Origin of the sequence: Mesotoga infera, assembly GCF_900157305.1 — a bacterium.
GTDB lineage: Bacteria > Thermotogota > Thermotogae > Petrotogales > Kosmotogaceae > Mesotoga > Mesotoga infera.
Window position 1 is genome coordinate 458,405 of sequence record NZ_LS974202.1, and the last position, 461,373, is coordinate 919,777.

Sequence of the window (461,373 nt, forward strand, 5' to 3'; positions counted from 1 at the left end):
AACATGGTCCTCAAAGACAAATACTGTCGATTTTACCATTCTGGCTCTGGGAGTCCCTCTTCTAGGTCCTTTCGGATACCCGGACGCGCCGGAAATGACTCTTGAGGATACTACGCTCAGCACTGTCACAGTTTTCGATGGCGATACTGTCATATTCCATCACACTCTCAAGAACGACGGAAACACACAGGGTGTAATGGATCTGCTTATTGAAAGTGCCAACTTTCAGCTAGAGGGCTGGGAGTTCGTCTTCAAAGACGATACGGGAGTTCCTCTGACGGACACAGACGGAAGCGGTTATGTGGATGTCGGGGTCGTCGCTCCAGGGCAAGAGGTAGATATAATTCTGGAGGCAACTATTCCCGAAGGCGTTAGTGGCAGCAATTTCGAGAAAGGCTTTAAGTTCATACCCAAAACCGTAATGGGCAACGAGGAGAACAGAACGATAGATATAATTCCACATATCAGGAAGTCAGACAGCCTGAGCATATCCAAAGTCGTTCTTTCGAGCTCTCTTGTTATGCCGAAGGCCGAAGTGCGTTTCTTTATCTCGGTGGAGAACGAGTCCGAGAGTTCGACCGGAAAGATCACGGTTAGCGATCCTATTTCCACGCTCCTTTCGGCTCCGTACGAAATTGAGGTTTCAAAGGAGGCTACGGTTTCATTCAACAGTCAAGAGAGAATACTCACGGTCGAGCTTGACTTTCTCGATCCCTTCGAGAGCGTGGAGATTTCCTTTAAGTGCACTACGGTTGACGATATCGCTGAAGGGACCGTAATAGAGAACACGGCAACCGTCTCGGGCGATGGAACTTTCGAAGACTCCGAAAGGGTCTCCGTGAAGATCTTCCACGGTAGTCTGGAGCTGATGAAGCTGGCCTCTCCTTCGATCGTTGAACTGGGGTCAGAGATTACCTACACTATCGAGGTGTCAAACCCCAGTACCATAGCAACTGTAACTGAACTCAGGCTAGAGGATAGAATCCCGCCGGGGACCTCTTACGTAGAGGGAAGCGCGAGCATCGACGGCGAACCCTTAGAACCTCTGATACTTGAAGATATGCTGATCTTCGATAATTTTAGAGACCTGAAGCCTGGAGAGAAGTCAAAGGTAGTTTACCGTCTGAGACTCGACGAGTTTACCGGAGAATCCCTGAAAAACACGGTCAGGGCTATCGGTACGATTCTGTCTCAAGAGTACAGCGCGCAAGTGATAACAGAACCCTTCGTCGTCGACGTGCGCGTTTTCAGGCCTATGAATACGGGCACTGGAATCATAGGCAGGATTTATGTAGATGAAAACGGAAACGGCTTCTACGACAAAGATGACAGCAAACCTCTGCCCGTCAGACTGCTCCTTCAGGACGGCTCCTTCGTCGTTACGGATAAGGACGGACTGTTTCATTTCGACAGGCTGAAACCGGGGCTCCACACCGTCAAGGTAGATATTGACGTGACACCTTACAGGCTTTCGCCGAATCAGGATAGCCGATCGCTTGGAGACGACAGATCTTTCATGATCGAGACTCTGCCGGGGATGTACACCATCCTAGATATACCACTGATCCACAGGGAGAGAATCGTCGAGACGATAACATATAGAAATCCTCTGACTCTCAAAGGCTTTGACGCCGCGTCGCTAATAGTCTCTGGAAATCAGAGCCTAGATCCCTCTATGTTCTCCGATTACGGTTATATAGTCACACCGTTGAACGGACAGGAATTTGTCGGCGTTGACAGACTCATGGTAGAGGTGGCAATGCCCATAGAAAGCCGCCACACTCTCTACGTAAACGGTATTGTCGTTCCCGAGAGCCAGATAGGACAGAAGGCCAACGACGCAGACGGCCTCTGGCTTTTTGTGAAGTACTTCAATGTGAAGTTGAATCCCGGAAGGAATAGAATAAGGCTAGACTGGCAGGATGGAACTGCAAAAGGCAGCAAGGAGATAGAGGTATATCTCTCCGGAGAGCCCTTTGAAATCAGAGTCTCGACCGAGCCACTTACACTGACCGCCGACGGCGTGACAGAGGCTTTGGTCGTAATCTCGCTGGTCGATGAAAGGGGCGTCCCATCATCGGTCGGTGGAACTCTTATTATTGAAGGTCTCGATCCTCATACTGTTTCCGAACCGGCTGAATGGGACGGAACGAGACTGAAGCTCGAAAATGGCGTATCTAAACTTAAATTGAAGCCCACGGCTCAGGCCTATTCAGTAGATTTCTCTGTAAGGTACGGTGATCTTTCAAAAGATGTTCGTCTGGAGTATGCAGTCGAATCGCGTCCACCGCTTATAACCGGAAGCGCACAGCTTCAGTACAGCTTCAAAGATCGTTATCTCTCCTTTAAAGGCGGTGTCTTCGGTCGCCTCAATATCGACAGAGGTTTGCTTACCTTCCGTTTCGGTGAAGAATCATCGGCCGATTTCGATACGTATATCACCCATGGCGACGAATCGATAAAGGGTACGCTGGCGCCCTCATCTCGCCCGTATTTTCTGCGCTATGAGATCGGGCATTTCAACGTTCAACTTGGAGACTATAAGTTCGAGACCCGCGGAAGTACCGGCTTCCTGTCAAGTGGAACTGGTCTTTCCAGCGAATACAGCAGCGATGTTTTCTCCTACAAACTCTTTCTGAATCCAGTTTACAGGAGAAAGAGGACCGAGGAGTTCAGAGGAGAGGGCATAAGAGGCCCCTATTACCTGTCTGAAATACCGGTTTTTGGAAGCGAAACTATAAGTCTTATAACAAGAGATAGCGAAGGCGAGATAATCACTCGGCGGGTTTTGAGAAGAGGCGAAGACTACACACTCTACAATTCGAATAGACTACTGATCTTCAGTAAACCGGTTCCTTATTTCGATCTAGACTTCAACCCGATCTGGATCGAAGCCGTCTATTCAACCGATTCGACCTCGCCGGGCGATCTCGACATGATGGCGTATCTAACTTACTCTCCTTCGGGCTGGAAGTATTCGCTTACCGGGCTATTCAGAGGTCTGAGTGAAGGCTACCGGTTTGTCTCTTTGAAGGCGGACGGAAGTATTTCCGAAGGCCTTTCGCCTTCGCTGGAACTGCTGGTCTCCTCGGACAGCGGAGACTTCGGATTGCGGGCCGCAGGGGCGCTGAAGTTCGCCAGCAAGATAGTCGTCGGTAATCTGGAAGCTCATCTGGACAGAAACTTCAAGGCACCTGACAATCCCAGAGCCTTTTCAGGCTTCGGTTTAGGTCTTGAACTCAATCCAAAGCTATTTGAGCTGAAGTTGCTCTCGGGATACAGCTTCGATGAAAAGGCTAAGACGGGAACACTCTCGCTTGAGCTGCTGAGAGACTTCAAAGTAGGTCAGGTTATGACTGAAGTCTCGCTCAAGGAGACTCTGATACATAAGCAGAACGGTCTGGAAAATGAAGTTCGGCTCACCGCAAGACCGAGGTTATCGCTGGACAAGACAAGGCTCAGCGGGGAAATCAGTCTGGGGCTGAGAGGGGTCGGTCCGTTCGCCGGTCTCTCTTTGAGGACCGACTTTGGTATCAGCGAGTCTCTCTTTGCAGGAGGAGACGTAGTATTTGACCATTCCGGAGCGGGCAGGGTAAAACTGTCGCTGACTCCATACATATTGAAGAAACTTGGCAAGGTCTCTGTAACGGCAAAAGAGAGGATAGAGTTTCTGCCGGATCTAAGGTTCACCACAATTATTGGCTTTGGCTATACGCTGGATACGGGGAAGATAGATCTCGAGGCGACTCTTTCGGACAGGATCTCGATTGGAGCCGGCTACACGGCCTCCTATTCTCCGGGCATCGTCAATCTGGATTTCCTCTTACAGGGCAAACACACTCTCGTTGGCTCGAACACCGAGGACTTCTACGCCCTGCATGTAGGTATAGAGAACCGTGAGATTGAGTCCCTTAAACTCAGGCTGGATACAGATCTTAGATTCGACACCGGATTTGCCCTGTCGCGATTCCTTATAGAGAGCCGGGGAGAGTATCTCGGTCTTGATAGGCTTAAACCGGCCTATCACATTCTCTACACGAACGACCTGAAGACCCGGAGCAGCCGATTTGAAGTTCAGGCTGGCCTCGCATATGTTCCCCAGCTGAGGAGTCCTCTGGCTCTCCTTTCGGAGGGAGCTTACTATATAAGCAGAAACGCAGAAGAAACGACTTCCGAAGGCCGGCTGACTCTTGACACTGTCTTCTGGTATGACAGAACCTTCAACTTCGCTCTGACCGGAGAGATATATCTCAAGAAAAACATGGTCTACACAATAAACGGACTCAGAGCGGAGAAGTCTTTTGCCGATCTCTTCTATATCACCGGTGCCGGATATCTTGTAAACGACAATAGAGGCGGTTTCTATAACAGATTCATAATCCAGGTCGGTCTCACCCTGTGGCCAGATACAGTCATCTACGCCGGTTACGGCTTCGGTTCGCTGAAGGAGAGCTTCCTTGGAAATCTGAGAAAGGACGGCTTCTACTTTGGAGTAAAAATCAAATTGGACGACAGCTGGTTCTTCACGAGCAGAAACACCGGAAAGTTGAACCTCTACTTCTTCCTCGACAAGGATCTCGATACAAAATACGATACAGGTGAGATGCCCGCAAGCGTCAAGGTGAGAATAGATGGCAAAGAGTACGAGAGCAATGAAAGTGGAGTCATATCTGTCGAATTGCCCGTCGGTCTTTACAGAGTCGAACTCGTAGAATACCCCGATTCACTTGCTTCCTTGCTTGAGAATTCTCCGGAGCTTCAGGTAACTGAGTACGGATCCAGAGACTTCTACTGGCCGTTTATGGAGTCACCGGCGTACGTGGATATACGCATCTTCGTCGACTCGAATTCTTCGGGTACATACGATGAGCAAGAGGAATACCTGAAGAGCTTCTCTATAAACATAGGCGAGGACGTAGTGTTTACCGAAGACGGAACGCTTACCATCCCGGTCTCGGCGGGAATTATAAGAATCTCGCTGGATCTGGCCTCACTCGGTTCGGGTGTCAGTATCACGACCGGTTCTTTGAACAGACAGCTAGAGCTGAAGCCGGGAGAGAGAAAGAGTGTCGAATTTGGTGTCGCCTTCCAGCGGAAAATCGAGGTGGTCCTTTTCAGAGACCTGAACGCGAACGGTCTGAGAGAGAGTGACGAGCCCCTTCTCGACGCTTCGGGCATCCTCGCCATCGGAGGCAAACCCTTCAGGATAGGTTCCCTGACGGTTCTCGAGGGAGTACCTTCCGGCAGGAGTCCGGTCAGTCTGACTATGGACAGGGGCTTTGAAAAGCTCTATTCGAGAACCACCGCCATCGATACGGTTGAAGTGGCCGACACGGGAGATACTGTCCTCGAAATAGGGTTCGCCGAAAAGAGCTCACTCATGTTGTCTTTCCTCGATGAGAAGGGCGACTATTTCTACGATGTCATAACGGTGAAGATCGATGGCATCGAGTTTCAGGCCTTTGGTATAATCGAGCTGGTGGGACTCGTCTTCGGAGAGCACTCGGTCGAGATAACCGGACTTCCGAAGGGGTTCAGGTGCGACCGGTACATCTACGAAATCTGGCTGGAGCCTGGCGGAAGAGGCGAATTAGAAGTGGTTATAGTGAAGGATTGATATTATGGACTTTTTCAGAACTCTCAACGAGATTGCTTTCTATCTCTCCTTCGTACTGTGGGCCGGTGGCGGTGTTACGGTATCGGTTTTCTTGCTGCCGTTGCGCGACCCGAACACAACGCCGCAGGTGCAGGGTTTTCTGTACTCTCTCTGGGAGAACCTCAGAATCGTCGCGATAGCCGTTTCGATCATCATGCTCGGCACGAGCCTGACGAGGCTTATCATCGATCCGGCCGTCAACGTTTTCTGGACGGTGGTATACTTCGTCACCTTTTCGCTGACAGTTTTCAGCCGGTACATGGCCGACAGGCTTATAAAGATGGGAGCCAGCGATCCACGGTCTATGCTGGAGGTAGAAAAGAGAAACTTCGCTCTCTATCTGTCTTACTCGGACGCCTGTATCGTCCTGACGGTAATCGCGACGACCCTTATGTAGCAGTAGCGATGAGTTCTAGCTTGCAGGCAGAGAGTTCGACAGAATGCAAGTGCGGAAACAAACTCCATAGGAGGCCCGTCCATATGACAGGAAGAGAATACTCCTTCAAACAGAAGATCATCGAAACGATTCACGAAGTTATGGTCAGAGACATGTCGGTCGGTATAGACGGTGCCGCTTATGTAAGCATATTCGTGCCGTCGCTTGAAGTCTCAGGTCAGAGTTCCGTCGACGGCTACTTCAAGGCCGGCTACTATCCCTCTTCGAAGGGGAGAGCAGCGCATCTGGGCATAAGCTTGAAAGTAGACAACAAGCGGCACGAGGGCATGACACTCTCTCTCGAAGCGACCAGTGTTTTGCAGGAATGGTATGAAGAGGCGTACGCGGATATCAAGAGGAGATTCAAATCCATCGTGGATCGAGTCGTTGGCGATGAGCTTCCGGTTGTCTTCTCGCTCGTAGGCGAGGACTTTCCAAAATTCACTCCCGCACTGCAGATAGAAGATGAGGACTTGAAGCATGAAAGCTACAAAGTACTAAAGCACGCCATCGTCAGGTTTTTCAAGCTGCACGGCACTGAAAGGTACGCAAAAGTTGAGCACCTGGACGATTACCTCACAGAATCGATCCCGCCCCCGCCCGTAAGCGAAGATCGACTGCCGCCGACGGCCTTCGACATAGAACACGAAAGAGATCTCTATGACATTTACGTTACCGGACCGGGTCTGGTGTTGTCTTTCAAAATGAAGCTGTCTGATATACCCAACCCCCGGCTTAAACAGTTGCTCGAGCGCGAAGAATATTAGACGCGAAAGGTGAAAAAGTGATGATGTCAAGCGTATCGGCATGACGGGAAGGGAGGAAAGACCGGGATCCTGGCTAGGAGCACGCCAGGATGACCTGAAGGGAGTAAGACTGTCATCCCGGGCTCCGGTCCGGGATCCACTCCTTAGAAAACCGTGATTCTGAGTCAAGCTCAGAATGATGTCAAGCGTATCGGCATGACGGGAAGAAAGAAGGACTGTTATTCCGTGAATACCCCGTCCTGTCATCCCGTAGTGTTCCTATACGGGATCTCGCTCTTCTCGCTCTTTCGAAGGACGGGGCCATGTTCCGGGACGACTGACAAAGGACGGCTCCTAACGCTCTTCTCACCTCCCACCTCTTACCTCTCACCTCCGGTTCGAAGAACGGGACCCGGACGCTGAGCGTCGGAACGAGGAACTGCTCTTTCACTCTCTCCAAGGGTGGGTCCATGCTCCGGGAAACATGACGCGGGACGGTTCTCTCCGCTTTTTCGAGGGACGGTTCAATCCCCCAGAAGGTTGTCAAGCTCCTCGAGTTCTCTTTCGAGGTTTTCTTTCTCTTCGAGCAAGGCCAGTATCTTCTCTTCCGATGACTCTATGATGGCCTGAAATTCCTGAAGTTTCTCGTAATTAGTGACGTACAAACCCATTTTCAACTGAGCTTGCTCTATCTTTCTCGACAATTCCTCTTCTTCATTATGGAGAAGATCGTACCTTTCGGAAAGCGATTTCCGCCTGTTGGTGAGCTTTCTTTTCTCCTGGAAGGAGAGCCTTGAGGCTTCGTTGTCGTTGCTTTCCCTGACCGTCCTGTTACGGTTCAGGTATTCCTGGACCGAACGCACGGGTTTGAATTTCAACCTGTCTATCATCACGAAATGATCGCAGATGTTCTGCACGAATTCCCTATCGTGCGAGACCAGTATTATACAGCCTTCGTACTCCCTCAGAACATCCTCCAGGCTCTCTATGGACCAGATGTCGAGGTTGTTCGTCGGCTCGTCCATCACCAGAACGTTCGGCTTTGAGAGAATCAATTTCGCCAGCGCCAGTTTCGTCTTCTCTCCACCACTCAGAGACGAGATGGGCTTAAAGACGTCTTCACCCGGGAAACCGAACCGTCCTATGTATTTGCGTACCTCGTAATCGGGCTGCCCCGGCATCAGCTGCCATATCTCCGTCAGGACATCGTTGCCAAGGTTTAGATCTTCGGTGAGCTGCGAGAGGTATCCCCATCGAACGTTGTGGCCCCACTCTACCTCACCGGAAGTTTTTTCCAGATCCTGGGTTATTATCTTCAGAAGAGTGGTTTTTCCGCTACCGTTTGGACCGAGAAGGCCTAACTTTTCGCGCCTGTGGACTTCCAGACCTGCGTTTCTGAACAGCTCTTTGCCTTCGAATCCAAAGGAAAGCCCTTCAACTTTGAGGACTATATAACCGGTCCTGTCGGGCTGGGGAAGTCTGAACCTGGGAGCCCGGACCTCCTCGTCGGGTAGATCTAAAGATTCAAGCTGTTCTATGAGTCTATCGCGCTGTTTCTCTTTGTTGATGGCCTGCTTTATGAATTTCTCCTGTCCCCAGAGCCTGTAACGTTTGGCGACTGCGTCGAGTCTTTCGATCTCCTTCTCCAGATTTTCTCTGGCTCTCGTTCCGCTTTTCATGAGTATCTCGCGATCGAAGAGATACTTGTCGTAATCGCCCGGGAAGTCCCACATCGAACCGCCGTTCAGCTCCCAGAACCTGTTGCCGACCTTCCTTATCAGGTACCTGTCGTGGGTTACGACTACCAGCGCACCCTGGTAGCTCTTCAGGAACCCGACCAGCCATTCGGTTGACTCAAGGTCAAGATGGTTGGTAGGTTCGTCCAGGAGCAGAAGGTCGTAATCTACGAGGAAAAGCTTTCCCAGAGATATTCTCGTCAGCTCGCCTCCGCTGAAGGTCTTCAACTTTCTGTTCCAGTCCTCCTCGGAGAATTCCAGACCCACCAGCGTACTCCTGACCCGCCTTTCGAAGGAGTAGTACTCCTGGGTGTCTGGCAACAAAAGGGATTTATCGCTCATATAGTAGTCGATGAGCGTTATATCACTGTCTGGAATCCTGTTCTGTATCTGGTACCCGATTTTTACCGAAGCGGAGTGAAAAATCTCCCCCTCGCTGGGTTTCAGCTCCCCGGCTATTATCTTCATGAGGGTTGACTTTCCGCAACCGTTTTTTCCTATGAGTATGATCTTATCTTTTTTGTCTATGGAAGTCGAGACATCGTCGAAGAGAAAATCCTGACCGTAATCGTGTCCGACTTTACTCAGCGAAACAAGCATCTTTTTTCCTTTCATTCAATCTTCTCAGTCAATATGATACTATACAACGGGGTTTTTTTATCGAAGTCCTTTACGGGATATAATGTTGTTAGGGCACGTGATATCTTTGAGTATGCGATTCGATTGGTGGTGTTTGCCATTGAAAGTTGGATTTTCTCTGTTGATTGTTGCTACTGCATTTCTGGTGATGCTTTATATATGGGGCTTTTATTTTTTCAAGAGTCCCAGCCAGGTTTTCGAAGAGTACGAACGCGCGCTGGTGGAGTACGCGCACCAGATGCGAATAGTGGAAGAGGCCGGTTTGAAGGCCGGGCTTGGTGTTAGAGAGCTGTCGGATCTTAGAGAAGCTGCCATAGTCGATCTCGAGGGAGATATGAAAAGAATTGTTGCGGACTTCGAGAAGGAATGGTCGGCGATGCGGAGAATCTACCTGGAATACGCCAGAAGATCGGGAAGCTGGTTCATCGAAGGGTTAACCGGTGTTATCGTCACACGGGACAATCCCGATTATTACACTCTGCTGGCTTTCTATAACCTTATAGACGATCCCGACAACTATTGTCTTTTATTCATACCGGAGACGAATGGTTCCAGTGTTTTCAGCGAGTTTTCCGGTGCAAGGATTTATTATCTCCAGAAGACTATATGGGGTTACAGGATCGAGTGGAGCAAATCGCTCATCGATCTCCTGTTGGGTAAAGACCTCACTTCGATAGCCGTCTAAAAGGAACATCAGGCCGGAGGACAGCGATGTTTCTCAAAAGATTCGCAACTGTTCTACTCATATTCATCGTAACCGCTACGCTGGTGGCCAGTCCGGAAATGGTGGCCCGACAAACATTCGCGGCTATTCTCGGCGGATTTGCCGGCAGTGTTTCGGGAGCCGTCATCGGCACGATAATGGGTGGCCTGATCAATCCGACCGGCTGGGGCGATCTCGTTGGTCTTATACTCGGCTATATTGTTGGCGCACCGATCGGCAGCTCCCTCACCACCCTCTTCTGGTCGTCCGGCCGACTGGAAGGAAGCGCATTGCTCTCAATAGCTGGAAGCATAGGCGGTGTGGCCCTTCCTTACGCCCTGAACGGATTGATAGCCAATTTCTTCCCCGCGAACGATTTCAACCCCTCCGGGATAGTCCTGATGATCTCTTTACCCCTGTACTCGGCGTTCGGAGCGGTGCTTGGCTATAATTATCCCCGACTTATTTCCGGTGATCCACCTCTGGTAGATCTATCGACAACGGTCAAATGATTCGCCATCGGAAGAACTATACCGGATTTTGGCTTGTTGAGAGGCTAAATTAAGGGGCTTTCTGTGATAACATTTTCCTGATGAAGCAAAAATAAACCTGCAGACCCAATCCATTGAACCCAGGAGGAAACGATGTTCTGGAAAGAGAAACGAGTCGAGAGGAAACTGGAAAGAGAGATCGGAAGAAAGGAAAGAGAGCTGGCCGGCAGCACCGATCCCCTGCAGCGTGGCTCTCTGCTTGAGGAACTGGTCTGGTTGAAGGAAGAGAGGGGCGATCTATTCGGAGCGATCTCGGCGTTGCTGGACAAATTCAAAGAGGATCGGAAAGTCGATACTCTGAAAAAGCTTCGTCCGATTCTAGAGAAGCACAGTGAATTAGATCTCCGGGAACTAGAAGAGAGGCTCTTCGAGTCGGGCAAAAATCTCGATCGTACATCGGAAAACGATCTACTGGAAGAGATTTACAATATCGACGGAAAGCTGGCTCTTCGACTTTCGTTGAGGTTTTTCGATGTTTCCAAAGAACACGCCTGCGGTTTGCGCGCGATAGATATCATGGAAAGACTGCTATCGGAAAACGGCAGAGAGCACGATGTCTCTGTTGTGGAGACTGCGGAGGAGTACCGCAGTCTTGTGGGCGAACTTGTAGAGATTTCGCCGGACAGAGGCGGGCAAATACTGGCCAGGGCTGCCGAATTTTCCGAAGAGAGACTGGGAAATCTCGAGTTCTTTCTAGACTTTTCGCTACGCCGTTTCGAGATAGAGCCGTCTCATGAGGTCAGATGCGGCATATTGAACAGCGTAATCGAGAAATTCGATAACCTCGCAACCGTTTTCGAAGAGAGAGAAGAAGAATTGCTCAACCGATTGGAGGCTTTCCTTTCACCGGAGATGGAATGCAAGAGTGTCGATTTGCTCCTCGAGCGTATGATAGAAACTGCCCACTCGATAAACGACTCCAGAGAAGAACTTTACCTCGACAGGAAGCTGAAGCGGGTCGATCTCCAATCGTTGAAGAGCGAGACCGTGGTGATAGAGAGAGCTTCAAAAAAGGGTCTTCCCGATATTTCTCAGTGGAAGAGACTGGCAAAGATGTACCGGTGTGTAATCGACCTCTCTCAAGACCTGGAAGAGAAGATCCTGTACATTCGCAAGCTAGGTGCCCTTCTGAGAGACAAGCTCGAGGATTACGAAGGCTCTTTGAGGGTTTTCGAAGAGGGAATGAAGTTGAAGGAAAGCGATATAACTCTGTGGCTGGTTAAAGGGATGACACTTGAGAAGATGGCGCAGAATCATCCAGATTCGGAAGCAAGTTGCGATATATGGAAAGCCGCTTACGACCATTACTTGAAGATAGCCGAAAAGTTCGATGAACAGGAGATAAAGCTCTCTGCGATCGAAAAGTGCGCCATCATACAATCCGAAAAGCTCAGTGTCTAGTAAGGCACGGATGCAGACCAGAAGCGGGAAGAGCGTTAAGAGCCGTCCTTGGTCCTTCGTCCAGGAGCATGGACCCGTCCTTGGAAAGAGCGAAAGAACAGTTCCTTGTTCCGACGCTGCGCGTCCAGATTCCGTTCTTCGAACCGGAGGTGAGAGGTAAGAGGCGGGAGGTGAGAAGAGCGTTAGGAGCCGTCCTTCGTCAGTCGTCCCGGAACATGGACCCGTCCTTCGAAAGAGCGAGAAGAACGAGATCCCGTATAGGAACACTACGGGATGACAGGATGGGGGCGTTAACGGGATGACAATCCTTCCTCCTCCCCGTCATTCTGAGCTTGACTCAGAATCTGCTCTTTCAAGCGTAAGGAGCGAGATCCCGGGTCGGAGCCCGGGATGACAGGATTGGTGCATTACGGGATGACAGTATAAGTGCACTACGGGATGACAGGACGGGGTATTCACGGAATAACAGTCCTTCTTTCTTCCCGTCATGCCGGACTCCGATCCGGCATCTCCGTCCTTGGAAAGAGCGGGTTCCTCGTGGCAAAACAGAGGTGAGAGGTCCGAAGAGCGATAAGATCTTGACTTTCTAACCTGTTACCTCTAACCTCTGCTCTAGAGATAGATACACGACAGACCTATGGGTGAATGACGAACTTAAAAGGAGAGATGATAGACATGGTTGAGAAGCTGGATGGAAGAAAAGTGAAATCCCTCATAGAACTTCTATCGGGCTTTCATAGAGTTCGAGGAAGCAAGGATTACCACGATTCGATGATGGCCGCAATCGATTACCTGAAAAGATCCGGCATGCCGTCCAGAAGATTCAAAGTCTTCTCCTATTCTGCCGACGGAAAAACGGTCAATGGCAACGTAGCCACTACTCTGGCCTGGGAACCGATCTACGGAGAGATGTGGCTGGAAAGGCCAGAACGGTTTTTCATAACATCCACCTCCATATCGAAGGTCGCGCTAGTTTCCGGAAGCGCCGGGAGCGAGGGTTGGAAGGAACTGAGTCTGGTGCAGTTCGAAGGAAAGAAAGACTACTCCAGCAAGGCCGTCCTCGCCAGCGACGATCCGGTGAAGGTCTTCCAGCAGGCCGTCGTCGAGGGGGGAGCGAGCTGTCTAATATTCAACTACATGAGGAAGTCTTTCGAAGAGATCGGCAGAAGCCTGGAAAAGCTTCCGGAGATGACAAACTACCTTTCCATTCCTTACGACAGAGAGGCTGCCGAAAAAAAGGCGGTCGCCTTCTCCATCACCAAAGAGAAATACGATCTTCTGGCCGACGCCGTAGCCAGGGGCGGTGCTGTTGTGAGATTCCGATCGGAAGTCAGGCTCACTGAAGGCGAGCTCGAAGTGCTTCAAATAGATGCCACGGGTGTGGAAAACGGCCCCGGCGTAATCATAACGGCGCACCTGTGCCACCCGTCGCCGGGTGCCGACGATAATGCCAGTGGAGCGGCCCTGGCCGTCGAGCTTGCACGGATACTCCACCAGGTCGAGTTTCCCTTCCCCGTCAGGATCGCCCTGGTACCCGAGTATCTTGGAAGCGTTCCATACGCGCTTCAATTAAAGAGAGAGAAGAAGCTGCCGCTCTTCACGGTTAACCTGGATATGGTCGGCGCCGATCAGGATAAGACAGGTTCCACCTTCATTCTTTCGAAGGTTCCGCCGTACCTTCCGCAGAAGTGGGGACGGATTCTAGAGTATTACATAAATCAGCTGATGCCAAGAAATGGAGGATATCCCCTGAAACGCTTCGGCGAGATACCCTTCATGGCCGGTTCCGACCACTGTGTCTTTACCACCCTCGGCGTACCTTCGCCTTTCCTTGGTCATCTGCCAGACAGGTATTACCATTCGGACTTCGACACACCCTCCATGATGGACCGAGTGGAACTGGAGTGGGTTGGAAAAGCGGTCCTGAAGACGCTCGAACATATCATAGCGCCAGACCCGCTGGCAACAGCGGCCGCGAAGGGAAAGATGATCGGAGAGCTCCACGAAATACTCACGCGAATAGCCGGTAGAGAGGGGTCGGGTGAGCTTCTCGATCTGCTCATATCCAATTACGAGGGCGATGTTCTCAGGGACAATTTTGCCGAGGCGTGCGGCCTTTCCTCTTCCAGACCTCTCGAACCAACTTTTGAAAGTTCGCTTGGGCTGGAGTGGATGAAGATCGTTCCACAGGAATTGAAGAACGAAGTGGGACCGGAACTTCTCAGCATGGCCGATTTCATGGTCGGCGGTTCGCTGGTTATCGGAAGCAGGGAAGCAGTGGAGCTCCTCACCGGAATTCATTACGGGGTACCCATAGAGAAGGTGAGAACCTTGACGGGTTGGATGATAGAAAGATCGCTTTTGAGGTCGTCTTAGCCATGTTTCTCAGGTTTTTATGGCTCTCTCTTTTGCTGGCTGCTGTAACTGTTGCGGCCGGTAATGTCGGGCTGCAGGTCGATGCGGGCGTCTCCATGCCCTGGAGCGGATACCTTAAAAACATAGAAACCGGAGAGAGGGTCGAAATAATAAAACGGGCGAACTTTCGCGCTTTTTTCCAGACGACTATCGGTTACACCTTTTTTGAAGAACACTCGATAGAAGCAATGATCTCACCATTTTCGATCGAAAGTCGTCTGGAACAGGACGGCGATGAAGGACCGACCGAATATACTTCCAGATACGTTCAGGACACTTACCGGTTGAGATACAGGTATCTTCTTCCGCCCCTGGAAAGGTTCTGTCTCCAGATAGGGTTGCACGCCACGCTGCAAATGAAAGAGCTGGTTATAGATGGTTCAAGGGAATACACGAACAAATGGATTAACTTCTCCTTCGGACCGTCGGCCCTTATCAGTATTTCTATGAACGAGATAGTCTCCCTGATAATCGAAGTCGAAGCCGGCATAGGGGCCGATAACGGTTTTCTGGATATCTTTGCCGGCCTGAATCTCAGCGGTCCCTTCTATTTTGTTCGGGCCGGGATAAGAAATCTTTCAACTAACGGCTTTTCCGGCGTAGAGGCTCTCAGCACTTCCTTCTGGAATTTTGGAGCACAGTTCAGGGCCGTTTTCTGATTATCAATCTACGAATCTCAACGGTTCCAGAGAAGAGATCCTGACCAGTCCAAGCACCGGAACGCCGAACTCTTCCAGTAGATTCCGGCCCTCTTCGAAAGTCTTTTCTATGACGGCCGCGAATCCGCACAGTTTCGCTCCGGTCTTCTGTACGAGCCTTCCTAGAGCCGCAATGGTCTGACCACTGGCGAGAAAGTCATCCACGATTAGTACCCTGTCGGACTCTCCAAGGAATTCGAGCGAAACGTTAAGCTCTACGGTTCCTCCTTTGGTGTGAGAGGGCGCGGTTTCGGTGATGTACCGTTTCATGGTTATGGGCTTCTTCTTCCTGGCAAAAAGCAGCGGGACTCCCATGCACTCGGCGGTCGCCAGCGCCGGGGCGATGCCGGAGCTTTCCACTGTGAGCACCTTGGTTATCTCCGCGTCCTTGAAGGTATCACAGATCAAATTGCCGGCCATTTTGATGAGCCGGGGATCTATCTGATGGTTCAGAAAGGAATCAACTTTCAGTATTCCTCCTCCAAGTACCGATCCCTTTTCAACTATCGCTTCCTGAATGCTCCTGACAGCTAATTCTCTTGAAACCTGTATGATTTCCATGCCTCTACCTCCGGGAATATATACTGATATGATCGACTTCCAATATGTCTATCCTTTGAAGTATTCGTCTCTTCTTGGAACTAGTTTGATGGTCGGGAGCGAGATAAGGGTGACCGCCATCTTGACGATGATGTTGGATAAAGTGATAGATAGGACGGTAACGAGCGGCAAAACCCCGGCAAAGGCGATGAACGAAAAGATGAAACTGTCTATGACCAGAGCGACGCCGTTTGAAAAGAGGACTGCCTTTATGTCGCCGAACTTCCGGTACACCCTGTCGAAAACCTCCGTGTCTATGAGTTCGGAGAAGACTTCAGCTATCATGCTCGCGATCGTTATTCTCCAGAAAGGCATCAAGATGCTTTCGTAGGCTCCCTGAAGATTCCAGGTGGGGTCGGCCGGCATTTTGCCGATCAACCAGAATAACCCAGCCATGAGCAGGTTGAGAATTCCGGCAGTTATCACGACCTGTCTCGACCTCTCTTTTCCCCACGTCTTGTGCACGAAATCCCTGAGGGTGAAGGTGAAGGGATAGATAACGGTCCCTCCATCGATTGCCAGATGAAGGAAGGGAAGCGTGGTGATCTTTATCGAGAGAATATCCGCGAATATCTGAAAGGAAATGTATAGTGAGACGCTTAATATTCCTATATCTATAATACTTCTTCGATTTTTCATTCTTCCGGCCGACTCCTGCTCACGTCAATCGTATCCAACGAACTTGAACTATCAAGAGGAATTATACATATATTCGCGAAAGATAGAGTTTATGTATTTTGAAATTCGAATAAAGCTGTTTATTCAGGGAGCCACAAATGGTATCATTTTCCTTGAAGGATTAAAAGCGGCGGGAGAGGTTATGGAAGATCACACTCCGGAGATAAGATTCCACACAGATTTAGAATATATCCTCACTTACGTGGTTATAGGAACACGCTACCTGGATAAGTGGGTTTTCGTAAGGCACAAGCTGCGCCGGACCTGGGAGATACCCGGGGGTCACATTGAAGAGGATGAAACTCCCCTCGAGGCTGCACAAAGAGAGTTGCAGGAGGAGACGGGGGCCCGGTTTTTCGAACTCTACGAGATCTGTTCATACTCGGTTTTGAAAAATGGAGCAGCAACCTCAGGAAAGCTCTTTTACGCTAAGGTTACCGAACTTGGAGAGCTTCACCCCGGGAGTGAGATCGGGAAGATAGCGCTCCGGGTAGGTCTTCCGGTCAGGCTGACTTATCCGGAGATTCAGCCGTGGCTTTTCAAAAAAATCGTGAAGTGGGAGAGAAACTTTGAGCGAAGCTGATGCCGTTTCAAGAAGCCGTTTCGGACCCGTTACCGTTATTTCGCTCCGCAAGGATTTTGAGAACCTTGGAATTAAAAAGGGTATGAGACTCCTGGTTCACTCTTCGCTCAGTAAGATGGGCTGGGTTTGCGGTGGTCCCGTGGCCGTTATAAGAGCAATCGAAGAAGTAATCGGTATTGACGGAACTCTCATCATGCCGGCACATTCGGGCGATCTCAGCGAACCTTCGAGCTGGCAGAACCCTCCGGTACCGGAATCGTGGTATGGGATAATCCGAAAGACCATGCCTCCGTTCGACCGCTCAGCGACACCTACAAGAGGGATGGGCAAAATACCGGAGACTTTCAGAAAGATGAAGGCCGTAGTCAGGAGCAATCATCCGCAGGTCTCGTTCGTTGCCAGGGGAAAGGACGCTCTGTACATAACGGACGATCACCAGCTGGACTTCGGTATGGGCGAAGGATCACCGCTTGCAAGAATGTACGAGCTCAGGGCCTTCATACTCCTGATCGGGGTCACCCACTCTAACAACAGTTCTCTTCATCTGGCCGAATACAGGGCCGAGTATCCTTCAAAGGAAGTCTGTAAAGATGGCGCTCCGATTGTGGAAAAAGGCCAGAGGATTTGGAAAGAGTTCTTCGACATCTCACTCAGCACAGACGACTTCGAGGATATTGGCAAGGCCTTCGAAAGCGAATATCCCTACCTGGTGAACCGTGGAAAGGTCGGTTACGCCGACAGCCTTCTGATTCCGCAAAAAGAACTCGTGGATTTCGCCACTAGATGGATGAGCGAGAATAGAGAGTAAGCGGCCGGTAACGGTCGGTTTCATTCAGGCTTCCCGTAATAGTTTATAATATTCCTGAGAAGTCGAAAGGAGGAATAGCTATGACAAAGCTAGTCGTTGTAAGACACGGGGAAAGCACCTGGAACAAGGAGAACAGGTTCACCGGCTGGACCGATGTCGATCTTTCCGAGAAGGGAAAGGAAGAGGCGAAAAAGGCCGGCGAAATCTTGAAGGCTGAAGGCTTTAAGTTCGATCTAGCCTATACATCCGTTTTGAAGAGGGCCATAAGAACGCTCTGGTATATTCTGGACGAGATGGATCTGATGTGGATACCTGTTATAAGGGACTGGAGGCTCAACGAGAGGCATTACGGCGCCTTGCAGGGCCTGAACAAGGCCGAAACGGCCGCCAAACACGGGGAAGAACAGGTGAAGATCTGGAGGAGAAGCTACGACATACAGCCGCCCGCGCTCGAAGAGAGCGACGAGAGGTTCCCGGGCCACGACCCGAGGTATGGAAATCTCACGGCCGACCAGCTTCCAAAAACCGAGTGTCTGAAGGATACCGTTGCGAGGTTTCTGCCGCTGTGGAAAAATGAAATCTCAAACGACATAAAATCCGGGAAGAAGGTTCTGATAGTGGCCCATGGAAACAGCCTCAGGGCTCTGGTCAAGTACCTGGACAACATTCCCGATGACGAGATAGTCGGTTTGAACATACCTACGGGAATCCCTCTCGTTTACGAACTCGACGACGATCTGAAACCGATAAAGCATTATTACCTCGGCGACCCCGAAGAGATCGCCAAAGCCCAGCAGGCCGTGGCGAATCAGGGCAAGGCGAAATAGTCGCTAGGGAGCATAAAGAGGAAATCGGGAACCGAAGAAAGGTTCCCGATTTTTTATACACAGGCAAGATCCCGGTCGCTGAAACCACCACTAGATAATAAAATAGACCGGAGGTGAGAGATGTCAGTATTCGCTTTTCTCATGGATCTGGCGAGGAAGGAGTTCAAGATCGATTCTCTTTCCGGCCGCGGCAGGATGGATTTCGATCGACCGGCGGGTCTGTATATACATATCCCTTTCTGCAGCGAGAGATGCGATTTTTGTCCCTACAACAAAGTGAGATACGATCCTGAAGTGGCGGCCATTTACCCTCAGGCTCTGGAGAGGGAACTGGAACTCCAGGGAGTGAAGAGCTTCAACTCTCTATATATTGGCGGCGGCACGCCGACACTGGATATGGATCTCCTTGAAAATGTAATCAACCGTTTCTCGAATTCGGTTGATGGAGAACTTGCGCTGGAAGTCCATCCGGCCGATGCAACAGCCGAAAAACTCGAGAGAATAAAAAGAACGGGAATCGATTTCGTCAGTTTGGGAATACAGTCCTTCGACGACCACACCCTGCGGAAGATGGGCAGAAAAAGACAGAACGCGACCCTTTCCAGAGAAGCGATCGAGAGAGTCGTCCTTGCCGGCTTCGGCTTTGTCGATGTTGACTTGATCTTCGATTTTGAACTGGGAAGTGAGAGCACTGCTCGGGACCTGGAAATCGCCATGGATTACGGGCCACATCAGATCTCTGTTTATCCCATGATGAGATTCACCGGAACGGCTCTGGCCGGAACGAAAAACGATCCTGAAAGGGAGTTGCAGGTTCTCGAGATACTTGAAGAGAGAGCCCGAAACAGAGGTTACTCCCGGGACACACTATGGACTTTCAAAAAGCATGGCGAATCGAAGAGATACAGCTCCGTCTCGCGTGAGTTTTTCCTGGGGCTCGGAACCAGCGCTTCTTCTTTCAACGGCAGACAATTCACAACCAACACTTTCTCCCTGGACGAATACTACCACTACATCGACAGAGGCCGTATTCCGGTAAGAAGGGTGATAGAGATGAACATTCTTCAGGCTTCTCTGTATTACTCTTTCTGGGCCCTGTACGGCGGGGAGCTCGATCTGGAAAGGCTGAGGTCACTCTTTGGAGAGCCGGACCGCCGGCTATCGGAACTGCTGGAGCTGGCCAGAAAGACTGGATATCTGCGACAGGAGAGCGAAAAACTGGTTCCAACAAAAAAAGGCTACAGGGAGCTCCATAAGATAGAAGAGTGGCTCACCTATAATTTCATCGATGTGATCTGGACGGAGTTGAGGGAAGAGGCGGCAAAAAGACCTCACACGGGGTCTGCCTGGTAGAAGGTGTCGGGATCCTCGAAGGAGAAGCGGCCAGCCTTTCCCGAAGCAACATCTCTGAGAAAAGTGTGCGCACCCCTTGTGGTATCGTACTGACCCTGTCTGGCTAGAAAGTTCCTCTTCCTGCAGAACTTATCGATCAAATCCTCGGAGTTTTCGAAAGATGTTCCTGCATATTCGAACAGGCTCTCCCTTCCGTACCTGCCCACGATGAGATCGAGAACTCTCTCGAAGGCGTCCATTGGATCGAACTGTTCATAAGGCAGAGAGCCCACGGCCAGCAATTTTGTAGTTATGTGTGCCGAGTGAAGGTTGGTGTAGAGTATTCCCGGTGTGTCGAGAACGGCGATCTGCTGGGATACGTTGATCCACTGAACACCGCGGGTGATTCCCGGACGGTTGCCGGCCGCGAGAGATTTCTTGCCCTTCAGCCTGTTTATGAAGGTGGACTTTCCCACGTTCGGCATCCCCACCACCATGAACCTCTTTTCGAAAAACCTGCTCTTAACCAGCGGCACCACTTCCCTGATTATGAATTGCCTCGCGTCGCTGTTCACCAGGCTGGCCTCTATGACCCCCGTGCCCTGCGAGGAGAAGTACTGCTTCCACAAATGCGTTATTTGAGGATCGGCGAGATCGCTTTTGTTGAGAACGACGATCCTCTGCTTGTTGTGAAAGAGTTTCTCGGCTTCGTAAGCTCTGCTGGTCAAGGGAATCCTCGCGTCCAGCAGCTCGACCACGGCATCGACCGATTTGATATTTTCCTGAATCTGTCTCTTGGCTTTCTGGATGTGCCCGGGATAATACATGACTCTACCTCCAGACTGGATTATAGCATGGTTACAATTCCCCGGTCTTCTCGCTTCTGTTGCTATAATAGAATCGAAGCAACGAAAGGAGGTAGTACTGTGAAGACCAACAAAGACACAGTTGTGAAGATATCAGTTTCCGGCGAGGTGGCGCATCCCCTAATGAGAAGCCCTTTCAGGCTGGAGACCGATGGCACACCAAGGCTTTTCCCCGGGACGGGAGGAATTACCTACAATTTCGCTCTGGGCGACAGTGCCTTCAAAATGACCGGCGATCACGTGGAACCGGATGTTTCAACGAAAAATCCCGACAACGACAAAAACGCCGCCTACGTAGCCTACTCGTGCATAGGCAATTCGGCCCTAGTTATCAGCGGCGACGCCAAGGGAGAGCGTGGAGTGGTAACCGGTAAGCACGGAGGCATAAACCATGTTTTGATCCACTTCAAGGAAGAGGTCAAAGAGAAGATGGCCATAGGCGACAGGATACAGGTGACCGGTTACGGCCAGGGTCTCGTTCTGGAAGACTACCCCGGAATAAGGGTATATAACATAGACCCCTATCTTCTCGAGAAAGTACCGGCAGTGGAATCGGACGGAAGGATACACTTTCCCGTCAGAGCGATAGTTCCGGGGTATTTGATGGGATCGGGCTCCGGCTCGGGAAACCCCGCCGGAGGGGATTACGATATAATCACCAACGACCGTTCCCTGGTAAAACGCGTAGGCCTCGACAAATTGAGGATCGGGGACTTCGTCGCGTTGGAGAACCACAACGACTCCTTCGGACTTGGCGGCTACATGGAAGGCTCGGTAACCATAGGCGTCGTAGTTCATGGCGATTGCATCATAACCGGCCACGGACCTGGAGTAACGGTGATAATGGCCGACGGCGAAGGAATAATCGTACCGGAGGTTTCTGAAAAGTCGAACATAGTTGACTTCATCTGAGAATCGCGTAGCGTGGCAAATCGAAAGATCTTTTATTCCGGAGGGCCGGTATGAGAGATCCTGGCTTTGGCGTATGGGCCGTGAGGTCAATGCTATTGAATTCCACCTGTGTAGAAAAGATGATCTCGAAGCTGCAGGAGATTTCGGCGGGTCGCGCTTACGTGCAGGTCGTAGGCAGGGGCGATTCGCAGTACAGATCCGGTATTCTTCCGTGGGCCGAAGAACTGGATGGCCCTTTCGACGGTCTCTCGAAGACGATCGAGATGGCTCGCGGCAGCGGCCTGAAAATTTCGGCGTGGATGAACGTGAATCTGGTTTGGAAGTTCGGCGATAGGCCTTCCTCGAAAGAACACGTGGTTAACTCCCATCCGGAATGGATAACCCGCGACGAGCGGGGCGTCTCGATGCTGGAATACTTCTCTTGTGATATAGAAGAGGTCTTCGGACCCTTCATCGACCCGGGTATCCCACAGGTCAGGCATTTCACGGCCGCGATCGCCGATGAGCTGGCCTCCTACGATGTGGAAGAAGTTCATCTAGACTTCATCAGGTACCCTTTCAGGACCTTCGGTTACGCACAGGCGGCCCTTCGCGAATACAGGGAATGGCTGCGGACCGCAAGCCTGAAAGACACGGCGGAGAACTTCGACAGATTCAGAATAGAATCGACGGGCGAGCAGGTACGGCTCATAAGCGAGAAGGTGAGATCGAGGGGTAAAAAACTCTCCTGCGCCGTCTTCGACGACTACAGCGGGAGGGCGGTTAGGGAAAGGCTTCAGCCCTGGCTCGAGTGGCTTGAGGAGGGACTGATAGATTCGGCCGTTGTTATGGCCTACGGAAGAGAACCGGACGAGGTGATCTCCCGTGTCGAAAATATTCGCAACATACATGGATCGTTGAAGGGTATAAGAGTGGGACTGGGAGCTTTCAACTACGCCGGGAGGTGGGACGATTTCATCGGTCTCGTGAAAAGTGTGAGGAAGATGGATCCCGACGAGATAACCTTCTTTGCGTTGAGCTCGATCGACAAAGAGCTCGCCGGGAAGTTGAAAGCTCTCGGCTGATGGGAGGTTGTAACTTTGAGATTGAGAGATTTCAAGCTCGAGGTCTATTTCGAAGAATACGAGTTCAAGGCGCCGTATCTTTTGGCCCAATCAGACTGCGAGTCTTTGTCTGCAAGAGAGCTGTTGGAACTGTCAGGAAAGTCATCCGACGGATTTCTGGATACCTGGCTGGGATACACTCAGGTCAGGGGCGAGCCGTCCCTCAGAGAGAAGATAGCCGGCCTTTACGAGACCGCATCGATGGAAGACGTGCTAGTCCACTGCGGAGCCGAGGAGGCGATCTTCAACTTCATGAACGTCTTCCTCGAGAAGGGAGATCATGTGATCTGCCAGTTCCCTGTTTACCAGTCTCTTTACGAAGTGGCCCGTTCAATAGGCTGCGAGGTGAGTCCCTGGGAATTGCGGCAGACTGAAAGAGGATGGGAGTTCGATCTGAACCTTCTGGAGAGATCGATCAGACCCGAAACGCGCCTGCTGGTGATAAACAACCCCAACAACCCGACAGGTTACCTTATAAACAACGAAGAACTGGAAGAGATAGCCGCTCTTGCCTACAGGAAGGGCATATTCGTTTTCTCGGATGAGGTTTACCGTGGTCTCGAGCTTTCCGAAGAGACCCCCAAACAGAGGGCCTTCATGGATATCTGCGAAAATTCCCTATCGCTTGGGGTGATGTCTAAATCCTACGGTCTGGCCGGCTTGAGGATCGGCTGGATAGCTTCTCACGCGAAAGATATCGTGGAAAGCATGACCAGGTACAAGCACTATACAACCATCTGCAACAGCGCGCCCTCTGAATATCTCGCCGAAAGGGCTCTGGAGTGCGGAGAAAAGATCCTGGCCAGAAACGTGGGGATAATAAAAAACAACATAACCCTGGCCGAAAGCCTGCTCCTGCCCACCGGGCTCATAAGGCTGAACAGACCCGGAGCCGGACCGATAGCCTTCAACGAATATCTCGGAGGCGACGTCGATAACTTCTGTGAAAAACTGCTGGAAGATACAGGCGTCCTTCTTCTCCCGGGAAGCGTTTACGATTTCCCGGGTAATTACTTCAGAATGGGGTACGGTCGGAGCGGTTTCGAAGAAGGAGTGCAGAGATTGAAGAGTTTCCTGACCGGTTGAATAGGGTTATCATCTATTCGAGGTGATGTTATGGTTCAAAAGGAAAATGTTTTACTCACGGTCGAGACACTGAAGGATTCATTCACCAAAACCGAATCCAGGATAGCCTCTTTCGTTCTGGAAAATCCCAAGAAGGTCATATACATGTCGCTCACCGAACTCTCCGACGCCCTCAAGGTCAGCGAAGGATCTATCGTCCGGTTCTGTCAAAAGGCCGGATTCTCGGGCTTCCATCCCTTCAAGATCGCGATGGCCATGTCGGAAAGCCCCGCGAGAGACGAGATCGGGGGAGTCTCCGACCCGGAAAGCCTGAGTGAATTGAAAAACTATGTGGCTCAGAGATACATGGATGTCATACGCGACACTAGCGAATTCATTTCCGAGGAGACCCTCAGGGAGTGCGTCAACGCCGTGCTCGCAGCAGGAACCGTACTGCTGGTGGGTGTCGGTGCGTCGGGAAACACCGCGCAGGATGCTTTCTACAAATTCATGAGGATAGGTCTCAATTTCAAATACTCTTCCGACGCACATCTTCAGGCGATGATGGCCTCACAGCTTACGGAAAAGGATGTTCTCATGGCGATCTCTCAGAGCGGAAGCACGCTGGAGATAGTGGATATAGCCAACATAGCCAAAAAAAGCGGCGCCACCGTGATATGCGTCACAGGGTACGCCCGCTCCCCGCTCGCCAAAGTCTCCAGTCATGTTCTATTGACCCCCACAAGGGAGACGCCCTTCGAAAGCGGTGCGATCAGATCGAAAGTAGCCCAGCTTTATGTTCTGGAGTTGCTCTTCATGGCGGTTTTTCAAAGGATGCGAGAAACAGGCCAGAAAAGTATCGAAAAAACGGCCGAGGCAGTCGCCAAATGGATATACTAATTTACCGGCCCGTCATGGCCGAAAGAATTGACTTTAACATATTTCCGTGTTATAATATAATTTGAAGATGCTTAAAAGGCGTCTTTTCTTTTTCTCCTAATTCAACGTGGAGAATCCTCCTACGCCAACGGCCAACCGTTCTCCGAGGATCATAGTTTCGCTTTCAAAGAGGTCGGACCGAATTTTATAAAACCACTATCACTCGGCGATCCCTCGGCAAAACCACCATGTAAAGGGTACTTGAATTGAACCGGCAAACTCCTTTTTCTAGCCACTATCGGTCAGCAATTCACGGTGCGGAAAATCAACGACCTTTTCCCAAGAGTCTTGAGCCGACCTAGCTGAGCATTCCGCTGTGCCTCCCAGTCCTTCCCAGACACTTATGGTAGGCAGGTAAAACTAACGCATAGTAGTCAGATAGTAGGGTACGGAATAAACATATGGCCACCGTTATCGTAACTCAGAAACTCATAATAACTCTCTAATAAGTACTGGATTATCGAAACATTCACCGAATTTTCTCAGCTCTTTTGTGTTGGCGCTCATTCGGAAAGGCAATTGATAAAAGCCTATTTGGAACTACCCATTGTCAATCCACGGACTAAGTCGTTCTGTACAAGGAGTCCAAAGATAACCATTGGAAGCACTGTGATTATTGCCGCCGCACTCATAACACCCCATTCTATATTCCTTTCGCTTACGAACATGTTTACCAGAACAGGTAAGGGCCTGGTGTCCCGTCCGGTAAGAACTAGGGCAAACAGGAATTCATTCCACGCAATGAGGGCACAGAGTATGGATGTAGCGGAGAGCCCCGGCATTACGAGGGGGAGTACCACTCTCCTCAAAGACTGGAATCTGGTGCAGCCGTCTATCATCGCAGCTTCCTCGAGAGATGAAGGAATTTCCTGAAAGAAGCCACGCATCATCCAGATCGCGAAAGGTACACTGAAAAAGGAAAGAGCGAGAACAATCGGGAGGTAAGTATTAGAAATTCCTAGATATCTGGCTATCATGAAGAAAGGCAGTACCATTACTATGGGAGGTGTCATTCTTGCTATCAGTACTACGAAAGCGATAGTGTTTGCATGCTTCCAGTCGAACCTGGCGAGAGCGTAAGCTGCCGGCACACCTAAGAAAAGGGCTATTACAGTTGAAAGGAATGTGATCGCAACACTGTTAATCAATGATCTCACAAACTCTGAATTCCCGAAGAATTTCGCGTAGTTCTGAAGCGTAAGTCTTTCGGGAAACCATTTTGGTGGCATCGAGAACTGGTCGGCTTCAAACTTGAATGAGGAAAGAAGTATCCACGCAAGCGGTACAAGAGTCCAGATAAGAGCCATAGTAATTACTGCGAAAACCACTATTCTCGTGATAAGTCTTCTCCTAATCATAGTTCTTTCCACCACCTATAATCTTCATGTATAGTATTGTGAAGACTACCGCTATCGCGAAAGTGAGCATGTTTATTGCTGAAGAAAAGCCAATGTTATACGCCTGAAAGGCCGTCCTGTAACCGTAGAATGCGAGCGTTTCCGTTGCCGTTCCGGGACCTCCACCTGTCATAATGAACACAATATCGAAGACACGCAAAGATGTAAGCGTTCTGATAACTACCGCGACGAGTATCGAGGGTTTGAGGAGTGGAAGGGTTATATAAAAAAATCTTTGAATTGAACCGGCACCATCGACAAATGCAGCTTCATACGGTTCATAAGGAATGGACTTCAGGCCTGCAAGCAATACCAGGGTCACAAAAGGAATGTATTCCCACGCATCGGCAACGATTAGAACGGGCATGGCTGCCGAAGGGTTGGAAAGCAAGGGTTTATCTACCAGTTCTCCAAGGCCTATCTGTTTCAGGATGTAAATAATCGGTCCATAGTCGCTGTTTAGAACAAACCGCCATACGTATCCCACGACAACCGGGGCGATCATGAAAGGTATAAGTAGAATCGACTGAACTATCTTCCAGCCTTTAAACTCTGTGTCAAGCGCGAGTGCGATACCCAGCCCTACAAGGAGTTCAATGAAGACCGCTCCCACAACGAAGTTGAAAGTCCTTCCCACTGTATCCAGTGTGAAAGAATCTGTAAAGAGCCTTGCATAATTGCTGAAGCCTGCCATTTTTATTCCCAGATCAGGCCTGAGCAGATTCCAACGGAAAAAGGACATGACAACAGTATATGTAAGCGGGATCATGAAGATAACCACTATAAATACAAGTGCAGGAAGAATGTACGCAAAACCTCTTGTTTTATGTCGCAACTTCATTCTGTCCCCCATGACAAGAAGTGCCGGGTCTTTCGACCCGGCTTCGAATCAAATCAATAGTACCCTCCGTCTCTCATAAGTCTATCAACTTCCCTAACTGCATCGTTCAAAGCCTGTTCGGCCGTCTTTGTTCCGGCCAGGAACTCGGAAACTGCCGGAGCGATTATTCCACTCACTATACTTCCGCCTTCCGGTATCAAAGGAACGATAGGAGTGGGAATACAATTCTCCATAGCCGCGGCGAAGTCGCCTATCCAGGGGAAGGACTTCACAAGCTCAGGGCTGTTCAGAGCCGAAAACCTTGCCGGTATATTGCCTGTAGGAGCGGCCTCTACTTCGTTCTTTGTTTCTGTTACATACAAAAGCCACTCAAGCGCCGCTTCCTTGTCGGGCGCTTTGCTGCTGACAGAAAAGCCCCAGGAGATATAAAGCATGGGAAGCTTCTGCCCCAGCTTTTCTTCAGGCCTCGGGAATCCTACGAATCCGGCCTTACCGACGATAGAGGACCTAGATTCATCCTCGACGTAGAACATTCCAGTAGTCCAGACCTCCGCCATTGCGCTGCGTCCGCTGATGAATTCATTCAAAGCTTCCTGGAAATCGTAATTCATTGCGGCCGGGTTCGCAAACTGGAACATGTACTTCACTTCCTCAAGTGCCTCTATAGCCGCTTTTGAGTTGAAGATCGGACGCATATTCATGTCTAGAAGCGCTCCGCCTTTCGCCCAAAGCCTTTGCATGAAGTGAGTCGCAAGAAATATGCTTCTTCTTCCCATCAGGGTTACTCCGTAAAGATTCGGCGGTCTGTTGAAGAACTCGGCAATATCCCTGTACTGCTCCAAAGTCTTGGGCGGCAGAAGCTCATAGCCGTACTTGCTGAGAAAGTTGGCCTTCTCCACTGGGTCTTCGAAGAGATCCTTTCTGTAGATTATGCCTCCGAGCTCGTTCATATAGGGGATAATGTACGTTTTGCCATTAAGCTTTGCGTTTCTTATTCCGGGAATATCCGCCTCGTTGATCTTTTCGTATCCGGGAATATCGCTTATCGGGTAGATGTAGTTCGCAATCGAAAGAGCCGGATACCAGAGCATTGAAATATAAGGCACGTCGATCTCGACCCTTCCGGATGTGTAACCAAGCATCAGCTGATCAAGGTAATTAGCGTAAGGAAACTGCTGAATCTCTACCTCGATTCCCGTCTCCTTCGTGAAGCCCTCCATTCTGGTCTTCCAGGCATCCGTGTGAATTCCAACTTCACTTGAAAGACGCAAAGGAGCTGCAAGACACGAAACCATCAATAGAACAAAGAGCAAAATCATCATAAACCTGGTTCTCATTGAATCCCCTCCCTTCGGTAATTAAACAAGGTCTCCATCGTACAGTTTCTTTATTGCGGTCAGCGTTATTTCGATAGCTTCTTGCACCGAATTCTCGATTACATCTCTCTTGGGACTTTTGACAGAGAGATCCACCTTTGGGCCAGCAGATTGTCTGTATCTGTTTGCATAGCAAATGCCAATAAAACCGGCCTTCACGTTTCTTAGATAGGAAATTACAAAGAGCGCCGAAGCCTCCATTTCGAGCGATACTACCCTCCTCCTGCTCCAGCTTTGGAAGTATTCGGGATCGCGTTTGTAGAAGCAGGAGTGTGTCCAGTTGATACCGGTGACGATCTTTCTTTTCCTCTCTCTGGCAGATGCTGTCAGCGATGAATAGACATCTGGAGAAGGTACTGCCGGGAAATTCGCCGGGACATAGTAATTCGAGGCTCCATCATCACGCACGCAACCGTAAGGGACTACTATATCTCCTTCATTTACGTAATCCTGGAGACCCGCCACACTGCCTATTCTTATCAATACTTTTGCTCCTATGTTGATCAATTCCTCATATACAATGCTTGCAGAGGGGCCTCCCATACCTGTTGAAGTAACCGAAACCGGGTGTCCCTTATACTTGCCGGTATAGGTTATTAAGCCTCTGTTTTCAGCCATCTTTCTCGCGTCACTGAGTCCGGCAACGATCTTTTCAACTCTCCCCTGGTCGCCCGGAACTATAACAACGGGTGCGATGTCTCCCGCTTGGCACTCGATGTGATACTGTAATTTGTCTTCCAATCCCACTGGCTCTCTGTAGTCCTCCATCATGGTGTCACCTCAAATCTTCTTTCTAAGAACATGTATTCTGAAGACCTCAGTATTTATGAAATCCTCTGAATAAAGCATTGGCAAATTGTTCATATCCCGGTGGACCTCCTTAAGAAGCACGATCGATGTGTTCGGTTTCATATCGAGCAAACGGGCGAGCTCTTCGTCGACCAGCTTCGATTCAATTTCGGCAATAGCGTATCTTATAGGTTCCTTGAAATTTTCCTCCAGCAGATCAAATAGGACGAGTTCTTTTGCCCTACTTTGTCCAAGAATCCTGAGCAGCGCCTCCGTGCCGCCGGGAATCCTTTCCGAAGCGATATATGTTCTCGCAAATATCGCAGGAATACCGTCGGCGGCATACACCCTTTCTGTGAGGACAAGCTTTTCCCTTTCCGGCATCTCCAGTTTCACCGCCAGTTCATTATCTGCAAGGACCTCTCGAAATCTGTCGTGTACTAAATCGGGTGTCTTTCCCGAACTCGAAATGATTCGTGTCAAACCTCTCAGATATTCGATACCTGTATGGACAAACCCGCTGTCCTTAACAACGAAAGTCCCGAGCCCTTGCCTTCTGACCACAAGACCATCTCTCTCCAGTGCGGTTATTACTTCTCTAATAACCGTTCTGCTAGCGCCGTAGTCCTCACACAACTTCTCTATTGATGGGAGTTGTGTTCCATCACTCATCTTCTGAACCATCTGCTCTATCTGTTTATATATGATCTTGTAAAGAGATTCCCTCTTGGCCATATTCGATATACCTCCAGAAATTCAAGTCATCATACGTATGATGTATGACGTATTCTGAGTATACAAAATCCAGATTCATACACCATCTCTATTAATCGGGTAAAAAAGTAACTCTGGGGTATCCTCGATCGGTTGAGTGCAATTTCCTTGACGACAGTCATCATTACGATGTTTTTCATATCGGCGATATGGGGCGTCGCTCATCAAATTTTTTTACAATGAATGAAAGAGATTCCACGCTTTTTTCACGCTATCCGGTTTACATTCGAAATGGAGGTGAGATCATATGAGGTTGCTCCCGACTTTAGTAATTGTCATTACAGGTATTCTTTGCCTTGCGAACGGAAATTACATATTGCACTCGGACATTCCATACAAATCTCTCGAGAAGAATCCTCTCAACTTTCTAGATATATACAGACCCGACGAATTAGAAAGCAAAACCGGTGGGATTCCTGTAATGATAATGATTCACGGTGGTGCCTGGAGAACTGGAGATAAGGCTCATAAGAATGTCACTGCGAATAAAGTCCCATACTTCATCTCTAACAACTGGATATTTGTGAGCATAAACTACAGACTATCACCGGAAGTGAAACACCCGGCACATGTCGAAGATGTAGCTGCCGCTATTGCCTGGGTCAGGGAAAACATATCTACTTATGGAGGAAATGCAGAAAAAATCTTCCTCATGGGACACTCTGCGGGAGCACATCTTGCGGCTCTCGTTTCTACCGATGAGAGCTATCTGGCCAGATATGGAATCGGATTAGATTCAATTAAGGGAGTCGTACTGCTTGACGGAGCCGGCTACGATATTCGCGCGGCTCTTGAGAATTACGATAGAGGAATCGTCATGAACTTGATTTATCTCAGCGCTTTTGGCCGACAAGAGGAGACATGGTATGATGCTTCGCCGATCAATCATGTCGCTCCAGGAAAATCTATTCCTCCGTTCCTGATAGTTTATGCCTGCGAACGTATAGAGTCGAAAGAGATTTCCAGTAACTTCGCCCTGAAACTCCGGCTTTCCGGAGTGCCAATTCGTCTGTACAATGCCAAGGATAAAAATCACGCCGGTGTGAATATCGATCTGGGATTAACCCAGGATGATTTGACTATCACGGTAGCAAACTTTCTGAACGAGCTACTCAATTCTCACGAGTGATAAGAACGATTGTTTTATGAGTACGAGAGTGATGTGAAGGGATTGTCATAGTCGTCGTCGAAGAACAAAGCTCCTGGCTACGCGACGAAGAACCGCTCTTTCGGTTTACAGAGCCAGCAATTCTCCGTTGGTGATTTCCCTAGATCCGGCCGGTAAATCGGAAAAGCTTTCCACAGGTTCGCTCGCGACTATTTTAATGCCGTCCCTTTCGTAAAGGTAAAGTCCGTGGTCGAGGTCGTTTTTCTCCGCGTTCATTCTCAGTACCCAGATGCTTTCGAAATCTGTCAGAAAAGCGTTGAGCGAAGTGTAGCGAAAATTGTCCGCCACGAAATTGGCAGCCCTGCCAAGCGCCTCTGCAGGGCTGCGCCTTTCCATGTGGTTCAAAACAAGTTCGAAATATCTCTGGGTATCGATCGTTCCGGGAATGCTGGCAAAGTCGAAGATCGTCCCATTATGGCAGAAGGCGTAGCCTTTTCCCCTTACCACACCGTAAAAAGGGTGGACATGGTCGGAGTTGACAGCATATCCCGTGGAGGCTTTGCGTGCGTGTACGATTCCCAGCCTGCTTTCGATAAGCGGCGGCGTGTCTTCCCAGATGGACCTAACGGAGTTGTATCCCAACCTTGCGTCTCCGGCTATCGCGAGACCGAAGCCATCTCCGTGCGGGTTGTTCAGACCGTCTCTGGCCATTTTCCGAAGTATATCAACGATCCAGAGTGGTTCAATTTTAGTCGGGCTCTTGAAAGCCAGCATCCTGCACATGATTACATCCGGGGTGTAGCATCCTCTATGCTGTTGCCCACCATGTCCAGAAAGTATCTCTGGAGTCTTACGTCGTCGGTCAGCTCGGGATGAAATGAAGCGGCTATGATGTTTCTCTCTCTGACTAGCACGGGAGTTCCCCCGAAACTGGCCATCACTTCGACCTCTTTGCCGGTGGTAGCGATTTTCGGAGCCCTTATGAAAACGGCCCTGAAGGGAACGTCTCCAAAGTAGTTAACATACAGATCGGCCTCGAAGCTGTCAACCTGCCTGCCGTAACCGTTTCTCTCTATCGTGACATCGAGAACGCCCAGGGTGTCCTGTGCGGGGTAGTTCTCTATTCCCCTAGAAAGGAGGATCATACCGGCACAGGTGGCGAATACCGGCATGCCAGAATTTATACTTTTTCTGAGTGGTTCCCAGATTGCAAATCTCTTCAGTAGCTTCGTCATGGTGGTCGATTCGCCGCCGGGCATTATCAAAGCATCAACTGCTTTGAGTGCGTCGCTATCTCTTATCCATACGGCCTCATGACCGAGCTTCTTAATTACAGCCAGGTGCTCTTGAATATCTCCCTGAATACCGAGAACTCCGATTTTCAATTTTTACCAGCCTCTCTCTTCCATCCGGACTTCGAGCTTGCCGATCTCCAGACCTTCCATGGCTTCTCCCACATCTTCGGAGATCTCCGCCAGTCTGTGCGGGTCGTTGTAGTATAGAACGGCTTCGACTATGGCTCTGGCCATTTTCGCCGGATCTTTCGATTTGAAGATGCCCGATCCCACGAACACTCCGTCACAGCCAAGCATCATCATGAGCGCGGCATCGGCCGGTGTGGCGACTCCGCCAGCCGCAAAGTTGACCACCGGGAGTCTGCCGAGTTCCCTTACCTGGCTCAGTATTTCGACCGCAGCCCCTATCTCTTTACCGTAGTGGACGAGCTCGGCATCGTTCATCATCTGAACTTTTCTAACTTCTTCGTTAACGGTTCTCATGTGCTTTACCGCCTCTATTATGTTTCCCGTGCCGGCCTCACCCTTGGTCCTTATCATGGCCGCACCTTCGGATATTCTTCTGACGGCCTCTCCGAGGTTTCTCGCGCCGCAGACGAACGGCACTGTGAAGAGTCTCTTATCTATGTGGTACCTGTCATCGGCCGGTGTTAGAACCTCCGATTCGTCGATGAAGTCAACGCCAATGGCTTCCAGTATCTTTGCTTCGGCGATGTGTCCTATGCGGGCTTTGGCCATCACCGGAATGGAGACCGCCTCCATGATCTCTTTTATAAGGCCGATCTTCGCCATCCTGGCGACTCCGCCTTCTTTTCTTATATCGGCCGGTACTCTCTCGAGCGCCATAACTGCAACTGCTCCGGCTTCCTGAGCGATTTTTGCCTGCTCCGGATTGGTAACATCCATGATTACGCCGTTTTTGAACATCTCGGCGAATCCTTTTTTCACCGTCCACGTTCCCTTAACTTCCATGTTCAACACCTCTCTCTTTATTTTCATTCCAGTAATCGCTTTCAACACGGGATAACCTCGAAAGGTCTCCCTTTCCCCTTCCGACTTTTGCACATGGCCGACCATCGACTTCCACGATGTCCGCTGTGAAGTCGAGTTTTTCCTTCAGAAGAGACGAGCCCACGCCGTAAACGTCGGCCGGTACTTCGAGTTTTTCGAAGAGATCGATCTTCTCGGCTGTGAATCCACCGGAGACGACTATTTTCAGGCCATGCATACCGTTTTTGTCGAACTCTTCTCTGGCTCTCCAGACGAGCTCCGGACATACCCCGAGCGAGGACTTGTCTTTGGGAACCACCGATTTATCCCTCAGGCTGCCAGACGTATCGAACCTCACGCCCCAGATTCTGCCCTTTCCCGCGCCTATAACGGGCGAAGGGTCTGTCTTACCAAGAATGAATTCCCTCCCGGTTAGGGCAGTGTAAGCCTTCGCCACCACATCGTAAGTGGTACCTATCACGTCGTTGTTCCAGTCAACCAGGACTATCCTGTTCACTTTTGAGTCAATGTATTTGTCGAACTCCAGAGCCGCCTGTGCCGTGTCGCCACCGTAGACGGCTATTAAAGCGTGTGGTATAGTTCCCATGCTCTCGACGCCCCAGTAGTCGGCATTGGCGTCGGTCGATACACCGAAGGCGCCAGCTTTGAGAGCGGCATATCCGTCGGTAGCCTGGGTCCAGAAGTGATCGAAGCGTGCGCTGAAGAAGAGGATCTCTTTTCCCCTCGCAGCCCTGACGACCGATTTAACGGCCGTCGCAGTCGAAGAGGCCCTTGCGATGACACCTAGAAGTATGGTCTCAAGATATCCGAAGTAGCGCGGATCGCCTTCTACTGTCATTATCGGTTCCATATCCCGGGCTTCGTCACCGTCGTACAGGGCTTTAACATCGAGCTCTTCCCATTTATCCCGCCAAAGATCGTTCAATTTCATCTTGAGATCCCACTTCCTTGAGGAAAGCTCGACAAGCGCCTCGCGATCCATGTCCCATGCGGCGTGGTTTATCAGCTTTTCGACTTCGAGTATTTCTTCGAAAAGCCTTTTGGCGCGTCTCTCATCGGAATAGTAACCGGTTCCGAACCTCAGTATCGCCAGCGCTTCATCGATGCCGACGACGGTGGCATCCCTTCTGGGAAAAAACTGGTAAAGCACTCTGGTATTCTTGTTTGCGCATTTCAAAACTTCGACAAGCCTTGTGAAGTATTTGTCCGAATAGTAGCCAGCCCTCATCTTGTCGATGGGTACTTTGAACACTCTGGGATCGAGCCTGAGCCTCTCCATAGACGCCCCCTACATATTTATGTCAATCGCCTTCGACTCAACATCAAAAGACACCGGAAAAGAACCCCGGTAACCTGATTATATAATAATAAGATAGTTTCGGCTTGTTAGTTTTGTTAATTGCATCGGGTCGGAGCGATCCAAAAGAAAACCGGCCTTGCGGCCGGGCTTCTGCTTTTCTATCATATCCAGTCGATAGAGATTTTCGACATGTCAGATTTGACGTTGATCTGGCAGGTAGATATTGCGCGATCGATGTTGGTAGACACATAGCCCCTTTCTCTCTCCATAAGGTTGTTGAAGTTGCTCCAGTTGAGTTCGCCTTCGTGGACTATGCTTATGCCGACATCCTTGGGAACTCTTATGTTGAGGGAGGTTACCTCGCAATCGATGTCTATTATGCAATCTCTGAGCGCCGATGGAATTATTGAGAGTCTAGATAGGGAGGTCTTCACCCTGGCCCTGTCAAGGTTGAGGTTAGAAAAATCCAGCACCGTGTCGGCACCATCCAGGTTCGCCTCAAACCTCAAAAGGGGCTTGGGGCTTATTTCCATGTTCATTCTCGATTTCGAAAGAACGCTTGATACACCGGCCTTAGCCTTACATCTGGCTTTCAGAGTCGCCCTGTTCTTGTCCATGTTGTACTGCAAGTTGCCGTTGAAACTCAATTTATCGAAACTTATATTCGCATCTATACCGTTCGAAGAGTTGTCCATCAGAAGAACCTTGGTCAGGTTGGCCTCTACCTCCACATCGATCTCTCCGAACTCTTCGGGACGGGAGATGTTGACGGTTTGACGCGTCGAGGAAGGCTCTTTGTCCGCTCGAAAAAAGCTCTTTCTGAAAAGCACCACTATTCCCCATCCAACTATGTATGAACCTATCATCGCGACCACCAGTTCCCAGAAGCCCCATCCTCTGAAGTTCTTTATCACGTTGAAGCCGATCAAAAGATCTACAACGAGAATCGCTCCGAAGATCAGGCTCCCCATGTGCTCGGCCTTGAATCTCCTGAAGACCTTGAAACCGTTGTACAGGAAAATTATAGCTAAGAAGATCTCAACGGCGAAGGAGAAGCTGGGTAGCACGTGGGTGACCGACAGAATTATGAGTAACCCCAGGAAGATCGCCACTATCGCGCCGAACTTCACTTTTCATCACCTTCCTTTTTTTCAAGTGATTCCGGTGGTTCGGGTGGTTCCGGTGGTTCGGGAGATGGTGGGACTCGAGGAGGCTCGTGCCATTCGATTTTATCGTCTATTTCTTCGACGGCCTCTATAATCTTCCCGTCTTCGCTTTCTTCATAGCCTGATTCTTCTGGTTTTCGGGCACGCCTGGCCTCTTCGTCGACCCGGAGCATATCTTCTATTTCGACCGATGAATAGCCGAGAATCGAAAGCATCTCAAAAGCGTAATCCCTCGTCAGCTTGCCTTCTTCGTACAATCTGACTATCTTGCTGGTCTCCCGGTCCTGAAGGTTTTCATCGATGCTTGAGACCCTCTCGGTCTTTTTAGCCGCCACCGGTTCGCCGTCTGCCTTCTGCTTAACTTCTTTTGCGGGTTTGCCACCATAGGCTGTGCTTATTACGAGATCGCCGGAAACGCTGCTCATCTTCAGGTACTCCTGTGGCTGACCTTCACTTGTGCGGTAGTGCTTTTTCTCGACTTTGATCAGTTTGATATCGGAATTTATGTCCCCGCTGACAGAGGAAATCGCGGCATCGACCTTCGGCTCGCCAGAATAAGAAACGTAAACGTCTCCGCTAACCGAAGAGATGCTGGTTTCTCTCTCCATGGGCGGCAATCCTTTGATCGTGAGATCTCCGGATACGGAGTTGAACTTGCCCCTGCGATAGTTTGAAGCAATGAAAGAGAGATCGCCGCTCACAGTGTTCAAATTGAATTCGGAGGCCGAGCAACTCTCGATCATGGTGTCGCCGCTCACGTTGTTGACTTTGAGCATCCGCAGTTCGAAATCGGCCAATCTTATATCCCCAGAGGCGTTGTTCAGATCGAGTTCGAGGATATTTCTGGGTACCTGGAGCCGTATGTTTTCAACTTTAGCCTGTACATCGAAGAGGTTCTTGATGAACGGAATGCTTATATTGACACTCCTCTGAAATCTTATATGGAGTTTACTGCCGGATCTGTCGGCTTCGGGAACATAATCGTTCGTAGAGACACTCACGAAGGCCACGATGTTGCCCTGCTCGACAAGCTCGACTTGAATATCGGCACTCGCGGCACTTACCTTCAAAGCTTCTATACCGGCGCTGTCAAATTCGAATTTCTTCTCCATGATAATTCCCCCTCAATCCTCTATCCTTATCGTTATTCTCCTGCCGTCCGTTTCTATTTCGACGCTTTCTCCGGTCTTTATTACTTCTTCAAGCACTTCTTTGATATTCATGTCGATCTTCTCGTTCCCGATCTTGAAGTCGGCGTCCTTTTCTTTGATGAAATTTCCAACGAAACTGGCCAGCCTGACGGGAAGTTTTATGTTCGCCTCTATCTTGCCGCTGTTCATATTGAACACTTCTATGTTGAACTTTCTTTTGGATCCTGTCGTACTGTACGTTTCCACAAATTCTCCAAGAAGATCCGTGCCCTGCTCGGGAGAAATCTTTCCGTCAGCCACGAGCTTCAGGATTTTAGTCACCTCGGCCTTATCCATGTAATCACCTACTTCTTCTTTCTCACTTTTCTGAGCATCTCAAGAGCCTCGTCTGGCTGCAACTCTCCCGACTCGAGTTTCTCGAGTATCTTGGAAGCCTCTTCGCGGTCCTTATCCACCACCTGGTAGCCCATTCCACGCACTATGTCTTCCAGCCTGTTCCTGGCCGTCGGATACGAGATATCCAGTTCCTTTTGGACTTCGGAGAGATTTCCCCGGTTCTTGATAAAAACTTTCAAAAAATCCAGCTGTTCGGGCGAGAGCTTCATTATATCGTCCAGCTCGAACCTCCCCTTTATACTGGTTCCACAACTATCGCACTTGTACTCTGTGATCGTCATCTTTCCCCCACAGACGGGACAGTTGGTTATAGAGTATTTCATCGATGCACCTCCAAAACATGAGTCGATTCAACAATTGTTCTCAGCTGTGTTCATTATACAACTTAAAACTTGAAAAGTCAAATATGTACTTAAATATATTTAAGTCCACTTCAATTTATTCGAAGCATCGTTGAGTAATTTACATAGGTGCATTGAAATCCCCGTCTGTGAGTTTCGAGCCTCAATACTGAAGAGTTTCGAGTTGCCTGAGAAGCAGATTTCCCTGCGGAGTGGAGGGATCTATATTCATGGTCGTGATGAACCTATGACCCTCCAGCATATCTAGATAACCGTAAAATCCGGCCAGCCAGCCGTATGTAATTCCTATCAGTCTCCTCGAAAAGCCTTCGCTCTCGATCATTGGCCGACCGGCTATCAGCCCCGCGTGACACTTTCTGAAGTGACCACCCGGAGCAAAGGCGGAAAGATCTTTTGCGTTCCAGAATATCCCACTTATCCAGTCTCCCGAAAGGAGACCCTCTTTCTCCACGGTTCTGGCCGAATAAGGATTGATACCAATGTTCATTCCGGGTCTCTCTAGTACTAGGACGGTGTTGTCTTCCAATTCTAAAGGACCGATTTCCGAGGTCTTAATCAGTTTAAGCTTTGCTTCCCCCCGTTTGCAAAGCAGGAGCGGAACGATGGAGACGGCCCTCCCGACGCGAACGGTCAACGCTCTCACACCCTCGTTCATGGAAGACGTATCTAGCGACAGGGTAACCGTCTCTCCCTCCAAACCGTCTATCCTGCGCTCGATAAAAAGGCCGTCGGACTCCACGGATATCGTTTCGCCATAAAGTCTTTTCAAAAGCCTTACCAGAAGCCTGGCCTCCTGGCCCAGCCAGAGCGTGTCGTTCTCAAGATACGCCACGAAGAAGTCGTTTTCGAGTAGCGCACCGAGCCTTTCTGGGGGAAATTTGAAGTCTCTATCGAAAGTTAAAAGTCCGTTGCACTCCCAGAAAATATCGCTCGACTCCGTTATCACGAATCCGCGTATCCTATCGTGAAGCCTTATTTTATCGATCTCCATCCTCAAGTTTTCTAGCTGATTCTCAACCGATATTTCGAAGAGCTCGTCGTACGAATACTCCCGAGCAATTTCACTGGCCAGAAATCTTTCGCCCGCCCCCCCGGGATGGGTCATGGCTACATTTTTAAAGATGTGGGAAAACCAGTGAGGCCAGTCTCCCTTCTCGAGCCATTTCTTCGGAGGCAGCGACCAGTTTCCGAACTCCGAAACCAAGAGCGGTTCTTCCACGAAGTTGTCTCTGTACTCTCGCAGATAGAAGGATGCCGGGTCGTTAGAGTAAGACTCTATCAGAAAATTCCAAAGCGTTCCACGGTCTATCGAACTCGCATAGAAGTGGTAGTCGTTCAGATCGCTCTTCAGGTGGTAGTTGCCCATGCAGGCCGAGTTGTCGGTGAAGACAATAGAAGGGTAATCGCGCTTCAATTCGTCGAAGCTTCTCGCAAGCCAGCCTGCCTGTTCCCGATCGGTTAGATCTATCCCCCACGACTCGTTCATAATCGAATAGACGCACAGAGAAGGATGGTGGAGGTCGCGCTCGAGCGCTCCCCGTATAGTTTCGAGGAGTTCCAACGAGCCGGCGGGAGAAAAATCGTCGAAATAGGGCGAATCCTGCCAGACTAGGAGCCCGATTTCGTCGGCGAGATCCATATAAAGCGGATCCGGTACTTTTACGTGATGTCTCAAAGTGTTAATGCCCATTTTCTTCAATTTACGGAAGCTCTCGCCCAGGTACTCCCTGGAAGGCACTGTGTAAAGAGTTTCGGGATAGAAGTCCTGATCCAGTACACCCTTGATATAGAAATCCCTCCCGTTGAGAAGGAGACGGCCTGAAGCTGTTTGGAAGTCCTTGAACCCGGTTCTGACACTCAACCAATCGTGGATGCCCCTCGAGCTGATCTCCAGAACGAGATCGTAGAGGTTCGGCTCTCCGGGTGACCACGGAAGGACTCCGGAAACAGGTAAATCGATTTCATTCGAGACCGCCTTTTTCGAAGAGATGGTGTCTCCTTTTCTATCCAGAAGCGTAAGCACCGCTCCGTCGATAATGAGATCGGTATTGAAACTCACGCGAACCCTTCCTTGAAGGTAGGAAGCCTCTATCTTCAAGTCGTGTATATAGACTTCAGGTCTCTCTTCGATCCATACGCTCTGCCACAAACCGGAGATGTTTGTGTACCAGTTGGGCTCTCCGTTCTGTTTCCCGTGGGGAATTTTACTATTGTCCAGAATTCCTCCGCCGATTGGATCGAAGACAAGAACCTGGAGCCTATTGTTGTCTAGAATCAATTGGGTTATCTCGAATTCGAATGGCAGGTATCCCCCGATGTGCTCACCGAGTTTCTCGCCATTGAGGAATACTTTACAGAGATAGTCAACCGCTCCAAAGTGAAGAAAATAGCGCCTGCTGTGCCGCTTCGCAAGCTCGAAGCTCCGTTCATAATAAAGGTAGAACTGCTCGCGTGTCACGACGGGGAAGTACCTTTCGACACAGGCGGGAACGTCGATCGTTCTTACCGGTTCGACCTTGGCCAGATCTTCCGGCTCGCAGCCGAAGATATCGAACCGCCATTTTCCGTCCAAGTTTATTCTTTTTCTTCCGCTTCGCATCTTGGCTTACCTGCTTTCATCTATTTGTGAAGAACTCTATCGATTTTACCTCATAGCGGGGAAAGATTCCCGTGCTTTCAAATTCCTTTCAGGTCTTCCTCCATAACTCTTGCAAGCTCGCCTTTTCTTCTCTCTAACTCCCTGCCCGGATTCATTTTAAGCTGTATGAATCCCATGGGTTCAAGATAAGACTCCGCCGGAGCGGTACCGTACCGGTAGTCCCAGTTGATCAGATCCATTGCCGGGAACCATGTATATCCCCCCAGATTCAGGCCTTCACCCAAGAGATCCTCAAAGAGCTTCCTGGATTCTCTCCACCAGCGTATCTGGTGATCGGGTTCGCCATTGATGCTGGTTTCGGTGAGAAAGATCGGGCCACCGTATCTTCTGTGATAGCTCAAAACCAACTCTCTCAGATACTCTACGCCCCCGTAGTGCGGCTGTGTCTTGAGATCCTTTCCCGATCGGAAAACTCTGTAAACGCTGAGCTGAGGATAGTAGTTCACTCCAAAGCCATTTACCTCAATTTTTCTGGTTAAGAACCAGTCAAGGTCGGAGTAGGACATCCCGTTTCTCCTGAGATAGCCGATGAGCGGATGATTGTTGTTGACCAGCCCCTGTACCAGATCGTAGGTGACATACCTCAATTCGTTCATAAACGCCACCGTTTCGGCCAGATCGGGATCGTTGCTGAAAAAGATGCCCGACGCCTCGACGTGCAGCGCAAAGGCATCCGGCAGTTCGCGTTTGATCGACGAGACCGTTTCTACGATTCCCCTGGCCGTGGCATTGAGCAGCTTTACAAAGCCATCGTCTCCCTTCAGATATGGGGGCCATACGGAGAGCTTTCCGCAGAATTCCTGCGTTATGAAGGGTTCGTTCATGGGAGTGTAGTATTTGAGGAAATCTCTGTACCTGTTCATAACGGTCAATTCGTATTCGGCCATCAACAGAGGAAAGTCGTTGTTTAGGAAGCCGTTGTCAATCCAGCCGGGCGTACCGTAGTGAATGAAATCGACGATCGGTATCAGACCGATCTCTCTCATGAAATCGAAGACCCTGTCGGTCCAGGAAAAATCGTACCTGCCTCTTTCGGGGTTAACCGTGTACCAGGGAATTCCGTACCTGACGTATTTGAAGCCCGTGTCGGAGATGCTTCTCAGATCTTCCTTCCAGTGAAAGTAGTGCTGAGTCAGTTCGTATTCGTCCAGTGGTCTCGCCGAGACTCTATCGGTCGCACTGACGAACGTATCTTCTATGCCCGTTATCCACATGAAATCTCTTCTCACTCAATCACCGCCTGTGTTCCTTTTGTTTCTTGAAGATAGGTCCTTCATTCAACTTTATAGATCTTGTAAGCGAAACTGCCGTGGTCTATATCCAGCCCTATATTTGTCCGGAGCGGAAATTCGAAATCTAAGAACTCCGCCGGTTGCGAGTCGTACCCTTCGGAGATGTGCCAGATCTCCATTCTGTATTTGCCCTGTTCGAGTCCCTTAAGCTCCAGCGTCACCACGCCGATCTTCGAACTCGACATGGCCCAGCCGATCAGTTCTCTCAAATTTTCGTAGTCGTTTCCGCTGCAAGTGTGAAAGGTTTTTCCCCCGGAAAGTAGAGAGATCTCCATATCCAGGTTAACTCCCTTGAAATTCAGCCAGTCTATACCTCCCGAAGCGATGAACCTCGAGATGGAAGAGAGTACCCCGAGAAGACGATCGGGCATCATGTGCGGAGAAGTGTAGGGCCAGCGCAGACCCGTGCCGGTTCCTCCGCTGGCCAGATGCGACCAGGAAAAGGCCCTGTAGCACTCCGCATCGAAGCCTGTCGGCTGGGGCCAGCGGTCGATCGGTCCGCTTTCGCTGTCCATGAAGGGAAGAGAGTCGCCGAAGAGATAGTTGTGATAGTTTATATTGGCCGAAACGTCTCTTGCAATCGCCAGAGGATCCGATGGATTCTTCACTGTATCGAAGTAGAAGTGGGTAGTGAAAAAATCGATGTAATCGAATCTGTAAAGCTTTCCCGCCAGCGTACCCGTCAGTCCGGGCCTAGCCGTGGAAACCGTCAGGAGGTGGGTGTCGCCGTACAGTTCCATCTCCAGCTCACGGATAAAGGCCGACATCTCTCCCAGCCACTCCCGTGCTTCGTTCCCGATCGTATAATCGGCCTTGTAGAATACATGACCGTACCAGAGTTCTATCTCGTTGTTTAATTCCCAGGCCAGTACCCTTTCGCTGGAACCGTACCTCTCAACAATGAACCTGAAACGCTCCTTCTGCCATGGCTTGACCTGCGGATCGGTCAAAAATTGGCTCAAGGTCTTTATCGGTCCCCCGTTCGCCTCGTTGTAGGGGTTGACGTCCCAGTTTTCGTACATCCAGAAGGGATCCCAGGGAGTTACGATTAAATAGATGTCGTACTTTTCGGCCAGTCTGAAGATCTCGTCCCAGATCTTTATTACGGAATCGTTGTACACTCCGAGCGGTTTTTCCAGGAGAGAGACTCCCGACCTGTCCTGGGCGTATTCGAGCATTATTCTGAGCGTGTTGACACCGTAGGAGGAAAGTTTCTCGAAGTACTCTTCGGCGGCCGAAATGTTCCCGTAGCTCAACGATATAAGCGAAGGCCACGTAATCGCGTCGTTGAATCCGACGGGGACCAAGACCTTTCCGTCGTGCTGGAAGTACTTCCCCCCTGGCGAAACTTTCACAAAAGATGCCATACACACCACCGCAATCATTAGCGTAAGAAACAATGAAGTCTTTTTCACAGTATCACCCCTTTACTCCTTCACGGCGCCGCTTATGTCGATGCCCTTGATATAGTACCTTTGCACAAGCAGAAAGATGAGGATCGAAGGCACCGCGATGAAGAGGGCTCCCGCCATGAGCGGACCGTACTGGGTCACGTATTTTCCCTGAAGGGTCGACATTCCGACCGGCATCGTTCTCTTGTTCGGGGAGTAGAGAACCACCAGCGCCCAGAGATAATCGTTCCAGTTGGACATGAAGTTCATTACCCAGAGAATGATGATCGACTCTTTGGCCAGTGGAGCGATAACATAGAAGATTCTCTGGCGGATGTTGGCCCCATCTATTATGGCCGCCTCCTCGATCTCTTTGGGAACACTGATGAAGAACTGCCTCAACAGGAATATTCCAAAGGTCGAGGCCAGTCCCGGAACGATTATCGCAACCAGATTGTCCGTCCAGCCCAGAGTATCTATGGTTGTGTAGTTGGGAAGAAAGAGTATCATGCCGGGCACGGCCATGGAGGCCAGTATAATCTTGAAGTAAGCATCTCTGAACCTGAATTGCATTCTCGCCAGCGCAAAGGCCGCCATCACGCCCACAACGACCGAAAGGCTGGCATAACTGACTGCCGCGAAAAGGCTGTTGATAAACCACTGAAACACGGGTGTATCCTGAGGATGTGCCAGCACTTCTTTGAAGTTGGCGAAGGTGAGGTTCACCGGCAGGAACTTGGGCGGCCATTCAAGAATCTGCGCCTCCGTGCGGAAGGCCGTCAAAAAAGTCCAGTAAAGCGGAAAGATGAAGACCAGTGCTATCAGCAGAGCTATTATATTCACCGTTATGCCTCTTCTTTTCATCATCTCTCCTCCTTACTCTTTCGAGTGAAGAGAAAGTACTGGATGAACGTGATCGAAACGATTATCACACCGGTTATAAGCGACATGGCCGTGGCATAGCCCATTCTCGGTCTGGATGGGTTGAAGGCTTCACCGTAGATATGAAGCATTATCGGGATGGTCGCCCTTCCCGGTCCTCCCCCGGTCATGAGTTGCGGCTGTGCGAAGAGGCCGAACCCGGCCAGAACCTGTGTTATGACCACGAACATCATGACCTGTTTTAAACCCGGCAGCGTCACGTGCAAAAACCTTTTGAATGCGTTGGCACCATCTACTTTGGCCGAGTCGTAAAGCGATTCCGGTATCTTCGACAGTCCACCAAGAAGGATAACCGTGTTCCAGCCTACAGTCCACCAGACGGTTGCGATGATTATCGCTCCCCAGACCCAGGGAAGATCGGTCAACCATGGTATCTTTTCGATTCCGAATAAGCCCAGCAGATAATTCAAAAGACCGGAATGAACGTTCAGTATCCACCTCCACATTACGGCCACAACCGTCACCGAGAGGGCCGTAGGCAAGAAGAAGGCCGTGAGGTGGAAACTCTTCATCTTCAGTTTTCTGTTGTTGAGAATCAGGGCTAGCGCCAGAGAAACGGACACGAGCACCGGTACCGAGTACAATACGAACTGCACGGTAACCCAGATGGCACTCCAGAAGTACTGCGAACGGTAACCGGCGAACTCGAAGAGTCTGGCGTAGTTGTCCAGACCGACGTATCTGATCATGCCCTGAAAGAGCCCCCATTCGGTAAAACTCATATACAGGCTCTTGAAAAGCGGAAATATGAAAAAGATCCCGAAAAAAACCGCGTGCGGCAGCAGGAGCAAATAAGGAACCGCCTTTTTGGTGTTCAAAGCGACCACCTCTAGAGAGAACGCCTCTCCCGCTTACGGGAGAGGCGTCGGGATAATCAATCCTGCAGAATCTCGTTGCTGATCTTTTCGGCGTCTTTCAAAGCCTGCTCGACGGTCTTCTGACCCAGGATGGCCAGGTTCAGCGCCTCCCATATCGGGCCTGTCGCATCTCCGTACTTGGGAAAGAATGGCGGGAAGACGACGTTCGCGGCACCCTTTGCAATGGAACTGTGATATGGAAGCGCCTTGAATTGCTCGCTGTTCTGAACAGATATGTTGACCGGTATCTGTCCGGCAAGAGCCCATTCATAACTGTGGTTGCTTATCCAGCTGATGAACTTGGCGGCCGCCTCAGTTTTCTCCAGATCTTGCTTTCTCTGTTTGTAAATCACCAGCGTATGGGAGCCGGCCCAGTTTGCCGGTCTTTCCGAACCGAACTGTGGCACCGGACCTGCGCCGAATTCTAGCCCCTCCACTTCCATATAGCTTGTGAGCATCCAGATTCCATTGAATTCCATTGCGCAGGTTCCTCTCTTGAAGGCGTCGATATCGGCATCGACCTGCACCTTTTCCGGAGAGACTTTGTACTTGAAAACGAGATCTACCAGGAACTGCATGGCGTCCATACCGGCTGAACTGGCAAAAGTGGCTTTCGTGAGATCTTCATTGAAGAGCTCTCCGCCGTTAGAGAAGAAGGCCGAGAACCAAATGAAGTAGTTCGGCCAACCGACTGGAATCATCGTGCCCCACTGGTCTATCGCGCCGTCGCCGTTGGTATCTTTGGTAAGCGCTTTCGCCGCCTCGATGAAAGCCTCGCGCGTCATAGGCGGATTCTCCGGATCCAGTCCGGCCTCTCTGAAGAGTTTCTTGTTCCAGTAGAAAACCAGGGGATGAACGTCCAGAGAGATCCCGTAGATACTTCCTTCCACATGGGTCGCCTCCCAGACCGAGGAGACGATATCTCCCTCCTTGATACCCATGATACCCAGATAATCGTCCAAAGGCAGGAGCATTCCCTGACTCACGAAACTCCTCAGGTTGTCGATGGCGGCCACACCGACATCGGGTCCCTTTCCACTCGCTAGAGCTATTGGAACCTTCGTGTTGTAATCGGCCCAGAGCATGGTACTCATGTTAACCTGTATCTCGTCTTTGTGTTCCTGGTTGAACCGGTTAACCAGTTCCTGCATGAACCTCCCGTCCGGTCCGGTGAAGCCGGTCCAGAATTCAATAGTAATTACTCCAAAAGCCGACACCGAGAGCAGCAGCAAACCGATCAAAGAAACTAGAAAAAACCTTTTCATGGTAAACCCTCCCTTATTCTATTACTCCTACCCAGAGTCCCTGACTCTGAGAACGGGTTTCTGTATATACTTTTTCTTTTTTAACTCCTCACCCTGAACCATTCTCACAAGCAGTTCGACGCTGGTTCTGCCCATCCACTCTTTGTCAAGAGCAACGCTAGTCAGAGCGGGATGGACATACACCGAATAGGGAATGTCGTCGTAACCAACTACGGCCACGTCTTCGGGAACCCTCAATTTCCTTCCTTTCAGGCAGGTTATAACTTCGAGCGCGTACATATCGTTGTAGGCGAAGATGGCATCGGGCAGTCCCTGTGTCTTGATATACTCTTTCAGGGAATTTCCTGCCTGTTCGGGTGAGGATTTCAACTCCCGGGACTGGTTGTAAAGTTCTGCGGAAAACTCTATTAGAGCCTTTCGGTAACCCTCGCTTCTTCCGCGCGTCGGATAAATGTTCATCGCCGGCTGTATGGTGACAATGTTGCGCCTACCCCCGTCGAGGAGATGTTTCGTGGCCAAATAACCTCCAAGAACCTCGTCGTTGTACACCTCTACGAAATCTCCCTCTTCGAAATGCCTTCCAACTACCACGAACGGCACTCTGAGAGCCTCCATTTCATACGGCTTGGTGTCATCTACCGGGGCTATCAGGATACCATCGACACCCTTGCTCTGAAGAAAGTCGACTGCGAAGACCTGTTCTTCGTAATCGGCGGAAGTGTTCACCAGAAGGAGGTGAAAACCGTATTTCCTGGCCTGGCGTTCCATTCCCTTCACCACTTCGGCGTAGAAGGGATTCGCGTTGTCGTCTATCACAACTCCGAGCAGTCCCAGCACCTTCCCCTTCAGAGCCTTCGCCACCATGTTTGGAAAGTACCCCAGCTCCACGGCCTTTTCTTTCACTTTCTTTCTCGTTTTTGGATCGACATCTCCCTTGTCGTTTAGCGCCCTGGAAACGGTGGATACCGATAAACCAAGAGATACAGCCACATCCTTTATAGTGACGCGTGTCATTGCCACACAACACCCCCGTGAAAATAGAATTGGACGAAAATCACTCCGCAAACGTTTCCGGAAACGTTTGCAGTTATTCTAACATCATAGACATATTATAACCAAGAGCAACCAGGAGAGATTAAAGATAATTAGAGGCAATAACAGGCAGCCAACAGAAACTACTTTATTGATTCTGTTAATATCTTGTTGATAGGAGAGATTTCAGTACGGAAGCACGTAGAGGAACATCATGAGAAGGAAAGTGAAATTCCCGAGCATGACCAGTATGTGCCAAAGTTCGTGGTGGGCTATCCTTCCCGGGAAGGGATTGGGTTTTTCCGTTATGAATACGATGGCTCCGATCGTGTAGAACAGTCCTCCCACGAACATGAGGAGAATAGACCACATCCCCAGTCTTATATACACGCTGTACACCATAGAGACCGATAGCCAGCCCATCAATAGGTATCCTCCCATCGAAAGCCAGAGCGGCATTTTGGAGAAGAAGACAGCCTTGAGCACGATGTTGAGGATCGCCAACCCCCAGATAATACCGAAGATGGACCAGCCCAGGCCACCCTTCACCACGACCAGGCAGAAAGGCGTGTAAGTACCGGCTATGAGAAGATAGATCGCGCTGTGATCGAGGATGCCGAAGATCTTGAAATACCGTTTGAACCATAGAAAGAAATGAAGGACACTGCTCAGAGTCATGGATACGAAGACGCTGAAACCGTATATCGAGAAGCTCACAAGATGCATCCACTTCCGATCTATCGCCGAGAAAACTATCAGCAGGACCAGACCGGCGAGGGCTATCAGAGCGGCCAGAAGATGGCTTATCGCGTTGAAACCTTCGTTGGAATTATCTCCCGATATCATGGGATCCAGCTTTCTTTCCGTTGTAGTCTCCAAAGGGCTTCCTTTCTTGGAAAAGAGATGAGGTGCTCTTCAATGATAAACTGTGTTATCAACTTACGCGTTAAGAGTCATCCTTCGCCTTTTATTCGAAGGGGTCTGTATCGAACACGAAGCCTCTTTCTATAACTCTCAGCAGCGCATCGACCACTTCCCGATCGTACAGAACCCCCGAATTCTTCTTCAGTTCTGCCAGGGCCTCTTCCACTCCCAGAGACGGTCTGTATGGTCTATGGCTCGATATTGCTTCGAACACATCGGCGACTGCCAGCACGCGCGCCTCGATCGATATCTCCTCGCCTTTGAGTCCAAGCGGATACCCCGATCCGTTTATTCGCTCGTGGTGCTGAAGAATCACTTCCGCGACGGGCATTTCGAAATCTATACCCTTGAGCAGTTCGAAGCCCTGTTCCGGGTGCTGCTTGATGAGCCCCCACTCTATTTCATTCAGCTTTCCCGGCTTGTTGAGTATATCGGCCGGTATAGCCAGTTTCCCTATATCGTGAAGGAGTGAAGCTATCCTTATAGTCTCCCGGCTCCTGGGAGAGAGTCCTATCTCTTCCGAAACCGCTACCGCTATCTCTTTGACCCTCTCCTGATGACCGGCCGTGTACGGATCTTTTATCCTCAGCATCCGCGATAAGGTCATTATCAACTGATCCCAGCTTCTCTTGAGGGCCTCTTCGGCCCTTTTTATGTCGGTTATATCTCTCCCGATGCCGACTATTCCCGTTACGTTCCCTTCCCGGTCGAAGATAGGCGAGAGAGAAGTGCTGTAAAAGATACGCTCTCCGTCGATCTCGGCAGACCATTCGTAATTCGTCGATTTGCCCCCGAGGGCGATCGCGTTGTTATACTCGTGAACCAGCGCATCTTTGGCCGAGAAGATGTCGCCGGCCGACCTTCCAAGGAAGAACTCTTCTTTAAATCCCATTTTCTCGAGCCAGCGACCATAAACTGCGGTGTGTCTTCCCTCTCTATCGAGCTCGAAGATTATATCGTTGGTCGAGCTCTCGAGTTTCTTGAAACGCTCCTCGCTCCTGACGAGTTCTTCGGAGAGCTTTCTCTCTTCGGTGACTTCGTAGGATAAGTCTACCACTCCCAGAAGTTCACCGTCTTGACCGAAAACCGGGTAAGCCTTTATATGCCAGACTCTTTCACCGCTGATGATCTCGCCCGTTACATTCTTTCTCTCCTTCACGGCCCGAACCACCGGGCAGTTTTCACAGGGCTGTTTCGACCCATACCATATCTCATGGCAGAGCTTTCCCGTGAGTTCTCTCTGTGATTTATTGCGGGATCTGGCGTAAGCCCCGTTCACCCACACGAGGCTCATGTCGGGACTGTGATAGGCAACCAGTTCATCTATGTTGTCAAGAATGAGCGACATTACGTGCTCGGATTCTAACAGTTTCTGTGTGGTCCGCCTCTGATCGGTGATATCTATGCCGATAGACTGAAATTCTACTACTACGCCGGAATCGTCTGTGATTGGCCTGTTGTACCATCGGACCCAGCGTTCCTTTCCCTGCGGATCGATCACCGGATCTTCGCGGACTATGCTGTCCCCCAACATCTCGGCCCGGTTTATCGAGAATCTCAAATCTTCTTGGATATTGATTTTAGTTATCTCAAGCCACTTCTTGCCTATCATTTCGCTTTTTTCATAGCCGTAGAAGCGGGCGTAAGTATCGTTGACGAACGTGAGCGAAGTATCCGGCAGCCAACGGCAGATCAGCAGATCGGGGTGATCCACGAGCGCGTTGTAGAGGCTTGAATAATCCTTCTCCATGTTATCGGCCGCTCCGGGCAACCCAACATAATACTGGCGATATTTCCGGCCAGATAGAAAGGATACGTATGTACATTTTTCCCTCCATCATGGAGCGTCTTTAAGGTCCGGCTGGATTTTACGTTCGTAAATGAATCACACGTAACAAATATACTCACGGAGTGCATGAAAGTAACGGAAGAATAAATCAGAAAGGCAAAACAAAGGAAAAAGGTCATTGAAAAAGGAATAGAGAAGGGGAGAATAGAAAACCGGACGCTCCAGATGTAGAATATTTTGTCCAAACAAACCACACAAAGGAGCGACCGGTTATGAGTATTCTTGCATCAATTAAGCATTTTGTCCAGCTACACTTTGGTGATTTCTTCTCTTCAATAGAAGCCTTCTATCTTAAAGATATCCTGATTCTTATACAGGGAATACTGGAACCTGGACATAATTCGATCTCCTCAATAGCTAGAGACCCTCTGAACAATGTGGCTCATACAACTCTTACCAGGTTTGTTAATGGTCATCCTGATTTCTGGAATAACCTCGAGAAGCTGATCCAGAAGGTTATTCTCTCAACCTCTTTGGAGAAGATGATCCTGGTTGTGGATGATACTCAACTGGCCAGAAGGAGCAAGAAGATACCTTTCACCACTCTAACGTATGATCATAATCAGAAGCGGTATTGCCAGGCACAGGTTCTCCTTACCGTTGGTAGAGTCAGCGATGGTTTCTTCCCTCTGGAGATGATGTTCTCGAACTCGAAAGAAGGCCCCACCAAGATTGAAAGACTTATAGATTGGCTGAAAGAGAGCGAGATAAGGGATGCAGTGCTTCTTGGAGACTCCTGGTACACCAACAGCCACGTGATAGAGTCCTGCAAACTTTGGTTCGGAATCACTTTCATCGGGAAAGCCAGGGGAAATCTCTTATTCAAGACTGAAGAATCTATCACCAGAGTGTCCCACTACCAGGACTCTGTTCGTGATTTCTCAGAGGAGGCCATAATAAGAGATAGAACCGTCAGATTCCACCAGAGAGTTGTTCGCTTCAAGTCTGTTAGAGTTCCTCTCAAGATAGTTGTGGCCGAACTGGATGATGGGAGAAGAACCACCCTAATCTCTTCAGATACTGAGCTTTCATCTGAGGATATCTTTCTGTATTATCTCAACAGATGGTCCATTGAGTCCTACTTCAAGACTGCCAAACAACACTTCTCGCTCGGCAAAGCCGTACTCTCAACTCAAGATGGCCAAAAGCATTGGATCATCCTGGTTATTCTCGCCTATCTGATTTTCAATGACCTTCATCGATTCATTCTCGAGAAGACTAAGTCTCAAACAAAGAGGTATAAAGTGTTCGAAACGATCCAAAGAGCTATCTCTATGCTCAGGTCTTTACTCCTGGAACAGGTCAAAATCGACTTCCATCTCCTCGATTCCTGTTTCCGCTCTCCTTCTCTTGCTCCTTTCTATTAGCTGTAACATACACGCACTTCGTGAGAAATATAGTATCTATTAGAACTTAAATCAACTGCCCATGTTTGAAGGAACGCCTCGATCTCCCCGCAAATACCTCAAACGTTAACCAGCTTTCTGGCCAGTTCCACGGCCGAAGAACTGTCTTCCGAATATCCGTCGGCCCCTATTTCTTCGGCATAATCGCGGCTCACGGGGGCGCCTCCCACGAGCACCTTGACCTTTTCTCTCACGCCTGCCTCTTTGAGGGCGTCTATGACCTTCGGCATGTTGAGCATAGTCGTGGTGAGCAGGGCCGACATAACCAGTATATCGGGTTTTTCCCGTTTTGTGGCCTCAACGAAACTCTCCGGTTTCACGTCGACCCCCAGATCGACTATCTCGAATCCCGCCCCTTTGAGCATCATACAAACCAGGTTTTTACCGATATCATGCAAATCTCCCTCGACGGTCCCGGCCACAACCTTGCCCGCCTTTTTGACCCCGCTACCGACCAGAATCGGTTCTATAAGGTCCATAGAGGCGTTCATGGCTTTGGCCGCGACGAGAACTTCGGGTACGAAGTATTCACCTTCTCTGAAGAGTCTCCCTACCTCGTCCATGCCCGGAATCAATGCGGAATTCAGTATCTCCTTAGCACTGATGCCTTTTTCCAGAGCCTCCTGTGTCGCCTGCTTGGCCATCGCCGGCATCGTTTCGATTATAGCGTTTTTGATCCTCTCGAGTAGCTCCATTTCTTCGACCTCCCTGGTAGCATATTTATCTCTTTCACAGTCTATCACTATATCGATCGTTATTGAAACGCGACTGCGCTTTTCGATAAAAACTGTCCGTCGCCCTTGCGCAGTCAATGGAAGCGCCATTCATCGAAGGACGTCCAGATCTTTCTCGAGCAGTACGGAAAACTCTTTCATGCCCATCGAGAGGGCCCATTTATGACAATATGAGTCGCAGTCGCATTCGAAAAACATCTCCCTGGCCTGAATCCCTTTCAGTCTGCGCAGAGACTCGCAGAGGAGATCCCCGGCCACACCCAGCCTCCTGAAGGGGTTAACTACAAATACGAAATCCAGATATCCGAGAAAGTCGTAGGTCATCAGGTCGTCAAAGACAGAGTAAACCATGAAGCCCGCCGGACTGTCGCTACGATGAGCGATGAGCAGGGTCGCCCCTTTTTCGATTATTGCGTTGAGTCTGTAAAAAAGCCCGCTGAGATTGACCGAAAGATCTTGCATCAGTTCGGCGCCAAAAACCAATAAGTCTTCCGAGAACATCGAAAGGTCGGCCGGAACACCGAGGGACACGTCGCACACCCCGCGCCGGGCATTGGACTGGCTTTCAATCGAAAGGCAAACAGAGACTGGACGGAAACCTCTCTTCAGAAGAATTTCCCAGCCCGGCCCGCCCCGAAAAGTGTTGCCCGATACTTTCCTGTATCCCTGCGAGTACATCCGGTAAAGGGCGTGATCGAGGAGCCGTGTGGCGATTCCTCTTTTTCTATGAGTCTTCTCCACGAAGATGTCGAAGATATGTCCGGTTTCTTCCGACGAATAAGTCTCTTCCCTTCTGCGGCCGAAATGAATGTACCCCACGATCGTTCCCCGGTATCTCATTACGGCCACGCTGTCTCCGGCACTGAGAAAGTCTCTGTATACTTCATCGACCGGTTTCAACTCCCCGAGCGAGTATCTACCGTTGCTGGATTCCGGTATAGCCCTGTACATTCTAGTTCTTATTTCGTTCAGTTCAAGAGGTGTCGCTTCGTCGATATAATACCGCATCTTTCTCCCGCGAGACAGTGATTATGGATAACATCTCGGCTCACATTCATGTATGATAATAATAACTCATTCAGTGGAGGTGCAGAAGTGAAGAAGCTTCTCACAATAAGTACAATTATCCTGTTTGCCATGGTTTTGTTCGCGCAGTCGGAGTTCATGATACCCCTGAGCACGGCCGATTTTGCCCTCAAAGGCCCGGTGAAATCGATGAAGACAATTTACCCGCAAAGCGATGTAGATCTCGGAGAAGATTTAGTGATGCCCGCGTACGAGGTCATATCTTTCGATAGAGCGGGAAAGATAGTATCTCAGATCTCTTACGATAAGGACGGAAAAGAGATAAATGCCATCCTTTATGGCTACGACGCTCTCGGTAAGCTTTCCGCGATCTCTGGAAGAGAAAACGGCGTGGAACAAATGATAGGGGAATTGACTATCGAAGACGGCAAAATCGTCTCTATCGTTGTCGATGAAGGTGAAGACAAGTCAACCATCACCATGGAGTACGACGAAAACGGCAGACTCGTCGCCCAGATCATAACGGGGATGAGTGAAGGGCAGGAAATGCAGATCGCCGTAAACATGGCCTACGACGAAAGGGGTAACCTGATAGAAGAGTCCATGAGCATGATGGGAATGGTCCTGTCGAAAACGGTTTTTGAATACGACAGCAACAATCTCAAGATAAGAGAACTCGAGTACATGTACATGTTCGCCGAACCGGGCACCGAACCGGAACCTATCGCGTCTCAGTTCGAGTACAACGAAAAGGGAGACGTATCCAAGAAGATAAGCGACAGTTTCTTCAGCGACGATAAGGAAGTCACGGTTTACGAGTACGAATACGATGCGGCGGGCAACTACACTCACATGACGGTCTATTTCCTCTACAGTATTCAGGACCTCGAGAAGGAGAACTGGAAGGAACTGGCAACCGTTGAAAGCGAAGAAACCAGGGAAATAGAGTATTACTGATAACATCCAATAGATCGAAAAAAAAGAGGGCGTTTTCGCCCTCTTTTTTCATCATCGCTCATAACCTGTTCTATGTCCTCAATCTCTCTATCTCAAATCATCCGTCTAGAGTCGGCTCTCGACAGCTTTCCCCTTAAGATCACACTGTGTATGACTATGTGTCTTTCGAGACCTTCATGATTGTATAATTGTCTGTCAAGATGACATATTTACATAGAATCCGTGTAGGCAATACACTGCTCCGCATTCGGGGAAGGTGATACTATGCGGCTGAAACGGGCAATTCTTGTAACGATACTTCTTGCAACGGTCTTTTTTGCACTGTCTGCCTGCTTTCCCAAAGATCCCTTCGCGGCCGCCACAAAGAAGTTCATTGACCTGATAAAAAACGAGGGAGAGCCGGAAGATCCCTTTGTCGGAGTCTGCCTGGCCGAGGTCGGTGTCGGAGATGTCGTCACTTCAGAAAAGGCCGACGGCGGACAGGAATTTCAGTACCAACTACAAGGTCTGGACCAGGCTGGATGGCTATTCTATCTTGACGAGGCTCCGGGAGCTTTCTATGATCATCCTGGGAGATTGGTGGTATTCAGCAAAAACGGGCAGAAAATTTTCGATCAGAAGATCGAAGGCATGCCCAAAGTGAACGACGAAGTGCCCACTCCCTTAATCACGCGTTCAGAGTATATAGCAGGCACTATCTGGGATAAGAGTAAAATCGTTTATCTTCCAATTGCAGACTGGATAGATATCATAATAGCCAGAATAACCCGTAAGGGAGCCGTAATTACCAGCGGTCTTACTCCATCCCAGAGCCTTTACGCCGAAGCCAGGGATGCCAGAGATCTCGTGTCAACTTCCTTCAAGACTCTTATGGGAGCCGATAAAGTGCGCGACGTGAAATACACAGTCGGCGGACCGGCACCCAACTGGACGGCCGTTCAAAACGCAATGAACGATCTCCTGACGAACGAAAAGATAAACCACATGACTCTCTATTTCGTAGCCCACGGCAACATCAACCTGATGAACCTCGGCGGAACCACTTTCTACGCCTCTCAACTCAGAAGCTATATACAGGAACATGCCAACGTGACTTTCTGCATAATCATCGAATCCTGCCACGCCGGGAGCTGGCTCGACGGACTTAAATCAGGTGGTGTGATGCCGGCCAATATCGAGATAGTGATCACAACGACGAGTTCGGCTAAGAGCGCGTACCCCGACTGGGATCACGTTGGCGGCACACTCGCCGACTTCAACCCTGATGACGTTTATGTGGAGTGGACGGGAGACTTTCTGCAGAAAATGGCTTACTTCACCAGTGATGCGCACTGGCCAGAGGTTCAGACCTACGCCTCGACATACTCCACTACCGACATCGCAGCCCTTCTCTACAAGTGCTTCACATCCATAAAAGGAGGGGCTCCCCAGACCACTTCTTTAACACTCACCGAAAGAACCATAGCCGGGTTCATACAGGATCCGAAGGTTTATAAAGACTGGTAATTCAAGTCAAGCGGGCCTCGCCATGGGCCCGCATTTTTATGAGTGAATCGATGAGCAGGCCCTTTGATTTGATTGATTTGCCCATACCGTTTTTGATATAATAATAACGAACATTTTTTATGCACAAAAGTGCGTATACTTTCATAAGGGCGTGATCGACTTGACCGGACTCGAGAGAAATGTAGCAAATCTCTTTTCAAACAAAGGGTGTCTCTTTGTAGTAGCGCTGGATCATCCGCAGTTTTTCGGACCCGTCGAAGGGATAGATAAACCTCTCGAACTCATCGAGAGGCTTTCTATGTCAAAAGCCGACGGCTTCATCTTAAATCCTGGCATAACAAGACTTCTGGATGCCAGCACCGTATCGGGCAAGAAGTTGATCGTGAGATCGTCGATCGGAGGCAGCAGATTCTCCGACTACAAAACTTTTCATCCCGCGGTCGTTTCCGCCGAATCTCTTCTCGATCTCGGCGCCGACGCGGCGATATTGATGCTCGTTCTCGGAGATCGAGACTACGATTCGATGGAGAACGTAGCCCGCGCGATAGACGAATACCACTCGCTATCGATCCCCGTGGTCGTGGAGGTACTGGCCGAGGATTTCAGTAAGACCAGTGATCCCGATCTCGTCAAGACCGGGGCGAGAATAGCGGCCGAACTCGGCGCAGACGTCCTGAAGGTCTTCTATACAGAAGGCTTCGAGGCAGTTGTTCAGGGCTGCCCGGTGCCGGTTATACTGGCCGGAGGACCCAGGAACCTGGATGTTCTCGCGATGGCCAGAAGCGCTGTCAGTTGCGGCGTCAAGGGCTTCGCGTTTGGAAGGAACATCTTCCAGAGCGAAGACCCCGCGAAGTTGATAGACGAGCTCGACGGAATTATCAGGGGGTGAAAACGATCCCGAAATCGATAGACGATCTCCTGATGTACAGGATAGCCAGTATGTACTACAAAGATGATCTCAGCCAGGCACAGATAGCCAGGAGGATCGGTTTGTCCAGGCCTCAGATATCTAGGTACCTGAAACGCGCCAGAGAAACCGGTATGGTTGAGATAAATATAAACGACCCTTACGCGGAAGAGAGCGAGGAGATTTCGAAGAGGATCAAGTCGCTTCTAGGGCTCAAGGACGCCGTTGTGACACCTCTGGAGAGGTCCAAAAACGACGACGAGGAGAAGATCTTCGATTCTATCGCCGCGAAGGCCCGCTCGTATTTGCCCCAGATAATATCGCGTTCCAAGACCGTCGGGGTAGGGTGGGGCAGGACACTATACAGAACAATAATAGCCATGGACCACTTTTCAAGGGAAAGCGATATCGTCTTTGTCCCGCTGACCGGCGCCATAGGGCAGACCGTTCCCTTCTACCAGGTCAACAGCATGGTGGACAGGCTGGCCGAGAAGTTCGGTGCCGGAAGAGTCTTCCTGAATATACCGGCCTTCGCCAACGCCGGAGAGCTTTACCGTTCGGCCATACTCTCGTGCCCTTCCGATTCCGTTGGCGATTACTGGTCGAAACTCGATCTGGCGATCATAGGCCTCGGCGGTCCGAAGGGAACTCTCAGTGCGGAGATCGAACCTTCAATAGTGGCGAGACTCCGCGAACAGGGTGCAGTCGGAGATATTCTGGGACAGTTTTTCAAAAGCGACGGCGAGATCTGCGTATCCGGAATGGAGGACAATCTCGCCGGGATACCGATCGGCAGACTAAGAGAAGTGGAAAACGTGGTCTGCCTTTCTGGAGGAATCGAAAAGGTAGAAGGGATAATTGCCGCGGCGCGCGCGCGTTATTTCAACATTCTCATCACCGATGAGAAAACGGCCGGCTGTATTCTGAAAACTCTGGAGGATGATCGATGAAGGCGCTTTTTTATCTTGGACCCGGAAAACTCGAATTAAGGGAAGTCGAAAAACCCGCTGGAGATGTTGTCATAAGAGTTCTCGGGGCGGGAATATGCGGTACCGATCTCAAGACTTATCTCAAGGGTCACCCCATGTTCAAACCCCCGACTATACTGGGTCATGAATGCTACGGAAGGATAGAAGCGACAGACAACTACCACGGCAGTCTGAAGGTCGGTGACACCGTCGCGGTCGCACCATATCTGGAGTGCGGCAAGTGCGATTCATGCAAAAGAGGTGTTCCGGAGCTGTGCAAATTCAAGACCTTCGTGGAGACCGGTTGCTTCAGCGAGTACATATCGATGAGCGAAGAACACGCCCTGAGAGGCCTTTTCAAGGTCGAGGACGATCCTCTTTATTCTCTGGCCGAACCGCTGGCTTGCGTCTATAACGGTTTTGAAAAACTCGGCAGAAAACCGGAAAAACTCCTCATAGTCGGCGGCGGTCCTATGGGTATGCTCCTGGCCCTTGTGGGTCTATCGGAGGGTTGCGAGACCCGTATTGTAGAGAAATCCGAATGGAGACTGGAGTATATCCGTCGCGCCGGAATAGAGGGGAGTTCAGAACGGCCAGACGGTACTTTCGACTCCATAGTTCTGGCCGTCAACGTTCCCGAGCTGGTCGGGGAATACACCCCTCTATTGGCCGACGGGGGGTCTCTATTGCTTTTCAGCGGATATCCGAAGGACGCAACGATAAGCGTCGATCCGTACGCCGTCCATTACAGAGAAGTGAGCATAACCGGCAGTTTCGGTTTTGGGTTCAAACACTTCGAGAAGGCGGTCGGCAGTCTTTCAACAAACCGCGACCTTTTCGGCAAGCTTATAACCCACAGGTTTGACATGAGGAATGCACGAGAGGCTTTCGAATTATTGAACAGGGGTAGAGCGATGAAAATCATATTCGGGATGTGAGAGACATGCCAAAGAGAATCCGCCAAAGGTACAACCCCAGGGAGGTAGCGGTGGCATTCATCTGTCTGGCCCCGGCACTTTTTCTCGCCACCGTCTTCGTCGTTATACCTCTGATCAATGTCGTATATCTCAGCTTCACCAACTGGGACCTGCTCAGAGCGACCAAGAAGTTCATCGGGTTCTCCAATTACCAGTACATATTCAAGGATGAGAAATTCCTGAAATCCATGCTGAACACCCTTTATTTTGCGGCTGTAAAGATTCCCCTCGATCTGGTCGTATCGCTTTTCATCGCTACGCTTCTGGACAGGAAGGTCTTCGCCCGCAGGTTTCTGAGAGCCTCGTATTTCGCTCCGGTGGTTCTCCCCATGGTGGCGGCCTCTCTCATATGGATATGGATTTACGATCCATCTCTCGGACCGCTTAACCAGATACTGGGGCTCTTTGGAGTCAAACCTATCCGGTGGCTGTACGATCCCGAGTGGGCGATGCCCTCGGTCATCTTCTTCGCCCTGTGGAAGGGGCTCGGCTACGATATTGTGATATTCCTGGCCGGTCTTCAGGCGATCCCCGAAACTTACGCCGAGGCCGCCAAAATAGATGGTGCCAGCGAGAGGAAGATATTTTTTAAAATCACCCTGCCCCTTCTTTCCCCGGTGATTTATTTCGTCATACTCATGGGAATTATAAACTCCTTCAAGATATTTACGCCGGTTTCGGTGATGACGCCGACCGGTGGACCCCTTTACAGCACCGGCGTGATGGTCTTCTACATTTATCAACAGGCCTTCCAGAATTACAGAATTGGCAGAGCTTCGGCGGCTGCTGTGATACTGTTCCTGATGATCCTTTCGCTCACATGGGTTCAGAGAAAGGCCAGTAGCAAGAAGGTGATCTACGAATGACAAAAAAAGGCCTAAAAGGCGAACGCGTAAGAAACAGAGTGGCTTTCATACTGCTGCTGGCAGGGCTTTTTGCGATGCTTTTCCCGCTCTTCTGGATGGTCCTGTCGGCCTTCAAGACAAAGGCTGATGTCTATTCGTATCCTCCAAAGTGGTTCCCCAGTTCCTGGAGCCTGCACAATTTCGCGAAAGTTTTCGAGATGGTCCCCTTCGGCCGGTACTATTTAAACAGCGTTCTGGTGACATCGCTTTCCACCATCGGACAGATTTTCGTTTCCATACTGGCCGCCTACTCGCTGGCGAGGCTGAGGTTCCCCTTCAAGAACCTCATCTTCATGTTCGTGGTCGTTACCATGCTGATGCCCTTCGTTGTAACGATGATACCGACTTTTCTGATAATCAGCAACCTCAAATGGATAGACACGTACCAGGGTTTGATCGTACCATTCCTCTTCAACGGTTTTTCGATAATCTTTCTGGTGCAATTTTTCATAACCGTTCCAGTCGATCTGCAGGATGCGGCCAGGATAGACGGGTGCGGTTATTTCGGGATCCTTTATCACGTTATTCTGCCAAACACGAAGCCGGCGATATCCACTATCGCTCTTTTTACATTCCTCGGCCACTGGACAGAATACCTCTGGCCACTGATAGTTATCAACACGACCGAGATGCGCACTCTCCCTATCGGGTTGAGATACTTGATGACCGAGGGGAGCAGCGAGTATCAACTCATGATGGCCGCATCCGTCATGGCCATAGTTCCCGTTCTGCTTGTTTACATGTTCTCTGAAAAGCAATTCATAAAATCGATCACAATGACAGGACTCAAATCCTGAAGGAGGTGTTCATAGTGAAAAAATTACTGCTCTTAATCGTTATTTCGATAGCGGCTATATCGCTCGCCGTTACCGAGATCACTTTCTGGTATGCCCTGAGCGGTGTATCGGGAGAATCGATCAAATCCATCATCGATGCCTTCAATGCGAGCCAGAGCGATATCATAGTCAAGACGGTCTACTCGGGAAGCTACGCCGACACAGCGCAAAAGATAACGGCCGCTCTCGCAGCCAACACCTTACCCAACGGCGGCATCATCCCGGCCGGACCGATCTTCACCGGCGCGCAGGATAATTACGTCCTGCTCGACTACATGCTGGCCGACCCGGAATTCGATATGGACGATTTCTACCCCGCCATGTGGGACTACTCCAAGTACCAGGGCAAGATCTGTGCGATTCCTTTCAACATAAGCACTCCGATCTTCTATTACAACAAGGACCTCATGAGGGCTTCGGGACTTGACCCGGAGAACCCTCCACAGAACTGGGAAGAACTCCTGACGGCCGCGAAGGCAATAACCAAAGACACCAACGGAGACGGCGTGCCGGACATATGGGGAGTCGATATGGCCGACGCTCCCTGGATATTCAAAGCCTTCCTGCTTCAGAACGAAAACAACATCATAGACGTGGCCACAATGACTCCGCTCTTCGACAACGCGCGGGGAATAGAGACGGCCCAGTTCTGGAAGAGGTTGATCGATGAGAAAGCTATGCCCGTCGGCCAGCACTCTCTGGCAGAGAAGATGTTCCTGGGAGGCACACTCGGTTTCTATCTGGGCAGTTCCAACAGAATAGGCAGATGGCTGGGCACTACGAGTTTCGAATTCGGAGCAACTTTCCTTCCTGCAGGCGTTGTGAGAGCAGTCCCTATCGGTGGTGCGGTAGCCGTTCTCTTCCCGAAGAACAAGAAAGAAGACGAAGCGACCTACAGGCTTATCAAATGGTTGACCACACCCGAGAACGTAGCCAAATTCGCCATGGAAACCGGTTATCTTCCAACTAGAAAATCGGCGCTCGAATTACCGGAAACTCAGCAATTCATGGAAAGCGCGCCGATGTGGCGGGTGGCCTTCGAACAGCTCACATTCGCTTTTTCGTACTGGCACTTCAACGAGATGGGAACAATGGACACCATGATAGCCGAAGCGCTAGAGAAAATCGAGCGGGGCGTTTCCAGCCCGGCCGACGCCATGAGAGAATTGACCCGGAATCTCAAAGCGGAGATCGAGGCAAACCTGGAATGAGAGTTTCGTTTTCGACTGCCGCACTTTATCCCAGGCCGAGCCTTGAGTCGCTCTCTCTACTCGGGAAGACAGGTTACAGCGAAGCCGAACTGATGCCTCAATGTATGGAAGAGACGAAACCGGAGTTTGCAAAGGAAACTGTCAAGACGGGGATATGGGTCAGCTCGATCCATTTTCCGCTCGCCTTTTTCTCGATTCTCTACAACCCGTATCCGGGTATGATGAAAGAGGCCCGGATCATGGCCGAAGAGATGACCAGATCGGCGGAGATCATGAAAAGCGAAGTAGTTGTGGTCCACGCTTTACCGAAGATGGATGCTGTCAAGGCGCGGCTTTTCGAAGAACCTGTCATCGAAGTTCTGAGAACTCTGGCCGATGAGCTCGAGTCTGCCGGGGTAAAGCTGGCAGTCGAAAACAACCCCAGCACGCTCGGTGACACGCCGCAAGGACTTCTTGAATCATTGGAAAGGATAAATCACGTCAACGCCTTCCCGATGGTCGACACAACCGAATCCTGGGAAGCGGGAATCGACCCGGCGTATTTCATTGAGCAGGTAAGACCCATCCATCTCCATTTGAGCGACCACGTCGGTGATCAAAAGCACATTCCAGCCGGGCAGGGCGAGGGTGACTGGAAGGCCATACTCTCGGTTTTGAAGGAGATTGGCTACGGCGGTATTTACGTCCTTGAACCGGCCTACCGCCATTATCTGGAAGACGTGGAAGCGAAGTTGAGGCTGGCCAGAAAATCTCTGGATATCTTTCTCTGAAGGAGGCAGATCGTTGAGAGTCTCGGTACTGTTCAATCCCGGCGCCGGAAAGAGCGATAGGTTCGCCACGATAGCCGGTGAGATTCTAGACAGGTTCGAAAGCCACATTTTATTCACCGGCGAGGGCGACTTCGGTGAAATCCTTCTGAAGAAGGCCGATGTCCGGGTAGTGCGAACTTCAAGGGTATCTTTCATCGAGACTCTCGAGGAGTATCTCGCGGGTTTCATTGAAAGGAACACGGATCTAATTATCGGTGTGGGCGGGGACGGTTTTCTCGCCCACATCGCTTCCTTTCTCATCGAAAATGGATTGCGGACCCCACTCATGGGTATAGCCGGAGGTACCGCGAACGTGGGTCCCCTGATCGGGTACGATATCGATCGTCTGAGGAAGCTCAACCCCGAAAAACTGCACATCGAAAGCATTACGGCGCTGGTTGCGAAAAGTGGCCGGGAAAAAAACCGCTACGCTTTCAACGATATCGTCGTGGGAGACACGTTTCTCGGAACCATCGATGGGAAAATGGTCAACCTTAGCGCGGCCGATTTCATCAGAGACCTCTCGAAAATTGAGGTCAGACCCTCGGAAAATATAGCCACAGAGAATTTCGGGATTTATAAGAACGGCCGGCCCCTTCCTCCTCCACCCTTCAAGGTAGCGCAGATAGTTATATCTCCCCTGTTCAAAAAGGACTTCTACGCGGGGAAGGCCGTAACGGGCGCTTTGTGCTGGGCGCCTTACTTTTCCTCCGGAGCGGCCATCTCGATTCTGGATACCGTCGTGATCGATTCGCAACTGGAAGATCCCGATAAACCCGTCTGCATTCAACAGATGCTTTTCGACGCAAACGACTTGATCGAAATCGACGGCCTGTCTTCTTATTTGATCGCCGATGGCAATGTGTGCTACAAAACCAGCGAAACGGTCTCTATTAGATGCCTGGAAGGAATTGTTAAAAGCGTAAGACCGGCCCTCGATTAGAAAGGAGCGATAACCGATTGAACAAATATCTTAAAGCCCTCCAGGCCCTGGCCGTCGGCGATGCCATGGGCATGCCCACGGAGTTCATGACGAGAGATACTGTACGCAGGTTCGGACTCGTTTCGGAGCTTCTCGATCCGGCCGTTTCTCCCATCCATTCAAATCTCAGAAAGGGATCAATAACCGACGACACCGAGCAGAACCTCTATCTCATCGATGCCTACTGCAAAAACGGAGAGATAACGGTTGAAAGTACGGCCGACGCCCTTATACGCTGGGTAAGAGAGACCGCAGCCGACTCGAGGGGCTACATAGGCCCAAGCTCTTTGAAGGCCTTGAAAGCGATAGAAAGCGGCGAAGACCCGCTTAAGGCCGGAAGAGGCGGAACTACCTGCGGGGCAGCGATGAGAGCGCCCGCCGCGGCTCTTTGTAGTAGAGGCGATTCGCCGGAAAAACTGGCCGGAGACATATACAACTGTTCTCTTCCGACGCACAACACCAATCTCGCGATCGAGGCTTCGCTAGCGATGGGGTTTGCCGTCGATGCGGCGGCCAGGGGAGCGGGGATAGAGGAGGTTCTGAAAGCCTCCCTGGAAGGCGCTTCTCGCATAGACAACTTCGACACCCCCGATTATGTGGGCGCTTCATCGGCCTGGAAGATCAAATACTTGGTCGAACTGCTCGCCGGCAAGAGAGAGATCGACGTTATCCTCGACACGATATATTACCTGAACGGAACTGGGCTGCCTGCCAACGAGGTGGTGCCGGCCGCCCTGGCGATATTTTACGTTGCGAAGGGAGATGTATGGCTTTCAATAAGAATGGGCGCTTCAGTTGGCGGCGACACAGATACGATCGCGGCTCTCGCCGGTCTTCTGACGGCGCTTCACTCGGGAGACCACAATATACCGGAGGAAGTAGTCGAAGAGGTGCTCGAAGTCAACGGACTGGATCTCTCAGGAGTCGCGGAGATGCTCGAAGAGAAAAGGAAGAGAGTATAAGATGTACGGCGTGATGCTGGGAAGCGTGACGATAGGATTCGTCTTCAGCATAGTTAACATGCTCCTCATCCCCTTGCTCAAAGAGAGCTTCACGCCGGCCATTTCCGGCTTCATAGTCTCTGCGGGCATGTTGCTCGCTGCCGCCGCCGGCCCTCTTATAGGTCTCTGGAGCGACCGCATCGGAAAGAGGCTCCCCTTCATAGGAGGACTGGTAGTCCTCTCCTTTTCCGGCACTCTTCTGCCGATATTGAACAACTCCGTCGCTTCGGCCTGTGGGGGAGTTATACTGGCCTTTTGCGCGTACAGCTTTCTTGGTCCGTATTCATCGCTGGTGGCCGACCGGGCCGAAGCTTCCGGGGCCAACCGGGGCTTTGGGGCGGTGATGGGAGCGGTGAACGTTTCGGGTTTCGCGGCCTCGCTAGTGATAAACCGGCTGTACGAAGTAGGCACCGACATCACCCTGTTCGCCCTCTCCGCCGGTGTGTTGCTGCCCTTCATCTTTCCTCTGCTTTCTGCGCCGCGCCATGAACATCTCGAACGGCCAGATTCTATCGAGAAGATGACTTTGAGAGCTGTCGTCGAAATCCTCTCAAAACCTGTGCTCTTCTTCTTTTCGATGCAGTTCTTCGCCTGGTTCTCCATCGGCGGTCTCTTCCCTTTTTTAACGTCCTTCCTCTCTTCGGAGACTTCTATGTCTCTTTCGACGGCCGTTACCTGGTTCGGTGGTTCGACGCTCCTTTCGGGAATCACTTCCTTTTTCACGGCCACTGCGGCAAAGGCTTTTGGAGAGAAGCGTTTACTTGTAGTTTCTCTATCGGTAATCGCTTCGATAGGTTGCCTGTACTCTGCCCTTTACGGGAGATTGCTGAGCGGAACGGGTGCAGGTTATGCCGGTGTAAGCGTCTTCCTTCTCTCCTCGCTCGGCCTCGGCTTTTATTACTCGCTGAGTTCTGCGACGCTGGCCAAACTCGTAGAACCACACAAAAGAGGTGTAGCCTTCGGCATCAACAGCATCTTTATGATACTCTCGCAAGCCGTATCCGTCGCCCTCATGGGAGGCTTGATATCGGCCTGGGGATACCGCGGGATGATCCTGGTCTGTACGGTGGGCTTTGTACTTGCAGCCCTTTCTGCTAGCAGGATCTCGTAGCTCTTCAACGGAGCCTGGACATGAATCTTCATCACTTCCGGTCGGCCGCGTGCGATATATAATCTATATATGGACATACTGTCTTTAATCAAACCCGAAAGGAGAAAAGGCTATCTGGCCAGGCTAGTCGTGCTGGAGAGGGAAGTAGAACTTCTCGCCGACCAGATGGAACTCTTGAAAAAGACCGAAGATGGCGTTGTGAGGGACTCTCTCTTCGAGAGTGCGATAATAAGGGCTTCCAAACTCGTTAGGAACAGCGGATTCACTATCAAAAGCTTCCGGGAATTTGTACGCCAGAGCTGTCCAAGACCTTTCAGAAAGGAGCTTTACGATCTTCTCGACGGTTTTGAAAGAGAGGAAACTCTCCTCGTCGAAAGAATCGTAAAGCTCAAGAATCGCCGCGATAGAGTCATTGTACACATGGATCCGAGGTTCGCCTTCCATCCCGAAAGGGATGGTGAAAATACCGTCGAACTCGGTGATCTGGAAGCGATCTTCGACTACCTGAAGAGGCACATGTCCATCTTCACCCTCACCCCTCGAACATAACGGTGTATATCCCGAACGGTTCATAATCCAAGGCGACGTTTTCCCCATCGGTCGCTAGAGGTTCGATCCTCTCTTCAAGTAAGTTGCAGAGCCAGGCATGTGCGAACTTGAAAGCGGTTCTTATGCGAACCCTCCCTCTGGCGCCCAGAAGCTCGGCCACTCTCAAGACCTTCCCGCTTCCCTCTTCCGCCAGTTTTAGGGCCATGACGCCGATGGTAGGCGCGTCAATTTCAATGAACGGCCTTTCTATCTTGAACCTCCCTTCGATTGCCAGCAGGTCTCTGTTGATATTCTCGGCCTCTCTGAGGGTCCCCAGCAGATCGCTCCCGCCGTGCGGATATATGGAATAGACGAATTCATGTCTGCCTTCATCGGCGAAGAAATCGGGAAAGATCGGAGAACGCAAAAGGTTTAGCGATACCGTGCTTCCCCTCACTCCGTGACCGTACTTTCCGTTGTTGAGAACCGACACTCCGTAACCGTACTCGGAAAGATCGACCCATCTGTGAGCGGGGACTTCGAAAGCAGCCTCCTGGAAATAGTTGTTGACGGTCGTCGGTCTTTCGATGTAACCGCACGAAAGATCGTATCTCGCCACGCGTGTAAGCACATTCAAAGGCAGATCGGCCCTGAGCATCGTCCTTCTCATGTGCCAGTCGATCGTGTTGAAGAGATCCACTCTTCTTGAATGAACGTGTAGGGTTATGTCCTGAATTACCCTGGTCATTCCCAGATCGAAGACTACCCTCAGGCTCTGTCTGATCCTTCCCGATTCCATCCTGCTTATGTGCGAGGGGGCTAACCGTTCCCCGGTCAGATGGTAGTCCTTTTCGATATCCCAGCCATCCCAGTGAGTCGGAATATCCTTGTAGATCATCAGGGCGGCCTTACCGTTGAAGACCTCTCTTGAGAACTCTTTGTCGTAGATGCTCATTCCCTCTTCATCTACCTTCACGAGCAGAAGGTCGTTTTCAAGCGTGTTTTCCTGTCCTGCACTGGCCGTTTCCATGATCACATCGCTCCGGGAAGCCTTCATGACTATCGAGCCCATAGGTGCTATCTCGGCATCAGAATAATACAGCGTTTCTCCGTTCTGCAACTTCTGGGCCACAATCTTCTCGCCCGTCTCTAGAGACAGCCCGAGTTCTCGCGGAAGAGAGAAGAAGACCCTTCTGGGCGAAGAAGAGGGGTTGAAAAGAGATAGATAAGCAGCGTCTCCATCGGAGAGCTCGCTCAGAGAACCTTCGATCATCTTCGTCGCCTCGTTTTTGAGTTCGAAGAGCTCGCCCAGAGCATCTTCGTAAACCTCTCTTATTGAAGAGCCGGGAAGTATGTCGTGGAATTCGTTGTGAAGGAGCGTGCGCCAGAGTCTTTCCATCTTTCCGGTATCGTAACCGGTCATGGTGCCAAGCGCTTCGGCCAGATAGAGCGAACGTTCGGCGTTCCTGTGGGCCATCTTCATTCTTCCCTGCGATGTGTAAGTTCCCCTGTGAAGCTCAAGGTATAGTTCTCCGTCGTGAACGTGAAGCTCCAGACCCTCCGGCAGGTCTTCGAAAAACTTCTCGAAGGGTCTCATCTTGAGCTCCGGCATTCCGGGGATATCTCTCAAAACCCTGTAATTGTCGAGCATTTCGTCGGTAGGCCCTCCCCCGCCGTCTCCGTAACCGAACGAGAAGATGGTCTCATCGTGCAGGGCTCTCTCTTTGTAGTTTTTCATGGTCGTGAGGATCTCTTTCGGTCCGAGAAGACCGTTGTATCCATTTCCGGGATTGTTGAAACTGTGGTATATCACCTCAGAACCGTCTATGCCCCTCCATCTGAAGAGATCTCTTTGCGGTTTGTTCTTCTCGCTCCAGTAGATCTTTGTCGTAAAGAAGAAATCGATACCGGCCTTCTTCATTATCTGTGGCAGTATCCAGGTGAAGCCGAAAACGTCTGGAAGCCAGGCCGTGCGACTCCTCTTTCCAAAATGCTTCTCGAAGAAACGCTGGCCGTACAAAAACTGTCTCACCAGCGACTCGCCGTTAACAAGGTTGGTATCGCTCTCGACCCACATACCCCCGACAGCTTCCCAGCGGCCTTCAAGGATCAATCGCTTTATCTCTCTAAACAGTTCCGGGTCTGATTCCATTATATCTGCGTACATCGCGGCCGAAGACTGCGAATAGACGAATTCGCCGTACTTTTTCGAAAGCCTGACGGCATTGGCGAAAGTTCTCCTTATCTTTCTGCGCGTTTCGCTAAGAGGCCAGAGCCACGCGTAATCTATGTGGGCATGACCGGCCAGGGTCATCTCTCCAAAAGCCTTAGTGGAGTCCTTGATGACCCGCAGTTCCCTGTCCAGAAAGTTCCCGGCTTCAAGGAAACTCCTTCTGAAAGACTCCGGGAGCGAGCGTGTTTCGGCCAGTTCGAAATCTTCCGCCTTCCAGACAGAAGTCACCTCACGCGCCATGGCCGGGTCGTCGAGCAACCCGCGCGCGTAGTTTGCCGAATCTCTGGGAATTTTGACCAGAGAGAGTACCCTGTTAAGAACGTTGTACAACCTTTCGCACAAAACCCCGTCTTCCGAATACATGAAGACTTCGAGAACGTTGCGAAGTTTTGTTATGAAGCCCTTGATTTGCGTATCATAGATTATCAAAAAGGCCTCTGAAAAGGTGGGACTCTCCACGCTCGATCCGAAAAGGCCCTTAGGAACGGTCTCGACCTCGACCAGTATTCTCTTTCCGGCAAACTCCGTCACATCGATTTCCCTGTGGTATTCGTTCAGCTCGCCGTAGGCCTTTCCGTCAACTTTCACCAGACTCTCGCCACCAAACCAGAGCCTCAACGACAGCTCCTGGTCTTCATGAAGGTACGGCAGCATGATTTTTCTGCAGAAGTGAACGGGAAAGTCCCGCGGCGACCAGCGGAATCCCGGGTTGATGTTTTCCCTGTTCTGGAATATCCAGGTGTTTTTCAGGTTTCTCCTGACGATCGAATAGGGAACGAGTTCACCAATTGCGCGAAAAAACTTTCCGTACGCATCTTTCTTCGAATAATACATATACTCACCTTCTCAAATGTATCCCATACGGTCGATGTACATATTTCTGAACTCATCCAAACTGGAAAGTTCTATATACTTTGAACAGCCAATTATCGCATCGATTTCGGCCAGACTGGATCTGTAAAGAAGAGTAGCGATAGCCCCCCTCAGCGAGGTGTTTCCCTCCACTACTATCTCGCAGTCCAGCCAGGGCGGGAGGATCCCAGTGGTGAAGAGATCTCCGATATCTATCTTGCTCCCGAAACCGCCGGCTATCCTTATTTTCTTCAATCCTCCCTTGTAGAAGCTCTTCAAAAGGACTTCAATCCCCGTTCTCAAAGCGGCCTTGGCCAGCTGGAACTGTCTCAGATCCTTCAGGGTTATGTAAACATCTCCGGAAAGTATGAATCCGTTGCGTTTCTTGTCGAATCTGTCGCGCAACTCCCCAGGCCAGGATTGAAGGTCCGAGAATCTTCCCAACGCTTCTATCATACCGTTCTTCAGAAACAGTGAAACTATGGAAATCAATCCGCTTCCGCATATGCCAGATGGTGAAGTATCTCCTATCGTTTTCAGGGTCAGGCTTTTGTCGAAAGAGACCTTCTCGATAGCCCCGGAGACGTTGCCGACTCCGCACGTGATGTTACCGCCTTCGAAGGCGGGTCCGGCGGCCGTGGAGCAGCACAGTAAGCTCCCTCCCGAAGATATGACTATCTCACCGTTGGTGCCGAGGTCTATCAGCAACTCGTCTTCACGCTCTCTCAAACCGGTGGAGAGGATCCCGGCCACGATGTCTCCTCCCACATAGCCCGAAATCGCAGGAAGGGCCAGAACCTCGGAAAAGGGGCTCAAATCCAGGCCGATCTCCCCGGCTTTCTTCCTCACGATTCCTCCGTAAAAGGGCGAAAAGGGGGCGATGGCGATAGATCTGACCGGAAATCCGAACAGAAGGTGAGTCATCGTCGTGTTCCCGGAAACCACCACCTCGTTTATATCTCCGGGCCGCCTTTCCGATCGCTCGCAGAGAACTTCGATCAGTTTCGAAACGGCCTTCCTGGCCACCGACGAAAGAGTTTTCAGGCCTTCCCGTTCAACGACCGTGTGAGTGATGCGCGAGATGACGTCGTGTCCGAAAGCCCTTTGAGGATTCATCGAGTTCTCTTTCGCGAGTACTTCGCCGCTGTCCAGATCGAGCAGGGCGGTGGCTATAGTGGTCGTACCTATATCGAGAGCGACGCCCAGGTTGGAGCTTCTCCGGCCGTCTATCGCGACCAGCTTCCCTGGCCTCGTGTAGATCGAGATCTCCCCGTCGAGAGAGCCGGTGTAAAAATCCGACAGATCTAGATTCTCCCGGGTATTCTCCACCAGCGTCGATAAAATGTCTCTCTTCACTCCGCCTGAAGGGATCGCGAGGCTTCGCCGCCGTACTAAAGGATCGCACCCTTCAAAAGAGATTTCGTCGATCGTAGCGATGGCTTGAAAGGATCCGGGATCGAGAAATACGTGGCAATCTCCGGTGATTCCGGTCATACAGGCCAGTCTTATACCCGCTTTCAGAGCCTCGCCCAGGATTTCCCGTTCCACCTGGCCGGGTAGGGAAAGCGAAGCGCTCCCTTCAACCCGGACTCTGCACTTGCCGCACTTTCCCGCGCCACCGCAGGGCGTGTCGATGACGATTCCCAGCGCACCGAAAGCCGAAAGCAGGGTCGTTCCGGGAGGAAAATCGCCTTCAAATACATCTTCTCCGGAATGGACAGTCAATCTCAAGGCACACCTCCGCTCTTTCATTACAATCTTACATTCATCTCGCCCGCAGTTCAAATCGATCGGATATGTCGATAAGTATCATTCAGACGCTCCTTTATTGTAGAATAAAACATGCGAAAAACCTTAGTGGGACTGAAGAGTGAGAAGGGGGGGAATCAAGTGGAAAGTGAAACAAACGCGGGTGAGGAACTGGATCTAATGAAATACGCAATAAACAATCTCGACTGTGGATTCATGATATACGACGACAAATCGAACCTGTTGTATGCGAACGATGTTGGAATCGAACTGACAAACAAGTGTGAAGAAAAAATCAAAGATAAGATCAGAGAACTGGTCGCCAGCGAAAAGCCGTTGAGCGGCCGCTTCGAATGCAACCAGAAGGAGCGCGGTGGTAGATCCTTTAGATACATGTTCAAGTCGCTCTCTCTTAAAGAAAGGGATTACTTTTTTCTCCAGATAGAGGATATCACCGACCTGAAGATCGCCGAAAACACGATAGCGCAGCTCGCCCATTATGACGGCGAGACAGGTCTTCCCAACTATATTCTCTTCAGGGATCGCCTCAACATGTCCATATTCAGGGGAAAAAGACATTCTGACCTCTCGATGATTGCCGCGATGGAGATCAAAATCGGCTCCAGAAACGACTCGATTCCGGAGCTGCTTATCATAGATCTGGCCCAGGAGCTTTCGCGGAACATAAGGAAAAGCGATACGCTTTGCAGGTTTTCGAGAAGGGAGTTTCTTCTGCTAGCCGAAGAATTGAAGAGGCCGGAAGACGCGGAAAGTATATTGAAAAAACTGAAAGAAACTTTTGAATCGTGGAAGCGCGATATACCCGGCTGCTCCTTCGACTTGAGTTTCGGCTACTCACTGCTGCCGGTAGATGGAGTCGATCCCGAGACTTTAGTCAGCAAAGCCTTTGGCGCCATTAAAGAGAAGTGATCGAAGGGAGTATATAAATTGAAAATACTTCTAATAGGAGCGGCGGTACTTGCGGTAATTTTACTGGGACCTTTTCTGATACCGGTTCCCGATTTGAAAGGCACCGTTGATCCCTCGCTTCTGGCAGAGGAAGACAGCCTCTTTGTCCGGCTGGAAAACGTGAATGTACACTACAAAGTATCGGGAGAAGGCTTTCCACCAGTTGTGCTTCTCCACGGGTTTGGGGCCAGCACCTTTTCTTGGCGGGAAGTTTTTTCGCCTCTTGCAGACCGATTCACGGTGATGGCCTTCGACAGGCCAGGCTTCGGCCTGACTTCCAGACCGCTCGGAGAGGAGATAAAGGGCTTCAACCCTTACACTCAGGAAAACCAGGTAGAGCTGACGGTGAAGTTGATGGATCACCTTGGGTTCGAAAAGGCTGTACTCATAGGCAATTCGGCCGGCGGCCTGACGGCCCTGGAAATTGCGATCGCACATCCGGAAAGGGTGATCGGCCTGGTGATGGTCGATGCGGCCGTTTACACGAACGACGGCGATAACCTCTTTTTCAAGTTGCTAACCTCGACCCCTCAGGGAAGGCATCTAGGACCGCTTGTTTCGCGTCTTTTTCTCAACGACGCGCGATCGCTACTCGATCTGGCCTGGCATGATCCCTCCAAAATAACTCCGGAGATTCTTGAAGGTTACGAGAAACCCTTGAAAGCAAACGACTGGGACAGGGCTCTCTGGGAGCTGACTCTCGCCAGAAGGAAGTTCGACGTTTCGAAACTGGGAAATATCGATATACCGACCCTCGTTCTCAGCGGGGACGACGATAGAATAGTGCCCGTAGAAGACTCCGTAAGACTCGCACGGGAAATCCCGAACGCGGTGCTGCACATCTTTCCCGACACCGGCCACGTACCTCAAGAGGAAAACCCCCAGGAATTCCTGGAGGTCGTCCTGCCATTCATCGAGAGCTTGAGTTTGATCGAACGGTCAGAAGATCGGAATCCAGATTGAGTAAGGACCGAACAGATGAACGAAGAAGAGAGCCCAGGTAACCAGCATGAGCGAACGGTGAACAGGTCTCCAACTCTTCTTCATCGCCGGTGCGTACTTTCCCAGAAGATAGACTATGAATTGTGCGAGAACGCCAAAAAAGACCAGACTACCACTGTAAATAACGAACCCCCCCGTGGCAAGATAACCGTGGTAAAGGGCCGTCACGAGCAATATGCCTCCGGTGAACGGATGAACCTTTGCCAGAAACTTCATGAGGCCCTTGAAGCCTTCCCAGGGGAAGTTTTGAAGTTTCTTGTTGAATTTTCTGTAAAACCATCGCGTTATGAAGAGCGATGAGTTCAGTACCAAAAGCGAAAAATTGAACCATCCCAGAAACTTTATCCAGCCATACAAATCCGTACACCTCCGTGTTATAGAAAGATCGCCTCCGGCATGACTCCGTAAAGATCCTCCACCATGCCTGTCTTTCTGTACAGCCCTATACGAATAAGATAACAGTTTTTTCCGCTTAAACGGCACGATATGGAGAGTCTCTTCGGAGCGTTCCCTGCATAGAACACAAAATAAGATGCGGAGTATTTATGTCGAAATATAGATGGAATATTTTTTATACCTTCTAGGATATTTCATTTCAAATAGATATAATTATGTTACCGGAAACAGATTCAGTTGATCAGTCGGAGGTCTGTGTAATGAATTCTCTTGCTTTCTCGCTGGAGGAAATTTTCAAAGGAATCGGCAGCTTTCTGAAAGACCGTTACCCCGCTCTCTTTGATACGTATCGTCCGAATCTCGAAGTGATTGAACCACTCGTCGAACCGGAGCATTCCTCTCTGGCCCGCTTTTCCTTCGAACACAAGGGGAGACACGGGATTTGCTTCAAATGTCTCGAACCGGATTCCGGGGGAATATATTACATGAATGGAAACAAGTACTCATCGCCCCTCGTTCTTGTGAGAAAGTCCGGGATCGAAAAGATGAAGGAACTCGATCTGGAAAAACACTTCGCTATCCCGGGATATTTTCTGTCTCTGGCTTTGAAAATGGCCGTTGTATTGAGATATCTTTCCAGGAACGGGGAATCGGTGGATATAGAAAAAGTAAAAGATGCCGCCGAATGTAGATTCAACAGACAGAAAACCGGTGTGGAGTACCACCGGCTGGAGCCAGCGGGGGGAAGCGACGAAAACGAAATAAGCGACCGGAAGGGTGAAGACAGTAACGGCAAGTTCATATGGATAAAAGTCCCGGTGCTTTTTGAACTTCAAGATTCCAACGATCTACTCAAGATATCCGATTTGAGAAAGGTGGTCGTCCCTGGAGATCGCGTGCCAGAATCCATGAGGCTTCCCCATTCATCGCATATCGGAAGGCTCGACCTATTAGAGACACCCGAATCGGAGCAGATCGGAATGACGCTGTTTATGGCCAGCGGGGCTTCCTACGACGCCGAAAAACTCGAGATAATCAAGTCGGAGGAAGGTGTGGAAGGCAATTTCAGCCCTTCTACGAGAATGGTACCTTTCATCATGTATTCAGACGGCGCCAGAGTCACGATGGGCGGGAAGAATCTCAAGCAGGCGGTCAGGGTAGTCGGTAGCGAGAAGCCCCTGATAACTACTCCCATATACGACGAGATCGACATGAACGTGGGTGTCAACGCCCTCGTGGGTTATGCTCTATACAGGGGACTGAACTTCGAGGACGGCATCGTCTGCTCCGAAAGTTTTGCCGAAAAAATGGCGATAGACGAGTTCAAATCAATGACTTTCGGGGATTTCGTTCCCTTGACGCCCGACAGCGAGATCAGAACAGCGGGTAAGTCGAAAGTCATCATCGAGAGCAAAAAGGCCGGAATAAAGGTTGAATACACTTTCAGGTCTGGGGGAAGCGAAGTCAGAAAGACAGACTGGCTCTTCAAAAGAGAGGTATTTCGGAAGAGAGAGGGAGGCTGGTCGAAGATAAAAGGTTCTTACAGCGCTGAATTGTATGGCTCTCTCTATCCCGGAGTGATCCAGTCGAACGCGAGCATCGATCAGATAAGACCAGTAAGGCTTCACAAGCTCACCAAAGGCGGCGGGAAGGAAAAGAACCTTTCCGACACCGGCATGGTCGAAGTGACCGTGAAAGTCCGCATCAATAAACCCTTGGAGGTCGGCGACAAAATCACCGGGCGGCACGGCAACAAGGGAACCATCTCGAAGATCCTGCCAGATAGTGAAATGCCTTTCGTAGAGCTGAATGGACGGAGAAGACCTCTAGACCTTATTTTAAGTCCTTTCGGGGTCATAACCAGAATGAACCTGGGACAGCTCCTGGAGACGCAAAAATCGCTGGAAGGCGCGTATGTGGATGAGCCTTTCAAACCGCTGGACATTGCCGAAAGGCTCAAAGAAAATCAACTCCCGTCAAAGCCGCGGTCTTTCCTCAACTTTCCAGACGGAAAATCCTTCGAAGCTACCGTGGGTTACCAGTACTTTGTAAGACTCGATCATTGCGTGCGGGACAAGCTTCATGTTGTCAGGCAGGCAGAGGTTTCACCCATCACAGGCCAGCCGGTGAAAGGCAAGCGCAGAGACGGTGGTCAGCGGATCGGGGAGATGGAATTCTGGACACTCTTCGATCACAACGCGATTAACACGATAAACGCCTTTTCGGTTACAAACACCGAAGATCCCTCGCGTTTCAAAGAAGATTATTTCTGGGCGTTCAGGACTCTGGTAAACACATACAGGGGCGTAGACCCCCGAACGATAGCCGAACCGTGTTCCATAAGCTTCCAGAAAGCGGGGGAGATAGATGTCGAAGAGAATTGCCCGGGCGACAAGAAAAAAATCGACGCCAGGCAGAAGTTCCTGCACGAAATTCGACCAAAAAACAAAAAGATCCCCGGTTCTGACAAGGATAAGCACGAGAAGAGCAAGAAGCTCGAGAAGCTCGAGAAGAAATACCTGCTCACGAAGAACGGCTATCTGCGAAGGTATATGCTCGGCAGGAGAATTCACTACTCGGCCAGGGCAACTATTACCCCGGTCACGGATATAGATATCGACCACGTTTATCTGCCCCTGGAGATGGCGCTGGAGTGGCTGGAGGAGCTTAAGGAAATGAAGATCGACTCCCCTGAAGAACGTGTCGCCGCGGCCGCCAGGGCGACCAGACTGGCCAGGGAGAAGGGGCTCATGGTTTTGCTGAACCGCCAGCCTTCGCTTCACAAACACAGTATCACCGCCGCAAAGCCTTTGTTCTGGGAGCATAGATCCATTGGTCTGCCGATAATGCTTTGTGAAGGTTTCGGGGCCGATTTCGATGGGGATACCATGGCCGTCTATTTTCCGGTTCAGGGCGAACCCGGCGAGGAACTGGAGAGGATGCTCCCTTCCTTCTCTCCGTACAGAGTAGGCAACGGCGAACTGATATACTCCATCGATCAGGACCTGGTGTACGGAGAGTATGTCCGGTCGGGTCGGAAAAAGCCCGAAGTCAAAAACAATGTCCTCGAGATCGTTCAGAGCTCGAAAAACTTTCCCGCCGAACTCTTGGAATGGCAGAAAAAGACTCTAGATGCGTCGATGAATTCGACATTGAGCATATCTTTCGCCGAGCTCGCGACGCTTTCGGGCAATGCATTGGAGATCAAGGAATCTGGCAGCCGGGGAAAGGAAGAGAACTTTAAGCTGATGCCGGTATTCTCGAAGGGTATGTCGCTCGAGGAATACACGGGCAGGCCGGAGGCCTTCGACCCTATGCTGACTATCGCCGGTCGATCGAGGGCCGGACTGATGGACAAAAAGCTTCACGTCGCCCAGGCCGGTTACTTCACCCGTAAGATGGTGGAGTTTCTTTATCCCCTCCGCATAAGCGAAATCGATTGTGAAACAGAAGAGGGTATTAGAATCGACCGGGCAGATTTCGAAATGTTTGCGCGGTGCGGAGTGGACTTTTCACGCTTCTTACTGGGGAGGTACGTGAAACGGCCGGAAGATGAAGGCTGGAGACTCGTCACCCGGGATGATGTCAAAGAATACGGGGATAGCGATCTTATCGTCAGGAGCCCCGTAACTTGCCGGGCGGTTGACGGCCTTTGCTCCAAATGCTGTGGGTTAGAGTTATCCACGATGCGCGAGCATGAGATTGGAGATTATATAGGCGTGCTGGCCGGGCATACGATAGGCGAGCGCGGCACGCAGCTTTCCATGAAGAATTTCCAGACCGGCTCGAGCGGCTTCAATATGCAAAGAGTGTCGTCGGAATTCTTCAAAAGGATCCGTCCAACGTCCGACCTCAGAAAGAGCAAGAGAAAGGAAGAGAACGAAATAGAGGACGACTATGTGGAATACATAAAGAGGCTGGCGGAAAGATCCGTAGAGGACATAATGGGTGTGAAGCCGAAGGAAGGGCAAAAGGGAACGCCTCTTTTGAAGAGTATAGACGTCAGCTCGATATACTTCGAAATACTTTTCAGGCACATGAAAGATCTGTCGCTCAGGGACGAATCTGGAGTCAAGGAATACCTTTCGAGCCTGGAGCGGGGCTTTTTTTCGGCGCTCTCCTTCGAGCGGGGGAGGGGCGGGATAGAACCTCTCGAAGGCAGGATGATCGCTGAAAGCTCTCCGAAGGCTATATACGCGTTGTTACCGGGTGAGGTGAAGAAATGAGCACTGAAAAAATGAAAACGAAGCAGACCATTCAAACACAGGAAAAAGCAAAAGAAAAAGGCAAAAGAGACGACCGTTCCAAGACACTAGGGAGTCTCAACGATTATCCGGTGGATACTTCGGAAGAAAAAGAACCCATCGATCCGGTGGACGAGGATTCTCTTGAAAGGCCGGAGGCGAACGACGAAGAGACGGCCCTTTCCGATCCTATGACGTCCGACGAGGATGAGGAACTCTTCACTTTCGAGCCAGGCGACGACCAGTACATAGCTCAAAAGAAGGTCTTGATCGAAATAGTCAGGGGCAGCCGTTTCTACTGTCTCAGAAGATACCGCTGGAATTTCTCGTACGAGTCATATCCAAAAGACAAAGAAGAGAGAATGACGTTCTATGGAGAATACGTGAAGAGAGTGGCGACGGTCCTGGAAAACTATCTGAACGGTTTCTACCGGTTTGAAGGGCCGTCGATAGAGGGTCTGTACGGGAGTTTCGCCGCCCATACGCTGGCGGGGAAGAAACGCAAGCAAGAAGCCAACAGGACTCATTTGAAATACATGTTGAAGAGCCACAAAGGCGAGTACATACGTTTCAACTGCTTCACCCTGCCCGGACGCCCGGAAAAGGATTATTATCCCGGGCTCGCCTTCATCATGTTGAGAGTGGCCCTGGGCGATCGAAATGGAGGGGAAAATTTGAAAAAAGAGCTAGAAGAAATAGCTTCGAATACAGACGGGAACATCACTCGATCGGCAGGTATCGAATCTATCATAGAAAAGGCCATCGGAATCAACTCTCGCATCTTTTCCGATGGCTTTCCCGACGAATTCAAGACCGTTGGATCTTTCTACGGATTTCTGTTGAAAAGCGACGGGTTCATGAAACTCTTTGAACGATTGAGGTGATTTTTTTGGCCGGAAAAGTCGAGCTTGTCATCATGGGTAAAGCTTTGACGGAGGAAGATACGGGAGCCCTGAAGAACGTTCTCGAGTCGCTCATCCAGAACAAGGCCGACCTCAGGGACAAAGTGGAGGTATCCGTTAAGGACAGTTATGAAGAAGTCCAGAAAAAGGGCGAAGGACCGAAAGAAGCCGTGAGGATACTTCTGGTTTCAAACGGCTATTGCAAAGCGAATTCGAAGACTATGGAAGGCGAGAAAAATATCTGCGTATTCTTCAAGGACGGTCTCACTCCGGACGTTGTGAGAAACGCTCAAAAGTGTGGAGCCTTCGGCGTCTTCCCCGTCGACCGTTTCTACGGGGAGAAGAAGGAGTACGCGGAGATCGCCAGATTTGAGACAGTTATGAAGAGGGTTATCAGAAATAAGCTGGCGGCATACTATCCGGAAAGCGAGTTCTTCAAAAGAATAGACTGGAAGGTCTCAAAGACGGACGACGCGAGAGACGACTATCTCTCGCTTTTTGCCGATACTTCAAGCCACGAAACCATGGTAAAAGCGAGACAGGTGATTAGAGCCACAAAAAATTATTCCGGCTGCCTCGATAAGTTCCACAGCGGTGTCAGGGACAAGTTGAAGAAGCTGCACGAACTCGAGACATCTGAGAAGCAGAATGTGGAAAAAGAGGCCGTCCACCTGTTGAAAGAAATAGAAAAGCGTTCAAACGAAATGGAAGCCTCTTTCAGAAAGCCGATCACGATACTTCTGACTGGTCCTACCGGCTGCGGAAAGACCCTGCTGGCAGAATACATGGCCAGAGAACTTGGATTTTGCGCTCCGGAGAGATTCGCCAAAATCTCCCTTGTCAACACATCGGAGAACCTCCTGGAGAGCGAATTGTTCGGGACCTTCGAAGGGGCTTTCACCGGCGCGAAGTTCAGGATCGGCAAGATGGTTTCAATGGCCGGGAGCGCCGTGTTCCTCGACGAGATAGGCGAGATAGGGGCGAGTGTCCAGGCGAAGCTCCTGACTTATCTGGACGATTTGCGCGTGATCATAGATGGATACTCCGATCCGCGGGGGGTGAAGATCCCCCTTCTGCTCATAGCGGCGACCAACAGGGACCTTCAAGTGGAAGCAAAGCGCGGCAATTTCAGAAATGATCTCTACCAGCGCTTTTCTTACGAAATAAAAGTGCCGGCCCTGAAGGAAAGGATGTCGGATTTCAGGTATATGCTCAGTTATCTGCTTCAGAAGAAAAATATCGAACAGGGCGCTGGGATTGCGCGCATAAGCCTCAGGGCTATCGAAAAGCTCGAGTCGCACGACTATCCGGGCAATTTCAGAGAACTCGAGCGCGTCGTGAAAACCGCGATTATGAACGCCGAAATGGAAGAAAGGGACATCGTCCTTTCGGAGGACGTGGTTATCTAAATTATCATGGAGGTTTACTTTGAGAGTCAAGTTGAATTTCAGCGGCTTGAAAAATAAAGCTATTCCGCGCGATCATTTCTATCAGCTTTCGGGACTGGTTTACTCGATGATCGAACAGGCAAATCCCGATTATTCTAAGTGGCTTCACGATAAAGGATTCGTCGATGGAAACAAGAGTTTCAAGTTCTTCTGCTTCTCGAGAATAATTCCCGAGCCTGGAGGCTACACCAGGGGCGGGGAGGACGGCGAATTGATCGTATTCACCAAAAACGAAGGTACCCTATACATCTCCTCGCCGGTCAGAGAGTTCATGCAGAATCTCGTGGACTTCCTGCTGATAAACAGAGAGATAAGGGTTCTGAATCATTCGCTGCTTATCGAGAGAGCCTTTGCGACTTCCCAGGAGTTCTCCGACGGCGAAGAGCTTTTCAAATGTATCTCGCCGATCGTATTGTCTACCCGTAGCGAGGAGTACAGCACCCCAACTTACCTTAGGGCTTATCAGGAGCCGGATCTTTTCGACGAATACCTTACTAGAAACGCAAAAGAAAAAATCAAAATCTTCCATGGCATCGAAAGCGACATAGAACTAACGGTAGATAGAGAATACCTGAAGAAAACCGGCCGAAAAAGCAACTTGAGGCTGAAGATCAAAGAAGACACCGAAGTTTTCGGCTCGATGGTGCCCGTCAAAATCAGGGGAAGGAAAGAAGAGATAGGATTCCTGTACCACTGCGGACTGGGCCAGAAGAACTCCCTGGGAATGGGGATGGTCGAACTGGCGGGGAAACGATTCTAAGAATCGATAAACCGATTCCACAGTGTCGTTTCCTGTATGGCTCTCGGGCTCAAACGCTTTAAGATAAACTGTCCACGCTCTGGGACGAAGAACCGGGGGTGTTTTTTTCGCTCTATCCAGGTTCTCCGACCCCCTAATATTAAAGCTTATGTACCAATAATACGAAAAGTTCACTTACCATACCGTCGCTTGCTATAATAACCACCGGGATGGTTCTTCAGGCAGGCGATTCGGCCGCCTTTCGATTTTGGATTACGAACGGGGAAGTAATTCCGAATCTTCTTTTATCTCGACCGGATTTGTCTTGTATAAAACTGAATATGTCTTGTTGAATTGATGGATGCTTTCTTTTCCATCGGTGTTTTCAAACGTTGACTATGAACCAGGCGCACAGAGAGCCGTGTATCCATTCATCGAACCGTATCCGCGTTATGTGGGTAAGGACATGGGTCCGACCTACGATGATCCTAACTATCCACCGACAGAACCTCTTGGTTACATCGACCAGGTCGAACACACCTACGGATACTTCGATGCGGTCTATGGAGTAATCAACGAACACCAGCTCGCGATCGGCGAGTGTACATGTTCGGCCAAAGTCTATGCGCAGCCCAAAGCCGGCCAGTGTATTTTCGACGTTGCCGCTCTTTCCAGAGTAGCCATGGAAAGATGCACGACGGCCAGAGAGGCAATCGAGCTCATGGGCGCGCTGGCCGTAGAGTACGGCTACTACGGCTGGGGCGAAACTCTCACAATAACCGACCCTCAGGAAGCCTGGGTCTTCGAGATCTGTGCGACACCGGACCAGAAGAGCGCTCTCTGGGCGGCCAAGAAAGTTCCTGACGGAGAAGTCTTCGTCGAATCCAACATGTTCAGGATCAGGGAACTCGATCCCAACGATCCCGACATAATGTTCTCCCCGAACCTGATCGAAGTCGCGACGGCGGCCGGCTGGTATGACCCCAGCTCCGGTCCTATCGACTGGATGGCAACCGTCAGCACCGGCGAATACTCCATGCCCTACTACAGTCTCAGAAGGACCTGGAGAGTTCTCGACAGGGTTGCTCCTTCCCTGGAACTTTCTCCGTGGGTAGAAGACAGCTTCACAAAGGCTTACCCGTTCTCGGTTGTTCCCGACAAGAAGCTCTCCGTGGCCGACGTGATCGACCTCTTCAGAGACCACTACGAAGGGACCGAGTTCGACCTGACACAGGGTCTAGCCGCCGGACCGTTCGGCAATCCTAACCGCTATTCTGGCTCGAGCAAACTGATCAAGGGCAGCTGGGAAAGAGCACTCTCGATCTTCAGATGTGAATACGTGTTTGTGTCTCAGGTTAGAGACTGGCTTCCCGATCCTGTCGGTGGAGTGGTATGGTGGGGGCCATCGGCGCCGCACGAATCGATAATCATCCCCATGTACTGTGGTATCACCGACATTCCGGATGCCTACGATACGGGAAGTCTCGAAAAGTTTGACAAAAACATCGCCAACTGGGCGTTGAACTTCATGGGCAATTGGGCCGAGTTGAAGTTCAGCTACATGTACCCGGAAATCAAGGCGCTCCAGCAGAAGATAGAAGGCAAGCTCTTCGCAGTGCAGCCGGCGATAGAAGCGGCTGCGGCACAGCTTTACGAGGTGGACCCCGAACTCTGTAAGGAATTCCTGACAGATTACGTCGCCGGCGTCTCTGACAGAGTAATGGCGGAAGTATGGGAATTCAACGAATACCTGATAACCAAGTACCGCGACGGTTACATCAACATCCCCGATGTCGGAAAGTCTGTTGGTTATCCCGACTGGTGGCTCAAGGAAGTCGGATACGCCGACGGCCATATCTTCGGACCGGACGGTTACAAAGCCAAGTAGATCTCCTCGCCTGCCCCTTCGGTGGGGCGGGCGATTCTTATAAAACAGACGGTAATGCGATTATGATAATCAAGAAAGACATCGCCAGGCCTTTCACCGAAGAAACGATGGCAGAGGGGCTGATTTGAATTCCGTACCGCAATTATCGAAATGGGCTTTCGTAAAGGACCGGCAACGGCGGCGGATAGTTTCGATGACCTACTGGGCGAGCGAAGCCTGGATGATGTTTCTCTTCAGGCCTAGCAAGGGAAGCCTTCTGCCAGTGACCAGCACCTGGTATCTTTTGCCGATTTCGAGAGTCTTGAAGACCTTCGAAGCCGAGTAAATTCCCTGGCTCTCCACGTTCCTCACCGCGAAAACCTCGCCCCCCTCGGCCACAACGGTGAAGTCAAACTTCCCTTCGCGCGAATTGTCTATCTTATCGGCAACGATTATGTAGGTCATGGTCACCGTGCTGTCTCCCCACGTGAAGACCAGGAAAAAGGCCATCGCCACCAGGAGTGTGCCGGCGACGACGATCAGTTCGCCGGATATACTTTTGAATCTTCTCATCATCCAACCTCGCTTTCCCATCGAGAAATATAACATACACAACTGGAAAAGACATGAATGAGATAACGTTGTATTATTTATCGTGAGAGGAGGCTACATGTGCAGACGGAAATGATCAGGCTCGACCCGGAGAACCCGGGGATCGAGGGAATAGAAAAGGCGGCCGGTCTCATAAAGGCCGGTGAACTCGTAGTCTTTCCGACCGAGACCGTGTATGGCCTGGGAGCCAGCGCGTTCGATCCCGGAGCGGTCGAGAAGATATACAGGGCCAAGGGAAGGCCGCAGGACAACCCACTCATAGTCCATGTTTCCTCACTGAAAATGGCCGCAGAATGCACCAGGCAGGATCTGAATCGTTACTCTTCCATACTGAATGTGCTGTGGCCAGGTCCGGTGACACTCGTATTCAAAAAGAGCGAAGCGATCCCGGCACGGGTGACGGCCGGGCTCGACAGCGTCGGTCTGAGGTTTCCTTCGCATCCCGTGGCGATGAGGCTTATCAAGGCGGCCGGCGTACCGATCGCGGCGCCCAGCGCCAATATATCCGGCAGGCCAAGCCCGACCTCCGAGGAACACGTCCTGGAGGACATGAACGGCCGCGTGGGCGGGATAATACTCTCCGGAGACACGCTCTTCGGCCTTGAATCTACGATAGTGGATCTCTCCAGAGATAAGCCGACTCTGCTCAGGCCCGGCCCGGTGGATGCCGAACGACTGGGTGAACTCCTGCCCGGACTCGAGATCCCCGATTTCGTAAGGGTTCGTGAAGAGTACAAAGGCGAGGCGCTCTCGCCCGGCATGAAATACCGCCACTACTCGCCGGAGATTCCCCTGATTTTGATCGAAGGGAGCCCAGGCGCCGTGGTTTCGAGAGCCGGAATCCTAGCTAGAAGGGACAAATCGGTCGTTCTCTGTTCGCAGGAACTGGCCGATTACTACCCCGTGCACGTGAAAAAGGTCGTTCTGGGCTCAAGAAATGATCTCTACGCCGTCGCGTCGGGCCTCTTCAAAGCCCTGCGCGACCGGGACAACCTGAACTACACGCAGATCATCTCGGAGCCTTTCCCCGAAACGGGGATCGGCCTCGCAATAATGAACAGACTGAGGAAAGCGGCCTGGAGAATAGACAGAGTATGAATTATAGCATTCAATTGATCAAATGGAGGTAAACATGCTGGTTCTTGCACACAGGGGAATGGGAAAGGGAAGATACGAAAATACTTTGAAATCCTTCAAAGAAGGGTTGGGCCACGGCGCCCACGGAATAGAGACAGACGTAAGGCTCACCAGGGACGGAGCGGTGATACTCTGCCACGACGCGACTCTGAAGCGTACCATGGGACTTGAAACCGTGGTGGCAGAGCAGACTCTCGGGGAACTTGACTCCATGGGACTGGTCGGCGAAGATGGCCTCACAACGCTTGAGGAGCTTTACAGGACCCTGCCGGACGACAAATACTTCGACGTCGAAATTAAAGCCCCCGAAGCCGTTCCCGGCGTGATTGACATCGTGAGGAAGTTCGACGCCCTCGATAGAACCATGTTCTCATCCTTTCATCACGAATGTCTGGGCGCTTTCAGGAAGGCCTTCGGCGATAAAACCATGATCGCACCCATAATAGACAGAGAAGTGCTTAAGGAAGGAGCCGAAGAGTTTCTGGACGAAACGGTGAAAAGGTACAGACCCTTTGCGCTCAACTTGAACAAAGAGCTTTTCAACTACATGGGGCTCGAAAAGGGAAGGGAAATGCTCGAAAAGTTCCGCGCGGAGGGCGTCAGAATATCGCTCTGGACTCTCAATGATCCCGAGCTGTTCTCGCAGGTGAGGGACGTCTGCGATTACCTGATCACCGACCGTTCGGATATAATGATGCAGTTCTGCCGAAACCATTGATTGGAGGAGTGACCGCGTGAAGAGAATACTCCTGTTTTTTACCGTTTTGCTTTTGATTTTAGCCATGACTTCCTGCGACAAAAAAACTCCGGAAAACACCGGGAGCGTCTCGCTGTCAAAAGGAGAGATACTCTCGCTACTGGGTATAGAAGAGGAAGAGATAGTCTTCTCGAAAGTCGAACTCGACCTGCCGGGCAAGCCGCTTCTGACGATAGCGGCTTACGACAAAGAGTCGCGGGAGCTTTTCTCCAGAGACTTCTCACCACGCGAGATCAAGGGGGGCTACATCACGGTTGCGGTTCTGAAATCGCCTATTATAAACGCCCTCAGGTTCCTCTACGCGGTCACGGACAGCAACGGTGTACAGGAAGCGTATGTACAGGATCTTCCTTACTACCAGTACCAGAAGGTCGAAATAGATAAGGCCCAGTTTTCGAAAATAGCTTCAAAAGGGGAGTTCAAAATACTGTCGGCCAGTTTCGGACAGGGCCAGCAGAATATATATCTCAGAGTCAAGTGAGAACCCGCTCAAAAAAGGAGGTTTCAGATGAGAAAAATCTTACTGGTGGTGATAATCTTGGCTTCGTTCACGGCTTTCGGGGCAAGCATCCCGAGAGACAGGATACAAAAAGGACTCGATGTGATCGTAGAATTGTCCGGCACGGAGGACAGCGGCTCCTTCGTCGAATTGCTGCGCAAATCAAACGGTATAGTGATATACCCGGATATGGTGAAGGCGGCGCTCGGCTTTGGAGGCCAGTACGGCGAGGGCTTCCTCCTGCGCAGGGACGAGCAAGGCAGGTGGTACGGCCCGCTCTTCCTCAAGCTATACGGTATAAGCTACGGCTTTCAGGCCGGGGTGCAGAAAAGCGGTCTGGTGCTGGTGGTGATGAACAAGCAGGGGATCGAAGGCTTCCTTGGAAACAACATAACGCTGGGAGGCAGCGCCTCCGTATCGGCCGGCCCGACTGGAAAGACGCTTGCGGCCGACACCGATTATAAGCTAGAAGCGGCCATCTATTCCTATTCGGTCAGCAACGGCCTCTTCGCCGGCATTTCACTCGGTGGCTCGATCATAAGGCAAGACTCCGACACCAACAGGGAGTACTTCGGCCAGAGCCTGACACCCCGGGAAATAATAGACACGCCCGCTCTGGGAAAGGAGATCGAAGAGCTGACCGCCTACCTCGACGGACTCATAAACCCCGCCGGTGGCGAAAACCCGACCATAGAGTGATAAATAGAGAAGACGGCAGTACCTGTGCGGCCGGTCTGAATTCCGGCTTCGCTCTATCTTGTAGTGTTCCCGATGAGAACCGTCGTCGGTGGTAGCGACACCATAGTTCGGAGTTAAAAAAGGTTCCGGTAAACATTTCCATACTGTAAAGTTGAATAGAGTTTCTTGAAGCGAAACCCGACGAGTCGGTCGCTTCGTATCGACGGATAGATTCACGCACGCCGCAGGATATCGTGTGGCATGACCATCCGGGTTTGAGAGGGTTCGAATGTTTTCTTTGTTGTTGGTCGTAATCTACATCTCTTTTATCAGCCTTGGCTTGCCGGATTCACTGTTGGGCTCCGCCTGGCCTGTGATGAGGACCGCGTTCAATGTTCCTCTGTCGTTTGCGGGTATAGTCTCCATGATTATCGCCGGCGGGACGATTTTCTCGAGCCTCATGTCCGATCGTCTGACACGAAAACTCGGAACGGGACTTGTCACGGCTATCAGCGTTGGAATGACCGCACTGGCACTGTTCGGATTTTCAGCGTCCAATTCTTTTGTGACCATTTGCCTGTGGGCAATACCTTACGGTCTCGGCGCGGGAGCCGTCGATGCGGCGCTAAACAACTACGTAGCCCTGCATTATGCCTCCAGACACATGAGCTGGCTCCATTGCTTCTGGGGGGTTGGCACCTCCATCAGCCCGTACATCATGGGTTATTTCCTCGGAACGAAGTTTGGCTGGCAGGGAGGCTACAGAGCGGTCTCGGTAATTCAGATCGTGTTGACGATCGCGCTCTTTTCGAGCCTGAAATTGTGGAGGAATAAAAAAGCCGGAACAGACGGAAGCGGAAAGGTTTCCAAACCATTGAGCGTTTTTCAGGCAGTTAGAATCAGGGGCGTTCCGTTCATCCTAATCGCTTTTTTCGGATACTGTGCGCTCGAGACGACGACGGGACTCTGAGCGAGCAGTTATCTCGTCGAGCATCGCAAAGTCGGGGTGGAGACCGCAGCAATGTTTGCCTCACTATTCTATCTGGGGATAACATTCGGCCGATTCTTGAATGGATTCGTTGCAGACAGATTCGGAGACAGAAAGCTGATCCGTTATGGCGTTACCGCCATGATAGTTGGCGTGAGCATGGTCGGTATTCCCCTGAAAACAGATGTACTCGCCCTGGCGGGTTTGATCGTGATCGGTCTGGGTTGCGCGCCTGTCTATCCCTCGATAATACACGCGACTCCGTCGAACTTCGGAAGGGAGAATTCGCAGGCGATTATAGGCATTCAGATGGCTAGCGCTTATTGTGGCACCACTTTTATGCCGCCGCTGTTCGGTCTCATAGCGAACAATTCGAGCATAGCTATATATCCGCTATACCTAGCGCTGCTGGCGGCCCTGATACTTATCATGACCGAGAGTCTGAATCGAATCCTCGGCCAGCGACCGGAGAAGGATACGAAAATTTAGGAAAATCCCAACGGTGAGAAAAAGAACGAATACGCACATACGCCCAGCCGTGAGCGTTCACCTCCCGCCCCGGGCGCGAGCCGGTGCTCTATAGCTTTCATTCAACGCTTCCAGTCGATTTTCGCAGGGTTCGTCTCGTTTTCAATCGACACTTCGCGCAGCGCGTCAAGCATACGTTCGCATTCTTCGGCGGCCCGCCGCTCCAGCCGTTCCCGGGGCGCGTCCACTCCGAGCGCATCGCAGGCAACCGCTAACGCCCCATAAAGAGCCAGTCCGATACAGTGCCTCGCCGAATGCACGGTCGAAGCGCTCTGACCTATAGCTCTCGCCGCGCTTCGGGCGACGGGTTTGTTTTCGGCTTCTCTGGCGGCCGCGTGGCACTGAAGGATTGCCTTCCTCGCCTCCGGCAGCTTTATCTTTCCCGACAACCACTCCCGGGCTGCTTTCAAAGCGTTTTGGGGACGCGGGTCGTCCGGATAATGCTTACCCCAAAGGGGCAATAGAACTCGCTCCGAATAATCAACCGCCCAATTGGCAAGCGTCGATTTGCTCTGCGTTTCTATCAATTTCACGAGTGACCGGATATACGGTGCATCCCAGTCGGTGAACATTCTCCTCGCCTTCGACATACTCCCCCTCCGGTTGGAGGTAAGAAGATCAAGATCCAAGGGTCTCCTCACCCCTGTCCTCTATTTTACGAAAAAGCTGGAAAAGAAGCTCCGGAACGAAGGACTATAGACGGCTCTTCCCGCTCTTTCCAAGGACGGCCCTTACCGTTCTTAACAGACCCTAGACTCCACACTCCAGACCCCATTCTTCTGAGCAATCGAAACGGGAAACTGACAAAGAGCTAACCCATTTAAGAGGTTTTACAGTTAGAATCTATAGTCCAATCTTATTTGACTAGAAGGAGAGAGAGATGGGTATTTTAAAAATAAAGAGTCACGAACCGGTACTGCCCCTGATACAGGGAGGAATGGCCGTTGGTATTTCTCTCGACGGTCTCTCCGCAGCGGTCGCTTCCGTCGGAGGTGTCGGTACGATCGGCACAGCCGGGATCGGTATGACAATAGAAGGGTACGCCAAAAACTTCAAACAGGCCAGTAAGGAAGGATTGAAAAATGTGATAAAGAAAGCTCGCAGTAAAACCGATGGCCTTCTCGGTGTGAATATTATGGTTGCCCTTACCAATTACCAGGATATGGTCGTAACGGCGCTGAAGGAGAAGATAGACATGATAATCTCCGGTGCCGGATTGCCTCTGGATCTGCCTTCTTATCTGGAGGAAGGCTCGAAAACGGCGATAATACCTATAGTCTCTTCGCTGAAATCGGCGAAGGTGATTCTTAAAAGATGGTTCGGAAAGTTCCGCTACATTCCAGACGCTTTCATCGTAGAGGGCCCGAAGGCCGGCGGACATTTAGGCTACAGAGTCGAAGACCTTCAATCGCAGGAGTTTTCACTTGCCAGAACCATTCCACAGGTACGCCAACTGACAGAAGAGATAAAGCGCGAGTACGGAAAGGACGTACCGGTCATCGCCGCGGGCGGCATATTCGAACGCAAAGACGTTCAGGAGATGTTCGAACTTGGGGCAACGGGCGTACAGGTAGGAACGGCCTTCATCGCAACACGCGAATGCGATGCCGATATCAGATTCAAACAGGCTCTGATAGAGGCGAAAAAAGAGGACATCGTTATAATCAAAAGTCCCGTCGGTATGCCCGGAAGAGCGATCAGAAATAAATTTTTGGTCGATGTGGAGGCCGGAAACAAGAAGCCCTTCAAATGCGTCTATCATTGCATAAAGACCTGCAATTTCAGAGAGACCCCCTACTGCATAGCACAGGCTTTAATGAACGCATGCAGAGGCGACCTGGAAAACGGTTTCGTATTTTCGGGCACCGAAGGCTACAGGACAAAGGAAATAACAACAGTAAAAGATGTCATCGAGCGTCTTTTTGGGACGGATCCGCTGAGTCCTCACCGATAGTCACGATGATGGCCTTTCTCGAACCTGATGAAGGAAAGGCAGAGATTATACAGCGCACCGTGACTATCACGAAGACTATACAGCCGCCAATCAGAGCCAGTGGGCCCGGGACCTCACCTATGAGAAGAAAGACCCAGAATGGATTCAATATCGGCTCTATGCCTGATATGAGAACCGATTCAAGCGCCGTTACATATTTTATTGCTCTCGAGTAGAGTACATAAGGAATTCCCAGCTGCAAAATTCCCATGACCAAAAGGATCAACCAATCGAAGGCATCAGGTACCCCTGAAGCGATGAAGGGTATCCCTATAACGGCTGTCAAGAGATTCCCAAGGAGTACAGATTCCATTGGAGAGCCATCTTTCTGCATTCTCATAAAGACCGTGAAAAGTGCGAAGCAAACGCCGCTGCCTATGGCGAGTATGTTGCCGAGCACTCCTCTTGGATCGAGCTTGTCTAGGAAGAAGAGAAACATACCTCCGAAGACGATCGAGATGGTTATCCAGTCGAAGAACTTTACCCTCTCTTTGAGAATCCAGGCACCCATTATTGCAACGTAGATCGGAGAGGTGAACTGAAGAAGGATCGCATTGGCCGAAGTAGTCAGTTTGGTTGCGCTCACGAATAGAAAGACCAGACCGACATACGAAAGCGCAGCTCCTATCTGGGGAATCGACAAGTTGAATTTGGGCTTTCTGTTCGCGGCAAAGATAATCACCGCGGCTATTGCACTTCTAACACCGGCTATGGCAAGAGGGTGTGCGTTCACGTTCTTTATGAATAACCCTCCGGTACTCCAGAGCGCCGAGGCGATCAACATAAGAAGTATCGATTTCGACTTTTCCGAATATACTCTCTTCGAATCTCCGGCCATTATATTATCTCCTACCGCCCGGGTGCCACTCTCAAAGGCTTTCAGTACCCGCCTGGAAGATTATAGCACCGTATCCGATAAGGCGTGAGCCGGTGAATGACTCAACGGTACATACCACATGTGAAGTTTCAATCTATATAGTACCGACATCACTGGAGTGCTGGAGCGCTCCAGTCAGAATATCCATATCAGAAAAGTTGAGGATGTCTGGCAAAAAAAGGTCGAGAAGAAAATATCTCCTTCGAGAGGCGGAAACGAAAAATCGTATCGAATTTTTCCATTATATGAACGACCGCTTCATATATGTGTGGAAGAATTCTGTTTCGATGATGACCCTGGCTCAGACGCCAGCCAGATACTTCAGTATAGCTTTGGCAGATCTCTTTCCCGCACCCATGGCTTCGATAACGGTAGCGGCTCCGGTCACTATGTCTCCCCCGGCGAAGACTTTCGGGAGGTTGGTTCTGCCTGTTTCCTCGTCCGCCTGTATAGATCCCCATTTGTTGAGCTGGACAGAGGAGAACCCTGCTTTGAGGACCGCGTTGGGTGTCTGACCGATTGCCTCGATCACCATATCCACTTCCATGGTGAATTCGGAATTCTCCAGCTGCACGGGGCGCCTTCTGCCGGATGAATCGGGTTCTCCCAGCGTCATTTTGACACACTTCATTGCTACAACGTTGTTGTTTGCATCTCCCAAATACTCCACAGGAAGGGTCAGGCAGTGGAGCTTGATCCCCTCTTCCATGGCGTGATGGTACTCTTCAAGCCTGGCGGGCATCTCTTCCTCGCTGCGTCTATAAACAATATGGACTTCCTTGGCGCCGAGTCTCCTCGCCGTCCTTGCGGCGTCCATCGTTACGTTACCGGCACCTATCACCGCGACACGATCCTTTATCTTCACAGGAGTATCGTACTTTGGAAAGAGGTAGGCCTTCATCAGATTGACTCTAGTGAGAAATTCCGAGGCCGAAAATATGTTGTTCAAATTCGTTCCGGGGATTCCCATGAACCTCGGTGCCCCGGCCCCGATGCCTATGAAAACGGCGTCGTAATCATTCACGAGTTCTTCAAAAGGAACTGTTCGTCCTACAATCTCGTTGAATCTGAACTCCACACCCATTTCCTGTACAAATTGCACTTCGTTTGAAACTATCTTCTTCGGAAGCCTGAACTCGGGAATTCCGTACACGAGAACGCCGCCTGCGGTATGAAAGGCTTCGAACACTGTTACGGAAACTCCTTCCTTTGCCAGATCGGCCGCGACGGTCAGTCCTGCCGGACCGGCTCCAATGACTGCTACTTTTTTATGAATCGATGGTTTGACAACGCTTTCAATTGGTATTTCCAGGTCGGCGACAAATCTCTCCAACCTTCCGATGGCAACGGCATCGCCTCCGGGTACCCTTCCGAGAATACATCTTGCCTCGCACTGTTTCTCCTGTGGACAGACCCTTCCACAGACCGCCGGAAGATTGTTGTCGCCCTTGAGTATCATGGCGCTATCTTTGTACCTTTCTTCTCTGAGTGCCTTTATGAAACCAGGAATGTTTATTCCAACCGGACAGCCGCTTACGCAAGGTTGATTCTTGCACTGGAGGCATCTGGCAGCTTCTTTCAAAGCTTCTTCTTTGCTGTATCCCAGTGCCACTTCTTCGAAGCATCCGATTCTTTGGATAGGATCGAGCTCTCTCATCTTAGTCTTATTTTTTTCAGGCATTCTTACCACCCATTTCTTTCAAATAATCTTCCATTGCCCGTTTTTCTTCTTCTCTGTACTGGTATTGTCTTTTGATCAATTCATCCCATTTGACCTTTCTTCCATCGAACTCAGGTCCGTGCACGCAGGTGAATTTGACCTCTTCCCCTACCTCTGCTCTACAGGCTCCGCACATACCCGTGCCATCAACCATTATCGGGTTTAGCGATACCCAGCACAGAGTATTGTTTTCGGCCGCCATGAGTGATACGAATTTCATCATTACCATGGGTCCAATGGCCCAAATAACTTCGACTTTCTCTTTTTTCAAGACTTTCTGCAACGCGACTGTGACCGTTCCTTTGATTCCTTCCGAACCATCGTCGGTAGTGATGTACAGCTCATCCAGATGAGGAAGGAATTCATCTTTCATGATCAGCAACTCTTTTTTCGCAGCTCCAAGGATACCAATCACTCTGTTACCGGCCTCTTTAAGCGCTTTGGCGATTGGAAAGAGAGGCGCTATTCCGACGCCTCCACCGATTACACAAACAGTCCCGAAGCGATCAATCTCGCTCGGGTTACCAAGGGGTCCTACTATGTCGGCAATAGTCTCTCCGGGCTTGACGGCACATAGCTTATACGTGCTTTTCCCGATGGTCTTTATGATAACTCTTAATCTCCCTTCGGCTGTCGAAACGATAGTTAAGGGTATTCTCTCACTGAACTCGTCTAGCCTTAAAATAAGGAACTGTCCTGGTTTTGCCCTTTTATGGATATTGGGATGTTCAAGCCAGATATCGAATGTATCTGGAGCAATAGCCTCTCTAGAGATAACTTTGTACATCTCATCACCTCAAAAGTATGATAACAGAATTATTCTTGAGATATTCTGAAGGATATATGAAAGTAAGTATCACAAATCAAATTGAGATAGTGTTTTATAGGAGGAAACAGCTTCGGCGCGACAACTTACAATAATCGATCTTAATCGCGTATAGTTAACTGTAGATCTAAGAGAACGGACCGGCGAATACTTGGGACTAACCAAAGATATGAGTTATTATTTGTTTAGTCAATAACCAAACAAACAATTGGTGGTGGTGAGTTGGCCAATCTGAATGAAGTAAAAGCCACGAACAAACACTTCGTTCTGGATCTTGTTAGAAGGAAAGGGGCGATTTCGAGAGCGGATCTTTCGAGACTTTCGGGACTCACCCGGGCAACCGTGTCGGCTCTTACCGGAGAGCTGATCGAGGAGAAATTTCTTAAGGAGCTAATGGTGGGCGACTCGAAAAAAGGCAGGGGTGGTCGAAAACCAGTCCTACTGAGTCTGGATGGGGAAAGCAAACTCTTTGCGGGGATCGATCTTCACTGGGACTATTTTCAGATAGCAGTGTCTAACATACTGGGCGAGATCGTCACAGAGGATGTATATCGTTTCGACAGAAGACTCTCTCCAGAAGAGTATTTCGGCGTGTTGAGCGAAAGAGCAAACAGAGTCTTTCACAAAGATGACTTTTCCGGGAGGATATCGGCGATAGGCGTAAGTCTTTACGGTGTCGTAGATACGAAAAATGGAGTGCTGAAATTTCCAAGTCATATGCATTGGCCGCAAATTGAACTGGAGCGGTACATAGTAGGTTTTCCGGCGCCGGTCTTCTGGGAAAGCCGTTCGGCAGCCTCCCTGATCGCGGAGACATGGTTTCACGAGGAGTTATATCCCAGGGATGGTCTGATAGTATTCGTGAATGTTATAGAAGGTATCGGCGGCGCGGTGATGCTCAACGGAGAGATTCTGAAAAACGACGGCATAAGCACCGGAGAGATCGGTCATACCACCGTTGATATTAACGGCAATACATGTACCTGCGGTAGAAGAGGCTGTCTTGAGGCTTACGTATCCGACAAGAAGCTTGTGGAGAGCTATGTAGATCAGCTGGACAAACTCAGTCTTCCAACCAAAAGTATAAGGGATATGGCCATAAAGATAGCGCAGATGGCCTCTCGTGGAGAAGAACCGGCCATTAAGGCCGTACAGCAAATGGCGAGAAATCTGAGTGTCGGGATCGGGAACGTTATAAATTTTCTTAGCCCGAATTACGTGGTTATCGGAGGCTTCATAACCGAGGCCTGGTCAGTAGTAGAGCCAATAATACGCGAAGAGGTCACCAAGCAAGCCCTGCCGGGACTCTTCATTTCGACGGAGGTTGTGAAGAATCATTATGGCTCCCGCTCGGGCCTTATCGGGGCGCTGGCCGTCGCCATAAGGGAAAAGATGAGGCAGGTCGGTTCAATCGACTCCAATTCGCTGGAACACCGTGGCGTTTGAAAGATCTATCGAAAGTATGCTTGGAGTTATATAAAGGAGGAGACCATAAATGGCATCGCTTTCCATTTCAGATCGGCAACAGTTGAGTTTTACTCTTGTAGGTGACGTGCACATGGGTCCAAGCAATTCTACGAGACCGGGCGAAGAGACACCCGGCCTGATGAAGCGGTTCGTGGAAGAGATAAATGGCACACCTGACATGGATTTTCTGGTCGAACTCGGCGACAGAGTGAACAACCTAAACTACGAAAAAGACCGTGAAAACGCGCTGAAATTCGCCCGCATAATGAATTCTCTATCGGTACCTTATTATCCGATCCTGGGAAATCATGACATACACTACCTCACAAAGGAAGAGAACAGGGAAATCTACGGACAGCCGGTAGAAAATAGAGTTGCTTTCGTGAAGGGTTACAAGCTGATATTTCTGGATACGGAAGAGCCGGTTATAGAAGATGTGGGCGGAAGTGTCTCAAATGAACAGCTCAAGTGGCTTGAACGTGAATTGACTTTTGATGATCTACCAAAAATAATCTTTGCACACCATCCCGCCGACGACCAGGAGATAAGAGACAACCCTCACTTCGTTCAGTTTCCACAACTGGCATTTGTGGAGAACAGAGAAAAAATAAGGGAGACTGTTGGCAGAGGGAGAAAGGTCCTGGCTTATATCAACGGACATGTACACTGGTTCGGCCTTTACGAGTGCAATCGAATACCGTATATCTCAGTACCATCTTTTACAGAGGCGTGGCCGGAGAAGAGCGGTGCACCAGGAATGTATGCGCAGGTTTTGATTTCAGAAAACGCTCGCCTGGAACTGACCATAAGAAGCTTGAATCCTCGAAGGATCCTGGGGAAGTTCTACTGGAACAGCACTTGTAGTTCTTTATAGGAATCACCAGAAAAAAGGAGGGGAAATGCATGCGAAAGTACTTTGTGATTGCTCTATTTGTATTGGCCGTATTTGCAACATCGCTAATTGCAGCCGATCCGATAATTCTTAGATTCTACTTCCCGGTGGGTGTCGCCGGTCCGCTGGCCAGGTATATGGGAGAGCTGGCCGACAAGTTCAACAGCACCCACCCGGATATCATCGTCGAACCGATATACTCCGGTGGTTATCCGGAAACTCTTCAGAGAGCCCTGACGGCGTCGAAGGCCGGTAACCCGCCGGATGTAGCTCTTCTCACCGCTGCCGATATATGGACCGCGGCCGACGAAAAGATCATCATCTCTCTCGAATCGTTTGTCGAAAGTGAAGGAGGAGAGGCCTTTCTAGAACCCTACTTTCAGGCCTTCCTGGAGGACTGCGACGTAGCCGGAGAACTTTACGCGATACCGTTCCAGAAAAGCACACCTATCTTCTACTACAACAAGGATATGTTCAGGGAAGCCGGTCTAGACCCCGACAGGCCACCTTCGACATGGACTGAACTGAAGGAGTACGCGACAAAACTCGTGAAAAAGGAGGGTGGGAACACTGTGCGTTGGGGAGTGGAAATCCCGATAGACCAGTGGTTGCTCTCGGCCTTCATAATGCAAAACGGAGGACTTGTGAACAATCAGGCTGGAACGGAGACCTATCTCAACAGTCCTGAAGCGATCGGCGCTCTCGAGTTCATGAGATCTCTGGTGGCTGAAGGTCTAATGCCTGCCAGAAGACTCTTCGGAGACTCCTCGGCCGATTTTGTCGCCGGTACGACGGCCATGATGTACAACTCGACCGGTAGCCTGACTTTCGTCCGGGACAGTGCGACCTTCGATTGGGGTGTGGCGTATCTTCCCGAGAACGTCAGAAGGGCCGTTCCAACGGGAGGCGGGCAGCTGGTAATAATGGCCGGGATACCTGTGGAACGCCAGAAGGCGGCGTGGGAATTCATTAAATGGATGACGCTCCCCGAACAGGCGGCAACCTGGAGCATGAAGACGGGGTACGTGGCCGTGAGAAAGGATGCTTTCGACGTTCCAGAAATGAAAGCGTACGTCGAAGGATTTCCCTTCGCGATAGTCGCGAGAGAACAGCTCCAGTTCGTTCTGGTCGGTGAGCCGCCGGCAACTCATGCGGCAAGGCAGATAGCGCGTTTCATGACGGACGCACTGGAAGGGGCGATCGCCGGCATGATAAGCGCGAAGGATGCGCTGAACATGGCCCAGGCCGAAGCCGAGAGAGTTCTGAGACCTTACAAATAAGAAATGTGGAAGGAGGAGCAGTTTTTACGCTCCTCCTTTCCTTTTTAGAATCGGGGGTGAGAGAATGAGATTGTCCCGCAAGTGGAGAACTTATTTGCTCGGTTATTTGCTTATTCTTCCAAGCTTCGTATTTCTGATAATATTCACTTACTATCCGGTTGTTCGTTCCGTATGGTTGAGCCTCTTTCAAAAAATGGCTGGAGGAGTCACGAAGTTTGTCGGACTTGCCAACTACGAATACATGTTTGGAAGCCGTCTCTTCAAGCAGGTAATGCAAAACAATCTCGTTTACTCACTCGGAAGCGTCATACCGGCAATACTTCTCGGGCTGGTTTTCGCGATACTCCTGAACAAACGTCTGAAGCTTCGAGGGGCTTTCCGGTTTTCTATCTTCTACCCCACTATGATTCCAATAGCGGCCGCCTCGATGGTGTGGATCTTTCTTTTCAGCCAGTCCTATGGATTGCTGAACAAAGTTCTGAACCTTCTTGGTCTTTCGTCGAACATCGACTGGTTGAATACCACCCCTTACGCGATGCTCTCGATCATCCTTGTTTCTATTTGGAAATTCGCCGGCTATTATATGTTGCTCTTTCTATCTGGGCTTCAGTCAATCGATGAAAGTCTGTATGAAGCGGCGGTGCTTGAAGGAGCCAACGCCTGGCAGAAGTTGAGAAAGATTACCCTGCCGCTGCTCTCTCCGACTACTTTTTTCGTAACTTTGATGGCGATCATAAACTCGTTTCAATCCGTAGATCAGGTATATGTCATGACCAGAGGAGGACCTTACAACACCACCAACGTCTTGCTCTATTATATCTATCAAAATGGATTTGTTTATTGGGACACTGGATTAGCCAGCAGCGCGTCTGTGGTTCTCTTCTCGATTCTGCTGGGCTTCACCTTCATTTACTACTTCGGACTGCAACACTTCGTCCACTACGAGAGGTGATCGTATGAAGTGGGGGAATCTGGTATCGAAAGCAACAGTCTATTTCGTACTGGTGATCTTTTCGCTCATGATTCTAATGCCTCTAATATGGTTGACGACTACCGCTTTCAAAACGAAAACCGAGATCTTCTCCAACCCGTTCAACTTTTTGCCGGGCAGTCTCAATTTCGACAATTTCACAAACGCCTGGTCATACGCGCCGTTTGCGAGTTACTATCTGAACACCATAATAACCTCTTTCGGACTGTTGGCCATACAGCTCGTTACGATAACGATGGCGGCCTACGCCTTCGCGAGGCTCCAGTTTCCCGGGCGGGATTTCTTTTTCATACTCTTCCTCACTCAACTTATGATCACCCCGCAGAGCACGATTCTTCCAAACTACCTGACCATAAGCCAGATGGGATTGATCGATACAAGGCTGGGGGTCATGCTCCCATATTTCGCCTCGGCCATGGGCACCTTTTTGATGAGGCAGGCTTTCAAAAGCGTTCCGGAATCTCTGGAGGATGCCGGCAAACTCGATGGCTGCAACACCTTTCAGTTGATCTGGCACGTCTTTCTGCCGATCGTCCGGCCTTCGCTGATCGCCTTTTCGATAATCAGCGTCACCTATCACTGGAATGAATTTCTCTGGCCTCTTCTGGTTACCGAAACGTCCAGATCGAGAACCCTGACGGTCGGACTGACGATCTTCGCCCAGCAGGCAGAGGGGGGTGCCGAATGGAGTTTACTCATGGCGGCGACCTTGATAGTCATAGGGCCCCTTTTGATCGCGTTCACGATATTTCAAAAGCTTTTCGTTCAGAGCTTCGCAAATTCCGGGATGAAAGGATGATTTCCATGAAAGAACCGCGAAATTGGGAGCTAAAAGACGTGCGGGCCGTTTTCAGCGATATAGACGGCACGCTCCTGGACAGCGAAGAAAGATTGACAAGCGAGAATCTGAATATGATCCAGGAGATCGTGCACCGCGGTATTCTAATGGTTTTTGCCAGCGGTAGATCTACCAGATCGATCAGAAAGCTCTTCAGCGGACTGGACGAACGTAATTTCAACGCCATTGCCTTCAACGGTTCTGAGGTAACCCTGAGAGGAGAGGTTATTTCCAGAACTACGCTAGACTCGGCCACGGCTTCGCAAATAGTCAGGGTTGTGAGCGAGATCAATATCCATATTCACGCTTATGTTGATGGCGAGCTGGTCTTTTCGGAACTGACTCCCGCGGCGGAAAGGTATGCACTCCATACAGGCTTAGAGCCGGTAATCGTCGGAGATCTTGCCGGATATCTCCAGGAGAATCCGCCGATCAAGCTGGTCGTGCTTTCAGAATCCGACAATCTTTCTGCTTTGAAGGAAAAACTCACCGGACAGTTTTCCGGAGTCAGCTTCACCAGATCCGGAGGAATATACCTGGATATCACGCGTTCGAACGTTGACAAAGGCCGTGGATTGATTGAAATATGCAAGAGAGAAGGCATAGCACCCGAAAACACCGTAGCCTTTGGAGATAGTGACAACGATATAGAAATGCTCAAAGCGGCCGGGCTCTCCGTGGCCATGTCTAACGCTTCCCAAGAAGTGCGGAGAATCGCGACTGTAATAACTGATTCTAACGATGAAAATGGATTTTCGAAAATAATGACAAAGTTGCTGCAAAATCTGACCCCATTGCTCTAGGCTTTTGTGCATTCTGCAATACTTTCTACAGAGGTTTTTTAATCAAAGAGGTGTCTTTTACCCCATCACACACTTGATAACCCCGATATTCTCAAAGAAATACCTCAATAGACCCCCATACTGATTCGTCAGTCTTTTTTTCGTTTTCCCTTATTCAGTTCTTTTTGAACTTCTTGCTGTCAAGTTTATACGGAGTAGTTGATCTGAGTTCTAGATTTGCAACATGCTATTGAGATACAGAAATCGGGCCGATGACTTTGGTCAAAATTAACCTCCACTGTGTTCCGTGAAGTCCGATGGAACTCCACCAGACTTCTTTTTTGACAGTGCTGGATAAACCTCTCGAGTAGAAGGTGTAATAACCTTGACCGCTCTCGTTTTTAGAGATCGAATGTCCCAGCTCGACAAGCGCATCGAATGGTTCGTAAAGTTCATCCTCGAAGAGGTTTCTTCCCACTTCCAGGCTGTCCTGATCGTAAAATATCGTGCCGTCGGGCTGCATTATCCAGAATTCGTAAGGCTCCAAATTGCTGGGAACTATTATTGGAGCAAGAAAGGTTTCGGGCTTGATCAGGAAGCTCAACGACCCTGCAAGAGAGCCATCTTCCGCGAAAACAGGCCACTCGAGATCCACGGCCTGGAAGCCTTCAACGGCCAGAAATCCCTCGCTCAGAACCGGTCTGCCTGTTTCATGAAGTCTTATGAGTTGTTCCTGATCGCCTATCCATTCCCCCTCAACATAACTGTAATCCTGAGGATGAATCGATCTAAGTATAAAATCTAAGTCTATGTAAGACACATCGACCACTTCCGGGTTCGCTTCGTACAGTCTCTTCAGTAACGATCGTACTTCTTCGTCATCGTCCAGTACTTTTCTCATATCCTCGGCGCCTTTGGCAAGAGAGGCGTCGAGTCTGTTGAAATGTTCCTGGATCTCTTTCTGCACCTCACTCAAGAGGAGCTCGGGACGTTGATCTCTTGTTGTTGGCAGAAGCTCCCGTGCGACGACGAAAGTCCAGCCGGTTTTCAGCGATCGCCTGTAAGTTGCAAGATGGAGAACATCGTTTGCGGTGAAGAGAAAGTCACCTTTATCCCTATCGAGGGCTGCAAGCCTTTCGGACATACCAGGAACCGGAACCTCCAGAGAGCCCAGAAGCAGCGATGTATCGTCCGATAGCGCCAGCGTGTTCTGTCCGTCGAAGGCGTAGAAATGAACCCCCGGCAGTTGTTTGAAATCCGAAATCAGTTCGAAGTTCCATTCATCTAAGAAGGCCGAAATACCGACAAAACCGGATATATTGCCCTCTTTAAGGACAGTAGTTGCGAAGACGACCGAGCGTTTTCCGGTGGATCTGCTCAAAACCTGGTATCCCAGAACTTCCTCGCCCTTCAGAAGCGCCGGAAAGTAGCCTCTGTCGGAAAGGTTCAAACCTGTCCGGTCTCTCTGGACGGTGTAGTAATCCCCGTCGGGTTCCACGTACATGGCCAGTCCTTCATAACCCCGGTTGAAGCTGCTAAGAAGAGGTTTCATCCTCGACCACTCTCCCGATATCACTTCTGGAGAGCTGGCCAGCACCCTCAGCGAGGTCATTATTCCGTGGACGCGCTCCTGAAAAGAAGTTACCAGCAGATTCAGGGCGGTCCAGACCGGCACAGACGATTGCGAGATCAGGTCATCGACTTCCTCGAGCCTGTAAGAATCCAGTTCGACACCCGTCGAGAGAAGAGCCTCGATGTTGACCATCGATCGGCCATTTGAGGAGTTTTCAGGTGGTATCTCTTCGGGGGAAAGTCCGGAGAGTATTTTCAAGGCGATTACACCTGCCTGTTTGCCCTCTTCGAAAGCGGAGTTCACAACGCCCGCCATTGCACCGTCAGCCACCACGAAATCCAGAACGGAAAAGACGGGCAAATCTGTATTTTCAACCGTCCATTCGGTAACATATTCAGTGCTTACCGTTCTTCCATTTTCGTCTTTTAGCGTTCTATCGGCGAGGATAACTATGGCATTTCCTTCTCCGGATAAGTTTTTCACAACTTCTTTCCATTCGTTGAAGCTGCCGACCACATGTATTTTCGTAGATACATCGTCGAAGGAAGTCGCCTCCAGCTGTTCTCTCATACCGGCGACGGTTTCGCTGTCGTCGCCGATGAAATGGATTTCCCTGACCTGCGGAAAGAAATCGAGAAGCATCGCAACCGTCTCTTTCGAGAAGAGGGTTTCCCTGACGCCCGTGGCGTTACTGCGCGGGTACGAATACCTTTCTAGATCTAGGTTAACACCGCAGTAAACTAACGGCAGAGTGGTGAAGTCTTTCGCGAAATACTCCTGCGCATTATCGTCGCATGCTATAACTATATCGGGTTGGAAAGCCTCGACCTCCTGGGCAGCCATTTTTCCAGCCTTTATTTTCCACTCTTCGTTTGTTTGAAGGCGCGTGTCCAAATAGAAGACCTTCCATTCGATAGCTTCGTCGTTAAAAACACTCTTGATGCCTTCAAGCATCTCTCTAGACCATATATAATCTTCGTCGTAACTATGAATTACCATGATTCTGGTGGCGAAAACACAAGTGAAAGAAAGAACGAACAACAGAAAGAATGCCGCGATCGCTTTACTCTTCATGATTTCTCCCCCTTTTCCCTCTAGAAAGATTTCAACGCTTGAATTATAGCTCAGGATAGATCGAATCCAGAGGCATAATCAACACATGGAATGAGCTTATCTAGCATCTCAGAATGAAAAAGACCCCGCGCGCTCCTTAAGCGGGGTCTTGATACTTGGTAGGATCAATATCTTTTGCAGTTACTTTTCGAGTTCACTCTTCATTCTGTTCAGTTCTTCTTCAACGGAGAAAGAGCTCTTCGAGGCATACTTCTCTTCCAGCGCTTTTGCCTTGTCGATGGGTTCGCTGTTCAATTCTGCCATCGCGGTTGCCTCGTCCAGCATCTTCTGGGCTTTATCCTCCATTCTGTTGAAGGCGTCCATTGCTCCTTGCGTTCTTCCAGAAGTTGAGGTCGCTTCGTTGATCGTCTTCTGAGTCTTGGCCACCGAGACTTTAGCCTTTATCATCTCGCGTCTTGCCTTCAGAGCTTCGATGTTTTCCACCAGTTTATCGTGCATCTGGCGCATCTTTATGGCGTTTTCATGGGCCGCCGCGTAGGCAGTCATAAGACCGGCGCCGGCATCTTCAAGCTCCTGTTTTTTGGCGATGAAAATGCGGGCATCATCTTCATTCCCGGCCATAAGAGCTCTTTTTGCATAGTTGGCGTATTTAGCAACTTCGGCTGCGTTTTCGTCCACGAGTCGCTTGGTGCGGGTTTCTTCGGCCATAACAGAGGCCGTCCCCCTCTTTACCTCGGCTAGATCCTCAATCATCTCCCGCATGTACTGGTCGATCATTTTGGATGGATCTTCGAATTTGTCCAGTAATGCATTGATGTTAGACTTGATAATGTCGTTGAATCTTTCCAAAATACCCATCCTCTTTTTCCTCCCTTTAGTTTAAGCCTGACCGTCATTGACAAATCTGCTCATCTTGGCCTAAACGTCATTTTTCGTTGCTATTGTTTTCCTCGTATTTTTTCGAGAGATCTTCGACTTCTTTATCGCCGAACTTCTCCAGCGGTACTTTGAGCATCTCTTCCGTCCGTTTGGCCTCGAGATATTTCTGTCTTCTCACCCGGCTCCACCAGGCGAATAGTATAAGAATGGCGACTACGATTCCGAAGACTATCAGCACGTTTATCCAGGGCGACTTGGTGACCGTCATAATCCTGTTGGCCGCATCCGTGAAGACTTTGCTGAAGAAAGCTTCATCTGTCAGGCCGGTATCGTAGTAGTAGCGGTCTATATAATCTAGCAGAATATCGGCCGCCTCTTCATCGATTACGGTTTTGGCCTGAACTCCGGCAACGTATCTGTCCATGTACCTTTCCTCGTATTCGAAGAAAACTAGTAATAAGTGGGCTTCATCCGTGAAAAGCCTTTCGTAAAGTTCATGTGTGAAGGCATCCAATTGTTCTTCGGACGGAAAGTGCGACCCGTTAATCGTATCGGTTATATAAAGATAAGGTTGTACACCTGTCTTTTTGTAGAAGTGCTTCATTCCTTCAAGAAGCAGGTTTTGATTGGTGATCCAGCCCAGCTCGTCCGTGAAATAAGCGGTCTCCTTCACAGAGCCATCGGGTAAAGGCTTCCTCACGATCGTCGATCTGGTGATCTCGTTCTTGGAGAGAGTCTGTATGTTTGGCGCCCCCTGGGTGGAAACGATAACTATCACTATAATCACGGCTACAACGATTATCCCTAAAGCCACAAAACTGCAGCCACTGCAACCGCCACATCCACTGCCGCCCCCGACACTCTGATTGACTCCTCCACCGCTGTTACTGACACGTCTGAAAGCACCTAGTCCTCCGATGATGGGAGTTCCGATTTTTCTGTTACTGGTTTTGTTGCCAGAACTATTTGAGCTACTCCCGGTTCCACCGCCGAAGAAGCCGCCACTGCTTCTCCTGCTACTGCTGTAAGAGGAACCACCTCCACTGCTGGATCTGCCGCTGGAAAAAGAACCGCCGCTCCGTCCGCCACTGCTCCTGTTACTCGAAGAAGAACCACCGCTGCTCCTGCTACCTGAACCTCCACCTCTAGGCATTTCCCTATCTCCCTTTTAAATACAGGCATACTTCCAACTAATTATAGTCACTTGAATATGTAAATCCAACCGATCAATACACCGTTAACTATTATCCCGGATCCGGTTCGGGTAAAATGAGCTATTATGTTCCCCCGTCTTGATGGTTGTTATCCTTATTTCAACTCGTTTGCTCGATTTATCGTACAATCTATTAAATCGACTTCCGAGTAAAGAATCATGGATCAGTCCGTCGAAAGTGGTTACAGGTAGAAGGTTTCAAGTATCATAGAGCTGTCACCTGTCCGGAGTCATTTGAGAAGAGCGAAGTATATTTCAGCTCATAATGTGACTATTTCATAGATGCTTCCTTCTTGCGAGCCTTGACAGGGTTTGTGAGGTTTAATCTTACCTCTATCTCTTGATAGTAAAATGGCGTGGTGTGGTTTAATATTTAATCGGGGCGTGTATAAGCCTCTTAGTATTGTTTGGGAGAAACATTGATTTGAAAAGGATCGTACCGACCATTTTACTTTTGTGCGTTTCCACGACTTTTCTGTACGCCAGGTCTGAGGCTCTGGCCGAGAGGTATCTCCAACTGTTCCTGCGAGGGAGTTTTTATCTGGCGAACGAGATGCAGAGCGTGAAAGCGCGGAAAGACTATACTGTGGACGACATGCAGAAGGAGCTGGAGCGCCTTAGGGAGAATTATGGCAATTATCTCTTCATTTTTTCCACCGAAACCAGCGAAATACGTGGATACACTGTTTATATCTTTCATTCGCAATTTGAGAAGGGCTACATAGATTTCAACATAGTGATCGACAGTTTCGGAAAGGTCGATGCTTTTGTCGTACAGCCAACTCTCCAACCAGGTGCTATCCCCGATTACATAGATACGAGTCGGTTCGACGAGTTCGAGATAACCATCGGGAACGACAAATGGAAACTTCCAGGGGTTTTGACCGTGCCGAAGAACCTTGACAGATATCCTCTGGTAATTCTCATACATGACTCGGGCGCCCTCGACAGAGATTCGACGATCGGACCGAACAAGCCATTCAGAAACATAGCCTGGGGACTGGCGACACGCGGTGTGGCTGTGATGCGTTATGACAAAAGGACTTTTGTCTTCGGAGAGAAGCTATCTCAAGCTTTGCCAAGTATCGAGACTGAGGTTATAGAAGATGTGATGAACGCTGTGAATATGGCATCGAAGATGCCTGCCGTCTCTTCTATCTTTCTCGTCGGTCATGGACTGGGTGGCAAGATAGCCCCGATCGTGGCGGCCAGAAACGAGAATGTAGATGGTATAGTACTCATGGCGACACCGGCCAGACGGGAACTGGAGGTGATAATAGACCGCCAAAAGTACGTTTCTGAGCTCTTCTACTCGGACAGAGAACAGCAGCAACTGGAGCTTCTGATCGATTACCTCCAGAGGGCCTTGGATGGGAAGCTGCCTCCTGGAGCGCCCGTTCTGGCAGCGACGGCAGGTTATTACTACGAAATAGATGCCCTTGATCCGATAGAAACGATAAAGAAATTGAATATACCGGTTTTGATTCTTCAGGGCGGCGCAGATTACGAATCGACGATCGATGATTATATGACTTTCATGAACTCTCTCTGGACCAGTTTAAACGTTTACTTCCAGCTCCTTCCAGATCTGGACCACTACTTCATGCGGGTAGAGAGAGAAAAATCGACTCCCGACGACTACTACGAGTTCCGCCACGTCGATCTTGAGCTCGTCGAGAGTCTTTTCTCCTGGATCTTCGTCTTCGACTGATCTCTTTGCATCACCAAATCAGCCGTATAGAAAGCAGGAAACGTAATGCCCACTTCCCGTTTCTGTGAGCCGGGGCGCTTCTTTCGAGCACCTATCGAAGGCTTTGGGGCATCTTTTAACGAAGCGACAGTTATCCGGTGGATCGACAGGCGAGGGAATATCTCCCTTGACGAGCTCTCTCTTACCGATCTTTCTCATGTGGGGATTGGGAATCGGTATCGAGGACAAAAGTCCCTGTGTGTAAGGATGCAAAGGATTTCTGAAAAGCTCGTCCGTTTCGGCAGTCTCCACTATCTTGCCCAGATACATGACCGATATCCTGTCGCAGATGTGTTTTACCACAGCCAGATCGTGGGCGATGAAAAGGTATGTGAGCTGGAAGTCGTGCTTCAGGTCCTCCAGAAGGTTTATTACCTGGGCCTGAACGGAAACATCCAATGCCGATACCGGTTCGTCGCAGATCACGAGTTCGGGATTCAGAATTATCGCTCGGGCGATACCTATCCTCTGTCTCTGCCCCCCGGAAAACTCGTGCGGATAGCGGTACATGTATTCCGGTCTCAGGCCAACCTTCTCGAGTATCCCCGCGATCATCTCTTTCCGCTCGTCCCTGCCTTTGCCTATGGAATGAACGCGCAGGCCTTCCGAAAGTATATCCTGTACGGTTATCCTGGGGTTCAGAGAAGCGTAAGGGTCCTGGAAAACCATCTGGATTTCCTTTCTAAAAGGTCTCATTTGCGATTCCTTGAGTGAAAAGATATCGATTGCCCCTCCAATGACACCCTTACCCCTGTAAATGAACTTGCCCCCGGTCGGCTGGTAAAGCTTTATGAGCGTACGACCGATGGTGGTCTTGCCACAGCCCGACTCTCCGACCAGCCCAAGCGTTTCGCCCCTGTAGATATGCAGATCAACCCCATCGACTGCCTTAAGGTTCGATTTCTTTCTAAAACCGCTCTTGATGGGAAACCACTTCTTCAATTGATGAATCTCCACCATAGGGGTATCAGCCATCTATCTCACTCCCTTCGGCCAGCCAGCAACGCACCGTGTGACCTTCCTCCGGTCTATAGATCTGTGGCGTCTCCTTCCTGCACTTCTCCATGGCCATGGGGCAACGCGGCTCGAAGCGGCAACCTGAGGGGAATTTAGAAGGATGAGGTACATAGCCCGTGATAACGCTTAGTTTCTTCTGATCGCGCTTCTCCACCTCTATACGGGGTATCGAGTGGATCAGTCCTCTGGTGTATGGGTGAAGGGGATTGTCGAATATTCTGAATACATCGGCGCTCTCGACTATCTGGCCGGCATACATCACCAGTACCCTGTCGCACATCTCGGCTATCACGCCAAGATCGTGAGTGATAATTATCGTGGCCGTGTCGAGCTTGTTTTTGAGATCATTCATGAGTTCGAGAACCTGGGCCTGTATAGTCACGTCCAGTGCGGTCGTGGGCTCATCGGCTATGAGCAGAGCCGGTCTGCAGGCAAGTGCCATCGCTATCATCACTCTCTGTCTCATTCCACCGGATAGCTGATGCGGAAACTCTTTAGTCCGCTTTGCCGGCTCCGGTATGCCGACTAACCGGAGCATTTCAACACTTCTCTCCATGGCCTCTTCATCGTTAAGACCCTCGTGTAACTTGTAAACCTCCGAAATCTGCCAGCCTATAGTGTAGAGGGGGTTCAGGGAGGTCATCGGCTCTTGAAAGACCATAGAGATGGATTTGCCCCGGATCTTGTGGAGGTCCGATTTCTCCAGTGTCGCTATATCCCTGCCCCTGAAGGAGATCTTCGTTTCATCTCCGAGTATGGCGTTCTTGGGGAGGAGCTTTATTATCGAGAAGGCCGTTATCGTCTTGCCACAGCCCGATTCTCCGACTATTCCGAGTGTCTCGCCTTCAAAAAGCCTGAACGAGACTCCATCGACCGGTGTTATCTTTCCCAGTTGCGTTTTGAAGGTTATCTTCAGGTTTTCGACTTTGAGTATCTCTTGCATATTCATCAACTCTCACTAACAAATTTCGGATCGAGTGCGTCCCTCAGTCCGTCACCGAGAAAGTTCACGCTCAGAACTGTGAGAAATATGAAAAAGCCCGGAAAGAAGGTCAGCCACCAGGGATTGGTGCCTGTTGCCGTTCCTAATATGTAGTTCATCGCCTTCTGGAGCATATTACCCCAGGAAGGCATCGGGGGTTGTATCCCCAATCCCAGGTAGCTCAACGACGATTCCGAGAGGATCGCGTACGACATGTTCAACGTGGCCGAGACGATAACTATCGGTATGACATTAGGCAGCACATGTCTGAGTATTATTCTCGCACTCCTCACACCCATTGCCCGGGCTGACATCACATACTCCGTCTCTCTTATGGAAAGCACAAGTCCCCTGACCAGTCTCGCCACGCCCATCCAGCCGAAGACTGTCAGAACGAGTATGATGTTCATGATACCCGAGCCGAAGACGAGCGTCAGGGTAAGGAGTATAGGGAACATGGGAATCGAGAGCATTACATCGACGAACCTCATGAGTAATCTATCGATCAGACCACCGTAAAAGCCTGAAAGCAGACCGATCAGAGTTCCGACCAGCGTCGTGATTATCGAAGAAGCCAAACCGACGAAGAGAGAGATCCGGCCACCGTACATAATCCTGACGAGAACGTCGTGTCCCAGCTCGTCCGTTCCCAGAGGATGCCCGGGACTCAGGGGTGGTTTGAAGAGTGATGAGAAGTCCATGTCCTCAAAGCCTACCTTCACGAAGAGCGGACCGAAAATGGTGAAGGCCACTACTATTATAAGCACGACCGCTCCGAACATGGCCAGTTTGTGGCTTCTGAACTTAACCCATACTAGCTGCCAGTAGCTGTTTATATGTATTGGGCGGGCCTTTTCCTCGAGTTCTTCCAATTTCTTCCGATAAAATAGCTTCGGCATATTCAGGCCCCCTTTCTTCCCATTCTTATCCTCGGATCGACCAGTACATAGAGCAGATCGGCAATGAGGTTAGAGATCAGAGTTATTATAGCCAGGAACATGAGGCAGCTTATAGCCAGATTGTAGTCGCTGGATATGACGGCCTGGTACATGAGGCGACCCATACCCGGCCAGGAGAAAACCGTTTCGATTATCAGCGCTCCCCCGAAGAAATAGGGGATATCGAGCGCAATGATCGTTATGATAGGTATCATAGCGTTCTTCAAAGCATGTTTTATTATTACTTTCCTGTCGGGAACTCCCTTGGCGTAGGCCGTCCTGACGTAGTCCTGATCCAGCACTTCAAGCAGGGAGGTCCTTATGTACCTGACCCAGGAGGCCACCTGAACCAACCCCAGAACGGCCGCCGGTAAAATTAGATACCTCAATCTGTCCGCGAAAACATTCCAAAAACCCGTGACACCATAAGTTGCCATCCCCGAAACGGGCAACCACTTCAGGTTGACACTGAAGATAATTATCGCGATCAGGGCGAACCAGAAGCTCGGCAGCGAAATCCCGATGAAGGCGAAAACCGTGGTAGTGTAGTCGAAGAACGAGTATTTCTTCACTGCCGACAGTATGCCAATCGGCAATGCAACGGCCAGACCGATCAGCCAGGCCGTGATCGTGAGTATCAGGGTGTTGGGAAGCCTGGAAGCGATCAGGTCTATCACAGGTGTCTTGTACATACTGGAATATCCTAGATCCCCCGTAATTACGCTCTTCAGCCAGGTGAAATACTTGAGCGGTAGCGGGTCGTCTAGCCGGTAGTACTCCCTGAGCTCTTTCATCCTTTGGGGATCGTTCGCCATCGCTCTAGGATTCTGCATACGCATCTGAAGCAGCGGATCGCCCGGCATCGAGTTCATTATTACGAAGATTATTATGGATATCGCGAAGAAGATCGGTATGAGCTCGAGGAAGCGCTTCAGGAAATATACCTTCACTTATCGCTCTTCCTTTGCAGATAATCCGCCAGGTTCAGCCCTGCGAGCAACTGGACGCAGACGAGACTCTTTATTGGAATAGTCGTGTAATTCAAGTTCTCCTCGAGATACTCAATCTTCCTGTCAAAGGCTTCGTCGGCCATGTTTGATATCGCGTTCAACTTTGTCGAGCCGTCGTTGTTCTCTGCTATGAGGCGTCTCAACATACCGAGCATAAGTGATTGATAGAACTGGCTCACTATTTTGTTGTCGAAGACCTCGGCCTTTTTGGCCTTTCTTTCGAGGGAGGGATCGTTTTCTATCCAGTTCTTCTGAGCCTGCAACTGATCTGGATAGGTCTCAAGAACGTTCTTGAAGACCCGGTAGAAGGGGGAGTTTCTATCCTTTATCTCCGGTTCTAACGAGTTCATAATCTCTTTGGTGAAGTTGAAAGATTCAACGGACTTTTCGTAGTTGAACATGAGGGCCTCTTTTCTGGAGATATCAGCCTCTGACTGGTCTTCGACGCGCGGATCGTAGTAATAAGGCATTTCACAGACTAGTGAGAAGGTGTTGGCAACACTCGAGGCGTAGTCGTCCGAGCTCGTTCCGGCCTTTATCACGCTTGCAGGGTCTTTGCCCGGTCCCAGGTTCTTTTCGAGGTAATCGTAGTCCTGTGCCATTCCGAAGAGCTTGAATATGGCGGGAGCCAGTTCCTTCAAATACGGCGCTTCAGGTTCTCCGAGGTTCAGAGGGAGACCGAAGAGGCCGGGCAACTTGCTGAAGGTCTCGTAAAGCTCGGGAACATCGTCGCTTATATAATAATAGACGCCTCCGAAGCCGGAATTGTGGAGAGAGTACATGAACTGGGGTTTCTTATCCTCCATCAATCTCATTAGCACTTCGGTCTCCGGGAGCGGAGAGTGAAAGTGAAGAGTCTTGTAGTCGATCGGGAAGGTCCATTCGACCTGTTCGTGGCCCGGCGGTCGGTAGAAGTTGGCCGCGTATTTTCTTATGGAAGAGGAGTCATTGAACCAGCCTTCGTTCAACTTGGTGCCATCGACATCTATCACTTTTATCATATGCCAGGTGTAGTCGAACTCGCTCAACAGCGAGTCGTCGCTGGCAAGTCTCTCGCTCAGGTAGTCGAGCATCATCGCGCCTATCGGTTCATTAGGGTGGGGACAACCGAAAAGGAGTGCGTTTTTGGGACCTTTGCCTATCTCGAGAACGTATATAGGATGACCGGCCCTGGATTTACCCGCTTCGTAAACCTTCACTCTATCTGGGTATTTCTCAGCCAGAGCCAGAGACCTTCTGTCCATCTCTTCGACGGTGAAAAATCTCTTGTAGTCTGGAACTGTTTCTATGAGTTCAGTGAATTTCATGTCAAACCTCCGGAATTATGATAGGGCGGGGACGGAATCGCCCGTCCCCGCCGAAAGAAAATTACTTCTGTATGTACCAGTTCTGGATTATCCAACCCAATCCATTGTCGTAACCGGAATCGAAGCTCTTTATGTACTTCTTCGCAAAGTGCGGAGTTGGTGCAACGACCAGCGGGAGTACCGGCAGCTCTTCGGTCCAGAGTGCGAAGTGCTTTTCGTAAAGAGCGACTTTCTTGGCCGGATCAAGCTCTCTGGCAGCTGCATAGATGATTTCGTCGTTCTCGGCGTTGGACCAGCCAGTGTAATTCGTACCACCCCAGTAGTTGGCGTCGGACGGTATCAGATCTGTGGTCCAGTAATTGGAAGCATCATCGCTGACTCCATAGCCCCAGCCTGAGAGGAGCGCATCGAAATTTCCGTAAGGCATTATTTCAGTCCAGACTACCAGAGAGGGTTTGAGATCGACCTTGACGGATATGCCGACCTGCTTGAGCATGCTCTGAATCATCTGTGCCATCATCTGATACTGCGTGCTGCCAGCCGGACCAACGATGGAGAATTCGAAAACAACCCCGTCCTTCTCGAGGATGCCTTTGTTGTTCAGTTTCCAGCCAGCCTCGGCCAGTAATTCCTTCGCTTTGGCGGGGTTGTATTCGTAGTGCTTTACAAGTGGACTCTTGAGGGCATCTCTCATCTGGTGGAGATCGGTGATCCATGTATCCACGACTTCGGCCAGGCCCGAGTAAACGACGTTGCTTATCTGCTGTCTGTCTATCGCGTAGAGAACTGCCTGTCTGACTCTCTTGTCACCGAAGAATTTGTTGGGTTTCGAAGTGTCGTTCGGGTCTCTTAGGTTGAGGTTCAGATTGTCGTAGGCGATGTTCGGAGTGAAGAAAACATTGAACACGTTCGAAAGCTGGTTCTTAAGCTGTATTGACTGCTTGAGGTCTAGCGTGTATCTTCCGAAATCGATTTCACCGTTCAACGTGGAAGCGAAGGTGACGTCACTGTCGGGAATTATCTTCATCACTATTTGGTCTATATTCGGTCTGCCCATGTAGTAATCGTTGAAAGCTTCGAGAATGACGTACTGGCCTTCGACATATTCTTTTAACATGTATGGACCGGTCATAACTGGATTTTTGGTGGCCTTCTCAACGAAACTGTCCCAAAGACCGCTGGCCTTGGCCTGTTCAAAATCCTTCCTGTAAATGTGTTCGGGGATCTGGAACCAGCCGAAGTAATAGGCGTAAACCGAGGACCCCAACTCTGCATTGCTAAGAGGCTCTGGAAGAGTTATAGAAAAGGTGAGATCGTCGATTATCGTGACCTCGGAAACGGAATTTTCAAAGTAGTTGGCGGTCACCGGAGCTCCACTGGTCATTACTTCCCACTGGAATTTGGCGTCTCTGGCCGTTACAGGTGTACCGTCGTGCCACTTCATACCCTTTCGAAGTTCGTAAGTAATGGTCAGCGAACCGTCTTCGTTCATCTTCATGAGACCGTTTTCGAGGCTTGGCATTCTCTTTATCATTCTCGGGAAATAGAAGCCGTTGTTGTCCGTTCCCGTGTACCCGTCTCCGATGATGTTACAGATCGTCCATGTAAGACCTGAAGAGGTGAAGAGTGTGTTGAAACCAGGCGCGTCGGCGGCGACAGCAGTTGTGGCAATTCCACCCTTTACTGGAGGATTCATCGCCATGTAGATGGAAACGGCAGCTTCTTTCTTAGTGATAGGAGAAGTGGGCTCTATTACGTGGCCGTACCTGAAATCGAGGAGCTGTCTGTTGCTCCTGTAGGCTACCGTCAATGCACCCCATGCTTCTTTGGGGGCTTCCCATTCGTCGATAGCGGTTGTGCAGATCTCTTCAACGGCGTTCGCTTCTGCTTCCAGTCCAAGAACCTTGACCAAGGCAACAGCGAAATCGGCTCTCGTGACTTCTCCCGTTCCAGTTATAAGCTGCCCCTTACCGGGGAAGGCCTTTTCTACGGCGGTCTTGAACTCTCCGAAGGTCAGTGGAGAATCATCCACTGCGGTGATTATACCCTTTCCCTCTATTACGGGAATAGCCTCTTCGGAAGAGATCTGGGCAAAAGTCATGATTGCAAAGAGCAGCAGAAACGAGAAAATTAGGAGCTTTTTCATTTTGAAACACCTCCAAGAAAGATGATGTGGTACCGCAATCATAGAAACTATTATATATCAGAACGGCTTCAGCTCGGGAAGATAAAGGCAATCGATAAGTACATTTAACCTAACTACCCCGATCACAAAAATGAGAAGAAAATCTTTTCATAAGCTTCTTGAACTTTCAAAGTAATTGTACCTGGCGCATCGAAATGAACGTCGTCTATGGAATGCACGGGCATGACACGTGAGACGGTGCTGACCAGAAAGACTTCGTCTGCGGTGAGAAACTCCTCCAACCCAACCCTTCTTTCGTGCAGTTCATAGCCGAGCCCGTGAATTATCTTTGTGACTTTTTCCCGGGTTATTCCCGGCAGTATATTGTCTATCTCCGGCGTATGTAGGACTCCGTCCTTCACCATGAAATAGTTGGAGCTTCCGCCTTCGGTAACGTACCTGTAGTTGCGCTCTTCTCTATACATGAGGGCTTCATACCCTCCGTTCGAGTAGGCATAGTTCTTGGCCAGGACGTTCGGAAGAAGGTTTATCGTCTTGTGCTCGCAGAGCTTATGTCTCAAATCCGGGTAGGTCAGCAGCTTAACTCCCTTCTTCCAGTTTTCCCTATCTATGTGCCTCAGGGGGAGTGCCAACATAAAGAAAGTGGAAGGTGTTCTCTTGGGGGGATATCTATGATCTCTGTGAAGGTCGGTCCCACGTGTAAGTTCCAGGTACAGCTCTCCGTCTTCAATTCCGTTCTTCTTTATAAGCTCGTGAGCGGCGTTTTTGATGTATTCGCTGCAATAAGGGAGATCAATATCGAAGTGAATGGCGCTCTTTTGCATTCTCGAAAAGTGATCTTCGAAAAAGAGAATCTTGCTTTCAATGGTTCTTATCACCTCGAAAAGGCCGTCGGCGAAGGTCAAACCCCTGTTCTCTAGCTTGATATGTCTGTCCTTTTCTTCGACGAACTCCCCATCCAGAAATGCCCACATAATATAACCTCCAAAAGTGAAATCAGTTTCTCCCTAAGGTTATTATGCAATAGGAAGCTGTCTTTTGGAACGGAAGGGTTGAAAACAATGTTAGAATATACTCGAAACGGGCAGGCCAGATCAAACTAACCCCTCGTCTGTAGTTTTTTTCCGGTGAACAACACTGGCACGGGGTACTCCGGAAATTCTTCGAGGTTTCTAAAAAGTCAATCCATGGTGCCCAGGTTCTGCCCGAGGGTATTCTATCGTAGTGGCTGAACGAATGGATGATCGATCGGGTAGGAGTCGGAAGGGAAGTGGAAACAGCCGGGTTCGATTTCAAAGAAGCGAACATCCACAGGACGGCCGGAAATCTTTTCGGCAGGAGGGTGAGGGTATTATGAAAAAGCTTTTTATTTTACTTCTATTTATATTGCCCGTTCTTGTTTTGGCCAGGAACGTATTGGTTTTTCCAAACGCCGACATTTACTATCCCGAGGGCTATGAAGACCTCGCGGTCTATATAGGCAACACTTTCGAATCTATAAGGCAGGAAGCCATAGACCTAATCGGGAACGATCCCGGGAGAATCAACATCGTGCTCCTTGAAAAAGGAACCGATACAAACGGGATAGCCTTTCCGTTCAACCATAAGACGATCCATATATATCTCTGGCCATCGGATGCCGCGTTGTCAACCAGGATGAACGTCTCCAACCCTTACAGGCAGTTACTGATCCACGAATTCACGCACATCATCCATCTGACCTATACCACGGGCTTACCGGCCTTTATCTCTAGAGTCCTTCTGGGAACGGAGCTACTGTCGCCCCAGAATCTTTCGCCCTTTATAGAAGGCGTGACAGTCTTCGCAGAGTCTACCAATTATCTTTCAGAGGGAAGATTGAACAACCCTCTTTGGGGAAAGGAACTGGCCTATCAGAATTACGCGGCCGGCGTATTTCCAGAACTGGCCTATGTTCTCGCCACTTCAAGGGAGGATTACAGGGGTGGCGCGCTTTACTACAACTACATGGCGGCCTTTTACGATTATCTCGTTCGGCGCTTCGGAATAGACGCAGTCAAGAATTTTCATCGTGAGATATCGGGCAAGTTGCTGCCCGTGATCGGTACGATCACCTCGGCTAAAAACGCTTTCGGTGCCACCCTTGACGATCTGTATAATGACTGGGAGAAAGAAGTGGCTTTGAGATCCACCACCTACGCAACTCTGACAGAAATCAAAATCATCGAGAACGGACAGATCATAGACATGGCCGGTACGGGAGACGGCGTAGTCTTCTCTTATGTACGCAACGGAGAGGCCAGTGCATGGGTAGGCGCCTACGATCGCGGTCTTGGCGAGATAAACGACGATGGTTTCGATACAAGGCTCTCCGATTTCGGTGCCATTTCAATCAAATGGAAAGACGGGAGCACATATCTTATGACTTCAGTAGCAGAGAGAGGCCGCGTTTCACGTGAGATATGGCAGCAGCGCTCGGCGGTCAACGTCAGACTCCTCGATAAAGGCGAGATATCGGCTTTCGATGTCTTCAACGGAAAGCTTGTGACGGCCGTTTACAACAAAAAAGAAGGCATATCGACAATCTACTTCGATAAGATGGAGGTTCTAAGACTCCCCTGGCTGGTCAGGGATATGATCATCATGGAGGATGGCAGTTACGTCATGCTCCTCTCCAGAAACGGTATCAACGGAGCGATAGGCTTTTTTGGTGATGGAGAGTTCAAGATAATTCTCGACGATCCTTACATGAAGGGCCGGGGAATCGATGTCCGGAACGGACTGGTAGTTTATACGGCCGCTTACGAAGCGGAGTATATGGACGCCTTCGCGGTGGATCTTTCCACCGGGGAGATTTGCAGACTCACCGAGGGAGCCAACCTGGAGAAGGCCGTTCTATCTGAGGACTATATATACGGTTACGGACAATCACGCCTGGCGAAGGGTATGTCCATTTACCGGTTCGACTACTCGATCGTTCCTTATGAAGTTAAAGAGGTGGAGAGCGACAGTTTCGATCCGGCCGAATCGGAGTACGAAATGGGAGATTACCTTAAGAAGTCCTTCCTTCACTTCGTGAACCCTGTACTTCGGACTCCCCTGGTCGAGTACGATGGTAAGGACTTTTCACTGGGCTTTTTGTTCTTGAATATGTCGCTTGACGGAGAACACTCGCTCACCGTGAATCCCTCGTTCAATTTCGGAACGTTAAAGCCTTCCCTTACTGTTCAGTACAATGGAAGAATAATAGGTGGTATAGATCTCGCTCTTGATCTCAATCTGGGCAAGACCGACCTTCCTTTGGGGAGTGCCGCGATATCTACCGAGTTGTTCCAGATGCCGATCAACCCTTCTACGAGGTTCCGTTCTTCGGTAACTCTACAGATAGATACTTCTGGTGACCTGTCCATGAAAGTGCCGCTCTCTCTGGGAGGAAACATCTTCAAACTGACACTCAATCCTGGATTTAAGTTAACGGCAGGGAAGATAGGATTGATTCTATCACTCGATGCGCTGTTCGTTCCGACACTGGAAACGCTGGTGGAGATTGGGATGGGCTTCGACGAGGAATTATACTGGTATGCGGGAGGGGCGCAGGTGCTCTTCAGGATAGACCGGGGTTGGAGTCCCCTTCTCTTCTTCAAGGAGGTCGGGTTGGGTGCAAAAGTCCTCGGCAAGAACCTGATCTTCGATGGCGCACTGGCTTACCTCTTTATGAACATCGGTACTACAATTGGACTTGGCGATTTGTATCCCAAAATCGGCCTCAGCTATTTCGACGGCAAATTCGGTTTCTACTTCAGTATAGATGGCACTCCCTGATCGCCTATGATCTGGGATTGCAATAATTGCTGAGGAAAAATGGTATCTGTAGTCTGGAGGCGAATCGAAATGATAGATGAGAAAAAGATAAAGGCGTACGGTCGTGCCGTTATGATGAGGATCCTGGCCGACAGAGAAACGAAGAAGAGAATGGAGAGAGAAGTTCTCTCAATTATCAGGGACAAAGTCTTCGATAGCGGTCGCAACGACCCTTACGAAGTTCTAGGCGATCCATCCGTCTTTGCCAGGGAGTATCTGGACGAAATGCGGACCATCTACCCTAAGGCCAGGTATATAGGAGGAGGCGGCGGAAGAACCACAGGTCGCTCCTACGGCTACGAGTACACTTCAAAGGCAACAATCGCGGGAGTCCCTCTGGTTCATATAAACACAAGGCCGCTCGGTCTGGCTAAAGGGATAATAGCCATCGGGAGTGTCGCAGTGGGTGTTATCTCGCTCGGCGGCATTTCGCTGGGCGTAATCTCGCTGGGCGGCATTTCGCTGGCACTCTCTCTATCGCTGGGCGGGGTCTCGGCGAGCCTCTGGGTAGCCTTCGGTGGTTTGTCCGTGGCTCTTTACATGGCCATCGGTGGTCTGGCGATCGCCTACGACATAGCCATCGGCGGCGCGGCTCTGGCGAACAACTATGCGCTCGGCGGTTTCGCTTCGGCCAGAGTGGCCATAGGCGGCGAGGCAAGGGGGATGATCGCAATCTATTATCAGAAGGGCTTTGGAGATTATCTTTTGAAACTCCCGGCTACGGCTCACCAGATAGTGGGCTTCATCACTACGAAAACCGGGGGTATTAGCGGACTCTTTGAGTGGATTATAAGGCTTCTCTTCTGATAGGAAGTGTTCAGAGAAAATTATCAAAGAAAAACTCCCCGTTACTCGTTTTATGGTAGTATTTCAGAGTAAGAAAATTGAATAAAGCATCGCCTGTATAATCGCGGGAATATGGCCCGCGAGTCTCTACCGGCAACCGTAAATTGCCTGGCTACAGGTGACTTTTCGTTTTTATAACCGAACGAGAGTTGCCTGAGGCTCTCGTTTTTATTTTTCACCTGTATAATCGCGGGAATATGGCCCGCGAGTCTCTACCGGCAACCGTAAAATTGCCTGGCTATGGGTGAGTCCTGTGATTTAACGACCCCGCGGGCTCGCCTTTGCGGGGTCAGTCTATTGTGGAGGTTTTCAATGGCTTTAGTGGCTGTGGTTATGGGGAGCAAGTCCGACCTCCCCGTGGCCCGAAGATGTACCGAAACACTCGAAAGACTTTCCGTTGGTTTTGAATTGAGAATCATGTCCGCGCATCGCACACCTTCTTTTGTAATGGAATACGCACTCTCGGTGAGGGAAAAAGGAATAGATGTGATAGTGGCCATAGCAGGGAAGGCGGCTCATCTGGCCGGTGTGATCGCCGCCTGCACATGCCTGCCGGTAATAGGCCTTCCGGTCAAATCCTCCACGCTCGATGGGTTGGATTCGCTGCTATCCACAGTTCAGATGCCTAAAGGTGTGCCGGTGGCCACGGTGGCGATCGATGGTGCCGAGAACGCAGCGCTCCTGGCTGCCAGGATACTGTCCATAAAATACCCGCAAGTGAGGGAAAGACTGGAATCGTATATTCGGCAAATGCGAGAGGAAGTCTTGAATAGCGACGAAGAGTTACGTTCGAATACAGAGGGAGGGATTTGAGTTGATAGCGAGAGATCTGCTTTACGAGGGAAAGGCCAAGAAGGTCTTCCTGACAGACAGGGACGACAGATACCTTATAAGGTACAAGGATGACGCAACGGCCTTCAATGGAGAGAAAAAGGGCAGCATCATCGGAAAGGGCGCCATTAACAACACCATGTCGGCCTACTTTTTCCAGCTACTTCAGAGCGAAGGTGTGGAGAGCCATTTTGTGGAACAGACGAGTTCGACCGAGATGGTTGTCAGAAGGGTGGAGATAATCCCGCTCGAGGTTATAGTGAGAAACATCGCCGCCGGTTCTATGTCCGCAAGACTGGGAATTGCCGAAGGAACGCAACTCGCCAGGCCGGTCGTCGAGTTCTCCTACAAGAGGGACGATCTGGGCGATCCGCTGGTCAACGACGACCATATCCTGGCACTAGGCCTTGCAGATGAAGAAGAACTCGCCAAGTTGAGAGAGATGGCGTTGAGGGTGAATACGATACTTAGGGAGTATTTATCGAAAGCCGGAATAACACTGGTGGATTTCAAACTGGAGTTCGGCAGGCTGGATAACGGGGAGATCCTGCTGGCCGACGAGATCAGTCCCGATACTTGCCGGTTCTGGGATAGCGAGACGGGAGAGAAGATGGATAAGGATCGTTTCAGGAGGGATCTGGGAAACATCGAGGAAGGTTACAGGAAGGCTTTGAAAAGAGTCCTCGGAGGTGGAAAATGAAGGCAACCGTCTATGTAACTCTCAAAAACGGCATCGCCGATCCACAGGGGCTGGCGGTGAGGAACGCACTCGATTCAATGGGTTTCGACGGGGTGAAGAGAGTGCGAATAGGCAAAATAATAGAGATAGAGCTGGAAGATGGCTGTCCGGACGGTTCAAAAGTAGAAGAAATGTGTCGTTCCCTTCTGGCCAATACGGTCATGGAGGATTTTACCTTCGAAATGAGCGGCGAGAAAAGATGAAGGTGGCCATCGTGGTATTTCCGGGGTCAAACTGCGATCTCGATGCTTATCAAGCCATCTTAGAGAGCGGAGAAGAGGCAAGTTACGTGTGGCATATGGAAAAGAGCCTCGAAGGTTTCGACGCGGTAATACTTCCGGGAGGCTTTTCCTACGGCGACTACCTCAGATGCGGCGCGATAGCCCGTTTCTCGCCCATCATGGCGTCCGTCAGGAAGATGGCCGAAAATGGAAGGCCCGTTCTTGGTATCTGCAACGGTTTCCAGATACTGACTGAGGCCGGTCTCCTGCCGGGAGTTTTACTCAGGAACAGGGATCTAAAATTTATCTGCAAGAACGTCTATTTGAGGGTCGAATCGACCATGAGCCCTTTCACGAAGGCATTAGAAAGCGGAAGTGTTCTCAAGATACCGATCGCTCACGGGGACGGAAACTACTTCGTCGATGGAGAAACACTCCGCAGCCTCGAAGAGAACGGCCAGGTGATCTTCCGCTACTGCTCCGCCGACGGGGAAGTCTCCCCACAGTTCAACCCCAACGGATCGATCTCGAACATTGCCGGGGTCTCCAACGCACGGGGAAATGTTCTGGGAATGATGCCACACCCGGAGAGAGTCTGCGCGGAGATCACGGGAGGCACCGACGGGCTCCTTCTCTTCAAGTCAATGATCTCTTTCCTGAAGGGGGGTATGGCCGGTGAGCTCGTCAACTCTTGATTACTCGCCGTTGGGTCTCAGCCATTCTGAGTTCGATCTGATTTGCGAGAAGCTCGGTAGGGAGCCGAATCCACTTGAACTGGCCATGTTCGGGGTGATGTGGTCCGAGCATTGCAGTTACAAAAACTCAAAAGCTCTACTCAAAACGCTTCCGACAGGCGGCAGCTCTATCCTTCAGGGTCCAGGCGAGAACGCCGGGATTGTCGATATCGGTGAGGGGTTGGCTGTAGTGATGAAAGTCGAAAGCCACAACCACCCTTCGGCCGTCGAGCCCTACCAGGGCGCTGCAACCGGCGTCGGTGGAATCATAAGAGATATCTTCACCATGGGGGCAAGACCGATCGCTCTGCTAAATTCGTTGAGGTTCGGCGAGCTGGATAAGGCCAGGACCAGGTATCTCTTCGAGAACGTGGTGAAGGGTATAGGAGATTACGGCAACTGTATGGGGATACCGACCGTGGCCGGAGAGATCTACTTTGACGATCACTATACGGGCAACCCCCTGGTCAACGCGATGTGCGTGGGAATAATGAGGCACGAAGAGGTCAAGTACGCCAGGGCAAAAGGAATCGGCAACCCTGTAATGCTCGTGGGGGCAACCACCGGGCGCGATGGCATGGGTGGGGCGGCCTTCGCCTCTGTCGAGCTGACCGAGCAGTCTCTGGAGAGGAAATCGGCCGTTCAGGTCGGAGATCCCTTCATGGAGAAGCTTCTTCTGGAAGCCTGTATAGAACTCTTCAAGACCGATGCCGTGGTCGCAATTCAGGACCTCGGCGCGGCCGGGTTGACCTCTTCGTGCTGTGAGATGGCCAGCCGCGGGAAGAGCGGAATATGGATAGAACTATCTTGTATTCCGCTAAGAGAAGAGGCCATGACACCGGTAGAAATAATGCTCTCGGAGTCTCAGGAGAGGATGCTGGTCGTCGTGAAACGGGGAAGAGAGAAGGAGGTTGGGGCGATCTTCGAGAAATGGGGACTCAGCGGAACGGTGATAGGAGAGGTGACAGATGACGGACTCCTCACCGTACTGGAGAGAGGAAAAGTCGTTGCCTCGCTGCCTGCGAGACTGCTGGCCGACGACGCCCCTGTTTATACGAGAGAGTCAACCAGGCCGGCCTATCTGGAGAGTGTTGGACGTTTCGATCTACTCGAAAGTGAAGATATGAATATTGAGGAGACGCTGATCGCGCTCCTGCAAAGACCGACGATAGCCGGTAAAGAATGGGTTTACAGTCAGTACGACCATATGGTGAGGACAAGTACGGTGACGGGGCCGGGAAGCGATGCGGCCGTAATACGCATTAGGGGTACAAACAGAGCGATAGCCCTCACGATAGATGGTAACGGTTCTTACTGTTATCTCGATCCATTCATGGGGGCTGCGATAGCAGTCGCTGAAGCCGCACGAAACCTGGTCTGTTCGGGTGCCAGGCCGCTTGCGATAACCGACGGTCTGAACTTCGGAAACCCTGAAAAGAGAGAGATCTACTGGCAGTTCAAAGAGACGATCGCCGGTCTGACCGCTGCATGCGATGTTCTGGAGACACCGGTAATAAGCGGAAACGTTTCCTTCTACAACGAAACCGAAACCGGGGCTATATTCCCCACTCCCATCGTTGGAATGGTGGGTGTGATAGAGGACATTTCGAAGGTGACGGGGAGCTTTTTTATCAACGAGGGCGACGTGATACTCCTCCTCGGCGAGAATACCAATGAACTGGGCGGTAGCGAATATCTCAGAATGCTCACAGGTAGAACGATCGGAGAGTGTCCCACGATAGATCTCGAAAGGGAGAAGAGGGTTCAAAGGCTCTGTCTTGAAGCCATAGGAAGAAGGCTACTCGACTCGGCCCACGATTGCAGCGAGGGTGGACTGGCCGTTGCACTTTCAGAATGCTGTTTTGGAAAAGGTCTCGGGGCGAAAATCGAACTTAACGATACATTGCCGATCGATGCGCTTCTTTTCGGGGAGGCCCAGTCGAGGATCGTGGTCTCACTGAAGGAGTCGAAGCTCGACTCTCTCCTCGAGCTGGCCGGGGAGTTCGGCGTACCCGCTCGGATCCTGGGCAGGGTCGGCAGTAATGAGCTAAAGATAGATGTGTGGGGCAGGGAGGTCTTGTCCGCGACGGTTGGAGAGCTAGAAGCTCGCTGGAGGGGGGCGATCGAATGCGCGATGAGATCATGAGAGAGGAATTGAAGGAAGAATGCGGCGTTTTCGGTATAGTCTCTAGAGAGGGAAGGGCCTCCAGGACTACCTACTACGGGCTCTTCGCCCTTCAGCACAGGGGTCAGGAGAGTGCGGGAATAGCCGTATCGGAAGATGGAGACATACATCTGCACAAAGCCATGGGTCTGGTAGGAGAAGTCTTCGACGACGCGAAGCTGGAAGAATTGAAGGGAGATCTCGCGGTCGGTCATGTCCGCTACTCCACCTCCGGGGACAGTAGTGTGATCAACGCACAGCCTCTCGTTTTCAAGACCAGGCAAGGAACGATTGCCCTCTGTCATAACGGCAACCTGGCCAACTCTTTGGCTCTGCGGGAAAGTCTGAAAGAAAAAGGGTCTATCTTCCAGACAACTGTAGATACAGAGGTAATCGCGGCGCTCCTGGCCGGCAGTTCCGACAGCGATCTGGTGATATCTATAAGGAGCGTGATGAAGGAACTGAAAGGCGCTTACGCTCTAATAATAATGACACGCGACAGGTTGATCGGTGTTAGAGATCCTCTGGGTATAAGACCTTTGTGTATAGGAAGGAAAGAAAAAGATCTGATGCTCTCCTCTGAGAGTTGCGCCTTCGAAACTGTCGGGGGGAGCCTTCTGAGGGACGTAATGCCCGGTGAAATCGTCGTGATCGACAGGTCGGGAATGAAGAGCTATCCTCCGGAAGAGAAGAACGAAGAGAAACTATGTATCTTCGAGTTCATATACTTCGGCAGGCCCGACAGCGTAATGAAGGGTCAGAGTCTTTACATGAGCCGAAAAAGGGCCGGAAAAATACTTTGCAGAGAGGTTCCGGCCGACGCCGACTTCGTCTGTTCCGTTCCCGATTCCGGTACGCCTTCGGCCATAGGCTTCTCCGAGGCCTCGGGAATACCTTTTCTCGAGGGGCTTGTGAAGAACAGGTACGTAGGCCGAACGTTCATAAAGCCTTCTCAAAATCAGAGAGAGATCGGAGTGGCGCTTAAGCTAAACGTACTGGAAGAAGTTGTGAGAGGGAAATCGATCGTTCTCGTTGACGATTCTATCGTCAGGGGAACTACCATAAAAAGACTTATCTCCAGACTCAGGGCATGCGGAGCGGGAAAGATACACCTGCGGATCAGCGCGCCGCCCGTCATGTGGCCCTGCTTTTTCGGAATAGACACTCCATCCAGGGACGAGCTCCTCGGGGCGCGCTTCTCTGTGGAGGAGATCGGACGACTGGTGGGAGCAGACAGCATCGGTTACCTAAGTCTGGAAGGACTAATAGAGGCCACTTCCAGTTCAGGCTTCTGCACAGGCTGCTTCTCGGGACAGTACCCGTTGGATATAGAGGGCGCCGACGGAAGGTACGCGTTGGATACCGCTCAGAAGGTGAGAACATGAGCGATTACAGGAGTTCCGGAGTCGATATAGACGCTGGGGACAGGGCCGTCGAGCTCATGAAGCGACACGTGGAAACTACCAGGACGCCCGGGGTGTTGGGAGGCATTGGCTCCTTCGGAGGACTATTCCGTCCTGATCTTGCCGGGATGGAAGAACCCGTGCTGGTTTCGGGAACTGACGGAGTCGGCACTAAATTGAAACTGGCCTTCGCGATGGACATTCACGATAGCGTTGGAGTAGATTGCGTGGCCATGTGTGTCAACGACATAATTTCAATGGGTGCGACACCGCTGTTCTTTCTCGATTACATAGCTATCGGAAGGCTTGAACCCGGGAAGATCGAGAAAATCGTTAGCGGTGTATGCGAAGGATGCAGACAGGCCTCCAGCGCCCTTATCGGAGGAGAGACGGCCGAGATGCCCGGGCTGTATGCCGAAAGTGAATACGACCTGGCCGGTTTTGCAGTAGGATTGGTAGATAGACAGGAGATTATCGACGGCTCGACGATAGAGAAAGGAGACATTCTCGTAGGATGGCCCTCTTCGGGCTTTCACTCCAACGGCTTTTCACTCGTTCGGAAGATCATCTCGGATGAAAAAATAGATCTTTACGAGACCATTCCAGGCTTCTCGAGACCGATAGGTCTCGAGCTGCTCACACCCACAAGAATATACGTCTCGCTCTTGGAAAGATTGAAAAAGCTCTGTAAACCAAAAGGGATCGCACACATCACCGGCGGGGGACTTCTAGAAAATCTTCCCAGGGTAATACCCGAAGGCCTTAAGTGCGAGATACACACCGACTCCTGGGAGGTGCCGCCTGTGATCGAGTTCATTGTCGAGAGGGGTGGCGTCGAAGTCAGGGAGGCCTACAGGACCTTCAACATGGGGATCGGCCTGGTTACCGCGTTCTCTCCCGACGATGCCGATACTGTCCTGCAAGGAATGAAGGATGAAAAACCGGTTGAGATCGGTGTGGTGGTGGCCGGGGAGGGTGGTGTTACGCTTTGCCGAAGAGGATAGCCGTACTTGTATCCGGTAACGGGAGCAACCTTGAAAGATTGATCGAACTCTCCGTGTCAGGTTTCATAGATGGAGAGATATCGCTGGTAATCTCGAGCAACGAAAAGGCCTTCGCGCTTGAGAGAGCGAAGAGGCACTCTATACCCTCGCACGTAGTGCATTACGGCGGTCGATCTGGTGGCGATTACAGTGATGCGATCCTCCAGATCGTCGAGGATTGTCGAATAGACCTGATCGTCCTCGCAGGGTTTCTTAAAATTCTCTCGGGAAATATCATCGAGCGCTTCAGGAACAGGATAATAAATCTGCACCCTTCTCTGATACCCTCCTTCTGCGGAAAGGGAATGTACGGAGAGAAAGTTCACAGGGCGGTTATCGAGAGCGGAGTCAGGATAACCGGCGCAACGGTTCACTTCGTTGACGGAGGAACCGACACCGGTCCGATAATACTGCAGGAATCCGTTCCCGTCTTTTGCGACGATTCGGTCGAAAGTCTCTCCGGAAGGGTGGCTCAGGTCGAGCACAGATTGCTTCCGAAGGCCGTCTCTCTCTTCTGCGAGAACAGGTTGACGGTCATGGGAAAGAGAGTTTTGATAACAGGAGGTTTCTATGAAGACAGCGTTGTTGAGCGTCTCTAACAAAGAAGGTATAGTCGATTTTGCGAAACAACTTTCGGATAGAGGTTTTCGGATACTCTCCAGTGGAGGCACACAGAGGGAGCTGGCCGCTTCGGGGGTAGAGGTTTTGGCCGTATCTGATCTGACCGGTTTCCCAGAGTGCTTTGACGGACGGGTGAAGACTCTCCATCCGGCCGTTCATGCCGGAATACTTGCCAAGAGAGAGTTGCCTGAACACATGAAGAAGCTGGCGCAACTTGGAATCGACACGATTGATCTCGTGGCCGTTAACCTTTACCCCTTCAAGGAGGCGATCTCCGGCAACGGCGCGACGCTGGAGGAGGCGATAGAAAATATAGATATAGGAGGTCCGGCCATGCTCCGTTCGGCCGCGAAGAATTATGGCGATGTGATCGCACTGGTCGATCCGTCAGACTACACAGGCGTCATAAAGGAGCTCGATGCCGGCGGCCCTTCCAGAGCATTCAGACTGAAGCTGGCGGCGAAGGTCTTCAGGCACGTGGCCCACTACGATTCGATAATAGCATCTCATCTAAGTGGGCTGTGCGGGGAGAGTCTGACTGAAAAGATAAACATTACGATTGAGAAGGTCCAGGACCTCAGGTACGGCGAAAATCCCCACCAGAGGGCGGCTCTTTACCGCTATCCCTTGAGTTATCCACTCGGGGGATATGTTCAGATACAGGGAAAGGAACTCTCCTTCAACAACCTCACCGACGCGGGAGCGGCAATGGAACTTTTGAGAGAGTTCACCAGCAATACGGCCCTGATAACGTTGAAGCACACCAATCCTTGCGGTGTAGGTCTGGCCGATACGACTTTAGAAGCCTGGAAAAAGGCGTATGGTTGTGATCGGGTATCCGTGTTCGGAGGCATAGTGGCGACCAACGGAACCGTGGATAGCGAGCTGGCAGGAGAGTTGAAAAACGTCTTTCTCGAGGTAATAATGGCGCCGGTCTTCACATCACGAGCGCTTGAGATACTTTCTACCAAAAAGAACATAAGAATCCTGAAGATCGATCCCGTTTTCAAGTGCAACGAGTACGATTTCAAGTCGATACCCGGTGGAATGGTTGTTCAGGGCAGAGATAACGCAATGCTGGGAGAAGGACTGAGAATCGTAACGGCAAAAAAACCCGACGAGAGGGAAATGGAAGATATGCTCTTCGCATGGAAGGTTGTGAAACACGTCAAATCGAACGCCATAGTTCTGGCCAGGCAAGGCCAGACCCTTGGAATAGGACCGGGTCAGACCAGCAGAATCTGGGCTCTGGAGAATGCGATAAGACAATCGAATTACGATCTGAAGGGTGCCGTTATGGCGTCGGATGGTTTCTTTCCCTTCCAGGACTGTGTTGAAGCGGCCGCGAAGGCCGGGATAGGTGCCATCATCCAGCCCGGCGGATCGATCAAAGACGAAGACTCCATAGAGGCAGCCGACAGACTCGGGCTTTCATTGGTCTTCACTGGCATGCGTCACTTCAAGCATTGAGGACGAAAATCATGAGAATACTTGTCATAGGGAACGGCGGCCGCGAGGCCGCACTTGCCTGGAAACTCTCCCAAAGCGAAGGGCTGGAGAAGCTATTTTGCGCACCGGGAAACCCCGGAACATCGTCAATAGCGGAAAACGTTCCCCTGGAACCCTGCGATATAGAGGGTCTGCTGGCCTTCGCGATGAAACATGGAATAGACCTCACTGTCGTTGGTCCCGAGAAACCTCTCTCAATGGGCATAGTAGATCGCTTCAGGGGAATGGGTCTGGCCGTATTCGGTCCCACCAGAGATTGTGCCCGGCTCGAAACCAGTAAGATCTTCGCCAAAAGGTTCATGAACCTCCACGGCATTCCCACGGCCCGTCACGCGAGCGCCAGATATTACTTGCAGGCTCTTGCCGAGCTGGAGAATTTTGAGCTACCCCTGGTGATAAAGGCCGACGGACTGGCGGCCGGTAAGGGCGTCTTCATAGCAGAACGGCAGGAGGAAGCGCATCAAATACTCAGGGATTTGCTTATCGAAGACTCTCTAAAAGAGGCCGGCTCCAGGGTTGTTATAGAGGAATTTCTTAATGGAAGAGAGCTTTCCGTATTCGTCCTGTCTGACGGAAAGCGGGTGGTGGAACTCGCAGAGGCCCGCGATTTCAAAAAAGCCTTCGACGGAGACCTCGGTCCCAACACCGGTGGAATGGGCGCCATTTCTCCAGTCCCCGATTATACGGAGCGGCTCCGCGAAGAGTTCAGGAGCAATATCCTTCGCCCAACAGTTGAAGGACTGACTAAAGAAGGCCTCTCCTACACGGGGCTTCTGTATTTCGGCCTCATAAATACACCGGCCGGGTTGAAAGTTCTGGAATTCAACTGCCGTTTCGGCGATCCCGAAACGCAGGCTATAATGCCCAGGATCGACTTCGACCTGGCCCGAGTTCTGTACGATTGCGCCAAAGGCCAACTGAAAGAAGAGCGGCTAAGGCTAAAGCGGGAGTGCGCCGTAACTGTCGTCGCCTGTTCGCAAGGGTACCCAGGTCGGTACATGACGGGTTGCGAGGTATCTGGACTATCCGAGAGCGACTGCATCCTCTTCCAGGCCGGTACGGGGTGCAGCGAAGAGAAAATCGTAACGACGGGCGGCAGGGTGCTGGCCGTAACGGGCCTTGAAAGTGATTTTTACCGAGCAAAGAGGAAGGCTTACGGTGCACTGGAAAGGATCCGTTTCAAAGGGATGACATTCAGGAAAGACATAGGAGTCGAATTTGATGTAAACTAGAGTTTGTCAGCACGGGAGGTTGATTATGATCGAGCGTTACGCGCTTTCGCCATTGAAGGAGCTCTGGGAACTCAAGGCCCAGTACGGGAGATGGCTTGAGGTTGAGCTTGCGGTGGTAAAGGCCTATGAAGAGACCGGCCGTGCGCCGGCAGGAACGACGGAAAAGATAAGATCTAAGGCGAGAATAGATGTCGAAGGTATCGCGGAGATCGAAAAGGTAGTCGATCACGATGTCATCGCCTTTATAAAATACGTTACGCGTGAGATGGGCGACGAAGCTCGCTATTTTCACCTAGGCCTCACATCGTCGGACATAGTCGATACGGCCCTTTCGCTGGCCGTGCGTGAGTCGGGCCTGGCGATAATACGGGCTCTGACGGAGCTTTCGCAGGCTCTAGGGGAGCAGGCTCTCATCTACAAGGATACTGTATGCATGGGACGGACCCATGGGATACACGCCGAGCCGACCTCCTTCGGTCTGAAATTCCTTTCCTTCATGGTCGAGACCGATAGGAACATAAAACGACTCAGCAGGAGCGTGGAGACTTGCTCGGTCGGAAAACTGAGCGGTGCCGTGGGCAACTACGCCAACATATCGCCAGAGGTTGAGGCTATCGCCCTCAGGGAGATAGGTCTGAGGCCGACGGAGGTATCGACGCAGATCGTTCCGAGGGATATCCACGCCGAATTCATCTCGGCCATAGCGATAGCGGCCTCTTCGATCGAGAGGATGGTCGTCGAGTTTCGGCATCTCCAGCGGACGGAAGTCCTGGAGGTCCAGGAACCTTTCAAAAAGGGACAGAGAGGCTCTTCGGCCATGCCCCACAAGAAGAATCCCATAATCTGCGAGCGTCTGACCGGAATGGCCCGGCTTCTGAGAGGTTATGCCGCCGCTGCCCTGGAGGATATAGCCCTCTGGCATGAAAGAGATATCTCTCATTCCAGCGTCGAGAGAATAATGTTGCCTGACGCCACTATGCTCCTGTACTATATGGCGAAGAAGTCTCTCGATCTGGTGAGGGATCTGGTAGTGTATCCCGAGAGGATGCTGGAAAACTTCAAAGCCTCCAGAAATCTGGTCTTCTCCCAGCGTGTAATGCTGACGCTTGTCGAAAAAGGCATGACAAGGGAGGAAGCGTACAGACTCGTCCAGGAGCTCTCCATGAAATGCTGGAACGAGGGTCGCGACTTCAAAGAAGCCGTTGAGAAAAGTCGTGAGATAGGAAAGTACATTGATCCGGACGAAATAGATGAACTGTTCGATCCCGAGTATTACCTGAGAAACGTAGATCCGATCTTCAAAAGAATCTTGGACGGAGGCTGATCCAATGCAGAGACTGGCCATTGTGGGAGCCCAATGGGGCGACGAAGGAAAGGGAAAGGTAGTCAATTACTTCTCGAAGGATTTCGAGTGGATAGTCAGGTTCTCCGGCGGGGCCAATGCCGGCCACACAATATACGTCGATGGCAAGAAATATGTGAATCATCTTCTGCCTTCGATACAACCCAGGAACGCTTCCAGGGGCTTTCTTGGGGCCGGAATGGTAATAGACGTGGAGCAGCTAATTAACGAGTTCGAGACTCTGGAGGCCGACTTCCCGGGCATCTCCTGCCGGTTCTACATAGACCCGGAGGCCTTCGCAGTTCTCCCCTGGCACAAAGAGGAGGACGTGCTGCTCGAGACTATGCGTAAAGAGCCTATCGGAACCACGGGCAGAGGGATTGGCCCCTCCTACACCGACAAAGTGTCGCGAGAAGGCCTGAAACTCTATACACTCTTCGACGAGAACCTGCTCAGGGAGAGGTTGGAATCGATCTACCATATGAAACAGAATATATACAACAACAGGCTCACCGTTTCGCCGGAGGATATGTTCAAATACCTCCAGAAGCTGCGCGGCGAACTGGAAAGACTGAAGGTAAATTTCACCAGCGCCGTAGATATGTCGCGCGTCTTCAGGAGTACATCGGTACTCTTCGAAGGAGCCCAGGGCGTTCTGCTCGATCTCGATTTCGGAACTTATCCCTTCGTGACCTCCGGAGCATGCATGGCACATGGCGTTTCGTCGGTCGGTTTCTCTACATTCGAGCTAGACAGCGTTTACGGCGTGCTGAAGGCCTACACCACAAGAGTGGGGGCCGGTCCCTTTCCCACCGAGGACTTCACCGAAACTGGAGAGAAGATACGCGAGATAGGCAAGGAGTACGGCGCCACCACCGGAAGGCCGAGGAGGGTGGGCTGGCTCGACCTGCCGGCGTTGAGGTACGCCAGGATCAGATCGGGGCTCACCGGATTCGTCATAACCAAAGGCGATGTGCTCAACGGACTGGAAGAAGTCAAAGTCTGCGTGGCTTACGATGTGGATGGGGTGGTGAAGGAAGTGCCCTCTACCTCGTACGATTTCTTCAGGGCAAAGCCAATCTATGAGACGGTAAAGGGCTGGCCCACGACCGACCACATAAACTTCCTGAAGTACATGACCTTCATCGAGAGAGAGACCGGCGTCGAGATCGACTACATCTCCTACGGTCCTAAAACCGAAGAGATGAAGACCAGGAACGACCTGATAATAAATATTTGATCCCCTGACGGGGAAAGGAGGGAAGGCAGAGCATGGATATACGACTCAACAACACGATGTCGAGAGAGAAGGAAGTCTTCAAACCGCTGACTGCGGGGGAGGTGAAACTCTACACCTGTGGACTGACCGTTTACAACTACGCACACATAGGCAACTTGAGGGCCTATATCTTTGCCGATACCCTCAAGAGGATGTTCCTTTTCAACGGCTACAAAGTGAACCACGTGATGAATATTACAGATGTCGGCCACCTCACCGGCGACGAAGATGAAGGCGAAGACAAGATGGAGGCCGGTGCCAGACGAGAAGGAAAGACCGTCTGGGAGATCGTCGATTTCTACACGAAGGCTTTTTTCAAAGATTTGGAAAGATTGCGTATACTCTTCCCCACGACCACGTGCAGGGCGACCGAACACGTGAGCGACATGATAGAGATGATAAAAAAGATAGAGGCCAACGGCTACACTTACATTGCCGGCGGAAACGTCTATTTCGACACGTCCAAACTTCCCGATTACGGCAAACTCGCCAGACTGCAACTAGATGAAGATAGAATGAGATCGAGGGTGGAAAGCGATCCATACAAGAGAAACCCCTTCGACTTCGTGCTCTGGTTCACCCGGTACAAATACACCAACCACGCGATGCAGTGGGATTCGCCCTGGGGAAGAGGCTTCCCCGGCTGGCACATAGAGTGCTCGGCCATGTCCTCCAAATACCTGGGCGAGAGGTTCGACATACACACCGGCGGGATCGACCATATCCCCATACATCACACCAATGAAATAGCCCAGAGCGAGGCGGCCTTCGGCCACGAGTGGGTCAATTACTGGTTGCACTCGGAGTTTCTCGTGATCGGAGAGGGCGAAAAGATGTCGAAATCGCTGGGCAACTTCATCACCCTCCAGACGCTGATCGACATGGGTTACGATCCAATGGATTACAGGTATTACCTGCTAGGCGCCCATTACAGAAAACAGCTGGCCTTCACCTTCGAAGCTCTCGATGGTGCGAGGAACGCCATGAAAAGACTCAAGATAAGCATAGCCGAATTGAAGGAGATTCAAAGCCCTTCAGCCGTAGCCGATCCTGAACTGCTTGAAGAGTTCCACGAGGCCATCAACGACGATCTCAACACGCCAAAAGCCCTGGCGGTGCTATGGAAGGTTATCGATAGCGAAGATCTGTCGGCCGGTGAAAAACTCGCGCTGATAGAGCAATTTGAAAGGGTGCTGGCGCTCGGACTGGCTGAAGTCGAGAGCGACACGATACCCGGAGAGATCGAGGAGCTCGCTCTGCAGCGAAAGCAGGCCAGGAAAGATAGAAACTGGAAAAGGGCCGACGAATTGAGGGAACTGATCTCGGAGAAGGGGTACGAAATCCTCGACGACCGCGACGGGTATAAAATAAGAAAAAAGTGAAGACCGGCCGCGAAAGCATCGCCCCGGTCTTCCGTTGTGTCCGTTCTTTAGAGGGCCGGCACCCAGATCACGGGCCGGCCCTTTCTGGGTATTTCTTTCTTTTCGAAGATCATTATGTCGAAGGGTATTTTGAAACTCAGAGGGCCGATCGCGGGCTTCAGGCTGCCCAGAGTGCTGTCCCGTGCAAAATTGAGTAGAGTCACTTTCTCTTTCCAGGCTTCTTTGTGGATCTCCGCGACCACTCTTCTGGCGGCACGGGGAGTCCTGTAATCGAGAATGAGCACATCCCATATCCTGAGCCTTTCCTTCATTCCCGGTACACGCGCCAGAGGCGAAAGGAGATACTTGCCTATTACCTGGAAAAATCTCAATCCGGGTGACAACTTCGCTATCCCGAAGTCCGACTCTCCCGAAGTGTCGAAGACAAGCGCGCTGGCTCCCTCTCCAGTGAAGAGTTTCAACCTCTTCTCTTCTATCATGGGTTCGAAGACGCGCACATGCTTCGGAACGAGATCGAAACGGCTTGACATGCCGCTGTAAAGCCCGAGCACTCTGTCCATATCGGGCCTTTCCACACAGACTCCGGTATTTTTGATGCGGTGAAGAACGGGGCAGGCGTAGAAATCCAGCGTCGCAAATCGAGAAAAGCCCATGTGTGCCAGGATCTTCTTCGAGGCCGTATTGTCAGCCTTTACGGAGGCGTAGGCGAAATCGAATTCGCTCTCCCCGTATCTGTTTTCGAGCTCCTGTATTATCGCCTTCAACCATCGGGCTATCTTCATCCTGTAGGCCGGATTGGTTCTCAAACCGAAGAGATATATCGCTTTTCTCGGTACGGAATCGACAAGGTACTCGTCGAAGGCTATACCGATGCAGCCTATTATGTCACCCTTCTCCTCTGCAACAAGAATGGAGCCTTTACTGTAATACTTCAGCCTGTCGAAGAAGTTTTCTTTGTAGCCTACGACCCAGATCTTACCCTCCTGCGCCGATCTACGCTCGATATCCAGAAGTTTTTCGTTATCCTCTTTTGTGGCGAACCTTATATCCAATATGCCTCTCCCCGTCTATTTTTTGAGATGGGTGTCGAACCATTCGACGATGGCTTTTAGTCGCTTTTCACGGTGCACCGGCATCCCGCCCCTGGAAAGTTCGTGGTTTTCACCGGGGAAGAGTACCATCCTGGCCTCTTTTCCGAGGTATCTCAGGACGGTGAAAAATTGCATCGCCTCAGGCACCCAGCACCTGTAGTCTTCCAGAGAGTGTATGAACAGTATGGGTGTTTCGACATTAGGCGCGTAAGTGAGCGGCGACTGGCGGAGATAGCCCTCCAGGTTCTGGAAAAAATCGTCGCCTATCTGGTCGGGCGCGAAATAGTATCCTATATCTGTCGTTCCGAAGAAAGAGATCCAGCTGGATATCGATCGCTGTGAAACGGCCGCCTTGAAAACATCGGTGTGGCCGACGATCCAGTTGGTCATGAAACCGCCGTAGGAACCGCCCGTGACGCCCAGTCTCTCCTCATCTATGAAATCATATTCATTCACGACAAACTCAAGGACTTCCATAATATCGTCGAAATCGCGTTCGCCGTAGTGGCCTCTTATGTCGGCGAAATCCGTGCCGTATCCCGAGCTCCCCCTGGGATTGCAGTAAACTACCGCATATCCCGAAGCCGCGAGAGCCTGGAACTCGTGCATGTAGCCGTTACCATAGGCCGTCTTGGGACCTCCGTGTATTTCTACTACCGCCGGGTATCTGCCCTTTTCGTCGAAGTCAACAGGCTTCATTATCCAGCCATCGATGACGACACCGTCGGAGGCCTGGACTTTGAAGCTTTCTGGCGCCGATAGCTGATAGCCTTTCATCCAGGAATTGAAATTGGTTATTTTTTTTGTGCCGGTCGCTTTGCTGCAGAATAGCTCGAGAGGCTGTACCGGTGTCATCTTCGTGTAAACGAGATCACCCGAATCGTTGATGTCGAAGCAATCGATGCTCCCGTCGGATAGCATAACATCCTCCACTTCACCGGTCTTATCCATCGAGATGATTGTGGAGTCCGGTCCCGAGGTAATTATCGAATATAGCTTTCCATTTTTAACCCTGAGCGACTTTCCAGACAGGCCCCTGACATCGCTGTTGAGACTGTTTCCAAAATAGAGATCGAGATCCCTGCGGAGAGGCTTCATCTCTTTGCTCTCCAGATCCACGAAGTTGAAATAAGGGTTCGTAGGAAAGCCCTTAGCCAGATCGGTGCCTAGAACGAAGAGCTCGTCGCAGGAGGCCCATACACAGGCGTACACGGATATCGAATCGTCTCCGATCCTCTCAGGACTTCCGCCTTTCAGATCGAGAATATACAGGTTGTTCCAGCGCGGGCGTCTCTCTGCATCCTCTTTGACGATGATGGCAGCTCTCTTTCTGTCTGGCGAGATCTCGACCGATTGCACATCGCCCTTGACTGCTTCCAGGGGTTTCATCTTGCCGGTCGCGACGTTCAGCATGTAAAGTTGCGAGATCCTGTTTTCGGTGAAGCCCGATCCATTCGAAACAAAGGGGATTTTGTCTATCACGTAGGTTCTCTTCTCGACCGGTTCCTCCTCGACTGGTTTCTCCGGGTTCTCGCCGGGAGCCGCTTTCGTGGTAAAGAGTATATTTTCCTCGTCAACCCAGGATATCGACGAGAATCCCCCTTTGAGAGTCTTAACCAGCCTACTTTCACCTCCACCGAGCTTCAGCAGGTAGAGTTCCGTGCCTTTCGTGCCTTTCGTGCCTTTCGCGTCTTTCTCTCTCCTGGAAGTGAAGAGCAAACTCTTGCCTTCAGGATCGACCACGGGCGAGCCGTCTTTATCGCCCCTGGTGAGCTGGGTGACCTTACATGTGGAGAGGTCGCCGGACCAGATGTTGCTCAGGTATTTGTTGTTCTCCCTGTCTATGGTCTTGTGAACGAAGAGAAATTCCTTTCCGTTCGGGAGAAAGTTTACATCGCCGACGGCCGAGTATCTGTGAACGTCTTCGAGCCTTATTTTCTTCAAACCAACCACTCCTTGTCAAAATCTTCCGAAATTTCTCGTCCAGACTGTACACTCGGGTAAAATGATATCAATGATATCATTGTCTTATAGAGATTGCGAGGTGGAGAAATGGTTATCCTGAGTCATTTTGAACCCTTCGGCGGCGACGGGATCAACGCATCGGAGATCGTCGCGCGTAAAGTAGCCGGCACAAGATCCGACCTGAGGGTGGTCGAACTTCCCACGGTCTTCGACGACGCCTTCATCCCTTTGATGACGGAAATCGAGAGAATAAAGCCAGAAGCGATAATCATGCTCGGTCAGGCCGCAGGAAGGACGACCGTAACTCCCGAGAAGGTGGCGATAAACTGGAAGGAATCGACAACTGCCGATAACAACGGTTACATAGCCCGTGGAGAGAGAATCTCGATCTCGGGCGCCGATGCTTACTTTTCTACGCTCCCTCTTGCGAAGATAATCGACTCACTTCAGAAAGAGGAGCTGCCAGTATCTCTCTCTTTCACGGCCGGTACCTTTGTCTGCAACTATCTCTTCTACAGAACGATGGAGTATCTGACCTCGACAAGCAAGTGTCTTCCGGCCGGGTTCGTGCACATACCCTGTATCCCCCGGCAGGCGGTTGGAAAGAACGGTCTGGCATCTATGGACGTGGCCCTGTCGGCCGAAATTCTATCCCGGATCATAGACGTTATCGTTGGTGGTGGAAGATGATCATCGGTGGAGCGGCCTTCGATATAGCCTGGGAGGACCCGGTAAAAAACATGGAAAAGATCGCGTATATCTTCGATCGGGCCTTTGAAAACCATGTGGAGTTACTGGTCTTTCCCGAGATGTCTTTGAGCGGCTTCTCACTAAATCCCGAAAAGACCTACATACCCGACAGCGAGGTCTTTTTCGGTGGACAGGTGAGGAGAACTTCGATCGCGGCCATCTACGGTCACGTGAAGAGAGAGCGGTCCGGTTATGTCAACTGCGCGTCCTTCTTGTCAACAGACCGTGGACCGGTCACCTACGGAAAGCGCAAACTCTTCACTTACGGCGACGAGCACAGAAGCTACTTTCCCGGCAGTCAGGCCAGTTCTTTTATTCATCGCGGTGTCGAAATATCTCTCAATGTATGTTACGATCTCCGCTTCCCCGAACTTTTCAGAGAGAACGTGCCGGCCGAACTGATGGTGGTGATAGCAAACTGGCCGACCACAAGAGCCAGACACTGGGAAGTTCTTCTCAGGGCCAGGGCGGTCGAGAATCAATGCTTCGTCTTGGGGGTAAACAGGACTGGCAGCGACGGAAAGGGAATAGAGTACAGCGGCACGGAGTCCATGCTGATCGATCACAACGGAGACGAGATCGAGGTGGAAAGGATTGGAGAGCTACTTATTTGGGAGTTGAAAGATGAGGCTATGGAAAGAATGAGAGCCTGGAGAAGAAAGTTTCCGGCCCTCGAAGATATGTAAGCCCCGGTTCATTTACCGTTTCTGTTTTCGATTCGGTTCAGTACCTCTCTTTGAAAAAACTCTTCGACGTTTTCCGGCGAAAGCCGGTAATACCTCTGGCCATCGACCTCCACCACCACACCCTCCGAACATGGCCCCATGCAGAAAGATGCCCTGAAATCGATGCTGTCGGTCAGAGAGGTTTCGTCGATCAGCTCCTGCAATCTTTTTGCGATCTTCGATGCACCAAGAAAATAACACGCACTTCCCATACAGATCTTTATTAACATAAGTACAACTCCAGTTGTGATTAGTTTCACAATAATATTATATTCTATTCCTGCCATTTTCCTGTTGAATGATCTGTAAAAAAACATACTCATCACATGGGATTTCTCTGCACGCCCCCACCGTGATATTATTCTCACGAAGGGTGGGATCGTCTTGAAGATACTCGTCGTGGAAGATGAACACGACCTGGGACTGCTTCTCAAAGAGGTCCTCGAGAACAATAACTACGCGGTAGAACTCTCCGCAGACGGAGAGGAAGGCCTTTACATGGCCCTGAATGGCCCCTTTGATCTTGTGGTGCTCGACGTTCTCCTGCCGGGTTTATCTGGTTGGGAAGTGCTCGAGGGGATGAGACGAAAGGGCTGTGCTACACCCGTGCTGATGCTTACGGCACTGGATGGCGTCGATAACAAAATAAGGGGTTTCAATCTGGGAGCCGATGATTACCTTTCCAAGCCCTTCGATATGCGCGAACTTCTGGCTAGGATACAATCGCTTCTGAGAAGAACCGGACCCGTCGCGTCGTCGACGAATGAGCTCGTTTGCGGTGATCTGGTGCTGAATATGTCCGACAAGAGTGTATATCGGGGCTCGACGAAAATCGAGCTGAGAAAGAAAGAGTACCAGATACTCGAATACCTGATGATCAACAGGGGGAGGGTGATTTCCAAGAGCGAGCTCGAAGATCATATCTGGAACGAAGAGGACGAGCTCTGGTCCGATGTCATCCGGAGCCATATAAAGAACCTGCGCAAGAAGATAGATGGTGGTTACAGAAAGAAACTGATAAAGACCGTGAGGGGTATGGGCTATGAGATCAGTGAAGAGTGAAGAGCTCTCCTTTAAAAACGCAAGAATACGATGGACAACATTCTTCACCATGGTCGTCGTTTCCATAGTATCGATCCTGTGCGTGATAGTCTTCTTTTTTGCACTGCGATACGAAACCAAGGCTTCTTACGCCGGTCTGAACCAGATGGCCGACAGGATAGCCACGAGAATCGGCAGAGCACCCCTGATAACACTGGAGAGGATTCTTAGAAACTACGCCGAGAATCCCGATCTCTTCACCGCCGAGAACGAGTACATGCAGTTTCTCAGCACTTCAGGCGAAAGTATACTGCAGCTTGGAGGGAAGCTGATCAGCGTAATTCCTCTAAAAGAAGGTTTTGCAAACGGTCTGGTGGTGGATTACTCAGACAGGGAAAGCGAATACAGGCTTCTTACAAGAGCGCTCACCGGTCTAGCCGGTCAGTCGGTCTTGTTCATGAGGGTCGGTAAACCGGTGAGCGAACTCAGCACCATCATGAGAAACCTGTTTTGGGCACTCCTGAGTCTTGTTTTACTGACAGCCGCGATCTCGTGGGCGATCGGTCTGGCGCTTGCTGGATACGTTCTGAACCCCTTGAAGGAGAGCTACCAGAGACTTCAGCGTTTCACTGCCGATGCTTCACATGAGCTCAAAACACCACTCTCGATAATTAGGCTCAGCCTCGATATGCTTGGAGAAAAGGAGCTCGATCCCGAGGTTTCGAGTAAAATCGGTATGATCGACACTGCGACCAGAAACATGCAAAACCTCGCGAACCAGCTGATAACTATGGCGAGAATACAGGGCTCGCAGGAAAGTAAGATAAAAGCCGAACAGGTAAACATAAAGAGATTGCTGGAGGACATCGCTTTGTCTTACAGACCGCTCTCCGATCCGAGAGGGATAAAGATCGAAATAGAATGCGAAGACGACCTCCTTTCGAGCGTGATGAAAGAGCCGCTCACCACATCGCTGGGCAATCTTTTAGAGAATGCCATCAAATTCAGCTACGACGGAACCAGAGTCGTTCTTAAAAGTTTTTTAAGAGACGGGTATCTCCACATTCAGGTGATAGACAACGGTCCGGGCATAGAACTCGAGGAGCGTGAAAAGATCTTTGAAAGGTTCTACAAATCTGAAAAATCTCACAATAGTACGGGGAGCGGAATGGGACTCGCCATCGTCAGAGAGCTGGTGGGAACCATGAAAGGGGAAATAAATCTCGTAAGCGAACCAGGCAAAGGCAGTACCTTTGAAATAAAACTGAGGGCCGGGTAGAGATTTGATTCAAGAAGAGAAAAAGAGCCATCCAGACTCAGATCACGAACCTGCCCACGGTAATGGGGGCAAAGATCAAGAGTATCTCGAAGCGATACTAGACGATAATCAAACCGTAAAAGCCTTACCAATCACAGTGCGGCCTCTAGATCTCCGATAGATATGCTTTCTACCGATAAACTATGTCTTTCAAGTATCGAGGGGTATTTTAGTCCAGACCCGGTGATCACCGAGACTATCCGTACCTTCTTCAGAGGGGTCAGTTCTTTCAACTTTTTTATCGCCGCGACCGATGTCACAGCGGCCGGTTGAGCGAACAGCCCCTCTCCGGCCAGTCTCGATTGCGCCTCCAGTATTTCTTCATCTTTCAGGCAAAGGGTCAGACCGCCGTTTTTTTTGAGCATCCGAAGAACGGCATTCCCGCTCGGCGGGAAGGGATTCTCTATGGCGTGTGCTATTGTGGAGGGATCTGGAACCCTCTCTATTTTCTCCCAACCTGAATCGAAGGCGTTGTGTATCGGTGCGCAGCCGCAGGCCTGAACGGCAACCATGACTGGCATTCTTTCAGAAAGGCCGGCCTCTTTGATCTCTCTGAAGCCCTTCTCGATACCCCGAATGTTGCCGCCCGAACTGGTCGGAACGATGACGAAATCTGGCACTTTTTCACCGAGCTGTAGATAAATCTCGAAAGCGATGGTCTTCGATCCTTCGACTCTCATCGGTACGTCTGAATTGGAGAAGTATATGCCCTTAGAAGGACCTGTTTCGAGGGTTCTGCGGTAGAGTTCGCTATAATCTCCATCGACTTTGATGACCCTCGGCCCGTATATGGCGATGGGGCGGATCTTCTCTGAGGGTATGCCTTTTGACACAAGTATCGTTGTATTCATCCCCATCCGCGCGCCGTAGGCGGCCACCGAAGCCGCCATGTTGCCGGTAGATACCGTCCCGAAGCCTTTGTACCCCTTTTCAACGGCGTCCAGCAGAGTGAGATAGGTTCCCCTGTCTTTGAAAGACCAGGTGGGATTTGCGGATTCGTTTTTGAGATAGAGCTCGAAGTCGAACTCGGAGACGAACGCGAACGACCTGGGCATGGGCGTCCATCCCTCCCCCATTGAAAGAGACGATTCATCTTTCAACGGGGGAAGAAACGACGAAAAACAGTTCAAGATACCCTGTCTTTCAGGATAGAACCTTTTAGATCCCCTATTAGACAGGACTTCCAGAGGCTCTCCACAGCCACACCTGAAAGCGGGAGAGTCACCTGGATATTCTTTTCCACAACCGGTGCAGATCAATCGATACAATTCTTCCTCCGGGAGTTCAGATGCTTATCTGGCTGATAGTATACTGGAGTACCTCTTGAAAACCCAACCTCTTCGCTATAAGGACCGATGGATTGTTAGAGGCTTCACACTGCCAGTCAACTATCAAACCCTTCGAACAACTCTCTTTGACGCAGGCCAAAGTGACCTTTCTACCAAAGCCCAGCCTTTTGAAGCCTTTCAGTGTTTCGGCCCCGAGTTCTATATGGTTCTTTGACCTGTAAACCCCTATACACAGGCTCACGATTTTGCTGCCTTCCACGGCACAAAAGCCGAGACTTTTCTCCAGGAAACTCTCGACATTTGGCCAGAAAGAGAGGATCCATCCTGTAAGATGTTCGATGTTTTCCAGACCACTCTCCAATAACTCCGCGGTGACTTTAACGGCCGAATCACTTTCAATGGCGCTTGGGCCGAAGCCAGACGGGTTGAGTCTGAACAGGTACCTGAGCATAGGTTTCGGTTCCAGATCGCTTAGAAGATCCCTCGCGCATCTCTTCGCCTTTCCGGTCGAGTAGAAGTTGAGCACGGGAATACCCTTTTCTCTGGCGGACGGAATCAGGTACTTTTCCAGAAATTCGGCATACTCTCCCTTAGACTCCTCTCCGGGATCTCCACCTATCAACACAGTGTCGTTGCAATTCCAGACAATAACCGAATCGGGTTTCTCTTCGTTGCAAACGAACAACTTCCCCAATGTGTTTCCTTCTAAAATCGATGGCACAACAAGATTATAAGAAATCTCACCCAGCAAAGGTCTGACACGGGAGAAGTCCTCAGAATGGAGTTCGACTAACATCTGTAATCTCCTTTCGTCTGGGCTAGTTAATCAATTCTACTTCATATCCACTTTACAATGCAACACAATGTGATATGACAATGTTTTTCACAGGAAAATGGTAAATTATTCGAGGAGGTGATGGTTTGGAGAGTAACGGCTATATCGACGTCGATGGGGTGACTTACAAACTCGTGAGCAGACAGAAAAGCAGGCACAAGCAAATTAAGATAAGAACGCGCGGTCCGATGGGAGTGAGATTGGTGAGAGAAGAGAGCTTTTTCAAGAGTAACAGGGAATACTTGAAAACCCTCGTGAACGATTCACAGGTTAGCATTCCGCTGGGAAAAGAGTGAAACCTCCGCGCATATGGCCGGTTTTGAATCTGAAGAAATTATTTGTGGCCGGAATAATCCGACCGAATAACGAATCGAGTTATGTGCTTTTTGGCACGGAATTTCATATAATGGATTTAGAGAATCCAGAGTATGAATAATACTATCGAAAGATTTATTGAAACTCGGGCCGTGGTAGGATGATTTTTTAGATCTGTTTTATAGATAGAGAAGTGGTTTTCAATTAAGGGAGGTAAAGCATGAAGAAAAGTTTTGTCCTTGTTTTGCTACTGGTCTCAGCGTTTACGGTTCTATTCTCGAGTGAATTGAAAGATTCGGGCAACTGGATGAAAGCGACACAGCTGGCCGTTCTCGAGATCGATGAAAACCCCACCACCGGTTACCTGTGGCACATAAGCGTGGAACCTTCCGGTGTTCTCCGCAATTTTCTCGAAGAATACATGACAGGTTCGGCCTTTCCGGGCGCACCGTCTGTCAAGGGCTGGATAATGACGGCCGCTAAAGAAGGAAAGGCGCTGCTCACTCTCAAACTCTACAGAGACTGGGAGGGAGAGAGGAAAGCCATAGATTTCAGGGCGGTGACGGTAGATGTGAGCGGAGAGGAGAAGGGCCAGGTGGATCTGAAGATAGTGTTGAACGAGCTGGAGCTCGGATCGACTGCGACCGTGACTCTGGAAGAAAATGGCAGCACCGGTTACACCTGGGGATATCACATTCTTGGAGAGGGCCTTCAGGAAATCAAGAAAGAGACCATCGCGGATACCAGCGGTCTGGTCGGGGCTCCCGCGAAAGTCATATGGACCTTCCAGGCCGTAGATAAGGGTTATACAACCATTGTGTTCAGATACTTCAGATCGTGGGAAGGAGAAGGATCGGCTGTTGACTTCAGGGCCTTCAACGTGCTAGTCGAGTGAGCGAAGTTAGCAAAAAAGTACGATCCGGGGTGAATTTCTCTTGAAAATACGTTTCGGCTGGTTTCGAGTTTCAGTCTTTCTCATATGTGTCTTCCTTGCGGGGGTATTCGTTTTCGTTGTACCCTCGGAGAAACCCTCAAGGCTTTTGGCCGTTATCAGCGAGTCGGTTCTGGTCGGCGCATCTCTTGTGGTGGCTTTCGTGCTCAAGAGGAGTCTCGTTCACCCCGGAATTCCCACGGGACTCCTGCTTATATCCCTGTCGGTCTATATGGATCTTTTGCAATCCATAACCGGGCTCATGCTCTTCGAGACGCTCGCCGTTGCCCTGTCTGTCATGGCGGTAATTATTCTACTGTATTATATAGTGCTGCATGTGAGGAATCTGAGAATCATGATGATCGAGCATGAGATCATTATAAACGATTCCAATATAGGGGTAATCTTGCGCAATCTCAAAGATAACAGCTTTCGTTTCAACGAAGCGGCTCGCAGGATACTCGGCTATGAACCCGAAGAACTGAAAAGCCTCTCCATTTGCGATATTGTACTCCCTCAAGACTTGGGATTTCACGATGAGATGATAGAGAGAGTTATGAAAGGTGAAGCGATATTCCCGTTCGAGGCGAGATACGCCGGAAAGAATCGAAAACAGATAGACGTTCAGGTGAGCGCCTCGCTCGTTAAAAACGGCAAGGGAATTCCCGATTATATTATGCTTGCCTTCAGAGATATAACCAGGATCAAGGCGATGGAACTATCTCTAATGGAACTGAACAAGTTCCACAGGGCTTTGAACGAAGTGGTGACGGAAGCTCTAGAGAGCGGCTTTGATGACAACACATACCACGATTTTCTTTTCAAGTGTGTTGAAGCCTTTCCCGGAGCTGACGCCGGTATATTCTTGCTTAAAGAGGAAGATGAGAGGTTCCATTACGTCGCGGCCTGCAACTACGACTTTGAAGAACTCAAAAAGGTATCCTTCGCCACCGATGAACTGATTCAGGCCAACAGCGACAGGGTGATGGTGATAAAGGATTACGCTGTTGATTACGAGATGGACGATGAGCGTCAGAGAATACTCCTTACGGCCGGCCGCCTCAGAGAAATCAAAAGCACCATAACCATTCCCATACTCATCGACGGCAAGGTCATGATGTACTTCAACCTCGACAGTCTAGAATCATCGACCGCTTTCGACAATCCCGAAATCCAGGAAATCGCAGCCAGTTTCGGCAGGGCGGTGGCCGTTCTCCTTTCGAGGCTCCGGCTGGAGAGAGAGCTGAACAAACAGCGCGAACTGTTGGAAAAGCTTTCTCTGGAGGATCCACTCACGGGCCTTCCCAACAGACGGTATTTCTTCGATTACTCGGCCAGACAGATCGAGTACCTCCGTAGAATGGGCGAAGAAATGACGATTCTCTATCTGGACCTCAATGACTTCAAAGGTGTCAACGATACGATGGGACATGATTTTGGAGATGAATTGTTGAAGGAAGTCGGAAAGGGATTGAATTCCATATGCCGCAGTAGCGATCTAATAGCCAGAATGGGCGGCGACGAATTTGTTTACGTTCTGCCCTCTACCGGAAAAGAAGAGGCCGCCGAAGTTATAAAGAGGATAAGGAATTCCTTCAAAGAGCCTTTCATTGTTGAGAACAAAAGTATCTATCTTTCGACGAGCATAGGGATAGCCCTCTTTCCCGAGGACGGCAAGAGTGTACGCGAACTGCTGATAGTGGCCGACGAGAGAATGTACTCCAACAAGGGCCGAACGAACGGAAAGACAAATAAATCCAGAATCGAGGATGACCTCTCCTGTTAGCGCATGATAAGCCTGTATTTTTCACCGGCCGCTTTCTCTATCGATACATTTTTGAAGAATTCTTTCGCCGCGAGAAAGGCGTGGGCGAGAACTATCCCCAGATCCAACCAGTGGTGATTACCAAGAAGATCGGACTTTGTCCAGATGTATAAGCCGTCCTTCTGCACGCTGAATTTCCAGGGTTGTCTGTTCATGGCCGAGGGTGCAAGCCTGCAGGCTTCAAGTATCTGTAGTAGTTTCTCGTCCTGGGGGATAGGCCCTTCAACAAGAGCCGGGAGTTCTTTTCTCTTTCCCATACCGGTCAACAGATCGTTCAGAGAAAGTTTGCCGGTCTCCTCTTTACCCACAACTATCCCGGCCGGAGCGGCGTTGATCTTTATACTCGCGTTCCAGCAAGTGGCGAGATTCATTTTGGTGAGCTCAAGTACTATCTGCTCGCCCTGAAAACCGTACTCCACAAGGCATGAGGATTTGTCCGGGCAGGGAGCGTATATGACACCCGAACCCTTGTTGTGATCGGTTAGAATCCACTCCAGATGACGGGAATGGAGAGAAGAAACACCGGCCATGAATTCCTTGATATGTTTTTTCTCATCTTCGGAGAGGTTGTAAGGTAGGAATTTTCTTGTAGAATGCCTAATCCTTATCGTCTCGATTATCATTACTCCTCCTCCTTTCGCTTCACCAGGTACCGGCCTGGGGAATTTCTTTAAGCATTGACTACATTCCGAGGCTTCAACTGTTATGCGAACTTCCTGTCTGTATATTAGATTGAATCCACTGCGACTTTTGTTCGAGCGATCATTCACCGGATATATTGAAGCCTTCTATCATCATAGATTTTGGCCCCAGGTAATCGCTTTCCAGTTCGACTTCGCGCGATAGATAAAGAGATTTGATGTCTCTCAGATTGCCCGTGATCGACCCGCCGGTCACCGGTATTCTTTTTGTCCCATCGAAATACCAGCCCAGTCTTATCTCTCCCCCGAAATCGCCGGTCGTCTCGTCCACTTCGACGGCGGAAAAATTGGGAACTTCCAGGTGCGGGCTGGATCTCATCTCTTCGATACCCATACTGCCAGGGAGCAGAGAAAAGTTCATTGCCGATCCGGTGGTTTCGACACCGAGGTAGCTGGAGTACCTCAAGTTGCCCCAGTACCCCTTGAGCAGACCGTTCTTGACTATATCTCTTCTCATCAATTTGAAACCATCCTCGTCGAAGGGGGCTGAAAAGTAAGATCCTTCCAGGTCTGGAACGAGGCTCAAGTTTATTCTGTCGCCTGTCTCGTCTCCCTGCACCGACTCTCCGGGCTCAACCTGCGAGATCCTATCGTACTTCATCCTGGCGCTCGACTGGTTGAGATAGTACCGCGCGACTTCTTTGGTCGGGTCGCCGGTGAGTATTACCGGTATCGCCTTAAGGGAGGGAGTCGATACGGCCTGAGATCTATCGATCGCCTTTCCCAGGAGATCGGTGATTCTTTCCTCTATTGTTCTCTTTTCTGGAAGCGATAGCAACAACTGGTCGTACAGCTCAACCTCTTCCTTCCCGGAGGCATTCACGATCGTCTCGATATACGTTCTGTATCGGGTGTAGGATACATCGACACCTTCGGAGTTGATTGTCCTGTGGCCGTTCCTGGTTACGAACAGTTCCATCGAGTTGAGCCAGGCCCTCTCGCGGTTATCGGCCCTGAAAATCGCCCCTATCGCGTCCGATGAGAGTTCCTGAAGGTCGTGATCAGGCGGTTCCAGTCGTTCCACCATAGAAGAAACTAACGGATACCAAGGATTCTTCACGAAACCGGCCGCAAAGGCAGTCTCGTCTATCGCGACCTGCAATTCGTCATCCGACATCGTGGGCGATAATCTGGTGCTGGAACTGCCCCTGTACTTCTTTCCAGATTCGTAGAAATCTCTGTAAACGGTGAGGTCGAAATGCCTCACTTTCTTCGCCCGACTCAGATCCAGTTCTCTCTTGACGAAGAAATATTCCTGACCTTCGATGAATTTCTCCTCTATTTTCCAGCCGTTTATATCGGCTTTCTGAAGACGTGAGATTATCTTTTCAAGCATTATCCCAACCTCGCTTTGGCTTTTATGTAAGGTCCTCCGGAGGAAACCTTTGCGAATTCTTTGTGGCCTTTGCCGCAGGCACCGGTTCCGGAGAGCTCGATTTCTCCGGAGACCATGGAAATCGATTTCAACAGGGTGGGAACATAACCGGTCATCATCACGGGAGATACGACCTTTCCGGTTAATTTCCCATCCTTTATCTCTCTGCCGTAGGCGATCACACACTGGATTCCCCAATTTTTCGGATCTTCCATACCGCTGTAATAATTCTCCAGGAGATATCCATACTCGATAGAAGAGATCATCTCTTCCAGAGAGTCGGACCCGGGGGCAAAGTAAGTGTTCGTCATTCTGGCGTACGCTTTGCGTTCGAAAGACTCCCTTTTTCCATTTCCGGTGGGTTCGGTGCCCAGAACCGTCGCCGATATGATATCGGATATGCCTCGCTTCAAAATACCCCTGTCGATGATCACTGTGTCGTGGGCCAAAGTCCCTTCATCGTCGAAAACATACGATGAGACTTCCCTTGCAGAAGCGGCACCATCGTGCATTGTGACAAGCTCTGAGGCAACTTCTCTGTCTATGTACTCCACGGCTTTCGCCCTTCCCTTTAAGAACATATCCATTTCCACGCCGTGACCGAAGGCTTCGTGAGCTATAAGTCCCGCCACATCAGGAGAACAGATAACATCGTAAACACCGGGCTCGATTCGCCCGGCCGATAGCAACATGCGCGCGTTTTCAACGACTTTGTCGATCTTGCTTTCCATTTCGTCGAGTATTTCCAGTCCTTTGAGACCCGAAAAGCCCTCGATACCGTATTTGGTGTTTCCGTCGCGCCTGGCCAGCACGTAAAGATACCCCTGAGACCACATGTACGATTGATAAAGGTCTTTCTTGGCCGATACGAAGAGCTTGCTGACCCTCACGTTCTCCATAAGCGTCATCACGTTAACTATCTCTTCGGAAATCGCATGGGCTCTGTCCCTTATGGAGGCAAGTTTCTGGATTATCTCGCCCGGACTCATCTTACCGGGCAGTATCGCCACCTCGCCTTCGAAATCGATCTCGCTTTTCTCTTCCTCAGGCGGTGTCAGAGAAGTGTAAGAGAGCGAAAGCTCCTTCACGCTCTTCGAAGCGCTTCCCGTTCTTTTCCTTACGTATTCGGCGATTTCCTCGAGGGAGTCTTCATCTACTTCGTTGAATGAATACTCGAAGTATGTCTGCCCGTCATGCACCCTGATCACGAATCCCCTTTCCGACCAGTCGCTTCCCTTCACGGTGATTCCGGTTGTAGTGACCTTGTAGGCTTTGCCCGCCACATCGGTTCCGAGGATGGAGACATATGGATACGTCTCTCCTAGAAGCTCTACCAGCTTCTTCAAAGCGGGCTTTTTATCGAGTAAAAACCGAGATTTTCCAACTTTCATTGTCTACCTCCTGATTTTCCGTTGTAACTTGCCCTGTTCTGAAGACCATTATACTATAGTTAATCAATAAATGAAATAACTGAAAATACCACTTGATATTATTTACTATATGGCTCATAATATAGAAAGTAATTGAAGTTAAACTAAAATAGCGTTTTTCTGGTTGACCGGGGATTAACATCCCCGGAGAAATTCAACCACAAGGAGGTACAGGATGGTCGAGATCAGTTCAATAGAGAAGACCTTCGAAAGCAGAAAGAAAAAGGTGAAAGCCGTCGATGGAGTGAGCTTCAAGGCGCAACCGGGCAGAATATACGGGTTGCTCGGTCCCAACGGGGCGGGCAAGACGACTACTTTGCGTATCATCGCCACTCTTTTGAAACCGGATTCGGGTAAAGCGCAGGTGATGGGGTTCGATTCGGTCAAAGATGCGACCCAGGTACGCAAGAGGATCGGTTTCCTTACCAGCGACATGAAACTTTCCGGCAACTTGACCCCCAGAGAGTTGCTCCAGTTCTTCGGAGAACTCAACCATATGCAGAACGGCGATATAAAGAAGGCTATCAGGGAAATGGCCGAATATCTGGACATGGGGGAATTTCTGGACAAACAGGTCGGAAAGCTCTCAAGCGGTATGAAACAAAAGGCAGCGATGGCCGTGAGCCTTATTCACAACCCCGAAGTAATAATCTTCGACGAACCTACGAACGGTCTGGACATACTGACCGCGAGAACTGTAACGGAGTTCTTGAAGGATTATCGCAGGCAGGGGAAGACGATAATAATATCGACTCATATAATGGCTGTCGCCGAAAAACTATGTGACAACGTCGGTATAATATTCAAAGGCCGCCTGGTCGAAAACGATTCGCTCGAGGGCCTGTACGGGAAGTTCAACGAGGACAACCTTGAAGACCTCTTCTTCAAAGTGGCCGAAAGAGAGGGGATAATGGAAAATGCTTAGAGACGTCCTCATCATCTTCAGGAAAGAACTGAAAAACGTTTTCAAAGATGGAAGGACCATATTCGCGGTCCTCATACTTCCCATGCTGATCATGCCGATTATTTTCTTGGTGATCAACACCGTCAGCACCTCGCAGGCCAAATCCTTCGAAGAGACCGTGTACGAGGTGAATCTGGTGAATCTTCCCGATGAACGCTTCGAAGGGATACTCGCCGGTCTGATTAAGTACAGGGCCGTTCAGAACACAGACAAAGAGGCGGTTTTATCCAGAGACAATTATTTGATCGTGGAGTTCCCTGCCGACAGCGATCAGAGAATCGCGAGGGGCGAAGGTCTAGACGCGAAGGTTTACTTCAATTCGACTTCGAGAGGCTCTTCCTACGGCGCCCAGATGATTAGAAACGCCCTCTCGAATTACTCGAGTCTCTTGCTCGCCGACAGGCTGGCACAGCACGGTTTGTCGCTGGCCGATCTCAATATGGTCAGCGTTCAGCAGGAGGATGTCGCCCCCGAAGAGTCACGCGGAACGGAGTTTCTCGCGGTTTTGATACCGTACTTTCTGCTGATATATATATTCTCCGGAGCAATGAACATAGGCCTTGATACCACCGCAGGCGAGAAGGAAAGGGGCAGCATGCCGGTCCTGCTCGTGAATCAGGTCTCCAGGACTTCGATAGCGATGGGCAAAATCCTCTATGTGATGATGATCGCGGTGCTCAACAGTGTCTTCACCTTCATTGGCCTGATGATCGCTTTCAGACTGGGAGGACCGGCCTTCGGCGCCGGAGAGATGAACTTCTCGTCTCTTTCTCCTTCCACTCTGGCCGGACTTTTCGTAACACTTCTCACTATGGCAGGGCTGGCAGCTTCGATCATCGTGCTCCTCGGTTCGCTGGCCAGAAACATAAAGGAGGGCGGCGGCTACATACTTCCGATCTACATTTTCGCCGTAGTCCTGGGCGTTGCCACCATGCAAATGGAATCGCCGGACAACCCGCTCCTGTACATCATCCCGCTAATAAACTCGATATTCGTCATGAAGGACATAATAACCTTGCAGTTCGTGAGCTGGCGCTTTTTGCTTATGCTCTTGAGCAACCTGACATATGTTTCGGTCCTGATATTCGCGCTGGCAAAGGTGTTCAACAGCGAGAAGATAATGGATTCCTCCGGGTCGTAAAACCGGCCGGATCGATAAACTCGAAGCGCCCGATCAGGGCGCTTCGATTACTTTTACGGGCGTGGAGATCAGCAGCTCTTTGCCGTTGAAAGTGAAAACTCCCTCTATGTAGAAGGCGTTGAATGAGACTTTATCGACAGTTATCTCCTCTTCTTTCCCTATAGTTTTATATTCGAAGAAGGCCTTTCGGAAATCCCTCACGGTCGAGAGAGAGTGAAAAAAACGCAATTCCACGAGCCTCGAGTCTCTCTCATCGACATTAAAACGCACCTTCACGTTCGAGGCCGTCTCTTCGAGAAAGATCTCGATAGATGGTAATTCCAGCCCGGTATTTAAATGGGATATCATCCCCTGGATCGCCTGAGTGACCCTGTAAACTTCGGTGCCGTGACCGGCGTTGGGTGCGTACACCATGCCGGAGTAACCGGGAAGGTCGTAGATATAAAGGTTGGCCGCATCCACGGGCCAGTATGGATCGTTGGTCCCCACAACGATGAGCTTGGGAAGGTCGAGCGAATCCCTGTAAGTGAAGGGATCCACCAGCTCCAGAAGTTCTCGTTTATTCGGATCGTCGAAGTCGTTGAGTATGCCACTATCCACATACTCCCTTATGGAACGGCTGAAACTTCCCCAAAATTCAATCTGGTGACGCATCTGGTCGACGAGGTTGAGGTTGTCGTAGGCTATTGGAACGATACCCTCCACTCTCTCATCGATCGCCGCCGTGAGCCAGGTGGTCCACCCCCGTTTCGATCCTCCGCTCAGAACGAACCCCTCGACGCTGTCGCCGCTGCTCGTGGCGTAATCCTGGATTAGATTCATCGAAACTACCGTCGATTCGACCATCGGTACGAGCGCCGGCCACCGTGGATCACCGGTTCTGAGAAACTCCAGAAAAGTATGACTGATCAGCCAGTCCTCCCTCTTTCCTCCAAAGAGCGGCTGGTTGGGAACATCGAAGAGAACGGCCACGTACGCCCTGTTCTGGAGCGCCATTAGCCGGAATACCGCCAGCTCATCCTCGGAATAAGAGTAGTCGCCCGTTATGAAGATCAGAGCCACTCTCGACTGAACACTCGGGGGCCGGATGATAAGCAGGTGGTTCTGCCATTCGATGCCCTGCCAGGTGAAAGGAGTGAAAAGAAGGGTTTCTATCCTTATCAGTCCCGCCGACGGAGTATCCACGACCCGGGCTCCGGCTTCGGCCAGAGTTTCCGGAAGCGATTCCTCGTACACTAGTTCACGTAGATTGACGGCGCACGAAAAAGTGGCGGGCAGAAGAAAGAGAAAGAGGAATAGATAACCGATTTTCGACCTAATCACTATCGACAACCTCCAGTAAAGTATTGGCGGCGTTGCGTATCCGATCAACCGCAGAGGCCTCTCCCTTGAGGCTTATGCCTCTGTTGTTCAAGATGAAATCGATCAAGACTTCGAGATCGAAGAAGTAGTGAGTGAAAAGCTCGCCCGCCTTTTCGAAGACGGCTTTTTCGACCACGGCATCGACGGGTAGCTTCCTCTTCCAGAGCATAGGCTCTTTATTGTACTTTCTCCTGGATTTATGGATTTCTTTTATTTCGCTGATCTGAATGAAGAGAAACCCATCTTCCTCTCCCAAACCGGCGAATATCTCTTGCCTTTCGTCGGAACAGGCCGGATGAAAGTAAACGGCTCTACCGTTTTCCAGCAGGACTCTGAGGACCTTCTCCTCCTCTATCGCTTTCATCAGAGTCTGCCGTATCTCGGTTCTGCTGGGGATTTCTATACCGAGTGAACCTGAGAATAGAGAGGGGATATCGTAAGGCTTAGTATATGAATAACCCGATTTCTCTCTGGAGTAAGAGAGAGGAGCCCCGAGATTGGTCCTCAGGTACCTGATATCTCTCTTGGCCTGTCTGGTAGATATACTGAACTTTTTCGCAAAATCATCGAGCGAAGGCAACCCATCTTTCGAAAGATTGCTGTGAAGCCATAGAAGACGTACTTCACGGGACATAAGAAACACCTCCTGTCCCCTCAGCACCGAAACACAAGTAGATCGTAAGCCTGAACAGATGCTAAAATATATCTATTCAATTATACAAAAAACGCCCTAACATGTCCACGATATTCATAGGTAAAAGGAGTGTCCGATGATTAAAGGTATGATTTTCGACCTCTTTGGCACCTTAGTTAGTAATCACAGACTCTTCGGGCCCGTCTGCGAGAAGATGGCAAAAGATGGCTCCGCCGATCTTAAAGAGCTGGAAAACGAATTTGTCAGGCTATACAGAAAGTACTTCAAAGACTATCACAAGGCGGCCTTTCAGCCAGAGAAATTCTATTACTATCTATTGATGGACGAGATGATTAAAAAATTCAACCTGAGCGGAGACATCGAATCTTACTGCAACTATATGTACTCTTCCTTCGGCAAGCTCCCGGCCTATCCCGATGCGAAGATCTTGAAGAAACTCTTCAAAGAATACACGATCGCCATAATAACCAACGCCGACACTTCCTTCGTGAACGAAGCAATAAGGAACAACAGAATCCCCTACCACGTTCTGCTGACCTCGGAAATGGCGAGATCCTATAAGCCCTCCTGTGAGATATTCAATCGGGCGCTTCATTTGATGGGCCTTGAGAGAGACGACGTGATATTCGTCGGAGACAGCATCAGGGTGGATATGATGGGTGCGGCCGGAGCCGGTATAAAGGGAGTGCTGATAGATCGTTCGAGATCTTATCCCGACTACGCTCCCAGGATCACAAGCCTTGAAGAACTTCAGCACATAGACCTTTGAGATCGCCTTTCGCCTCGAGTCGCATAAAGAAAATCATTCCTCCGGAGAGAATTCGGAACAATGAAGAAGAGAGCCGCGGCTCTCTTCTTTTTTATCCGACAAATCTCAAAACATACTACATAGCTGAACGGCTAGAGGTTTTCACTCGATCGTGAATGCCCATTGACTGCTTCCGGTGTATTGTGAGTTTGAATCTACAACTGCGATTGTTAGAACATAATTGCCCGCGTCTGAAGGTATTATCGCTTTGAGGGCAGCCTCTTCATCGCTTAGAAGGCATGAAGCCGAGTAATTTTCCGAAGGTACGTCGGTGATGGTGAACTGGATATCAGTCTCGGGTATGGAAACGGGTTCTCCCTCGACAGTAATGACTCCCGCAAAGCTTATCGACGGCGATGTGCCGCTCGCTATCAAATTATTTTCGTTGATACGGAACACCACGGCCGTTTTTCCCGATGTCGGAGCATAGTCGTTGACATTGCCGAAACTATGCTGGTTGGCGGTTATTATGAATTCCGGAGACGCGTTTGCGAGTGTTCCGAAGTCACTCTGCTGGTTGGGATAGCCGGGGGCATTTCTCTCCCAGGGGTTTCTGTTATCGGGACGGTTATCGATCGGCGGAATCGGCGGCATGCCTTCAGGTTGCTGTTGGGGAGCCTGTCTCATGTTCATGAGTGGATCCATCATCCCCGGCCTAGGCATCATTCCCGAAGCGTTACCGCTGTACGACTGCTGCGCTCCTCCGGAGTAGATTCCTCCTGCAAGATAAAGTCCGTCTCTCTCTTCGACTCCGGCGTTCGTTCCGCCGGAATATACATGATAAACCGTGTCAAGAAGCAGCTCCGGCGAACTGAAAGTGAGACTCTGGTAGATCTTGCCCGGTCCGAAAATCACGATCTCGTTTCCCTGTTGATCTGTGATGCGTATCAAAGTCCCGGCGCTTTTTACCGATGCGTAACTCAACTCCATGTACGGCTGCTCCGAAGAGGCGCTGGTTGCGTCGTTTCGACTGCCGAGGGCCACCACCGTGCCACCGTTGATCTTAATATCCATATCGGCATCGATTCCACCGTCACCGCTCCTGCCGTTGGCCAGTGAAACTAGAGTGCCTCCGTTGATAATCAGGTAACCGTTAGAATCGATCCCGTCACCCTCGCTACCATTACCGGCGTCGATATATAGATAGCCGCCGTTGATGGTTATGACGCTTACACCATCTTCGTTGGCGTTGATTCTGTCGTCCTGCGAGTTGATTCTGATAGCGCCACCTTCGATCGTCAGGTGCATTTCGCTGCACAGTCCCTCGTTGTCGGCCTTGATGGAAAGCGTTCCGGTTCCCGACTCTTCTCCCCTGATAATTATCGATCTCTTACTTCACGCGACAGACCGGAACTACCGGCAAGAACAAGTGCTCCCGTAACAATCAGAGACAGTAAAACAACCAGTGATCTTTTCCTCAAATAAATCGCCTTCCTCCGTTTTAAGTTCAGTTAGTTGAAACGAAGGAATTCTAGATCATCATTTTCGATGAAATATAGAGAGAATGTGTGACATTGTGGGAAAACTCGGCGTCGGAACGTAGGTTAGAGGTGTTCCCCATGGACGGCTTTTTCTAAGGAAAGACCGCGATGCCGGATCAGGTCCGGCATAACGGGAGGGGAGAGCCTGCCCTGATGAGCCTGCCCTGAAATGTTCCTATTCAGGGTCATTCAGCAATGCTCATCCTCATGTCATCCCGTAATGATTCTATACTGTCATCCCGGACCCCGATCCGGGATCCCCTCCTTAGAACAAAGAGCAGATTCTGAGTCAAGCTCAGAATGACGGGAATGAGGAAAGACCGCGAAAATGGGGACTGACGGGCTCCTGACGTCTGTCCCGTTTTTCGTGAAGACCGGGATCCTGGCTGGGAGCACGCCAGGATGACGGGAGGGGAGAGCCTGCCCTGAAATGCTCCTATTCAGGGTCATCCCGTAATGCTCCTATACGGGATCTCGCTCTTGCTCTTTCAAAGGAGCGGAGATGCCGGATCAGGTCCGGCATGACGAAAAGGAGCAAAGACCGCGAAAAACCGCGTTTTTCGCGTTCTAGACCCTAGACCCGAAACCCGAGACCCGCTGCTCGTGTCTCGCCCTCTCTCCTCTTCTCGTTCCGGCTCTTTTCGATCTTAAAGCCCGGTCTTGTACGCCCCGACTTTTCTGCGGAGCTCTTCCAGCTCTTTCTGGTGCGAGAAGAGTGCACATGGACCATCGCCGTTTTCCAGCATGTCTTCGCTCTTTCGAATCTCGACGAAGAGAGGGCTCGAAAGGCCTTCTTTGAGAGACACCTTCTTCATGTTGTGAGTCGCTATATCCGAAACTGGACACGGCGTCAGATCGCCGTAGGGATTGACATGTATGAAACCTTTTCCAGACGATACACAACCTCCGAACAGTTCTTCGTCACCCGGAGAGTGGATTATGAAAAGAGACTTATTGGCTTTATAATATAGAATCTTCTCCCTGAAGCTTTTTCTTTCCTCGCTCTTCAATACGGTGTAGCTCTCTTCACCGCTGGTTATGTTCAAATCCCCCATGGGACTCCGCGAAACGGACGTCGAACCTCCCTCGTCGGTCGGTATATACTCGGTGAAGAATGCCAATTTAGCGCCGCGGTCTATGAAGTAATCAAGATTTTCGTCTTCCATCCAGAAATGGTGATTCTTTCTTGTTATAGTAACCGATATTCCTCCTACGATTCCGTTTCTGTGAAGTCTTTCCATGGTATCGACGGCGCTTTCGAAGACTCCTTCGCCCCTTCTATCGTCGGTCAATTCTCTTCCTCCCTCGACGCTGACGACCACGACCGTGTTTGTCGTTTTCTTGAGTTTCTGGAGTTCGGTCTCCCCGATAGCCGTGCCGTTGGTGAAGATAACGAAGATCCTGTCCCTGTTATTGAGGCAGATATCTATCAGGCCCGGTAACATGAAAGGCTCTCCACCGGCGATGAGAAAAGTGTACACTCCCAGTCCTCTTCCCTGATCGATAACGCTCTGCCAGTCTTGAACAGTCATGACAGATCTGCCCGTAGCCGATTTTCCCGAGTTGCCCAGTGTGTGGGCGAAGCAACCGTCGCAGCTGAGATTGCAGCGGTTGGTGATGCTGAGAATCATTATCGGCGGAATCATCACATCTTCTTCCGTCATTAGAGAGGCGCGAATCTCTTCGGCTTCGTTAAAAGCCTTAAGGAGTTTCGGTGCTCCTCTCAGATATCTGGGATTTTTCACGACCCATGGAAGGAATACTTTCGAAAGTCTAGGGTTGACGCTCGCAAAAGCCGCTCCGATCTTTTCCGGTAAAAAACTCATATTCAATTAGATCCCCCCCAACGAAATGAAGTTTATTCCCGGAATATGATTATTTTGTTACTTAATAATTTATTTTACTTGAAATCGGTTTATCGATCAGTGTTTTTTCTAACTGCGGGGCGAGTAGATACGACTTGTCTATTGCTAATGATCGGCGGCTGGACGGAGTAGCATGAATCTGTAAGAGCCGTAAAAATCCTTTTCGAAAGAGTATTCGTAGCCTTTCAAAGAAGCTGCAAGGTCGGACAATCCCTCCACGCTGTATTCAGCGATCTCCAGATAGACTCGCTTTCCTTCAGGGAGAAGCTCGAAGAAATCGCGATAAAAATCAAGTCCGTCGCTGCCACCATCGAGTGCCAGGATGGGTTCGTATCCTGCCACTTGCCTGTCGAGCGATTTCAGCATGAAAGTCTTTATGTAAGGCGGATTGGAGATTATTACCTCGATCTCTTCCAGGGAATTTTCCAGGGCGGCCAAGTTATTCCCGTGGTAGAAGCTTATGTTGTTCAGACCGTTTCCGGCGGCGTTCTCCATTGCAACTTCCAGCGCAGCCAGAGACAAATCGCTGGCCAGAACGTGAGAATGAGAAAGATGACTGGCTAGTGCGCAGGCTATGGCGCCGCTTCCGGTGGCCACGTCGGCGAATACGGTCGAACCTCTCTCTCTATCGATAACCATTTGCGCCAGTTCCTCAGTCTCCGGTCTGGGTATGAGAACCGAAGTGTTCACCTTCAACCGAACACCGAGAAAATTCCTCCGACCAATTACATAGTCCAAAGGCTCACCGTCGATCAACCTTTCAATCGCACAGTCCATGGAAAGACACAATCGGACGGGAATTTCCGTCGTTCCGACGATAATTTCGCTGTCGCTTAAAGAGAGTAGCTCTCTGAAAAGAAGACGAACGATAAAGCGGGAACCGTCAATCCCCGCTCTATCGAGTCTCTCTATGCTGTTTTTCAGAAGTTCTTTCGCTTTCAAAGTCCCAGAATCTTCCTCACATCATCGCTGGCCATCTCGGGGGTCCAGGGCGGATCGAAAGTCAGTTCCATCTTCACGTCCTTTATCCCTTCGATCTCGCTGACCTTTCTTCTGGCGTCTTCAAGCATGAGACCGGCCAGAGGGCACATCGGTGTGGTCATGGTCATCTTAATCCTCACGTCGCTGTCTTCTACTTCCACTGCATATATTAGACCGAGTGAGACGATGTCGAAACCTATTTCAAGGTCGTACACCTGGCTCAGGGCTTCCATCACTTTTTCTTTAGTGATACTCAAGGCTGTTCTCCTCCAATGTTATCGTAATATCTCGTGATAGTCGAATTCTGCTTGAACGGCTCGAACTCTTCCGCCCTCCAGCTCTTCCAGAGAAGATCTTTCTTCTCGTTGATCAGGGTCTCTTCTATTTCCCCGCGCATCTCGTCCAAACTCTTGGTGCCGGCCGGTGTATAGGAGACCAGATAGATCACTGCGTACCTGTTGTCCATCGTCACGACGGAAGGAAGCAACTCGCCCCTGGTGGTTTTGAAGAGCGATCTCACCAGCTCCGGATTGACGCTTTCGATCTCCTGCCTCGTATAGCTTTTGTTTTGAACGTCGGGGAAAGTGTCGAGTACCGCGGCCGGGTTCGAGTCTCTGGAAGCCGCTTTCCATACGGAGTAAGCTTCCGAGAAGGAGTCGAACAGGAGGAGTTTCACAGTAACCTTCTCTTCCGCCACCGCGTATCTGGAAGAATTGGCCTGGTAGTACTGGAGTACTTCATCTTCGCTCACCGTTGCACTGTCTGTAACGGCTAGATAAAGAGTGTTCAGGGCTTCCCTGTAGGCCAGATCTCTTACAACCTTAGATTCGTAAGACGCAAGACCGTCTATGTAGCCCTTGAGTATATAAAAAAGATCGGCATCGGATTTGGCTATATTCAGCTCGGTTAGCGTATCCATGATGGATTTGTTGACCGTTTCCCTTATCGCTTGAATGTCTATCTCAATTCCAACCTCCCGAGCATATTGCATCACCAGTGTCTCTTCTATTAGAGCCTCTAGAGAGCGCTTTTCGTACTCGGCCAGCAAGTTTTGCCCGACTTCGGTATTGATAAGAATATCGGAAAAGACCGGGTCAACCTCTTCTATACGCTTCGAGATCTCCGTATAACTCGGCAGAACCTTTGAAAGAAAGGTATCCATATAAATGATTTCACCATTCACCGTGGCCGCCACGGTATCGTTTGAAGCATTCTCGGTCTGAGCAATAACGGGGATAACAGTAGAAAGTATAAACAGGACAGCGATAAGCAGCCTCTTCAATTTGTACCCTCCTTCGCTTTTTCCCACAGATGATTCAGCTCATCTATGGTCATGCCTTCTAATTCTAAACCGTACTTCTCAATATGACTCTCCATCTCGTTGAAACGGTTCACGAATTTTTCGGTTGATTTTCTCAAGGCCGATTCGGGATCCACCTCGAGAAATCGGGAGAGATTAACTACCGTGAAGAGCAGATCTCCTATCTCTTCTTCGATCTTTTTCCTGTCACCAGATTTCACGGCTTGATCGAGTTCCTCTATCTCTTCGTCGAGCTTTTTACGTGGGCCGTCTATCCTGGTCCAGTCGAATCCCACGGCCGACGCGTTCTCCTGTACACGCCGCGCGAGGCTGAGCGCCGGAAGAGCCTTGTTGATCTTCCCGATCGAAGATCTCTGTCCCGACTCCTCGCTTTTTTCGGCCGCTTTGATCTCTTCCCACTGGCGGTAGGAGTAACCGGGGGAGTTAGAGAAAACGTGTGGATGTCTTCTCACGAGTTTGTCGGTTAGAACCTTAATCACATCGTTTATATCGAAAGCGTCCCTTTCGGCGGCCACCTGTGCGTGAAAAATCACCTGTAACATGACATCTCCCAGCTCTTCGACCAGTTCGACATCGTCCCGCCGGTCGATCGCTTCCAGGACTTCGTAAGCCTCCTCTATCATGTACGGTTTGAGACTTTCGTGAGACTGAGCTATGTCCCATTCACAGCCTCCCGGCGAACGGAGCCTCTTCATAGTCTCTATCAATTTCAACCAGTTTTCCTTCAATTCTTCATTATTCACCTCAGTACCTCCGGAGTAAGCAACCCCGCCCTGAACAGGCGGTCTTCGTTCACTGCGCTATCTCTCAACCATCTCGAAACCAGTTCCGGTCTTGCACTTTCCCTTATCGGCCTGTAGGTCAACCTGTGCCACGTGCTTGGGCCGTACCTTGCTATCGCCTGTAGATGTTTCTCGGTTCCATAACCCTTGTGCTTTTCGTAACCGTATTCGGGATAGAGGTTCCCCAGATCTTTCATCAACCTGTCCCTGAAAACTTTAGCCATGATCGATGCGCTGGCGATCGATGCGCTCAGCCTGTCGCCTCCAACGATGCACCTGCCCCTTATCTTCAAATTCAGGTATTTTCCGTCGATAATCACGTAAGACGGTCTCACGCTCAGTCCGTCAAGAGCCCGGTTCATGGCCAGTTTCGTGGCATTCAGAATGTTCAGAAGATCTATCTCCTCCGGCGTCGAAAGACCGATCCCGACGTATGCGCGATCGATTATTTCCTCGTAAAGCGATTCCCTGTCCTTTGCGGAAAGAAGCTTGGAATCGTTGACACCCCTCACCGAACCGCGCAATATTACCGCAGCCGCAACCACCGGACCGGCCAGCGGCCCTCTGCCTGCTTCATCCAACCCTGCGATAGTTCCGAACCTCTCTATGAATGTCGAGTCAAAACTTTCAAGCGTTTCATAGTCTTCTGAAGATCCCATAAAGCGATTATACATCAGACTTTGTTTACCTTCACAAACCGGAGTTTGCCGGAGATAACAAGAGCGAAAAGAGCCGTGCGGCGTCCTGCCCCAGAGCGTGGACCCGTTCTTGGGGACCTGAGACTAGAGGTAAGAGGCGGGAGGTGTGAAGAGCGTGAAGATCTTGATCTTCTTACCTCTGACCTCATTCCTTTTACCTCTGTTTAGAGACAGATGAGAAGAGCGAGAAGAACCGGAACGAGAAGAGGAGAGAGGGCGAGACACGAGCAGCGGGTCTCGGGTTTCGGGTCTAGGGTCTAGAACGCGAAAAACGCGGTTTTTCGCGGTCTTTGCTCCTTTTCGTCATGCCGGACCTGATCCGGCATCTCCGCTCCTTTGAAAGAGCAAGAACGAGATCCCGTATAAGAGCATTACGGGATGACAGTGCGGGGGCGTTACAGGACGACAGTCCCCTTCCGCCATGCCGGACTCACTTGATGTCATTCTGAGCTTGACTCAGAATCTGCTCTTTGTTCTAAGGAGGGGATCCCGGATCGGGGTCCGGGATGACAGTATAGGAGCACTACGGGATGACATGAGGATGAGCATTGCGGGATGACCCTGAATAAGAGTATTTCAGGCCAGGCTCATCAGGACAGGCTCCACGGGATGACAGGATGTGAACGGTTAACGGAATTACCCTGAATAAGATCCCTGAATAGGAACATTTCAGGGCAGGCTCATCAGGGCAGGCTCTCCCCTCCCGTCATCCTGGCGTGCTCCCAGCCAGGATCCCGGTCTTCGCGAAAAACGAAAAACGTCTTTAGTCCTTCGTCCCAGAGCGTGAACCCGTCCTTGGGAAGAGCGAGATCCCGTATAAGAGCATTGCGGGATGACAGTCCCTTCACGTCATTCTGGCATGTTCCTCGCCAGAATCCCGCCTTTTCCTCCTTCCCGTCATGCCGGACACCGATCCGGCATCCCCGTCCTTCTCGTGAGCGAAGCGAACTCTCGACGCTCTTTCTCTCGTGTTTTACTTACAACCTACAACGTTCTTTTGAACGGTTCCTGTCCCCCTCTCAGTCATAATGAATCAGGCCGAAAGTGTTATAATAACTTATCAGTAACGTGTCAATTCCAAACCAACGCTTGGGAGTATGGAGGTGTGGAGATGTCCCGAGGTGAGGTCAGAAAAGAGGATGCAGCAACTCTGGAGAAAAATCTGCGAATCATTTCTACAAGGATAAGAAGAGAAGGTCGAAAGGTTCTGAGGGACTTTCCGATAACTCCCGCGCAATTCGATGTTCTCCAGACACTTTTCTTTCAGGGCGAAAAGAGGATGAGCGATATAAGTCGCAATCTGGGGATAACCAAGAGTACCACTACCGGCCTCGTGAAAAGGCTCATAGACGCCGGCTTCATTGAAAGAAGACGCTCTGAAAGAGATCGAAGATCTTTCATAATAGATATTTCCAGTTCGGGAAAATCCCTCATCGAGAAAGTTATCGACAGAAGAGTGGAATATCTGCGTTCCGTGATGACAGAGATCAGTACCGAACAGGTTATATCCCTCGAGCAAATAGTCTCCCTTCTTCTCGAAGTGATGGACAGTAAGAAAACGGCAGAGTAACCCTTTATCGGAGGTAAAGAATGAGAAGAAAACTACCAATCTTTTTGATTGTCACACTCGTTTTTGCGGTAATTCTCATCGCCCAGTCAACAGTGCGCATAAAGGCCAACGAGCTTCTCGCGACGGAAAGACAGGAAGTCTTCACGTTTAAGGGAAACGTTATGATAAACAAAGACGGGGACATCTATGTCGAAACTCCCCTGGCAACGGTCACGAAGGGCGCAACCGACTGGCAGTCGTTCATAACCGAGGGTGAGACGTTTGTTATCTTCCAGACGGGCGAGGCGACTACGCTATCGCTCGACTACAACCTGGACAATTCGACCGGTCTTATGAAGGACGTGCCAGTTGCGATGATATATTCCAAGGAAGAAGGCCAAAAGGATATCTACATATACAAAACGGATGTCCTCAAGTTCGATCAGAAAAACGAATATTATGAAGGTTTCGCTAAAGAGACGGCAGACGCGACTCCTGAGCTAATATTCATAGACTACAAGGGCGATCTGAAAGTCGATACGCTCTACTTCGAATACTACGGAGAAACGGGAATGCTCAACCTGAAGGGTAATGTTTTCGTGAACGATGAGAAAAACCGCAGGAAGATCTGGGCCTCAGAATTGTTGTACAATACACAAGACGATTCGTTCAAAGGATTGAACGTCGAGATAGAACTCGTATTCTAGCGAGGTGCAGGAGGAGAATTATGGTAGATATCAGGCTGATCCGTGAAAATCCCGAACTGGTAAGAAAAGCTCTAGAAAATCGACAGATGGGACAGGAGCTGCTGGAAGAGATACTTCAGCTCGATGCGCAGAGAAGGGAAGCGCTACAGATAGTTGAGCAGAAGAAGGCCGAAAGAAACAGCATCTCTTCCGAAATAGCCCGCGCCAAGGCCAGCAAAGACGATTCCAGGGCGCAATCTCTCATGGATAGAGCGAAGGAAATCTCCTCCGAAGTAAAGGAATTGGACATTAGGACCTCCCAGATAGAAGAAGAACTACGCCAGAAGATGCTGTATCTGCCAAACATCCCGTCGGAGAAAACACCTGTTGGCAAAAGCGAAAGCGACAACGTGGTGGTGAGGACCTGGGGCGAACCGAGAAAACCGGCCTTCGAAGTCAAACCGCACTGGGACTTTGGCCCGGAGACAGGTCTAATAGACTTCGAACGTGCAGCGAAACTCTCCGGAGCACGCTTCGTTATACTGAGAAAGGATCTTGCACGCCTGGAGAGGGCTATAATGAACTTCATGCTCGACCTGCACCACAGCAAGGGTTATGAAGAGGTAGCCCTCCCCTTCATGGTCAAGAGAGAGACGATGCTTGCAACCGGACAGCTCCCGAAATTCGAAGAGGAGGCATATAGAATAGAACCGGACGATATGTTCATGATACCGACCGCCGAGGTCCCGCTGGTCGCACAGCACGGCGAGGAGATAATAGACGGCGAGCTTCCCAAGAAATACACGGCCTACAGCGCCTGTTTCAGGAGAGAGGCCGGATCTTACGGCAAGGACGTTCGTGGCATGATAAGGGTCCACCAGTTCGACAAGGTGGAACTCGTCTGGTTCACCCACCCAGACTCCTCCTACGATGCGCTCGAGCAACTCACGGCCGACGCCGAAGATGTGTTGCGCAAATTGAAGCTGCCTTACAGAGTGGTGGCGCTCTGCACCGGAGACATAGGGTTCGCCTCGGCCAAAACCTACGATCTCGAGGTCTGGCTGCCTTCCTACAACACTTACAGGGAGATCTCCTCCTGCTCTAACGTTGAGGATTTCCAGGCGAGGAGGGCCAACATAAGGTTCAGGGATGTCGATAACAAACTCAAGTTCGTTCACTGTCTCAACGGCTCCGGGCTGGCCGTGGGAAGAACTCTCGTGGCGATAATCGAGAACTACCAGAGAGAAGACGGTAGAATAGACGTGCCCGAAGTTCTAGTTCCCTACATGGGCCAGGAGGTAATCGGATAACTTGCCCAACGCCTTCTTCGTGGAAGTCTCGGGCAATACCGTGAGGCTCGACGATATCGAAGTCAATCATCTGAGAGTTATACGCGCGAAAAAGGGAGATAGACTCACAGGGACGGATGGCAGGGGCGGCATATACAAATTCGTGCTGGAGGGAGTCGGAAAGCACGAAGCCACCGGCACGGTAATCGAAAAAGAATTCGTGGAAAGAGATGGCAGAACGATAATAATAGCCGTGGCAGCAACGAAATGGCCGCGGCTTCGTATTTTGCTTGAGAAGGCGACGGAACTCGGAGTGGATCGCATAGAGCTTTTTCAGGGCCGGCGTTCGGTAGCACTTCTGGACGGTGAAAAACTCTCAAGATACACGGCCGTCGTGAGAGAAGCCGCCAAGCAGAGCGTGAATCCATACCTGCCGTCGGTGGAGCTGCAAAGAAATCTCGATCTGTCGGGAGCTCAAAATCTGCTACTGGATTTTCGGGGCAAACCGCTACGCGAACTCTCGAAGGAGCTTGCCACCGGAAGAGAGATAAGATTGATCGTCGGTCCCGAAGGCGGTTTCACAGAGGAAGAGATTTCCGAAATCTCCGCCGCCAGCGTGAAAGTCTCGCTTGGCAGGAGAACCTTGAGGGTGGAAACGGCCATGATAGTGGCGCTTGGTTTGTTGAACGACTACACCGAAAGAATATAGAGGAAAGGTGGCGCAGGCAAGATGATTTTCACGCTTACTTTGAACCCGGCTTTGGACAGATATCTCTACACAGGCAAACTGATAGCCGACGATACCGTCAGGATCGATAAAATCAAGGATTATCCGGCCGGCAAAGGTGTCGATGTCTCGCGGGTCATAAACGAGCTGGGTGGCCATTCGGTGGCGATCGCCTTTCTAGGAGGGCGCATCGGTGACGAGATCGAAGAGATGCTGAACGACGAGGGCGTAGTTTACGCCTCTGTCAGGACTGAAGGTGAAACCAGAATGAACATACTTATCGAAAGCGATGGTGGACAGTACAGATTAAGCCTCCCCGGACCGGATCTGAGCGAAAGAGAGATTGACAAACTCCACAAGACCATAGATATACTTCTAAGAGAGAGAGATACGCTGCTAATGTGCGGCAGTGTACCCGGAGGTGTTGGCAAAGATATATACAGGGTTCTGTGTGAGAGAATGACCGGGAGAAAGATCAAAGTCTACATCGATTCCGATAAAGAGCCGCTTGCCGAAGGTGTCAAAGCCTCGCCCACAGGCATAAAGCCGAACACCCATGAACTTGACAGGTTGCTGGGAAAGGAAAGTGGAGGCGATTACGAAAAGGCTTTGAGAGAAGTCTCGGAGAGGTACTCCATACCCGAAGTTCTCCTCACCATGGGAAAGGAAGGGGCGATGGCCATGATCGAGGGGAGAATCTACAGAGTCGAAGTGCCGGCAGTACCAGTCAAAAGCGCGGTCGGTGCGGGAGATTCCTTCCTCGGGGCTTACTGCATGTACAGGGAGATGGGCGGCACCGTGGAAACGGCCCTCAAAATGGCTGGAGCGGCCAGCGTCGCAACGGTAATGACGCCGGGTACCGAGCTTTGCCGACGTGAGGACGTCGTAAAAATTATGGAAAAAGTCAAGGTGAACAAAAAAGCCCAGGTAAGGGATTGGAGATAGAGATCGAAGGAGGCGTCGCTTCTGTCAAAAAGAGTGAGACCTTAGGAAGCGAGAAACACCTTCAAATCGGCGAGAGCCTGAAACTGCTATCCACAGGTTCATGAACACTGCAAGCACTTTACATTAACTCCCATCGTGATAATTTCGATCAAAAACCCCTCAGACTTTCTTCATATAATTGTTTCTACCATAACTGTGGGGGTGGAAAGGTTTGAGGACGCTAAAGGAATCTACTATGAGAGAAGACTACATCGATTGCGTGAACTCGATAATCGACTATATTGAGCAGAACCTTTTCCGACCGATAACCCTGGAAGAACTTTGTTCTGAGATCTTCTATTCGCCGGTCCATCTTCAACGCATCTTCTACTACACCGTCGGTGAGACGATAGGCCGGTACATAAAGGGAAGAAGACTGAGCGAGGCGGCCGAAAGACTGGCTGGCACATCGATGTCGATACTGGAGATCGCCCTCCAGTGTGGTTACGATTCGCAGGAATCCTTCACGAGAGCTTTCAAGAGTAGATACTGCGTTACACCCGGTAAATACAGGCGCCTGGGACTGCATTTCACACTCACTCACAGGAAACGGCTCACAAAGAAAAGGATCGAAAGACTGATGGGAGGGATAAACATGGAACCGAAAATCGTAAAACGAAAGGCCTTCAAAGTAGTGGGACTGAAGTACTACGGAAACGATCCCAAGAACAATTGCCCAAAGCTCTGGCAGGAATTTATGAAGAGGATAGGGGAAATCAGGAACGCTCTACCGGTTATGGAAAGCTACGGCCTGATGTGTACCGGTGAGGAGGATTTCGTGGACGGCAAGTTCGACTATATCGCCTCAGTGGCCGTTTCGGACCTTGACAACATACCCGAGGGAATGGTGGGAGCCGAAATACCGGAAGCCACTTACGCAGTGTTCACCCACAAGGGCAGACTCGACACCCTTCAGGAGACCTACGAGTACATCTACGGAAAGTGGTTTCAGAACTCGGAGTATGAACCCGTCGGATTGAACGAGTTCGAACTCTACGACGACAGATACACCGGCGAAGAAAACTCCCAGTTCGATATATACATCCCCTTGAAAAAGAAAGCGTAGCCACTAACGATATACGGGACCTTGTAGCATTTACAAGGTCCCCTTTTTTATAAGGTCTCCAGAAGCCAATGAATACTTTCGTCAATGACCTCTTCGAGATTGTCTTTGCCCTCGAACAGATCGTAGATATGCCCGGAGTTTTGAAGGAACAGCCTTTCCGGTCCTTCGTGATAATCGATGAATATCCTTCCCGATTGCGGCTGAGGAAAGACTATGGCGTCGGTAAGACCCGATACAACCATCAACGGGCCGTCGTAGCGCGCCACCTCGGCTACCGGGTCTATGGTGAAAAGCTCATCGAAGAACTCCTTTTTCAACACCGTCGTTCCTCCCCATGAGATATTGGCCAGTATCGGCTCACCCGGGGCGGCTTTCATCGACGAGTCCACCGCATCGGCGCCCAGCAGGGCCGAATACGTGTGAATGGGAATAGCAACGGCCGACCAGAGAACGACACTCTTCACCCGAACGTCTCGTGCCGCAACACAGGCCGCAACCAGACCACCTTGACTGAGGCCCAGAACGGCGATCTTTCTGTTATCGATCTCCGGAAGGCTTTCAAGAAAAGAAATCGCGGCGATAGTATCGCTTATCTGACCGGAAAAAGTCGTGTCTTCCCAGTTTCCTTCGCTTATGCCCGATCCTCTGAAATCGAACCTGAGAGAAGCGAACCCGGCTCCGGCCAAGCGGTCGGCGGTCATTTCGTACATCGAACCGCCCGTTCCCCTTACCTCGAGATCGTTCATGTGACCGAGGAAACCGTGGAGCAGGAGTACCACCGGAAATGACCTGTCGCCGGTCTCCGGCAAAGTGAGAATACCCCGCAGCTCTTGACCGTCGTTCTCGAACGAGACGGCTCTCTCGATCGCAACGAACTGAGGACTGACCGTCTGACAGAAAGCCAAAACAACGAAAAGCAAAAAGGCCCCTATCGCAAAACTCTTGACTCTCACAAATACACCCCCTTTAGCTCAGTATAACAGGGAAGAGGCATATTGATTCATGAATGCTTCGCCAGTCAGGTTATTGCACGCCTCATAACTCTAACATCATTTTTCGTGGTTTTATCTGTTAGAATTTTCATTATTCCAACAAACCGGGAGTTATAAATATGAGGCTTAACAAAAATCTCTTTGAAAGAAAGCTCGGGCTTTTCTTTATGGTTCTATGGTTCGCGGTTATGTTCTTCTACATCACCTGGGACGGCTGGCTTTACGAGTGGCGCGACTGTGGTTATGACGGACCGAACCAGCATTTCGATCTGGACATGTCCGACATGGATTATGAATACACAGCCAGCGGCGAGAAAATCTACCACTCGACCAACAACCTGCACAACCTTATTTATCTTTGTTACTTCGTGTTTTTTTTCGGTTGGCTTGGTTTGCTTTTCGATATCGAGTGGGCAAAGCAGTGGACGATGGCGACCACAGGAATATCTGTCGTTGCTGCCCTTTCGACCTTGAGACTCTCCGATCACGTGTATATACTTCAAATCGTTTACGATGTGGTTCACCTTTCGGGGATAATCATGGGGTGTTACCTTTTCTGGAAGTACAATCTGAAGATCCGAAGAGCCATTCACGCCGTGCTGTTCACCTGGGCCGTTTACCTGTCGAGCCACCTGATCTTCACCCCGTGGCCTTACTGGGAGAACCAGGGAAAGGCCTATTTCAGCATAAATCAGATCAACGATCTGCCCTTCTTCATTTTCGGGCTGGAGTACTTGCTTGTCGTGGCCCTTCTTCTGGGTATAGATGTTGCGGCAAGCCTGATAAACCCCAGGCTCGGTAACAGGTTTCTCAAGATAGCAGTACCATTCGGCCTGTACCTGTCGCTGTGCATAATCCTTATAGCTCTAGGTTTGATTATCGTGCCGGAGATTCACATAAACACCTGTCCGTAGGCTCATATCGGAAATCTCAACTGTCCCAGCTCTTCGCTCTTTCTGAGGATCTGAACGGCGACTAGCTTTCCTTTCGAATCGAAATATTTGATCGCTTTTTCACGTCTTTTTGAATCTTCAGGACTTAATAGAATATATTCGTAACTCCCCCAGACCTTCCATCGTTTCATTTAAACCCCTCCAAAATGAGCCCACAGGAAAAATAGTATCATTAATAATCGAATTTTCAACCGTTTTAGCCGATACAGATAAAAAGGCGCGTCATATGACTCTAAGTCAGCGATAAGTCAGTTAAACTCTAACTAATAAACAATATATGACTCTAATCGTTTCTATTCAACCATAGTCGTCTCTCAAGAGATTCCACATCTGGAACAGCAGATGATAAAATTGTTTGTAAACGATAAGCATCCCGTACTTATCTTTTTTATCGGATTTTATATTTATATGGTCTTCACAGTTGCTTAAATGGCTTTCTATTGTTGCAGCGTTTGTATTCGATGTCTATCATCAATTGAAGAATGTTCAGCGCAGTTGCGCCATAATTTTGTGCTTCAGAAAGGCAGGTTTTTTATGAGAAAGGTTGTTTTCTCGGCAGTGCTGGTACTTCTCTGTTCAGTGATTCTGGCCTCCGGCCTGTTGATGCCGGTGGTCAAACCACCCATGATTGTCACCACTCTAGGGCAGAGTCCGGGGGCCCTGATGTTCAGATTGGTATGTTTGACACTCCCCATGCCTGAAGGCAGGGGATTCTTGGGTGATTAAACCGAAGACCGTTTCTGGCATCGGAGTATGACCCCAAGTTAAGGGCTGTGTCAGCAGCCCGTCCCTAGGCAGAGCATATTAGCTCCTAGGGCTGGCAGACTATCGCTTATACTACACCATCTGCCACAGTTGCGGAAATAATATTCATCGCTCCCACTCTATCCCTGTGGGCTTTGAATCCACAACCACACACGTATTTTCTATCCTTGGCCTTGTTGTGTTTACCACATTTTGGACATTTCTGGCTTGTATATTCGGGATTAACGTATTCTACTTTAATTCCTACCAGAGTCGCCTTGTATTCTATGTACTTTGTCAGTCGATAGAAACTCCAAGGATGCAAATTTTTCTCATTTTTACGGCTTGTTTTTGCCGTGTTGCGAATATTCGTCAAGCGTTCCATATGAATAACTGCAACTTGATTTTCTTTAGCGAAATTAACAATTTGGCGGCTGATTTTGTGGTCTTGGTCTTTCATCCATCTCTGTTCCTTGTCGTGGCGCTTTTTTATAGCTTTTAGCTTTTTGAGTTTGCCGAGTTTTCGCCGTACTGAACGATGTTTGCGTCGGATAAATTTGGCCTGTCTGCCATTACCAACGAATTTGGTTTTACCTCCTTCCACAATGGCTACGGCAGGGTTTTTAAGACCTAAATCCACACCCATGATTTTATTGCTGGTCTCAGACTGTTTTTCATCTATTTTTACGGCTATTTGGGCTATGTATTTACCTGATTTTTGCGTTATACGAAGACTGCCGAGTTTGCCGTTTAACTGTTCCCGTTGGTAGTCGGTCAGCACTGCTTTAACTTCAATACGTTTAGACTTATCGGCAATTAATACAGGAAACGACAGGATATTTTCTTTTAGAGAATAGTTCTGGTTGTTCCAGATTGCGACAGGTTTTTTAAGAATTGGCACTCTGACTTCTCTTTGGTCTTCTGGTTTTAATCTGGCATTGGTATAAACATTCTTTTTATACTTTTTGAAAACACTTCTAGCGTCTTTTATCGCTTGGTTTTTTACTGCACTGGGAAGCTCCGCAATAACGGTTTTACTGGTATATTTAAGGGGTGCATCGGATTTTACGAAGTCTGCTACCATTTGGTTGACCAAGCGGATGTATTCTTTAGTTGTTGCTTGAAGAAGAGACTCCTGCTCTTTAGTCGGTTCTAATTTAATCTTGACGGTGATTTGCATTTTTTCACCTCCTTTGCGAGGTTTTTTGGCTTTCGATGTACTGTTTAATTACGGAAAGCGATGCACCACCTACGGTAGCAACAAAATAACTGTTTGTCCAAAGTGTGGGCAGTTTCGTTGTCAAGTGCTTAAATTCTTGCCTAAGTATTCGTGAAGTATGACCTTTAATTGCTTTAACAAGCTTATGGACTCCATATTGCGGATCCACTTCGACAAGCAAGTGAACATGGTCAGGCATGATTTCCATTTCTATGATTTCTACTTGACGTTCGGCACAGATACTTACAATCAATTCCTTTAATCGTAGTTCTACATCACCAACCAAAACTTTCCTACGATACTTAGGACACCACACTATATGGTACTTGCAAGAATATACAACGTTGTTGTTGGACTTAAATTTAGTGTTCATACATGTATTATATCATACAAAGCTATATAATACAAGCAGACAAATTGAACCAATTGAAAAACATTGTGTTTTCTAATTGATTTGTGCCTTATATCCCCATAGCTGAAGCAAGGAGCTTTACGGCACTTACTGGTAATGTGGCCGATAGGCGATATCCTCCCACCCACCGCGGTGGTTGGTCGGGCCACGGTCATGGAACTGAAATTCAAAGGGCATTACTACAAAGACTTTTTGAAAACCGCGCTGATTCCAATGGGGTTCGTCTTGCTTGTCGCAACTCTCTTCCTGATTTTCAGCAACGAGCTCTCCTTCTTGGTCGGCGGGTGATGTCATGGCTGAAAGGAAGTGTTTATAATGGCGATCCTAAACTCGATAATAAGCGTCTGCTACTACCTGATAAGCGCATTTGTGGTCTTCGTGCTGGTTAAAAGCATTATAAAGACCAAGAACGTTCAAGATGCCATTCTTTACTCCGTCATGCTTATGCCCTTCATCCTGCGAATACTTCGCATAAAGTAGGGGGTGAAGACATGACTGATAGAAATCTATTGATCGTTAAGCTAGTCTCGCTCGCCCTCGTGGCGGTCGCCCTGGTGATCGCCGGAATTCAGTTCTACGATCACAGAAACTTCCAGGAGGAAGTGGTCAAAGGACCTGGCGTAACCCAGGTCAAGAAATTGAGCGACTATTTCGAACCCCTGAAGGGAACTATCAACGATTGCAACATATATATTTTCGACAGCGGTGTCCCCGGAGGAACCGCCTTCCTTATCGGAAGCTCGCATCCTGAAGAACCTTCTGGCAATCTCACGGCACAGCTGTTTGTCGAGAACGCCAAGCTGACGAAGGGAAGACTGATCGTAGCGATCAGGGCCAACCAGAGCGCCTCTCGCGTTACAAGACCGGGAGATGCCTATCCCCTATATTTCGCCATCGAAACACCATGGGGAGAAAAGAAATTCAGAATGGGTGACCGTTGGTCCAGCCCGCTAGACTCATGGCCCGATCCGGAAGTCTATGTCAACTATCCCAGCGGCCAGTTACTGGCCTACATGGACGTAAGAAACTTCAACAGGACGTGGCCGGGCAGAGCGAACGGTATGATCACCGAGCAAACCAACTACGCCTTCATGAATTTGATTAAGGAAGAGGGCGTCGATATCTTCATCGATCTACATGAAGCCGAACTCGAATACCCGGTAATCAGCACCATCGTCGCTCACCAGAAGGGTGCCGACATAGCCGGTATGGCTTCCATGCTGCTCACCTCGACCGAGTTCAAGATCGGAATGGAGTACTCTCCGAAGACTCTCCACGGACTCTCTCACAGAGAGGTCGGAGACCACTCGGATGCCGTCTCGATCTTGCTTGAAGCGCCGGAACCCTTCCTCGACAGAGTGAGAGGGATCACCGACGAGAAACTTCTTCTCACGGGACAGGATGAATTCATAGTGACGGCCGGTAAATTCGGCCTCCTCTACGAGAAGATCGATGAAAAAGGTTGGCCAATAGACGTCAGAGTTGGAAGGCATTGCTCAACGGTTCTGATGATCTTTGAACTCTGGGGAGATTTCAACCCGGGAAAGGAGGTAGTGATCCAGGAAGTACCAAGGTACGACGAGGTAGTGAAGAACGGAACAGGATACTATTTCCGCGATCCGTCGAAGGCAAAGCCGGAAGATATTTATTATGAATGACCGGACAGATTTGTGAGAGTACCTCACAAAGGAGGGGGTAAGTAGTGAAAAGGGTTCTTATAAGCATTATTCTAGTACTATCGTTCTTCTACACAGGTTTGATAGCCTGTACTGATATTCTCGTTGGAAAGCTGGCAACGACCGATGGATCTGTTATATGTTCTCAAACTGTTGATGGAACTTACGATTCAAGAATTCAGATAGTTCCAGCAGCCGATCATGAGCCGGGCAGCATGACTCCAGTATGGGAATGGATAGTTTATGCCGATAGAAGGCCGCTCGTACAGTTAGGCGAAATCCCACAGGTCGAACACACCTACCAGTATTTCCTTCACTCCTATCCATTTGGAAATGAGAAAGGACTTCTAATGGGGGAAACAACTCAAGGTGGAGCCAGAGCAACAGCCAACAGTCCGGATGCAATCATGACGATCGAGCAGCTTCAGGCCTTCGCACTTCAGAGATGCACAACGGCCAGAGAAGCAATACTTCTCATGGGCGCGCTCGCAGAAGAATACGGTTACAGAGAATCATGCAACCTAGGTGAGTGCATAACAATAGCCGATGGCAAAGAAGCCTGGATGTTCGAGATTTATGGTGTTGGTCCTCTCTGGAAACCGGGCGACGGCCCCGGTGCAGTATGGGCTGCCCAGCGTGTTCCCGACGATCACATCTCCTGTAATGTAAACTACAGCATGATCGGCGAAATTGATCCTGTAACCAAGAGACCACCCAACGTTCCTGAAAGTGATTTCTATATTTGCGATAACTATCTCGATACAGCCGTTGAACTCGGTCTATACGATCCCGCATCGGGCGAACCATTTGTATGGAAATATGTCTATGGAAATGTTAAAGGCAAGTGGAGTTCGAGACTGTGGAGAATTTTCAGCACTCTGAATCCATCTGGTAACTGGCCATACGAGAAGACCGATGATTATCCGTTCTCTGTAAAGCCAGACGAAAAAGTTTCAGTGTTCGATATAATCGAGCTTTACCGTGATGTAATGACCGGTACCCCCGGTGACATGGAAGCCAATGAAGCCTGGCTTTACAAGAACTCAAAGGGAGAGTTGGTCAAGAGCGAACTGGCAACACCTCAGCCGGGCAGGGAATTCAGGAATCTTCTCGGTATAACCAACGTCAGGAACATCGCAGTCCAGAGCACTAGCTCCTTCTTCATCAACCAGACAAGAGACTGGCTGCCACCTGAAATTGGCGCAATCTCCTGGTTCGGACTCGGCAACTCCAGAAAGGCCGTTGTAGTTCCTCTGTTCTGCGCTGTAAAGAGTGTTCCAAAATCTTGGACAATAGTTAACAGAAGCGATACGAAGATCGACAGAAACGCTGCTTTCTGGGCGTTCTACACTGTCGATAGGCTCTCCGGCGTGAGATATCAAGATATGATGCCGAGGGTCGATAAAGTCAGGATTCCGTTACAGGAAAAGATTTACAAATTGCAGCCCGCGGTGGAAGCGACTGCGCTTTCTCTTTATGAGACAGACCGCGAGCTTGCCATTGAATACCTCACCAGTTATGTGTCGTCCGTCATGCTTGAGGTCGAAAAGGCATACTGGGACCTCGCAGATTCACTGATACTTAGATTACCGTAATATTTTGGACCATATTTCGGGCCGGTTCCAAAACCGGCCCACTTTTCGAAAAGGGAGTGAACATTTTGAGACGAGCGTTATTGATTCTACTGGTGTTTGTTTTCACTTATGGAGCCATGGCAATGGCATGTACCTCAATCATGGTAGGTAAAGCGGCCTCCGTCGATGGCTCGACGATGGTTACCCACACCTGCGACGGCAGTTACGACGCCAGGATCCAGATAATCCCCGGTGGCGTGCACGCCGAAGGCGAAACTGTGAGCATCTACAAGGGTCTATGCCAGGCCGGTATTCCCGGAAGAACTGTTACCTACGTAGGCGAGATACCCCAGGCGCCCGTGACCTACACCTACTTCCATATCGGTTATCCCTTCATGAACGAGCACCAGATAATAATGGGCGAAACCACATGGAGTGGAAAGAGGGAAATAAGAAACGCTCAGGGATGGATGACGATCGAGCAGCTTCAGGTTCTCGCGCTCCAGAGAGCGAAGACAGCGAGGGAAGCCATCCAGATCATGGGTGAACTCGCCGAAAAGTACGGTTATGGTGACGGTGGCGAAGGCCTCACGATTATCGACGGCGAAGAAGCCTGGTTGTTCGAAATAGGTGGCCCCGGCCCATTCTGGTCTCCCGGCAGCGAAGAGCCCGGTGCGGTATGGGTAGCCCAGAGAATCCCCGACGATCACGTCCTGGTACATGCCAACAGATCAAGAATAGGTGAAATCGATCTGGAAAATACCGATTACTTCATGGCATCTTCAAACGTTATATCTCTGGCCGTAGAGCTTAACCTGTGGGACCCCAACAGCGGGGAGCCTTTCAGGTTCTACGAAGCTTACTGCAACAAGACGGCTTTCTACAACACACGCCGTGAGTGGAGAGTTCTCGATCTTCTGGCGCCGTCTCTGGAACTCGATCCGTGGGCGGAGAGATACCCGCTTTCCGTGAAGCCCGATCACCTGGTTTCCGTAGAGGAACTCATGATGATCAAGCGCGACCACTACGAAGGAACGGAATTCGACCTGACTCAGGGACTTGCGGCCGGACCTTTCGGCAACCCCAACAGATACGCCACGGCGGCCAACCAGAGACCTGCGGGCGTAAACTACGACGGATGGGAAAGAGCGATCTCCATGTTCAGATGCTCCTACGTTATTGTCGGTCAGGCCAGAAGCTGGATGCCGCCGGCGATCGGCGGAGTCGTCTGGTTCGGTGAAGACGCGCCACACTCCACCGTTTTCATCCCGTTCTACGCGGGGATCACGAGCGTTCCGCCTTCTTTCAGCCAGGGCGCGCGCGACTACTTCGACAGGACATCGGCATGGTGGGCCTTCAACCACGTTTCCAACCTGGCCGACCTGAGATACGATGTTGCGATCAAGATAATACAGACCGAGGCCAGCAAGTTCGAGAAGGAATTCCTTGCCAATCAGCCCAGCATCGAAAAGGCAGCCCTTGTGCTGTACGAAGACAACCCGGCTCTGGCAATCGACTTCCTCACGACTTACAGCAACAACGCTGCCAACAGAGTCGTCGACAGATGGTGGAAGCTCGCAGACGAACTGATTTACACCCTCAACGATGGATACGTCAACGGTTCGACGGCAGGCTACCCGACCTGGTGGCTCGAAGCTGTCGGTTACGGTGATACGACCAGAAGATAATTCTAGTTTTTCTACAAAAAGGGCGGGCCTTCCGCCCTTTTTTCTTTTTAAAATTGCCTATCCAGCTTTTGAAGGGAGGTATGTACTTCCGCAACATTAAATAAGTCATACTATTTAAACATTAGTATTGCTTTTAAGAGCGATTGGAATTAAAATATAAGAAAACAGCTTTGCAGCAAATCAGTGCGGCGGGGCGATCCGTCGCAGATTCTATTATTTTTGTGGTCTGGTGATGATGTTGAAGAGAAGGGATAGGGGAGCGATCAGTGTCGCTCAGGCAAAGCGCCGACGCAAGGCCCATAAATATCTGGCTCTAATGGGTTTTCTGATCGGTGCATCATCGGTTATCTTGATAGCCGTTTCACACGAGATGTCAACCAGTCTAGTTGAAAGGGCCGACTCCATAAGACTTTTCTTCATTTTCGGGATATTCCTCGGGCCGGTTTCTTACCTTCTGTACCTGGTCTCGCAAATCGCCGCGTTCTCCAACGGAATACCGCATTGGAATTATCTTCTGTGCACTCTGGCAGTCATACAGGTATCGTTCTCGTTGTTCTTCGCCAGAGACATACTCATGATCGACAAGACCGGAAGGTACAGCCTTCAAACTCCCCAGTGGGCTCTATATATACTGTGGTCCATGCTGGTCTTCATGGTCGTATTCACCCTGATCGTTGCGATCGTTTCAAGGAAGAAGGTATGAATCAGTTATCTCTCCCATAACGAGAGAATGGTAAGAGTTGTCCCCATAGAAGGTGCTCGCGATGCTTTCGTTCAGTGCCAGCGGAGTTATCGCCTCTCGAGAGACGATCCTGCATTCTAGAACCGCGTCGGCCTCCCTCACGAACATAACAGAAGTTGTAAGGCCTTCAGAGGGTGTAAGCCCGGTCTCTTTGAACTTATCGAAATATCTACCACTATGGGTTCCGCAGAAGGTGAGCGCATCCTTCCACTGTTCGGACATGAAATTGACCGAAAAAACGTCGCTCCTTCTGAAAAAATTGTGTGTGTATCTGCTTGGCCTCACCATGGCTATGAAGACCGGTCGATTCCAGGTGTAACCTATAAAGCCCCAGGCGACTGTCATCAGGTTTCGTTCCACTCCATCGGTAACTCCAAGCAGAACTCTACCCTCTTTCAAAGACTTCAGAAGCTCTGAAGAGTGTTCTGGAAATTTGAACTCCGTCATAATAAACCTACCTCACTTTCTTCTAAACGTCGTGATCGCTACGTTAAATCTTTTCCAGCCTGTCGCTTATCTCGTTGTAATTGGGTTCTACCTTCGGATCGTCAGAAACCCACGAATACACTATATTGCCTTCCCTGTCGATTATGAAAACGGCCCTCTTGGAGACTAACAGTCCCCTTACACCGGCGAAATCTTCGTGAACGCCGCCATATTTTCTGGAGATCTCTCCGCCGAGGTCGGAAAGAAGGGGGAAGGAAATCGAGTTCTGGTCTTTGAAAGCTCTGTTGGCAAAGGGACCATCGACACTTATGCCGATCACCTGCGCATCAAGCCTCTCGAAGTTCGCCAGAGAGTCCCTGAACGTGCAAAGCTCTTTCTGACAGACACTCGTGAAGGCACCTGGGTAAAATACCAGCACTATTTTTTTGCCAAGGAAAGAGCTGAGTCTGTAAGTCTTCAAATCAGTACCGTAGAGTGAAAAATCAACGGCTCTTTCGCCCTTGAGTAACATATTCCACCTCCTGAATACCGTCTATATTTGTCTTAATTCTAGCAGATGCGGAGAGGATTTCGTAGAAAAAGAAACACCATGCATCCCTCTTCGACAGTGCCGACCTGGTCGCACCTACCATCCAGCTCAGACTGAGCGCCCCTACGGCACACGAGATTGCCCGCTTATGGCTGCTTCCTCCCGGACCTGACCAGGTTCGCAAGTTCCCGTTGCGCAGGACTCAATCCTCAACACCTTCAGATAAACCGACACCAAACCGACAAAGCCTCGGAGGGCTTTCGGCCCCGCGTATGGCGGATTTCGGATACAGGGAACCGCCAGCTCCCCGCCTAGCATGGTGTAAATACATTATATATTCTGTCGGGCCAGCTTTCAAGTGCTCATCAATTGTTTAATCTGGAGAAGTCGTAACCGAGCTGGATTATCGCGTCGTTCCAATAACTTCTCTTCGTACCCGGGAGAATGATCTTCGAGACTCCTCCCCCGATCAGCTTATCGATGAGACTATCGTCAAGATCCTGATTGGAGGCGAACGTGGAACTTTTGAGATCGTATTTTGAAAGATCCAGTTCGTTCAACTCTTTGAAGCTGAGCCCGCCCTTCAGAAGGAGACTCTCTCCATCTCTGAAAACGGAGACGTTATTGGCGCGGTTAACGCGAGAGCAGAAAAGCGCGAGTTTCTCGTCAAGCGGAAGGTCGAGAGCCGGCATTTTGAAGGACTCCTCCTTGACGAAGTAATTCCCGAAACCGGAATAAGCTTCCTTCGACAGAGAGACGGCCTCTCTCTCCGGTATGGTGAGTATCATCACGTCGTTTTTTCTCGCGGTCCTTATGGCGTCCCGATCGAAGACTCCTCCGAAGGCCTCCACGCCGCGTTCGCGAAGGGCGATCATCAGCTCGTCACTTATCGCGTAGGTCGAGGCGAACATAGTGTCGGGTCCACCGAAGTCTAGCTCGCCGGGCACCATCGCGGACGATACCTTCGTGATCTTACCCTTGTCCAGAAAGACCGATATATTGTCTGTGTAGTAATAGAGCTCCATGAAGACGTTTATGTTTCTCAATTGCGACTTCTTCAATCCGACCGAAGGGTTGCCGATCTGGACCTCGTCGAGCAGCCCCGGCTCGATGGAAAGTTTCAGAAGATTGGCCTTCTGTGAAGGGTTGTCCCCATAAAGCAGAGGCATTATATACTCCATTATCGTATAGTCGTACTTCTCGGAGGCGAATATCTGCGAAAGCGCCTTATGAATCGAAGATACGTAAAGCATCACCGAATAAATAGCCTTGAGCGCGTATCTGCGTCTCTTCAAAAGCAAAACGTCACCGCAGAACTCGAGGCTCTCTATTATCTCGTCATAATCACCATGATCGGAGATCGCCACCACGTCCCTGTGGTTCTTCGCAGCCGCCATAAGCAAGGCCGGACCACTGACATCGATCTCTTTGGTAAGGTTCGACTCCTCGGGCGATTCTTCGACGGCGAGATCGAAGGGTTTCAGGTTAACCACGACCATATCGAAGGGAAGAATCCCGTTGCTCTCCATCTCTCTCTGGTGTATCTTCGAATCCTGTATCGCCAGGACTCCGCCGATCACTTTAGGATGCAAAGACTTCAATCTACCGTCGAAAATAGGCGGGAAGCCTGTGTAATCACCAACTTTGGACACTTTAATCCCGAAAGAATCCAGGTACTCCGCCGTGTGATCTGTCGCGACTATCTCCACACCATTCTTTGCCAGATACCGGCCGAGCTTCTCTATGTCAGTCTTGTCATAAACGCTTATGAATGCGCGCTTTATGTTCACTCATTGACACCTCCATCAAAATTTTCCAGATGAGACAAGTCTACATCATTTTTCCCGCAAAACTTTCATGTTCGCTTATTTCGGTGTTAGCCTAATACTACTATACTGAAGTATCTTATACCCAACGGGCCGGGTATATAAGGGGGGAACTATGACTGTTGAGAAATTGATTCAGGAGGTAAAATCGGGAGAAATCAAATTCGTAAGGCTTCAGATAACCGATATAAACGGTATGCTGAAGAATGTGGAAGTCCCATCGAAAATGCTCCCGCAGATTCTGGAAAAGGGCGCGATGTTCGACGGCTCATCGATTGACGGATTCGTCCGGATCGAAGAGTCGGACATGTACCTCAAACCCGACGTAAACACTTACGCAACGCTGCCCTGGGACGGAAACCAGGGAAAGACCATAAGATTGATCTGCGACGTCTTCAAGCCCGACGGGTCGCCCTTCGAAGGCGATCCCAGGTACGTTCTCAAAAAGGTAATCGAAAGGGCTTCGAAACTCGGCTATGAGGCCTTCGCCGGTCCCGAGCCCGAGTTTTTCATCATCAAAAGAGAAAAAGATTGTGTCGGATCCAACGGCAGATTTCTGGACATGGGGAGTTACTTCGATCTCCTTCCGGTCGATGGCGGAGAGGAAGTGAGGAAAAAGATAGTTCTCTCCCTGCAGGAGATGGGCTTCGAAGTCGAGGCCGCCCACCACGAAGTGGCGCCCTCCCAGCACGAGATCGATTTCAGATACACCGATATACTGAAGACGGCCGACAACATACAGACTTTCAAATGGGTAGTGAAGACGATATCAATAGTCAACGGCCTGCACGCGACCTTCATGCCCAAACCCTTTGAGGGTGTAGCCGGCTCGGGGATGCACGTTCACCTCAGCCTTTTCTCGAAAGGAAAAAACGCCTTCCACGACCCCGAAAACGAACACGGGTTGAGCGAGGTGGCCCTGAACTTCATCGGTGGAATAATAGCACACGCAAAAGAGATCACCGCGATCACCAACCCGACAATCAACAGCTATAAGCGACTTCTCCCAGGCTTTGAGGCGCCCGTAAACATATCCTGGGCCCTCGGAAACAGGAGCGCGATGATCAGAATACCCAGCGCCAGAGAAGAGGCCACAAGGCTAGAGTTCAGGAGCCCCGACCCAACCTGCAACCCCTATCTGGCCCTGGCGTTGACTCTGGCGGCCGGTCTGGACGGAATAGAGAACCATATCACACCTCCCAACCCGGTCGATGAAAACATATTCGACATGAAAGGCTCCAGAAAGAAACAGCTCATGATAGACAACCTTCCCCAGAACCTCTGGCAAGCTCTCGAATACACAAGAGCCAGCGAATTCGTGAAAGATGTTCTCGGCCAGCACATCTTGAGCACCTTCATAAGGGCCAAAGAGAGCGACTGGAACGAATTCGGCGCTGCCGTAACCAACTGGGAAGTGAAAAAATACATGGACCTTTACTGAGGTTGGCCCTTCAGAAAAAATACTGATCGGCCACACAGATTCTCTAGTAGAAAAGATGCCGGCCAATTGCCGGCATCTTTTAATTGCTTTTCGGGCAATATATGTTGCTGCGCTCTCTCAATGGCCGCAGCTGGAACAGCTCCCGCCAGAGCAGGAGCCACAGCTCTCCGATCCGCCGGAACAGCCGTAGCTGGATATATTGGTTATCTGTTTCACCAGCGTCCCACCACAACTGCTACACGCAGGAACCGGCGCGCTCATTTTCAGCAAGAGACTTTCCTCTCTTCCACATTTATTACAGACGAATCTGTACAACGGCAAAGAAAACACCTCCAGATCTATTCGGAAGCGACATCCATCTCCGATACCACAACGGAGGGAGAACTCACCCTGAAGATAGAGGGCATCGCATCGCTTCCGATGGCTACGATACTATTATAGACCTTCAAAATGCTGGAGGAAATAGTGAACTGCTCGACGGGATTGACGATCGAGCCGTTCTTCACGTAAAAGCCGCTCGCACCTAACGAGAACTCACCGGATATGGGGTTGGCTCCCGAATGGAGGCCCGTGAGCTCGGTCACCACTATTCCTTCGTCCATTTCACTGACCAGTGTGTTGAAACTCTTTTCCCCGGGTTGAATGACGGTATTTATCATGGAGATCGAGGGTTTCGCCCTATAGCTCGACTTGATAGCGTTGCCTGTGGATTTGGTTCCGGCTTTGGCAGCCGTCTTAAGATCGTAAAGGAAGGTCTTCAGAACGCCATTCTCAACCAGCGTCTTCTTCACCGTCGGCACGCCTTCGTCGTCGAAAGGCCGGCTGTTCGGACTGATCGGCAGGAGAGGATCGTCGTAAACGGTGAGCAGTTCCGAAGCGATCTTCGTCCCCTCTTTGCCGGCTATTATGGAGAGTCCTTTTTGAACGTTCTCGGCCGAATACATGCTCGTGAAAGTCGCGAAGAGCTGGCCGAACATATCGTTCCTGAAAAGCACCCTGTATTTGCCACTTTTGACCCTCCCGGCTCCGAGCTGGTCTATCGCCCTTTTCGAGGCCTCTTTGCCCAGCGCCGAAACATCTATATCTCCAGGCTCTCTGGCGATTTTGAAGGTGAAGCCGGTTTTTTTCGAATCACCCTCGCCGGCGAGAGCAACGACGACAGCGACCCCGCCATCGGACGAGTAATGCCTGTCTAGCCCCAGCGTATTGACGATAAAAACCTCCGACCGGCTGTCTCCCAGCCGGCACGTGGGCACCATGATAATCCTTTTGTCGTACTCGAGAGCGCTTCGCTCCAGCGCGATCACCCTTTCTATCTTCTCAACGACCGGCTGCGCGGAAAAGGCGCCGCTGAAGCCTTCAAACTGCGGATACTCTCCGGAACCGTCGTGGAGAAAGTAAACGTCGTTGCCGCTCGCTATCGAGTAATTCTCGAAGGCCTCGTCCACCAACATGGAGGCGGTCTCATCGGTCAGTTCCTCGGCGAAGGACGCGCCGATCTTCCCGGACTTCAGACCCCTGAAATAGACTCCCAGAGAGGTGGCGTCGTTATAGCTGTCTATCTCGCCTCTCAGAGAGCTGAGCTGGAATTCGCTTCCACTGGAGTAGTAGATTTCGGCCTCGTCGAAACCCTTCTTTTTGGCCAGCGCAAATACCGTATCCTTGAATTTCTTCCACTCCATCAGCTTCGCCCCCCAACGATCAATTCAGATACCCTTAGCGTCGGCTGCCCGACATCGGCCGGAATAGAGCCCGAGATCGAGCCGCACATCCCCTGACCCCTGGCCAGATCGTTTCCCACCATATCGATCTTCATGAGCACCTCGTTACCCTTTCCGATAAGAGTAGCGCCGCGAACGGGTTTGGTTATCCTGCCCTTCTCGATCAGGTAACCTTCGTTCACAGCGAAGTTGAACTCGCCCGTTGCCGGCATCACCGAACCGCCGCCCATGGATTTGGCGTATAGTCCGTAATCCGTTGCGGCGATTATCTCCTCCGGGTAATGGTCGCCCGGCAATATGAAAGTGTTGCTCATCCTTGAAGTCGGAGCGAAAGTGTAGTTCTGCCTTCGAGAGCTTCCAGTGGGTCCCATTTTCATCTTCAGGCCGCCCAGCCTATCGATCATGTAACTCCTGAGAACGCCCTTCTCGATCAGGAGGTTTCTCCTGGTGGGCGTTCCCTCGTCATCAACATTGGCCGAACCCCAGGCGTTGGGAATCGTCGGGTCATCGACGGCCGAGACGCATTCACACGCTATCTTCTCTCCGAGTTTCCCCGCGAATACGGAGGCTCCCTTGGCGACGCTGGTGGCTTCCAGTGCGTGGCCACAGGCTTCGTGGAAAATAACGCCACCGAACTCATTGGAGATTATCACAGGCATCTTGCCTGCCGGAGCGTATTCTGCCCGGATCATACGATCGGCTATTCGCGCCGCCCTCTCTCCGGCCGCACGGGGATCTATCCTGTTGAAAAGCTCGAAACCCTGCGCCGCACCCGGACCGTAGAAACCGACTTCCTTATCCCCGTTCACGCTTGCCACGGCAGAAACCATGAGCCTCGTTCTTACACGGCTGTCGCTGGCCTTGACGCCTTCGGAATTGTATATCCAGACGTTCTGGGAGTAATCGAAGTAATTCACGACGACTTGAGATATTCTGTCAGAAAAACCCGACGCCCCCTCGTGCGCCAGTCGCATAACCGCTGCCTTGTCTTTCTTGGAGATGATCTGCGGAGCGAAGAGAACCGGGCAGATGTCTTTGTATTCGCCGGCCCTGAAATCGAGAACCAGATCCCTTTCTATCTCCTGTCCCACCACCGACTTCAACCTGCCGGCCACATCCATTAGTCCCTCGAAACTCACGTCGTTGGTGTAGGCATAAATGCTCCTGGTACCTTTGAAAGCCCTCAATCCAGCTCCGAGAAGCTTTCCCGAGCTGCTGTCCTCGATCTCTCCCTGAATCATACTGATGTTGTTAGTGTATCTCTCCTCTACGAACACCTCGGCGAAATCGGCTCCGCCAGAGAGAATACGGTTTATTATCTTCGAATAGGCTTCGTCTGAAAGCATTCAGCACCTCCTTTTGTTTGTTATTCTTACTATTCTACAACATTAAAGCGGCTCAACGGAGAACAAAAGAAGATACTATTTCTCGATATTGAAAAACCGGCTTTCGGCTTTTCCCCTCGACCCGCACCTGCCTCCAATAGCCCGGTCCACAATCATGGCAGAGGGGCCATGTAATTGTGTTTGGCTATCGCCACGTGCCACAGTGGGACATCACACTCGTCGCCATCCAGGACCACCTCCCAGCTCTGCCCGCCGTTGACCGTTCGCAGTATCTTGCCGAACTGCGGGTATCCGGCAGAACCTCCCGCTATGAGTGCGTGATTTCTGTCCAGCGCGGCTATCCCGAGTAAAAAAGAGTTACTCATTCCGGCCGGTGGCTGCTCCTCCCAGCTTATGCCGCTGTCTCTGGTGAATATTATCGTGTCGAAGTCGCAGGCCGCCCAGTAAGTCCTCTCATCGAGCATCACCAGAGAGTTGAGATCCTTCCAGAAGAGTGGCCCGCCCGCAACCCATTGTTTCCCACCGTTGGCGGTCACCGCGTAGTGTCCCTTTCCGCCGAAAATTATCACGTGGTTTTCATCGGTCGCCTTCACTCCTATCCAGCCGTTTTCGTTGTAGTCATTCGGAAGAACTATCCTGTCCCAGGTAAGACCGCTGTCTTCGGTGCGCAGAACGATGCCGTTCTCGGCGCCCGCGGATTTGTTTCCCACGGCGTAGACGAGATTGTGATTTATCGCGTGTATTCCCTGAAGAAGATACTCCTGAGAGCCTTCGGGCAGATCGGCAACGGTCCAGCCTTTTCCTCCGTCTTTCGAAAACACTACCAGTCCCTTGTCCCCGCTAAGCCAGATATCACTATCGAATATCGAAATGTGCGCGAAATCGACAGCTTTCAATTCATCCGGCAAATCGACGACTTTCCAGTTTTTTCCACCATTCGTCGTCTTGATCAACAGGCCTCCGCTTCCGACGGCCCAGACCTCGTACATACTCACAGCGTACACGTCCGACAGGTAATCCCCTTCGGGGAGAACATCCGTACCCTGGCGGCTCCAGCTCCCGCCTGAATCGTCCGAATACAGTATCATAGCCTTGCCGTCCTTAGCAGCGTCCCCGACGACCCATGCGGAATAGCCGTACAGCTTTTCGAGCGGTATGCAACCGCTGTTCAAAAGAGCAATAACTAGAGCGAAAACTACCCCTATCACGCATAGCTTCTTCATTGAAAACCCTCCCTTTGCGACGAATTTCCCACGGAGAAATTCTACTCTATAGAAGAGCGGAAAGAGATGTCCTTGGAGAGAGCGAAAGAGCGGTTCCGGCGCGTTGCGCCCAAGTTCCTCGTTCTTAGTTAAGGAGCGCGAGAAGAGCGAAAAGAGCCGTCCTTGGTCCTTCGTCCAGGAGCGTGGACCCGTCCTTGGAAAGAACGAGAAGAGCGAGAGAACGAGATCTCGTATAGGAGCATTACGGGATGACAGTCACTTCCGTCATGCCGGATCTGATCCGGCATCTCCGCTCCTTCGAAAGAGCAAGAACGAGATCCCGTATAGGAACATTACGGGATGACAGGATGGGGGCGGTTAACGGAATGACAGCCCCTTTGGGTCATCCTGACGTGCTCCTAGTCAGGATCCCGGTCTTTCCTCCTTCCCGTCATTCTGAGCTTGACTCAGAATCTGCTCTTTGTTCTAAGGAGGGGATCCCGGGTCGGAGCCCGGGATGACAGTCACTTCCGTCATGCCGGACCTGATCCGGCATCTCCGCTCCTCGAAAGAGTGAGAGCGAGATCCCGTATAGGAACATTACGGGATGACAGGATGGGGGCGGTTAACGGAATGACAGCCCCTTCACGTCATCCTGGCGTGCTCCCAGCCAGGATCCCGTTCTTTGCGAAAAACGGGACAGACGTCAGGATCCCGTCAGTCCCGGTTTTTCGCGGTCTTTCCTCCTTCCCGTCATTCTGAGCTTGACTCAGAATCTGCTCTTTATTCTAAGGAGGGGATCCCGGGTCGGAGCCCGGGATGACAGTCACTTCCGTCATGCCGGACCCGATCCGGCATCTCCGTTCCTTCTCGTGAGCGAAGCGAACTCTCAATGCTCTTTGGCTCTTACCAAGAACTAACAACTCACCACGAACAACCGACAACCATGCCTGGAGGAAGAAAGCAAACGACTGTACACGGTTCTATTTATTTAAAATAACTACTGCTATAATTTATTCGAAGGGACGTATGGCATGAATTTGCTAATCCAAGCTATACGGAGCTTGGTCGGCGATTTCGGCCGGAGGCGAATAGATGAAAAGAAAAAAGGGAATAATACTCGGCATCACCCTGATGATGTTTCTCGTGATAGCCATTCTGGGAACCTCTATAATGGCCATTGTCATGAGCAAAGCCAAACAGGCCAACGATCTTGAAAAGCGCACGCAGGCTTACTTCTTCGCAAGATCCGGCGTCGAGATCGCCAGGCAATACTCTTCCATGGCTGATTTGGCAGACAAGATACACGTTCTATACGGTAACCTTCCGGGGGCAAACGAAAACGCCGACTTTTCCTACTCAATACAGGACAACACGGGCGAATGGAAAACCGGTATTCGCGAAAAACTGGAAGCCTTCAGAAAACAAAACGGTCTGGCCGACAAAGAGATCGTAGTGGCCGTCTGGAAAGAAGGTCAGACAACGAAAATCCTCTCGCTGGGCACGGCAGCCGATGCCACGAGAGTGGTTTCTTTCGAAGGAACCAGCGCAACTTCCGCCGAACAGGTAATAAACATGGCCCTTTATTCATCGAGTCTGATATCCATAGGTAGTTCTGCCGGTTATTCAATTATCGGGACAGTTGGAACAGGAGATAGTAAAATCACTGGTGATATCAATAAAATCACAGGCGGTGTAGTCTATAATCTTGATATCGAATATGAACTTCCACAATTCCCGCCATTTCCAAACCTGACCAGCAGAGGGTCGTTTGTTTTTGAGAATAAAGAGAATCAAAAAACGATCAGTACTGACGGTTATTACTCGAGTTTGACAGTAGGGAATGGTAAAACTCTTTACATTGACACAGGAGGCAAAGACACGGTAAGAAAAATAGTGGTAGACACTCTGGCTTTGAGCAGTGGGAGTATAGTGCTTACTGGAGAGGGAGAACTCGAGTTGTATGTTAGAGATTTAAAAGAGAAGAATAGTTCCGCTATATCTGGAAAGATCAACGAAGGCGGCAGTCCCGGAAGAGTGACGCTGTACGCTTCGGTCGATTCTTTAGATTTGACATCACTAGATATGGCCGGAACCGTTTATATCGAAAACCCTACCGGAGAGGTCAATATTGGATCTGGAAATGAAGGTACAGTAATCCAAGGTCTAATAATAGTGGGCGGTGTAGACGACCCCGAAAACAATAAAGACATAATTAAAACTGCTGGTAATGCTAGTAGTGGTTACATAGAAGAACCTTTACAGACTGTTTTGTATGCGCCGCACCGTATTGTAGAGATGAAAGGAGATTCATCTTTCTACGGTGCGATAGTTGCCAAGGAGCTCACTACTTCCGGTGGTGGAAGTTCCGGAGGAATCGTATACATGATCGATGGCCTCGGCGACACTCTCGACCCGATCGTGGAAGTCAACTCCAGCGAACTGTGGGGCGAGTGAGGATGATGATTCGTCGTTTGAGTCAGGCACATGCCCTTCCCGGTCGAGGTGGAGGCTTCTCGTTCGTGGAGGTCCTCATAGCCCTGCTCATAATTATCATCTCGGTGGTGGCGCTGCTCAATTTCCTGACCGCGTCTTTGAGGGTGAACGACACCTCCTCCAAAATCGCGGGAGATCTACTCGTCAGCTCCGGAGAGCTTGAAACCGGGGATATTGAAGGAGTTACCGCGACGATCACCGTGAACGGCGTCAGCATCTCCGGCAAGTTGCGAGAATCGCCCTACGGCTCAAGCAAGAAACTCGTAGAGTTCGTGAGGTCTTCCGGTGATTGAACGCAAAGGAAAGCCCGGCCTGACCCTTATGGAAGTCCTGATAGCCATGGCGATAATAGTGGCAGTTCTCATAATCTCTTTCAACATCTACAACCTCTGGTGGAAGGCTTATACCATGGCCTCAAATAAGGCCGTTATCGAGAGAGGTTTGACCTCGGCGATCGAGATAATTATCAAAGAGCTGAGAGTGGCAAAGAGCGTGGCCCTCGTCGGAGATTTCGATTCGCTCTCCCCGACTCCGTCTTCAACGAACCTGTTCATCGGGCTGGATCAGAACGAGAAAAGGGTGAAGATCTGGTCGGGAAACAAGAACAACATTTCCAATCTGATCGATGAAGACATCGATTTACTGGCCTTCAGCGTCGATAGCGTCGACAAAGATCTGCTGAACATAAGGATTGGAAACACCGAAAAGAGCGTCGAGCTGTCTTCCAGCGTCAAGATACTCAACAAAAAACTCGATGAATCTTACACGGAGACCTCGATCGTCGGTTTCGAAAAGTCAGTGAAACTCTTCGAGTAAACACCTCTTCTTGTGATCCATTGTTATGAAACTGCCGGGGGATTCTTAACCGGAGAATCCATCGGGCATCTTCTCGCGAATGCCCCTTACGCTTAGCCTGATTATCTCTTCCGACCGTTGGGGGTATTTCTTGAGCAGTTCATCGGTGGTTCCGGCTTCGAAGCAGGAGCCGGTGAATCCCGGCGCCATCGTGCAGCCGAAAAGCGAGTAACGTCCGCCCGGAACCATATAACCGGCCTGCCAGACTCCGGCCGGAACGACGAATTGAACGAGCTGTCCTTTGACGAAGTCGTTTCCCATCGTTATATCTTCGCTCGAGCCGTCGGGATAAAGTAGAACCAGTTTCAAGGGATCGCCTCCGTAGAAATGCCACACCTCATCGGCAGTTAAACGGTGGAACAGCGAAAGGCTCTCCGGACTGTCCGAATAAAGACCGATCATAGCCGTCGAGAGCGGCCCGCCCTCGAGGGTTTTAACACCGGAGCGATAGGTGCTGACATACAGAGTGCTCTCGACCGGCAAACGCTGGAACTGGTAATGCTCTATTATCGCTTTCGTATCCGGGTGAATCTCCTTCGCTTTTCTATCCTGTGATCGAGCCCTATCTTCCTTCATCTAGCCTCCTCGAACGCATCTGTTTTAACTCATCTGGGGTTCAGCTCTACCTTCGTCCATCTGCCTTTTACGGCGCTTTCATAAATGGCCGAGCAGACGGCGGTGTTTCTGTAACCATCTTCGAAAGTGGGGTATGAAGCTTTAACGGAGGGCCGGCCTCTTTCGATATCGGTATAGACCTCCCTGAAGCATTCCTTGAAAGTGTCGACAAAACCTCCGCAGAAAGCGTCGGAACTGGTGAGAACACCGCCGGATTTACGGCTTCTGTTGAGCTCGCAGGGGCTTTCCGAATCCCACCATACCGATTCGTTCCGTCCGGTTACCTCTATCTCCAGCCTGTTTCCCCTTCCGTGAGAAACCTCCGACAGTATAACGTTCCCGATAGCCCCGCTGTCGAACTTCAAAAGGATCGCCGCGGCATCTTCGGAATTGACTGTTATCCTCTCCGAACCCTCTCTGTATTCGGGGTACATATCGTCCCCCGAGAGATATCTTTGCCTGGTGAACACGCCAAAATCGGCCGATACTTCGGTCACTTCAAGGCCGGTAAGGTATCTGGCGAGATCGATCCAGTGGGAACCGATTTCGGTGACTGCGCGCATATGTCCGGCCAGTTCGGGTTTATAGCGCCAGGAATAACGATCCGGAAGGGCATGGAATTCCTGGAGATATGCACCGTGAATCAAACAGACGCCACCAAACTCGCTTGCGGCCACGAGCTTTCTGGCTTCATGGCACTTCCCGTGGAACCTTACGTTGAAATTGACGGCCGCGACCAGCCCCTTTTCCTTCGAGAGAGCCAGAAGTTTTTCGGCTTCCGCTGTATCCAGACAGAGAGGCTTCTCGCATATAACGTGCTTCCCCGATTCCATAGCCCGTTTCGCCATCACATAATGAAGGGCCGGAGGCGTGCAGATGTGTACACAGTCGATATCTTCTTGCAGCGCGATTTCGAAATCGACTCCATGACGTTCTATTTTCCACTTCTCCGCGAAGGCCGATGATCGTGATAGGTTCGATCCGACCACCGCGGCCACCTCGAATCCGAGCTCTCTTAGCGCGCGGGTGTGGATCTCCGCCGCGAATCCCGTTCCTACAATTGCCGCACGTATCTTTTCCATATCTCCCCCGAAAAATGTATTAAGCTCTCTCATACACGTCAAGCGTAACCGATTGATATTCGCCGTTCATCTCTATTTTGCCACACAATTGGAAAAGTTGACACGGCAAGAGGCCAGTAACGTGCGAAGGCCGGCCTCTTTTCCAGGAAAGTTTGTTGGTGGGTTGTACATGACAGAACTATGCTTGCGATATCAGTCGATTCCATTCGCCCACGAAGCGATACTCTCCCAGTTGCGGAAATCGCCGATCTCGGCCCCGTTTTTTTTGATTATCATTTTTTCGAAGGGATTCATCTTGCCGCTCTCTATTCTTCCTCCGAAGCAAGTTATTTCAACGGGTTTTACTTGCTCTATCACCGGTCTCAGAGATTCCGGAAAGCGCCAGTCACCCAGCAGCTCCAGCGGATCTCCCGCGCCGGTAGGACCGCTAAGAAAGATCCGCAGGGGCATCTTTGCAAGCTCGTCCGCAAAGGTTTTAAGGAACTTGACGGCCTCCCTCCTCCACAGCCCTATATAAACGGCCGTTCCGAGTATCGCTGTTTTGTACGGCGAGAGATCGGCGACTTTCCGGGTAGGCAGCACATCCACCTGCATCTGTCTTTTCCTGAGGACCTCTCCGATCTTTTCGGCGATCTCCGCGGTCGATCCACGCTTGGTGGCATAAGCTACCAAAACTCTCTCTTTCATGAGGCAAGCCTCCCGTTCGTTTCAGCGTCGCGGATCATTCCCGATAGAAAAGCAAGAATCATGAGTATAAACCCCCCTGCCAGCGATGAAAGCATAACCAGAGTGATCGTGTCCGGGTTTTTTACGAACGGGACGAGTCCGAAGACAGCGATTTCCAGCGCAAATAGAATTGCAACGGAAGAGGCCACCAAAAAAATCAGCCAAAAACGGGCCGATTTTTTTCGAAGGCCACCGGTCTTTTCGTTCTTTGAAGGCTTCAAACGCTTGTGAATGAAAGTCGAGAAGACCCATATAATTGAGAAGAACACCACCTGCCCGATTCCCCCGCCAACCAGGAACAGCAAAACAAAGAGCAGCAGCAACACAGTCGGACCGTTCCTTCTGTGAAGGAAACCGACCGACCAGACTATAATGGCTATTCCCACGGCCATGGAAGCGATCCCAGTGATCAGGAAATTGGGAATAACTGTGAAGGCCGGCTCGTTGCCGTATTCCCACATCTTGTCGGCCTCCCCGATCGCGTGGATCACCAATCCGTTCGTCGGGGTGAACCCCTGCAACGCCTCGAAGAAACCGTGGCCTATACCGCCAACACCGAAGATTATCGCCATAGTCGCTACGACAACCAGTATTGTGCGATTGACAATCTTCGAACCTGTCTTTGAAATACCCGCTTGTTTCATTCCTTTGCCTCCTTATCATATCTGGCCAGAACCAGATCTACCATTTGATTTATCTTTCGCCTTCGCTGCTTCTCATCGAAAAAGTCCGCGCCGAGATACTTACCGTAAAGATCGGGATCGACGACTATATGATGAAACGGAAGCATCAGCTGGAGGGCGATCACGTTCAGATCGGGAAGAGTGTAACCCTTGAAGATCTCCTGCAAAAGCGGTAAAACCATCTGACAGGAGTTCCTGCAGCCCTCTTTCAACTCGCCGGCTATGGCAATCCTGCTCACGTTGTAAAATTTGAAAGCCGCATCGGCAGTGGTAAGTAATATCTCTCTCAACCTGGTTTCCGGATCGTTTTCGATTGCATCGCTTCGCCGCAGCTGTCCGATGATCTCTCCCATCATCGTTCCCACGACCTGACCTATGAGATTTTCCTTCGACTGGAAATGGTAGTTGACCAGCGAAGGATTCACCCCGGCCCTATCTCCTATTTGCCTAGTAGTGAGTCTGTTTGCGTCTTTTCCCTCTTTAATCAATTCGAGCGTGGCTTTGAAGATTCTTTCTCTGGTGTTGATTTCTTCGGCTGTCAATCGGTTCGCCTCCCCTGTATTTGAACATAATTAAAATACATTTTGAACGTGTTCAAATATATTATATTCATCCATATAGGTTTGTCAAGGGGGCTGGTTTTATCGAAACTGAAGGAGCCACAGATTTTGTTGAAAACCAGAACATATTTTGCTTCAAGATTGGCCTTGATAAGCAATCAATGGCCTTACTTAGTGCGGCCGGCTCTTTTTGGGACGACTATTTTTTTCTGCTTATGCTGCTTCTATTGAGTCATGGTCTCAGTTCAGCACAATGCAGCTGGAAAAACCGACAGTGTTACAAAGTCGTTTGACTTACACCGTATGAATCTCTTTTCTCACCCAACATCAATGTCCGACGCTGTGAATTATTGGCCCAGCTTTCGCCTTCCGGGTGCGCCTCCATACAGCGATCAAATAGATTTAAAGTCTCGCCTTTCGATTTCGGCGAGCTCTTCTTTTTAATTTCCATTCCGGGGGACAAGTTGTCTTTCGTGCTTTCAATTGCTTTGAAAACTCATTCCGTTGATCATCTTTCATAAGCTTACCCCCATTTGAAGTTCAGTTTCAGTACACCGCACGGTCGGCCCGATCGTCTTTATTGTTGTGACGGCTTCTATGGTTCGTTGCTAAAATCGCTCTATTTGGCGGCTCATTCGGGTGCCGTTACTCCGACTATTTAACATTATGCATGCAGTCTGTAATTCGATTGGCTTTCAGTCTTTTTGTCACTGTATAATTTACTATACTAAAATTCTCTTGGGGAAGTGACGGATTTGCGAGGAAGAAGACTGCCGGGCGACAGATTCATATGGAGGGCACTGAGGCCTATTCTGAGGCGCCCATTCATGAAACGCTACAATCTTCACGCGGTGAACGCCGAAAAGATTCCCGATCCGCCCTTCCTTCTGGTCGGAAACCACGCTTATTTCATAGACGCCGCTCTAATCGAGGCTTTCGTGAGCTATCCCATCGTGTGGGCCGTCGCAGCCGGCAATTTCAGGCTTCCCCTGGCAGCCTCTATTTTGAAGGCCGCCGACGCGATCGAAAAGCGGAAGGGAGTCCCGGATGTTGCCGCGATGAGAAAGATTCTCAGGGTGTTGAAGGACGGGGGCATAATCGGTCTGATGCCCGAGGGCTCCGTGACCTGGGACGGCGAGTTCGGCGAGGTGCCGCCCGGAACTGAAAAGTTTCTCGACAGGGTCGATGTTCCCGTGGTGGCGGCTAGGATGAACGGGGGTTATCTGACCAGGCCGAGGTGGGCCGACCACCACCGCTGGGGAAGGATCGAGATCGCTTTCGAGGTCTTTCGCGGAAGCGAGGCGCTGGATTTTCTTTCACATTCCTCCGACTGGGAATGGCAGAGAGAAAAGAAGATCGTTTTCAAAGGGCGAAAAAGGGCTTCCGGTATAGAGAGAATCGCATGGTTCTGCGAGAGATGCGGGGGCTTTCGCACAATTTCAGCCAGAGGCGACGAGGCGGTCTGCGCCGAATGCGGCGCCGCGTTGACAGTCGATGAGTACGGATATGTATCAGGTAGGAGCGTGCCGGAGGTTTTGAAGGTCCAGAGAGAGCTTCTGGCGGCATACCTCGCGAGAGAGGGTTCCCTCAAGGTCGGCCCGGGGGAGGCCGTGATCTTGAACACCCTTACAGAGGGGACAGAGAAAGTCAGAGGGGAGGTCTCGATCGACGGCCTCGAGCTGAGGGTAGGAGAGAGGAGCTATCGGCTTGAAAACGTCAGGGGCTTCTCCACTTATCTTAAGCGTTTGAACGAGTTCAACTACGACCGTGATGTGGTAAGACTTAAAACGGAACACTCCTCTTATCTTCTCTACTGCGCCCACCGCATCCTCGCCGGCCCGGAGGCCTCTACACTATAACCGAGAAGCTCTGCTCCTCCTTCCTGTATCGAGACGCGACCGTTGCGATGGCCCTAGAGAGTCTTTCTATGCCCGTTTCTATTTCTTCTTCCGGTACTCCTAGAGGGTTCAATCTCAAGTAGTTCTTACCGGAGGAATCGAAAGTGAAGAGACTTCCCGGCGATACCGCAACGCCCTCTTTCAGGGATTCTTCGGCAACTTTCCAGCAATCCATGGAATCGGGGAGCTCAAGCCAGAAGAAGTTACCGCCCTGCGCTTCGTTCACCTTCACGTATGACGGCAGGAAACGGTAGCAGGCCATCCGGGTCTTTTCGCATTTTCTGAGCGATAGCTTGATATATCGCTCCAGGTAAGCGTCGTATTCACCCGAGGAGAGAAGCTTCGCGGCGACCAGCTGGCTCAGGTTTGGCACGCCCAGCGAGATCATCCTCATCGGCTCGATCAGCTTTTCTATGAGAGCCTCGTCGGCCACGATCCAGCCGATTCTCAAGCCCGGCGCGTATGACTTTGAGATGCCGCCGACCTCTATAACGCAGTTGTGAGTGTCGTAGTATTTCAAGGTTCTGGGCATCGGGCTCTGGTACTGGATTTCCGAAAAGACCGTGTCGTCGATTATCGGCACGGAATACTTTTCGGCCAATCTGACGAGCAATTCCTTTTTCCGCTCGGGCATGTTCGCCCCGGTCGGGTTGTGGGAACAGCTCATGGTGTATATGTACTTCACGGAGCCCCTCTGGAGAGTGTTTTCCAGCGTGGCCATGTCGAAGCCCTCGCTGAACCTGTTTACGGGCAGGACCCGGTGCTGGAACATCCTGGAGATTTTGATAACGTTCAAATATGTGGGATTTTCGATTATGACGGCCTCTCCCGGTCTGGCCAGCGCGGAAAACAAAAGATAGATCGCCTCCTCGGTTCCGATCGTTACTAGAAGGTTTTTCGCGGAGACTTTAATACCCGAGCCGTTCAGCCTTATGGATAGATACTTGAGTAACTCGGGGTTGCCCCTGAGCGAAGGGTACTGGAGCGATTCGTCGAGTTCTTCCTGTGATAGACCTTCCAGTATCTTTTTCAGAAGAGTCATCTGGTCGGCCCTCACTTCGGGAACGCCTGTGTCGAGCCTGATGCAGTCGTCCGGCCGACCCTTTGCGAGCGATGACCAGCGGGCCTCCCCAAAGGAGGATGTGGCCCAGGCGCTGAGCTGGTCGCTCCAACTTATCATTCCGAATTCCTTCTTGAGCTGTGTCACCGCGGCCACATAAGTGCCGCTGCCGGACTTTGAGTCGAGGAGACCGTCAAGTTTAAGCTCGTTGTAGGCTTTGATCACCACACTCCTGTTAAGTTTAAGCAACTTGGCCATCTCCCGCTCGGAGGGCAGTCTCGTTCCCTCCGGTATGTCGCGTCTCAAAATGGCAGCCCTCAACTGCTCGGTAAGCTGTTTGAAAAGAGGTACTTCCGTATTTCTCTCGATCGATACTTTCATACCTATCACCGACCTCACCCCCTACGAAACGATTATATCTTTTCCAGTCCAGTCAACCATACCACTAATAAGATAGTGGAGCGTACCGCTTGACGATAATGACTGCAAAGTTTTATTATAAGGGACTTTCGGAAATTAACTCCGAATAGAATTACAGATGAAATGGATCGCTCCAATCTATTGCCAGCGGAAAGGCGGCCGTTCCTGAGCGGTGATATATTCGAAGCGAAGGGAGGGATCGTAGATGATACACAACCACTATCCGACAATAGAAGATCTCAGGACCGGGGAGATCGAAATCGAGAGGGAACTGGAAAGTCTGCGAAATGAAAGGATCTGGAGGAAAATCAGAAGGAGCGTCAGAGATGCGAAAAAAGGACGTTAAGGTTGTCAGGAGTCACGGCGGAGTCTTCAGGGTCGGCTGAGCGGCCGCTTCATCTGGAGGTGGAATGAGAGCAAGTCAGGCCAACCTTGTCGTTTATTCTCTCCCTGTTGTCCACGACCCATTCCAGGATCGATTCGGCGAAGGCGGCCTCCTCGGGATAGCCGCGGACAAGAAAGAAGTGAACCTGATTCAGTAGAACTGCACCCAGAAGGTACACGATGCTCTCCCTTTCTTCGGTCGTCAACGTGTTGTTGAGGCAGTATCCCTCCAGAAGATGAGGGATCAGATAGAGCGCCAGCGAGGGAGAGCCCATTTTCTTGAACTCCGTCAAAACGCTGGATATTAGATAGGAGAGATCGAAAACCTTGACCTCCCTGCAGGAGTACTCGAAATCTATGACTCCGGAAACCCTGCCGGAATTGACGATTATATTGCCCGGGTGGTAATCTCCGTGTATCGCCTGAACCGGAAGCCGGTAGTAGAGCGAGAAGAACTCGCCGAAAAACTCTTCGATCCTCTCGCAATCTAAATACGGCAGATGGCCTCTCTGGCAAGTGAGAAATCGCAGCGAAGTCGATAGCGTCATGAAGAGATTCCTTCTCTGGATGGCATTATCTTTCAGTGTAGCGAGCGCCGAATGCAACCGTCCGGTGAAGAGGCCGATTTCGCGGGCCATTTCCGGAGTGGCGCAAGATATGTCCATGTCTGCCTTCTTTCCCTCTATGTACGTGAAGAGAGAGTAAACGAACCCTCCGATCCTGACTTCGAGGAGTCCGGCAGGATTCTTGACGGGGAGCGAGACGTTTATCCCATTATGAAACAGAGAGGAAAGAAAATCCCGCTGCATTGTAAAACCCGCAACGCCGGTAGGCCGCCTCTTGAGAATGTACAAAGATCGGCCCGAACTGACTATATATGCACGACCATTGAGCCCGGAAACGAGCTTTATTTTGTCTTTGAACCCCCAGAACCTGGAAATCCGGGCATAGGGAATCTTTGGCATCTTATCACCCCGGAATACAACAGAAGAATTATACTACAGATTCGTGAAAAAATAACTCAGACCTGCCCACTCACACTCAAGCGTTTGATTCTTTTCCTTAGGCCGTACGCGATAACCACCGTGGAGACAAGCGAGAAGGTGATCACGCCCGACCAGACGAAGGCGCTCGCCCCTCCGTACCTGTCGGAGACGGTTCCGACGAAGAGATTGCCCAGCGGCGTCGAGCCTGCGAAGACGAGCGAGTAAACGCTCATGACCCTCCCCCTCAGCTCGTTGCTGGAGTTTATTTGCATCAGGCTGTTGGCCGACGTCGTGAAGAAGATATTGGCCAGGCCCATCAGGCATATAAGGAAGGCGGAGAGGAGATACGACCTGTTGAAGCCAATCAACAGAAAGAGCGCCGAGGTGATGAAGGGGACCACGAAGAGCCGTGCGCGACTGGGGCCTTTAGCGCTCTTTCCGGCGATAATCAGTGCACCTATAAGCGAGCCCACGCCGAGAGAGGCCATGAGCCAGCCGTACCCCTGAGAGTCCAGCCCGAGCTGGTTGCGCGCGAAGACAGGTATGAGAACGCTGTAATTCATGCCGAAGGTGCTGACTATCGCCAGCATCAGTGTCGTGGTGATGAGTATCGGGCTCTTCACGAGATACGCCAGCCCTTCCTTGATATCCGGCAGAACGGTTCCGCGCGGTCTTCTGTTTATGACCGGCCTCACGTCTATCTTGAAAATGCCGAGTATGACGGCTATGAAAGTTATCCCGTTTATGAGAAAACACCAGCCGGCTCCGACCATCGCCATCAATATCCCGGCGACCGCGGGACCGACTATCCTGGCGAGGTTGAAAACAGTTGAATTGAGGGCGATAGCGTTGAGGAGCACGTCTTTGCCTACCAGCTCGATCATGAAAGACTGCCTGGCCGGTATGTCCAGGGTCTTCACCATGCCCAGGCCGAACGAGAGGAGAAAGATGTGCCAGTATTGCACGGTATTCGTGAAAACCAGAACCGCGAGTGCCAGGGCAAGCAGCATGGAGACGGACTGAGTGATCAACAGAATGGATCTCTTCGGGAAGCGATCGACGAAGACGCCGGCCAGTAGTGAGAAGACCAGCACCGGCGTGAACTGGGCAACTCCCAGTAGTCCGAGAAGAAAGGGCGAGTCGGTAATGGTCAAAACGAGCCACGACTGGGCTGCGGTCTGCATCCACGTTCCCATGACCGAAATTAGTTGACCGATCCAGAAATACCGGTAATTCTTCACTTTGAAAGCCGGGAAGGCCTTGCCTATATGGCCGAGGAGTACACCCTGCAAACCGTTAGCCAAACGAATCATCTCCAACACAATTGTACTACAAATTTTGTTTTATAATCAGATGTACGCTCAGGAGGTTTTACATGACCGCATACATTCTAAGAAGGTTGCTCTCTGTTCCCCTGACAATGATAGGAGTCACCCTGATCGTATTCTGTGTTATATGGTCGCTCGGCCCGGACACTCTGTTGAGCGCTTATATGACCGGCGGCACCGGAAGGGCTCCAAACGCTGCGGAGAGGATCATAAAAAAGTATGGTCTCGACGAGCCGGCCATAATCAGGTACTTCATCTGGATTTCAAACACGCTCCGGGGAGATATGGGGTATTCCATGGCCGGAAGGATGGATGTTAGCAAGGCCATTCGCCAGATGTTGCCGAGCAGTCTGGAACTGATCTTTCTTTCGCTGATTCCCATAATTCTGATAGGCTCCCGCTTGGGCCTCAGGGCCGCAATGAATCCCGATGGTCCGGTGGATTCAGTCTTCGGCTTTTTTTCGACCGTCGGCTGGGCGACGCCCGACTTCATACTCGGGCTCTTAATCCTGACAGGGGGGTTCGTCTTTTTCAAATGGCTCCCGATCGGTGGCCTAAAACCGGTCATGGTCAAAGGCTGGAAGGATTATACTTATTCGACGCTGATCGACTCCATCCTGAACGGCCGTGTTAAGGTTTTTCTAGAACAATTGTTGTTTCTCCTCGAACCAGTAATGACTCTCTTTCTTGTGAATTCGGCCTACATATACCAGATCAGCAGGGCCGGCGCGCTCGAAGTCAAGCACAACGATTACATACGGACGGCCCGCTCGAAAGGCTTGAGCGAGAGAGAGATAATGCTCAAACACGTGAGAAAAAACGCTTTGATCCCCGTGCTCACGGCCGGGGGCGAGCTCTTCGCCTCCATGGTGGCAGGGGTCGTGTTCGTCGAAACGATATTCGCCAGAACTGGCATAGGAAGCTTGATTGCCGACGCCGCCCTCATGTTCGACGTCTTGACGCTGTCCGGTTGTGTCCTGGTGATCTCTATACTTATGATAACGGCGAACCTGCTGGTGGATATAGCCTACTCACTGGTGAACCCTAAAGTGACGCTCTGGAAGGAAATTCCCGGATAAGCTATTCGGAACATTTGAACATATATCGCCTACATCCGATCAAAAAAGTGTGGAATCTAAAGCGATCAACGATCGAAGTGCTCACAACCACCGGGCAAAGAAGGAGGCAATACGATGGAAAAACTCACTCCACATACTCTTCGAAAGGCTCAGATGGAAAAGGAACTTCAGAGACTTCTAGGCGTTGAAACAGAAATAAAATCCGATTCTTATCTTCTAAGTCTTTATTTCCCTCTGGAAAGCATCGGCAGAATCGAAGCCGAAAAACACGTGAGATCTTTGATTCTCGAAACGATGCGCTCGGACGAAAAACTGGCCGGACTTGGAAAACTCCACCAGAAGATCGCCGAAGCCATCGTGCAGAAAATCGGCAACACAGCCGACCTCGGTGTGGGTCTGGCCGTTTTCTTGCAGTTCAGCGCCGGTGAAAGCTCCAGAGAACAGAACGTTGGAGAAGTGAATTTGCTCGCTCTTTCGAGACGACCCGACAGGGAGATATACGTGGGCAAAACTTTCGACCTCGACCAGCTCATATGGCTCACCAATTCTACGGTCGAAGCGCTGGTTCTCAGCCTCAGGAGAGAAGAGGCGGCCCTGTATATGCTCGATAGAGAGAAGCTTTTCGAGATCGCCGTACTGAAAAACGAGTTCATCCAGGAGAGAGAAAAGGAGTACCTCGAAGGATACTCACCTTCGCCGTCGGCGGGTGTGGTTTACCACGGGAGCGACTCGGAGAAGGTCGAGAGACTGAAAAACGAGGAGAACCGCAGATTTCTCCAGCACGTCGCAAGCGTTTTTAAAGAGGAGGAGAGGACGCCACGCGACTCCGACTTCATAATCGTCTTCTATTCCTCATCTTTCGGCGAATTCGTAGAAAGGATCGAAGATGAAGTGAGACTCACGCTCCCCTCAGCGCACCGTGTCTTGGTCCAGAAAAACATCACCCAGGAGAAGCAAATACTTTCCGAGAGCGTGAAGATAGTTAGAGAAGAGAAACCCGAGATCGCGGTGGAGCTTTTGAAAAAGGCCAGAGAAAACTGCGATCGATACGCTCAAGACTGGAACGACGTCGCCAGAATGGCCAATGACAGAAGAATAGACACACTGTTCATAAACCCCCTCGTAAGGAAGAGAGGTTATATTCTCGATAAAGAGCTCGTCTATACGAAAGCCGTGAAAGACAGCAGGGAGGTCAGGAACATAGGCCCCTGGATAGTGCGGAGCGTAACTGCCAGCAACGGTAAAATAGTGGTCGTGAACGGGGAAGTCCTCGAGAGCGGTATCGCGGCCAGATTGAGATACTGAAGAACGAGAAGAACCGGAACGAGAAGAGGAGAGAGGGCGAGACACGAGCAGCGGGTCTCGGGTTTCGGGTCTAGGGTCTAGAACGCGAAAAACACGGTTTTTCGCGGTCTTTGCTCCTTTTCGTCATGCCGGACCTGATCCGGCATCTTTGCTCCTTCGAAAGAGCAAGAGCGAGATCCCGTATAGGAGCACTACGGGATGACGTGATGGGGGAGCATTTCAGAGCAGGCTCTCCCCTTTCGTCATCCTGGCGTGCTCCCAGCCAGGATCCCGTTCTTTGAGATCCCGTATAGGAGTCCTGAATTTGATCCCTGAATAAGATCATTTCAGGGCAGGCTCTTCAGGACAGGCTCCACGGGATGACAGTCTTACTCCCTTCCCGTCATTCTGAGCTTGACTCAGAATCACGGTTTTCTAAGGAGCGAGATCCCGGGTCGGAGCCCGGGATGACAGTGCGGGGGCGTTACGGGATGACAGTCCCCTCACGTCATGCCGGACACTGATCCGGCATCTTTGCTCCTTCGAAAGAGTAAGAGCGAGATCCCGTATAGGAGCACTACGGGATGACGTGATGGGGGAGCATTTCAGAGCAGGCTCTCCCCTTTCGTCATCCTGGCGTGCTCCCAGCCAGGATCCCGTTCTTTGAGATCCCGTATAGGAGCACTACGGGATGACAGTCTTACTCCCTTCCCGTCATTCTGAGCTTGACTCAGAATCACGGTTTTCTAAGGAGCGAGATCCCGGGTCGGAGCCCGGGATGACAGTGCGGGGGCGTTACGGGATGACAGCCCCTTCACGTCATGCCGGACACTGATCCGGCATCCCGGTCCTTCTCGTGAGGGAAGCGAACACTCTACGCTCTTTTTGCGTTTGTGGAGAACGTTTTACTCAATATCAACAACTACAGTTTTGGAGGTGTTCAGGTGAAAAAAGCACTTTTACTGGCCCTGACTCTAATTTTGACCGGGGCGATCTTCGCGACGCAGTTTTCGGTGGGAATGGGTTTTGTTTTTAACCGGGATCGTCAGACTCAAGATTTCGACATCCAGTTCTTCGGGAGATTTCAGGCAGGCTGGCCGGTCTTCGGCGGGCCGATTCTCGGGGTTATAGCCGACATCCCGGCCTTCGGCGTGACGCTGAAGAATTTCGAATTTTATACTCTCGATCCCTCGCAGGTCAACTTCGGCCTTTACACCGAAATAAGACTTAAAGACTTCTCGCCCACTCTTCCATCGATTTTCCTCAAGGCGACTTTAATGACGGAATTACAGAGCGTCATGAATATGAAAATCGAGTACCTCCCGATCGTTTCACATATTGGGGCCGGTTACAGCATAGGAGATTTCAGCGTCGAAACCGGAAGCACGATCATAAACGTTGGATTCAACATGGGGGGCAGACTCGCAAGGCACACCACCTTTTTCCCCCACTTTCACCTAATCGGCAGATACGATTTTAGCTTCTAGCGGAGCGGGTTTAATACCCGCTCCGTTTCTATTTCGAACGACTGTGTTCAATGGATCTCTTTGGAGCGACTTGAGGTAGAATTCATAGAGGAACAGCATAAGGAGATGGTCCTATGAACAGAAGGATTGTGGCGGTTGTTTTTCTTCTCTTTCTCGCTCTCTCTTTGATGATGTCTTACAGCCTCTGGGAGAGTTACTTCCCCGAATATGTGAACGGTCCTCTTCCCTGGATGGCACCGGGCCTGAGGCTCAGTTACAGGGTGGATACCGCTGTTATGAAGCGTGGCGGCGGCCTGTCAGATACGGGGGGTTCCGGAACAGGCATCCAGCAAATGGATTTCGTGGCGGTCGAGCAGGATTCGACGGCGATCCTGAGTACTTACTTCATGACCATGAACGGAGGTTACTACCCGGGAGCTTCTTACGGCGCGCTCGAGAAACCGGGTATATCCGACTTCTGGCTGAATCCCGAGGTTTTTAAAGACCTATCCCGCTTCAACAGCGATAACACCACGGCGATGGCGATGCCGCTCCAGTTCGGAGGGCAGACCCTTCAGGTTGTGCGGGTCGAAACCACCGGAGTCGATACGAAACACGTTTACACCTACGATGCGGCATCGGGATTGCTTATCTATTTGCTGATGCAGATCCCCTCGGGAGAAAATATCCAGCAATCGTACATGGAGTTCATCTCGGCCAGATACATAGATCTCCCCTGGGCCAACTCTCCCAGGCCTTCCTGGAGCATGACCGACACGCTCTACGGAGGGACATACACGATTAATATACCCGGTTCCTACACGACTCCCCTTCAGATGCAGGTGAACGTCACTCCTCTAAAGTCCTCCCAGAGCTGGGATTTAATCAAGATGACAATATCGCAGTACGGTATCCTGCCCTCGGAGGTGACCACCGTCACGGGCATCGCCCAGATCAACGGTGCTTTCTGGCTCTGCCCTCAGGCTCTGAAATCGCTGAACAGAGTTCAGACGATAGACCGGGATCCCGTTACCGGCGTCGTCACCGAAGTGGTTTTCGCCGGAAAGCTTCAGGACGGCACGAACGCGATAATGCTTCAGCAAAGCAACGGCACCTATATGAACCAGTATCTTTACGATCAAAACACCGGCCGGCTTATCTATATCAAACTACAGTCGCCGAACAGCCTGAGCTACAACGTTACCGAGCTCTCGTTGATCAGATAATGCCGGATGATCAAAGCCCCAGGAATTTCAGCCGGAAGTAACCGAAGGTCAGACTCAGAAGGAGCGAAATGGTGCTGGATACCATGAAAATGATCAGGTATTTGCCGTTCTGCCCGCGTTCTTTCACGTAGATCCTGTAAGCGATCAGGTTGGCGAGCGAGGCGATTATCGTTCCGCTACCGCCGATGTTGACACCCAGAGTAAGGCCCTTATAGCTGTCGGTGAAAGAAGAGAAGAGTATGGCCGAGGGAACGTTGCTTATTATCTGCGAGAAGAGGGCCGAATTCACCATCGTCTGCATATCTCCATTGGCGACCGATCTCATCAGGCCGGATATGAACTCGGTCCTGGTCATGTTGTCTATGAATATGAAAAAGAAGGCGAAGGTTCCCAGCAGAAAGTAGTCGATCTTCTTGAAAAATCCCCTGTCCAGCACCATGGTAACGACAAAGGTCAGGACCAGACCTATCCTGTAGTCTATGACCCTGAAAACCGAAAGCATAACTACCAGGAAAGCCAGCGCGAATATCATCAGCTTTCTCGGCTCGCGTATCTTCGAAGGTTCGACAGTGAAGGAGGCTTTCTTTCTGCTGTTCAGGAGGTTCATCACCAGGGTCCAGCAGACGCCAAATATGGTGAAGGGCAAGAGAAAAGAAACGAACTCCCCGACCGGCACCTGGTACTTTTCAAAGAGAAAGAGGTTCTGCGGGTTGCCGATGGGAGTCAGCGCGCTTCCCACGTCTGCGGCCTGACTTTGAATCATCACCAGCCACATCGGGTCGAAGCCGGCCTTCAGGGCTATCAACATGGTGAGAGGGACGAGGGTGATCAGCGCGACGTCGTTTGTTATGAGAGAACTGACCGATGCCGTGAGCAGCACGATCATCACGCCTATACTACGCGGGCTTTTAAGGCTCTTCAGAGAGGAGCGGGCCATCCATTCGAGAACGCCGTACTCCTTGAAGGCCTGCACGACCAGCATAAGACTGAAGAGCTTGGCTATAACCTCCCAGTCAATACTCTCCAGTCTCGCACCCATGAAGATCGAAGACACGATCGATAGAGCCATGGATATCCAGAAAAGCATCTCTCTTACCAGGTGCCTCTTAACGAAAGCCGGATCGAAGATCGTTCTTTTCAAAAGTTCGTACATATTATGCAAGTTCTAATGCCCCCTCGTCTGCTGCCGAGAGAGATCATACCACCGAAAATTCATACTGGAAAGACTGGCAAAGAAAATTGCGAAAGACGGAGATATGTATCGCATCCGAATAAGAGGTTAAATAATGAAGGCGGCCCCCGAAATTGACTTCAGAAGACCGCCTTGAAAGACACAACCGGGCTTTCTACTTGAGCTGGAAACCGATGCTCACATTTATAGTTGCCAGTCTATTGTCGGTGAAACCGTCGGGGCTGTCCGAATTATTCGATACGCCTTTTGCCGTGCCGCCTATGAAGCGCAGATTCAGGTAAGCTTCAAGATAATTCGTAAGCTTCAATCCGCCGCGCAGAGAAGCGTCCAGCACCGAGCCTTCGAAATCGAAGTCGGCCCCGTTGAAAAACCTGCTCGAGGCGTAAAAGCCGTCAATATCCGTCGCGACGTAGAACCTGTCGTTGAACCAGAGCTCACCTTTGACCTTTATCACCGGCACCGGGCCGACGTTCTTGTTGGCCACGAACTTCGTCCCGTCGAGCGATTCGAAGTATATATCGGCGTTTCTTATTTGAAGAGAAAGCCCCAGCGCCAGATAGCTGTCGCCCTTTCTCAAAACGTCGTACGTGTAGCTCAAGCGATAGAAGGGAAAGCCGTAGTTCAAAACCATTCCGGTGCCGGCGGGAAAGAGCACGTCATCCACCAGCAGATCGCTCTTCAACTTGACCTTCGTTTGCACCGTCAGCGGTTGATAGAGAAAATGTACAGTGTGCCTGTCGATTCCCACGCTGGCGGTGAATCTCTCGAAGGGGAAGAGGACATCCTGCCCTCCATCTTTCACGTAATTGAATACTGTACCGCTCTGGCCGAATTGAATGGTGTGGAAGATCACACCGGTGAAGCCCGACTCGTAGTCAAGCTCAAGGCGAAGACGATTAGCCGGATCGCTCAACAATCCGGCGAACGAGAACACTGCCAGTACTATAAATGCCGCGATCAATACTCTGACTTTCAAAATAGTCACCTCCATTTACGATTATATGGTTTCCCCTTCATACAAACAGCATATCGGTGACTGTCCGGCAGTTCTGGCATCTCCTTTAATGATGAAAATTCCGGCAAAGATTCGTGGGAAAGCGAAAAGCCGTTTTAAGACAGACCGAGGGCTTTCAACGCCTCTTCTTCGCTCGCCACGAAGAAAGTCTGCTTTCCCCTGTTCGATTCGTAAATGAAGGCTTTAAGACTTTTACTCGTATAGCCGCTGAAATCGCCAACAATCGCCAGTTTTATATAATAGGTGGACATCTTTTGCAGTATGTCTCCGGCCAGGCCGGTCCGGAGATCGTAGAAACTCTCTGGGAAGTTCTCTTTGTAGAAAATGAACCTTTCACACCCTTCATAACACAGATCGGCTATCGCATCGAGAACATCCTGCGAACTCCTGAAAACCTCATCCCGTCTCTCCATAATGCCAACCTTGCCTTTGTCCGTTTCGATAAGCCCTATAATGCGACTCCCCCCTTTTTTCATTAGTCGATATATGATAGCAGAAAGCCACTGATCTAGAAACCGTCGTGACTTCCTGCGAAAAACCGGGACTCGGAAAGAGCAGTTCTTCGTTGCGGAGCTAGGAGCTTTGTTCTTCGTTCTTGGTTAGGAGCAAAAACCGCGAAAAATGGGTCGCGAAGACCGGGATCCTGACTGGGAGCACGTCAGGATGACGTGAGGGGAGAGCCTGCCCTGAAATGCTCCCCCATCACGTCATCCCGTAGTGCTCCTATACGGGATCTCGCTCTTGCTCTTTCAAAGGAGCGGAGATGCCGGATCAGGTCCGGCATGACGGGAAGGGACTGTCATCCCGTAGTGTCCCCATGGAGCCTGCCCTGAAATGCTCCCCCATCACGTCATCCCGTAGTGCTCCTATACGGGATCTCGCTCCTTACGATTGAAAGAGCAGATTCTGAGTCAAGCTCAGAATGACTTCAAGTGAGTCCGGCATGACGAAAAGGAGCAAAGACCGCGAAAAAACGCGTTTTTCGCGTTCTAGACCCTAGACCCGAAACCCGAGACCCGCTGCTCGTGTCTCGCCCTCTCTCCTCTTCTCGTTCCGACTCTTCTCGCTCTTCCACGCATCGCTCTCTACCAAGAACAAAGTTCCTAGCTCCGGAACGAGGAACTTGGGCGCAACGCGCCGGAACCGCTCTTCTGTTCTCCAAGGACGGGTCCACGCTCTTGGACGATGGACGGCTCTCACACTTCTCTAATTCTTATTCTGTTTTCGCTTACAATCATTATCTTTCCGGTTGCAGAGTTTTCTTTGAGGAGCGGAATTAGTTTTTCGAGCGTTTCAATAACGGCCTCTCTTGACTGGCTTTTGAGACGAAATATAATTATTCCCGGAATCTCGGTGCGACCAAGCAGAGTGATATCGGAGAAATCAAGATCCTGAGTCACGAGAACTCTATTCTCATTTCCGCAAACCGTAAGAATACACTCATCAGTTGCTCCAGCAAGTTGCTCTTCCGTCACGTTTACGGCATCGAAGTTGTTCTTGCGAAAGAGCGCAAGCGCGGCTTCGGGAAGATTTTCGTCGAGCTTGAACTTCTCTTTCAAGGCAGAATTTCAACTCGCTCTTTTGTCAGAAGAGAAGCATATTCGATGGCGGCAACAATGTCTTCACGAACCAGCGAAGGATATTGATCGATAATTTCCTCGAAACTATGTCCGGCTGCAAGCTCATCCAATATGAGAGAAACAGGAATCCTGGTTCCCTTTATACAGGCTTTGCCATGACATATATTCGGATCTAGAACAACTCTTTCAATACCTGCCATAAAGGCCTCCTTCATATGTTTGTATCAATTATAACATCGTGACAACAGTCGGCTATTAACCGTTCTTCCCGCTCTTTCAAAGGAGCAGAGATGCCGGATCAGGTCCGGCATGACGTGAAGGATGAAAGACCGCGAAAAACCGGGACTGACGGGCTCCTGATGTCTGTCCCGTTTTTCGCAAAGAACGTGCCCCACTCTTTAGAAAACCGTGATTCTGAGTCAAGCTCAGAATGACGTCAAGTGAGTCCGGCATGACGGGAAGGAGGAAAACCGTGATTCAGTCCCTGTTTTCCTTGTTTTTGCGGCATCTTATTAGAAGTCTCCGTTTCTTATTAACTCTGCAAGTACGCGATCAATGATCGAATACCTCCCGTACTCATTATTTACCCAGCTGGACCTCTCCAGTATTCGCAAAGCATCTGCAACTCTAGATTTAGAAGCGTAATCGCCGCTGGCCTGAAAGGATCGGAGTATTGCCGTGAAGTTTGTGGCACCGGATGCAATAAACTCTAGTGCCTTTCTGTATCTTGGACTCCGCTTCTCAAGCTCTTTGAGCTCATTGACAAAAAGTATCCTGGCTGTTCGGAAGGTTTCAGAAAGAGCTTCATCGTGGCTTCTTTTAAGTCGATTAAGACCGTACTGCACAAGATGTCCCGCTATTCCATCAAGATGGTTCTGAGCTTCAATAACCTCTTCAAGTGGGACTTGCATTTTGTTCTCGGCGAACGCCGCTTTCAAAAACTCTATAGAAGTATCTTTTGAGAAAGGCTTTAGAACTAACTCGTATATATATCTCCCGTGCAGCGGATTCTTATAATCATCAGTTCCAATGAAATCATGAATTAGGCCCACTTCCGAACCTGTGAGCAGAAACCTTATATTTGCGAGACTATCGTAAGACCATGCAATCAGGTTCTGTATACTCTTTCCGCCTCTGTTTCCGTAATATCTAAAATACTGAGCCTCGTCGAAGGCGATAATAAATGGCTTTGGATGATCGTTAAGCTTCTCCAGAATCGAACTTAGAGTAACATCGTTCCAATCGAAGGTTACAGAGTTTCCCATGAAAGAAACCCCCTTGACCTTGCTCAGCAGAGTCTTAATTCTCTCTTTTCTTAGTTTCTTCTCGAGCTCTCCCTGTATAGCATACGAAAGATCCGCCTTGCCAATTGAACCGGAAGAATCCGAATATATCCTTCTGACGTCGATCATTATTGAGTCTTGCTCCGTTTCTGCAATGGCAACCCTCATTAGAGAAGACTTCCCGACTCTCCTTATACCTGTGATCACTGTGATCGGATTGTCTCTCAACGAAGACAGGAGCTCTTTGAGTTCTTCGCCTCTTGAGAAGAGGTCGGCTCCTTTGCTCTTTGGTTTTGGGTCTAGCAACATACTATTACCACCTCCAGTTCTGATATCAGAACCAGTTCTGACCTCAGAACCATTCTAGCATACACTCTGATAATAGAAACGTCTTTGGAAGATCAGATATAAAAGACTTGAAGAGAAAAACGGTCCCTGTTTGTTGGAGCTGCAAGCAGACTGGCAGCGGAAAGTTTTTCCCCGACAAGAACCCTCTTCTCGGAGAAGGGCGGACATCTTTTTGCTCTTGTGAACGAAGAACAAAGTTTTTGGCTGTTTGTTAGAATAAGATAGGCAAGGGAGCGAAGACCGGGATCCTGGCTGGGAGCACGCCAGGATGACGTGAGAAAACTGTCATTCCGCAACACCCCACTCGTGTCATCCCGTAATACCCCACTAATGTCATCCCGTAATGGTTCTATACTGTCATCCCGGGCTCCGACCCGGGATCTCGCTCCTTAGTGCTCCTTCGCTGTCATCCCGTAATGGTTCTATACGGAATCTCGCTCCTTACGATTGAAAGAGCAGATTCTGAGTCAAGCTCAGAATGACGGGAAGGGAGTAAGACTGTCATCCCGGGCTCCGACCCGGGATCTCGCTCTTCTCGTTCGTCTCTAAACAGAGGTAAGAGGAGGAGAGGCCAGAGGTAAGAAGATCAAAATCCCGCTCTTCTCGCCTCTCACCTCTTTTTCAACGAAGTACTTCTATAGGTCTTGAATGATCAAATAGGTACTCTGGGCAGATGTCCAGTCCATTGGACCATTCTACTGTATCAAAGCTAATTCGAGCCGAGCAGAAGACTTTCGGGTCTCGTAGCTCCGAGAATTTTCCTTTGTTCAGTATTCCCTCCAGATCTATCGCTCTCTCTTCCCCGTTACTGAACTCAAGTATGAGTTGATAAGGTTTACAGCTCTTTATCGACTTTACTCCAATACTCATGTCAATACCTCCATTATTTTAGGGGCTCTATCTTGAAGGGAAGTTCACCGTTTGTCACAAGTTTCCAGTTAGCGATTAGCTCATCGGAATGAAGCTCAATCCATGCCTGAACCAATCGAAGCTTTTTTACAGAAATCTCGCCACTTAGAAGTTCTCCATCGGGAATTGAGATAGTAGAACTGTACTCTGATAGTAACTGTGTATATGAGGAGGGTTATGCTCATTAGGAGAGCAGTACATCCTCACAATTATTCCGTAGAACATGCTTATTGTTGGCATCGATTCCTCCTTCCATAGCATATTATACAAAAGAAACAGGCCATATTAGTATCGCGGGGATCGCGTCACTGGGGAGAAACCTAAAACGACAAGACTGTCACTATTGGGTCATCCCGTGGTGTCCCCGTACTGTCATCCCGTGTCATCCCGTGGAGCCTGCCCTGAAATGCTCCTATTCAGGGTCATCCCGTAATGCTCCTATACGGGATCTCGCTCTTCTCACTCTTTCGAAGGAGCGGAGATGCCGGATCAGGTCCGGCATGACGGGAAGGGAGTAAGACTGTCATCCCGGGCTCCGACCCGGGATCTCGCTCCTTAGTGCTCCTTCGCTGTCATCCCGTAATGGTTCTATACGGAATCTCGCTCCTTACGATTGAAAGAGCAGATTCTGAGTCAAGCTCAGAATGACATCAAGTGAGTCCGGCATGACGAAAAGGAGCAAAGACCGCGAAAAACCGCGTTTTTCGCGTTCTAGACCCTAGACCCGAAACCCGAGACCCGCTGCTCGTTTTTTGCCTAAAATGGAGTCTGTTTATCTGTCGCCTGTTTATCTATTCTTTTGAGGCATATGCCCGGTCTTCGATGGTATAATTTTTTCGAGCGCCTAGAACATTACTGAGAAACATGCTGATATCACGCAAACATCAGAGTTTGAACGGAGGCTGAATGTGAAAACTGAAATAATCTTTCTGATTGAAGAGGATCCTGTTTCGGGATTCTTCGCTCGGGCTCTGGGCCATTCCATAATTACTGAAGCCGAGACTTTACAGGAGCTGAAGGAAAACATTCGCGATGCTGTGAGATGCCATTTTGATGAGAGCGAGCTCCCTAGAATAATCAGGTTGCACTTCGTCAAGGAAGAGGTAATTGCGCTTTGAGACTCCCGAGAGACCTAAGCGGAGAAGAGCTTGTCAGGGCTCTCGCCAGGTTGGGTTACGAAGTCACTCGACAAAGCGGAAGCCACGTAAGACTAACCACAAACCAGAAAGGCGAACACCACATAACCATCCCCCTGCATAACTCGCTGAAGCCAGGCACATTTAACGTAATACTACTAGAAATCGCAGACCATTTTGGTATAACAAAAAAAGAGCTGGTTCGATTCCTTTTTGAGTAAGTTCATCGGCTCCTGAGGTCCGTTGTAGCCAATTTTCGCGAAGACCGGGATCCACTCCTTAGAAAACCGTGATTCTGAGTCAAGCTCAGAATGACGTCAAGTGGGTCCGGCATGACGTGAAGGATGAAAGACCGCGAAAAATCGCGTTTTTCGCGTTCTAGACCCTAGACCCGAAACCCGAGACCCGCTGCTCGTGTCTCGCCCTCTCTCCTCTTCTCGTTCCGACTCTTCTCGCTCTTCCACGCATCGCTCTCTACCCTCTCACCTCTGGTTCCGCTCTTTCAAAGGAGCGGAGATGCCGGATCAGGGTCCGGCATGACGGAAAGGAGGAAAGGACGGGTTTTCTCTCCTCTCTCTCTTCCTCTCGAGTCTTTTACCAAGAACCTGGACGCGCAGCGTCGGAACGAGGAACTGCTCTTCTGTTCTCCAAGGACGGCTCTTCTCGCTTTTGTCGGAACAGTCCGGAATTTGACGGACCTGTCGGCCAGGTCGGAGTGATATAATCGCTTTGGAGGTGTTGTTCTTGGACATAGGGAAGATAGTACAAGCACTGGTAGATAGGCCTCTTCAAAGTGAAGAAAATCACAGCCTTATCAACCGTCGTAAAGAGATTCGATCTCTCGAGCTTCTCATAAAATACCAGCCTTTCGGCATATTTGGCATTTCTGGAGAAACTGGAATAGGAAAGACTACCGTGCTGAATGTTCTTGATTCCGGAGATATAAAGAAGCTGAGTGTTTCGTTGATCCACAGGGATAATCGGGAAACGATTCTTTACGACCTGCTTTTCAGCCTGTCCAACCTCCTCAAAAAGGACTCTACCGGTAAAGTGAGCGCTATTGCGAAAGAAACCGAAGAATGGATCGTCGAGCAAGTCTCGATTATAAAGGGCGCATCGTTGGGATTCTCTCTCTTCGGAAGCGGCGGAGGCAGCATTGAGAAGCAAAAAATGCCGAGATTCAACGTTTTTGCCGCTCATGAAAAACTGCGAACTCTGCTCGAGACACTGGTAATGAACTACGGCAAGGTTCTACTGGTAATAGACGAACTCGATAAAGAAAGCAAGCAGGATGTTATTAATGTTCTCGATTCTTTGAAGCTTGAACTACAACAGGACAAACTGATGGTACTGTTTTCGTTGCCCTACGGTATTTACAGGGACTACAGGCAGGACAGGATGAAATGGAACGAATCGGGCAATCTTGAGAACGTGATAAAGGATGTAGTATTCCTGAGTGAGCTAACGGATTCGGATATAAGAGAGCTGCTTCTTAAGCGTCTTGGCAACCTCACCTCATGGTTCAGACCGGAATCGCTGGAACCGATCGTTAGTTTCGCTGACGGTAATCCGCGGGATGCGCTCTGGATAGCCCAGAAAGTGGTTTTCGATAATGCAGGTGCGAAATTCATATCTGTAAGCGATGCAAACGAATCGATAAAGAAGATAGTAAGAGAATACATGGGAGATCTGGCACTCACAGAAATTCAGAGAAAAACGCTGAAAGTGGCATCGGACTTCTCTGGAAATAAAGAAGAACTACTCGATCTATTGAAAAGCAATGCAATCAAAAGAACGACCTCCTATTCCACAATCGAAAGGCTTACTACATTAGGGCTGCTGATCGAAAGAAACGGAACATACAGAATATCTGGAAAAGCAAAAGTCTTTTTGAACACCTCCCAGCGAAAACTGTCGGAACAGTCCGGAATTTGACGGACCTGTCGGCCAGGTCGGAGTGATAAAATCTCTGCGAAAAACCGAGACTCGCGAAAGAGCAGTTCTTCTTTGCGGAGCTAGAAGCTTTGTTCTTCGTTCTTGGTTAGAAGCAAAGACCGCAAAAATTGGTCGCAAAGAACGGGATCCTGGCTGGGAGCACGCCAGGATGACGCGAGGGGACTATCATCCCGTAGTGTCCCCGCACTGTCATCCCGGGCTCCGACCCGGGATCTCGCTCCTTAGTGCTCCTCCGCTGTCATCCCGTAATGCTCCTATACGGGATCTCGCTTTTTTGCTCTTTCGAGGGAGCGGAGATGCCGGATCAGGGTCCGGCATGACGGGAAGAGGCTGTCACACCGTGAATGCCTCCACACTGTCATCCCGTAATGCTCCTATACGGGATCTCGCTCTTCCGTTAAATCTCTCCTGGTACTTAAGATCTTGGTGTATTATTCATTCATTAAAGAATTTCTATAATTTGAGGTGATGCTTTGAATTCAGGGTTTGTGTACATAATGACAAATCCTTATAGAACAGTGTTCTACATTGGAGTCACCAATAATCTCTTCCGAAGGGTCCAAGAACACAAAAATAAAACAGTAGAGGGCTTTACCAATAAGTACAACTGCACTATCGTTGTCTATTACGAATTCTTTGAAAGAATCTCGGATGCTATCAGAAGAGAAAAACAACTGAAGAGCTGGAAAAGAGAATGGAAGCTACAGCTAATTAAAGAAAGAAACCCGGATCTTCAAGACCTTTGGGAAGAAATTAAAAACGGTTACTGATAAAAAGAACAAGATACAGGACTTAACTTGATGAACCAGGCCAGGCCGGAGTGTTAAAATCTCTACGAAAAATCGGGACTCGGGAAAGAGCAGTTCTTCGTTGCGGAGCTAGAAGCTTTGTTCTTCGTTCTTGGTTAGAAGCAAAGACCGCAAAAATGGGTCGCGAAGACCGGGATCCTGGCTGGGAGCACGCCAGGATGACGGGAAGGGACTGTCATTCCGTAGTGTCCCCATGGAGCCTGCCCTGAAATGCTCTTATTCAGGGTCATCCCGTGTCCAATCCCGTAATACCCCGCTAATGTCATCCCGTAATGTTCTTATACGGGATCTCGCTCCTTACGGTTGAAAGAGCAGATTCTGAGTCAAGCTCAGAATGACATCAAGTGAGTCCGGCATGACGGGAAGGGACTGTCATCCCGTAGTGTCCCCGCACTGTCATCCCGGGCTCCGACCCGGGATCTCGCTCTTGCTCTTTCGAAGGAGCGGAGATGCTGAATCAGGTCCGGCATGACGGGAAGGGAGGAAAAACCGCGAAAATGGGGACTGACGGGCTCCTGACGTCTGTCCACGTTTTTCCGAAGACCGGGATCCTGACTGGGAGCACGTCAGGATGACCCGAAGGGAGGAAAACCGTGATTCTGAGTCAAGCTCAGAATGACATCAAGTGAGTCCGGCATGACGGAAAGGAGGAAAGGACTGGTTTTCTCTCCTCTCTCTCTTCCTCTCGAGTCTTTTACCAAGAACCTGGACGCGCAGCGTCGGAACGAAGAACTTGGGCGCAACACGCCGGAACCGCTCTTCCTGTTCTTGAAAAAATTGTGAGATCATATAAATTTTATGGCGTTTCTTCCAGAGTTCTTTGCCTCGTATAGAGCTCTGTCGGCAAGAGAAACTAGTTCCTCGAGGGAGCCTGTGTCCTCCCTTATGGTAGTGAGTCCGAAACTGAGCGATAACTCCTGTCCATTCAGCAAAGGTTCTTTGATCTTACCTACCACCACTCTTATTCTATCTAGCACCTCCAGCGCGGCTTTTGAATCGCAACCAGGAAAAAGTATTATGAATTCATCTCCCCCGAACCTGCCAAACACATCGGACTCTCTTATATTATCCCTGACGATGCTAGTGACCTCTTTGAGAACTAAATCACCCACTTCGTGGCCGAAGGAATCGTTTATCGCCTTTAAGTTATCAAGATCGCAGACCGCAAGAGAAAGACTTTTGTTTCCTCTGGAAGCTTTGAGAAACTCGGCTTTTGCCTTGTCGAAGAAGCCTCTCCTGTTGTAAATTCCTGTCAATGGATCAGTAAGGGAGATCGTTTTCAACTCTTCGAGGAGTTCGGCGTTGCTGAGCGATAAACCCAGAACGCTCCTGATATTTCCCAGTACGGGGAGATAGCGATCGGAATACTCTGGAAAGGCGATTTTCGAGATCTTCAACGCTCCGAGCAATTTATCGTCATGCCGGACTTTCATCCATAGGTCTCTTCCACATTCGAGCGAGAAGATATCTTCGGGATTTTCCGGGATCTGCAGAACCTCTTCGGTGATGGTAGAACCTCTTGCAGATGAGTAAATCTCTCTCCAGCCGTCCCGAAATTTCTCGAAGAAAAGGACTTCCTCTGGAGCGAAAAGCATTTCGGCGAGCGTGGATATTTTCTCTAGGACCTCGTTCTTAGAATTCAGACTGGCTATCTCCATGAGGACTTCGTTGATCATTGCATAATTGGCTATCTGCCTGTGGAGATCGAAATCGAACGCCTCTTCGAAAAGACCCATCTTCCGTGCTATTGTGTCGTAAACAGAGGCCAGAACAAAGTTTTTTACATAATCAAGCCCTATATCGATCACATCTGTCGGGAGCTTTACGGCTTTGGCAAAATCGGCGAGTTCACGTTCCGGGTTTTCGATTACCCCGGTTTTAAGGTGAACGATCAATGTGGAGAACTCACTCATGAAGCTAGAGTTCTTAGAAGGATCGAAACCCCAGTTTCTCAAATGCTCTCTCCATTGAGAAAGCCAGCCATCTGTTACCAAATAGGAATTCCTTTTTATCTGCTGTTGTAAAATAACTTTGGGAGCTAAGAGCTCCTGGCAAAAATCGTAGGCAATATGCGTTATTTCAGGTCTTTCGCGCAGGTGTTCTAAGATCGGACAGGACCTAGGAGCGAAAAGGAAGTGAAGCTTCTCGCCCGAAGAGCTCAAAACATCGTTAAGAATTTCGCGCATGCCTGACCGGGGTGAAACTTCGCACAAAGCCGGATAAAAGTAAAAACTCAGCGCTTGAAACTCTTCGCGGGTGCTAATCTCAAGCATCTCCTGCTGGAAATTGGAGCAGGCAACCACCACTATCTTCTTCATCGAATATCTCCATTCGAGATCGGGTACTCACCCCATTTGTGCACGGCCTCGGAAATCGCCTTCAAAATCTCGTCGGAAACTTGAAAAGGGATTTCGCCATGGTTGTCCGACAAAATAAACCCCCCGCCATTTGCCCCCTGCTCGATCACTCCTCTGACAGTCTCTTCGGCTTTTTCTCGATCCCAAGATGTCATCTCAACACCGTTCAAATTGCCTATAAGCGAGAGTTTCAGTCTCGAAGCCTTCTCCTTCAGTTTCGGTATATTCTCCAGAGCGCTGAAGCCAATCGCAACGGTTCCGGTTGCCGGCAGCAAATCTAGAATATCCATACAAAGACCTGACGCGAAATGCATCGCCACGGGTGCCTTTATTCTGGAGATAACTTCCTTCGCAATAGGGTATCCAGTAGCTTTGAAAGTTTCCACGTCCGTTATGCTGGGCGAAGAAAGAGGATCGAAATAAACGATCGCGGTCGCTCCGGCCTCCACCTGAGCGTTTGCCCACCTCACGCTGAACTCCTTGTTGAATCTCATCAGTCTGTCGAAAAAGTCCCTATCATCGTAAAGGATATCCAGGTATCTCTCGAAGCCCATCTGCATCACCGGCAACGAAAAAGGCGAAATGACAACACCTAAGACTGGAACACCACCCCTTCCCTCCTCCTTGAGAGCATTTATCGCCTTCAACACACTCTGTAGAGGGCGGACCGTTCTCGGATCAGGCATCGCCAATCCTTCAATATCTTCGACTTTCTTTATGATCGGCTCCCCTGCATTTGGAGGTCCATCCTCGCTGTAAACTATATCGCCGCCAAACGCCTCTATCTCTCTAGCAGCGTAGAAGAAGGGAAAATAACAATCGTTGTCGTACTTTCTTCGCAGCAAGATCTGACCCCTGACAACATTCTCTGCGCTGGAAAAATACTCACGTATAGTCATGCCAAGTTCCTTCGCGCCATGCATAGTCAGAAGCAAGAAGAGCGGTACCCTGTCTGGTTCCTGAAAGCTAAGGGATTTTAAGACCCTCTCCATGGAAGTTATTTCGCTCATCTCGAATCACCCGTAATCTCGTTTAATATATTGATAGCCTCGGCTGCCGTCTTTCCGTATCTATCGGCTTTAACTCTTCTCCAGAGTGTTTCGTCGGCATTGAAAGGTGCACCCCCGACGACGACCTTTGTTTGGAAGCCGCTTTCTTTGAGCTCTGTGATGAAGCTCTCGATTTTCAAGGCAGAATGCAGCATCAAAACAGAGATGAGAAGAATCTCCACATCGTATTTCTTGACTACACCGAGCAGCTCTTCGTTGCTTGAAAGCGATCCCAGATCCATTACTTCATAGCCTGAAGACCTCAGGAAACTCCTCACTATCCTCTTCCCGAGAGTGTGTCGATCGTACAGCGTCACAATCGCAATACGTGCACCGTCTTTCTTCTCATGCTCTATATCTCGGGTGAACTCATCCAAAAGACGTTCAGAGATCTTACCTGCAATATATACCTGTGAAAGCGAGGCTCTTCCTTCTGCCCAGGACCGGCCTATTCTCTCCAGCGCATCTATCAGGTAACTGTCAACAGCCATCTGCAACCCTTGTTCTGACACGATCAGCCCGAACTGTTTACTGACTCTGGAATAACTTGCTGAAAGAAGCGCTAATTCCAGATCACTCGAAGTTATATCCACCTCAACCACTCCTGTGAAAAGAGAACTATCTCGTTTATTCTCTATTTTACACAAAGAGTATGCAAAGCAGTGCCACTGACTCTACAATTCTGGACAGTTGACCGAGTAATGCATCAAAATAGAATCTATTCAGTTATCAGGTCTATGCTCATAGGTCATCGCTATTACCTTCCTGGATGCAAGATGTTCTAGCCCAAATGGGCCTCGTAGGCTTTAACGCAGGACGATGGACGGCTCTTCCCGCTCTTCCGCTCTTCACACCTCTCCCCTGTCTCGTCCTCTCTCCACATCTCGTGCTCTCTGAATACAAAATATGTTATATTATCAGTATATAAATATGTTTACTCGGTGGTGATATATCTTGAAGACGCAGATCGTGCGAATTTCATCCGAAACTCACTCCAGACTTAAGGCCATGGCTTTGGCCAGCGGCGAAACGATAGGGGAGATTCTGGCTAAAGCGGTAGATGCATACAGACGGGAAATGCTTCTAAACGACGCCAACAGAGCCTTTGCAAAACTAAAAGAAAGGGAAGAACTCTGGAAGGATGAACAGAAAGAGAGAGAAGAGTGGGAAACGGCGCTCGCAGATGGACTGAAGAAAGATGAATAACCTACCTTCCAGAGGTGAAATCTGGCTGGCGAACCTGAACCCGGTCAGAGGTAGAGAACAGGCCGGTTTTCGACCATGCCTGGTAATTTCCGTTGACCAGTTCAACCACGGACCGGCAGAACTCGTGATCGTAGTTCCAATTACATCAAAAAACAAATCCATCCCCCTTCATGTTGAGATATCCGGCAAAGAAACCGGGCTTGATCTCACAAGCTACATCAAGAGCGAAGACATAAGATCCATATCTAGAGACAGACTGGAAAAGAGAATTGGCAGAGTCTCGGAAGAAGTAATGTGCCAGGTCCTCGAACTCATAAAAATACTTCTCGATATAACATAATAGGTGATCGAGGATAGATCTTACATCTGACGAAAATGTGCACTGACGGGCTCCTGACGTCTGTCCCGTTTTTCGCAAAGAACGGGATCCTGGCTGGGAGCACGCCAGGATGACGTGAGGGGAGAGCCTGCCCTGAAATGCTCCTATTCAGGGTCATCCCGTGTCATCCCGTAATACCCCGCTATTGTCATCCCGGGCTTCGACCCGGGATCTCGCTCTTTAGTGCCCCCGTACTGTCATCCCGTAATAGCCTGTCCTGATATGATCGAATTCAGGACTCCTATACGGGATCCCGTTCTCCCGCTCTTTCGAAGGAGCGGAGATGCCGGATCAGGTCCGGCATGACGGGAAGGGACTGTCATCCCGTAATGTTCTTATACGGGATCTCGTTCCTTAGTACTCCTCCGCCGTCATCCCGTAATAGCCTGTCCTGATATGATCGAATTCAGGACTCCTATACGGGATCTCGCTCTTGCTCTTTCGAAGGAGCGGAGATGCCGGATCGGGGTCCGGCATGACGGCAAGGGACTGTCATCCCGTAATGTTCTTATACGGGATCTCGCTCTTCCCGCTCTTGCTCTTTCAAAGGAGCGGAGATGCCGGATCAGGTCCGGCATGACGAAAAGGAGCAAAGACCGCGAAAAACCGCGTTTTTCGCGTTCTAGACCCTAGACCCGCTGCTCGTGTCTCGCCCTCTCACCTCTGGTTCCGCTCTTCCCAAGGACGGGTCCGCGCTCCGGGACGAAGGACGATGGACGGCTCTTCTGCGTGAGAACCATAGTGGTATGTTAGGAACCGTGGTGGGTTGTGCGTTGTAGGTTGTTGGAAAGAACACTTATACGAATCTCGTTCTTACCAGACCCTATACCCCAAACCCCACACACGGTTCTTTCCGCTCTTTTCGCTCTTTCGAACCAAGAACAAAGCTCCTAGCTCTGCAACAAACAACCGCTCTTACTAAAAATGGAGTCGCTATTTTCTTATTTCACTTGACATTGATCACCTAAAAATATAAAATATATTTACTATATGCCAATAGATGTCAACTAACAGAGAGGGGATCAAGTGAGATTAGAACTGTTTTTTGAAGAATCACCGGTCTTCACGACTCATGAACTAAAAGAATTCCTGAAGAAGAATAAATCTAAGAGTCTTGAGAACTACAGCGTTCTTCTGAATTATCACGTTAAGAGAGGCCGGATCCTCAAAATCTGTCGTGGTCTCTACGCAGTAGTACCTCTAAACCAAAAGGCAGAACAATTCAACCCTGATTCATTTCTCGTTGCAGCAAAGAGAACAGAGGATGCGATTCTTGCCTATCATACGGCTCAGGAATTCAATGGGAATACCTACTCGCTTTTCAACACCAGAACATTCTTGACAATGAAGAGTGTGCGTCCTTTAGTATTCAGGGAAATCGAATACATTCCGACTCACCCCTCTCAGAAACTGCTTCGCTCAGACAACTACTTCCTACTCACGGAACAAGTGGATATAAAAGGCATAAACGTTTTTATAACCAGTAGAGAAAGAACCTTTGTAGATATGCTCGATCGACCCAATCTATGTGGCGGAATTGAAGAGGTCTGGCGTTCTCTCAAAATGACCGAGTATCTAAACACCGAAAACCTGCTGAAGTATCTGAAGGCACTTGGCAACTCTACCACGAGCGCCAAAGTTGGCTTCTTCTTACAAAGACATCCGAGCATCATAAAAAATGACCAAACTCTATTGAGAGAACTAAAAAAAATGATCCCCGTTTCGCTGCATTACTTTGATCGATCACGAGTTGAAAGGGCCAAGTTGGTAAAGGAATGGAATCTCGTAATTCCTGAAAACATATTGAATGAAAGGTGGGAAGAGCGATAAGGATATCCAGAGAGACCCTGTCCAGATTATCCGGTCAGACGGGTTATCGGCAGGAGATTATTGAGAAAGTCTCGCTACTGCTTTCGTGGCTTGACCGCGCATCAAATATCGATCGTCTTGTAGGAAGTTTCGCTCTAAAAGGGGGGACGGCAATAAATCTGTTCTTCCTGGAAATTCCAAGATTATCGGTAGATATAGATATCAACTATATTGGATCCCCCACTCGAGAAGAACTCGACCGTGACAGAAGCGGTTTTGAGAAAATCATAGAATCAGTCTGCCTCGAAGAAAGCCTGTCCATAAGAAACAAAAGGGATTCAGAAGCAGCTACCTCTTATTCATTGAGGTACGTGAGCTCCCTATCTTCTGGAGGAAACCTATCTATTGATATAAACTACATGATGAGAATTCCACTGTTTGAAATTGAGACAATGGATTCAAGGCAGCTAGGTAGTCAAATAGCCCGCAGAGTCCCATTAGTAAACAAGCTGGAAGTTTTCGCCTCGAAAATTGCGGCCTGCTTTTCGCGAGAAACAAGCAGAGACCTTTATGATGTATATCTACTTGAGAAGCAAATAAGCACCCTTGACCTTGAAAAACTCCGGCTTGCCTTTACGGTTTTCGGGGGAATGAATCGAGAAAACTGGCTCGAAATAGATGAAAAAACACTTCGAGTAAACGAAAATGACCTGAAAAAGCGATTGCTGCCACTTCTAAGGGGTACACTTGACAAAGAAAAGCTCGAAACTCTTGCCAGTGATATCGAAAATTCTTGCCAGAAAGTAGTCTCCTACTTGCTACCTCTGAACGACAATGAAAGAGAATTCTTAAGAATCCTAAACGAAAAAGGGGAGATCAAACCAGAAATCATTACCGACGACAAAGAACTGGCAGATAGAATCAAGAAACAGCCTATGCTCAAGTGGAAAGCACTAAACATCAGACAAACCTTTCAAGGCTGATCAAAGAAGACTCGTCAACTGTAACGCCCTTCTACTGTCATCCCGTGTCATCCCGTAATGCTCACCCTTATGTCATCCCGTAATGGTTCTATACCGTCATCCCGGGCTCCGACCCGGGATCTCGCTCCTTAGTGTTACTCCGCTGTCATCCCGTGGAGCCTGTCCTGAAATGCTCTTATTCAGGACTCCTATACGGGATCTCGCTCTTCCGTTAAATCTCTCCTGGTACTTAAGATCTTGGTGTATTATTCATTCATTAAAGAATTTCTATAATTTGAGGTGATGCTTTGAATTCAGGGTTTGTGTACATAATGACAAATCCTTATAGAACAGTGTTCTACATTGGAGTCACCAATAATCTCTTCCGAAGGGTCCAAGAACACAAAAATAAAACAGTAGAGGGCTTTACCAATACTCAACTTATGCACTTTGACTTAACCTAAAGAAGGAAATAGAACAGGGTCATTGAAAAAGGCATGAAATCATCGTATATTCGTGGTGATCAGACCATACGAAAGGATGATTTCATGCCCACAACGAATATATCACAGATTATCTCGGATGTCATCGGTTCAGTTCGCTTCCTACGTATAGAGCAGAGAAGGTTTGTTGAAGGGTATTCCTGTGCCCTCTTCCTGTCCGCTCATAAGAACACCAGCAGACTGGCCCCCTTCTGTTCTTCTTCTCAGTCATCCATCTCGAGAATGTTGAGCTCTCAGTCACTCTCCACAAGAGACCTTTCATACGCGAGAGTAGATTACATCTCTAGATTCCTCCAGGAGTATTCTCTCGAGTTCAAGTACATCATTCTGGACGAGACTGTCATGAAGAGGAGAGGAAAGAGAATCGAGAATCTCGGGAAGTTCTACTCAACCATAGAGAATAAAATCGTGAGCGGTGTCTCTCTCTTGAGCGCTATCGGCTGGGTGAAAGATAAACTCTACTTCCCTCTCTTCTCCTCTTTGAGAGACGAAGAGAATCTCACAGACCAGTTCATTCGAATGCTAGAGAGGATACCTTTCAAAGATACTATCCTCATGATGGATGGAGGAATACTCTGCTCGGAGATATTTCTGAAGGCTATGGAAATGGGGTTCACAGTAATCGGAAGACTCAACCCTGTGATGAATGTTATCTTTCAGGGGCGCAAGCTCCATCTGTCCAAACTGAGAAACAAGACTCGCGGTCTCTCTTCTATCATTGTGAAGATACCCAAATACAACAATGCCACTGTCAAGCTTGTCTTCCATAACACAGACCAAGAGAACAGAATCATCCTCTCAAGCGATACTTCTCTGACCGATTGGGAGATCCTTGAGCATTATAGGAAGAGAAACTACATCGAGACCTACTTCAAAGCAGTCAAGCAGAACTTCGGTCTCAAGGCCCAGGTCTTCTCCTCTACCAGTTTTCAGAAGCATGTCGAACTTGTCCAGCTTGCCTTCACTACATGGATGATCGCCAACTTCTATCGTTCTGTCAAAGACCAGGTCTCTCTCAGGGATTTCCTTGAACTGATCAAATTCGATTACTTCTTCCAATTAGCTCGAAGCTCTTCCGCTAGCGATTCTTCTATCCACTTCCTTCTTCCTCGCTTTGTTAACTCGAAGTGCATAAGTTGAGAATAAGTACAACTGCACTATCGTTGTCTATTACGAATTCTTTGAAAGAATCTCGGATGCTATCAGAAGAGAAAAACAACTGAAGAGCTGGAAAAGAGAATGGAAGCTACAGCTAATTAAAGAAAGAAACCCGGATCTTCAAGACCTTTGGGAAGAAATTAAAAACGGTTACTGATAAAAAGAACAAGATACAGGACTTAACTTGATGAACCAGGCCAGGCCGGAGTGTTAAAATCTCTGCGAAAAACCGGGACTCGCGAAAGAGCAGTTCTTCTTTGCGGAGCTAGAAGCTTTGTTCTTCGTTCTTGGTTAGAAGCAAAGACCGCAAAAATGGGTCGCGAAGAGCGAGATCCTGGCTGGGAGCACGCCAGGATGACGCGAGGGGACTATCATCCCGTAGTGTCCCCATGGAGCCTGCCCTGAAATGCTCCTATTCAGGGTCATCCCGTGTCCAATCTCGTAATACCCCACTAATGTCATCCCGGGCTCCGACCCGGGATCTCGCTCTTACTCTTTCGAAGGAGCAAAGACCGCGAAAAACCGCGTTTTTCGCGTTCTAGACCCTAGACCCGAAACCCGAGACCCGCTGCTCGTGTCTCGCCCTCTCTCCTCTGGTTCCGCTCTTTCCAAGGACGGGTCCACGCTCCGGGACGAAGGACGAAGGACGGCTCTTCTGCGTGAGAACCATAGTGGTATGTTAGGAACCGTGGTGGGTTGTGCGTTGTAGGTTGTTGGAAAGAGCACTTATACGAATCTCGTTCTTACCAGACCCTATACCCCAAACCCCACACACGGTTCTTCCCGCTCTTCCTGCTCTTTCGAAGGACGGTCTCCTAACATATTTTTCTATTTCTCAAGTATTGACTTTAATGCACACAAACGATACAATTATATGCGTAAATGATATTCGCTTTTGTAGGAGGTGATATATGTCCTATATCAACAAGATTCTAGACGTCGCGCGTAAAAACAACGGTATAGTAACATCGAGACAAATCACAGATGCGGGGATAAACCGTCAGTATTTGAGAATTCTTGTAGAAAGGGGCCTTCTCGAAAGATCAGCACGCGGTGTTTATATTATTCCTACGATTCTTGACGATGAGATGTTCAACCTCCAAAACCGCTACAGGCGGGGGATCTTTTCTCACGGAACAGCACTATTCTTGCTTGGTTTGACAGATCGAACCCCGATCAAGTATTCAATGACATTTCCGATCGGCTATAATACCTCAAATCTAAAAGAAGAAAATGTTGAATACTATCGCGTCAAAGACGGGTTATACGAACTTGGTATAACCACGACAAAAACTCCTAATGGCAACGAGGTAAGGGTCTATAATGCAGAGAGAACACTGTGCGACACTCTAAAGGGACGAAGTCATACAGATATACAGATCATCAGCGAAGCATTCAAGAGATACGTAAAACTGCTCAATAGAGATATTCCATTGATTTCAGAATACGCAAAGCTCATGAGGGTAGAAAAGAAGCTTCGGGCTTATTTAGAGGTGTTACTTTGAAGAATTCGATGCAGCTGAAAGCGATCGTTAAGAACATGGCTAAAAGCAAGAAAATCTCCGCTCAGATTGTCCTGCAGAACTATATGCTGGAGCGTTTGCTGGAAAGAATTTCATTATCACGCTACCAATCGAACTTCATCTTGAAAGGTGGATTTCTTATCGCGTCAATAGTAGGCCTTGATACAAGAGCGACCATGGATATAGACGCGACCATTAAAGGGCTAAAGATTAATGCAGAAAGCATACAGAACATGCTGAACGAGATTTGTGCGATAGAAATTAATGATGAAGTCATTTTCTCGCTCAGAAGGATTGAAGAGATACGTGAGAGTGCAGATTATCATGGATTCCGCGTAGCCCTGGAAGCGGTGTACCCTCCGATAAAAGTACCTCTGAAAGTTGATATCACCACAGGAGACATCATCACGCCAAAAGAAATCAACTACGAATTTAGACTGCTCTTCGATTCCCGGAGCATCAGAATACTTGCATATAACCTGGAGACGATAATGGCCGAGAAACTAGAAACAACGATAGCAAGAGGAAATCAAAATACTCGTCCCAGGGATTATTACGACATCTATATAATTCGCAAACTGCAGTGGCAAAACATTGATCCGCGTACTCTGAAGGAAGCTTTGCTCAATACCTGCCAAAGCAGAGGAACTATAAACATAATTAAGCGCTATGACGAAATACTAAAAACGGTCCAGACCAGCGATGCAATGAGTGAGTTCTGGAAAGATTATCAGAATCAGTTCGATTATGCCAGAGATATCGGATTCGATCATATCTGTCATACAATAAGAGAAATACTTAACGATATTCTAGAATAGAAACAAATCTACTCGAACTATAACCTTTCGTGAAAAAATGGAGTCCCCTATTTTTCATACTGTCATTCCGGCTTCGAACTCTGCTTCGTGTCATCCCGTGGAGCCTGTCCTGATAAGCCTGCCCTGAAATGTTCCTATTCAGGGTCATCCCGTAATGCTCACCCTTATGTCATCCCGTTGTGCTCTTAAACGGGATCCCGCTCCTTACGGTTGAAAGAGCAGATTCTGAGTCAAGCTCAGAATGACATCAAGTGAGTCCGGCATGACGCGAGGGGTCTGTCATCCCGTAACGCCCCCGCACTGTCATCCCGTAGTGCTTCTATACGGGATCTCGCTCTTGCTCTTTCAAAGGAGCGGAGATGCCGGATCAGGTCCGGCATGACGGGAAGGGACTGTCATCCCGTAATGTTCTTATACGGGATCTCGTTCCTTAGTACTCCTCCGCCGTCATCCCGTAATGCTCCTATACGGGATCTCGCTCTTGCTCTTTCGAAGGAGCGGAGATGCCGGATCGGGGTCCGGCATGACGGCAAGGGACTGTCATCCCGTAATGCTCCTATACGGGATCTCGCTCCTTACGGTTGAAAGAGCAGATTCTGAGTCAAGCTCAGAATGACATCAAGTGAGTCCGGCATGACGTGAAGGAGCAAAGACCGCGAAAAACCACGTTTTTCGCGTTCTAGACCCTAGACCCGAAACCCGAGACCCGCTGCTCGTGTCTCGCCCTCTCTCCTCTGGTTCCGCTCTTCCAAAGGACGGGTCCACGCTCCGGGACGAAGGACGAAGGACGGCTCTTCGCTCTTCCCACCTCTAACCTCTCGCCTCTCACCTCCCACGATCTCTTAAAATTTTACATTTCTCCTAATCTCCTTATCTTGACTGGCATACGAAAACTTAATATAATTAGAAGCATAAACCCACAAATGGGCCTGGACGGTTATAGACGTACATGAAATGCATTTGAAATAAGGTTATTTATGTTAACAAGATGAAGCAAATCGACGTTATCGATGAAGCAAATCGACGTTATCGCCGAACATCGAATTAAGCGCATGTTATCTTTTTCGCCTTGCAAGTACATTAGGTCAAACGAACACGCACTTTATTATGAAACAATCGATTAAACTAAGGAAGTGAGGCGGGGCAGTATGCTCAGAAGACTTGCTGGCTTCAAATACATGATAGCAACTCTCCTTTATGCCTCCCTGTTTTTCACTCAGTCGCTTACCCTAACCTGGACCGTCGGTTACATCTTTCAAGCTCTCATACTTAACACGGCCATAATGCTCGGCATATACGCCTTCAGGGGCTTCGACAACTCTATGACCTCATCTATGAACTCGTGCTTTGTCTCTTACCTTTCGGGAACCATTCTGGGAACGCTCTTCTCCATGATCCCGATACTCTTCTTTAGCGCGAGACTACCCAGATTTACCATGGCAGTCACTGCCGTTATCTCCATCTTCATATTCCCGTTTATTGGTTGCATGTTGATGAGATACACCATAAAACACCTGCCCCCGAAGAGATACCTCGTGATAGGAAAGGAAGAAGAGCTCTCGCCCATACTGGAAGAAGTTAGAAAGGCCTCGATGAACAAGATACAGATCTACTCCTACCTCAACCCCTCCCCTGTCACCCTCATTGCGGCCATGGAGATAGAAGCGACCCGGCCCTACGACGCCATACTTATCGGGGATCCAAAGCTGGCTAGAGACGTCGAATCTGTCCTCAATGACGCGATGACTAAGAACGTAGAAATCGAATACCTGCCTACGATAGTCGAAAACGTCCTCCATAGAATCCCCGTCGAGATGATCACCATTTTCAGAGACTACTACCAGGTAGTCTTCTCTCAGGCGAGATTCTCAAGGCGAATAAGAGTATTGGACATCGTCTTCTCCTCTGCGCTGCTCGTCATGTTCTCCCCCTTTATACTCTTTTGCATAATATATATACTTATCCGGGACGGCAGGCCGGTCTTTTACAGCCAGCCCAGACACGGTATAAACGCAAAAATCTTCAAAGTCTATAAATTCCGCACCATGGACGACCCGAAAGAAGGCGAAGGCAGTCCAACCCTCACAAAGAGCGGCAAACTGCTCAGAATGACCAGACTGAACGAAATCCCGCAGCTCCTGAGCGTCTTCATAGGCAATATGAGCATAGTCGGCCCAAGACCGGACATACCCTCGACCTACGAGTACTGCACGAAGGTGATCCCCTTCTACAGATACAGAACTAAGATAATGCCCGGAATCACCGGACACGCGCAGGTGCTCTATCGGTACGTGGACAAACTTGAATACGATACCTTCGCCAGAAGGCTTTCATACGATCTTTATTATGTCAAGAACATGGATTTCAGGCTGTATCTGGCTACAATGCTCCGCACGGCCGAAACCATGATCTTTAGAAGGGGAGCTAAATAATGAGTGAAGTCCTTATATCGAACGTAGAGAAATGGCTGACGCCTCACCTCGAAAGAGCCTTCAAAATAAGATATACCGAGCAATTGAAACACTCGCACTTCACGGCCTTTGATCCCGAGAATCCTTACATAATAGGCTTTGAGTATATCGGGGAATTCACGGATATCGGCTCGCTCGGGGACGTCTTACATATGGCCGCCCAGATGGGAAGGCTCAAGACGTTAATCTATCTCTCATCTTATGGAGTGTACAGCCCTAAGAAGAAGCTCTTCAGCGAAGACGACATCGTCTGCCCAAAGAACTTCGTCGGCACGAGATCGGCAATGCTCGAGGACATCCTCGTCTATCTGGCGAATCGCTACTCGCTCGACCTCACTGTCCTCAGACTCTTCAACCCCTACGGCCCGTACCAGCTCTCGCCCTATGTCGTCCCGACAGTCCTCGAAAAGATAGCGACCGAAGGCACCGTAAACATAGGAGACTCGGAGAAAGTCCGCGACTTCTTCTACATATCCGACCTCATAGACCTCGTAAAACTCGTCCTCGAAAAAGACCCGAAGGGAATAAACGTCTTTAACGTCGGCTCTGGCGTGCCGACCTCTATAAGCCAGCTAATAGTCAAAGCCCAGGAAGTCACGGGCGGGAGCTGCGACGTAATCTTCGACGCGACCAAGCTCCGCGAGGAGTACGACTACGCCGTGGCAGATATAACAAGAATAAAAAAAGAGCTCGGCTGGGAGCCGAAAGTCAGCCTCGAAGAAGGCCTGGCCCTGACCTACCAGTGGATACTGGGCAGGAGTGGCAAATAATGTTCAAATTCGGCTTCATCATGGCCGGAGGACAGGGCAAGAGACTCAGGCCCCTGACCTCGGCTATTCCCAAACCGCTGCTCCCGGTGGGAGACAAACCGATCATCCAGTTCATAATAGAGCACATGAGAGACTCGGGCATCACTGAGATCTTCGTCTCGGTCAACTACAAAAAAGAGATAGTCAAATCCTTCCTGCGCGACGGCTCCAGATACGGCGTCAGGATAACCTACATAGAAGAAGTCGAAATCACAGGCACGGCCGGCTCGCTCGCACTCCTCCCGGAGGACTTCGACGACAAGATCCTCGTCTCCAACGGCGACCTAATCTGCGACGTCGATTACCGGACGATAAATGAAATGCTCTCCCGGTACGACCTCGTCCTCACGGGAATAGAAAAACAGATCCCGGTCGATTTCGGCGTGCTCCAGATGAACGGCTCCTCCGAACTGATAGGCTGGGAAGAGAAACCGAAGCTCAAATACATAATAAACGGCGGCATCTACGGCGTCTCGAAAAAAGTGATAGGCTATATAAAGAACAACATTCCCCGCAACCAGCACATAGACATGCCGACCCTGTGGGGTATAATGAAGGACAACGGAATGAAACTGGCCGTCCACATCCACAGGGGAAGGTGGCACGACGTGGGGAGGATGGAAGACTACATGGCACTGACGGAAAGGGGAGAGGAGATCACTTGAAAGCTCTCGTGACCGGAGCCGGAGGCTTCATAGGCTCGCATCTAGCAGAATATCTTGTCCAGAAGGGCTTCCAGGTTAAAGCCTTCGTCCGCTACAACTCCAAAAACAACTGGGGCTGGCTCGAAGAATCGCCTTACAGAGATAAAATAGAAGTCTACACAGGAGATATAAGAGACTTCGACTCAGTCAAAGACGCGATGAAAAATATAGACGTCGTCTTTCACCTGGCTGCGCTGATCGGAATCCCCTACTCGTACGTCTCGCCTCTGGCATATATAAAAACGAACGTAGAGGGAACATACAACGTATTGCAGGCGGCAAGAGAGCTCAGCACACAGAAAGTCATCCACACGTCCACTAGCGAAATATACGGCACGGCCCAGTACGTCCCGATAGACGAGAAACACCCCGTCAACCCGCAGTCCCCCTACGCGGCGACGAAATCGGGAGCCGACCAGCTTGCGCTGACCTTTTACCGCTCCTTCGGCCTGCCCGTATCCGTAATAAGGCCGTTCAATACATTCGGCCCGAGACAGTCGGCCAGGGCCGTGATCCCTACGATCATCTCTCAGTTATTGACGGGAAAGAAGAGCATAAAGCTCGGCAACCTCGAGGCCACCAGAGACATGAACTACGTGCTCAACACCTGCGAGGGCTTCTGGCACGTCGGTCTTCACGAGGCAAGCACGGGAGAGGTGATAAACCTCGGCTCTAACAGAGAAATATCCATAAAAGACCTCGCGCAACTTATCGCGAGCCTCATGAACAGAGAGCTCAAAATAGAGATAGACGACCAAAGGATAAGGCCCGAAAAGAGCGAGGTCGAAAGGCTCCTCTGCGACAGCTCCAAAGCAAAAGAGCTGACCGGCTGGGAGCCCAGACACACTCTCGAGGAGGGCCTCAAAGAAACGATAGCCTGGCTGGAAAACCACATGGAACACTATAAACCCGACATATATAACGTGTAGGTGATAAAGATGGATACGATATTCCTCGATGCACCAAACCTCGGAGAACTCGAAAAGCAATACCTGCTCAAATGCGTCGACTCTACGTTTGTCTCGACGGCCGGACCGTTCATCCCCGAATTCGAAGCCAGATTCGCCCGGTACGTCGGCACAAAACGGGCCGTCTCTACCCAGAGCGGCACGGCGGCCATCCACCTCGCCCTTCACGAGCTGGGCATAGGCCCGGGAGACGAAGTGATCGTTCCACTCATCACCTTCATCGCCTCGGTCAACCCGGTGACCTACGTGGGAGCCACACCGGTATTTGTGGATATAGATCCCTCCAGCTGGAACATGATACCTGAGCTGGTGGAGAGGGCGATAACGAAAAAGACGAAGGCCATACTCCCCGTCCACATATACGGCAATCCCTGCGATATGGACGCGATAACGGAGATCTCTCAAAGACACGGAATTCCCATAATAGAAGACGCGACCGAAAGCCTCGGAGCCTCCGTCCACGGAAGAAGGACCGGCACCTTCGGCTCTATGGCCTGCTTCTCCTTCAACGGAAACAAAGTCATCACCACAGGCGGTGGCGGAATGATAACCACCAACGACGAAAAACTGGCCGACCACATGAAATTCCTTGTCAACCAAGCCAGGGACGAAAGCAAGGGCTACTACCACCCCGAGATCGGCTTCAACTACCGCATGACCAACCTCGAAGCCTCTCTCGGCCTTGCCCAGTTCGAAAGACTGCCCGACTTCCTCCAGAAAAAGAGAAGATACATGGAAATATACAGAGAGATACTCACAGGCGTAAAGGGAATAGAGTTCCAAGAGGAATATCCAGATTCTATAAGCTCCTGGTGGCTATCGTCTATCAAGATAAACCACCCGACAAAAGACCTCCCCCAGATCCAGAAGGAGCTAAAAGAAAAGGGAATACCCACCAGAAGGATATTCGTCCCGATAACTGAATTCCCGCCATACGAGAAATACAAAAAAGAAGAATACCCCAACTCATACGAACTGTACGAAAAAGGCCTGAATCTGCCAAGCTCCACACTCAACAGCGAAGAGCAGGCGGAGTTTGTGGCAAGGAGCATCGTTGATGTCATTGAAGCCTGACATCATTCTTGTCGGCGGCGGAGGTCACTGCAAAGTAGTGATCTCCATAATAAAAAAGCTTGATACATTCAACATCGCAGGTATCTCTGATCTGAAAGAAAACCTCGGTAAAGAAGTACTGGGAATAGAGACCAGATACACGGATGACCAACTGGAAGAGTTACATGATAAAGGTATAAAATACGCCTTCGTAACTCTTGGAAGCGTGGGTAATCCAGATAACAGGATAAGACTCTTTGAAATGCTCAAACAGACAGGATTCGAGATCCCGGTAATTATCTCTAAAGACGCAATAGTTGACGAATCGGTTGAAATAGAAGAAGGCACGGTAATAATGCCGGGGGCGATAATAAACCCTGGAACAAAGATCGGCAAAAACTGTATCATAAACACCGGGGCAGTCATAGACCACGATTGCATGATTGGAGACCATGTTCATATAGCTCCGGGGGTTACCTTGAGCGGCTCAGTCAAAATAGGTTCTAGTTCTCATATAGGAACTGGAGCGTCCGTGATACACGGAATAGAAATAGGATCTAGGGTCATCGTCGGCGCAGGCAGTGTTGTAGTTAATACAATACAAGACAATAAAAAAGTAATGGGAGTACCGGCGAGAGATTTGAGTTGAGATTTATTAGGAGGAAAAATGCATATACTATATATACACCAATATTTTGCAACTCTTTCAAACTCTAGTGGAACGAGGTCGTATGAATTTGCAAGAAGGCTTGTACAATCTGGTCATGAAGTGACTATGCTTACTTCAAATTCTAATCTTCAACTCCTTTTCAGAGAAGGTGAAGATGAAATAAGAGAAACAAGTGTTGATGGAATAAGAGTCCTGGTTATCAATGAATCAGTTAACAATAGAACATCTTTTGGAAAGAGATTGACTTCCTTCTCTTCTTTTGCAAGAAAAGCAACACGGTTGGGAATGAAAGTGAGCTGCGACTGTGTGTTCGCAACTAGCACCCCGCTTACAGTAGCTTATCCAGCATTAAGGATATCCAAGACAAAGAAGATCCCCATGATTTTTGAAGTAAGAGATATTTGGCCAGATGTACCTATTGAATTAGGGATTATTAAGAATCCGATATTGAAATGGCTCTCAAGAAGGCTGGAAATGAAAGCTTACAAATTCGCGAAAAGGATAATTGCTCTTTCTTTTGATATGAAGAACAACATAGTTGGTAAAGGAATACCTGCAGACAAGATTGTGGTAATTCCAAATGCTTCGGATAATGAGATTTTTGATAGTGTAAGCAGCGTAGAATTAGAGAAGTTTCAAGAGGAATATCCTATTTTCAGAGAAAGAAAAGTTGTACTTTATGCTGGTACAATCGGCATGGTAAATGGCCTGAAATATATGGTCGAACTAGCCGCAGAAGCAATAAAACATAGTCAAAAAGTTGCATTTGTTATCATTGGTGATGGCCGAGAGAGAGAAGAAGTAATAGGATACGCGAAGTCTTTGAAAGTGTTTGACAGAAATCTGTTTGTATTCCCTCCTATGCCCAAAAATAGAGTTATTTGTGCTATGAAAGCAGCAACAATTCACACTTCTTTTGTTATCAATAAGGAAGTCTTATGGGCTAACTCAGCAAATAAATTCTTTGATGCACTCGCTGCTTCAAAACCCATTGTGATAAACTATGGAGGTTGGCAATCCGAAGTTCTTATGGAGAATGATGCAGGTATTCTCCTACCTCCCGATTCTCCGGTCGAAGGAGCAAGAAGAATTCTTGAACTAATAAATAATTGGACAAAGTATCATAATATGTGTGAAAACGCAAAAAGGATAGCGGTAACCCTATATGACAGGAACACTCTATTTAAGCGACTTGATAACGTAATTACGGAGAGCAGTAATAGCTAGAAGAAATCTAGAAGCTACTGGATCACTACTCAGTAATGGCTTGCTAATAGCTCTCTGAGATTAGTTTGGAAAAAGGAGGTTGCCTTTTGTTCAAAAACAAAACCCTTTTAGTCACCGGTGGTACCGGCTCTTTTGGAAACGCAGTTGTCAGGCGTTTCCTTCAGACAGAGATAAGCGAGATCCGCATATTCAGTCGTGACGAAAAGAAGCAGGACGATATGCGGAAACTCTACAACAACGACAAGCTCAAGTTCTATATAGGAGATGTGCGCGATTACAACAGCATCGAATCTGCTCTCAGAGGAGTGGATTTCGTTTTCAGCGCCGCGGCGCTGAAACAAGTTCCCTCCTGCGAGTTCTTTCCGCTCGAGGCTGTTAAAACAAACATCCTCGGAACCGAAAACACCCTAAACGCCGCGATAGCCAACGGCGTGAAGAAAGTAATCGTTCTCAGCACGGATAAGGCAGTCTATCCAATAAACGCCATGGGCATGACCAAAGCCCTCATGGAGAAGGTTATGGTCGCCAAATCCAGAACGATCTCGGAGAACAAGACAGTGCTCTGCGGCACGAGATACGGCAACGTCATGGCCTCCAGGGGTTCGGTTATCCCTCTATTTATCGAACAGATCAAAGCCGGAAAACCTCTTACGATCACCAACCCGAACATGACACGCTTCATGATGAGCCTTGACGATGCGGTTGATCTGGTTCTCTACGCTTTCAAGAATGGCAACCAGGGAGATATCTTCGTCCAGAAAGCCCCGGCTGCAACGATAAAGACTCTCGCCGAAGCCCTAATAGATATCTTCGAAGCAGACAACAAGATCCAGATAATCGGCACACGCCACGGGGAGAAGATATACGAAAGCCTCCTGACTTCCGAAGAGAAAGTCGTGGCAGAAGACCTCGGAGGCTATTACAGAGTCCCGGCAGACACGAGAGATCTGAATTACTCGAAGTACTTCGAAAAGGGTCAACTCATGGTTGATAACATTGAACCCTACACATCTCATAACACAGAACGATTAAGCCTAGAAGAACTGAAGAAGCTCCTGCTATCATTGGAAGAGGTCCAGATCGAATTGGAAAAATGGCGTTCTACTAGAGATAAAATAAGGTAAGGTAAAAGGAGACTAAGATGAGGTTTCTCGTACTTGGAGCAGCCGGAATGGCCGGGCATACAATATCGACCTACCTATTTGAAAGGGGACACGATGTTATTGGATTCGATCGTGTAAAGGGGCAGCATTGCGAATTTGTCATTGGAGATGCAAGAAACATCGAATTTATTCGTGGCATACTGAATCAAGGTCGATTCGATTCAGTCATTAACTGCATCGGCATTTTGAATCAATTTGCGGATCAGAATAGAGAGCTCGCAGTATTTTTGAACTCATATCTTCCCCACTTCCTTGCGGAAGTAACTAAGAACATGAGTACACAGATCATACACATGAGCACGGACTGCGTTTTCTCTGGAAAGAAAGGTGGTTATACAGAATCGGATCTAAGAGACGGAGAGACTTTCTACGATCGAACCAAAGCTCTAGGGGAACTAGAAGACGAGAAGAACATCACTCTTAGAAACTCGATTGTCGGACCGGATATGAACGAAAATGGAATAGGTCTTTTCAACTGGTTCATGAAACAGAAGGGGACAATAATGGGCTATACGAAAGCGATGTGGACAGGACTTACAACTCTTGAACTTGCCAAAGCGATGGAACAGGCAGCCAAGAAAAGAGCGAGCGGTTTGTACAATATGGTTTACAGCGAACCAATAAGTAAATATGACTTGCTCAAGCTATTCAACAAATATATGAGAAACAACGAACTAAATATCGAGCCTTTCGATGGATTCGTTGCAGATAAATCACTGAAGAGAACGAGATTTAACTTTGAATATACTATTCCCGACTATGAGACAATGATATCAGAGATGGCAGAATGGATAAGAAATCACAAAGACTATTACCCTCACTACAACCTATAGAGCTCTGGAGAGTACGATGACCAAAACAAAGGTAATGACAATTGTTGGAACCAGGCCTGAGATTATCAGGTTGGCCGAGATCATAAAAAAGTTCGATAAATACTTCGATCACATTCTCGTTCATACAGGTCAGAACTGGGATTATACGTTGAACGAGATCTTCTTTCAGGAGCTCGAGATAAGAAAGCCGGATTATTTTCTCAACGTCCCGGGAAAGCATCTTGGCGAGACGATGGGGAATATTATCAGCGCCGCTTATGAAGTCCTTCTGAAAGAGAAGCCAGAAGCGCTTCTCATTCTTGGAGATACCAATAGCGCTCTTAGCGCTATTCCCGCGAAGAGACTGAAGATCCCTATATTCCACATGGAAGCGGGAAATAGATGCTTCGATCAGAATGTTCCCGAAGAGATAAATAGAAAGATAGTCGATCATATAAGCGATATAAATCTTCCATACACAGAGCACAGCAGGAGATATCTCCTCTCCGAAGGCTTCAGAAAGGAGCATATCTTCGTCACCGGCTCTCCAATGCCTGAAGTGTTATATCACTACATGGATAAAATAGACAACAGCGATGCTCTTGAAAGACTGAACCTTGAAGAGGGAAAGTATATCCTTGTAAGCGCCCACAGAGAAGAGAACCTGGATATAGAGAAGAACTTCAACGAAGTAGCGAACACGCTGAACACAGTAGCCGAAGAGTTCAAACTACCGTTGATCTACTCGACCCATCCCAGGAGCTGGAAGAAGATAGAAGAGAAGGGAGTCAAATTCAATCCACTCATAACCAATCTAAAACCCTTCGGCTTCTTCGACTACAACAAGCTCCAGAAGAAAGCCTATTGCGTTCTCTCAGACAGTGGAACTCTCAGCGAAGAATCATCTATTCTTGGATTCCCCGCAGTCCTCTTCAGAACGAGCACAGAGAGACCGGAAGTGCTTGACAAAGGCTCGATAGTTATTGGTGGAATAAAAGCCAGAGGAGTAGTAAACGCAATAAGAATCGCAAAAGAAAGCTTCGACAACGAAGAAAGAGCTCCTTTGTCGCCGGATTATCTGGATAGGAATGTGTCACTAAAAGTTTTGAAGATAATTCAAAGCTTCTTTGAGATCATCTGTCAATTAACTTATAAACAGTACTAGAAGAAAAAGAGAAGGGATAGGTGAATACAACTGAGCAGAGTAGAAGTTTTGCTTTCATGTATGAATCAAAAGGATATGTCAATTATTCAAAGAACCAATATAAACACTGATGCCCTATTAATAAACCAAACAGACAGCAATAGCGAACTGGAAGTTACTAATAACGGGAATGTGGTGAGACTAATAAACACTACAGAAAAAGGCTTATCAAGAAGTAGGAATAAGGCAATAATGAGTGCCCATGGTGAAATATGCTTGCTTTGCGATGACGATGAGATTTTGGTTGATAATTATGAGGCAATCATAACGAATGCGTTTGATTCGATTCGCGAAGCTGACATTATTGCTTTTAAGATAGCTAGAAAAGGAAAGAAATATTGGAACAGGATCAAATCAGTCAATAGATTCAGTTCGCTAAGAATTAGCTCCGTTCAGATAGCTTTCAAGCGGGACTCAATAGTCAGAAAGGGAGTGAAGTTCAACGAACAGTTTGGAGCTGGGAGCAATTATCCATTCGGTGAAGAGAACCTTTTCTTGATTGAATGCTTGAAAAATGGCTTGAAGATATTTTTCTTTCCCAGTGAAATTGGCACTGTTAAGCAAGAATCATCAAGCTGGTTCAAAGGCTATGATGAATGCTATTTTTATCATAGAGGTATTGTCACTGCTGTATGTCTTGGAAGAATAACTGCTGTGTGCTACGGCGTATATTTCATGTTAAGCAAAAGAAGAAAATTTGAGAATTCGATTGGTCTCACGAAAGGTTTACTTTGTTTAATGAGGGGGGTTTTTGATAGCAGAAGAATCAGTAAGGGAATGCTTAAATGACACTTTGGATGTGATGAAACCCATGGAGAAAAGAGACAATTATCGTACACTGATTATCAGTCATAACAGTCTTTCTTCAGGTAGTTCAAATGGTAGAACGCTAGAGGGTTTTTTTTGGTGCTGGAGGAAAGATTCTTTAGCTCAGATTTTCTTCGCATCAGAAATTCCTGACACTGATGTATGCTCAAAATTCTTTAGAGTCACTGATATGGAAGTATTAAAGGCCACTATATTTTCTGAAGATGCCGGTAAAGAGATCGAATGTTCAAGCGGATCTCAGACAAGAAAGTCCAGTAGCAGTCGAATTGAAAAAGTTTTGCACACCTTTGGTAAGAAAAAAACTTCAATCGGATATATAGCAAGAAATCTAATATGGAGACTTGGATCAAAAAGGCTTTCCCTGCTAAATAGATGGATTGATTTATTCGATCCCGAGGTCGTACTCTATCAGGCAGGAGATTATGTGTTCTCGCTGAAGATTGCACTTGATGTTTCGAGAAGAAAAGGTATACCGCTAATAATATACAACAGTGAAGATTATTTCCTGAAAAAGAGGTTTTCTTTGAACCCCTGCTACTGGATGAATAGGAAGGCTTTTGTGAGAGTTTTTCGTGAAGCGATCGAAAACGCTTCATATGTAATATATAGTTGTGAACTCTTAAAGGAGGATTTCGATGATTTCTTTGAAACTCCTTCTGAAGTTATCTATACCTCCAGTCGAATAGAGCCGACGTTTAGAAAAAAAGACAACACGCATTTCAGGATTTCTTTCATAGGTAATTTGGGAAACAGAAGGCATGTGCCTCTGATAGACTTTTGTGAAGAACTGGTTAAGATCGATCCTAGGCTTTATGTTGATGTGTATAGCAAAACAAGCATAGATCTGAACCGCTTTGATTCTAAGGGATTGAAATTTCATGGATCGATAGGATACCAGCAAGTTCAAGAAGTGATAGCGCAAAGCGATTTTCTGCTTCATGTGGAAGACTTCTCAAAAACGACCAAGCGAGACCTGAGACACGCTTTTTCTACAAAAATTGCTGATTATCTTTCCAGCGGAAAATGCGTCATAGCTTATGGGCCCGTGCAAATTGCTTCAATTGAGTATCTTCTGAGAAACAGGGCCGCTTTAGTAATAACCGAGAAGAACGAAATCGAACCATCGCTCAAATCATTGTTAAGAGATGTTACCTTACAAAGATTCCTGTCATTTAATGCACTTAATTTGGCAAAGAAGAATCATAATCCACTAGCAAATTGTGACAGATTCAAGAGTATTGTAGACACTGTAATAAAGTCTGACTCCAGAAAAGTACTTTCAACAAGAAGCAAAAACCTCTGGCGCGAATGAGGAGAGTTAATGGCAGTATACTATGTTTTAATCGCCTCTTTAACATTCTTTACGATTTTTGATTTGGTATCCAGCAGATTATCAAAAAAGTACTTGGTAATACTCGTACTGATTGCTTTTGTACTAATCCAAGCGTTTAGAAGTGTAGAAGTTGGTATAGATACGAGATCGTACATCAAGATATTCACTATAGCCAAGTTTGGTAACTTGTCTACGCTAAGTGCAATTACTAACTTCGAGAGCGGTTTCCTGCTGTTTATCAAGATAATTTCTCTGTTCACAGAAAACACGCAAGTATTTCTGGGAGTTCTTTCAGTCTGTATATTAGCTACTATTATCTATATCATCTATAAATACTCCAAAATGCCTATGTTGTCACTATTTCTCTTTTTCGCAATGGGTTTCTATGGTTTCACATTTTCTGGAATTCGTCAGTCTTTAGCAATTGCTTTGTGTTTTGCTTCATACGGCTTCATAAGAAGCAGGCGCCCAGTGTTATTTGTACTTCTAATGATCCTTGCTGCTTCAATCCACTATTCCGCACTTGTTTTCTTGATCGCGTATCCTCTTAGTCGGCTGGGCATCAAGAAGCGTCATTTCCTGCTAGTAATCACAGTTTTTCTTATTATATTTCTTGGAAGAGGATTCGTTTTCTCGGTAATCCAAATGACGATTACACGTAGATATACATCTGCAATTTACTATGAAGCATCTGATTCATACAGTTTGTTGCTTGTTATGCTTTTGCTTTTCATGTTTACTATGTTTATCGGGAGGAGCAGTACTGAGAATCTGGAAAGTAATACTTTAAGAAATTTTCTGCTTATAGCAGTCTTCATACAGTTGTTTGCATCTCTATCTCCAGTAGCAATGAGAGCAGGATATTACTTCTGGTGGTTCAGTGTTCTTCTCATTCCGGAAGTAATAGTCAATCAACCTACAAGAAGAGAAAGGCACATCCTTTTAGTGGTAATTCTGATTTTCGGATTTATGTATTTTCAATTCCTTTATTCTTCTGGAATGCTTAACACCTCGCCTTATAAAGCTTTCTGGTAGGCAGAATTGGAGGGTAACGCCTATGCGTGTTCTGCAACTGAATGTTGTATATAGAAGAGGAAGTACTGGAATGATAGTCCATTGGATTCATGACGGACTAAAGAGATACGGCCATGACTCTATTGTATGTTACGGAAGGAAGAGAGTCTCAAAGGAAGAAAACGTATTCAAGATATCTTCTGAATTTGAGGCGAAATTTCACGCACTGTTGACTAGACTAACTGGAAGAATGTATTTGTACTCGTTTTTCTCAACCAGAAAAGCCATTAGCCTAATTAAGTTTCTTAAGCCTGACATTGTTCATGTGCATTGCCTAAATGGATGGTTTATTAACATTCATAAGCTCTTTGATTTCTTGAAAGAAGGCAATATCAGAACCGTTCTGACACTTCATGCAGAATTCATGTTTACAGGAAACTGTGGACATTCTTATGATTGCGACAAGTGGAGGACAGGCTGTGGAAAATGCCCAAATCTCAAAGAAGCCACTACCTCATTAATTCTAGACAGGACAGCTGAGGAATGGCAGAGAATGAAGCAGTCACTATCAGGCTTTGAAAAGCTTGCCATTATTGCGGTGTCAGAATGGCTAGCGAAAAGAGCAAGGTTGTCGCCAATTTTTGAGGAATTGCCAGTCACTGTTATTTGGAATGGGGTAGATACCGATGTATTTCGTCCCGTGGCGACAGAAAGATTAAAGAAACTGCACAAAATTGATGATCAGAAAGTTATCCTGCATGTTACGCCAGCATTTTCAAATCCTTCAAAAGGAGGCCAATATGTATTAGAATTAGCCAGGAGGCTTGATAGTAAACTGTACAAGTTCATAATAGTCGGATACAATCTAAGAAAAGGTAATTTACCAGCCAACGTCATACCAGTAATGCACACTTCGAACCTGTTGGAGCTCAGTGAATACTATTCGCTTGCTGATCTAACTCTATTAACGAGCAAGCGTGAAACGTTTTCTTTAGTCACTGCTGAATCTTTGTGTTGCGGTACGCCCGTTGTAGGTTTCAGGGCTGGTGGCCCCGAAGAGATCGCTATGAAAGACTATAGTGAATTTGTAAATTACGATGATATAGATAGTTTAGAAGTCGTGATAAAAACTTGGTCGAGAAGATCTAGTTATAGAAGCGATATTTCGCATAGTGCGTCGGCTCTTTATTCTAAGAGAAGAATGGTAGACAAATATCTAGAAACCTACAGAAGACTACTCGAATCTTCTCTTTGAATCAGCAAGTATAGGAAACATGCTTGTATTTGAGTTTCGATATTTGCAAAAGCTTTCATCTGGGAGGAGCCCATGGCTAGGATTGGGATAATCACTTTCCATTACTCGAATAACTACGGTGGGGTTCTACAAGCGGTCGCATTGCAGAAGACCCTTGAACAACTAGGATTTGAAGCCGAAATAATAGACTTTGTACCTCTAAACTATGCTGCAACAGGAATTTTCAAGAGACTTGGGATAAGCAAAAGAACGCTACTGAACTCCATAAGAAGATTCGAGTTTGCTTCAATTCTCAGGAAAATGAAAATAGCGAGAACACATAGCAAAGAAATAACTGCAAAGGTGAACAGTTTTAGAGAGAGGGAAACTAGACTCAGCAAACGTGTTGATGAAAACTCTCTTAGTTCAATTCTAAGAGATTATGACGCAATTGTTGTCGGCAGTGACCAGGTTTGGAATCCCAGCCAAAGGAAGAAACCATACTACTTTCTGGATTTTGGAAAAGACTTTGAGGGTAGGAAGATTAGCTATGCTGCAGATTCTACGACAAGTGAAGTAAGTAATGAAGAACTGGAAACCATAAAGAGAGCTTTAGATGACTTCTATGCGATCTCGGTTAGAAACGAACATAGCAAGGAATTTGTGAGGAAAGTAACCGGTTCAGAGGCCGAAATCGTGGCTGATCCCACAGTTCTATTTGATTTTTCCTATCTCTTGAAAACTCATAAGAATCCTGAGAAGTATATTTTAACTTATGTTCTTGGAAAGGAAATATCTGGATCTCACATTAAGGTGATCGAAGAAATCAGAAGTGTATACGGGAAGCTACCAGTATACTCAATAAAGATTCCTACAATGAATTTCGAGTTTTCAGATTTCGCAGACAAGACATTCTATAATCTTGATCCCGTTCAGTGGCTGGAGATGCTTAAAAATGCGGCCTTTGTTTATACTGATTCTTTTCATGGAACATTATTCTCTCTCAAGTTTCATAAACCCTTTCTTGCGTATTACTCTGAGAAAATGAGATCAACCCGACTTCTCGATCTAGGACACAGACTTGGGATACAGGACTTTGTTGTTAACAGTGTTAGCGAAATGCACGAGAAGCGCAGCATTCATCTCAAACCAGATTTCAGTAGAATAGAACAGCTGTTTGAGACGCAGAAAATTACTTCGATAGACTTTCTAGAAAAAGCTTTGGAAGGACTAAAGTGAATAGTAATTACAGAACGCTAGGCAAAAATACCATGATTTTCGCTCTAGGAACATTCGGTTCGAAAGCAATTGTTTTCCTAATGCTCCCCGTCTTTACTCGTGTTCTGACACAGGCAGATTATGGAAAAATTGACATCATAACAACCTCAATCTCTCTTTTGCTTCCTCTTGTTACTCTCAATATCGTCGAGGCAGTATTTCGCTTCACTCTGGACAAGGGAACTATGGAACAAAAGCAGGCTATTTTTAGTTCGGCATTGACTATCGGAACAGCAGGATTTCTGTTTCTCCTTCTTTTCATTCCTGTCTTCATTCATTTCGGAGTTTCCGGTTCTCTTCTAGCTGCCTTCCTGATTTTGTTCTATCTTGATATAATCCACGGAGTGACAAAGGTTCTTGTCAGGGCAGAACAGAAACTTAAACTATTTGCCATGAGCGATATTATCCACACGGCAGTGTTCGCTTCAATGGGTATACTTCTTGTAGCTATTCTCAGGTTGGGAGTAATTGGGTATTTGCTTTCTCAAATAATCGCGGTGACTGTATCTACGGTAGTTCTTTTTTTGTTTGGATCGGTTGGCAAGTATGTGATAGTGTCCGCCGTAAGGGTTATGCAAATTAAGGAGATGGCAAGATACTCGCTCCCTCTTGTACCGAATGCTCTTGCATGGTGGATAATGAGTGCATCTGATAGATACATGCTGGCTTTCTTCTTAGGTTTCTCTTCTACGGGGATATACGCAGTTGCTCACAAGTTTCCTATGCTTCTGTCGATACTAAATACGGTGTTTTACCAGGCATGGCAAATCTCTTCTATAGATCAGTACAATAGCCCCGAGAGACAAACGTTCTATTCGAATACCTTCAGGATACTCTACACATTCATGTTCCTCGGGACTATCCTTTTCTCTATAGTCCTCAAACCCTTTGTTACTCTCATGACTGGAACGGGCTTTCAAGAATCCTGGAGATTCGTTCCTTTTCTAATTCTCGGTACTGTTTTTCATTCTTTCTCTCAGTTCTTTGGTGTAGGTTATCTTGCCGCAAAAAAGACAGGTGGAGCTTTCAGGACATCGGGTATCGGAGCTGCAGCGAATATCGGTGTCAATCTTCTCTTGATTCCGATAATTGGTATTCAAGCTGCCTCAATTTCAACTGCAATAGCGTTTTTTGTAATGTGGATTGCTCGGTTGATTGAGACAAGAAAATACTTCACAGTTACGATAAACTGGACGAGATTGTCTCTAGGTATTACTCTAGTAGTTGTGTCTCTTATGATGGCGTATTTCGGCATTACAGGTACTGTTATTCAGTCGATTTGTCTGCTTTCATTTTTGATACTGGAAAAGAGAACACTGAAAGCAATGCTGAAAAAACTACTGACAGTTCTTACAGGAAAACGCAGGAGGAAGGACTTGAGGTGATTTTATGAACACGTGTTCTTACAGGGATCTTAGAGAAAAGGTCATAAACGGTGGATATTGCATAGGTTGTGGCGCTTGCGTTAGTCAATCAAATTCGGTGGGAAGTAACGTATTGAACGCCAGAGGAATGTATGAGCCCGATTTCGCGTCATCAGAAAGCGAGATTAACAACGTCTGTCCTTTCTTCAGTGATCGCAGTGAGACAGAGATCGCGAAGACCATATTTGCAGCAACCAAGGGTATCAGAGAAAATGAATTTATCGGCTTCTATTTGTCCACTTACGCAGGTTATGTTGCTGAGGATTCCTTTAGAGAAGGAGGGAGTTCCGGCGGCTTTGGAACATGGGTACTTTCTAGGTTTCTGAGCGAGAATCTGGTTGACGGCGTAATCCATGTCAAACCTTCTTCTGGAAAGGGTGTTCTGTTTGAATACGGCATTTCGAATAGTATTGAAGACCTGAAGAAAGGAGCCAAGTCACGATATTACCCTGTTGAGTTCTCTGGAGTTCTCAGGGAAGTAAGAAAAAGTCAGAAGAAGTATGCTTTCGTTGGGGTTCCGTGCTTTGTGAAAGCAGCGCGTCTTCTTTGTGAGAATGATGATGAAATTGCAGACAGAATACTATTCTTTGTTGGTTTGGTTTGTGGCCATTTGAAATCGAAACGATTTGCGGATATGCTAGCATGGCAAAAAGGTATAAAGCCTGATGAACTTCGCGCTATAGATTTCAGACAGAAATTTTCATCGGGTCCTGCCAGCAATTACGGTATAGAGATTAGAGGAGAAAAGGACAGAAAAGCCGAAATTTTGGCTGAAAGAGCGAGCAGCTTCTATGGATATAATTGGGGCTATGGTTTCTTCAAGCCCAGAGCATGCGATTTCTGTGATGATGTAGTGAGCGAAACAGCGGACGTTTCAATAGGTGATGCTTGGCTTCCTGAATATGTAGACGACAGCAAGGGCACAAATGTTGTTGTAGTACGAAATCCGGTTATTCAAGAGCTAGTTGACTCCGGTATTAAGAGTGGAGCGCTCAGGCTCGATTCGATACCGCCAGAGAAGATAATTGAATCACAAGAGGGAGGCTTCAGGCATAGAAGGGATCTTTTGGCTTATAGACTCGTTTTAGCTGAGGAACAAGGCGAGTGGTATCCAAGAAAGCGAGTAGAACCGAAGAAGGATGGTATTGATGAAAGATATAAGAAGATAACTGTTCTCAGAATGCAATTGGCAGAGAAATCGCATTCTGCATTCGAAAAGGCATTGAAAGCGGATGATTTCGAAGTATTCAAAACCGAGATGAAACCGCTACTTCTGGAATATGACAGACTATACAGAAAATCATTTGCTTCAAGAGTACTCTCAAAAGCGAAGCGTGTTTTGAAGAAACGAAAAATTAGAAAAATTAGGGACAGACTCCATTTTTTGGTATAATCTGAGTTGAATTAGAGCGAGATCCCATATAAAACCATTACGGGATGACGGGGACGGAGCCGATGCGAAAAACGGTGGCGAAAAACGGTACAGACGTTAGGGGAATCGTCAGTCCCTATTTTCGCCTCCGAGGAGCCCGTCGGTTCCTATTTTCGCTGTTTTCGTCAGTTTTTCGTTTGTGAGGTGATCGGATGCCCAGGAGAGCAAGGGTTGTCTTTGAGGGTGTGGTTCATCATATCACCCAGAGAGGCAATTACAGGCAGAATGTCTTTGAAGATGATTCCGATAAAAGGAAGTATGTCGAGTTCATAAGGGAGTATTCAGAGAAGTACGGAATGAAGATCTACGCTTATTGCCTTATGAGCAATCATGTTCACTTCATAGCCGCTCCCGTTAAGGAAGATTCGCTCGCGATGACTTTCAAATACGCTAATATGAGGTATTCTAGCTACTTCAACAGGAAGAACAGGAGATCGGGTCATCTATGGCAGGGAAGGTTTTATTCATGCCCTTTGCATTTTGAACATGCCCTGGAGGCTTTGAGGTATGTTGAGAGGAATCCAGTGAGGGCTAGGATGGTAGAGCTTCCCTGGGAGTATGAATGGTCGAGCGCTAGGGAGCATGTGAGATTTAATGCGGAGATAGAAACTGCCACTAAAGGCGAGGGAAATGATTTATCTTCTCAGACTTCAGTTACTTCTTATAGGAGCATTCAGCTTTGCTCGCTGAAGGATCTGGATCTTAACTGGAATGTGGAAGGCTGGAGAGAGTATCTCGGTTTCCCCGATGAAGATGATTTTCTCATCAGAATCAGGGGAAATACGTTTTCTGGAAAGCCGTTGTTTGCCGAGGAACTTGTGGCCGGTCTTGAGAAGGAGCTCGGGGTTCCACTTAGCAGGAAGCCGAGGGGGAGACCGAGGAAGGAGTAGCTTTAGGAGCCGTCCATCGTCCGGCGTCCCGGAGCGTGAACCCGTCCTTGGAGAACCTGAGGCCAGAGGACAGAGGTGAGAGGTGTGAAGAACGGGACCTTGATCTTCTTACCTCTGACCTCATTCCTCTTACCTCTGTTTAGAGACGAACGAGAAGAACGAGATCCCGTATAGAAGCATTACGGGATGACACGCAAGGTCTTTCCGTTTCTATTCGCCTGGTCGGTCTCTCGCTCTGTGTGTCATTTTGCAGCCCTCACTTCGCCAATACTTTCATTGCGCTTTTCCAGAATCCCTTTTTGAGGAACATGACCACTACGTCTATCGAGATATCCAGGATGAAGTCGAAGAATTCCGGGTCGATCTTCCATTGTTCCTCGGGCAGCGCGTCTTTTATCATCTGTTTCACTTGCTCTTTCTTGGCCGGGCCGTCTCCCGGGTGTTCGACGTAGCTGGCGAAGAGAGCGATGAGATTCAGCAGTTCTTCGAGCCAATTCACGGGGTTACCTCCTTTCTGTATTCGAGTTTTATAGAGGTGAGAGGTTAGAGGTTAGAGGTGTGAAGATCAAGAGCTATAATAGAGCATCACAGTCATTCTCATAGGAGGTTAAGATGTTTGGCAATTTCAGGAATCTTGCGTTGTGGAAATCTTCGATGAATCTGACCACAGAAATCTATAAACTCACAAAACTCTTTCCCGATCATGAGCGTTTCGGTCTTGTTTCGCAAATGCAGAGAGCTGCCGTTTCTATTCCTTCAAATATCGCTGAAGGCTTTGGAAGAGAGTCCACGAAAGATTTGATAAGGTTTCTTTACACTTCTAGAGGTTCTCTTATGGAGCTTTCCACACAGCTTGAAATCAGTATCAATCTGGGTTATATCTCGAGCGATTCCAGCAAGCCGATTATTGATAATGCCAATGAAGTCAACAGGCTCCTGAATGGATTGATTTATTCTCTGAAATCTCAGCTAAAAAAATCTTCCAAATCTAAGTAAGGGGGGCGGGGAGGTGAACCCCGCCCTTTCTTACCTCATACCTCTTGCCTCACACCTCACAAGAGGTTGAAGAGTTCGTTTTTCTGGGTGTCCACCACGGCGGCGTAATCTACGGCGTGAGTGGCGGGTATGACTTTGAGGGTTATGAGGTTGTTCATAACGCTCTGTACGGTCTCCGTGGTGAGCCCCTCTTTCGGTTCTTTGAGGTTGAAGCCCTTCGATTTGCCTGTTTCAGCGCTCGCGTTGTACCATCTCATGTTCAAGACTCTCATCTTGCGTGCCTCCTTTCGTGAGAGGTTAGTGGCCGGAGGCGAGAGGCGAGAAGGTTCTCAGATCTTGATCTTCTTACCTCTTACCTCTTACCTCTTACCTCTTACCTCTCGTCCATTCTCAGTCGATGGGTGAGAGTATTTCCTGCGTGACCAGGTAGATGTTGCTTATGGTGTAGTCTGTGAGGCTGGCTATGTTGTAGGCGGCGTCGTACGCCTCCTGCGGCGTGATGGCCGAATCGACCTTCAGGGTCTGCCTCGACAGCACGGGTTTGTCTCCCTCCAGCACACCGGTGTCCCACACGATCACCAGGGATTTCTCGGTTCCTATCACGTTTGCCGTTGCTCCAAGTCCCATATCGGACCTCCTTTTTTTAGAGGTTAGAGGAGAAGGGTTAGAGGTTAGAAAGATCAGGATCTGAAGATCTTCTTACCTCATGCCTCTGGCCTCTTGCCTCTTCTCTCGGCGCGCGCCTGTCATAAGCCTATTACGGCCGGCCAGTATTTTCCAAGCGCACAAGCGGCGTTTGTGTCGGTTTCATTCCAGAATATATACGTATAATCTTGTATTGTTAAGATAAAGGTCATATAGAAAAGAATTTAGCTTTTAATCGCATTTAATCGTCCACAATCGTAAATGGCGCACCTTGACGCAAAATGCACGTGTAATCGGCTCTGTGAGCTATTGACAGACAGCAAGCATATGATATAATCTTTGTGTGACGATATTGATCGTGTTAACCACGAATATGAAGGAGGTGAGTCGAAGCATGCGCGAATATGGTTACGGGAAAGCCACGGGACCGTCCTGCGATTCTTTCTCCGCCGGTAATTTGTGTGTCTTCTTTCCACGTTCGTTCTTCAACGATTGCGGTTGAATCGGGAAAAGGAAGTGATCGATGGATCTATTTCTGGATGAGAGGTTGAGAAACCGTTTCACTCAGAAGCAGCTGGCAGACGCGATAGGAAAGACGCAGCAGTACATTTCTGCCATCGAGAAAGGGAAGATAGTCCCGCCGTTCAGGGAGGCGGACAGATTGGCCAGGTACATGGGAGTCCCGGTGGAGAGGATCTTCAACTGTTATGTGAGAGTTTCGAAGCTGCCGACTTTCAGGGATCTCATGTATCTGTACAGCGAAGGGTACGATATAGGAGCCTATGAGGTGGAGGAAGTGTGAAGAGCCGTCCTTCGTCCGGCGTCCCGGAGCGTGAACCCGTCCTTGGGAAGAGCCGAGAGCACGCGCGGAGTACATCAATCCGTCATTCTGAGCTTGACTCAGAATCACGTTCTTCCATCGTTCCCGTCATGCCGGACTCACTTGATGTCATTCTGAGCTTGACTCAGAATCTGCTCTTTCAACCGTAAGGAGCGAGATCCCGTATAGGAGCATTACGGGATGACCCTGAATAGGAGCATTTCAGGGCAGGCTCCACGGGGACACCACGGAATGACTTTGTAGGAAAGGCAGAAGGCGTGAAAGAGAAGATGTAAAAGAGAGAAGGTGATGTTTTGATTGGGCCTGTTAGAAATGAGAACGGGTCTCCCGCCAGAGACCCGCTCAGTAACACAAGAAATTTATCGCACAATTATTTTATCATTCCATTTGACAAAGTGTATGACAAAACTGTCAAAAACTATCACTATCGTGATAGGTCTATACCCTTCAGTGGCGCCGGCGGTGTCTGTCCGGGGCGATCTTCGAGAAACAGCCGGATAACAGGGATCGGGAACAGCTCACACGAGGAGTGGCGGGACGACCGCCGCTCCCCCGCCTTGAACGTTTTTCTCGCTTTTGGAAGGAATGAGAGAGATGAAGAGCCTTGACGGAGAAGGCATCGACCGTTATGACGACGGATGCGACGGTGAAGACCTCGAAAGGATAGTGATAACTGACAGGGAGGCCGTCTTCGATTTCATCACCCATCTCGAAAATCCCCTGAAGTACATCTCTTTCAGGAATCTCAAGGAGCTCGTGGAAATGGAGCTGCCTCAAATGTTCTACGAGAGAAGGCACAGGACCAGAAGAGCGGAAGAGCGAGAAGAACCGTCCTTCGTCCGGCGTCCCGGAGCGTGAACCCGTCCTTGGAGAACAGAAGAGCGGTTCCGGCGCGTTGCGCCCAAGTTCCTCGTTCCGACGCTGCGCGTCCAGGTTCTTGGTTTGTAAGAGCGGAAAGACGTCCCTCGTCCTTCGTCCAAGAGCATGGACCCGTCCTTGGGAAGATCAGAAGAACGAGATCCCGTATAGGAGCACTACGGGATGACAGCCCTTCTTCCTTCCCGTCATGCCGGACCTGATCCGGCATCTCCGCTCCTTTGAAAGAGCAAGAGCGGGATCCCGTTTAAGAGCACAACGGGATGACAGTCCCTTCCCGTCATTCTGAGCTTGACTCAGAATAACGTTTTTTCCTCCCCTCACGTCATGCCGGACTCACTTGACGTCATTCTGAGCTTGACTCAGAATCACGGTTTTCTAAGGAGTGGATCCCGGGTCGGAGCCCGGGATGACAGTCTTACTCCCTTCCCGTCATGCCGGACACTGATCCGGCATCTCCGCTCCTTCAAAAGAGCGGGAGAGCGAGAAGAGCGGTTCCGGCGCGTTGCGCCCAGGTTCTTGGTTTAGGATCGAGGCCATAAGAGCGGGATAAAGATCCATTACTTGAAGAACGATGTCCTGTATAGAATTAATTCGGGATGAAACGGGATAATCGAATGGGGCATTAGAATCTCATTTCTTTGTCAACAACCAAATGTTCTTGTGGACCGTCGATTCCTTGTTTGCGAAGAAGACGAATTTTCTGTGAGTTCTTGGTGATCTTTACGTTACCAGATGCAACCCAGAAGAACTTCCGGTTCTCAGTGATGACTCTTATCTGATTATCCATGATCCATTGCTTCATCCATTGCGCCTTTTTGATCACCGCATCGACTTCGGATTCATTTGCCGGATGAATCTCTATGAAAGCTGTTTTCAGAACAGCATCAATCTCGATGAAAACAGCATAGTCCCATCTATTCTCATTGGGATAATCTTCTTTAAGGCATCTATCTATATCAACGCTCTTTGCATTGGTTCTCTTTTCTTGAAGTCTGACTTTGTCAGGGTTGCCAATTGCTTGAAGTCCGTTTTTTATACAGGGGCCAAGAGATGAATTCATTATGGGCTGCATTTGATCCATTTTCTACCTCCAGAGCTGTGCTACGATTTCGTTTGTCTTGGAAGTGAATTCTACGAGGCCGCCCCATTCCGACACTGACTTCTTATCGCTCCCGGGATCGAGTGAAGAAATATCTTCAGTAACCACGCCAGCCTCGGTTGGTCTGAAGTAGTTGACAACGAGCTTCTTGTTCTCTAAATCCTTTATTAGTTTGTTCGTATTTGCCGTTGCTTTTAGTTCGAAAAGGTCGAGGAGAAGCTTCCTCTTTTTGTCCGCAGTTGCTTCAGGATGATATACAATCTCATTTATGGCCCACACCAGTTCGATTATTCCTGATGAGTGAGTTGAGAGCAAGACTTTATAATTCCTGCTCAACAGCTCAACTATAGTAAGAAAGACATCCCTAATTGCAAGCGGGTGAAGGCTTGCCTCTGGCTCTTCAACAATGACCCAGTTCACACCTTGCTTTTTCGAGACTTTTGCCGAAGGCAGCAGCCAGAACAATCCAAGTAGTAACGGGGCAAATTCCCTTTGACCTGCAGACCAGGTCATGATGGGCATTGATACTCCAGCAACCTCCAGCATGATTCTCTTCCTAAGGCCTACATCTAGTTTCAATTTGCCTTCTCTCATTATGGATTTCTGCAGCGCGTCCCTTATCTCTTTCTTGAAGTATCCGTCTCTCGGAAAGATAGGGATGCCGCCCTTCCCAAGGCCGGAATCCATTATGCGCCTGATCTTCTCGCTGAAGTCCTTAACAACGAAAGGGTACGTAGCATCGAAAGAGGTGAAAGGAAGTGGCCACCCGGCAGAGATAATCAGAACTCGTTGAGCGGGTATATAAAACACCTTTGGCCCTTTGCCATTTCCACCTGATCTCTTCACGTGAGTTTCGATCTGAAACTTTCTTCCGTTAAGTCCAATGCAGCTCTGAGAATTCCATATCGCCTGCATCCCTTCGCCAAAATAGACTGGCAAGAAACTCTCGAGCTCATTCTTCCAATCAAAGCCAAACTTCTTCAATTCTCTGACTATGCCAGCGTGATCAACGCAGAACTTGAACAACTGAAGAAAGATGCTTTTACCCGTTGCTTGTGGCCCGACGAGAACGGTCAGGTCACCGGCCGAAATGTCTGCTTTTTTTATCGGCCCGATATTCTCAAGAACGACTCTCACGGAGAACCCTCCCTTCTTCCTGTGCTGCTTAGGCTATACAAGACAATTATATCAATTTCCGCATGAGTTCCTGAATCTTCAACCAAACCACACAAAGTAAGGCCTTTCCTTCAATAAAATAGGGACTCTATTATTTTCATTTCGGAAACGTTGTTCTACGTTCCAGTGTGCCAAGAAGGCGAAGAAGGGAACTTCAAGCCATGCTTAATTGAAGATGAGGGAGGGCCCCTCGAAGCCGTCATGCAGGTGGAGGCTTCAAACCGCCGTAAGCTGCTGTGGTAAAGAGCCATGGTAGTGGAAAGACAAAATAGGGACTCCATTTTCTCAAGAGCGGTTCCTCCTTCCTACGCTTCGCGTCCACGTTCTCTTTCCTAGAACCGGGTCTAGGGTCTGGAAAGGGCGAGATCCCGTGCAGTTGCATCACGGGATGACATAATGAGGGGGTTCGAAGGTATATAGGGACTCCATTTTTGCGAACAAGAGCAGTTCCTCGTTCCGACTCATTGCTTCCATGTTCTTGGTTCTTACGCCGCGGAGAGGAACTGGTATTTACGATTGTGTAGGTAATTATGTAGGTCTTATTGTACAATATGCTTGTACAGGAGGTGGTTTTATGAAGTACATAGCGACTCGAGACCTGAGAAGCAATCCCTCAGCGGTCTGGGAAACGCTTGATGAGGGATCGGAGGTTATCGTTACGGTTAACGGGAAGCCTAAAGCAATAATGATAAGGGCAGACGAGGATCTCGAGTTTCTCATAAAGGCTATTTCCCGAGCAAAAGCTGAACTCGCGGTCGAAAGAATGCGGCTCCAGTCTTTGAATAGCGGTCTTGATAGTCTTTCTTCAGAGGAAATTGAGAGAGAGATATCTGAAAGCAGAAAAGCTGACAGATGAAGATAGTAGTAGATACAAACGTCCTTGTCGCGGCTCTATTGAATCCTTACGGAAGTCCCGCAGGTGTTCTCAATTGTATTCTCTCAAATCGTGTTCTTCCCTGTTTCGATGCAAGAATCATCGATGTATACGAGAGGGTTCTTCGAAGACCGAGATTTGGATTCAGGAGCGATGATATAAGGGGGCTTCTGGATTTCTTTGTCAGGGTCGGCTTTCTTGTGGCTCCCGAACCTGTCTCTTTGGAGCTTCCAGATCTATCGGATTTACCTTTTGTTGAAGTCTCTAGAGCCACTAACAGTCCGATCGTTACGGGGAATCCTAAACACTTTCCCGCTGATTTCGTAACTGTCCTGAGTCCTGCAGCGTTGCTTGAGATAATTCACAGAAGGGCGGGTAAATAGGGACCACGGTAAATAGCGATAAATAGGGACCTTATCATATAAAGGGTAAATAGGTAAGGTAAATAGGGACAGACTCCGTTTTCTCCGGCTCATTGCGCCCAGGTTTTTCGTTCCAGAGCTAGGAGCTTTGTTCTTGGTGGAGAACGATGCGCGGAAGAGCGGGAAGAGCCGGAACGAGAAGAGGAGAGAGGGCGAGACACGAGCAGCGGGTCTCGGGTTTCGGGTCTAGGGTCTAGAACGCGAAAAACGCGGTTTTTCGCGGTCTTTGCTCCTTTTCGTCATGCCGGACCTGATCCGGCATCTCCGCTCCTTCGAAAGAGTAAGAGCGAGATCCCGTATAGGAGCACTACGGGATGACATGAGGGGGAGCGTTTCAGGGCAGGCTCTCCTTTAACGTCATCCTGACGTGCTCCCAGTCAGGATCCCGGTCTTCCTCCCTCACGTCATGCCCGGTCTTCGCGAAAAACGGGGACAGACGTCAGGAGCCCGTCAGTCCCCATTTTCGCGGTCCTTCCTCCTTCCCGTCATGCCGGACTCACTTGAAGTCATTCTGAGCTTGACTCAGAATCACGGTTTTCTAAGGAGTGGATCCCGGGTCGGAGCCCGGGATGACAGGATAGAGGCGTTCTGGATGCTTAATGTCGAGGAACTGCTCCCAATGCTCTCACGAAGGACGGGTCCATGATCTTGGACGAACAACGAAGGACGTCTCTTCTAGGCGAGATCCCGTAAGAATACCAGTTGAATGCTTCCTGCTTCTCTCCGTACAACCTCGCATGGGTTACGACCCTTTCGTATCTCTCGTCCAGTATCGTTACTGTGAAAGCCTCTGCCTTCAACCACAACTCCCTCAAGGATAGTTCCGGTGCTGTCGAGTAGCTGTTCTTCTCAAAGGTGACTATCCCGTATTTGTTTGCCTTTACACTAAGCAGTTTCGAGATGAGAACGGTGTGGCAGGTAGTTCGTTCATCCTATCCCGCTCTTCTTCAAAGAGTTTCGAGATGAGAACATCTTTCTTGTAGTGGTTCCTCCTCCTGTCTTCGTCCGAGACTCTCAAGAGCTCTCTCTGGTGGCCAGCATTCAGATCGCAAAGAACAATCTCGTCAGCATAGGCGACTGGATAGAGGTTCCGAAATTTCAGGCCGACGGAGACGTTATAGACATTACACTTACGACGATCAGGATCCAAAACTGGGACAAGACAATAAGCCCAATTCCCTTCTACGCCTTAATCTCGGAATCCTTCAAGAACTGGAAGGGGATGTTTCAGGCCGGGAGAAGGCGGATCAAGAGATCGGTATTCATAGACAGCTCCTCGATTCGCTTTTTGGATGACGAGTTGTACGATAGACTCTACAGAGTCGAGATTCTCAGGCCTTATCTCGAAAGCAGGAAGAAAGAGATAGAGTAATTCAACAGGAAGAACGAGATAGATGTGAGCGAACCGGTCAATGGCAGAAGGATGACGAATATCGGGACCTTCAGGGCATATCTGACCGCATTTCTACGGGACCATCCCGGAACCAACAAAGACACGATAATCATGGTAAACTATGAATCATTACAGTCTGACATCTTCGATCATTTTTTTTGCCTCCATGCCCCACTTCGGGCTAAGGCTCTTCCAGAACCCGTCGGGGAGAGACGTGAGGGCACTCGGCGATCTCTTTGTGAGCGGCAAGATTTCCGTTCCGCGTCCTTCAATCGGCGGCTCCTCCACAATCAACAATTACGAGGATGGACCGCTTGATCATCAGCAGTAGCTGGTCCGGCAATCTTCTTACTCCGAGGAAAAGCTCTTCTCTATATTCCCCAGCAGCGAATCGGCCGAAAAGGCAAGAAGAGCGGCAGGAATTGCTCCTTCCAGTATGAAGGCGGGATTCTCCGACACAAGCCCCGCCGTTATGGGCGATCCAAGTCCGCCGGCTCCTATAGTGGCTCCGACGGTCGCCGTCCCGATATTTATAACAACAGATATCCTTACTCCCGACATAATTACCTTTAGCGCTAGAGGAAGCTCGATCTTGAAGAGAACCTGCCAGGAAGACATACCCATACCGTAAGCCGCTTCGCGAACTTCGGAGGGGATATTCTCTATGCCGGTTATCGTGTTCCTTAGGATAGGCAGAAGTCCATATAGGAGCAGAGCGGCAACCGTGGGCTTGAACCCGAATCCAAGAAGAGGAACAGCAAGGGCAAGCACCGCAACGGGCGGAAAGGTCTGTCCGAGAGAGCTGAGATTGGAGACGAGTGGCAGATACTGCCTTCCTAGCGGCCTCGTAACCAGAACGCCGATCGAAATACCTATTACAGTTGCAAGTCCGCTTGAGACAATCACCATCCACAGGTGTTCGCCAACCAGTTCCAGCAGGGTACCTCTGGGGTGAAGAACCTCCCTCTCTTCCGGAAAGAGCCATCTTAGAAAGCTCTCCCAGAGAGCCATGTTGGATATTAGCAGAATGAATGCCAAAAGGAATATCCCAAGGATTATCCAGGATATGACTCTACTCTTCTTCTCTGACACTCTTAGTCAACTCCTGAATTTTCGATAGACTTATCTGGCCTAGAAAACGGCCCGATCTCTCAACAACCGGCAGAGCCATAGTTCCGCTTTCAAGCATTCTCGAGAGCGCTTCCTTCATTGTGCTGTCGGGGCTCAAAATCTCTTCCTCCAGCATCTCAGTCAGAGCTTCTCTGAGCGGAAGCTCTCTACTGGAATGAGAAACATCTACCCATCCGATGAGTTTCTTACTATCGTCCAGTGCCCAGACGAATTCCTCTTTTGTGACACCCAGCTGCTCCCAGCCGCCGTTAATGTCTATCGTTTCGCTTTTCTCTATGTACTCAAGAACGGGAATTCTCGAGAGCCTCTTCAGAGCCCTGTCGGAGCCCATGAAATCATGAACGAACTTCTCTACCGGCCTTGCGAGAATCTCTTCGGGCGTGTCGAACTGGAGAATTCTTCCCCCTTTCATAACGGCAATTTTATCTGCCAGTCTTATCGCCTCGTCTATATCGTGAGTCACGAAGACAATTGTTTTGTGCAGTTCCTCCTGAATTCTGGCAAATTCATCCTGAAGCCTGACTCTCGTAAGAGGGTCGACTGCCCCGAAAGGTTCGTCCATGAGAATTATCGGCGGATCGGCGGCAAGGGCTCTCGCAACTCCCACTCTCTGGGCTTCGCCGCCCGACAACTCTTTGGGAAGCTTATTTGCGTAGGACTTCGGCTCCAGTCCGACCAGCTGCAGCAATTCTTCCACCCGAACGTCGATCTTCGATCTCTCCCACTTCAGTAGTTTGGGCACGGTGGCGATGTTGTCCTTAACCGTCATGTGGGGAAAGAGTCCCACATTCTGGATGACGTAGCCTATTCCTCTCCTGAGCTGCCTGATATCCATCTCAGTTACATCGCTGCCGTCTATCAGAATCCTTCCGGCAGTAGGTCTGATTATTCGGTTTATCATCTTGAGTGTCGTTGTCTTCCCGCATCCAGACGGCCCGATAAGAACGGTAAGTTCTCTCGAAGGAATCTCGAACGTAATATCCTTTACGGCTACGGTCTCTTCATCGTATTCCTTTGTAACTTTCTCGAATCTAATCATCGGCTCCCTCCGAAACAAGACCTCTGGGCGTAAGAACAGCTATCAGCAACTGCATAAGAGAATCGACTATCAGCGCTAGAGCCACGATCGGCAACGCGCCTAGCAGTACTAGATCCATTGCGGCCTGACCAAGCCCCTGAAAGACGAAAACACCAAGACCCCCCGCACCAATGAGAGCTGCCATCGTTGTGTTGCCCACCGCCTGAACGGCCGCCGTTCTCACGCCTGCCAGAACTATCGGAAGTGAGATCGGAATCTCGACCTTCCCGAGAACCTGAAATCTGCTCATTCCCATGGCCCTTGCAGCCTCAACCGTATCGACCGGAATTACCTTCAGACTCGAATAAGTATTCCTGACTATCGGAAGCAACGAATAAAGAATCAAAGCTATCATTGCTGGAGCCCAACCCACACCCGTTATTCCTATCTCCCTCAGAAACGGCAGACTGCGAGAAAAATACGAAAGGGGAGCGATCAGCAGCCCAAAGAGAGCTATGCTGGGAATCGTCTGAATGAAATTCACCACCCCGAAAACCGGCTTCTCTATCTTGGGAGACCTGTTAGCCACTATTCCAAGAGGCACTCCGATTATCACTCCGGAGACTACGGCTCCACCGGCTATCATAAGATGCCTCACCGTCTCCTCTAGAAATCTATCGCTCCTGTTTGCGTACTCCTTCATGATCGCAAGCTCCTTGAGATGTCCTGAGACAAGCATTATGAGAAAGGAGGCAATAGGAATCAATACAAGAAACGCGGAGAGTACCTTCTTATCTTTAAGCCTTCTTCTGGCGGCGAACACGACTATGTAGCCGGCCAGAAGCAGAAGCCAAAGTCCTGTATAGGGTGAGACTCTGGCGAACGGACCTGTTGCCGAAGCGATGGAGAGTGCATAGCTCCCGGCAAGGAAAAAACCGAAAACAGGTACAAGCCCTGCCACAATGCCCATAAGAAAAGCGTATTTGCTGTAAGAAAGGAAGAAGATGGCAACCGAGGCGGCTGCAAGAGATACCAGCCCGACTATCGAGAAGCTTCCCAGGCTTACCGGCAGGGCTTCGGAAATCCTTGTCTCCTTAACCGAAAGAAAACCCGGAATTACGAGCGAAAACAACATGATGGCCATTCCCAGAATGGCCATCACATCTCTTCGTCTGCCAATAAACTTCATGGATCCTAATCAATCAAGGACTTCGATCTCAGGAACTGCTCAGCAACATAACCCGCATCCAGACCTTCGATAGCTATCGAAGCGTTGAGAGACTGCAAACTCTCTAGGTCCAGTGATTCGAAGACGGGTTTCAGGAGTCCTTCGATCTCGGGATACATGTCGTAGACCTCTTTCCTCACTATGGGAGCGGGTTCGTAGATGGGCTGTACGCCTTTGGTGTCCTCAAGAACGACAAGTCTGAGGGCCGAGAGCGCCCCGTCCGTACCGTATGCCATAGCGAGATTGACCCCGTCTATATTCTGTGCGGCAGCCCTGATCGTCTGAGCGGTGTTTCCTCCGGAGAAGGCCAGAATTTGATCGTTGGAAAGTTCAAAACCATATGCCTCCTGGAAGGCAGGCATCGCATCGGGCCTCGTCAGAAACTCTTCGGAAGCGGCCAGCTTGATGAATCCTCCACCGTTAATGTATGTCGCAAGGTCTTCGAGGGTCTTGATTCCCTCACTCTCGGAAAGATCCTTTCTGATCGCCAGAGCCCAGGTATTGTTCGCAGGAGCTGGAGTAAGCCAGACGAGACCGTTACTTGCCAGATCAAGGGCCTTCACAGTCTCGTATCCCGACTTCGCGTTCTTCCATACCATGGGATCTGTGTTATCAAAGAAGAAGCCTCCGTTTCCGGTGTACTCGGGGTAGATATCGATCTCACCAGCGATGATCGCCTTTCTGATGACACTCGTCGTGCCGAATTCTGTCTTGTCATTCACCTTGAAACCGTTCTTTTCAAGGACGATGACAATCATCTGACCGAGCAGAGCTCCTTCTGTATCAATCTTCGATGCCACCGTAATCGGCCCCTTCAGTGCCAAACCAATTACAGTTATCAATAATAGCGCTATTAACATTATTCTCTTCACAACAACCAACCTCCATAGTTTGTATTGCCGATAATTATACTCAACTTAATTGTACACTATCACCGGAGATTTTCAATGCATTGCTACCTCTGTAGATTCGTCTGACTTTTGTAGCGAGCTAAGACGCATTCGCGGAATCTCCTGTTTTTTCATTTTAGAAAAGCTCAAGAAAGAATCCCGGCGAGTATTCTCCTTACCGCTCAGCTATCCAGTGTCATGAAGAGATTGTTCAGTGATTCCACGAGCGTCGGGTGAGCGAAGATGCCGTCTCTCAACGTGGTGTAAGGAAGACCGCCCATCATTGCTATCTGAATTGCAGACATGATTTCTCCTCCCTCGACACCCAGAATCGCGGCTCCAATTATCTGATCTGTTTTTGAATCGACAAGAGCCTTCATCACTCCCCTGGTCTCGTCCATTTCTATCGCCCGTGCCACCCTATTAAAAGGCAGCTTTGCCACACGAAAGTCACGTCCCTGACTCGATGCTTCTTTCTCGGAGAGACCGATTCTTCCAAGCTGGGGATCTATGAATACGACATACGGGACAAACCTCTCTTCTATCGTCGAGCTTCCTCCGTTCAAGAGGTTCTGCTTCAATACTCTGAAGTCGTCGTAAGAAATATGTGTGAAGGCCGGTCCGCCTTTGACATCTCCTATCGCATAGATGCCCTTCGACGTTGTCTCAAGCCTACTGTCAACCCTAACGAATCCCCGCCCGTCAACCTGAATCCCGGCCTTCTCGAGATTCAAGTCGGGAGTATTGGGCAATCTGCCGGTCGCGAGCAGCAGATGGCTACCCGCCAACGTCGTTTCCTTCTCAGAAGACCTCACTGTCAGGCTGATCCTGTTGCCCCCGGCGCTCCTGATTTGGAGCGGTTCGCTGTCTAGAAGGACATCTATGCCTTCGTCCTTCATGATTTCCAAAACCATGTCGGCGATGTCTTCATCTTCGCGAGAGAGCAGCTGTTTATTCCTTTGAATGATGGTTACTTCACTTCCAAAACGTCTGAACATCTGCCCGAACTCGAGACCTACGTAGCCGCCGCCAACGATTATAAGATGTTCCGGAAGCTCATCGAGCTCCATTATTGAAGTCGAGTCATAAGCCACTGAATCATACAGACCTCTAATCTCAGGTCTCGCAGGACTCGTTCCGGTGTTTATCACTATGATGTCTGCTTCCAGGAACTCCGTTCGCCCGTCTTGAAGGCTGACTTCGAGCTGTCTTTCCCTGACGAAACGAGCGCTGCCTTCTATCAATGAAAGGTTTTGCGAGTCTAGAATCCTTTTCTTGCTACCTTCTCTGAAGCTCTTGACAACCTGCCTTTTCCGCTGGACAACTCTTTCCAGATCGAGTGAGATCTCCCCCGCATGAACTCCGAAATCTCCTGCGCGCCGAACCAAATGCGCTATTCTTGCGCTGGCTATCATGGTCTTTGTCGGGGTGCAGCCTTCGTTGACGCAAGTACCTCCAACTGCTTTCCTCTCGACAAGGGCTACCTTCCATCCGGCCTCTGCAAGCGAAAGCGCCAGAGGAGTTCCCCCCTGCCCGGAACCGATAACAATCGCATCAAACTTTCTTCTGCCATCCTTCATTTCATCACCATCCCGTTGTCCAACCATGGTCATCTCAAGCTTCTCAATCAATTGTCGTATTCTATATGGAAAGCAAAGAGGTGCGGTTCCGCTTCTCTGCTTCAGTGAGATCAATGTACGAAAGATCTAGGAGAGAAAACTGACATGTTCTGATTGTTTAACTGAAGCAACGAGCGGACGACAGTACGTCCAAAAACCAAGACTGTGACCGTTTTATTGAGAAAGGGAATACCCAGAGCACGTGCGAGTATAGCATATAGCATCGGGCAAATCAAAACAACTGAAGGGGAGAGTCTGGAACCGAAGTTGATGGACCATTCGAAGCCAGCATCATGTTTCGCCTTTCTCTACTACCCCGTCAGTGGTGGAGGATGCCTCAACCCACGCCTAGTATAATTGTAAGATCCAATATAGGTCGGTGGTGAATGAAATGGACAGATACGATGAGCGCGACACGATATTTGCCCGGATGAACTACGAAGTCGACTCACCGGAGTATTGTGACTACTACTCCAGGCATCCCGAGTTGAAAGAGGTCGATGATGAACTGCGCAGCAAACCGGATCTGTGCGACGCAAGCTCCCCCTCTTATGATCCGATTGAAGCTTCAGAAATCCGTTCGAATTTCTCCCTTATAGAAGACCTTCGGCCTCTATGCGAGGGCAAACCATCATCCGGCAAACTCCATGTTGAACCATCGGACATTACGGATCAAATTAAACTTATGGCCCTCGATTATGGGGCAGATCTCGTAGGTGTTGCAAGGATGAAACCGGAATTTTATTATAGCCACAGGGGCAGGCATCGAGAGCACTACGGAGATGAAATAGGCGATCTGCTTCCATACGGAATCGTTTTCGCGGTTGAGATAAAGAAAGAAATGATCGACACCGCGCCAGCGATGACGGCAATGGTCGAGAGTTCCAGAACCTATCTGAAGGCTGCAACGATAGGACTGAGTCTATCCTATTTCATTCGCAGTCTGGGATACTCGGCCAGAAACCATATGGACGGCAATTATCTCTCAGTTCTCCCCCTGGTGGCGTCAGCCGCAGGAATTGGAGTCTTCGGGAGACACGGCCTTCTCATCTCTGACAGGTTCGGCCCGAGAATAAAACTCGGACTGGTAACCACGGATATGCCTTTGACCGGCAGCCGATCAGTAAATGTCGACCTTGAAAGATTCTGCAGCAATTGCGGGGCTTGCTCCAGAGAGTGCCCTGCCTCTGCAATATCAGGTAATGGACAGGAGATCGTCAACGGCACCAGTAGATGGAGAATCGATCATGAGCTCTGTTACTCGTATTGGAGATCGAACGGAACCGACTGTGGTATCTGCATGAAGGTTTGTCCTTTTTCGAGAGGGATCGGCTTTTCCCAATTCATAAATAATAGGGACAAAATAATAGGGACAGACTCCGTTTTCCTAAGAGTGGTTTCTCGTTCCGACGCTTCGCAGAAAGAACCGTCCTCCGAGAAGAGCGGGAGAGCCGTCCAGCGTCGGAGCGTGGACCCGTCCTTGGGAAGAGCGAAACCAGAGGTGAGAGGGTAAAGGTATGAGGCGAGAAGAGCGGGATTTTGATCTTCTTACCTCTTACCTCTCCTCCTCTTACCTCTGTTTAGAGACGAACGAGAAGAGCGAGATCCCGTATAGGAGCACTACGGGATGACACGAGTGGGGCATTACGGGTCTTCGGAAAAACGGGGACAGACGTCAGGAGCCCATCAGTCCCCATTTTCGCGTTCTTTCCTTTCTTCCCGTCATTCTGAGCTTGACTCAGAATCACGTTCTTCCTCCCCTCACGTCATCCTGACGTGCTCCTAGTAAGGATCCCGGTCTTCGGAAAAACGGGGACAGACGTCAGGAGCCCGTCAGTCCCCATTTTCGGGGTCGGAGCCCGGGATGACAGTCCCTTCCCGTCATGCCGGACTCACTTGACGTCATTCTGAGCTTGACTCAGAATCACGTTCTTCCTCCCCTCACGTCATCCTGACGTGCTCCTAGTAAGGATCCCGGTCTTCGCGAAAAACGGGGACAGACGTCAGGAGCCCGTCAGTCCCCATTTTCGCGGTATTTGATCCCTTCCCGTCATGCCGGACCCCGATCCGGCATCTCCGCTCCTTCGAAAGAGCAAGAGCGAGATCCCGTATAGGAGCACTACGGGATGACACGGAATGACAGCCCCTTCCCGTCATGCCGGACCCGATCCGGCATCCTGGTCCTTCGAAAGAGTGAGAAGAGCGAGAAGAGCGGTTCCAAGAGCGGTTCCGGCGCGTTGCGCCCAGGTTCTTGGTTAAAGACTCGAGATGAGGAGAGAGGAAGAGACTGGGGAGAGATTTCTCATCCGCTCGTGAGCGGAGCGAACTCTCGACGATGCTCTTTCTCGGCTCTTACCGACAACCCACAACGCACAACCCACCACGGTTCTTCGTTCCAGAGCTAGGAGTTTTGTTGTTCGTTCCGACGCTGCGCGTCCAAGTTCTTGGCAAAAACTCGAGGCCTGAGGTCAGAGGCGAGAGGTATGAAGAGCGCGATCTTGATCTGTTGAGTGGCCCGGGGGGATTACACCCCCAGGCTCTCCCAGAACCGGAAATGAACCTCTCGATTCATCCGGCTCCTATTATCCAGGCGCATAGTGTATCTCCATAGTCCATTGAACAAAGAGCTTGGTAGGCAAAAGCTGCTTTGTAGCGGGGCGAATGCCTTCAAAATTGACACGACTGACTAAGCCGTGTCATGAATTCCTATGGAATTGTTTCGAACCACTTCGTGGTTGTTGATAAGGTAGCTAAGCTGAAAACCGAGTTGCACGCTAACGCATGAGGGAACCTTGAAGAACAGGGATAGTTATCAAAGGTGTTCTTTCCTTTGTTATTTTTGTTGGTTTATAAGGTAGATGCCCAGCGCCATGTGTTGAAATCCCAAATACTTTCTTCTTGATTTTTCATTATGATTGGTCTGGTAAAAGAATCCAGCTTTTTAACCAATTCCTGGTATGAGATATCCGTAAGTTGTCCGTGTCTTGAAATGAAGGCTTTCCACCGTATTTCCATACCAGAATCGTCTTTGATCATTTCGGGAAAGAAAGTTTCTTCTGGAAGAGGAGTTCCTCGATTCATGAAGGTTGACTTTATTGAGTTGGAGAGGACATCGAGAGAAAAATTGGTTGTTTTAGCAAGGTAGTATATGTCATAGAAATCTTTCAACCTGCTATTTGCCGTGCTTCTTTTGACAATTGTCTCAAGCTTTTCAGCTATAACTGTTTCTTTGGAATAAGCCATAACCTTAGGAGCTTCAAAATCAAGAAGTACGGGATATTCCATTTCAATCGGACTTGGAACAATGCTGTCTCCCACGGGAATATCCAAATGAAGTCGGGTCCTTACTTTAGTATCGGCAAGCTGAGCCACAAAAAAGACCCGAATTCCTGTATAATCTTGATCTTCTGTTATTTGCTCAACCCGAATGCTGTTTGCATCAAATAGCACCCCATCATTCGAGTCTGCGGAATTAAGTATCTCCTCAATAATTGGTTTTACCTTGTCCGCTTTTATTGGAAGCCCCTTTGCAAGAAAATCTAGGTCTTTTGTAGGCCTTGATCTATTTAGAGAATCGTAGGATATCAACAGCATTCCGCCTTTGAGTATCAGTCTATTTCTGTATTTTGATTTTCCTAATCTGTAGAGAAAACGCTCATAAAAGTATTGTATGAGCAAGTACTCATTGGATCTTCCTGTCTTTCTTGAAATGTTCAACAGTTTCGTTCTTACCGAAGCCCCAATATTTCGCATACAATCACTCCATAGCGGATTTTATAATGGGTATAAGATAAGGTGTTATCACCGTTTTGATTCTAAGCATTGATGCGTATTCCATTAGCTTTGAGATATTTGAATCCTTGCGTTTTACATAATTTATTAATGATTCAACGGCAATGTCTTCTCCAAGTTCCTTCCTGAATCTGAAAGCATCGCAGATGGTTCTTTCGAGGTCATATATTCTTATAATCCCGGAATCCGTTTTTATTCTTGTAATACCGATTTTGTATGTGCTTTTGTCAAAGTAATAGAGTTTAACGGGGGGATATTCAAACTTGAGATGACTTACGTTATTAGGGACACCAATGGTAATTTTAGGAGAGATGTATGTGGTCAGGTTATAAAACTGGAGTGCTGAAGCTAGACATATAACGGTATACTTACTTGCTTTAGTAATTGCCACAAGATCAGTTTCAAGACCATTGTATGCATCTGCCAGCATATATAGACCATGTTTTATCCTGATAATCCATCCATTTTCCAGAGCCGTCTTTATTTCTCTTGGATGTATTCCCATTTTTAGAAACTGCGATGTTCGCTGGAAATAACTATTATATTTGAAGCAGGACTTTATTTTTTTCTCAATATCGGTTTTTTTGCTCATTAAAAGGGCCTCCAGCGATTACTTGGATAGAACACTATGTAATTATAAATTTTTGCCTAGTGTTCTATCCAAATTATTCTACCATAATGCCTAAGAAACACGACACGAACCGCTTTGCGGTTGCCATGGAAAAACAGGGACTCCACATTTTCTCAAGAGCGGTTTCTCCGGGTTCCTCCGGCGCGTTGCGCCCAGGTTCTTGGTTAAAGACTCGAGATGAGGAGAGAGGACGAGACACGAGCAGCGGGTCTCGGGTTTCGGGTCTAGGGTCTAGAACGCGAAAAACGCGGTTTTTCACGGTCTTTGCTCCTTTTCGTCATGCCGGACCTGATCCGGCATCCCTGTCCTTAGAGAGAGCGAAACCAGAGGTGAGAGGGTAGAGGTATGAGGCGAGAAGAGCGGGATTTTGATCTTCTTACCTCTTACCTCATTCCTCTTACCTCTGTTTAGAGACGAACGAGAAGAGCGAGATCCCGTATAGGAGCACTACGGGATGACAGGATGGGGGCGTTGCCGAATGACAGTCCCTTGCCGTCATGCCGGACTCACTTGACGTCATTCTGAGCTTGACTCAGAATCACGTTCTTCCTCCCCTCACGTCATCCTGACGTGCTCCAAGTCAGGATCCCGGTCTTTGCGAAAAACGGGACAGACGTTAGGAGCCCGTCAGTCCCCATTTTCGCGGTCTTTCCTCCCTTCCCGTCATGCCGGACTCACTTGACGTCATTCTGAGCTTGACTCAGAATCACGGTTTTCTAAGGAGTGGATCCCGGGTCGGAGCCCGGGATGACAGTCCTCTCACGTCATCCTGGCGTGCTCCAAGTCAGGATCCCGGTCTTTGCGAAAAACGGGACAGACGTTAAGAGCCCGTCAGTCCCCATTTTCGCGGTATTTGATCCCTTCCCGTCATGCCGGACCCCGATACGGCATCTCCGCTCCTTCGAAAGAGCAAGAGCGAGATCCCGTATAGGAGCACTACGGGATGACACGGGATGACGGTCCTTCTTCCTTCCCGTCATTCTGAGCTTGACTCAGAATCACGGTTTTCTAAGGAGTGGATCCCGGGTCGGAGCCCGGGATGACAGTCCCTCCCCGTCATGCCGGACCTGATCCGGCATCCCTGTCCTTAGAGAGAGCGAAACCAGAGGTGAGAGGGTAGAGGTATGAGGCGAGAAGAGCGGGATTTTGATCTTCTTACCTCTTACCTCTCCTCCTCTTACCTCTGTTTAGAGACGTACGAGAAGAGCGAGATCCCGTATAAAAGCACTACGGGATGACACGGGATGATGGTCCTTCTTCCTTCCCGTCATTCTGAGCTTGACTCAGAATCCCGCTCTTTCCTCCCTTCGGGTCATCCTGACATGCTCCTAGAACTAGTCCTTCTTGATATGCAGGTCGATCTGACTGAAGGGAATCTCTATACCGTTTTCGTCGAATTTTGTCTTTATTATCTTCGCCAGATCCGTGCTGGAATTGACAAAGTTACTCCTTTCAACCCAGAAACGGACAACGAAATCTATCGAAGAGCTGCCGTATCCTGTGAACTGGATAACCGGTTTGTGACTTTCGTCTTTGTAGAGCTTCTCATACGAGTTGACCGATTCCTCAAGTACCCTCATGACCTTGTTCAAATCGCTGGAGTACGAAACGCCTACGTTCAAATCGTTTCGCCTTATATTCTCCGGCCAGAAGTGGATTATGGTCGCCGTCCAGACCGATCGGCTGGGCATGGTTATCATCTTCCCATCCCACGTTTTCAGAAGCACGTGATTCAACTTGATTTCGACGATCGAACCTGATTGGCCTGAGATTTCCACGGCCTCTCCCTCCAATATGAGTTTGTTGAGCATAATGAGAATACCGCAGATGAAGTTTTCCAGGGGTTCCTTGACCGCCAGGCCTATTATGATGCTTGAAACGCCGAGTCCGGTCAAAACGGGGGTTAGGTTTTTGAAGAGAACCGACACGATTATGAAAATGGCCAGCGCATAGAAAGCGATATTGAACAATGTCTTCAGGGTTCTCTGGTATTGCACGTTCACTATCCCCGTTTTCTTGGACAGTTTCATGAAGCCGTTGTAGAAGATCTTCGACAACCACCGGGCTATTATGAAAATGAGTATGCTTACCCCTATCCTGATGGCCCAATCGATGATTATGGACACTGTATCGCTCAAACGACTCACTCCTTCCTGATTGAGAGACTATACTCTATTCTTACATATTTCGGCCGGGATAAAAAGTCTGGAATCGATGTCGAGAGCACAGCCCGACTCTTGCGGGCAAAAACCTTTCACCTTTATGGCAAAAAAAGAATCACTAAAAAGCGAATCTTCTTCTTATCAGTCTTTAGCTAAGAACGCTATACATTTTGATTATGATTATATTTATTAATTTATAGTGCTTTTTAGATGAGACTTTTGGTGGTATATAATTAATAAAAATTCTTGTTGACAGTGCCCGGACTCTTACCTATAATATAAATGTAGAAGCGTTGAGCTGAGCAAGGAGGGGAACAGGATGGCAAATAAAGAATATACGGTAGGAATCGATCTGGGCACGACCAATTCGGTTATAGCGTGGGTCAAGCAGGATGGCAGCGTTGAGGTGATACCCAACGCCGAAGGAAACAGGACCACACCTTCGATAGTCTCCTTCAGCAAGACCGGGGAGATAGTCGTAGGTGAGCCGGCGAAGAGACAGGCTATATTGAACGCCGATAGAACCGTCAGATCTATCAAAAGGAAAATGGGTTCGGACTACACGATAAAGATAGATGAGAAAGAATACACTCCGCAAGAGATAAGCGCATACATACTCAAAAAGATGAAGGCCGATGCCGAGGCTTATCTAGGCGGAAAAGTTACGAAGGCGGTTATCACCTGCCCCGCGTACTTCAACGATGCGCAGAGACAGGCCACCAAGGAAGCGGGTATCATAGCCGGCATGGAAGTTCTGAGAATAATTAACGAACCGACGGCGGCGGCAGTTGCATACGGTATCGATAAGAAGCAGGGAGACAGGAAGATCATCGTTTACGACCTGGGAGGCGGAACTTTCGATGTGTCGCTGCTGGACATAGGAGACGGAGTGGTTGAAGTTCTTTCGACCTCGGGCAATAACCACCTCGGTGGAGACGATTTCGACCAGTTGCTCATCGACTACATAGCCGAGGACTTCAGGAAGAAGAACAACGTCGATCTCAGAAAGGACAAGCAGGCTTTCCAGAGGCTTAAGGACGCCGCAGAAAGGGCCAAGATTGAACTCTCGGCGAAGTACGAAACGGAGGTCTCTCTCCCCTTCATAACCGCGACGGCCGACGGACCGCTCCATCTGGAGATGAAGATCACCAGATCGACCTTCGAGTCTTTGATCAAAGATCTGGTCGAGGGAACCAGAGAACAGATAGAGAGGGCAATGAGCGACGCCAAGGTCTCTCCAAAAGAAGTGGACGAGATACTTCTGGTCGGTGGTTCCACTAGAATTCCCATGGTCCAGAGTTTCATCAAGTCGATATTCGGCAAGGAACCCAACAAGAACATCAACCCGGACGAGGCCGTTGCGATCGGTGCGGCTCTCCAGAGCGGTATCCTCGCCGGAAGCGTGGAAAGCGATCTCGTTCTGGTGGACGTAACGCCCCTCACTCTAGGAGTTGAAGTAATGGGTGGCCTGCTGGAACCGATAATCGAGAGAAACTCGACGGTGCCTGTCAAGAGGTCCAAGGTCTTCACGACGGCGGCCGACGGTCAGACAGAAGTGGAAGTTGCCGTTTACCAGGGCGAAAGATCGATGGCCAAAGACAACATGGCACTGGGAAGTTTCAAGCTCACCGGTATAGCGCCGGCCCCGAGGGGAATTCCTCAGATAGAGGTAACGTTCGATATAGACAGCGACGGAATAGTTCATGTGTCGGCGAAGGATCTTGGAACCAACAGAGAGCAGTCGATGGTCGTCAGTGGAAGACAGAAGATGTCCGAAGAAGAAATCAAGAGAATCGTCGAAGACGCCAAAAAGTACGAAGAACAGGACAAAAAGAAGAAGCAGGAAGTCGAACTGAAAAACCAGGCCGATCAACTCGCCTACAGCATAGAAAAGCTCCTGAAGGATAGCGGCGACAAGATCTCTTCCGAGGACAGGGGAAAGCTGGAAGGCCTTGTGAAAGATCTGAGAGACGCGATAAACCAGGACAATATGCAGAGAGTGAAGTTGCTCTTCGATCAGCTCCAGAAGGAGAGCATGAGGGTCGGGCAGAGCGTTTACCAGAAGACTCAGGTAAAGACCGACCAGGGTCCCGAAAATGGCGGCGAAGTTAATGACGGCGGCGCCGAGTACATACCGCCGGAAGACAATCAGTGAAAATAATATAAAAACGGAGGTGTTCAAAATGTTGGCTATCAGAAGAAGTGATGTTTTCAGACCGTTCGAAGAGATCCAGAAGGAAATGGACAGACTTTTCAACGAAGCCTTCAGAGGGTTTAACAACCAGCCCAGAGAGACCTCTATGATCAGTCCGGAAGTCGATATCTACGAAAAAGACAACTCGGTTTTCATCGAAATGGATGTACCCGGAATAAAGAAAGACGAACTGGAGATAAAAGTAGAGGAAGACGTACTCTCGATCAAGGGCGAGAAAAAGCTTGAAAGAGATGACAAGGGAAGGGATTACCACCGCTACGAGCGCTTCTGCGGTGCCTTCCAGAGGATCTTCAGACTGCCCGACTATGTTAAGTCCGAAGAGATAAAGGCCAAGTACGAGGACGGTGTTCTGAAGATCGAGCTTCCAAAGAAAGAGGAAGTCAAGAAAGAAGCCATTCAGGTCAAGATCGACTGAAGGTGCTAGAAGATGAAAAGGGGCGCTTGAAGGCGCCCCTTTTTTGGAGGTCAAGATGATAAACTACGATGAATATACGGAAAAGGCCAAAAAGATACTGATGGATGTTCAGGATATACTCACGCGTTACAGACAAAACCAGCTGGCCTCAGAACACATCCTTTTGTCGATGCTCGAGGATGACGACAATATCGCCGTGGATATTCTTAAGGAGAAAAACGGAAAGACAGAGTCTCTGAGGAGGGACGTAGAAGAGGTGATTGGCCGCTACGGCAGTTCTGGCCAATCTACCAACCAGATCTTCATAACTCCCGAGGCCCGGCACATACTGGAAAACGCCAGGAGCGAGTCGAGAAGGATGCAGGATTCCAAGGTCGGAACGGAACACATACTCCTGGCTATGGTAAGGGAGACTTCGGCGGTCGCCAGCAGACTCCTTCAGAAGTACGGCATCAATATAGACAATATCTACTCTCTCATTTTGAAAAGGAGAAACGTGGCCGAATCGGAAGAGAGCGAAAACGTGAACTCCCTGAAGAAATACACGATAGACCTGACGCAACTGGCCAGAGAAGGCAAATTGATGCCCGTGATCGGAAGAGAGGACGAGATTCGCAGGGTTATTCAAATCATAGGAAGAAAAACGAAGAACAACCCTGCGCTGGTCGGCGAGCCGGGCGTGGGGAAGACGGCCATTGTGGAGGGTCTCTCCCAGAGAATAGTCAGCGGGGACGTTCCGCATTATCTGAGGGACAAGAGAGTCCTCGCCCTCGATATGGGCAGACTGGTAGCCGGGACGAAGTTTCGTGGAGAGTTCGAAGAGAGGATGAAGGATATAATCGACTCGGTGAAGAAGCTCTCCGGTGACGTGATTCTTTTCATCGACGAGATCCACAGCGTAGTTGGTGCCGGCTCGGCCGAAGGCTCTATGGACGCGGCGAACCTAATGAAGCCGGCCCTGGCGAGGGGAGAGCTCCAGTGCGTGGGTGCCACAACCCTTGACGAATACAGGAAATACATAGAGAAAGACAGGGCGCTCGAGAGAAGGTTCCAGCCGGTGCTGGTCGATGAGCCGACCACAGAAGAGGCCTATGAAATAATGAGAGGCCTGAAAGAGACCTACGAGAAACACCACGAGATAAAGATAACCGATGAAGCGCTGAAGACGGCCGTGGATCTGAGCGTAAAATACATTCCCGACAGATATCTCCCCGACAAGGCCATCGACCTCATAGACGAGGCGGCGTCCTTCGTCAGGCTAAAGGCCGGTTATATGCCCGACAACCTGAGATCCATGGACAGGGAATTGAAGGAACTGGACGCACAGATAACCGCTCTGGCCGAAAAGGGCGATTACAAAGCCGCCGCCGAATTGAAAACCAGGGCTGAACAGCTCAAGAAAGAGTATCTGGCCGAAAAGGCCAGGTGGGAAGCGAACGAATCGACCAGCAGTGCGGTCACACCGGACATAGTGGCCTCTGTCGTGGAGCAATGGACGGGAATACCGGCCGGCAAGATGCTCCAGTCCGAGCGCGACAGGCTGAAGAACCTGGAATCACTTATACACGAGAGGTTCATGGACCAAAACGAAGCCGTCGATGTGGTGTCCCAGACGATACGCCGCGCCAGGGCGGGCTTGAAAGATCCCGGCAAACCCTGGGGCTCCTTCCTCTTCATGGGACCGACCGGGGTGGGAAAGACCGAGCTGGCCAAAACGCTTGCCTTCCTCCTCTTCGGAAGCGAAGAGGCCATGGTGAGGCTGGATATGTCGGAATACATGGAGAAACACACAGTATCCAGGCTGATCGGTGCGCCCCCGGGCTATGTGGGTTACGACGAGGGCGGGCAGTTGACTGAGGCCGTTAGAAGAAGGCCTTACTCGGTGGTCCTGCTGGACGAAATCGAAAAGGCCCATCCCGACGTTCACAACGTGCTTCTGCAAACCATGGACGACGGGAGGTTAACCGATGGCAAGGGGAAGACCGTCTCCTTCGCAAACACGATCATAATAATGACCAGCAACATCGCCTCGGAAGAGCTGGCAGACATACGGGAGAACCCTGGGGCCAAAGAAATCGCCGGTGAAAAACTGCGCAGAGCGTTCAGGCCGGAGTTCCTTAACAGGCTGGATGCCATAGTTCTCTTCGAACCGCTCGATCCTTCGGCGATGAAGGGCATAGTCAAACTGCAACTCTCGGAGATAGAAGAGCGATTACGCGAGCAGAACATAGGCATAGACGTCACCGACGCGGCCGTCGAATATCTGGCCGAGAACGGATACGATAAACTTTACGGGGCAAGGCCGGTGAGGCGCCTAATAGAAAGAACCATAGAAGGACCCGTGGCCGACATGATAATCGACGGCAAACTCCAGGAAGGAGCCACGGTGTCGGTCGATACGGATGAACTTGGAATAAAGCTGGATATCCGGTAGCCTTTCAAGACCGGAGGGGTGTCTCCCTCCGGTCTTTTTCTTTAAATACAAGATGATATCATTATTAAAGGAGGTGCCTGAATGGACAAAATTTTCTATACTTACAGAATCCCCGATGAAGGTATGCTTCTTCTCAAGAACTACGAAATCTCCGGAAACAACGAGGACCGTTTTCTAAGTAAGGAGGAGATAATCAAAGGGGCCCGCGACGCCTCTGCGCTCATTTCACTGCTCTCGGACAGGATAGATTCCGAAGTTATTTCGTCGCTGCCGAAGCTGAAAGTGATAGCCAACTACGCGGTTGGGTACAACAACATAGACATAGAAGAGGCCAAAAGGAGAAAAATAAGGGTGACCAACACTCCGGGAGCCCTGACCGACGCAACTGCAGATCTCACCATGGCACTGCTTCTGGCAACGAGTAGGAAGATAGTCGAAGGCGACAGGCTCGTGAGAGAGCACAAATTCGAAGGCTGGAAGCCCGGCCTGCTCAAGGGCCCAGCGCTCAAGGGCAAGATCCTGGGAATAATAGGAATGGGCAGGATAGGAAAGGCCGTGGCGAGCAGGGCGAAGGCCTTCGGCATGAACATACTCTATCACAACAGAAAGCCTCTCCTGCAATCGGAGGAAGAAGAGCTCTGTGTAAAACACGTGAGCCTCGAAGAACTACTCAAAAGCTCGGACTTCATTTCTTTGCATGTGCCGCTCATGGGCGAGACCTACCATCTGCTCAACGAAAAGAGACTCTCTCTCCTGAAGCCGGAGGCGATAATCATCAACACCTCTCGCGGAGCCGTCATAGATGAAAAAGCTTTGATCAAAGCCCTGAAAGATGGAAAGATAGCCGGAGCAGGGCTAGACGTCTATGAAGAGGAGCCGTTCGTGCCGCAGGAGCTGATAGATCTTCCAAACGTCGTCCTTTTGCCCCACCTCGGATCGGCAACCAACGAGGCCAGAAGGGAAATGGCCATAATGGTCGGACGAAACGTGGCGGCCGTTCTCGAAGGCAAAGAGCCACCCAATCCCGTTATTTGAGACGTTTTACCCGGTTACCTGGTCACGAAGTACCAGACGGGTCCGGAATAACGTCTGCCGTTTCTGTCCACCGCCACTATCTGCCAGTAATAGGTCATATTTGGAGACAGTCTGTCTATAATGACCCTGTTCGACGCCGTGCTGGTGTAAACTTGAGGGGTGGGGGTGGTTCCAAGATAAACGTTATAGCTCACGATTTCTATATACGGAGCGGATTTTATCCCTATACTGCCGCCGGAGTTTCTGCTCGAGAACCAGATATCTATGTTGTTCAAAACCAACGAGCTGCCGCGGATAGTGACGTCCCAGCCGAGCACCACGCTTCCTCCATAAACATAGGCTCCATCCTGGAGATGGCTGAAAAAAGTGGCTTCAGTATAAGGTGTCAGCGATGCGGCGAGCGCCACCACAAAGATCGTAAGGAGCACTGTGAAAAAAACTCGTTCCATTCTTACACCTCCGTTTATAGTTTGACTGATGGAAACAACGGATGGTTTTACGGCCGAAAGGAGTTGAGAAAGTGAAAGTCAAAAAAGTTGGAGAGGTTTATCGCTGCGAAATCTGCGGAAACGTCGTGGAAGTGAAGGAAGTCGGCGGCGGCGAGCTTGTCTGCTGCGGAGAGCCGATGAAACTGGTCAAGAAATGAAAAAAGCCCCGAAGTCCGGGGCTTTTTCTTAATGGGTAAGGCATATCGATCCAACCGCTTCGAGGTCGATAGTGGCTACAATTTTATCTGCCCGGTCTCACGCGAATCAATGCGACTATAAAGAGTTGCTTTGAGTTATGTACCATTTATTGCCGATCTTTACGACGGTCCAGCTGTAGTTGTTTTCGACGAACGTGCCGTCCATATAACCGATTCTCGCCAAAAAAGTCACGTCGGCCTCATTCAAACCGGTTTTGAAAGATATATTCTTATCGGAGAGGAATTGAAAGTAACTCACATCCTTAATGAGAAATATCAAGCCGTAAAGACTCGCAATCTGGTCCCTCGTGTAACTGGTTCCGCCTACAAAGGCCGGCTCGGTGTAGAGAGCTCCCAGCGCGACATAGCTCTCCTGTTCCCAGTACTTCTCGAAATCGTTGATCAGATTACTGACGCCGACCATCGGCGTGATGATGAAACAACCGCTCAGCAGAAAAACCACCAGCAGACCGGCAATCGAAAGCGCAAATGTTGATCTCTTCACCTAAACCCCTCCCCTTGAAAGTTTTGAAGACGCCTCAATTATACGCCTTGCGCCTTACTTTGGAGCTTTTCAGTTTGTGTTGAACATAAAAAAGCGGCCATCGAAGGCCGCTTTTCACCTTCTAGAACCCCCTATATTCTAAAAAGTGGGAACAATGGAGCCTTCGAACTTGTCCCAGATGAACTGCCTCACCTCATCACGCGTGATAATCTGCTTTAGAGTGGCGAGCCACTGGCTGTTGAGGTTTTCTTCGCGAACGACTATGAAATTGGCGTACGGCGAATTGCTATCCTCAACGAAAGTGGCGTCCTTCTGTGAATTCAATCCGATCGACAGGGCATAATTGGCGTTCAGAACCGCCCCCACGACGGTATCGTCTTCTTTGAACACCCTCGGCACAAAGCCCGCCTCCATCTCCACCAGTACCAGCCCCTTCGGGTTGTCCTGTATATCTCTTACCGTCAAATCGGCCTTAGAAGGATCCTTCAGCGTTATCAGGCCGTTGTTGTGAAGCAGAAGCAGCGCCCTCGTCTCGTTGGTCGGGTCGTTCATCAGGGCTATTTTATCCCCCTTCTTCAGCTCCTCGAGTGGCTTTTTCATATAAAAGCCCATAGGAGCTATGAGAACATTGACGGCGGGCACCAATCCTTTGATCCCTCTTTGTGCGGTGAAGGACTTCAAATACTGCGCGTGCTGAAAAAAGTTGGCGTCCAGTTCCTTCGAAGAAAGCGCAAGATTTGGAAGAACATAGTCGCTGAAAACGACTATCTCCAGCTCAATGCCGGCCTCTTCCAGCTGAGGCCTGATAAACTCGAGAATATCCACGAACGGGATCGGCGTAACTCCGATCTTCACCTTAGTAGCCCCACAAACGATGATCGCCATAACGACTACCAGAACCAGTAAAACCTTTTTCATACAACACCTCCTGAAGAAAATAAAAAAACGGGGTGTCTCGCGACACCCCGCATTTCTAACAGCGACAGAGACCCTGTCAGAGCAACGGGGCTTCCCTGCACATCACCATGCCAATAAATATGAACCCACGCAAAATCGACAAAATAAATCCCTCCGAGTTATTGGAAGGATTATACAAAAAAAGTGATTTCGAACAAATCAAATGATTGTGAATTGTGTGACGCACGATCCCACGCCGGAGGGTTATGGATAAAAAAGAGCGTCGAGAGTTCTCCTCGCTCTTTCGAAAGAGCGGAGATGCCGGATCAAGTCCGGCATGACAGGAAGGAGGGAAGGACGCGAAAATGGGGACTGACGGGCTCCTGACGTCTGTCCCGTTTTTCGCGAAGACGGAGATCCTGACTAGGAGCACGTCAGGATGACCCGAAGGGACTGTCATCCCGTAATGCCCCACTCGTGTCATCCCGTAATGCTCCTATACGGGATCTCGCTCTTTAGTGCCCCCATCCTGCCATCCCGTAATAGCCTGTCCTGAAGAGCCTGCCCTGAAATGCTCCTATTCAGGGTCATCCCGTAATGCTCCTATACGGGATCTCGCTCTTGCTCTTTCGAAGGAGCGGAGATGCCGGATCAAGTCCGGCATGACAGGAAGGAGGGAAGGACGCGAAAATGGGGACTGACGGGCTCCTGACGTCTGTCCCGTTTTTCGCGAAGACGGAGATCCTGACTAGGAGCACGTCAGGATGACCCGAAGGGACTGTCATCCCGGGCTCCGACCCGGGATCCACTCCATAGAAAACCGTGATTCTGAGTCAAGCTCAGAATGACGGGAAGGGAGTAAGACTGTCATCCCGTAGTGCACCAATCCCGTCATCCCGTAATGCTCCTATACGGGATCTCGCTCCTTACGGTTGAAAGAGCAGATTCTGAGTCAAGCTCAGAATGACATCAAGTGAGTCCGGCATGACGGGAAGGAGCAAAGACCGCGAAAAACCGCGTTTTTCGCGTTCTAGACCCTAGACCCGAAACCCGAGACCCGCTGCTCGTGTCTCGTCCTCTCTCCTCCTCTCGAATCTTTTACCAATAACCTGGGCGCAACGCGCCGGAACCGCTCTTCTCGGAGGACGGTTCTTTCTGCACAGCATCGGAACGAGGAACTGCTCTTGATAAAACGGAGTCTGCCCTCCCTATGTCTCCCTTCATATGTTCCCACAGTAAAATATATTAAACTCAAATCGCTAGAATGGTATAATGTAATAAACTAAATGGAGGTGCGATATGGTAGACCTTCAACCCTTTTTTGAGATTCAGGAGAGGCTTCTCAGTTCTGTTCCTACAGAGTTCAAGCGTTATGCGTATGAGCTCATTGATTGGAACGATCCGCTTCTGGGAATCGTTGGAGCCAGAGGCTGCGGAAAGACGACTTTGCTTCTGCAGAAGATCCTTGAGAAAGGACAGAAGGGTTTTCTATACATCTCCGGAGACAATCCCTTAGTTCTCAGAGAGGGAATATACGCCATAGGAGACACATTCTTCAAGCTTGGCGGAAAGACGCTAGTGGTAGATGAAGCTCATAGACAGCCGGGATGGGCAAATGACATCAAAGCCTTGCATGACTCGCATCCGGGAAAGCGGATTCAATTCTCGGGCAGCTCGAGGTACTCCGTAATGAAAGGGACCGCAGACCTCTCAAGGCGAGCGGTATTGAGTGAACTGAGGCATCTCTCATTCAGAGAATTCGTCAATCTGGAGAAAGGCGAGAATTTTCCCGCATTAAGTATCAGTGAGCTTCTCGAGAATCATATAAATATCGGCAGAAAGCTTCAGAAGCTACAGCCGCTGGAGCTGTTCAGGGAGTACTTGAGAACCGGCTCATACCCTTTCCGTCTTTCGTACGGCTCTTACTACGAGAGAATACTAAACACTCTAGACAAAGCGATTTATCAGGATGTTGTCGAACAAGATTCGCTGAGAGGTGAGGCGGCAACAATCATTAAGAAGATCATCGCCTTTGTGGCAACCAGTGTTGTTCCTTCAATCTCTCCCGAGTCGCTATGTAAGGAGTTAGGAATAACCAAAGTTACCTTATACTCCTATCTAGATTCTCTCGAGAGGGCGGGAATTCTGAAAAGACTCCTTCCATGCGGAAGAGGAATAAAAGGAATGCGCAGCGGTTCAAAAGTCTTTCTCGGCGAAACCAATCTCTATTATGCTCTCGGCCTTTCGCAATGGAATCTTGAAGCAAACATGGGAACGATACGCGAAGCCTTCTTCGTTTCGCAAGTCGGTCATCTGGGAATTTGCGTACCGGCCAGCAGCGACTTTACCCTGAGAGAAAAAAACAAGGAGATTACTTTCGAAGTCGGTGGTCCAGACAAAGGAAGACGCCAGCTCAAGGATTTCTCAAATGGATTCGTACTGCGTGACGGCATCGAAATCGGGTTCGAGAACGTTATCCCGCTGTTCCTCTTCGGGTTTCTCTATTAGGAGAGGCATCATTTCGGATTCTGTACCTCCGAACCTGGACGCGTAACGTCGGAACGAATAACTGCTCTTTCGCTCTCTCTCAGGACAATCGAGTAGGAGAGGGGCGGAGCCCCTCGTCCTCTCACAGAACCGTGCGTACGGGCCTCGTACACGGCTCATGGATCGAGTATCGGATACTTCGACAGGGGATGATAGTACGATGTCATATCGAATAAGTTTATCTCTTCAAAGAACCTGTTGGGAATGGCGTAATTGACTGCTTTTGTGTGAGAAGAGCGCCATTTGTTCATTCTCAAATTGACTTTCTCTTCCCATCCAGCCCTTCTAAGGACTCTGTTCAGTTTCTTTGTGCTCTTCCACTGGTGTAGTATGATGGCTCTAAGCCTTCTCCTTATCCAGCTCAAAAGCCCTCTCAAGGTAGATTGTAAGTCTACTATCCTGAAATAGCTGGCAAATCCTCTCAACAGTGGATTTAGCTCTTTCACTATTTCCTTTACCGGTGTGCTCTGGTTCCTTCTTGTAAGTCCCTTGACCTTTCCCTTGAACCTTTTCAATCTGGATTTCTCTATCCCAACTCTCTCGCCTTTTATTTCGAAGCCAAGAAAGTGAAAGCCCTCCTCCAGTGTTGTGATTCTCGTCTTGTTTCTGTTGACCTTGAGCTTCATGTCAATCTCCAGTATGTTGATCGCGATTGCCAGAAACTCTCGGGCTTCTTCCTGGGTTTTCGAGAAGATTAATATGTCGTCTGCATATCTGACTATCCTTATTCCTCTGGCTTTCATCTTCTGGTCGAACTCGTCCAGGTAGATGTTCGCCAGCAGGGGACTTATTACACTACCCTGTGGACTGCCAGTTTCTGTTGCCTTCCAGACTCCATCTTCCATTACTCCGCTCTTCAGCATTGCGCGTATGAGTTTGAGTATCTTTCCATCACTCACTCTCTCTGTGTCGACATCAACAGTAAAATAAGAAAAACGCCGGTAGAAAATGTGAAAAAGCATCGGGAGAAATTGTGGACTAACATTTGAATATTCTCAGGCAAAAAGGGGGTATTCAGATGTTGGGAGAGAAGCAGGTCATTGAAATAAGAATACTTAGCAAGAGGGGAATTACAAACAGAGAGATAGCCAGAGAAATGGGCTGCCATGAAAACACAGTCAGCAAGTATTTGAAGGAGGATTGGAAGAAGATGAAGGGTATTTCAAAACTGGATCCTTACAAAGAGCACATAATCAAAAGGCTAGAAGAGTATCCGTCAATAAAAGCCACAGTGTTGTTCAAAGAGATAAAGGCTCAAGGTTACACCGGAGGAATGACGATAGTTCGGATGTATGTGCACTCCATACGTCCGGAGGATGAAATTGAGAGCACAAGATTTGAGACAGCTCCGGGCAGGCAATTCCAGGCCGATTGGGGAGAGGGTGAGACCAGGATAGGTGGAAAGTCGGTGGTGATAAAGTTCTTCACCATGGTCCTAGGATACTCGCGAATGTTGTATGTCCAGATAGTCAATGACGAGAAGCTTGAGACACTTCTTCAAGCTCATAACAAGGCATTCGAATACTTCGGAGGTTATCCACATGAAGGGCTGTACGACAACATGAAAGCCGTGGTCAAGTCTCTTGAGAGGAAGAAAGAATACAATGCCAAGTTCACAGATTTCGCAGACTTCTATGGCTTCAGGATAATAACTCATCGTCCATACAACCCGAAGGCCAAAGGGAAGGTTGAGAGGATGGTTCCGTATGTGAGAAACAACATACTGTATGCTCAAAGCTACTCAAGCCTCTCTGAATTAGAGAACACTCTTCTCGATTGGTTGGTCATTGCCAACCAGAGATTACATTCTTATCTAAAAGAAACCCCTCTCGAGAGGTTCGAGAGGGAAAAGGAACATCTGAATAAACTAACTAGATTCTATCCCTTGAGGAGATTAAACACAAGGCTGGTAAGAGAGTCCGGACAGGTCATTTACAAAGAAAGAGCTTACAGGGTACCTGAGAAATACACCGGCAAGAAAGTCAACCTGCAAACGGAAGGTCAGATGCTGAAGATTTATTGTGAAGATGATCTGATCAACAGCCAGCCACTCAAAGACCAGGTTGAAGTAAGGTCCTTGAAGGAATACCAGAAACTGGTGGGGGCATGAAATGGCATACGAAAAAGTGAGAGAGTTAATGGAATCGCTCAAGCTTACCGGAATGATGAACTCGCTGGATTTCTCTCTACACAATTGGGGCAAAGGAGAGAAAGATGTAACCGAGCTCTTGGAAGAATTACTGCTGGCTGAAGTAAAGGAGAAGAGTGAAAGAAGATATCTCACAGCTCTCAAATACAGTGGACTTCCATTTCACAAAACACTCGAAGAATTCGACTTCTCCTTTCAGCCTTCAATAGACAGGAAACAGATAATGGAACTGAAGAGCTTGAGATTCCTGTACGAAAAAGAGAATGTCGTTCTGCTTGGACCTCCCGGGGTTGGAAAAACACATCTGGCAGTAGCCCTGGGAATGGAAGCGCTCAGAGAAGGGAAGAAAGTTTACTTTGTGAATGCAATATCGCTTGTGGACAAACTGAAGAAGGCCTTTTCTGAAAGACGGTTTGAAAAGACGATAGGTTACTTCAAATCGATTGAGCTACTCATTGTAGACGAGTTGGGGTATCTCCCACTTGAAAATGAAGGTGCAAAGCTCTTCTTTGAACTGGTGAGTGAGAAATACGAAAAGGGAAGCATAATTCTTACTTCAAACAGAGGCTTTGCAGAATGGAACAGAATCTTTGAAGACGAGATACTCGCAACAGCCGTTCTTGACAGACTATTGCATCACTGTACCATTGTCAACATACGAGGAAAGAGTTACAGGCTTAGAGAGAAACAGAAAACCGGTCTTATTGGTACACAATTGATTAGTTCGCCTGGTCATTGATTTCACAAAAATCGTTGATGTTTTTCCACATTTCCGATCGATGTTTTTTCACATTTCCGATTGATGTTGACAACACCACTTTCATCCGAATCCTGCCATCCGAACCTTTACAGCTGGAGTCAGGGCTTTCCCTTATCTCGCAGGGTTACCCTCTGTAACGGCCATCTCTGGTTCACTTTCGTTCAGTTCCGGACTTTGCCTCGGGCTTCCTTCAGATTCACCGTTACCAGTGACACCCTTGCCTCTGGCTAATGCTTCTTTGACTCCCCACATTCGGGTCTTTCACCCTATAGTTGTGTACCATGCCGGGCGCACGAGATTCTGAGTCAAGCTTAGAATGATGGGAAGGAAGAAGGACCGTCATCCCGTAATGATCCTATACGGGATCTCGCTCAGAAGAGCCGTCCTTCGTTGTTCGTCCCAGATCATGGACCCGTCCTTCGTGCAGTTCCTCGTTCCGACGCTGCGAGTCCAGGCTCCTCGTTCCTGGTTCAAGACAGAGGAAAGAGCGATCGAGTAGGAGAGGGGCGGAGCCCCTCGTCCTCTCACAGAACCGTGCGTACGGGCCTCGTACACGGCTCATGGATCGAGTATCGGATACTTCGACAGGGGATGATAGTACGATGTCATATCGAATAAGTTCATCTCTTCAAAGAACCTGTTGGGAATGGCGTAATTGACTGCTTTTGTGTGAGAAGAGCGCCATTTGTTCATTCTCAAATTGACTTTCTCTTCCCATCCAGCCCTTCTAAGGACTCTGTTCAGTTTCTTTGTGCTCTTCCACTGGTGTAGTATGATGGCTCTAAGCCTTCTCCTTATCCAGCTCAAAAGCCCTCTCAAGGTAGATTGTAAGTCTACTATCCTGAAATAGCTGGCAAATCCTCTCAACAGTGGATTTAGCTCTTTCACTATTTCCTTTACCGGTGTGCTCTGGTTCCTTCTTGTAAGTCCCTTGACCTTTCCCTTGAACCTTTTCAATCTGGATTTCTCTATCCCAACTCTCTCGCCTTTTATTTCGAAGCCAAGAAAGTGAAAGCCCTCCTCCAGTGTTGTGATTCTCGTCTTGTTTCTGTTGACCTTGAGCTTCATGTCAATCTCCAGTATGTTGATCGCGATTGCCAGAAACTCTCGGGCTTCTTCCTGGGTTTTCGAGAAGATTAATATGTCGTCTGCATATCTGACTATCCTTATTCCTCTGGCTTTCATCTTCTGGTCGAACTCGTCCAGGTAGATGTTCGCCAGCAGGGGACTTATTACACTACCCTGTGGACTGCCAGTTTCTGTTGCCTTCCAGACTCCATCTTCCATTACTCCGCTCTTCAGCATTGCGCGTATGAGTTTGAGTATCTTTCCATCACTCACTCTCTCTGTGTCGACATCAACAGTAAAATAAGAAAAACGCCGGTAGAAAATGTGAAAAAGCATCGGGAGAAATTGTGGACTAACATTTGAATATTCTCAGGCAAAAAGGGGGTATTCAGATGTTGGGAGAGAAGCAGGTCATTGAAATAAGAATACTTAGCAAGAGGGGAATTACAAACAGAGAGATAGCCAGAGAAATGGGCTGCCATGAAAACACAGTCAGCAAGTATTTGAAGGAGGATTGGAAGAAGATGAAGGGTATTTCAAAACTGGATCCTTACAAAGAGCACATAATCAAAAGGCTAGAAGAGTATCCGTCAATAAAAGCCACAGTGTTGTTCAAAGAGATAAAGGCTCAAGGTTACACCGGAGGAATGACGATAGTTCGGATGTATGTGCACTCCATACGTCCGGAGGATGAAATTGAGAGCACAAGATTTGAGACAGCTCCGGGCAGGCAATTCCAGGCCGATTGGGGAGAGGGTGAGACCAGGATAGGTGGAAAGTCGGTGGTGATAAAGTTCTTCACCATGGTCCTAGGATACTCGCGAATGTTGTATGTCCAGATAGTCAATGACGAGAAGCTTGAGACACTTCTTCAAGCTCACAACAAGGCATTCGAATACTTCGGAGGTTATCCACATGAAGGGCTGTACGACAACATGAAAGCCGTGGTCAAGTCTCTTGAGAGGAAGAAAGAATACAATGCCAAGTTCACAGATTTCGCAGACTTCTATGGCTTCAGGATAATAACTCATCGTCCATACAACCCGAAGGCCAAAGGGAAGGTTGAGAGGATGGTTCCGTATGTGAGAAACAACATACTGTATGCTCAAAGCTACTCAAGCCTCTCTGAATTAGAGAACACTCTTCTCGATTGGTTGGTCATTGCCAACCAGAGATTACATTCTTATCTAAAAGAAACCCCTCTCGAGAGGTTCGAGAGGGAAAAGGAACATCTGAATAAACTAACTAGATTCTATCCCTTGAGGAGATTAAACACAAGGCTGGTAAGAGAGTCCGGACAGGTCATTTACAAAGAAAGAGCTTACAGGGTACCTGAGAAATACACCGGCAAGAAAGTCAACCTGCAAACGGAAGGTCAGATGCTGAAGATTTATTGTGAAGATGATCTGATCAACAGCCAGCCACTCAAAGACCAGGTTGAAGTAAGGTCCTTGAAGGAATACCAGAAACTGGTGGGGGCATGAAATGGCATACGAAAAAGTGAGAGAGTTAATGGAATCGCTCAAGCTTACCGGAATGATGAACTCGCTGGATTTCTCTCTACACAATTGGGGCAAAGGAGAGAAAGATGTAACCGAGCTCTTGGAAGAATTACTGCTGGCTGAAGTAAAGGAGAAGAGTGAAAGAAGATATCTCACAGCTCTCAAATACAGTGGACTTCCATTTCACAAAACACTCGAAGAATTCGACTTCTCCTTTCAGCCTTCAATAGACAGGAAACAGATAATGGAACTGAAGAGCTTGAGATTCCTGTACGAAAAAGAGAATGTCGTTCTGCTTGGACCTCCCGGGGTTGGAAAAACACATCTGGCAGTAGCCCTGGGAATGGAAGCGCTCAGAGAAGGGAAGAAAGTTTACTTTGTGAATGCAATATCGCTTGTGGACAAACTGAAGAAGGCCTTTTCTGAAAGACGGTTTGAAAAGACGATAGGTTACTTCAAATCGATTGAGCTACTCATTGTAGACGAGTTGGGGTATCTCCCACTTGAAAATGAAGGTGCAAAGCTCTTCTTTGAACTGGTGAGTGAGAAATACGAAAAGGGAAGCATAATTCTTACTTCAAACAGAGGCTTTGCAGAATGGAACAGAATCTTTGAAGACGAGATACTCGCAACAGCCGTTCTTGACAGACTATTGCATCACTGTACCATTGTCAACATACGAGGAAAGAGTTACAGGCTTAGAGAGAAACAGAAAACCGGTCTTATTGGTACACAATTGATTAGTTCGCCTGGTCATTGATTTCACAAAAATCGTTGATGTTTTTCCACATTTCCGATCGATGTTTTTTCACATTTCCGATTGATGTTGACACTCTGCTACGGAGTCTATTATCTTCTCATGATCCAGAGTGTCGAAACATTTGCTCAGGTCAAGTTCCACTACATTGCACAGACCGTATTTGGATGCAAAAGCTTTCGCCTTCTCCACCGCCTGCCAGGCATTTCTTCCCTTTCTGTAACCGTAACTGGAGGGGTGGAATCTTTCCTCGAGTATAGGTTCCAGTATCTCCTTGAGAGATTGTTGTACCACCCTGTCTCTCACAGCAGGTATTCCCAATTGCCTTGTTTTACCATCTGCTTTTGGGATTTCTACTCTCCTGAGTGGCATGGGCATGTACTCACCGCTCTTGATTTCTTCGGATAATCTCTCGATTTCTTCGAGGAGTTTCTCCCCGAATGATTTTACGGTTACTCCGTCTATCCCAGGAGCTCCTCTGTTGGAGTTTACCCTGTGATAGGCTTTCAATAGGTTCTTCTTCGAATAGACTTTGTCGATTAGACTGTAATACTTCATCTCTTTCTCCTGCATGCTCCCTTCCAACAGCTCCAGCCTCAGATATTGTTGCGACAATTAATGACTGGCTTCTCTACCCTCCCGGGAATATGTACCTTGTCTTTAACTGTCTGACCTAAGTCTCTTCACTGTCTTCCGATCACATTTCTTCGATCCTTCTCCCCTTCGCAAGTGATGGAGCCTTTCGACCTCCTCATCACCCCCTTGGCTTATAGCCAAGGTCCCTTCTCCTTTCGGAGAGGTTCTTCACTACTACGGGTTCATCTGCCATCCTCCTGAGCTTTCCCTTAACTTGGATCTCCTCCTTGCTAACGGTTACCCCTTTCGGACTCATGAGGACTTCCCCGGGTAAGATACACCACTTTCATCCGAATCCTGCCATCCGAACCTTTACAGCTGGAGTCAGGGCTTTCCCTTATCTCGCAGGGTTACCCTCTGTAACGGCCATCTCTGGTTCACTTTCGTTCAGTTCCGGACTTTGCCTCGGGCTTCCTTCAGATTCACCGTTACCAGTGACACCCTTGCCTCTGGCTAATGCTTCTTTGACTCCCCACATTCGGGTCTTTCACCCTATAGTTGTGTACCATGCCGGGCGCACGAGATGCCGGATCAGGTCCGGCATGACGAAAAGGAGCAAAGACCGCGAAAAACCGCGTTTTTCGCGTTCTAGACCCTAGACCCGAAACCCGAGACCCGCTGCTCGTGTCTCGCCCTCTCTCCTCTTCTCGTTCCGGCTCTTCCCGCTCTTCCGCTCTTTCGAAGGAGCGGAGATGCCGGATCAGGTCCGGCATGACGGGAAGGAGGAAAAGGCGGGATTCTGGCTAGGAACATGCCAGAATGACGTGAGGGGGCTATCATCCCGTAATGCCCCACTCGTGTCATCCCGTAGTGCTCTTATACGGGATCTCGCTCTTGCTCTTTCGAAGGAGCAAAGATGCCGGATCAGGTCCGGCATGACGAAAAGGAGCAAAGACCGCGAAAAACCGCGTTTTTCGCGTTCTAGACCCTAGACCCGAAACCCGAGACCCGCTGCTCGTGTCTCGCCCTCTCTCCTCTTCTCGTTCCGGCTCTTCCCGCTCTTTCGCTCTTTCGAAGGACGGGTCCACGCTCTGGGACGAAGGACGCTGGACGGCTCTTCCCGCTCTTCCAAGGACGGTTCTTCTCGTTACACGACTAACATCAGGAACGCCTTCTAGCAGAGAGGGCCTTCTTTATTTCGTATAACCAGAGTATGGCGCTTCCCAGCGCGATCGAGATGATAAGATCGACCAATCCCAGATGCTGTGTAGAGAAGAGTCTCTTCATGAACGGGATATAGATGACGCTCAGTTGGAGCAGGAAACTTCCGGCCACGGCAAGCACGAGGAATTTGTTGGTGCGCAGGCTAGTCCTGAAGACGGATTTCTTTCTCGATCTGATCGCCATCACCAGGAAGAGCTGCGAAAAGACCAGCGTCGAGAAGATCATCGTTCTCCACGGGCCGTTGCTATCGCCGAGCCAGTATATGTAGCCAGTACCCAGCGAGAAGGCAGCCATAATGAGACCTATCAGCGTCACCGTCCAGCCGCCGTTTGCGAAGACGTGCTGTTGCGAGGGGTTGGGAGGTCGCTTCATTATGTCGTCTTCGGGAGGTTCCACCGCCAGCGCCAGCGCAGGAAGCCCGTCGGTTATAAGGTTTATCCACAGTATCTGGAGTGGCGCAAGCGGCAGAGATATGCCCATGAATGGACCGAGGAGCATTACCCAGATCTCGCCGAAGTTCGAAGCCAGTATGTATCTTATGAACTTCTGTATGTTGTCGTAGATAGTCCTTCCTTCGCGCACGGCCGAGACGATAGTGGTGAAGTTGTCGTCTGTCAGCACCATGTCGGCTACTTCTTTGGTCACATCCGTTCCGGTTATACCCATCGCCACGCCTATATCGGCCTGCTTCAGGGCCGGCGCGTCGTTCACGCCGTCGCCGGTCATGGCCACTATGTTGCCCTGTCTCTGGAGCGAACCGACTATCTTCAATTTGTGTTCCGGGGCGACCCTCGCGTACACTGAAGTTGAGGCCGTGACCCTGTCGAGTTCGTCGTTGGAGAGGAGCTCTATATCACGGCCGGTCTTGACCTGGGATCTGTCGTCTATCATCGTAAGACTGGCGGCGATGTATCCGGCCGTCAGGGGATGGTCGCCGGTGATCATTATAGTTCGTATCCCTGCCTCTTTGGCGGTTACGATCGATTCTTTGACACCCTCTCTCGCCGGGTCCATCATACCGAACATCCCTATGAAGATCAGATCTCTCTCCTCCACGGTTTCACTCTCGACTTCGCTCTCTTCGACCGGTCTGAAGGCTATGCCGAGCACACGCATGCCATTGGAGGCCATCGAGTTGTTGCTCTCCACGATTCTGCTCTTCCACCCTTCGTCGAGGGGGTGTACTTCGTCTCCTTCCAGTACTCTATCGCACACCTCCATGAGCGAATCTACGGCTCCCTTGGTGAAGGCGACGTATTTCTCTATTCCATGCTCTCGTAAGTGTTCGGGAACATCGGCGGCGACTGCGCCTTTCGGGTCGGATTCGATCGCGTGTACGGTTGTCATTCTCTTTCTCTCCGAGTCGAAAGGCTTTTCGAGAACTCTGGGCATCGCCTGTTCGAGATCGCCCTTTTCAATTCCGACCCTGTAGGCGGCATATACAAGCGCGCCTTCGGTAGGGTCTCCGATCATATCGACCTGTTGCTTTTTTTGTACCGGTGGCTTGATAGTGGCGTCGTTGCAGAGAGCCCCTCCTGTGAGCATTATCTCCAGCGCCCTGTTATCGTCCTCGGGAAGCGACTCGGGATCGGGTTCGTCTTCCTTTCCAAAATCCAGCCTTCGCCCGGCCATCTCGAGGAGAGTTACGCGCATTCTGTTCTCGGTTATCGTTCCCGTCTTGTCCGAACATATCACCGTTACTGAGCCGAGAGTTTCGACGGCCGTGAGTTTGCGTATGAGCGCATTTTTCTTGAGCATCCGCTGGGCGCCAAGGGCAAGTGCTATCGTCACCACTGTCGGAAGGCCTTCCGGAACGGCGGCTACGGCGAACGAGACGGCGGTCAGGAACATAAGCTCGAGATCTTCTCCCCTTAGAAGCCCCATCACGAAGATAACGGCGACTATGCCCATCGCCAGAAGCGCCAGAACCTTGCCGAGCTGGTCGAGGTTCTTCTGGAGCGGCGTCTGGCCTTCGCGTGTGTCCTGTATCATCGTGGCGATTCGACCGATCTCCGTGCTCATACCGGTCGCCGTCACGATTCCCGTTCCCCTTCCGTAAGTGACAACGGTACTCGAGTAGGCCATGTTTTTCCTGTCGCCGAGCGCAGGGTTTTTATCCTCTATTATCCCGCTATGTTTGTCTACCGCTTCCGATTCACCCGTCAGGGCCGATTCCTGTATCTTGAGGTTACTTGTTTCGATGAGACGCATATCGGCGGGGACTATGTTGCCAGCCTCCAGGATCACTATATCGCCGGGGACGACTTCGACCGCGCTTATCTCGACCGTTTTGCCCTCGCGTCTTACCTTCACCTTCGGGACGGACAGCCTTTTCAGGGCGGACATGGCCTTTTCGGCCTTGTACTCCTGGGAGAAGCCGAGAATAGTGTTGAGCGTGACTACCGCCAGTACAACTATCGTATCCCTGATCTCTCCTATGAAGGCCGTTATAATTGCCGCGGCGATCAGTATTATGATCATAACCGAGGACAGCTGGGCGAGAAGTATCTTCCACGGGCTTCTCTTGTTTTTCTCGCTCAGTTCGTTCCTGCCGAATTTTTCGAGCCTCTCCCTTACCTCTACCGGAGAGAGCCCCTCTTCTCTAGAGTTCAGCCTCCGTATCGCTTCTTTTTTCTCGAGCCGGTACATGCTTTCCATTATACGACCCCCCGCGAACGTTCTCTTTGGTACAAGTTTATCATTTCATAGCGAAAGGTCTCTGTCCAGAAGGGCTCTGGTCCTTTTTATGAGCACTGGCCACAGCGACACCGTCCCCGCGGCGCATATCGCGGCTATTATGAGGGCCATCACCCAGCCGGCCAGCGTGCTTCTCAACAGATATGTCAGGTAACCCAGGCCGCCGACAAAACCGAAGACCACCGGTATCGATAGGGCGACGTTCAGGTTCTGTTTCATAGCCTTCTGAGGATTGTCCCAGTGAAGGTATGGTCTCACCACGTCGATCAGCATCTGTATCACGTTCAGGAATGTTACAGCCAGAGCGCCTATGGCGAAGATCAGAAATCCCTCCAGCAGTGAGATTTTCATTATTATTCCAAGCGCGATCGAGGCCGAAAGCGGGCCTATCATACTGAGCGTTTCAACGTGGATGAACTTCGCTTTCATTATCTCGGAAACACCCACGGGCAGCGCCTTCAATTCCGTGATCAACCTGCCTTCGCGACTGAATATGGAGGTTGCCAGCCCGTTTATTCCACCGGCCAGCGTGGCAACCAGGATACCCATCGGAAGGAATATCTCCCTGTAATTCTCGAGAATTTTTATCATCTGTCCCAGCTCGTCGGTCTGGCCAGCCACGGCCGCTATCACCAGGATTATCGGAAAGATGACCACGTTGCCGAAGCCGTTGAAAGTGAAGGCGGGGACTTTTAGAAAGTACCACCATTCACGCCTGAGCAGCGCGCCGAAGGGGGTCGATTGCGCTCCCATGAGCCCCGCGATCTCGCCTTCGTTGAGCTTGCTCCTCCTGGCGTAGTTTTCCTGGAGACTCGAGTATATGGAGTAGTAGAACCTGTTCCCCAGCCACAGAAAGCCGCCGAGTGCCGCCAGATGGAGCCCTATGAAAGCCAGGAACCAGAGGAGCCCTTCCACGACGGGTCTCGTGAGCGCCCTCATAACGAGTATGGTTGGCGGATATACGCCGGCCGTCTTGTTGAGTAAGGCGTCTTTGTCGGAGAACATGCGGGCGAAATCTTCCGGGCTCATGTTGGGGTCCATGCGGCTGCTCACGAAGACAAAGGCCAGCGCCGCGACTACGATGCCAACGCTCACGAAATAGACGAGAGAGTCCCTGTGCCTGTTGAATCTGAGAACACGCGACAGCGGCAGTATTATTATCGCGCTCACCAGTAGAGGCAACACCTGACTGAGCAAAAAGACGACTGCCATGAAGGGCCAGTACATTAACCCCGCGCCGCTCCTGATGCCGAAGTAGATGTACGGCGGGAGTACGATCACCAGGGAGATTATCATCAAATCCAGCAGAACGACAAAGAACTTGGCCAGCAAGACTTCGGTAGATTTCAGCGGCAACGACACGAGGACGCGCATATCATCGCCGAAGAAAAAAGTGCTGACCATGAGAAAGATTCCCAGCACGAGACCGAAGAGGTTGGCCATGATGAAGGGATTGGCCAGAAAGAGCTCCTTAACGCCGGCCGCCTCGTACTGGGTGTACATAGTGTCCATGAGCATACCGTAGAGAGGACCCAGCGATACGACCATTAGCACTATCACTCCCGCGATGAGCGCCGGCTCCCAGAGGCGTTCTCTTCGCCTGAAATGGTAGATCGATCTCGGAATGTTGTAATGGGAGTTAATTAGCGTCCAGGTAAGAGAAATCACCATTTTCGGTCTCACTACCGGTCACCTCCAGGAAGAGTTGTTCAAGGCTTCCCTGTCCCCTAAGATCTCTCAGTTCCTTCACGGTTCCCACGAACTCGAGTTTTCCTTTGTTTATTATGCCTATTCTGTCGCAGATCCTCTCGGCCACTTCCATCACATGGGTCGAGAAGAACACGGTGTTTCCCGCCTTCACGTGGTTCCTCATCATCTGCTTAAGTATGAAGGCCGATTCCGGGTCGAGACCGACGATCGGCTCGTCGAGTATCCAAAGATCGGGGTTGTGAATGAGCGCGGCGATTAGTGAAAGTTTCTGGCGCATACCGTGCGAGTAAGTCGAAACCGGATCCTTGATCGCATCGGAAAGCTTGAAGTTCTGCAAGAGTCTTTCGGCCCTTTCGGCGCGTACGGACGGCGGTATTTTAAAGACGTCGCAGATGAGATTGAGGTACTGTATCCCTGTTATTTTCTCCATCACCAGAGGTTCGTCGGCCACGTAACCCATCTTCAATTTCGCCTCGACAGGCGAAGAGGCCACGTCGATGTCTTCTATCATGATCTGTCCTTCGGTAGGCTTGAGAAGTCCCACTATCATCTTTATTGTGGTGGTCTTCCCGGCGCCGTTTGGGCCGAGAAAGCCGAAGATCTCCCCGCGCTTGACGGTCATGCTGACTCCGTCAACGGCCTTCACGCTTCCGCTGTAGATTTTCGTGAGTTGCCTGATTTCGATCATCTTTTTCCTCCTTGATTTATTTCCCGTTTTCGCTCCTTACCAGAATCTGGAAAAACTCTTCCAGATCTGGAACGGAAATGGTTGCGTCGTCGATCCTGTAGAACTCCTCTATCTTCTCGTTGTTCTCCACGATAATCGAAAGCCTGTTGAGCTCTTCGGCGACAGCGAAGGCGCTCTTGCTCTCTATGTTGGCTCTCTTTTTCAGAGGCATGTGAATTATCCTGTACTTCTCCTTGATACCGTCTATCGTGCCGGCGAAGCGAACCCTTCCATTGACCATTATGAAGAATTCGTCGGCTATCCGTTCGACCTCGGGTATTATATGGGAGGTGTAGAGAACGGTCTTGCCGACGATCACTTTCTCCCTTATGAACTCCAGCGTATCCTCCCTCAAAATCGGATCGAGTCCCCAGGTCGGTTCGTCCAGGATGTACAGATCGCTGTCGGTCGAGAGCGCCAGACTTATGTACAGGGCCGTTTTCATGCCGTTGGAGAAGGTTCCGATCTTCTTGTTCGGTGGCAATTTGTAGTGGTTGATCAGCTCCCTCGCGTGCTTCCCGTCGAAGCTGCCCGAAATTTTTGAGGCGAGTCTTAGGGCCTTCTCAACGTTGAGATTTTCATAGAAGCTCTTCTCTTCGGGAACGAAAGAGAGCCTGTTTCTGACAAGATCAACGTCGCTTCCGAAAACCTCCACACTTCCCGAATAATCTACGAAGCCGAGGATAGATTTCAACACCGTCGTCTTGCCGGCCCCGTTGGGACCGAGAAGCGCGTAAATACGCTGGCTTTCCATCTCGAGAGACACACCCCTGACGGCCTGGACCTCTCCTGGATAGGTCTTTTTCAGGTTGCTTATTTTGAGTGTCAGCTCTGGTATTTCCATATATTTTCAATCACCTCCAGGAGTTTATCCAGAGAGATGCCCGACTTCTTCAGACGAAGTATTGGCTCTTTAAGCTCCTCGGAAAGAGTATCGAACATGGAATCTCTCACTTTTTCTCCATCACTGACTACTATATACCCCAGACCCTGTCTCGCCATAATGGTCCCCTCCATTTCCAGTTCTCTGTAAGCCCTGGCGACCGTGTTGGGGTTGACCCTTATCTGGGATGCCATCTCTCTTATCGAGGGAAGAGTGTCTCCCTCTTTCAATTTTCCTTTGATGATCTCTTCTCTGACACCCCTCTTGATCTGGTCATAGATTGGCACGGGAGATCTCATGTCGATATCTAGCCACACATTATCACCTTCAATCTCCAGATGCGAGCTAAGAAACGTTCTGCGTCCTTCTCATTTCCGTTCAGCTTCCCGCTTTATCCATTCCTCCAGAAGATCTATCAGCTCCACGGCTACGTATCCCGGTCTATCGTATTCTTCTACACTCTTTATAGTGCCGTCGGTTTCGTTGAATATGTGGTTCAGGCCCGGTAGAAGCTTCAAAGTTATGTTTGGCCTTTCTCCGAGCTTCTCGACAAAGACGTCGAAGTATTTTTTGGGGCTCTGGAAGTCTAGCTCTGCGTTCACTATCAGCACCGGCATCTCGGTCTCTTCAAGCACCGGCATGCAGAAGTATTTGTCGAAGCTGTAGTAGTAGCCGGCCGTTATACCCTGTCCGAGATCGGTCTCGGGTGGTATCTCCTGATTCAGCATCTTGGTGAAAAAATCTTTTGTCTGTGCCTTTTGTTCTTCGGTCAGCTGAACGCCAACCAGGTCGAGGTTCTGATCGAGGCTTATCTGGGCCAGTTTCATAGGTGAACCGGCAAGCAGAATCATTCCGTCGACGCCGGCCTCCCGAGCGATCCAGGGCGCCACCATTCCGCCCATCGAATGTCCTGCCAGATAAATGGAGCTGAACTGGGGAATTCCCTTCATCTGACCGATTATCGTAAGTGCGTCTTCTATATACTCCGCGTCGGCGTTTATTCCGATTTCGGCCGCCTGCTGGGGATACACATAGTACTTCTTGGGATATCTCAGGGTGGCTATTCCCCTCGAGGCGAGACCGGCCGCGAGATCCCTATAGGGTTTGTTCGGGCCGAGAGTGCCGTCGATGTCGTGTGTTCCCGAGCCCTGAAGGATTATCACGAGCGGATAAGATTCCAGACCGTTGGGAACCATGAGTTTGGCGGGCAGATAATAGGGGTCTTTGCCCACGGTTATATCCTGCTCGGTGTAATTGGCCGGGTTCACATACTCGGGCAGAGGCCTCTCTTCAGGGACTTCGACGGGCTGCGTTTCGGTCTTTTGGTAGCTCGAAGGCCTCACGAAGAAACCGGCGACTTTTCCCTCGGTGTTCAACGTCACTATGAAATCGAAGATACCGGCTTTGAATTCGGTGGCGAAAACATAAACCATATACTCGCCCTGCTGGACCTGTTGAACATCCAGCGTGGCTATCGGCCTGCCGAGCTGGACATCGAGCTGGGTCTTCAGGTTTTTCAGCACCGTGACGGGCTGGGCTTTTCTCATCGTCTCGTCCTGCATCTGGTAGATCTCTTCGAACCTGCCTTCGTAAAGACCGTTGATATACTGGATCGCTATATCTACCGAAGCCATGGCCAGTACGGAAAATAAAACCACTAGCAACAAAACCAGTTTTCTCTGCATACTTCAAAACCTCCCGTATGAAATGGATCGAAAAGTTGATCGTACATCTTTTTTAACTTGCTGCATCAACAGTGTATCGCTCGATACGGTTCATCCGTTCACTATCATTATAATTCTTTCTTTTTGAAGAGCACGTAATCTGCGGCCGTCAGTGCGATCGTCACCGCCAGAAGCGCCACCAGGTAGATCCAGTCTATCGTTCCGCTCTGAATTACAGTCGTTGCCAGAATGAAAGGATAGGGATTCAGCCATGAGATCGCCTCGATCATTCCGATTATCGGAAGTCCTATAATCAGTATGATACCTAACACTACCGGTTTCACCTGATCCTTGCTAATCACGGACAACAGCGTGAAGAGCGAGTAAAAGAAGGCGACACCCACAAGTTGCTGGAGAAGAGCCTTCAATGTTCCCGAGAAGTTCACTCCGTAACCGGTCAGGTTCATCGCGATCGGTCCTAGCAGGGATAAAGCGGTCGTAACTACCAGGACCACGCCCAGTCCGATCAGATACTTCGCCATAAAGACGTCTTTCCTGTTTTTTCTCGAGAGGAGGAAGTAGATGGTCTTTTTGTCGAACTCTTTGGCGAAGATCGGAAAGGTTATCAACAATACCACCAGGGGCAAGAACTGCCCGAAGTTTTTGCCCTGCCACTGACTGAGCAGATAGTAGTTGTCGTCGTCGAGTTTTGTGAGGCTCGATGTGTCGCCGATTAGTTTCTTCAGAAAGTCGGGCAACTCCTCGAGCTGTCCGGCCATCTCGGACATCATCTGGGAGGCGTACGGTCTCATCACGATTGTCGTTATGAGAGAAATCACCAGAACGGCTATGATCAGAATCACCCTGAGTTTCATTTCGTTCAGTTCCTTATAGAGCATTTTTGTTCCCCCTTACGAGAAGGCTGAAGAAAACTTCGAGATCTACCTTTTCTTCTTTTGCGCTTCCGATTTTTCCTAGCTTTTCCATTGCGTTCTTATCGTCGGTCAAAACTTTGACTGCTCCCGTTTCCTTGACCACGGCCAGGTATCCGTTTCTGTCCAGCTCGGTCCCGGCCGGCAGACAGAAGAGCGTGAACCTCTCGTCCAGGCCTTTCAACTCTCCACTGTACAGTATCTCGCCCTTGTACATTATCGAGAAGACGTCTGCTATCTTTTCTATTTCCGGTATTATATGGGAAGTGTAGAGAACTGTCTTTCCGCTGTCTGACAAACCTCTTATCATATCCAGAACTTCGTCCCTTCTCAGGGGATCAAGCCCCCAGGTCGGTTCGTCGAATATGAAGATATCGGCCGATTGGGCCATCGCGATCGAAAGGTATGCCGCAGTCCTCATGCCGTGAGAGAAGGAGGAGATCTTTTTACCCATCGGGAGATCGAAATGCCTCATGAGCTCTTCGGCCTTCGAGGGAAGGAAATTGTCCAGAACCATCGAACACATTTTGATGGCCTTCTCGGGGGTGAGGTTTTCGTAGAAGCTCTTGTCCTCAGGTACGAAGGATATCCTGTCTCTCACTTCTTCCACGGTCTTTCCCAGAATTTTTATTTCACCGCTGTACTCTACCAGGCCCAGAATCGATTTCAGTGTGGTGGTCTTACCCGCGCCGTTCGGCCCCAGGAGGGCATTGACCCTTCCCGGAACTATCTCCAGGTCGATACCCTTGACAGCTTCAAAACTTCCATACGACTTTCTCAGGTTTCCTATTACTATCGTTCTTGCAGACACCGGAATCACTCCTTTTTATCTATCACATCTGTACTATATCAAATAGTACAGTTAGTTGTCAAGGGGGGAATTTTTTCGCGTTCTCTGTCCTTCAAGAAGCGGTGAATGCGTATAAACCATTTATGAAGCTAATCAAACGATACTTCATCAAAAAAATGAAATGGGGGATTATTGTGAACAATATCCGGTGCTTCTTCTTTTCTCTGGTTAGCAACTGGCGATCTCGAGACGATTCAAGTGAGTAAACCATGAGTCGCCAGTAATTACTTAAACCGTTTCCCGGAAGTAATGAATTGAGTATTTCTAAATCTCATGCAAAAATATATCAAGTGTTAAAATCTTTATGGGTTTACATGGCTTCTTGACGGGGAGATTATCGTGAGGTCCAGACTGACACCATTCCTGGTGGCCGCCTTAAGCGCTTTGCTAATGCTGATTATGATACTTATAACGCTGGAGAACAAGACGAGCAAAACGGAGAAGCAGCTCGCCGGTTCTACCAGGCTTTTCGTCGATGAGACTGTAAAAGCCGTTCTTATCGGTTACTTCCACCGCGATTGCATCTTGAAATCCATCGAAGAAGGGGACATCGAGTCGGTCTCCCATAACCTTGAATACCTCATGGAAGACAACGCTCCCCTGTCAGGAGTGCGGGTGGTCATCGACGGAACGCCTTTCATCGAACTGGGCGATATAATCACTCACAACGATACCGTGGCCGTCAAGGGTGATATGCCTTACACTATCTTCTACGACGAGGGCTTCTTACTGGCCGCAACAGCGATAAGCGATGGCCGCGGAGCACAGAATGCCGATGATTCTTATGCACTTATCGCGATAAAGCTGTCCAGCATCATCGATCTTCTGACTGATGAGAGGTATGTTCTCTCAGAAAAAGCCAATACGAAGATATACGGAAGTCTCGGAATAAGGCTAGCGAGAGACATAAACATGGGAAACGCCCTTTCCCTGGTCTTCGCGTTTGTAATCAGTTACCTGTTTATGATTTTTATTCAGACAAAGACTGAAAAAGGCTTCGTGGTCGCGAAGAATAGAGAACAAGCCTTCCTTCTTAACAGCATACCGTCGATGATATGGTGTCTGAAAGACAGCAGAACCTTTGGAATGGTTAACAGTCAGTTCGCACGATTCTTCGGTAAACGACCCGAAGAGATAGAGAACCATGTTATCGAAGATGTGCTTCCGTCAAGCGAAGTTGAAAGCTGCATCGAGAGCAATGAAGAAGTCATCAGAAGCAAGGCGCCTGTCTCTTTCAAGCAGAGCTCCACGAATCACGCCGGTGAGAAGAGAACCATAGCAATCACCAAGATTCCCGTAACCAGCGAGAGCGGAGAAGTCGATTCCATAATCTGCACCGCCGAAGATGTGACCGACAAAGAAGTCGCCGAAAGTAGGCTCAGATTGATTCAGTTCGCTCTGGACAACGTCAACGAAGAGGCCTTCTGGATCTCCAAAGAGGGCGATATACTTTACGTCAACAAAGCGACATGCAAGGCTCTCGGATACAGCCAGGACGAACTGGTCGGAATGAAAGTCCATGACGTGGATCCGACCGAATTGGCAAAGAATAGGGACTTGAACTGGGAACAGGTCAAGAAGAGCCGTCAGGATGTGATAGAGACTTTCCACCGCAGGAAAGACGGCACTATCTTTCCCGTAGAGGTGAATAGAAATTATCTGATTTACGAAGAAGGCCAGGAGTACGAATTCAGCTTCGCCAGGGACATATCTGAACGGCGAAGTGCACAAAACAGATTGGAAAGAGAAAAACGGAGGATCGAAAGACTCCACGAAACGGCATTGGCCATGGAGAGATGCAGAGAAAAGCGGGAGGTCTTCGAACTCATAATTCAGGCCGCCAGAAGCATACTCGACTTCGACATATGCTTCGTCGCGATCGCCGAGAACGATCACTTTTCCATCAAGATCTCGTCCAATCTCAGTCCCGAAGACCCAACAACCATGCCGCTGAACGTGGGAATAGTGGGAAAGACTTACAGAGAGAAAAAGAGCTTTGTTCTTGAGGATATACAGGAATCGGAACAGGCCTTCAGGACCAACAATGAATACCACGGGGGACTGAGCGTTCCCGTGGGAAATATCGGTGTTTTTCAGGCCATGTCGATGGAGAAAAACGCGTTCACAGATGAAGACGTCAAGCTGGCCGAACTGCTTATGTTGCACGCCAGCGAAGCGATAAAGCGAATAGAGACAGAACAAGAGATGGCTTACATGTCTCTTCACGACAGGTTAACCGGCCTCTACAACAGGGTCTATTTCGAGGAGGAGATCCAGAGGCTAAACTATTCTAGACTTTACCCGATCTCGATAATCTCGGCCGATATAGACGGCCTCAAGTTGATAAACGACACGATGGGCCATTCCACCGGAGACGATTTGTTGAGGTCTTTCGCCGAAATTCTTAAGGCCAACATGAGGAGTTCCGACGTCGTTTCGCGTTTCGGAGGAGATGAGTTCGCCGCGATTCTGGTATCCACCGATCGTCCAACGGCCGAAAGAGTCATTGAAAGGATAAGGAAGGCTGTCGCCAGATACAACGAAAGTCGGAGCGGTCCGTTCCTCAGCTTTTCAATGGGAGTCGCCACGAGCAATAACGGCGAGAGCTCTCTGCTGGATTGCTTGAAGCTGGCCGACGATCTTATGTATCGTGACAAACTGAGCAGGAGCAACAGTGTAAGAAGTCAGATGGTGAATACTTTGCTGCTAACTCTTGCGGAGAAGGATCATATATCGGGCGGTCATGCGAGCAGACTTCAGGAAATGGCTATCAAACTCGGCAAAAGAATGGGGCTCAACTCCGACCAGTTGGTGGACCTCTCTCTGTTTGCCCAGGTGCACGATCTTGGAAAGGTGGGTATCCCCGATAGAATACTTTTCAAACCGGGAAAACTGACGGAAGAGGAGTGGGGGATAATGAAGCTCCATCCCGAAAAGGGGTACAGAATAGCCGTATCTTCCCCGGACCTTTCTACAGTCGCCGACCTCATACTCAGACACCACGAGAGATGGGATGGAAAGGGGTATCCACTCGGGTTGGAAAGAACCGAGATCCCGATCGAATGCAGGATTCTTTCAATTGTGGACGCCTACGACGCCATGACTAACGATAGACCTTACTGCAAGGCAAGGAGCCATTCGGAGGCCCTCAAAGAAATCGAAAGATGTGCCGGAACTCAGTTCGATCCAAAGATCGTCGAGGAATTCCTTAAAATGCTTCAAGAAAGTCCCCGTCTTCAAGGTTCCGTATCTTCGGAGAACTCATGAGCCGGTGAAACGGCCACAGGTTTCCGGCACACAGTTTTCGTTTATCTCTTCACATCGTTGACTATATTGCCGTCTCTTATTTCGACTATCCTGTCGGTCTCTTCGGCGATCCTTCTATCGTGCGTGATCACTATGAAGGTCGTTCCGTATTTCGCGTTCAGATCACGCATCAGTCTGAACACCTTGGCCGATGTATCGGAATCCAGATTTCCGGTCGGCTCGTCGGCCAGTATCACTTTTGGGTTGTTGATCAACGCCCTCGCGATGGCCGTTCTCTGCTGCTGGCCGCCAGACATATTGGGAGCGAGGTTATCTTTTACCTGGGTTATTCCGACAACTTCCATGAGTTCCTTCGCTCTTTCGATCACTTCCCTCGAAGGCCGGATCGCCTTTATTTTGTAAGGCATCAATATATTCTCGAAGGCTGTGAACTCCGGTAGAAGGTAATGGAACTGGAATATGAAACCTATCGTCTCGTTCCTTACGGCGGCCAGCTCGTTCTTGCTCATGGTGTCCGTCCTTTTGCCGTTTATGGTTATCTCTCCGCTGGTTGGAAGGTCGAGAGTGCCCATGATGTTCATGAGGGTGGATTTTCCGCTGCCGGATTGGCCGACGATAGAATTGAAGGAACCTTCTTCGAAAGTCAGGTTGATCCCGTGGAGCACTTCGGTCTTGATAACAGTCCCATACACCTTTCTTACTTCTTTCAATTCGATTATGTTAGCCATTCCTTATCACCTCGACGGGACTGAGTTTCGACGATCTTCTGGCCGGAACGAGCGCGGCAATGGTGGAAGCGCCGATGGCTATGAAGGCCGACAGCATGATGAATCCGTAGTTCACGTAGATACCGACGACCGGCTCGCCGTCGGGACCGACCGCGAAGGTGCTGAACATAAGTATAAGAAGGAAGCCGAAAGCTATACCGACGACCGCGCCGATTATACCGAGAGTCAATCCCTGGAAGAGGAAGACCTGACTCGAAACTGAATCTTTCAAACCCATCGCCTTCAGAATACCTATCTGCCTGGATTTCTGGACAACGGTTATCGCGAGCACGCTCGCTATTCCAAGTGAAACGGCGATTATCACAAAGACCTGTATCATTATGCTCGATACGCTTTGCCCGTTGAGACCTGTCAACAGATCTTCATTCTGCGCCTTCCAGTTGGTGACGTCAAATTTCGCGTCAGCCAGCGCCGATGCTATCGCAGTTGCATCTTCGTCGGCCTTGAATACTTCTTCTACCTGCATCTCGATAGAAGTTACGGAGTCTCCAAGTTTGCCGACACCCTGCGATGTCGCTATTGACGAGATCAGCCATGACTTGTTCAGGCTGGCCACTTTCAGATCGAAGACTCCCACTATTTTTAGAGTCTCGATGGACCTGTCGGGGGTTATTACGGTTATCTGCCCGCCCTTTTGAAGGCCGAGCTCGTCTTTCAGATCCTTACCGATCAGAACCTCATCGGCCGTTTTGGGAAGCTCCCCTTCAATAATTCTTGTATCGATGCCGTATATCGAATTGGCCTGCGGGAACTGAAGCCCTCTTAGGAGGACGGAAATCGTGCGATCGCCGCTGCTTATGAAGACGGGAACATCTGCACTTGCCGAGAGCGCCGTCAGGGGTGTCGGTAGCTGGAGGGACTCCACCTTTTCCTGTATCTCTTGCCAGTTCTCTATCTTCCTGTCTGGAGTATTCGACGTTATGGTAACCTGCGACGAGTTGCCTATGGTAGTATTGACCAGATCTTTCTGGAGACCCTGGATCAGCGATCCTATGAAGACCTGTACCGAGACCCCTATGGCGATTCCAAGTATTATAAGCAGGGTCTGCGCCTTGCTGGAGGAAAGAAATCTGAAGGCTATCGAAAGGGCCAGTTTCATTTGAGATCACGCTCCCCCATCTTCAGAATCTCGACCGGATCGGTGAGATAAATGTCGGCGCCGATCTCTTTCCAGTATTCTGGGTTGTTTCTAAAGGCGTTTCCCCCAACGATTATACTGGACTGGGGCGTCCACTGCTTGATTTGTGAAATGACGCGCCGCCCGCTTATCAGATTGTAGTAGTTGGATATGCTAACGGCAACGTACAGTGGCTTTAAAACCTTAACGGCCTCTAGAAAGGAATCCTGTGGGGTGTTCGCGCCGGCGAAAGTAACGTCGTAACCGGCCAGCGCGAAGATATCGGCGATCATCCTCGCTCCGATTTCGTGGTACTCCTCAATCGGGCAGACGACGGCAACCTTGGGGCCTTTTACGTCGCCGAACCTCTCCCTTTTCTTGCGCGCGATATAGGGGTAGCAACACTCCATTACCGTTCTGACTATGGAACTTCTCACATGTTCGTTCCATATGCAGAGCCTGTCGGACTCGTAATCACAGTCCCATTCGTTCAGGGCGGGAGTCAACACATGAAGATAAAGACCGGGAATGTCCGTCCTTTCCTCATCTATGGCTTTTATACAGATCTCGACCGCCCTGTCTTTGTCCTGTTCGTCCAGAGCCTTTCTGAACTCCTCATAGAGCGTTTTCAAACGAGCCCACCTCCCTTTAATTCGTCTAGAATCTTCATGTCCTCCGGAGTCAGAACGATGTTCTTCGAATCGATGTTCGATCTCAGATGATCGATTTTTTCCGCTTTCGGTATCACGATTACTCCTTCCTTTCCTAGAAGCCAGGCCAGCATTATCTGCTGGGGAGAGGCGTAGTATTTCTCCGCCAACCTCTCAAGCGCCTGCCTGGTGAATTCACTCACAAGATTTCTCTTCAGGGGAGAATAAGCCGTGAGGGTTATGCCTTCACTCTGACAGAATGGAAGAAGCTCATACATCGCCTGACGATCCTCGATGTTGAAAAGAACCTGGTTGTTGACGATAGGTTCCGTCGAGACGGCGATCGCTTTCTTGAGGAGGTTTGTATCGAAGTTCGAAACGCCGATGAACCTGGTTCTTCCGGCCCTGACCTCGTCTGCCATCGCCTTCATGGTCTCGCCCAGAGGCACGTCGGGATTGGGCCAGTGAACCAGATACATATCGACATAGTCGGTGCGTAACCTTTTTAGTGTACCGTCCAGCGCTCTGTGCAGATCTCTCTCTCTCAGGTGCGTCGGCCAAACCTTGGAGACCAGAAAGAGCTCTCTCCTGTCGAAAAGCGATATGGCTTCCCCGATCAACTCTTCAGTATGGCCTCCGGCGTAATATTCGGCAGTGTCTATGTGATGGTAGCCCATCTCTATCGCACGTGCGATGGTATCTATGTACTCCCCGTCCCTGGAGGTGTCCGGACCTTCCCTACCTCCGATAGCCCACGTTCCCAGACCGATTGCAGCTATCTTCTCGTCGCTATTTTTGAGTCGCCTGTATATCATATTTTCACCCCTTTAATTGATTTTACATTATGCTAATGAAGCCGGCAAGAACGGTAAAGAGCCGTTCGAAGTATTCAATTTTGATTTTGACATGCCTGCCGCCCGATTCTTACACGGAAGAATGGTAAAATATTGAGGAGAAGAGATATCTATCATGGTCGTTTGATCGGAGGTTTTACCGCCTATGAAAGTAGCCGAAATGATAAAGAGCCTGTGGATGATCGTTCGCTCCGTCATTCCTCTTGCAGGCTTTTTGATAATCTTCCAGGTTTTAATTTTCAGAAAGCCGCTCGGGGATCTTAAGAGCCTGCTCCTGGGCATCGTGATGAGCGTATTCGGTCTTTTCCTGTTTCTCAAAGGAGCCTCGATCTCCCTCATACCGCTGGGAGGCTCCTTCGGCAGGAGTATCGTGGTTCTTGACAACATTCTGCTGATAATAGCCATAGCCTTTTTGCTGGGCTTTCTGGCAACTCTGGTCGAGCCGGCCCTGACTTCGACCTCGCTGGAAATTGAAGAAGTTTCGACAGGGACTATACCCTCGGCCTCGATCACTTACTCCGCGGCGGTGGGATTCGGACTCGGCATGGCTCTGGGTGTTTTCAAAATCGTGAGCGGCACCTCCATCAAAACTATAATGGTTCCTTTTTTGATTGCAATGACGGTTCTTGTGATACTTTCCAGCAAAGAGATGGTGGGCATAGCCTTCGACGTTGCGGCAGCCACTACCGGACCGGTCAATATACCGATAACCGTGGCGATCTCGATAGGCCTTTCTTCGGTCATACAGGGCAGTGATCCTCTGCTCAACGGATTCGGGCTGGTCGGTTTCGCCTTCATGGGTGCGGCTATGTCGATTCTCTTTTTAGGCACCGTTATGAGGTTCTTCTGAGGAGTGATACTGTGAGTGATGTCTGCGCGATAATCGCGATTGTAGAAAGGGGAAGGGCCGAGGAGATAGTAAAGGCCGCCCGGGCCGCCGGAGCAAGGGGGGCGACCGTGAGCTTCGGGAGGGGTACTAGCGACAACGAAATAAAGAAGTTCCTGCATATAAACGTTGAGTCTTCGAAGGAAATTATACTCATACTCACGAAGAGAAGCGATCTGGACGGCATATTCCAGGCCGTTGTCGATTCGGGAAAACTCGAAGAGGAGGGGAAGGGAATAGCTTTCGTGCTGGACGTCCCGAAGATGGTCGGCAGATTGTGAAGATGCACACAACCCGTCGCTCCTCTTACCGCCCTTGATTCTTTCTTTTCGAACCCTGTTTTATCAGATCGATTTCCTTTTTTCCTAGCTTTTTGATCTCCCCGGGCCTGGGCACAATCGAGATGTCCAGACCGCCTATCGAGACCCTGACCAGGCTCACAACGCTCTTTCCCAGAGCTTTGAACATCTCTCTTATCTCCCGCTTGTGACCTTCGTGAAGTATCAATCTCAGAGTGGTTGTATCTCTGTCGCTTCTGGCTATACTAACTCTGGCGGGCGAGGTGGTAAAACCATCCTCAAGAGTTATCCCGTCTCTGATGGCCTGCAACTGAATATCGTCGAGTTTTCCACGTATTTTGACAAGGTAGGCCTTTTCGATCTCCGAAGCGGGGTGTGAAACCAAGTGAGCCAGTTCCCCGTCGTTGGTCAGAATCAACAGCCCGGAAGTCCCCTGGTCGAGCCTCCCGACGTGGAAGACACGCTCTTGTATCTTCCCGGCTATAAGGTCCGAGAGAGTCTTTCGGCCGCGGTCGTCGGTCATGGCGCTGAGATATCCGGCCGGTTTGTTGATCAAATAGACGACCGTGGCCTGTTTTTTGAATTCCAGGGTCTTGCCGTCGAATTCGATCGACGAGCTCTGGGGATCGATTTCCCGTCTGGGGTATCTTTCGACTTTCCCGTCAATCCTGACTCTGCCGTCCAGTATCGCCTGTGTCGATTTCCTCCTGGACAGGCCCGTCAGCCGGGACAGTATCTCCTGTAGTCTCAACTTTCTCTCCTCCGCCCAGGGAAAGGCCCTGAACAATTTCGGAAAGATCTTCCAGCTGGAAAAGATCGTAAAATTTCTTCGTTGTTTTGTAGAGATACGGGCGACCCGGCAGCTTGGATTTCCTCTTGCCGATCAAGCCCATCTTAGACAACTCGAGAAGCTGGTTCTGTGTGGAACGGCCCCTGATCAGTTCCACGTCGTTCTTGGTGAGCGGTCCCTTTATCGCGACGATCGCGAGGGCTTCCATCTGAGTGTCGGTTATACTGACTATCGGCCTGGTGGATATCTGGCTCACGTAGTTTTGCAGCTCGGGCTTGGTGTAGAACCTCAACTTGCCGTTGACGGATTTTATCATCACTCCGTGTTCGGAGGTGGCGTAATCGCTCTCGATCTCTTCCAGAAGGAGCGTTACCTGGTTGAGCTTCATTCCCACGATCGATGCGATCTTCCTGGGTTCTATACCGTTCCTGGCCGAGAATATGAGAGCCTCAATAGCGGCTTTTCTGGAGAGTTCATCGCTCAAGTGAACGCCTCCTGATTACCAAAGGGTCTGGACTTTCTAATATGTACCTGTTGAGTTTTAGAAGCTCAAGGACGGCGAGAAAGGAAACTATTATTTCCGACCTGCTTTCGAGCTCTCTCAAGAATTCGTACAGCTCTATCCTTTCGTAAAGCTCCTCTATCTGCTTCATCCTGTCTTCGACCCTCACGCTTTCGGCGACTATCGTGTACACTCTGTCTCTCAAAGCGGTTTCTTTAAGTATCGATTTGAAAGCGGCCATGAGCTTGTCGGGAAGCTCGTCGCTCCTATCAGCTTCAACTGAGGGCTTCGCCATTGCCCTCTCGTAGCTGTATGAATCATAGAGCTTTATTCTAAAACGTTTGGACAGCTCCTTCACGGCCTGGTACTCTTCGACCCTTCTGAAGAGTTCCTTCTGCTGGTTTTCGAAAGCCTCCGCCTCCCTGTCGCTCAACCTTGGAAGTAGGGCTTTGGATTTCATTTCCATCAGGGTTGAGGCCATGACCAGGAAATCGGAGGCTATGTTCATATCCAGAGATTTCATCTTGTTAATGTAGGCTATGAATTCGTCGGCTATGAAGGTTATCGGTATCGAACGAATATCGACCCGGTGTTTTTTGGCCAAATAGAGTAGCAGGTCGAGTGGTCCCTCAAATTCCGGTAAATTGAAGACCAGCTGCAGCTGCTCCACTTCTACCACCCCAGCTTCGTCGCTCGCAACACCTTGCGCATAGTTTCCTGCGCAATGGCACGGGCTTTAGAGTTGCCTTCCTCTATTATTCTATCGACCACCCGGGGGTTGTCCTTCAGATAAGCCAGTTTCTCCCAGACCGGAGAGAGGCTTGTAACAAGGTTTTTCTGCAACAGCTTTTTACAGTCGAGGCAGCCGATACTTGCGGTTTTACAACCGTTCACTACCCAATCCTTATCGCTCTGTGAGGTGGTGAAGGCTTTGTGGTAATCCCATACCGGGCATTTTTCTGGGTCGCCGGGGTCGGTTCTACGCTTTCTGGCCGGATCGGTCATCATTGGAGCCAGCATTTTCCATAGTTCCTTCTCGTCGGTATCTATCAGTATGAAGTTGTTGTAGCTTTTGGACATCTTTCGACCGTCGGTGCCCGGTAGTCTGGGAACCTTCGCCAGGATCGGCTCCGGTTCGGGAAAGACCTCGCCGAACTGGTTGTTGAATTTTCGGGCCACTTCCCTGGTCAACTCAACGTGATAGATCTGGTCCTCTCCCACGGGAACGCCATTGGCGAGATACATGAGTATATCGGCAGCCTGCAGGACAGGGTAGAGCAGGAAGCCCCCGCTAGAGAGATCCCTGTCCAAGATCTGCTCTTTTTGATCCTTGTAGGTGGGAACTCTCTCGAGCCTCGATACGGGGATCAGCATGGAGAAATATACGAAGAGCTCGGCGTGCTCCTTTATCGCCGATTGTATGAAGAGAACGGACTTCTCGGGATCGAGCCCGACCGCTATATAAGTCCTGATTATATCCAGCGTCCATTCCCTGAAGTTTTCCGTGGAGTCTATATGAGAAGTCAACCCGTGCCAGTTGGCCACAAAGTAGAAGCAATCGTTTCCGCTGTCTTGAAGCTCCTTCCACTTTTCAAGAGTTACAAAATGGCCCAGATGAAGTCTGCCGGTAGAGCGCATGCCACTGAGAATCCGCACTGAAATCCCTCCAAACCCGAAACTCTGACTCTATACGATGTCCGGTCAAGCCGGTACGGTAAAGTTCTTACAATGTATTTTAGCACAGAATGATGTTATCATATTTGAGGGTTTACTATAAAAAAACAGGTATCGGGAGGTAATATATGAAATTCAACACCCTTCTAATCATTCTCGTCGTGGTCATGGTCGGTATGACCGCCGTGAATATGTTTATGGCCTTCAACAACAGGCTGGATATCGAAACGCTTTCCTCTTCGAGCAACTATAAATACGATTATGAAGGTCGTGCCACGCTGGACATAGAGACGGAGATTCTCTTCAACAAACCCAATCAGATGACTCAATTTCTCGAGCAGTACGAAAAGCCCAAAGAGCAACAGCAGGCGGATTTTCAGGAGTCAATCACCAAGTTCGCCGAGAGTTTCAATAGGATCATGACGGTGGAAGATTTTCAGTCAACGGCAACGGTACTGGGTACAAACCGGGTAAAGGTGGTCGAGCACGCAGTGATTGCAGGCTTTTCCGCAGTTGAAGAAGGTATCGTGAATACAGATATGGGCGATATGGAGTTCGATCTCACCGGCGTCGAGTCGTCTCTGACCCTGGAGATCCCCGCCGGCGCGAAGGTTGTGAGTGTGGAGCCGGAACCGAGCTCCTCGATAGGAGGAAACATCTTCATATGGAGCAACACCGGAAAAACGCCCTTTCCGAAGATAAGGTTCGGCCAGTGAAAACCCCGACCGATGAAGCGGTCTCTTTCTTCGAACTGCTGAAAAGTTCGAGCAAGACCGTCGTCCTGACCGGGGCCGGTGTCTCCGTAGCCAGCGGTATCCCCGATTTCAGGAGTTCGGGTGGGCTTTACAGCAAAGTCTCTCCTGAGGTCTTCGAGCTGGATTTCTTTCTGGGCAACCCCGCCGCTTATTACAGAATCGCCAGAGAGAGAATACATACGATGGCCGACAGAGATCCCAACCCCACTCATTTTATGCTTTCAAGGCTCCAGCGAGAGGGCATGATAGGAGAGATAATAACCCAGAACATAGACGGCCTGCAGCAACGCGCAGGTGCAAAAGATGTTATAGAACTTCATGGGAGTGTCTCTTCTTTCTCGTGCATGAAATGCCACAGGAGATATTCCAGAGACGAGCTGGAAAAACTTCTTGAAGAGAGCGAAATCCCCTTGTGTAGCTGCTCGGGGCTTATAAAGCCCGACATAGTTTTTTTCGGCGAGATGCTTCCTGCCGAGGCCATTCGAAGGGCCGAAAGGGCTGCGGTCGATTCAGAACTCTTCGTGGCGATGGGTTCTTCACTGGTAGTCTATCCGGCGGCTCAGTTCCCAGTGATGGCCAAGTCTTCCGGCGCGACTCTGGCAATAGTGAACAGGGATTCAACGGGCCTTGACTACATGGCCGATCACATATTCAACGTCACTCTCGAGAAGTTCTCCGGCGAGGTTCTCGCCCTTCTGGATGCGCGTCACCAACAATAAGTGTTTTTGCGAGTCTCAACATACTTGCCAGATAAATCCCCGCTCAAGACTCAAGCGGGGATTTTTGATCGAGAGTTCGAAAACCTCAATTACAGAGTACGGGTAACTGTAAGGCCAGGTACCCGGGTTAGGGTATGATCTTTTCACTTATCGACTTTCCCTGGAGGAAGAGCAGAAGATAATCTCTACCGCCGGCCTTTGAATCGGTACCGGACATATTGAAACCTCCGAAGGGTTGCACTCCCACCAGGGCGCCGGTACATTTCCTGTTGAAGTAGAGGTTACCCACGTGGAAAATGGCCTTTGCTCTCTCTATTCGATGCCTGTTCTTGCTGTAGAGAGAGCCGGTAAGTCCGTACTCCGTTCCGTTGGCGATTCTCATCGCGTCTTCGAAGTCTTTCGCCTTTATGACAGCCGTTACGGGACCGAAGATCTCCTCCTGCGCTATTACAGCATCCGGCGGCACGTCGAAGAAAACCGTAGGCTCAATGAAGAAGCCCGTCCCGTCTAGGCGCTTGCCTCCTGTCAGGAGTCTTCCCTCGCTCTTTCCTTTATCTATATAGCCGAGTATTCTCTTCATGGCGTTTTCGTTTATTACCGGACCCATGTAGTTGTCAGGATCGGTGGTATCTCCGACAGTCAATTTCTCGGTCTTTTCTTTGATCATCGCCACCATCTTTTCGTAAACGTCTTCGACCACGATTATCCTTGACCCGGCAGAGCATTTCTGTCCCTGAAAGCCGAATGCGCTCGCCACGGCGCCATTTGAAGCGGCTTCGAGATCTGCGCTTTCGTCAACGACGACGCAGTCTTTACCACCCATTTCCAGGACAACTCTCTTTATCCATTTCTGACCAACATGATGCCTGGCGGCCAGTTCGTTTATCCTCAGGCCGACCTCTTTCGATCCGGTGAAGGATACGAAACGGATGGCCGGATTTTCAACTATGTAATCGCCTATCTCTCCGCCGGAGCCGGGAATGAAGTTTACGACACCATCGGGCAGACCGGCTTCCTTCAGTATCTGTACGAATTTTGCGGCAATAACCGGCGAATCCGATGCCGGCTTTAGCAGCACGCAGTTTCCGGAAACGGCCGCGGCAGTGGTCATGCCGACCATTATGGCACAGGGAAAGTTCCAGGGTGGAATCACCGCTCCGACACCAAGTGGTATGTACCGCAACAGATTGTACTCTCCCGGAACCTGAACGACCGGTTGGGGTTCGTCATAGCGTAGCGCCTCGCGGCTGTAGAACTCGAGGAAATCTATCGCCTCTGCGAGATCGGCGTCGGCTTCTATCCAGCTCTTCCCAACTTCCAGTATCATCGTGGCGTCGAGTTCAAAGCGCTTCTGACGCATGATTTCCGCCGCCCTCAGGAAGGGTTTGACCCTTTCGTAAGCCGGCAACATGCTCCAACTTTCGAACGCTTTATAAGCGCAATTCAGCGCTTTATCGACTATACCCATGTTGGCACTAGAGACTCTGCCAACGATCTCTTCGGGGTTGGCAGGGTTGCGCGAGAGGATCCTCTTCTCGGTTGAGATGGGCTCTCCTCCGACCATTAAATCGTACTCCTTGCTTTCCGACCTCAACGCTTCTATCGCGCTCCGCATCTTCTCTCTCACACCCGGGTCGGAGGGATCGATGTAAGATTCGTTACGGAACGGCGGTATTACCATATGGTTGGTTGCTTCCAGCATTTCTTACCTCCTATACTACGTTTTTCTCTCTGGTGAAGCCACGCTCGAATCTCTGCAGGCTCAGGTTGGATATATCCACGCTCCTGGGCTCGCCAAAGACTATCCATTCGGCCAGGGCCTCTCCGACCGCCGGCGCGAGCATGAAACCGTGGCCCGAGAAGCCTATCGCAAAGTAGAAGTCCTCCACTTCGTTCGACCTGTCTATTATCGGTTGCGCATCGGGGGACATATTGTAGAGTCCGGCCCAGTGTCTCAGGATCCTCACATCCCTAAGAAACGGAAAGAACCGCGGCATTTTGTCAGACATCTCCTTGAGGAACTTCCAGGTCGGTGTTATTTCCAATCCCGGAAGCTCGTCCCTGTCACCCTGACCCATGATGAAATTTCCCGATTCGGTTTGCCTTATATAGAAATTGTTCACGAAGCTTATGACCAGAGGGTCGAGAATGTGCTCCAGAGGTTCGGTGACGAATATCTGATGTCTGTAGGATTCGGTTGGAAGGTTTAGTCCGACCATTTCTCCCACCTGGTGCGAGTACCCGCCCGCGGCGTTGACCACAATCCCCGTCTCGATCTCTCCCCTGTCCGTAACGACGGTCTTGATCTTGCCGTTCTCTAACAGCACTCTCTTTGCTTGTGTATGAGTCACTACCTCTACACCCATTTTCTCGGCGGCCCTGGCATAGCCGAAGGTAGTCAGATGGGGATTGGCGTGGCCGTCGCTCGGACAGTACGCCGACAGTTTCAGACCTTCAAGGTTCATGAAGGGAAATTTCCTGGTCGTCTCTTCCCGTGAGAGCAGGACGACATCGAGTCCCTCTTCCTGCTGCATGGCGACATTCTTCTTAAAGAGCGCCTCCTCCTCTTCGTTGTACGCTAGAAGCAGGTAACCTCCCTGAAAGTATTCGATGTCCAGTCCGACTTCTTTCTCGAAGTTTTTGAAGTGTTCGACGCTTCTCATGGCCAGCCGGACGTTCATTCTTTCCGACCACTGCTGCCTGATCCCCCCGCCGCACCTTCCGGTAGAGCCGGAAGAGAGGTAATCTCTTTCGAGAAGTACCACATCTGTGAGTCCGTTTTTAGCCAAATAGTAGGCAGTGGCAGAGCCGACGACGCCGCCACCGATTATCGTTACGCGCGCCTTATTTTTCATCTTCGTTCACCTTTACGTTTCTTTCGATCGCTCCGAAACTCACCGGAATCACCGGCGGCCTGAGGGTTCCAGGAGATAATTTTTCTACCGGCAATCCCGTCTCGCCTGAAAGGATCATTAGTGTGTTCAGACGACAGGTTCTGCCTCCGCAGGGCCCCATGCTCACCCTCAGATACCTCCGCAGCTCTTCGAAATCTACATAGCCCTCTCTTATGGCCTTCTTGACCTGTTCAACCGTTATCTCTTCGCAGCGACAGACCAGTGAGCTTTCTTCTCTGTTCGTTACGTGTATGTGGCGAACATCTCTGCCCAGCTCTTCGGGAACGGTCAGATAAACTATGTTCGTTTTGTTTGCCGATCTGGTGATACGATCGACCCTTGCCGTGCAGAGCACTTCGCCGTTTCTTCCGATTGCGTAAACCGTCTGGCCTCTCTCTGGAACGGGGAGAAATTCGTAGGGGATTCCCACCAGAGCCATTCCATCCTCCCTCTCCTGATACATGAATATGGCAAGACCCGGGCACTTGGTAGCGCAGACACCACAGCCCGTACATCTCGAATAATCTATCACAGGCACATCGTTTATATTCGCTCCGATCTTTATCGCTCCGACCGGGCAACTCGTTTCGCAGGGGTTGCACGGTATAGCTTCGAAGCATTCGATTATCGGTCTCAACTTTCCCCTGAACTCTTCGGGTCTGTTCACTTCGCCCTCTACATACCTGGCCGCTCGTGTCGCCAGGTTCATCTTTTCAAGGCCGGAACGTATTTTAGAAGATGTCGGCCCGCACCGGAACCTATTCAGAGTCTCTTTGAGATCTGTCAGACGTGTTTCGTCACACTCTCCCTTTATGTCTTTCACTATGTTCAGACCGGCGATCCTGCCTTCTATCATCGCGGTCGTCGCTTCCTCAATACCCGAAACGTCTCCGGCCACGAAGACTCTATCTATCGTCGTTCTCATATCCCCGTCATGTAGAGGAACGTAACCTCCGAGTTCGGGTATGTATTTCAGCTGTCCTCCTGCCTGAGCTACCAGCTCGGCCGATGGCGTGAGTCCCACGGCGATACAGATGGTGTCGATCACCAATTCTCTCTCCGTTCCCGGTACAGGTTTCCAACGGTCGTCCAGGGCCGTTATCAGCGCGCCTTTCACCGACTCCTCGCCGATCGCCTTGAGGATGGTATGGTTCAGGAGAACGGGAATGCCCAGTCGTTTTACTTTGTCCGCGTGCACACGGTAACCACCTATTCGACTGGAAGCCTCCAGTATCGCTTTGACTTCGACTCCGGCCTGGGCCAACTGGTAAGAAACGATCAATCCGATATTTCCAGAGCCGATCATGAGCACACTCTTTCCGGGAAGGATTCCGAACTGATTCATCAGGGTCTGGACGGCACCCGCCCCGTAAACTCCGGGAAGATCGTTGTTGTCGAACTGCAGAAATCTCTCCGAAGCTCCCGTAGCCACAAGAAGTCGCGCAGGATTGTAGAGAGTGGTACTGTCGCTTCGTCTGTCAAGAACGGGCACGCCGTCGGGATAGATAGCAAGAACCGATGACTCGCTAGCTATGGTTGCCCGTGAGTAAAGAGACAGCTCCTTCAACAGCTTAACGGCTATTTCCATTCCCCTGGTCGAGGCATAGAAGTTTTCGCTTCCGAAGAACTTATGGGTCTGTTTCACCAGCTGTCCTCCGGGCGAAATACCCTCGTCCACCACCAGCACTCTCAACCCTTCGCGAGCCGCTTCTATGGCGCCGCAAAGTCCGGCCGGTCCTCCGCCCAGGACGAGAAGGTCGGGATTACTCACTTTTCTCACCTCTGCCTTTCTGCTTTCGAACTCTCATACCCTCCTTCACCGGAGTGATGCAAGTTCTTACGTTGGCTTTTCCATCGACTTCCATCAGGCATGAAGAACATTTGCCGATTGCGCAGAACAGCCCCTGAGGTCTTGAACCTTTGGGGGTAATTCGCAACATTCTCACACCGTTAGCGTGAAGAGCGGCCGCTATGGACTCGCCTTCGTACGCTTGCATTTGAACGTCTTCGAAATAAAAAACGATCTTCTTACCTCTTTCGAATTTGAGAAGAGGATGTTCTACGATTCTTTCCAAGATATCGCCTCCATTTACTGAGCATTACAATTATAAGTATTCCGGTCTTCAGGAAGAAGACCAGCATACCGGTGCATACTCCCGAACAGACAAAATAAGCTGCTATAATTGTCTGTATAAAGACCTGCCGGAATAGGGATGCGGTTGAAAGCGTACACAATCCCCAATCCGGATAACTGGAGGACAACCAACACATGGAAAAGAGACCACTCTTGCTGGGGCACAGGGGAATGGGAACAGGAGAAGGGGAGAACTCTCTTCTTTCACTCGTGAGGGCGATTCAGATAGGCGCCGACGGCGTGGAGCTCGATGTTCACTCGACCAGAGATGGAGTTCTGGTGGTGACACACGACCGTGATCTCAACAGAACCCTCGGTGTCGATATTACGGTTCCTGAAAGTAGTTACAGAGTATTGAAAAAGAAAGGGCTGTTTTCTCCGGAGAAGTTGACGACTCTCGAAAAGGTCTATCTGGAACTTCCCGACACGGCCTTTATAAATGTAGAGATAAAGGATCCTCTGGCGGCTCCTCTGGCTGTTCCGTTGGTCCGGAGCTTCAACGCTCTCGATAGAACGCTATTTTCATCTTTTCATCACGGCTGCCTGCTTGAAATCCGCAAACAGTGCAACGATGCGAAGATCGGTCTTCTGATCGGGGAAGATGCCAGAGGCAAAGACCCCATGTCTTATTTTGGGGAGTTGTTGTCCGTCTATAAGCCTTACTCGATGAATCTTCCAGTTCAAATGTTCGAGGAAGTGGGTTTCAAAAAAAGCGTGGAATTCATAAAACTCCTTCGAAAGACGGGAATTGCCGTAGCTCTTTGGACTCTGGACGACCCCGATTTACTGCTCAAGTTGGAGGGCGAAATCGATATTGTCATAACCGACAACTTGCAGGGCATGATAGCACTTACCGGAGGAAGGACCTCTGGAAAGCGAGGGTGATGAGATTGTTCTATATCGAGAAGATACTTTCCTCAATATTGACACCGCCTGGCCTAATTATCCTCATCCTACTGATCTTAGCGCTGACTCTTCTTAGAAAAAAAGATGCCCGCGGGATAAAGGCCGCCGGAATCGTTCTGCTGGTTCTCACTATCTTTGGATATCTTCTTTCAACAGGGCTGGGAACGTACCTCTATCTGCGACCGCTCGAAAAAGAGTACCCGGTACCAAAATCGGTGAGCGGTCAGGTTATAGTTGTTCTCAGCGGCGGAGTGGTCATAACTCCAGCTGGCCAGGTGCTGGACAATCACAGCGTGGCCCGGCTGAGCGCGGCTTTGAAACTCCACCTTCAAACCAAGCTGCCGATAATAGTCTCCGGATCATTCGTGCCCGGAAGGAACACTCTACCGGTGGCCGAGCTGATGAGGGACTGGTTGCTCGGGCAGGGAGTTAGCACCTCCAGAATTCTGGTGGAACCGCAGGCGAGAAACACCTGGGAGAACGCGGAATATACCGCCAGACTTTGCTCACAAAGCGGCTGGAAGAGTGTGATCCTCGTCACGTCTGCCGTACATATGAAGAGGGCTGTGAAATCCTTCGAGAAATTCGGCCTGACCGTTACACCATATCCTACCGATTACCTGTATGACCATACGGACTTTGGATTTGTGGATATTCTTCCTTCCAGAGACGCTTTGAACGCAAACCTTGCCGCGATTCACGAGTTTTTCGGTCAGATCAGGTACGCTTTCATGAATCCTTGAAAGGAGGGTAAGATGTGTGATACCTTTGTGGCTCTGGGAAACTCCACGCTTGACGGCAGAACGATTTTCGCCAAAAACAGTGATAGAGAGCCGAATGAACCCCAATACGTCTTCTTCTATCCCCGGATGGAATGCGACAGCAAGGAGCTCTATACAACCTCCCAGAAGATAAAGCAGGTCGAAAAAACCTACGCGGTGCTCATCTCCAAGCCTTCATGGATGTGGGGCGGTGAGATGGGAGTGAACGAAAACGGCGTGGCAATCGGCAACGAGGCGATCTTCACCAGAGAGATGGTCAGCAGGCAAGGGTTACTGGGGATGGACATTCTCAGAATCGCCCTGGAAAGATCGGAAAGCGCCGAACAGGCCGTAACGGTTATCACCGATCTCATACAGAGGTACGGCCAGGGCGAAAGTGCAGGTTACACGAAAGCTATCTTCTACCACAACTCCTACATAGTGGCCGACAGGGAAACCGCCTGGGTTCTGGAGACTTCCGACAGATACTGGACCGCAGAGCGGGTGAAAGACTGCGCGTCGATCTCCAATTGTCTGACTATTGCGGGTACCGGGGAATTGCAACATCCGGAAACCGTCGGCAACGCACTGGAAAAGGGCTGGTGCAAAAGGGCCGAAGATTTCGGCTTCAAGAAATGCTACGAGAAGAAGTTCTTTTCATGGCTCTCCGGTGGAGAGGCCCGCCGGAGACGAACGATGAATCTTGTGGGAGAGAAAGATTTAGATTTGAAAAAGACTTTCGAAATACTGAGGGACCACGGCGGATCGCGGCTCTTCGGTTCCATGAAGAATATCTGTATGCACGCCGGCACCGGGTTGGTGAGTTCACAGACTACCGGCTCCATGGTCGTGGTTCTCGGTGAGAAGATCGAAGTCTGGTTAACCAATACCAGTGCGCCCTGTCTTTCTTTCTATAAACCCGTCTGGTTCGATTCCGATTCCTCGACCCTGCCCTTCGAGAAGGAAGCTGATGCGCTCAATCATTGGGGCAACTGGGAGGTCTTCCACCGTATGGCTGTGACCCGTTATGAGAAAGCCAGACAGTTGTGGGAGCAGTACTGTTTACCGTTCGAAGAGGAGTTGATCCTGCACAAAGATTCCCTGGAGCACCGCGATATCACCGCCCAGGCCTTCGATACGGGCTGGAAAATCGCGAAAAAAATGGCTTCCCTGCTCCAGGGGAGTCCCATAGAAGCCGGTTTTTTCAACAGGAGATACTGGGAGAAGAAAAACAGGGAGCTTCAGGAATTGAAGGCCAAGAACTTCAAGAGGCCCGGATTTGTCTGATTTATCTGAAGAAAGGATTGTCGATCAGAATTTCACGGGCGTCTGTCCCGGGGCCGTGACCGGGAAACACCTTCAGGTCCGGTCCGTTCTCGAAGATCTCCTTAAGCAGACGTAGGCTGTCGATCATCGCGTCTTCGGAACCGCCGGGGAGATCGGTTCTGCCTATGGATTCCATGAAGACTGTATCTCCGGTGAAAAGTATTCCGCCGTCGTACAGATAGCAGCACGAGCCGGGGGTGTGCCCGGGAGTGTGTATCACTCTCCACTTTTCGCCGATTTGCAGGCAATCCACGATGGCCGATTCGTCTATCCTAAGAGGGCCCCTTCCAAAGAAATTCAGAAGGCTCTTTTCAGCGTCGAGGAGTCTCTCTCTGTCGAGCGGATGGACGAAGATTCGATCGTACTTTAACCTGTCAATATCGAAGATATGATCGGCATGTCCATGCGTTATAAGGATCGAGAGTTTTTTGTCTCCCACAAAATCGATTATCCGGTCGGCAGTACCTATTCCCGGATCTATAACTACTGTCCCGTTTTCTTCTTCGATCAGATAGCAGTTCTCTTCCATCCTGCCGGAAAGGATTCTTCTTATCATCACTTCGCTCCTTTCGATACGGTTTTCTTTTTCTTATGGCCCTTCTTATTTCTCAGATATATGTCCATTTGAAGGAATATACCGAACAGAGACGTCGCAAGAAAGACCAGCAGCATGGTTAAAAGATCGGTGATATCTCTGAAAAAATAACTCACCGCGAGCATCAACAGAAAGGCTCCCACCAACGAGGTAGATACAATCATTACGTAATCCATGAACTTAACCGCCAGCCAGCCGAAAAGACAGCCCGCCAGAACGAAGGGTGGATCGAGAATCGTCAGACTCTGAAAAGCGCCCAGGCTTTGGGTGATATACGTTGCGAAAAAACCCGTTCCCAAGAGAACCATCGTAAAGACGAAGATTTCTCTAGCCTTGATCGCCACAAGCGGCAGAAGGATCCCGATAAGGATCATGAGCTCGACCGTGTACAGCGTCTCCATTCCCTGTCCCCAGAGATAACCGACATGAGATCCGATGACTGTCCAGAGTACGGCATAGAAAATCGCGAAGAGTTTCCTTCCAAATATCAGAAGCGAAAGGCCTATCACCACGAAAGCTACGATTGTGTAGACCGTGAGAGAAGAGAGAGCTCCCACCAGCTCCGTCAGATCGCTGGCACCGGAAATCCAGCCTTTGAATCTATTTATGAACTCTTCAAGAACGACGGGAACGGCCATACAGAACCTTCTTCAATCCAATCATTTTTTATTGAACGCCACTTACCCGCTTCGAAAGGGCGGAATTTTGCCGTACAAACAATATTCTACATTAGATATAATTGCCAACCAAGGCCAGATCATCAGCAAAGGACAATAAAAGGCCACCCGAAGGCGGCCTTTACCGATATTCGTCAGTATCTGAGCCTTTCGATGAGCTTTGCGAAGACTTCAGCGGCCTCGCTGGGCAGTCTGTCGAAGCCACCTCTTTCGGTTTCCCGACTCTTAATGAAGTTGAATCTGTCAACGAGTCTGTCTCTAAGAAGTTTCATGTAATCTTCGTCGCTGGTATCTGGAGTGAAGCCGTCCAGTTCCATTATCTGCAACTCTTCGAAAGGTTCCCACTTCTTGAACCGGGCCTTACCCTCGACTATGCTCTCCAGTATATTGAGGGTCAACTCTTTGGGAATCTTCCTCTCTCCAAAATGCCCGGTATTGAATATGTAGCAATCGATTTTCCTCTTCTTGAATAATTCGAGAAATCTTTTGAAATCATCCGATAGAGGATAAGTTCTGAACGGGTTGGCGTAAGGCTCTATAACCAGAGCGTTGGGATCTACCCCGGGCGCGAGCCTCTCGGCCGAGGTCCTTTTTGTGGCTAGAGTGGCTCCCATGGCCGAAGAAAGAACTGGATCTTCGATTTTTACGACGGGTGGTATCGAAGGGTCTTTCATTAGCCACACGATAGTATCGACCGGTTCGTCGAATTTATCGACCCTGTTGGGGGACCATAGCCTGGATTTAATGGCCCTGCCGTTTCCGTTGCGAATATCTTCGGAAACGATCACTATATTACCGTTTTCGTCCTGTGTTGCCCCGACGTTTTGAACTGAGAGAAGGTACCTGTTGTCATCACTGCAAAGTGGATAATCGGAGGTCTTGTCGAAATACGAAGGCTCGAGCGCGACCGAAGAGCCATTTTTCGAGGAGATAACGAACGCGTCGTCGTGAAGTATGGTTACATCGTACTTCCCTCCGTGCTTTGCATGGGTCAGTGTCGATTTGCCCGATCCTGAGAGCCCGAAAAAGCTTACGACATATTTTCTATCGGATAAATTGTACCTCTTTTGACCGCCATGACAGGCCGCGAAGCCCTGTCTGTTGGCGCAACCCCAGGCCAGCGTCAGAGTCCCTTTCTTGAATTCTCCGAAATAGCGCATACCGAGAATGGCGGCGCAGTTGTGTTCGGGATCGAAGAAACTGAGCCCGAGGGGATGCTCCGGATGTTGCCAGTCGGGATCGGAGAAGACGAATATCTCACCCTCGTCGTCGAACTTTTTCGAATTCTCGTACATCTCGTTGTAGAACTCGTTCATAGGCTGAAAATTCAAAAGCCAATTGTACATGATATTTTCGTAATCCTCCGGAACGAGGAGATGTGCCTTGATCATGAAATCCTGATCAAGACCGATATAACCCTGTACATGGTACATCTTCTTCTTTCTGGTGTTGTATATGGCCTCTCTTATTTTTGCACAATAATCCGCCTCGCTCACTCCCGGTTCACCGAGGATCCGTCTTGCAGAAGCGCAACGACCTGTAACGGCGCCATCGTTGAACAGGAGCACCTTCGAGTCGGGCTCAAGGCCGAGTTTTTCCGGTTTGTAGACGGGCATATCGGTCACGATCGTGCCGGCCGAACTCTTCGCCAGTTTGTAAGCTTCACAGGGAGAGATAACCGTTGAAACATTGTTGCCGTAAAAGGCAGTCTCGATGGTAGTTCTAGTCTGAGAAAAGAGCGGATTAGACTTTCCAATACTGCTCCTTGTAAATCTGGAACTACTTGACATTTTTCACCTCCAGAATAACACAAAAAATCTGGTCGGTAAAAACCGGCCATTAAATTAATAGTATTAAGAATAATGGGTATGAACTTTTGAAAACAGGCGAACAGGTTCAATTATGATCATGCGACAGGTGAATTTTATCATTGCCGAGAATCCTACATCAAGGTTATTAACACACTTGGAGGTAATAAAGCATACAATTAAAATAGGGGAAAAGTACTATATACAAAACTATATGATCGGTTGTTGGTAAGAGTCAAGAAAGAGCGTCGAGAATTCACTTCGCTCACGAGAAGGGGAGAGCGAAAATGGGGACTGACAAATCTCTTCATGTCTGTCCCGTTTTTTGCGAAGACCGGGATCCTGACTGGGAGCACGTCAGGATGACGTGAGGGGGCTGTCATCCCGTGTCATCCCGTAGTGCTCCCATCCTGTCATCCCGTAATGCTCTTATACGGGATCTCGTTCTTTTACTCTTTCGAAGGACCAGGATGCCGGATCAAGTCCGGCATGACGGGGAGGAGGAAGAATGTGATTCTGAGTCAAGCTCAGAATGACATCAAGTGAGTCCGGCATGACGAAAAGGAGCAAAGACCGCGAAAAACCGCGTTTTTCGCGTTCTAGACCCTAGACCCGAAACCCGAGACCCGCTGCTCGTGTCTCGCCCTCTCTCCTCTTCTCGTACGTCTCTAAACAGAGGTAAGAGGAATGAGGTCAGAGGTAAGAAGATCAAAATCCCGCTCTTCTCGCCTTACACCTCTACCCTCTCACCTCTGGTTCCGCTCTTCCCGTTCTCTCCTCTCTCTTCCTCTCTCCTCTTCTCGCGCTCCTTAACTAAGAACGAAGAACTTGGGCGCATCGCGCCGGAACCACTCTTTTTACCTTCCAAGGACGGCTCCTGACCTCTTCTCGTTTCCAGCTCTGTCGCTATTTCTTCTCCTGTATCGAGATCTCATAGAACCTCTCCAACCTCTGCATAACCAGGTTGTTGAACGTGCCTTCGGGATATTTCCCGTTGCCGTCGGGTTGGCCCGCTTTCAGGCCGGTCAAAAGCTCGATAGCCTCGTCCACGGTTTCAACAGTCCAGATGTTGAACCTGCCACTCTTTATGGCCTGAACGATTTCATCGGGCAAAACGAGATTGTCGAAATTGGTTTCGGGGATCGCCACCCCCTGTTTCCCGTTGAGACCCTTCAACTTGCAGAGCTCGTAAAAGCCTTCCACTTTGAACTGGACTCCTCCGACGGGTTGAATTCTTCCGCTCTGATTTATCGAGCCCGTAACGGCTATCGATTGCTTTATGGGAACCTCCGCAATCGCCGAAAGGAAAGCGATGGTTTCGGCCACGGAAGCGCTGTCTCCATCGACCACCGAATACACCTGCTCGAAGCTGATCGATCCGTTCAGGCTGAGGGGAAATTCCCGCGCATATTTCGAGTTCATGTACCCCTGAATTGTGAGGCCGGCCTTGTCGTGGATATTGCCGCTCAGTTCCGATTCTTTCTGAATGTCCACTATGCCACTGTTCCCCGGACCGACCTTGGCGGTTATTTTGACCGGTATTCCGAACGATAGATCTTCAGTCTGTACCACCGTCAAACCATTTATCTCTCCGATCAGCTCGCCTTCGGTTTGAACGAGAAGCGTGGAGTCGGCGAACATCTCCTTCACTTTATCCTGGTACAGAGAAACCCTCGTCTTCATCTCTTCCCAGGCCCGAGTAACATCTCCGGCCGAGACCATATCTCCGCCATTGATCTCTGCAATGGCCGAACTCTCCAGTAGAAGCTGTTTAAGGGCTCCAAACTGGGTTGAAACCTTCTTCCTGTTTCCCGAAAGTATTATCGCTTTCTTTATTACTTCCTTCACCGCATCCCTGTCGAAATCCATGAGCGAATTTTCGCGAGCGATGGAACAGATCAATCCGCAGAGTTTCCCCACCGTGTCACCGTCGAATCGCATCTCCCAGTCGAATTCGGCCTTTATCTTGAACAGCTTCTTGAAATCAGTGTCCATGGTGCTCAACATGCTGTATATCCAGGGTTCGCCTATCATTATGATCTTGATGTCCAGCGGAATCGGTTCGGGTTTCAGACTGACTGTCGAGAGCAATCCAATTTTGTGTTCCAGATTTTCGATGACTTCCGAACCGGAGAAGAGAAGCTGCTTCAATGTCTGCCAGACGTATGGCTCGCTCAAAACGCTCTTGGCGTCGAGCACAAGGTAACCTCCGTTGGAACGGTGGATCGCCCCGGAGCGGATCATCGAGTGGTCTGTGTCCAGCATTCCCATCCTTGCCAGGTACTCTATCCTTCCAAAGAGACTCGAGTAATTCGCGTTAGTCACTTCGACGATGGGCTTGCCCTTTATACCGGAATTGTCAACGAAGAGATTGATGGCGTATCTCTTTCCGAAGAAACTCTTGGCGTCTGTCTCCTGGCTGAAGAAAACGCCTAGGTTGTCCAGAAGGTCGCCCCGCAGGTTATCGATGAATTCTGTGACCTCTTTGCTCTCGCTGAACTTGTCTTTCATCTCCTTGATATGCCCTTCCAGCGCGAAAGACGCCACATCCCGGTTCAGCTCTTTGAACTTCTCCCCGTATTCCTTCTCCATTTTGCTCATTCTCAGGATGTAGGAATTAACCAGCTCTCTAACTTCCTCGCCTTTTTTGCTTATCGTTTTCTGGTACTCTTCAGGCAGGGCCTCGTATATCTCCTGTGTCAAAGGTTTTCCGTTCCAGAGAGGGATCGTTGCCACCCCCGTTTGATTTATCTGCACTGTGAAATCTTTTTCTCTGGCTTTTTCTATGAGTTCTTTCAGCAAACTCGATCGGTTTTCCGCTTGCTCGCTCTGTATGGCAGACACTTTCTGCTGGTAGTCCTCACTCTGAAAGCTCTCGCTTATCGCGTTTATAGTTATTTCGACGAATTCTCCCATTTCTTTCTGAAAGCTCTTCCCCATTCCAGCCTTCAGGGGGATCGAGTTGGGCGATCTGGGATCGTCGAAGTTATAGACATATATCCAGTCGCCGGGCGTTTCGCCACCCTCGGCTTTTTTCTTCAAGTAACGGCTCACGAAGGTCCTTCTTCCGGTGTTGGTCGATCCCGACACAAAGATGTTGTATCCCCTGGCCTTTATCTTAAGTCCCGTTTCCAGCGCCTTTATAGCGCGCTCCTGTCCTATGAACTCTTCCAGTCCATCTATGGATTTAGTTGACTTCACCTTTCTTGGCAAAGTGACTTTGAGATCGATTTCCCTCCAGTTCAATTTTCGCATCAAGATACCTCCTTCCTATTTCTAATGATAACAAATGACGACACAGGTTAACACGACCGGCGATTGGATAGTTATCGGTCCGGGGTATGTTTTCCTCGAAAATAGAATATCTTTTCGATCTCGATGCCACCTTCGAGCGATCCGCTCAGAATCGCCAGATTGTTGACTTCGAATTCCCGGTGAAAATCGCGGAAGACGAGTCTCTCCATCGCCGGGCAGAAGTTTTCCCGGTTGAGGTCCCTGCCGAAAATCAGCGTTATATGGGGTATCCAGTGCGCAATTCCGTACAGATCTTGAGCATCTCTTTCAGGACCGAAAAACCTTCTCCACAGCGCATCGTGAAAACGGGATAATTCGGGAATTCGGGCTATACCTATATAGACCACCGGGCTCTCTCCGGAAAAAACGCCCAGGTACTCTGTCCTGACGGTGAAGGGATCGACGCTTTCAATAGTCGCTTCGATTTTTTCGTAGAGCCCTTCGGTGGAATCCTCGACGACGCAGTATGTGAAGTGGGGATAGGGAGTTACCAGCACGGAGCGGAAATTGAAATCTCTCTCCAGCTCGTGCCATATCAGGTGAACCATTTCGCTTATTCGATCGGGCAAAAGAGTTACCAGCGCCTTCATAGGACTCTCCGACACCGGCCATCGGGCCTGAATTAAGCGTCACCTTGCAGTTTGTCTTTTTTCCATCGCCTCGCCGCTATCTCCGGGAGGAGAATCAGAGTGAATGTCATCCCCACCGCCAGTCCGCTCACCATCAATTTGGCAACATCCACGTACAGAAGCAGTGGGGTCAGTAAAAGAACGGAGAAGCCGGCGATTAGGCTCAATCCGTTGGTGAATATGGCAGCCGCCGTCTGATGATAGGCTCTCTCGGGATCTCCGAATCTTCGGAGCCATATGGTGAAGTGTATCGCGTAATCGATCACCAAACCCATGAGCATCCCGGAAATAAGGGCCGTTGAGATGCTCAGGCTTATTCTGAATAGGGCCATGAAGATGAAGTTGAAAAGAGTGGTCAGCGCGATAGGTATAGTGGCGATAAAAGTGGATTTTACGCTTTTGAAGATCGTGAAAAGCAAAAGGAGTATTAGTGCGAAAGAGACCACCAGGCTCTGTATCTGGTTGGACACCACCGACGAGTTAACGCTCTTCCATATCAATGTCGTACCGGCGAGGGTGAAATCGAATTTTTCGTCGAGAAGCGGGTACCTCGCGATCAGCTCTTTCACAGAGTCCTTAAGTTTCTCCGCGCTGAGGCTGTCGCTGGTCGGAGAAAAGAGGTTTATCCTCATGGCTCTTTGGCTTATCATAAGCGAGGTCGCGCTTCCTAGAACGCCGGTGTTGTCCAGAACCCTTATAAGTAAAGGCAGTGGGATGTTGGTCTGTCGGGAGATATCGACAGGGCTGAGTACTTTGGATATACCCTCCAGCGCTTCCAGTTCTTTCTGGAAATCGACCAGTTGACTTGCCTGCTCTCCGGTTATGGCCAGTTTCCCGCCGCTTTTGGGTGTGATCATAAGCGTGTAGTTGGTTAACCAGCCAAAGGCCTCTTTCATCTTCTCGGCGTTCCTGCGAATCTCGGAATTCTCTTTGAAGAAGGCATATTGATCTATATTCATAGGAATCGTCATTATCAACAACGGTGATATCGCCGACATCACCACAATCACCCACATCAAAGCCTTTCTGATCTTCGGCGAGATCTCCACCGGGGAAGCCGTGAGAACGACACTGGCGCACCATTTAGTCGATACCAGTCCTGGAAGTATGATCAACGTGAAAACGGCCGAGGAGAAGATTCCTACGCAGACCAGTATCCCCATATCACGGAACGCCCGCATATCCAGAAGGATGTACGAAGAGAAACCGGCCATCGTTGTGAGGGCAGAAAAAAGGATAGGCACCCTCTCTTCGTGAATGGTTCGCCTTATAGGGTTTTCCTGTTTAGCGCAGTTTTCCTGGAATCTCGATAGGAAGTGCATGCCATAGGCGCTTCCGATTATCACAATGAAAGACGGTATCATCACCGTGAGGCTGTTGATCTGCGTCTTGATCAAACCCATTATCCCGACGACCAGAACGGCGGCTCCTGCAGGAGGAACGAGCGTGAGGAGGGCAAGCGAGATCCTTCTGAATTTGACCATGTAAACGGTGAAGATTGCGAGAAAGATGAAAGGTGGATATACGAAGGTCAGGTCCATTATCGACCTGAAGGTCGTCGAATTGGCTACACTCTCGCCTATCAATCTGTATTCATTTATACCCAGTTCTTTCAAAGTGGCTTTCAGTGAGAGTATATTTGAACCGCTCTTGAATTCATTTCCACTCGCAACGGTTATCAGAACGCCGTAATACTCGCCATCGGAAGATATTATCAGGTCTCTATAGAAGGGATCGTTTAGAATATCCATATTCAGAACCAGTTTTTCGCCTGATTGGTAGACATACTCCGTTTTAGGTATCTGCAACGTCAGGAGGTTTAGCTTTCCCAACTCGACGGCATCGAACACGGAGGCTACCGTGTTGACCCAGTCGAGTCCGTCGATCTTTTGAGTGACCTCTTTCAACTTCTCGAGCGAGAGACCGGACGAGTTCAGCACCACCATCACCGTTCCCGTGTCTCCAAACTCCCGCGCGACACGGCTAAAAGCCATCAGCTCGGGATCATCCTCGCTGAGAAAGGATCCCGGAGACGGTTCGAAATAGAGACCATCTATACCAAGAAACAGGACTACCACGACTGCAGTCAGCGTGGCGAAGGAGACCAGCTTTATCATTCAACACCTCGCAAACTCTGGATATTATATCATCTGTGGTAGAGTTGAAAGGAGTTGTTTGAAAGATTCTCGTTTCTGTCTAGACCTCCCGGGATAGAACACAACTACGACCGGACGACGTAGAATATACAGAGGTCGGAGACTTTGATGTAGTTTGAGTGAATTTCAGAACGATGGAGGGAACGACTGTGATTATCTGCAGGAAATTAACCAAAACTTTTGATGTGACAACAGTTGTCGATAATCTCGATCTCCAGGTGAAAGCCGGAGAGATATATGGGTTTCTCGGTCCCAACGGGGCCGGAAAAACGACTACGATCAGGATGTTGACCGGAACTTTGAAACCGACCTCAGGAGAGGTGGAGATACTCGGCATGAACTTCGCAGCGAACGAACTCCAGATCAAGAGCAGGATAGGAGTCGTTCCCGACGAGCCCAGAATCTACTCGTACTTCACCGGAATGGAGTTTCTCGAATTCATAATGGATATTTTTCCAGCAAAAAAGGGAGAGGCCATGAAGAGAGTCGGCGAACTGTGCGAGGCTTTCGGAGTCGATTATCTTGGGAAGATGATTTCCGAGATGTCTCACGGTATGAAACAGAAGATAATGGTGATTTCAGTCCTCATGAGAAGGCCCGAAGTCATATTTCTCGACGAGCCGACCGTCGGTCTAGACGCCAGAAGCGCCAAAATATTGAAAATGCTTCTGGAAAAATACAAAAATGAAGGCTCCACGATCTTCATGACCACGCACGTTCTCGAAATCGCCGAAAAGATGTGCGACAGGATCGGGATCATCAACAAGGGAAGGCTAATATCTCAGGGAACTATGGAAGAGATTCGCAAATCTATGGGCGCAGGGGAGAGGGAAAGTCTGGAAGACATCTTCCTCCAGCTCACCGGAGAGAACGAAGACATTCAGGATATAGTGAACGCCCTATGAAGGAGTGAGTGGCTTGAACGATCTCAAACTTCTTTTCAAATACAGGCTGTTCGTCTTCCCGAACAAGAAGGGAACCAGAGGCGGCTTTTCGCCTCAACTAATGGTTTTTCTCATATTCACATGCATGATCGGCATCTTTCTGTGGAACGTATTTGCCTCGATACGTGGCGTCGAGATCGATGGCACTCCTATCGCCACTGTTATGGCCGGATTCTTTCTCACCGTTTCCGGTCTGTTCTTTCTAATGTCTTTCTCCGCGACCACTTCGTATCTCTTCATAAGAAACAGCGAGATCGATATGCTACTGGTTTTGCCCGTCAGGAGAACAAGTATAGCTATCTACCAGATAGCAATCTCCACGTTCTATCAGGGCTTGACGCTTTCAGTCTTTCTCGGGATCGCTCTTTCGTATCACCTGAGGGCCGATTCTAGACCAATCGTCGGAATCCTTGCGCTCCTGGCCCTGCTAATCGACACTGTCCTCCTGGCCTCGATCATTGCCGTCGCTTTTGGAAGATTCATGTCCAGAGCCGCGGCCAGGAAGCTGATGTTCGTTGTGCAGATTATCAGCGGATTCATGTTTTTCATTATAGTGCAGCTCGTCCCAAGGAGCGCCGACAATATACCGGTGTATCTCCAGAAACTGGCGGACGCCTGGAAGATTCTGGCCAATCCGGCGAACCTCTTCACCTGGAGTGTCAGGGCCTCTAACGAACCGCTCTTTCTTCTTCTGAGCGTTGTGATGATCCCGGTTTTCGGAGCCATCTTCTACAGGATAGCCGGCTCGCTCAAATTCGAGCCCCTATCCTATTCGCGGAGTAGAGGAAAACGCGTCGTGTTCAGTGAGAAACGCGGCAGCGCGCTGATCCGGAGGGAATTAAAAATATACAGGCGATACGAACAGCTCATCTACTATCTCTTTTATCCGGTAATCTTCGGCTTGATCTTCGGTTTGATCTCGGAGAATCTCACGACCTCCATTTTCACTATGGTTCTCATCAGCACGATTTTCACCACGATCCAGTCGGCCTTTCTCATGGGACGGGAATATCCCTTCATCGAAACTACCAAGGCTCTCCCGCTTTCGCTGGAAAGGATAGTGTTCATCAAGACTATCCTGCCCGTTTTGCTCGGCATACTTCTTTTCACTGGAGTTCTTCTGACAAGCATTCTCGTGAAGCACACTACGTTTTTGTATCTTGCAGTTGTTCCGATCGTGTTCGTACTATACGTGACCTCCTCTTTACTCGGAATAAAGGGAGTTCTCGAGAGTCCTCCCGATCGTATGGACAACCCGAACGCCTTCATGCGAACCAAGTTCGTGTTACTGAACCAGATAATATGCATGGGTCTGAGCTTTGGGTCCATAATGCCAATAACGATTATCATGGAAGGAACACCTGGCAGTCCGGGAATATGGATCGCTTTGCTGATAGCGCTTTTGTCAACGGCAGCGGCTGTCGTAATATCTTTTGCCATCCGAAGGAGAGTTCTTGTGAAGATGAAAGAAATATGAGATCCAGCGTTTGATCCAATTCTAAAAGGGTAGGAGGTGCTCCATGTACAGGGCAGGGGTCATTCTCTCGGGGTGTGGAAAGAAAGATGGCACCGATATAACGGAGGCGGTGATGCTTTTTCTGGCACTCGATAGAGCCGGTGTCGAAACCGTATGTATGTCGATAGACAAGGATCAATTCGAAGTCGTAAATCACCTCGAAGACAGTACACAGATGAGCGGACAGAAGAGGAACATGCTCATCGAATCGGCACGGCTGGCCCGCGGTGGTATAGTCGACCTAGACGGGGTTGAAAACGTAGATTTCGATATACTGATAATTCCCGGTGGTAAGGGAGTTTTAAAGAATCTTTCGACCTTCATGAGCGAAGAGCTGGAATTTCGCGTCAACAGCTCTGTGCAGAGAATAATAGCGGATTCTAATCGGTCGGGCAAACCCATCGGAGCCATGTGCGGCGCGGTGGTTCTACTGGCCAAATCGCTCGAAAATATCGCGAACAATCTGAAGATAACGGTCACCGGTCAATCGGAGGAGGGCAGGATCGCGATAGAGAGAACAGGATTTAACCATCGGGATTGCCAGGAAGGAGAAGTCTGCACTGACGAGGAAAATATGATAGTTACATCGCCCGCCCTATCGCCAGATGTCGATCTAGAGGTCGTGAGAACGACGGCCGAATCAATGGTGCAGGCGCTCTTGACTCTATTAAGGAAAAAGGGGGGCAGCCCCTTAAATTAACCTTTTAAGCGCTTGATTCATCAACATGAGTCACTGACGAGCGGGGCGACTCCAGAGAAACTCTTCCAGAGCGAAAAGTATCAAGGCAACCAGAAAGGGAATCAGATAGAAAATCACCCTGTACAGTAAGAGAGCGGCAATCAGTACATCCGCCTCTAATGAAGGGGAAAGAATAACCAGGGTCATAGCTTCGAAAACGCCCAACCCACCAGGTACCTGGCTGGAAAGACCGGCGAACTGTGAAAGCAGAAAGACGGCCAGGATCGGTATATATTGGACTGGAGGGAGGAGGAAGTAAAGAACCCCGGCCGAAAGAAGCCAGTCCATCGTGGAAATCGCCGTCTGTGATAATGTGAAAGTCTTGCCCGGAAGAGAGAATCTGAGGTTTCTGAATCTGAACGGCTTTTTTCTGATGATCACTATAAAAAGATAAAGACAGTAAATCGCTATCGCCACCGCTCCCAGGATCTGAAGAGAGTTGAAAGGCACCCTTATCACCGCCTGCGTTAGCGGATACCATAGAGTGAAGACAACTCCGGCGAGCGCGAAGAAACCCAGCCAGAAAGTCAGGTAATTCAACACGATTATCCCAAGAATCTTCCCGGAACCCACTTTCCACTTTCCGTACATTCTGAATCTTACGCTGGTGCCGGATAGAAAGGTAAAACCGATGTTCTTGCTGAAGGTATAAGCGATGAAGGAAACAAGGGCCGTCCTTCCGTAACCCTTTTTCACACCCAGATGGAGTGAAGAGATCAAGTCGTAAAGTGTCAGGTTCGCATAAGCGAGGAACGTAAACACTACGGCCATCATAAACCTGGACAGGGGGATAGCGCCTATCTTGTCGGCTATGTCGCTTATAGTGTATCTCCCAATTTCTCTTATCAGAACGGCCACGGAAACGATGAACAGCGCTATCCCGAGTAGCGGAAGCAACTTTCTCAACTTAAACGGGAGAGAGCTAAATATCATCAAAGTATCTCTTTTGGTATCTTTACGCGAACGGTAACTAACGGGTTGACGATCTGACTAACTGTGAGATCGCACGTTATGCTGGTCAGCATATACGCCTCTGACTTTGAAATCGATTTCCTGTCGGCTATGAAGCGGACGGCCCTTTCAACCGCTCCCCTGGTTGCTTCTTCAAAAGTTTTCGCGCTGTGCACCATATAGAAAGCGTTATCATTTTCTACCATCGGACCGTCGATAGTGCTTCTATCCAGCTCGATGCTAATCCTGACGGTCGCCCTTATCTCTATTCCCGTTCCGCAGATTTCACCGTTGCCCATCCTGGCGTGCACATCGCCCAGCGCGAGGTTAGCTCCCTCCACGAAAACCGGGAGAAAAACCTTCGATCCGGCGCAAATATCGTTGGTATCTAAATTACCACCGTGAAGGCCGGGCGTTCCGCAAGATACCGATTCCTTTGCGGGCGATGTCCCTATGACTCCTATCATGGGTTTAATCGCGAAGCGGGTTCCTTTGAAAGAGGCGTGACCGTCGCGGATAGGCACCATCTCGGTGACACAATCGCTAACGATCTCTCCAACCGGGCCCCAACCGGGGCAGGTTTCCACAACTCCCTTTTCATCGACTTCTATGCTTTCTATGTTCACGATCAGAGTATCGCCGGGCAAGGCTCCCCTTACGCCGATTGGTCCGGTTGCCGGATTTATGTGAGAGAAGTCGAAACCGCTGCCCACCGTCTGAAGTTCCGAGACAATCGCATGACCGAAACAATCTTCGGTCTCGACGATTATCGTGTCTCCCGGGGAGACTTCGATGGCCCGACAGTTAGCGGGAGACATCTCGTATATTACCCTGTCCCTTCCTATTTTATGGATCAACCCCTCCACCTCCAGATCGATATATTTCCATATTATTCTATATTACAGCATCTTCCGGGATTTCCAAGCACTCCCTCGATTCAGGGTCTTGGGACACGATGACCGTAACATATGTTACCGACCTCTCCGCTCAGATAAATTAGTATATATTTACAAATCTAGGGGGTGAAGATCGTGTACAGGAGCAGCATAAATAACGGAAAGTTGATTCTTGACAAACCGGGGCTTAAGGGTAGAGTTATCTACAGCAAGGAGTCGGCACACGCTGCAGTCATAGAAATAGAAAAGGATGCCGAACTGCCCTCCCACAGAACCCCCGTCGATGTGTTCATGCTCGTCCTTGAAGGCAAAGGCGTTATAACCATAGGGGAAGAAAGTTACGAAGTTTCGAGGAACGATGTAGTCGATAGTCCGAAAATGATTCCGCATGGAATAAAAAACACCGGTAGCGAAACTCTCAGAGTTTTGGTGGTTAAAGCTCCAAGACCGTAAACAACTTGATCGGCCCAGCTCGAGATAATCGCGGTACGGGTTTTACGCAATCTTGAGAAAACGAGAGGAGAGGCCTCCCTCTCCTCTGCGAACCCTGACCCTTTATTTTAATCGTGTCTTCTGTCGTGAATTCGGTCACATCTCTATCTTTCTTACCTCGAATATTTTGGTGCGATCAAACGCTCTAGCTCTTAAACCGCCTCTTGAACTTCCTTCCATCTTCTGCAGGCGTGGTAGTGTCCGTTCTCTATCTCTTGCAGTTTGGGCTCTTCCTTCTCCCTGCACTCGTCAACCGCGTAGGGACATCTCGGATGGAACCTGCATCCCTTGGGTATGTTCGCGGCAGAGGGGATCTCTCCCTTTATCGGCACTATCTTCGCCTTGTTAACCTTTCCGGCCACAGGCTCGCACACAGCAGCTATCAGCGCTCTCGTGTATGGATGCACCGGCCTGTCTATCACGTCGTCGGGCTCTCCCATCTCTATTATCTTTCCAAGGTACATCACCGCTATCCTGTCGGTGAAGTATCTCGCAGTCGACAGATCGTGCGTTATGTACAGGTATGTCAGTCCCAGATCCCTCTGCACTTCCTTCATCATGTGCAGTATCTCCGCCCTCGTCGAGAGGTCTATCATCGAGACTGGTTCGTCGGCCACCAGCAACTGCGGGTTGAGCAGCAACGTCCTCGCCGTCGCAGCCCTCTGCCTCTGCCCTCCAGAGAGCATGTGAGGGTATCTCACCAGGAACTCTTCCGGCGGGTTCAGCTTCACTTCCTTCAAAGCCTTCTCTATCATCTTCAGCCTTTCGTCTCTGTCCTCTCCAAGTTTGTGTATTATGAGCGGCTCTTCCATCACGTCCCTTATCTTGAACCGCGGGTTCATCGATGCGTACGGGTCCTGAAAGATCATCTGCACGTTTCTCCTGTACTTCTTCAGTTCTTCTTTCTCTATGTGTGTTACGTCTTTTCCGTCCAGGAGCATCGTACCTCCTGTCGGTTCCAGCAGTTTCATTATCAGCTTGCCAGTCGTCGTCTTTCCACACCCGGACTCACCTACCAGTCCGAATATCTCGCCCCTCTTTATCGAGAAGCTCACTCCGTCTACCGCCTTCACATACCTGTGCTCTCCCCTGAAGAACTCTCTTATGTTTCTCCTGACCGGAAACCATTTCTGGAGGTCTTTCACTTCTATTATCTTCTCGCTCATCTCTTGCACCTCCAGCAGGCAACCATGTGTTCCTCTTCTATCTCTATCAGCGGTGGTTCTTCCTTTGCGCACTTCTCCATCGCAACGGAACATCTCGGATGGAATCTGCAGCCCGACGGTGGCTCAAGCAGGTCTGGCGGTGCTCCGGGAATGAAGGAGAGCGTGCTCACCTTTTCGTGCAGTCTCGGTGTGGCCGCCAGAAGGTTCCTCGTGTAAGGGTGGCAGGGGCCCTTCTCTCCGTATATCTGTTCGTTCGTTCCTATCTCGACTATCTTTCCGGCGTACATCACCGCTATCCTGTCCGAGACTTCGGCCTCCGTGGCCAGATCGTGTGTTATGAAGATGAACGAGAGATCGAGCTTCTCCTTCAGGTCTTTCAGAAGGTTGATTATCTGAGCCTGCACTATCACGTCCAGCGCCGTCGTCGGTTCGTCGCAGATGATAACCCTCGGCTCCAGGAAGAGCGCGGTCGCTATCGCTATCCTCTGTTTCATCCCCCCGGAAAGTTCGTGAGGGTATCTCTTCACCACTTCTCCGGATAGTCCCACCAGGTTGAGGTACTTCTCTATCCTCTTCCTGGCCTCCTCTCTCTCCATCTGCCTGTGCTCCTGGAGAGTCTCCATCATCTGTTTGCCTATGGTGTAAACGGGCGTGAGCGTGTTCATCGCTCCCTGGAAGACCATGGATATCTTCTCCCAGCGAACGTTCTTCCTCATCTCACCCTCGCTGAGCGGTGTTATGTCTAGCCCGTCAACCTCTATCCTTCCTCCCACTATCTTGCCCGGAGGCGTTGGCATCTTGAGAAGGGCGAAGCCCGTGGTGGTCTTTCCGCATCCCGACTCCCCCACCAGTCCCAGCGTCTCCCCCTTCTTCAGACTGAAGCTTATATCGTCCACGGCCTTGACTATCCCCTTGCTCGTGTAGTAGTAAAGCTTCAGGTTATCCACTCTAAGTATTTTCTCCATCTTCTTTACCTCGTCTTCAGCTTCGGGTTCAGTATCTTGTCCATCGCGAACCCTACAAACGCAAAGGTCATTCCCATAAGCGCTATCGCCAGCCCCGGCGGTACTACCCACCACCACATGCCGCTCAGCATGGCTCCGCCGCTGTGGGCATCCTGCAGTATCTGACCCCAGGTGACTATGGTTGGATCGCCCAACCCCAGGAGACTCAAAGTCGCCTCTACGACGATGGCGCCGGGTACATAGAGGGCCATGGAGGCGAAGGCGTAAGGAATGAGGAGCGGAACCATGTGTTTGAAGATGATTCTGGCGTTCGAAGCGCCCAGTGCTCTGGATGCCTCTATGTACGTCTCTTCCTTTATCTGCAATCCCATGCTCCTGACGGTCTTGACCGGCCCTACCCAGTAGAAGATACTCATTATGAGTATGATCACCCATATGCTAGGGCTTGAAGACCGCGCTCCATGACTATTAGAACCGGCAGAAGTGGAACGCTTATGAATATCTCGAAGATCCTCTGCATTAAGGAGTCTTTCCAGCCTCCGAGGTACGCGCTCATGACCCCGTAGATCACGCCGATCGAGACCGATATGACCGCCGTGAGAAGCCCGATCAGCAGCGCCCATTTCACTCCGGCCAGCACCCCGCTCCAGATATCCCTCTTCGAGTTGTCTGTACCCAGTATGCCCTGAACCCTCCCTGCTACCTTCATCGAAGTCGAATCTATCCGGTCGCTCTCTTTCTGAAGGATCATGGAGACGAGAATTCTGTACTCCCCTTTCAGGGGATCGGGCGTGAAGGGAACGGAGTTCTCGATTTTCGAGAAAATTATATCGGTGGTTTTCAGAGTCTGAGTTGTAACACCGTTCAGGGCATTCAATTTTTTCAAGAAGTTCAGAACATCGTTTTTGGAAGTTTTGTCGATTGCTATGCGGAGTTCTTTGCCTTCTTGAATCTCCATGGGTTTTCTCATAAGGTCTATCTTCCGACCATCGGGTCTCTCTATTGACATTATCACAGTGACGTTCCCACTGCCTGAGGCCTTGAATATCAGGTCAGAGGGAGCCACATCGTACCGGTAATCGTACACGAAAGTCTCTTCAATTATCCTCACAGTTCCCGCATTTTTCTCATCTAGCCGTGATTCTTCAAGCTCTTGCGACACCGCGCGTTTCTTTGAAGTGAAGAGGTTGATCCACTCGGGAGCCGCGCTGGCCGGGTTGTCTTCCCAGTAAGTAATGTCTTTCCAGCGCGTGTTGGTTTCGGAAAAAGGTAATAGAATCGGTTCAAAGAAAAGTACGAACAGGAACAACCCGAGGAGGACCAATCCGATCAGCCCGGATTTAACTTTCCGAAACTCTTTCCAAAAATCTCTTATAGAATCCTTTATATCGGTCCACCTCATGCCTTACCACCAACCTTGATCCTGGGATCGAGAAGCCCGTATATGAGATCAAGAATGACCAGCCCGCCTATGTACAGCCCTGTAGTAACGGCGAGATTACCCATGAGTACCGGTACGTCGTTCTGCTGAAGGGCGAACCAGAAGAGGTTACCCATCCCCGGCCATGAGAAGATTCCCTCGAAGACTATGTTTCCGGAAACCGATGCCAGAAGCGCCAGAAGCGACATCGTGACTATGGGAGGGGCGGCCGTTCTCATCGTGTGACCGTAGAGGATCTTGCGTTCGGGTATGCCTCTGGCTCTGGCCGCCATTATGTAGTCTTCCTGGAGGATTCCCAGGACTATGTTTCTGGTGAGGAAGGCCCTTCCCCAGAAGCCTAGAACGACCAGCGTGAGGACGGGAAGCGCTAGGTGGTAAATGAGATCGAAGAAAAATGCGATCCCTTCCGGTGGAGGTGTCGAGTGAAAGTTACCCGAGGGGAATATCTTTACCGTATATGCGAAGAACATGATCAATATCATACCCAGCCACCACGAGGGCATGCCGAAGACGACCATTGTACCGACCGATGTACTCTTGTCGAGGACGCCACCGGCCTTTTGTGCTTTTTTTAGACCCAACCAGACACCGATAACAATATCAACTAACATCGCCGTGCTGAACAGTAGGAGGGTTCGCGGGATTTTCTCAGAAACGATCGCCCAGACGTCTCTATCGCCCGCGGCCGAACGTATCGCCGTAGATTTTCCTAAATTCAAGGTCAGGGTGGACCAGGTTCGCCATATTATTCTTTCGAATATAGGTTTATCAAGCCTGTATTGAGAATACTTCTCAAGGCGTCTGTTCTCTATAAAAGATTGTATCTGTTGTGTGCCTCTGCTGTCGAGTCCCATCATCTCGGCCCTTATTTCCTCTTCAATCTGGGCTCTCAATGTCTGTTCCATTACACTGTTGAAGAGCACCGAGAAGATGAAAACCAGGACTATGTAGATGAGGATTCCATAGAAGACCCTTTTAAGGATATACTTCCAGAACATTTGCCACCTCAACAATAAAAACGGCATCCCCGTTCGGGATGCCGTCGTGTATTATCAGTAGATTATGGTGGAAGTGACCGATGAAGCCGGCACAGCACCTTCCAGCGAAGCAATGGCGAGCACGTTGTAAGAACCGGCCTCGAGTCCTTCGAGCGATTCGGCCTTGATGACCGTCTCAAAGACGCCCTCTTCCTTCAGTTCGGCGTTGAAGTTGAGCTCCCCGTTCGGTGTGATGATCGTCACAACGACCGATCCTTTGGAGGCTTTGGAGACCTCTTCAGATGGATACGCGACTTCCGAAACGTTCACCAGAACGGTCGTGTCCATTCCCTTCATTATTATCGCTGGGATGTCTATGGAATCTATCGACAATCTCACGGTTCTCAGGTATTCCTTCCAGTAAGTGGATTCGTACGGGTACGAAGGATCCCTGAAGGCCCTACATTCAGCATAATTGGCCGTAGAATCGTATTTAGAAAGGTAGTACGGTCCGTTGCTTATATAGGCGTGGCCGTACTTGTCGATGAAGTCTATGGCTGCCTGGTATCTGGTCTTCGCTTCTTCGGCAGTTATGAGTCCCTTCAGAGAGTTGGGAATATGCCCCTTATCTCTGAGTTCAACCAGTTTTGCCCTTATATCCTTGACATGGTTCGGTACCAGTACATCGACTTCTGTTATCGCAGAGTCGTTCCTGAAGGCATAAACTGTTCCGGAACTGCTCCCATTGGCGACGATTTCCGCGAGAGCTTCGTAAATTTCCCAGGAAACGATTACGAACGGCTGTCTGTGAACGCCGAGCGATGGAGCGCCCCACTGAGCGGTTCTGTCCACGCTGGCCGGGAAGTTGTAATTGAAGTAGGTGGTGATAGTGTTGTCGTCATTCACAACCCAGCCAAGAATCGTATCTTGCCCGCTTCTCATATAGTTCTCATAGGATGCTTCGTAGTACTTGTCGTTTTCTCCGTCTTTGCTCATCCATTCGTCGGTGAATGCGTAAGCGTAGAGATAATCGTTCACGGTTATCGGCTGACCGTTGTGCATCTTTCCACCGAGCAGTGTGTACGTACCGGTCGACATCGCCTTCACGCCGGGACCGACTTCTTTCCACTGCTTTGTTGCACTGTCGAACCTTATGGCGTTTTCCGGAACGTCGATCGTCCCTACCACGATACCCTCGGCATTTCTTTCGACTTTCGTGATTATGTCTTCTGCTTTCCAGCTCACTCTGTATGGAGTATGGATCGCAGAGGCCGGGCTTTCGAAAGAACTCGGATCGGAGAGGATCGTGACTACGTTGGAAGTGTAAGTGTCGCTCATTCCGTCAGGACCGATCGGATCCCAGGAAGACATGAACAGAGAACCTATCGAGGAGAACTGTGTGACGAAGAGAACCCTATCCTGAGTAAGAGCGGTTTTAAGAGACCAGTCGTTAAGACCGTCGCCAAGACCGTAGGCGAATCTGTCGACCATTCTCGCTTTGTTGGCGGTGAAGTAGGCTTCCTGATAACAGACGTAAAGTCTTACGGCGTCTTTGAGACCCATCTCGACGGCTGTGAGGGAGAGATCCCAGTACTCCTCTTCTGTGAGGAAGTTGCCTGTATAAGCCTTTTCTATGAGGTCGTCTAGTTCGAAGTTGCTGAAATTCCAGAAATCGGCGTTTCCACGTCCGGGCATATAAGTTCCACCGGTGGAGTACATCTGTCTGGCTATGTGTTCCCAGAAGGCTCTCGTCGCGCCGGCCGACCATGCTTCGGTGTAGAGGTTCCACTGCATTTCGGCTGGATCTGTTCCGTAAACAGTGTTGCTAGCCTTTGTTCTTTCCCAGACAAGTCTTTCCACGGTAATTCCGGCCTTTTCAAGCTGCAGGGCGACGTATTCGCCAAGTTTGACCCTGACGTTGGGGTCGTCGGCCCTTATAACGAATTTCACAAGTACCGGCTCGTTGTCGAAGTACCACTTTCCATCTTTCCGGGTCAGTCTTCCCTGGTTCTCGGAAAGCTTCGAGGCATTCTCAAGAGCCTTGACGATGGCTTCCAGAGCCCTCGATTCGTTTCCCTCGAAACTTAATCCGAGCTTATTGGCTACCAGACCGTACCTGTAAGTGCCGGGTTGTCCTGGTGTAGCCATCGAGATCATTGGACCACCGGCTCCGCCGAGGATCTCGTCGACTATGTACTGTCTGTTGATCAGATCGTTGAGAGCGAATCTGATCTCGTTGATGGCCATAACGTTGAAGAAATCCTTACCCGCGATGTTAGCGAAGTAAGGGGCCTTGTTTGGGTACGGATTGATGAACAGGGAGTAGGTCAGCGAGGGAACGGCGTAGATATCGAGCTTCTCGCGTGTAGCCTGATCCATACCCATAAGCGTCGGAGCCGAGACGCCTTCCATGAAGATGTCCGTCAAGCCTTCGGAAACGTCCTTGAGGCCGAGTTCCTGAGACATCTTCACATTGAAGTAAATGATGTCGGCGATGGCACCTTTCTCGACGGCCAACAGCAGACCACCGAACGTCAAGGCGCTTGCAAGTAACAGTACCAGAAATTTCTTACTCAATTTGTTTCGCCCCCTTTTGCAGTTGGTTCTGTGTTCGTTCCACAGAACGTCTTAAATCGTGTTGATTTATTAAAAATAATTCTGATCACGAATTAGTTTTATCAATATTGACCTGCACTATTTGGGAATTATTTCTTTATCCCAAAATTATTTCCCCATTTCCGGGCATATACCAAATTAATATGAAGTTTATCACAATAATTCGAAGTAAGTCAAGCAAATAAATAAAGTATATCCCGATATACTTTTCAATTATTTTGATTACGCCTTCATTAGATTCGTAATTATGGCTATTTAGGAAGTAATATCAGGGTTTTTTTGGAAATTTCCGTGCTTATAGAACAATAGCTTCAATTTGCTTTTGTATGATTCATATTTTTTCTTTATTGTCCGCATGAATGTGAAAAATTTATTTGCCGTCCATGTGTTCCCGGCCAAAAACTGGTTCTTTTTTCTAGAAGTCGTTCAGTGCCTTACCAAAGAACGCTAAAAAAAAAGAAGCGACCGGGTTTCACTTCCGGTCGCTTCCAGTTTTATTATTCTTGAGAAAATCGGGCTGAAAGGTTAGAACTGTATTCCAACCTCGGCCATAACTTTGAACAATTCGCGGTCGAGACCCTCTATCTCTTCTCTCGTGGAAAGCTTTAGAGGCATCCTCACTCCGCCCATTCTCAAACCCCTCTTCTCAAGAACGGCTTTCATGTAAGGTATGTTGGCGCCGTTTCCAATGGCCATCGTGAGTTTGGTGAGGGATTTCTGCGCTTTGAAGGCCTCATCGTATTTGCCGGCCCTTACCGCATCACGAACTTTGACGAAGAACTCCGGAAAGACTGCTCCCGGACCGGATACGCAGGCTTTCCCTCCGTTCATTAGAACGGCCGAATAGGCAGCATCGCAACCGACGACCGTGTTGAACGTACCGGGGAGATTCTGGATCACTGACAATGCGTACACGAAGTCACCGCTGCTGTCCTTCACACCGACGACCCAGGGATGCTTCTGGTGAAGCCTCTTCAACACATCGACGCTTATCCAGTTTTTTGTGAGCGACGGTATGTTGTATATGTAGAGCGGATACTCCCCCATCTCCGTGGCGATGGCATCGTAGAAGGCGAAGAGCTCATCTTGACTGTGTTTGAAAAAGAATGGAGTCACAACGGCGGCAGCGTGAGCGCCACAGGCTTTGGAATGCTTAAGGAGGTCGATAATATCCTCGAAAACCGCCGCGCCGCAGTGGGATATTATAGTCACTCTATCGTCGTTGGCCTTTATGAAAGCCTCGAGCGCCTTCTTCCTTTCCGAAACGCAGAGAGAGGTTCCCTCGCCCGTGGTGCCAAGCACGAACATACCGTTCACGCCCTTCTCCACGAGAAAATCCACATAATTGGATATCGCACCGTACTCTATTTTCATTCCATCGGCCGACATTGGAGTCAGTGGAGCGACACCTACACCTTCTAAAAGTCTCATCGCAATAATCCTCCTTCTGCCAGCCTCCGGGCCGCCTCTTCCATGAGAGATGTTTCCTGCACCAGCCCCATTCTCACCCTGTGACTCCCATTGAGCCCGTACGCCGTTCCCGGCACAACTAGAATTCCGTATTCTTTGTATAATTTCTCGGTGAAGAACCAGGGATCTACGCCTTCAGGGGTTTCCACCCAGGTGTACATGGCACCTTGCGGTGGAGAGAATCTCAGACCTATATCGCTCAGTCCATGAACGAGTGCGTCGCGTCTTTGCTGATACATACCGCTCAGTTCTCTGTAAAAAGAATCGGGCGTCTCTTTCAAAGCCGTTACGGCCGCTTGTTGTATCGGATAGAAGACGTTAGAGTCGATTTTTGATTTATAAAGTTTTACCGCATCTACCAGCCTCTTGTCACCGACGATGGCGCCTACCCTCCAGCCGGCCATGTTGTAGGTCTTCGAAAAGGCGAAGTATTCGAATCCCAGTTCCAGGCCGGGACGGGCTTGCAGATAACTGTGGACCGTCAATCCGTCGAAGGCTATCTCCGAGTACGCCAGATCGCTCATCACGGCGAAGTCGTAGCGTGAGGCAATTTCCGAGAGACTCTTATAGAAATCCAGGCCGACGATTCTGCCCGTTGGGTTCGATGGGTAGTTCACGATGACGATCTTCGGCCCGTGAAGTCTGGCCTTGTGTTCGATCTCGCTCAGAACCTCGTCCGCCTCGGCATCGCTGTTGTAGGTCAACAACTTGCCTCCGGTGAAAAGAACGGCCTCGAAGTAGGTCGGATAGCCGGGATCGGGTACCATGACGACGTCTCCCGCATTGACCAGCGAGTGCAGTGCGTTGAATATGGCCTCCTTTATACCCACGGTGATGAGTACGTTGTCTTTGGGGTCTATCTCGACTCCAAAGCGTTTGCCATACCAGTAAGCCACCGCTTCGCAGAGCTCGGGAGCGCCGTGTTGGGGCGGATACGTATGATAAGCCGGATTGTCGAGATGCGTCTTCATGGCCTCGATTATCCAGGCGGGCGTGGGTCTGTTCGGAGCACCGATAGAAAGGTTGATCATGGGGTATTTGGATGGCTGTGTTTTCAACTTGTTTATGAAACCAAAAGCATCCGGCCTGAAGAACTCAAGCTTTGAGCACTCCAGTTGGTATCTCATCTGTTATTACCTCCCTCGAGTTTTTTCGAAACGATTATCAACGGATAGCATACGAGTATGAAGAAAGCCGATACGATAGAGAAAGCTATGAACGGATTCAACGTGAGCTGCATGATCTGACGGGACGTCCTGACTATCTCCACCATCCCTACCAGCGAGACGATAGACGTGTCCTTTATCGTCATAACTATCTGACCGACAATCGAGGGCATCGTCGTCTTGATTATCTGCGGCAGTATTATGAGAGTCACTTTCTGAAAGTAGCTCATGCCTAGCGCTTCGGCAGCTTCGAACTGCCCTTTGTCCATAGCTACAAGGCCGCTTCTGAAAACCTCGGAGAGGTAAGCGGTCGCCGTTATAGAAAGAACCACGATTCCTGTTTGGAAGGCTCCCAGTTCGATTCCGACATATGGCAGTGCGAAGTAAATGGCGTAAACGATTATCAGGAAGGGAGAGCCTCTGACTATCTCGACCAGTACGGCCAGGACTTGCGATAATACGGGTATTCTGTGAAACCTCACAAAGGCTATCACTATTCCCAGCACTATTCCTATGGCGAGAACGAAGGGCAGAAAGGCCAGGTTACTCAAAAAGGCTATGCCTAGCCTATAAACCTGCTGTATGAGCGATATATCCTGCATCATACCACCTTCCCGAAGCCGAACCAGCGCCTCGCGCTACGTGCTGGTTCTTTCTTGCCGCCGATAAGATGGCTCAAGAGCGCTAGTATAAGATAAATACCGAAGTACATTAGCATCGGTATCCCGAAAGACTCGAAGGGCATATAAGTTCTCGCCGCTATCTTCCTGGCCGTGTATGTGAGTTCCGGTATCACGAGGACCGCGGCCAGACTTGTATCCTTTATGAGATAAGAGAATTGACTTATCAACGGTGGTAGTATCTTCTTGAACACCTGGGGAAGGATTATCAACCTCATGGTTTGAAACCACGAAAGCCCCAGCGCCCTCGAAGCTTCAGACTGTCCTTTGTCCATTGAAGTCAGGCCACCCCTCACTATCTCGGATATGTACGCCCCGCTGTTGAGAGAGAATGCTATGATCGCGCTCTGAAACGAGGTCAACATGATACCGGTTATGGGAAGCCCGTAATGCACAAAATAGAGCTGAACGAGCAAAGGGGTGGATCTTATAAAACCCGTGTAAATCCCTACGGGGATAATTGCCAGCTTCGATTTCATCGTCGATATTATTCCTACGACGGTTCCGATTATCAAAGCAAAAACGCCGCTGAGTGCGGCTACCTTGAGAGTCTCAAACAACGCTTCGAAAAAATCCGGCAGATACTGTGATATCATTCTCATATCAAGCACGGTATCACCTACAGTATCTTGCTCAGGAATTCTTTGGTCCTTTCACTCCTGGGGTTTGTGAAGAACTCGTTCTTCGGTGTCAGTTCGATTATCTTTCCGTCGTCGAGAAAACCTACTTTGTTGGCCACTTCTCTTGCAAAGCCCATCTCGTGGCTGACTATTATCATAGTCATGCCGCCGAGCGCCAGCTTTATCATGACATCGAGAACTTCCTTTATCATCTCCGGGTCGAGAGCAGAAGTGGGTTCATCGAAAAGCATCAGTTTTGGATCCATGGCGAGAGCTCTTGCGATCGCCACTCTCTGTTTTTGACCGCCGGATAGTTGTCCCGGATACGCATCGTATTTAGCTGAAAGACCTACCTGGTCAAGTAAGCTCTTCGCCTTTTCGTAAGCTTGATCTTTCGGCATCTTTTTGACATGTATAGGTGCAAGAGCGACGTTGTCCATCACCGAAATGTGAGGAAAGAGATTGAAGTGTTGAAAGACCATGCCGGAGTTCTTCCTGACATAGCTGAGATTGGCGCGACTGGATTTGATGTCCTTTCCAAGTACCTCGATCGTTCCCTCGTGATAATGCTCGAGCATGTTTATGCATCTGAGCAGCGTACTCTTGCCCGCACCGCTCGGACCGCAGAGAACCAGCACGTCGCTTTCGTAAACATCGAGATCTATGTTTTTCAGCACATGGAGTTTTCCGAATGATTTATGTAAGCCTCTTATCCTTACAACACGTTCCATAGAATTCCCCTTTCAATTCCTGAAGTGGGATGGGGAAGGCCCCATCCCACAGAATAATGTTTGCAGAACGCTCAGTCAACTACGAACGACGGAACCCATTCCTTGCCGACATACTTTTCATAGATCTTTCCGTACTCACCTGTCAGCTTTTCCCACTTGATGAACCAGTTGAACCAGTTAACTAGCGAGTCGGAATCCTGGTCCTGTCTGAATGCCAGTCCATAAGTATCGGGTCTGACATAACCTTCTAGAATCTTCAAATCGGGATTCTTGTTCACAAGTTCGATACAGATCATCTCATCGTCCATGACCGAATCGATTCTGCCAAGCTTGAGATCGGTCATCCACTCGGCCAGGTTATCGTACAGAGAGGCCTTCTTTCCCCAGGTCTGTTCGATGAAATCGGCGTGGACCGACCCCATGGTCGCGCCCATCTTAACACTGGGAGCCGCGAGATCCTTCCAGCTGACCAGCGGAGAGTCCTTCCTTGCGATTGCCACTATTCCGGTCAAAAAGTACGGATCGGAAAAACGGATCGACTTCATTCTGGTGAGGGTCATCGACATATTCGCGGCGATCATATCGACTTTTCCCGAGAGGAGCGATGGAATAAGGCTTTCCCAAGCCATATCCTGCCATTCGATCTGGACTCCCATTTCCTTGGCGGCCAGTTCCATCAATTCAACAGTGAATCCGGTAGGCTTTCCGGTGGGATCTCTGTACTGCATAGGAACTGCTGTCATATCGGTTGCCACAACGATTTTTCCCTTCTTCACAATGTTCTCCAGCGTCGTGGCTACCAGCGTGGAACTCACGAGCAATAACGCAATAACTACAAAAACAAGCAACTTCTTCATTTTTTCTTCCCCTTTCGTCTTTTAGTATGCTTACCGTTACGGTAAGTGAAAACTCCTCACGGATTGAAAAATGTATGTGGATTAGCAGAATTAGTTCAATAATATAGAACACTATTCAACAATGTAGTAATTCATGTATTAACGATACCAGATTACTTCCGATAATACAAAAACATTCTGTTCTGATTTATGACGTTCTGAAACAATTAAAGGTCTTTACACCTGATTATGAAGTGCGATTTGACTTCACTGCCTTTGAATGAGTGCTTTTCTACCGTTAGCTTTATGAATCTCGAGTTTTGTGGGCAATCAGTTGGCGAAGTCTCTATAAAGATCGTTGAGAATCTTCATAGTTTTCAAGAAGGGTTCCTTGTAGGCTTCGATAGCTTCATCGGTCATTCTGTCAGCCGGACCGGCTATACTCACGGCATACCTGGCCACTCCGTGGTTATCCAGTATGGGAGCGGCGATGCATTTTATGCTCTCCTCCTGCTCGATCCTATCGTAGGCGTAACCGTTGCAGCGTATCGTATCGATCTCTTTCTTCAAAAGCTCCGGGTCCGTGATTGTGTTCGGCGTCCTCTTCACCAGCTTGACCCTTTCCAGATAGCCGTTTATGTATGAGTCGGTCTGGAAAGCCAGCAGGGCTTTTCCAACTCCGGTGCAGTAAAGCGAGGCGGTCACACCGACGGTCGAATGAGGCCTCAAAGCGTGGGTTGGATGGAGACATTCGATATATATCACCTGATCTCTGTAAAGCGATGTGAGGTGGATCGTTTCGTTTATCCTGTTCCTCAGCTCCTCAAGATGAGGAAGCGCGATCTCCCTGAATTCCATGTTTCTTCTCATAAGACCGCTGAGCTGCAGTATTCTGTTGCCGAGCATATAATTGTTACCGTCCCGGGCGAGGTAGTCCAGATTCGTCATCGCGGCCAGTATATTGTGAACGGTTGCCTTGGGATAGCCAAGCCTGGCAACTATATCGCTGAACCGCCATTTGCCTTTCTCGAAAAATAGTTCGAATATCTCATCGACCTTTTTGAACGCCTTGAAATGTTCCGTCATATTGCACTCCATTCAACATTGTCGTAAGTATTAATAGAATATCAGAAAAATTCGCGCTTTGCCCGGAACGGCAACTTAGGAATTCGTGGACAGAGATTTACTTTCTTTATACCGCCTCCACGAAATCTTTTTCAAACTGGCTTGTGTAGAGTTCTGCGTAGAAGCCGCCACGCGCTAGGAGTTCTTTGTGGGTTCCCTGTTCTACTATGTCGCCTTCGTTCATAACCAGTATTAGATCAGCGTCCCTTATGGTCGAAAGCCTGTGGGCTATTACGAAGCTTGTCCTGTCTTTCATCAGGTTTTTCATGGCCAGTTGTATGAGGGCCTCCGTTCTTGTATCGACCGAACTGGTGGCTTCGTCGAGTATGAGGACCTTCGGGTCTGCCAGGATTGCCCGGGCGATCGTTATGAGCTGCTTCTGCCCCTGGGAGATGTTGGTTTGCTCTTCGTTCAGCACCAAATCATACCCATCCGGGAGGGTGTGGATGAACGAGTCAACGTGAGCAGCCTTAGCCGCTGCGAGAATTTCTTCATCCGTGGCGTCGAGCCTTCCGTATCTGATGTTGTCACGGATGCTGGCGTTGTACAGCCAGGTGTCTTGAAGCACCATGCCGAAGTTTTCTCTCAGGTCGTGCCGGGTGTATTCCTTTATATTGTGGCCGTCAAGGAGTATCTCTCCTGAGTTGACATCGTAGAAGCGCATGAGGAGTTTGACGATGGTTGTCTTTCCCGCTCCGGTAGGCCCCACGATGGCTATGTTGTGTCCTTCGTCTACTTCGCAGGAGAAGTCTTTTATTATTATCTTCTCCGGGTCGTAGCCGAATCTGACGTTCTTGAACTCGACGTGGCCATGATGCTCGACTCCTTTTACAGGATTGTTGGTCTCGGTGATCTCTTCTTCCTCTTCCAGGAACTCAAACACCCTTTCCGCAGCCGCGGCCGTCTGCTGGAATATATTCATGATGTTCGCGATCTGGGCGATAGGCTGAGTGAAAGATCTCACATACTGGATGAAGGCCTGGATATCGCCGACTGTTATCATCTTTCTGACGGCGAACCAGCCGCCCATTATGGTTATGAGGACATATCCCAAGTTGCCTACGAAGGTCATGATGGGCATCATCATGCCTGAGAGAAACTGGGATTTCCAGGCGGAGTCGTACAGTTCGCCGTTGAGCCTGTCGAAGGTCTCTATGCTTTTGGCCTCTCCGTTGAAGGCCTTTACGACGACGTGGCCCCCGTACATCTCCTCTATATGGCCGTTAACCTTCCCGAGATACTCTTGCTGCTTTGCGAAGTATCTCTGGGATATCCTAACCACAAAGGCGATGAGTCCCATGGAGACAGGTAGTATGAGGAGGGCTATCAGTGTGAGCTGCCAGCTTATCGAGAACATCATTATGGTGACACCGATTACGGTCGTGATAGACGTTATAATCTGGCTAAGACTCTGGTTTAGCGTTCTGCTTATGGTATCGACGTCGTTGGTTACCCTCGACAGGACGTCTCCCTGGGAGGTCTTGTCGAAGTATTTGAGCGGGAGCCTATTTATCTTCCTGGAAATTTCCTGTCTGAACTTATACGTGATCTTCGCCGATATGCCGGACATGATCCAGCCCTGAATATATATGAACAGCGCGCTGAGTACATACAGTCCGAGGAGGATCAACATAGTCCTGGCAATGGAGTCGAAGTTTATGCCTTCGCCGGTCCCGGTGATTTTGGCCATGATACCTTCGAAGACTTCTGTCGTCACAGTCCCAAGTATCTTCGGCCCGATGATTGAAAACACGGCACCGGCAGCCGCGAAACAGAATACTATGAGTATCAGGATCTGATATTTCCTCAGGTATTGGACAAGTTTCCTTATGGTTCCTCTGAAATCTTTGGCCTTCTCGCCTCCGCGCATCATGCCCGGGCCCATCGGGCCGCCACCGCGATTTTGAGGACTTCTTTCGCTTTCTCTGTTCTGCCTGCTCATGCTAATTCCGCCTCTGAGAGCTGTGACAGCGCGATTTCCCTGTATGTCTGACAGCTTGCCATGAGTTCGTGGTGTTTGCCGATTCCAACCAGATTGCCCTCGTCAAGGACGAGTATCTGATCGGCGTTCTTTATCGTCGCTATTCTCTGGCCAACTATTATCATTGTGCAATCACCCGTTTCTTCTTTTAGTTTTCTTCTCAGCGCTGCATCGGTTTTGAAATCGAGAGCCGAAAAGCTGTCATCAAAGAGAAGTATTTTCGGTTTCTTCAAAAGCGCTCTGGCTATGGAAAGTCTCTGTTTCTGTCCACCAGATACGTTTGTTCCGCCCTGAGAGATAGGAGAGTTGTATCCTCCTTCTTTTGTGGTTATAAACTCAAGTGCCTGGGCAATTTTAGCAGCCCTCTCGACTTCTTCCTCGGAAGCCGTCTCGTCGGCGTATTTCAAGTTCGACTCTATCGTTCCACTGAAGAGGATGCCCTTCTGGGGAACATAGCCTATCTTCTCTCTCAGATCGTGCTGACTCACTTCCCGGATATCTATTCCGTCAACCAGGACCTGACCACCGCAGACATCGTAGAACCTCGGTATCATGTTCAATAGTGTCGATTTTCCCGAACCTGTGGAACCGATGATTGCCGTTGTTTGTCCCGGGAGTGCCGTGAAGCTTATGTTGTTCAGGATGTTTTTTTCAGCTCCGGGAAAGCGGTAGCAGACATTCTTGAACTGCACGATTCCTTTGAAATTCTTTCCGAACTTCTTTGGGTTCTTTGGGTCTTTTATCTGCGGATCGACTTCAAGTATTTCGGAGACTCTGGCTGCCGAAACGGAGGCTCTCGGGATCATTATAAACATCATGGTCAACATGAGGAAGGCGAAGATGATCAACATTGCGTACTGAATGTAGGCCATCATATCTCCGACCTGCATGGTTGAAGCCTCTATCTGGTGGGCTCCTACCCAAACGATGAGGAGCATGGTTCCGTTCATGACGAACATTATCGCAGGCATCAGCACAACCATTACCCGGTTGACGAAGAGCTCGGTCTTCGTGACGTCCCTGTTCGCAGTGTCGAATCTCTCTTCTTCGAATTTCTGGGTATTGAAGGCCCTGACGACCATTAAACCGGACAGGTGTTCCCTTGTGACCAGGTTCAGTCTGTCTATGAGTTTTTGTATCTTCTTGAATTTCGGCAGAGCTATGGCGAATACGATACCCACCATGCCGAGCAATATAATAACGGCGAGGGCGATGACCCAAGACATGGATGTGCTCTTCTCAAGCGCCCTTATTATTCCGCCGACACCTATGATTGGCGCGTAGAATACCATTCTTATTATGAGAACAACCACGAGCTGTATCTGGGTTATGTCGTTGGTCGTTCTGGTTATGAGCGAGGCTGTAGAAAACCTTGCGAATTCTGAGTTCGAGAAATTCTCGACCTTTTCGAAGACGTCTCTCCTCAGGGCTCTGGCCGAGGCGGCCGCTATCTTCGATGCGATCAAGGCGACCATTATAGTGCACAGTGCGCTCAGCAGGGTTACGAGAACCATTGTAAAACCTGTACGGAGGACGTAACCGCTCTGCAGCTTTTGGGTGTTCATACCAAGCTCTTCGTAGATCTCCTTCACGGCGAGGGCGGCCGATTGGTTGACTATGTTTTCGCCCATGACTTGGACCATGGTATCGACCTGATTGAGCATTTCCAGCCTCTGTGCTTCAGGCATCAGGCGCATCAGCAGGAAGACGTTCGCTCCTTCCGGTATGGTGAAACCGCTGGGAGCGGTGAAGTTCCCGTTTTCCCCGGCCATGGCGCTCTTGACTCCGGAATAGGCCATAAGCGCTTTGCCAAGAATCAGATTGAGTGAGTCGCGACTTTGAATGTCGTCGGACTTCAGAATATAGACTTCTTTACTCTCAAGTGCCGGATACTTCTTCAGGTTCTTTTCGTAATCGGCCGTGCTTTTGTTGACCAGAACGTAGTGTTCCAGAATTTGTTGCCTGTCTTCTCCGCTCATGAAAAGCGACACATTATCGAACGTTTCTTTACTTATAGCCTCGGGTATGGCGTCTTCGATACCGCCCTGCTGAATACCGACGTTTACGATATTCGACATATAGTCTGGGAGGGCAAGCTCGGACATGGCCTGGACGAAGAGCAGCGCTACCGCGACTATGATGAACACAGTGTAGGGTTTAAGGTACCTGATCAGCTTGAACATCAGTTTTGTCCTCTTTCTGTTGGATTGTGCGATTCTTCAAGTATTGTTCTAAGCTTTTCAAGCCCTTCCAGAATGAAGTCAAGATCTTCTTCAGTGGCGGTCGACAGTGCCCTTCTCATCTTCTGGGCAAAGGCAATGAGGTGTCTCTTGACGGGTTGTTGATACTCTTCCGCAAGGCTTATCATAACGATTCGCCTGTCTTTTTCGCTTCTCTTCCTTTCAACTATCTTCTTTTCGACGAGTCTGTCGATGATCCCTGACACCGTGCTATTTGAGAGATCGAGTTTCCTGCTTATATCGCTTACCTTCATATCGCCATAGTGATTCAGCACTCTCATGACAAGGATCTGTGACTGGGTAACATCCAATTTCTTAAGGTCGCTTTCGAAACTCTGCTTGATAAGCGACATTATCCTCTTGATCAGTGTCAACATTTCTTCTATTTTCGAACTCTCTTCCAACTAAACCACCTTCTGAGCAGATTATTGGACCTTTCGTAACCGAATAATCTGTAGTCGAATATTTCGCGTACGAAATATATTTTACAGCAATAAACCGGAAGTGTCAACGGAAAAATCAAAAAATCGGAACTCAATAAATTACGGGACTACGGTAAAGGAACTTCGCGATACAGTACGGAGGGAACTTCTCAGAGCTGTTTGCTCTCTTTCAAAGGGCGATTTTCTACACTTGACGTTCGATATTCATCGATACTTAACAATTATAGTTTGACAACTATCAAACCGGGTGATATGATCTAAATGTAAGAGATACATCGAACTTAGAGGAGGGAGCATAAATGAAATCTACAAAAGTCAGATCGGTGAAAGAAATCTTCGACCAGATAGAAAAAATCAAGGTAGACGCCCTCAAGTCCGGAGCCTTCTACCGCTTTTAAGAAGCGTGAAGATAGCATAACAGAGCCCCTTCAACATAGAGAAAGAAAGTCATTGGAGCCCCTAAAAAGGGGCTCGTTTTTTATAACCGGATATTTTTGAACAATTACAAGTACCGGTCAAAAGAAAAAAAGAAGGGTCTCGCTGGAGACCCAATGTCATCTTTCTTTCCGTGGGGGAAAAAGGGGGGTTGCTTTGTATGTTCGGTTCTACTGGTGTGCCTTTTAGTTAGAGAGCCAGAAAATTACCCAACCTTGCAGAATCCGATCTCGCTTTGTCTATGGCTTTCTGGATATCTCTAATTCTCGTGAAAGTCCTTATTCTCATGCTGATCCCTCCCGCAGGTTCGATATTTTTCTTACATAATGATCATATCACTTAGTTTGATAGTTGTCAAACCATAATTATTAAATATCGATGAACATCAAACTATGCTGGTATGAAGGCCATTCCGCTACTATTATTTGTTGATTCTAAAGACTTCGGACCATAGAACGGGTTATGAGCATACACCATCGACGAACAAACTGCCCTACTGTCAGTATTCACGGATATTTATATACTTTCCGTTCATTTCTTCTGCATCTTTTAGAATGAGTTCTAAACATATCGAACACCTTGTATGGTATAATTCTATTCATATCGAACCTGGAGTGTGGCTTCATTTGCGAATGGTTCCCGGATATGTTGAATTAGTTGAAATTCTCATGGCGTGCGCTTATGCCGACAAAGAGAGTTATTTTGATTCAGTCTCGGAGGATCTGGGCGTCGATTTTAAGCCGGGTGAAGAGCTGGAGCTTTTTCTCCGGTTCTTGAGAGGCGATTCGAACTGGTCGATAAAGGTGGCCGTGAACGTATTCTCCGAAATAAAGGATAGCGTGATCTTCTTCTGCGACATGCCCCCCTCTTCTGGAAAGATAGTGACTATCGAAGAGACTATGGAAAGCCTCAAGAACGATTTCAGAGGTAAGGCCAGATGCGTGGTCGAGAGCATCCTTCTGAACAACTTGAATTTCTCGAAGGAAGAGGTTGAAAGGGCACTGGGTGGTGATCTAAATATAGTTGCCGAAGCCGTCGATAGGGCTAGCGACCTTTCGGAGAACACGACCTGGTTCATTACCCAGCTGGTGAACTTCCCGCAACAATCTCAGGAGATTCTCATGTTTGCCCTGACAGTTCTGAAGAAGTATTACGAAGATTCGGGGCTCAGGAAGAAAAACCTTGGCTGTATAAACGAGACCATTGAATCCTTTGGTCAGGAGGAATACAAAGAAGTCGCCTCAGGGTTTCTGGAACTCTACGGAGTAACGGCCAGGGATGAGTCTCCTCTGTACCTACTTCTGCAGAACACGCTCCAGTATCCGGGCGTGAGATACGCCTACGCCTGCGACAAGCAGTTCGTCGTTCTCAACAATCAGCTCAAGCAACTCGAAGAAATCGTCAACCCTTATATCACCGACCACATTCTCAGACTCTTTCTCAAAAACTTCTCCGATCCTACGAAAATGCAGATCATGGTGGCCGTTTCTCAGGAACCCAGGTACGTTGACGAGCTGGCCAAACTTTTAGGGCTTTCCAAAGCGACCATCTCTTACCACCTCTCTTCGCTTGGAGAACTGGCGCTGGTCACCGGTAGAAAGGATCGCAGGAGGATATATTTCTCGCTCAACCGCAAACGGATCGAAAGCATTATCAAGAGGCTGGAAGTCTTTTACGAAGAGAGTGATGACTCTTGGAAATGATAGCGGGATACTTCGAGATCTACGATCTCACGATGGCCATACACTTCTCTCTCAACACCGGCCCGGTCGAAAAAGTCCTCAAAACACTCGGTGTCGATTACGAACCTACCAAAGAGTTGATCGACTTCCGGGATACGCTTCTGCAGGACAGCGAATGGACGACGAGGATGTACACCACATTCATGGACGAACTGGGCGTCATGGCTCCGATACTCTTTCCAATAAAGCAGAAGATGCTAGACGGGATGGTAGTAACGATAGAGGAGAGCCTAAATATCTCCGACGAGGGCCTCCAGATGATCAGAGACAGATTCATACAGGTTTTAGCCGACCGGCGGCTTAGGGTTTCGTACGAAACTCTCCTCAAGATGCTTCTCGAGCAGCCCTCAGAGGTGGCCCGGGCCATAGATACTATAGAGGGAATCAGCGCCGACACTATATGGTTCATAAACCAGTTATTATTCTTCCCCAAAACCGCGATGGACTTTCTGGTGGCCAACACTCTAAAGATACTTAAGCTATACGAAAAGAGCGGCTTGCGCGAACTCAATCTCAAAACCATAAGAAACTATTTCGAAAACCAGTCCTCTCAGAAGATAAAGGACGCCTTTTTAAACTATCTCGATTATTACGATATAGCTCCCGACGAGAGTAAACCGCTTTATATAGCGCTTCAGAACTCGGTGTCCCGTACCAATTCTGGCCTGATGACCTATCCTACCTTCCATCTCTTGATAATGGGGTTAGAAGAGGTGACACAGGACTTCTCCGGAAGGATTCCCAAAGAAGTGCGTCTTCAAAGCCTGTTGAAGGTACTCTCCGACGAAACGCGTTTCAGGATACTCAAGAGACTCAATTTTCAGCCTGTACCTCAGAAGCGTCTCGTAGAGTTCACTGGCCTTGCCAAATCGACCATCTCTTACCATATGGGCCTGCTTTTCAAGTCTTCGCTCATAGACATAGATCCCTTCAGCAATATAGTCTCTGTAAGGAAGGAGACTTTGAGAAAGGCGGCGGCCGATATCAGAAACCTTCTGGCGATAAAGGAGAAAAAGCAATGATCAAAGCTGTGATTTTCGACATGGACGGAGTGATGATAGATTCGGAAAGACTTTACAGGGAGGCCTGTACGGAAATAGTAAGCCGTTACGGCGGGACGGTAACGCCGGAACTCTTCGATAAACAGATGGGACTGAAAATGGAAGAGACGCAAAGAGTGGTCGTGGAAATAGCCAGACTTCCCCTAACACCCCAGGAGTTTGGAAGGATGTATATCGAGCGCTTCCTGGAGATCGCCAGAGAAAGGCTCGGTCCAAATCCCGGCCTTGTAGAGCTTCTGGAGTTTCTTTCTCCCCGTGTAAAGCTGGGCATTGCCTCTTCGACCGAGAAGAGCGTGATCATGGAGATCGTTGAACAGATAGGCGTTGGCCGGTACTTCCAGACGATAGTTGGGGGAGATGAAATCTCCAGATCCAAGCCAGATCCGGCGATTTACCTTCATGCTGCCAGTCTGCTGGGTTGCGATCCGGAAGAGTGTATAGTGATCGAAGATTCCCCGAACGGTATAAAGAGCGGCACGGCAGCCGGCATGGAGGTTTTTGCAGTTCTGCACGATGAGAACAGACACCTGGATCTCTCGGGTGCCGGCAAGGTATTCGAAAACTTGGTCGAAGTTGGAGAGTATCTGCGGCGAAGAGACGGACTGTCGAGTCGCAGATGCTAAACCTTCACCCTGTACCAGTACTGATAAGCCTCTTCGAAACCTAGCGACGAGTATAGCTTTATAGCTACGTCGTTCACTATATCCACCTGAAGATAGGCGATCCGGGCTCCTTCTCTCCCGGCGAGCGCCAACAATTTTTCGGTAAGTTCTTTGCCGTAACCCATTCTCCTGTACCCCTGACCGATCGTTATGCCGAAAAGACCGAAGTATTCGTCCTCCCTGACTGCCATGGCGCAGCCTACTGTCTCCTCGCTCTTCTTCAAGATTACGTAAAAAGCCTCTGGGACTATCGAATCGAGTATCCTCCCCAACCAGTATTCGTTTTCCGCGGCTTTTTTGCTCAACCTTGTGAAGGAACCCAGCCACTCTCTGGACGGAGTAGTGAAGATGTCGAGATCGGAGAGATCCCGTTTCGCTCCGGAGAGCTCCTTGGTCATGACTATCGCACGGTCTCTCTCGACGTACCCCTTGCCCTCCAGTGCCCTGTCCAGCTCGGACGGAAGAGATATGGACGTCATCTTGAAGATCGTTTGGAGTCCCCTGCTCGAGCAGAATAGTTCCGCGTCGTTTATCTTTCGCATCAGGTACTCTCTCGATTCATAAAGAGGGAGTATGGAATTGGCCCTGTTGGTGTAACCTCCTGCACACCTCATCACCCAGCCGTCGTAGAATCTTACATACACACCCGGCCAGGCGTTCATAGATATCTCTTCGAGCTTGCGTATATCCGTCATCAAAGCCTCCATATCGTTCGCATCTTTGCAATATTATAGCCTTTCTTCGGCCTCTTTCTCTCGTCCCTCACTTTCTCCAATCGATGATAAAATAACTGCGTGACAAAGGGGGGTATGAAAGGTGGAAGAAAAGCGTCTAGACCAGAACCTGTACTCGACATATCTCTCGAGAATCAACTCAGTCCTCGACTACATAGAGCAGCATCTGGCCGAAACTTTGACACTCGAAGAACTTTCCGATGTAGCCAATTTTTCGAGATTCCACTTTCACAGGATCTTTTTCGTATTCATGGGAGAAACGCTTTCGCATTTCATCTGGCGTCTCCGTCTGGAGAAAGCCGCCGTTCTTCTGGTTAACGACTCGAAAAAAACCGTCTCGGAAATCGCCCTGGACTGTGGATTTTCAAGCCCCTCCTCATTCAGCCGGAGCTTCAAGAAGTATTTCGAACTCACTCCTCTTGAATGGAGGAAGGAAAAACTCGCACAGAGCAATCTCGATCAAGAGGAAGGCAACTTCGATCATACACAGAGCAACGAGAGAAAGGCATCTTTTCCCGCTCCTATCTACAATCGTAGTGTGGAAATCATGATGAGGAGGATGAATATGGAAAAGATGGGCAAAAGCGTCACCATCAAGCAGTTACCGGAAACTGACGTGGCTTATGTGCGTTACATCGGACCTTACGCGGGCGACGAGAAGCTCTTCAAAACTCTTTTCAACAAGCTTTGTGCCTGGGCAGGGCCAAGGGGACTTCTCCAGAGACCCGATGCGCAGTACCTGATTATCTACCACGACAACCCCGATGTCACCGAAGAAGATAAGTTGAGGTTGAGCGTCTGCGTGACGGTACCGAAAAATACACGTGTCGAAGGCGAGATCGGAAAGATGACCATCATGGCGGGAGAGTACGCAGTGGCACGTTTCGAACTGGATTCCAGCGAGTACGGAAAGGCCTGGGACTGGCTTTACGGACAATGGTTGCCGCAGAGCGGGTACCTCCCCGACGACAGGCTGCCCTTCGAACTGTACCCGACGGACGTAAAAAGTGAGTGCGAAGAAAAGAAAGTGGTGGACATCTATCTGCCGGTCAAGAAGATTTGAAATGTGGCGGGGAGTTTAGCTCCCCGCTTTTATTTAGGTTCTCCGACCACGTTGCGCACGAACCAGTCCATCGAGAGAAGCTCCTCATCCGAAGGTCTTTCTCCAGCCGCGTATCTCATATTGCCGCTTTGATCGTAAAGGGGTCCTTCGAAGGGGTGAAGATCGCTGGAGATTATCTTCTCCCTTTCGGCTACGACTATATCGGCTATTGTCTGGGGTACAAGCGAACTCATCGATATGTCCACGATCTTGTCTTTTATTCCGCCCCAATACTGGTAGCTCTTCCATTTCTTATCCATAACCTCCCTCACGACCCTCTCGTAAAAGACACCCCAGTTCCACACCGGAGAGGCTAGAAAGGTCTTAGGCGAGAACGCGCTCATGTCGGTGTTATAACCTATCGCATAGATTCCCCTGTTTCCAGCCGCCTGAACGGCCGCCGGGGAGTCCTGACTCTGGGCTATGATGTCGGCGCCGATGTCCATGAGTGCGATCGCCGCTTCTTCCTCTTCGGAAGGATCGAACCACGTCTCGGTCCAGATAACGTGAATACGGGCGTCGGGATTGACCTTCTCCACCCCTATTGCGAAGGCGTTTATTCCCCTTATCACCTCGGGTATCTTGAAAGTTGCCACATAGCCTATTATGTTACTCTTTGTGAGACTGCCGGCTATCAGACCGGTAAGGTAACCCGGTTCGTATATCCTGCCAAAATAAGTTCCGAGGTTCTCAGAGGTTTTGTAGCCGGAGCAATGCATGAAAATGGTTTTTGGATAATTCGCCGCGATCTCCACTACATCGTCCATGAACCCGAAGCTCGTACTGAAGACGATGTCGAAGTCGTGCTCGGCGAAACTTCTCATGATTTCAAGGTCCTGCTCGCCTTCGACCACGTTTTCTGCATATTCGGTCTCGATCTCATGACCAAAAACCTTTTCCAGATAGAGTCGCCCTTCGTCGTGCTTTTGAGACCAGCCACCGTCGTCGGTGGGCCCCACATACACAAAACCGACCCGAAGAGGCATCGCCTGGATCGATAACGCTAACAACACAAACATCACAAACACCAATCTTACTTTCAAGTTGATACCCCCTTTTATCCTCTGCCTTTTGAAACAAACCTTATTGCCCGCAACTTCCAACTCTGCTTGTTAACGCCTGGAATTATAACAAAGATTGGCCATAGCGGGATATCTTTTTAAACACCCTCTATGACTGAAAGCGCGCGGTGGAAGCCGCTCTTGGGAAGAAAGAAATGATCCGTTCCCCATTGTCCGGCCAACGTTTGCTGAAAGAGAAAATAGTATTAAAAGAACGCTTCCGACGCTGCGCAGAAAGAACCGTCCACCGTCCTTCGAAAGAGCGGGATTTTGATCTTCTTACCTCTGACCTCATTCCTCTTACCTCTGTTTAGAAACGAACGAGAAGAACAGGAGAGCGAGATCCCGTATAGGAGTCCTGAATTTGATCCCTGAATAAGATCATTTCAGGGCAGGCTCTTCAGGACAGGCTCCACGGGATGACAATCCCTTGCCGTCATGCCGGACTTGATCCGGCATCCCCGCTCCTTCGAAAGAGCAAGAGCGAGATCCCGTATAAGAGCATTACGGGATGACAGGATTGGTGCACTACGGGATGACAGCCCCTCAGGTCATCCTGACGTGCTCCCAGTCAGGATCTCGCCCTTTCCTCCCTTCCCGTCATGCCGGACCTGATCCGGCATCTCCGTGCGCCCGGCATGGTACACAACTATAGGGTGAAAGACCCGAATGTGGGGAGTCAAAGAAGCATTAGCCAGAGGCAAGGGTGTCACTGGTAACGGTGAATCTGAAGGAAGCCCGAGGCAAAGTCCGGAACTGAACGAAAGTGAACCAGAGATGGCCGTTACAGAGGGTAACCCTGCGGGATAAGGGAAAGCCCTGACTCCAGCTGTAAAGGTTCGGATGGCAGGATTCGGATGAAAGTGGTGTATCTTACCCGGGGAAGTCCTCATGAGTCCGAAAGGGGTAACCGTTAGCAAGGAGGAGATCCAAGTTAAGGGAAAGCTCAGGAGGATGGCAGATGAACCCGTAGTAGTGAAGAACCTCTCCGAAAGGAGAAGGGACCTTGGCTATAAGCCAAGGGGGTGATGAGGAGGTCGAAAGGCACCATCACTTGCGAAGGGGAGAAGGATCGAAGAAATGTGATCGGAAGACAGTGAAGAGATTCAGATTGGACAGTTAAAGACAAGGTACACATTCCCGAAAGGGTAGAGAAGCCAGTCGTTAGTTGTCGCAACGAAATCTGGAACTATAGCTGTTGGAAGAGAACATGCAGGAGAAAGAGATGAAGTATTACAGTCTAATCGACAAAGTCTATTCGGAGAAGAACCTATTGAAAGCCTATCACAGGGTAAACTCCAACAGAGGAGCTCCTGGGATAGACGGAGTAACCGTAAAATCATTCGGGGAGAAACTCCTCGAAGAAATCGAGAGATTATCCGAAGAAGTCAAGAGCGGTGAGTACATGCCCATGCCACTCAGGAGGGTAGAAATCCCAAAAGCAGATGGTAAAACAAGGCAATTGGGAATACCTGCTGTGAGAGACAGGGTGGTACAACAATCTCTCAAGGAGGTACTGGAACCTATATTCGAGGAAAGATTCCATCCCTCCAGTTACGGTTACAGAAAGGGAAGAAATGCCTGGCAGGCGGTGGAGAAGGCGAAAGCTTTCGCATCCAAATACGGTCTGTGCAATGTAGTGGAACTTGACCTGAGCAAATGTTTCGACACTCTGGATCATGAGAAGATAATAGACTCCGTAGCAGAGAGAGTGAGTGATGGAAAGATACTCAAACTCATACGCGCAATGCTGAAGAGCGGAGTAATGGAAGATGGAGTCTGGAAGGCAACAGAAACTGGCAGTCCACAGGGTGGTGTAATAAGTCCCCTGCTGGCGAACATCTACCTGGACGAGTTCGACCAGAAGATGAAAGCCAGAGGAATAAGGATAGTCAGATATGCAGACGACATATTAATCTTCTCGAAAACCCAGGAAGAAGCCCGAGAGTTTCTGGCAATCGCGATCAACATACTGGAGATTGACATGAAGCTCAAGGTCAACAGAAACAAGACGAGAATCACAACACTGGAGGAGGGCTTTCACTTTCTTGGCTTCGAAATAAAAGGCGAGAGAGTTGGGATAGAGAAATCCAGATTGAAAAGGTTCAAGGGAAAGGTCAAGGGACTTACAAGAAGGAACCAGAGCACACCGGTAAAGGAAATAGTGAAAGAGCTAAATCCACTGTTGAGAGGATTTGCCAGCTATTTCAGGATAGTAGACTTACAATCTACCTTGAGAGGGCTTTTGAGCTGGATAAGGAGAAGGCTTAGAGCCATCATACTACACCAGTGGAAGAGCACAAAGAAACTGAACAGAGTCCTCAGAAGGGCTGGATGGGAAGAGAAAGTCAATTTGAGAATGAACAAATGGCGCTCTTCTCACACAAAAGCAGTCAATTACGCCATTCCCAACAGGTTCTTTGAAGAGATGAACTTATTCGATATGACATCGTACTATCATCCCCTGTCGAAGTATCCGATACTCGATCCATGAGCCGTGTACGAGGCCCGTACGCACGGTTCTGTGAGAGGACGAGGGGCTCCGCCCCTCTCCTACTCGATGTGCGCCCGGCATGGTACACAACTATAGGGTGAAAGACCCGAATGTGGGGAGTCAAAGAAGCATTAGCCAGAGGCAAGGGTGTCACTGGTAACGGTGAATCTGAAGGAAGCCCGAGGCAAAGTCCGGAACTGAACGAAAGTGAACCAGAGATGGCCGTTACAGAGGGTAACCCTGCGGGATAAGGGAAAGCCCTGACTCCAGCTGTAAAGGTTCGGATGGCAGGATTCGGATGAAAGTGGTGTATCTTACCCGGGGAAGTCCTCATGAGTCCGAAAGGGGTAACCGTTAGCAAGGAGGAGATCCAAGTTAAGGGAAAGCTCAGGAGGATGGCAGATGAACCCGTAGTAGTGAAGAACCTCTCCGAAAGGAGAAGGGACCTTGGCTATAAGCCAAGGGGGTGATGAGGAGGTCGAAAGGCACCATCACTTGCGAAGGGGAGAAGGATCGAAGAAATGTGATCGGAAGACAGTGAAGAGATTCAGATTGGACAGTTAAAGACAAGGTACACATTCCCGAAAGGGTAGAGAAGCCAGTCGTTAGTTGTCGCAACGAAATCTGGAACTATAGCTGTTGGAAGAGAACATGCAGGAGAAAGAGATGAAGTATTACAGTCTAATCGACAAAGTCTATTCGGAGAAGAACCTATTAAAAGCCTATCACAGGGTAAACTCCAACAGAGGAGCTCCTGGGATAGACGGAGTAACCGTAAAATCATTCGGGGAGAAACTCCTCGAAGAAATCGAGAGATTATCCGAAGAAGTCAAGAGCGGTGAGTACATGCCCATGCCACTCAGGAGGGTAGAAATCCCAAAAGGAAATGGTGAAACAAGGCAATTGGGAATACCTGCTGTGAGAGACAGGGTGGTACAACAATCTCTCAAGGAGGTACTGGAACCTATATTCGAGGAAAGATTCCATCCCTCCAGTTACGGTTACAGAAAGGGAAGAAATGCTTGGCAGGCGGTGGAGAAGGCGAAAGCTTTCGCATCCAAATACGGTCTGTGCAATGTAGTGGAACTTGACCTGAGCAAATGTTTCGACACTCTGGATCATGAGAAGATAATAGACTCCGTAGCAGAGAGAGTGAGTGATGGAAAGATACTCAAACTCATACGCGCAATGCTGAAGAGCGGAGTAATGGAAGATGGAGTCTGGAAGGCAACAGAAACTGGCAGTCCACAGGGTGGTGTAATAAGTCCCCTGCTGGCGAACATCTACCTGGATGAGTTCGACCAGAAGATGAAAGCCAGAGGAATAAGGATAGTCAGATATGCAGACGACATATTAATCTTCTCGAAAACCCAGGAAGAAGCCCGAGAGTTTCTGGCAATCGCGATCAACATACTGGAGATTGACATGAAGCTCAAGGTCAACAGAAACAAGACGAGAATCACAACACTGGAGGAGGGCTTTCACTTTCTTGGCTTCGAAATTGTCAACATCAATCGGAAATGTGAAAAAACATCGATCGGAAATGTGGAAAAACATCAACGATTTTTGTGAAATCAATGACCAGGCGAACTAATCAATTGTGTACCAATAAGACCGGTTTTCTGTTTCTCTCTAAGCCTGTAACTCTTTCCTCGTATGTTGACAATGGTACAGTGATGCAATAGTCTGTCAAGAACGGCTGTTGCGAGTATCTCGTCTTCAAAGATTCTGTTCCATTCTGCAAAGCCTCTGTTTGAAGTAAGAATTATGCTTCCCTTTTCGTATTTCTCACTCACCAGTTCAAAGAAGAGCTTTGCACCTTCATTTTCAAGTGGGAGATACCCCAACTCGTCTACAATGAGTAGCTCAATCGATTTGAAGTAACCTATCGTCTTTTCAAACCGTCTTTCAGAAAAGGCCTTCTTCAGTTTGTCCACAAGCGATATTGCATTCACAAAGTAAACTTTCTTCCCTTCTCTGAGCGCTTCCATTCCCAGGGCTACTGCCAGATGTGTTTTTCCAACCCCGGGAGGTCCAAGCAGAACGACATTCTCTTTTTCGTACAGGAATCTCAAGCTCTTCAGTTCCATTATCTGTTTCCTGTCTATTGAAGGCTGAAAGGAGAAGTCGAATTCTTCGAGTGTTTTGTGAAATGGAAGTCCACTGTATTTGAGAGCTGTGAGATATCTTCTTTCACTCTTCTCCTTTACTTCAGCCAGCAGTAATTCTTCCAAGAGCTCGGTTACATCTTTCTCTCCTTTGCCCCAATTGTGTAGAGAGAAATCCAGCGAGTTCATCATTCCGGTAAGCTTGAGCGATTCCATTAACTCTCTCACTCTTTCGTACGCCATTTCATGCCCCCACCAGTTTCTGGTATTCCTTCAAGGACCTTACTTCAACCTGGTCTTTGAGTGGCTGGCTGTTGATCAGATCATCTTCACAATAAATCTTCAGCATCTGACCTTCCGTTTGCAGGTTGACTTTCTTGCCGGTGTATTTCTCAGGTACCCTGTAAGCTCTTTCTTTGTAAATGACCTGTCCGGACTCTCTTACCAGCCTTGTGTTTAATCTCCTCAAGGGATAGAATCTAGTTAGTTTATTCAGATGTTCCTTTTCCCTCTCGAACCTCTCGAGAGGGGTTTCTTTTAGATAGGAATGTAATCTCTGGTTGGCAATGACCAACCAATCGAGAAGAGTGTTCTCTAATTCAGAGAGGCTTGAGTAGCTTTGAGCATACAGTATGTTGTTTCTCACATACGGAACCATCCTCTCAACCTTCCCTTTGGCCTTCGGGTTGTATGGACGATGAGTTATTATCCTGAAGCCATAGAAGTCTGCGAAGTCTGTGAACTTGGCATTGTATTCTTTCTTCCTCTCAAGAGACTTGACCACGGCTTTCATGTTGTCGTACAGCCCTTCATGTGGATAACCTCCGAAGTATTCGAATGCCTTGTTATGAGCTTGAAGAAGTGTCTCAAGCTTCTCGTCATTGACTATCTGGACATACAACATTCGCGAGTATCCTAGGACCATGGTGAAGAACTTTATCACCACCGACTTTCCACCTATCCTGGTCTCACCCTCTCCCCAATCGGCCTGGAATTGCCTGCCCGGAGCTGTCTCAAATCTTGTGCTCTCAATTTCATCCTCCGGACGTATGGAGTGCACATACATCCGAACTATCGTCATTCCTCCGGTGTAACCTTGAGCCTTTATCTCTTTGAACAACACTGTGGCTTTTATTGACGGATACTCTTCTAGCCTTTTGATTATGTGCTCTTTGTAAGGATCCAGTTTTGAAATACCCTTCATCTTCTTCCAATCCTCCTTCAAATACTTGCTGACTGTGTTTTCATGGCAGCCCATTTCTCTGGCTATCTCTCTGTTTGTAATTCCCCTCTTGCTAAGTATTCTTATTTCAATGACCTGCTTCTCTCCCAACATCTGAATACCCCCTTTTTGCCTGAGAATATTCAAATGTTAGTCCACAATTTCTCCCGATGCTTTTTCACATTTTCTACCGGCGTTTTTCTTATTTTACTGTTGATGTCGACACAAGAAGGAACCAGAGCACACCGGTAAAGGAAATAGTGAAAGAGCTAAATCCACTGTTGAGAGGATTTGCCAGCTATTTCAGGATAGTAGACTTACAATCTACCTTGAGAGGGCTTTTGAGCTGGATAAGGAGAAGGCTTAGAGCCATCATACTACACCAGTGGAAGAGCACAAAGAAACTGAACAGAGTCCTCAGAAGGGCTGGATGGGAAGAGAAAGTCAATTTGAGAATGAACAAATGGCGCTCTTCTCACACAAAAGCAGTCAATTACGCCATTCCCAACAGGTTCTTTGAAGAGATGAACTTATTCGATATGACATCGTACTATCATCCCCTGTCGAAGTATCCGATACTCGATCCATGAGCCGTGTACGAGGCCCGTACGCACGGTTCTGTGAGAGGACGAGGGGCTCCGCCCCTCTCCTACTCGATGCTCCCACGAAAGAGCGGAATCAGAGGTGAGAGGGTAGAGGTGTGAGGCGAGAAGAGCGGGATTTTGATCTTCTTACCTCTGACCTCTCCTCCTCTTACCTCTGTTTAGAGACGAACGAGAAGAACGAGATCCCGTATAAGAGCATTACGGGATGACAGCCCCTTCCCGTCATTCTGAGCTTGACTCAGAATCACGGTTTTCTAAGGAATGGATCCCGGATCAGGGTCCGGGATGGCGATATAGAAGCATTATAGGATGACGGTCTTGCCGGAAACCCGTCGGTCCCTGTTTTCGCCAGGAGCTTTGTTCTTAGTTCGGGAGAGCCTAGGCTGAAGAGAGATTAGCCCCCGTCGTTATGGAATTCCAGGTGTTTTTACTGAAGCAACATATCTATGTACGCGGCGTGTGACCAGAGTAGGGGCGAGGCGATTTCTCCCCATTTCTCGACCCAGGGAGCATACATTCTCTCTTCGAGCAGGTTTTCCGGAACTTGCTCGGGCAGAAAACCGTTGAGGTCGGCCTTTCTCTCTATCCATGCTTCGATTTCTTCTGAAATATCCCTTTCGCCGTTCGATTTCAGATGACCGGCTAGATAGGCACTCAGCAGTACCCAGCTCCCGCCACCGTAATAGGTATCTTTTTTGTACCTCTTGAGGCCTCCGTCGAAGTAGAGCTCGCTCATCACGGTTCGTGCCGTCTTTTTAATGAGTAATGAATCGCCGTCAAGAAGTCCATAAGGGTAAGATGCCCAGATAAGGCTCGAATCGACTTCATCGGCAGTGTTAGATTTCTTGAGCCGGCCATCGCTAGTCAATTCCTTCAGTATAAAATCCATGATGTCTCTCCAGACGGTCTTTCTGTTTATAATACCTTCGATCGCCTTCAATCCAGCGGCTATGGAGAGTAGTGTAGAGGTATGTACCATGTTGGGAGATTCTTCCCAGACATCGTAGCACGGGACTTTCCACACTCGTTCAAGATATTTCGCAGTCATATCACAGATTTCGCAATCGCTCTGATCCAGAAGCTCCGGCCTCTGTGCAGCGACCCATAGAAAGGTGCCGTAGCCGTCGCTCTGGGCGTTGGTCCAGTTATCTTCGCTGTAAAATCCCTCCATGGTGTATCTCGTCGGTAGAAAGTTGTCCAGTGTAACGTTCCCCGCGGTAGCCTTTTGAAGAGAGTCGCGATATCTTTTAAGAACGTTCAGGCCCCACCTTATGAACCGTGCAGAGCTCTCTTCCCTTCCGGCTTTTTCCATAGCATGGGCCACGAAGGAGCCGTCTCTGAACCAGCAGTAACCGTACTGCGAGAAGTTAGGCGAGGCTATGTAACTTCCGTGTTTGCTCTGATTAGCTTCAATTATCTCTATCGATCTTTCGAGTAAGTTCATTATTCAATCTCTCTCCACTCTATTTTTATTATTCCCGATTCAACACCGGATATTCTTGCCAGCCGTCTCGCCGGGCTGCTCGGTAGCACTTCGAGGTTTTCTGGAAATTCACTTCCCACAAATAACAGTCCCGTCTCTTCCTGCGACCAGTTCGTTCCGAAGAGAGTGCCCTCGGGTGGGATGCTGAGAGGTATTAACGCTCCCTTTCTTAGAAAGACTTCCGTTCTATCTCCCTCTATTACGATCTGTTCCGAGTGAGTTCGACCGTTCCAGAGATTCACCCATTGACCTTCAGGAAGAAAGACTCTTCTCTCTTTCATCTCTTCGTCAACTGCTGGCGAGACAACCATATCTCTTCCAAATAGATACGCAAGTCCTTCAGGATCGTTATCTTTCTCTATCAGAAAAAGCGGCAGCGTTAAAGGAAGGCTTGCCTGTGCAGCGTGGAGAGACTCTCTGTAGATATACGGCGAGAGCGTCATTCTCAGGGAGGCGAAGTTTCTGTAATAATCGATGATACTTTCGTCTTTCCAGGCCTTTGCAAGGTTCCATGGAGTCCTCTCGGAAGAGGGCGAAGGGTCTCCTGAATCCTCCGAGTGGAGCTGAAAGATAGGCGTGAAGACGGCCAGCTCTATCGATCTTCTGTACAGTTCCATAGTAGGAACCTCTCCGCTGAAACCGGCTATATCCCATCCCCAGAAGGGGTTGCCTGAAATAGAGACGTTGAGTCCGGCCGTTATGTTGTCGCGAAGAGCCTCCCAGGTCGAATCTTCGTCGCCTACCCAGAAAAGAGTATGCGCCGGGGATCTGGTGTAGCCGGCGCGGCTGAAGAGAATCCCTTCCTCTCTCAGTATGCCGGAGACAGTTTCGAAGTATCTTTCAGGATAGGTGTTTCTTACCTTCGCAGCGCTTCCGGCGGCCGTAAGAGTATCCCTCCCCCACAGATGCTCGCCGCCGTCGGTCTTGAAGCCATCGACTCCTAGTTCTTCCACGAGGTACTCCCTCTTGGAGGCCCACCATTTAGCCGCTTCTTCGTTGTAGAAATCAACCACTACATTGCCTTCGTGCCAGCGGGCCGCGGGAATCCTGTAATCGGAACCGTCTCTTGTCCTTGCGAAGTATCCCCTCGAACTACCGTAGCGGATATCTATTGCCGGCTGAGGCGTCGATTCGTCGAAAGATTTGATAACGGGGATCTGCCAGAGTACCAGCCTTATGCCTCTCTCGTGAAGCTTGTTGATCATCTCCACGGGATCGGGCCACGGTTCACGAAATCTGAAGTCTTTCAGACTGAACTTGTCGTCGCCGGAAACGGGATCGTACTCGGCTCCGTTGAAAATATAGAAAGTCTGCTCATCGGCCCAGGCTTCAATAACTAGCGTGGTTGCAGGAAGATCTCTCTGGACCGTTTCCCTGAGAACTTCCATGACTTTTTTCTGGCTGTTCCACTGATTGGCAGATAGCCAGGGGCCGAGCGCCCAGAGAGGTGGCGGGCAGGGTCTGGCGATTTTATGAATCTTTTCGATCGCTTTCAGAGGGGAGTCTTCTTTCCAGAACTGAATTTCCGTACCTTCAATCGAACAGCCCTTTGTATAAACACTCAGTGTTATCTTCGAACCATCTATTTTGAACGAAGAGAGAAAGCCCGTGTCTATAAGAATCGCCCTTCCCCTGTCTGAAAGAATAAAAGGTACCGGAGCGTATCCTCTGGATCTCTGGACCTTGTACTGGTCGTAAACGTGGATATACCTCTCCTCGCCTTCGGGTATGGTTATAGCATCGAAGTGTTCTCCAAGACCGTAGAAGCGTTCTCCTTCTTCTCTTTCAAGAATGATTTTCAGGTCGTAAAGTTCCTTCCCGTCTGTTAAGAGATATGCCTCTTTAAGGCAGTCACAGCTGGTGGCATCACTTCGATTTACCGTCAGCCTGTTGTTTTTTAGGGAGAGGAATCTCTTTGCTTCTATCCACTTGCAAACGGTGTACTCGTACCACTCTGAAGTAACGTAAGTGGAGGGTCCGCGACCGGCGATGAATCTGTACCTGACAGTTACTCCCGCGCTCTCACCGTCTATATTTACTTCCCAGTGAGCCTTGCCGCCATGATTAAGCTGATACTGGGCGCGCCTTTTGTATCTCTTGCCATCGCTCTGGACTTCGATCCATGCCCTCTGACCGACTACCATGGGGTCGGTCACGAAGCTGACCTTCACACGATCACCCTCCAGAGGCTCACGCGGTTCTCTTTCGTATCCTTGAACTATGAAATACGGGTCGTCTATCCCGAACGGTGTGTGAATTATCTCCATGTTTCACTCCTTTTATTTGCCAACAGTGAAGAGCTCGCTCTCTATAACCCTATAAATACAACCCAGAGTCCAGGCTTTCTCGCCGATTCTGTCAGTATCAAACTTCACAGCGTCGGCCAGACTGGAGAAGGCGTTTTCCTTTGCATAATCTATTGATTTCTCAAGAAAAAGTGCCGAAAACTCCAGGGCCTCCCCGCCTATAAGCACATAGTCGGGAGCGAATATATTCACAAGATTCTTCAGGGCGATTCCGATGTCGGTCGCGTATTGGTCGAATACGCTTTCGGCGCTTGCCCTGTCGATCTCCAGAGCCCGTTTCAAAAAATGGATTTCCGAAGTTTCCGTTGCCCTTACAGAACTGTACAGCTCTTTTAGCTCATTGGAAGCGGTTATTGAGAACAGTTTTCGCGCAAGAGCTTCGAAAGAGGCATGAGCCTCCAGGCAGCCACGACTGCCACACGTGCAGAGGTTACCGTTGTGTTCGATCGTCATGTGGCCGAATTCGCCGCTTCCGGCACCTGTCAGGTGAAGCTTTCCGTCGATCGCCACGGCACCGCCTATGCCGATCCCCAAAGTGATGAAAACACAGTTCTTGTGATTGTCGACATTCCCCTTCCAGAAATGGGCCAGCGCGAAGGAATCGACATCGTTCATAACGAAGGTTTTGGCGGCATAGCCCGCTGAAATCATTCTGGCTATGGGTACATCCTTCCAGTCGAGCAGGAAGGAGTTCTTCACGACTCCTCTTAGAGAATCTACAATACCCGAAACGGCGATCCCGATTCCCAGAAGTCTCTCGCCTATGAGATCGCTCCATTTTGCCAGAATTTCACCCGTTGCCGATACGACCTCTTCGGGCACCGTATTCTCCATGATTTTTCTCTCGCTAGCCAGAACAGAGCCCGAAAGATCGGTCAGCGAATAATCGAGATATCCAACGCCTATTTTTAGGCCCAGTACACACGATTTTCCCGGTCGCACATTCAGGAGAATGGGTTTTCTCCCTCCCGTAGAGTCGGCGACACCGGTTTCCTCTACCAGACCAATCTCTATTAAGTCTCCCACTACTTTGGTCACCGTGGCCGGGCTCAGACCCGTCATCTTTGCCAGGCTAGCCCTGTCGATACCGTCACTTTCGTAAATAGCTCTCAGGAGCAGTTTTTCGTTTATCTCTTTCATTATCTCTTTGCTGGCTTTGCTCGCCACGACAAAAACCTCCATAGAGGGGGCCGGGTAACCCCGGCCCTGATTCAATTAATCGTTATTTCAACTTGATAGCTCTTTCGAGTTCGGCCTGGGCATCATCGAGAGCTTTTTGCGGAGTCTTATCTCCATAACGAGCAGCCTCAAGATGTCTATTGACTATGTCGGCCATTTCGTTGAATTGTTCAATGACAGGCGGTGTCACCAGATAATCCAGCGATTTGAAGACAACTTCCTTGCTTGCTGGAGGCGTGGTCCGCTTATATAGCTCAACTATCTCGGGATAGGTTACGGCCGGCAATTCCCAGCCTGCCTCTATCCTGATTTTGGCCACTTCTTTGCTTCCGGATAGGAAGCTGATCCACCTGAAAGCTGCTTCGACGTTCTTGGAATCCTTACTTATAGCCAGTCCGTTGGCGAAAAAGTGTGTTGCCTTGCCAGTATTTCCCGGCTCGATGGCTATATCCCATTCAAAGTCGCAGTCTTCCTTGAATGTGGAAAAGGACCAGGTGCCAGTTACGATCATACCTATTCGCTCTACCGCGAAGAGGTCCCAGTCACCCATTCCGGCCATCTGAGCGTCATTAGGCATGACATTGTACTTGAGAATCCTATCCACCATGAACTGCAGGGTTTCGACGTTTTGCGGAGTGTTCAGGGTGAAGGCCGTTTTGTCTTCGTTGAGAATGCTTCCGCCATTTTGCTGAACCATCTTGTAGAATTCCCAGAACTGGATCGGCTGGTTAATACCGAATATCATGGGGCCGAGCGCCCTGATCTTTTTGGCGGCCTCGAGTTCGTCGGCCCATGTCCAATCGTCGGTTGGATATTCTACGCCGGCTTTGTCGAAGAGATCTTTGTTGTAAATCAGAACAACGTTAGAAAAGCTGAACGGCAGTCCATACTGTACTCCGCCTTCAGAAAAGGCGTTAAGAGCCTTTTCGTTCAAAACGCTGGTGTCGAAACCGGAAGTCTCCACCAGGTTGTTGAGATTCAACAATATACCCTTTTTGGCATAAGTGTAGAAGTTTTCGTAGTTCAGTTCGAACGCGTCCGGCGCGTTTCCGCCAGCAACTATCGTCATGAGTTTGGTGAAATAGTCTCCGTAACCTACCGTCTCAATATTCACCTTGATATCCGGGTTCTGTTCTTCGAAGACCCTTTTCATCTCTTCAAGGTACTTTGCGTTTGCGTCTGCAGAAGAGAAGTTCATGAACTTGATGGTCGTAACGCCTAGAGAGGTTGCCAATGCCATTGAAACGATCGCGAAAATTACCAGAAGCCTTTTCATTCGATCACACTCCTTTTAGCCTTTTATACCACCTACACTGAGCCCCTGTTCGAAGTACCTCTGAGCGAACGTGTAGATCAGCAGTATTGGAATCATGGATATCAATGCGCCGGCCATAAGCATGTTGTAATCGCTCTGGTGCTGACCGTTGAGCAGGCTTAGACCGACAGGGAGAGTCATCTTGTTCTTGTCGGTGAGAACTATCAGTGGCCACAGGTAATCGTTCCACGCCCCCATGAACGTGATGACCGTCAATGTTGCTATGGCCGGTTTGGAGAGGGGAAGTATCATTTTGAAGAATATTCTCAGTTGAGAGGCCCCGTCCAAAACTGCCGCTTCAACGAAATCATCGGGAATCGTTCTCATGTACTGCCTTATCATGAAGGTTCCGAAAGCGTTGAAAAGCGAGGGTAGCATTATACCCACATAACTGTTGAGTAACGAAAGATGCTTGAGGGTGAGGTAGTTGGGTATCATCGTGATGTTCGCAGGGATCATCATCGTGGCGATATATATACCGAACAAGACTTCTCTGCCTTTGAAGTTAATCTTCGAGAAGACATAGGCGGCCATGCTTGCTGACATGACCGTAACAAACGTGATCAGTACGGATATGAATATGCTGTTGAATATGGCCTTGTCAAACGGGAATATATCGAAGATCTTAACGAATCCATCGAAGCTTATCTCATCGGGAAACCACTGGATGGGTAACACAGTAAGGGCCTTGGTCTTCTTGAGCGATGTGGATACCATCCAGAAAAACGGTAGCAGTGTGAAAAAGGAGAATATCAGCATCACCAGATAATAAGCGGTTCGCCTTGAAATTTTCTTAAGATTCATAATGTACCCACTTCCTTTGCATCTTCCACTGGATAAGAGTTACGGTGAGGATGAAGCAGAAAAGTATCCAGGAAAGGGCGGTTGCGTAGCCCATCTTGTAATAAGTGAAAGCGTAGTTGTATATCCTTTCCATCATCGCCTGAGTAGATCCATGCGGTCCCCCTCTGGTCATAACCATTACCTGAGGGAAAAGTTGGAAAGAATTTATTATGGACATGATGAGTACAAAAAACATCGTCGGTGAAATAAGAGGCAGAGTTATAAATCTGAACTTCTGCCATCTTTTTGCGCCGTCTATCGACGCCACTTCGTAATATGAAGGATCAATGGCCTGCAGGCCGGCCAGAAAAATCAGCCCGAAGAAGCCCATATCCTTCCAGACACTCGCCAGAACTATACCGGGCATCGCCCAGACTTTATCGTAAAGCCAGGAAGGCCCCTGCAAACCGAAGACACCAAGAATCGAGTTTATCGGACCGTAGTAGGGGCTCAACAGCCAACGCCAAAGCATCGCCGCGGCAACCCAGGAACTCAAAACGGGAATATAGAATATTGTTCTAAATACACCTGTAAATCTCGTTTTTATGTTTAGAAGCATAGCAAGGGACAGCGAAGAGATTATCATGAGTGGTATGTAAAGTACTATATAATAGAGAGTGTTTCTCAGTACCCTCCAGAACTCTTCGCTCGCGAATATCGTTTTGTAGTTCTCGAAACCTATGAAATTGGCCTTGCGCAAAACATCCCAGTCCGTAAGGCTCAGAACAAAGGAATACACTATTGGAAAGACCTGAAAGAAGATGAACCCGCAGATGCTGGGCAAAAGGAACATTAAAATAACTAGCCTCTTTCTTGCCTTCTTCTTCATTAACCGGTCCTCCCTGAAAGATACTTCCTTCACTGAATAAACTAAGTTGATTATACTTCTTACTCACACCTTTACAAACTCCAAAGAGGGGCAATCAAGAACATTCCTGCCCGGTGATTGGCGTTTACTGTTCGTAATCTTCTAATTCCTACGGGAATCGACCCTCATTGTAAAAGCCACGATTAAAAAAGTACGCTATGTGGATACTCCTTTCCGTGATGTTGAAATCCGATCCGTCATCCAGGTCTTTCCTCGGAAAGAACGAGAACGAAATAGCCTATGAGAGCATTACGGGATGACAGTCCAATTTGAGCTACTGGCGTCGCTAAGTATTCAAGGGCGATTTTTGAGAGACTTATCTGTAAGTATTGCAGGGATGTACTTTGTAGGGTTATACTATCACCAGTGATAGTAACTATCAGGGGTGATAGTATGTATTTCGATCCCAGACCAAAGACTTCAAGAAAAGATCTGTTTTTGAGAGACAGAGAGCTAGAAGAGCTAAGTAATCTCGATGTGCCTCTCACTCTTGTGCTGGGGCCAAGGCGTCTTGGAAAGACTTCGCTCCTAAGAGTTTTCATGGATGAGAGCGAAATGCCTTTCATATTCACAGACTGCAGGTCTCTTGTGGCAAGCGGAACATCTGTGAGCAACTATCATCGATTGTTAATGGAACAGCTCAACGATCTTGCAAAGAGCAAGAGCAGCGTTCTGGAAGCTGTGAAACGGATTAAAGGGCTAAATTTGTTTGGAGTCGAACTGGAGCTCGATAACAAAAGAAGCGACTCGTTTCTGGTTGAGTCATTCAACGCGTTAGACAGATGGGCTTTGAAGGAAAACAGGATCCTGTATCTTGTATTCGATGAAGCCCAGCTTCTCAGGCACTTCAAAAGAAATGGCGGTCTGGATTTCAACGAATTGTTTTCGTACATCTATGACAATCTCACCGGCTTGCGAATTATACTGACGGGTTCTGAAGTGGGTGTTCTCGAGGATTTCATAGGGCTCGATGATTCTTCCTCGCCTCTGTATGGAAGATACGCAAAGAAACTATACCTTTCCAGGTTCACGAGAAAAGAGAGCGAAGAGTTTCTTGAGAAGGGTTTTGATGAGGTTAGAATGGAGGCTCCAGCAGAGGCGATCAGGGAAGCCGTTGATACACTGGACGGAATAGTCGGATGGCTGGTTTTTTTCGGGAGGGTATGTATCGATGCCAAAGGAGTCGACAGAAAATCGATTGAACTGACGCTGGAAAAGGCCGAGATCATATTGAACGACGAACTATCGAATCTGAAGCGTAACAGTACCAGGTATATCTCCATTTTGAAGGCTATAGCCTTTGGATCAAAAGGCTGGAAAGAGATCAAGACGGCGACAGAAATCATAGAAAATAATAACCTCACGGATACGGCCTTCAATAGAATTTTGAATAGGTTGATCGAGCTCAGTTATGTCGATATCGAGATTGGCATAGAAGGGAAAACATATAAGCTCGTGGATCCGGTCATTGCAAGCGTAGTCAGAAAGTTTGGCTAAGAGGGGAAAAGCGGGAAGAGCGGGATTTTGATCTTCTTACCTCTTACCTCTGTTTAGAAACGAACGAGAAGAGCGAGATCCCGTATAGGAGTCCTGAATTTGATCCCTGAATAAGATCATTTCAGGGCAGGCTCTTCAGGACAGGCTATTACGGGATGACACGAGTGTGGCGTTAACGGGATGACCCTGAATAAGAGCATTTCAGGTCAGGCTCTCCCTTCAGGTCATCCTGACGTGCTCCCAGTCAGGATCTCGCCCTTTCCTCCCTTCCCGTCATGCCGGACCCATTTTATGTCATTCTGAGCTTGACTCAGAATCACGGTTTTCTAAGGAGTGGATCCCGGATCGGGGTCCGGGATGGCGATATAGAAGCATTATAGGATGACGGTCTTGCCGGAAACCCGTCGGTCCCTGTTTTCGCCAGGAGCTTTGTTCTTAGTTCGGGAGAGCCTAGGCTGAAGAGGGATTAGCCCCCGTCGTTATGGAATTCCAGAATATCCCTTTCTTTGTTCGATTTCAGATGACCGGCTAGATAAGCGCTCCGCAGTACCAAGCTCCCGCCACAGCTTCTGCTATTGCATCTCGGTTCTTCAAAGGAACGGAAAGAACTTTTTATCGGTTTTCCTTAAACTTTTTTATTCCCACAAAATCCCATATTCCTGCCAAATTTCTCCCAAGAAGAGATCTTAAAATTACGTTGAAGAAGACGATGAGAATATTGTCTGACATAGATGAGAGCGAACACGAATCTAGAAGTCATCACCCAGAATTTTACCTAACCCTGAAAGAGGCCGATCGAGAGAGCGGTAACACCGGACCGTATAGGCAGCAAACAATAAGTTAGGCGGTCCGGTTTTTTAGATTCGAAAAGATAGAATATACTTTAAGTGAGATTTTCTGTCGATACAGAGGTGGTAACCATGTCCATAAGGATAAACCTTGTGGAAGACGAAAAGAGTTTGAACAACGTGTTGACTTCCTACCTTCAGAGGGAGGGGTGGGAAGTCAAATCCTTTTACAACGGGAGCGACGCGTTTAAGGAGATAGACGACAGACCGGATCTGTGGATACTGGACATCATGCTTCCGGGCGTTGACGGATTCGAGTTGTTGAGAGAGATCCGTAGCAGAAATCCGACTATGCCGGTGATCTTCATCTCGGCCAGAGATAAAGATATAGACAGGGTTATAGGCCTTGAAATGGGAAGCGACGACTATATGCCCAAGCCCTTTCTACCGCGCGAGCTGGTCATAAGGGTTAAAAAGATACTCGAACGTGTACAGACCGCAGGAGAGCCGGTATCGATACCTCCCTACACGATAGATGAGAGCAAGCGAAAGGTCACTGTAGATGCTGCATCGGGAACTCGGGTCGAGATCGAGCTGACGTCGATGGAGTTCGATCTTCTCATGCTATTCGTCAAAGGAAGGGGGAAGCCCTTTTCACGTGATCAGATACTTGACAAGATCTGGGGTTACGATCATTACGGAAGCGACAGGGCAGTGGATGATCTGGTCAGGAGATTGAGACGAAAAATGCCAGACTTCAAGATCGAGACCATCTACGGCTTCGGTTACAAAGGCGTAGATATATGAAAAAGTTCGGCCTTTCCAGCCAGATATGGCTTCTCTTCGGTCTGGTCATGCTCTTCTTATGTGTGATACTGGCTGTGGTCTTCAGGTGGTCCATAAGGGATTTCTTCACGACAGAGGCTTACATGACGATAGAATCGGCCCAGGAAATGAAGTTGCTCGAATTACAGGGTGGGCTGGTTCCGGGTAGCAATATTTATATGGGCGATCTTAAAAATATAAGAGACGTGGGCCACATAATCGTCTTAAATAAAGAATACGGTCTTCTTGAGGAGTATCTCGAAGGCTGGAGGTTGAAAATCGGCCCCGACGTAAAGGACGACTTAAAAACGGGTTCCGGCCAGTCCTTAAATCTCGAGATCTCTAGCATAATGATTTGGGGGACCATCTCCCCGGATATACTTCCCCTTCTTGGTAAGATAAGAGAAAACGCCGAGCTACAAAAGTCAAAATCCGGCCGTTATGAAACTGAAATTGGGAACAGGAAACTCTTCTATGTCATAAGATCGGAAGAGCTTCTCGACAGAAACATCACTTTCATCTCATATATGTGGGACACATACAAGAATACGCTCTCCAGCACGCTTTTCTCGCGTCTGTTTTTCGTTATTGCAATCGTTGTGATTCTTAGTCTGATAATCGCCATACTCTTTTCGAGATATCTAACGCGACCGCTGAAAAGACTCTCCGAAGATGTCAAAGCCATAGCCGCGAGGAACTGGGACAAACCCATCTCTATAAACCGCAAAGACGAGATAGGCGAACTGGCCGATTCGATGGAGATGATGAGAGCCAGCCTGAGCGAACAGGACAGAGAGCAGCAGGCGATGCTTCAGTTCATTTCTCATGAGCTAAAAACACCGGTTATGGTTATCAGAAGCTATGCCCAGGCCATAAAGGATGGCATCTATCCCGGTGGAGACCTCGATAGCGCCATAGATGTTATAGACAAAGAAATACAAAGAATGGATATGAGAGTGAAGGATCTGCTTTTCATCACGCGTCTCGAATACCTATCCAGACACAACCTGCAACTCGAGAAGATAGAACTTTCCGAGCTCATAGAGAGTGTCGCCGGAAGGTTCTACTACCAGAGAGGCGATATAGAATGGGATCTGAGGCTGGAGAAAATTCAGGCGTCGGTCAACGAAGAACAGTTCTCGATAGTTATCGAGAACATCCTCACCAACCAGCTGCGTTATGCCAGGCAGAAAATCGAGATCGAACTCAAGACTATCCAGAAGGACTCAAAAATACTCATCACTTTCAAGAACGACGGAGAGGCCATAGAAGAAAAAAGATTACAGCAACTCTTCAAACCCTTCAACAAAGGCGCTGGAGGCGAACACGGGCTTGGGCTGAACATAGTGAAGAGAATAGTCGAACTCCACAACGGCAGGGTATGGATCGAAAATGAAGATGACGGAGTCTCGACACATATAGAACTGCCCGTTTGAAGACCTGGCAGCCTAAAGGTACTGGAGCTTATTGCATTTGACGTCGCGAACTTCGTGGCGATGCTCCGGTCTTTTCAACCCAGAGGCGATTCCGCTTCTAAATCTAGAGTTGCAGATACTCTGCGAATGCTGGAGAGATCCGGATGGATAAATAAAGAGCATGGGAAATATTCGATCACTTACTGCGTGCATGCGGAATTAAATAGGAAACCACGGATTCTAATAAAGCACTCTTCCATAAACTGCTATTGTACTGAAAGCCGGCACTAATTCGGGGAAAACACGACTCTTCCAGCTCCTCTAAGCAGACGAAGGGGAGTTTCTAATGCTCTTTTTGCTCTTCTGACTTCATTAATTAAGCTTCTGACCTCAGATCTTCCAGGAACGACTCGATACTTCAACTTGGAAATACTCTCTACAGATATCTTTTTATTGTGATCGCTCACAATACTTAGATAATAGCGAGACTACTGACAATGCTAGTTCATAACAAATGAAGATATATATTTCTATAATTGTCTTTAATAGTAGCAAACAGAAAATAGTTCACTCGAGTCTAAGAATTGACTTTTACTGATCGGTTATGTTATAGTATTGTGAGCCCTCACAATATTCAAATTATGTTTCTCAGCAAGGAGTGAGATTATGAAACCGATAACGATAGAAGATGTCGCCAGACTCAGCGGCGTATCGCGAGGAACGGTATCGAGGGTAATCAACGGAAGTCAGAATGTTAACAGCGAAACTAGAAAGAAAGTGCTCGAAGTAATAGAAAAACTCGGTTACCGCCCAAACCAGAGCGCCCGGAGAACGGCCGGTGGAAGATCCTCCACAATCGGCATAGTGATTCCTATGATCGGTACGGAATTCTATGAAAGACTCATCAAGAGCATGGAAGAGAAGCTCAGAGCGCAGTGGTACACCATGATGCTCTTCCCCGTTCTCAAAAGGGACTGGCTCTCGAAAGTCATGATGCACGACATCCCCAATTCAGACGCGGCTGGAATGTTTCTTTGTTCGTTCGATATCGAGCGTCTCTTTTCATCTTTCCGTAAACCCTTCGAAGGGCCAACGGTCCTGGTTGACAGCTACTCACCCCTGTACGACTCGATCTATATAGACAACGAGCTCGGAGGATACCTCGTAGGAAGAAAGTTCTCGCATCTAGAAGGGAGCACGCATGTCATAATGATGCAAGAATACATAGATTCGGGCTTCTGGCCCGTCTTTAATTCAAGATTCAAAGGTTTTCAGAAAGCGCTCCTCGAAAACGGGAAAAGCCTTCCGCATAGAAACGTTCACTCCTACGACTTCAGCTGGAGCGCTGGAGCCCTCGCAGCCCGCGATATCTTCGACAACGACCGGCCTCCCTTCAACATCTTTGCTATGAGTGATCTTTACGCATTTGGAGTTATGCGCGAGGCACAGCTCAGAGGCCTTCGCATCGGTCGGGATGTGAAGCTGGTCGGTTACGACGATCAATCGGTCGCCAGAGACTGGGGGATTACCACGGTAAGGCAGCCTATAGAGGAGATGGGAGAGAAAGCCGTAGATTTGATGTTCAAGCGCCTCGAGAGACCGGGAAAGGAAGTCGAAAGTCTGTGTTTGAAACCTGAAATTGTGGAACGTGAATCCGCTTAAGCCTGGAATAATTCCAGGATACAGAAAGGAGGAGAATATGAGAAGAAAGGTTCTGATCGTTCTTGCGGTTTCGATGTTATTTCTGAGTTCGGTGATAACTGCCACGGTCGATGGAAAGCTAATAATCTGGGCAGATGACACGAGAACTCCGATCTTCAAGGAACTGGCCAGAGAGTACACCGAAATGACCGGTATAATCGTGACGGTCTACGAAATGACCATGGATGCGATTGCCGAGCAGGTTGTTACGGCCTCTCCGGCAGGCGAGGGCCCCGATCTAATCGTCGGAGCTCACGATTGGATAGGAAGACTGGTCCGCAACGGTACCATCGCCTCTATCGATCTTCCCGAAGATCTACTCTTGCAGTTCGATCCCGTGACTATTGCTGCCATGTCCTTCGAAGGAAAGCTTTACGGTGTCCCTTACAGCAGGGAGGGAGTCGCACTGCTGTACAACAAAGATCTCGTTCCTGAACCTCCTCAGACCTGGGATGAGTTGATCGATATCACAAGAGAGATTACCAACCCCGCTATCGGACAGTACGGATTCATCGTCGAACTCCCCTTCCCTTACAACAGCTTCCCTGTGCTTTCGGCCCTTGGAGGATATATATTCGGGCAGCGTTCGGACGGAACGCTTTTGATGGACGATATCGGTCTTGACTCCGTAGGCATGATTCTAGGAGCTACTCTTATAGACTGGCTTATCGAGGAAGGTCTCATGCCGGGAGAGATACCCTGGGAAACTATGACGGGACTTCTCTCCGAAGGAAAGGCAGGAATGGTAATTACCGGACCCTGGAGTATCCCCATCGCAGAAAGCGGAGGAGTAAACGTTGGAGTTGCACCCATACCGACAATATGCGGGCAACGGCCACGGCCTTTCGTAGGAGTGTCGGGCATCATGGTCAACGCGTACTCCCCCAACAAAGCAATTATACAGGACTTCATCGAGAACCAATATGCAACCAAAGAGTCGATGTTGAAGATCTTCGAAATGGACCCGAGACCGTCGGCGTTCATACCGGCCTTTGAAGAGACCAGGGACGATCCCGTCATGAATGCCTTCGCAGAATCGATCTCTTTCGGTATGCCACTTCCAAATGTTCCGGAAATGAACACGGTCTGGTCTGTCTGGACGGACGCGATGACTTTGATATGCAACCAGACGCTTTCTCCTCATGAAGCTCTAAGGCAGGCTGCAAAAGTGCTCGAAGATACCTTTTCCAACTGACGAATGCAAGTAGACCTGTATCCCCCGGCACTGGATACAGAAAGCGTACTCAATGGAAAAGAGATCTGAGCTGAGTATTCCGGGGGATACAGTTTATGGAGAAAGTAATGGAGAGACGTTTGCTGCGATTTCTTGTGAAAATAACCTTAATATCTCTGTTCAATGCGCTCGCCATTTTTGCGTGCGTGTTTTTTGCGATCTCAGGCGATCTGTACCTTTCGACAGCCGGAGTCGTGATGCTGGTAGCGGTAAATTCAATTGCCTTCAAAAAGAAGAGTTACCCTTTAAAATACTTACTACCCGGACTCTTCTTCTTGACGGCCATGGTCGTTATTCCAATCTTTTACAACGTGTATCTCTCACTAACTAACTACTCTACAGGTCACGTCATAGGGAAGAATGACGCGATAAATCTCTTTCTCAACCGCGAATATCTGAGGCCCGACTCCAAAAAATACAGTTTCAAGGCGTACGGAAACGATTCGGATATCGTGCTTCTCCTGCTGAAATCCGATGAAGAGCTTCTTGTGGATATGAATGGGGAGATTCACGATCCCGTTGAATTTGATATCGTTGACTGCGATCTTGACGGAACGCCCGATAAGATTGGTCAATGGAAAGCTATGGAGGCGTCAAAAATCGTTTCAAAGATCTCTCTATTGCAGAAATTAAGAATACCCTATGGCAATGGGTGGCTGAGGCTAAGTACCCTGCGCGAGTTCAGACAGTACGAGCATCAATACGTATACGACGAAGCGACTGACACGCTGACCGATCTCAAAACCGGGAAGACTTACAGACCCGAAAAGGCCCGATTCATCTCTAGCGACGGTGAGGTCCTGGATCCTGGCTGGACGGAATATGTCGGTCTTCAAAACTATCTAAGAATAATAAACACCGAAAAATACAGGAAGCCTTTCTTCGGGGTTTTCATTTGGACCATCGAATGGTCGCTTTTTACGGTTCTTATCAGCTTTGCCATCGGTCTGTTTCTGGCCATTATGCTGAATGACAGTAAACTCAGGTTTAGAAAACTCTACAGATCTCTTCTGATCGTTCCGTACGCGATGCCGTCATTCATCTCTCTGTTGGTCTGGCGGTACGGCTTTTACAGCGGCGAGTTCGGCTTTTTCAACAGGATGCTCAAAAACCTTGCCGGTATATCCATACCCTGGCTGGACACGGTCTTCTGGGCGAGGTTCTCGGTGCTGCTCACCAATATCTGGCTTACATTTCCCTACATGATGCTGGTTTCATTAGGGGCTTTACAGGCAATTCCGCCCCATCTTCTTGAAGCCGCGAAGATCGACGGCGCCGGAAGCTGGCAAAAGTTCAGGAAGGTGACCTTTCCGCTGGTGATCGTGACGCTGGCTCCGCTTCTAATAGGTTCATTTGCGACGACTTTCAACAATTTCACCGTGATCTGGTTACTAACCGAGGGCCGTCCGGTTACGGGAATCGGAGATGTAGCCGGCGCAACGGATATCCTTATCTCTTACGCCTATAAACTGGCCTTCTCGGGAAGAGAGGGAAGCGAAATGGCCCTCTCGGCCGCGGTATCTGTGGTGATCTTCGCGATCGTGGTTACTATATCGATTATCAGTTTTAGAAGAACCAGAGTGCTTGAGGATGTTTCCAATGAGATATAAAATGACCGCCAGATATGTTGGTAGGATAATTCGACACGGGGTAATCTGGGTTGCGATCGTGTTTGCAGTCTTACCGGCGCTTTTCATAATAGGAACCTCTTTCAATCCGGCCAATTCGATCAACTCGACGGGAATATTCCCGGCCAAACCGACGCTCGATAATTACACAAGCCTTCTCTTTGGAGCCAACAGAGTGTTTACGATGTGGATGTGGAACACCCTGAAAATCTGTTTCGTGACCTCGTCTATAAGCGTATTTCTGTGCGCACTGGGTGCGTACGCCTTTTCCCGGTTCAGCTTTCGTGGAAGGAGAGCGGGATTGTTGATGATTCTCCTGGTTCAAATGTTTCCACAGACACTGGGAATGACGGCGATCTTCCTGATTATGGCGTGGTTCAATAAGAACCTTCCCCTGCTCGGTCTCAACACTCACGCAGGGCTGATCTTCGTCTATCTGGGAGGCGCCATAGGCTTCAACACATGGCTCATGAAAGGATATTTCGACAGTATTCCCCGTTCGCTTGAGGAGGCGGCCTTCGTCGACGGAGCCACCCCCTTCAAAACTTTTTTGAGCATTGTGCTGCCACTGGCCAAACCCATTCTTGTTGTAGTCTTTATCATTCAATTCATCGCCACTTATTCCGAATACATGATCGCGAGCACCCTGCTCAAGGGTGACAATATGTACACATTGGCCGTAGGATTGCGTCTGTTTGTCGGTCAACATTACGACGACAGATGGGGACCCTTCGCCGCGGCCGGTGTCCTTGGTTCTCTGGTTATAGTGGCAATCTTCTATTCGTTGCAGGGTCAAATCGTCTCCGGTTTGACGGGCGGAGCGGTCAAAGAATAAAAAAGGAGGATATGAATGCAGCTCAAACCACCGGAATGGACAAGCGACGCCATTATTTATCAGATATTTCCCGACTCTTTCTTCAACGGTGAACCGTACAACGATCCTCCGGAAACCCTTAACTGGGGTGCCTCGCCCGAGAGAAATCGTTTCTATGGAGGAGACTTGCAAGGAATCATCCATAAGCTTGATTATTTGCGGAAACTTGGAGTCAATTGCATATACCTGACTCCCATCTTCGATGCGCCTTCGAACCACAAGTACGATACTCGCAATTACTTCAAAGTAGACGACGCTCTGGGCGGGGATGAGGCACTCATGGAACTGGTAGAACAGGTTCATGCGAGAGGGATGAGGATCTTGCTTGATGGTGTTTTCAACCATTGCGGTGTTGAACACCCGTTCTTTATCGATGCAACGAGCAGGGGCAAAGAGTCCCGCTACTGGAACTGGTTTCACATCGATTCTATACCGGTTACCGAAAGCCCCGAACCGAATTATCGTTGTTTTGCCGGCTACGGAAAGATGCCCGAGTTCGATCTTTCCAACCCTCAAGTAAGAGAGTATTTGCTTGGAGTGGTCCGATACTGGTTCGAGAAGGCCGATATCGATGGCTGGCGGCTCGACACTGTGGAATACCTGCATCCCGATTTTGTTCGTGCTGTCCGAGAGACATCCAAAGAGATGAAGCCGGAGGCTTACGTTCTAGGCGAGCTTCTCCATCTTGGAACTTCCTGGTTCAAGGGAGGTTATCTGGATGGAGCGATGAACTACAGATTGAGAAAGTATCTTCTCTCTTTTTTCGTCTTCAACAACATAGATGCGAAGACCTTTGGAGAAAAGCTCTATGTCTTGCGACGTAGCTACCCCGACTGGGCCAATTATGCTATGTACAACATGATTGACAGCCACGATCGCCCCAGAATCACCACACTCTGCAACGGTAAGAAGGAGATAGTCAGACTCATTCTGTTATTCTTGTTCGCCTACCCGGGCGTTCCTGCGATCTATTACGGTGACGAGATAGGCATCGAAGGCGGCAGTGATCCGGACTGCCGAAGATCGATGATATGGGACGAGAAACTCTGGGACCGGGAACTTCTTGAGTTCTACAAAAAGCTCATAGAGCTTCGAAAAACCAGTCAGGCTCTGAGAAAGGGAGTTTTCATACCCGGTACAGCCGACAATGGACTTTTCACCTTCGAGAGAGGGTACGGGAATGAACGGGTTGTGGTGTGTTTGAATAACTCACCTGTCGCCGTAGAATACGAAATCGGGAAACCCTACGATATCCTGCTTTCACGATCTGCCAGGATCGATACATGTACTCTTCTGCTAGATCCATACGCTTTTGCCGTATTGAGAAAGACCACGGAAAACGTCTGATCGAAATCGCACAAAAAAACCGGCAGTCAAGGATGGCTGCCGGTTCTAGTTACTGAACTCATTTCAACTCTATTCTGACAAACCCTTTCGTTTCTCCCCTTTCCGATACGAGGGGAATGTTTCTCGAAGATGAGCTGGCAGTTATTTTGGCCGTTCCGATTAACTCCGCGCTCTCTTCGAGAAAACTCCACAAAGACACGGTATCGAAATCCAGAGGCCAGTCGATTTCTAACTCTGCGCGTTGCCCGCTCGAAATGATCTCGTGCGAACCGGCGATCAGTTTCACTTTATCGATCCCCGAAGAGAATAACGCGTATGTTATGGAAACCACCCGATGACCCGCTTCCACAAAGATCCTTAAGGGAACAGTTAACTCGCCCTTTCCATCACTCACCTTTATCAGAACTTCTTTCTGACCGATATCTCCTATGCGAGGCTCGAAAATGTATTTACTTCCCGTAATGCTTCCGGGACCCTCTAGAATCTCAAAAAGCAAATCATCCCCGTCGGGATCGTTCAGGTGATCCATAAGATCTATTTCAACTACTTTTTCCGCCTGGACCGTGATTTCAGGAAGAGACGAGGTTATTAGGGGCACTCTGTTTTCGTCAACGATTTCTATCTCGAAGACGAGTATCTTTTCTTCGCCGACGGCATCGGAGACCTTTATCTTGACTTCCTTAAGACCGGCCGATTCAAAATCCGGCTCGTAGGTGTAACTATCGCCCTCTACGCTTCCAGGTCCTTCAAGCAGTTCGAAGAATATCTCGTCGCCGTCTGGATCGTAGGCAAAGGCTTTGAGGTAAAGATTCAATTTTTCGCCTTCGGAGATGGTTTCGTTAGCTATCGATCCTTCGGGAGGCCTGTTTACATCGTTTACGAGTATGGTGAAACTGGCCTCTTTCGTGGCTCCTCTTTCATCTCTCACATGGACTTTCACCGTGTGCTCGCCACTATCGTTGTATCCCGGTTTGAAGGTGTAAATTCCATCTTTTATAGATCCAGGTCCTTCGATACTGATTTCAACGCTGTCACCATCCGGGTCTATGACCCATCCGTTGAAATCTATTGTTAGCGGCTCGTTTTCGTCGATCGAAACATCGCTCGTCAGAACTCTGGGTTCTCTGTTAAGATCCATCACAGAGACGGTCACGGGTAGATTTGTTGAGAGACCTGACGGATCGCTCGCAACTATCGTTATCTTCTTTTCTCCCTGATCGTTGTACAACGGCGTATATTTGTAATTACTCCCCTCGATGCTCCCCGGTCCTTCCAAAATGGCGAAGGACAGCTCCTCGCCATCTGGATCGGTGAAGAAGCTCTTGAGATCCAGGCCCAATGTGAAGGTCTCCCTTATACTCGCTGCAATCGAAGGCAGAACAGCCACGGGAGCTCTATTTACATCGACGACAGCTATCTCGAAGACGAGTATCTTTTCTTCGCCGCCGGCGTCGGAGACCTTTATCTTGACTTCCTTAAGACCGGCCGATTCAAAATCCGGCTCATAGGTGTAACTATCGCCCTCTACGCTTCCGGGTCCTTCAAGCAATTCGAAGAATATCTCGTCACCGTCTGGATCGTAGGCAAAGGCTTTGAGGTAAAGATTCAATTTTTCGCCTTCGGAAATGGTTTCGTTAGCTATCGATCCTTCAGGCGGCCTGTTTATATCGAGAACCGATATGATAATGGGCAGTGTCACACTGCCACCTCTTCCGTCATTGGCGGTCACGAGTACGGATTTCTCGCCGGAATCCTCGTAACCGGGGCTGTATGTGTAGCCATTCCCTTCCAGTGTTCCCGGTCCTTCCAGAGAGAATGTCAATTCGTCGCCATCGGGGTCGCCGAAGAAAGTGGCCAGGTTCATCCCTAGAGAGAACCCCTCTCTTATACTGCTCTTGATCTCTTTGATCGTAGTTTCGGGGGCGCGATTCACATCCACTACTTCTATCATGAATTCACCCGTCACCGACGTCTGACCATCGGATACCCTTATAGTGACAGTGTAATCTCCGCTCTCCTCGAAAGAAGGTTCGAAAGTGTAGATAGCATTTTCAACGCTTCCGGGTCCTTCAACGAGAGTGAAGTTCAGTTCATCGCCGTCGAGATCTATCGACTGCATACCAAGATCCACAACTAGGCGGGTCCCTTCGTCTATCATCTTGTCGCTGAGAAGCATTCTGGGCGGCCTGTTTACATCGTTTACGAGTATGGTGAAACTGGCCTCTTTCATGGCTCCTCTTTCATCTCTCACATGGACTTTCACCGTGTGCTCGCCACTATCGTTGTATCCCGGTTTGAAGGTGTAAATTCCATCTTTTATAGATCCAGGTCCTTTGATACTGATTTCAACACTGTCACCATCCGGGTCTATGACCCATCCGTTGAAATCTATTGTTAGCGGCTCGTTTTCGTCGATCGAAACATCGCTCGTCAGAACTCTGGGTTCTCTGTTAAGATCCATCACAGAGACGGTCACGGGTAGATTTGTTGAGAGACCTGACGGATCGCTCGCAACTATCGTTATCTTCTTTTCTCCCTGATCGTTGTACGACGGCGTATATTTGTAATTACTCCCCTCGATGCTCCCCGGTCCTTCCAAAATGGCGAAGGACAGCTCCTCGCCATCTGGATCGGTGAAGAAGCTCTTGAGATCCAGGCCCAATGTGAAGGTCTCCCTTATACTCGCTGCAATCGAAGGCAGAACAGCCACGGGAGCTCTATTTACATCGACGACAGCTATCTCGAAGACGAGTATCTTTTCTTCGCCGCCGGCGTCGGAGACCTTTATCTTGACTTCCTTAAGACCGGCCGATTCAAAATCCGGCTCATAGGTGTAACTATCGCCCTCTACACTTCCGGGTCCTTCAAGCAATTCGAAGAATATCTCGTCACCGTCTGGATCGTAGGCAAAGGCTTTGAGGTAAAGATTCAATTTTTCGCCTTCGGAGATGGTTTCGTTAGCTATCGATCCTTCGGGCGGCCTGTTGACATCCTGCACCCGAATCGTGAAAGAGGCTCTGCCGATTCCACCTTTGCCATCGGAAATCGTTATTGCAACGTCCTTGTCACCGGCATCACGATAGCCTGGAGTAAAGACGTATCTGTTGTCTTCCACCGCACCGGGCCCTTCCACTATGATCTCTAAAGGATCGTCGTCGGGATCGAGCATGCGACTCGAGAGGTCAACTACTAGTTCTTCGCCTTCGGAAATCACCATATCGCTCAAGAAGATTCTGGGCGGTCTGTTCGTCTCGGTAACCGTTACTTTGAAAGTCGAGGTCGATTCGCCTCCCCTGCTATCCCTGGCGGAGATCGAAACCACGCTTTCACCGGCCTCCTCAAAGCCCGGCTTATAGACGAAGACTCCATCTACGATCCCTCCCGGCCCACCGATGAGAGACAGTGTCACCGCGTCACCATCCGTATCCGAAACGAGAGACGCGAGATCTACGGTTAGAGAGTCTCCTTCCCTGACCGTTTGATCCGATACCACGAGAGTTGGTGGCGCGTTCACATCCACCACTTCGAGTTGCACATCCCTCACTGTTTCATTGCCCTCGGAATCTTTTGCGGTGATTCTCAGGACTTTCTTACCGGCATCCATATAACCTGGAGCGTACACATATGTCCTTCCTTCGAGATTTCCAGGACCATCGACTTTGAGAGATATCTCATCGTTATCCGGATCTTTCACGATCGTCAAAAGGTCGAGAGACATACTCTCTCCCTCGAAAACCTTGAGCGGCGTTGTATCGATTTCCGGAGGTCTGTTGACCCTTATGACGTTTATCTTCAGCTCTCCCGTGGAGTTTTTCCCCTGTTTGTCGGTTGCCTTTATCTTTACGATCACTTCGCCTACATACTTGAAAGCAGGCTCGAATGTGAATACCGATCCGGTTATTGTTCCGGGGCCATCGACCTTTTCGAGCGTGACTTCATCGGCCTTTTCATCTTTTATAAAGGCCTTCAAATCGACACTGAGTTTTTCTCCCTGGTTAACTACCTGAACCGGCAGTTCCATAACGGGTTCTTTGTTCAGCAGTGCCGGAATCGTCGCTATGAGAACGATCGCCACAGCGACCGCGACGATTAGCGTATAGATCATCCATTTCTTCATTTTTCTCCCCCCTCTTGCTTTATTTTTATCAACCAAATACTTCTCATAATTTTATAATCGCCTAAGTCATAAAACCTTTTATTCAGCGGATCACAGGGTTTGGGCTCTCCCGGAGGCTTTGCGGTCTTTCCGATTCTTTGAACAGTACAACCACCTCATCGAATCCCATCCCCAGGAGAAGCCCGTGGAAGAAGTTCTTGGCGCTCTCTCTAGAAGTCTCTTCAATACCCATTTCTTGTGCGCTGATCAACGCCTGTTGTTCTATCTCTTTGCTATAAGACTGGAATGTCTTGAGCATATCCCTGTTCCCGAAAACCTTAACCAGAACACCGCTCTGATTTATCACACGTATATCCGGTATCTTGCTCTGGGGTATGGTCACTTCGAGTTCCGGAGGAGGAAGAACGAGCTTTATTCTTCTGCTCTCCCCTTCGTAAATCTCGATGGAATTACTATCTATACTTTTGAGATCGAGATAACCGCGAACTTGAAAGGGAACTATAAAAATATATCTCTGTGAAGTGCCCGGTACTATGCTTTCCTTTTCAGGTTCGAATATGAGCAATGTGGTCATTCTTGCCGTGCTCAACTCGGCGATTCGTTCGATCCTGTGAATCACCGATTCGGTTCTGACGGTCGTCTTCTTGCGCGACTGTAATAGTATCAGCAACAGTATGCAGACCGCGATTATCAGAACGATATTTAGAACGATAGGTAAAACCTCCCCGTTGCCATCTATGTGTTATAGAAATCGAAATTGAAATTGAAAGCCGCCCCCATTACGATCACGGCGATCACGGTAATAAGAATGAAGACGATGGCCAGAATTATAAGGACACCCTGGATCCTGAAATACTTCATCATGCTGTCGAGACCTATTTCGAGATTCAGAGGAGCCTTTGTGTGAATGAAAGTTTCCAGCTCATTCTTCGTTCTTCTTAGTCTGAGACCCATCACAAGGGCAACGATAGCACTGATAAGACCGAATATGGAAAAGGGGTTCGCTATCATTCCTGCGATCGAGCCTATTATTCCGAGCGTAGCGCCGATGAGAGTCCATATGCCGACGAATCCGGCCCAGTAGCTCAACCTGCTAAGAGTCTGGTAAGAGATTCCTTCGATGCCAGAATTACCTTCGCTTCTTTCATACATACGAAACACCCCCTTTTATTCACAAATTAAGTTTATCAGAGAAAGCCAAAAAACTGTAATGCTTTGCCGTGTTGGAATATCTGTTGAACTATCATTAGTGGGAAGAGTTTCGATCTATATATTGTTAGTAAAGCTTACGGTGGTATAATCAAAGCAAACAAAGTATATCGGAATTAAAATCATCATGAATGAAGGAGGTTATTTATGGAATATCGCAAAGTTGGAAAAAGTGGCTTAAGGATAAGTGAACTGTCGCTCGGTTCATGGTTGACTTTCGGAGCACAGCTGGATATCGAAAACGCCAGAGAGGCTATGCGCAGGGCATACAGAGAGGGAATAAACTTTTTTGACAACGCCGAGGCCTACGCCAGCGGGATGTCTGAATCGATGATGGGCGAGATCCTCAAAGAGTTCAAACGAGAGGAAGTAGTCGTTTCCACCAAGATCTTCTGGGGGGGAAACAAGCCCAACCAGAAAGGCCTTTCCCGGAAGCATCTTCTCGAGGGTACCTGGAACTCTTTGAAACGACTTCAGTTAAGCTATGTCGATCTTCTGTACGCTCACAGGCCTGATCCAGAGACTCCCATGGAGGAGGTGGTTCTGGCGATGGACTATATAGTCAGGAATGGACTGGCCTTCTACTGGGGAACTTCGGAGTGGAGCGCCGGCGAACTTGAAGAGGCTCACCGTGTGGCAGAAAAGCTAAACGCAATTCATCCCGTTGTTGAACAACCCCAGTACAATTTGCTCTCCAGAGAGAGAGTCGAGAAGGAATATCTCCCCCTGTATGAAAAATACGGAATGGGATTGACTGTCTGGAGCCCACTGGCGAGTGGATTGCTCACCGGCAAATATAACGACGGAATTCCTCAAGACAGTAGGCTCGCCAGATTCCCCGGTTTGAAGAAGCACCTGGAAGAAAACGGTATGCTGTCCAAGGAAAATCTGGAAAAAGTCGGAAAACTGGCCAATGTAGCGAAAGAACTTGGGATCGGTTTACCCCAACTGGCTCTCGCCTGGATTCTGAAAAACGAGAACGTGAGTTCCGTGATTCTCGGCGTCAGCAGGGTCGAACAACTCGAAGAAAACTTGAAAGCTCTTGAAGCCAAAGAAAAGCTGACCGATGAAGTAATGAAAGAGATAGAGAGTATAATCTAAATTACAGTCCTGAACATCTTGCCCGGTGCGCTTCTCGAGTAGAAACTCCCGTTCGATCCACACCGGGCTTTCTTGAAGATAAAGCGGCGAAAATTTCTAGAGGGGAGAGATTTATATGAAGAGATGGTTTTTCGTTTCGGCGACACTTTTAATGGTACTGGTATTGAGCGGGTGTCTATACATAATGCCAGTTCCAATACCTATAACAGAGAGCCTTATCGAACCCATAGTCTTTCAGCTACCTGGCACCCCTTCCCCGATAAATAGCTTTGCCTTTGGCAGCCAGAGCATCCCGACTCTCGACGAGATTATCGCAGAGGCTCAAAAAAGCAGCCCGATTCAAATTCCAGACAACTTCAGAATAACCTCCGTTCAGGTGAAGGCCAGGGTAATCTGGGAGAGCGAAGATGGCCAGATCGATCTCAAGTTTTACATCTCCCGCGATCCCTTCACCGATATACCTCTACTGATAACCGATCCGGAAAGCATAGAAGACAACGAACTTTTCGACGATACGATTCTTCCTGGAGAAAATATCTTCGAGAGGGATTCCGGTTCAACTCCGGCATTTTCGATGATAATCGACATACTCAACAGTGGAGTCTCCGAGGACATAAACTGGCTGGCTCTGTACGATTACAGCGCCACTCATGATTCGACAATGACCATATTCGTGAGCGGAACCGTCTGGGTCAAGAGGTTTGTGGAATAGATTTTTTGATTTAACGCATTTCACATTGAAGTCCTTGCCAATTGGCTGGTGCCATGCGCTTTTGAAGTGAAAACCAGCAGTGTTTCGATGACCGAGCTTTAGTCTTGGGATTTGTGACTTCTCACCGTTTCGTATAATTTTGCAGTCTTTCTAAACAGCATGCCTGATAGGTATGTTGGACTACTATATATATCAGATGGAGATTTTTTGCCTTTAAGTAATGGCTGAAAATGCTTGCGATTTGTCCAGGCTCGAAACAGTTTGGAAGACAGGGCCATGAGTCGCATGTCGTTTTGTACAGCAATTCCGATACGAGACCGTATTGAAATTAGTGAATACTCGCGAGTTGAGTTTTGGAAATATCGATATTCAATACTAAGAATGCTTTACCCATACAGGGTTATGGTATTATAAACAATATAAACTCAATGCATTTCACAAATTTCATTATAAGGGGTGGTGGTATGGCCCTGCAGTTTTTGTCGGTTTACGTAATTGGTTTTTTCATCTGGCTCGGTTTTACAGGGAGCTTCGATCCATTGGAGTTGCTCCTGGGATTGATTATAACAGCCATCGTGGCGGCTATCTTCAGCAGGTATTCGAATTTTCGTTTCGGGCTGGATTTTCCGCTGCGTGTTTTCAAATTCATATTTCGCTTTCTACCGGTATTCATAGTTGAAATGGTAAAGGCAAATATCGATGTTGCCCGCAGGGTACTAAACCCCGATCTTCCGATCAATCCAGGTATGTTCAGGATAGATACAGACCTGAAGGGAGACTTCGCCAAATTATGTCTGGCTAATTCCATTACTCTGACTCCAGGAACGCTGACCGTGGATACGGACGAAAAGGGACTTTTAATTCATTCCATCGATTTGAAGGAAGATCTACAGTCAGCAGAAGTAACCGGATTAATTCCAGAAAGCTTTGAACAACGGATAAAGGAGGTTTTCGAATGATTGCCTTCTCCATCTTTTTTTCCTTGATATTGCTCGGTGCTTTCCTTACTCTTTACAGACTCTTCAAAGGGCCGACGACTCCAGACAGGGTGGCCGCTCTTGATATCTTGAATGTAATGGTAACGGGCGCGATAGTTCTCTTCTCGCTCATCGATAGAAACTCACTTTTCCTCGATATCGCTCTTGTCTATGCGGCCCTTTCATTTCTGGAGACCGTTGTGGTTATCCGGTATCTGGAGGGGAGAAAATGATCGTATTGGATATTCTGGGATACATAATGATCTCTATCGGGGCCTTCTTCTACTTTCTGGGGGGATTGGGTATGTTTAGAATGCCCGATGTATATAACAGGCTTCAGGCAGGAACGAAGGCTACAACGCTCGGTTCATTCTCTCTCATACTCGGCGTAGGACTGGCAAATCCTGCCTGGCTTATGAAAGCTATAATCATAGTCACTTTCATCGCGATCACAAATCCGGTGGGGAGCTCTGTAATCGCCAGAGCTGCCATGAAAAAGGGCATAAAGCCGGTCGGTAGAAAAGAAATAGCCGAAGTTAACCAAAAGCCCTCTGAAGGGGGTGAAGACGAATGAACGTCTTCTCGCTAATAACCGGGGTAGCCATAGTAGTACTGGCTCTGGTGGCTATCGAGGCCAGGAGGCTGATAACATCGGTTATAATGCTGTCGGCCGTGGGATTGCTCTCGGTAGTTCTATTTGTTATTATGAATCATTTTCACTCACTATGTCAAAAAGCATGGTACAATGCATTTGCACTTACATAAAATATGAAAGGAGTGAGCAAAGTGCTTACGTGGAACGGTGAGAATTATTACACGACTGCGGAGATAGCGGAGATACTGCACGTTACTCCAGGAACGGTACGGAGAAAGATGGCTAGCGGAGAACTGAAAGCTATAACGCTTGGAAAGATGCTATACGTCTTAGAAAGCGAGCTAGGCAAAGCTCTAGAGTGGAAAGATGCGAACTCTAATATCGACATGTATCAAAGGATTCTAGAGCATGCTGCTAGCGTTAAGCAACTGCCCAGCGGTGAATGTATATTCTATAACGACGACGGAGAACCGTTGATGCAAGCAAAGATAGCGACTGCAAGCGGAGTGGCGCAAAGCATTGGAGACGATGTAGATGCTGAATAAGGATGGTGCATTATGAAAAATGGAACCGTGTGCAACCCGTGGCGAAAAAGCAAAGGACTGCCGGAATTAAATATCGAAAAAGTCTATGCTACGGCTGCGTGGATAATTGGCAAGCTGACGGACGGAGAGCCGAAAGAGAGAGTATTACAGCTATTATGGCTGCAATACGTGATGGAGATGCTAGCGGAATTGTGTTGCGATACGCAGCTATTAGACTTTGAAACTCGATATTCTCTGAATGTTGGCATGAGAGCATTAGAGAAAGCTCTCGACAAAAAAAAGAGCCCGCAATATGGTTATGCAGACTCTCTCATGTAATATGTTGGTTGAGCCGTATAGTCGCCATCTATGCGGCTCTTACTCTCACTAAAAAAGTGAAAGGACGTGTCAGTCATGACAATTATAGCAGATAACTACTTTAGTACCAGTAGTAATGAGCGATATCTACTCTGGGCATTGTTGTACGATGCTCAATTCTATGAACTCTTTCCGGACGTGTACCGTTCCGACTTTCAACGCTGCGAGATATACGACTTTATGGCGGAGTCTTATCACGCAAAAGCTGACGAGACGGACATTATCAAAGACTTTCGCAAGCGGTTTCCAACGGTGGCGGAGACGATGGACGGTGAACATCACGAGAGCCTGCCGAGTTATTACAGCTTACTGGACACGGTGCGAAAAGAGAGCAAAGAACTACTGCGGCAAAGACTCGCAAGTCTCCGAGATCCTGATGACGCTTTCCGAGATCTCGACAATTATAGGAAGAACCAACACGGCATCAAACACGCTGGAATTAAGTATCTATCAGCGATGGAGCTAATGGAGAAAGTATTTGAGCCGATAAAGTGGTGCGTTCCAGGACTCATACCGGACGGACTCATAATGCTTGCTGGAAAGCCGAAAGTCGGCAAGTCGTGGCTTGCTTTGCATCTTTGCCATGCAGTGGCTTTCGGTGGCTACGCCTTCGGCAGTATAGATGTTCCACGTGGAAAAGCTCTTTACTACGGACTAGAGGACTCCGAAAGACGGCTCAAAGAGAGACTCAAAGCTATATCGTGTGAATTGCCAGTGCCGGACGGACTGTATCTGAGTACAAAATTATCCAGGCTGGATGATGGCGGACTTGACGAGATCTCGACATGGCTTGACGATAACGCAGACGCACGGCTAGTGGTAATCGACACACTTGCGAGAGTCAAGCCGAAAGCCAGACGGAGTAATGATGCTTACGAGAACGACACCGAGATAATGAGCGGCCTGCAAGAGTTGGCCATGAGATACGGCATAACGGTGTTGGTAGTGCATCATATGCGGAAGAACACGAGAGACTCTGATGACGTGTTCGATGGAGTACTCGGAAGTACCGGACTTACTGGGACTGCCGATGCCACGTTGCTTTTGCAACGTGGACGGCAGACCAAAGAGATAGTCATGAGCATCACCGGACGAGATGTAGATGAGCAAGAGTTATCAATAGCTTTCTCTCTAGCTGATAGAGTACCGTTCAGACTACTCGGAAGTACGGATGAGATACATATGAGCGATACACGCAAAGAGATACTAGAGTATCTCCAGGAGAACGGAAAGACTACACCGAAAGAGCTAGCAACGGCTCTAGGAAAGAATTACAGCACAACTAAAACCATGCTGCAAAGGATGCTAGCGGACGGAGTGGTGAGCAATAACAATGGCAAGTATGAAATATATACCTGAATATATATAAAAGTTGTAGTCTTTGTAGTCTTTGTAGTCCGTGTAGTCTTTGTAGTCTTTGTAGTCCCAGACTACAGGAGACTACAGCGAGACTACAGCGACTCTTTTTGTAGTCTCTCTATAAGCTGCTATTATAGACGGTTATAGAGAGTGAGACTACAGAGACTACAGAGACTACAGAGTCTACACTATTTGAATTTTTAGATGCTTTTCGGTACTTTTTCGGACTACGCAGAGACTACGCAGAGACTACACCGGACTATGCGGATATGGTATCCGTACTAGTAATACGGATACAAAGCTTATTTACAGTCTAGTAATATTCAAGCTGCTATCTGCTGCTAATGAGCTATACAGAGAAAGCCCACGATCTCCATTATGGGGATTATTTAGTCTTCCGGAAGAAAGACAGAATTTTGATGAGCAAATCGAGTAAGGAAATAATCAATTGAACTATTCTCATCGATCGCAATCTTCCTTTTCATCAGATGTATTAAAAATAACAAGGAGAATTTGGTCACTCTGACATTTATCATTTTTGTCCAAAATGCTAGACGAGATCTCCGCCACCGGAGAAGACAGAGCCGTGAAAAGTAATTCTTTTTTATCTGCTTTCGCTCAATGTTGCCAGTCTTTGAACTGCAGGGCGGAACGTTCAAAGTCAAAGACGGCAACAATAGCGGACTATCTTCGAGATCTCGACTTTTTAAGAGTTCAAAGACGTGGCGTTATCCTTGCCAGGATGCCCCAGGATGAGACTTTATGACTCGATAAGTAGAATTGCACTACTGCCACACCGAAAATGCAATACGGAGCATCCTGCGATGCCATCTACAAGCTGCTATGGATGAGACTTATAGAGACTAACAGAGAGAGAAAGAGCATAATATATGCAGTAACTTGATGCTTTCTGTAAGTGGCTTTAAATGCCATACATAAGCAAAAGAGTGCATTATATGAGTCATAATTGTTATTATGAATCATTTTCACTCACTATGTCAAAAAGCATGGTACAATGCATTTGCACTTACATAAAATATGAAAGGAGTGAGCAAAGTGCTTACGTGGAACGGTGAGAATTATTACACGACTGCGGAGATAGCGGAGATACTGCACGTTACTCCAGGAACGGTACGGAGAAAGATGGCTAGCGGAGAACTGAAAGCTATAACGCTTGGAAAGATGCTATACGTCTTAGAAAGCGAGCTAGGCAAAGCTCTAGAGTGGAAAGATGCGAACTCTAATATCGACATGTATCAAAGGATTCTAGAGCATGCTGCTAGCGTTAAGCAACTGCCCAGCGGTGAATGTATATTCTATAACGACGACGGAGAACCGTTGATGCAAGCAAAGATAGCGACTGCAAGCGGAGTGGCGCAAAGCATTGGAGACGATGTAGATGCTGAATAAGGATGGTGCATTATGAAAAATGGAACCGTGTGCAACCCGTGGCGAAAAAGCAAAGGACTGCCGGAATTAAATATCGAAAAAGTCTATGCTACGGCTGCGTGGATAATTGGCAAGCTGACGGACGGAGAGCCGAAAGAGAGAGTATTACAGCTATTATGGCTGCAATACGTGATGGAGATGCTAGCGGAATTGTGTTGCGATACGCAGCTATTAGACTTTGAAACTCGATATTCTCTGAATGTTGGCATGAGAGCATTAGAGAAAGCTCTCGACAAAAAAAAGAGCCCGCAATATGGTTATGCAGACTCTCTCATGTAATATGTTGGTTGAGCCGTATAGTCGCCATCTATGCGGCTCTTACTCTCACTAAAAAAGTGAAAGGACGTGTCAGTCATGACAATTATAGCAGATAACTACTTTAGTACCAGTAGTAATGAGCGATATCTACTCTGGGCATTGTTGTACGATGCTCAATTCTATGAACTCTTTCCGGACGTGTACCGTTCCGACTTTCAACGCTGCGAGATATACGACTTTATGGCGGAGTCTTATCACGCAAAAGCTGACGAGACGGACATTATCAAAGACTTTCGCAAGCGGTTTCCAACGGTGGCGGAGACGATGGACGGTGAACATCACGAGAGCCTGCCGAGTTATTACAGCTTACTGGACACGGTGCGAAAAGAGAGCAAAGAACTACTGCGGCAAAGACTCGCAAGTCTCCGAGATCCTGATGACGCTTTCCGAGATCTCGACAATTATAGGAAGAACCAACACGGCATCAAACACGCTGGAATTAAGTATCTATCAGCGATGGAGCTAATGGAGAAAGTATTTGAGCCGATAAAGTGGTGCGTTCCAGGACTCATACCGGACGGACTCATAATGCTTGCTGGAAAGCCGAAAGTCGGCAAGTCGTGGCTTGCTTTGCATCTTTGCCATGCAGTGGCTTTCGGTGGCTACGCCTTCGGCAGTATAGATGTTCCACGTGGAAAAGCTCTTTACTACGGACTAGAGGACTCCGAAAGACGGCTCAAAGAGAGACTCAAAGCTATATCGTGTGAATTGCCAGTGCCGGACGGACTGTATCTGAGTACAAAATTATCCAGGCTGGATGATGGCGGACTTGACGAGATCTCGACATGGCTTGACGATAACGCAGACGCACGGCTAGTGGTAATCGACACACTTGCGAGAGTCAAGCCGAAAGCCAGACGGAGTAATGATGCTTACGAGAACGACACCGAGATAATGAGCGGCCTGCAAGAGTTGGCCATGAGATACGGCATAACGGTGTTGGTAGTGCATCATATGCGGAAGAACACGAGAGACTCTGATGACGTGTTCGATGGAGTACTCGGAAGTACCGGACTTACTGGGACTGCCGATGCCACGTTGCTTTTGCAACGTGGACGGCAGACCAAAGAGATAGTCATGAGCATCACCGGACGAGATGTAGATGAGCAAGAGTTATCAATAGCTTTCTCTCTAGCTGATAGAGTACCGTTCAGACTACTCGGAAGTACGGATGAGATACATATGAGCGATACACGCAAAGAGATACTAGAGTATCTCCAGGAGAACGGAAAGACTACACCGAAAGAGCTAGCAACGGCTCTAGGAAAGAATTACAGCACAACTAAAACCATGCTGCAAAGGATGCTAGCGGACGGAGTGGTGAGCAATAACAATGGCAAGTATGAAATATATACCTGAATATATATAAAAGTTGTAGTCTTTGTAGTCTTTGTAGTCCGTGTAGTCTTTGTAGTCTTTGTAGTCCCAGACTACAGGAGACTACAGCGAGACTACAGCGACTCTTTTTGTAGTCTCTCTATAAGCTGCTATTATAGACGGTTATAGAGAGTGAGACTACAGAGACTACAGAGACTACAGAGTCTACACTATTTGAATTTTTAGATGCTTTTCGGTACTTTTTCGGACTACGCAGAGACTACGCAGAGACTACACCGGACTATGCGGATATGGTATCCGTACTAGTAATACGGATACAAAGCTTATTTACAGTCTAGTAATATTCAAGCTGCTATCTGCTGCTAATGAGCTATACAGAGAAAGCCCACGATCTCCATTATGGGGATTATTTAGTCTTCCGGAAGAAAGACAGAATTTTGATGAGCAAATCGAGTAAGGAAATAATCAATTGAACTATTCTCATCGATCGCAATCTTCCTTTTCATCAGATGTATTAAAAATAACAAGGAGAATTTGGTCACTCTGACATTTATCATTTTTGTCCAAAATGCTAGACGAGATCTCCGCCACCGGAGAAGACAGAGCCGTGAAAAGTAATTCTTTTTTATCTGCTTTCGCTCAATGTTGCCAGTCTTTGAACTGCAGGGCGGAACGTTCAAAGTCAAAGACGGCAACAATAGCGGACTATCTTCGAGATCTCGACTTTTTAAGAGTTCAAAGACGTGGCGTTATCCTTGCCAGGATGCCCCAGGATGAGACTTTATGACTCGATAAGTAGAATTGCACTACTGCCACACCGAAAATGCAATACGGAGCATCCTGCGATGCCATCTACAAGCTGCTATGGATGAGACTTATAGAGACTAACAGAGAGAGAAAGAGCATAATATATGCAGTAACTTGATGCTTTCTGTAAGTGGCTTTAAATGCCATACATAAGCAAAAGAGTGCATTATATGAGTCATAATTGTTATTATGAAAGCTCCGGACGTCGCTATAACCGAAGCTTCAGTGGGAGCCGGACTAACTACCGCCATCTTTCTTCTGTCTTTGAGAAAGCTTAAGAGAGATGATGTCGAATGAAAAGGATTATCGCCGGGATCATCGCTCTTCTCTTCTTCTTCACAGTGAGTATCGTACTCAATACCGATTCACAGACCGTTTCGGGAGTACCACGGTACGGAGAGTTTGATCTATCGGAAAGAAACTCTCATAGTTACGTTACTAAATCTGTAAACGATACTTTGAAAGAAGTGAAGTTCGGTTCAACCATCGATGCTGAAACCGGTTCGGCCAACTTCGTCACTTCGATCGTCGTTAATTACAGGTCCTTCGATACGCTTGGCGAAGTTACGGTTTTGTTCCTCTCGGCAACAGGCGTTGGTCTTCTACTGGGTGGAGACAAAAAGCGTCTTCTAAGTCCAATCAAAGCCAGCCCAGTCGTAAAAACAGCGGCCAAAATCGTTTCTCCTCTCCTGCTGATACTCGGGGCTTATGTTTTCACACACGGTCATTTAACTCCCGGTGGCGGGTTCCCGGGTGGCGCGATTATAGCAGCTGCCTTTCTGCTTCTTGTGATGGTCGATGATGAGAAACGTGCTCCGGCTTTGCTAAAAGTCCTGGAAGGTTCTATGGGACTAGCTTATATTTTGCTGGGAATCGGGGGTCTGTTGATTTCCGGTTCGTTTCTGCAGAACTTTCTCCCGACCGGGGTTGTCGGAAATCTTTTCAGCGCCGGTCTGATCCCAATCGTCTATTCTCTTATAGGATTGAAAGTTGGGGCAGAGCTTTCAGGAATTGTGGACGATTTCGTTTCGGAAGGGGGCGATAATATATGATCCAGTACTTCTCTTTGTTGTTGACGGCCATAGGTATCTACGGCCTCCTTTCGCAGAAGAATCTTGTGAAGCTGATAGTATCTCTGAATATCGCCGAGATAGGTGTAAATCTCTTTATAGTCTCGATAGGCTATATAGAAAAAGGGTTAGTCCCTATACTTTCATCTGAGAACAATTCATCGACGCTGCTCTTTGTCGACCCTCTTCCTCAGGCACTCGTTCTGACATCCATAGTGATCGGCGTGGGTATTACTGCTCTGGCACTTGCAATAATAGTTACTATAAACCATTCTAAGGGAACGATAGATATCGATGAACTGATAGAACGAGGAGGTGCTGAAGAATGAATCCCGTCTGGCTCATAGCCGTACCTTTAGCACTGGCTTTTATCAGCACTTTCGCAAATAGGATATCGAACTGGCTGCTTTTTCTTTCGGCTATCTTCAATGCAGTTGCGGGCGTCTTTCTCTCTTTTTCTTCGGGCACCGTGAGCTACTCTATCGGTGGCTGGAGAAGCCCTTTCGGCATCGATCTGATCGTGACAGACGCGACGAGAATACTCCTTCCTGTGGCAAATATCCTTTTCTTTTTCGCAGTTATCATACACTTAAGTAAGAAGAGGGCTTTGGAAAAGTTTTCGGTCGTCTATACGATTTCGTTAGCCTCGCTGAACGGAATTCTCCTCACAAACGATCTCTTCAATCTCTTTGTTTTTCTCGAAATCGCAGGGGTCGCCGCCTACCTATTAGCCATGACGGGCAAGGAAGGAGAGAGTAAGGTCGCCGCTTTCAAGTATCTATTGCTCGGTTCAGTAGGTTCGCTGCTGTATCTTCTCGGAGTTGCCGTGCTTTATGCCGCTGCGGGGACTCTCAACATCTCAGCGATAGCTACAAAGGTTTCAGATGGTCTGTTGAACGGCGATGTTATGCTCGTATCTTCTTTGCTGATGATAGCGGGCCTGGGAGTTGAGTCGAAGTTGGTACCTTTCAACGGCTGGGTACCGGGGGTTTTTACGAAATCATCGAATATGGCCACTCTGGTTCTCGCTTCAGTTTATCCTGTCGCCATGATCTCAACCTTCAGCAGGGTCATATTGGCGGTGGGGGACCGGCGTGCTCTAGATCTGGTAATCGTTCTGGGTGTTGCGACGGTTCTAATCGGAGAAGTTATTGCCTTCAAACAAAGGAATTTGAGATCAACACTCGCCTATTCGAGCATTGCTCAATCGGGTCTTGCAATCTTCCTGGTCGGTATAGGAACTGTCGAGGCGTTGACTGCAAGCGTTATGTTGATCATAAATAATGCCCTCGCCAAATTCGTTCTCTTCTCGGTGGACAGCTACACTACCGAAGAACTGGGTGCAGATGACCTGGAAAGCCTTTACGGCCTGGGAAAGGTGGCGCCCGTTGCCGGGTTGATTTTTACAGTATCGGCTCTTTCGATATCGGGAATGCCCCTCTTTTTGGGGTTCAGAGCGAAGCTTCTTGCGATCTCCTCAAGCTTCGAGTCGTTGCTCGTAGTTCCGATCGTGATTTTGCTGGCCGCGGCGATAGAGATAACTTACTACTTCAGGTGGATTTTCGCCCTTTATAGACCTTATAAAGGAGAGGAGAGGGCAAGGCTTTCTCTTCCGCTGGAGTTAATGGCGATAGGCGTTGTTCTTGCAGCGATTCTCGTGTTTCTGGGATCAAGCTCACATGAGACTTTGATGGCGTTCAGCAAAGCGGGCAACGCTATGGTCGATGCGATCATCACACTGGGAAAAAACCTGATTGGAGGGGTATAAATGAGCATCCTGACCCTACTGGTGGCTTCGTTGTTGGCTACACCGATCTTATACCTTATAGCGAAGTTCAATACAAAGATCGCTTACGGAGCTTATGCTGTGCTTCAGGTCTTTTCGTTCATTTACGTTTTTTTCACCGGAAGAAGTAACGTTTCGTACGAAGTGATCGGAATAACCGAGAGGCTGAATTTTAACTTCGGCATCACTCCAACCAACTGGTTTTTTGCCTCTATCGTGCTACTCATTATATCCATGAGTGCAATCTTCATGTTTCCGCTAAAGAAAAGTCCGGTGAAGATTTTCCTGCTCGGTCTTGTCTCGGCCGGCACACTTGGAGCGGTTTTTTCACAAGATTTCCTCACATTAATGATCTTCTGGGAGATTTCGACATGGGCTTCACTCATCCTGATAATTCAGGACAAGGAGAAATCGCTGAAAGAGGCTATAAAATACGTCGCAATAGCTTCGATAGGTACTTATTCGATGCTTTTTGCGATCTTTTATATGCTCGATAAATTAGGTTCGATAGAATTCTCAACCGTTGCCGCTAGAATCGGAGGCGCGACTGCTGAGGTACAATTGGTTATCTTGATTTCCCTGGGCGTGATGGTTCTGGCAAAGATGGGAGTCTTTCCACTGCACATCTGGCTCAGAGGTTCTCACTCTTCGGCTCCTGATGAATTTAGCCCCATACTCTCTGGTGCGCTCACCAAGATAGGTGCTTTTTTGCTGTTCATTATCACCTCGGCCTTGCCGTCTTTCATGATTTTCAGCAAGCTTCCCGTTTTCAACGGAATACCCGTAGTGAATTATGCTTTCGCCCTCCTGGGAGGGATATCCATTGTAGTGGGAACGGTTATGGCAATAAGGATGGAGGATGCAAAGGAACTGATAGCCTTTTCAACCGTAAGCAATTCCGGTTATATAGTGATGGCACTCTCGATCGGGGGCACATACGCCACAGCAGGAGGCTTGATGCATGTTCTCAATCATGCCATGGCCTCGGCCGCTATGTTCATGGCTATAGCCGCCGTAGCTTATAGAACTGGTACAACGAAAATGCACGAAATGGGTGGTCTGATACTCAAAATGCCTGTAACCTTTGCCACCTACCTGGTGGCAATAATCTCTATAGCGGGGATTCCACCGACCAGCGGTTTCGTATCAAAGTGGCTCATATACCAGCAGCTCGTACAGAACGGCCTTCCCTTCCTGGCCTTTGCAGCCTTCTTTGGAAGTATAGGTTCGTTCATGTACGTCTTCAAACCATTGGCCGGGATCTTTCTAGGTCAATTGAAGCCCCGGCACAGAAATTTAAAGGAAGTACCGTTCGTGATGGTTGTCCCGATGACAATCCTTACACTGTTGACTGTTTTCTGGGGAATACTGCCCAGTAACGCCATTAAGACTATTAACGCCGTTACGGCTTCGGTCGGAATCAACGCGGTAGAGGTTACCTTTTCCAGGATCGTAGCGCTCACTGGCGAATGGGATTCGATATTGGTTACGACCGTTTTCGCTATTGGGTTTTTCATATCACTCTTCATATTCATGAGGGCGAAGAAAGCCAGGCAGGTAGATCTGATGGACAACTATACTGCAGGAGATTTTCTGTACACGAGCGAGTTATACCATTTCTCGTACAGGATGTACAGACCCTTCGACAGGTTGTTCGAAAAATGGCCGTCAATGGAGGACTGGCTTTCTTCTCTATCGGATAAAATCAAGGAACTGGGAGCGTTGCTGAAAGCGATCTTTTATCCGGCCAATCCGCAACTGTACATAGGTCTCGCGATAGTCGCCATTATCGGGACCTTCTGGTGGTTGAGGTGATCGGTATGATTATAACTATTCTATCTGCAATCGCATTACTCATATTGGCCTTCGCCTATACTGTAACTCTCGAAGGAATCGCGAGGAAGATCGAGGCTAGAATACATAGAAGATGCGGTCCTCCATTCTGGCAGAACTTCATAGATATCTTCAAGAGTCTTACAAAACATTCGATCTCTCACGGTTTCATATTTGATTTTGGAGTCCTTATGGCTTTGGGTGGCACAATAGCCACCGTACTTTTCATACCAGCAGGAAATCTCGTCGTCTTCCCAGGTCTTGACAACGTCTTCGTTATTATCTATCTGCTGGCTATAGGTCTACTGGGAATGGCGATGTCGGCAGTAGGCTCGGGAAATCCCAACGCCTCAATCGGGATAGGCAGGGCATTAACACAGATGCTGGGATACGAGCTCCCCTTCATGATAGTGTTGTTGGGTGTCTTCTTCCATTTCAGAACCTCATCCCTATCTGAGCTGGCAATGCTGCAGAACTCCGGAGGAACCTACAATGTCTTAATCATGCCTATCGGGGCAGTTGTTGGCTTCGTATCTCTGATGGGCATGCTTGGCAAGAAGCCTTTCGATACATTTATTGCACCTGCCGAGATAGCTTCCGGGCCACTTGTAGAGTACAGCGGGAAGTACCTGGGATTGCTCATGACCCAACACGCTTTCGGGACCTTTATAGAGATTGGGCTTTTCGTCAACCTCTTTCTGGGTGGCGGAAAGACTATATGGGAATTTCTTTTGAAGTTCTTCCTGGTTTACTTTCTTGCTGTTATCATCTCGTCCATTATGCCGCGTTTCAGGGTCGAACAGGCAGTCAAATTCTACTGGAAATGGCCACTCATACTATCCTTCATTCAAGTGGTTATTGTCGTTTTCATAATGGGGAGGCGAGTTTAATGAACAACGAGCAGACCGCGTGGGAAAGAGTGGCAAATATGCTAAGGGCAAGATCGCTTTGGATGCTTTATTACTGTACCGGTTGCGGTGCAATAGAACTACCACCGACAATGACAGCTCGCTTCGATATGGAGAGGTTTGGTATAGGACCGATGGCGACACCGCGTCAGGCCGATATACTCCTCGTAACGGGATACCTCAGCACCAAAACCCTGCGCAGAGTCATCTACTCCTACGAGCAGATGCAGGCTCCAAAATACATAGTCGGGTTCGGTTCCTGCACCATCAACGGCGGCATCTACTATGACTCTTACGCGACGATCAACAGGCTCGATCTTTACGTACCTGTAGATCTATATTTGGCTGGCTGTATGCCCAGACCAGAGGCAATTGTAAATGGTTTTAAAAATTTGATGGATAAAATCGACCGAGGAGAGGCGACGGGTTGGAAGGATTACGAAGCGAACTACGAATGGTACAGAAAAAATCAAATAGATGCTCTCGGGGAGGTGTACATCCACGATGAGTTCCATGAATGATAAATTGAATGAAATTATGTCGATGGCGGGCCAATTCACCTTTTCGGAGATAACTAAGAGACAATTTTCTGTAAATATAAAATCCTCTGGATTGCTGTCCGTTCTGGGACTACTCAGGCAGAAAGGTTTCACGCACCTCTCGCTTATCACAGGTATAGATAGGTTGAACGATGAAAAATTCGAAGTAGTATACACACTATTCTGTTGGGAGAGCGGAGAGACAATTCTTGTGAGTACCCTTGTAGACAGAAAAACACCCGTTCTCCCGACGATCATGGAGATATGGCCGGTTGCCAGGTTCTACGAAAGGGATGTTCATGAATTCTTCGGTATTGTTTTCGATGGCAACCCTGACCTGAAGCCGTTGATACTGGAAAAATGGAGCGAGATACCGCCTATGAGAAAGGACTTCGACCCCCATAAATACTCTAAGGAGCATTTTCCGGATAGAAAGTACAGCGCTGATTTTTTGCCGGAAGGGGGTGGCGAAGATGAGTAAGGAAGTAAAGCTCTTTATCGGACCTAACCATCCTGGAATGCATGGAAACGCCAGCGTCCATCTCTATGTAGAAGGCGATACAGTGGTAAAATCCAGGTTAGTACCAGGATTCCTGCACAGAGGTTTTGAAAAGCTCATGGAACGAAGGACCTGGATGCAAAACCTCGCATTGATTCCCCGAATTTGCGTTCCTGAACCGGATATAAACGAGATGGTGTACGCGATGGCGATAGAAGCGCTCGCTAAAGTCGAAGTGCCCGAACGGGCGCACTGGATTAGGATGTTGATCTTGGAACTTGCCAGAATAGCCTCACATCTCATGGCCCTTGGTGGTATCGGAGGCTCTACGGGTCTTTACACAATGCCGAACTGGACCCTTGCCGATAGAGATCTCATCCTGGATATATTCGAAAAGATCACCGGTGCAAGAATATATCACATGTATATTGTGCCGGGTGGTGTCAGGAAGGATTTGCCTGAAGGCATAAAGGCAGACATACTAAAACTGGTCGATTACATCGAAGGCAGAAGTGAAGAGTTCGAAAACCTGCTCCTGAAAAACAGGATAATTAGAACCAGAACGAAAGGTCTGGGTGTGTTGACACGGGAAGATGCACTGAAGCTAGGTATAAGCGGAGTAGCCCTGAGGGCTACCGGCCTACCTAACGATCTGAGAAAGATCGCCCCTTATGCTAGATACGACCACGTGCAGTTCGAAGTACCGACAGCAACGGAGGGGGATGCCTTCGCGAGGTTTACCCTTAAGTACTATGAAATAGGACAGAGCTTGAGGATATTGAGACAGATCGTTGAGAAGATTCCGGACGGACCGGTAAACATTAGAATCAGCGAAGGGAGCGCTTTAAGATGGAAAGTCCCTGCCGGCAGCGTTTATGCTCACGTGGAATCTTCCAGAGGAGAATACGGCTACTTCGTAGTTTCCGATGGAAGCGAGAGACCTTATAGAATAAACGTAAGGGGTGCCTCCTTCCCGCAGGGACTCTACGGTATTGAAAAGCTGCTTCCGGGTACAAGAATTGAAGATGTTGCTCTCTGGCTGGCAACTATGGACTTTTGTCCGCCCGAAATCGATCGATAGGAGGCTGGTAGTGTGAGCATATATGATGGGTTAAAAAAGACTTTCTGGGGTCCAACAATAGCCTGGAAGAGGCTCTTCACCAGACCGGTTACCATAAAAGTTCCAGAAGTCTACCGTGAAGCGGCAGAAAGGTACAGGGGATTTCACGTAAACGACTGGGATAAATGCTCGGGTTGTTCCACCTGTTCGAAGATCTGTCCGACCGACGCAATAAGGATGGTGCCTGTCGATATCACTGTAGAATCGGGAAAAAAAGCACAGAGACCGGCCATAGATTACGGTCGCTGCTCCTTCTGCGCCATGTGTGTCGATATATGCACCACTGGCTCTTTAAATATGACCAGGGAGTACATACATATATCCGACGATCCCGGCACTTTCTTCTTTTTGCCGGACGAGACCGGTATACACCACGATATTCAACCGATAGGTTATTCTCGCGACGAAGACTCTGAACTTCTCGATCTGGAAAGAGTTGTGATGAAAGAGCTTCCCGGAGAGGAACGCGTTGACTCCTTTATTGAGTTCGTGAAGGGTTATTCGAGAGAACAAGCCATAGCGGAAGCATCCAGATGCGTTGATTGCGAGCTATGCGTAGAGGCCTGCCCCGTTAACATGGACATTCCCCGATACATAGAGAGTGTATTCCATGATGACACGGAGGAAGGAGTCAACTGGATTTACAAAACCAACCCGCTTCCATCAGTTTGTGGAAGAGTATGTACCCACAAATGCGAAACTGTATGCTCGATTGGTAATAGAGGAAAACCTCTTGCGATAAGGTGGCTGAAACGTTACATCATGGATCAGGAGAAAACTGAAGACGTGATACGTTATGCTTTGAACGGAGAGGTAGTGAAGAAGGTTCGCGGGAAAGTAGCCATAATAGGTGCGGGCCCTGCCGGACTTTCGGCCGCTTACTATCTTTCACTGATGGGATACTCTACGACCATATTCGAAAGCAAAGCCCTTGCCGGAGGAGTTATGAGGTACGGAATACCGAGATATAGACTGCCTGACGAAGCCCTGGATAAAGACATAGAAGTAATAGAGTCGCTCGGGGTTGAAATCAAGTGTCTCACTACCGTCGGGAAGGATGTAACTTTGGAGGAAATACGCGACGAATACGATGCGGTTTTCCTGGGAACCGGATTCTCTAAGGGTAGGAGTACCGGTGTCAAAGGGGTAGATAGTGAAGGGGTAATCATGGCGATACCTCTTCTAGAAAAGATTCGCGACTACCTAAGGCAAGAAAGTGGAGAGAAGCCACCAGTAACCGATAGCGTTATCGTTATAGGCGGTGGTAACGTCGCGATGGATGCAGCCAGAAGCGTAGCCCGCATACAGAAAATGGAAAGGAATCACATCGATGTGAAGGTGACATCGCTAGAGTCAATGGAAGAGATGCCGGCCGACCTGGAAGAGATTCTCGAAGGTAAGGAAGAAGGCATAAAATACTTTCCATCTCGTGGACCAAAAGAAGTTTTGTTGAAAGATGGAAAGATCTGCGGATTAAAAACTATAGCTTGTACAAGAGTCTTTGACGACGACGGTAGATTCAATCCGCAATTCGATGAATCAGATCTCTCGACCATAGAGGGCACGATGATTATTGAAGCGATTGGTCAAGCACCAGATTATGACTTTATTCCTGTCGAAATAAAGGAAGAGATTCAATTCATAAGGGGCAGAATTCTTGTTAACGAAAAGGGACAGACTGCTTTACCGTGGTTATTTGCTGGAGGAGATATAGTGAACGGACCGGATATAATTCATGGCGTTGCCGACGGTCATAGAGCTGCGATAGGTATCGATGAATTCTTGGCGGGGGTGAAGAAGTGAGTGATTTGAAAAAAATTCTGGAACTTGCCCTTAGTTTTGAGAGATCAGGGCAGGAGTTTTACAAAAGCAACATGGAGAAAGTTAAGCAAGCACTGGCAAGGGAAACCTTTAAGTATCTGATGGATATGGAATCCTCACATGTGGAATTTATAAGGAAAATGATCGAAAAACTCAAGACCGATGAGACCATAAATATCGAAGCAACCGGGGAAAAGGACGAAATCTTCAAAGAACGTCTGAAGTCACAGGCTCTTTCCAGTAACACCTACAGCAACGATTTGGCCGATCTTTCGATACTGAGAATGGCTTACCTTATAGAGAAAGACTTCGTGGAGTATTACGGCAAGGCCTCGGAAAAGATAGAAGATGACCGGGCCAAGAAACTGCTGACAACTCTAAGAGTTTGGGAAGAGGGACACATGGAATTGTTGAAAAGACTTATGGAACGTATCTATGAAAAAAACGCGCTGGATCTGGGCTTCTACCCGTTTTAATCGAAGGTGATTATCGATCTACACCGGTGAATTTCGGAGACGGACAGAGCCGATGAATGGAACCTGAATGTTTGAAAAGTGATAGTATCTTTCTATACGAGCGTAAGATCATAGTGGAATTTAACTCTTGCTGCCATTACACTGTCCATACGCTCTTTCTTTCGTGTCATATACTTGGCGTTCAATGCAGTATAGAATGATCATAGTTTTTCTATTTGAGAGGAGGTTGTACAATGAAAAGGAAGCTTTTGTTCTTCGCATCGGTGGCGGCTCTGTTGATGTTGCTTCTTACCGGTTGTCCAAACGGTCCGAAAAGTTTCACTTTGACAATAACCACTTCTCCCGATACGGGGCTCCAGATAACTATCAATTTTGTCAATCAACAGACACCTTTCAGCCAGAAGTACGCGGAAGGAACGAATGTGAACGTTCAGGTTACAAGTCCTCAGGAAAAAGACGGTTCCGCGTTCGTGGTCGGTAACGATACCAAATACACCTTCCAGCAATGGAACGATTCAAACAACAACAACCCGAGAGATTTCACCGTCAACGGTAATTTCTCATACACGGCCCAGATGAATGTTCAGTACAAAGTCGATGTATCCTCCAATCCTGTCGGTGCGGCGGTAACAGGCGGAGGCTGGTACAACAAAGACACGAACGCCACGTTGACGGCACCGGCTATGGCCGGCTACACTTTCAGCCACTGGGTAATAAACGGTGTGAACGCCGGCAATACGAATCCTATGATCGTTCAGGTAAACGAACCCAAAAACGTCGTCGCTCAGTACAACGCTGATGTACAGTACACCTTGACGGTAACCACCCTTCCCGACATCGCTCTGGACGTGAGAATAGACGGAACGACTTATCCCTCTCCCAAGAGCATGGTGGTACAGGGCGGAAGCAACAAGCAGATCGCCGTGGTCGCCTACCAGGAGAAGGATGTATCGCCGTGGATGACGGGAATCGATTCCAAATATACATTCGCCAACTGGAACGACGGCAGCGCCCAGAACCCGAGAAATGTCACCATCGATTCCGATAAGACCTTCACCGCCAACATGACTACCGAGTACAGGATCGATGTCAGCGCCTCGCCCACACTGTGGGAGACAGGGACTTACTGGACACCTAGAGGAGCCGTCTGGCAGTTCGATTTCTCGGGTGATCTCGGACCTTACAACTTCAGTTACTGGCTGGTCAACGGCCAGAACGTGGGAAGCGCGAGACCTCTGGAATTGACCATAGACAGGCCCCATCAGGTAACCGCCGTTTTCGCCCTGCAGGAACCCGATTACACGCTGACGGTCACCACCTCGCCCCACACGAATCTGAACATAAGTATCGGGGGAACCCCTTACACCTCTCCCAAGAGCGTGGTGCTCGGAAGCGGAACAGCCACACTGATAGCCGTGACTTCTCCGCAGAGCAAGGATACCTCCGGTCAGGTCGCCGGAGACGATACGAGATACACCTTCCAGCAGTGGAACGATCTCAACACGCAGAACCCGAGAAACATCACCGTGTATTCGGATATAACCTACACGGCCCAGATGAAGCTGGAGTATCTGGTGGCGACTTCATCGAACCCTGTGGGAACGGCTATAGCTGGTGCAGGTTGGCACATAGTCGGAGAGATAGTGAACTTCTCGGCACCCCAAAAGGCCGGGTTCAATTTCAGTCACTGGGTTGTGAACGGTGTCAATGCAGGATCTGCCAATCCGCTTGCCGTCACAATAGATGCTCCGAAAAACGTCGTGGCCCATTACGTCGCGGCGGCCGGAAGGAACATCTGGGGAAATGTGACTCCTTACACAGGAGACGTGAAGACCGCCGATCTCGATGAATACGAGATAGTGTCCAACCCTGATATAAGAACGGTTCCCGAAGAGGCCGAGTACGTCGAGGGAGAATACATACTGAAAGTGGACTCCTTCAAAGATGCGGAAAGCTCCTTCAAGACCGCGACTACCGGAAGTATCGAGATCTTGAGAAGGATCGAATCGGCCGACGGTTCTCTGAGGTTCCTTCTGGTGAGCACGGATCTTTCAATGAAGGAACTCGAAAATCTGACCGGCGTGGTGAACGTATCGCGTAACTACCTCTTCTACCCACTGGCTACAACACCGAACGACACGTATTACCCCGTACAGTGGAACTACCCGCTTATTAACCTGCCGCAGGCCTGGGACTACACCGTAGGTTCGAGGAGCGTCGTGGTTGCCATAATCGATTCGGGGTTCAGTATCAACCATCCCGACCTGACGGGGGTTTTCACTGCCGGGTACAATTTTATAGACAACAACACGAACGTTTCAGAGCCCAACACCTCGGAAGACAGCCACGGCACTCACGTAGCCGGAACTGTAGCGGCGCTTTCGAACAACGCACAGGGAGTGGCCGGTGTCACTTGGGGAGGTTTCGGTATCTCCATAATCCCGATAAGAGGGATAAAAGACTCCAGCACTCTTATTAGCAGCCTCATATACGCGGTGGATCACGGGGCGAAGATAATCAACATGAGTCTCGGCGGACCGGCCGGGACCGAACCGCTCCACGATGCCATAAAATACGCCGATAGGAACGGTGTCGTCATGGTGGCGGCCTCGGGCAACAACGGAGACGGTAACATACTGTACCCCGCGAAGTACCCTGAAACGATAGCGGTCGGCGCGGTCTGGAAAGACGGAAGTACCGTCAAGAGATCGAATTACTCCTGCTTCGGTCCAGAACTGGACGTCGTTGCACCGGGAGGCTGGATGACATCCTACACCGACCCGAACGGAATATACAGCACCGGCTGGACGCCTGCGGGAAACAACTACATGTACATGCAGGGCACATCGATGGCCACGCCACACGTGACCGGGCTCGTCGCGCTACTGATGGGGGCCGGACTCACCGATCCTGACGAGATACGCCAAACGCTACGGGACACGGCGACTGATCTGGGAACGGCAGGAAGAGACGATTATTACGGTTACGGACTGGTAAACGCGCAGGCGGCTCTCGATTCTATAACCACTCCGCAGGAATTCAAGGTCTTCCTGAGGAACCCGGCGACCGGTGTAGATATAGCCAACACGACGATATCCGATTCCGGCTCCTACGGCTTCAGCAACGTAACACTGAGTCAGGTGAAGGTCTGGGCCTGGAGAGATATGGATGATAGCGGTACGATCAACAAGGGAGACCTGCTCGGCTACTACAACTACAACGGCGGAAAGCCGAACATAAATAACGCAACAACGTACGACCTCAGCACGGGCGACAACTGGATCGATTTCAAGTTCGCTCCAATCGTTGAAAATTGATAAAAACGACAGAAGTGGGAGCTCTCGCGAGCTCCCACTTTTTTTGGCCATTACTTCAAAAACTCTTCCAGCTCTTTTTCATTCTCTATACCCGTATCGCCCGTCTCGAAGAGAGTCCCCTTGTATATGAACTTGACCTTCTCACCGAGGGAGAGGACTTCTTTCAACCAGTCATCAACGTTGAATAGATCGAAATAAGCCTGACTGAACGCTTTTACCTTTACCGGTACGAGTTTTTCGACCTCTGGATTGTCCTCTATCCAAACTTCATCCTTTAGGTAGAATCCGATACTTCCGACGAACCTGTAATCGGACGTACCGCCTTCGACGAACTGGTCCATTTCCATTTCGGCGACTGATTTGGCCGCCATTACCGATCCCGTAGTCTGTGGGGCGACTCCCAAACCCCCTCTGTCAACCACTGCATTGTATGACAGGTGTCTTTCGGGAGCTATGAGGAAGGAAGTGAATTCATTTATTATATTGAACTTCTTCGAAAGTGCGATTATCTCCTGTGCGACTTCCTCCCTGGCCTTTTCGCTCAGACTGCTGTCGTAGCGATAGATATTGGCCAGCAAGGCGATTCTCTTCTGTGCCCATATCCTTGAGACGAATTCATTCCCTGCGATCTTGTCGATCTGGAAATAATACTCGTATGTGTGCCTTTCACCACCACGCGTGCCCTCTACCGTCACTTTCAGATCTCCCTCTTCGAAGAAGAGACCGGATAACCTCAGCGCATAACCGGAAAAGAGAGAATGAGGGCCAGTCGGTAGTACTTTCGCGGTCTCTATGCCTTCCATAGAGATCACCACGTTCTCGAGCGCGGGGGTTTCGATCGACCTGTAAAGTTCGGTCACTTTGCTCTCGATATTTTCGCCTTCAACTATGTAACTGACCCTTCCGGCGTTCTCCTGAACGAGCCGATCCAGAAGTTCGGCAACGACTCCCGTACCCACACCGAACGAGAAGAGATGTACATTCCTGGCCCTGGCTTCGTTGGTTGCATCGCTGACTATTCTGCCGGTTTCAGTTATTCCCGAAGTTGGAGCACCGTCTGTCAGGAAGAGAAGAACCTTGAACCTCCCTTCGTCGCCCCTGCTAAACATATCTATACTGGTTTGAAGGGCGCCGTAAATGTTCGTCATACCGTCGGCCTGAATCCTTCTGACTTTCTCTATCCATACACCCTTTTCAGAAGCGCTCAGCAGCCCCCCTGTCAGGTCGTAAATTCCGTCGTCGAAGGTCACGATCGCAAAGCGGTCGTCACTTCGCAGCATCTGCAACACCTGTTCTAGAGCCTTCTTCGCCTGTTCTATCTTTTCGCCGTACATCGAGCCTGATATGTCAAGTACGAAGACAACATCCTTGGGAATGATGCGCTCTTCCTTCAATCTCGGTATGAGAGTCAGCAGGAAGTAACCCTCCCCAGCTTTCTCATCCCAGAAAGTGGCGACAGAGGAGGGAATCTCTTCAGTTGAAGCCGTGAAGACCATTGCAACATCGGAAGACGGCACAAAGTCTACCGCCTGGAAGATGTACTCTCTTCCAGATACCCCGGATACCTGGACCTCTTTCAGGGTATGTGTTGGTGAAAAGACCTCGGCTATTTCATCGGTTGTCTTGATTCTTATGCTCACCCTACCTATCGGAGCAGTAAGAAAGCTGTCGATTTTCAAGGGATAGATCATGGTGTATGCGTTGGAAGAGATCTCCAGCGGTTGTGTATATTCTATATGGAATTGCCGCTTTTCACCCGGCTCGAAGGGAAAGACGCTCAGACGGATCAACTGGCTGCCGACGTATTCGAGAAGAGCCGGGTCTTTCAACTTGGCTACGATCTCCTGGTATATCTTTCTTGCCTCGTCGGCCGGAAGAACCTCGCCCTTAAAGACCTGGTCTCCCACTTTCATCACGAAGTCGCTTATAACTGCCGAAGAAGGTATGGGAAAGAGATAAACAGCTTCCAGTCTGTGACTGGAAACATTTTCGAACTCTTCCTCGATTTTTACCCTCGCTATCCCATTGTCGAGAGTGATATCGACATTGTGATAATTCATCTTGAAACCACCGATTCCCGGTTCAACCGGATGCGGAGGTATTACCACTCCGTTGGCGGCCAGCGGGGCCACCATCAACAACAAGAACGCTATGACACTCATTTTTTTCACGTGTTTCACCCCCTTTTCTTTCTACGGACTTATGACGCCTCTAAAAGCCAGAAAGTTTTCAGAAGAGAGTAACAAAACCCTCCGACCCCTTTCGAAATCAAAGTCCGCAGAGGAGCTACACGGTGAAAACCCGGAGATCGATATCGATCTCCGGGAATGTGTTCAGGGTAGGAAGGCAGTTTAGAATATCGAATCCGGTTCGTAGTAATTGGCCGCGTTTTCCGGTACGATCAGTTCAGCGGCAAGAATGATCTTAGAAGGAATCTGCTGCTGGTAGAAGCCGTTCAATTGTTCCCCTCTCATCGCCATCACGGCCATCGATATGCCCGTTGCGATCATCGAAGGAGGATAAGTCACATCGGCCTTGACGAGAGGATCGTTGTCCATAACCTTCTTGATCATTTCTTTGGAGCCGGCGCCACCGAGGAAGATCTTAATATCGTTTCTGCCGGATTCCTTGTAGGCCTGGAGAACGCCTTTCAGCACATCGTCATCCTGCGCCCAGACCGCATCGATCTTCTTGTACTTCTGGAGGTAATTCTCCATTATTTCCAGACCCTTTTCCGTCTGCCAGTACGCGGGTTGAGAGTCGAGAATCCTTATATCTGGATACTTAGCGATAACAGCTTTGAAGGCGTCGACTCTTTCGCTGTTGATAACACAGGGGATTCCCTCCAGCACGACGATGTCGCCTTTGTAATTGAGAGCTTTCGCGAGCCACTCTCCAGAAACACGGCCCAGACCTGGGTTGTCTCCTGCAACGTAAACGTTCTCGACAGGCTTGGTAAGGCCTCTGTCAACCGATACCACGAAGATTCCACTGTTGTAGGCCTTTTCAACAACCGGGGTAAGAGGTTCGGAATCGTGTGCCAGTATTACCAGGGCATCGATACCCTTTACCATAAGATCTTCAACGTCTCCGACCTGTTTCGCTGCCGAATCGGCCGTCACCAGGAAGAACTCTACATCGGGATCCTTTACGTTCCAGTCCTTAATTGCCTTCTGTGCCCACCAGACGATGCCGCCAGTCCAGCCATGATCTGCACTGGGTATTGCCACTCCGATTTTGATCTTCTCGGCCGCAAAGGCAAAAGCGGAGAGAAGGAAAACCACGAGAATAGTAAGTACCAACGCTTTTTTCACAAAAACACCTCCTTTTGGGTAGTAATTCGTCTTGTGTCCCATAAATACATTAATACCGAATTTTTCCGACGACGCTACTGGTTCTTTTTGCGCTGGATCAAAACTGCGCCGATGATAACTATACCCTTAACCGTACCCTGCAGATAAGGCGATACGCCCAGCATGTTGAGCATGTTGTTGATTATACCCAGAGTGATCGCACCGATCACCGTACCGAAGATCGACCCCGTCCCTCCAGTCATGGGCGTTCCGCCGATTATGACGGCGGCTATCGCGTCAAGCTCGTAGTTGGACCCACCTGTTGTCGAACTCATGGAGTTCAATCTTGCCGAGAGGAAAACGGCCGAGAAGCCAACGGTGATTCCGACCGTTACATACGAGATAAACCTGGTGAGATTGACCTTTATGGCCGAATACTTCGCGACCTTTGGATTTGAACCGACGGCACACAGGTACCGGCCGTAACGCGTCTGCTTGAGGATCACAGAAAAGATTATCGCGAGAACTATGAAAACCACGACCGGATTGGGTATCTCCAGTATCTTTCCCATCCCCAGGTCGGGGAAGAGGTTGCTCTGGGATCTAAAAACTCCTGCCGAACCCACATACAACGCCATTGACCTGAATATGGCCATAGTGCCCAGTGTGGCTATGAAGGGAGCGATCTTGCCCAGTGTGATCATGAGCCCGTTGAGAGCGCCGAGTCCCGCACCGAAGAGTATTCCAACTACCAGAGCGAAGAATATAGCCCATGCCTCGGCGGCGGCCCCAAAGACTCCTATCGCCCAGTTCAGAGTCAGTATAACCACGCCTCCGACGAGGGCAACCATAGAACCGACGGAGAGATCGATCCCTCCGGAAATTATCACGAAAGTCATGCCGAGAGCGATTATCCCCGTGTAGGAAACCTGCCTCATTATGTTCAGCAGGTTCTGCACCTGTAGAAAGTAAGGACTCGCTATCGCTGAGATTATAAACAGTACGGCGAGAGCTACCAGTGGACCGAACCTCTCGTATTCAAAACGTCTTCTGGAAGTTTCAACGGCCATATCATGCAACCCCCTTGAGTCCAGTCGCGTGAAGCATTATTTCTTCCTCGTTTATATGTTCTCCCTCCAGGATACCTGTGACCGTGCCCTCTTTCATAACGACAACGCGGTTACTCATACCGATTATCTCCTCGAGCTCGGAGGATATTATGATACACGAAACCCCTTCCTTTACGAGCTCGTTGATGAACCGGTAGATCTCTCTTTTGGCGTTGACATCTATTCCTCTTGTGGGTTCATCGAAAATGAAGATCTCCGGTTGCGGATCTAGCGACTTGGCGAGTGAAACCTTCTGCTGATTCCCGCCGCTGAAAAATTCAAGCCTTGTTTTTAGAGATGCTGCCCTTATGTTGAATTTATCCACGTACTGCTGGGTCTTTTCCTTTTCCAGCTTGTGGTTTATGAGTATCCTGGAGTAAGCCGGCAGTGATATCAAAGTCGTGTTGCCTATTATATCGAAGGAGACAAGTATTCCGCTACCCTGACGATCTTCCGACAGATAGGCTATTTTGTTTTTTACGGCATCGCTGGGAGATTTTATCTCCACGGCCCTTCCTTTGATGTTGATGGTGCCGGTCTCTTTCTTTCGTATGCCAATGATCGCTTCGGCCAGCTCCGTTCTCCCTGCCCCCACCAGACCTGCGAATCCCAGGATCTCTCCTCTCTTCAAGTCGAAAGAGATATTCTTCAGAAGACCTCGCACGGAGAGATTCCTGACTTCAAGAACAATTTCGTCTGACGGTTTGGTCTTTTCGGGGAAGACCTGGCTCAACTCTCTTCCCACCATTCTTTTCGCCATCTCATGCTCGTCCAGTTCGGCGGTCCCGGTTACGCTTATCGTGATACCGTCCCTGAGGACCATCACGCGGTCGCAAATGCTTTTCACTTCTTTCAATTTGTGAGAGATATAGATGATGGTTACGCCCCGTTCTTTGAGTCTCCTCATAAGGTTGAAGAGTATGTTTATCTCGTTCTGCGTGAGGACGGTCGTCGGTTCATCCATGATCAAAAGCTTCGAATCGTGGGCCAGGGCCTTGGCGATCTCCACCATCTGTTTCTGCGCCACACTGAGCCTCTCTATCTTTTCGTCTGGGTTTATATTGGTTTCTAGCTCCTTGAGGAGTTCCCGGGTTCTCTTCTTCATAGCCTTTTTGGCCAGAAAACCCCTGCCGGTGAGCTCGCTTCCGAGAAAGATGTTTTCGTAAACGTTGAGTTCGTTTATGAGGTTGAACTCCTGGGGAATGAGAGATATTCCGATAGCCTTGGCGTGTATGGGATCCTTGACCTCGACTTCCCGACCTTCGAAGAAGAGTTTTCCTTCGGTAGGGTTATAGATCCCGCTGAAAATTTTAACAAGAGTCGATTTTCCGGCGCCGTTTTCGCCGATTATCCCGAAGATCTCGCCCTTCTCTATTTCTACGTTTATATCATCTAGAACCCTGACCCCGGAAAACTCCTTGGCGATCCCCGAAGTCTTTATCAAGACCTCTCCCATTCTCCTGCTCCTCAGCTTCTAAGTGCATCGTCAAAGGCTATGTTGGAAGGTTCGAAATCCACCTTCCTAACGAACTGTGCCGCTTCGCGGGCTCCGTACTCCCTCTCCATACCGCTGTCTTCCCATTCTACAGAGAGAGGACCAGAATACCCAACGTTGTTAAGCTCTCTTATTATCTCTTCAAAATCGACTTGGCCGTGACCGAGCGACCTGAAGTTCCAGCCCCTCCGGGTATCACCAAAAGTCAGCATGGAGCCGAGGATTCCGGCCCTGCCATCCAGTGTAACGGCCGCATCTTTCATGTGAACGTGGTAGATCCTGTCGCCAAAATCGCGTATGAAGAGGTGGGGTTTAACTCCCTGCCATATCAGGTGGCTTGGATCGAAGTTGAAGCCGAGCGTCTTTCTATACTTGAATACCTCGAGCAGTTTCTTCGCGGTATAGTAATCGAAAGCGATCTCCGTAGGATGGACTTCTAGAGAGAAAGTCACCCCTTCGGAGTCGAACCTGTCGAATATCGGTGTCCAGAGATCGAATATCTCTTTATAACCGTCTTCCACCATCTTCTCCGTGGTCTGAGGGAAGGAATACCAGAACTTCCAAACAGGGGAGCCGGTGAAACCGGTGACGGTGTAGCAACCCATATTTCTGGCAGCTGTGGGTGCGAACATCATCTGTTTTATGCCCCAGGCTCTTATCTTTTCAGGATAACCCTTGCAACTGTCCGGTGCGAAACCGTCGAGCCTTGAATCGTACAGATCTCCTACACATTGCCCCTCAAGATGAGCGCCGAGCGCCCAGCATTTCAGATCGTACTTCTCGAGGATATTTTTCCTGTTCTCCACATAAGCGGGATCAGTCGCGGCCCTTTCGAGATCCATATGATCGCCCCAGCAGGCTATTTCGAGGCCGTCGTAGCCCCAGGAACTGGCTTTTTTGCAGATCTCCTCAAAGGTCAGATCGGCCCATTGACCCGTAAAGAGAGTAACCGGTCTCTTTCCCATAAATATCCCTCCTACATGTCTATCCATACGCTGCCGGCTTCAGAACTCTCGACAGCTTTGCTTATGAACTTGACTCCCTCGAGTCCATCTTCCACGCTCGGAAAATCCGCGTCGGAAATATCTTCACCTTTTTTCTTTTTCATCAGCGCAGTTGCGAAGTTGCGGTAGATGTTGGCGAAGGCTTCGTAATAACCCTCGGGATGACCCGCCGGGATCCGAGACGTCTTTGCGGCGTTCGGCAACATATAGCTTCCGCCCCTGGAAAGTATCTGAACCGGCTCACCGATATAGGCCACCCTGAGGTAGTTGGGGTTTTCCTGTTCCCACTCTATGGATCCCTTGCTTCCGAAGATCCTCACTCTCAGTCCGTTGTCGTGACCCACTGCAACTTGCGATGCCCAGTAAACGCCCCTGGCGCCGTTGTCGAATCTCACTAGTATCTCGGCGTTGTCGTCGAGCTTACGACCGGGAACGAAAGAGTCCAGACTGGAACACAGGGACTTGATCTTCAATCCGGTCATGTATGATACCGTATTCTCTATGTGGCTTCCTATATCCCCGACGCAGTTGGATCGGCCAGTCTGGGAGGGATCGGTCCTCCAGGAGGCCTGCATATTCCCAGTGTCCTCCAGACGTGTGGCCAGCCAGTCCTGGGCGTACTCACCCATTACGACCCTGATCTCTCCAATATCACCCCGCCGTATCATTTCTCTTGCCTGTTTCACCATCACATAACCGGAGTAGGTGTAAGTGACGGCGAAGAGCAATCCCTTTTTCCTCGCCAGTGCGGCGAGTTCTTCGGCCTGCGCCAGATCTATGGTCAACGGTTTCTCGCAGACAACGTTTATGCCGGCATTTAGAAACTCTCTTGCAATTGGATAATGCGTGTTGTTGGGTGTCGCGATATCTACGAAGTCTATGCAGTCTTCTCTGCCCGACTCCTTCCTGGCCATTTCAACGTAGTCTTTGTAAACCCTGTCGTCAGCGACGCGAAGTTTTTTCGCCGTTCTGAGAGTGTCTTCGTAATCTATCGAGAAACAGCCGGCAACGAGTTGTGCCAGACCGTCCATGGCGATCGCCTTTCTGTGTACGTCGCCAATGAAAGAGCCTTCTCCACCCCCAAGCATTCCATATCTCAGCTGACCTGCAGAGGCAATTTCCTTTCCTTCAATCATAATTCTCACCTCTAGTTCGTATTTGTTTGTTCTTTCCTGTCAGATTCACGAAGAAATAAGAGGAATCTCCTATTATTGAAATTATAGCCAAAGATTCACTCATTTCTGGTATGCCATCACGGTAATATAGAAAGAGGAAAATGGAATAAAATTATCAGAGAACGATCAAAGAACGATTGATCTGACCAGATGGGTAATTATCGACTCAGATCGTTCAGGAAGCCAGAAAACGAATATTGTACAGAGAAGGTTGCGGAGTATTTTATTTTTTGCCCCATAAAAATATCTACTTCAACCGAAGTGATTTTGTAGATGAAATTGAAGCGGGAATTTCTCCCGCTTCAACTCTGATAAGTCTTGAGTCCGCTCTTTATCTTTCCCCTCATGAGAAGGAAAAGCAGTCCTGTCGTGAGAGATATCCACAGAAGTTGTAGGAGAAAACCTCCCCATTCCGCGTTACGTGTAAGAATATCTTTCAGCGCGGCAAACGACCAGTAAGTCGGAGACCAGTAGAATATGAACTGTCTGTTTTCGGGTAAGACAAAAGCAATCATGACGGGCATCAACAGAAGTAGAACGCTTATTTTCATATTTGCCAAACCGGTCATCTGGCTGGAAGACATGACTCCGATCAAAAAACCCATCACTATGCCTATGACCGAACTCACAACAGTCACCATTATGAGCTTGAGTATATCCAGACCGCCAATCGCGAAGATCAAGACGGCCAAAAGCGCGTGGACTATCGGCACAGAGATCCCCATTATGCTCCTTCCCAGAAGGAATTCGGCCTTCGAAATCGGCGTTACCATCAAGGCCCTCATGGCTCCGCTCTCTTTCTCTTCGATTATACTGAATCCTATAATGAAGCCTCCCAGGGTAAAAGAGAGTATGACCACAAAGCTGAAACCGAAGAGTGTAATCGGCGGTATCACTCTTCCGTTGTCGCTGAAGTCGATATTTATCAATGACGTGTCTCCCTCGAGTACAGCCGAAATCGCCAGCTCTGCCAGTTCACGCGCCTGTGGCGATTCGTCGCCCTGCATCACCAGGACGTACTTCCCCTCGCTCTCATAGACTCCAATCCGGTCGTCTCCACGGGCTACCGCATCTTTCATTTCCTGTATGCTACCCACCTGTTCTACGTTTGCGTACCTGTCCAGCTGAACGGCCAGTTTAGCCGCGTTCTCTGGCACGACGAAATCGATCGACAGGCTCTGAAAATCCGGCGATATCAGTTTGAATACGATCGTTAGTATTATGGGCGCAAGCAGTGTATAGATCATCACTTTGTCCCTGCGGCTGTTCAGTGTGTCAAGCTTGAATATATTGAGAACTCTTCTCACATTCATCAAACCATCTCCCTTCAATTTTTTCGGACTCGCTGCCCGTAAACCATCACCGCGACAGCGAAAGCGATCGCTCCCTCAAGGGCTATCAGCCACAGACTGGAGATGCCAACTTGCGTTGAACCAGGGAAGACGGCCCCCTTGAGCGCAAAAAGGATAGTGTAAGTGGGCAGAATCCTGAGATACCAGGGCGAGAATCCCGGAATGAAAAAGGATATCATCGGCAGACCGAATACGAGACTCAGCCCAAGCATTGGAACAAGCGACTGGGAGAGGTTGTCATAGAAACTCGCAAAGATAAGCGCTATAGATGTTGAAAGGGCGCTTCCGATAATTACTATCAACAATAGCTCGCCATACCTCGGACCGATTCCGACAACCATGGGAGTCAGTATGAGAGTGAAGAGCACTCCAAGAATCGCGAGTACGATGACCTTCGCCCCGAGATACTCCCATATCCTCCCCGGGGTGATACTGTAAGCCTTTATAGTTTCCTCAGACTTCTCGCCGAAGATCATGGCAAAGACAAGGAACATTCCCAGCATTACCGCTTCGGACATCAAGAGAACCGGGAGAAAGGACTTGTTGAAGGGGATCGCTTCATCGACTGGTTTTCGATCTTCAAGATACTCGATACCATATCCCTCCTCCGAATTGAGAGCGCCCGTTCTCTGCAATATAGAAAGCCTCAACAGTTCCCTGATATCCTGGCTTTCATGACCCTGAAAGACCAGTTCGAAAGCCGGTTCTCTTTCAGAGCCTTTCAGAACTATTCCGACACTGTTGAAACGTCGGTTCATTGTTTTCTCGAGATCGTCTCTATCTTTGGCCAGTAAAAGTTTATCGCTCTCCATATCACCTCCGAAAAGGTTTTCCATGACTTGAGAGCCTTCTTCCATCTCGTTCAGGACCACCACATCCGGGCTCACGGTAAGATCTTCGGGGATGAGAAAAGTCACCAGAAGAAAGTACGCGATCGCGACCCCGACAACGAGAAGAAAGTAATAGCTCCGCCAGCCAAGTTTGAGTTCCTTCAAAGTGTTGGCAGCCAGTCTCATCATCTCAGCTCCCTGCCAGTCACCCCGATGAAAATCTCTTCGAGAGTCGCTTCTTTCGAATGTATAGTCTCGACCGTTCCTTTTTCTATCAGGGAATTGAGTTTCGCTTTATCGGCTTCCTGAAGCAGCGAGAAACTCTCTTTCTTGACGCTTCCGTCGAGCCTGTATTCGACTTCGACCAGTTTTTGTCCGTATCGCAGCTTCAGGTTTCTCGGAGAATCGATGAGCGAAATTTCTCCGGCGACTATGAAAGCCACACGATCGCAGAGCTCTTCAGCTATATGCATGTTGTGGGTCGTGAGAAAGATGGTAACGCCCTCTTTCTTCTTTCGTCTGATTATTTCTTTGATCGTAGCCGAAGTGGTCGGATCCAGTCCCGAAACAGGCTCGTCGAGGAACCAGATCTTCGGTTTGTTTATCAGGGAGCGAGCAAATACCAGTCTCTGCTGCATACCTTTGGAGTACTCCCCGGCCCTTTTCGAAGCGGCCTCTTCGAGATCTACCATTCTCAGCAGTTCCATGGGATCTTCCGTTGGAACATCGTACATCTTCGCGAAATAGCCCAGGTTCTCCAGCCCCGTCAGTTTCCTGTACAGGTTTGGCTGCTCAAAAGAAACGCCTATCATATTATAGAAACTCGAATCGGGTTTGCCCGCATCCTTACTGGCTATCTTCACAGAGCCCTTCTGCAGAGGGAGCAACCCTGTCAAAACCTTCTGTGTGGTCGATTTACCCGCGCCGTTCGGACCCAGAAAACCGAAGATCTCTCCTTCCTTTATATTGAACGACACGTTTCTGACTGCATATCGTTCATCGTTCGTGTAAGAATGGTACAGTCCTTCAACTTCTATCATCTTGTTCTCTCCTCCTCATTCCATTTTCAAGAATATCGACCATCGAGTAAAACTTCTTTCTAGCCTCTTCCGTCAGATTGCTAGATGCCGTTTCTCTGACCGCATCGCCGAGTGCGAGCAAAAAGGCCGTAATCAGCCTGGCCGCCAGCGAAGGATCGACCCATGGGGCTATATCGCCCCTCTCTATGCCCTGTTTAACTAGACTTTCCATCAACCCGTCGCTTGATGGCCTATAGTCTTCGAAAACTTCTCTCATGAGAGCCGGATCGGCCATGAGTCTGTCCCCTATCCTCGATAGCCTCGGATTCTCCTCGGCCATTTCGATCGCCGCTTCAGCCATTAACCTGAGCGTCTGAAAGACACTCGCGTTCATGGCCGAGTTCATAACGGCCGATATCACCTTCATCTTTTTCTCATAAAGCAGATCTATCACGTACCTGAACAGATCCTTCTTGTCTTCAAAGTACTGATAAAAACTACCCTTGGGTATTGAAGACAGCCTGACTATCTCGTTAATTCGCGCCTCTCGGTAGTCGTTTCTTGAAAACTCGTCTATCGCCGCTTCGATGATCCTTTCTCTCTTCTCGAGCGGTAGATTGAAAAACGTCTCTTTTGGTATCACAAACACCTCCTTCATGACCATCTGGTCATATGACTTATCGGTCATATACTACACCGAAAGGAACGTGCAGTCAATGTATATGACCGATCAGTCATGTTAAGAGTGAATGAAGAAAAGAGCATATGGGTCCATTTCCGGACACGCAGCGCCAATGGCGAACCGCCCTTCGTTCTTTCGAAGGACGGCTCTTAATCCTATCCCGGCTACCAGGCAAAGTTTATCAGCATCTATTTTCGCTGCCGAGCAGTCTGATCTTCTCCTTAACAGTTTCCTTGATTTTCGGCGTCGAAAGCTGGAGGAGCTGTAGCTGGTCTTTCAGGTCCGGTCTGGTGATAAGGGTCTCTCTTATACTTTCGGTGAAGACAGTTTTGATCCTAGTGCCGATATTGATTTTGGAGAAGGCCGTTTTTGCGATATATCCTAGATCTTCATCGGAAACACCGCTAGACCCGTGAAGAACAAGCGGCACGGGAGCCACTCTAGAGAGAGTATCCACTAGGTCCAGATGGATCTTCGCTTCCTGTTTCTGCATGCCATGAACGGTCCCCACCGCCACGGCCAAAGCATCCACGCCCGTCCTTTCACAGAACATGACGACATCTGACGGGTCGGTGAGGATTTCTCTGGCGGCCTCCCCCTCTTCGCCCTTCGCGACCCTCCCGAGCTCCGCCTCCACCGAGACTCCGAAGGCCTTCGCGACCTCTACTACGATTTTGCTGTTTGCTATGTTTTCTTCGACTGGAAGCATCGAACCATCGTACATGACAGAGGTGAAACCGGCATGCATAGACTTGAAGATCAAGTCCATGCTGCTGGCGTGATCGAGATGGGCCACGACCGGGATGTCGACTTTATTGGCCACCTCTCGGATCAAAGCCGCTGCAAGAGTTGGTCCCCAATGTTTCATGCAAGTGCCTGCCGCCATGAGTATTACAGGAGAGCGAACTTCTCGGGCGGCCTCGACTATCGCGGTCAGATCTTCGTAAAGGTGGAAGTTGAAACCCGGAACGGCGTAATTGTTTTTCTGTGCATCTTCAAGTACTTCTACAAGTGTGGCAAGTGGCATTTCTACCCCTCCTGGAATTTTATCTTTCTTTCTCTTTCTATCGTTGAGTATCTGCTTGAGTTCCTGTTGAATATCTCCATTAGTCTGGCGATGATGTTATTATCGACTTCCGTCTTTAACGGCCTCAGGTTTTCTATACATCTATCTACGGTCTGAACATCTCCAACACCGCTGGCAGCCGCGAGGGCTCCACCAAGAGCCGTCAATTCGCTCGTGGGCAGAACCAAGATCTCTCTTTCCAGAAGAGAAGCTTTGTATTTCATCAGCAGGCCGTTCAGACTCCCGCCTCCGCCACAGATAATTGGCAGCTTTTTTCCGGTTATCTTCTCGAGATTATCGACTATCAACTTGCTGGAAGAAGCGAGATAGATATACGCAGACTGGATAAGCTGCTCTCGGGTGAACGTAATGGGCATTTCGAGAATGGTGATGCCGTGCATGCCCTCCCCCACACTAAGGTCACCGTTCACGAGAAAGAGCGGTTCAAAATTCCAGATTTTGCTCTTCTCGATCTCCGAGTTCAGTTTTTCATAACTTTCTATGCTGGCCTGAAGACCGGTGAGATTCATTAAAGACTGGAGGAGTTTCCCATAATAGCGTAGGTTGCTTTCTATATAATATTGGGAATCTTCGAAGGCTACCCCGACGGTCCCGCCCGACATGAAGGGAGTATCGAAGACGAGGTTTCGATCGCCGGTCTTTATAACGGCCGCAACTACCGAAGCCGAACCCATAGAATCGAAGAGAAACTCCTCTCCTCTGGCGAATACCCTGGCCGCAAAGAGGCCGGTTATGTGATCGTGTCCGGCGCTCACTATCGGGACACCGTCCTGAGTGAACCCTATAGGTCGGCCGGTATAGATCAACTCGCCCATTCTCTCAGGAGATTCTCCGATATACTCTAGCAGCGGAGAGTTCCAGCAGCGCCTGTGTATGTCTATCATGAAGGAACGGCAGGCCAGGCTCATATCCCAGGTCGGCCTTGCACCGAGTGAGTAAGCGAAATAAGAGGCCACCGGAAGCCAGTGTTCGACGACGTTGGGCGGCAGTGTTTCTCTCTGGAAGAGGATCTTGTAGATGGAGAAGGTGTATTCGTTCTCCACGCCAGTGATTCTGTAAGGGGAAAAACTATCGACGGCCGTTCTGTGTTTTTCCCAAATCGACCTTGTCGCGCTGTCGTACCACATAAGGGGATCTGAAAGCGCTTTCCCTTTATACACAGGAACAACCGTCTCGCCTATGCTGGAGAAGGCTATACCGCCCAGTGAGTATTTACCGGATGCTCCGGATATGAATTTATCTACAAAAGAGTGTGTCGCCTCGAGGTCGAGATAATCCGCTCCCGCAATCCTCTTTTTTGGAGTCTCCTCGTGCATCACTTCGAGAATTTTTCCGTTCGACCCCAGCACCAGACATTTCATGTTGGTGGTGCCTATATCTATTCCTAGATATGCCTTCATAATTCCACTTCCGAAACCACAACATCTTCGATTACTCTCTCAATATCGGAGCGCTCGAATATGGCCGCGCCGTAATGCAGCGTGTTGGCCGCACCGCAGGCTGTCGCAATCTTCAGGGCCTCCCTTTTTGAGACCAGTCTTTCTTGACCGTAGATCAGCCCGGCGAAGAAAGAATCACCCGAGCCGACGGAAAAATCTGAAAAGACCTTCGTCGAAACGGCCTGAAGCTTTTCGGTATCTGAAAGCCAGACGCTTCCATATTTTCCGTTGGTTATTAATAGATCTTTGATCGAAAAGCTCCTCCTGAATTCCTCCATGCTCTTCAAATCGCCTTTCTCGATTCCGAATGCCACTTTGAGCTCGTCGGCGTTTATCTTGAGAAGTTCTGGCGACAGTGCGACGATTTTGGAGAGCCACTCTCCGGCGATATCTATCTTGAGCGTACAACCACTGTTACGGGCCGCTACCACCAGATCTATCATCTCCCCATTTTCAAATCCCCGTGGCGCACTTCCCGAAATAACCAGGTCCACTCCTGACCCGATCCTCTCTTTGAAATACTCTATGAAGGCTCTGACCTCTCCGGCCTTCATCACAGGTCCCGGCTCGTTGATCATGAGCATCCTGTTCTCGTATTCATAGACCAGGGCCGTATTGATTCGATTACTGTCTTCGATCCAGAAATTGTCGGTCTTGATGCCCAGATCTTTGCATTCCTTTTCTATTATTTCGCCGACCTGACCACCAAGAATATTTATACAGAAATAATCCTCGAAACCAAAAACCCTCGAAAGAACCCGGGCGATGTTGAGACCCTTGCCATCGACGAGCGAAACCACCTCGTCCCCCCTCACAACGTTCGGAATCTTCGGCGGCTTTTTGAGAATAACCCAGTGATCGTAACAGGGATTCAAATTTAAGATACAGGTATTGATGTTATTCTCCCCCTTCGTCATACAAAACATATTCCTTGACAAACCTGGCCGTGAATTCGTCGGTGATAAGAGTATCGATCAAACCTCCCCTCAACGCCCCGACTATGCCGTCGACTTTGTGGTGACCGGCCGCGACTATTACTCTTTCTCCGGCCTTCAGGTACTGTTCAAAACCGAGATTTATGCAGTTCGCGAGTATGTTTTTCTCGAACATCTTGCCGTTTATATCGAAGTAATGGGTAAGTACATCCCCGACGACGCTTCTCTTCTCCAGTTCGTCGGCGTAGCTCACGTCAAGAAGATTCTCTCTGAACAGCGGAGAACGGGCTATGGAATAGCCAACGCTACAGATTATCACATCTAAGTGTTCCCAGAGTTTTTGAATATTGATGTACTCTAGAGATTGCTTCGTGTTCTCCAGTTGTTGGGCATTCTCCAGAATGAACGGAAGGTACATCGGCACGGCTCTGGCCGATATCCTGTTGGCGAAGTTCTGTACTATATGGTTTATATTGAACCTTTTATCTGCCAGTCTCGCCGTTCCACCGGATAGGGGAATTATCTGCCACTTTGGTCGCTCCAATCTTTCCACCGTCTCTGCAACAGTGAAAATGGTGTTGCCCCACCCAAGGCCGATATTCATCTCTCTTTCCGGCAGAGTTCCTAGGTATTTCGTGACTTCCCTTCCGAGCGCTTTCAGCACGGTCTTCTCGTTACGCGCCCCACGGGCTATGAAAAGCCTCTTGAGTCCGAATCTGGAAGTGAAGAAGGCTTCGTACTCCTTTACAATGGACGACTTTATGGAAGGTGGTTCTATTTCGATACGGACGATACCCCTCTCTTCGGCCATTTTTAGATATTTGCTTATCTGAACTCTCGACACGCCGTATTTTAGGGCAATGTCCTTTTGGAGCATATGCCTCACGTAGTAATCGCTCGCAACTTCGAACAGCAACTCGTCACTTATCATCTTTTACTCCTTCACCGAGCCGCTAACCAGTCCGGCAATGAAGAACTTTTGAAGTATCATAAATATTATAAGCGGTGGCAGTGTCGCGAGAATCGAACCGGCGAAGAGCGGTCCCCACCTGGTCTGGTACTGCCCCACAAAAAGCTGGAGGAAGGTGGGAATCGTCTGTTTCGCTTTACTGGTCAGTATGGACATCGAGTAAAGCAATTCGCTCCAGGAAAAGAGAAAAGCATATACACCCACGGCGGCGATACCGGGTAAGGTTATGGGCAGAATCACCTTTCTGAAGGCCTGTCCGAAGCTGCACCCGTCTATCCTGGCCGCCTCTTCGAGCGATTTTGGAATTGAAAGGAAAAAGGTTCGCATGAACACGATCGAAATCGGTGTAGTAAATGGCAGATACGACAGGATCAGGCCCGTGTAAGTGTTTATAAGCCCAGTGGCGTTTAGCGCTTTAAAGATCGGCAACAGGAAGACCACCTGCGGGAACATCTGGAATATAAGTACACCTGTCAGAAGCGTCCTCTTCCATTTGAACTCGTATCTTGCAAAAGCGTAAGCAGGAAAAAGCCCTATGAGTATGGAGAAAAACATCGTTCCGCTACCTACGATAACGCTGTTCTTAAAGTAAGACCAGAAATTCATGCTGGAGATCTTCTCGAAATGCTCACTCGTGGGTTCGAAAATGAAGTACTTTATTGGATAGGCGTAGATATCCGGATAGGTTTTTAAGGCAGTTAGAACCAGCCACAAGAAAGGAAAGGCGATTACCACCGAGATCAGTATCAACAGTATGTACGTGATAGTCTTTTTGAGTTTTCTCTTCTGACTCCTCGTCATCTGGCTTCCTCCCTCGCAATACTTCTGAGGAACAGAAAGGCGATGAAGAAGATTATCACGAACAACACGTTGGAAAGAGAGGCCGCTTTGTTGAATTCCATGAACTTGAAACCCAATTTATAGATGTAAGTTACGATAGTCTCTGTTCCGTACCCCGGTCCACCTCCGGTCATGGTGTAGATAAGGGGGAAGTAATTAATCGTCCAGATTGTAGTCAGCATGAGAGTTGTCATAATAACCGGTTTCAACTGAGGAATGGTTATCTTCCAGAATCTCTTGAAGGAATTGGCCCCGTCGATTTCGGCTGCTTCGTATAGATCGATAGGTATCGTTTGAAGACCTGCCAGGAAGAACATGCCCGAAAGGCAGAAGCCCTTCCATATGTTGGCAATAATAACGGAGAGCATCGCCATATTCTCCGTAGCGAGCCAGGGTATATAGTCTCTTATTATATGCATCTTAACCAGAACATCGTTCAGTACGCCGTACATATCGTTGTACATCCACTTCCACATGACCCCTGCTACTATGTCGAGCACGGCCCATGGGAGTATGAGTATGATGCTTCTGAAAATTATCTGCCCCTTCGTGGATTCGTTGAGCAAAAGCGCTACAAACAGTCCGAGAAGGAGCTGGCCGCTAACGCTTCCCACAACCCACACGATCGTATTTAAAAGCGTTCTGCCAACCACCGGATCGGTAAAGTTATCTATGTAGTTTTGCAGAGTCAAGTTTCCATTTTTATCGGTAAAACTGTTGAAAAGGTTCGATCCAAGCAGAAAGACAAAGAGTAAAACGGTCAAAATAACATACGGTAAAACCATCTTGAGAGCAGACCTTTCTTCTCTGTTCAATGTACTCATTTGTCTTCAGCCCTTTCCTCTTCGAGAATTATAAAGGGGGCGGGCGACCGCTCCCGCCCCGAAAGATAGTGTATCACTTTGCAAGAATTGCATTTACATTTGCTTCTGCTGTCTTTATAGCTTCTTCTGGTGTTGCTTTACCAAGCAGGACATTCTGGATCATGATCTGGATCTGTTCAGATATCTGCGGATACTGTGGAATAGGAGGTCTGGAAACAGCGAAGGGGAAAGTTTCGAAAATTACCTGCCATTTGGGATCTTGCAGCACGGGTGAAGCGTAGCAAACGTCTTTTCTGGTTGGCATCGGACCGCCCTTGGCCTCGATCCAGGTCATCCAGGTCTCGAAGCTGGTCAGATACTTGGCCAGTTCCCATGCGCTTTCTTTGTTCTTGCTCGCCGATGGAATAACTAGCGCCCAGCCACCGAGAACGCTGGCCGGAGTGGAACCGTAAGGATGGAGTGAAACGGTGTAGTTATTCACTATCGCCGGATTGGCAGTCTCGATAAGAGGGAAGGACCACGGTCCACCGATAGCCATGGCTACCCTGTTCTGCGCCATCATGTTCCTATAGTCGTCTTCGTTGTAGGTAATTGCGTTCGGGCTAACACCATAGGTAAGAGCGAGATCGGTGTAGAATTTAAGCGCTCTTAGGCCTTCGGGAGTATTGAAAGCCGCCGCCGAATAATCGTCCGTCAGCAGCTGACCGCCGGCGCCGTACAGAAAGATGATAAATGCGAGAGAGGTGTGTTCCGTCTTGGTTCCACTCACGCCGTAACCGTAAACTCTCTTGCTCGCGTCTGTGAGTTTCGTGGCCTGGTAAACCAGTTCCTCCCAGGTCTTCGGGGGATCGTTTCTATCTAGTCCGGCCGCGTCGAACATAGTCTGGTTGTAAAGGAGGAGTCTGCAATCGGTGTACCACGGAAGACCGTACCTTTCACCTTTGTAGGTAACTGTCGGCCAGAGGTTCGGCCATATCTGTTCGACTCCGTCCCAGGAATCCAGGAGAGCTCCCATCGGTTCGAGCCAGCCTTTTTCTGCGAAGGTCGGTACCCAGCCGCCAAGGTCTGCAAAGGCCAGATCGGGTCCCTGCCCCGCCTGAAGGGCTGTGAGAAGTTTGTCGTAGTAAATATCGAAACCGAAAAGCTGCACCTCCACCTTCTTACCTGTTTCTTTCTCGAATTTACTGATAATCATATCCCAGGTTTCATCGAGTTCCGCGACCTGCCCACCTATCCAGATATTGATCGTCTGAGATACACCGGTGATCGCAAGAACGACGAGCATAAAAAGAACCAATAGCGAAGATCTGCGCATACTAAAACCTCCCTTTTTCGGTAAGCTACATAAGTTACATATGTAACTTACTTAAGTAACTATATTCATTCTATACCCTTTTCTTCTTGACAACAAATCCCGCTGCACCCGCTCTGGACGAATTATCGATAATGACGGTCGAAGAAACGCAAATAACTGCCCGGTTCTTCATAGATTTATTATTCGTTAGCGAGGATGAATCCTGTTATCTTTCAGAAAAGCCTCTTAGCGTAAGACTTCTTTAGCCGCGCCGAATGACCAGATTATGCAACGGAAAGAGATAATGTGAATAATTACTTAGTAGGGGCCTCTGTGATAATATTCATTTGTCGGCTTGATTGGCACGACCGCATCCTCGATCGCCTTTCATAAAACCCGCGGCCTGTTTATCTCCCCGTCGCCATCGAATTAAAAAGTGATTCATTGTGGCCAATACAAGTATCCACGATAATTTGTAATTGCAGGACCGCCTTAAAAAAGGCGTCATAAGAGGGGATGATAGTTGTGAATCCTGGGAAAACGAAACTACTGAAAAACCTTCTCGTCGGTGCAACCGGTGGCATCATTACTTTTAGTACAGGTTTGGCAGCAAACTATGAAGACGTTATGACCAAAGAAACGGTTAAACCCGCGCCGAACCTGGAGGAAGTCATTCCACACCCTGAACAGATGCAGGAAGCCCTCGCCAAACTCGCCGAACTTGAAAGCAGAACGGGAAAAAAGCCTAACATTCTGATCTACCTAATGGACGACGTCGGGTGGGGCGATCTGGGGGTTTACGGTGGAGGTGTGATGGTCGGAGCGCCCACGCCTAACATGGATGCCCTTGCCAGAGAAGGTCTTATGCTGACTTCGGCCTATTCACAGCCTTCTTCTTCGCCGACCAGAGCCACAATGCTAACCGGACAGCTCCCCGTGAGACATGGAATTCTAAGACCTACTCTGTACAACGAACCGGGAGGATTGGGTAATTCAATAACCCTCGCTGAACTTTTGAGCGAAGCCGGATATGTTACACAGGCCGTTGGTAAGTGGCATATGGGAGAAAACCCGTCCTCTCAGCCTCAGAATGTCGGTTTCGATCATTTCACAGGTTTCCTGAGCGTTTCGGACATGTACACCGAGTGGCGCGATCCCGATTTCTATCCCGAAATCGCTTTGAGTGAAGAGCGCACTCAGATGATGCGAGATTTCGCTTTCGAGAAATACTGGGTACAGGCATCGAAGAACGGGGAACTCGAACGAATAGCCGAGATAGATATAGACGTGCTCACTCACCTGGATCAGAACTGGGCGGATTTCTCCGTCAACTTCATAAAAGAGATGGCAGACAGCGACCAGCCTTTCTTCCTGTACCACTGTACAAGGGGCGCGCATTTCGACAATTATCCTCCAGAAGAGTTCCTCGGAAAATCGCCGGCCAAACAGCGCTACAAGGATACCATTATGGAGCTGGACGATATACTCGGTCGTCTAGTCAAGGCTCTAGAAGAAACCGGTCAACTGGAAAACACTTTAATATTCATCGCTTCCGACAACGGACCGGAAATGGAAGCCTGGCCAGACAGCGCTTACTCACCCTTCAGAGGTGCCAAGGGAACTACCTGGGAAGGTGGCGTAAGAGTTCCTGGAATACTTTACTGGGAAGGAATGATAGAGCCAGGACGTGTCTCCGACGGACTGTTCGACCTTGCGGACATATTCAACACCTCCCTGACGCTGGCCGGAGCGCAAGATTTGATGCCCACCGACAGATACATAGACGGAATCGACCAGACCTCCTTCCTGCTCGCAAATGATGGACTCTCGAACAGAAAGTACATCTACTACTGGCTGATGAACTACTTCTCAGGTGTGAGGATGGCAGAATACAAATACATGGTACTTGCGGAAGCCGACGATGAACCCGGTTCTGTAAACCCCGGCGGGTTCACCGGTAGTCTTAATATATTCGCCTACTACCATATGTACAATCTCTATCTCGATCCCAAAGAAGAGCATAACATCTCCATAAGAAAGCTAGTGTATAACGATCTCTTCCTGGAAGCGATGCAAAAGCACTTCGCCACACTGAAACAGTACCCGCCTGTAGTGGAGGTATTCCCTGGGCTGGTTCACTGAAAAACCGGAAAGACATTTAGCAAAGAGCGGTAATTCACGAAATTCCGATAGTTAGAGTAAAGAATCAAAAGGTACACTGCGTGTGGGTTGTAGATTCAGCCTAGGGTGTACCTTTTAATTATTCCTCTCCTCTTATTCCTTCAATTCCAGGTTCAAATATTTGGCCTGCACGCCCGGAAGAACGTTGAGCTTGTTCATCAGCTCTTCATGTTTCTCCTTTTCACCAACCAGCTCGAGAATGATGAGACCATAATTGGAGCAACTATCGAGAACGCCGTCGTGTATACCAAGGCGCGTCTTGATAAGGCAGCCCCATCCGGTCAGTATTTTCTGAACCTGCAAAGCCTCTTCTTTCCTGTTGTCAACCATGATTGCCATTATGGTTTTCTCGTTGAATTTCATCGCGCACCCCCTTCATAATTTATATACCGTCTTGCCTGCCAGGATCGTTTCAACTACGTTCAGCTCACTATTCATTACAACGAGATCTGCGATATAACCTTCCTTTATTCTTCCTCTGTTTCTGATTCCGAGGTTGGTCAGAGCGTTGTAAGAAGAAACCCTGGCCAATTCAACCAGTGAACACCCGGTCCACTTTCGGAAATTACGCACAGCCTGATCGAAAACGAGCGTACTGCCCGCTATCGTTCCGTCATCGAGGGTGGCTTTCCCTTCATTCACGGTCACTTTCAGTCCGCCAAGATCGTAGATGCCGTCTTCCAGTCCCGTCGCGTCTATAGAATCGGTAACGAGGATTATATTGTCGGCCCCCCTGATAACATAGACCAGCTTTACGAACTCCGGCGATGTGTGAAATCCATCGACAATCATCTCGAGCTTGAACGGAAGTATTAGGCCGGCGCCGACACAGCCCACCTCCCTGTGGTGGAGTGTGTTCATGCCATTGGGGAAATGCGTCATTCTGTCGCAGCCGGCTTCGAAAGCTTTATTTACCTGGGCAAAGGTCGCGTCGGTGTGACCTATCGAAACGACTACGTCCTGCATCTTCATCTCCACCAGCGCCTCGAAGAAACCATCTATCTCCGGAGCCATTGTCACCAGAATCACGTCGTCTGTGAGGACCTCTCTCAGCTCTTTCAGTGTTGCCGGTCTTATAGTTTCAGGATTCTGAGCGCCCTTCTTCTTGACGTTTATATACGGTCCCTCGTAGTGTACACCCCTGATAGACGTTCTGGCCTTCTCTTCCATATAAGAAGAAACTTGATTAGCCACTCTCAACATATCTTTCTTTAAAGCCGAAACCGTACTCGGAAGAAGAAACGTGACGCCATGAGGATAGAGAAACTCTTCCCATTTCTCGAGTCCGGCATGATCCATCTTCATACTATTTACTCCGGCCGCGCCGTGCGAATGGGTATCGACAAACCCCGGCATCATTATCGCCCTGGGATTACCGTGAGCTCTGTCAACTGACTCTATCTTGGTGCCAGAAATTTTTACATTGGCAGTGTATTCTCCGTCAACCGGATCGACGACAAGAACGCTTTTCAACTCCATCTGGAAATTCCCTCCTTTCCTGTTTAATCAATTATCACATTCAAGCAGGGAATTTAAAACCGCATTTGTCGCAGAATCTGGCCTCAGAATCGTTCTGTTCGCCACAATCGGGGCATTTCTTGTCTTTTCTCAGAGTTGTGCCGCAGTTTTTGCAGAATCTCGAATCCGAAGCGTTCATAGTCCCGCATTTCTGACACACGACCTTTGCCCCTTCGGACTCGGAAATCCCTTCCTTTATGGATCTTGCGATAGTCCTTACACTATCCTTCGTTCCTTCGGCCATATAGTTAATGGTGTCTTTAGCTACCGGCGCAAGTTCGTTGGCCTTGTACCTTGCTACCGCTCCCATGAACCCATAGCTGGTCGCTATAACTCCCAGAAAGATAAAAGGGATCGCCAGGAAGAAAAGATAGAACTTATCCGGCTGCCCGAACGAACCGAAAGCGCTGAAGAAATCTACCATGGCAATTATAAGAATGACCACACCTATAAAAATGAAGAGCGGTCCTGCAATCCTCAAAATACTCCTCATGCTACTGTTTTTTCCGCTAACAGACATATCTCGAACTCCTTTCAAAAAATATCGAAAACGGTACAAAATATCGGCCTCTAGGGGCCGTTCTCTTCACCAGTATATCCATATCTTTCCACAATGTCTCCAAAAAAAGAAGACCCTCTAGAAAGTTATGGAAAAAGGGTCTTCGTTTATCTAATAACGCTCCTGTTTGATTTTTTCAATTCACACGCCTCGCCTTCTAATCAGCTGTGAGGCGAGGACATGTATCTCTTAATCGCATCGATCTTCACTTTCTCGATCATCATGTCCACGTCTGCCAAATTTCTTATTCTTCTTATCATCGAGTACACCTCCCTTTCAGTAATATCAGAACCTGGGGCTTACCATCAGACTGCTGTATGCACTTTCTCTTACCTTAAGAACCATTCTGTCGATATCCTTCAAACTTCTCCTTCTCATATTCTCTCCTCCTCTTTTATTCCCTTATTTGTACTCTCTTTTCAGAATCTCGGGTTGATCATCAGGCTGCTCAACACGCTGTCTCTTTCACTCTCGATCAACTTGTCAATCGCCCTGAAACTCTTCTTCTCTCTTTTAGACATGATCCTTCTCCTCCTTTTCAGCCCTTTCTCATCTGATGTTCATCATTTTTGCCCTTAACGAATCTTCTTTCACGATTTCTACATAACGATCCATTTCATGGTAGTGCACTTTCTTCTCTCTCTTGTTCATCTTCCTCACCTCCTTTTACAGATAATGTGGGAAGGCTTCTTTCTGTACTTTGATCTTGAACTTCTGGATCTCTCTCTCGATCGACGCTGGATCTTTAATTTTTCTCATTTCCTCACCCCCTTTTTGTTATTTTTCCTTCGACATTCATAATATATCACAAAGAATAATCAAATGTCAAGTGTAAAAATCAAAAATTCCAAACTTTTTTTCAATTATTATTGGAAATACTCATCTTTTTATCCACATCAGTTGGTAAAGGTTTTCTTTTTTTGCATATATTAGGCTCAGATAGGCGATAAGCACAAGTAATTTCTATATTCGCTGGGATTTATATCATAATTTTTTATATTTTTCGAACCAAAATTGCATAAAAATCAATAGAAGAATATATGTATGGAGGGCGAATCATTTACATATACCATATATAGGGGCCCGTCCCGTGCGGTATTGACTAGCGGGAGAGTTCTCATAAAATTGCTTGAAAAGCGCATATTACTGACGGTAAAGAAAAAGTCTCGGTCACCTTTGCATCTTCCAGAATCCGAGAGGGATGTTTGTACACGATAAAAAGAAATTATTCTGTTGCCTTGAGCATTTTAAGGGTCGATATATCGACTTTTTTCCCGATTATCTTCTCGGGTTCCCTTCGAATCTTCATAGAGGAATTTTACAGTGATCATATAGTCAGATTCAGGGCTTGTTTGAAACCTGCTTCCAATAGGCTCTGTGCTTTTCTAGCTTTTTTTCTCTTCAATGATTTCAAGTTTGGTTATATCGACTTCTCTTGTGTAATCTCTGTGGTACCACTTTTTGTGCTCTGCGCTATAGAAGATCCACCAGTTATTGTCGCGGCTAGTACCGCCGTCCGTATAGGTTACTCTGAAGTCATAGCCAGTTGCAGGAGTGACTATAATGATATTATCAGTCGAGCTGTTGGAGAAGACTCTGGGGCTGTAATTAATCTTGTTTACCGGAAGGGACCATTCATCGGGGTTTAGACCTAGGTCCGTGTATCTTGTATCTTTCCATGTGCTCAGCACTCTTCCAGTAAGTTGAAAAGTATCTATCAAATCTATCATTTTCGGGATTATCTCCTGGAAAGTGGAGCCAAGGGAAGTAAGCTTACCAGATTCGACCGCTCCTGAAGACCCAAGCGAAAAAGGATAGTAAACGGTAAGTTCATCAGAATCGGAAGGAAGCCCACCCGAAAGATATTCTAGATTGGCCAGATCGGGAAAAGGCGAAGATGTGGCCGAAGTTATAATCGCCCTCAAAGATTGAACATCGACCTTGGCATTCGAAAAGATAACATACTCTCTCTCTTCGCCAGCAGTCCAGGCTATACCATACTTAGGATTTTTCGATACATTTCTCCCGAGCTCATTTATCGTCTGGGGCAGTTCTCCGTCAAGGTAGATTTTACCCGCAAAGGCCTTAGAGAGTGTCATGAGGTCTTTTGCGACGGAAACGGCTTGGGATTTTCGCATAGCGTTTATTCCAATAGGAGTCACAACGGCTATAAGGGCAGCGATGACGGCAAGGACTATAAGTAATTCTACAAGAGAAAATCCATTTCTTCTATCGATTCCGAATATCTCTCTTCTCATATCCATCCATTCCTCCCAGTCTGTTCTGCAAATTTGCTGCAACCTCATGCCAAAGCGCGACCGGAGTCTTGAATTGGATTATCTCTTATAGCTAACCGATGAGCCTGAACCCGAACGGTCCCTGAGATTGTAAACGGCGACAGATGTACTTACGCTCTCGCTTATACTACCGTTGTTAGCACTGGAAGCTGTAATGGAAACATCCATCATTACCCTCATGTCCTGCACCGTTCTCAGTGCGAACGTCAGGCTCGAGACGCTTACCTGTGAAGGATCGTTCATGTTCTGTTCGTTTGTTCTGCTTGAAGCAGTCCCCTGAAATCTCTTTATAGTATTGTTTTCAAGCAAGATCACTATCCAGTCCGACCCCTGCGGGGAGCTGGTAAACTCCAGCTCCGTTGCCCATCTGAATTCCTCGGAGATCCTTTCCACAAGCGACCTGAGATTTCTGCTGAGCAATGCCGTCTCCTGAGACGTCTTGAATATTCTCCAACCAGCGGCAAAGACAGAAAAGGCTATCGCGACGATAATAGACGACACGAGAAGAACGATCGTTATTTCCGCAAGAGTCAATCCGGTCTTTCTCTTCATACAATTCTCACCGGCTTCTCAAGAAGATTCCGATCTGCTTTCCCTCTGCGAAATTCTTTGTGACCAGCTCGCCGGATACGGTTACGTTACTGCCGTCTATATCTACATTCACGCTGTACGACTGACCTCTTGTTGAAACGAAGATCTCCTCCTCGAGATCGTTCTGGACAACTGCCAGTTCGGCAGTGACAAACCTGTTCTTATGGGCCTGCCTCATACTGTTTGCCAGTAACGGCAGTATTGTTGCGACAATGACCACTATTATCAGAAGGCTCATGAGAACCTCTACAAGAGAGAAGCCGGAAACTCTACTCTTCAAACGCCTAGATTCTTCCATTCTTACCACCTCACCTGCTCCATATCTCAATTTCTTCATTACCCTCGCCGTCCCCGATCAGTCCTATCGACTGAGGTGGAAAAAGATCCTCGGTATCGGGTTCAAAGACAACTGTCGAACTACCGGTAGCCACGAATCGATCGGCGACAATCGCACCTTTAACGGTCGCGCTTCCCACCATATTTACAGTAGAGTTTGGCGCATAGACTGCCGTAACGTCTGCCATGGGATTCCCGTGAAGGTTGACCGTCGGTCCGCCGCTTATGATTAGCCCGTAGACCTCGCCCGATCCGCCAAGACTGGCCGAAGCCCTCTGAATATGGAGAGTACCCGTGTAGCGAATGTTTCCCGTAAGATCCAGATCGCTTGAGCCCGCGTAATTGACACGAACGGCATTTCTGTCACCCCCGTAGTTGAAAGTGCTCCCCCCTCCCATGTTGAAGCCGGTGCTGGCGTAAACGAGCATGTTCCCACCGCTGGCCAGATTTATGTTTCCCTGCTGAATGTTCAGAGTACTGCAGTTCATTACTCCCTTGCTTATACCGTTCATATTGGCATTTCCGCTAAGTTGAACCGTTCCCGCGATCTCGAACTGCTGCTTCGAGCCGTTCATGAAGTCCATGGTTCCACTCGAAAGACTCATCGACGAGGCCTTAATCAGGGCCTGTGAAGCCACTCGTATCGTTCCGTTCCCCGAAGTTGAGAAGGCCTGACTTGAGTCCACGAAGAGATTCTCGAGCTGCAGCAGTCCGCTATTTCCAAGCTGAGTCTGACCCTTCGAATAAAGCGTAGAGATCTCGACGTTCAGGTTTCCCGAAGCCGAGAAATTACCGTCCGTGTAGATGTTCAGCTTTGCCGAATTGAGAGTGGTAATCCCGCTACCGCTTATTGAAGCGTTGCCATCGATATAGAGATTCAGCGTCCCCGGTCCATTGACCTCGATTCTTGCGCTTCCGCTTACCGAAAGAGAGTTAGCGTTGATCGAGATATTGTTGCCCTGCAGATTGAATATAAGCCTGCTGCTGCCGGACACGTTTATATTTCCGTACTCTCCGCTCTGAGTAACGGTGAAAGTAGAATTGCCGCCAACATTCAGATTCCCATGACCTGGTAAACCTTCAGGGAAGGTCGGAAATGTCGGAAAGCTTATCGACGATGGAGGGTCAGGAAAATTAGGCAGCTCGTACTCCCTTTCCTGATCGAGATTCTGTATAGGATGGTTATTGAGCCATGTACTGTTCCAGATATTCGTTCTAGTTACGACCGCATTGGGATAGGAAATCGATTGCCATGGAATATCGGGATTGACACTTGGATTTACGTGAGTGTCTCCGCCAACGCCAACGTATATCGTTCCTGTAATCATGTTGTTCCCTGATGCGATATTAACCGAACCCGGAATTATCGAATTCGTCCCGGCCCTGCCTTCGATTCTAGAACTCCCGCCAATACCTATATAGCTTCTAGTAAAAACGGCCATATCGAAGACCGGAAACTCATAAGCGCCTCCGGCAAAGGCAAGGTTAAGCACCACACTCTCTACCGCGGCGCTCCTTATTCCGTAAGAGACTATCTTGAACTCGGTACCGGAAGAATCTGAGAAGATCGCGAAAGCCACATCGTTCGAACTCGACTGAAGAGCGCTCTGCACGGCATCTCTGACCAACTGGATACCAGTATCCCAATTATCACCGTCCTGCCAGGCCTCGACGAGTTCGAAATTCCCACTTCCGCCTTCGGTTATTGTTCCCCTGAAAACACCCCTGGCGTCTTTAGTTTCATCTTTCTCCAGGAGGGCCCTGGCGATCTCAACTCCTGAAAGTGCTCTATAGTGTGCAATGAGTCTGGCTTCGGCTCTATTGAGCTGCATAGAATCGTTCAGTACCAGCGTTACCACAGTTATAGATATTATCGAAAGTACAGCCACCGCTATAAGTGCAGTGAATAGTACGAATCCTTTCTTTCTCATTCTACAATTCCCCATAACAACAGCCTCCTGTGGAAGCCAGAATAAATGAAAAAGCTAAAACTTATTTAGCAAAAATATGCCAGCACTAAAGCGCACTATGATGGCCAGATACATCGAAAACATACAGGCAATAGTATATGCAGAAGCGAACGGCTGTTGGTAAGACGCGCAGTTTTCAATCCTAAGTCCTTATGCGCTTTTGGCTTTAAACACATAGTTTTATACGGGTTAATTGCTAATAATTTCGGACTAGTGAAAGCGATGCTTTTAAAAGAAACGAACCATAAAATGAAAGAAATTTCATACTATAAAGCCAAAAACGGAAGTTTATTTCATCAAAAAAGCCAATCGATCGTACTATATATTATCTTTATGTCTGAACACAATTATTGCTTAGATATTCAAATTGCACTATCGGTAACCACACAAGAGCATCTTTTATGGCTGATTTTGCATTCAAGTAAATTTATGAAATGCATCTTTTTGACCAAGCAGTTCGTCATTCAAACAAATGCTAATTAAATCAATTAAAAATAAACGTATGAAATAATTCATACAAAATCTGGCACATTTTTGCACTGAAATTAACTAGTCTATTGTTATTCATAGCATAAATACCATTCGGATAAAGCAGGTCTCTTTTGTTTAAAAACACTTCTGCATAAAGCGTGGGGTGTTGATATGAAAAGAAAAACGGGAACTTCTTTACTGGAACTGACTATAGTTATGATTGTTTTCACCGTCGTGCTGTCCGCGGTACTCTTGCTATATGTAGATTTATCTAAAAGATCCCAGGTAGCTCTCAATAATGTCGAAAAGTATTCCGAGCTCTTCAAAATTGACAGTATAATACAGACTGAGTTATCAAAAGCCGGTCCTAATATAGGAAAGATCACTCTTATAAAGGAGAGCGAAAGCTCGCCGGCTAGGGGTTTGAGATATACGGTTTCGATACCTTTCGTGACTGGAAAGGTCACGAAACAGTTCTACTTTAATGATGAAAAACTCAAAATATGGGAAAAGGTCACTCAGCAGGTGGATTTCACTGATGGGGATGACTCTCTTGAGATAATTGACTCTACTCTGGAGAGTGGTGAAAGAGTAATATTCTCTACAACACCCTTCAATAATGTAGATGTCGAGTTCGAATCTGTTGGGGGCGGATCGGTTTTCTACAAAATAACGCTGACCACTCCAGGTGGAGTTGAGATTCATAGATCTTCTGTAAAGCTAATTAACGTGAAGTGAGGCATAAATCATGAAAAAGGGTCTGTCACTGATGGAAATGCTGATCACGCTTGCAGTGGTAGCAATGATTATAGTGACTTTATTCCAGGTGTTTATCACAATACACTCCACTCTGAACAAGTCGAAAAGCAAAATGAGGGATTTTACTCTGGTCAGGTACCAGATAGTCAATCAATGGGTTTCAGGAAGTATAGAAAACCAGGATATTCAGATTACAGTGAACGATTCTTTTTTTGATAAGCTGACAGATATGGGGGTCTCATCAGAATTACTGGATAAACTCGAAAGTGCAATAGTCATAATGAACGTATATCATACGAGCTCTGGAGCGACATATACAGCTGTGGTACAGCAACAATAGGAGAGTGGACTATATGAGAAAAGGTTTAGTGCTGCCTCTGTCGTTGATAATAATGGCTTCCATTACGATAATAGCTGTTGCACTTCTCAACAGGACCTCTTCTACTACTTCGGAACTGTTTCAGAATATCAGTAAATCCCAGCTGCAAGTAGATGCGGGAAATGTGTTTTATGCCAATTATGGCTATCTGAGAAAAAAGTTCGCGGAAGAAAGTTTTTTGAATTTATCTACGAACAGCTTTTACATTTCATTGATTTCGACCCCCTCATCCCTTGAGACTTTCTTAAGTCTCTTCGATAACAATACGCTAGAGAACCAGTCATGGAATACACTATTCAGCAGGTTTTCTCAAGACAGATTCTTCAAACCCGGAAGTGATCTCAGAAGCATCTTTGAAGAGCTGACAGACGGAACCTTCGAAGACCTGGTAATGATTCCTGACAAATCTTCGCCAAACACTTATCTAGCAGTGGTTATTACTTCAAACGGAGCCATGAAATCATACTTTTGGGGTGTCATAAGCCCGAGGTATTTCAGTAACTGGTCGAGGTTTGTCTTAGAAAGCAACTCAACAGCTCAGTGGTTTCCCGGTTCAGTAATATATGGCCCTACTTTCCTGGGTTCGACGGGTCAAGGAGGGGCCGGAAATGGTGGATTGCGAATGATAGCGACTATTCCTCCTGGTTCCGGCGATCTTTCCATTTACGGACCGATTTTCAATGGTGAGATCTGGTATGAAAATTCGAATCTAGATTTGACAGGTTCATGGACCGGAAGAAAAACAATACGGGTCGATACAAATGGAGATGGAGTTTATGATGAAACGTATAACAACAAGGACTATGCAATACATGTTGAGAACGGTGAAACATGGATCTATCTTGGAGGATTCAATGAGATTATCGTTGCCGAAAGTTATTCGGAAGTCAGTGGAGAATTGAGAGTAAAAGGTAAGATAGAGAATTTCGTGAACAACTCAAAAGGGGAATTTAACGACCGTTTCATCCCGTGGTTCATTAAAGCCGGAAGTATGAAGGTTGATCAGGAGACAATCACGGAACTTGAAAAGCGATTCGATGAAATGGAGGATTACTATCAAAGTCACTACTCAAATACGACATCGCTGGAAGACATGTTGAATGCACTTGAGAGAGGCAGCGTCTTACCTCAGAATTCTCTTGGCCTCTACTTGAGGGACACCGAGAGAAGCTCCGGTTCCCAAGTGACCGAAAGCGAAACAACCGAATTGATCAAGGATGAAAATACTCAATGGCTAATGAACCTTCTTGTCAATGACGAGGATTTCCTAGATCTTTTCAGAGACTGGATAATCGATAATAATGAACGGAAGTTGTCTGCTAACTTCATTCTCAATAACGATTTAACTAGTGAAGATTTCACGTACGATGAGTTGAGGCAGGTAGTCAATAGTGATTACGTAACGCTCTCGGTGAATGAATCCCCGATCATTGAGGAGAGAAGAACGATTATTCAAACTGAAATTACTAGTGGTGTCAGAATACTGGACAATGCGGATAGTGTGGATATGTCGTCAGATGTTCTTTTTGGAGCACCTCTGAACAATCTTGTAGGCACAGGCGGGTTCGAGAGTTCAACTCCCTATTCAGTGATCAGGTTCAAGTGGAATAGGGAAGTCAGAACGTCCGTCAATCATCAAGTCAGGGAAAGATCTAGAACTATTAGTAGGTATCCTCTCGAATACGAAAATGGTCCGATTAGTTTCACGCTTAATTTCACAGGTTGGAAATGGAAAAAAGAATGGCAATGGGAATGGCCGGGTGGATGGATTCAGCAATGGCAAAGAGTTAGGCAAGGGTGGCAATATCAAATAAAGCAATGGGACAATAATTACAGTGTGAATGGTCCAACGACTGTCTCTTCCTGGTCTGACTGGAATTATTCTGAATGGTCCGAATGGAATGTTATAAGTGGAAGTGGTGGTCAAGGGAGAAAAGTTGCAGATGCAGATGTTGAGATGTATTTTATAACTCCATCCAGCGGTTTTTCTGCGATGAACTTCGATACTACCGTCATAATGAAAGTCAACTCGGACGATGAGGACTACCCTTCCTTTACAACCGAAGCCACCAGTTTCTTGAACAAAGGGTATTACGTGGTTGAGGAAGACATATCTACCGGTGGTTCAGGAATAACCGGAGGCATTGGAAAGACGCTCGGGAGAGAAGCTTCGGTAATCGACGGGAAATACACTATAAGATCTAAGCAGGGAGATATCAAGCTTTATGGCGACATTCTTTACTACGATATGTTGAGCGATAACACTTTTAGAGGCTATGTAAATCAGCCAGGACTGGAATTTGCGGCTGATTACGATCCCAACACTTCCGCGACCAACTTGAACGATATGATCAACCTGGTAGCTACCGATGGAAATATAATCATTCCTTTCCAGGATACTAAGGAAGGAAAAGACGCTATAAGAAATATAAAACTCTTCTCAAATCTCTTCGCTTTTGGTAAGAATAGCGGTCACAGTAATACGGGTCAGATTCTCATTGAAAATTACGATCGTTATAGTGTTAATCTCGGATACAGGCATGTATTCGGAACCATGGTATCTGTGGAAGCAGGTCCTGCAGGTTCGGGGAACAACGGGTTTAGAAGTCGCAACTACTACGATGAAAGGCTATATGGAAATATAGATATGCCTTTCGGTTCGCCCGAATCTAATCTTCTTGAAGTGCTGAGCGTTTCAATGAAGTAATGTCCGTCTGCGAGGAATTCGTCGATCTCAGCGCAAATTAAAGCCCCGCTGAACGGGGCTTTTTGGTTATACGTAGTAAGACGGGTTATCGAAGAGTTTGAAGAGGCCGCCGGTGTGGATAAATAATACACGCTTTCCGGCAAAACGCTCTTTGGAGATCTCTATCATTCCCCTGAAGGCCTTGGCAGTGTAAACCGGGTCGATGAAGAAGGCGGTCTCTTTGGCCAATTTCTTGATCAGTTCCATATCTTCTTCGGAAGGTACGGCGTACGCCGGTCCCGAGAAGTCGTCCACTATTTCGATGTCTCTGTCCCCTACCGACACGTGGATTTTATATTCCTCCATGCCGCGAATTATTCTCTTTGTCTTTTCGGCAAAGAAGGAGGACGGGTCTTTCGTGACGTTTATCCCTATTATCCTTGTGGCAAATCCGCGCGATTTTATGCCCGCCAGCAGTCCGGCGTAGGTTCCGGCGCTGCCTACCGCTATGAATATGGCCGGTATTTCGTTCAAATCAACCTGGAGGGCCATTTCATTCACCGCGTCGAAGTAACCCCTGGCTCCGAGAGAGTTAGACCCTCCCTCGGGTATTAGATAGACTCTGTGGCCGCGGCTTTCGTACTCTTTTTTCTTTTCGGCGAATATTTCGTCTATCCTCGAGTATTCTTCTTTGGTCACGTAGTAAATATCGCTGCCCACAAGCATATCAAGAAGAAGATTACCCTGCGGAAGTTGGTTGGGTTGTCCTCTGAGAAAGACCACCGGCGTCATTCCAAGTGACCTGGCTGCGACCGCGGTCGCCCTGCAATGGTTGGATTGTATGCCACCGCAGGTGAAAACCGTATCGGCATTTTCCTCTTGAGCGGCTTTGAGAAGATACTCCAGCTTTCTGATTTTGTTGCCGCTGGTCATGAATCCCGTAAGCTCGTCGTGTTTGCAAAGAACCTCGAAAGGAAGGCCCAGCGATCTCTCGACGCTTTCGAGTCTGTCGATAGGCGTTACCCTGTTAATCAGATTCAGTTTCAACTTTTCACCCCCTTAATCTCTTCATCTATATTAGAATCTATTTTGCACAGCTTTTCAATTCTCTCCAGCGTTGTCGGATGCGAGTAGTTAAGCGCGGTGTACAGTGGGTGTGGCCTGAGATTGCTCAGGTTCGATGCCGAAAGTCTTTTGAGCGCGTCGATCATCGGCCCGGCTGTGCACATAATTTCGGCCGCATAGCTATCTGCGGCGAATTCCCACCTGCGGCTTATGTAAGAGCCGAGCCATCCAAAGACCGAGAAGAGCGACATGACGAAAACTCCCGAATACAACAGTGCGGTGAATTCTCTTTCGACCGCAAAGATCGTCTCTATAATCCCCGATCTTACCATGAACCAGAGAAGGAATATCGACAGTCCGGTAGTGGCAGATGATATCACCGTTCCTTTGAGTGTGTGTCTGTACTTGTAGTGACCGGCTTCGTGCGCGAAGATCGCCTCTATTTCGCTCAGGGAGTGTTTCTCTATAAGGGTGTCGTAGAGAACTATTCTCCTGGCTTTGCCGAACCCTGTAAAAAAAGCGTTGGTGTGTCCGGTCCTTTTTGAAGCGTCCATGACGAAGATGGACTTGACCTCGAAACCGGACCTCTTCGATAGATCGAAGATAGCCTGCTTGAGTTGTCCATCTTCAAGGGGTTTCAGCTTCGAGAAGAGAGGGAGAATCAGTACCGGATAGAGCAATCCCGACAGGAGCTGGAAAAGGATTATACCCAATAGGAGGTAGATCCACCAGTAAGCGAGTTTCTCAATGGCCATAAGCGAAAGGGCCAGTAAAGGGACGCCAATCGCGGCGATGAGGAGGATCTCCTTCAAACTGTCGGCTATGAACGTAGCCGGTGCGGTTTTGTTGAATCCGAAGCGTCTTTCCAGCACAAATGTCGAGTAAACGTGGAAGGGAAGCATCGACAGGTATCCGATCAGGGCGAGAATCGCGAAGAAGAGCACACCCTGCCATACGAAACTTCCTGTAAGCGATACCGCGATCCTTTCTATCAGCGGAAAGAGCCAGAAGATACCGGCCGTGACAAATGCGAACTCTACCAGGGTTGAAAAGATCTGTAATTCTCCCCTCGCTTTAGTGTAAAGGATCGATTTCTCAACCAGTTCCGGGGTGTAAACATCTCTCAAAACACCGGGCACCGCAATCGGCGGCTTCGTCGAAAAGCGGTAGTTCATGATCAGCAGTACAATCTCGAAGGTCATGATTGCATATATCCCTATAAAGTAGAGAAAAGTAAAGCCTGACATCCACTCACCTCGTAATGAATTCTACGATAAATCCTTCACGGGTGTCCGATAATCCTGAAGTCGATATGATAACATTCGAAAAGAAGGAAGGATAGAAAGGAGTTGCCGGGAATGAAGATTTCAAAAGAAACAGCGAAAAGGTTTTTGCTCTCCTACCAGAATCTTCTGCCTCCAAGGAGGCTTTCGGGGCGTGAGGGGATACTGGCCTTTGTCAGAAAGGTCGGCTGTTTGCAGTTCGATCCTCTGAACATCGCCGGAATAAATACCGACCTCGTCCTCCAGTCGAGAGTGAAGAATTACAGGCCCGATATGCTTTACGGGTTGCTGTACGAGGATAGAAAGTTGCTCGACGGCTGGGACAAGAATATGTCCATCTACCCGATAGAAGATTGGCCTTATTTCAAGAGATTCAGGGAAGACGCGAAAGACCATATAAGAAGGAGCGAACACATCGACGAGATACTCGGACAGATAAGGAAGGATATAGAGGTCAGGGGACCGCTCTCCTCGCAGGATTTCGATTTCGATAAAAAGGTGGGCTGGTACTGGGCGCCTGCCAAAGCCTCCCGTGCCGCACTCGAGAGTATGTACTGGTGGGGAGAACTCGTGATTCATCACAGAATCGGAACCAGAAAGTACTACGATCTGGCCGAAAGGAACATACCGCAAGAGATTTTCGACAGGCGAGATCCCAACACGAACGAGGAAGCTTATCACCGCTGGCATATAAGCAGAAGGATAGGCAGCATCGGTCTTTTCTGGTCGAGATCGGGCGACGCCTGGCTGGGAATAAAGGGTCTGAACAGCGGCAAGCGGATTGCGGCGATAGAGAAAATGACGCGCTCGGGTGAATTGATCGAGCTGGAGATCGAAGGGTTCGATTACCCGGTTTATACTTCGAGCTTTAACGGAGAGCTTCTCGATAGGTGCCACGAAAGCGATGGAGCTCAGGAAGCCTCTTTTATAGCGCCGCTGGACAACCTACTTTGGGACAGGAAGTTCATAAAGAGCCTCTTCCAGTTCGAATACACCTGGGAAGTGTACAAGCAGCCACAGGATAGGAAGTACGGTTACTACGTTCTCCCCGTTCTCTTTGGAACGGAGTTTGTGGCGCGTTTCGAACCTGTTTTCGATAAAAAGAAGAAGGTCTTGAATATCAAGAACTGGTGGTGGGAAGAGCGGATTGCCGTCACCGGGAATATGAAAGAGGCGATACGGAAATGCACAGACGATTTCGCCAGCTTCCTGGGAGCGGAGAAAATAGTGACATAGAGAGTGTTCCCCGTCGCGCTGCGCATCCATTGTTCGTTATTGATTAAGGAATTAGAGAAGAGGAAAGAGAAAGAGAGAGGGAGAGAGAAGAGAGGGCGGACGCGAAAAATGGTATAGACGCTAGGAGCCCGTCATCCCCATTTTCGCTCTCGCCTTCTCGTAAGCGAAGCGAACTTTCGATGCTCCTTCTCTCGTGTTTTAATCCACCACGGCTCTTAGAGGACGTTATTTTGTGTGCAGCCAGCAGGCAGCTTCGTGTCCCGGAGCTATCTCCACCACCGGCGGCTTTTCTTTATCGCATCTATCCATTCTATAAGGACACCTGGGGTGAAAGGCGCAACCGGGCGGAGGGTTGATCGGACTGGGCGGCTCACCCTCTAGCCTTATGTTCTGTAATTTTCTGTCTAGCGGGTCCCAGCCTGGTATTGAGGCCATCAAGGCTCTGGTGTAAGGGTGGGCCGGGTTATCGAAGAGATCTGTGGCGCCGGCCGATTCTACAACATTTCCGAGGTACATGACGAGTATCCTGTCGCTCATATGATGGACGATATCCAAATTGTGTGAGATGAAGATGTAGGAAATATCGTTTTCGGCCTTCAAATCCTGCAACAGGTTGATTATCTGGCTCTGGACGGACACATCGAGTGCAGAGGTCGGTTCGTCGCAGATGACCAGCCTCGGTTTTACGGAGATGGATCTGGCCACGGCGATCCTCTGTCTCTGGCCGCCGGAGAATTCATGCGGGTATCTCTGGGCATATTCGGGGTAAAGTCCGACTTTCATCAAAAGTTCGGCGACGTATCCGTCTATCTCGTTCTTCGGGACGAGGTTGTGGGCCTCTATCGGTTCCCTTATCACATCCCTGATGGTCATTCTCGGATCGAGAGAGTCGAAGGGGTTCTGGAATATCATCTGTATATCCCGCCGGAACTTCAATCTGATCTTTTTGTCCAGTCCCTTAGTTATGTCGTGCTCTCCTCCGTCGTTGTCGTGGTAGATTATCCTGCCATCAGTCGGTTCGTAGATCTTGACTATCGTTCTGCCGAGCGTACTTTTGCCGCAACCTGATTCGCCGACGATTCCCACGGTTTCACCGCGATTTATGTGGAAGTCAACGCTTTCCATGGCTTTGACGTGCCCCACGACCTGCAGAAAGACTCCGGCCTTGATCGGGAAATATTTTTTGAGCTCTTTAGTCTCGATTATTTTCATAAACCACCCTCCCCGTATAGCCAGCAGGCGGCCGTGTGGTTTTCACTCACTAACATCTCGGGCGGATCTTTCTTGCATATTTCCATGGCGTGGGGACACCTCGGGTTGAAGCGGCATCCTTCGGGGAACTCGTAGGCTCTGGGAACATAGCCATCTATATAAGGCAGTTTCTGGCCTTTGAATTCTCTTTTCACCCTGGAATTGAGCAATCCCTTTGTGTAAGGGTGGGCCGCTTCTTTGTACAGTTCGTTGACTCCGGCCTTTTCGACAATCTTTCCTGCGTACATCACATGAACCCTGTCGGCTATCTCGGAAACGACTCCAAGATCGTGCGTTATGAAGATTATCGAGCCGTTGAACTCGCTCTGGAGGTCCCTCATGATGTTGAGCACCTGCGCCTGAATCGTCACGTCCAGGGCGGTCGTGGGTTCATCGGCGATTATGATCTCGGGGCCAGTTATTAGGGCCATGGCGATCATAATCCTCTGCAACATCCCTCCGCTCATTTCGTGTGGATATTCTCTGTACCTCTTTTCCGGTTCGGGAATGTTCACCTTCCGCAGTACGGAGATTATCTCTTCGCGCGTTCTGGCGTCGTCCCACGGCATGTGTGCCTTTGCAACTTCTGAAAGCTGGTAGCCGATGGTGTAGAGCGGATCAAAGGCTGACATGGGCTCCTGGAAGATCATGGAGATCTCTCTGCCCCTAATGTTTTTATACTCTTTGTTCGAGAGGCCGACGAGGTCTTTCTCCCTGTACAGTATCTGGCCTTCCACCCTTGCCGGAGGGACTTTTATTAGCCCCATGATGGTTTGGACAGTCACGCTCTTGCCACAGCCCGATTCGCCTACCAGCGCCAGTATTTCGCCCTTTTGAAGCTCGAAGCTTACATCGTCCACGGCCTTCACGAGACCGTCCGGGGTTCTGAAATAGGTCTTCAGGTTTTTGACTTCGAGTATTCCACTCATACCTTTTCCACCGCCCTGTACGGATCAACGGCATCTCTGAGCGCGTCGCCGACGAAATTGAAGGACAGCACCGCGATTATTATGAAGATACCGGGTATCATGAGCCACGGATGGGCTTCCAGTTCGGAAAGGGACTGTGCCTGTTTAAGCAGCAATCCCCAGCTGGTCATAGGCTCCTTTATACCCAGGCCAAGAAAGCTTATAGCGCTCTCTCCCAGGATCATGCCGGGAATCGATAACGTTGATACGACAATCAGATAGCTAATGGTGTTGGGTATGAGATGACGCGTGATTATTTTCATATTAGATACGCCCGACACTCTGGCGGCCAGAACGAATTCCTTTTCTCTCAGGCTGAGCACCATTCCCCTTTCAACTCTGGCCACTCCCATCCAGCCTATAAGAGAAAGGACGATAACTATTCCAAAATAGACCCACGTGCTCGGCCAACTGGGAGGGAGGATCGTAGCGAGGGCAAGCCAGAGGGGAATTCGCGGGAAGGATCTCAGCAATTCGATAAACCTCTGGATCAGAACGTCCACCAAACCTCCGTAATAGCCGGATAGAGCCCCGACGATGGCGCCTATGAAGACGCTTATGAGCGTCCCGACCAGTCCGACGGTCATAGAGACTTTCCCGCCGATCAAAACACGTGAAAACAGATCGCGTCCGAACCTGTCTGCACCGAAGAGAAGCACCATCGCCTTATCTGAGGACTCCTCGACCCCGAAGAGATGGATGTCGGTCTTGAAGATGCCCCAGAGTTTGTACTCCTCTCCCCTGACGAAGAGCTTTATGGGTACGATCTTGCTCTTGTCCTCGGAGAATTCGAGCCGGTAGGTTACCGGGTTTCTAACCTTCACCATAGGATGGACAAAGGGGCCGTGCCATTTGCCATCTTCGTCGAAGAACCTGATCTTCGATGGGGGAGCGTAAACGAAGTTCTTGTGGGATGTGATGTAGTTGTAAGGGGAGATGAAATCAGATAGTATCACAAGCAGATACATGATACTCAGGGCGACCAGTCCTATCACGCCAAGTTTATGCTTGAAGAAGTTGCGTGCGATTCTCTTCTTTGTACTCTGCATCTCAGCTCATCCTTATCCTGGGGTCGAGAACCGCCAGCGCGATATCTGCCAGCAGGTTTCCGATCTGGGTTATGATGGCGATGAACATCAAAAAGCTCATGACCAGATACTGGTCGTGGTTTAAAAGTGCATTATAGAAAAAGGGTCCCATTGTAGGCAGATTAAGAACTATCGCGGTTATTATGGTTCCACTGAACACGTTTGGGAGCTCCGTTCCGGCTATGCTGACCATGGGGTTCAGAGCATTTTTTATGGCGTGCCTTTTAACGGTCTTCTCGTCCAGTCCGTGCGCCCTCAGGGATGTGATGAAAGGCGAGGAGACAATGTCGAGCATATTTCCCCTCATGACTCTCATGAGGCCGGCCAATCCGCTCATTCCTACCACCACGAGGGGCACCCACAGGTGCTTGAAGAGATCGATAAGTTTTGCAAAGCTGAAAGGCGCGCCAACGAACTGTGGCGAGAAGAGTCCGCCGATGGAAGTGGCTCCCATTTTCAGCATCAGGTACATCAGTATAAGAGCCATGAAAAAGTCCGGTATAGAGAGTCCGATGAAACCGATGACGGTCAGGGTATAATCGCCCGGGGAGTAAGGGTGCAAGGCCGAGTAGATTCCCATGGGGACGGCAAGAAGCCACTGGAAGACGATCGCTCCCAGAGCGACGAAGATGGTCCAGCCCATTCTCTCCCATATAAGTTCGCCCACCGGTCTTTGAAAGGCGAAGGAATATCCGAAATCCCCTCTGGTGACGATCCCCTTGATCCAGTTCCAGTATCTCACGTAGGCCGGTTCGTCAAGTCCCAGGTTCTTTCTGAGCAGCTCGATCTGTGCCGGCGAGATTCTGGGGTTGTCGAGATACTGGCTGACGAAATCCCCCGGCTGAAGCTCCGTTATCACGAAACATATGACCGATATAAAAAACATCATCGGTATCATTATGAGTAAGCGCCTCACTATGAAAGACCACATAGCCTTCCTCCGTTAAAGAAAACGCGGGAGGAGGCTCCTCCTCCCGCAGTGTTTAAAAATTACTTCTTAAATACCGTCCAGGACGCGTAAGAGAGTAGTCCTTCCGCGTTCTGCTCGACATTTCCAAGAGCTTTGTTCGCGGCGTAAAGATTCATGCCTTTACAGACGAAGATAACGGGCAGATACTCGGCGTAAATCTCTTGCCACTCGTCGTAGAAGGTCTTTCTGATTGCCGGATCCATGGCGACCTGTCCCTTTTCGAAGAGGTCGTAAACTCTCTTTTCCCAGTCCAGCATGTTATCGAAGATGGCCGTGTTCGTTTCTGGGTCCCTGGTGGTTCTGTGCCAGTAATAAAGCTGGGTGCCGGGCTGCCAGATAGCCTTTCTAAGTTGTGGGTCCGGCTGGTTTCCAAAGGCTCTTATACCTGCCTCGAAGGAGCCGGCGCCGAACATCTGGCCAGTGAGCGAGCTATCGAGTATCTGAAGGTTAACCTTTACGCCTATGCTTAGAAGGTCTTGGGAGAAGATGTAGGCGATGTCTTGATAATCCTGCGGGGAGTTCTGAACCGTGAGGACGAATTCGAACTTGCTCCCGTCGGGGAATTCCCTCAATCCGTCGCCGTTGACGTCCTTCAAGCCGAGGCTATCGAGTATCTCGGCAGCCTTCGCAAGATCGAAAGGCCTGCGGATCTCTTCGATCTTCGGATTGTAGAAGGCTTTGTTTGAAGGCAGTACAGGAACGCCACCGAGAACTGCCAGTCCGTTGTAAACTTCGTCGATTATTCTCTCTCTGTCGAGAGCGTACTCCATCGCCTGGCGGAATTCGGTCTTCATGAAGAGTTCTTTCAGCTTCGGGTTTGCCGCATCGAAATTGAAGGCGATGTGCACCGGACTCGGTGTCGGCTGGGTCGGTTCGGCAAGGAATACCTTGAACGGGCCGCCGGCAAGCTCCCTTTCTTTGAGAATCGGGAAATCCGCGCCGGATACGGCCATATAATCGAGTTCTCCTGCCATGAACTTGGCCAGCCTTACCTGAGCGTCGCTGACAATCAGATATTCTACTCTGTCAACGTAAGGCAGTTTGTTTCCAAAAACATCGACTTTCCAATAGTTCGGGTTCCTTGTCATTACTACTTTCTGATCGACTATGTACTCGGATAGTATGAACGGACCGTTGGCCGGGATTTCACTCGGCGGTGTGTTTGTCAGCCAGACATCGTTGACGGAGTCCGGTCTGCTTTTGTCGATTTTGCTATCGAGCGCGTGAGAGGGATAAATATAGGCGTGCGACAGAACCGTGAAGAAAGCGGCGTAAGGCGCCGGGAGTATGGCCTTTACGGTCTTGTCGTCTATCTTCACCCATTCGATCGGCTGCGATTCTATGGTGAAGCGGTCAACGGAGTTTCCCCTTGCGACTGGGTTCATTATGAAGTACTTGAAAGTGAAGATGACGTCGTCGGCCACCAGCGGTGCGCCGTCTGACCAATTGACGTCTCTGAGGTGGAAAATGACTTCTTTGTTGTTCTCCGAGACTTCCCAGGACTCGGCGAGTGCCGGCCTTATGGCCGATGTCACAGGGTGAGCTTCAACAAGTCCTGTGAGCATCTGACCGGCAACGGTGTAGGCGTTGTTGTCCAGAGTGCCGTAGAAGTTGAACGACTGCGGAGCCCCCGTTAGCGCCAGGTAAAGCGTTCCGCCCATTTTCGGGTTCTTGTCCGGCGTGAGAAGCGTGTCCTCAACGAAGGGAGCCGCAAAAACCATTACAGCGCAGAGCGATACGAGAATCACCAAAAAAATACGTTTCACACTAAAACCTCCTTTGTATAAACTCTCCCGTCTGGGAGATCATGGTAAAGCTAACTTGCCCAGAATAACTCTTTGTTTCGCACCGGTTACCGATGGAACGTTCGCTCCAACCCCGTTCAAAAACTCCTGGGCGAGGACGGCCATTCCCATGGCTTCCTTTGCCTGGAGAAAGACGCGATCGGGAACGATCACTTTCAAACCGCTAAGGGTCTTTAAATCTTCCATCATAACGGGATTTAGGGCACCGCCTCCGGTAACGACTATCTCATTCCCCAAAGGCAAATAAGATCTGATACTCTCCACCAGCTGATGAACAGTGAATCTTACTAGAGTCCTTACAAGATCCTCCGGCTTTCCATGAGTTATACCTTCAAGAAAGTTTTCGTTGTATATCTCTCTTCCCGTAGATTTTGGTGGTTTTCTCAAAAAGTAATCTCTATCCCTTTCTATGAGTGTTTCAAGAATACTACCATCTATTTTTCCTCTCGAAGCTATGAGACCGTCCCTATCGTAATCGACGTTGAAGTGCTTTTTTACGGTCAGGTCGATCAAACAGTTGGCCGGTCCGCTGTCGAAGGCGATCACGCCGTCGAACCTCTCCGAGACATACGTGACGTTGGCTATGCCGCCGAGGTTGACAGCGTAGGTGCCGTCCTCGAAGAGAATCCAGTCCAGATAGGGAATGAGTGGGGCACCTTCGCCGCCCACCACCATATCCTTTTTCCTGAAGTCGAAGATCACGGGCAGTCCGGTCTCGTGCGAGACGAAATCGGCCTCGCCTATCTGCAATGTAGAACCGTCGGCTGGATCGTGGTACACCGTCTGGCCATGATAGGCGATAACATCGACAGGAGCGGCAAGTGAATTCAGAAAGCTCTTTATGTGCCGGGCATGCGTTTTGCCGATGAGAAAATTCATCCTGTTGACTCTATCAACACCCGAAATGAAAGGGTTGTAAGTGGCCACGACCTCGTCCTGAAAAGCCCTGTCGAAGGCGATCGACGAGTGTTTTAACAGTTCCACTTTCATTCTTTTGCCTGAACCGGTACATCTGGTTAGTGCCAGTTCCAAGCCATCGGCCGAGGTACCGCTCATGACGCCGACGATATCTCTACTTTCCTTCGAAAGTATCTCGCCGAAATTGCTCCAGATCATCCAAGCCCTCCGAAAACAAGGTTGTGCAACCTACGCCTTATCTGTTGCATCTGTGGAATGGTCTCTCTTCTGCTGATGTTGGTTCGGTTCGTCAGCAGTATCACGTACAGGCCGCTCTGGGGATCAACCCACAGAGAGGTTCCCGTGAAACCCGTGTGACCGAACGCATCCTCTCCCAGAATGTCACCGCCGCTGGAACCTTTCGAGGGTGACATCCAGCCCAGATGGCGCTTATCCTCGCCGATAACGACGGTATCTCCGACGAAACTCTCGAAGACTCTCGAGGGTATTAGTCTGGCATACATAAGGCCAGATACGAATTTGAAGAGATCGCTGGCAGTAGAAAAAAGCCCCGCGTTTCCACTGACGCCTCCAAGGTAATAGGCCAGTTCGTCGTCCGGGAGCCCCTTCAGGGTTACCCCGTCACGCTCGCATGTCGGAGCTATGGAATGAGTGAGCGGAGGGAGGAAGGTTGTGTTGTCCATGCCCATTGGTTTGAAGATCTCGTTCAGGCAGAACTCGTCGTACTTTCTACAGGTGACCCTCTCGACAACGGCCATAAGGGTTATGAAATTCAGGCAGGAATAGTCGATTTTCTCCATAAGACCAGACAGAGGCTCGAGCGCGATTATACTTTCCAGCAATTCCCTTCCTCTCAGCTCCTTCCAGGCCTCCGAATAGGGCTGCATGCCGGACGTGTGGGTTAGCAGGTGGTACAACGCAATGTTTTTCTTGGATTCAGGGACTTCGAAGAAATCTCCGAGTGTATCCCAAAGTGAAACTTCTCCTCTGGATACCAGCAACATCATGGCCGTCGTAGTCGCGACTACCTTGGTCATGCTCGCCAGATCGTACATAGTCTCCAGGCTAACCGGTGTGTTGTCATCGACCGCGACCGTTCCATAGCACTTCGAATAGAGCATCTCGTTGTCTTTGCCGATCACCAGGGCCGCTCCCGGATAAACCGCTTTCCTGATTCCCGACAATACTGTATCGTCAACACGATTCCAGATCAAAATGATACCTCCCTGTGAATAGATTTGTACCTGAATAACGGTATATTTCAATATCCGCTGAAAATAAAACTTCCCTTCACTGCCTATGCTAACTCAAAACGGTAATTAGCAACAACCCTTTTTTTCTGTCGTCGCCGGTATCTACGGGCAATTAAAGTCGATGAGAGCACCGGATGGTTGTTATGTATATTCATACTATACAAATAGTTATTTGACAAGACAAGCGATTAAGCCATAGAATATGTGTGTATATGAGCATAGAAGGAGTGTAAAGCCGCTTATGAATCTCGATCAGGCAGTCGGAAGACTTTTCCTTATAGGGCTCCCCGGGAAAGAAATGGACAGCGAGACCGAGGAGATACTTAGAGAGATAAAACCTGGCGCGGTGATTCTCTTCGCGAAAAACATAGAGAGTCCGATTCAGGTGAGAACTCTTCTTGAAAACGTCAACAGAGTTCTGGGATACCCGGTCGCAGTCGCAATAGACCAGGAAGGGGGCATCGTGACGCGGCTTAGGGATGGCTTCTCGGTATCGCCCGGCGCTATGGCGCTGGCCGCAACCGGGAGCCTAGAGAACGTGTCTTTGGCCTCCGGTATAATGGCCAAAGAGATGAGAGCCTTGGGAATTAACTGGAATCTCGCACCGGTTGTCGATATAAACTGTAACCCGAAAAACCCGGGAATTGGCGTTAGAAGTTTCGGAGACGATCCCGAAAAAGTGGTGAAATACGCTACCGCATTCGTACAGGCTATGAAAAGGGAAGGAGTCATGAGCTGTCTGAAGCACTTTCCCGGAAAGGGCCGTGTTGAAGTCGATGCTCACATCGATCTTCCCACTCTGGACGTTCCGCTCTCGACGATGCTTTCCAGTGAGCTGAAACCTTTCCGGGAGATACCCGGCGATTCGATTATGCCTTCCCATATTTATATGCCACAGTTGCAGGCAAAAAGGGTTCCCGCATCGCTGTCAAGGGAGATTTTGATCGAACTGGCCAGAAATACGATAGGTTACAGGGGTGTTCTGGTGGCCGACGATCTCGGCATGGGTGGGGTCAGCAACTACTTCTCTCCCGAAGAAGCCGCTGTCGAGGGGTTGAGAAACGGAATGGACTTTCTCACTTTCTGCCATAATCCGGAAGTCCAGAAACGCGCGAAAAAGGCTGTCATTAAAGCCGTCGAACAATCCGGAGAACTGGCCGGAAGGCTCGAAGAATCGATCGAGCGTGTTGAAACCTTCAGAAGAAAGGCGACGGCAATGAAGCCCGAATCTCTGGATGTTATTGGAACCGACGAGAGTCTCTCGACGATGCAGAGAATTTCAGACGCTTCTATTACGGCCATTCTAGAGGATAAATCCCTGGTTCCACTTTCTCTCGAAGCGGTTACGGCGATCTACTCCGTGAGGCTATCCAGACTCGTTCAGGTAGAGGACGGACCGCTAAAAGGTGTTCCGGTCGTTGCTAGGGAATTGGCGCAGATGGCCGACTGCCCTTTGATAGATTTCGACGGGAAGATCTCCGAAGAGGAAGCGATAATACTCGCCGACAAAGCCCCAAAAAAAGGAGTCAGGATAGTATTTACGGAAAACGCACACCTCTCCGCCGGCCAGCGTGAGTTCCTCATGCAGCTGTCGCGTCGTCCGGGCAGAATGCTCCTCATAGCACTGAGAAACCCCTACGACGCTTTTATAAAAGGTGTGAGCAACAGCATTCTCAGTTACGGCTACGAAACGCTCTCACAGAAGAGTCTTCTTAAAGTTCTTACGGGGGAGATGAAACCGCAAGGGGTTCTTCCAGTAGAGATTCCTCAGGAGGTCTAGGCATGATGAAGTTCGATAAACTCGAAACGGAAAGGTCAAATCCCAGAACAAGAAATATTGACGAACTGCCTACGATAGAAATGCTCAGATTGATGAACGAAGAGGATGCCACAGTTCCCCTGTCGGTTAGAGATGTGCTTGCCGAAATCGCTTCGGCCGTTGAACTGTGCACAAACGCCATCGAAAATGGGGGTAGAATTATTTACGCCGGTGCGGGAACGAGCGGCCGGCTTGGTGTTCTCGATGCTGCAGAGGTCGTCCCAACTTTCGGAGTTTCGAAAGATCTCTTCGTGACCCTTATGGCCGGAGGCAACGACGCACTGACAACCCCGGTGGAGCAGGCCGAAGACAGCGAAGATCTAGGCGCCAGCGAGGTGGAAAAGACCTCGATAACCGCGAATGATGTTGTCGTCGGTATAACGGCCTCGGGAAGAACCCCGTTCGTTGGGGGAATATTGAAATACGCCAGAAAAAAGGGAGCCAGGACGATCCTCGTTTGTAACGTCGGAGATCCCGGATTGAAGGATTATGCAGACGTCACGATCGCAGTTCGTACTGGTCCGGAAGTGATAACAGGCAGCACCAGATTGAAGGCCGGCACGGCCCAAAAGATGGTTCTCAATATGATTAGCACTATAACCATGGTTAAGGTCGGGAGAGTTTTCGGAAACTATATGATAGGAGTGAAGATTCTCAACGAAAAGTTGGTTGACCGCGCCACAAGGATTGTTTCAGAAATAAGCGACCTGCCGTACGAAGAATCTGCTAAAATACTGGAAGAGTCTGGAAGAGACGTGCCACTGGCGATACTGATGGCTCTCACGGGCGCCAAAAAAGAAGAGTGCGAAAGGATCTTGAAGAAAAACAGGGGAAATATAAGGCTTTCCTTGAAAGAGCTTGGAGGGGTTAGTTGAAGGAAGTATCTGTTCCAGTCTATTACCGCATCTACAAAGAGCTAAAGCAGCGAATCGCGAGGGGAACTTACCCGGTGAAGTTACCCACGGAGAAGAAACTCTGCGACGAGTTCAACGTAAGCAGATTAACCCTCAGGAGGGCTCTGGAAGAGCTCAAGAGAGAGTCGATCATCGAGGCTTCGAAGGGACGCGGAACGTTCGTGCTGGAGGAAAAGCGCGAAGAGAAAATAGGAACACTCACAGGATTCACCGAGGAGGCTAAACGCGACGGACGAAAGGCAACTTCTCTGGTATTGAAAAACACTATAGTGGCTCCAGAAGAGGATGTTGCTGGGCTATTCGAGATTCCTTCGGGAGGCATGGTCGTGGTTCTAGAAAGGGTGAGATACCTCGACGAAGAACCTTATGGCATTGAGAGAGCCTTTCTCAATCCGATGGTGGATATAAGGATTTTGAACGTCGTTCAGAGAGATATGTCAAAAGAGTCTCTGTACTACATACTGAAAAGCGAACTGGGTATCGTGCTCGACCACGCGCAGGAAACCATAGAAGTCTGCCGGATGTCCAGAGATGAAGCCAGGCATCTTCAGGTAAAGGAAGGGAGCTACGCGATAACCCGGGAGCGTCATACCTACACCGATCACGGGTTTTGCGTGGAAATAGTCAAATCGGTTTACCGGGGAGACCGTTACAGGTTAAAAGTGGTAAGGAGAGTCGAATGAGCGTTAAAAGTGTTATATCGATGGACGGAGGTGGCACGCACCTCAGGGTTACCGCGATTTCCGGGAATAGACAGCTCAGAAAAATTTATCAAACCGGAGTAAATCTGACTGCCGTCAGCATGGAGTATCTGATCTCTATCTTTTCAATGGTGAAAAGCGATCTCTGGATACCCGACGTGATCGTGGCAGCCTTTTCCGGAGCTGGAGACCCTGAAAGGAAAGACAAGCTTAGCGGCGCCCTGAAGACGGCCTTCTGCGGGGCTTCGATCGAAGTGATAATGGATATCGAAGGGCTTTATAGGGCGGCAGTGGGCAGCGGAAGGGGAGTCGTGGTTATATCCGGGACCGGCTCTACCGTTTATGGCCATGATGACGAGGGGAGTCCTGTTAGATCTGGCGGTTGGGGGCACATCTTCGACGATGAAGGAAGCAGTTTCTGGATGTCCAGAGAGATTATAACCTGCGCTTTGAGATACAGGGATGGGCTGCTACCTCACGATCCGATCTTCGATCAGCTGCTGGAGTTTTATTCTGTGGAAAGTATAGAGAAACTCGTTAACCTTACAATAATTCAGGATTTCAAAACGAAGATCGCGTCGTTCAGCAAAGTGGCCCTTGAGCAGCCGACCCCCCTGGTCAAAGAGATCGTCGATGAAGGAATCGGCTTGCTAGCCAGAAGAACTCTCAAGGTTCTCGAAAGAACCGGACCCGTCGACTCAATAAACGTCCATGGGGGCTCTTTTCAGTCGACATATTATCGCGAGAGATTCACCCGGGCGCTCGGAGGGCACAAGATCTCCCTCTTCGAGGGGAATGTCGACGAAATACTGGCAAAACAGGTTTTCGATACGCTCAATAGATCCTGAAGGGCTTTATATATTCCTCGAAATTCCTCTCTTCGTCGGTCCACATAGCCACGAGATCCTTCGAAGTGGCGCCTTCTTCGATTTTTTGGCGGTAGATGCACTCTCCCATCAGCAAGTCGAAATGATATCTGCCGTCGGCTCCGTGGTACTGGAGATCCCATTCGAATTCTTCCGGATACGCTTTTCGCACGGTCGATATGATATCGATCGCCAGTTCGAGTGGCTCTATGCACCTCTTGTCGGTCACGAAAAACTCCAGCCCGTGGCATACCGTGTTCGAGAGTCTGAAGGCTGCTGGTATGAAGGATCTTTCGCGGAAGGCTACACCCGGCGGGTTCAATCGCGACACTTCTCTGTAGAGCAGCTCCGGGTCTATCCAGGGGGCACCGATGTATTTGAAGGGATGGACCGTTCCCCTGCCCAGAGAGAGGTTCGTGCCTTCGAAAAGGCAGAAGCCAGTGTAGAGCAGCGCATGCTCGAGGGAAGGTATGTTCGGCGACGGGGTGTTCCAGGGGTGTCCCGTTTCATCGAAGTACATATTCCTGTCGTAATTTTCCATCGGAACAACTTCCAGATCCGCTCCCATGTTGAAGGCGGCGTTGTAGTACCTCGCCAGTTCGCCAACAGTAAGACCGTATCTGAGAGCCAGCCCGTAACCTCCCACGAATGTCTCGAAGCCCCTCTTTATAGTCGGTCCCTCGACTTTGCAGGAAAGCGGGTTCGGCCTGTCGAGCACAATAACTTTGATACCCTTTCTGGCACACTCCTCCATCGAGTAGGCAAGCGAGTAGATGTACGTGTAAAAGCGCAGTCCCACATCCTGAATGTCGTACACGAAGAAGTCGAGATCGGAGAGCATCTCTTCGGTTGGCCTGTAAATCTCCCCGAAGAGTGAATAAACCGGGATACCGTACTTTGGATCGACCGCGTTTCCCACCCCGACCCCGTCAGGGGCGGCACCGGATATACCATGCTCGGGGCCAAATAATTTGACCAGATTGAATCCAGACGATACGATCAGGTCGATGTTCTGTTTCAACCGGCCGTTGATTCCCGTTGAGTTCGTCAGAAGGCCCAGCCTCTTTCCTTTGAATTCTTCTCTCTCTAGAAAGTCGTCTATTCCCAGTTTAACTTTCAGTTCAGACACCTCACTTTATCGCCCCCTGGGTCATTCCAGTGATGAACTGTCGAGAGAAAAGCAGGAAGAGTATTATGGTCGGCGCGATCGCGAGCGTGAGTCCCGAGAACAAAAGCGGCCACTGGTTAGAATATTCGCCGAAGAAGATCGAAATGGCGAGCGTTATGGTGGCCTTCGACTTGTCGTTGATAAATATAAGGGGGAAGAAAAAGTCGTTCCAGACATTGACGAAACTCACTATCGCCACGATCGAAAGAGCCGGTTTCACCAAGGGCAACACGACTTTCCAGTAAATCTGCATGGGTGTGGCCCCGTCTATTCTCGCGGCCTCCGACAGTTCGTTCGGGACACCGTCGATAAAGTTCTTGAGCAGGAAGACCGAAAAGGGTATGTTCACTGATGTATATATCAGAATCAGACCGAAAAGCGAATTAGTGAGCGTAAGGTTTCTCAGAAGTATGAAGATCGGTATTATCGCCAATCTCGCGGGGAAGGCAAGCCCGAGCATCGAGTAAATGAAAAGGAACCTGCGGCCCCTGAATTCGTACTTAGAGATTGCATATGCGAACATAGAAGAAACTATCAGTATTCCTACTACGGACACTCCCGCCACCAAGGCGCTGTTTTTGTAACCCGTGCCTATTCCGGCCTGGTTCCAGGCTTTGGTATAGTTATCGTACAGTACTTTCGTGGGGAAGGAGAAGGGCTTCATGAATATATCCCTCATGGATTTAAGGGAGTTCAGGATCATCATGAAAAAGGGGACGAGAATAACCAGACAGTAAACGGCCAGAAGTATGTAAACTATTATTTTTCCGAAAAGACTCAATTTAAGCATTTCTCAAGCACTCCTTTGTCTCTTCTCCACGAGGTAAACGTAAAGGATTGAAACGGGCATGACTATCATAAATATAAAGACCGTGACCGACGCTCCCAGCCCCATATCTACCGCGCCGCTTCCCAACCCGCCGAAAGCCGTTCTGTAGAAGAGTGTTCCGAGAACGTCCGTGGATCTGTAGGGACCGGCCTGAACACCTGTCAGGGCGTAAACCGTGTCGAATATATTGAAACTCCATATGAAAAGGAGAATCGCCAGCGTTCTGAAGGTTGAAAAAGTAAGGGGGAATATTATCCGCCAGGTTATTTTCCAGTTGTTGGCCCCATCTATGTAGGCAGCCTCTATCAAATCCGGCGAGATATCCAGTATGGCGGCCAGGATTACCAGAACGTAAAAGCCGAGATTACGCCAGACGTTCACGAGGATTATAGTCGTAAGAGCTGTGCTCTCCAGACCGAGCCACGGTTGTGCCAGCCTGCCAAGCCCCACCAGCTTGAGGAGCTGGTTCACCAGGCCAACCTGCGGATTAAGGAAGAGCCCCCACATGAAACCGACCAGAACCAAGGGTATCATGTTAGGAATGTAAGTGACGACTCTGAATACGCCCGCTCCCTTTATCTTGCTGGCTAGCATCAGGGCTATCAGAAAGCCCAGTCCAAGTTCAAGCACGATCAGGAGCAGAAAGAAATAAACGTTGTGCAGAAAAGCGTTGAAAAGTTCTTTAGCGTAGGAACCAGTGAAAAGCGTCTGAAAGTTTTTCACACCCACAAAAGTTCTCGCTCCAACCCCCGGCCAGCTGAAGAAACTGAGAATGAGACTGTCAAAGAGCGGATAGATGATGAAGACCGTATAGAGAAGCATCGCTGGAATTATGAAAACGAGAAGATATCTAAGTTTTATACTCATCATAGACTCCTCAAAGAACTCTCCCCCGCGCGGAGGCGGGGAAGAGTGAAAATCAAAGGTTTACTTATTCATTAGCGGTGGGTACCACTGAGAAATCGCATCCTGAGCCATCTTGGATAGTCCTTCCGGAGTGAGCTTCCCGGCGTACATTTCCTGCATACCCGGGCTCAGAACATCGTCGTACAGAGAGGGCTTCTGAGTGGTGAAGACCGAGCCGACCCAGTAAACGTATGGAGAGGCGTGGTTCGAGTAAATTTCCAGAGCCTCTTGAAGAACTGGATCGGGCGGAAGAGTCGAACCGGTCACCGCGGGGATGTTGTACGTTACCCCGGCGAAGATGGTACCGAACTCAGGGGTTGCACAGAATTTCAGGATTTCGATCGAATCTTCCATGTTCTTTACGTTGGATGTCATCGCTATGGCTCCGTCGAGATAAGTGTAAGCGTATGGTTTCTGATCTGCAGTTATCGGAGGAACCATGAAGTAACCCACGTGGATGTCCGGGTTGAGCTGCTTCCATGTCTGGTAGCCCCATATGCCGTAGAAAACCATTGCGGTCTGTCCGAAGGCGAAAGAAGCGTCCTGATCGACAGAAGAGTTACCCATGAATCCGTTCTGGTAGTAGATCTTGAGATCGTTGAGTCTCCTGTTGAGATCGGTGAACTTCGGATCGAGGAAGTTGGTCTTGCCTTCTGTGAGATCCTTTATCCATTCCGGTCCGAGGACACTGACTCCGGCCATCGCATGCTGCATGGTGAGTGTCCAGGCTTCCTTACCTGAAACAAAGAAGGGGTCGATG

The 461,373-nt window shown here is 49.2% G+C and carries 415 protein-coding genes, 1 other RNA gene, 4 pseudogenes and 2 riboswitches (2 of these 422 only partly in view); of the genes and pseudogenes, 210 read left to right on the forward strand and 210 right to left on the reverse strand.

What is annotated here, in order from left to right; genetic code table 11:
• From MESINF_RS02185 to MESINF_RS02195, 3 genes are all read left to right on the forward strand, one after another.
• Window positions 1–5,617, forward strand: the 3' portion of a protein-coding gene (locus MESINF_RS02185) for a DUF11 domain-containing protein (RefSeq protein ID WP_169698330.1). It extends 980 nt beyond the left edge of the window; 5,617 of the gene's 6,597 nt are visible here — the last part of the coding sequence; its start codon lies off the left edge, out of view; it ends in the stop codon at window positions 5,615–5,617.
• Between the two features lie 4 nt (window positions 5,618–5,621).
• Window positions 5,622–6,053 carry a hypothetical protein gene (locus tag MESINF_RS02190; RefSeq protein WP_169698331.1) on the forward strand — a complete coding sequence of 144 codons (432 nt, stop codon included), beginning with the start codon at window positions 5,622–5,624 and terminating at the stop codon, window positions 6,051–6,053.
• Window positions 6,054–6,136: 83 nt separating this feature from the next.
• The gene (locus MESINF_RS02195; RefSeq protein WP_169698332.1) at window positions 6,137–6,859 is read left to right on the forward strand and encodes a hypothetical protein; all 723 of its coding nucleotides are present in this window, start codon (window positions 6,137–6,139) and stop codon (window positions 6,857–6,859) included.
• A 503-nt stretch (window positions 6,860–7,362) separates the two neighbouring features.
• Here the strand turns inward: MESINF_RS02195 and abc-f are convergent.
• Window positions 7,363–9,189: a ribosomal protection-like ABC-F family protein gene (abc-f, locus tag MESINF_RS02200; RefSeq protein WP_231936808.1), complete on the reverse strand. Its 1,827-nt coding sequence runs from the start codon at window positions 9,187–9,189 to the stop codon at window positions 7,363–7,365.
• A 124-nt stretch (window positions 9,190–9,313) separates the two neighbouring features.
• On the opposite strand from abc-f, the gene MESINF_RS02205 reads away from it, so the two are divergent.
• The 5 genes from MESINF_RS02205 to MESINF_RS02225 all read left to right on the forward strand — a co-directional run bounded on the left by MESINF_RS02205 (window position 9,314) and on the right by MESINF_RS02225 (window position 14,942).
• Complete coding sequence (locus MESINF_RS02205) at window positions 9,314–9,898, forward strand: hypothetical protein (RefSeq protein WP_169698333.1); 585 nt, start codon at window positions 9,314–9,316, stop codon at window positions 9,896–9,898.
• 26 nt (window positions 9,899–9,924) lie between these two features.
• The gene (locus MESINF_RS02210) at window positions 9,925–10,428 is read left to right on the forward strand and encodes a hypothetical protein (protein WP_169698334.1); all 504 of its coding nucleotides are present in this window, start codon (window positions 9,925–9,927) and stop codon (window positions 10,426–10,428) included.
• Window positions 10,429–10,560: 132 nt separating this feature from the next.
• Entirely contained in the window at window positions 10,561–11,868 is a 1,308-nt protein-coding gene (locus MESINF_RS02215; RefSeq protein WP_169698335.1) for a hypothetical protein, read from the forward strand.
• 666 nt (window positions 11,869–12,534) lie between these two features.
• Window positions 12,535–14,244: a DUF4910 domain-containing protein gene (locus MESINF_RS02220; RefSeq protein WP_231936809.1), complete on the forward strand. Its 1,710-nt coding sequence runs from the start codon at window positions 12,535–12,537 to the stop codon at window positions 14,242–14,244.
• Window positions 14,245–14,246: 2 nt separating this feature from the next.
• Complete coding sequence (locus tag MESINF_RS02225) at window positions 14,247–14,942, forward strand: hypothetical protein (protein WP_169698336.1); 696 nt, start codon at window positions 14,247–14,249, stop codon at window positions 14,940–14,942.
• A gap of 3 nt (window positions 14,943–14,945) precedes the next feature.
• Here MESINF_RS02225 and xpt read toward each other — a convergent pair whose 3' ends face one another.
• Both xpt and MESINF_RS02235 read right to left on the reverse strand, forming a co-directional pair.
• Window positions 14,946–15,542, reverse strand: coding sequence for a xanthine phosphoribosyltransferase (gene xpt, locus MESINF_RS02230; protein ID WP_169698337.1), 597 nt, complete (start codon window positions 15,540–15,542; stop codon window positions 14,946–14,948).
• A 48-nt stretch (window positions 15,543–15,590) separates the two neighbouring features.
• Complete coding sequence (locus MESINF_RS02235) at window positions 15,591–16,220, reverse strand: queuosine precursor transporter (protein WP_169698338.1); 630 nt, start codon at window positions 16,218–16,220, stop codon at window positions 15,591–15,593.
• 91 nt (window positions 16,221–16,311) lie between these two features.
• Here MESINF_RS02235 and MESINF_RS02240 point away from each other — a divergent pair, with 91 nt between their 5' ends.
• From MESINF_RS02240 to MESINF_RS02255, 4 genes are all read left to right on the forward strand, one after another.
• Window positions 16,312–16,842 (forward strand): NUDIX hydrolase, encoded by a 531-nt coding sequence (locus tag MESINF_RS02240; protein ID WP_197712697.1) that lies wholly within the window; start codon window positions 16,312–16,314, stop codon window positions 16,840–16,842.
• Window positions 16,829–17,650, forward strand: coding sequence for an aminoglycoside N(3)-acetyltransferase (locus MESINF_RS02245; protein WP_169698339.1), 822 nt, complete (start codon window positions 16,829–16,831; stop codon window positions 17,648–17,650). The genes MESINF_RS02240 and MESINF_RS02245 overlap by 14 nt, the downstream gene beginning before the upstream one ends.
• 80 nt (window positions 17,651–17,730) lie before the next feature.
• Entirely contained in the window at window positions 17,731–18,477 is a 747-nt protein-coding gene (gpmA, locus tag MESINF_RS02250) for a 2,3-diphosphoglycerate-dependent phosphoglycerate mutase (protein ID WP_169698340.1), read from the forward strand.
• A 120-nt stretch (window positions 18,478–18,597) separates the two neighbouring features.
• Window positions 18,598–19,830, forward strand: a complete 1,233-nt coding sequence (locus tag MESINF_RS02255; RefSeq protein ID WP_169698341.1) for a radical SAM protein — start codon at window positions 18,598–18,600, stop codon at window positions 19,828–19,830.
• On the opposite strand, the gene ylqF is transcribed toward MESINF_RS02255, so the two are convergent.
• Window positions 19,809–20,636 carry a ribosome biogenesis GTPase YlqF gene (gene ylqF / locus MESINF_RS02260; RefSeq protein ID WP_169698342.1) on the reverse strand — a complete coding sequence of 276 codons (828 nt, stop codon included), beginning with the start codon at window positions 20,634–20,636 and terminating at the stop codon, window positions 19,809–19,811. The genes MESINF_RS02255 and ylqF overlap by 22 nt on opposite strands.
• A gap of 99 nt (window positions 20,637–20,735) precedes the next feature.
• On the opposite strand from ylqF, the gene MESINF_RS02265 reads away from it, so the two are divergent.
• From MESINF_RS02265 to MESINF_RS02280, 4 genes are read left to right on the forward strand one after another with little or no spacing between them, the layout of a single operon-like run.
• Entirely contained in the window at window positions 20,736–21,587 is an 852-nt protein-coding gene (locus MESINF_RS02265) for a DUF4438 domain-containing protein (protein ID WP_169698343.1), read from the forward strand.
• Between the two features lie 50 nt (window positions 21,588–21,637).
• Window positions 21,638–22,651, forward strand: coding sequence for a glycoside hydrolase family 10 protein (locus MESINF_RS02270; protein WP_169698344.1), 1,014 nt, complete (start codon window positions 21,638–21,640; stop codon window positions 22,649–22,651).
• A gap of 15 nt (window positions 22,652–22,666) precedes the next feature.
• Window positions 22,667–23,776: an aminotransferase class I/II-fold pyridoxal phosphate-dependent enzyme gene (locus tag MESINF_RS02275; protein ID WP_169698345.1), complete on the forward strand. Its 1,110-nt coding sequence runs from the start codon at window positions 22,667–22,669 to the stop codon at window positions 23,774–23,776.
• A 30-nt stretch (window positions 23,777–23,806) separates the two neighbouring features.
• Window positions 23,807–24,655: a MurR/RpiR family transcriptional regulator gene (locus MESINF_RS02280; protein ID WP_169698346.1), complete on the forward strand. Its 849-nt coding sequence runs from the start codon at window positions 23,807–23,809 to the stop codon at window positions 24,653–24,655.
• A gap of 569 nt (window positions 24,656–25,224) precedes the next feature.
• Here MESINF_RS02280 and MESINF_RS02285 read toward each other — a convergent pair.
• Genes MESINF_RS02285 through MESINF_RS02305 form a run of 5 tightly spaced genes read right to left on the reverse strand, consistent with a single transcriptional unit; the run spans window position 25,225 to window position 29,832 of the window.
• Window positions 25,225–26,052: a carbohydrate ABC transporter permease gene (locus MESINF_RS02285; RefSeq protein WP_169698347.1), complete on the reverse strand. Its 828-nt coding sequence runs from the start codon at window positions 26,050–26,052 to the stop codon at window positions 25,225–25,227.
• The gene (locus MESINF_RS02290) at window positions 26,045–26,932 is read right to left on the reverse strand and encodes a carbohydrate ABC transporter permease (RefSeq protein ID WP_231936810.1); all 888 of its coding nucleotides are present in this window, start codon (window positions 26,930–26,932) and stop codon (window positions 26,045–26,047) included. Before MESINF_RS02290 ends, MESINF_RS02285 begins: the two co-directional genes overlap by 8 nt.
• A 53-nt stretch (window positions 26,933–26,985) precedes the next feature.
• On the reverse strand, window positions 26,986–28,269 hold the full coding sequence (locus MESINF_RS02295; RefSeq protein ID WP_169698349.1) for an ABC transporter substrate-binding protein: 1,284 nt from the start codon (window positions 28,267–28,269) through the stop codon (window positions 26,986–26,988).
• A 21-nt stretch (window positions 28,270–28,290) separates the two neighbouring features.
• Window positions 28,291–29,079, reverse strand: a complete 789-nt coding sequence (locus tag MESINF_RS02300) for a nucleoside phosphorylase (protein ID WP_231936811.1) — start codon at window positions 29,077–29,079, stop codon at window positions 28,291–28,293.
• Window positions 29,080–29,088: 9 nt separating this feature from the next.
• Window positions 29,089–29,832 (reverse strand): GntR family transcriptional regulator, encoded by a 744-nt coding sequence (locus MESINF_RS02305; protein WP_169698350.1) that lies wholly within the window; start codon window positions 29,830–29,832, stop codon window positions 29,089–29,091.
• A 286-nt stretch (window positions 29,833–30,118) separates the two neighbouring features.
• Here MESINF_RS02305 and MESINF_RS02310 point away from each other — a divergent pair, with 286 nt between their 5' ends.
• Window positions 30,119–31,000 (forward strand): alpha/beta hydrolase, encoded by an 882-nt coding sequence (locus MESINF_RS02310; protein WP_169698351.1) that lies wholly within the window; start codon window positions 30,119–30,121, stop codon window positions 30,998–31,000.
• 105 nt (window positions 31,001–31,105) lie between these two features.
• Here the strand turns inward: MESINF_RS02310 and MESINF_RS02315 are convergent, their stop codons facing one another.
• The 17 genes from MESINF_RS02315 to MESINF_RS02395 form a co-directional block, all read right to left on the reverse strand.
• The gene (locus tag MESINF_RS02315) at window positions 31,106–31,762 is read right to left on the reverse strand and encodes a class II glutamine amidotransferase (RefSeq protein WP_169698352.1); all 657 of its coding nucleotides are present in this window, start codon (window positions 31,760–31,762) and stop codon (window positions 31,106–31,108) included.
• 2 nt (window positions 31,763–31,764) lie between these two features.
• Window positions 31,765–32,364: a pyridoxal 5'-phosphate synthase glutaminase subunit PdxT gene (pdxT, locus tag MESINF_RS02320; protein ID WP_169698353.1), complete on the reverse strand. Its 600-nt coding sequence runs from the start codon at window positions 32,362–32,364 to the stop codon at window positions 31,765–31,767.
• A 3-nt stretch (window positions 32,365–32,367) separates the two neighbouring features.
• Window positions 32,368–33,246 carry a pyridoxal 5'-phosphate synthase lyase subunit PdxS gene (pdxS, locus tag MESINF_RS02325; protein WP_169700766.1) on the reverse strand — a complete coding sequence of 293 codons (879 nt, stop codon included), beginning with the start codon at window positions 33,244–33,246 and terminating at the stop codon, window positions 32,368–32,370.
• Entirely contained in the window at window positions 33,236–34,564 is a 1,329-nt protein-coding gene (locus tag MESINF_RS02330) for a nicotinate phosphoribosyltransferase (RefSeq protein WP_169698354.1), read from the reverse strand. The genes pdxS and MESINF_RS02330 overlap by 11 nt, the downstream gene beginning before the upstream one ends.
• A 182-nt stretch (window positions 34,565–34,746) precedes the next feature.
• Complete coding sequence (locus MESINF_RS02335) at window positions 34,747–35,715, reverse strand: hypothetical protein (RefSeq protein ID WP_169698355.1); 969 nt, start codon at window positions 35,713–35,715, stop codon at window positions 34,747–34,749.
• On the reverse strand, window positions 35,712–36,863 hold the full coding sequence (locus MESINF_RS02340) for a DUF4097 family beta strand repeat-containing protein (protein ID WP_169698356.1): 1,152 nt from the start codon (window positions 36,861–36,863) through the stop codon (window positions 35,712–35,714). The genes MESINF_RS02335 and MESINF_RS02340 overlap by 4 nt, the downstream gene beginning before the upstream one ends.
• A gap of 12 nt (window positions 36,864–36,875) precedes the next feature.
• Window positions 36,876–37,238, reverse strand: a complete 363-nt coding sequence (locus MESINF_RS02345) for an SHOCT-like domain-containing protein (RefSeq protein WP_169698357.1) — start codon at window positions 37,236–37,238, stop codon at window positions 36,876–36,878.
• A gap of 8 nt (window positions 37,239–37,246) precedes the next feature.
• Window positions 37,247–37,621, reverse strand: coding sequence for a DUF2089 domain-containing protein (locus tag MESINF_RS02350; RefSeq protein ID WP_169698358.1), 375 nt, complete (start codon window positions 37,619–37,621; stop codon window positions 37,247–37,249).
• Window positions 37,622–37,802: 181 nt separating this feature from the next.
• Entirely contained in the window at window positions 37,803–40,259 is a 2,457-nt protein-coding gene (locus tag MESINF_RS02355; protein WP_169698359.1) for a glycoside hydrolase family 2 protein, read from the reverse strand.
• Between the two features lie 77 nt (window positions 40,260–40,336).
• Window positions 40,337–41,548 carry a family 1 glycosylhydrolase gene (locus MESINF_RS02360; protein WP_169698360.1) on the reverse strand — a complete coding sequence of 404 codons (1,212 nt, stop codon included), beginning with the start codon at window positions 41,546–41,548 and terminating at the stop codon, window positions 40,337–40,339.
• 44 nt (window positions 41,549–41,592) lie between these two features.
• Window positions 41,593–42,978, reverse strand: coding sequence for a cellulase family glycosylhydrolase (locus MESINF_RS02365; protein WP_169698361.1), 1,386 nt, complete (start codon window positions 42,976–42,978; stop codon window positions 41,593–41,595).
• A gap of 60 nt (window positions 42,979–43,038) precedes the next feature.
• Window positions 43,039–43,866 carry a carbohydrate ABC transporter permease gene (locus tag MESINF_RS02370; protein ID WP_169698362.1) on the reverse strand — a complete coding sequence of 276 codons (828 nt, stop codon included), beginning with the start codon at window positions 43,864–43,866 and terminating at the stop codon, window positions 43,039–43,041.
• Window positions 43,866–44,762, reverse strand: coding sequence for a carbohydrate ABC transporter permease (locus tag MESINF_RS02375; RefSeq protein ID WP_169698363.1), 897 nt, complete (start codon window positions 44,760–44,762; stop codon window positions 43,866–43,868). Before MESINF_RS02375 ends, MESINF_RS02370 begins: the two co-directional genes overlap by 1 nt.
• A gap of 56 nt (window positions 44,763–44,818) precedes the next feature.
• Window positions 44,819–46,066 carry an ABC transporter substrate-binding protein gene (locus MESINF_RS02380; RefSeq protein ID WP_169698364.1) on the reverse strand — a complete coding sequence of 416 codons (1,248 nt, stop codon included), beginning with the start codon at window positions 46,064–46,066 and terminating at the stop codon, window positions 44,819–44,821.
• A 27-nt stretch (window positions 46,067–46,093) separates the two neighbouring features.
• On the reverse strand, window positions 46,094–47,080 hold the full coding sequence (locus tag MESINF_RS02385) for a LacI family DNA-binding transcriptional regulator (protein WP_231936935.1): 987 nt from the start codon (window positions 47,078–47,080) through the stop codon (window positions 46,094–46,096).
• 204 nt (window positions 47,081–47,284) lie between these two features.
• Window positions 47,285–47,977, reverse strand: a complete 693-nt coding sequence (trhA, locus tag MESINF_RS02390; RefSeq protein WP_231936812.1) for a PAQR family membrane homeostasis protein TrhA — start codon at window positions 47,975–47,977, stop codon at window positions 47,285–47,287.
• Window positions 47,978–48,065: 88 nt separating this feature from the next.
• On the reverse strand, window positions 48,066–49,772 hold the full coding sequence (locus tag MESINF_RS02395) for an HD domain-containing phosphohydrolase (protein ID WP_169698366.1): 1,707 nt from the start codon (window positions 49,770–49,772) through the stop codon (window positions 48,066–48,068).
• Between the two features lie 311 nt (window positions 49,773–50,083).
• Here MESINF_RS02395 and MESINF_RS02400 point away from each other — a divergent pair, with 311 nt between their 5' ends.
• Entirely contained in the window at window positions 50,084–51,238 is a 1,155-nt protein-coding gene (locus tag MESINF_RS02400) for a transposase (RefSeq protein WP_169698367.1), read from the forward strand.
• Window positions 51,239–51,336: 98 nt separating this feature from the next.
• On the opposite strand, the gene MESINF_RS02405 is transcribed toward MESINF_RS02400, so the two are convergent.
• Complete coding sequence (locus MESINF_RS02405; RefSeq protein ID WP_169700770.1) at window positions 51,337–51,972, reverse strand: corrinoid protein; 636 nt, start codon at window positions 51,970–51,972, stop codon at window positions 51,337–51,339.
• Window positions 51,973–52,101: 129 nt separating this feature from the next.
• Window positions 52,102–53,019 (reverse strand): GNAT family N-acetyltransferase, encoded by a 918-nt coding sequence (locus MESINF_RS02410; protein WP_169698368.1) that lies wholly within the window; start codon window positions 53,017–53,019, stop codon window positions 52,102–52,104.
• 87 nt (window positions 53,020–53,106) lie between these two features.
• On the opposite strand from MESINF_RS02410, the gene MESINF_RS02415 reads away from it, so the two are divergent.
• The 13 genes from MESINF_RS02415 to MESINF_RS02475 all read left to right on the forward strand — a co-directional run bounded on the left by MESINF_RS02415 (window position 53,107) and on the right by MESINF_RS02475 (window position 65,756).
• Window positions 53,107–53,994: an RHS repeat domain-containing protein gene (locus tag MESINF_RS02415; RefSeq protein ID WP_231936814.1), complete on the forward strand. Its 888-nt coding sequence runs from the start codon at window positions 53,107–53,109 to the stop codon at window positions 53,992–53,994.
• A 264-nt stretch (window positions 53,995–54,258) separates the two neighbouring features.
• Window positions 54,259–55,500 (forward strand): C13 family peptidase, encoded by a 1,242-nt coding sequence (locus MESINF_RS02420; RefSeq protein ID WP_169698369.1) that lies wholly within the window; start codon window positions 54,259–54,261, stop codon window positions 55,498–55,500.
• 160 nt (window positions 55,501–55,660) lie between these two features.
• The gene (locus tag MESINF_RS02425) at window positions 55,661–56,389 is read left to right on the forward strand and encodes a class I fructose-bisphosphate aldolase (RefSeq protein WP_169698370.1); all 729 of its coding nucleotides are present in this window, start codon (window positions 55,661–55,663) and stop codon (window positions 56,387–56,389) included.
• Window positions 56,386–57,357, forward strand: a complete 972-nt coding sequence (locus MESINF_RS02430; RefSeq protein ID WP_169698371.1) for a sugar-binding transcriptional regulator — start codon at window positions 56,386–56,388, stop codon at window positions 57,355–57,357. Before MESINF_RS02425 ends, MESINF_RS02430 begins: the two co-directional genes overlap by 4 nt.
• Window positions 57,354–58,313, forward strand: coding sequence for an alcohol dehydrogenase catalytic domain-containing protein (locus tag MESINF_RS02435; protein WP_169698372.1), 960 nt, complete (start codon window positions 57,354–57,356; stop codon window positions 58,311–58,313). Before MESINF_RS02430 ends, MESINF_RS02435 begins: the two co-directional genes overlap by 4 nt.
• A gap of 5 nt (window positions 58,314–58,318) precedes the next feature.
• Window positions 58,319–59,218: a carbohydrate ABC transporter permease gene (locus MESINF_RS02440; RefSeq protein ID WP_169698373.1), complete on the forward strand. Its 900-nt coding sequence runs from the start codon at window positions 58,319–58,321 to the stop codon at window positions 59,216–59,218.
• Window positions 59,215–60,054, forward strand: coding sequence for a carbohydrate ABC transporter permease (locus MESINF_RS02445; RefSeq protein ID WP_169698374.1), 840 nt, complete (start codon window positions 59,215–59,217; stop codon window positions 60,052–60,054). Before MESINF_RS02440 ends, MESINF_RS02445 begins: the two co-directional genes overlap by 4 nt.
• A gap of 14 nt (window positions 60,055–60,068) precedes the next feature.
• The gene (locus tag MESINF_RS02450; RefSeq protein WP_169698375.1) at window positions 60,069–61,304 is read left to right on the forward strand and encodes an ABC transporter substrate-binding protein; all 1,236 of its coding nucleotides are present in this window, start codon (window positions 60,069–60,071) and stop codon (window positions 61,302–61,304) included.
• The gene (locus MESINF_RS02455; RefSeq protein WP_169698376.1) at window positions 61,301–62,074 is read left to right on the forward strand and encodes a sugar phosphate isomerase/epimerase family protein; all 774 of its coding nucleotides are present in this window, start codon (window positions 61,301–61,303) and stop codon (window positions 62,072–62,074) included. Before MESINF_RS02450 ends, MESINF_RS02455 begins: the two co-directional genes overlap by 4 nt.
• A 13-nt stretch (window positions 62,075–62,087) precedes the next feature.
• Window positions 62,088–63,056, forward strand: coding sequence for a diacylglycerol kinase family protein (locus tag MESINF_RS02460; RefSeq protein ID WP_169698377.1), 969 nt, complete (start codon window positions 62,088–62,090; stop codon window positions 63,054–63,056).
• Between the two features lie 17 nt (window positions 63,057–63,073).
• Window positions 63,074–64,057, forward strand: a complete 984-nt coding sequence (locus MESINF_RS02465; protein ID WP_169698378.1) for an ADP-ribosylglycohydrolase family protein — start codon at window positions 63,074–63,076, stop codon at window positions 64,055–64,057.
• A 1-nt stretch (window position 64,058) separates the two neighbouring features.
• Window positions 64,059–65,207, forward strand: a complete 1,149-nt coding sequence (locus MESINF_RS02470) for an MFS transporter (RefSeq protein ID WP_169698379.1) — start codon at window positions 64,059–64,061, stop codon at window positions 65,205–65,207.
• 69 nt (window positions 65,208–65,276) lie between these two features.
• Window positions 65,277–65,756 (forward strand): hypothetical protein, encoded by a 480-nt coding sequence (locus tag MESINF_RS02475; protein ID WP_169698380.1) that lies wholly within the window; start codon window positions 65,277–65,279, stop codon window positions 65,754–65,756.
• Here the strand turns inward: MESINF_RS02475 and MESINF_RS02480 are convergent.
• Entirely contained in the window at window positions 65,740–68,802 is a 3,063-nt protein-coding gene (locus MESINF_RS02480) for an alpha-mannosidase (protein ID WP_169698381.1), read from the reverse strand. The two genes, MESINF_RS02475 and MESINF_RS02480, sit on opposite strands and share 17 nt — an antisense overlap.
• Before the next feature lie 12 nt (window positions 68,803–68,814).
• Entirely contained in the window at window positions 68,815–70,551 is a 1,737-nt protein-coding gene (locus MESINF_RS02485; RefSeq protein WP_169698382.1) for an ASKHA domain-containing protein, read from the reverse strand.
• A gap of 159 nt (window positions 70,552–70,710) precedes the next feature.
• Here MESINF_RS02485 and MESINF_RS02490 point away from each other — a divergent pair, with 159 nt between their 5' ends.
• Window positions 70,711–71,499 carry a diguanylate cyclase domain-containing protein gene (locus MESINF_RS02490; protein WP_169698383.1) on the forward strand — a complete coding sequence of 263 codons (789 nt, stop codon included), beginning with the start codon at window positions 70,711–70,713 and terminating at the stop codon, window positions 71,497–71,499.
• Window positions 71,500–71,517: 18 nt separating this feature from the next.
• A complete protein-coding gene (locus tag MESINF_RS02495) occupies window positions 71,518–72,501 on the forward strand; it encodes an alpha/beta fold hydrolase (RefSeq protein ID WP_169698384.1) in 984 nt (327 codons plus the stop codon).
• Here the strand turns inward: MESINF_RS02495 and MESINF_RS02500 are convergent.
• Window positions 72,478–72,897, reverse strand: a complete 420-nt coding sequence (locus tag MESINF_RS02500) for a hypothetical protein (RefSeq protein ID WP_169698385.1) — start codon at window positions 72,895–72,897, stop codon at window positions 72,478–72,480. The genes MESINF_RS02495 and MESINF_RS02500 overlap by 24 nt on opposite strands.
• 299 nt (window positions 72,898–73,196) lie before the next feature.
• Here MESINF_RS02500 and MESINF_RS02505 point away from each other — a divergent pair, with 299 nt between their 5' ends.
• From MESINF_RS02505 to MESINF_RS02525, 5 genes are all read left to right on the forward strand, one after another.
• A complete protein-coding gene (locus MESINF_RS02505; protein WP_231936815.1) occupies window positions 73,197–77,162 on the forward strand; it encodes a DNA-directed RNA polymerase subunit beta in 3,966 nt (1,321 codons plus the stop codon).
• Window positions 77,159–78,064: a hypothetical protein gene (locus MESINF_RS02510; RefSeq protein ID WP_169698387.1), complete on the forward strand. Its 906-nt coding sequence runs from the start codon at window positions 77,159–77,161 to the stop codon at window positions 78,062–78,064. The genes MESINF_RS02505 and MESINF_RS02510 overlap by 4 nt, the downstream gene beginning before the upstream one ends.
• A 5-nt stretch (window positions 78,065–78,069) precedes the next feature.
• Window positions 78,070–79,491, forward strand: coding sequence for a sigma 54-interacting transcriptional regulator (locus MESINF_RS02515; protein ID WP_231936816.1), 1,422 nt, complete (start codon window positions 78,070–78,072; stop codon window positions 79,489–79,491).
• A 19-nt stretch (window positions 79,492–79,510) separates the two neighbouring features.
• Window positions 79,511–80,290, forward strand: coding sequence for a CRISPR-associated endoribonuclease Cas6 (cas6, locus tag MESINF_RS02520; protein WP_169698388.1), 780 nt, complete (start codon window positions 79,511–79,513; stop codon window positions 80,288–80,290).
• Between the two features lie 358 nt (window positions 80,291–80,648).
• Window positions 80,649–82,157, forward strand: a complete 1,509-nt coding sequence (locus MESINF_RS02525; protein WP_231936817.1) for a dipeptidase — start codon at window positions 80,649–80,651, stop codon at window positions 82,155–82,157.
• 198 nt (window positions 82,158–82,355) lie between these two features.
• Here MESINF_RS02525 and MESINF_RS02530 read toward each other — a convergent pair whose 3' ends face one another.
• Complete coding sequence (locus tag MESINF_RS02530; protein ID WP_231936818.1) at window positions 82,356–82,709, reverse strand: hypothetical protein; 354 nt, start codon at window positions 82,707–82,709, stop codon at window positions 82,356–82,358.
• A gap of 99 nt (window positions 82,710–82,808) precedes the next feature.
• Here MESINF_RS02530 and MESINF_RS02535 point away from each other — a divergent pair, with 99 nt between their 5' ends.
• The 5 genes and pseudogenes from MESINF_RS02535 to MESINF_RS13755 all read left to right on the forward strand — a co-directional run bounded on the left by MESINF_RS02535 (window position 82,809) and on the right by MESINF_RS13755 (window position 87,296).
• Window positions 82,809–83,846 carry an L-threonylcarbamoyladenylate synthase gene (locus tag MESINF_RS02535; protein WP_197712698.1) on the forward strand — a complete coding sequence of 346 codons (1,038 nt, stop codon included), beginning with the start codon at window positions 82,809–82,811 and terminating at the stop codon, window positions 83,844–83,846.
• A 34-nt stretch (window positions 83,847–83,880) separates the two neighbouring features.
• Window positions 83,881–84,603 (forward strand): glycerophosphodiester phosphodiesterase family protein, encoded by a 723-nt coding sequence (locus MESINF_RS02540; protein WP_169698391.1) that lies wholly within the window; start codon window positions 83,881–83,883, stop codon window positions 84,601–84,603.
• Window positions 84,604–84,619: 16 nt separating this feature from the next.
• On the forward strand, window positions 84,620–85,123 hold the full coding sequence (locus tag MESINF_RS02545; protein ID WP_231936819.1) for a hypothetical protein: 504 nt from the start codon (window positions 84,620–84,622) through the stop codon (window positions 85,121–85,123).
• Window positions 85,124–85,150: 27 nt separating this feature from the next.
• Window positions 85,151–85,840 (forward strand): lipid-binding SYLF domain-containing protein, encoded by a 690-nt coding sequence (locus MESINF_RS02550; RefSeq protein ID WP_169698392.1) that lies wholly within the window; start codon window positions 85,151–85,153, stop codon window positions 85,838–85,840.
• A gap of 268 nt (window positions 85,841–86,108) precedes the next feature.
• A pseudogene (locus tag MESINF_RS13755) lies at window positions 86,109–87,296 on the forward strand (MFS transporter).
• Between the two features lie 101 nt (window positions 87,297–87,397).
• On the opposite strand, the gene MESINF_RS02560 reads toward MESINF_RS13755, so the two are convergent.
• Window positions 87,398–87,925, reverse strand: coding sequence for a putative immunity protein (locus MESINF_RS02560; RefSeq protein ID WP_169698393.1), 528 nt, complete (start codon window positions 87,923–87,925; stop codon window positions 87,398–87,400).
• Window positions 87,926–88,215: 290 nt separating this feature from the next.
• Between MESINF_RS02560 and MESINF_RS02565 the strand changes: the two genes are divergently transcribed.
• Window positions 88,216–89,289, forward strand: a complete 1,074-nt coding sequence (locus MESINF_RS02565) for an NAD(P)H-dependent flavin oxidoreductase (RefSeq protein ID WP_169698394.1) — start codon at window positions 88,216–88,218, stop codon at window positions 89,287–89,289.
• Here the strand turns inward: MESINF_RS02565 and MESINF_RS02570 are convergent.
• The 3 genes from MESINF_RS02570 to MESINF_RS02580 all read right to left on the reverse strand — a co-directional run bounded on the left by MESINF_RS02570 (window position 89,243) and on the right by MESINF_RS02580 (window position 92,712).
• The gene (locus MESINF_RS02570) at window positions 89,243–90,166 is read right to left on the reverse strand and encodes a DMT family transporter (RefSeq protein WP_169698395.1); all 924 of its coding nucleotides are present in this window, start codon (window positions 90,164–90,166) and stop codon (window positions 89,243–89,245) included. The genes MESINF_RS02565 and MESINF_RS02570 overlap by 47 nt on opposite strands.
• A 340-nt stretch (window positions 90,167–90,506) precedes the next feature.
• Complete coding sequence (gltA, locus tag MESINF_RS02575) at window positions 90,507–91,886, reverse strand: NADPH-dependent glutamate synthase (protein WP_169698396.1); 1,380 nt, start codon at window positions 91,884–91,886, stop codon at window positions 90,507–90,509.
• The gene (locus MESINF_RS02580; RefSeq protein ID WP_169698397.1) at window positions 91,879–92,712 is read right to left on the reverse strand and encodes a sulfide/dihydroorotate dehydrogenase-like FAD/NAD-binding protein; all 834 of its coding nucleotides are present in this window, start codon (window positions 92,710–92,712) and stop codon (window positions 91,879–91,881) included. The genes gltA and MESINF_RS02580 overlap by 8 nt, the downstream gene beginning before the upstream one ends.
• Before the next feature lie 261 nt (window positions 92,713–92,973).
• Here MESINF_RS02580 and MESINF_RS02585 point away from each other — a divergent pair, with 261 nt between their 5' ends.
• The 6 genes from MESINF_RS02585 to MESINF_RS02610 all read left to right on the forward strand — a co-directional run bounded on the left by MESINF_RS02585 (window position 92,974) and on the right by MESINF_RS02610 (window position 99,022).
• Window positions 92,974–94,197, forward strand: coding sequence for an ROK family transcriptional regulator (locus tag MESINF_RS02585; RefSeq protein WP_169698398.1), 1,224 nt, complete (start codon window positions 92,974–92,976; stop codon window positions 94,195–94,197).
• Between the two features lie 49 nt (window positions 94,198–94,246).
• Window positions 94,247–95,092 carry a metallophosphoesterase family protein gene (locus MESINF_RS02590; protein WP_169698399.1) on the forward strand — a complete coding sequence of 282 codons (846 nt, stop codon included), beginning with the start codon at window positions 94,247–94,249 and terminating at the stop codon, window positions 95,090–95,092.
• A 29-nt stretch (window positions 95,093–95,121) separates the two neighbouring features.
• A complete protein-coding gene (locus MESINF_RS02595; RefSeq protein ID WP_169698400.1) occupies window positions 95,122–96,390 on the forward strand; it encodes an ABC transporter substrate-binding protein in 1,269 nt (422 codons plus the stop codon).
• A gap of 64 nt (window positions 96,391–96,454) precedes the next feature.
• Window positions 96,455–97,342, forward strand: coding sequence for a carbohydrate ABC transporter permease (locus MESINF_RS02600; RefSeq protein WP_169698401.1), 888 nt, complete (start codon window positions 96,455–96,457; stop codon window positions 97,340–97,342).
• Window positions 97,343–97,346: 4 nt separating this feature from the next.
• Complete coding sequence (locus tag MESINF_RS02605) at window positions 97,347–98,180, forward strand: carbohydrate ABC transporter permease (RefSeq protein ID WP_169698402.1); 834 nt, start codon at window positions 97,347–97,349, stop codon at window positions 98,178–98,180.
• Entirely contained in the window at window positions 98,177–99,022 is an 846-nt protein-coding gene (locus MESINF_RS02610) for an HAD family hydrolase (protein WP_169698403.1), read from the forward strand. Before MESINF_RS02605 ends, MESINF_RS02610 begins: the two co-directional genes overlap by 4 nt.
• 226 nt (window positions 99,023–99,248) lie before the next feature.
• On the opposite strand, the gene MESINF_RS02615 is transcribed toward MESINF_RS02610, so the two are convergent.
• The 3 genes from MESINF_RS02615 to MESINF_RS02625 form a co-directional block, all read right to left on the reverse strand.
• Window positions 99,249–101,648: an ABC transporter substrate binding protein gene (locus MESINF_RS02615; protein ID WP_169698404.1), complete on the reverse strand. Its 2,400-nt coding sequence runs from the start codon at window positions 101,646–101,648 to the stop codon at window positions 99,249–99,251.
• A 180-nt stretch (window positions 101,649–101,828) separates the two neighbouring features.
• Entirely contained in the window at window positions 101,829–102,506 is a 678-nt protein-coding gene (locus MESINF_RS02620) for a PspA/IM30 family protein (RefSeq protein ID WP_169698405.1), read from the reverse strand.
• A gap of 67 nt (window positions 102,507–102,573) precedes the next feature.
• Window positions 102,574–103,680 (reverse strand): hypothetical protein, encoded by a 1,107-nt coding sequence (locus MESINF_RS02625; protein WP_169698406.1) that lies wholly within the window; start codon window positions 103,678–103,680, stop codon window positions 102,574–102,576.
• A gap of 484 nt (window positions 103,681–104,164) precedes the next feature.
• Here MESINF_RS02625 and MESINF_RS02630 point away from each other — a divergent pair, with 484 nt between their 5' ends.
• On the forward strand, window positions 104,165–105,451 hold the full coding sequence (locus MESINF_RS02630; protein WP_231936822.1) for an alpha/beta hydrolase: 1,287 nt from the start codon (window positions 104,165–104,167) through the stop codon (window positions 105,449–105,451).
• Window positions 105,452–105,469: 18 nt separating this feature from the next.
• Here MESINF_RS02630 and MESINF_RS02635 read toward each other — a convergent pair whose 3' ends face one another.
• The 7 genes from MESINF_RS02635 to MESINF_RS02665 form a co-directional block, all read right to left on the reverse strand.
• Entirely contained in the window at window positions 105,470–106,465 is a 996-nt protein-coding gene (locus tag MESINF_RS02635) for an ABC transporter ATP-binding protein (protein WP_169698407.1), read from the reverse strand.
• Window positions 106,458–107,450, reverse strand: a complete 993-nt coding sequence (locus MESINF_RS02640; RefSeq protein WP_169698408.1) for an ABC transporter ATP-binding protein — start codon at window positions 107,448–107,450, stop codon at window positions 106,458–106,460. Before MESINF_RS02640 ends, MESINF_RS02635 begins: the two co-directional genes overlap by 8 nt.
• A 5-nt stretch (window positions 107,451–107,455) precedes the next feature.
• Window positions 107,456–108,388, reverse strand: a complete 933-nt coding sequence (locus MESINF_RS02645; protein WP_169698409.1) for an ABC transporter permease — start codon at window positions 108,386–108,388, stop codon at window positions 107,456–107,458.
• A gap of 2 nt (window positions 108,389–108,390) precedes the next feature.
• Window positions 108,391–109,377, reverse strand: a complete 987-nt coding sequence (locus MESINF_RS02650) for an ABC transporter permease (protein WP_169698410.1) — start codon at window positions 109,375–109,377, stop codon at window positions 108,391–108,393.
• On the reverse strand, window positions 109,374–110,744 hold the full coding sequence (locus MESINF_RS02655; protein ID WP_169698411.1) for a M14 family zinc carboxypeptidase: 1,371 nt from the start codon (window positions 110,742–110,744) through the stop codon (window positions 109,374–109,376). The genes MESINF_RS02650 and MESINF_RS02655 overlap by 4 nt, the downstream gene beginning before the upstream one ends.
• A 61-nt stretch (window positions 110,745–110,805) precedes the next feature.
• Window positions 110,806–112,890, reverse strand: coding sequence for a peptide ABC transporter substrate-binding protein (locus tag MESINF_RS02660; RefSeq protein WP_169698412.1), 2,085 nt, complete (start codon window positions 112,888–112,890; stop codon window positions 110,806–110,808).
• A 122-nt stretch (window positions 112,891–113,012) separates the two neighbouring features.
• Window positions 113,013–113,864, reverse strand: a complete 852-nt coding sequence (locus MESINF_RS02665) for an aminotransferase class IV (RefSeq protein WP_169698413.1) — start codon at window positions 113,862–113,864, stop codon at window positions 113,013–113,015.
• A 379-nt stretch (window positions 113,865–114,243) separates the two neighbouring features.
• Here MESINF_RS02665 and MESINF_RS02670 point away from each other — a divergent pair, with 379 nt between their 5' ends.
• The 15 genes from MESINF_RS02670 to cysS all read left to right on the forward strand — a co-directional run bounded on the left by MESINF_RS02670 (window position 114,244) and on the right by cysS (window position 132,076).
• Window positions 114,244–116,691, forward strand: coding sequence for a hypothetical protein (locus tag MESINF_RS02670; RefSeq protein WP_169698414.1), 2,448 nt, complete (start codon window positions 114,244–114,246; stop codon window positions 116,689–116,691).
• A gap of 69 nt (window positions 116,692–116,760) precedes the next feature.
• On the forward strand, window positions 116,761–117,537 hold the full coding sequence (locus MESINF_RS02675) for a hypothetical protein (protein ID WP_169698415.1): 777 nt from the start codon (window positions 116,761–116,763) through the stop codon (window positions 117,535–117,537).
• 73 nt (window positions 117,538–117,610) lie between these two features.
• Window positions 117,611–117,711, forward strand: a riboswitch (purine riboswitch).
• 24 nt (window positions 117,712–117,735) lie between these two features.
• Window positions 117,736–117,837, forward strand: a riboswitch (purine riboswitch).
• 51 nt (window positions 117,838–117,888) lie between these two features.
• A complete protein-coding gene (gene purE, locus MESINF_RS02680) occupies window positions 117,889–118,389 on the forward strand; it encodes a 5-(carboxyamino)imidazole ribonucleotide mutase (RefSeq protein WP_169698416.1) in 501 nt (166 codons plus the stop codon).
• A 1-nt stretch (window position 118,390) separates the two neighbouring features.
• Window positions 118,391–119,107, forward strand: a complete 717-nt coding sequence (gene purC, locus MESINF_RS02685) for a phosphoribosylaminoimidazolesuccinocarboxamide synthase (RefSeq protein WP_169698417.1) — start codon at window positions 118,391–118,393, stop codon at window positions 119,105–119,107.
• Window positions 119,104–119,349, forward strand: a complete 246-nt coding sequence (gene purS, locus MESINF_RS02690; RefSeq protein ID WP_169698418.1) for a phosphoribosylformylglycinamidine synthase subunit PurS — start codon at window positions 119,104–119,106, stop codon at window positions 119,347–119,349. Before purC ends, purS begins: the two co-directional genes overlap by 4 nt.
• Window positions 119,346–120,062 (forward strand): phosphoribosylformylglycinamidine synthase subunit PurQ, encoded by a 717-nt coding sequence (purQ, locus tag MESINF_RS02695; protein ID WP_169698419.1) that lies wholly within the window; start codon window positions 119,346–119,348, stop codon window positions 120,060–120,062. Before purS ends, purQ begins: the two co-directional genes overlap by 4 nt.
• Window positions 120,043–122,247 (forward strand): phosphoribosylformylglycinamidine synthase subunit PurL, encoded by a 2,205-nt coding sequence (gene purL / locus MESINF_RS02700; protein WP_169698420.1) that lies wholly within the window; start codon window positions 120,043–120,045, stop codon window positions 122,245–122,247. Before purQ ends, purL begins: the two co-directional genes overlap by 20 nt.
• A complete protein-coding gene (purF, locus tag MESINF_RS02705; RefSeq protein ID WP_197712699.1) occupies window positions 122,229–123,650 on the forward strand; it encodes an amidophosphoribosyltransferase in 1,422 nt (473 codons plus the stop codon). The genes purL and purF overlap by 19 nt, the downstream gene beginning before the upstream one ends.
• Window positions 123,647–124,672, forward strand: a complete 1,026-nt coding sequence (purM, locus tag MESINF_RS02710) for a phosphoribosylformylglycinamidine cyclo-ligase (protein WP_169698421.1) — start codon at window positions 123,647–123,649, stop codon at window positions 124,670–124,672. The genes purF and purM overlap by 4 nt, the downstream gene beginning before the upstream one ends.
• A complete protein-coding gene (purN, locus tag MESINF_RS02715; RefSeq protein ID WP_169698422.1) occupies window positions 124,657–125,310 on the forward strand; it encodes a phosphoribosylglycinamide formyltransferase in 654 nt (217 codons plus the stop codon). Before purM ends, purN begins: the two co-directional genes overlap by 16 nt.
• Window positions 125,282–126,802: a bifunctional phosphoribosylaminoimidazolecarboxamide formyltransferase/IMP cyclohydrolase gene (gene purH, locus MESINF_RS02720; protein ID WP_169698423.1), complete on the forward strand. Its 1,521-nt coding sequence runs from the start codon at window positions 125,282–125,284 to the stop codon at window positions 126,800–126,802. The genes purN and purH overlap by 29 nt, the downstream gene beginning before the upstream one ends.
• Window positions 126,803–126,813: 11 nt before the next feature.
• Entirely contained in the window at window positions 126,814–128,073 is a 1,260-nt protein-coding gene (gene purD / locus MESINF_RS02725; protein WP_169698424.1) for a phosphoribosylamine--glycine ligase, read from the forward strand.
• Between the two features lie 25 nt (window positions 128,074–128,098).
• A complete protein-coding gene (purB, locus tag MESINF_RS02730; protein WP_169698425.1) occupies window positions 128,099–129,397 on the forward strand; it encodes an adenylosuccinate lyase in 1,299 nt (432 codons plus the stop codon).
• A gap of 4 nt (window positions 129,398–129,401) precedes the next feature.
• On the forward strand, window positions 129,402–130,655 hold the full coding sequence (locus tag MESINF_RS02735) for an adenylosuccinate synthase (RefSeq protein ID WP_169698426.1): 1,254 nt from the start codon (window positions 129,402–129,404) through the stop codon (window positions 130,653–130,655).
• A 32-nt stretch (window positions 130,656–130,687) separates the two neighbouring features.
• Window positions 130,688–132,076: a cysteine--tRNA ligase gene (cysS, locus tag MESINF_RS02740; protein ID WP_169698427.1), complete on the forward strand. Its 1,389-nt coding sequence runs from the start codon at window positions 130,688–130,690 to the stop codon at window positions 132,074–132,076.
• Between the two features lie 47 nt (window positions 132,077–132,123).
• Here cysS and MESINF_RS02745 read toward each other — a convergent pair whose 3' ends face one another.
• Both MESINF_RS02745 and MESINF_RS02750 read right to left on the reverse strand, forming a co-directional pair.
• On the reverse strand, window positions 132,124–133,128 hold the full coding sequence (locus MESINF_RS02745) for a GNAT family N-acetyltransferase (RefSeq protein WP_231936823.1): 1,005 nt from the start codon (window positions 133,126–133,128) through the stop codon (window positions 132,124–132,126).
• A 15-nt stretch (window positions 133,129–133,143) separates the two neighbouring features.
• A complete protein-coding gene (locus MESINF_RS02750; protein ID WP_169698428.1) occupies window positions 133,144–135,111 on the reverse strand; it encodes a S9 family peptidase in 1,968 nt (655 codons plus the stop codon).
• Window positions 135,112–135,219: 108 nt separating this feature from the next.
• Here MESINF_RS02750 and MESINF_RS02755 point away from each other — a divergent pair, with 108 nt between their 5' ends.
• Window positions 135,220–135,822: a pyroglutamyl-peptidase I family protein gene (locus tag MESINF_RS02755; protein WP_169698429.1), complete on the forward strand. Its 603-nt coding sequence runs from the start codon at window positions 135,220–135,222 to the stop codon at window positions 135,820–135,822.
• Window positions 135,819–136,568: a nitrilase-related carbon-nitrogen hydrolase gene (locus MESINF_RS02760; RefSeq protein ID WP_169698430.1), complete on the forward strand. Its 750-nt coding sequence runs from the start codon at window positions 135,819–135,821 to the stop codon at window positions 136,566–136,568. The genes MESINF_RS02755 and MESINF_RS02760 overlap by 4 nt, the downstream gene beginning before the upstream one ends.
• Before the next feature lie 8 nt (window positions 136,569–136,576).
• On the opposite strand, the gene MESINF_RS02765 is transcribed toward MESINF_RS02760, so the two are convergent.
• A complete protein-coding gene (locus MESINF_RS02765) occupies window positions 136,577–136,837 on the reverse strand; it encodes a (2Fe-2S) ferredoxin domain-containing protein (protein ID WP_169698431.1) in 261 nt (86 codons plus the stop codon).
• 154 nt (window positions 136,838–136,991) lie between these two features.
• On the opposite strand from MESINF_RS02765, the gene MESINF_RS02770 reads away from it, so the two are divergent.
• Together MESINF_RS02770 and MESINF_RS02775 are read left to right on the forward strand one after the other, a co-directional pair.
• The gene (locus tag MESINF_RS02770) at window positions 136,992–137,669 is read left to right on the forward strand and encodes a response regulator transcription factor (protein WP_169698432.1); all 678 of its coding nucleotides are present in this window, start codon (window positions 136,992–136,994) and stop codon (window positions 137,667–137,669) included.
• Complete coding sequence (locus MESINF_RS02775; protein WP_169698433.1) at window positions 137,650–138,927, forward strand: sensor histidine kinase; 1,278 nt, start codon at window positions 137,650–137,652, stop codon at window positions 138,925–138,927. The genes MESINF_RS02770 and MESINF_RS02775 overlap by 20 nt, the downstream gene beginning before the upstream one ends.
• A gap of 131 nt (window positions 138,928–139,058) precedes the next feature.
• Here the strand turns inward: MESINF_RS02775 and MESINF_RS02780 are convergent, their stop codons facing one another.
• Both MESINF_RS02780 and MESINF_RS02785 read right to left on the reverse strand, forming a co-directional pair.
• Window positions 139,059–140,021, reverse strand: coding sequence for a threonine synthase (locus MESINF_RS02780; RefSeq protein ID WP_231936824.1), 963 nt, complete (start codon window positions 140,019–140,021; stop codon window positions 139,059–139,061).
• 229 nt (window positions 140,022–140,250) lie between these two features.
• Window positions 140,251–141,051, reverse strand: a complete 801-nt coding sequence (locus tag MESINF_RS02785; protein ID WP_169698435.1) for a GNAT family N-acetyltransferase — start codon at window positions 141,049–141,051, stop codon at window positions 140,251–140,253.
• Window positions 141,052–141,176: 125 nt separating this feature from the next.
• Here MESINF_RS02785 and MESINF_RS02790 point away from each other — a divergent pair, with 125 nt between their 5' ends.
• The 3 genes from MESINF_RS02790 (at window position 141,177) to MESINF_RS02800 (ending at window position 144,122) form a co-directional block, all read left to right on the forward strand.
• On the forward strand, window positions 141,177–141,386 hold the full coding sequence (locus tag MESINF_RS02790; RefSeq protein ID WP_169698436.1) for a hypothetical protein: 210 nt from the start codon (window positions 141,177–141,179) through the stop codon (window positions 141,384–141,386).
• A 239-nt stretch (window positions 141,387–141,625) separates the two neighbouring features.
• Entirely contained in the window at window positions 141,626–142,300 is a 675-nt protein-coding gene (locus MESINF_RS02795; protein ID WP_169698437.1) for a protease inhibitor I42 family protein, read from the forward strand.
• 40 nt (window positions 142,301–142,340) lie between these two features.
• A complete protein-coding gene (locus MESINF_RS02800) occupies window positions 142,341–144,122 on the forward strand; it encodes a GGDEF domain-containing protein (protein WP_169698438.1) in 1,782 nt (593 codons plus the stop codon).
• On the opposite strand, the gene MESINF_RS02805 is transcribed toward MESINF_RS02800, so the two are convergent.
• The 3 genes from MESINF_RS02805 to MESINF_RS02815 form a co-directional block, all read right to left on the reverse strand.
• Window positions 144,119–144,784 carry a nitroreductase family protein gene (locus MESINF_RS02805; protein ID WP_169698439.1) on the reverse strand — a complete coding sequence of 222 codons (666 nt, stop codon included), beginning with the start codon at window positions 144,782–144,784 and terminating at the stop codon, window positions 144,119–144,121. The two genes, MESINF_RS02800 and MESINF_RS02805, sit on opposite strands and share 4 nt — an antisense overlap.
• Window positions 144,785–144,923: 139 nt before the next feature.
• Window positions 144,924–146,198 (reverse strand): metallopeptidase TldD-related protein, encoded by a 1,275-nt coding sequence (locus MESINF_RS02810; RefSeq protein ID WP_169698440.1) that lies wholly within the window; start codon window positions 146,196–146,198, stop codon window positions 144,924–144,926.
• Window positions 146,198–147,628 (reverse strand): TldD/PmbA family protein, encoded by a 1,431-nt coding sequence (locus MESINF_RS02815; RefSeq protein WP_169698441.1) that lies wholly within the window; start codon window positions 147,626–147,628, stop codon window positions 146,198–146,200. Before MESINF_RS02815 ends, MESINF_RS02810 begins: the two co-directional genes overlap by 1 nt.
• A 214-nt stretch (window positions 147,629–147,842) precedes the next feature.
• On the opposite strand from MESINF_RS02815, the gene MESINF_RS02820 reads away from it, so the two are divergent.
• Window positions 147,843–148,592, forward strand: coding sequence for an ABC transporter ATP-binding protein (locus tag MESINF_RS02820; protein ID WP_169698442.1), 750 nt, complete (start codon window positions 147,843–147,845; stop codon window positions 148,590–148,592).
• Entirely contained in the window at window positions 148,585–149,772 is a 1,188-nt protein-coding gene (locus MESINF_RS02825; protein ID WP_169698443.1) for an ABC transporter permease, read from the forward strand. Before MESINF_RS02820 ends, MESINF_RS02825 begins: the two co-directional genes overlap by 8 nt.
• Window positions 149,773–149,805: 33 nt before the next feature.
• Here MESINF_RS02825 and MESINF_RS02830 read toward each other — a convergent pair whose 3' ends face one another.
• Both MESINF_RS02830 and MESINF_RS02835 read right to left on the reverse strand, forming a co-directional pair.
• Entirely contained in the window at window positions 149,806–151,095 is a 1,290-nt protein-coding gene (locus tag MESINF_RS02830; RefSeq protein WP_169698444.1) for a PhoPQ-activated protein PqaA family protein, read from the reverse strand.
• Window positions 151,088–151,768: a hypothetical protein gene (locus MESINF_RS02835; RefSeq protein WP_169698445.1), complete on the reverse strand. Its 681-nt coding sequence runs from the start codon at window positions 151,766–151,768 to the stop codon at window positions 151,088–151,090. The genes MESINF_RS02830 and MESINF_RS02835 overlap by 8 nt, the downstream gene beginning before the upstream one ends.
• A gap of 136 nt (window positions 151,769–151,904) precedes the next feature.
• On the opposite strand from MESINF_RS02835, the gene MESINF_RS02840 reads away from it, so the two are divergent.
• Entirely contained in the window at window positions 151,905–152,558 is a 654-nt protein-coding gene (locus MESINF_RS02840) for an HAD family hydrolase (RefSeq protein WP_169698446.1), read from the forward strand.
• 141 nt (window positions 152,559–152,699) lie between these two features.
• Here the strand turns inward: MESINF_RS02840 and MESINF_RS02845 are convergent, their stop codons facing one another.
• The 7 genes from MESINF_RS02845 to MESINF_RS02875 form a co-directional block, all read right to left on the reverse strand.
• Window positions 152,700–153,845, reverse strand: coding sequence for a carbohydrate-binding domain-containing protein (locus MESINF_RS02845; protein ID WP_231936825.1), 1,146 nt, complete (start codon window positions 153,843–153,845; stop codon window positions 152,700–152,702).
• A gap of 880 nt (window positions 153,846–154,725) precedes the next feature.
• Window positions 154,726–155,904: a radical SAM/SPASM domain-containing protein gene (locus MESINF_RS02850; protein WP_169700785.1), complete on the reverse strand. Its 1,179-nt coding sequence runs from the start codon at window positions 155,902–155,904 to the stop codon at window positions 154,726–154,728.
• A gap of 144 nt (window positions 155,905–156,048) precedes the next feature.
• Window positions 156,049–156,885, reverse strand: coding sequence for a N5-glutamine methyltransferase family protein (locus MESINF_RS02855; protein ID WP_169698447.1), 837 nt, complete (start codon window positions 156,883–156,885; stop codon window positions 156,049–156,051).
• A complete protein-coding gene (locus tag MESINF_RS02860) occupies window positions 156,882–157,181 on the reverse strand; it encodes a metal-sulfur cluster assembly factor (RefSeq protein WP_197712701.1) in 300 nt (99 codons plus the stop codon). Before MESINF_RS02860 ends, MESINF_RS02855 begins: the two co-directional genes overlap by 4 nt.
• Window positions 157,178–158,206 carry a peptidylprolyl isomerase gene (locus MESINF_RS02865; protein WP_169698448.1) on the reverse strand — a complete coding sequence of 343 codons (1,029 nt, stop codon included), beginning with the start codon at window positions 158,204–158,206 and terminating at the stop codon, window positions 157,178–157,180. The genes MESINF_RS02860 and MESINF_RS02865 overlap by 4 nt, the downstream gene beginning before the upstream one ends.
• A complete protein-coding gene (mazG, locus tag MESINF_RS02870; RefSeq protein WP_169700789.1) occupies window positions 158,203–158,940 on the reverse strand; it encodes a nucleoside triphosphate pyrophosphohydrolase in 738 nt (245 codons plus the stop codon). Before mazG ends, MESINF_RS02865 begins: the two co-directional genes overlap by 4 nt.
• Before the next feature lie 44 nt (window positions 158,941–158,984).
• Window positions 158,985–159,701: a ribonuclease HII gene (locus MESINF_RS02875; protein ID WP_169698449.1), complete on the reverse strand. Its 717-nt coding sequence runs from the start codon at window positions 159,699–159,701 to the stop codon at window positions 158,985–158,987.
• 1,135 nt (window positions 159,702–160,836) lie between these two features.
• On the opposite strand from MESINF_RS02875, the gene MESINF_RS02880 reads away from it, so the two are divergent.
• From MESINF_RS02880 to MESINF_RS02905, 6 genes are all read left to right on the forward strand, one after another.
• Window positions 160,837–161,295, forward strand: a complete 459-nt coding sequence (locus tag MESINF_RS02880) for a MarR family winged helix-turn-helix transcriptional regulator (RefSeq protein WP_169698450.1) — start codon at window positions 160,837–160,839, stop codon at window positions 161,293–161,295.
• Between the two features lie 20 nt (window positions 161,296–161,315).
• Complete coding sequence (locus MESINF_RS02885; protein WP_169698451.1) at window positions 161,316–161,981, forward strand: OstA family protein; 666 nt, start codon at window positions 161,316–161,318, stop codon at window positions 161,979–161,981.
• 20 nt (window positions 161,982–162,001) lie between these two features.
• Window positions 162,002–163,270: a serine--tRNA ligase gene (gene serS / locus MESINF_RS02890; protein WP_169698452.1), complete on the forward strand. Its 1,269-nt coding sequence runs from the start codon at window positions 162,002–162,004 to the stop codon at window positions 163,268–163,270.
• Between the two features lies 1 nt (window position 163,271).
• Window positions 163,272–163,958, forward strand: a complete 687-nt coding sequence (locus tag MESINF_RS02895; protein WP_169698453.1) for an RsmE family RNA methyltransferase — start codon at window positions 163,272–163,274, stop codon at window positions 163,956–163,958.
• 21 nt (window positions 163,959–163,979) lie between these two features.
• Window positions 163,980–164,921, forward strand: a complete 942-nt coding sequence (locus MESINF_RS02900; protein WP_169698454.1) for a 1-phosphofructokinase family hexose kinase — start codon at window positions 163,980–163,982, stop codon at window positions 164,919–164,921.
• Between the two features lie 211 nt (window positions 164,922–165,132).
• On the forward strand, window positions 165,133–166,026 hold the full coding sequence (locus tag MESINF_RS02905; protein ID WP_169698455.1) for an AraC family transcriptional regulator: 894 nt from the start codon (window positions 165,133–165,135) through the stop codon (window positions 166,024–166,026).
• Between the two features lie 47 nt (window positions 166,027–166,073).
• On the opposite strand, the gene MESINF_RS02910 is transcribed toward MESINF_RS02905, so the two are convergent.
• Complete coding sequence (locus tag MESINF_RS02910) at window positions 166,074–166,979, reverse strand: alpha/beta hydrolase (protein ID WP_169698456.1); 906 nt, start codon at window positions 166,977–166,979, stop codon at window positions 166,074–166,076.
• A gap of 158 nt (window positions 166,980–167,137) precedes the next feature.
• On the opposite strand from MESINF_RS02910, the gene MESINF_RS02915 reads away from it, so the two are divergent.
• Window positions 167,138–167,932, forward strand: a complete 795-nt coding sequence (locus MESINF_RS02915; protein ID WP_169698457.1) for a hypothetical protein — start codon at window positions 167,138–167,140, stop codon at window positions 167,930–167,932.
• Between the two features lie 2 nt (window positions 167,933–167,934).
• On the opposite strand, the gene MESINF_RS02920 is transcribed toward MESINF_RS02915, so the two are convergent.
• Window positions 167,935–168,102: a hypothetical protein gene (locus MESINF_RS02920; protein ID WP_169698458.1), complete on the reverse strand. Its 168-nt coding sequence runs from the start codon at window positions 168,100–168,102 to the stop codon at window positions 167,935–167,937.
• A 403-nt stretch (window positions 168,103–168,505) separates the two neighbouring features.
• Here MESINF_RS02920 and MESINF_RS02925 point away from each other — a divergent pair, with 403 nt between their 5' ends.
• Window positions 168,506–168,697 carry a hypothetical protein gene (locus MESINF_RS02925; protein ID WP_169698459.1) on the forward strand — a complete coding sequence of 64 codons (192 nt, stop codon included), beginning with the start codon at window positions 168,506–168,508 and terminating at the stop codon, window positions 168,695–168,697.
• Between the two features lie 106 nt (window positions 168,698–168,803).
• Here the strand turns inward: MESINF_RS02925 and MESINF_RS02930 are convergent, their stop codons facing one another.
• Window positions 168,804–169,895, reverse strand: coding sequence for an RNA-guided endonuclease InsQ/TnpB family protein (locus MESINF_RS02930; protein WP_169698460.1), 1,092 nt, complete (start codon window positions 169,893–169,895; stop codon window positions 168,804–168,806).
• A 4-nt stretch (window positions 169,896–169,899) separates the two neighbouring features.
• On the reverse strand, window positions 169,900–170,307 hold the full coding sequence (gene tnpA / locus MESINF_RS02935; RefSeq protein WP_169698461.1) for an IS200/IS605 family transposase: 408 nt from the start codon (window positions 170,305–170,307) through the stop codon (window positions 169,900–169,902).
• Window positions 170,308–170,421: 114 nt separating this feature from the next.
• Between tnpA and MESINF_RS02940 the strand changes: the two are divergent.
• The 6 genes and pseudogenes from MESINF_RS02940 to MESINF_RS02965 all read left to right on the forward strand — a co-directional run.
• Window positions 170,422–170,634: pseudogene (locus tag MESINF_RS02940) on the forward strand (C4-dicarboxylate ABC transporter); the annotation flags it as partial.
• A gap of 27 nt (window positions 170,635–170,661) precedes the next feature.
• A complete protein-coding gene (locus MESINF_RS02945; RefSeq protein WP_169698462.1) occupies window positions 170,662–170,826 on the forward strand; it encodes a hypothetical protein in 165 nt (54 codons plus the stop codon).
• Window positions 170,827–170,837: 11 nt separating this feature from the next.
• Window positions 170,838–172,004 carry a M14 family metallopeptidase gene (locus MESINF_RS02950; protein ID WP_169698463.1) on the forward strand — a complete coding sequence of 389 codons (1,167 nt, stop codon included), beginning with the start codon at window positions 170,838–170,840 and terminating at the stop codon, window positions 172,002–172,004.
• 44 nt (window positions 172,005–172,048) lie between these two features.
• Window positions 172,049–173,617, forward strand: coding sequence for a dipeptidase (locus tag MESINF_RS02955; protein ID WP_169698464.1), 1,569 nt, complete (start codon window positions 172,049–172,051; stop codon window positions 173,615–173,617).
• Between the two features lie 116 nt (window positions 173,618–173,733).
• Window positions 173,734–175,284 (forward strand): dipeptidase, encoded by a 1,551-nt coding sequence (locus MESINF_RS02960; RefSeq protein WP_408631267.1) that lies wholly within the window; start codon window positions 173,734–173,736, stop codon window positions 175,282–175,284.
• Between the two features lie 232 nt (window positions 175,285–175,516).
• Window positions 175,517–175,987 (forward strand): hypothetical protein, encoded by a 471-nt coding sequence (locus MESINF_RS02965; protein WP_169698466.1) that lies wholly within the window; start codon window positions 175,517–175,519, stop codon window positions 175,985–175,987.
• Here the strand turns inward: MESINF_RS02965 and MESINF_RS02970 are convergent.
• The 4 genes from MESINF_RS02970 to MESINF_RS02985 all read right to left on the reverse strand — a co-directional run bounded on the left by MESINF_RS02970 (window position 175,970) and on the right by MESINF_RS02985 (window position 178,792).
• On the reverse strand, window positions 175,970–176,473 hold the full coding sequence (locus MESINF_RS02970) for a flavin reductase family protein (protein ID WP_169698467.1): 504 nt from the start codon (window positions 176,471–176,473) through the stop codon (window positions 175,970–175,972). The genes MESINF_RS02965 and MESINF_RS02970 overlap by 18 nt on opposite strands.
• 43 nt (window positions 176,474–176,516) lie before the next feature.
• On the reverse strand, window positions 176,517–176,984 hold the full coding sequence (locus MESINF_RS02975; protein ID WP_169698468.1) for a peroxiredoxin: 468 nt from the start codon (window positions 176,982–176,984) through the stop codon (window positions 176,517–176,519).
• Between the two features lie 76 nt (window positions 176,985–177,060).
• An RNA gene (ffs, locus tag MESINF_RS02980) (signal recognition particle sRNA large type) lies at window positions 177,061–177,322 on the reverse strand.
• Window positions 177,323–177,367: 45 nt separating this feature from the next.
• Complete coding sequence (locus tag MESINF_RS02985; RefSeq protein ID WP_169698469.1) at window positions 177,368–178,792, reverse strand: phosphoribosylaminoimidazolecarboxamide formyltransferase; 1,425 nt, start codon at window positions 178,790–178,792, stop codon at window positions 177,368–177,370.
• 151 nt (window positions 178,793–178,943) lie between these two features.
• Here MESINF_RS02985 and glnA point away from each other — a divergent pair, with 151 nt between their 5' ends.
• On the forward strand, window positions 178,944–180,269 hold the full coding sequence (gene glnA / locus MESINF_RS02990; protein ID WP_169698470.1) for a type I glutamate--ammonia ligase: 1,326 nt from the start codon (window positions 178,944–178,946) through the stop codon (window positions 180,267–180,269).
• Between the two features lie 117 nt (window positions 180,270–180,386).
• Here the strand turns inward: glnA and MESINF_RS02995 are convergent, their stop codons facing one another.
• From MESINF_RS02995 to MESINF_RS03010, 4 genes are all read right to left on the reverse strand, one after another.
• Window positions 180,387–180,590, reverse strand: a complete 204-nt coding sequence (locus MESINF_RS02995) for an FmdB family zinc ribbon protein (RefSeq protein ID WP_169698471.1) — start codon at window positions 180,588–180,590, stop codon at window positions 180,387–180,389.
• Window positions 180,591–180,607: 17 nt separating this feature from the next.
• On the reverse strand, window positions 180,608–181,951 hold the full coding sequence (locus tag MESINF_RS03000; RefSeq protein ID WP_169698472.1) for a TldD/PmbA family protein: 1,344 nt from the start codon (window positions 181,949–181,951) through the stop codon (window positions 180,608–180,610).
• Window positions 181,951–183,336 carry a TldD/PmbA family protein gene (locus tag MESINF_RS03005; RefSeq protein WP_169698473.1) on the reverse strand — a complete coding sequence of 462 codons (1,386 nt, stop codon included), beginning with the start codon at window positions 183,334–183,336 and terminating at the stop codon, window positions 181,951–181,953. Before MESINF_RS03005 ends, MESINF_RS03000 begins: the two co-directional genes overlap by 1 nt.
• A 152-nt stretch (window positions 183,337–183,488) precedes the next feature.
• The gene (locus MESINF_RS03010; protein ID WP_169698474.1) at window positions 183,489–184,559 is read right to left on the reverse strand and encodes a WD40/YVTN/BNR-like repeat-containing protein; all 1,071 of its coding nucleotides are present in this window, start codon (window positions 184,557–184,559) and stop codon (window positions 183,489–183,491) included.
• Between the two features lie 1,074 nt (window positions 184,560–185,633).
• On the opposite strand from MESINF_RS03010, the gene MESINF_RS03015 reads away from it, so the two are divergent.
• Genes MESINF_RS03015 through MESINF_RS03025 form a run of 3 tightly spaced genes read left to right on the forward strand, consistent with a single transcriptional unit; the run spans window position 185,634 to window position 187,850 of the window.
• On the forward strand, window positions 185,634–186,995 hold the full coding sequence (locus tag MESINF_RS03015) for a hypothetical protein (RefSeq protein ID WP_169698475.1): 1,362 nt from the start codon (window positions 185,634–185,636) through the stop codon (window positions 186,993–186,995).
• A gap of 2 nt (window positions 186,996–186,997) precedes the next feature.
• The gene (locus tag MESINF_RS03020) at window positions 186,998–187,327 is read left to right on the forward strand and encodes a hypothetical protein (RefSeq protein ID WP_169698476.1); all 330 of its coding nucleotides are present in this window, start codon (window positions 186,998–187,000) and stop codon (window positions 187,325–187,327) included.
• Window positions 187,320–187,850, forward strand: coding sequence for a PilW family protein (locus MESINF_RS03025; protein ID WP_169698477.1), 531 nt, complete (start codon window positions 187,320–187,322; stop codon window positions 187,848–187,850). The genes MESINF_RS03020 and MESINF_RS03025 overlap by 8 nt, the downstream gene beginning before the upstream one ends.
• Window positions 187,851–187,895: 45 nt before the next feature.
• Here the strand turns inward: MESINF_RS03025 and MESINF_RS03030 are convergent, their stop codons facing one another.
• From MESINF_RS03030 to MESINF_RS03050, 5 genes are all read right to left on the reverse strand, one after another.
• The gene (locus MESINF_RS03030) at window positions 187,896–188,465 is read right to left on the reverse strand and encodes a cupin domain-containing protein (protein WP_169698478.1); all 570 of its coding nucleotides are present in this window, start codon (window positions 188,463–188,465) and stop codon (window positions 187,896–187,898) included.
• 29 nt (window positions 188,466–188,494) lie between these two features.
• A complete protein-coding gene (locus MESINF_RS03035; protein WP_169698479.1) occupies window positions 188,495–189,586 on the reverse strand; it encodes a Gfo/Idh/MocA family protein in 1,092 nt (363 codons plus the stop codon).
• 192 nt (window positions 189,587–189,778) lie between these two features.
• Complete coding sequence (locus MESINF_RS03040) at window positions 189,779–190,273, reverse strand: flavodoxin domain-containing protein (protein WP_169698480.1); 495 nt, start codon at window positions 190,271–190,273, stop codon at window positions 189,779–189,781.
• Complete coding sequence (locus MESINF_RS03045; protein WP_169698481.1) at window positions 190,270–190,956, reverse strand: hypothetical protein; 687 nt, start codon at window positions 190,954–190,956, stop codon at window positions 190,270–190,272. The genes MESINF_RS03040 and MESINF_RS03045 overlap by 4 nt, the downstream gene beginning before the upstream one ends.
• A complete protein-coding gene (locus MESINF_RS03050) occupies window positions 190,953–191,537 on the reverse strand; it encodes a TetR/AcrR family transcriptional regulator (protein WP_169698482.1) in 585 nt (194 codons plus the stop codon). The genes MESINF_RS03045 and MESINF_RS03050 overlap by 4 nt, the downstream gene beginning before the upstream one ends.
• 773 nt (window positions 191,538–192,310) lie before the next feature.
• Here MESINF_RS03050 and MESINF_RS03055 point away from each other — a divergent pair.
• Window positions 192,311–193,414, forward strand: coding sequence for a lysophospholipid acyltransferase family protein (locus tag MESINF_RS03055; protein ID WP_231936829.1), 1,104 nt, complete (start codon window positions 192,311–192,313; stop codon window positions 193,412–193,414).
• Here MESINF_RS03055 and MESINF_RS03060 read toward each other — a convergent pair.
• Window positions 193,404–194,894, reverse strand: a complete 1,491-nt coding sequence (locus MESINF_RS03060) for an aminotransferase-like domain-containing protein (protein ID WP_231936895.1) — start codon at window positions 194,892–194,894, stop codon at window positions 193,404–193,406. The genes MESINF_RS03055 and MESINF_RS03060 overlap by 11 nt on opposite strands.
• A 244-nt stretch (window positions 194,895–195,138) precedes the next feature.
• Between MESINF_RS03060 and MESINF_RS03065 the strand changes: the two genes are divergently transcribed.
• Complete coding sequence (locus MESINF_RS03065; protein ID WP_169698484.1) at window positions 195,139–195,279, forward strand: hypothetical protein; 141 nt, start codon at window positions 195,139–195,141, stop codon at window positions 195,277–195,279.
• A gap of 49 nt (window positions 195,280–195,328) precedes the next feature.
• Here the strand turns inward: MESINF_RS03065 and MESINF_RS03070 are convergent, their stop codons facing one another.
• Both MESINF_RS03070 and MESINF_RS03075 read right to left on the reverse strand, forming a co-directional pair.
• On the reverse strand, window positions 195,329–196,282 hold the full coding sequence (locus MESINF_RS03070) for a phosphotransferase enzyme family protein (RefSeq protein ID WP_231936830.1): 954 nt from the start codon (window positions 196,280–196,282) through the stop codon (window positions 195,329–195,331).
• A gap of 56 nt (window positions 196,283–196,338) precedes the next feature.
• On the reverse strand, window positions 196,339–197,607 hold the full coding sequence (locus MESINF_RS03075) for an MFS transporter (protein ID WP_231936831.1): 1,269 nt from the start codon (window positions 197,605–197,607) through the stop codon (window positions 196,339–196,341).
• A 71-nt stretch (window positions 197,608–197,678) separates the two neighbouring features.
• Between MESINF_RS03075 and MESINF_RS03080 the strand changes: the two genes are divergently transcribed.
• The 4 genes from MESINF_RS03080 (at window position 197,679) to MESINF_RS03095 (ending at window position 202,686) form a co-directional block, all read left to right on the forward strand.
• Window positions 197,679–198,710 carry an ABC transporter permease gene (locus tag MESINF_RS03080; RefSeq protein WP_169698486.1) on the forward strand — a complete coding sequence of 344 codons (1,032 nt, stop codon included), beginning with the start codon at window positions 197,679–197,681 and terminating at the stop codon, window positions 198,708–198,710.
• Between the two features lie 114 nt (window positions 198,711–198,824).
• The gene (locus MESINF_RS03085) at window positions 198,825–200,015 is read left to right on the forward strand and encodes a hypothetical protein (protein WP_169698487.1); all 1,191 of its coding nucleotides are present in this window, start codon (window positions 198,825–198,827) and stop codon (window positions 200,013–200,015) included.
• Window positions 200,016–200,938: 923 nt separating this feature from the next.
• The gene (locus tag MESINF_RS03090; RefSeq protein WP_169698488.1) at window positions 200,939–201,481 is read left to right on the forward strand and encodes a hypothetical protein; all 543 of its coding nucleotides are present in this window, start codon (window positions 200,939–200,941) and stop codon (window positions 201,479–201,481) included.
• A gap of 113 nt (window positions 201,482–201,594) precedes the next feature.
• A complete protein-coding gene (locus MESINF_RS03095) occupies window positions 201,595–202,686 on the forward strand; it encodes a hypothetical protein (RefSeq protein WP_169698489.1) in 1,092 nt (363 codons plus the stop codon).
• Window positions 202,687–202,696: 10 nt separating this feature from the next.
• Here MESINF_RS03095 and MESINF_RS03100 read toward each other — a convergent pair whose 3' ends face one another.
• From MESINF_RS03100 to MESINF_RS13760, 8 genes and pseudogenes are all read right to left on the reverse strand, one after another.
• Window positions 202,697–203,839, reverse strand: a complete 1,143-nt coding sequence (locus tag MESINF_RS03100) for an SLC13 family permease (protein WP_231936896.1) — start codon at window positions 203,837–203,839, stop codon at window positions 202,697–202,699.
• Window positions 203,840–204,032: 193 nt separating this feature from the next.
• Entirely contained in the window at window positions 204,033–204,854 is an 822-nt protein-coding gene (locus MESINF_RS03105; RefSeq protein ID WP_169698491.1) for a hypothetical protein, read from the reverse strand.
• Between the two features lie 134 nt (window positions 204,855–204,988).
• On the reverse strand, window positions 204,989–205,306 hold the full coding sequence (locus MESINF_RS03110; protein ID WP_197712702.1) for a DUF4180 domain-containing protein: 318 nt from the start codon (window positions 205,304–205,306) through the stop codon (window positions 204,989–204,991).
• Window positions 205,307–206,089: 783 nt separating this feature from the next.
• Window positions 206,090–206,452 (reverse strand): DUF5615 family PIN-like protein, encoded by a 363-nt coding sequence (locus MESINF_RS03115; protein ID WP_169698493.1) that lies wholly within the window; start codon window positions 206,450–206,452, stop codon window positions 206,090–206,092.
• Window positions 206,449–206,673, reverse strand: a complete 225-nt coding sequence (locus MESINF_RS03120; protein WP_169698494.1) for a DUF433 domain-containing protein — start codon at window positions 206,671–206,673, stop codon at window positions 206,449–206,451. Before MESINF_RS03120 ends, MESINF_RS03115 begins: the two co-directional genes overlap by 4 nt.
• Before the next feature lie 312 nt (window positions 206,674–206,985).
• Window positions 206,986–208,065, reverse strand: a complete 1,080-nt coding sequence (locus tag MESINF_RS03125) for an AAA family ATPase (RefSeq protein WP_169698495.1) — start codon at window positions 208,063–208,065, stop codon at window positions 206,986–206,988.
• 660 nt (window positions 208,066–208,725) lie between these two features.
• Window positions 208,726–208,974 carry a DUF2442 domain-containing protein gene (locus MESINF_RS03130; RefSeq protein ID WP_169698496.1) on the reverse strand — a complete coding sequence of 83 codons (249 nt, stop codon included), beginning with the start codon at window positions 208,972–208,974 and terminating at the stop codon, window positions 208,726–208,728.
• Window positions 208,975–208,987: 13 nt separating this feature from the next.
• Window positions 208,988–209,253 (reverse strand): annotated as a pseudogene (locus MESINF_RS13760) (DUF4160 domain-containing protein).
• A gap of 668 nt (window positions 209,254–209,921) precedes the next feature.
• Between MESINF_RS13760 and MESINF_RS03140 the strand changes: the two are divergent.
• The 4 genes from MESINF_RS03140 to MESINF_RS03155 all read left to right on the forward strand — a co-directional run bounded on the left by MESINF_RS03140 (window position 209,922) and on the right by MESINF_RS03155 (window position 212,875).
• Window positions 209,922–210,131 carry a 2-oxoisovalerate dehydrogenase gene (locus MESINF_RS03140; RefSeq protein ID WP_169698497.1) on the forward strand — a complete coding sequence of 70 codons (210 nt, stop codon included), beginning with the start codon at window positions 209,922–209,924 and terminating at the stop codon, window positions 210,129–210,131.
• The gene (locus MESINF_RS03145; RefSeq protein ID WP_169698498.1) at window positions 210,128–210,370 is read left to right on the forward strand and encodes a type II toxin-antitoxin system HicA family toxin; all 243 of its coding nucleotides are present in this window, start codon (window positions 210,128–210,130) and stop codon (window positions 210,368–210,370) included. The genes MESINF_RS03140 and MESINF_RS03145 overlap by 4 nt, the downstream gene beginning before the upstream one ends.
• 523 nt (window positions 210,371–210,893) lie before the next feature.
• Window positions 210,894–212,084, forward strand: a complete 1,191-nt coding sequence (locus MESINF_RS03150; RefSeq protein ID WP_169698499.1) for a P-loop NTPase fold protein — start codon at window positions 210,894–210,896, stop codon at window positions 212,082–212,084.
• 494 nt (window positions 212,085–212,578) lie between these two features.
• Window positions 212,579–212,875: a GIY-YIG nuclease family protein gene (locus MESINF_RS03155; protein ID WP_169698500.1), complete on the forward strand. Its 297-nt coding sequence runs from the start codon at window positions 212,579–212,581 to the stop codon at window positions 212,873–212,875.
• A gap of 824 nt (window positions 212,876–213,699) precedes the next feature.
• Here the strand turns inward: MESINF_RS03155 and MESINF_RS03160 are convergent.
• From MESINF_RS03160 to MESINF_RS03170, 3 genes are read right to left on the reverse strand one after another with little or no spacing between them, the layout of a single operon-like run.
• On the reverse strand, window positions 213,700–215,232 hold the full coding sequence (locus tag MESINF_RS03160; RefSeq protein WP_169698501.1) for a diguanylate cyclase: 1,533 nt from the start codon (window positions 215,230–215,232) through the stop codon (window positions 213,700–213,702).
• Entirely contained in the window at window positions 215,229–216,281 is a 1,053-nt protein-coding gene (locus tag MESINF_RS03165; RefSeq protein WP_169698502.1) for a uroporphyrinogen decarboxylase family protein, read from the reverse strand. Before MESINF_RS03165 ends, MESINF_RS03160 begins: the two co-directional genes overlap by 4 nt.
• Window positions 216,278–216,913, reverse strand: a complete 636-nt coding sequence (locus MESINF_RS03170) for a cobalamin B12-binding domain-containing protein (protein WP_169698503.1) — start codon at window positions 216,911–216,913, stop codon at window positions 216,278–216,280. Before MESINF_RS03170 ends, MESINF_RS03165 begins: the two co-directional genes overlap by 4 nt.
• 361 nt (window positions 216,914–217,274) lie before the next feature.
• Between MESINF_RS03170 and MESINF_RS03175 the strand changes: the two genes are divergently transcribed.
• From MESINF_RS03175 to MESINF_RS03300, 26 genes are all read left to right on the forward strand, one after another.
• Window positions 217,275–217,526, forward strand: coding sequence for a hypothetical protein (locus tag MESINF_RS03175; protein WP_169698504.1), 252 nt, complete (start codon window positions 217,275–217,277; stop codon window positions 217,524–217,526).
• Window positions 217,519–217,866 (forward strand): type II toxin-antitoxin system PemK/MazF family toxin, encoded by a 348-nt coding sequence (locus MESINF_RS03180; protein WP_169698505.1) that lies wholly within the window; start codon window positions 217,519–217,521, stop codon window positions 217,864–217,866. Before MESINF_RS03175 ends, MESINF_RS03180 begins: the two co-directional genes overlap by 8 nt.
• A gap of 1,065 nt (window positions 217,867–218,931) precedes the next feature.
• A complete protein-coding gene (locus MESINF_RS03185) occupies window positions 218,932–219,735 on the forward strand; it encodes a type IV toxin-antitoxin system AbiEi family antitoxin domain-containing protein (RefSeq protein ID WP_169698506.1) in 804 nt (267 codons plus the stop codon).
• Window positions 219,720–220,697 (forward strand): nucleotidyl transferase AbiEii/AbiGii toxin family protein, encoded by a 978-nt coding sequence (locus MESINF_RS03190; protein ID WP_169698507.1) that lies wholly within the window; start codon window positions 219,720–219,722, stop codon window positions 220,695–220,697. The genes MESINF_RS03185 and MESINF_RS03190 overlap by 16 nt, the downstream gene beginning before the upstream one ends.
• Window positions 220,698–221,008: 311 nt before the next feature.
• Complete coding sequence (locus MESINF_RS03195; RefSeq protein WP_231936898.1) at window positions 221,009–221,140, forward strand: GIY-YIG nuclease family protein; 132 nt, start codon at window positions 221,009–221,011, stop codon at window positions 221,138–221,140.
• Window positions 221,141–221,224: 84 nt separating this feature from the next.
• Window positions 221,225–222,319 carry a transposase gene (locus MESINF_RS03200; RefSeq protein ID WP_169698509.1) on the forward strand — a complete coding sequence of 365 codons (1,095 nt, stop codon included), beginning with the start codon at window positions 221,225–221,227 and terminating at the stop codon, window positions 222,317–222,319.
• Between the two features lie 929 nt (window positions 222,320–223,248).
• The gene (locus MESINF_RS03205; protein ID WP_169698510.1) at window positions 223,249–223,842 is read left to right on the forward strand and encodes a type IV toxin-antitoxin system AbiEi family antitoxin domain-containing protein; all 594 of its coding nucleotides are present in this window, start codon (window positions 223,249–223,251) and stop codon (window positions 223,840–223,842) included.
• Complete coding sequence (locus tag MESINF_RS03210) at window positions 223,839–224,678, forward strand: nucleotidyl transferase AbiEii/AbiGii toxin family protein (RefSeq protein ID WP_197712704.1); 840 nt, start codon at window positions 223,839–223,841, stop codon at window positions 224,676–224,678. Before MESINF_RS03205 ends, MESINF_RS03210 begins: the two co-directional genes overlap by 4 nt.
• A 1,148-nt stretch (window positions 224,679–225,826) precedes the next feature.
• On the forward strand, window positions 225,827–227,110 hold the full coding sequence (locus MESINF_RS03215) for a sugar transferase (protein ID WP_169698511.1): 1,284 nt from the start codon (window positions 225,827–225,829) through the stop codon (window positions 227,108–227,110).
• Window positions 227,110–227,919: an NAD-dependent epimerase/dehydratase family protein gene (locus MESINF_RS03220; protein ID WP_169698512.1), complete on the forward strand. Its 810-nt coding sequence runs from the start codon at window positions 227,110–227,112 to the stop codon at window positions 227,917–227,919. Before MESINF_RS03215 ends, MESINF_RS03220 begins: the two co-directional genes overlap by 1 nt.
• Window positions 227,919–228,623, forward strand: a complete 705-nt coding sequence (locus MESINF_RS03225) for a sugar phosphate nucleotidyltransferase (RefSeq protein WP_169698513.1) — start codon at window positions 227,919–227,921, stop codon at window positions 228,621–228,623. Before MESINF_RS03220 ends, MESINF_RS03225 begins: the two co-directional genes overlap by 1 nt.
• A complete protein-coding gene (locus MESINF_RS03230; protein ID WP_169698514.1) occupies window positions 228,620–229,591 on the forward strand; it encodes an NAD-dependent 4,6-dehydratase LegB in 972 nt (323 codons plus the stop codon). Before MESINF_RS03225 ends, MESINF_RS03230 begins: the two co-directional genes overlap by 4 nt.
• A gap of 9 nt (window positions 229,592–229,600) precedes the next feature.
• Window positions 229,601–230,704, forward strand: a complete 1,104-nt coding sequence (locus MESINF_RS03235; RefSeq protein ID WP_169698515.1) for a LegC family aminotransferase — start codon at window positions 229,601–229,603, stop codon at window positions 230,702–230,704.
• Window positions 230,688–231,332 (forward strand): acetyltransferase, encoded by a 645-nt coding sequence (locus MESINF_RS03240; RefSeq protein ID WP_169700795.1) that lies wholly within the window; start codon window positions 230,688–230,690, stop codon window positions 231,330–231,332. Before MESINF_RS03235 ends, MESINF_RS03240 begins: the two co-directional genes overlap by 17 nt.
• Window positions 231,333–231,350: 18 nt before the next feature.
• Window positions 231,351–232,580 (forward strand): glycosyltransferase family 4 protein, encoded by a 1,230-nt coding sequence (locus MESINF_RS03245; RefSeq protein WP_169698516.1) that lies wholly within the window; start codon window positions 231,351–231,353, stop codon window positions 232,578–232,580.
• 86 nt (window positions 232,581–232,666) lie between these two features.
• The gene (locus MESINF_RS03250) at window positions 232,667–233,704 is read left to right on the forward strand and encodes a polysaccharide biosynthesis protein (RefSeq protein ID WP_169698517.1); all 1,038 of its coding nucleotides are present in this window, start codon (window positions 232,667–232,669) and stop codon (window positions 233,702–233,704) included.
• 17 nt (window positions 233,705–233,721) lie between these two features.
• Window positions 233,722–234,576 (forward strand): SDR family oxidoreductase, encoded by an 855-nt coding sequence (locus MESINF_RS03255; RefSeq protein WP_169698518.1) that lies wholly within the window; start codon window positions 233,722–233,724, stop codon window positions 234,574–234,576.
• A 16-nt stretch (window positions 234,577–234,592) separates the two neighbouring features.
• A complete protein-coding gene (gene wecB, locus MESINF_RS03260) occupies window positions 234,593–235,720 on the forward strand; it encodes a non-hydrolyzing UDP-N-acetylglucosamine 2-epimerase (RefSeq protein ID WP_169698519.1) in 1,128 nt (375 codons plus the stop codon).
• Between the two features lie 60 nt (window positions 235,721–235,780).
• Window positions 235,781–236,548 (forward strand): glycosyltransferase family A protein, encoded by a 768-nt coding sequence (locus MESINF_RS03265; RefSeq protein WP_169698520.1) that lies wholly within the window; start codon window positions 235,781–235,783, stop codon window positions 236,546–236,548.
• A complete protein-coding gene (locus MESINF_RS03270) occupies window positions 236,511–237,899 on the forward strand; it encodes a glycosyltransferase family protein (protein WP_169698521.1) in 1,389 nt (462 codons plus the stop codon). The genes MESINF_RS03265 and MESINF_RS03270 overlap by 38 nt, the downstream gene beginning before the upstream one ends.
• Before the next feature lie 9 nt (window positions 237,900–237,908).
• Window positions 237,909–238,955, forward strand: a complete 1,047-nt coding sequence (locus tag MESINF_RS03275) for an EpsG family protein (protein ID WP_169698522.1) — start codon at window positions 237,909–237,911, stop codon at window positions 238,953–238,955.
• A gap of 22 nt (window positions 238,956–238,977) precedes the next feature.
• Window positions 238,978–240,189 carry a glycosyltransferase gene (locus tag MESINF_RS03280; protein ID WP_169698523.1) on the forward strand — a complete coding sequence of 404 codons (1,212 nt, stop codon included), beginning with the start codon at window positions 238,978–238,980 and terminating at the stop codon, window positions 240,187–240,189.
• A gap of 72 nt (window positions 240,190–240,261) precedes the next feature.
• Entirely contained in the window at window positions 240,262–241,407 is a 1,146-nt protein-coding gene (locus MESINF_RS03285; protein ID WP_169698524.1) for a polysaccharide pyruvyl transferase family protein, read from the forward strand.
• Window positions 241,404–242,831, forward strand: a complete 1,428-nt coding sequence (locus MESINF_RS03290) for a lipopolysaccharide biosynthesis protein (protein ID WP_169698525.1) — start codon at window positions 241,404–241,406, stop codon at window positions 242,829–242,831. The genes MESINF_RS03285 and MESINF_RS03290 overlap by 4 nt, the downstream gene beginning before the upstream one ends.
• Before the next feature lie 112 nt (window positions 242,832–242,943).
• Window positions 242,944–244,263 carry a Coenzyme F420 hydrogenase/dehydrogenase, beta subunit C-terminal domain gene (locus MESINF_RS03295; protein ID WP_169698526.1) on the forward strand — a complete coding sequence of 440 codons (1,320 nt, stop codon included), beginning with the start codon at window positions 242,944–242,946 and terminating at the stop codon, window positions 244,261–244,263.
• A gap of 191 nt (window positions 244,264–244,454) precedes the next feature.
• Entirely contained in the window at window positions 244,455–245,192 is a 738-nt protein-coding gene (locus tag MESINF_RS03300; RefSeq protein ID WP_169698527.1) for a transposase, read from the forward strand.
• 256 nt (window positions 245,193–245,448) lie between these two features.
• Here the strand turns inward: MESINF_RS03300 and MESINF_RS03305 are convergent, their stop codons facing one another.
• Complete coding sequence (locus MESINF_RS03305) at window positions 245,449–245,691, reverse strand: hypothetical protein (RefSeq protein ID WP_169698528.1); 243 nt, start codon at window positions 245,689–245,691, stop codon at window positions 245,449–245,451.
• 113 nt (window positions 245,692–245,804) lie between these two features.
• On the opposite strand from MESINF_RS03305, the gene MESINF_RS03310 reads away from it, so the two are divergent.
• The gene (locus MESINF_RS03310; RefSeq protein ID WP_169698529.1) at window positions 245,805–246,188 is read left to right on the forward strand and encodes a four helix bundle protein; all 384 of its coding nucleotides are present in this window, start codon (window positions 245,805–245,807) and stop codon (window positions 246,186–246,188) included.
• 56 nt (window positions 246,189–246,244) lie between these two features.
• Here MESINF_RS03310 and MESINF_RS03315 read toward each other — a convergent pair whose 3' ends face one another.
• Together MESINF_RS03315 and MESINF_RS03320 are read right to left on the reverse strand one after the other, a co-directional pair.
• Window positions 246,245–246,460, reverse strand: coding sequence for a DUF2922 domain-containing protein (locus tag MESINF_RS03315; RefSeq protein WP_169698530.1), 216 nt, complete (start codon window positions 246,458–246,460; stop codon window positions 246,245–246,247).
• Between the two features lie 118 nt (window positions 246,461–246,578).
• The gene (locus MESINF_RS03320; protein WP_169698531.1) at window positions 246,579–246,815 is read right to left on the reverse strand and encodes a DUF1659 domain-containing protein; all 237 of its coding nucleotides are present in this window, start codon (window positions 246,813–246,815) and stop codon (window positions 246,579–246,581) included.
• Window positions 246,816–247,356: 541 nt separating this feature from the next.
• On the opposite strand from MESINF_RS03320, the gene MESINF_RS03325 reads away from it, so the two are divergent.
• Window positions 247,357–247,635, forward strand: a complete 279-nt coding sequence (locus tag MESINF_RS03325; RefSeq protein WP_169698532.1) for a helix-turn-helix transcriptional regulator — start codon at window positions 247,357–247,359, stop codon at window positions 247,633–247,635.
• A gap of 624 nt (window positions 247,636–248,259) precedes the next feature.
• On the forward strand, window positions 248,260–248,532 hold the full coding sequence (locus tag MESINF_RS03330; protein WP_169698533.1) for a hypothetical protein: 273 nt from the start codon (window positions 248,260–248,262) through the stop codon (window positions 248,530–248,532).
• Between the two features lie 643 nt (window positions 248,533–249,175).
• On the opposite strand, the gene MESINF_RS03335 is transcribed toward MESINF_RS03330, so the two are convergent.
• A complete protein-coding gene (locus tag MESINF_RS03335) occupies window positions 249,176–249,625 on the reverse strand; it encodes a hypothetical protein (protein ID WP_169698534.1) in 450 nt (149 codons plus the stop codon).
• A 12-nt stretch (window positions 249,626–249,637) separates the two neighbouring features.
• A complete protein-coding gene (locus tag MESINF_RS03340) occupies window positions 249,638–250,789 on the reverse strand; it encodes an AAA family ATPase (RefSeq protein ID WP_169698535.1) in 1,152 nt (383 codons plus the stop codon).
• A gap of 613 nt (window positions 250,790–251,402) precedes the next feature.
• Between MESINF_RS03340 and MESINF_RS03345 the strand changes: the two genes are divergently transcribed.
• Complete coding sequence (locus MESINF_RS03345) at window positions 251,403–251,684, forward strand: type II toxin-antitoxin system Phd/YefM family antitoxin (RefSeq protein WP_169698536.1); 282 nt, start codon at window positions 251,403–251,405, stop codon at window positions 251,682–251,684.
• Complete coding sequence (locus MESINF_RS03350; RefSeq protein WP_169698537.1) at window positions 251,681–252,085, forward strand: PIN domain-containing protein; 405 nt, start codon at window positions 251,681–251,683, stop codon at window positions 252,083–252,085. Before MESINF_RS03345 ends, MESINF_RS03350 begins: the two co-directional genes overlap by 4 nt.
• A 635-nt stretch (window positions 252,086–252,720) precedes the next feature.
• Here MESINF_RS03350 and MESINF_RS13615 read toward each other — a convergent pair.
• Entirely contained in the window at window positions 252,721–253,026 is a 306-nt protein-coding gene (locus tag MESINF_RS13615) for a Mu transposase domain-containing protein (protein ID WP_408631268.1), read from the reverse strand.
• Window positions 253,027–253,154: 128 nt separating this feature from the next.
• Between MESINF_RS13615 and MESINF_RS13620 the strand changes: the two genes are divergently transcribed.
• On the forward strand, window positions 253,155–253,496 hold the full coding sequence (locus tag MESINF_RS13620; RefSeq protein WP_231936833.1) for a mechanosensitive ion channel domain-containing protein: 342 nt from the start codon (window positions 253,155–253,157) through the stop codon (window positions 253,494–253,496).
• 142 nt (window positions 253,497–253,638) lie between these two features.
• Window positions 253,639–253,848 carry a hypothetical protein gene (locus MESINF_RS13625; protein ID WP_231936834.1) on the forward strand — a complete coding sequence of 70 codons (210 nt, stop codon included), beginning with the start codon at window positions 253,639–253,641 and terminating at the stop codon, window positions 253,846–253,848.
• 17 nt (window positions 253,849–253,865) lie between these two features.
• Here the strand turns inward: MESINF_RS13625 and MESINF_RS03365 are convergent, their stop codons facing one another.
• The 5 genes from MESINF_RS03365 to MESINF_RS03385 all read right to left on the reverse strand — a co-directional run bounded on the left by MESINF_RS03365 (window position 253,866) and on the right by MESINF_RS03385 (window position 259,364).
• Entirely contained in the window at window positions 253,866–254,609 is a 744-nt protein-coding gene (locus MESINF_RS03365; RefSeq protein WP_169698538.1) for an ABC transporter permease, read from the reverse strand.
• Window positions 254,590–255,687, reverse strand: coding sequence for an ABC transporter ATP-binding protein (locus MESINF_RS03370; protein WP_169698539.1), 1,098 nt, complete (start codon window positions 255,685–255,687; stop codon window positions 254,590–254,592). Before MESINF_RS03370 ends, MESINF_RS03365 begins: the two co-directional genes overlap by 20 nt.
• On the reverse strand, window positions 255,680–256,825 hold the full coding sequence (locus tag MESINF_RS03375; RefSeq protein ID WP_231936835.1) for an ABC transporter permease: 1,146 nt from the start codon (window positions 256,823–256,825) through the stop codon (window positions 255,680–255,682). The genes MESINF_RS03370 and MESINF_RS03375 overlap by 8 nt, the downstream gene beginning before the upstream one ends.
• A 35-nt stretch (window positions 256,826–256,860) precedes the next feature.
• Window positions 256,861–257,766, reverse strand: a complete 906-nt coding sequence (osmF, locus tag MESINF_RS03380; protein WP_269460646.1) for a glycine betaine ABC transporter substrate-binding protein OsmF — start codon at window positions 257,764–257,766, stop codon at window positions 256,861–256,863.
• A 200-nt stretch (window positions 257,767–257,966) separates the two neighbouring features.
• The gene (locus MESINF_RS03385; RefSeq protein ID WP_169698541.1) at window positions 257,967–259,364 is read right to left on the reverse strand and encodes a mercuric reductase; all 1,398 of its coding nucleotides are present in this window, start codon (window positions 259,362–259,364) and stop codon (window positions 257,967–257,969) included.
• A gap of 430 nt (window positions 259,365–259,794) precedes the next feature.
• Between MESINF_RS03385 and MESINF_RS03390 the strand changes: the two genes are divergently transcribed.
• Window positions 259,795–260,916, forward strand: coding sequence for a 4Fe-4S dicluster domain-containing protein (locus tag MESINF_RS03390; protein ID WP_169698542.1), 1,122 nt, complete (start codon window positions 259,795–259,797; stop codon window positions 260,914–260,916).
• A gap of 1,334 nt (window positions 260,917–262,250) precedes the next feature.
• Here MESINF_RS03390 and MESINF_RS03395 read toward each other — a convergent pair.
• The 3 genes from MESINF_RS03395 to MESINF_RS03405 all read right to left on the reverse strand — a co-directional run bounded on the left by MESINF_RS03395 (window position 262,251) and on the right by MESINF_RS03405 (window position 265,964).
• Window positions 262,251–263,156, reverse strand: coding sequence for a nucleotidyl transferase AbiEii/AbiGii toxin family protein (locus tag MESINF_RS03395; protein ID WP_169698543.1), 906 nt, complete (start codon window positions 263,154–263,156; stop codon window positions 262,251–262,253).
• Between the two features lie 4 nt (window positions 263,157–263,160).
• Window positions 263,161–263,787 carry a type IV toxin-antitoxin system AbiEi family antitoxin domain-containing protein gene (locus tag MESINF_RS03400; protein WP_169698544.1) on the reverse strand — a complete coding sequence of 209 codons (627 nt, stop codon included), beginning with the start codon at window positions 263,785–263,787 and terminating at the stop codon, window positions 263,161–263,163.
• Between the two features lie 1,373 nt (window positions 263,788–265,160).
• A complete protein-coding gene (locus MESINF_RS03405; RefSeq protein ID WP_169698545.1) occupies window positions 265,161–265,964 on the reverse strand; it encodes a mechanosensitive ion channel family protein in 804 nt (267 codons plus the stop codon).
• A 343-nt stretch (window positions 265,965–266,307) separates the two neighbouring features.
• On the opposite strand from MESINF_RS03405, the gene dnaK reads away from it, so the two are divergent.
• The 4 genes from dnaK (at window position 266,308) to MESINF_RS03425 (ending at window position 272,087) form a co-directional block, all read left to right on the forward strand.
• Window positions 266,308–268,143 carry a molecular chaperone DnaK gene (gene dnaK / locus MESINF_RS03410; protein WP_169698546.1) on the forward strand — a complete coding sequence of 612 codons (1,836 nt, stop codon included), beginning with the start codon at window positions 266,308–266,310 and terminating at the stop codon, window positions 268,141–268,143.
• A 28-nt stretch (window positions 268,144–268,171) separates the two neighbouring features.
• Window positions 268,172–268,618, forward strand: a complete 447-nt coding sequence (locus MESINF_RS03415; RefSeq protein ID WP_169698547.1) for an Hsp20/alpha crystallin family protein — start codon at window positions 268,172–268,174, stop codon at window positions 268,616–268,618.
• A 55-nt stretch (window positions 268,619–268,673) separates the two neighbouring features.
• Window positions 268,674–271,052 (forward strand): ATP-dependent Clp protease ATP-binding subunit, encoded by a 2,379-nt coding sequence (locus tag MESINF_RS03420; protein WP_169698548.1) that lies wholly within the window; start codon window positions 268,674–268,676, stop codon window positions 271,050–271,052.
• An 81-nt stretch (window positions 271,053–271,133) separates the two neighbouring features.
• Complete coding sequence (locus tag MESINF_RS03425) at window positions 271,134–272,087, forward strand: 2-hydroxyacid dehydrogenase (protein WP_169698549.1); 954 nt, start codon at window positions 271,134–271,136, stop codon at window positions 272,085–272,087.
• Window positions 272,088–272,101: 14 nt separating this feature from the next.
• Here MESINF_RS03425 and MESINF_RS03430 read toward each other — a convergent pair whose 3' ends face one another.
• The gene (locus tag MESINF_RS03430; protein ID WP_169698550.1) at window positions 272,102–272,536 is read right to left on the reverse strand and encodes a hypothetical protein; all 435 of its coding nucleotides are present in this window, start codon (window positions 272,534–272,536) and stop codon (window positions 272,102–272,104) included.
• 71 nt (window positions 272,537–272,607) lie between these two features.
• Here MESINF_RS03430 and MESINF_RS03435 point away from each other — a divergent pair, with 71 nt between their 5' ends.
• Window positions 272,608–272,733: a desulfoferrodoxin FeS4 iron-binding domain-containing protein gene (locus tag MESINF_RS03435; protein WP_197712706.1), complete on the forward strand. Its 126-nt coding sequence runs from the start codon at window positions 272,608–272,610 to the stop codon at window positions 272,731–272,733.
• 115 nt (window positions 272,734–272,848) lie between these two features.
• On the opposite strand, the gene MESINF_RS03440 is transcribed toward MESINF_RS03435, so the two are convergent.
• Both MESINF_RS03440 and MESINF_RS03445 read right to left on the reverse strand, forming a co-directional pair.
• A complete protein-coding gene (locus tag MESINF_RS03440) occupies window positions 272,849–273,277 on the reverse strand; it encodes a hypothetical protein (RefSeq protein WP_169698552.1) in 429 nt (142 codons plus the stop codon).
• Window positions 273,278–273,415: 138 nt separating this feature from the next.
• A complete protein-coding gene (locus MESINF_RS03445; RefSeq protein WP_169698553.1) occupies window positions 273,416–274,195 on the reverse strand; it encodes a MetQ/NlpA family ABC transporter substrate-binding protein in 780 nt (259 codons plus the stop codon).
• Window positions 274,196–275,473: 1,278 nt separating this feature from the next.
• Here MESINF_RS03445 and MESINF_RS03450 point away from each other — a divergent pair.
• Window positions 275,474–276,682, forward strand: coding sequence for an ATP-binding protein (locus MESINF_RS03450; RefSeq protein WP_169698554.1), 1,209 nt, complete (start codon window positions 275,474–275,476; stop codon window positions 276,680–276,682).
• 155 nt (window positions 276,683–276,837) lie between these two features.
• On the opposite strand, the gene MESINF_RS03455 is transcribed toward MESINF_RS03450, so the two are convergent.
• On the reverse strand, window positions 276,838–277,620 hold the full coding sequence (locus MESINF_RS03455; RefSeq protein ID WP_231936837.1) for a reverse transcriptase domain-containing protein: 783 nt from the start codon (window positions 277,618–277,620) through the stop codon (window positions 276,838–276,840).
• Window positions 277,621–277,739: 119 nt separating this feature from the next.
• Here MESINF_RS03455 and istA (MESINF_RS03460) point away from each other — a divergent pair, with 119 nt between their 5' ends.
• Together istA (MESINF_RS03460) and istB (MESINF_RS03465) are read left to right on the forward strand one after the other, a co-directional pair.
• Window positions 277,740–278,831: an IS21 family transposase gene (gene istA / locus MESINF_RS03460; RefSeq protein ID WP_169698555.1), complete on the forward strand. Its 1,092-nt coding sequence runs from the start codon at window positions 277,740–277,742 to the stop codon at window positions 278,829–278,831.
• A gap of 1 nt (window position 278,832) precedes the next feature.
• Window positions 278,833–279,609 (forward strand): IS21-like element helper ATPase IstB, encoded by a 777-nt coding sequence (gene istB, locus MESINF_RS03465; RefSeq protein WP_169698556.1) that lies wholly within the window; start codon window positions 278,833–278,835, stop codon window positions 279,607–279,609.
• Between the two features lie 579 nt (window positions 279,610–280,188).
• On the opposite strand, the gene MESINF_RS03470 is transcribed toward istB (MESINF_RS03465), so the two are convergent.
• A complete protein-coding gene (locus MESINF_RS03470; RefSeq protein WP_231936838.1) occupies window positions 280,189–280,971 on the reverse strand; it encodes a reverse transcriptase domain-containing protein in 783 nt (260 codons plus the stop codon).
• A 119-nt stretch (window positions 280,972–281,090) separates the two neighbouring features.
• Between MESINF_RS03470 and istA (MESINF_RS03475) the strand changes: the two genes are divergently transcribed.
• Both istA (MESINF_RS03475) and istB (MESINF_RS03480) read left to right on the forward strand, forming a co-directional pair.
• On the forward strand, window positions 281,091–282,182 hold the full coding sequence (gene istA / locus MESINF_RS03475) for an IS21 family transposase (RefSeq protein WP_169698555.1): 1,092 nt from the start codon (window positions 281,091–281,093) through the stop codon (window positions 282,180–282,182).
• Window position 282,183: 1 nt separating this feature from the next.
• Window positions 282,184–282,960, forward strand: a complete 777-nt coding sequence (gene istB / locus MESINF_RS03480) for an IS21-like element helper ATPase IstB (protein WP_169698556.1) — start codon at window positions 282,184–282,186, stop codon at window positions 282,958–282,960.
• Window positions 282,961–283,008: 48 nt separating this feature from the next.
• On the opposite strand, the gene MESINF_RS03485 is transcribed toward istB (MESINF_RS03480), so the two are convergent.
• The 10 genes from MESINF_RS03485 to MESINF_RS03530 all read right to left on the reverse strand — a co-directional run bounded on the left by MESINF_RS03485 (window position 283,009) and on the right by MESINF_RS03530 (window position 294,181).
• The gene (locus MESINF_RS03485; protein ID WP_231936839.1) at window positions 283,009–283,530 is read right to left on the reverse strand and encodes a reverse transcriptase domain-containing protein; all 522 of its coding nucleotides are present in this window, start codon (window positions 283,528–283,530) and stop codon (window positions 283,009–283,011) included.
• Window positions 283,531–283,711: 181 nt separating this feature from the next.
• Complete coding sequence (locus MESINF_RS03490) at window positions 283,712–283,849, reverse strand: hypothetical protein (protein ID WP_169698557.1); 138 nt, start codon at window positions 283,847–283,849, stop codon at window positions 283,712–283,714.
• 845 nt (window positions 283,850–284,694) lie between these two features.
• Window positions 284,695–287,415 (reverse strand): cation-translocating P-type ATPase, encoded by a 2,721-nt coding sequence (locus tag MESINF_RS03495; RefSeq protein WP_169698558.1) that lies wholly within the window; start codon window positions 287,413–287,415, stop codon window positions 284,695–284,697.
• Window positions 287,416–287,460: 45 nt separating this feature from the next.
• The gene (locus MESINF_RS03500; RefSeq protein ID WP_169698559.1) at window positions 287,461–289,137 is read right to left on the reverse strand and encodes a putative ABC transporter permease subunit; all 1,677 of its coding nucleotides are present in this window, start codon (window positions 289,135–289,137) and stop codon (window positions 287,461–287,463) included.
• Complete coding sequence (locus MESINF_RS03505; protein WP_169698560.1) at window positions 289,094–289,852, reverse strand: ABC transporter ATP-binding protein; 759 nt, start codon at window positions 289,850–289,852, stop codon at window positions 289,094–289,096. Before MESINF_RS03505 ends, MESINF_RS03500 begins: the two co-directional genes overlap by 44 nt.
• Before the next feature lie 16 nt (window positions 289,853–289,868).
• Entirely contained in the window at window positions 289,869–290,735 is an 867-nt protein-coding gene (locus MESINF_RS03510; RefSeq protein ID WP_169698561.1) for an ABC transporter ATP-binding protein, read from the reverse strand.
• Window positions 290,717–291,091, reverse strand: coding sequence for a GntR family transcriptional regulator (locus tag MESINF_RS03515; protein WP_169698562.1), 375 nt, complete (start codon window positions 291,089–291,091; stop codon window positions 290,717–290,719). Before MESINF_RS03515 ends, MESINF_RS03510 begins: the two co-directional genes overlap by 19 nt.
• Window positions 291,092–291,142: 51 nt before the next feature.
• A complete protein-coding gene (locus MESINF_RS03520; RefSeq protein ID WP_169698563.1) occupies window positions 291,143–292,459 on the reverse strand; it encodes a DUF3887 domain-containing protein in 1,317 nt (438 codons plus the stop codon).
• A gap of 107 nt (window positions 292,460–292,566) precedes the next feature.
• Complete coding sequence (locus MESINF_RS03525) at window positions 292,567–293,337, reverse strand: ABC transporter permease subunit (protein ID WP_169698564.1); 771 nt, start codon at window positions 293,335–293,337, stop codon at window positions 292,567–292,569.
• Window positions 293,327–294,181 carry an ABC transporter ATP-binding protein gene (locus MESINF_RS03530; RefSeq protein WP_169698565.1) on the reverse strand — a complete coding sequence of 285 codons (855 nt, stop codon included), beginning with the start codon at window positions 294,179–294,181 and terminating at the stop codon, window positions 293,327–293,329. Before MESINF_RS03530 ends, MESINF_RS03525 begins: the two co-directional genes overlap by 11 nt.
• A gap of 378 nt (window positions 294,182–294,559) precedes the next feature.
• Between MESINF_RS03530 and MESINF_RS03535 the strand changes: the two genes are divergently transcribed.
• On the forward strand, window positions 294,560–297,487 hold the full coding sequence (locus MESINF_RS03535) for a diguanylate cyclase (RefSeq protein ID WP_169698566.1): 2,928 nt from the start codon (window positions 294,560–294,562) through the stop codon (window positions 297,485–297,487).
• A 41-nt stretch (window positions 297,488–297,528) separates the two neighbouring features.
• Here the strand turns inward: MESINF_RS03535 and MESINF_RS03540 are convergent, their stop codons facing one another.
• The 4 genes from MESINF_RS03540 to MESINF_RS03555 are packed head-to-tail and all read right to left on the reverse strand — an operon-like array spanning window position 297,529 to window position 300,857.
• Window positions 297,529–298,215 carry an ABC transporter ATP-binding protein gene (locus MESINF_RS03540; RefSeq protein WP_169698567.1) on the reverse strand — a complete coding sequence of 229 codons (687 nt, stop codon included), beginning with the start codon at window positions 298,213–298,215 and terminating at the stop codon, window positions 297,529–297,531.
• Entirely contained in the window at window positions 298,208–299,374 is a 1,167-nt protein-coding gene (locus MESINF_RS03545; RefSeq protein WP_169698568.1) for an ABC transporter permease, read from the reverse strand. The genes MESINF_RS03540 and MESINF_RS03545 overlap by 8 nt, the downstream gene beginning before the upstream one ends.
• Window positions 299,371–300,024: a cobalamin B12-binding domain-containing protein gene (locus MESINF_RS03550; protein WP_169698569.1), complete on the reverse strand. Its 654-nt coding sequence runs from the start codon at window positions 300,022–300,024 to the stop codon at window positions 299,371–299,373. The genes MESINF_RS03545 and MESINF_RS03550 overlap by 4 nt, the downstream gene beginning before the upstream one ends.
• Window positions 300,021–300,857: an aldo/keto reductase gene (locus MESINF_RS03555; protein WP_169698570.1), complete on the reverse strand. Its 837-nt coding sequence runs from the start codon at window positions 300,855–300,857 to the stop codon at window positions 300,021–300,023. Before MESINF_RS03555 ends, MESINF_RS03550 begins: the two co-directional genes overlap by 4 nt.
• Before the next feature lie 184 nt (window positions 300,858–301,041).
• On the opposite strand from MESINF_RS03555, the gene MESINF_RS03560 reads away from it, so the two are divergent.
• Both MESINF_RS03560 and MESINF_RS03565 read left to right on the forward strand, forming a co-directional pair.
• On the forward strand, window positions 301,042–301,746 hold the full coding sequence (locus MESINF_RS03560; RefSeq protein WP_197712707.1) for a DUF1538 domain-containing protein: 705 nt from the start codon (window positions 301,042–301,044) through the stop codon (window positions 301,744–301,746).
• 11 nt (window positions 301,747–301,757) lie between these two features.
• Window positions 301,758–302,063, forward strand: coding sequence for a P-II family nitrogen regulator (locus tag MESINF_RS03565; RefSeq protein ID WP_169698571.1), 306 nt, complete (start codon window positions 301,758–301,760; stop codon window positions 302,061–302,063).
• Window positions 302,064–302,088: 25 nt separating this feature from the next.
• On the opposite strand, the gene MESINF_RS03570 is transcribed toward MESINF_RS03565, so the two are convergent.
• From MESINF_RS03570 to trpS, 4 genes are read right to left on the reverse strand one after another with little or no spacing between them, the layout of a single operon-like run.
• Window positions 302,089–302,832: a pseudouridine synthase gene (locus MESINF_RS03570; RefSeq protein WP_169698572.1), complete on the reverse strand. Its 744-nt coding sequence runs from the start codon at window positions 302,830–302,832 to the stop codon at window positions 302,089–302,091.
• Window positions 302,744–303,355, reverse strand: a complete 612-nt coding sequence (gene scpB / locus MESINF_RS03575) for an SMC-Scp complex subunit ScpB (protein ID WP_169698573.1) — start codon at window positions 303,353–303,355, stop codon at window positions 302,744–302,746. Before scpB ends, MESINF_RS03570 begins: the two co-directional genes overlap by 89 nt.
• Window positions 303,345–304,043, reverse strand: a complete 699-nt coding sequence (locus MESINF_RS03580; RefSeq protein WP_169698574.1) for a segregation and condensation protein A — start codon at window positions 304,041–304,043, stop codon at window positions 303,345–303,347. The genes scpB and MESINF_RS03580 overlap by 11 nt, the downstream gene beginning before the upstream one ends.
• A gap of 2 nt (window positions 304,044–304,045) precedes the next feature.
• Complete coding sequence (gene trpS / locus MESINF_RS03585; protein ID WP_169698575.1) at window positions 304,046–305,029, reverse strand: tryptophan--tRNA ligase; 984 nt, start codon at window positions 305,027–305,029, stop codon at window positions 304,046–304,048.
• Window positions 305,030–305,175: 146 nt separating this feature from the next.
• On the opposite strand from trpS, the gene MESINF_RS03590 reads away from it, so the two are divergent.
• A complete protein-coding gene (locus MESINF_RS03590) occupies window positions 305,176–305,763 on the forward strand; it encodes a DUF4897 domain-containing protein (protein WP_169698576.1) in 588 nt (195 codons plus the stop codon).
• Window positions 305,760–306,521: an SIR2 family NAD-dependent protein deacylase gene (locus MESINF_RS03595; protein ID WP_169698577.1), complete on the forward strand. Its 762-nt coding sequence runs from the start codon at window positions 305,760–305,762 to the stop codon at window positions 306,519–306,521. The genes MESINF_RS03590 and MESINF_RS03595 overlap by 4 nt, the downstream gene beginning before the upstream one ends.
• A gap of 127 nt (window positions 306,522–306,648) precedes the next feature.
• Here MESINF_RS03595 and pruA read toward each other — a convergent pair whose 3' ends face one another.
• From pruA to MESINF_RS03615, 4 genes are read right to left on the reverse strand one after another with little or no spacing between them, the layout of a single operon-like run.
• Entirely contained in the window at window positions 306,649–308,223 is a 1,575-nt protein-coding gene (pruA, locus tag MESINF_RS03600; RefSeq protein ID WP_169698578.1) for an L-glutamate gamma-semialdehyde dehydrogenase, read from the reverse strand.
• 10 nt (window positions 308,224–308,233) lie between these two features.
• Window positions 308,234–309,376: an NAD(P)/FAD-dependent oxidoreductase gene (locus tag MESINF_RS03605; protein WP_169698579.1), complete on the reverse strand. Its 1,143-nt coding sequence runs from the start codon at window positions 309,374–309,376 to the stop codon at window positions 308,234–308,236.
• A complete protein-coding gene (locus MESINF_RS03610) occupies window positions 309,366–311,186 on the reverse strand; it encodes an FAD-dependent oxidoreductase (protein WP_169698580.1) in 1,821 nt (606 codons plus the stop codon). Before MESINF_RS03610 ends, MESINF_RS03605 begins: the two co-directional genes overlap by 11 nt.
• Window positions 311,179–311,490 (reverse strand): (2Fe-2S)-binding protein, encoded by a 312-nt coding sequence (locus MESINF_RS03615; RefSeq protein ID WP_169698581.1) that lies wholly within the window; start codon window positions 311,488–311,490, stop codon window positions 311,179–311,181. The genes MESINF_RS03610 and MESINF_RS03615 overlap by 8 nt, the downstream gene beginning before the upstream one ends.
• 194 nt (window positions 311,491–311,684) lie before the next feature.
• Between MESINF_RS03615 and MESINF_RS03620 the strand changes: the two genes are divergently transcribed.
• The 3 genes from MESINF_RS03620 to MESINF_RS03630 are packed head-to-tail and all read left to right on the forward strand — an operon-like array spanning window position 311,685 to window position 314,503.
• On the forward strand, window positions 311,685–312,434 hold the full coding sequence (locus MESINF_RS03620; protein WP_169698582.1) for a glycerophosphodiester phosphodiesterase family protein: 750 nt from the start codon (window positions 311,685–311,687) through the stop codon (window positions 312,432–312,434).
• Complete coding sequence (locus MESINF_RS03625; protein WP_231936840.1) at window positions 312,434–313,198, forward strand: YdcF family protein; 765 nt, start codon at window positions 312,434–312,436, stop codon at window positions 313,196–313,198. The genes MESINF_RS03620 and MESINF_RS03625 overlap by 1 nt, the downstream gene beginning before the upstream one ends.
• A 12-nt stretch (window positions 313,199–313,210) precedes the next feature.
• Window positions 313,211–314,503: a C69 family dipeptidase gene (locus MESINF_RS03630; RefSeq protein ID WP_169698584.1), complete on the forward strand. Its 1,293-nt coding sequence runs from the start codon at window positions 313,211–313,213 to the stop codon at window positions 314,501–314,503.
• A gap of 1 nt (window position 314,504) precedes the next feature.
• Here the strand turns inward: MESINF_RS03630 and MESINF_RS03635 are convergent, their stop codons facing one another.
• From MESINF_RS03635 to MESINF_RS03665, 7 genes are all read right to left on the reverse strand, one after another.
• Window positions 314,505–315,098, reverse strand: coding sequence for an MBL fold metallo-hydrolase (locus MESINF_RS03635; protein ID WP_231936841.1), 594 nt, complete (start codon window positions 315,096–315,098; stop codon window positions 314,505–314,507).
• Complete coding sequence (locus MESINF_RS03640) at window positions 315,098–315,775, reverse strand: ABC-2 transporter permease (RefSeq protein WP_169698585.1); 678 nt, start codon at window positions 315,773–315,775, stop codon at window positions 315,098–315,100. The genes MESINF_RS03635 and MESINF_RS03640 overlap by 1 nt, the downstream gene beginning before the upstream one ends.
• A 173-nt stretch (window positions 315,776–315,948) precedes the next feature.
• Window positions 315,949–317,604, reverse strand: coding sequence for a phosphoenolpyruvate carboxykinase (ATP) (locus MESINF_RS03645; protein WP_169698586.1), 1,656 nt, complete (start codon window positions 317,602–317,604; stop codon window positions 315,949–315,951).
• A 748-nt stretch (window positions 317,605–318,352) separates the two neighbouring features.
• The gene (locus tag MESINF_RS03650; protein WP_169698587.1) at window positions 318,353–318,490 is read right to left on the reverse strand and encodes a hypothetical protein; all 138 of its coding nucleotides are present in this window, start codon (window positions 318,488–318,490) and stop codon (window positions 318,353–318,355) included.
• A gap of 38 nt (window positions 318,491–318,528) precedes the next feature.
• Complete coding sequence (locus tag MESINF_RS03655; RefSeq protein WP_169698588.1) at window positions 318,529–320,877, reverse strand: Lon protease family protein; 2,349 nt, start codon at window positions 320,875–320,877, stop codon at window positions 318,529–318,531.
• Between the two features lie 71 nt (window positions 320,878–320,948).
• Window positions 320,949–321,506: a 2'-5' RNA ligase family protein gene (locus MESINF_RS03660; RefSeq protein ID WP_169698589.1), complete on the reverse strand. Its 558-nt coding sequence runs from the start codon at window positions 321,504–321,506 to the stop codon at window positions 320,949–320,951.
• Between the two features lie 32 nt (window positions 321,507–321,538).
• Entirely contained in the window at window positions 321,539–323,662 is a 2,124-nt protein-coding gene (locus MESINF_RS03665) for an efflux RND transporter permease subunit (RefSeq protein WP_169698590.1), read from the reverse strand.
• 188 nt (window positions 323,663–323,850) lie between these two features.
• Here MESINF_RS03665 and MESINF_RS03670 point away from each other — a divergent pair, with 188 nt between their 5' ends.
• Genes MESINF_RS03670 through elbB form a run of 3 tightly spaced genes read left to right on the forward strand, consistent with a single transcriptional unit; the run spans window position 323,851 to window position 326,861 of the window.
• A complete protein-coding gene (locus tag MESINF_RS03670; RefSeq protein WP_169698591.1) occupies window positions 323,851–324,606 on the forward strand; it encodes an ABC transporter ATP-binding protein in 756 nt (251 codons plus the stop codon).
• A 4-nt stretch (window positions 324,607–324,610) separates the two neighbouring features.
• Entirely contained in the window at window positions 324,611–326,122 is a 1,512-nt protein-coding gene (locus tag MESINF_RS03675) for a hypothetical protein (RefSeq protein ID WP_169698592.1), read from the forward strand.
• A 43-nt stretch (window positions 326,123–326,165) separates the two neighbouring features.
• Complete coding sequence (gene elbB / locus MESINF_RS03680; protein ID WP_169698593.1) at window positions 326,166–326,861, forward strand: isoprenoid biosynthesis glyoxalase ElbB; 696 nt, start codon at window positions 326,166–326,168, stop codon at window positions 326,859–326,861.
• A gap of 30 nt (window positions 326,862–326,891) precedes the next feature.
• On the opposite strand, the gene MESINF_RS03685 is transcribed toward elbB, so the two are convergent.
• Window positions 326,892–327,833 (reverse strand): lysylphosphatidylglycerol synthase domain-containing protein, encoded by a 942-nt coding sequence (locus tag MESINF_RS03685; protein ID WP_169698594.1) that lies wholly within the window; start codon window positions 327,831–327,833, stop codon window positions 326,892–326,894.
• A complete protein-coding gene (locus MESINF_RS03690; protein WP_169698595.1) occupies window positions 327,833–328,708 on the reverse strand; it encodes an acetamidase/formamidase family protein in 876 nt (291 codons plus the stop codon). Before MESINF_RS03690 ends, MESINF_RS03685 begins: the two co-directional genes overlap by 1 nt.
• Window positions 328,709–328,882: 174 nt before the next feature.
• Here MESINF_RS03690 and MESINF_RS03695 point away from each other — a divergent pair, with 174 nt between their 5' ends.
• Window positions 328,883–329,200 (forward strand): cupin domain-containing protein, encoded by a 318-nt coding sequence (locus MESINF_RS03695; RefSeq protein ID WP_231936842.1) that lies wholly within the window; start codon window positions 328,883–328,885, stop codon window positions 329,198–329,200.
• Between the two features lie 191 nt (window positions 329,201–329,391).
• Here the strand turns inward: MESINF_RS03695 and MESINF_RS03700 are convergent, their stop codons facing one another.
• The 16 genes from MESINF_RS03700 to MESINF_RS03770 form a co-directional block, all read right to left on the reverse strand.
• A complete protein-coding gene (locus tag MESINF_RS03700) occupies window positions 329,392–330,405 on the reverse strand; it encodes an ABC transporter ATP-binding protein (RefSeq protein ID WP_169698597.1) in 1,014 nt (337 codons plus the stop codon).
• Window positions 330,402–331,370, reverse strand: coding sequence for an ABC transporter ATP-binding protein (locus MESINF_RS03705; protein WP_169698598.1), 969 nt, complete (start codon window positions 331,368–331,370; stop codon window positions 330,402–330,404). The genes MESINF_RS03700 and MESINF_RS03705 overlap by 4 nt, the downstream gene beginning before the upstream one ends.
• A 5-nt stretch (window positions 331,371–331,375) precedes the next feature.
• Complete coding sequence (locus tag MESINF_RS13630; protein ID WP_231936843.1) at window positions 331,376–331,786, reverse strand: ABC transporter permease; 411 nt, start codon at window positions 331,784–331,786, stop codon at window positions 331,376–331,378.
• A gap of 11 nt (window positions 331,787–331,797) precedes the next feature.
• Entirely contained in the window at window positions 331,798–332,772 is a 975-nt protein-coding gene (locus tag MESINF_RS03710) for a hypothetical protein (RefSeq protein ID WP_231936844.1), read from the reverse strand.
• Entirely contained in the window at window positions 332,769–333,809 is a 1,041-nt protein-coding gene (locus MESINF_RS03715; RefSeq protein WP_169698599.1) for an ABC transporter permease, read from the reverse strand. Before MESINF_RS03715 ends, MESINF_RS03710 begins: the two co-directional genes overlap by 4 nt.
• A 54-nt stretch (window positions 333,810–333,863) precedes the next feature.
• Window positions 333,864–336,365 carry an ABC transporter substrate-binding protein gene (locus tag MESINF_RS03720; protein ID WP_169698600.1) on the reverse strand — a complete coding sequence of 834 codons (2,502 nt, stop codon included), beginning with the start codon at window positions 336,363–336,365 and terminating at the stop codon, window positions 333,864–333,866.
• A gap of 564 nt (window positions 336,366–336,929) precedes the next feature.
• Complete coding sequence (locus MESINF_RS03725; protein WP_169698601.1) at window positions 336,930–337,835, reverse strand: dihydrodipicolinate synthase family protein; 906 nt, start codon at window positions 337,833–337,835, stop codon at window positions 336,930–336,932.
• The gene (locus tag MESINF_RS03730) at window positions 337,832–339,001 is read right to left on the reverse strand and encodes a pyridoxal phosphate-dependent aminotransferase (protein WP_169698602.1); all 1,170 of its coding nucleotides are present in this window, start codon (window positions 338,999–339,001) and stop codon (window positions 337,832–337,834) included. The genes MESINF_RS03725 and MESINF_RS03730 overlap by 4 nt, the downstream gene beginning before the upstream one ends.
• On the reverse strand, window positions 338,998–339,642 hold the full coding sequence (locus MESINF_RS03735; protein ID WP_169698603.1) for an amino acid ABC transporter permease: 645 nt from the start codon (window positions 339,640–339,642) through the stop codon (window positions 338,998–339,000). Before MESINF_RS03735 ends, MESINF_RS03730 begins: the two co-directional genes overlap by 4 nt.
• The gene (locus MESINF_RS03740) at window positions 339,642–340,322 is read right to left on the reverse strand and encodes an amino acid ABC transporter permease (RefSeq protein ID WP_169700803.1); all 681 of its coding nucleotides are present in this window, start codon (window positions 340,320–340,322) and stop codon (window positions 339,642–339,644) included. Before MESINF_RS03740 ends, MESINF_RS03735 begins: the two co-directional genes overlap by 1 nt.
• A gap of 17 nt (window positions 340,323–340,339) precedes the next feature.
• Window positions 340,340–341,071 carry an amino acid ABC transporter ATP-binding protein gene (locus MESINF_RS03745; protein ID WP_169698604.1) on the reverse strand — a complete coding sequence of 244 codons (732 nt, stop codon included), beginning with the start codon at window positions 341,069–341,071 and terminating at the stop codon, window positions 340,340–340,342.
• 71 nt (window positions 341,072–341,142) lie between these two features.
• A complete protein-coding gene (locus tag MESINF_RS03750) occupies window positions 341,143–341,928 on the reverse strand; it encodes an ABC transporter substrate-binding protein (protein WP_169698605.1) in 786 nt (261 codons plus the stop codon).
• A 309-nt stretch (window positions 341,929–342,237) separates the two neighbouring features.
• Window positions 342,238–342,993, reverse strand: coding sequence for an IclR family transcriptional regulator (locus tag MESINF_RS03755; protein ID WP_169698606.1), 756 nt, complete (start codon window positions 342,991–342,993; stop codon window positions 342,238–342,240).
• A 106-nt stretch (window positions 342,994–343,099) separates the two neighbouring features.
• The gene (locus tag MESINF_RS03760; RefSeq protein ID WP_169698607.1) at window positions 343,100–344,974 is read right to left on the reverse strand and encodes an ABC transporter ATP-binding protein; all 1,875 of its coding nucleotides are present in this window, start codon (window positions 344,972–344,974) and stop codon (window positions 343,100–343,102) included.
• Complete coding sequence (locus MESINF_RS03765) at window positions 344,971–347,196, reverse strand: ABC transporter ATP-binding protein (RefSeq protein WP_169698608.1); 2,226 nt, start codon at window positions 347,194–347,196, stop codon at window positions 344,971–344,973. Before MESINF_RS03765 ends, MESINF_RS03760 begins: the two co-directional genes overlap by 4 nt.
• Entirely contained in the window at window positions 347,196–347,657 is a 462-nt protein-coding gene (locus tag MESINF_RS03770) for a MarR family winged helix-turn-helix transcriptional regulator (protein WP_169698609.1), read from the reverse strand. Before MESINF_RS03770 ends, MESINF_RS03765 begins: the two co-directional genes overlap by 1 nt.
• Before the next feature lie 1,106 nt (window positions 347,658–348,763).
• Here MESINF_RS03770 and MESINF_RS03775 point away from each other — a divergent pair.
• The 3 genes from MESINF_RS03775 to MESINF_RS03785 are packed head-to-tail and all read left to right on the forward strand — an operon-like array spanning window position 348,764 to window position 351,557.
• Entirely contained in the window at window positions 348,764–349,834 is a 1,071-nt protein-coding gene (locus tag MESINF_RS03775) for an ArsR/SmtB family transcription factor (protein ID WP_231936899.1), read from the forward strand.
• Window positions 349,831–350,895, forward strand: a complete 1,065-nt coding sequence (locus MESINF_RS03780; protein ID WP_231936900.1) for an ArsR/SmtB family transcription factor — start codon at window positions 349,831–349,833, stop codon at window positions 350,893–350,895. The genes MESINF_RS03775 and MESINF_RS03780 overlap by 4 nt, the downstream gene beginning before the upstream one ends.
• Window positions 350,892–351,557: an HAD family hydrolase gene (locus tag MESINF_RS03785; protein WP_169698612.1), complete on the forward strand. Its 666-nt coding sequence runs from the start codon at window positions 350,892–350,894 to the stop codon at window positions 351,555–351,557. The genes MESINF_RS03780 and MESINF_RS03785 overlap by 4 nt, the downstream gene beginning before the upstream one ends.
• On the opposite strand, the gene MESINF_RS03790 is transcribed toward MESINF_RS03785, so the two are convergent.
• Entirely contained in the window at window positions 351,554–352,291 is a 738-nt protein-coding gene (locus tag MESINF_RS03790) for a GNAT family N-acetyltransferase (protein ID WP_231936845.1), read from the reverse strand. The two genes, MESINF_RS03785 and MESINF_RS03790, sit on opposite strands and share 4 nt — an antisense overlap.
• Window positions 352,292–352,412: 121 nt before the next feature.
• Between MESINF_RS03790 and MESINF_RS03795 the strand changes: the two genes are divergently transcribed.
• Window positions 352,413–353,393 carry an AraC family transcriptional regulator gene (locus MESINF_RS03795; RefSeq protein ID WP_169698614.1) on the forward strand — a complete coding sequence of 327 codons (981 nt, stop codon included), beginning with the start codon at window positions 352,413–352,415 and terminating at the stop codon, window positions 353,391–353,393.
• Between the two features lie 29 nt (window positions 353,394–353,422).
• Here the strand turns inward: MESINF_RS03795 and MESINF_RS03800 are convergent, their stop codons facing one another.
• Complete coding sequence (locus MESINF_RS03800) at window positions 353,423–354,475, reverse strand: BMP family ABC transporter substrate-binding protein (RefSeq protein ID WP_231936846.1); 1,053 nt, start codon at window positions 354,473–354,475, stop codon at window positions 353,423–353,425.
• A gap of 909 nt (window positions 354,476–355,384) precedes the next feature.
• On the opposite strand from MESINF_RS03800, the gene MESINF_RS03805 reads away from it, so the two are divergent.
• The 4 genes from MESINF_RS03805 to ltrA (MESINF_RS03820) all read left to right on the forward strand — a co-directional run bounded on the left by MESINF_RS03805 (window position 355,385) and on the right by ltrA (MESINF_RS03820) (window position 358,559).
• Complete coding sequence (locus MESINF_RS03805) at window positions 355,385–355,522, forward strand: hypothetical protein (protein WP_169698557.1); 138 nt, start codon at window positions 355,385–355,387, stop codon at window positions 355,520–355,522.
• A gap of 196 nt (window positions 355,523–355,718) precedes the next feature.
• Window positions 355,719–356,987, forward strand: a complete 1,269-nt coding sequence (gene ltrA, locus MESINF_RS03810; RefSeq protein ID WP_169700807.1) for a group II intron reverse transcriptase/maturase — start codon at window positions 355,719–355,721, stop codon at window positions 356,985–356,987.
• 332 nt (window positions 356,988–357,319) lie between these two features.
• Window positions 357,320–357,457 carry a hypothetical protein gene (locus tag MESINF_RS03815; protein WP_169698557.1) on the forward strand — a complete coding sequence of 46 codons (138 nt, stop codon included), beginning with the start codon at window positions 357,320–357,322 and terminating at the stop codon, window positions 357,455–357,457.
• 181 nt (window positions 357,458–357,638) lie between these two features.
• Entirely contained in the window at window positions 357,639–358,559 is a 921-nt protein-coding gene (ltrA, locus tag MESINF_RS03820) for a group II intron reverse transcriptase/maturase (protein WP_231936848.1), read from the forward strand.
• Between the two features lie 2 nt (window positions 358,560–358,561).
• Here ltrA (MESINF_RS03820) and istB (MESINF_RS03825) read toward each other — a convergent pair whose 3' ends face one another.
• Together istB (MESINF_RS03825) and istA (MESINF_RS03830) are read right to left on the reverse strand one after the other, a co-directional pair.
• A complete protein-coding gene (gene istB, locus MESINF_RS03825; RefSeq protein ID WP_169698615.1) occupies window positions 358,562–359,338 on the reverse strand; it encodes an IS21-like element helper ATPase IstB in 777 nt (258 codons plus the stop codon).
• A 1-nt stretch (window position 359,339) separates the two neighbouring features.
• Complete coding sequence (gene istA / locus MESINF_RS03830) at window positions 359,340–360,431, reverse strand: IS21 family transposase (RefSeq protein WP_169698555.1); 1,092 nt, start codon at window positions 360,429–360,431, stop codon at window positions 359,340–359,342.
• A gap of 56 nt (window positions 360,432–360,487) precedes the next feature.
• Between istA (MESINF_RS03830) and MESINF_RS03835 the strand changes: the two genes are divergently transcribed.
• A complete protein-coding gene (locus tag MESINF_RS03835; protein WP_231936849.1) occupies window positions 360,488–360,907 on the forward strand; it encodes a group II intron maturase-specific domain-containing protein in 420 nt (139 codons plus the stop codon).
• A 442-nt stretch (window positions 360,908–361,349) separates the two neighbouring features.
• Here the strand turns inward: MESINF_RS03835 and MESINF_RS03840 are convergent, their stop codons facing one another.
• The 6 genes from MESINF_RS03840 to MESINF_RS03865 are packed head-to-tail and all read right to left on the reverse strand — an operon-like array spanning window position 361,350 to window position 368,877.
• Entirely contained in the window at window positions 361,350–362,366 is a 1,017-nt protein-coding gene (locus MESINF_RS03840) for a glycoside hydrolase family 15 protein (RefSeq protein WP_169698616.1), read from the reverse strand.
• The gene (locus MESINF_RS03845) at window positions 362,366–364,672 is read right to left on the reverse strand and encodes a glycoside hydrolase family 31 protein (protein WP_169698617.1); all 2,307 of its coding nucleotides are present in this window, start codon (window positions 364,670–364,672) and stop codon (window positions 362,366–362,368) included. The genes MESINF_RS03840 and MESINF_RS03845 overlap by 1 nt, the downstream gene beginning before the upstream one ends.
• A gap of 12 nt (window positions 364,673–364,684) precedes the next feature.
• Window positions 364,685–365,878 (reverse strand): ROK family transcriptional regulator, encoded by a 1,194-nt coding sequence (locus tag MESINF_RS03850; protein WP_169698618.1) that lies wholly within the window; start codon window positions 365,876–365,878, stop codon window positions 364,685–364,687.
• Between the two features lie 55 nt (window positions 365,879–365,933).
• Window positions 365,934–367,166 carry an ABC transporter substrate-binding protein gene (locus MESINF_RS03855; protein ID WP_169698619.1) on the reverse strand — a complete coding sequence of 411 codons (1,233 nt, stop codon included), beginning with the start codon at window positions 367,164–367,166 and terminating at the stop codon, window positions 365,934–365,936.
• Window positions 367,167–367,181: 15 nt separating this feature from the next.
• Window positions 367,182–368,009 carry a carbohydrate ABC transporter permease gene (locus MESINF_RS03860; protein ID WP_169698620.1) on the reverse strand — a complete coding sequence of 276 codons (828 nt, stop codon included), beginning with the start codon at window positions 368,007–368,009 and terminating at the stop codon, window positions 367,182–367,184.
• Window positions 367,999–368,877, reverse strand: a complete 879-nt coding sequence (locus MESINF_RS03865) for a carbohydrate ABC transporter permease (RefSeq protein ID WP_169698621.1) — start codon at window positions 368,875–368,877, stop codon at window positions 367,999–368,001. Before MESINF_RS03865 ends, MESINF_RS03860 begins: the two co-directional genes overlap by 11 nt.
• 432 nt (window positions 368,878–369,309) lie before the next feature.
• Between MESINF_RS03865 and MESINF_RS03870 the strand changes: the two genes are divergently transcribed.
• From MESINF_RS03870 to MESINF_RS03905, 8 genes are all read left to right on the forward strand, one after another.
• Window positions 369,310–370,413, forward strand: coding sequence for an AAA family ATPase (locus MESINF_RS03870; protein WP_169698622.1), 1,104 nt, complete (start codon window positions 369,310–369,312; stop codon window positions 370,411–370,413).
• Window positions 370,414–371,333: 920 nt separating this feature from the next.
• Window positions 371,334–372,008, forward strand: a complete 675-nt coding sequence (locus MESINF_RS03875) for a response regulator transcription factor (RefSeq protein ID WP_169698623.1) — start codon at window positions 371,334–371,336, stop codon at window positions 372,006–372,008.
• Window positions 372,005–373,462, forward strand: a complete 1,458-nt coding sequence (locus tag MESINF_RS03880) for a sensor histidine kinase (RefSeq protein ID WP_169698624.1) — start codon at window positions 372,005–372,007, stop codon at window positions 373,460–373,462. Before MESINF_RS03875 ends, MESINF_RS03880 begins: the two co-directional genes overlap by 4 nt.
• A 645-nt stretch (window positions 373,463–374,107) precedes the next feature.
• The gene (locus tag MESINF_RS03885; protein WP_169698625.1) at window positions 374,108–375,103 is read left to right on the forward strand and encodes a LacI family DNA-binding transcriptional regulator; all 996 of its coding nucleotides are present in this window, start codon (window positions 374,108–374,110) and stop codon (window positions 375,101–375,103) included.
• A 37-nt stretch (window positions 375,104–375,140) separates the two neighbouring features.
• Window positions 375,141–376,337 carry a sugar ABC transporter substrate-binding protein gene (locus MESINF_RS03890; RefSeq protein ID WP_169698626.1) on the forward strand — a complete coding sequence of 399 codons (1,197 nt, stop codon included), beginning with the start codon at window positions 375,141–375,143 and terminating at the stop codon, window positions 376,335–376,337.
• A gap of 95 nt (window positions 376,338–376,432) precedes the next feature.
• Window positions 376,433–377,986 carry an ABC transporter permease subunit gene (locus MESINF_RS03895; RefSeq protein ID WP_169698627.1) on the forward strand — a complete coding sequence of 518 codons (1,554 nt, stop codon included), beginning with the start codon at window positions 376,433–376,435 and terminating at the stop codon, window positions 377,984–377,986.
• A complete protein-coding gene (locus MESINF_RS03900) occupies window positions 377,976–378,839 on the forward strand; it encodes a sugar ABC transporter permease (RefSeq protein WP_169698628.1) in 864 nt (287 codons plus the stop codon). Before MESINF_RS03895 ends, MESINF_RS03900 begins: the two co-directional genes overlap by 11 nt.
• 15 nt (window positions 378,840–378,854) lie before the next feature.
• Entirely contained in the window at window positions 378,855–380,225 is a 1,371-nt protein-coding gene (locus MESINF_RS03905) for a glycoside hydrolase family 13 protein (RefSeq protein WP_169698629.1), read from the forward strand.
• Between the two features lie 58 nt (window positions 380,226–380,283).
• Here the strand turns inward: MESINF_RS03905 and MESINF_RS03910 are convergent, their stop codons facing one another.
• The 3 genes from MESINF_RS03910 to MESINF_RS03920 form a co-directional block, all read right to left on the reverse strand.
• On the reverse strand, window positions 380,284–384,342 hold the full coding sequence (locus MESINF_RS03910; protein ID WP_169698630.1) for an Ig-like domain-containing protein: 4,059 nt from the start codon (window positions 384,340–384,342) through the stop codon (window positions 380,284–380,286).
• A gap of 82 nt (window positions 384,343–384,424) precedes the next feature.
• The gene (locus MESINF_RS03915) at window positions 384,425–385,012 is read right to left on the reverse strand and encodes a DUF4230 domain-containing protein (protein WP_231936850.1); all 588 of its coding nucleotides are present in this window, start codon (window positions 385,010–385,012) and stop codon (window positions 384,425–384,427) included.
• A 65-nt stretch (window positions 385,013–385,077) separates the two neighbouring features.
• Window positions 385,078–385,494: a DUF5362 family protein gene (locus tag MESINF_RS03920; protein ID WP_169698631.1), complete on the reverse strand. Its 417-nt coding sequence runs from the start codon at window positions 385,492–385,494 to the stop codon at window positions 385,078–385,080.
• Window positions 385,495–385,698: 204 nt separating this feature from the next.
• On the opposite strand from MESINF_RS03920, the gene MESINF_RS03925 reads away from it, so the two are divergent.
• The 24 genes and pseudogenes from MESINF_RS03925 to MESINF_RS04040 all read left to right on the forward strand — a co-directional run bounded on the left by MESINF_RS03925 (window position 385,699) and on the right by MESINF_RS04040 (window position 408,478).
• Window positions 385,699–386,652 (forward strand): potassium channel beta subunit family protein, encoded by a 954-nt coding sequence (locus tag MESINF_RS03925; protein WP_169698632.1) that lies wholly within the window; start codon window positions 385,699–385,701, stop codon window positions 386,650–386,652.
• Window positions 386,653–386,767: 115 nt separating this feature from the next.
• Window positions 386,768–387,364: a hypothetical protein gene (locus MESINF_RS03930; RefSeq protein WP_169698633.1), complete on the forward strand. Its 597-nt coding sequence runs from the start codon at window positions 386,768–386,770 to the stop codon at window positions 387,362–387,364.
• Between the two features lie 353 nt (window positions 387,365–387,717).
• Window positions 387,718–388,323 (forward strand): Na+/H+ antiporter subunit E, encoded by a 606-nt coding sequence (locus tag MESINF_RS03935; protein ID WP_231936851.1) that lies wholly within the window; start codon window positions 387,718–387,720, stop codon window positions 388,321–388,323.
• The gene (locus MESINF_RS03940) at window positions 388,320–388,574 is read left to right on the forward strand and encodes a cation:proton antiporter (protein ID WP_169698634.1); all 255 of its coding nucleotides are present in this window, start codon (window positions 388,320–388,322) and stop codon (window positions 388,572–388,574) included. Before MESINF_RS03935 ends, MESINF_RS03940 begins: the two co-directional genes overlap by 4 nt.
• Window positions 388,571–388,915, forward strand: coding sequence for a monovalent cation/H(+) antiporter subunit G (gene mnhG / locus MESINF_RS03945; RefSeq protein WP_169698635.1), 345 nt, complete (start codon window positions 388,571–388,573; stop codon window positions 388,913–388,915). The genes MESINF_RS03940 and mnhG overlap by 4 nt, the downstream gene beginning before the upstream one ends.
• Window positions 388,912–389,106 (forward strand): hypothetical protein, encoded by a 195-nt coding sequence (locus tag MESINF_RS03950; RefSeq protein WP_169698636.1) that lies wholly within the window; start codon window positions 388,912–388,914, stop codon window positions 389,104–389,106. The genes mnhG and MESINF_RS03950 overlap by 4 nt, the downstream gene beginning before the upstream one ends.
• Before the next feature lie 21 nt (window positions 389,107–389,127).
• Window positions 389,128–389,481 (forward strand): helix-turn-helix domain-containing protein, encoded by a 354-nt coding sequence (locus tag MESINF_RS03955; protein ID WP_169698637.1) that lies wholly within the window; start codon window positions 389,128–389,130, stop codon window positions 389,479–389,481.
• A 12-nt stretch (window positions 389,482–389,493) separates the two neighbouring features.
• On the forward strand, window positions 389,494–389,799 hold the full coding sequence (locus MESINF_RS03960; protein ID WP_169698638.1) for a hypothetical protein: 306 nt from the start codon (window positions 389,494–389,496) through the stop codon (window positions 389,797–389,799).
• Between the two features lie 75 nt (window positions 389,800–389,874).
• Window positions 389,875–391,197, forward strand: a complete 1,323-nt coding sequence (locus tag MESINF_RS03965; protein ID WP_169698639.1) for an AAA family ATPase — start codon at window positions 389,875–389,877, stop codon at window positions 391,195–391,197.
• 1,056 nt (window positions 391,198–392,253) lie between these two features.
• Window positions 392,254–392,607: a helix-turn-helix domain-containing protein gene (locus MESINF_RS03970; RefSeq protein ID WP_169698637.1), complete on the forward strand. Its 354-nt coding sequence runs from the start codon at window positions 392,254–392,256 to the stop codon at window positions 392,605–392,607.
• 12 nt (window positions 392,608–392,619) lie between these two features.
• Window positions 392,620–392,925, forward strand: a complete 306-nt coding sequence (locus MESINF_RS03975; RefSeq protein ID WP_169698638.1) for a hypothetical protein — start codon at window positions 392,620–392,622, stop codon at window positions 392,923–392,925.
• Window positions 392,926–393,000: 75 nt separating this feature from the next.
• Window positions 393,001–394,323, forward strand: coding sequence for an AAA family ATPase (locus MESINF_RS03980; RefSeq protein WP_169698639.1), 1,323 nt, complete (start codon window positions 393,001–393,003; stop codon window positions 394,321–394,323).
• Window positions 394,324–395,286: 963 nt separating this feature from the next.
• Window positions 395,287–395,406 (forward strand): annotated as a pseudogene (locus MESINF_RS03985) (hydrogenase subunit MbhD domain-containing protein); the annotation flags it as partial.
• The gene (gene mbhE / locus MESINF_RS03990; RefSeq protein ID WP_169698640.1) at window positions 395,403–396,161 is read left to right on the forward strand and encodes a Na(+)/H(+) antiporter subunit B; all 759 of its coding nucleotides are present in this window, start codon (window positions 395,403–395,405) and stop codon (window positions 396,159–396,161) included. The pseudogene MESINF_RS03985 and the gene mbhE, both read left to right, overlap by 4 nt.
• Window positions 396,158–396,508, forward strand: a complete 351-nt coding sequence (locus MESINF_RS03995; protein WP_169698641.1) for a sodium:proton antiporter — start codon at window positions 396,158–396,160, stop codon at window positions 396,506–396,508. Before mbhE ends, MESINF_RS03995 begins: the two co-directional genes overlap by 4 nt.
• Window positions 396,505–397,947, forward strand: coding sequence for a complex I subunit 5 family protein (locus MESINF_RS04000; protein WP_169698642.1), 1,443 nt, complete (start codon window positions 396,505–396,507; stop codon window positions 397,945–397,947). The genes MESINF_RS03995 and MESINF_RS04000 overlap by 4 nt, the downstream gene beginning before the upstream one ends.
• Window positions 397,948–399,780 carry a proton-conducting transporter transmembrane domain-containing protein gene (locus tag MESINF_RS04005; protein WP_169698643.1) on the forward strand — a complete coding sequence of 611 codons (1,833 nt, stop codon included), beginning with the start codon at window positions 397,948–397,950 and terminating at the stop codon, window positions 399,778–399,780.
• Window positions 399,781–399,785: 5 nt separating this feature from the next.
• A complete protein-coding gene (locus tag MESINF_RS04010; protein ID WP_169698644.1) occupies window positions 399,786–400,688 on the forward strand; it encodes a respiratory chain complex I subunit 1 family protein in 903 nt (300 codons plus the stop codon).
• Window positions 400,688–401,227 (forward strand): NuoB/complex I 20 kDa subunit family protein, encoded by a 540-nt coding sequence (locus MESINF_RS04015; RefSeq protein ID WP_169698645.1) that lies wholly within the window; start codon window positions 400,688–400,690, stop codon window positions 401,225–401,227. Before MESINF_RS04010 ends, MESINF_RS04015 begins: the two co-directional genes overlap by 1 nt.
• Window positions 401,211–401,726: an NADH-quinone oxidoreductase subunit C gene (locus tag MESINF_RS04020; RefSeq protein ID WP_169698646.1), complete on the forward strand. Its 516-nt coding sequence runs from the start codon at window positions 401,211–401,213 to the stop codon at window positions 401,724–401,726. Before MESINF_RS04015 ends, MESINF_RS04020 begins: the two co-directional genes overlap by 17 nt.
• On the forward strand, window positions 401,719–402,825 hold the full coding sequence (locus tag MESINF_RS04025; protein WP_169698647.1) for an NADH-quinone oxidoreductase subunit D: 1,107 nt from the start codon (window positions 401,719–401,721) through the stop codon (window positions 402,823–402,825). Before MESINF_RS04020 ends, MESINF_RS04025 begins: the two co-directional genes overlap by 8 nt.
• Window positions 402,826–402,837: 12 nt before the next feature.
• Window positions 402,838–404,667, forward strand: a complete 1,830-nt coding sequence (locus MESINF_RS04030; protein WP_169698648.1) for an FAD-dependent oxidoreductase — start codon at window positions 402,838–402,840, stop codon at window positions 404,665–404,667.
• A complete protein-coding gene (locus tag MESINF_RS04035) occupies window positions 404,664–405,161 on the forward strand; it encodes a ferritin-like domain-containing protein (RefSeq protein WP_169698649.1) in 498 nt (165 codons plus the stop codon). The genes MESINF_RS04030 and MESINF_RS04035 overlap by 4 nt, the downstream gene beginning before the upstream one ends.
• A gap of 233 nt (window positions 405,162–405,394) precedes the next feature.
• A complete protein-coding gene (locus MESINF_RS04040; RefSeq protein ID WP_169698650.1) occupies window positions 405,395–408,478 on the forward strand; it encodes a S8 family peptidase in 3,084 nt (1,027 codons plus the stop codon).
• A 50-nt stretch (window positions 408,479–408,528) separates the two neighbouring features.
• Here MESINF_RS04040 and MESINF_RS04045 read toward each other — a convergent pair whose 3' ends face one another.
• The 17 genes from MESINF_RS04045 to MESINF_RS04125 form a co-directional block, all read right to left on the reverse strand.
• Window positions 408,529–410,640, reverse strand: coding sequence for a VIT domain-containing protein (locus MESINF_RS04045; RefSeq protein WP_169700813.1), 2,112 nt, complete (start codon window positions 410,638–410,640; stop codon window positions 408,529–408,531).
• A gap of 189 nt (window positions 410,641–410,829) precedes the next feature.
• Window positions 410,830–411,792 carry an ABC transporter substrate-binding protein gene (locus MESINF_RS04050; protein WP_169698651.1) on the reverse strand — a complete coding sequence of 321 codons (963 nt, stop codon included), beginning with the start codon at window positions 411,790–411,792 and terminating at the stop codon, window positions 410,830–410,832.
• Between the two features lie 74 nt (window positions 411,793–411,866).
• Entirely contained in the window at window positions 411,867–412,841 is a 975-nt protein-coding gene (locus tag MESINF_RS04055) for an ABC transporter permease (protein ID WP_169698652.1), read from the reverse strand.
• A 1-nt stretch (window position 412,842) separates the two neighbouring features.
• Window positions 412,843–414,336 (reverse strand): sugar ABC transporter ATP-binding protein, encoded by a 1,494-nt coding sequence (locus MESINF_RS04060; protein ID WP_169698653.1) that lies wholly within the window; start codon window positions 414,334–414,336, stop codon window positions 412,843–412,845.
• 11 nt (window positions 414,337–414,347) lie between these two features.
• Entirely contained in the window at window positions 414,348–415,340 is a 993-nt protein-coding gene (locus MESINF_RS04065) for a sugar phosphate isomerase/epimerase family protein (RefSeq protein ID WP_169698654.1), read from the reverse strand.
• A gap of 11 nt (window positions 415,341–415,351) precedes the next feature.
• Window positions 415,352–416,515 carry a Gfo/Idh/MocA family protein gene (locus tag MESINF_RS04070; protein WP_169698655.1) on the reverse strand — a complete coding sequence of 388 codons (1,164 nt, stop codon included), beginning with the start codon at window positions 416,513–416,515 and terminating at the stop codon, window positions 415,352–415,354.
• Between the two features lie 341 nt (window positions 416,516–416,856).
• Window positions 416,857–417,867, reverse strand: coding sequence for an ABC transporter permease (locus tag MESINF_RS04075; protein WP_169698656.1), 1,011 nt, complete (start codon window positions 417,865–417,867; stop codon window positions 416,857–416,859).
• Window positions 417,868–417,881: 14 nt separating this feature from the next.
• Complete coding sequence (locus MESINF_RS04080; RefSeq protein WP_231936853.1) at window positions 417,882–418,925, reverse strand: ABC transporter permease; 1,044 nt, start codon at window positions 418,923–418,925, stop codon at window positions 417,882–417,884.
• Window positions 418,922–419,776 (reverse strand): ABC transporter ATP-binding protein, encoded by an 855-nt coding sequence (locus MESINF_RS04085; RefSeq protein WP_169698657.1) that lies wholly within the window; start codon window positions 419,774–419,776, stop codon window positions 418,922–418,924. Before MESINF_RS04085 ends, MESINF_RS04080 begins: the two co-directional genes overlap by 4 nt.
• On the reverse strand, window positions 419,763–420,398 hold the full coding sequence (locus tag MESINF_RS04090; protein WP_231936854.1) for a TetR/AcrR family transcriptional regulator: 636 nt from the start codon (window positions 420,396–420,398) through the stop codon (window positions 419,763–419,765). Before MESINF_RS04090 ends, MESINF_RS04085 begins: the two co-directional genes overlap by 14 nt.
• Window positions 420,399–420,618: 220 nt before the next feature.
• Window positions 420,619–421,464, reverse strand: a complete 846-nt coding sequence (locus MESINF_RS04095) for a class II fructose-bisphosphate aldolase (RefSeq protein ID WP_169698658.1) — start codon at window positions 421,462–421,464, stop codon at window positions 420,619–420,621.
• A 2-nt stretch (window positions 421,465–421,466) separates the two neighbouring features.
• Window positions 421,467–422,924, reverse strand: a complete 1,458-nt coding sequence (locus tag MESINF_RS04100) for an FGGY-family carbohydrate kinase (RefSeq protein WP_169698659.1) — start codon at window positions 422,922–422,924, stop codon at window positions 421,467–421,469.
• Entirely contained in the window at window positions 422,921–423,889 is a 969-nt protein-coding gene (locus tag MESINF_RS04105; RefSeq protein WP_331838481.1) for a 1-phosphofructokinase family hexose kinase, read from the reverse strand. The genes MESINF_RS04100 and MESINF_RS04105 overlap by 4 nt, the downstream gene beginning before the upstream one ends.
• Window positions 423,861–424,829 (reverse strand): sugar-binding transcriptional regulator, encoded by a 969-nt coding sequence (locus MESINF_RS04110; RefSeq protein ID WP_169698661.1) that lies wholly within the window; start codon window positions 424,827–424,829, stop codon window positions 423,861–423,863. Before MESINF_RS04110 ends, MESINF_RS04105 begins: the two co-directional genes overlap by 29 nt.
• 3 nt (window positions 424,830–424,832) lie before the next feature.
• Window positions 424,833–425,669: a carbohydrate ABC transporter permease gene (locus tag MESINF_RS04115; protein ID WP_169698662.1), complete on the reverse strand. Its 837-nt coding sequence runs from the start codon at window positions 425,667–425,669 to the stop codon at window positions 424,833–424,835.
• On the reverse strand, window positions 425,666–426,532 hold the full coding sequence (locus MESINF_RS04120; protein WP_169698663.1) for a carbohydrate ABC transporter permease: 867 nt from the start codon (window positions 426,530–426,532) through the stop codon (window positions 425,666–425,668). The genes MESINF_RS04115 and MESINF_RS04120 overlap by 4 nt, the downstream gene beginning before the upstream one ends.
• A gap of 73 nt (window positions 426,533–426,605) precedes the next feature.
• Window positions 426,606–427,847: an ABC transporter substrate-binding protein gene (locus MESINF_RS04125; protein WP_169698664.1), complete on the reverse strand. Its 1,242-nt coding sequence runs from the start codon at window positions 427,845–427,847 to the stop codon at window positions 426,606–426,608.
• 504 nt (window positions 427,848–428,351) lie between these two features.
• Here MESINF_RS04125 and MESINF_RS04130 point away from each other — a divergent pair.
• Entirely contained in the window at window positions 428,352–429,968 is a 1,617-nt protein-coding gene (locus MESINF_RS04130; protein ID WP_231936856.1) for an arylsulfatase, read from the forward strand.
• A gap of 132 nt (window positions 429,969–430,100) precedes the next feature.
• Here the strand turns inward: MESINF_RS04130 and MESINF_RS04135 are convergent, their stop codons facing one another.
• From MESINF_RS04135 to MESINF_RS04165, 7 genes are all read right to left on the reverse strand, one after another.
• Window positions 430,101–430,370: a hypothetical protein gene (locus MESINF_RS04135; protein ID WP_169698666.1), complete on the reverse strand. Its 270-nt coding sequence runs from the start codon at window positions 430,368–430,370 to the stop codon at window positions 430,101–430,103.
• Between the two features lie 12 nt (window positions 430,371–430,382).
• Complete coding sequence (gene nagA, locus MESINF_RS04140; RefSeq protein ID WP_169698667.1) at window positions 430,383–431,486, reverse strand: N-acetylglucosamine-6-phosphate deacetylase; 1,104 nt, start codon at window positions 431,484–431,486, stop codon at window positions 430,383–430,385.
• A gap of 40 nt (window positions 431,487–431,526) precedes the next feature.
• Window positions 431,527–432,045: a zinc ribbon domain-containing protein gene (locus tag MESINF_RS04145; protein WP_169698668.1), complete on the reverse strand. Its 519-nt coding sequence runs from the start codon at window positions 432,043–432,045 to the stop codon at window positions 431,527–431,529.
• 1,424 nt (window positions 432,046–433,469) lie between these two features.
• The gene (locus MESINF_RS04150; protein ID WP_169698669.1) at window positions 433,470–434,342 is read right to left on the reverse strand and encodes a type II secretion system protein; all 873 of its coding nucleotides are present in this window, start codon (window positions 434,340–434,342) and stop codon (window positions 433,470–433,472) included.
• Window positions 434,343–434,420: 78 nt separating this feature from the next.
• Window positions 434,421–434,933, reverse strand: a complete 513-nt coding sequence (locus MESINF_RS04155; RefSeq protein ID WP_169698670.1) for a PulJ/GspJ family protein — start codon at window positions 434,931–434,933, stop codon at window positions 434,421–434,423.
• Between the two features lie 7 nt (window positions 434,934–434,940).
• Window positions 434,941–435,309 carry a type II secretion system protein gene (locus MESINF_RS04160; protein ID WP_169698671.1) on the reverse strand — a complete coding sequence of 123 codons (369 nt, stop codon included), beginning with the start codon at window positions 435,307–435,309 and terminating at the stop codon, window positions 434,941–434,943.
• Window positions 435,281–437,239 carry a hypothetical protein gene (locus MESINF_RS04165; RefSeq protein WP_169698672.1) on the reverse strand — a complete coding sequence of 653 codons (1,959 nt, stop codon included), beginning with the start codon at window positions 437,237–437,239 and terminating at the stop codon, window positions 435,281–435,283. Before MESINF_RS04165 ends, MESINF_RS04160 begins: the two co-directional genes overlap by 29 nt.
• A 681-nt stretch (window positions 437,240–437,920) precedes the next feature.
• On the opposite strand from MESINF_RS04165, the gene MESINF_RS04170 reads away from it, so the two are divergent.
• Genes MESINF_RS04170 through MESINF_RS04180 form a run of 3 tightly spaced genes read left to right on the forward strand, consistent with a single transcriptional unit; the run spans window position 437,921 to window position 441,594 of the window.
• On the forward strand, window positions 437,921–438,487 hold the full coding sequence (locus MESINF_RS04170; protein WP_169698673.1) for a type II secretion system protein: 567 nt from the start codon (window positions 437,921–437,923) through the stop codon (window positions 438,485–438,487).
• 10 nt (window positions 438,488–438,497) lie between these two features.
• The gene (locus MESINF_RS04175) at window positions 438,498–438,848 is read left to right on the forward strand and encodes a prepilin-type N-terminal cleavage/methylation domain-containing protein (protein WP_169698674.1); all 351 of its coding nucleotides are present in this window, start codon (window positions 438,498–438,500) and stop codon (window positions 438,846–438,848) included.
• A gap of 13 nt (window positions 438,849–438,861) precedes the next feature.
• Entirely contained in the window at window positions 438,862–441,594 is a 2,733-nt protein-coding gene (locus MESINF_RS04180; protein ID WP_169698675.1) for a hypothetical protein, read from the forward strand.
• A gap of 66 nt (window positions 441,595–441,660) precedes the next feature.
• Here MESINF_RS04180 and MESINF_RS04185 read toward each other — a convergent pair whose 3' ends face one another.
• Both MESINF_RS04185 and MESINF_RS04190 read right to left on the reverse strand, forming a co-directional pair.
• Window positions 441,661–442,620 (reverse strand): 1-aminocyclopropane-1-carboxylate deaminase/D-cysteine desulfhydrase, encoded by a 960-nt coding sequence (locus MESINF_RS04185; protein WP_169698676.1) that lies wholly within the window; start codon window positions 442,618–442,620, stop codon window positions 441,661–441,663.
• Entirely contained in the window at window positions 442,617–443,885 is a 1,269-nt protein-coding gene (locus tag MESINF_RS04190) for a M48 family metallopeptidase (protein WP_169698677.1), read from the reverse strand. Before MESINF_RS04190 ends, MESINF_RS04185 begins: the two co-directional genes overlap by 4 nt.
• A 111-nt stretch (window positions 443,886–443,996) precedes the next feature.
• On the opposite strand from MESINF_RS04190, the gene MESINF_RS04195 reads away from it, so the two are divergent.
• Window positions 443,997–445,157, forward strand: coding sequence for a winged helix-turn-helix domain-containing protein (locus MESINF_RS04195; protein WP_169698678.1), 1,161 nt, complete (start codon window positions 443,997–443,999; stop codon window positions 445,155–445,157).
• A 225-nt stretch (window positions 445,158–445,382) separates the two neighbouring features.
• On the opposite strand, the gene MESINF_RS04200 is transcribed toward MESINF_RS04195, so the two are convergent.
• From MESINF_RS04200 to MESINF_RS04230, 7 genes are read right to left on the reverse strand one after another with little or no spacing between them, the layout of a single operon-like run.
• Window positions 445,383–446,369, reverse strand: coding sequence for an ABC transporter ATP-binding protein (locus MESINF_RS04200; RefSeq protein ID WP_169698679.1), 987 nt, complete (start codon window positions 446,367–446,369; stop codon window positions 445,383–445,385).
• Window positions 446,366–447,337: an ABC transporter ATP-binding protein gene (locus MESINF_RS04205; protein ID WP_169698680.1), complete on the reverse strand. Its 972-nt coding sequence runs from the start codon at window positions 447,335–447,337 to the stop codon at window positions 446,366–446,368. Before MESINF_RS04205 ends, MESINF_RS04200 begins: the two co-directional genes overlap by 4 nt.
• A complete protein-coding gene (locus MESINF_RS04210) occupies window positions 447,334–448,425 on the reverse strand; it encodes an ABC transporter permease (RefSeq protein ID WP_169698681.1) in 1,092 nt (363 codons plus the stop codon). Before MESINF_RS04210 ends, MESINF_RS04205 begins: the two co-directional genes overlap by 4 nt.
• A 1-nt stretch (window position 448,426) precedes the next feature.
• Window positions 448,427–449,395, reverse strand: coding sequence for an ABC transporter permease (locus MESINF_RS04215; RefSeq protein WP_169698682.1), 969 nt, complete (start codon window positions 449,393–449,395; stop codon window positions 448,427–448,429).
• Between the two features lie 59 nt (window positions 449,396–449,454).
• A complete protein-coding gene (locus tag MESINF_RS04220) occupies window positions 449,455–451,200 on the reverse strand; it encodes an ABC transporter substrate-binding protein (protein WP_169698683.1) in 1,746 nt (581 codons plus the stop codon).
• 39 nt (window positions 451,201–451,239) lie between these two features.
• Window positions 451,240–452,355 carry an anhydro-N-acetylmuramic acid kinase gene (locus MESINF_RS04225; RefSeq protein ID WP_169698684.1) on the reverse strand — a complete coding sequence of 372 codons (1,116 nt, stop codon included), beginning with the start codon at window positions 452,353–452,355 and terminating at the stop codon, window positions 451,240–451,242.
• The gene (locus tag MESINF_RS04230) at window positions 452,352–453,371 is read right to left on the reverse strand and encodes a serine hydrolase domain-containing protein (RefSeq protein WP_169698685.1); all 1,020 of its coding nucleotides are present in this window, start codon (window positions 453,369–453,371) and stop codon (window positions 452,352–452,354) included. Before MESINF_RS04230 ends, MESINF_RS04225 begins: the two co-directional genes overlap by 4 nt.
• A 280-nt stretch (window positions 453,372–453,651) precedes the next feature.
• On the opposite strand from MESINF_RS04230, the gene nagZ reads away from it, so the two are divergent.
• From nagZ to MESINF_RS04250, 4 genes are read left to right on the forward strand one after another with little or no spacing between them, the layout of a single operon-like run.
• The gene (gene nagZ, locus MESINF_RS04235; RefSeq protein WP_169698686.1) at window positions 453,652–455,190 is read left to right on the forward strand and encodes a beta-N-acetylhexosaminidase; all 1,539 of its coding nucleotides are present in this window, start codon (window positions 453,652–453,654) and stop codon (window positions 455,188–455,190) included.
• 5 nt (window positions 455,191–455,195) lie between these two features.
• Window positions 455,196–456,104 (forward strand): N-acetylmuramic acid 6-phosphate etherase, encoded by a 909-nt coding sequence (gene murQ, locus MESINF_RS04240; protein WP_169700819.1) that lies wholly within the window; start codon window positions 455,196–455,198, stop codon window positions 456,102–456,104.
• Window positions 456,101–456,826: a GntR family transcriptional regulator gene (locus MESINF_RS04245; protein ID WP_169698687.1), complete on the forward strand. Its 726-nt coding sequence runs from the start codon at window positions 456,101–456,103 to the stop codon at window positions 456,824–456,826. The genes murQ and MESINF_RS04245 overlap by 4 nt, the downstream gene beginning before the upstream one ends.
• On the forward strand, window positions 456,823–457,692 hold the full coding sequence (locus MESINF_RS04250) for a BadF/BadG/BcrA/BcrD ATPase family protein (RefSeq protein WP_169698688.1): 870 nt from the start codon (window positions 456,823–456,825) through the stop codon (window positions 457,690–457,692). Before MESINF_RS04245 ends, MESINF_RS04250 begins: the two co-directional genes overlap by 4 nt.
• Here MESINF_RS04250 and MESINF_RS04255 read toward each other — a convergent pair.
• The 4 genes in view from MESINF_RS04255 to MESINF_RS04270 are tightly spaced (at most 60 nt apart) and all read right to left on the reverse strand, a layout consistent with a single transcriptional unit that may run on beyond the window.
• The gene (locus tag MESINF_RS04255) at window positions 457,679–458,839 is read right to left on the reverse strand and encodes an exo-beta-N-acetylmuramidase NamZ family protein (protein ID WP_231936858.1); all 1,161 of its coding nucleotides are present in this window, start codon (window positions 458,837–458,839) and stop codon (window positions 457,679–457,681) included. The genes MESINF_RS04250 and MESINF_RS04255 overlap by 14 nt on opposite strands.
• 1 nt (window position 458,840) lies before the next feature.
• Window positions 458,841–459,668 (reverse strand): carbohydrate ABC transporter permease, encoded by an 828-nt coding sequence (locus MESINF_RS04260; RefSeq protein ID WP_169698689.1) that lies wholly within the window; start codon window positions 459,666–459,668, stop codon window positions 458,841–458,843.
• Window positions 459,669–459,671: 3 nt separating this feature from the next.
• Entirely contained in the window at window positions 459,672–460,574 is a 903-nt protein-coding gene (locus tag MESINF_RS04265; RefSeq protein ID WP_169698690.1) for a carbohydrate ABC transporter permease, read from the reverse strand.
• Between the two features lie 60 nt (window positions 460,575–460,634).
• A protein-coding gene (locus MESINF_RS04270; RefSeq protein ID WP_169698691.1) for an ABC transporter substrate-binding protein crosses the window boundary here: on the reverse strand, window positions 460,635–461,373 show its 3' portion. The gene runs 503 nt beyond the window's last position; 739 of the gene's 1,242 nt are visible here — the last part of the coding sequence; its start codon lies beyond the right edge, outside the window — the gene reads right to left on this strand; it ends in the stop codon at window positions 460,635–460,637.

Excerpts from the sequence above, each read along its gene's own strand:
- purB (WP_169698425.1), top strand. The coding sequence starts at position 128,099 with ATGATCGAGCGTTACGCGCTTTCGCCATTGAAGGAGCTCTGGGAACTC.
- MESINF_RS02570 (WP_169698395.1), bottom strand. The coding sequence starts at position 90,166 with ATGGCCGGAGATTCGAAGAGAGTATATTCGGAAAAGTCGAAATCGATA.
- MESINF_RS02835 (WP_169698445.1), bottom strand. The coding sequence starts at position 151,768 with ATGTCCCGTGAAGTACGTCTTCTATGGCTTCACAGCAATCTTTCGAAA.
- MESINF_RS04075 (WP_169698656.1), bottom strand. The coding sequence starts at position 417,867 with ATGAATGTGAGAAGAGTTCTCAATATATTCAAGCTTGACACACTGAAC.
- MESINF_RS03895 (WP_169698627.1), top strand. The coding sequence starts at position 376,433 with ATGGAGAAAGTAATGGAGAGACGTTTGCTGCGATTTCTTGTGAAAATA.
- MESINF_RS03310 (WP_169698529.1), top strand. The coding sequence starts at position 245,805 with ATGTTTGGCAATTTCAGGAATCTTGCGTTGTGGAAATCTTCGATGAAT.
- MESINF_RS03905 (WP_169698629.1), top strand. The coding sequence starts at position 378,855 with ATGCAGCTCAAACCACCGGAATGGACAAGCGACGCCATTATTTATCAG.
- MESINF_RS03375 (WP_231936835.1), bottom strand. The coding sequence starts at position 256,825 with ATGGCCATTCTGGGAATGGCCATCATGTTGTTTTCGCTCGTAATTCCG.
- MESINF_RS03545 (WP_169698568.1), bottom strand. The coding sequence starts at position 299,374 with ATGAAACTGGCCCTTTCGATAGCCTTCAGATTTCTTTCCTCCAGCAAG.
- MESINF_RS03940 (WP_169698634.1), top strand. The coding sequence starts at position 388,320 with ATGATTGCCTTCTCCATCTTTTTTTCCTTGATATTGCTCGGTGCTTTC.
- MESINF_RS03775 (WP_231936899.1), top strand. The coding sequence starts at position 348,764 with ATGGTTCCCGGATATGTTGAATTAGTTGAAATTCTCATGGCGTGCGCT.
- MESINF_RS02920 (WP_169698458.1), bottom strand. The coding sequence starts at position 168,102 with ATGAAACGATGGAAGGTCTGGGGGAGTTACGAATATATTCTATTAAGT.
- MESINF_RS03630 (WP_169698584.1), top strand. The coding sequence starts at position 313,211 with ATGTGTGATACCTTTGTGGCTCTGGGAAACTCCACGCTTGACGGCAGA.
- MESINF_RS02655 (WP_169698411.1), bottom strand. The coding sequence starts at position 110,744 with ATGAAATTCACTGAACTCATAGAAACAGTTCCAGACTACAAGAGATTT.
- MESINF_RS03400 (WP_169698544.1), bottom strand. The coding sequence starts at position 263,787 with ATGAGCAAAAAAACCGATATTGAGAAAAAAATAAAGTCCTGCTTCAAA.
- MESINF_RS03505 (WP_169698560.1), bottom strand. The coding sequence starts at position 289,852 with ATGATCGAAATCAGGCAACTCACGAAAATCTACAGCGGAAGCGTGAAG.
- MESINF_RS03315 (WP_169698530.1), bottom strand. The coding sequence starts at position 246,460 with ATGAGAGTCTTGAACATGAGATGGTACAACGCGAGCGCTGAAACAGGC.
- MESINF_RS03845 (WP_169698617.1), bottom strand. The coding sequence starts at position 364,672 with ATGGAGATAATTCACACACCGTTCGGGATAGACGACCCGTATTTCATA.
- MESINF_RS03060 (WP_231936895.1), bottom strand. The coding sequence starts at position 194,894 with ATGAAAGTATCGATCGAGAGAAATACGGAAGTACCTCTTTTCAAACAG.
- MESINF_RS03715 (WP_169698599.1), bottom strand. The coding sequence starts at position 333,809 with ATGTTCTGGAAGTATATCCTTAAAAGGGTCTTCTATGGAATCCTCATC.
- MESINF_RS02235 (WP_169698338.1), bottom strand. The coding sequence starts at position 16,220 with ATGAAAAATCGAAGAAGTATTATAGATATAGGAATATTAAGCGTCTCA.
- gpmA (WP_169698340.1), top strand. The coding sequence starts at position 17,731 with ATGACAAAGCTAGTCGTTGTAAGACACGGGGAAAGCACCTGGAACAAG.
- MESINF_RS04260 (WP_169698689.1), bottom strand. The coding sequence starts at position 459,668 with ATGCTTAAATTGAGTCTTTTCGGAAAAATAATAGTTTACATACTTCTG.
- MESINF_RS02435 (WP_169698372.1), top strand. The coding sequence starts at position 57,354 with ATGAAGGCGCTTTTTTATCTTGGACCCGGAAAACTCGAATTAAGGGAA.
- MESINF_RS03875 (WP_169698623.1), top strand. The coding sequence starts at position 371,334 with ATGTCCATAAGGATAAACCTTGTGGAAGACGAAAAGAGTTTGAACAAC.
- MESINF_RS03010 (WP_169698474.1), bottom strand. The coding sequence starts at position 184,559 with ATGAAGAAGCTATGCGTGATAGGGGTAGTTTTCGCTCTAGTTATTGCT.
- MESINF_RS03200 (WP_169698509.1), top strand. The coding sequence starts at position 221,225 with ATGCCCACAACGAATATATCACAGATTATCTCGGATGTCATCGGTTCA.
- MESINF_RS03430 (WP_169698550.1), bottom strand. The coding sequence starts at position 272,536 with ATGGAACGAGTTTTTTTCACAGTGCTCCTTACGATCTTTGTGGTGGCG.
- MESINF_RS04000 (WP_169698642.1), top strand. The coding sequence starts at position 396,505 with ATGAATCCCGTCTGGCTCATAGCCGTACCTTTAGCACTGGCTTTTATC.
- MESINF_RS02675 (WP_169698415.1), top strand. The coding sequence starts at position 116,761 with ATGATAGATGAGAAAAAGATAAAGGCGTACGGTCGTGCCGTTATGATG.
- mnhG (WP_169698635.1), top strand. The coding sequence starts at position 388,571 with ATGATCGTATTGGATATTCTGGGATACATAATGATCTCTATCGGGGCC.
- MESINF_RS03925 (WP_169698632.1), top strand. The coding sequence starts at position 385,699 with ATGGAATATCGCAAAGTTGGAAAAAGTGGCTTAAGGATAAGTGAACTG.
- MESINF_RS03865 (WP_169698621.1), bottom strand. The coding sequence starts at position 368,877 with ATGAAGAAGAAGGCAAGAAAGAGGCTAGTTATTTTAATGTTCCTTTTG.
- MESINF_RS02380 (WP_169698364.1), bottom strand. The coding sequence starts at position 46,066 with ATGAAAAGGTTTTTTCTAGTTTCTTTGATCGGTTTGCTGCTGCTCTCG.
- MESINF_RS02965 (WP_169698466.1), top strand. The coding sequence starts at position 175,517 with ATGATGTTGAAGAGAAGGGATAGGGGAGCGATCAGTGTCGCTCAGGCA.
- MESINF_RS03835 (WP_231936849.1), top strand. The coding sequence starts at position 360,488 with ATGCTTTTTCACATTTTCTACCGGCGTTTTTCTTATTTTACTGTTGAT.
- MESINF_RS02875 (WP_169698449.1), bottom strand. The coding sequence starts at position 159,701 with ATGTATAATCGCTTTATGGGATCTTCAGAAGACTATGAAACGCTTGAA.
- MESINF_RS03980 (WP_169698639.1), top strand. The coding sequence starts at position 393,001 with ATGACAATTATAGCAGATAACTACTTTAGTACCAGTAGTAATGAGCGA.
- MESINF_RS02845 (WP_231936825.1), bottom strand. The coding sequence starts at position 153,845 with ATGCACCTGACGATCGAAGGTGGCGCTATCAGAATCAACTCGCAGGAC.
- MESINF_RS04195 (WP_169698678.1), top strand. The coding sequence starts at position 443,997 with ATGAAGATTTCAAAAGAAACAGCGAAAAGGTTTTTGCTCTCCTACCAG.
- MESINF_RS02455 (WP_169698376.1), top strand. The coding sequence starts at position 61,301 with ATGAGAGTTTCGTTTTCGACTGCCGCACTTTATCCCAGGCCGAGCCTT.
- MESINF_RS02915 (WP_169698457.1), top strand. The coding sequence starts at position 167,138 with ATGAGGCTTAACAAAAATCTCTTTGAAAGAAAGCTCGGGCTTTTCTTT.
- MESINF_RS03560 (WP_197712707.1), top strand. The coding sequence starts at position 301,042 with ATGAAAGTAGCCGAAATGATAAAGAGCCTGTGGATGATCGTTCGCTCC.
- MESINF_RS03275 (WP_169698522.1), top strand. The coding sequence starts at position 237,909 with ATGGCAGTATACTATGTTTTAATCGCCTCTTTAACATTCTTTACGATT.
- MESINF_RS02255 (WP_169698341.1), top strand. The coding sequence starts at position 18,598 with ATGTCAGTATTCGCTTTTCTCATGGATCTGGCGAGGAAGGAGTTCAAG.
- MESINF_RS02945 (WP_169698462.1), top strand. The coding sequence starts at position 170,662 with ATGGCGATCCTAAACTCGATAATAAGCGTCTGCTACTACCTGATAAGC.
- MESINF_RS03015 (WP_169698475.1), top strand. The coding sequence starts at position 185,634 with ATGAAAAGAAAAAAGGGAATAATACTCGGCATCACCCTGATGATGTTT.
- MESINF_RS02950 (WP_169698463.1), top strand. The coding sequence starts at position 170,838 with ATGACTGATAGAAATCTATTGATCGTTAAGCTAGTCTCGCTCGCCCTC.
- nagA (WP_169698667.1), bottom strand. The coding sequence starts at position 431,486 with ATGGAGTTGAAAAGCGTTCTTGTCGTCGATCCGGTTGACGGAGAATAC.
- MESINF_RS03180 (WP_169698505.1), top strand. The coding sequence starts at position 217,519 with ATGAATAACCTACCTTCCAGAGGTGAAATCTGGCTGGCGAACCTGAAC.
- MESINF_RS03860 (WP_169698620.1), bottom strand. The coding sequence starts at position 368,009 with ATGAATCTTAAGAAAATTTCAAGGCGAACCGCTTATTATCTGGTGATG.
- MESINF_RS02340 (WP_169698356.1), bottom strand. The coding sequence starts at position 36,863 with ATGGAGAAGAAATTCGAATTTGACAGCGCCGGTATAGAAGCTTTGAAG.
- MESINF_RS03855 (WP_169698619.1), bottom strand. The coding sequence starts at position 367,166 with ATGAAAAGGCTTCTGGTAATTTTCGCGATCGTTTCAATGGCATTGGCA.
- MESINF_RS02600 (WP_169698401.1), top strand. The coding sequence starts at position 96,455 with ATGAGATTGTCCCGCAAGTGGAGAACTTATTTGCTCGGTTATTTGCTT.
- MESINF_RS02215 (WP_169698335.1), top strand. The coding sequence starts at position 10,561 with ATGTTCTGGAAAGAGAAACGAGTCGAGAGGAAACTGGAAAGAGAGATC.
- MESINF_RS02510 (WP_169698387.1), top strand. The coding sequence starts at position 77,159 with ATGAGCACTGAAAAAATGAAAACGAAGCAGACCATTCAAACACAGGAA.
- purS (WP_169698418.1), top strand. The coding sequence starts at position 119,104 with ATGAAGGCAACCGTCTATGTAACTCTCAAAAACGGCATCGCCGATCCA.
- MESINF_RS02550 (WP_169698392.1), top strand. The coding sequence starts at position 85,151 with ATGAGAAAAATCTTACTGGTGGTGATAATCTTGGCTTCGTTCACGGCT.
- MESINF_RS04115 (WP_169698662.1), bottom strand. The coding sequence starts at position 425,669 with ATGACGAGGAGTCAGAAGAGAAAACTCAAAAAGACTATCACGTACATA.
- MESINF_RS02240 (WP_197712697.1), top strand. The coding sequence starts at position 16,312 with ATGTATTTTGAAATTCGAATAAAGCTGTTTATTCAGGGAGCCACAAAT.
- MESINF_RS02605 (WP_169698402.1), top strand. The coding sequence starts at position 97,347 with ATGAAGTGGGGGAATCTGGTATCGAAAGCAACAGTCTATTTCGTACTG.
- tnpA (WP_169698461.1), bottom strand. The coding sequence starts at position 170,307 with ATGAACACTAAATTTAAGTCCAACAACAACGTTGTATATTCTTGCAAG.
- MESINF_RS03635 (WP_231936841.1), bottom strand. The coding sequence starts at position 315,098 with ATGATAAGAAGAATCCTTTCCGGCAGGATGGAAGAGAACTGCTATCTG.
- MESINF_RS03330 (WP_169698533.1), top strand. The coding sequence starts at position 248,260 with ATGAGAGAGATGAAGAGCCTTGACGGAGAAGGCATCGACCGTTATGAC.
- MESINF_RS04110 (WP_169698661.1), bottom strand. The coding sequence starts at position 424,829 with ATGATAAGTGACGAGTTGCTGTTCGAAGTTGCGAGCGATTACTACGTG.
- MESINF_RS03640 (WP_169698585.1), bottom strand. The coding sequence starts at position 315,775 with ATGGCCGTTCCCGTCGTTCTTGAAGAGTTCATAAATAGATTCAAAGGC.
- MESINF_RS04155 (WP_169698670.1), bottom strand. The coding sequence starts at position 434,933 with ATGAAGAGAAAGACCGGATTGACTCTTGCGGAAATAACGATCGTTCTT.
- dnaK (WP_169698546.1), top strand. The coding sequence starts at position 266,308 with ATGGCAAATAAAGAATATACGGTAGGAATCGATCTGGGCACGACCAAT.
- MESINF_RS03965 (WP_169698639.1), top strand. The coding sequence starts at position 389,875 with ATGACAATTATAGCAGATAACTACTTTAGTACCAGTAGTAATGAGCGA.
- MESINF_RS04095 (WP_169698658.1), bottom strand. The coding sequence starts at position 421,464 with ATGCCACTTGCCACACTTGTAGAAGTACTTGAAGATGCACAGAAAAAC.
- MESINF_RS03335 (WP_169698534.1), bottom strand. The coding sequence starts at position 249,625 with ATGCAGCCCATAATGAATTCATCTCTTGGCCCCTGTATAAAAAACGGA.
- MESINF_RS02220 (WP_231936809.1), top strand. The coding sequence starts at position 12,535 with ATGATAGACATGGTTGAGAAGCTGGATGGAAGAAAAGTGAAATCCCTC.
- MESINF_RS04120 (WP_169698663.1), bottom strand. The coding sequence starts at position 426,532 with ATGAGTACATTGAACAGAGAAGAAAGGTCTGCTCTCAAGATGGTTTTA.
- MESINF_RS04180 (WP_169698675.1), top strand. The coding sequence starts at position 438,862 with ATGAGAAAAGGTTTAGTGCTGCCTCTGTCGTTGATAATAATGGCTTCC.
- MESINF_RS04160 (WP_169698671.1), bottom strand. The coding sequence starts at position 435,309 with ATGAAGAAATTGAGATATGGAGCAGGTGAGGTGGTAAGAATGGAAGAA.
- MESINF_RS02565 (WP_169698394.1), top strand. The coding sequence starts at position 88,216 with ATGGGTATTTTAAAAATAAAGAGTCACGAACCGGTACTGCCCCTGATA.
- MESINF_RS03485 (WP_231936839.1), bottom strand. The coding sequence starts at position 283,530 with ATGCAGGAGAAAGAGATGAAGTATTACAGTCTAATCGACAAAGTCTAT.
- MESINF_RS03070 (WP_231936830.1), bottom strand. The coding sequence starts at position 196,282 with ATGCCAAAGATTCCCTATGCCCGGATTTCCAGGTTCTGGGGGTTCAAA.
- MESINF_RS02840 (WP_169698446.1), top strand. The coding sequence starts at position 151,905 with ATGATTAAAGGTATGATTTTCGACCTCTTTGGCACCTTAGTTAGTAAT.
- MESINF_RS04225 (WP_169698684.1), bottom strand. The coding sequence starts at position 452,355 with ATGATCTGGAGCAATTTCGGCGAGATACTTTCGAAGGAAAGTAGAGAT.
- MESINF_RS03755 (WP_169698606.1), bottom strand. The coding sequence starts at position 342,993 with ATGACGGAACATTTCAAGGCGTTCAAAAAGGTCGATGAGATATTCGAA.
- MESINF_RS04215 (WP_169698682.1), bottom strand. The coding sequence starts at position 449,395 with ATGTGGTCTTTCATAGTGAGGCGCTTACTCATAATGATACCGATGATG.
- MESINF_RS03325 (WP_169698532.1), top strand. The coding sequence starts at position 247,357 with ATGGATCTATTTCTGGATGAGAGGTTGAGAAACCGTTTCACTCAGAAG.
- MESINF_RS03235 (WP_169698515.1), top strand. The coding sequence starts at position 229,601 with ATGGATACGATATTCCTCGATGCACCAAACCTCGGAGAACTCGAAAAG.
- ylqF (WP_169698342.1), bottom strand. The coding sequence starts at position 20,636 with ATGTATTATCCCGGGCACATCCAGAAAGCCAAGAGACAGATTCAGGAA.
- MESINF_RS02625 (WP_169698406.1), bottom strand. The coding sequence starts at position 103,680 with ATGCCTAGAGGTGGAGGTTCAGGTAGCAGGAGCAGCGGTGGTTCTTCT.
- MESINF_RS04040 (WP_169698650.1), top strand. The coding sequence starts at position 405,395 with ATGAAAAGGAAGCTTTTGTTCTTCGCATCGGTGGCGGCTCTGTTGATG.
- MESINF_RS03900 (WP_169698628.1), top strand. The coding sequence starts at position 377,976 with ATGAGATATAAAATGACCGCCAGATATGTTGGTAGGATAATTCGACAC.
- MESINF_RS02960 (WP_408631267.1), top strand. The coding sequence starts at position 173,734 with ATGGCAATGGCATGTACCTCAATCATGGTAGGTAAAGCGGCCTCCGTC.
- MESINF_RS02350 (WP_169698358.1), bottom strand. The coding sequence starts at position 37,621 with ATGAAATACTCTATAACCAACTGTCCCGTCTGTGGGGGAAAGATGACG.
- MESINF_RS02760 (WP_169698430.1), top strand. The coding sequence starts at position 135,819 with ATGATCATCGGTGGAGCGGCCTTCGATATAGCCTGGGAGGACCCGGTA.
- MESINF_RS04170 (WP_169698673.1), top strand. The coding sequence starts at position 437,921 with ATGAAAAGAAAAACGGGAACTTCTTTACTGGAACTGACTATAGTTATG.
- cysS (WP_169698427.1), top strand. The coding sequence starts at position 130,688 with ATGGATATACGACTCAACAACACGATGTCGAGAGAGAAGGAAGTCTTC.
- MESINF_RS02885 (WP_169698451.1), top strand. The coding sequence starts at position 161,316 with ATGAGAAGAAAACTACCAATCTTTTTGATTGTCACACTCGTTTTTGCG.
- MESINF_RS02975 (WP_169698468.1), bottom strand. The coding sequence starts at position 176,984 with ATGTTACTCAAGGGCGAAAGAGCCGTTGATTTTTCACTCTACGGTACT.
- MESINF_RS04250 (WP_169698688.1), top strand. The coding sequence starts at position 456,823 with ATGAGCGTTAAAAGTGTTATATCGATGGACGGAGGTGGCACGCACCTC.
- MESINF_RS03660 (WP_169698589.1), bottom strand. The coding sequence starts at position 321,506 with ATGAAGGCGCTGGTAACTCTTTTGCCCGATCGAATAAGCGAAATGGTT.
- MESINF_RS03220 (WP_169698512.1), top strand. The coding sequence starts at position 227,110 with ATGAGTGAAGTCCTTATATCGAACGTAGAGAAATGGCTGACGCCTCAC.
- MESINF_RS02505 (WP_231936815.1), top strand. The coding sequence starts at position 73,197 with ATGAATTCTCTTGCTTTCTCGCTGGAGGAAATTTTCAAAGGAATCGGC.
- MESINF_RS03225 (WP_169698513.1), top strand. The coding sequence starts at position 227,919 with ATGTTCAAATTCGGCTTCATCATGGCCGGAGGACAGGGCAAGAGACTC.
- MESINF_RS02670 (WP_169698414.1), top strand. The coding sequence starts at position 114,244 with ATGAAAAAGCTTTTTATTTTACTTCTATTTATATTGCCCGTTCTTGTT.
- MESINF_RS02405 (WP_169700770.1), bottom strand. The coding sequence starts at position 51,972 with ATGGAGCTACTCGAGAGGATCAAAAACGCTATAATCGAAACGATGCCG.
- MESINF_RS04025 (WP_169698647.1), top strand. The coding sequence starts at position 401,719 with ATGAGTAAGGAAGTAAAGCTCTTTATCGGACCTAACCATCCTGGAATG.
- MESINF_RS02815 (WP_169698441.1), bottom strand. The coding sequence starts at position 147,628 with ATGAAAGTTGGAAAATCTCGGTTTTTACTCGATAAAAAGCCCGCTTTG.
- MESINF_RS03425 (WP_169698549.1), top strand. The coding sequence starts at position 271,134 with ATGGACAAAATTTTCTATACTTACAGAATCCCCGATGAAGGTATGCTT.
- MESINF_RS02610 (WP_169698403.1), top strand. The coding sequence starts at position 98,177 with ATGATTTCCATGAAAGAACCGCGAAATTGGGAGCTAAAAGACGTGCGG.
- MESINF_RS03785 (WP_169698612.1), top strand. The coding sequence starts at position 350,892 with ATGATCAAAGCTGTGATTTTCGACATGGACGGAGTGATGATAGATTCG.
- MESINF_RS03080 (WP_169698486.1), top strand. The coding sequence starts at position 197,679 with ATGACCGCATACATTCTAAGAAGGTTGCTCTCTGTTCCCCTGACAATG.
- MESINF_RS03490 (WP_169698557.1), bottom strand. The coding sequence starts at position 283,849 with ATGAGTCCGAAAGGGGTAACCGTTAGCAAGGAGGAGATCCAAGTTAAG.
- MESINF_RS03740 (WP_169700803.1), bottom strand. The coding sequence starts at position 340,322 with ATGAGAATGATATCACAGTATCTGCCGGATTTTTTCGAAGCGTTGTTT.
- MESINF_RS02640 (WP_169698408.1), bottom strand. The coding sequence starts at position 107,450 with ATGCAAGAGATACTCAAAGTCGAAAACCTGAAGATAACCTTCAAAACG.
- MESINF_RS03415 (WP_169698547.1), top strand. The coding sequence starts at position 268,172 with ATGTTGGCTATCAGAAGAAGTGATGTTTTCAGACCGTTCGAAGAGATC.
- MESINF_RS03890 (WP_169698626.1), top strand. The coding sequence starts at position 375,141 with ATGAGAAGAAAGGTTCTGATCGTTCTTGCGGTTTCGATGTTATTTCTG.
- MESINF_RS02880 (WP_169698450.1), top strand. The coding sequence starts at position 160,837 with ATGTCCCGAGGTGAGGTCAGAAAAGAGGATGCAGCAACTCTGGAGAAA.
- istA (WP_169698555.1), top strand. The coding sequence starts at position 281,091 with ATGTTGGGAGAGAAGCAGGTCATTGAAATAAGAATACTTAGCAAGAGG.
- MESINF_RS03390 (WP_169698542.1), top strand. The coding sequence starts at position 259,795 with ATGGACAGATACGATGAGCGCGACACGATATTTGCCCGGATGAACTAC.
- MESINF_RS02345 (WP_169698357.1), bottom strand. The coding sequence starts at position 37,238 with ATGGATAAGGCCGAGGTGACTAAAATCCTGAAGCTCGTGGCTGACGGA.
- MESINF_RS03625 (WP_231936840.1), top strand. The coding sequence starts at position 312,434 with ATGAGATTGTTCTATATCGAGAAGATACTTTCCTCAATATTGACACCG.
- MESINF_RS04105 (WP_331838481.1), bottom strand. The coding sequence starts at position 423,889 with ATGTTTTGTATGACGAAGGGGGAGAATAACATCAATACCTGTATCTTA.
- MESINF_RS13630 (WP_231936843.1), bottom strand. The coding sequence starts at position 331,786 with ATGAGTATCTTCTACTGGGTAGGGCCGGTCAAGACCGTCAGGAGCATG.
- MESINF_RS02445 (WP_169698374.1), top strand. The coding sequence starts at position 59,215 with ATGACAAAAAAAGGCCTAAAAGGCGAACGCGTAAGAAACAGAGTGGCT.
- MESINF_RS03125 (WP_169698495.1), bottom strand. The coding sequence starts at position 208,065 with ATGTTGCTAGACCCAAAACCAAAGAGCAAAGGAGCCGACCTCTTCTCA.
- purQ (WP_169698419.1), top strand. The coding sequence starts at position 119,346 with ATGAAGGTGGCCATCGTGGTATTTCCGGGGTCAAACTGCGATCTCGAT.
- MESINF_RS02395 (WP_169698366.1), bottom strand. The coding sequence starts at position 49,772 with ATGGAGAAGGATTATTCAAGCCTCTACAACGCGCTCGTGGATCACCCC.
- MESINF_RS03735 (WP_169698603.1), bottom strand. The coding sequence starts at position 339,642 with ATGCAGGATATATCGCTCATACAGCAGGTTTATAGGCTAGGCATAGCC.
- MESINF_RS03555 (WP_169698570.1), bottom strand. The coding sequence starts at position 300,857 with ATGATATACAGGCGACTCAAAAATAGCGACGAGAAGATAGCTGCAATC.
- MESINF_RS02270 (WP_169698344.1), top strand. The coding sequence starts at position 21,638 with ATGAGAGATCCTGGCTTTGGCGTATGGGCCGTGAGGTCAATGCTATTG.
- MESINF_RS04055 (WP_169698652.1), bottom strand. The coding sequence starts at position 412,841 with ATGGCCGTTGAAACTTCCAGAAGACGTTTTGAATACGAGAGGTTCGGT.
- MESINF_RS02645 (WP_169698409.1), bottom strand. The coding sequence starts at position 108,388 with ATGCCGAAGCTATTTTATCGGAAGAAATTGGAAGAACTCGAGGAAAAG.
- MESINF_RS02900 (WP_169698454.1), top strand. The coding sequence starts at position 163,980 with ATGATTTTCACGCTTACTTTGAACCCGGCTTTGGACAGATATCTCTAC.
- MESINF_RS02590 (WP_169698399.1), top strand. The coding sequence starts at position 94,247 with ATGGCATCGCTTTCCATTTCAGATCGGCAACAGTTGAGTTTTACTCTT.
- MESINF_RS02315 (WP_169698352.1), bottom strand. The coding sequence starts at position 31,762 with ATGTGCAGGATGCTGGCTTTCAAGAGCCCGACTAAAATTGAACCACTC.
- MESINF_RS03520 (WP_169698563.1), bottom strand. The coding sequence starts at position 292,459 with ATGCAGAGAAAACTGGTTTTGTTGCTAGTGGTTTTATTTTCCGTACTG.
- MESINF_RS02195 (WP_169698332.1), top strand. The coding sequence starts at position 6,137 with ATGACAGGAAGAGAATACTCCTTCAAACAGAAGATCATCGAAACGATT.
- MESINF_RS02795 (WP_169698437.1), top strand. The coding sequence starts at position 141,626 with ATGAAGAAAAGTTTTGTCCTTGTTTTGCTACTGGTCTCAGCGTTTACG.
- MESINF_RS02785 (WP_169698435.1), bottom strand. The coding sequence starts at position 141,051 with ATGTTAGTCGAACTCCATTCTGAGGACTTCTCCCGTGTCAGACCTTTG.
- MESINF_RS04210 (WP_169698681.1), bottom strand. The coding sequence starts at position 448,425 with ATGCAGAGTACAAAGAAGAGAATCGCACGCAACTTCTTCAAGCATAAA.
- MESINF_RS02470 (WP_169698379.1), top strand. The coding sequence starts at position 64,059 with ATGTACGGCGTGATGCTGGGAAGCGTGACGATAGGATTCGTCTTCAGC.
- MESINF_RS02595 (WP_169698400.1), top strand. The coding sequence starts at position 95,122 with ATGCGAAAGTACTTTGTGATTGCTCTATTTGTATTGGCCGTATTTGCA.
- mazG (WP_169700789.1), bottom strand. The coding sequence starts at position 158,940 with ATGAAGAGGCTCCGTTCGCCGGGAGGCTGTGAATGGGACATAGCTCAG.
- MESINF_RS03750 (WP_169698605.1), bottom strand. The coding sequence starts at position 341,928 with ATGAAGAAGTTGCTTGTTTTTGTAGTTATTGCGTTATTGCTCGTGAGT.
- MESINF_RS03160 (WP_169698501.1), bottom strand. The coding sequence starts at position 215,232 with ATGAAGAAGATAGTGGTGGTTGCCTGCTCCAATTTCCAGCAGGAGATG.
- mbhE (WP_169698640.1), top strand. The coding sequence starts at position 395,403 with ATGAAAAGGATTATCGCCGGGATCATCGCTCTTCTCTTCTTCTTCACA.
- MESINF_RS03130 (WP_169698496.1), bottom strand. The coding sequence starts at position 208,974 with ATGAGTATTGGAGTAAAGTCGATAAAGAGCTGTAAACCTTATCAACTC.
- MESINF_RS03710 (WP_231936844.1), bottom strand. The coding sequence starts at position 332,772 with ATGAGGTGGACCGATATAAAGGATTCTATAAGAGATTTTTGGAAAGAG.
- MESINF_RS03960 (WP_169698638.1), top strand. The coding sequence starts at position 389,494 with ATGAAAAATGGAACCGTGTGCAACCCGTGGCGAAAAAGCAAAGGACTG.
- MESINF_RS03095 (WP_169698489.1), top strand. The coding sequence starts at position 201,595 with ATGAACAGAAGGATTGTGGCGGTTGTTTTTCTTCTCTTTCTCGCTCTC.
- MESINF_RS03285 (WP_169698524.1), top strand. The coding sequence starts at position 240,262 with ATGGCTAGGATTGGGATAATCACTTTCCATTACTCGAATAACTACGGT.
- MESINF_RS03265 (WP_169698520.1), top strand. The coding sequence starts at position 235,781 with ATGAATCAAAAGGATATGTCAATTATTCAAAGAACCAATATAAACACT.
- MESINF_RS03300 (WP_169698527.1), top strand. The coding sequence starts at position 244,455 with ATGCCCAGGAGAGCAAGGGTTGTCTTTGAGGGTGTGGTTCATCATATC.
- MESINF_RS02925 (WP_169698459.1), top strand. The coding sequence starts at position 168,506 with ATGAGAAAGGTTGTTTTCTCGGCAGTGCTGGTACTTCTCTGTTCAGTG.
- MESINF_RS03370 (WP_169698539.1), bottom strand. The coding sequence starts at position 255,687 with ATGATTAGATTCGAGAAAGTTACAAAGGAATACGATGAAGAGACCGTA.
- MESINF_RS02225 (WP_169698336.1), top strand. The coding sequence starts at position 14,247 with ATGTTTCTCAGGTTTTTATGGCTCTCTCTTTTGCTGGCTGCTGTAACT.
- MESINF_RS03395 (WP_169698543.1), bottom strand. The coding sequence starts at position 263,156 with ATGCGAAATATTGGGGCTTCGGTAAGAACGAAACTGTTGAACATTTCA.
- MESINF_RS03880 (WP_169698624.1), top strand. The coding sequence starts at position 372,005 with ATGAAAAAGTTCGGCCTTTCCAGCCAGATATGGCTTCTCTTCGGTCTG.
- istB (WP_169698556.1), top strand. The coding sequence starts at position 278,833 with ATGGCATACGAAAAAGTGAGAGAGTTAATGGAATCGCTCAAGCTTACC.
- purE (WP_169698416.1), top strand. The coding sequence starts at position 117,889 with ATGGCTTTAGTGGCTGTGGTTATGGGGAGCAAGTCCGACCTCCCCGTG.
- MESINF_RS03790 (WP_231936845.1), bottom strand. The coding sequence starts at position 352,291 with ATGACGGATATACGCAAGCTCGAAGAGATATCTATGAACGCCTGGCCG.
- MESINF_RS02280 (WP_169698346.1), top strand. The coding sequence starts at position 23,807 with ATGGTTCAAAAGGAAAATGTTTTACTCACGGTCGAGACACTGAAGGAT.
- MESINF_RS03995 (WP_169698641.1), top strand. The coding sequence starts at position 396,158 with ATGATCCAGTACTTCTCTTTGTTGTTGACGGCCATAGGTATCTACGGC.
- MESINF_RS04005 (WP_169698643.1), top strand. The coding sequence starts at position 397,948 with ATGAGCATCCTGACCCTACTGGTGGCTTCGTTGTTGGCTACACCGATC.
- MESINF_RS04125 (WP_169698664.1), bottom strand. The coding sequence starts at position 427,847 with ATGCGCAGATCTTCGCTATTGGTTCTTTTTATGCTCGTCGTTCTTGCG.
- glnA (WP_169698470.1), top strand. The coding sequence starts at position 178,944 with ATGACTGTTGAGAAATTGATTCAGGAGGTAAAATCGGGAGAAATCAAA.
- MESINF_RS02290 (WP_231936810.1), bottom strand. The coding sequence starts at position 26,932 with ATGAAGTTGCGACATAAAACAAGAGGTTTTGCGTACATTCTTCCTGCA.
- MESINF_RS03245 (WP_169698516.1), top strand. The coding sequence starts at position 231,351 with ATGCATATACTATATATACACCAATATTTTGCAACTCTTTCAAACTCT.
- purF (WP_197712699.1), top strand. The coding sequence starts at position 122,229 with ATGCGCGATGAGATCATGAGAGAGGAATTGAAGGAAGAATGCGGCGTT.
- MESINF_RS02300 (WP_231936811.1), bottom strand. The coding sequence starts at position 29,079 with ATGATGGAGGACTACAGAGAGCCAGTGGGATTGGAAGACAAATTACAG.
- MESINF_RS02530 (WP_231936818.1), bottom strand. The coding sequence starts at position 82,709 with ATGAGAAGATTCAAAAGTATATCCGGCGAACTGATCGTCGTCGCCGGC.
- MESINF_RS02780 (WP_231936824.1), bottom strand. The coding sequence starts at position 140,021 with ATGCCCAGGTCGTTCGCGTTCGTCTCCGAGTTCGACTTCGAGCTCTAT.
- purM (WP_169698421.1), top strand. The coding sequence starts at position 123,647 with ATGAGCGATTACAGGAGTTCCGGAGTCGATATAGACGCTGGGGACAGG.
- MESINF_RS03350 (WP_169698537.1), top strand. The coding sequence starts at position 251,681 with ATGAAGATAGTAGTAGATACAAACGTCCTTGTCGCGGCTCTATTGAAT.
- pruA (WP_169698578.1), bottom strand. The coding sequence starts at position 308,223 with ATGCTGGAAGCAACCAACCATATGGTAATACCGCCGTTCCGTAACGAA.
- MESINF_RS02190 (WP_169698331.1), top strand. The coding sequence starts at position 5,622 with ATGGACTTTTTCAGAACTCTCAACGAGATTGCTTTCTATCTCTCCTTC.
- serS (WP_169698452.1), top strand. The coding sequence starts at position 162,002 with ATGGTAGATATCAGGCTGATCCGTGAAAATCCCGAACTGGTAAGAAAA.
- MESINF_RS03605 (WP_169698579.1), bottom strand. The coding sequence starts at position 309,376 with ATGAAAAATAAGGCGCGCGTAACGATAATCGGTGGCGGCGTCGTCGGC.
- MESINF_RS02810 (WP_169698440.1), bottom strand. The coding sequence starts at position 146,198 with ATGCTTGAAAAGATAATCTCACGTCTTCAGAAAGCCGATATAAACGGC.
- MESINF_RS02765 (WP_169698431.1), bottom strand. The coding sequence starts at position 136,837 with ATGTTAATAAAGATCTGTATGGGAAGTGCGTGTTATTTTCTTGGTGCA.
- MESINF_RS03510 (WP_169698561.1), bottom strand. The coding sequence starts at position 290,735 with ATGGAAATACCAGAGCTGACACTCAAAATAAGCAACCTGAAAAAGACC.
- MESINF_RS03910 (WP_169698630.1), bottom strand. The coding sequence starts at position 384,342 with ATGAAGAAATGGATGATCTATACGCTAATCGTCGCGGTCGCTGTGGCG.
- MESINF_RS02660 (WP_169698412.1), bottom strand. The coding sequence starts at position 112,890 with ATGAAAAAGCTCCTAATTTTCTCGTTTCTGCTGCTCTTTGCAATCATG.
- MESINF_RS03725 (WP_169698601.1), bottom strand. The coding sequence starts at position 337,835 with ATGAGACTTTTAGAAGGTGTAGGTGTCGCTCCACTGACTCCAATGTCG.
- MESINF_RS02385 (WP_231936935.1), bottom strand. The coding sequence starts at position 47,080 with ATGACACGCGTCACTATAAAGGATGTGGCTGTATCTCTTGGTTTATCG.
- MESINF_RS04015 (WP_169698645.1), top strand. The coding sequence starts at position 400,688 with ATGAACAACGAGCAGACCGCGTGGGAAAGAGTGGCAAATATGCTAAGG.
- MESINF_RS03445 (WP_169698553.1), bottom strand. The coding sequence starts at position 274,195 with ATGAAAAAGGTTTTACTGGTTCTGGTAGTCGTTATGGCGATCATCGTT.
- MESINF_RS02620 (WP_169698405.1), bottom strand. The coding sequence starts at position 102,506 with ATGGGTATTTTGGAAAGATTCAACGACATTATCAAGTCTAACATCAAT.
- purH (WP_169698423.1), top strand. The coding sequence starts at position 125,282 with ATGAAGACAGCGTTGTTGAGCGTCTCTAACAAAGAAGGTATAGTCGAT.
- wecB (WP_169698519.1), top strand. The coding sequence starts at position 234,593 with ATGACCAAAACAAAGGTAATGACAATTGTTGGAACCAGGCCTGAGATT.
- istA (WP_169698555.1), top strand. The coding sequence starts at position 277,740 with ATGTTGGGAGAGAAGCAGGTCATTGAAATAAGAATACTTAGCAAGAGG.
- MESINF_RS02365 (WP_169698361.1), bottom strand. The coding sequence starts at position 42,978 with ATGGCATCTTTTGTGAAAGTTTCGCCAGGGGGGAAGTACTTCCAGCAC.
- MESINF_RS04200 (WP_169698679.1), bottom strand. The coding sequence starts at position 446,369 with ATGAAAATAATCGAGACTAAAGAGCTCAAAAAATATTTCCCGATCAAG.
- MESINF_RS03045 (WP_169698481.1), bottom strand. The coding sequence starts at position 190,956 with ATGAAACAAGCGGGTATTTCAAAGACAGGTTCGAAGATTGTCAATCGC.
- MESINF_RS04205 (WP_169698680.1), bottom strand. The coding sequence starts at position 447,337 with ATGAGTGGAATACTCGAAGTCAAAAACCTGAAGACCTATTTCAGAACC.
- MESINF_RS04135 (WP_169698666.1), bottom strand. The coding sequence starts at position 430,370 with ATGAAATTCAACGAGAAAACCATAATGGCAATCATGGTTGACAACAGG.
- MESINF_RS04100 (WP_169698659.1), bottom strand. The coding sequence starts at position 422,924 with ATGAAGGCATATCTAGGAATAGATATAGGCACCACCAACATGAAATGT.
- pdxS (WP_169700766.1), bottom strand. The coding sequence starts at position 33,246 with ATGGAAGTTAAGGGAACGTGGACGGTGAAAAAAGGATTCGCCGAGATG.
- MESINF_RS02755 (WP_169698429.1), top strand. The coding sequence starts at position 135,220 with ATGGTTATCCTGAGTCATTTTGAACCCTTCGGCGGCGACGGGATCAAC.
- MESINF_RS02635 (WP_169698407.1), bottom strand. The coding sequence starts at position 106,465 with ATGGCTGATACCCCTATGGTGGAGATTCATCAATTGAAGAAGTGGTTT.
- MESINF_RS03525 (WP_169698564.1), bottom strand. The coding sequence starts at position 293,337 with ATGCTCTATAAGGAACTGAACGAAATGAAACTCAGGGTGATTCTGATC.
- MESINF_RS04265 (WP_169698690.1), bottom strand. The coding sequence starts at position 460,574 with ATGAGTATAAAACTTAGATATCTTCTCGTTTTCATAATTCCAGCGATG.
- MESINF_RS02970 (WP_169698467.1), bottom strand. The coding sequence starts at position 176,473 with ATGACGGAGTTCAAATTTCCAGAACACTCTTCAGAGCTTCTGAAGTCT.
- MESINF_RS03760 (WP_169698607.1), bottom strand. The coding sequence starts at position 344,974 with ATGAGCAGGCAGAACAGAGAAAGCGAAAGAAGTCCTCAAAATCGCGGT.
- MESINF_RS04190 (WP_169698677.1), bottom strand. The coding sequence starts at position 443,885 with ATGTCAGGCTTTACTTTTCTCTACTTTATAGGGATATATGCAATCATG.
- MESINF_RS03805 (WP_169698557.1), top strand. The coding sequence starts at position 355,385 with ATGAGTCCGAAAGGGGTAACCGTTAGCAAGGAGGAGATCCAAGTTAAG.
- MESINF_RS02310 (WP_169698351.1), top strand. The coding sequence starts at position 30,119 with ATGAGGTTGCTCCCGACTTTAGTAATTGTCATTACAGGTATTCTTTGC.
- MESINF_RS03005 (WP_169698473.1), bottom strand. The coding sequence starts at position 183,336 with ATGCTTTCAGACGAAGCCTATTCGAAGATAATAAACCGTATTCTCTCT.
- MESINF_RS03540 (WP_169698567.1), bottom strand. The coding sequence starts at position 298,215 with ATGGCTAACATAATCGAATTGAAAGAAGTAAGAAAGGTGTATGGGACT.
- MESINF_RS02295 (WP_169698349.1), bottom strand. The coding sequence starts at position 28,269 with ATGAGAACCAGGTTTATGATGATTTTGCTCTTTGTTCTATTGATGGTT.
- MESINF_RS04080 (WP_231936853.1), bottom strand. The coding sequence starts at position 418,925 with ATGATGAGACTGGCTGCCAACACTTTGAAGGAACTCAAACTTGGCTGG.
- purD (WP_169698424.1), top strand. The coding sequence starts at position 126,814 with ATGAGAATACTTGTCATAGGGAACGGCGGCCGCGAGGCCGCACTTGCC.
- ltrA (WP_169700807.1), top strand. The coding sequence starts at position 355,719 with ATGAAGTATTACAGTCTAATCGACAAAGTCTATTCGGAGAAGAACCTA.
- MESINF_RS03205 (WP_169698510.1), top strand. The coding sequence starts at position 223,249 with ATGTCCTATATCAACAAGATTCTAGACGTCGCGCGTAAAAACAACGGT.
- MESINF_RS03705 (WP_169698598.1), bottom strand. The coding sequence starts at position 331,370 with ATGGAGAAAATACTTAGAGTGGATAACCTGAAGCTTTACTACTACACG.
- MESINF_RS03685 (WP_169698594.1), bottom strand. The coding sequence starts at position 327,833 with ATGATATTTAGCTCTCTCCCGTTTAAGTTGAGAAAGTTGCTTCCGCTA.
- MESINF_RS02775 (WP_169698433.1), top strand. The coding sequence starts at position 137,650 with ATGAGATCAGTGAAGAGTGAAGAGCTCTCCTTTAAAAACGCAAGAATA.
- MESINF_RS03495 (WP_169698558.1), bottom strand. The coding sequence starts at position 287,415 with ATGGAAAGCATGTACCGGCTCGAGAAAAAAGAAGCGATACGGAGGCTG.
- MESINF_RS04010 (WP_169698644.1), top strand. The coding sequence starts at position 399,786 with ATGATTATAACTATTCTATCTGCAATCGCATTACTCATATTGGCCTTC.
- MESINF_RS03110 (WP_197712702.1), bottom strand. The coding sequence starts at position 205,306 with ATGGAGAGACGGGATGAGGTTTTCAGGAGTTCGCAGGATGTTCTCGAT.
- MESINF_RS03745 (WP_169698604.1), bottom strand. The coding sequence starts at position 341,071 with ATGGAACGTGTTGTAAGGATAAGAGGCTTACATAAATCATTCGGAAAA.
- murQ (WP_169700819.1), top strand. The coding sequence starts at position 455,196 with ATGAAGTTCGATAAACTCGAAACGGAAAGGTCAAATCCCAGAACAAGA.
- MESINF_RS04175 (WP_169698674.1), top strand. The coding sequence starts at position 438,498 with ATGAAAAAGGGTCTGTCACTGATGGAAATGCTGATCACGCTTGCAGTG.
- MESINF_RS03040 (WP_169698480.1), bottom strand. The coding sequence starts at position 190,273 with ATGAAAGAGAGAGTTTTGGTAGCTTATGCCACCAAGCGTGGATCGACC.
- MESINF_RS02540 (WP_169698391.1), top strand. The coding sequence starts at position 83,881 with ATGCTGGTTCTTGCACACAGGGGAATGGGAAAGGGAAGATACGAAAAT.
- MESINF_RS04145 (WP_169698668.1), bottom strand. The coding sequence starts at position 432,045 with ATGTCTGTTAGCGGAAAAAACAGTAGCATGAGGAGTATTTTGAGGATT.
- MESINF_RS03240 (WP_169700795.1), top strand. The coding sequence starts at position 230,688 with ATGTCATTGAAGCCTGACATCATTCTTGTCGGCGGCGGAGGTCACTGC.
- MESINF_RS03035 (WP_169698479.1), bottom strand. The coding sequence starts at position 189,586 with ATGGAAAAGATACGTGCGGCAATTGTAGGAACGGGATTCGCGGCGGAG.
- MESINF_RS03620 (WP_169698582.1), top strand. The coding sequence starts at position 311,685 with ATGGAAAAGAGACCACTCTTGCTGGGGCACAGGGGAATGGGAACAGGA.
- MESINF_RS03655 (WP_169698588.1), bottom strand. The coding sequence starts at position 320,877 with ATGCGAAAATTGAACTGGAGGGAAATCGATCTCAAAGTCACTTTGCCA.
- istA (WP_169698555.1), bottom strand. The coding sequence starts at position 360,431 with ATGTTGGGAGAGAAGCAGGTCATTGAAATAAGAATACTTAGCAAGAGG.
- MESINF_RS03085 (WP_169698487.1), top strand. The coding sequence starts at position 198,825 with ATGGAAAAACTCACTCCACATACTCTTCGAAAGGCTCAGATGGAAAAG.
- MESINF_RS03000 (WP_169698472.1), bottom strand. The coding sequence starts at position 181,951 with ATGGAGTGGAAGAAATTCAAGGATACGGTATTTGCGCTGGCCAAAAAG.
- MESINF_RS03255 (WP_169698518.1), top strand. The coding sequence starts at position 233,722 with ATGAGGTTTCTCGTACTTGGAGCAGCCGGAATGGCCGGGCATACAATA.
- MESINF_RS02930 (WP_169698460.1), bottom strand. The coding sequence starts at position 169,895 with ATGCAAATCACCGTCAAGATTAAATTAGAACCGACTAAAGAGCAGGAG.
- MESINF_RS02440 (WP_169698373.1), top strand. The coding sequence starts at position 58,319 with ATGCCAAAGAGAATCCGCCAAAGGTACAACCCCAGGGAGGTAGCGGTG.
- MESINF_RS02805 (WP_169698439.1), bottom strand. The coding sequence starts at position 144,784 with ATGATAATCGAGACGATAAGGATTAGGCATTCTACAAGAAAATTCCTA.
- MESINF_RS03780 (WP_231936900.1), top strand. The coding sequence starts at position 349,831 with ATGATAGCGGGATACTTCGAGATCTACGATCTCACGATGGCCATACAC.
- MESINF_RS03320 (WP_169698531.1), bottom strand. The coding sequence starts at position 246,815 with ATGGGACTTGGAGCAACGGCAAACGTGATAGGAACCGAGAAATCCCTG.
- MESINF_RS03450 (WP_169698554.1), top strand. The coding sequence starts at position 275,474 with ATGGTAGACCTTCAACCCTTTTTTGAGATTCAGGAGAGGCTTCTCAGT.
- MESINF_RS03100 (WP_231936896.1), bottom strand. The coding sequence starts at position 203,839 with ATGTACGAACTTTTGAAAAGAACGATCTTCGATCCGGCTTTCGTTAAG.
- MESINF_RS13625 (WP_231936834.1), top strand. The coding sequence starts at position 253,639 with ATGAATCATTACAGTCTGACATCTTCGATCATTTTTTTTGCCTCCATG.
- MESINF_RS03215 (WP_169698511.1), top strand. The coding sequence starts at position 225,827 with ATGCTCAGAAGACTTGCTGGCTTCAAATACATGATAGCAACTCTCCTT.
- MESINF_RS02560 (WP_169698393.1), bottom strand. The coding sequence starts at position 87,925 with ATGTCGAAGGCGAGGAGAATGTTCACCGACTGGGATGCACCGTATATC.
- MESINF_RS02580 (WP_169698397.1), bottom strand. The coding sequence starts at position 92,712 with ATGTACAAAGTTATCTCTAGAGAGGCTATTGCTCCAGATACATTCGAT.
- MESINF_RS03280 (WP_169698523.1), top strand. The coding sequence starts at position 238,978 with ATGCGTGTTCTGCAACTGAATGTTGTATATAGAAGAGGAAGTACTGGA.
- MESINF_RS03665 (WP_169698590.1), bottom strand. The coding sequence starts at position 323,662 with ATGATAAAGCTGGTCTCCTTCGCCACGCTGACTGCAGTCGTGGTAGTC.
- MESINF_RS02665 (WP_169698413.1), bottom strand. The coding sequence starts at position 113,864 with ATGTGGGCATTTCTGGATGGGGAGTTCGTCGAAGAAAAGGACAGACAT.
- MESINF_RS02400 (WP_169698367.1), top strand. The coding sequence starts at position 50,084 with ATGAGTATTCTTGCATCAATTAAGCATTTTGTCCAGCTACACTTTGGT.
- MESINF_RS02305 (WP_169698350.1), bottom strand. The coding sequence starts at position 29,832 with ATGGCCAAGAGGGAATCTCTTTACAAGATCATATATAAACAGATAGAG.
- MESINF_RS02820 (WP_169698442.1), top strand. The coding sequence starts at position 147,843 with ATGGTCGAGATCAGTTCAATAGAGAAGACCTTCGAAAGCAGAAAGAAA.
- MESINF_RS02475 (WP_169698380.1), top strand. The coding sequence starts at position 65,277 with ATGGACATACTGTCTTTAATCAAACCCGAAAGGAGAAAAGGCTATCTG.
- MESINF_RS02735 (WP_169698426.1), top strand. The coding sequence starts at position 129,402 with ATGCAGAGACTGGCCATTGTGGGAGCCCAATGGGGCGACGAAGGAAAG.
- gltA (WP_169698396.1), bottom strand. The coding sequence starts at position 91,886 with ATGCCTGAAAAAAATAAGACTAAGATGAGAGAGCTCGATCCTATCCAA.
- MESINF_RS02825 (WP_169698443.1), top strand. The coding sequence starts at position 148,585 with ATGCTTAGAGACGTCCTCATCATCTTCAGGAAAGAACTGAAAAACGTT.
- MESINF_RS04085 (WP_169698657.1), bottom strand. The coding sequence starts at position 419,776 with ATGATAGAAGTTGAAGGACTGTACCATTCTTACACGAACGATGAACGA.
- MESINF_RS03975 (WP_169698638.1), top strand. The coding sequence starts at position 392,620 with ATGAAAAATGGAACCGTGTGCAACCCGTGGCGAAAAAGCAAAGGACTG.
- MESINF_RS02210 (WP_169698334.1), top strand. The coding sequence starts at position 9,925 with ATGTTTCTCAAAAGATTCGCAACTGTTCTACTCATATTCATCGTAACC.
- MESINF_RS03590 (WP_169698576.1), top strand. The coding sequence starts at position 305,176 with ATGAAATTCAACACCCTTCTAATCATTCTCGTCGTGGTCATGGTCGGT.
- MESINF_RS02330 (WP_169698354.1), bottom strand. The coding sequence starts at position 34,564 with ATGGAGAGGCTCAGGCTCGATCCCAGAGTGTTCAAAGTACCCATCGAC.
- MESINF_RS04065 (WP_169698654.1), bottom strand. The coding sequence starts at position 415,340 with ATGGGAAAGAGACCGGTTACTCTCTTTACGGGTCAATGGGCCGATCTG.
- MESINF_RS03930 (WP_169698633.1), top strand. The coding sequence starts at position 386,768 with ATGAAGAGATGGTTTTTCGTTTCGGCGACACTTTTAATGGTACTGGTA.
- MESINF_RS02480 (WP_169698381.1), bottom strand. The coding sequence starts at position 68,802 with ATGTATTATTCGAAGAAAGATGCGTACGGAAAGTTTTTTCGCGCAATT.
- MESINF_RS02850 (WP_169700785.1), bottom strand. The coding sequence starts at position 155,904 with ATGAGTTTTTTACCGGAAAAGATCGGAGCGGCTTTTGCGAGCGTCAAC.
- MESINF_RS03765 (WP_169698608.1), bottom strand. The coding sequence starts at position 347,196 with ATGTTCAAGCTGATCAGGTACCTTAAACCCTACACTGTGTTCATCATA.
- MESINF_RS02615 (WP_169698404.1), bottom strand. The coding sequence starts at position 101,648 with ATGAAGAGTAAAGCGATCGCGGCATTCTTTCTGTTGTTCGTTCTTTCT.
- ltrA (WP_231936848.1), top strand. The coding sequence starts at position 357,639 with ATGCAGGAGAAAGAGATGAAGTATTACAGTCTAATCGACAAAGTCTAT.
- MESINF_RS03165 (WP_169698502.1), bottom strand. The coding sequence starts at position 216,281 with ATGAGCGAAATAACTTCCATGGAGAGGGTCTTAAAATCCCTTAGCTTT.
- MESINF_RS03385 (WP_169698541.1), bottom strand. The coding sequence starts at position 259,364 with ATGAAGGATGGCAGAAGAAAGTTTGATGCGATTGTTATCGGTTCCGGG.
- MESINF_RS03730 (WP_169698602.1), bottom strand. The coding sequence starts at position 339,001 with ATGAGATACCAACTGGAGTGCTCAAAGCTTGAGTTCTTCAGGCCGGAT.
- elbB (WP_169698593.1), top strand. The coding sequence starts at position 326,166 with ATGTACAGGGCAGGGGTCATTCTCTCGGGGTGTGGAAAGAAAGATGGC.
- MESINF_RS03020 (WP_169698476.1), top strand. The coding sequence starts at position 186,998 with ATGATGATTCGTCGTTTGAGTCAGGCACATGCCCTTCCCGGTCGAGGT.
- MESINF_RS04060 (WP_169698653.1), bottom strand. The coding sequence starts at position 414,336 with ATGGGAGAGGTCTTGATAAAGACTTCGGGGATCGCCAAGGAGTTTTCC.
- MESINF_RS02370 (WP_169698362.1), bottom strand. The coding sequence starts at position 43,866 with ATGAAAAGAAGAGGCATAACGGTGAATATAATAGCTCTGCTGATAGCA.
- MESINF_RS03700 (WP_169698597.1), bottom strand. The coding sequence starts at position 330,405 with ATGAGCGAGAAGATAATAGAAGTGAAAGACCTCCAGAAATGGTTTCCG.
- nagZ (WP_169698686.1), top strand. The coding sequence starts at position 453,652 with ATGAATCTCGATCAGGCAGTCGGAAGACTTTTCCTTATAGGGCTCCCC.
- istB (WP_169698556.1), top strand. The coding sequence starts at position 282,184 with ATGGCATACGAAAAAGTGAGAGAGTTAATGGAATCGCTCAAGCTTACC.
- MESINF_RS03950 (WP_169698636.1), top strand. The coding sequence starts at position 388,912 with ATGAACGTCTTCTCGCTAATAACCGGGGTAGCCATAGTAGTACTGGCT.
- MESINF_RS03120 (WP_169698494.1), bottom strand. The coding sequence starts at position 206,673 with ATGGCAGGTATTGAAAGAGTTGTTCTAGATCCGAATATATGTCATGGC.
- MESINF_RS03345 (WP_169698536.1), top strand. The coding sequence starts at position 251,403 with ATGAAGTACATAGCGACTCGAGACCTGAGAAGCAATCCCTCAGCGGTC.
- MESINF_RS03030 (WP_169698478.1), bottom strand. The coding sequence starts at position 188,465 with ATGAAGGAAGATAGGGCTCGATCACAGGATAGAAAAGCGAAGGAGATT.
- MESINF_RS03065 (WP_169698484.1), top strand. The coding sequence starts at position 195,139 with ATGATACACAACCACTATCCGACAATAGAAGATCTCAGGACCGGGGAG.
- MESINF_RS03870 (WP_169698622.1), top strand. The coding sequence starts at position 369,310 with ATGTATTTCGATCCCAGACCAAAGACTTCAAGAAAAGATCTGTTTTTG.
- MESINF_RS04150 (WP_169698669.1), bottom strand. The coding sequence starts at position 434,342 with ATGAGAAGAGAGATATTCGGAATCGATAGAAGAAATGGATTTTCTCTT.
- MESINF_RS03885 (WP_169698625.1), top strand. The coding sequence starts at position 374,108 with ATGAAACCGATAACGATAGAAGATGTCGCCAGACTCAGCGGCGTATCG.
- MESINF_RS04020 (WP_169698646.1), top strand. The coding sequence starts at position 401,211 with ATGAGTTCCATGAATGATAAATTGAATGAAATTATGTCGATGGCGGGC.
- abc-f (WP_231936808.1), bottom strand. The coding sequence starts at position 9,189 with ATGAAAGGAAAAAAGATGCTTGTTTCGCTGAGTAAAGTCGGACACGAT.
- istB (WP_169698615.1), bottom strand. The coding sequence starts at position 359,338 with ATGGCGTACGAAAGAGTGAGAGAGTTAATGGAATCGCTCAAGCTTACC.
- MESINF_RS02355 (WP_169698359.1), bottom strand. The coding sequence starts at position 40,259 with ATGCGAAGCGGAAGAAAAAGAATAAACTTGGACGGAAAATGGCGGTTC.
- MESINF_RS03195 (WP_231936898.1), top strand. The coding sequence starts at position 221,009 with ATGACAAATCCTTATAGAACAGTGTTCTACATTGGAGTCACCAATAAT.
- MESINF_RS04165 (WP_169698672.1), bottom strand. The coding sequence starts at position 437,239 with ATGAGAAAGAAAGGATTCGTACTATTCACTGCACTTATAGCGGTGGCT.
- MESINF_RS04045 (WP_169700813.1), bottom strand. The coding sequence starts at position 410,640 with ATGAGTGTCATAGCGTTCTTGTTGTTGATGGTGGCCCCGCTGGCCGCC.
- MESINF_RS04070 (WP_169698655.1), bottom strand. The coding sequence starts at position 416,515 with ATGATTGAAGGAAAGGAAATTGCCTCTGCAGGTCAGCTGAGATATGGA.
- MESINF_RS03420 (WP_169698548.1), top strand. The coding sequence starts at position 268,674 with ATGATAAACTACGATGAATATACGGAAAAGGCCAAAAAGATACTGATG.
- MESINF_RS03840 (WP_169698616.1), bottom strand. The coding sequence starts at position 362,366 with ATGAACTTACTCGAAAGATCGATAGAGATAATTGAAGCTAATCAGAGC.
- xpt (WP_169698337.1), bottom strand. The coding sequence starts at position 15,542 with ATGGAAATCATACAGGTTTCAAGAGAATTAGCTGTCAGGAGCATTCAG.
- MESINF_RS03815 (WP_169698557.1), top strand. The coding sequence starts at position 357,320 with ATGAGTCCGAAAGGGGTAACCGTTAGCAAGGAGGAGATCCAAGTTAAG.
- MESINF_RS03645 (WP_169698586.1), bottom strand. The coding sequence starts at position 317,604 with ATGTCAAGTAGTTCCAGATTTACAAGGAGCAGTATTGGAAAGTCTAAT.
- MESINF_RS03920 (WP_169698631.1), bottom strand. The coding sequence starts at position 385,494 with ATGTATGAAAGAAGCGAAGGTAATTCTGGCATCGAAGGAATCTCTTAC.
- MESINF_RS02410 (WP_169698368.1), bottom strand. The coding sequence starts at position 53,019 with ATGCGGTATTATATCGACGAAGCGACACCTCTTGAACTGAACGAAATA.
- MESINF_RS02420 (WP_169698369.1), top strand. The coding sequence starts at position 54,259 with ATGCGGCTGAAACGGGCAATTCTTGTAACGATACTTCTTGCAACGGTC.
- MESINF_RS02285 (WP_169698347.1), bottom strand. The coding sequence starts at position 26,052 with ATGATTAGGAGAAGACTTATCACGAGAATAGTGGTTTTCGCAGTAATT.